General features: G+C 72.1%; 417 protein-coding genes, 5 tRNA genes, 3 rRNA genes, 2 other RNA genes, 1 pseudogene and 1 riboswitch (2 of these 429 only partly in view). Of the genes and pseudogenes, 247 read left to right on the top strand and 181 right to left on the bottom strand.

The window, feature by feature from the left end; genetic code table 11:
• On the bottom strand, window positions 1-4,662 hold the 5' portion of the coding sequence (locus tag FHX81_RS17830) for a laminin G domain-containing protein (RefSeq protein WP_141979244.1). 2,052 nt of this gene lie to the left of the window's left edge; 4,662 of the gene's 6,714 nt are visible here — the first part of the coding sequence; it begins with the start codon at window positions 4,660-4,662; the stop codon falls past the left edge of the window.
• Between the two features lie 216 nt (window positions 4,663-4,878).
• Here FHX81_RS17830 and FHX81_RS17825 point away from each other — a divergent pair, with 216 nt between their 5' ends.
• The 3 genes from FHX81_RS17825 (at window position 4,879) to FHX81_RS17815 (ending at window position 11,516) form a co-directional block, all read left to right on the top strand.
• The gene (locus FHX81_RS17825) at window positions 4,879-7,851 is read left to right on the top strand and encodes a UvrD-helicase domain-containing protein (protein ID WP_141979243.1); all 2,973 of its coding nucleotides are present in this window, start codon (window positions 4,879-4,881) and stop codon (window positions 7,849-7,851) included.
• 131 nt (window positions 7,852-7,982) lie between these two features.
• Window positions 7,983-9,299 (top strand): alpha-lytic protease prodomain-containing protein, encoded by a 1,317-nt coding sequence (locus FHX81_RS17820; protein WP_141979242.1) that lies wholly within the window; start codon window positions 7,983-7,985, stop codon window positions 9,297-9,299.
• A 237-nt stretch (window positions 9,300-9,536) separates the two neighbouring features.
• The gene (locus FHX81_RS17815; protein ID WP_141979241.1) at window positions 9,537-11,516 is read left to right on the top strand and encodes a serine/threonine-protein kinase; all 1,980 of its coding nucleotides are present in this window, start codon (window positions 9,537-9,539) and stop codon (window positions 11,514-11,516) included.
• Here FHX81_RS17815 and FHX81_RS17810 read toward each other — a convergent pair.
• Both FHX81_RS17810 and FHX81_RS17805 read right to left on the bottom strand, forming a co-directional pair.
• Window positions 11,467-11,682 (bottom strand): hypothetical protein, encoded by a 216-nt coding sequence (locus tag FHX81_RS17810; protein WP_141979240.1) that lies wholly within the window; start codon window positions 11,680-11,682, stop codon window positions 11,467-11,469. The genes FHX81_RS17815 and FHX81_RS17810 overlap by 50 nt on opposite strands.
• Window positions 11,683-11,825: 143 nt before the next feature.
• On the bottom strand, window positions 11,826-12,218 hold the full coding sequence (locus FHX81_RS17805) for a DUF2000 domain-containing protein (RefSeq protein WP_211363503.1): 393 nt from the start codon (window positions 12,216-12,218) through the stop codon (window positions 11,826-11,828).
• A gap of 103 nt (window positions 12,219-12,321) precedes the next feature.
• Here FHX81_RS17805 and FHX81_RS17800 point away from each other — a divergent pair, with 103 nt between their 5' ends.
• Together FHX81_RS17800 and FHX81_RS17795 are read left to right on the top strand one after the other, a co-directional pair.
• Window positions 12,322-12,780, top strand: coding sequence for an Lrp/AsnC family transcriptional regulator (locus FHX81_RS17800; RefSeq protein WP_141979238.1), 459 nt, complete (start codon window positions 12,322-12,324; stop codon window positions 12,778-12,780).
• Between the two features lie 123 nt (window positions 12,781-12,903).
• Window positions 12,904-14,295, top strand: a complete 1,392-nt coding sequence (locus tag FHX81_RS17795; protein WP_141979237.1) for a stress response protein — start codon at window positions 12,904-12,906, stop codon at window positions 14,293-14,295.
• On the opposite strand, the gene FHX81_RS17790 is transcribed toward FHX81_RS17795, so the two are convergent.
• On the bottom strand, window positions 14,246-15,817 hold the full coding sequence (locus tag FHX81_RS17790) for a dolichyl-phosphate-mannose--protein mannosyltransferase (RefSeq protein WP_141979236.1): 1,572 nt from the start codon (window positions 15,815-15,817) through the stop codon (window positions 14,246-14,248). The genes FHX81_RS17795 and FHX81_RS17790 overlap by 50 nt on opposite strands.
• A 24-nt stretch (window positions 15,818-15,841) precedes the next feature.
• Here FHX81_RS17790 and rsmI point away from each other — a divergent pair, with 24 nt between their 5' ends.
• Entirely contained in the window at window positions 15,842-16,687 is an 846-nt protein-coding gene (rsmI, locus tag FHX81_RS17785; protein ID WP_141979235.1) for a 16S rRNA (cytidine(1402)-2'-O)-methyltransferase, read from the top strand.
• Here rsmI and FHX81_RS40605 read toward each other — a convergent pair.
• Entirely contained in the window at window positions 16,684-16,824 is a 141-nt protein-coding gene (locus tag FHX81_RS40605) for a hypothetical protein (protein WP_170232086.1), read from the bottom strand. The two genes, rsmI and FHX81_RS40605, sit on opposite strands and share 4 nt — an antisense overlap.
• A 213-nt stretch (window positions 16,825-17,037) precedes the next feature.
• On the opposite strand from FHX81_RS40605, the gene metG reads away from it, so the two are divergent.
• The 9 genes from metG to FHX81_RS17740 all read left to right on the top strand — a co-directional run bounded on the left by metG (window position 17,038) and on the right by FHX81_RS17740 (window position 28,304).
• Window positions 17,038-18,828: a methionine--tRNA ligase gene (metG, locus tag FHX81_RS17780; RefSeq protein WP_141979234.1), complete on the top strand. Its 1,791-nt coding sequence runs from the start codon at window positions 17,038-17,040 to the stop codon at window positions 18,826-18,828.
• A complete protein-coding gene (locus FHX81_RS17775; protein WP_141979233.1) occupies window positions 18,825-19,661 on the top strand; it encodes a TatD family hydrolase in 837 nt (278 codons plus the stop codon). The genes metG and FHX81_RS17775 overlap by 4 nt, the downstream gene beginning before the upstream one ends.
• A gap of 280 nt (window positions 19,662-19,941) precedes the next feature.
• On the top strand, window positions 19,942-21,372 hold the full coding sequence (locus tag FHX81_RS17770; RefSeq protein ID WP_141979232.1) for a resuscitation-promoting factor: 1,431 nt from the start codon (window positions 19,942-19,944) through the stop codon (window positions 21,370-21,372).
• Window positions 21,373-21,538: 166 nt separating this feature from the next.
• Window positions 21,539-22,417: a 16S rRNA (adenine(1518)-N(6)/adenine(1519)-N(6))-dimethyltransferase RsmA gene (gene rsmA, locus FHX81_RS17765; RefSeq protein WP_141979231.1), complete on the top strand. Its 879-nt coding sequence runs from the start codon at window positions 21,539-21,541 to the stop codon at window positions 22,415-22,417.
• An 86-nt stretch (window positions 22,418-22,503) separates the two neighbouring features.
• Window positions 22,504-22,596: riboswitch (SAM riboswitch) on the top strand.
• A gap of 202 nt (window positions 22,597-22,798) precedes the next feature.
• Window positions 22,799-23,809, top strand: coding sequence for a methionine ABC transporter ATP-binding protein (locus FHX81_RS17760; RefSeq protein ID WP_141979230.1), 1,011 nt, complete (start codon window positions 22,799-22,801; stop codon window positions 23,807-23,809).
• Window positions 23,806-24,489 (top strand): methionine ABC transporter permease, encoded by a 684-nt coding sequence (locus tag FHX81_RS17755; protein WP_141979229.1) that lies wholly within the window; start codon window positions 23,806-23,808, stop codon window positions 24,487-24,489. The genes FHX81_RS17760 and FHX81_RS17755 overlap by 4 nt, the downstream gene beginning before the upstream one ends.
• Window positions 24,490-24,519: 30 nt before the next feature.
• Window positions 24,520-25,326, top strand: a complete 807-nt coding sequence (locus FHX81_RS17750) for a MetQ/NlpA family ABC transporter substrate-binding protein (RefSeq protein ID WP_141979228.1) — start codon at window positions 24,520-24,522, stop codon at window positions 25,324-25,326.
• Window positions 25,327-25,501: 175 nt separating this feature from the next.
• Window positions 25,502-26,467 (top strand): 4-(cytidine 5'-diphospho)-2-C-methyl-D-erythritol kinase, encoded by a 966-nt coding sequence (locus FHX81_RS17745; RefSeq protein ID WP_141979227.1) that lies wholly within the window; start codon window positions 25,502-25,504, stop codon window positions 26,465-26,467.
• Window positions 26,468-26,534: 67 nt separating this feature from the next.
• Window positions 26,535-28,304, top strand: a complete 1,770-nt coding sequence (locus tag FHX81_RS17740) for an ABC-F family ATP-binding cassette domain-containing protein (protein ID WP_141979226.1) — start codon at window positions 26,535-26,537, stop codon at window positions 28,302-28,304.
• Between the two features lie 212 nt (window positions 28,305-28,516).
• On the opposite strand, the gene FHX81_RS42620 is transcribed toward FHX81_RS17740, so the two are convergent.
• Complete coding sequence (locus tag FHX81_RS42620) at window positions 28,517-29,803, bottom strand: DivIVA domain-containing protein (RefSeq protein ID WP_141979225.1); 1,287 nt, start codon at window positions 29,801-29,803, stop codon at window positions 28,517-28,519.
• 106 nt (window positions 29,804-29,909) lie between these two features.
• Here FHX81_RS42620 and FHX81_RS17730 point away from each other — a divergent pair, with 106 nt between their 5' ends.
• Window positions 29,910-31,559, top strand: a complete 1,650-nt coding sequence (locus FHX81_RS17730; RefSeq protein ID WP_141979224.1) for a fatty acyl-AMP ligase — start codon at window positions 29,910-29,912, stop codon at window positions 31,557-31,559.
• Between the two features lie 51 nt (window positions 31,560-31,610).
• Here the strand turns inward: FHX81_RS17730 and pth are convergent, their stop codons facing one another.
• From pth to FHX81_RS17685, 9 genes are all read right to left on the bottom strand, one after another.
• Window positions 31,611-32,180: an aminoacyl-tRNA hydrolase gene (gene pth / locus FHX81_RS17725; RefSeq protein WP_141979223.1), complete on the bottom strand. Its 570-nt coding sequence runs from the start codon at window positions 32,178-32,180 to the stop codon at window positions 31,611-31,613.
• Entirely contained in the window at window positions 32,170-32,682 is a 513-nt protein-coding gene (locus FHX81_RS17720; RefSeq protein WP_141979222.1) for a DivIVA domain-containing protein, read from the bottom strand. Before FHX81_RS17720 ends, pth begins: the two co-directional genes overlap by 11 nt.
• 58 nt (window positions 32,683-32,740) lie before the next feature.
• On the bottom strand, window positions 32,741-33,346 hold the full coding sequence (locus tag FHX81_RS17715; RefSeq protein WP_141979221.1) for a 50S ribosomal protein L25/general stress protein Ctc: 606 nt from the start codon (window positions 33,344-33,346) through the stop codon (window positions 32,741-32,743).
• Between the two features lie 235 nt (window positions 33,347-33,581).
• Window positions 33,582-37,031, bottom strand: coding sequence for a hypothetical protein (locus FHX81_RS17710; protein ID WP_141979220.1), 3,450 nt, complete (start codon window positions 37,029-37,031; stop codon window positions 33,582-33,584).
• Window positions 37,032-37,062: 31 nt separating this feature from the next.
• Complete coding sequence (locus FHX81_RS17705; RefSeq protein ID WP_141983990.1) at window positions 37,063-38,034, bottom strand: ribose-phosphate diphosphokinase; 972 nt, start codon at window positions 38,032-38,034, stop codon at window positions 37,063-37,065.
• Window positions 38,035-38,047: 13 nt separating this feature from the next.
• On the bottom strand, window positions 38,048-39,526 hold the full coding sequence (glmU, locus tag FHX81_RS17700) for a bifunctional UDP-N-acetylglucosamine diphosphorylase/glucosamine-1-phosphate N-acetyltransferase GlmU (protein WP_141979219.1): 1,479 nt from the start codon (window positions 39,524-39,526) through the stop codon (window positions 38,048-38,050).
• A gap of 67 nt (window positions 39,527-39,593) precedes the next feature.
• Entirely contained in the window at window positions 39,594-41,240 is a 1,647-nt protein-coding gene (locus FHX81_RS17695; RefSeq protein ID WP_246107864.1) for a GGDEF domain-containing protein, read from the bottom strand.
• Between the two features lie 92 nt (window positions 41,241-41,332).
• Window positions 41,333-41,403: transfer RNA gene (locus tag FHX81_RS17690), tRNA-Gln, on the bottom strand.
• Between the two features lie 308 nt (window positions 41,404-41,711).
• On the bottom strand, window positions 41,712-42,857 hold the full coding sequence (locus FHX81_RS17685; RefSeq protein WP_141979218.1) for an alpha/beta hydrolase family protein: 1,146 nt from the start codon (window positions 42,855-42,857) through the stop codon (window positions 41,712-41,714).
• Window positions 42,858-43,012: 155 nt separating this feature from the next.
• On the opposite strand from FHX81_RS17685, the gene FHX81_RS17680 reads away from it, so the two are divergent.
• Entirely contained in the window at window positions 43,013-43,972 is a 960-nt protein-coding gene (locus FHX81_RS17680; RefSeq protein WP_141979217.1) for an acyl-CoA desaturase, read from the top strand.
• 114 nt (window positions 43,973-44,086) lie between these two features.
• Window positions 44,087-44,680, top strand: a complete 594-nt coding sequence (locus FHX81_RS17675) for a TetR/AcrR family transcriptional regulator (protein WP_053719425.1) — start codon at window positions 44,087-44,089, stop codon at window positions 44,678-44,680.
• A gap of 156 nt (window positions 44,681-44,836) precedes the next feature.
• On the opposite strand, the gene FHX81_RS17670 is transcribed toward FHX81_RS17675, so the two are convergent.
• Window positions 44,837-45,976: a PQQ-dependent sugar dehydrogenase gene (locus tag FHX81_RS17670; protein WP_141979216.1), complete on the bottom strand. Its 1,140-nt coding sequence runs from the start codon at window positions 45,974-45,976 to the stop codon at window positions 44,837-44,839.
• A 37-nt stretch (window positions 45,977-46,013) separates the two neighbouring features.
• Complete coding sequence (locus FHX81_RS17665; protein ID WP_141979215.1) at window positions 46,014-46,544, bottom strand: DUF4291 domain-containing protein; 531 nt, start codon at window positions 46,542-46,544, stop codon at window positions 46,014-46,016.
• Window positions 46,545-46,697: 153 nt separating this feature from the next.
• Here FHX81_RS17665 and mfd point away from each other — a divergent pair, with 153 nt between their 5' ends.
• From mfd to FHX81_RS17635, 6 genes are all read left to right on the top strand, one after another.
• On the top strand, window positions 46,698-50,276 hold the full coding sequence (gene mfd, locus FHX81_RS17660; protein ID WP_170232085.1) for a transcription-repair coupling factor: 3,579 nt from the start codon (window positions 46,698-46,700) through the stop codon (window positions 50,274-50,276).
• A 13-nt stretch (window positions 50,277-50,289) separates the two neighbouring features.
• Window positions 50,290-51,243 (top strand): SurA N-terminal domain-containing protein, encoded by a 954-nt coding sequence (locus FHX81_RS17655; protein ID WP_141979214.1) that lies wholly within the window; start codon window positions 50,290-50,292, stop codon window positions 51,241-51,243.
• Window positions 51,240-52,154, top strand: coding sequence for a nucleoside triphosphate pyrophosphohydrolase (locus FHX81_RS17650; protein ID WP_141979213.1), 915 nt, complete (start codon window positions 51,240-51,242; stop codon window positions 52,152-52,154). Before FHX81_RS17655 ends, FHX81_RS17650 begins: the two co-directional genes overlap by 4 nt.
• Before the next feature lie 120 nt (window positions 52,155-52,274).
• A complete protein-coding gene (locus tag FHX81_RS17645) occupies window positions 52,275-55,448 on the top strand; it encodes a S41 family peptidase (protein WP_141979212.1) in 3,174 nt (1,057 codons plus the stop codon).
• Window positions 55,449-55,542: 94 nt separating this feature from the next.
• Window positions 55,543-55,731, top strand: a complete 189-nt coding sequence (locus FHX81_RS17640) for a hypothetical protein (protein WP_141979211.1) — start codon at window positions 55,543-55,545, stop codon at window positions 55,729-55,731.
• Between the two features lie 79 nt (window positions 55,732-55,810).
• Window positions 55,811-56,653, top strand: a complete 843-nt coding sequence (locus tag FHX81_RS17635) for a lytic transglycosylase domain-containing protein (RefSeq protein WP_141979210.1) — start codon at window positions 55,811-55,813, stop codon at window positions 56,651-56,653.
• On the opposite strand, the gene FHX81_RS17630 is transcribed toward FHX81_RS17635, so the two are convergent.
• The 3 genes from FHX81_RS17630 to FHX81_RS17620 all read right to left on the bottom strand — a co-directional run bounded on the left by FHX81_RS17630 (window position 56,650) and on the right by FHX81_RS17620 (window position 58,144).
• Entirely contained in the window at window positions 56,650-56,988 is a 339-nt protein-coding gene (locus tag FHX81_RS17630; RefSeq protein ID WP_141979209.1) for a DUF6968 family protein, read from the bottom strand. The genes FHX81_RS17635 and FHX81_RS17630 overlap by 4 nt on opposite strands.
• A complete protein-coding gene (locus FHX81_RS17625; protein ID WP_141979208.1) occupies window positions 56,985-57,362 on the bottom strand; it encodes a tetratricopeptide repeat protein in 378 nt (125 codons plus the stop codon). Before FHX81_RS17625 ends, FHX81_RS17630 begins: the two co-directional genes overlap by 4 nt.
• 68 nt (window positions 57,363-57,430) lie before the next feature.
• A complete protein-coding gene (locus FHX81_RS17620) occupies window positions 57,431-58,144 on the bottom strand; it encodes an alpha/beta fold hydrolase (RefSeq protein WP_141979207.1) in 714 nt (237 codons plus the stop codon).
• Between the two features lie 109 nt (window positions 58,145-58,253).
• On the opposite strand from FHX81_RS17620, the gene eno reads away from it, so the two are divergent.
• From eno to FHX81_RS17570, 10 genes are all read left to right on the top strand, one after another.
• Entirely contained in the window at window positions 58,254-59,540 is a 1,287-nt protein-coding gene (gene eno, locus FHX81_RS17615; protein WP_141979206.1) for a phosphopyruvate hydratase, read from the top strand.
• Window positions 59,540-60,076 (top strand): FtsB family cell division protein, encoded by a 537-nt coding sequence (locus FHX81_RS17610; RefSeq protein ID WP_141979205.1) that lies wholly within the window; start codon window positions 59,540-59,542, stop codon window positions 60,074-60,076. Before eno ends, FHX81_RS17610 begins: the two co-directional genes overlap by 1 nt.
• Window positions 60,073-60,564 (top strand): DUF501 domain-containing protein, encoded by a 492-nt coding sequence (locus FHX81_RS17605; protein ID WP_141983987.1) that lies wholly within the window; start codon window positions 60,073-60,075, stop codon window positions 60,562-60,564. Before FHX81_RS17610 ends, FHX81_RS17605 begins: the two co-directional genes overlap by 4 nt.
• A gap of 167 nt (window positions 60,565-60,731) precedes the next feature.
• Window positions 60,732-62,045 carry a lytic transglycosylase domain-containing protein gene (locus FHX81_RS17600; RefSeq protein ID WP_141979204.1) on the top strand — a complete coding sequence of 438 codons (1,314 nt, stop codon included), beginning with the start codon at window positions 60,732-60,734 and terminating at the stop codon, window positions 62,043-62,045.
• A gap of 372 nt (window positions 62,046-62,417) precedes the next feature.
• Window positions 62,418-63,368: a Ppx/GppA phosphatase family protein gene (locus tag FHX81_RS17595; protein ID WP_141979203.1), complete on the top strand. Its 951-nt coding sequence runs from the start codon at window positions 62,418-62,420 to the stop codon at window positions 63,366-63,368.
• A gap of 157 nt (window positions 63,369-63,525) precedes the next feature.
• Window positions 63,526-65,166 (top strand): peptide ABC transporter substrate-binding protein, encoded by a 1,641-nt coding sequence (locus tag FHX81_RS17590; protein WP_141979202.1) that lies wholly within the window; start codon window positions 63,526-63,528, stop codon window positions 65,164-65,166.
• Window positions 65,167-65,236: 70 nt separating this feature from the next.
• Window positions 65,237-66,160, top strand: a complete 924-nt coding sequence (locus tag FHX81_RS17585; protein WP_141979201.1) for an ABC transporter permease — start codon at window positions 65,237-65,239, stop codon at window positions 66,158-66,160.
• Window positions 66,153-67,052 (top strand): ABC transporter permease, encoded by a 900-nt coding sequence (locus FHX81_RS17580; protein ID WP_141979200.1) that lies wholly within the window; start codon window positions 66,153-66,155, stop codon window positions 67,050-67,052. The genes FHX81_RS17585 and FHX81_RS17580 overlap by 8 nt, the downstream gene beginning before the upstream one ends.
• A 12-nt stretch (window positions 67,053-67,064) precedes the next feature.
• Window positions 67,065-68,036 carry an ABC transporter ATP-binding protein gene (locus FHX81_RS17575; protein ID WP_141979199.1) on the top strand — a complete coding sequence of 324 codons (972 nt, stop codon included), beginning with the start codon at window positions 67,065-67,067 and terminating at the stop codon, window positions 68,034-68,036.
• Complete coding sequence (locus tag FHX81_RS17570) at window positions 68,029-69,024, top strand: ABC transporter ATP-binding protein (protein WP_141979198.1); 996 nt, start codon at window positions 68,029-68,031, stop codon at window positions 69,022-69,024. Before FHX81_RS17575 ends, FHX81_RS17570 begins: the two co-directional genes overlap by 8 nt.
• Before the next feature lie 307 nt (window positions 69,025-69,331).
• Here the strand turns inward: FHX81_RS17570 and FHX81_RS17565 are convergent, their stop codons facing one another.
• On the bottom strand, window positions 69,332-70,816 hold the full coding sequence (locus FHX81_RS17565) for a S10 family peptidase (protein WP_141979197.1): 1,485 nt from the start codon (window positions 70,814-70,816) through the stop codon (window positions 69,332-69,334).
• Between the two features lie 30 nt (window positions 70,817-70,846).
• On the opposite strand from FHX81_RS17565, the gene FHX81_RS17560 reads away from it, so the two are divergent.
• From FHX81_RS17560 to FHX81_RS17515, 11 genes are all read left to right on the top strand, one after another.
• Window positions 70,847-71,614, top strand: coding sequence for a uracil-DNA glycosylase (locus FHX81_RS17560; protein ID WP_141979196.1), 768 nt, complete (start codon window positions 70,847-70,849; stop codon window positions 71,612-71,614).
• Window positions 71,611-72,270: a DUF4129 domain-containing protein gene (locus tag FHX81_RS17555; RefSeq protein WP_141979195.1), complete on the top strand. Its 660-nt coding sequence runs from the start codon at window positions 71,611-71,613 to the stop codon at window positions 72,268-72,270. The genes FHX81_RS17560 and FHX81_RS17555 overlap by 4 nt, the downstream gene beginning before the upstream one ends.
• Complete coding sequence (locus FHX81_RS17550) at window positions 72,267-72,734, top strand: hypothetical protein (RefSeq protein WP_246107863.1); 468 nt, start codon at window positions 72,267-72,269, stop codon at window positions 72,732-72,734. Before FHX81_RS17555 ends, FHX81_RS17550 begins: the two co-directional genes overlap by 4 nt.
• Window positions 72,731-73,702, top strand: coding sequence for an AAA family ATPase (locus FHX81_RS17545; RefSeq protein WP_170232083.1), 972 nt, complete (start codon window positions 72,731-72,733; stop codon window positions 73,700-73,702). The genes FHX81_RS17550 and FHX81_RS17545 overlap by 4 nt, the downstream gene beginning before the upstream one ends.
• Complete coding sequence (locus tag FHX81_RS17540) at window positions 73,699-75,093, top strand: DUF58 domain-containing protein (RefSeq protein ID WP_141979194.1); 1,395 nt, start codon at window positions 73,699-73,701, stop codon at window positions 75,091-75,093. The genes FHX81_RS17545 and FHX81_RS17540 overlap by 4 nt, the downstream gene beginning before the upstream one ends.
• Before the next feature lie 138 nt (window positions 75,094-75,231).
• Window positions 75,232-75,738 (top strand): hypothetical protein, encoded by a 507-nt coding sequence (locus tag FHX81_RS41300; protein ID WP_211363502.1) that lies wholly within the window; start codon window positions 75,232-75,234, stop codon window positions 75,736-75,738.
• 170 nt (window positions 75,739-75,908) lie between these two features.
• The gene (locus tag FHX81_RS17530) at window positions 75,909-77,234 is read left to right on the top strand and encodes an NAD(P)/FAD-dependent oxidoreductase (RefSeq protein ID WP_141979193.1); all 1,326 of its coding nucleotides are present in this window, start codon (window positions 75,909-75,911) and stop codon (window positions 77,232-77,234) included.
• Between the two features lie 194 nt (window positions 77,235-77,428).
• Window positions 77,429-77,551 (top strand): hypothetical protein, encoded by a 123-nt coding sequence (locus FHX81_RS42615; RefSeq protein WP_267935188.1) that lies wholly within the window; start codon window positions 77,429-77,431, stop codon window positions 77,549-77,551.
• 3 nt (window positions 77,552-77,554) lie between these two features.
• Window positions 77,555-78,673, top strand: coding sequence for an ATP-grasp domain-containing protein (locus tag FHX81_RS17525; protein ID WP_141979192.1), 1,119 nt, complete (start codon window positions 77,555-77,557; stop codon window positions 78,671-78,673).
• Window positions 78,654-79,724 (top strand): SagB family peptide dehydrogenase, encoded by a 1,071-nt coding sequence (locus tag FHX81_RS17520; protein ID WP_141979191.1) that lies wholly within the window; start codon window positions 78,654-78,656, stop codon window positions 79,722-79,724. Before FHX81_RS17525 ends, FHX81_RS17520 begins: the two co-directional genes overlap by 20 nt.
• A gap of 87 nt (window positions 79,725-79,811) precedes the next feature.
• A tRNA-Leu gene (locus FHX81_RS17515) sits at window positions 79,812-79,885 on the top strand.
• 118 nt (window positions 79,886-80,003) lie between these two features.
• On the opposite strand, the gene FHX81_RS17510 is transcribed toward FHX81_RS17515, so the two are convergent.
• The 11 genes from FHX81_RS17510 to FHX81_RS17460 all read right to left on the bottom strand — a co-directional run bounded on the left by FHX81_RS17510 (window position 80,004) and on the right by FHX81_RS17460 (window position 90,179).
• The gene (locus FHX81_RS17510; protein ID WP_141979190.1) at window positions 80,004-81,632 is read right to left on the bottom strand and encodes a DUF885 domain-containing protein; all 1,629 of its coding nucleotides are present in this window, start codon (window positions 81,630-81,632) and stop codon (window positions 80,004-80,006) included.
• A 54-nt stretch (window positions 81,633-81,686) separates the two neighbouring features.
• Window positions 81,687-82,334 carry a LuxR C-terminal-related transcriptional regulator gene (locus FHX81_RS17505; protein WP_141979189.1) on the bottom strand — a complete coding sequence of 216 codons (648 nt, stop codon included), beginning with the start codon at window positions 82,332-82,334 and terminating at the stop codon, window positions 81,687-81,689.
• Entirely contained in the window at window positions 82,286-83,563 is a 1,278-nt protein-coding gene (locus FHX81_RS17500) for a sensor histidine kinase (RefSeq protein ID WP_141979188.1), read from the bottom strand. The genes FHX81_RS17505 and FHX81_RS17500 overlap by 49 nt, the downstream gene beginning before the upstream one ends.
• A gap of 41 nt (window positions 83,564-83,604) precedes the next feature.
• Window positions 83,605-84,492 (bottom strand): pyrroloquinoline quinone biosynthesis protein PqqB, encoded by an 888-nt coding sequence (gene pqqB / locus FHX81_RS17495; protein ID WP_141979187.1) that lies wholly within the window; start codon window positions 84,490-84,492, stop codon window positions 83,605-83,607.
• Complete coding sequence (pqqE, locus tag FHX81_RS17490; RefSeq protein ID WP_141979186.1) at window positions 84,489-85,550, bottom strand: pyrroloquinoline quinone biosynthesis protein PqqE; 1,062 nt, start codon at window positions 85,548-85,550, stop codon at window positions 84,489-84,491. Before pqqE ends, pqqB begins: the two co-directional genes overlap by 4 nt.
• Window positions 85,543-85,812: a pyrroloquinoline quinone biosynthesis peptide chaperone PqqD gene (gene pqqD, locus FHX81_RS17485; RefSeq protein ID WP_141979185.1), complete on the bottom strand. Its 270-nt coding sequence runs from the start codon at window positions 85,810-85,812 to the stop codon at window positions 85,543-85,545. The genes pqqE and pqqD overlap by 8 nt, the downstream gene beginning before the upstream one ends.
• The gene (gene pqqC, locus FHX81_RS17480; RefSeq protein ID WP_141983984.1) at window positions 85,809-86,522 is read right to left on the bottom strand and encodes a pyrroloquinoline-quinone synthase PqqC; all 714 of its coding nucleotides are present in this window, start codon (window positions 86,520-86,522) and stop codon (window positions 85,809-85,811) included. The genes pqqD and pqqC overlap by 4 nt, the downstream gene beginning before the upstream one ends.
• A 124-nt stretch (window positions 86,523-86,646) precedes the next feature.
• The gene (pqqA, locus tag FHX81_RS17475; protein WP_141979184.1) at window positions 86,647-86,742 is read right to left on the bottom strand and encodes a pyrroloquinoline quinone precursor peptide PqqA; all 96 of its coding nucleotides are present in this window, start codon (window positions 86,740-86,742) and stop codon (window positions 86,647-86,649) included.
• A 75-nt stretch (window positions 86,743-86,817) separates the two neighbouring features.
• Window positions 86,818-87,981 carry a polysaccharide deacetylase family protein gene (locus FHX81_RS17470; protein ID WP_141979183.1) on the bottom strand — a complete coding sequence of 388 codons (1,164 nt, stop codon included), beginning with the start codon at window positions 87,979-87,981 and terminating at the stop codon, window positions 86,818-86,820.
• A 60-nt stretch (window positions 87,982-88,041) separates the two neighbouring features.
• The gene (locus FHX81_RS17465) at window positions 88,042-88,740 is read right to left on the bottom strand and encodes a class F sortase (RefSeq protein WP_246107862.1); all 699 of its coding nucleotides are present in this window, start codon (window positions 88,738-88,740) and stop codon (window positions 88,042-88,044) included.
• Window positions 88,741-88,751: 11 nt separating this feature from the next.
• Window positions 88,752-90,179 (bottom strand): MSCRAMM family protein, encoded by a 1,428-nt coding sequence (locus FHX81_RS17460; RefSeq protein ID WP_141979182.1) that lies wholly within the window; start codon window positions 90,177-90,179, stop codon window positions 88,752-88,754.
• 249 nt (window positions 90,180-90,428) lie between these two features.
• On the opposite strand from FHX81_RS17460, the gene FHX81_RS17455 reads away from it, so the two are divergent.
• Window positions 90,429-91,247, top strand: a complete 819-nt coding sequence (locus FHX81_RS17455; RefSeq protein ID WP_141979181.1) for a Bax inhibitor-1/YccA family protein — start codon at window positions 90,429-90,431, stop codon at window positions 91,245-91,247.
• Window positions 91,248-91,385: 138 nt separating this feature from the next.
• Here the strand turns inward: FHX81_RS17455 and FHX81_RS17450 are convergent, their stop codons facing one another.
• The 3 genes from FHX81_RS17450 to FHX81_RS17440 form a co-directional block, all read right to left on the bottom strand.
• Window positions 91,386-91,592: a hypothetical protein gene (locus FHX81_RS17450; protein WP_141979180.1), complete on the bottom strand. Its 207-nt coding sequence runs from the start codon at window positions 91,590-91,592 to the stop codon at window positions 91,386-91,388.
• Between the two features lie 61 nt (window positions 91,593-91,653).
• Window positions 91,654-92,874, bottom strand: a complete 1,221-nt coding sequence (locus FHX81_RS17445) for an acetyl-CoA C-acetyltransferase (protein WP_141979179.1) — start codon at window positions 92,872-92,874, stop codon at window positions 91,654-91,656.
• A gap of 56 nt (window positions 92,875-92,930) precedes the next feature.
• Window positions 92,931-93,725: an SGNH/GDSL hydrolase family protein gene (locus FHX81_RS17440; RefSeq protein ID WP_141979178.1), complete on the bottom strand. Its 795-nt coding sequence runs from the start codon at window positions 93,723-93,725 to the stop codon at window positions 92,931-92,933.
• A 96-nt stretch (window positions 93,726-93,821) separates the two neighbouring features.
• Here FHX81_RS17440 and FHX81_RS17435 point away from each other — a divergent pair, with 96 nt between their 5' ends.
• The 3 genes from FHX81_RS17435 (at window position 93,822) to FHX81_RS17425 (ending at window position 97,666) form a co-directional block, all read left to right on the top strand.
• On the top strand, window positions 93,822-95,192 hold the full coding sequence (locus tag FHX81_RS17435) for a cystathionine beta-synthase (RefSeq protein WP_141979177.1): 1,371 nt from the start codon (window positions 93,822-93,824) through the stop codon (window positions 95,190-95,192).
• Window positions 95,193-95,342: 150 nt separating this feature from the next.
• Window positions 95,343-96,434, top strand: a complete 1,092-nt coding sequence (locus tag FHX81_RS17430) for an RDD family protein (RefSeq protein ID WP_141979176.1) — start codon at window positions 95,343-95,345, stop codon at window positions 96,432-96,434.
• 80 nt (window positions 96,435-96,514) lie between these two features.
• Complete coding sequence (locus FHX81_RS17425) at window positions 96,515-97,666, top strand: cystathionine gamma-synthase (RefSeq protein ID WP_141979175.1); 1,152 nt, start codon at window positions 96,515-96,517, stop codon at window positions 97,664-97,666.
• Window positions 97,667-97,912: 246 nt separating this feature from the next.
• Here FHX81_RS17425 and FHX81_RS17420 read toward each other — a convergent pair whose 3' ends face one another.
• The 3 genes from FHX81_RS17420 to hppD form a co-directional block, all read right to left on the bottom strand.
• Window positions 97,913-98,185, bottom strand: coding sequence for a DUF2277 domain-containing protein (locus FHX81_RS17420; protein WP_141979174.1), 273 nt, complete (start codon window positions 98,183-98,185; stop codon window positions 97,913-97,915).
• A 31-nt stretch (window positions 98,186-98,216) separates the two neighbouring features.
• Window positions 98,217-98,447: a hypothetical protein gene (locus FHX81_RS17415; RefSeq protein ID WP_141979173.1), complete on the bottom strand. Its 231-nt coding sequence runs from the start codon at window positions 98,445-98,447 to the stop codon at window positions 98,217-98,219.
• A 182-nt stretch (window positions 98,448-98,629) separates the two neighbouring features.
• Entirely contained in the window at window positions 98,630-99,811 is a 1,182-nt protein-coding gene (gene hppD, locus FHX81_RS17410; protein ID WP_141979172.1) for a 4-hydroxyphenylpyruvate dioxygenase, read from the bottom strand.
• 75 nt (window positions 99,812-99,886) lie between these two features.
• Between hppD and FHX81_RS17405 the strand changes: the two genes are divergently transcribed.
• The gene (locus tag FHX81_RS17405) at window positions 99,887-100,381 is read left to right on the top strand and encodes an Lrp/AsnC family transcriptional regulator (RefSeq protein WP_141979171.1); all 495 of its coding nucleotides are present in this window, start codon (window positions 99,887-99,889) and stop codon (window positions 100,379-100,381) included.
• Window positions 100,382-100,438: 57 nt separating this feature from the next.
• Here FHX81_RS17405 and greA read toward each other — a convergent pair whose 3' ends face one another.
• Window positions 100,439-100,933, bottom strand: coding sequence for a transcription elongation factor GreA (greA, locus tag FHX81_RS17400; RefSeq protein WP_141979170.1), 495 nt, complete (start codon window positions 100,931-100,933; stop codon window positions 100,439-100,441).
• A gap of 185 nt (window positions 100,934-101,118) precedes the next feature.
• The gene (locus FHX81_RS17395; RefSeq protein ID WP_141979169.1) at window positions 101,119-101,529 is read right to left on the bottom strand and encodes a DUF4307 domain-containing protein; all 411 of its coding nucleotides are present in this window, start codon (window positions 101,527-101,529) and stop codon (window positions 101,119-101,121) included.
• 110 nt (window positions 101,530-101,639) lie between these two features.
• Between FHX81_RS17395 and mca the strand changes: the two genes are divergently transcribed.
• The 5 genes from mca (at window position 101,640) to FHX81_RS17370 (ending at window position 106,527) form a co-directional block, all read left to right on the top strand.
• The gene (mca, locus tag FHX81_RS17390; RefSeq protein ID WP_141979168.1) at window positions 101,640-102,521 is read left to right on the top strand and encodes a mycothiol conjugate amidase Mca; all 882 of its coding nucleotides are present in this window, start codon (window positions 101,640-101,642) and stop codon (window positions 102,519-102,521) included.
• Window positions 102,518-102,796, top strand: coding sequence for a hypothetical protein (locus FHX81_RS17385; RefSeq protein WP_425473828.1), 279 nt, complete (start codon window positions 102,518-102,520; stop codon window positions 102,794-102,796). Before mca ends, FHX81_RS17385 begins: the two co-directional genes overlap by 4 nt.
• A 67-nt stretch (window positions 102,797-102,863) precedes the next feature.
• Window positions 102,864-104,831 carry a thioredoxin domain-containing protein gene (locus tag FHX81_RS17380; RefSeq protein WP_141979167.1) on the top strand — a complete coding sequence of 656 codons (1,968 nt, stop codon included), beginning with the start codon at window positions 102,864-102,866 and terminating at the stop codon, window positions 104,829-104,831.
• 76 nt (window positions 104,832-104,907) lie between these two features.
• Window positions 104,908-105,456: a hypothetical protein gene (locus FHX81_RS17375; protein ID WP_141979166.1), complete on the top strand. Its 549-nt coding sequence runs from the start codon at window positions 104,908-104,910 to the stop codon at window positions 105,454-105,456.
• Between the two features lie 45 nt (window positions 105,457-105,501).
• Entirely contained in the window at window positions 105,502-106,527 is a 1,026-nt protein-coding gene (locus FHX81_RS17370; RefSeq protein WP_246108264.1) for a M1 family aminopeptidase, read from the top strand.
• Between the two features lie 372 nt (window positions 106,528-106,899).
• On the opposite strand, the gene trhA is transcribed toward FHX81_RS17370, so the two are convergent.
• A complete protein-coding gene (gene trhA / locus FHX81_RS17365; RefSeq protein ID WP_141979164.1) occupies window positions 106,900-107,571 on the bottom strand; it encodes a PAQR family membrane homeostasis protein TrhA in 672 nt (223 codons plus the stop codon).
• A 117-nt stretch (window positions 107,572-107,688) separates the two neighbouring features.
• On the opposite strand from trhA, the gene FHX81_RS17360 reads away from it, so the two are divergent.
• On the top strand, window positions 107,689-108,435 hold the full coding sequence (locus FHX81_RS17360) for an isoprenyl transferase (protein WP_425473887.1): 747 nt from the start codon (window positions 107,689-107,691) through the stop codon (window positions 108,433-108,435).
• A 93-nt stretch (window positions 108,436-108,528) separates the two neighbouring features.
• Here FHX81_RS17360 and FHX81_RS17355 read toward each other — a convergent pair whose 3' ends face one another.
• Both FHX81_RS17355 and FHX81_RS17350 read right to left on the bottom strand, forming a co-directional pair.
• Window positions 108,529-108,864 (bottom strand): hypothetical protein, encoded by a 336-nt coding sequence (locus tag FHX81_RS17355; RefSeq protein ID WP_141979162.1) that lies wholly within the window; start codon window positions 108,862-108,864, stop codon window positions 108,529-108,531.
• A gap of 336 nt (window positions 108,865-109,200) precedes the next feature.
• The gene (locus FHX81_RS17350; protein WP_141979161.1) at window positions 109,201-109,539 is read right to left on the bottom strand and encodes a hypothetical protein; all 339 of its coding nucleotides are present in this window, start codon (window positions 109,537-109,539) and stop codon (window positions 109,201-109,203) included.
• A 235-nt stretch (window positions 109,540-109,774) separates the two neighbouring features.
• On the opposite strand from FHX81_RS17350, the gene FHX81_RS17345 reads away from it, so the two are divergent.
• A complete protein-coding gene (locus FHX81_RS17345) occupies window positions 109,775-111,013 on the top strand; it encodes a DUF885 domain-containing protein (RefSeq protein ID WP_141979160.1) in 1,239 nt (412 codons plus the stop codon).
• A gap of 462 nt (window positions 111,014-111,475) precedes the next feature.
• Window positions 111,476-112,765 (top strand): RNA 5'-3' helicase PhoH2, encoded by a 1,290-nt coding sequence (gene phoH2 / locus FHX81_RS17340; protein WP_141979159.1) that lies wholly within the window; start codon window positions 111,476-111,478, stop codon window positions 112,763-112,765.
• Here the strand turns inward: phoH2 and FHX81_RS17335 are convergent.
• From FHX81_RS17335 to pdxR, 4 genes are all read right to left on the bottom strand, one after another.
• On the bottom strand, window positions 112,753-113,445 hold the full coding sequence (locus FHX81_RS17335) for a Pr6Pr family membrane protein (protein WP_170232082.1): 693 nt from the start codon (window positions 113,443-113,445) through the stop codon (window positions 112,753-112,755). The genes phoH2 and FHX81_RS17335 overlap by 13 nt on opposite strands.
• A gap of 70 nt (window positions 113,446-113,515) precedes the next feature.
• The gene (locus FHX81_RS17330; protein WP_141979158.1) at window positions 113,516-114,955 is read right to left on the bottom strand and encodes a GuaB1 family IMP dehydrogenase-related protein; all 1,440 of its coding nucleotides are present in this window, start codon (window positions 114,953-114,955) and stop codon (window positions 113,516-113,518) included.
• Window positions 114,956-115,316: 361 nt separating this feature from the next.
• Window positions 115,317-116,846, bottom strand: coding sequence for an ATP-dependent DNA ligase (locus tag FHX81_RS17325; RefSeq protein ID WP_141979157.1), 1,530 nt, complete (start codon window positions 116,844-116,846; stop codon window positions 115,317-115,319).
• A gap of 37 nt (window positions 116,847-116,883) precedes the next feature.
• Window positions 116,884-118,257 (bottom strand): MocR-like pyridoxine biosynthesis transcription factor PdxR, encoded by a 1,374-nt coding sequence (gene pdxR / locus FHX81_RS17320; protein WP_141979156.1) that lies wholly within the window; start codon window positions 118,255-118,257, stop codon window positions 116,884-116,886.
• A 47-nt stretch (window positions 118,258-118,304) separates the two neighbouring features.
• On the opposite strand from pdxR, the gene FHX81_RS17315 reads away from it, so the two are divergent.
• A complete protein-coding gene (locus tag FHX81_RS17315; protein WP_141979155.1) occupies window positions 118,305-119,219 on the top strand; it encodes a DMT family transporter in 915 nt (304 codons plus the stop codon).
• Between the two features lie 68 nt (window positions 119,220-119,287).
• Here FHX81_RS17315 and FHX81_RS17310 read toward each other — a convergent pair whose 3' ends face one another.
• Window positions 119,288-120,682, bottom strand: a complete 1,395-nt coding sequence (locus tag FHX81_RS17310) for a class II fumarate hydratase (protein WP_141979154.1) — start codon at window positions 120,680-120,682, stop codon at window positions 119,288-119,290.
• Between the two features lie 64 nt (window positions 120,683-120,746).
• On the opposite strand from FHX81_RS17310, the gene FHX81_RS17305 reads away from it, so the two are divergent.
• Window positions 120,747-121,718, top strand: a complete 972-nt coding sequence (locus FHX81_RS17305; RefSeq protein ID WP_141979153.1) for an NAD(P)/FAD-dependent oxidoreductase — start codon at window positions 120,747-120,749, stop codon at window positions 121,716-121,718.
• On the opposite strand, the gene FHX81_RS17300 is transcribed toward FHX81_RS17305, so the two are convergent.
• The 8 genes from FHX81_RS17300 to FHX81_RS17265 all read right to left on the bottom strand — a co-directional run bounded on the left by FHX81_RS17300 (window position 121,715) and on the right by FHX81_RS17265 (window position 127,335).
• On the bottom strand, window positions 121,715-122,146 hold the full coding sequence (locus FHX81_RS17300) for a L,D-transpeptidase (protein ID WP_141979152.1): 432 nt from the start codon (window positions 122,144-122,146) through the stop codon (window positions 121,715-121,717). The genes FHX81_RS17305 and FHX81_RS17300 overlap by 4 nt on opposite strands.
• A 56-nt stretch (window positions 122,147-122,202) precedes the next feature.
• Window positions 122,203-122,751: a L,D-transpeptidase gene (locus tag FHX81_RS17295; protein ID WP_246107861.1), complete on the bottom strand. Its 549-nt coding sequence runs from the start codon at window positions 122,749-122,751 to the stop codon at window positions 122,203-122,205.
• Between the two features lie 161 nt (window positions 122,752-122,912).
• Window positions 122,913-123,680, bottom strand: coding sequence for a S1 family peptidase (locus FHX81_RS17290; protein ID WP_141979150.1), 768 nt, complete (start codon window positions 123,678-123,680; stop codon window positions 122,913-122,915).
• A 126-nt stretch (window positions 123,681-123,806) separates the two neighbouring features.
• Entirely contained in the window at window positions 123,807-124,862 is a 1,056-nt protein-coding gene (glpX, locus tag FHX81_RS17285; protein WP_141979149.1) for a class II fructose-bisphosphatase, read from the bottom strand.
• 53 nt (window positions 124,863-124,915) lie between these two features.
• Window positions 124,916-125,125 (bottom strand): exodeoxyribonuclease VII small subunit, encoded by a 210-nt coding sequence (locus tag FHX81_RS17280; RefSeq protein WP_106617365.1) that lies wholly within the window; start codon window positions 125,123-125,125, stop codon window positions 124,916-124,918.
• Window positions 125,122-125,529, bottom strand: coding sequence for a sugar ABC transporter substrate-binding protein (locus FHX81_RS17275; RefSeq protein ID WP_141979148.1), 408 nt, complete (start codon window positions 125,527-125,529; stop codon window positions 125,122-125,124). Before FHX81_RS17275 ends, FHX81_RS17280 begins: the two co-directional genes overlap by 4 nt.
• Window positions 125,510-126,853, bottom strand: a complete 1,344-nt coding sequence (gene xseA, locus FHX81_RS17270) for an exodeoxyribonuclease VII large subunit (protein WP_246107860.1) — start codon at window positions 126,851-126,853, stop codon at window positions 125,510-125,512. The genes FHX81_RS17275 and xseA overlap by 20 nt, the downstream gene beginning before the upstream one ends.
• Window positions 126,850-127,335 carry a lipid droplet-associated protein gene (locus tag FHX81_RS17265; protein ID WP_141979147.1) on the bottom strand — a complete coding sequence of 162 codons (486 nt, stop codon included), beginning with the start codon at window positions 127,333-127,335 and terminating at the stop codon, window positions 126,850-126,852. Before FHX81_RS17265 ends, xseA begins: the two co-directional genes overlap by 4 nt.
• Before the next feature lie 64 nt (window positions 127,336-127,399).
• Here FHX81_RS17265 and FHX81_RS17260 point away from each other — a divergent pair, with 64 nt between their 5' ends.
• The 5 genes from FHX81_RS17260 (at window position 127,400) to FHX81_RS17240 (ending at window position 135,092) form a co-directional block, all read left to right on the top strand.
• Complete coding sequence (locus tag FHX81_RS17260) at window positions 127,400-128,344, top strand: 4-hydroxy-3-methylbut-2-enyl diphosphate reductase (RefSeq protein WP_141979146.1); 945 nt, start codon at window positions 127,400-127,402, stop codon at window positions 128,342-128,344.
• Window positions 128,345-128,682: 338 nt separating this feature from the next.
• Entirely contained in the window at window positions 128,683-130,599 is a 1,917-nt protein-coding gene (locus FHX81_RS17255; RefSeq protein ID WP_141979145.1) for an ABC transporter ATP-binding protein, read from the top strand.
• Window positions 130,600-130,633: 34 nt separating this feature from the next.
• Window positions 130,634-131,164 carry a VOC family protein gene (locus FHX81_RS17250; protein WP_141979144.1) on the top strand — a complete coding sequence of 177 codons (531 nt, stop codon included), beginning with the start codon at window positions 130,634-130,636 and terminating at the stop codon, window positions 131,162-131,164.
• Window positions 131,157-131,960: a MerR family transcriptional regulator gene (locus FHX81_RS17245; RefSeq protein WP_141979143.1), complete on the top strand. Its 804-nt coding sequence runs from the start codon at window positions 131,157-131,159 to the stop codon at window positions 131,958-131,960. The genes FHX81_RS17250 and FHX81_RS17245 overlap by 8 nt, the downstream gene beginning before the upstream one ends.
• 282 nt (window positions 131,961-132,242) lie before the next feature.
• Window positions 132,243-135,092, top strand: coding sequence for an AfsR/SARP family transcriptional regulator (locus tag FHX81_RS17240; RefSeq protein WP_170232081.1), 2,850 nt, complete (start codon window positions 132,243-132,245; stop codon window positions 135,090-135,092).
• A 121-nt stretch (window positions 135,093-135,213) separates the two neighbouring features.
• Here the strand turns inward: FHX81_RS17240 and FHX81_RS17235 are convergent, their stop codons facing one another.
• The 3 genes from FHX81_RS17235 to FHX81_RS17225 all read right to left on the bottom strand — a co-directional run bounded on the left by FHX81_RS17235 (window position 135,214) and on the right by FHX81_RS17225 (window position 140,366).
• The gene (locus FHX81_RS17235; protein WP_141979141.1) at window positions 135,214-136,128 is read right to left on the bottom strand and encodes a PLL family lectin; all 915 of its coding nucleotides are present in this window, start codon (window positions 136,126-136,128) and stop codon (window positions 135,214-135,216) included.
• A 219-nt stretch (window positions 136,129-136,347) separates the two neighbouring features.
• The gene (locus FHX81_RS17230) at window positions 136,348-139,227 is read right to left on the bottom strand and encodes an AAA family ATPase (RefSeq protein WP_141979140.1); all 2,880 of its coding nucleotides are present in this window, start codon (window positions 139,225-139,227) and stop codon (window positions 136,348-136,350) included.
• Window positions 139,224-140,366, bottom strand: coding sequence for an exonuclease SbcCD subunit D (locus tag FHX81_RS17225; RefSeq protein WP_141979139.1), 1,143 nt, complete (start codon window positions 140,364-140,366; stop codon window positions 139,224-139,226). The genes FHX81_RS17230 and FHX81_RS17225 overlap by 4 nt, the downstream gene beginning before the upstream one ends.
• Before the next feature lie 97 nt (window positions 140,367-140,463).
• On the opposite strand from FHX81_RS17225, the gene FHX81_RS17220 reads away from it, so the two are divergent.
• Together FHX81_RS17220 and FHX81_RS17215 are read left to right on the top strand one after the other, a co-directional pair.
• On the top strand, window positions 140,464-141,402 hold the full coding sequence (locus FHX81_RS17220; protein ID WP_141979138.1) for a DNA recombination protein RmuC: 939 nt from the start codon (window positions 140,464-140,466) through the stop codon (window positions 141,400-141,402).
• Window positions 141,403-141,441: 39 nt separating this feature from the next.
• Entirely contained in the window at window positions 141,442-142,242 is an 801-nt protein-coding gene (locus tag FHX81_RS17215; protein ID WP_141979137.1) for a DUF6542 domain-containing protein, read from the top strand.
• A 95-nt stretch (window positions 142,243-142,337) separates the two neighbouring features.
• Here FHX81_RS17215 and FHX81_RS17210 read toward each other — a convergent pair whose 3' ends face one another.
• From FHX81_RS17210 to FHX81_RS17200, 3 genes are all read right to left on the bottom strand, one after another.
• On the bottom strand, window positions 142,338-143,075 hold the full coding sequence (locus FHX81_RS17210; protein WP_170232080.1) for a pentapeptide repeat-containing protein: 738 nt from the start codon (window positions 143,073-143,075) through the stop codon (window positions 142,338-142,340).
• A gap of 166 nt (window positions 143,076-143,241) precedes the next feature.
• Window positions 143,242-143,748, bottom strand: a complete 507-nt coding sequence (locus FHX81_RS17205; RefSeq protein WP_141979135.1) for a methylated-DNA--[protein]-cysteine S-methyltransferase — start codon at window positions 143,746-143,748, stop codon at window positions 143,242-143,244.
• Window positions 143,745-145,013, bottom strand: a complete 1,269-nt coding sequence (locus FHX81_RS17200) for an AlkA N-terminal domain-containing protein (RefSeq protein WP_141979134.1) — start codon at window positions 145,011-145,013, stop codon at window positions 143,745-143,747. Before FHX81_RS17200 ends, FHX81_RS17205 begins: the two co-directional genes overlap by 4 nt.
• A gap of 80 nt (window positions 145,014-145,093) precedes the next feature.
• Here FHX81_RS17200 and ychF point away from each other — a divergent pair, with 80 nt between their 5' ends.
• The 3 genes from ychF to FHX81_RS17190 all read left to right on the top strand — a co-directional run bounded on the left by ychF (window position 145,094) and on the right by FHX81_RS17190 (window position 147,921).
• A complete protein-coding gene (ychF, locus tag FHX81_RS17195) occupies window positions 145,094-146,173 on the top strand; it encodes a redox-regulated ATPase YchF (RefSeq protein WP_141979133.1) in 1,080 nt (359 codons plus the stop codon).
• A gap of 30 nt (window positions 146,174-146,203) precedes the next feature.
• Window positions 146,204-146,377 carry a hypothetical protein gene (locus FHX81_RS40585; protein WP_170232079.1) on the top strand — a complete coding sequence of 58 codons (174 nt, stop codon included), beginning with the start codon at window positions 146,204-146,206 and terminating at the stop codon, window positions 146,375-146,377.
• Window positions 146,378-146,706: 329 nt separating this feature from the next.
• Entirely contained in the window at window positions 146,707-147,921 is a 1,215-nt protein-coding gene (locus FHX81_RS17190; protein WP_141979132.1) for a mannosyltransferase, read from the top strand.
• Here FHX81_RS17190 and FHX81_RS17185 read toward each other — a convergent pair.
• Window positions 147,877-148,170 carry a 4a-hydroxytetrahydrobiopterin dehydratase gene (locus FHX81_RS17185; protein WP_141979131.1) on the bottom strand — a complete coding sequence of 98 codons (294 nt, stop codon included), beginning with the start codon at window positions 148,168-148,170 and terminating at the stop codon, window positions 147,877-147,879. The genes FHX81_RS17190 and FHX81_RS17185 overlap by 45 nt on opposite strands.
• A gap of 133 nt (window positions 148,171-148,303) precedes the next feature.
• Between FHX81_RS17185 and FHX81_RS17180 the strand changes: the two genes are divergently transcribed.
• The 3 genes from FHX81_RS17180 to FHX81_RS17170 are packed head-to-tail and all read left to right on the top strand — an operon-like array spanning window position 148,304 to window position 151,898.
• On the top strand, window positions 148,304-149,338 hold the full coding sequence (locus FHX81_RS17180; protein ID WP_141979130.1) for a thiamine ABC transporter substrate-binding protein: 1,035 nt from the start codon (window positions 148,304-148,306) through the stop codon (window positions 149,336-149,338).
• Complete coding sequence (locus tag FHX81_RS17175) at window positions 149,314-150,927, top strand: ABC transporter permease (RefSeq protein ID WP_425473827.1); 1,614 nt, start codon at window positions 149,314-149,316, stop codon at window positions 150,925-150,927. The genes FHX81_RS17180 and FHX81_RS17175 overlap by 25 nt, the downstream gene beginning before the upstream one ends.
• Entirely contained in the window at window positions 150,927-151,898 is a 972-nt protein-coding gene (locus FHX81_RS17170) for an ABC transporter ATP-binding protein (RefSeq protein ID WP_141979129.1), read from the top strand. Before FHX81_RS17175 ends, FHX81_RS17170 begins: the two co-directional genes overlap by 1 nt.
• A 50-nt stretch (window positions 151,899-151,948) precedes the next feature.
• Here FHX81_RS17170 and FHX81_RS17165 read toward each other — a convergent pair whose 3' ends face one another.
• From FHX81_RS17165 to FHX81_RS17145, 5 genes are all read right to left on the bottom strand, one after another.
• Window positions 151,949-153,541, bottom strand: coding sequence for a DUF6345 domain-containing protein (locus tag FHX81_RS17165; protein WP_141979128.1), 1,593 nt, complete (start codon window positions 153,539-153,541; stop codon window positions 151,949-151,951).
• Window positions 153,542-153,774: 233 nt separating this feature from the next.
• Window positions 153,775-154,143: a GNAT family protein gene (locus FHX81_RS17160; RefSeq protein WP_141979127.1), complete on the bottom strand. Its 369-nt coding sequence runs from the start codon at window positions 154,141-154,143 to the stop codon at window positions 153,775-153,777.
• 14 nt (window positions 154,144-154,157) lie between these two features.
• Window positions 154,158-154,991: an ABC transporter permease gene (locus FHX81_RS17155; RefSeq protein ID WP_141979126.1), complete on the bottom strand. Its 834-nt coding sequence runs from the start codon at window positions 154,989-154,991 to the stop codon at window positions 154,158-154,160.
• Complete coding sequence (locus FHX81_RS17150; protein ID WP_141979125.1) at window positions 154,988-156,028, bottom strand: ABC transporter ATP-binding protein; 1,041 nt, start codon at window positions 156,026-156,028, stop codon at window positions 154,988-154,990. The genes FHX81_RS17155 and FHX81_RS17150 overlap by 4 nt, the downstream gene beginning before the upstream one ends.
• Window positions 156,025-157,167, bottom strand: a complete 1,143-nt coding sequence (locus tag FHX81_RS17145; RefSeq protein ID WP_141979124.1) for a LolA family protein — start codon at window positions 157,165-157,167, stop codon at window positions 156,025-156,027. Before FHX81_RS17145 ends, FHX81_RS17150 begins: the two co-directional genes overlap by 4 nt.
• A 138-nt stretch (window positions 157,168-157,305) precedes the next feature.
• Here FHX81_RS17145 and FHX81_RS17140 point away from each other — a divergent pair, with 138 nt between their 5' ends.
• Genes FHX81_RS17140 through FHX81_RS42055 form a run of 3 tightly spaced genes read left to right on the top strand, consistent with a single transcriptional unit; the run spans window position 157,306 to window position 160,164 of the window.
• A complete protein-coding gene (locus FHX81_RS17140; RefSeq protein ID WP_141979123.1) occupies window positions 157,306-158,043 on the top strand; it encodes a response regulator transcription factor in 738 nt (245 codons plus the stop codon).
• A complete protein-coding gene (locus tag FHX81_RS17135) occupies window positions 158,040-159,323 on the top strand; it encodes a sensor histidine kinase (protein WP_246107859.1) in 1,284 nt (427 codons plus the stop codon). The genes FHX81_RS17140 and FHX81_RS17135 overlap by 4 nt, the downstream gene beginning before the upstream one ends.
• A 25-nt stretch (window positions 159,324-159,348) precedes the next feature.
• On the top strand, window positions 159,349-160,164 hold the full coding sequence (locus tag FHX81_RS42055) for an NUDIX domain-containing protein (RefSeq protein WP_246107858.1): 816 nt from the start codon (window positions 159,349-159,351) through the stop codon (window positions 160,162-160,164).
• Between the two features lie 146 nt (window positions 160,165-160,310).
• Here the strand turns inward: FHX81_RS42055 and trpS are convergent, their stop codons facing one another.
• A complete protein-coding gene (gene trpS / locus FHX81_RS17125) occupies window positions 160,311-161,276 on the bottom strand; it encodes a tryptophan--tRNA ligase (RefSeq protein WP_141979122.1) in 966 nt (321 codons plus the stop codon).
• Between the two features lie 194 nt (window positions 161,277-161,470).
• Between trpS and FHX81_RS17120 the strand changes: the two genes are divergently transcribed.
• Window positions 161,471-161,770, top strand: a complete 300-nt coding sequence (locus FHX81_RS17120; protein ID WP_141979121.1) for a YciI family protein — start codon at window positions 161,471-161,473, stop codon at window positions 161,768-161,770.
• Window positions 161,771-161,816: 46 nt separating this feature from the next.
• Here the strand turns inward: FHX81_RS17120 and FHX81_RS17115 are convergent, their stop codons facing one another.
• On the bottom strand, window positions 161,817-162,008 hold the full coding sequence (locus FHX81_RS17115; RefSeq protein ID WP_141979120.1) for a hypothetical protein: 192 nt from the start codon (window positions 162,006-162,008) through the stop codon (window positions 161,817-161,819).
• Window positions 162,009-162,154: 146 nt separating this feature from the next.
• On the opposite strand from FHX81_RS17115, the gene typA reads away from it, so the two are divergent.
• The 10 genes from typA to FHX81_RS17065 all read left to right on the top strand — a co-directional run bounded on the left by typA (window position 162,155) and on the right by FHX81_RS17065 (window position 174,403).
• Complete coding sequence (typA, locus tag FHX81_RS17110; RefSeq protein WP_141979119.1) at window positions 162,155-164,056, top strand: translational GTPase TypA; 1,902 nt, start codon at window positions 162,155-162,157, stop codon at window positions 164,054-164,056.
• A 195-nt stretch (window positions 164,057-164,251) separates the two neighbouring features.
• Window positions 164,252-165,922, top strand: a complete 1,671-nt coding sequence (locus tag FHX81_RS17105; RefSeq protein ID WP_141979118.1) for an ABC transporter family substrate-binding protein — start codon at window positions 164,252-164,254, stop codon at window positions 165,920-165,922.
• A gap of 291 nt (window positions 165,923-166,213) precedes the next feature.
• The gene (locus FHX81_RS17100; RefSeq protein WP_141979117.1) at window positions 166,214-168,037 is read left to right on the top strand and encodes an ABC transporter family substrate-binding protein; all 1,824 of its coding nucleotides are present in this window, start codon (window positions 166,214-166,216) and stop codon (window positions 168,035-168,037) included.
• A gap of 151 nt (window positions 168,038-168,188) precedes the next feature.
• On the top strand, window positions 168,189-169,187 hold the full coding sequence (locus FHX81_RS17095; RefSeq protein WP_141979116.1) for an ABC transporter permease: 999 nt from the start codon (window positions 168,189-168,191) through the stop codon (window positions 169,185-169,187).
• Window positions 169,180-170,139 carry an ABC transporter permease gene (locus FHX81_RS17090; RefSeq protein WP_141979115.1) on the top strand — a complete coding sequence of 320 codons (960 nt, stop codon included), beginning with the start codon at window positions 169,180-169,182 and terminating at the stop codon, window positions 170,137-170,139. The genes FHX81_RS17095 and FHX81_RS17090 overlap by 8 nt, the downstream gene beginning before the upstream one ends.
• A complete protein-coding gene (locus FHX81_RS17085; protein WP_141979114.1) occupies window positions 170,136-171,323 on the top strand; it encodes an ABC transporter ATP-binding protein in 1,188 nt (395 codons plus the stop codon). The genes FHX81_RS17090 and FHX81_RS17085 overlap by 4 nt, the downstream gene beginning before the upstream one ends.
• Window positions 171,320-172,390, top strand: a complete 1,071-nt coding sequence (locus FHX81_RS17080; RefSeq protein WP_141979113.1) for an ABC transporter ATP-binding protein — start codon at window positions 171,320-171,322, stop codon at window positions 172,388-172,390. The genes FHX81_RS17085 and FHX81_RS17080 overlap by 4 nt, the downstream gene beginning before the upstream one ends.
• Window positions 172,391-172,465: 75 nt before the next feature.
• Window positions 172,466-173,305: an N-acetyl-1-D-myo-inositol-2-amino-2-deoxy-alpha-D-glucopyranoside deacetylase gene (mshB, locus tag FHX81_RS17075; protein WP_141979112.1), complete on the top strand. Its 840-nt coding sequence runs from the start codon at window positions 172,466-172,468 to the stop codon at window positions 173,303-173,305.
• Complete coding sequence (locus tag FHX81_RS17070) at window positions 173,302-173,694, top strand: hypothetical protein (RefSeq protein ID WP_141979111.1); 393 nt, start codon at window positions 173,302-173,304, stop codon at window positions 173,692-173,694. Before mshB ends, FHX81_RS17070 begins: the two co-directional genes overlap by 4 nt.
• The gene (locus FHX81_RS17065) at window positions 173,675-174,403 is read left to right on the top strand and encodes a hypothetical protein (RefSeq protein ID WP_141979110.1); all 729 of its coding nucleotides are present in this window, start codon (window positions 173,675-173,677) and stop codon (window positions 174,401-174,403) included. The genes FHX81_RS17070 and FHX81_RS17065 overlap by 20 nt, the downstream gene beginning before the upstream one ends.
• On the opposite strand, the gene FHX81_RS17060 is transcribed toward FHX81_RS17065, so the two are convergent.
• Window positions 174,379-175,116, bottom strand: coding sequence for a GNAT family N-acetyltransferase (locus FHX81_RS17060; protein ID WP_141979109.1), 738 nt, complete (start codon window positions 175,114-175,116; stop codon window positions 174,379-174,381). The two genes, FHX81_RS17065 and FHX81_RS17060, sit on opposite strands and share 25 nt — an antisense overlap.
• 146 nt (window positions 175,117-175,262) lie before the next feature.
• Here FHX81_RS17060 and fdxA point away from each other — a divergent pair, with 146 nt between their 5' ends.
• Together fdxA and dapC are read left to right on the top strand one after the other, a co-directional pair.
• On the top strand, window positions 175,263-175,589 hold the full coding sequence (gene fdxA / locus FHX81_RS17055; RefSeq protein WP_053716290.1) for a ferredoxin: 327 nt from the start codon (window positions 175,263-175,265) through the stop codon (window positions 175,587-175,589).
• Window positions 175,586-176,686, top strand: coding sequence for a succinyldiaminopimelate transaminase (dapC, locus tag FHX81_RS17050; protein ID WP_170232078.1), 1,101 nt, complete (start codon window positions 175,586-175,588; stop codon window positions 176,684-176,686). The genes fdxA and dapC overlap by 4 nt, the downstream gene beginning before the upstream one ends.
• A 301-nt stretch (window positions 176,687-176,987) precedes the next feature.
• On the opposite strand, the gene dapD is transcribed toward dapC, so the two are convergent.
• Entirely contained in the window at window positions 176,988-177,959 is a 972-nt protein-coding gene (gene dapD, locus FHX81_RS17045) for a 2,3,4,5-tetrahydropyridine-2,6-dicarboxylate N-succinyltransferase (RefSeq protein ID WP_246107856.1), read from the bottom strand.
• 25 nt (window positions 177,960-177,984) lie between these two features.
• Between dapD and dapE the strand changes: the two genes are divergently transcribed.
• The 3 genes from dapE to FHX81_RS17030 are packed head-to-tail and all read left to right on the top strand — an operon-like array spanning window position 177,985 to window position 180,375.
• The gene (dapE, locus tag FHX81_RS17040; RefSeq protein ID WP_141979106.1) at window positions 177,985-179,064 is read left to right on the top strand and encodes a succinyl-diaminopimelate desuccinylase; all 1,080 of its coding nucleotides are present in this window, start codon (window positions 177,985-177,987) and stop codon (window positions 179,062-179,064) included.
• A 10-nt stretch (window positions 179,065-179,074) separates the two neighbouring features.
• Window positions 179,075-179,839 carry an LOG family protein gene (locus FHX81_RS17035; RefSeq protein ID WP_141979105.1) on the top strand — a complete coding sequence of 255 codons (765 nt, stop codon included), beginning with the start codon at window positions 179,075-179,077 and terminating at the stop codon, window positions 179,837-179,839.
• On the top strand, window positions 179,839-180,375 hold the full coding sequence (locus tag FHX81_RS17030; RefSeq protein WP_141979104.1) for an LOG family protein: 537 nt from the start codon (window positions 179,839-179,841) through the stop codon (window positions 180,373-180,375). The genes FHX81_RS17035 and FHX81_RS17030 overlap by 1 nt, the downstream gene beginning before the upstream one ends.
• Here FHX81_RS17030 and FHX81_RS17025 read toward each other — a convergent pair.
• Genes FHX81_RS17025 through FHX81_RS17015 form a run of 3 tightly spaced genes read right to left on the bottom strand, consistent with a single transcriptional unit; the run spans window position 180,368 to window position 183,306 of the window.
• A complete protein-coding gene (locus FHX81_RS17025) occupies window positions 180,368-181,411 on the bottom strand; it encodes a DNA glycosylase AlkZ-like family protein (RefSeq protein WP_141979103.1) in 1,044 nt (347 codons plus the stop codon). The two genes, FHX81_RS17030 and FHX81_RS17025, sit on opposite strands and share 8 nt — an antisense overlap.
• Window positions 181,404-181,775, bottom strand: coding sequence for a DUF3224 domain-containing protein (locus FHX81_RS17020; protein ID WP_141979102.1), 372 nt, complete (start codon window positions 181,773-181,775; stop codon window positions 181,404-181,406). Before FHX81_RS17020 ends, FHX81_RS17025 begins: the two co-directional genes overlap by 8 nt.
• A gap of 40 nt (window positions 181,776-181,815) precedes the next feature.
• Window positions 181,816-183,306, bottom strand: a complete 1,491-nt coding sequence (locus tag FHX81_RS17015; RefSeq protein WP_246107855.1) for a CocE/NonD family hydrolase — start codon at window positions 183,304-183,306, stop codon at window positions 181,816-181,818.
• 119 nt (window positions 183,307-183,425) lie between these two features.
• Here FHX81_RS17015 and folP point away from each other — a divergent pair, with 119 nt between their 5' ends.
• Together folP and FHX81_RS17005 are read left to right on the top strand one after the other, a co-directional pair.
• Window positions 183,426-184,295 (top strand): dihydropteroate synthase, encoded by an 870-nt coding sequence (folP, locus tag FHX81_RS17010; RefSeq protein WP_141979100.1) that lies wholly within the window; start codon window positions 183,426-183,428, stop codon window positions 184,293-184,295.
• Window positions 184,295-185,197: a glucosyl-3-phosphoglycerate synthase gene (locus FHX81_RS17005; protein ID WP_141979099.1), complete on the top strand. Its 903-nt coding sequence runs from the start codon at window positions 184,295-184,297 to the stop codon at window positions 185,195-185,197. The genes folP and FHX81_RS17005 overlap by 1 nt, the downstream gene beginning before the upstream one ends.
• 197 nt (window positions 185,198-185,394) lie before the next feature.
• Here the strand turns inward: FHX81_RS17005 and FHX81_RS42050 are convergent.
• The 4 genes and pseudogenes from FHX81_RS42050 to FHX81_RS16985 all read right to left on the bottom strand — a co-directional run.
• Window positions 185,395-186,120: pseudogene (locus FHX81_RS42050) on the bottom strand (ATP-binding cassette domain-containing protein); the annotation flags it as partial.
• 458 nt (window positions 186,121-186,578) lie between these two features.
• Window positions 186,579-188,072 carry a thiol reductant ABC exporter subunit CydD gene (cydD, locus tag FHX81_RS16995; protein WP_246107854.1) on the bottom strand — a complete coding sequence of 498 codons (1,494 nt, stop codon included), beginning with the start codon at window positions 188,070-188,072 and terminating at the stop codon, window positions 186,579-186,581.
• The gene (locus tag FHX81_RS16990) at window positions 188,059-188,904 is read right to left on the bottom strand and encodes a cytochrome d ubiquinol oxidase subunit II (protein WP_170232077.1); all 846 of its coding nucleotides are present in this window, start codon (window positions 188,902-188,904) and stop codon (window positions 188,059-188,061) included. The genes cydD and FHX81_RS16990 overlap by 14 nt, the downstream gene beginning before the upstream one ends.
• Before the next feature lie 12 nt (window positions 188,905-188,916).
• Window positions 188,917-190,083, bottom strand: coding sequence for a cytochrome ubiquinol oxidase subunit I (locus FHX81_RS16985; protein WP_141979097.1), 1,167 nt, complete (start codon window positions 190,081-190,083; stop codon window positions 188,917-188,919).
• An 89-nt stretch (window positions 190,084-190,172) separates the two neighbouring features.
• On the opposite strand from FHX81_RS16985, the gene FHX81_RS16980 reads away from it, so the two are divergent.
• From FHX81_RS16980 to FHX81_RS16960, 5 genes are read left to right on the top strand one after another with little or no spacing between them, the layout of a single operon-like run.
• The gene (locus tag FHX81_RS16980; RefSeq protein ID WP_141979096.1) at window positions 190,173-190,511 is read left to right on the top strand and encodes a PadR family transcriptional regulator; all 339 of its coding nucleotides are present in this window, start codon (window positions 190,173-190,175) and stop codon (window positions 190,509-190,511) included.
• Window positions 190,493-191,170, top strand: a complete 678-nt coding sequence (locus FHX81_RS16975; protein WP_141979095.1) for a permease prefix domain 1-containing protein — start codon at window positions 190,493-190,495, stop codon at window positions 191,168-191,170. The genes FHX81_RS16980 and FHX81_RS16975 overlap by 19 nt, the downstream gene beginning before the upstream one ends.
• 28 nt (window positions 191,171-191,198) lie before the next feature.
• Window positions 191,199-191,576 (top strand): DivIVA domain-containing protein, encoded by a 378-nt coding sequence (locus FHX81_RS16970; protein ID WP_141979094.1) that lies wholly within the window; start codon window positions 191,199-191,201, stop codon window positions 191,574-191,576.
• Window positions 191,563-191,979 (top strand): SRPBCC family protein, encoded by a 417-nt coding sequence (locus FHX81_RS16965; protein WP_141979093.1) that lies wholly within the window; start codon window positions 191,563-191,565, stop codon window positions 191,977-191,979. Before FHX81_RS16970 ends, FHX81_RS16965 begins: the two co-directional genes overlap by 14 nt.
• Window positions 191,976-192,578 (top strand): DNA-3-methyladenine glycosylase I, encoded by a 603-nt coding sequence (locus FHX81_RS16960; protein WP_141979092.1) that lies wholly within the window; start codon window positions 191,976-191,978, stop codon window positions 192,576-192,578. The genes FHX81_RS16965 and FHX81_RS16960 overlap by 4 nt, the downstream gene beginning before the upstream one ends.
• Here FHX81_RS16960 and FHX81_RS16955 read toward each other — a convergent pair.
• Together FHX81_RS16955 and FHX81_RS16950 are read right to left on the bottom strand one after the other, a co-directional pair.
• Window positions 192,565-193,344, bottom strand: a complete 780-nt coding sequence (locus tag FHX81_RS16955) for an enoyl-CoA hydratase-related protein (protein ID WP_141979091.1) — start codon at window positions 193,342-193,344, stop codon at window positions 192,565-192,567. The two genes, FHX81_RS16960 and FHX81_RS16955, sit on opposite strands and share 14 nt — an antisense overlap.
• Before the next feature lie 14 nt (window positions 193,345-193,358).
• Window positions 193,359-194,138 (bottom strand): PaaX family transcriptional regulator, encoded by a 780-nt coding sequence (locus FHX81_RS16950; RefSeq protein WP_141979090.1) that lies wholly within the window; start codon window positions 194,136-194,138, stop codon window positions 193,359-193,361.
• Window positions 194,139-194,401: 263 nt separating this feature from the next.
• Here FHX81_RS16950 and FHX81_RS16945 point away from each other — a divergent pair, with 263 nt between their 5' ends.
• Both FHX81_RS16945 and FHX81_RS16940 read left to right on the top strand, forming a co-directional pair.
• The gene (locus tag FHX81_RS16945) at window positions 194,402-194,569 is read left to right on the top strand and encodes a DUF3117 domain-containing protein (protein WP_012783412.1); all 168 of its coding nucleotides are present in this window, start codon (window positions 194,402-194,404) and stop codon (window positions 194,567-194,569) included.
• 172 nt (window positions 194,570-194,741) lie between these two features.
• Window positions 194,742-196,196 carry a leucyl aminopeptidase family protein gene (locus FHX81_RS16940; protein ID WP_246107853.1) on the top strand — a complete coding sequence of 485 codons (1,455 nt, stop codon included), beginning with the start codon at window positions 194,742-194,744 and terminating at the stop codon, window positions 196,194-196,196.
• A gap of 324 nt (window positions 196,197-196,520) precedes the next feature.
• Here FHX81_RS16940 and FHX81_RS16935 read toward each other — a convergent pair whose 3' ends face one another.
• Window positions 196,521-197,873, bottom strand: a complete 1,353-nt coding sequence (locus FHX81_RS16935; RefSeq protein ID WP_141979088.1) for a hypothetical protein — start codon at window positions 197,871-197,873, stop codon at window positions 196,521-196,523.
• Between the two features lie 111 nt (window positions 197,874-197,984).
• Window positions 197,985-199,148, bottom strand: coding sequence for a glycogen synthase (gene glgA, locus FHX81_RS16930; RefSeq protein ID WP_141979087.1), 1,164 nt, complete (start codon window positions 199,146-199,148; stop codon window positions 197,985-197,987).
• A 104-nt stretch (window positions 199,149-199,252) separates the two neighbouring features.
• Here glgA and glgC point away from each other — a divergent pair, with 104 nt between their 5' ends.
• Complete coding sequence (glgC, locus tag FHX81_RS16925; protein ID WP_141979086.1) at window positions 199,253-200,467, top strand: glucose-1-phosphate adenylyltransferase; 1,215 nt, start codon at window positions 199,253-199,255, stop codon at window positions 200,465-200,467.
• Here the strand turns inward: glgC and FHX81_RS16920 are convergent.
• Window positions 200,464-200,841 (bottom strand): cupin domain-containing protein, encoded by a 378-nt coding sequence (locus FHX81_RS16920; protein WP_141979085.1) that lies wholly within the window; start codon window positions 200,839-200,841, stop codon window positions 200,464-200,466. The genes glgC and FHX81_RS16920 overlap by 4 nt on opposite strands.
• Before the next feature lie 53 nt (window positions 200,842-200,894).
• Here FHX81_RS16920 and FHX81_RS16915 point away from each other — a divergent pair, with 53 nt between their 5' ends.
• Window positions 200,895-201,911 (top strand): helix-turn-helix domain-containing protein, encoded by a 1,017-nt coding sequence (locus FHX81_RS16915; RefSeq protein ID WP_141979084.1) that lies wholly within the window; start codon window positions 200,895-200,897, stop codon window positions 201,909-201,911.
• Between the two features lie 88 nt (window positions 201,912-201,999).
• On the opposite strand, the gene FHX81_RS16910 is transcribed toward FHX81_RS16915, so the two are convergent.
• Window positions 202,000-202,626, bottom strand: coding sequence for an O-methyltransferase (locus tag FHX81_RS16910; RefSeq protein ID WP_141979083.1), 627 nt, complete (start codon window positions 202,624-202,626; stop codon window positions 202,000-202,002).
• Between the two features lie 216 nt (window positions 202,627-202,842).
• Here FHX81_RS16910 and sigE point away from each other — a divergent pair, with 216 nt between their 5' ends.
• The 4 genes from sigE (at window position 202,843) to FHX81_RS16890 (ending at window position 206,080) form a co-directional block, all read left to right on the top strand.
• The gene (gene sigE / locus FHX81_RS16905) at window positions 202,843-203,415 is read left to right on the top strand and encodes an RNA polymerase sigma factor SigE (RefSeq protein ID WP_141979082.1); all 573 of its coding nucleotides are present in this window, start codon (window positions 202,843-202,845) and stop codon (window positions 203,413-203,415) included.
• Window positions 203,412-204,041, top strand: coding sequence for an anti-sigma factor family protein (locus FHX81_RS16900; RefSeq protein WP_246107852.1), 630 nt, complete (start codon window positions 203,412-203,414; stop codon window positions 204,039-204,041). Before sigE ends, FHX81_RS16900 begins: the two co-directional genes overlap by 4 nt.
• A gap of 81 nt (window positions 204,042-204,122) precedes the next feature.
• Window positions 204,123-205,649 carry a S1C family serine protease gene (locus FHX81_RS16895; protein WP_141979081.1) on the top strand — a complete coding sequence of 509 codons (1,527 nt, stop codon included), beginning with the start codon at window positions 204,123-204,125 and terminating at the stop codon, window positions 205,647-205,649.
• A gap of 50 nt (window positions 205,650-205,699) precedes the next feature.
• Window positions 205,700-206,080: a sec-independent translocase gene (locus FHX81_RS16890; protein WP_141979080.1), complete on the top strand. Its 381-nt coding sequence runs from the start codon at window positions 205,700-205,702 to the stop codon at window positions 206,078-206,080.
• A 120-nt stretch (window positions 206,081-206,200) separates the two neighbouring features.
• Here FHX81_RS16890 and FHX81_RS16885 read toward each other — a convergent pair whose 3' ends face one another.
• Window positions 206,201-207,370, bottom strand: coding sequence for an Mrp/NBP35 family ATP-binding protein (locus FHX81_RS16885; RefSeq protein WP_141979079.1), 1,170 nt, complete (start codon window positions 207,368-207,370; stop codon window positions 206,201-206,203).
• 97 nt (window positions 207,371-207,467) lie between these two features.
• Here FHX81_RS16885 and FHX81_RS16880 point away from each other — a divergent pair, with 97 nt between their 5' ends.
• Window positions 207,468-207,932, top strand: coding sequence for a MarR family winged helix-turn-helix transcriptional regulator (locus FHX81_RS16880; protein ID WP_246107851.1), 465 nt, complete (start codon window positions 207,468-207,470; stop codon window positions 207,930-207,932).
• Window positions 207,933-207,936: 4 nt separating this feature from the next.
• Here the strand turns inward: FHX81_RS16880 and FHX81_RS16875 are convergent, their stop codons facing one another.
• From FHX81_RS16875 to FHX81_RS16860, 4 genes are all read right to left on the bottom strand, one after another.
• Window positions 207,937-208,428, bottom strand: coding sequence for a DUF1003 domain-containing protein (locus FHX81_RS16875; RefSeq protein ID WP_141979077.1), 492 nt, complete (start codon window positions 208,426-208,428; stop codon window positions 207,937-207,939).
• Window positions 208,421-209,674, bottom strand: coding sequence for a magnesium transporter MgtE N-terminal domain-containing protein (locus tag FHX81_RS16870; protein ID WP_141979076.1), 1,254 nt, complete (start codon window positions 209,672-209,674; stop codon window positions 208,421-208,423). The genes FHX81_RS16875 and FHX81_RS16870 overlap by 8 nt, the downstream gene beginning before the upstream one ends.
• 63 nt (window positions 209,675-209,737) lie before the next feature.
• Window positions 209,738-210,595 (bottom strand): aminoglycoside phosphotransferase family protein, encoded by an 858-nt coding sequence (locus tag FHX81_RS16865; protein WP_141979075.1) that lies wholly within the window; start codon window positions 210,593-210,595, stop codon window positions 209,738-209,740.
• Complete coding sequence (locus tag FHX81_RS16860; protein ID WP_246107850.1) at window positions 210,592-210,927, bottom strand: hypothetical protein; 336 nt, start codon at window positions 210,925-210,927, stop codon at window positions 210,592-210,594. Before FHX81_RS16860 ends, FHX81_RS16865 begins: the two co-directional genes overlap by 4 nt.
• A gap of 114 nt (window positions 210,928-211,041) precedes the next feature.
• Between FHX81_RS16860 and FHX81_RS16855 the strand changes: the two genes are divergently transcribed.
• Window positions 211,042-212,001 carry an HpcH/HpaI aldolase/citrate lyase family protein gene (locus FHX81_RS16855; RefSeq protein ID WP_141979074.1) on the top strand — a complete coding sequence of 320 codons (960 nt, stop codon included), beginning with the start codon at window positions 211,042-211,044 and terminating at the stop codon, window positions 211,999-212,001.
• 254 nt (window positions 212,002-212,255) lie between these two features.
• A complete protein-coding gene (locus FHX81_RS40580; RefSeq protein WP_170232076.1) occupies window positions 212,256-212,417 on the top strand; it encodes a hypothetical protein in 162 nt (53 codons plus the stop codon).
• A 1-nt stretch (window position 212,418) separates the two neighbouring features.
• Here FHX81_RS40580 and FHX81_RS16850 read toward each other — a convergent pair whose 3' ends face one another.
• Window positions 212,419-212,721: a DUF4190 domain-containing protein gene (locus FHX81_RS16850; RefSeq protein WP_141979073.1), complete on the bottom strand. Its 303-nt coding sequence runs from the start codon at window positions 212,719-212,721 to the stop codon at window positions 212,419-212,421.
• 144 nt (window positions 212,722-212,865) lie between these two features.
• Here FHX81_RS16850 and FHX81_RS16845 point away from each other — a divergent pair, with 144 nt between their 5' ends.
• From FHX81_RS16845 to FHX81_RS16805, 9 genes are all read left to right on the top strand, one after another.
• Window positions 212,866-214,062 (top strand): acyl-CoA dehydrogenase family protein, encoded by a 1,197-nt coding sequence (locus FHX81_RS16845; RefSeq protein WP_141979072.1) that lies wholly within the window; start codon window positions 212,866-212,868, stop codon window positions 214,060-214,062.
• Between the two features lie 278 nt (window positions 214,063-214,340).
• A complete protein-coding gene (locus FHX81_RS16840) occupies window positions 214,341-214,877 on the top strand; it encodes a YflT domain-containing protein (protein ID WP_141979071.1) in 537 nt (178 codons plus the stop codon).
• A 170-nt stretch (window positions 214,878-215,047) separates the two neighbouring features.
• Window positions 215,048-216,316: an ABC transporter substrate-binding protein gene (locus tag FHX81_RS16835; protein ID WP_141979070.1), complete on the top strand. Its 1,269-nt coding sequence runs from the start codon at window positions 215,048-215,050 to the stop codon at window positions 216,314-216,316.
• On the top strand, window positions 216,313-217,266 hold the full coding sequence (locus FHX81_RS16830; RefSeq protein WP_425473826.1) for a carbohydrate ABC transporter permease: 954 nt from the start codon (window positions 216,313-216,315) through the stop codon (window positions 217,264-217,266). Before FHX81_RS16835 ends, FHX81_RS16830 begins: the two co-directional genes overlap by 4 nt.
• On the top strand, window positions 217,266-218,111 hold the full coding sequence (locus tag FHX81_RS16825; protein ID WP_141979069.1) for a carbohydrate ABC transporter permease: 846 nt from the start codon (window positions 217,266-217,268) through the stop codon (window positions 218,109-218,111). The genes FHX81_RS16830 and FHX81_RS16825 overlap by 1 nt, the downstream gene beginning before the upstream one ends.
• Before the next feature lie 4 nt (window positions 218,112-218,115).
• A complete protein-coding gene (locus FHX81_RS16820) occupies window positions 218,116-219,297 on the top strand; it encodes an ABC transporter ATP-binding protein (RefSeq protein ID WP_141979068.1) in 1,182 nt (393 codons plus the stop codon).
• A gap of 294 nt (window positions 219,298-219,591) precedes the next feature.
• Entirely contained in the window at window positions 219,592-220,479 is an 888-nt protein-coding gene (locus tag FHX81_RS16815; protein ID WP_141979067.1) for an SDR family NAD(P)-dependent oxidoreductase, read from the top strand.
• Between the two features lie 269 nt (window positions 220,480-220,748).
• The gene (locus FHX81_RS16810) at window positions 220,749-220,988 is read left to right on the top strand and encodes a hypothetical protein (protein ID WP_141979066.1); all 240 of its coding nucleotides are present in this window, start codon (window positions 220,749-220,751) and stop codon (window positions 220,986-220,988) included.
• Window positions 220,989-221,164: 176 nt separating this feature from the next.
• Entirely contained in the window at window positions 221,165-222,136 is a 972-nt protein-coding gene (locus FHX81_RS16805; RefSeq protein WP_246107849.1) for a hypothetical protein, read from the top strand.
• Here the strand turns inward: FHX81_RS16805 and FHX81_RS16800 are convergent.
• Window positions 222,133-222,972 (bottom strand): chromosome partitioning protein ParB, encoded by an 840-nt coding sequence (locus FHX81_RS16800; protein WP_141979065.1) that lies wholly within the window; start codon window positions 222,970-222,972, stop codon window positions 222,133-222,135. The two genes, FHX81_RS16805 and FHX81_RS16800, sit on opposite strands and share 4 nt — an antisense overlap.
• A gap of 13 nt (window positions 222,973-222,985) precedes the next feature.
• Window positions 222,986-223,642: a metallophosphoesterase family protein gene (locus FHX81_RS16795; protein WP_141979064.1), complete on the bottom strand. Its 657-nt coding sequence runs from the start codon at window positions 223,640-223,642 to the stop codon at window positions 222,986-222,988.
• Window positions 223,643-223,748: 106 nt separating this feature from the next.
• Here FHX81_RS16795 and FHX81_RS16790 point away from each other — a divergent pair, with 106 nt between their 5' ends.
• On the top strand, window positions 223,749-224,834 hold the full coding sequence (locus tag FHX81_RS16790) for a DUF2332 domain-containing protein (RefSeq protein ID WP_141979063.1): 1,086 nt from the start codon (window positions 223,749-223,751) through the stop codon (window positions 224,832-224,834).
• Between the two features lie 152 nt (window positions 224,835-224,986).
• Here FHX81_RS16790 and corA read toward each other — a convergent pair whose 3' ends face one another.
• Window positions 224,987-226,066, bottom strand: coding sequence for a magnesium/cobalt transporter CorA (corA, locus tag FHX81_RS16785; RefSeq protein WP_141979062.1), 1,080 nt, complete (start codon window positions 226,064-226,066; stop codon window positions 224,987-224,989).
• A gap of 298 nt (window positions 226,067-226,364) precedes the next feature.
• Between corA and FHX81_RS16780 the strand changes: the two genes are divergently transcribed.
• Both FHX81_RS16780 and FHX81_RS16775 read left to right on the top strand, forming a co-directional pair.
• On the top strand, window positions 226,365-226,868 hold the full coding sequence (locus FHX81_RS16780; protein WP_141979061.1) for a MaoC family dehydratase: 504 nt from the start codon (window positions 226,365-226,367) through the stop codon (window positions 226,866-226,868).
• Window position 226,869: 1 nt separating this feature from the next.
• Window positions 226,870-227,955 (top strand): DUF2332 domain-containing protein, encoded by a 1,086-nt coding sequence (locus FHX81_RS16775; RefSeq protein ID WP_246107848.1) that lies wholly within the window; start codon window positions 226,870-226,872, stop codon window positions 227,953-227,955.
• Between the two features lie 14 nt (window positions 227,956-227,969).
• Here the strand turns inward: FHX81_RS16775 and FHX81_RS43000 are convergent, their stop codons facing one another.
• Window positions 227,970-228,389 carry an NUDIX domain-containing protein gene (locus FHX81_RS43000; protein ID WP_170232075.1) on the bottom strand — a complete coding sequence of 140 codons (420 nt, stop codon included), beginning with the start codon at window positions 228,387-228,389 and terminating at the stop codon, window positions 227,970-227,972.
• A gap of 136 nt (window positions 228,390-228,525) precedes the next feature.
• Here FHX81_RS43000 and FHX81_RS40570 point away from each other — a divergent pair, with 136 nt between their 5' ends.
• From FHX81_RS40570 to FHX81_RS40565, 5 genes are read left to right on the top strand one after another with little or no spacing between them, the layout of a single operon-like run.
• Entirely contained in the window at window positions 228,526-228,684 is a 159-nt protein-coding gene (locus FHX81_RS40570) for a hypothetical protein (RefSeq protein WP_170211632.1), read from the top strand.
• Between the two features lie 38 nt (window positions 228,685-228,722).
• Complete coding sequence (locus FHX81_RS16770; RefSeq protein WP_073896001.1) at window positions 228,723-229,283, top strand: PH domain-containing protein; 561 nt, start codon at window positions 228,723-228,725, stop codon at window positions 229,281-229,283.
• 31 nt (window positions 229,284-229,314) lie between these two features.
• Window positions 229,315-230,172, top strand: coding sequence for a PHP domain-containing protein (locus tag FHX81_RS16765; protein ID WP_211363499.1), 858 nt, complete (start codon window positions 229,315-229,317; stop codon window positions 230,170-230,172).
• A gap of 33 nt (window positions 230,173-230,205) precedes the next feature.
• Window positions 230,206-231,045, top strand: a complete 840-nt coding sequence (locus FHX81_RS16760; protein ID WP_141979058.1) for a RecB family exonuclease — start codon at window positions 230,206-230,208, stop codon at window positions 231,043-231,045.
• A gap of 10 nt (window positions 231,046-231,055) precedes the next feature.
• Window positions 231,056-231,358: a hypothetical protein gene (locus FHX81_RS40565; protein WP_170232074.1), complete on the top strand. Its 303-nt coding sequence runs from the start codon at window positions 231,056-231,058 to the stop codon at window positions 231,356-231,358.
• A gap of 7 nt (window positions 231,359-231,365) precedes the next feature.
• On the opposite strand, the gene FHX81_RS16750 is transcribed toward FHX81_RS40565, so the two are convergent.
• The 3 genes from FHX81_RS16750 to FHX81_RS16740 form a co-directional block, all read right to left on the bottom strand.
• Window positions 231,366-232,238 (bottom strand): alpha/beta fold hydrolase, encoded by an 873-nt coding sequence (locus FHX81_RS16750; protein WP_141979057.1) that lies wholly within the window; start codon window positions 232,236-232,238, stop codon window positions 231,366-231,368.
• 42 nt (window positions 232,239-232,280) lie between these two features.
• A complete protein-coding gene (locus tag FHX81_RS16745) occupies window positions 232,281-233,615 on the bottom strand; it encodes an Rv3212 family protein (RefSeq protein WP_141979056.1) in 1,335 nt (444 codons plus the stop codon).
• 429 nt (window positions 233,616-234,044) lie between these two features.
• Window positions 234,045-235,691: a DEAD/DEAH box helicase gene (locus tag FHX81_RS16740; protein WP_211363498.1), complete on the bottom strand. Its 1,647-nt coding sequence runs from the start codon at window positions 235,689-235,691 to the stop codon at window positions 234,045-234,047.
• 380 nt (window positions 235,692-236,071) lie between these two features.
• On the opposite strand from FHX81_RS16740, the gene FHX81_RS16735 reads away from it, so the two are divergent.
• Window positions 236,072-236,743 (top strand): ferritin-like fold-containing protein, encoded by a 672-nt coding sequence (locus tag FHX81_RS16735; RefSeq protein ID WP_425473825.1) that lies wholly within the window; start codon window positions 236,072-236,074, stop codon window positions 236,741-236,743.
• Window positions 236,744-236,784: 41 nt separating this feature from the next.
• Window positions 236,785-237,015 (top strand): DUF3107 domain-containing protein, encoded by a 231-nt coding sequence (locus FHX81_RS16730; RefSeq protein ID WP_141979054.1) that lies wholly within the window; start codon window positions 236,785-236,787, stop codon window positions 237,013-237,015.
• A gap of 57 nt (window positions 237,016-237,072) precedes the next feature.
• Here FHX81_RS16730 and FHX81_RS16725 read toward each other — a convergent pair whose 3' ends face one another.
• Together FHX81_RS16725 and FHX81_RS16720 are read right to left on the bottom strand one after the other, a co-directional pair.
• Window positions 237,073-237,375, bottom strand: coding sequence for a DUF4873 domain-containing protein (locus FHX81_RS16725; protein ID WP_141979053.1), 303 nt, complete (start codon window positions 237,373-237,375; stop codon window positions 237,073-237,075).
• A complete protein-coding gene (locus FHX81_RS16720; protein ID WP_141979052.1) occupies window positions 237,375-238,112 on the bottom strand; it encodes a TetR/AcrR family transcriptional regulator in 738 nt (245 codons plus the stop codon). Before FHX81_RS16720 ends, FHX81_RS16725 begins: the two co-directional genes overlap by 1 nt.
• Window positions 238,113-238,180: 68 nt before the next feature.
• Here FHX81_RS16720 and FHX81_RS16715 point away from each other — a divergent pair, with 68 nt between their 5' ends.
• Window positions 238,181-239,080, top strand: a complete 900-nt coding sequence (locus FHX81_RS16715) for an AurF N-oxygenase family protein (RefSeq protein WP_141979051.1) — start codon at window positions 238,181-238,183, stop codon at window positions 239,078-239,080.
• Window positions 239,077-239,958 (top strand): alpha/beta fold hydrolase, encoded by an 882-nt coding sequence (locus FHX81_RS16710; protein ID WP_141979050.1) that lies wholly within the window; start codon window positions 239,077-239,079, stop codon window positions 239,956-239,958. Before FHX81_RS16715 ends, FHX81_RS16710 begins: the two co-directional genes overlap by 4 nt.
• 45 nt (window positions 239,959-240,003) lie before the next feature.
• Here the strand turns inward: FHX81_RS16710 and FHX81_RS16705 are convergent, their stop codons facing one another.
• The gene (locus FHX81_RS16705; RefSeq protein WP_077008058.1) at window positions 240,004-240,651 is read right to left on the bottom strand and encodes a TetR/AcrR family transcriptional regulator; all 648 of its coding nucleotides are present in this window, start codon (window positions 240,649-240,651) and stop codon (window positions 240,004-240,006) included.
• A 140-nt stretch (window positions 240,652-240,791) separates the two neighbouring features.
• Between FHX81_RS16705 and FHX81_RS16700 the strand changes: the two genes are divergently transcribed.
• The 13 genes from FHX81_RS16700 to FHX81_RS16640 all read left to right on the top strand — a co-directional run bounded on the left by FHX81_RS16700 (window position 240,792) and on the right by FHX81_RS16640 (window position 256,594).
• Window positions 240,792-241,775: an alpha/beta fold hydrolase gene (locus tag FHX81_RS16700; protein ID WP_141979049.1), complete on the top strand. Its 984-nt coding sequence runs from the start codon at window positions 240,792-240,794 to the stop codon at window positions 241,773-241,775.
• A 55-nt stretch (window positions 241,776-241,830) separates the two neighbouring features.
• Window positions 241,831-242,865, top strand: coding sequence for a DUF3152 domain-containing protein (locus tag FHX81_RS16695; protein WP_141979048.1), 1,035 nt, complete (start codon window positions 241,831-241,833; stop codon window positions 242,863-242,865).
• Window positions 242,866-242,966: 101 nt separating this feature from the next.
• Complete coding sequence (gene moeZ / locus FHX81_RS16690; RefSeq protein WP_141979047.1) at window positions 242,967-244,139, top strand: adenylyltransferase/sulfurtransferase MoeZ; 1,173 nt, start codon at window positions 242,967-242,969, stop codon at window positions 244,137-244,139.
• Between the two features lie 362 nt (window positions 244,140-244,501).
• Window positions 244,502-245,296, top strand: a complete 795-nt coding sequence (locus FHX81_RS16685) for a TIGR02569 family protein (protein WP_246107847.1) — start codon at window positions 244,502-244,504, stop codon at window positions 245,294-245,296.
• A 95-nt stretch (window positions 245,297-245,391) separates the two neighbouring features.
• Window positions 245,392-247,434 carry a molybdopterin oxidoreductase family protein gene (locus FHX81_RS16680; protein ID WP_342787205.1) on the top strand — a complete coding sequence of 681 codons (2,043 nt, stop codon included), beginning with the start codon at window positions 245,392-245,394 and terminating at the stop codon, window positions 247,432-247,434.
• A complete protein-coding gene (locus tag FHX81_RS16675) occupies window positions 247,431-248,873 on the top strand; it encodes an FAD-dependent oxidoreductase (RefSeq protein ID WP_141979045.1) in 1,443 nt (480 codons plus the stop codon). The genes FHX81_RS16680 and FHX81_RS16675 overlap by 4 nt, the downstream gene beginning before the upstream one ends.
• 100 nt (window positions 248,874-248,973) lie before the next feature.
• Entirely contained in the window at window positions 248,974-250,326 is a 1,353-nt protein-coding gene (locus FHX81_RS16670; RefSeq protein WP_141979044.1) for an MFS transporter, read from the top strand.
• Between the two features lie 119 nt (window positions 250,327-250,445).
• On the top strand, window positions 250,446-252,965 hold the full coding sequence (gene nirB, locus FHX81_RS16665; RefSeq protein ID WP_141979043.1) for a nitrite reductase large subunit NirB: 2,520 nt from the start codon (window positions 250,446-250,448) through the stop codon (window positions 252,963-252,965).
• The gene (nirD, locus tag FHX81_RS16660; RefSeq protein WP_141979042.1) at window positions 252,962-253,282 is read left to right on the top strand and encodes a nitrite reductase small subunit NirD; all 321 of its coding nucleotides are present in this window, start codon (window positions 252,962-252,964) and stop codon (window positions 253,280-253,282) included. Before nirB ends, nirD begins: the two co-directional genes overlap by 4 nt.
• Complete coding sequence (locus FHX81_RS16655; protein WP_141979041.1) at window positions 253,279-254,394, top strand: uroporphyrinogen-III synthase; 1,116 nt, start codon at window positions 253,279-253,281, stop codon at window positions 254,392-254,394. The genes nirD and FHX81_RS16655 overlap by 4 nt, the downstream gene beginning before the upstream one ends.
• Window positions 254,391-255,056: a sirohydrochlorin chelatase gene (locus FHX81_RS16650; RefSeq protein WP_141979040.1), complete on the top strand. Its 666-nt coding sequence runs from the start codon at window positions 254,391-254,393 to the stop codon at window positions 255,054-255,056. The genes FHX81_RS16655 and FHX81_RS16650 overlap by 4 nt, the downstream gene beginning before the upstream one ends.
• 189 nt (window positions 255,057-255,245) lie before the next feature.
• Window positions 255,246-256,208 (top strand): pirin family protein, encoded by a 963-nt coding sequence (locus FHX81_RS16645; RefSeq protein WP_141979039.1) that lies wholly within the window; start codon window positions 255,246-255,248, stop codon window positions 256,206-256,208.
• Window positions 256,205-256,594 (top strand): tetratricopeptide repeat protein, encoded by a 390-nt coding sequence (locus tag FHX81_RS16640; protein WP_141979038.1) that lies wholly within the window; start codon window positions 256,205-256,207, stop codon window positions 256,592-256,594. Before FHX81_RS16645 ends, FHX81_RS16640 begins: the two co-directional genes overlap by 4 nt.
• Here the strand turns inward: FHX81_RS16640 and FHX81_RS16635 are convergent.
• Window positions 256,557-256,883 (bottom strand): MGMT family protein, encoded by a 327-nt coding sequence (locus FHX81_RS16635; RefSeq protein ID WP_141979037.1) that lies wholly within the window; start codon window positions 256,881-256,883, stop codon window positions 256,557-256,559. The genes FHX81_RS16640 and FHX81_RS16635 overlap by 38 nt on opposite strands.
• An 83-nt stretch (window positions 256,884-256,966) precedes the next feature.
• On the opposite strand from FHX81_RS16635, the gene FHX81_RS16630 reads away from it, so the two are divergent.
• Window positions 256,967-260,131, top strand: coding sequence for an ATP-dependent helicase (locus tag FHX81_RS16630; protein WP_141979036.1), 3,165 nt, complete (start codon window positions 256,967-256,969; stop codon window positions 260,129-260,131).
• A 70-nt stretch (window positions 260,132-260,201) separates the two neighbouring features.
• Entirely contained in the window at window positions 260,202-263,534 is a 3,333-nt protein-coding gene (locus tag FHX81_RS16625) for an ATP-dependent helicase (RefSeq protein WP_141979035.1), read from the top strand.
• Here FHX81_RS16625 and FHX81_RS16620 read toward each other — a convergent pair.
• The gene (locus FHX81_RS16620; RefSeq protein WP_141979034.1) at window positions 263,531-264,067 is read right to left on the bottom strand and encodes a hypothetical protein; all 537 of its coding nucleotides are present in this window, start codon (window positions 264,065-264,067) and stop codon (window positions 263,531-263,533) included. The genes FHX81_RS16625 and FHX81_RS16620 overlap by 4 nt on opposite strands.
• Window positions 264,068-264,146: 79 nt before the next feature.
• Complete coding sequence (locus tag FHX81_RS16615; RefSeq protein ID WP_141979033.1) at window positions 264,147-264,527, bottom strand: DoxX family protein; 381 nt, start codon at window positions 264,525-264,527, stop codon at window positions 264,147-264,149.
• A gap of 89 nt (window positions 264,528-264,616) precedes the next feature.
• Here FHX81_RS16615 and FHX81_RS16610 point away from each other — a divergent pair, with 89 nt between their 5' ends.
• Window positions 264,617-266,029 (top strand): M20/M25/M40 family metallo-hydrolase, encoded by a 1,413-nt coding sequence (locus FHX81_RS16610; RefSeq protein ID WP_141979032.1) that lies wholly within the window; start codon window positions 264,617-264,619, stop codon window positions 266,027-266,029.
• A complete protein-coding gene (locus FHX81_RS16605) occupies window positions 266,026-267,093 on the top strand; it encodes a potassium channel family protein (protein WP_141979031.1) in 1,068 nt (355 codons plus the stop codon). The genes FHX81_RS16610 and FHX81_RS16605 overlap by 4 nt, the downstream gene beginning before the upstream one ends.
• 16 nt (window positions 267,094-267,109) lie before the next feature.
• Here the strand turns inward: FHX81_RS16605 and FHX81_RS16600 are convergent, their stop codons facing one another.
• Window positions 267,110-268,828 (bottom strand): sensor histidine kinase, encoded by a 1,719-nt coding sequence (locus FHX81_RS16600; protein WP_246107846.1) that lies wholly within the window; start codon window positions 268,826-268,828, stop codon window positions 267,110-267,112.
• Window positions 268,825-269,508 carry a response regulator transcription factor gene (locus FHX81_RS16595; protein WP_141979030.1) on the bottom strand — a complete coding sequence of 228 codons (684 nt, stop codon included), beginning with the start codon at window positions 269,506-269,508 and terminating at the stop codon, window positions 268,825-268,827. The genes FHX81_RS16600 and FHX81_RS16595 overlap by 4 nt, the downstream gene beginning before the upstream one ends.
• A gap of 1,403 nt (window positions 269,509-270,911) precedes the next feature.
• Between FHX81_RS16595 and FHX81_RS16590 the strand changes: the two genes are divergently transcribed.
• Entirely contained in the window at window positions 270,912-271,349 is a 438-nt protein-coding gene (locus FHX81_RS16590) for a hypothetical protein (RefSeq protein ID WP_141979029.1), read from the top strand.
• Here FHX81_RS16590 and FHX81_RS16585 read toward each other — a convergent pair.
• Both FHX81_RS16585 and FHX81_RS16580 read right to left on the bottom strand, forming a co-directional pair.
• Window positions 271,319-272,218: a neutral zinc metallopeptidase gene (locus tag FHX81_RS16585; protein WP_141979028.1), complete on the bottom strand. Its 900-nt coding sequence runs from the start codon at window positions 272,216-272,218 to the stop codon at window positions 271,319-271,321. The two genes, FHX81_RS16590 and FHX81_RS16585, sit on opposite strands and share 31 nt — an antisense overlap.
• Window positions 272,219-272,233: 15 nt before the next feature.
• Window positions 272,234-273,220: a neutral zinc metallopeptidase gene (locus tag FHX81_RS16580; protein WP_141979027.1), complete on the bottom strand. Its 987-nt coding sequence runs from the start codon at window positions 273,218-273,220 to the stop codon at window positions 272,234-272,236.
• 387 nt (window positions 273,221-273,607) lie between these two features.
• Here FHX81_RS16580 and FHX81_RS16575 point away from each other — a divergent pair, with 387 nt between their 5' ends.
• The 4 genes from FHX81_RS16575 (at window position 273,608) to nudC (ending at window position 279,198) form a co-directional block, all read left to right on the top strand.
• Complete coding sequence (locus FHX81_RS16575; protein WP_141979026.1) at window positions 273,608-275,248, top strand: DUF2207 domain-containing protein; 1,641 nt, start codon at window positions 273,608-273,610, stop codon at window positions 275,246-275,248.
• 331 nt (window positions 275,249-275,579) lie between these two features.
• Window positions 275,580-276,866 (top strand): M16 family metallopeptidase, encoded by a 1,287-nt coding sequence (locus FHX81_RS16570; RefSeq protein WP_141979025.1) that lies wholly within the window; start codon window positions 275,580-275,582, stop codon window positions 276,864-276,866.
• Window positions 276,863-278,251 (top strand): M16 family metallopeptidase, encoded by a 1,389-nt coding sequence (locus FHX81_RS16565; protein WP_141979024.1) that lies wholly within the window; start codon window positions 276,863-276,865, stop codon window positions 278,249-278,251. The genes FHX81_RS16570 and FHX81_RS16565 overlap by 4 nt, the downstream gene beginning before the upstream one ends.
• Window positions 278,248-279,198 (top strand): NAD(+) diphosphatase, encoded by a 951-nt coding sequence (gene nudC / locus FHX81_RS16560; protein WP_141979023.1) that lies wholly within the window; start codon window positions 278,248-278,250, stop codon window positions 279,196-279,198. Before FHX81_RS16565 ends, nudC begins: the two co-directional genes overlap by 4 nt.
• A gap of 264 nt (window positions 279,199-279,462) precedes the next feature.
• Here the strand turns inward: nudC and FHX81_RS16555 are convergent, their stop codons facing one another.
• A complete protein-coding gene (locus FHX81_RS16555; protein WP_141979022.1) occupies window positions 279,463-280,326 on the bottom strand; it encodes an NmrA/HSCARG family protein in 864 nt (287 codons plus the stop codon).
• Between the two features lie 60 nt (window positions 280,327-280,386).
• Between FHX81_RS16555 and FHX81_RS16550 the strand changes: the two genes are divergently transcribed.
• A complete protein-coding gene (locus tag FHX81_RS16550) occupies window positions 280,387-280,854 on the top strand; it encodes a MarR family winged helix-turn-helix transcriptional regulator (RefSeq protein WP_141979021.1) in 468 nt (155 codons plus the stop codon).
• Window positions 280,855-280,917: 63 nt separating this feature from the next.
• Window positions 280,918-282,108 carry an ROK family transcriptional regulator gene (locus FHX81_RS16545; RefSeq protein WP_141979020.1) on the top strand — a complete coding sequence of 397 codons (1,191 nt, stop codon included), beginning with the start codon at window positions 280,918-280,920 and terminating at the stop codon, window positions 282,106-282,108.
• Here the strand turns inward: FHX81_RS16545 and FHX81_RS16540 are convergent.
• Window positions 282,105-283,211, bottom strand: coding sequence for a TIR domain-containing protein (locus tag FHX81_RS16540; RefSeq protein ID WP_141979019.1), 1,107 nt, complete (start codon window positions 283,209-283,211; stop codon window positions 282,105-282,107). The two genes, FHX81_RS16545 and FHX81_RS16540, sit on opposite strands and share 4 nt — an antisense overlap.
• Window positions 283,212-283,395: 184 nt before the next feature.
• A complete protein-coding gene (locus FHX81_RS16535; RefSeq protein WP_141979018.1) occupies window positions 283,396-284,469 on the bottom strand; it encodes an alkene reductase in 1,074 nt (357 codons plus the stop codon).
• A 118-nt stretch (window positions 284,470-284,587) separates the two neighbouring features.
• Here FHX81_RS16535 and FHX81_RS16530 point away from each other — a divergent pair, with 118 nt between their 5' ends.
• Window positions 284,588-284,959 carry a MerR family transcriptional regulator gene (locus FHX81_RS16530; RefSeq protein WP_141979017.1) on the top strand — a complete coding sequence of 124 codons (372 nt, stop codon included), beginning with the start codon at window positions 284,588-284,590 and terminating at the stop codon, window positions 284,957-284,959.
• A gap of 4 nt (window positions 284,960-284,963) precedes the next feature.
• Here the strand turns inward: FHX81_RS16530 and FHX81_RS42610 are convergent, their stop codons facing one another.
• From FHX81_RS42610 to FHX81_RS16515, 3 genes are read right to left on the bottom strand one after another with little or no spacing between them, the layout of a single operon-like run.
• Entirely contained in the window at window positions 284,964-289,121 is a 4,158-nt protein-coding gene (locus FHX81_RS42610; protein WP_141979016.1) for an SbcC/MukB-like Walker B domain-containing protein, read from the bottom strand.
• Entirely contained in the window at window positions 289,118-290,284 is a 1,167-nt protein-coding gene (locus FHX81_RS16520; protein ID WP_141979015.1) for a TIGR02678 family protein, read from the bottom strand. Before FHX81_RS16520 ends, FHX81_RS42610 begins: the two co-directional genes overlap by 4 nt.
• Window positions 290,284-291,765: a DUF2397 domain-containing protein gene (locus FHX81_RS16515; protein WP_141979014.1), complete on the bottom strand. Its 1,482-nt coding sequence runs from the start codon at window positions 291,763-291,765 to the stop codon at window positions 290,284-290,286. The genes FHX81_RS16520 and FHX81_RS16515 overlap by 1 nt, the downstream gene beginning before the upstream one ends.
• A 51-nt stretch (window positions 291,766-291,816) precedes the next feature.
• On the opposite strand from FHX81_RS16515, the gene FHX81_RS16510 reads away from it, so the two are divergent.
• Window positions 291,817-292,785: a cobalamin biosynthesis protein gene (locus FHX81_RS16510; protein WP_141979013.1), complete on the top strand. Its 969-nt coding sequence runs from the start codon at window positions 291,817-291,819 to the stop codon at window positions 292,783-292,785.
• Here FHX81_RS16510 and FHX81_RS16505 read toward each other — a convergent pair.
• From FHX81_RS16505 to FHX81_RS16490, 4 genes are read right to left on the bottom strand one after another with little or no spacing between them, the layout of a single operon-like run.
• A complete protein-coding gene (locus tag FHX81_RS16505; RefSeq protein ID WP_141979012.1) occupies window positions 292,727-293,530 on the bottom strand; it encodes an SURF1 family cytochrome oxidase biogenesis protein in 804 nt (267 codons plus the stop codon). The two genes, FHX81_RS16510 and FHX81_RS16505, sit on opposite strands and share 59 nt — an antisense overlap.
• Before the next feature lie 16 nt (window positions 293,531-293,546).
• Window positions 293,547-294,110: a DUF1349 domain-containing protein gene (locus FHX81_RS16500; protein ID WP_141979011.1), complete on the bottom strand. Its 564-nt coding sequence runs from the start codon at window positions 294,108-294,110 to the stop codon at window positions 293,547-293,549.
• Between the two features lie 7 nt (window positions 294,111-294,117).
• Complete coding sequence (locus FHX81_RS16495) at window positions 294,118-294,948, bottom strand: fructosamine kinase family protein (protein WP_246107845.1); 831 nt, start codon at window positions 294,946-294,948, stop codon at window positions 294,118-294,120.
• On the bottom strand, window positions 294,945-295,400 hold the full coding sequence (locus FHX81_RS16490; protein ID WP_141983972.1) for a low molecular weight protein-tyrosine-phosphatase: 456 nt from the start codon (window positions 295,398-295,400) through the stop codon (window positions 294,945-294,947). Before FHX81_RS16490 ends, FHX81_RS16495 begins: the two co-directional genes overlap by 4 nt.
• A 65-nt stretch (window positions 295,401-295,465) precedes the next feature.
• On the opposite strand from FHX81_RS16490, the gene FHX81_RS16485 reads away from it, so the two are divergent.
• From FHX81_RS16485 to FHX81_RS16460, 6 genes are all read left to right on the top strand, one after another.
• Window positions 295,466-295,939, top strand: a complete 474-nt coding sequence (locus FHX81_RS16485) for a hypothetical protein (RefSeq protein WP_141979009.1) — start codon at window positions 295,466-295,468, stop codon at window positions 295,937-295,939.
• A 281-nt stretch (window positions 295,940-296,220) separates the two neighbouring features.
• Window positions 296,221-297,255 carry a polyprenyl synthetase family protein gene (locus FHX81_RS16480; protein ID WP_246107844.1) on the top strand — a complete coding sequence of 345 codons (1,035 nt, stop codon included), beginning with the start codon at window positions 296,221-296,223 and terminating at the stop codon, window positions 297,253-297,255.
• Window positions 297,256-297,265: 10 nt separating this feature from the next.
• Window positions 297,266-298,309, top strand: coding sequence for an Rv2231c family histidinol phosphate aminotransferase CobC (cobC, locus tag FHX81_RS16475; RefSeq protein WP_141979008.1), 1,044 nt, complete (start codon window positions 297,266-297,268; stop codon window positions 298,307-298,309).
• A complete protein-coding gene (locus tag FHX81_RS16470) occupies window positions 298,306-299,148 on the top strand; it encodes a Nif3-like dinuclear metal center hexameric protein (protein ID WP_141979007.1) in 843 nt (280 codons plus the stop codon). The genes cobC and FHX81_RS16470 overlap by 4 nt, the downstream gene beginning before the upstream one ends.
• Window positions 299,145-299,882: a zinc ribbon domain-containing protein gene (locus tag FHX81_RS16465; RefSeq protein ID WP_141979006.1), complete on the top strand. Its 738-nt coding sequence runs from the start codon at window positions 299,145-299,147 to the stop codon at window positions 299,880-299,882. The genes FHX81_RS16470 and FHX81_RS16465 overlap by 4 nt, the downstream gene beginning before the upstream one ends.
• Complete coding sequence (locus FHX81_RS16460) at window positions 299,879-300,997, top strand: bifunctional RNase H/acid phosphatase (RefSeq protein WP_141979005.1); 1,119 nt, start codon at window positions 299,879-299,881, stop codon at window positions 300,995-300,997. The genes FHX81_RS16465 and FHX81_RS16460 overlap by 4 nt, the downstream gene beginning before the upstream one ends.
• Here FHX81_RS16460 and FHX81_RS16455 read toward each other — a convergent pair.
• The gene (locus tag FHX81_RS16455) at window positions 300,994-301,551 is read right to left on the bottom strand and encodes an NAD(P)H-dependent oxidoreductase (protein WP_141979004.1); all 558 of its coding nucleotides are present in this window, start codon (window positions 301,549-301,551) and stop codon (window positions 300,994-300,996) included. The two genes, FHX81_RS16460 and FHX81_RS16455, sit on opposite strands and share 4 nt — an antisense overlap.
• A gap of 222 nt (window positions 301,552-301,773) precedes the next feature.
• Between FHX81_RS16455 and rnpB the strand changes: the two genes are divergently transcribed.
• Both rnpB and FHX81_RS16445 read left to right on the top strand, forming a co-directional pair.
• Window positions 301,774-302,174: RNase P RNA component class A (rnpB, locus tag FHX81_RS16450), an RNA gene on the top strand.
• A gap of 201 nt (window positions 302,175-302,375) precedes the next feature.
• Window positions 302,376-303,989, top strand: a complete 1,614-nt coding sequence (locus FHX81_RS16445; RefSeq protein WP_141979003.1) for a DUF6345 domain-containing protein — start codon at window positions 302,376-302,378, stop codon at window positions 303,987-303,989.
• A 65-nt stretch (window positions 303,990-304,054) separates the two neighbouring features.
• On the opposite strand, the gene FHX81_RS16440 is transcribed toward FHX81_RS16445, so the two are convergent.
• On the bottom strand, window positions 304,055-304,399 hold the full coding sequence (locus FHX81_RS16440; RefSeq protein WP_141979002.1) for a hypothetical protein: 345 nt from the start codon (window positions 304,397-304,399) through the stop codon (window positions 304,055-304,057).
• A gap of 383 nt (window positions 304,400-304,782) precedes the next feature.
• Here FHX81_RS16440 and FHX81_RS16435 point away from each other — a divergent pair, with 383 nt between their 5' ends.
• From FHX81_RS16435 to FHX81_RS40560, 12 genes are all read left to right on the top strand, one after another.
• Window positions 304,783-305,058 carry a hypothetical protein gene (locus FHX81_RS16435; RefSeq protein WP_170185127.1) on the top strand — a complete coding sequence of 92 codons (276 nt, stop codon included), beginning with the start codon at window positions 304,783-304,785 and terminating at the stop codon, window positions 305,056-305,058.
• Between the two features lie 3 nt (window positions 305,059-305,061).
• Window positions 305,062-305,532 (top strand): hypothetical protein, encoded by a 471-nt coding sequence (locus FHX81_RS16430; protein WP_141979001.1) that lies wholly within the window; start codon window positions 305,062-305,064, stop codon window positions 305,530-305,532.
• A 25-nt stretch (window positions 305,533-305,557) separates the two neighbouring features.
• Window positions 305,558-308,374, top strand: a complete 2,817-nt coding sequence (locus FHX81_RS16425) for an ATP-binding protein (RefSeq protein ID WP_246107843.1) — start codon at window positions 305,558-305,560, stop codon at window positions 308,372-308,374.
• A gap of 121 nt (window positions 308,375-308,495) precedes the next feature.
• A complete protein-coding gene (locus tag FHX81_RS16420; protein ID WP_141978999.1) occupies window positions 308,496-310,397 on the top strand; it encodes a hypothetical protein in 1,902 nt (633 codons plus the stop codon).
• The gene (locus FHX81_RS16415) at window positions 310,397-311,005 is read left to right on the top strand and encodes a hypothetical protein (protein ID WP_141978998.1); all 609 of its coding nucleotides are present in this window, start codon (window positions 310,397-310,399) and stop codon (window positions 311,003-311,005) included. Before FHX81_RS16420 ends, FHX81_RS16415 begins: the two co-directional genes overlap by 1 nt.
• 1 nt (window position 311,006) lies before the next feature.
• Entirely contained in the window at window positions 311,007-312,008 is a 1,002-nt protein-coding gene (locus tag FHX81_RS16410; protein ID WP_141978997.1) for a C40 family peptidase, read from the top strand.
• Window positions 312,009-312,020: 12 nt separating this feature from the next.
• Window positions 312,021-312,539, top strand: coding sequence for a hypothetical protein (locus tag FHX81_RS16405; protein ID WP_141978996.1), 519 nt, complete (start codon window positions 312,021-312,023; stop codon window positions 312,537-312,539).
• A gap of 37 nt (window positions 312,540-312,576) precedes the next feature.
• Window positions 312,577-312,765 (top strand): hypothetical protein, encoded by a 189-nt coding sequence (locus FHX81_RS16400; RefSeq protein ID WP_141978995.1) that lies wholly within the window; start codon window positions 312,577-312,579, stop codon window positions 312,763-312,765.
• Window positions 312,766-312,786: 21 nt separating this feature from the next.
• Complete coding sequence (locus FHX81_RS16395) at window positions 312,787-314,193, top strand: RNB domain-containing ribonuclease (RefSeq protein WP_141978994.1); 1,407 nt, start codon at window positions 312,787-312,789, stop codon at window positions 314,191-314,193.
• Between the two features lie 258 nt (window positions 314,194-314,451).
• Window positions 314,452-314,919 (top strand): TetR/AcrR family transcriptional regulator C-terminal domain-containing protein, encoded by a 468-nt coding sequence (locus FHX81_RS16390; RefSeq protein WP_141978993.1) that lies wholly within the window; start codon window positions 314,452-314,454, stop codon window positions 314,917-314,919.
• A gap of 7 nt (window positions 314,920-314,926) precedes the next feature.
• On the top strand, window positions 314,927-315,595 hold the full coding sequence (gene npdG, locus FHX81_RS16385; protein WP_141978992.1) for an NADPH-dependent F420 reductase: 669 nt from the start codon (window positions 314,927-314,929) through the stop codon (window positions 315,593-315,595).
• Window positions 315,595-316,359: a helical backbone metal receptor gene (locus tag FHX81_RS40560; RefSeq protein WP_170232072.1), complete on the top strand. Its 765-nt coding sequence runs from the start codon at window positions 315,595-315,597 to the stop codon at window positions 316,357-316,359. The genes npdG and FHX81_RS40560 overlap by 1 nt, the downstream gene beginning before the upstream one ends.
• Here FHX81_RS40560 and FHX81_RS40555 read toward each other — a convergent pair.
• From FHX81_RS40555 to FHX81_RS16355, 5 genes are all read right to left on the bottom strand, one after another.
• Complete coding sequence (locus FHX81_RS40555) at window positions 316,349-317,458, bottom strand: pentapeptide repeat-containing protein (RefSeq protein WP_170232071.1); 1,110 nt, start codon at window positions 317,456-317,458, stop codon at window positions 316,349-316,351. The genes FHX81_RS40560 and FHX81_RS40555 overlap by 11 nt on opposite strands.
• 265 nt (window positions 317,459-317,723) lie before the next feature.
• On the bottom strand, window positions 317,724-318,662 hold the full coding sequence (pip, locus tag FHX81_RS16370) for a prolyl aminopeptidase (protein WP_211363497.1): 939 nt from the start codon (window positions 318,660-318,662) through the stop codon (window positions 317,724-317,726).
• Between the two features lie 34 nt (window positions 318,663-318,696).
• Window positions 318,697-319,950 (bottom strand): YcaO-like family protein, encoded by a 1,254-nt coding sequence (locus tag FHX81_RS16365; protein ID WP_141978989.1) that lies wholly within the window; start codon window positions 319,948-319,950, stop codon window positions 318,697-318,699.
• Between the two features lie 418 nt (window positions 319,951-320,368).
• On the bottom strand, window positions 320,369-321,223 hold the full coding sequence (panB, locus tag FHX81_RS16360) for a 3-methyl-2-oxobutanoate hydroxymethyltransferase (RefSeq protein ID WP_141978988.1): 855 nt from the start codon (window positions 321,221-321,223) through the stop codon (window positions 320,369-320,371).
• A gap of 175 nt (window positions 321,224-321,398) precedes the next feature.
• Window positions 321,399-322,205: an alpha/beta fold hydrolase gene (locus tag FHX81_RS16355; RefSeq protein WP_246108259.1), complete on the bottom strand. Its 807-nt coding sequence runs from the start codon at window positions 322,203-322,205 to the stop codon at window positions 321,399-321,401.
• Between the two features lie 32 nt (window positions 322,206-322,237).
• Between FHX81_RS16355 and lysX the strand changes: the two genes are divergently transcribed.
• Window positions 322,238-325,498 carry a bifunctional lysylphosphatidylglycerol synthetase/lysine--tRNA ligase LysX gene (lysX, locus tag FHX81_RS16350; RefSeq protein ID WP_141978986.1) on the top strand — a complete coding sequence of 1,087 codons (3,261 nt, stop codon included), beginning with the start codon at window positions 322,238-322,240 and terminating at the stop codon, window positions 325,496-325,498.
• Here the strand turns inward: lysX and FHX81_RS16345 are convergent.
• Window positions 325,482-327,167, bottom strand: a complete 1,686-nt coding sequence (locus FHX81_RS16345; RefSeq protein ID WP_141978985.1) for a right-handed parallel beta-helix repeat-containing protein — start codon at window positions 327,165-327,167, stop codon at window positions 325,482-325,484. The genes lysX and FHX81_RS16345 overlap by 17 nt on opposite strands.
• A 56-nt stretch (window positions 327,168-327,223) precedes the next feature.
• On the opposite strand from FHX81_RS16345, the gene FHX81_RS16340 reads away from it, so the two are divergent.
• Window positions 327,224-328,039 (top strand): TetR/AcrR family transcriptional regulator C-terminal domain-containing protein, encoded by an 816-nt coding sequence (locus tag FHX81_RS16340; RefSeq protein WP_141983970.1) that lies wholly within the window; start codon window positions 327,224-327,226, stop codon window positions 328,037-328,039.
• A 40-nt stretch (window positions 328,040-328,079) separates the two neighbouring features.
• On the opposite strand, the gene FHX81_RS16335 is transcribed toward FHX81_RS16340, so the two are convergent.
• The gene (locus tag FHX81_RS16335) at window positions 328,080-328,829 is read right to left on the bottom strand and encodes an SDR family oxidoreductase (RefSeq protein WP_141978984.1); all 750 of its coding nucleotides are present in this window, start codon (window positions 328,827-328,829) and stop codon (window positions 328,080-328,082) included.
• Between the two features lie 120 nt (window positions 328,830-328,949).
• On the opposite strand from FHX81_RS16335, the gene FHX81_RS16330 reads away from it, so the two are divergent.
• Window positions 328,950-329,795, top strand: coding sequence for a helix-turn-helix transcriptional regulator (locus FHX81_RS16330; RefSeq protein WP_141978983.1), 846 nt, complete (start codon window positions 328,950-328,952; stop codon window positions 329,793-329,795).
• Here FHX81_RS16330 and FHX81_RS16325 read toward each other — a convergent pair.
• Together FHX81_RS16325 and FHX81_RS16320 are read right to left on the bottom strand one after the other, a co-directional pair.
• The gene (locus tag FHX81_RS16325) at window positions 329,734-329,910 is read right to left on the bottom strand and encodes a DUF397 domain-containing protein (RefSeq protein ID WP_141978982.1); all 177 of its coding nucleotides are present in this window, start codon (window positions 329,908-329,910) and stop codon (window positions 329,734-329,736) included. The genes FHX81_RS16330 and FHX81_RS16325 overlap by 62 nt on opposite strands.
• Window positions 329,907-330,737: a helix-turn-helix domain-containing protein gene (locus FHX81_RS16320; RefSeq protein WP_141978981.1), complete on the bottom strand. Its 831-nt coding sequence runs from the start codon at window positions 330,735-330,737 to the stop codon at window positions 329,907-329,909. Before FHX81_RS16320 ends, FHX81_RS16325 begins: the two co-directional genes overlap by 4 nt.
• A gap of 106 nt (window positions 330,738-330,843) precedes the next feature.
• Here FHX81_RS16320 and FHX81_RS16315 point away from each other — a divergent pair, with 106 nt between their 5' ends.
• The 3 genes from FHX81_RS16315 (at window position 330,844) to FHX81_RS16305 (ending at window position 332,371) form a co-directional block, all read left to right on the top strand.
• On the top strand, window positions 330,844-331,056 hold the full coding sequence (locus FHX81_RS16315; protein WP_141978980.1) for a hypothetical protein: 213 nt from the start codon (window positions 330,844-330,846) through the stop codon (window positions 331,054-331,056).
• Window positions 331,057-331,130: 74 nt separating this feature from the next.
• Window positions 331,131-331,412 (top strand): DUF4287 domain-containing protein, encoded by a 282-nt coding sequence (locus tag FHX81_RS16310; protein WP_141978979.1) that lies wholly within the window; start codon window positions 331,131-331,133, stop codon window positions 331,410-331,412.
• Window positions 331,413-331,414: 2 nt separating this feature from the next.
• A complete protein-coding gene (locus FHX81_RS16305; protein WP_141978978.1) occupies window positions 331,415-332,371 on the top strand; it encodes an RNA-binding protein in 957 nt (318 codons plus the stop codon).
• A gap of 3 nt (window positions 332,372-332,374) precedes the next feature.
• Here FHX81_RS16305 and FHX81_RS16300 read toward each other — a convergent pair whose 3' ends face one another.
• Window positions 332,375-333,922, bottom strand: coding sequence for an alpha/beta hydrolase (locus FHX81_RS16300; protein ID WP_141983969.1), 1,548 nt, complete (start codon window positions 333,920-333,922; stop codon window positions 332,375-332,377).
• 88 nt (window positions 333,923-334,010) lie between these two features.
• Between FHX81_RS16300 and FHX81_RS16295 the strand changes: the two genes are divergently transcribed.
• Complete coding sequence (locus FHX81_RS16295; protein WP_141978977.1) at window positions 334,011-335,726, top strand: NAD+ synthase; 1,716 nt, start codon at window positions 334,011-334,013, stop codon at window positions 335,724-335,726.
• 9 nt (window positions 335,727-335,735) lie between these two features.
• On the opposite strand, the gene FHX81_RS16290 is transcribed toward FHX81_RS16295, so the two are convergent.
• Genes FHX81_RS16290 through FHX81_RS16280 form a run of 3 tightly spaced genes read right to left on the bottom strand, consistent with a single transcriptional unit; the run spans window position 335,736 to window position 338,584 of the window.
• Window positions 335,736-336,338 carry an HdeD family acid-resistance protein gene (locus FHX81_RS16290; RefSeq protein WP_141978976.1) on the bottom strand — a complete coding sequence of 201 codons (603 nt, stop codon included), beginning with the start codon at window positions 336,336-336,338 and terminating at the stop codon, window positions 335,736-335,738.
• A 42-nt stretch (window positions 336,339-336,380) separates the two neighbouring features.
• A complete protein-coding gene (locus FHX81_RS16285; protein WP_141978975.1) occupies window positions 336,381-337,907 on the bottom strand; it encodes an MFS transporter in 1,527 nt (508 codons plus the stop codon).
• 23 nt (window positions 337,908-337,930) lie between these two features.
• Window positions 337,931-338,584: an LppX_LprAFG lipoprotein gene (locus tag FHX81_RS16280; RefSeq protein WP_141978974.1), complete on the bottom strand. Its 654-nt coding sequence runs from the start codon at window positions 338,582-338,584 to the stop codon at window positions 337,931-337,933.
• A gap of 150 nt (window positions 338,585-338,734) precedes the next feature.
• Here FHX81_RS16280 and FHX81_RS16275 point away from each other — a divergent pair, with 150 nt between their 5' ends.
• From FHX81_RS16275 to FHX81_RS16250, 6 genes are all read left to right on the top strand, one after another.
• On the top strand, window positions 338,735-340,078 hold the full coding sequence (locus FHX81_RS16275; protein WP_141978973.1) for a glutamine synthetase family protein: 1,344 nt from the start codon (window positions 338,735-338,737) through the stop codon (window positions 340,076-340,078).
• Between the two features lie 59 nt (window positions 340,079-340,137).
• Window positions 340,138-344,193 carry an FkbM family methyltransferase gene (locus tag FHX81_RS16270; protein WP_141978972.1) on the top strand — a complete coding sequence of 1,352 codons (4,056 nt, stop codon included), beginning with the start codon at window positions 340,138-340,140 and terminating at the stop codon, window positions 344,191-344,193.
• A gap of 442 nt (window positions 344,194-344,635) precedes the next feature.
• A 16S ribosomal RNA gene (locus FHX81_RS16265) occupies window positions 344,636-346,153 on the top strand.
• 345 nt (window positions 346,154-346,498) lie between these two features.
• A 23S ribosomal RNA gene (locus FHX81_RS16260) occupies window positions 346,499-349,579 on the top strand.
• A 107-nt stretch (window positions 349,580-349,686) separates the two neighbouring features.
• Window positions 349,687-349,803 (top strand): 5S ribosomal RNA (gene rrf, locus FHX81_RS16255).
• The 16S, 23S and 5S rRNA genes sit together here, the layout of an rRNA operon.
• Before the next feature lie 75 nt (window positions 349,804-349,878).
• Entirely contained in the window at window positions 349,879-350,733 is an 855-nt protein-coding gene (locus tag FHX81_RS16250; RefSeq protein WP_141978971.1) for a GNAT family N-acetyltransferase, read from the top strand.
• Here the strand turns inward: FHX81_RS16250 and FHX81_RS16245 are convergent.
• From FHX81_RS16245 to FHX81_RS16230, 4 genes are read right to left on the bottom strand one after another with little or no spacing between them, the layout of a single operon-like run.
• Complete coding sequence (locus FHX81_RS16245; RefSeq protein WP_141978970.1) at window positions 350,714-350,920, bottom strand: helix-turn-helix domain-containing protein; 207 nt, start codon at window positions 350,918-350,920, stop codon at window positions 350,714-350,716. The two genes, FHX81_RS16250 and FHX81_RS16245, sit on opposite strands and share 20 nt — an antisense overlap.
• Entirely contained in the window at window positions 350,917-351,513 is a 597-nt protein-coding gene (locus tag FHX81_RS16240) for a hypothetical protein (protein WP_141978969.1), read from the bottom strand. Before FHX81_RS16240 ends, FHX81_RS16245 begins: the two co-directional genes overlap by 4 nt.
• Window positions 351,514-351,516: 3 nt before the next feature.
• A complete protein-coding gene (locus FHX81_RS16235) occupies window positions 351,517-352,119 on the bottom strand; it encodes a hypothetical protein (RefSeq protein ID WP_141978968.1) in 603 nt (200 codons plus the stop codon).
• A 30-nt stretch (window positions 352,120-352,149) separates the two neighbouring features.
• Window positions 352,150-352,614: an Lrp/AsnC family transcriptional regulator gene (locus FHX81_RS16230; RefSeq protein ID WP_141978967.1), complete on the bottom strand. Its 465-nt coding sequence runs from the start codon at window positions 352,612-352,614 to the stop codon at window positions 352,150-352,152.
• A 79-nt stretch (window positions 352,615-352,693) separates the two neighbouring features.
• Between FHX81_RS16230 and FHX81_RS16225 the strand changes: the two genes are divergently transcribed.
• The 6 genes from FHX81_RS16225 to FHX81_RS16200 all read left to right on the top strand — a co-directional run bounded on the left by FHX81_RS16225 (window position 352,694) and on the right by FHX81_RS16200 (window position 359,289).
• Window positions 352,694-353,140, top strand: coding sequence for a rhodanese-like domain-containing protein (locus FHX81_RS16225; RefSeq protein WP_141978966.1), 447 nt, complete (start codon window positions 352,694-352,696; stop codon window positions 353,138-353,140).
• Window positions 353,141-353,154: 14 nt separating this feature from the next.
• Window positions 353,155-353,892, top strand: a complete 738-nt coding sequence (locus tag FHX81_RS16220; RefSeq protein WP_170232070.1) for a type 1 glutamine amidotransferase — start codon at window positions 353,155-353,157, stop codon at window positions 353,890-353,892.
• A gap of 126 nt (window positions 353,893-354,018) precedes the next feature.
• Window positions 354,019-355,152, top strand: a complete 1,134-nt coding sequence (locus FHX81_RS16215; RefSeq protein ID WP_141978965.1) for an inorganic phosphate transporter — start codon at window positions 354,019-354,021, stop codon at window positions 355,150-355,152.
• Complete coding sequence (locus tag FHX81_RS16210) at window positions 355,149-355,373, top strand: hypothetical protein (RefSeq protein ID WP_141978964.1); 225 nt, start codon at window positions 355,149-355,151, stop codon at window positions 355,371-355,373. The genes FHX81_RS16215 and FHX81_RS16210 overlap by 4 nt, the downstream gene beginning before the upstream one ends.
• A gap of 31 nt (window positions 355,374-355,404) precedes the next feature.
• Complete coding sequence (locus tag FHX81_RS16205; protein ID WP_141978963.1) at window positions 355,405-358,347, top strand: bifunctional [glutamine synthetase] adenylyltransferase/[glutamine synthetase]-adenylyl-L-tyrosine phosphorylase; 2,943 nt, start codon at window positions 355,405-355,407, stop codon at window positions 358,345-358,347.
• Between the two features lie 12 nt (window positions 358,348-358,359).
• Complete coding sequence (locus FHX81_RS16200) at window positions 358,360-359,289, top strand: NADP-dependent oxidoreductase (RefSeq protein WP_141978962.1); 930 nt, start codon at window positions 358,360-358,362, stop codon at window positions 359,287-359,289.
• Window positions 359,290-359,341: 52 nt separating this feature from the next.
• Here FHX81_RS16200 and FHX81_RS16195 read toward each other — a convergent pair whose 3' ends face one another.
• Window positions 359,342-359,557, bottom strand: a complete 216-nt coding sequence (locus FHX81_RS16195) for a hypothetical protein (protein ID WP_141978961.1) — start codon at window positions 359,555-359,557, stop codon at window positions 359,342-359,344.
• Window positions 359,558-359,746: 189 nt separating this feature from the next.
• On the opposite strand from FHX81_RS16195, the gene FHX81_RS16190 reads away from it, so the two are divergent.
• The 3 genes from FHX81_RS16190 (at window position 359,747) to FHX81_RS16180 (ending at window position 363,364) form a co-directional block, all read left to right on the top strand.
• Window positions 359,747-360,391, top strand: a complete 645-nt coding sequence (locus tag FHX81_RS16190) for a hypothetical protein (protein WP_141978960.1) — start codon at window positions 359,747-359,749, stop codon at window positions 360,389-360,391.
• The gene (locus FHX81_RS16185) at window positions 360,392-360,781 is read left to right on the top strand and encodes a YkvA family protein (protein WP_141978959.1); all 390 of its coding nucleotides are present in this window, start codon (window positions 360,392-360,394) and stop codon (window positions 360,779-360,781) included.
• 93 nt (window positions 360,782-360,874) lie between these two features.
• A complete protein-coding gene (locus FHX81_RS16180) occupies window positions 360,875-363,364 on the top strand; it encodes an NB-ARC domain-containing protein (protein WP_141978958.1) in 2,490 nt (829 codons plus the stop codon).
• 659 nt (window positions 363,365-364,023) lie between these two features.
• On the opposite strand, the gene glnA is transcribed toward FHX81_RS16180, so the two are convergent.
• Window positions 364,024-365,448 carry a type I glutamate--ammonia ligase gene (gene glnA, locus FHX81_RS16175; RefSeq protein ID WP_141978957.1) on the bottom strand — a complete coding sequence of 475 codons (1,425 nt, stop codon included), beginning with the start codon at window positions 365,446-365,448 and terminating at the stop codon, window positions 364,024-364,026.
• Window positions 365,449-365,642: 194 nt separating this feature from the next.
• On the opposite strand from glnA, the gene FHX81_RS16170 reads away from it, so the two are divergent.
• Window positions 365,643-366,116, top strand: coding sequence for an RDD family protein (locus FHX81_RS16170; RefSeq protein ID WP_141978956.1), 474 nt, complete (start codon window positions 365,643-365,645; stop codon window positions 366,114-366,116).
• Window positions 366,117-366,204: 88 nt separating this feature from the next.
• Here the strand turns inward: FHX81_RS16170 and FHX81_RS16165 are convergent, their stop codons facing one another.
• The gene (locus tag FHX81_RS16165; RefSeq protein ID WP_141978955.1) at window positions 366,205-366,945 is read right to left on the bottom strand and encodes a DUF4191 domain-containing protein; all 741 of its coding nucleotides are present in this window, start codon (window positions 366,943-366,945) and stop codon (window positions 366,205-366,207) included.
• A 63-nt stretch (window positions 366,946-367,008) separates the two neighbouring features.
• On the opposite strand from FHX81_RS16165, the gene FHX81_RS16160 reads away from it, so the two are divergent.
• From FHX81_RS16160 to FHX81_RS16140, 5 genes are all read left to right on the top strand, one after another.
• On the top strand, window positions 367,009-369,075 hold the full coding sequence (locus FHX81_RS16160; RefSeq protein ID WP_141978954.1) for an ATP-dependent DNA helicase UvrD2: 2,067 nt from the start codon (window positions 367,009-367,011) through the stop codon (window positions 369,073-369,075).
• 219 nt (window positions 369,076-369,294) lie between these two features.
• Window positions 369,295-369,516 carry a hypothetical protein gene (locus tag FHX81_RS16155; protein WP_141978953.1) on the top strand — a complete coding sequence of 74 codons (222 nt, stop codon included), beginning with the start codon at window positions 369,295-369,297 and terminating at the stop codon, window positions 369,514-369,516.
• A 137-nt stretch (window positions 369,517-369,653) separates the two neighbouring features.
• Window positions 369,654-370,052: a WhiB family transcriptional regulator gene (locus FHX81_RS16150; protein WP_141978952.1), complete on the top strand. Its 399-nt coding sequence runs from the start codon at window positions 369,654-369,656 to the stop codon at window positions 370,050-370,052.
• Window positions 370,049-370,273, top strand: coding sequence for a hypothetical protein (locus FHX81_RS16145; protein WP_141978951.1), 225 nt, complete (start codon window positions 370,049-370,051; stop codon window positions 370,271-370,273). The genes FHX81_RS16150 and FHX81_RS16145 overlap by 4 nt, the downstream gene beginning before the upstream one ends.
• A 136-nt stretch (window positions 370,274-370,409) precedes the next feature.
• Window positions 370,410-371,330: a class I SAM-dependent methyltransferase gene (locus FHX81_RS16140; protein ID WP_211363496.1), complete on the top strand. Its 921-nt coding sequence runs from the start codon at window positions 370,410-370,412 to the stop codon at window positions 371,328-371,330.
• 669 nt (window positions 371,331-371,999) lie between these two features.
• On the opposite strand, the gene FHX81_RS16130 is transcribed toward FHX81_RS16140, so the two are convergent.
• The 4 genes from FHX81_RS16130 to FHX81_RS40550 all read right to left on the bottom strand — a co-directional run bounded on the left by FHX81_RS16130 (window position 372,000) and on the right by FHX81_RS40550 (window position 375,328).
• The gene (locus tag FHX81_RS16130) at window positions 372,000-372,554 is read right to left on the bottom strand and encodes a hypothetical protein (protein ID WP_141978949.1); all 555 of its coding nucleotides are present in this window, start codon (window positions 372,552-372,554) and stop codon (window positions 372,000-372,002) included.
• 81 nt (window positions 372,555-372,635) lie between these two features.
• Window positions 372,636-373,946 (bottom strand): ABC1 kinase family protein, encoded by a 1,311-nt coding sequence (locus tag FHX81_RS16125; protein WP_141978948.1) that lies wholly within the window; start codon window positions 373,944-373,946, stop codon window positions 372,636-372,638.
• Between the two features lie 86 nt (window positions 373,947-374,032).
• The gene (locus tag FHX81_RS16120) at window positions 374,033-375,043 is read right to left on the bottom strand and encodes a ThiF family adenylyltransferase (RefSeq protein ID WP_246107842.1); all 1,011 of its coding nucleotides are present in this window, start codon (window positions 375,041-375,043) and stop codon (window positions 374,033-374,035) included.
• Between the two features lie 129 nt (window positions 375,044-375,172).
• Complete coding sequence (locus tag FHX81_RS40550) at window positions 375,173-375,328, bottom strand: DUF5679 domain-containing protein (RefSeq protein WP_015098458.1); 156 nt, start codon at window positions 375,326-375,328, stop codon at window positions 375,173-375,175.
• A 203-nt stretch (window positions 375,329-375,531) separates the two neighbouring features.
• On the opposite strand from FHX81_RS40550, the gene FHX81_RS16115 reads away from it, so the two are divergent.
• Complete coding sequence (locus FHX81_RS16115) at window positions 375,532-376,059, top strand: M48 metallopeptidase family protein (RefSeq protein WP_141978946.1); 528 nt, start codon at window positions 375,532-375,534, stop codon at window positions 376,057-376,059.
• 55 nt (window positions 376,060-376,114) lie between these two features.
• On the opposite strand, the gene FHX81_RS16110 is transcribed toward FHX81_RS16115, so the two are convergent.
• The gene (locus FHX81_RS16110) at window positions 376,115-377,437 is read right to left on the bottom strand and encodes a zinc-dependent metalloprotease (RefSeq protein ID WP_141978945.1); all 1,323 of its coding nucleotides are present in this window, start codon (window positions 377,435-377,437) and stop codon (window positions 376,115-376,117) included.
• A gap of 81 nt (window positions 377,438-377,518) precedes the next feature.
• On the opposite strand from FHX81_RS16110, the gene FHX81_RS16105 reads away from it, so the two are divergent.
• Window positions 377,519-378,604 (top strand): YlbL family protein, encoded by a 1,086-nt coding sequence (locus FHX81_RS16105; RefSeq protein ID WP_141978944.1) that lies wholly within the window; start codon window positions 377,519-377,521, stop codon window positions 378,602-378,604.
• Here the strand turns inward: FHX81_RS16105 and FHX81_RS16100 are convergent.
• On the bottom strand, window positions 378,601-379,143 hold the full coding sequence (locus tag FHX81_RS16100) for a PPA1309 family protein (RefSeq protein ID WP_141978943.1): 543 nt from the start codon (window positions 379,141-379,143) through the stop codon (window positions 378,601-378,603). The genes FHX81_RS16105 and FHX81_RS16100 overlap by 4 nt on opposite strands.
• Window positions 379,144-379,248: 105 nt before the next feature.
• On the opposite strand from FHX81_RS16100, the gene FHX81_RS16095 reads away from it, so the two are divergent.
• The 3 genes from FHX81_RS16095 (at window position 379,249) to FHX81_RS16085 (ending at window position 382,619) form a co-directional block, all read left to right on the top strand.
• Window positions 379,249-382,227 carry a UPF0182 family protein gene (locus FHX81_RS16095; RefSeq protein ID WP_141978942.1) on the top strand — a complete coding sequence of 993 codons (2,979 nt, stop codon included), beginning with the start codon at window positions 379,249-379,251 and terminating at the stop codon, window positions 382,225-382,227.
• A gap of 94 nt (window positions 382,228-382,321) precedes the next feature.
• Window positions 382,322-382,398, top strand: a tRNA-Met gene (locus tag FHX81_RS16090).
• A 147-nt stretch (window positions 382,399-382,545) separates the two neighbouring features.
• Window positions 382,546-382,619 (top strand) — tRNA-Met (locus FHX81_RS16085).
• 52 nt (window positions 382,620-382,671) lie between these two features.
• On the opposite strand, the gene FHX81_RS16080 is transcribed toward FHX81_RS16085, so the two are convergent.
• Entirely contained in the window at window positions 382,672-382,869 is a 198-nt protein-coding gene (locus tag FHX81_RS16080; RefSeq protein WP_053717392.1) for a hypothetical protein, read from the bottom strand.
• A gap of 392 nt (window positions 382,870-383,261) precedes the next feature.
• On the opposite strand from FHX81_RS16080, the gene FHX81_RS16075 reads away from it, so the two are divergent.
• The 6 genes from FHX81_RS16075 to FHX81_RS16050 all read left to right on the top strand — a co-directional run bounded on the left by FHX81_RS16075 (window position 383,262) and on the right by FHX81_RS16050 (window position 388,001).
• A complete protein-coding gene (locus FHX81_RS16075) occupies window positions 383,262-383,762 on the top strand; it encodes a PadR family transcriptional regulator (protein ID WP_141978941.1) in 501 nt (166 codons plus the stop codon).
• A 51-nt stretch (window positions 383,763-383,813) separates the two neighbouring features.
• Entirely contained in the window at window positions 383,814-384,914 is a 1,101-nt protein-coding gene (gene prfB, locus FHX81_RS16070) for a peptide chain release factor 2 (RefSeq protein ID WP_141978940.1), read from the top strand.
• A gap of 67 nt (window positions 384,915-384,981) precedes the next feature.
• Window positions 384,982-385,671, top strand: coding sequence for a cell division ATP-binding protein FtsE (ftsE, locus tag FHX81_RS16065; protein WP_141978939.1), 690 nt, complete (start codon window positions 384,982-384,984; stop codon window positions 385,669-385,671).
• A 53-nt stretch (window positions 385,672-385,724) separates the two neighbouring features.
• Window positions 385,725-386,627 carry a permease-like cell division protein FtsX gene (gene ftsX / locus FHX81_RS16060; protein WP_141978938.1) on the top strand — a complete coding sequence of 301 codons (903 nt, stop codon included), beginning with the start codon at window positions 385,725-385,727 and terminating at the stop codon, window positions 386,625-386,627.
• A 40-nt stretch (window positions 386,628-386,667) separates the two neighbouring features.
• Window positions 386,668-387,144 (top strand): SsrA-binding protein SmpB, encoded by a 477-nt coding sequence (gene smpB, locus FHX81_RS16055; RefSeq protein ID WP_141978937.1) that lies wholly within the window; start codon window positions 386,668-386,670, stop codon window positions 387,142-387,144.
• Window positions 387,141-388,001, top strand: coding sequence for an amidohydrolase family protein (locus tag FHX81_RS16050; protein ID WP_141978936.1), 861 nt, complete (start codon window positions 387,141-387,143; stop codon window positions 387,999-388,001). The genes smpB and FHX81_RS16050 overlap by 4 nt, the downstream gene beginning before the upstream one ends.
• Here FHX81_RS16050 and FHX81_RS16045 read toward each other — a convergent pair.
• Together FHX81_RS16045 and FHX81_RS16040 are read right to left on the bottom strand one after the other, a co-directional pair.
• A complete protein-coding gene (locus tag FHX81_RS16045; RefSeq protein WP_170232068.1) occupies window positions 387,988-388,632 on the bottom strand; it encodes a response regulator transcription factor in 645 nt (214 codons plus the stop codon). The genes FHX81_RS16050 and FHX81_RS16045 overlap by 14 nt on opposite strands.
• Entirely contained in the window at window positions 388,620-389,867 is a 1,248-nt protein-coding gene (locus FHX81_RS16040) for a sensor histidine kinase (protein WP_141978935.1), read from the bottom strand. The genes FHX81_RS16045 and FHX81_RS16040 overlap by 13 nt, the downstream gene beginning before the upstream one ends.
• A 165-nt stretch (window positions 389,868-390,032) precedes the next feature.
• Here FHX81_RS16040 and ssrA point away from each other — a divergent pair.
• Window positions 390,033-390,405: a transfer-messenger RNA gene (ssrA, locus tag FHX81_RS16035) on the top strand.
• 155 nt (window positions 390,406-390,560) lie between these two features.
• Here the strand turns inward: ssrA and FHX81_RS16030 are convergent.
• Entirely contained in the window at window positions 390,561-391,373 is an 813-nt protein-coding gene (locus FHX81_RS16030; RefSeq protein WP_141978934.1) for a hypothetical protein, read from the bottom strand.
• Window positions 391,374-392,127: 754 nt separating this feature from the next.
• Here FHX81_RS16030 and FHX81_RS16025 point away from each other — a divergent pair.
• Window positions 392,128-392,460 (top strand): PadR family transcriptional regulator, encoded by a 333-nt coding sequence (locus FHX81_RS16025; RefSeq protein ID WP_246107841.1) that lies wholly within the window; start codon window positions 392,128-392,130, stop codon window positions 392,458-392,460.
• Window positions 392,461-393,213: 753 nt separating this feature from the next.
• Here FHX81_RS16025 and FHX81_RS40545 read toward each other — a convergent pair.
• Together FHX81_RS40545 and hrpB are read right to left on the bottom strand one after the other, a co-directional pair.
• Window positions 393,214-393,351 (bottom strand): hypothetical protein, encoded by a 138-nt coding sequence (locus FHX81_RS40545; RefSeq protein WP_170232067.1) that lies wholly within the window; start codon window positions 393,349-393,351, stop codon window positions 393,214-393,216.
• A gap of 4 nt (window positions 393,352-393,355) precedes the next feature.
• Window positions 393,356-395,677 (bottom strand): ATP-dependent helicase HrpB, encoded by a 2,322-nt coding sequence (hrpB, locus tag FHX81_RS16020; RefSeq protein ID WP_141978933.1) that lies wholly within the window; start codon window positions 395,675-395,677, stop codon window positions 393,356-393,358.
• Window positions 395,678-395,706: 29 nt separating this feature from the next.
• Between hrpB and FHX81_RS16015 the strand changes: the two genes are divergently transcribed.
• The 6 genes from FHX81_RS16015 to FHX81_RS15990 all read left to right on the top strand — a co-directional run bounded on the left by FHX81_RS16015 (window position 395,707) and on the right by FHX81_RS15990 (window position 400,541).
• Window positions 395,707-396,807, top strand: coding sequence for a glycosyltransferase (locus FHX81_RS16015; RefSeq protein ID WP_141978932.1), 1,101 nt, complete (start codon window positions 395,707-395,709; stop codon window positions 396,805-396,807).
• Window positions 396,808-396,812: 5 nt separating this feature from the next.
• Window positions 396,813-397,625: a GNAT family N-acetyltransferase gene (locus FHX81_RS16010; protein WP_141978931.1), complete on the top strand. Its 813-nt coding sequence runs from the start codon at window positions 396,813-396,815 to the stop codon at window positions 397,623-397,625.
• 61 nt (window positions 397,626-397,686) lie between these two features.
• On the top strand, window positions 397,687-399,003 hold the full coding sequence (locus tag FHX81_RS16005; protein WP_141978930.1) for an MFS transporter: 1,317 nt from the start codon (window positions 397,687-397,689) through the stop codon (window positions 399,001-399,003).
• Window positions 399,004-399,070: 67 nt separating this feature from the next.
• Window positions 399,071-399,829, top strand: a complete 759-nt coding sequence (locus FHX81_RS16000; protein ID WP_141978929.1) for a DsbA family protein — start codon at window positions 399,071-399,073, stop codon at window positions 399,827-399,829.
• A gap of 130 nt (window positions 399,830-399,959) precedes the next feature.
• Window positions 399,960-400,032, top strand: a tRNA-Ala gene (locus FHX81_RS15995).
• Between the two features lie 215 nt (window positions 400,033-400,247).
• Window positions 400,248-400,541, top strand: coding sequence for a hypothetical protein (locus FHX81_RS15990; protein WP_141978928.1), 294 nt, complete (start codon window positions 400,248-400,250; stop codon window positions 400,539-400,541).
• A 45-nt stretch (window positions 400,542-400,586) separates the two neighbouring features.
• Here FHX81_RS15990 and istB read toward each other — a convergent pair whose 3' ends face one another.
• Window positions 400,587-401,387 (bottom strand): IS21-like element helper ATPase IstB, encoded by an 801-nt coding sequence (gene istB, locus FHX81_RS15985; RefSeq protein ID WP_141978927.1) that lies wholly within the window; start codon window positions 401,385-401,387, stop codon window positions 400,587-400,589.
• Window positions 401,387-402,628: an IS21 family transposase gene (istA, locus tag FHX81_RS15980; RefSeq protein WP_141978926.1), complete on the bottom strand. Its 1,242-nt coding sequence runs from the start codon at window positions 402,626-402,628 to the stop codon at window positions 401,387-401,389. Before istA ends, istB begins: the two co-directional genes overlap by 1 nt.
• A 964-nt stretch (window positions 402,629-403,592) precedes the next feature.
• Between istA and FHX81_RS15975 the strand changes: the two genes are divergently transcribed.
• Genes FHX81_RS15975 through FHX81_RS15965 form a run of 3 tightly spaced genes read left to right on the top strand, consistent with a single transcriptional unit; the run spans window position 403,593 to window position 406,869 of the window.
• Window positions 403,593-403,862: a hypothetical protein gene (locus tag FHX81_RS15975; RefSeq protein WP_141978925.1), complete on the top strand. Its 270-nt coding sequence runs from the start codon at window positions 403,593-403,595 to the stop codon at window positions 403,860-403,862.
• Window positions 403,855-404,466, top strand: coding sequence for a DUF6879 family protein (locus tag FHX81_RS15970; RefSeq protein WP_246107840.1), 612 nt, complete (start codon window positions 403,855-403,857; stop codon window positions 404,464-404,466). The genes FHX81_RS15975 and FHX81_RS15970 overlap by 8 nt, the downstream gene beginning before the upstream one ends.
• A 6-nt stretch (window positions 404,467-404,472) precedes the next feature.
• Window positions 404,473-406,869 carry an ATP-binding protein gene (locus FHX81_RS15965; RefSeq protein WP_141978924.1) on the top strand — a complete coding sequence of 799 codons (2,397 nt, stop codon included), beginning with the start codon at window positions 404,473-404,475 and terminating at the stop codon, window positions 406,867-406,869.
• Window positions 406,870-407,811: 942 nt separating this feature from the next.
• Here the strand turns inward: FHX81_RS15965 and FHX81_RS15955 are convergent.
• The 5 genes from FHX81_RS15955 to FHX81_RS15935 all read right to left on the bottom strand — a co-directional run bounded on the left by FHX81_RS15955 (window position 407,812) and on the right by FHX81_RS15935 (window position 413,110).
• Window positions 407,812-408,258: a hypothetical protein gene (locus FHX81_RS15955; protein WP_246107839.1), complete on the bottom strand. Its 447-nt coding sequence runs from the start codon at window positions 408,256-408,258 to the stop codon at window positions 407,812-407,814.
• A gap of 2 nt (window positions 408,259-408,260) precedes the next feature.
• Window positions 408,261-409,439 carry a DUF6973 domain-containing protein gene (locus tag FHX81_RS15950; RefSeq protein WP_141978923.1) on the bottom strand — a complete coding sequence of 393 codons (1,179 nt, stop codon included), beginning with the start codon at window positions 409,437-409,439 and terminating at the stop codon, window positions 408,261-408,263.
• Window positions 409,439-409,735, bottom strand: a complete 297-nt coding sequence (locus FHX81_RS15945; protein WP_141978922.1) for a hypothetical protein — start codon at window positions 409,733-409,735, stop codon at window positions 409,439-409,441. The genes FHX81_RS15950 and FHX81_RS15945 overlap by 1 nt, the downstream gene beginning before the upstream one ends.
• Window positions 409,736-410,533: 798 nt before the next feature.
• Complete coding sequence (locus FHX81_RS15940; protein ID WP_211363495.1) at window positions 410,534-411,760, bottom strand: serine hydrolase domain-containing protein; 1,227 nt, start codon at window positions 411,758-411,760, stop codon at window positions 410,534-410,536.
• Between the two features lie 222 nt (window positions 411,761-411,982).
• Window positions 411,983-413,110 carry a serine hydrolase domain-containing protein gene (locus tag FHX81_RS15935; RefSeq protein ID WP_141978921.1) on the bottom strand — a complete coding sequence of 376 codons (1,128 nt, stop codon included), beginning with the start codon at window positions 413,108-413,110 and terminating at the stop codon, window positions 411,983-411,985.
• A gap of 270 nt (window positions 413,111-413,380) precedes the next feature.
• On the opposite strand from FHX81_RS15935, the gene FHX81_RS15930 reads away from it, so the two are divergent.
• Window positions 413,381-414,592, top strand: coding sequence for a sensor histidine kinase (locus FHX81_RS15930; RefSeq protein ID WP_141978920.1), 1,212 nt, complete (start codon window positions 413,381-413,383; stop codon window positions 414,590-414,592).
• Window positions 414,580-415,236 carry a response regulator transcription factor gene (locus FHX81_RS15925; protein ID WP_141978919.1) on the top strand — a complete coding sequence of 219 codons (657 nt, stop codon included), beginning with the start codon at window positions 414,580-414,582 and terminating at the stop codon, window positions 415,234-415,236. The genes FHX81_RS15930 and FHX81_RS15925 overlap by 13 nt, the downstream gene beginning before the upstream one ends.
• A gap of 149 nt (window positions 415,237-415,385) precedes the next feature.
• Here FHX81_RS15925 and FHX81_RS15920 read toward each other — a convergent pair whose 3' ends face one another.
• Window positions 415,386-415,547, bottom strand: a complete 162-nt coding sequence (locus FHX81_RS15920) for a hypothetical protein (RefSeq protein WP_170231853.1) — start codon at window positions 415,545-415,547, stop codon at window positions 415,386-415,388.
• A 94-nt stretch (window positions 415,548-415,641) separates the two neighbouring features.
• Window positions 415,642-416,469, bottom strand: coding sequence for an HNH endonuclease (locus FHX81_RS15915; protein ID WP_141978917.1), 828 nt, complete (start codon window positions 416,467-416,469; stop codon window positions 415,642-415,644).
• 529 nt (window positions 416,470-416,998) lie between these two features.
• Here FHX81_RS15915 and FHX81_RS15905 point away from each other — a divergent pair.
• Window positions 416,999-417,424, top strand: coding sequence for a hypothetical protein (locus FHX81_RS15905; protein WP_141978915.1), 426 nt, complete (start codon window positions 416,999-417,001; stop codon window positions 417,422-417,424).
• 25 nt (window positions 417,425-417,449) lie between these two features.
• On the opposite strand, the gene FHX81_RS15900 is transcribed toward FHX81_RS15905, so the two are convergent.
• Complete coding sequence (locus tag FHX81_RS15900; RefSeq protein WP_141978914.1) at window positions 417,450-419,420, bottom strand: AfsR/SARP family transcriptional regulator; 1,971 nt, start codon at window positions 419,418-419,420, stop codon at window positions 417,450-417,452.
• Window positions 419,421-419,578: 158 nt separating this feature from the next.
• Here FHX81_RS15900 and FHX81_RS15895 point away from each other — a divergent pair, with 158 nt between their 5' ends.
• Genes FHX81_RS15895 through FHX81_RS15880 form a run of 4 tightly spaced genes read left to right on the top strand, consistent with a single transcriptional unit; the run spans window position 419,579 to window position 425,473 of the window.
• Window positions 419,579-420,169, top strand: a complete 591-nt coding sequence (locus FHX81_RS15895; RefSeq protein ID WP_141978913.1) for a TIR domain-containing protein — start codon at window positions 419,579-419,581, stop codon at window positions 420,167-420,169.
• Window positions 420,169-421,782, top strand: coding sequence for a tyrosine-protein kinase family protein (locus FHX81_RS15890; RefSeq protein WP_141978912.1), 1,614 nt, complete (start codon window positions 420,169-420,171; stop codon window positions 421,780-421,782). The genes FHX81_RS15895 and FHX81_RS15890 overlap by 1 nt, the downstream gene beginning before the upstream one ends.
• Window positions 421,783-421,793: 11 nt before the next feature.
• A complete protein-coding gene (locus FHX81_RS15885) occupies window positions 421,794-422,402 on the top strand; it encodes a hypothetical protein (protein WP_141978911.1) in 609 nt (202 codons plus the stop codon).
• Window positions 422,399-425,473: an ATP-binding protein gene (locus FHX81_RS15880; RefSeq protein ID WP_141978910.1), complete on the top strand. Its 3,075-nt coding sequence runs from the start codon at window positions 422,399-422,401 to the stop codon at window positions 425,471-425,473. Before FHX81_RS15885 ends, FHX81_RS15880 begins: the two co-directional genes overlap by 4 nt.
• 51 nt (window positions 425,474-425,524) lie before the next feature.
• On the opposite strand, the gene FHX81_RS15875 is transcribed toward FHX81_RS15880, so the two are convergent.
• Window positions 425,525-426,415: a TIR domain-containing protein gene (locus tag FHX81_RS15875; protein WP_141978909.1), complete on the bottom strand. Its 891-nt coding sequence runs from the start codon at window positions 426,413-426,415 to the stop codon at window positions 425,525-425,527.
• A 244-nt stretch (window positions 426,416-426,659) separates the two neighbouring features.
• Here FHX81_RS15875 and FHX81_RS15870 point away from each other — a divergent pair, with 244 nt between their 5' ends.
• Both FHX81_RS15870 and FHX81_RS15865 read left to right on the top strand, forming a co-directional pair.
• On the top strand, window positions 426,660-426,839 hold the full coding sequence (locus FHX81_RS15870; RefSeq protein WP_141978908.1) for a hypothetical protein: 180 nt from the start codon (window positions 426,660-426,662) through the stop codon (window positions 426,837-426,839).
• Window positions 426,840-426,948: 109 nt separating this feature from the next.
• The gene (locus FHX81_RS15865) at window positions 426,949-428,172 is read left to right on the top strand and encodes a helix-turn-helix domain-containing protein (protein ID WP_141978907.1); all 1,224 of its coding nucleotides are present in this window, start codon (window positions 426,949-426,951) and stop codon (window positions 428,170-428,172) included.
• 46 nt (window positions 428,173-428,218) lie between these two features.
• On the opposite strand, the gene FHX81_RS15860 is transcribed toward FHX81_RS15865, so the two are convergent.
• Window positions 428,219-431,149 (bottom strand): AfsR/SARP family transcriptional regulator, encoded by a 2,931-nt coding sequence (locus FHX81_RS15860; protein WP_141978906.1) that lies wholly within the window; start codon window positions 431,147-431,149, stop codon window positions 428,219-428,221.
• A gap of 162 nt (window positions 431,150-431,311) precedes the next feature.
• Here FHX81_RS15860 and FHX81_RS15855 point away from each other — a divergent pair, with 162 nt between their 5' ends.
• Window positions 431,312-431,893: a vWA domain-containing protein gene (locus FHX81_RS15855; protein ID WP_141978905.1), complete on the top strand. Its 582-nt coding sequence runs from the start codon at window positions 431,312-431,314 to the stop codon at window positions 431,891-431,893.
• A gap of 86 nt (window positions 431,894-431,979) precedes the next feature.
• The gene (locus FHX81_RS15850; protein WP_246107838.1) at window positions 431,980-432,891 is read left to right on the top strand and encodes a hypothetical protein; all 912 of its coding nucleotides are present in this window, start codon (window positions 431,980-431,982) and stop codon (window positions 432,889-432,891) included.
• On the opposite strand, the gene FHX81_RS15845 is transcribed toward FHX81_RS15850, so the two are convergent.
• Complete coding sequence (locus FHX81_RS15845) at window positions 432,888-434,426, bottom strand: S8 family peptidase (RefSeq protein WP_141978904.1); 1,539 nt, start codon at window positions 434,424-434,426, stop codon at window positions 432,888-432,890. The genes FHX81_RS15850 and FHX81_RS15845 overlap by 4 nt on opposite strands.
• 218 nt (window positions 434,427-434,644) lie before the next feature.
• Between FHX81_RS15845 and FHX81_RS15840 the strand changes: the two genes are divergently transcribed.
• The gene (locus FHX81_RS15840; RefSeq protein ID WP_170232066.1) at window positions 434,645-437,500 is read left to right on the top strand and encodes an ATP-binding protein; all 2,856 of its coding nucleotides are present in this window, start codon (window positions 434,645-434,647) and stop codon (window positions 437,498-437,500) included.
• Here the strand turns inward: FHX81_RS15840 and FHX81_RS15835 are convergent.
• Window positions 437,443-437,853, bottom strand: coding sequence for a RidA family protein (locus tag FHX81_RS15835; protein ID WP_141978902.1), 411 nt, complete (start codon window positions 437,851-437,853; stop codon window positions 437,443-437,445). The genes FHX81_RS15840 and FHX81_RS15835 overlap by 58 nt on opposite strands.
• Before the next feature lie 80 nt (window positions 437,854-437,933).
• Here FHX81_RS15835 and FHX81_RS15830 point away from each other — a divergent pair, with 80 nt between their 5' ends.
• Window positions 437,934-438,302, top strand: a complete 369-nt coding sequence (locus FHX81_RS15830) for a winged helix-turn-helix transcriptional regulator (RefSeq protein WP_141978901.1) — start codon at window positions 437,934-437,936, stop codon at window positions 438,300-438,302.
• Window positions 438,303-438,308: 6 nt separating this feature from the next.
• On the opposite strand, the gene FHX81_RS15825 is transcribed toward FHX81_RS15830, so the two are convergent.
• From FHX81_RS15825 to FHX81_RS15815, 3 genes are read right to left on the bottom strand one after another with little or no spacing between them, the layout of a single operon-like run.
• Entirely contained in the window at window positions 438,309-438,947 is a 639-nt protein-coding gene (locus tag FHX81_RS15825; protein ID WP_141978900.1) for a response regulator, read from the bottom strand.
• Window positions 438,944-440,146: a sensor histidine kinase gene (locus FHX81_RS15820; protein ID WP_141978899.1), complete on the bottom strand. Its 1,203-nt coding sequence runs from the start codon at window positions 440,144-440,146 to the stop codon at window positions 438,944-438,946. Before FHX81_RS15820 ends, FHX81_RS15825 begins: the two co-directional genes overlap by 4 nt.
• Complete coding sequence (locus FHX81_RS15815; RefSeq protein WP_141978898.1) at window positions 440,143-441,324, bottom strand: DUF418 domain-containing protein; 1,182 nt, start codon at window positions 441,322-441,324, stop codon at window positions 440,143-440,145. The genes FHX81_RS15820 and FHX81_RS15815 overlap by 4 nt, the downstream gene beginning before the upstream one ends.
• Window positions 441,325-441,634: 310 nt before the next feature.
• Here FHX81_RS15815 and FHX81_RS15810 point away from each other — a divergent pair, with 310 nt between their 5' ends.
• Window positions 441,635-443,656 carry a cellulose binding domain-containing protein gene (locus FHX81_RS15810; protein WP_141978897.1) on the top strand — a complete coding sequence of 674 codons (2,022 nt, stop codon included), beginning with the start codon at window positions 441,635-441,637 and terminating at the stop codon, window positions 443,654-443,656.
• A 47-nt stretch (window positions 443,657-443,703) separates the two neighbouring features.
• On the opposite strand, the gene FHX81_RS15805 is transcribed toward FHX81_RS15810, so the two are convergent.
• From FHX81_RS15805 to FHX81_RS15795, 3 genes are all read right to left on the bottom strand, one after another.
• Complete coding sequence (locus FHX81_RS15805) at window positions 443,704-444,393, bottom strand: dihydrofolate reductase family protein (RefSeq protein WP_141978896.1); 690 nt, start codon at window positions 444,391-444,393, stop codon at window positions 443,704-443,706.
• Window positions 444,394-444,463: 70 nt separating this feature from the next.
• The gene (locus FHX81_RS15800; protein ID WP_141978895.1) at window positions 444,464-445,714 is read right to left on the bottom strand and encodes an RNA polymerase sigma factor; all 1,251 of its coding nucleotides are present in this window, start codon (window positions 445,712-445,714) and stop codon (window positions 444,464-444,466) included.
• Window positions 445,711-446,082 (bottom strand): YciI family protein, encoded by a 372-nt coding sequence (locus FHX81_RS15795; protein WP_141978894.1) that lies wholly within the window; start codon window positions 446,080-446,082, stop codon window positions 445,711-445,713. The genes FHX81_RS15800 and FHX81_RS15795 overlap by 4 nt, the downstream gene beginning before the upstream one ends.
• A 182-nt stretch (window positions 446,083-446,264) precedes the next feature.
• On the opposite strand from FHX81_RS15795, the gene FHX81_RS15790 reads away from it, so the two are divergent.
• Window positions 446,265-447,152 carry a substrate-binding domain-containing protein gene (locus FHX81_RS15790; RefSeq protein ID WP_425473824.1) on the top strand — a complete coding sequence of 296 codons (888 nt, stop codon included), beginning with the start codon at window positions 446,265-446,267 and terminating at the stop codon, window positions 447,150-447,152.
• A gap of 7 nt (window positions 447,153-447,159) precedes the next feature.
• On the opposite strand, the gene FHX81_RS15785 is transcribed toward FHX81_RS15790, so the two are convergent.
• Both FHX81_RS15785 and FHX81_RS15780 read right to left on the bottom strand, forming a co-directional pair.
• The gene (locus tag FHX81_RS15785; protein ID WP_141978893.1) at window positions 447,160-448,299 is read right to left on the bottom strand and encodes an HAAS signaling domain-containing protein; all 1,140 of its coding nucleotides are present in this window, start codon (window positions 448,297-448,299) and stop codon (window positions 447,160-447,162) included.
• Window positions 448,296-448,619, bottom strand: coding sequence for a PadR family transcriptional regulator (locus FHX81_RS15780; RefSeq protein WP_141978892.1), 324 nt, complete (start codon window positions 448,617-448,619; stop codon window positions 448,296-448,298). The genes FHX81_RS15785 and FHX81_RS15780 overlap by 4 nt, the downstream gene beginning before the upstream one ends.
• An 85-nt stretch (window positions 448,620-448,704) precedes the next feature.
• On the opposite strand from FHX81_RS15780, the gene FHX81_RS15775 reads away from it, so the two are divergent.
• On the top strand, window positions 448,705-449,391 hold the full coding sequence (locus FHX81_RS15775) for a hypothetical protein (protein WP_141978891.1): 687 nt from the start codon (window positions 448,705-448,707) through the stop codon (window positions 449,389-449,391).
• A gap of 78 nt (window positions 449,392-449,469) precedes the next feature.
• Here FHX81_RS15775 and FHX81_RS15770 read toward each other — a convergent pair whose 3' ends face one another.
• Window positions 449,470-451,527, bottom strand: a complete 2,058-nt coding sequence (locus tag FHX81_RS15770) for a beta-galactosidase (protein ID WP_141978890.1) — start codon at window positions 451,525-451,527, stop codon at window positions 449,470-449,472.
• A gap of 167 nt (window positions 451,528-451,694) precedes the next feature.
• Here FHX81_RS15770 and FHX81_RS15765 point away from each other — a divergent pair, with 167 nt between their 5' ends.
• Genes FHX81_RS15765 through FHX81_RS15750 form a run of 4 tightly spaced genes read left to right on the top strand, consistent with a single transcriptional unit; the run spans window position 451,695 to window position 455,775 of the window.
• Entirely contained in the window at window positions 451,695-452,981 is a 1,287-nt protein-coding gene (locus tag FHX81_RS15765) for an extracellular solute-binding protein (RefSeq protein ID WP_141978889.1), read from the top strand.
• A gap of 49 nt (window positions 452,982-453,030) precedes the next feature.
• A complete protein-coding gene (locus FHX81_RS15760) occupies window positions 453,031-453,915 on the top strand; it encodes a carbohydrate ABC transporter permease (protein WP_211363494.1) in 885 nt (294 codons plus the stop codon).
• Window positions 453,912-454,745, top strand: coding sequence for a carbohydrate ABC transporter permease (locus FHX81_RS15755; protein ID WP_141978888.1), 834 nt, complete (start codon window positions 453,912-453,914; stop codon window positions 454,743-454,745). The genes FHX81_RS15760 and FHX81_RS15755 overlap by 4 nt, the downstream gene beginning before the upstream one ends.
• A 7-nt stretch (window positions 454,746-454,752) precedes the next feature.
• Complete coding sequence (locus FHX81_RS15750; protein WP_141978887.1) at window positions 454,753-455,775, top strand: LacI family DNA-binding transcriptional regulator; 1,023 nt, start codon at window positions 454,753-454,755, stop codon at window positions 455,773-455,775.
• A 45-nt stretch (window positions 455,776-455,820) separates the two neighbouring features.
• Here the strand turns inward: FHX81_RS15750 and FHX81_RS15745 are convergent, their stop codons facing one another.
• The 6 genes from FHX81_RS15745 to FHX81_RS15720 all read right to left on the bottom strand — a co-directional run.
• Window positions 455,821-456,951 (bottom strand): ATP-grasp domain-containing protein, encoded by a 1,131-nt coding sequence (locus FHX81_RS15745; RefSeq protein ID WP_141978886.1) that lies wholly within the window; start codon window positions 456,949-456,951, stop codon window positions 455,821-455,823.
• Window positions 456,952-457,376: 425 nt separating this feature from the next.
• Window positions 457,377-457,994 (bottom strand): hypothetical protein, encoded by a 618-nt coding sequence (locus FHX81_RS15740; protein WP_141978885.1) that lies wholly within the window; start codon window positions 457,992-457,994, stop codon window positions 457,377-457,379.
• A 9-nt stretch (window positions 457,995-458,003) separates the two neighbouring features.
• Complete coding sequence (locus FHX81_RS15735) at window positions 458,004-458,717, bottom strand: response regulator transcription factor (RefSeq protein ID WP_141978884.1); 714 nt, start codon at window positions 458,715-458,717, stop codon at window positions 458,004-458,006.
• Entirely contained in the window at window positions 458,717-459,811 is a 1,095-nt protein-coding gene (locus FHX81_RS15730) for a sensor histidine kinase (RefSeq protein ID WP_141978883.1), read from the bottom strand. Before FHX81_RS15730 ends, FHX81_RS15735 begins: the two co-directional genes overlap by 1 nt.
• A gap of 12 nt (window positions 459,812-459,823) precedes the next feature.
• Window positions 459,824-461,236, bottom strand: coding sequence for an alpha/beta hydrolase (locus FHX81_RS15725; RefSeq protein ID WP_141978882.1), 1,413 nt, complete (start codon window positions 461,234-461,236; stop codon window positions 459,824-459,826).
• A 106-nt stretch (window positions 461,237-461,342) separates the two neighbouring features.
• A protein-coding gene (locus FHX81_RS15720; protein ID WP_141978881.1) for a GTP cyclohydrolase II crosses the window boundary here: on the bottom strand, window positions 461,343-461,373 show its 3' portion. Its footprint extends 611 nt past the window's final position; 31 of the gene's 642 nt are visible here — the last part of the coding sequence; its start codon lies beyond the right edge, outside the window; it ends in the stop codon at window positions 461,343-461,345.

Genomic DNA, 461,373 nt, shown 5'->3' with positions numbered 1-461,373 from the left:
GTTCTCCTCCGGGTACGACCCGTGCAGCGTCGACACGCGGTCGTCGGTCAGCGGGCCCGTGTAGAGGCGGACCTCGTCCACGCTGCCGACCCAGTGCTGGGCCGGGGTGCCGCCGACCTTGCCCCGGCCGAGCACGAGTGCACCGGTGGTGTGCCACGGCGTGTTGAGCGTGCCGTCACCGATGCGGGTGCCGTTGACGTAGATCCAGATCTTCTTGTGCTTGGCGTCGTAGACCCCGGTGAGGTGCACCCACGTGTCGACCTCGCTGGCGGCGGTGGTGACGGCGGCCTTGGTGACGACGGCGTCCACAGCGTCGCCCTCCGGCATCTCGAAGAACCACTTGCCGTCCCGGTGGCCGTCGTCGTTGATCAGGTGGCCGAGGCGGAACTTGCTGGTGTGCTGCCCGTCCACGCTGAGCGCGACCCACTCGCAGGACTGGACGTCCTCGGTGAACTCGCACGTGCGCCCGGTGGGCAGGTAGACCCACGCCGACACGGTGAAGCTCTCGTCGGTGCGCAGGTCGACGCCCTGGGTGGTGGCCGCGCCGGCGCCGTCGAACGCGAGCGCGCTGCCGAGCCGGCCGGGCGCGTGCGTCGCGCCGCCGGTCAACGTCGCCGAACGGACCCCGACCGAGTCCGCCGCCGACGTGCCGCTCGGCTCGTCCAGCCGCCACTCGTGCACCAGCGCCAGGTCACGGCCCGCGAGCCGGCGGACCTCGTCCACGAACAGCGGTCGGCTGTAGACCGACACGTCGTCGATGGCGCCGCTGAAGTGCTGCACGGCGGTCGTGCCCTGGAGGGTGCGCCCGATGCGCAGGCTGCCCGTGGCCGGGTCCGGGCTCCACGCGCCGAGGTGCGGCGCGGAGCCGGCGGCCACACCGTTGACGTACAGCGACATCCGGCCGGTCGACCGGTCGTAGCCCGCCGCGAGGTGCGTCCACACGCCGACCTGCACCGGCCCGCCGTACGCGTGGTCGCGCGTCGTCGAGCCGTGGTCGAGGCGGGCCATCGTGAACGCCCACCGGCCGTCGTCGGTGGTGCGCAGGTCGAACGCCCCGACCGCCCGGCCTTCCAGCGACACGACCGACATCGCGCTGCCGACCCGGTCCACCTTCGCCCACGCGGTGACGGAGAAGCTGCGCCTGGTGTCGATCGTCTGCGGCGCGCTGACGTGACCGGCCCCGGAGAGCCGGGCCGCCTGGTCGGCGGGGTTGGGCAGGCTGCTCTGGCCCGGCGTCCACGTCACGTCGCCGTTGAGCTTGCCGTCGCGGGCGGGCAGGGAGGCTTCGACGGCGTTGGTGTCGAGCTTCCACGTGCCCGCCGTGACGCCGTCCTGGGCGACGATGCCCTGGATCTCCTCCGGCGCGAGCACCCGGCTGTAGGCGCGCCAGTCGTCCACGAAGCCGTTGAGGTGGTTCCCGCCGTGCGACCGGCCGAACACCAGGTCGCCGGTGGCGTCCCACAGCGTGTCGAGGCCGACGGCCTCGCCGTCACCGGTCCCGTCGACGAACAACCGCGCCGTGCGCGTCGAGGCGTCGAACGTGGCGGTCAGGTGCGTCCAGTCGGTGCCCGCGCCGCCGGTGGTGGTGGCGAGCGCGTTCCACCCCGCCGCACCGTCCGCCGCGCGGACGCCGAAGTGCCACTGGCCGTTCCGCAGGAACACCTCGAACCCGCTGGACGCCGTGCCGTCCTGGGACACCACGGTGTAAGTCGTGTCGGCGGGCGCGGCGGAGGGGACCTTGACCCAGCCGGCCACGGTGAAGTCGCGGTCGGTGCGCAGCACCGGGCCGTCGCTCCTGGCTTCGCCGGCCCCCGGGAAGTGGAGCGCGGCGGGCTTGTCACCGGTCTTCAGCGCGATGTCGGTGGTCGTGGCGGACACGCCGGGCGACAGCACGACCGCCGGACCGCCGGACACCTCGTTCACCGAGGGCGCCCGCTGGTCGAACCGCCAGTGGCCGAGCTGCACGTTGTCCGCGCGGATACCGGCCTTGACCTCGGCGTCGCTCACCACGCGGTCGTAGAGCGCGACCTCGTCCACGGAACCGCGGAACGGGCTCTGGACGTCGTTGCCACCCCAGAGGGAGTACCCGACGCGCAGGTTGCCGCCGCCGTGCCAGTCCAGGCCGGTGCGGCTCGTCGTCTCGGCGGGCTCACCGTCGACGTAGAGCTTGAGCTGCCGCGTCGAGGCGTCGAAGACGCCCGTCAGCTTCGTCCAGGAGCCGACGACGGGAGATGCGGCGGACACCACGACGTCGGTGCCGGCGAGGTCGGCCCGCGGCATGCCGAACGCCCACTTCCGGCTCTCGACCTGGTACCACAGCACCAGGTCCGGGTAGCCGCGCGTGCTCTCCTGGCTCAGGACGACGGCGCTGTGGGCGTCGTCCTCCAGCCGCACCCACGCCGAGACGGAGAAGCTCGCGTCCGTGCGCACCGCGTTGGGGGCGCTGACGCTCTTCCCGGTGCCGTCGAAGCGCAGCGCCGAACCGAGCGCGCCCGGCACGTACGAGGGCCCGCCGTGCGCGGTGGCGTCACGCCAGCCGAGGAAGGCCGAGTCCTTGGTGTCGCCGTCGAACGCGTACTGCGCGAGCGGGCCGGTGCCGCCGCGCACGTAGAAGTGGTAGATCCTGGTCGGGCCGGGGTTGCCCGCGCGGTCGACGCTGCGCACGTGCAGGTCCTGCGGGCCGTCACCGGGCGGGGTCAGCGGGACCACGGCCTGGCCGTCCAAGCCCAGCTTGTCGGGGTGGGCGGTCTCCGTCATGGCGCCGTCCCAGCCGTACGCGAAGTGGTCGACGTCGTCGTCCTTCGCGGTGAAGGTGAACGCGCCGGGCACGCTCGCGCCGCCGTGCCAGCGGTTGTCCTCCGGGTAGAGCGGGCTGACCACGAGCGGCGGGTTCTTCGGCGGGACGACGTCCACCTTGAACGACGGGCCGTTGACCCAGTCGGGCGATTCCCAGTTGCCGTCGTTGGCCTTGACCCGCCACGACACGGTCTGGTCGTGCTTGCCGGTCAGGTCGAGCGTCGAGGTGAACGGCGCGCCGGAGTTGTTGGACGCGCCGTTGTACGGGACCGTCACACCGTTGCGCGTCACCTCCCACATGGGGAACAGCGTGCTGTCGTCGGGGTCGCTGAGCCGCGCGTGCAACGTGACCTCGGGGCCGGACAGGTACGTGACGCCCGCGCACCAGTGGCACGGCGTCATGTCGCGGTCCGTCCGCACCTCGTAGGCGTTGCCCGGCTGGTGGTTGTAGTTGACCGAGAGCTTGGTGTGGTCGGGGTGGTACTTCCGCCAGGCGTTGTCCGTGGTCTCGCTCGCCGCGGTGAGGAAGAACGTCGACACGCCACCCGCGTTGGTGCCACCCGCCGCCTTGTCGAACCCGACCTCCTGGAAGCCGGTGCAACCGCTGTAGACCGACGGCACGGACACGTTCTGCAGGTGCCCGCCCGCGGGCTGGTTGTACCAGTTGGTGTCGGAGTAGATCGTTCCCGCGTCGTACAGCGCCTGGGTCTCCGACGTGCCGCACGCGGTCGGGCCGTAGACGACCGAGGTGATGAACTTGGAGCTCAGCACCTGCCGACCGGCCAGGAAGCCCGTGTCGAACTGGAAGTAGCTGCGCACCACGAGCTTCTGGCTGTAGGCCTTGCCGGACCGGGCGGTGGTGATGCCGCTGAGCCACCAGGCGGTCTCGGCCTGCGAGTTCGCACCGTTCCAGTGCGTGCCGCGGCGCATGGCGTCCGTGCCGTCGTCGTAGACCGACGTCCAGCTCTGCTTGTCCGGCGTGTGCCAGGACGGGTCGATGACCAGCGGGAACACCGCGTGCGGATCGGCCAGCGCGGCCGCGTCCGGCACCAGCGCCAGCGAGTCCTCGGTGATCTCGACGCCGACGGGCGAACGACCCTCCAGCGGGCTGTCGGTCTCGCGCTTCGCCGAGTCCCACATCCACGAGCTCGCGGCTTCGAAGATCGTCTCGCCGGACGGGCTCGTGGCCGTGAGCCTGCCGTCGTCGTGCGCCTTGAGCAGGAGGTTCTTCGTGCGCAGGTCGAACCGGATGCGCTGGAGCGCGGGGTTCGCCGCGGCTTCCGGAGTCCTCACCACGATGTGCTGGGCGTAGCCGGTGACCGTGGTGGTGATCTTGAGGTCGACGTCGGGCAGCACGTCGGCGTAGGTGGCCGTGGCGCCGTCGAGGTGGGGCTCGGGCAGCGCGCCCGGCCAGGTGAGGGTGTACTCGTGGCCGTCGCGCGCCATCCGGACCAGCGGCGCGCCTGTCCCGCCACGGGACAGGGCCAGCTCGGGCACGGTCCCCTTGGGCGTGATGCCGGCGTCCGAGCGCTCCAGCGCCGGGTCGGGCGCGACCCAGCCGTCGCCCTTGCGCACCCGCTGCGGGGTGACGTGCAGGTCGGCGGTGAACGTGCCGTCCGGCTGGGCGAACACGGTCCGCTTCTCGGTGCGCTGGTCGAGCGCCTCGACCGGCGTGCCCTGGCGCTGGGCGGCGTTCATGGCCAGGGCCGAGGTCGGCGCCTCGGTCAGCGCGGGCGGCGGGGCCTCCGGTGTGGCGGGCCGGTCGGCCGTGACCAGGACGGCCGCGCCCAGTGCCGCGACGAGGACGAGGACGGTGGGTCTTTTGCGCAGGCCGAAGCCCCGCGCCGCGGTGCGGCGGGTGAACACGACGAGCCCCCTCGGATTCGGCGCTCGTCCCCCGACGACGTGCGAACCGCAGATGTGCCGGTGCAGCATGCATGGCCGAGGTGGATCTCAGGAAGGCCCAAGAGGGTGATGTGAGCAACCGTCTGATTTCATTGCCTTACAGGTCTCTGACCGGGTAAGTCGCCGGAGGCACGTCCGACGGAGGGCCGTTGTCGATCACTCACTACGATCTGACCGGTGCGCTTTGTGGCCGATCTCCACATCCACTCCAAGTACTCCCGGGCCTGCAGTCGCGACTGCGACCTCGAACACCTGACCTGGTGGGCTCGGCGCAAGGGAATCTCGCTGGTCGGCACCGGCGACTTCACCCACCCCGCCTGGTACGACCACCTCGGTGAGAACCTGGTCGAGGCCGCGCCCGGGGTGTTCCGGCTGCGGGACGACCTCGACCGCGACATCGACCGCAGGCTGCCGCCGTCGTTGGCGGGGGCGCCGGTGCGGTTCATGTTGTCGGTGGAGATCTCCACCATCTACAAGCGCGGCGACCGCACCCGCAAGGTGCACCACTTGATCTACATGCCCGACCTGTCGTCGGCGGCGCGGTTCAACGCGCGGCTCGCGAAGATCGGCAACCTCGGGTCGGACGGGCGGCCGATCCTCGGGTTGGACTCGCGCGACCTGCTGGAGATCACGCTGGAGTGCGGCGGGTACCTCGTGCCCGCGCACGTGTGGACGCCGTGGTTCGCGGTGCTCGGGTCGAAGTCCGGGTTCGACGCGATCGAGGACTGCTACGTCGACCTCGCCTCCCACGTGTTCGCGGTGGAGACCGGGCTGTCGTCGGACCCGGAGATGAACTGGCGGGTGTCCGGGCTGGACAAGTACCGGCTGGTCAGCAACTCCGACGCGCACTCGCCGCCGGTGTTGGGGCGTGAGGCGACCGTGTTCGACACGGAGCTGGACTACTACTCGGTGCGCAAGGCGTTGGAGACGGGGGAGGGGTTCGCCGGGTCGCTGGAGTTCTTCCCCGAGGAGGGCAAGTACCACGTCGACGGGCACCGCAAGTGCGGTGTGCGGATGGAACCGCGGGAGACGTCGGCGCACAACGGGACCTGCCCGGAGTGCGGCAAGCCGTTGACGGTCGGGGTGCTCAGCCGGGTCGAGGAGCTGGCCGACCGGCCGCACGGCGCGCGGCCGCCGGGCGCGGCCGGGTTCACCAGCCTCGTGCCGCTGCCCGAGGTGGTGAGCGAGATCGTCGGCACCGGGCCCAAGAGCAAGAAGGTGCTGGCGGAGATCGACAAGCTGACCGCCGCGCTCGGGCCGGAGCTGGTGATCCTCCGGGACGTGCCGGTGGACGACATCGCCGCGCACTCGCCGTTGCTGGCCGAGGCGGTGACCCGGCTGCGGCGCGGCGAGGTGGTGCGCGATTCCGGGTACGACGGCGAGTACGGCGTGATCCGGGTGTTCGAGCCCGGCGAGCTGGAGCGCCGGCGGTCGGCCTTCGCGTTGTTCGACTACGACGCCCCGCGGCCGTCTACTGTGGAACGTCCACGGCCCGCTCCCGCTCCCGTCGCCGCTGCCGCCGTTCCCGCTCCGGTCGTGGCCGGTTCGTCCTTGTTGGACGGTCTGGACCCGGAGCAGCGGGCGGCGGCGGAAGTGGACGGTGGGCCGTTGCTGATCATCGCCGGGCCGGGGACGGGCAAGACCCGGACGCTGACCCACCGGATCGCGGACCTCGTGACGTCACGGGGTGTGCCCGCGGCGCAGTGCCTGGCGATCACGTTCACCCGGCGTGCGGCGGAGGAGATGGCCGAACGGCTGGCCGCGTTGGCGCCGGACGCGGTCGGCGAGCTGACGATCGCGACGTTCCACTCGCTCGGGGTGCTGATCCTGCGCGAGCACGGTGCGGCGTTCGGGTTGTCGGCGTCGTTCGGGGTGGCCGACCCGGAGCGGCAGCTCGCGGTGGCCTCGTCCGTGGTGGCGGACGAGAAGGAGGCGCGGGCGCTGGTCGCGGCCGGGGACGCGCGGTACAAGAAGGCGTTGCGGGCGCAGGACCTGGTGGACTTCGACGACCTGATCACGTTGCCGCTGGCGTTGTTGGAGGAGTCGGCCGCGCTGGTCGACGCCTACCGCGCCCGGTGGCGGTGGGTGTCCGTGGACGAGTACCAGGACGTGGACGAGCAGCAGTACCGGCTGCTGCGGCTGCTCGTGCCGCCGGACGGCAACCTGACCGCGATCGGCGACCCGGACCAGGCGATCTACCGGTTCCGGGGCGCGGACGTCGGGTTCTTCCTGCGGTTCCGGGAGGACTTCCCCGGTGCCCGGACCGTGCAGCTGACCAGGAACTACCGGTCTTCGGCGGCGGTGGTGGCGGGCGCGTTGGAGGTGATCGCGCCGTCGTCGCTCGTGCCGGGGCGGGAGCTGCGGCCGATGGCGGACCACGGTGACGCGCCGATCGGCGTGCACCACGCGTCGTCGGAGGCGGCCGAGGCCGCGTTCGTGGCGCGGACCGTCGAGCAGGTGCTGGGCGGCGCGTCGTTCCACGCGTTCGACAGCGGTCGGGTGGTGGGCGACGGGACGCAGGGCCTGGGCTTCGCCGACTTCGCCGTGCTCTACCGGACCGATCGGCAGTCGCGGGCGCTGGTGGAGGCGTTGACCCGGTCCGGGCTGCCGTTCCAGAAGCGGTCGCACGACCGGTTGGCGGACCGCCCCGGGGTGGCGCGGATCGCCCACGACCTGCGGTTCGCCGCCGGGGAGACGGTGTCGGAGCGGGTGCGTGCCGTGGCGGGGGACGACCACACCGCCTACGAGCTGCTGAAACCGCTGGCCGCGTCGTGCGGCACGGACTTCGAGCGCTTCCACTCGGCCCTCGCGCTGGGCGTGGAGGTCGACACGTGGGACCCGCGCGCGGACCGGATCTCGCTGCTCACGCTGCACGCGTCGAAGGGCTTGGAGTTCCCGGTCGTGTTCATCGTCGGGTGCGAGGACGGCCTGCTGCCGCTGCGGTGGCCGGGCGCGGACGACGCGGAGGCGGTGGACGAGGAACGGCGGCTGCTGTTCGTCGGGATGACGCGGGCGCGGCGCCACCTGTTCCTCAGCCACACGAGCGGCCGGCCCCGGTCGCCGTTCCTGGCGGCGCTGGAGTCGTACGAGCGGCTCGGCGACGCCCAGCCGCGGCGCCGGCGCAAGGGCACCCAGCTCAGCCTGCTGTGAAGATCAGGAGTGGACTAGACCATAACCCGGCGTTATGACTGGATTGGCATATCCGGCGGGCGATCCCGCCGGCTAGCGTCACGCTCACGGCCCCGCATCCCGTGTCACCACCCCTGCAAGGAGACGAGCGGATGACTCGACGTAGCGTCGCCGCGGTCGCCGTGGCGGTCCTGAGCGCTGCCGGTCTGGCAGCCGCGCTGGCCACCACGGCCACCGCCGGTCCACCACCGCCCCGGCTCGCCCTGGACGGCGGCATGGTCGACGCCCTGGCGCGCGACCTCCACCTGACCCCCGACCAAGCCCGCGCCCGCCTCCACCGGGAGGCCGACGCGGCCCGCACGGAGGGCACGCTCAAGACCCGCCTCGGCCCGGCCTTCGCCGGCGCCTGGCTGAACGAGGACGCCACCGAGCTCGTCGTCGGCGTCACGGCCGCGTCGCAGATCCAGGCCGTCGAGGCGGCGGGCGCGCGGCCGAAGGTGGTGCAGCGCTCCCTCGCCCAGCTCGACGCCCTCAAGGTCAAGCTCGACCGCAACGCCCGCAACGCGCCGAAGACCGTGCCCGGCTGGTACGTCGACACGCCCACGAACACCGTCGTCCTGCTCGCCCGTGACGCCACGGCCGCGCAAACGTTTGCGCGTGCCAGTGGCCTGGCGGACGCCGACGTCCGGGTCGAGCCGTCGACCGAGGAGCCGCGCCCGCTGATCGACGTGATCGGCGGCAACGCCTACTACATCGGCAGCGGCTCGCGGTGCTCGGTCGGCTTCGCGGTCGAGGGCGGGTTCGTCACCGCCGGGCACTGCGGCCGCGCGGGCGCGAGCACGACCCAGCCCAGCGGCACGTTCGCCGGCTCCAGCTTCCCCGGCAACGACTACGCCTGGGTCCGCACGGCCGCCGGCAACACCGGCCGCGCCCTGGTCAACCGCTACCCCGGCACGGTCCCGGTGGCGGGTTCGACCGAGGCGCCGGTGGGCGCGTCGGTGTGCCGCTCCGGCTCCACCACGGGCTGGCGCTGCGGCACCATCCAGCAGAAGAACACCTCCGTGACCTACCCCGAAGGCACGATCACCGGTCTGACCCGCACGAACGCCTGCGCCGAACCCGGCGACTCCGGCGGCTCGTGGCTGACCGGTGACCAGGCGCAGGGCGTCACCTCCGGTGGCTCCGGGAACTGCACGTCCGGCGGGACGATCTACTTCCAGCCGGTCAACGAGATCCTCCAGGTCTACGGCCTCCGGTTGCTCGTCGGTGGCGGCGGTCCCACCAGCACCACCTCGCCGACCACGACCACCTCCAACCCGGGCCAGACCACCTGGCAGCCAGGCGTCGCGTACGCGACCGGCTCCCTCGTGACGTACGACGGCGTCGGGTACAGGTGCTTGCAGGGGCACACGTCCCAACCAGGCTGGGATCCGCCGGCGGTGCCCGCCTTGTGGGAGCGTGTGAGCTAGCGGCGAGCGCACGCGCCGGGGCCCGGTTCGCGGACACGCGGCGAGCCGGGCCCCATCTCGCGTCACCGGTCGCGGGCCGCCACCACCCCGGCGTCCCGCTCCGGGAGCGGCCCACCGCGCGTGCGGGGCGTGTCGTCGCTGGCCAGCGCGGCGCCACGCGGGCTGATCTGCACGATGTCGCCCGCACAGCGCTGTCGGTGTGGCCCGCACCCGTACCCTGAGAGGCGACGAGAAGGGGTGGTGCGGGTCGTGGAGCTGGCCGAGTCGCTGCTGGCGTGGCTGCACGGCTGGACCGGCGTGCCGCTCTGCCCGGGTGACTGGGCCTGGACCGTCACCGCGTTCGGCGCCCTGATCGGCGTGCTGCCGACGGTCGCCGCCCTGCTGTCGATCACCATCCGCCGCGTCGTCGGCAACTCCTACGGCCCGGTCACCGGCGCGTTGTTCGCCGTGCTCGGCGTGGTCAGCACGCTGGTCGTGCCGTGGATGGCGTTCTCGGCGACCTTCAAGCTGCTGCGCACCCGTGCGCTGCCGGGCACGGAGACGCTGGACTCGACGCCGTGCATGGCGTTCAGCCAGTACGACTACCTGGTCGGCACGCGCTCGTTCGTCACCGCGATCTCCGGCCGGGCGGGGATCGAGGAGGTGATCGCGGCCGGTGTCACCGGGCTGCTCGGGCTGCTCTGCCTGCTGTTCGTGATGCTGCAGGCGGGCTCGGCGTTCCGGCTCGGCCCGAACTGGCCGCGCCGGCTGTTCTGGCCGCCGTTCCTGGTCCTGCTGCTGTCGACGTCCGCGCTGCCGGTCGCGCTCGTGGGCCACCTGCTGCTCGGTTTCTTCCCGATCGCGGTGCTGGGCTCCCTCGTCGTGCGGGTTTTCGGGTTGACTACCGCCATGCTGAACCGCCCCGGTCGCGATCGCGGGAACCCGAGCCCGCAACCCGCGGTGTCGAGAACACCGCCGCCGCAACCCCAGCAACCCCCGGGCCGCCCCGCGCAGGGCCATTCCGCGCAGGGCCATTCCGCGCAGGCGCAGGCCTCGCAGGGCCACCCGCAGCCCGGCCGGCCGCAGCCGAGCCAGCCGCAGAAGCCGCCGCCGTACCAGGTGGAGAAGCCGCCGCCCTACCAGCCGGCGCAGATCCCGCCGTACCAGCCGGTGCCGCCCTACCGGCCGACCCCGCCGCGGCGGCACTACCCGCCGACGCGGGTCGCCGACGTGCCCGCGGTGCCGGTGGAGCCGCCGAAGCCGACCCGAGTGGACCAGTCCGCGCCGTTGGCCGACACGCCCGGCCCGCTGCCGTTCGGCCCCGGGAGCGGCCCGAACAGCGCGCCCACGCCCACGCCCGACTCCGGCAAGGTGTGGAACCCCGCGGGCGGTCGGTTCCGGCGGATCCGCCAGCTCGGTCGCGGCGGGTTCGGCACCGTGTGGCTGGCCGTGGACGAGCAGTTGGCCCGCACGGTCGCGGTCAAGCTCGCGCACGCGCCCGACAACGACACCGAGCAGCGCATGTTGCGTGAAGCGCGCGCTCTGGCCGCCGTGCGGCACCCGAACTGCGTGCGCGTGTTCGACATCGTGCAGGACCCGGACGGCCTGGCGATCGTGATGGAGTACATCGACGGGCAGCCGCTGTCGGACGTGGTGGGCAAGAGCGGCCTGCTCGCCGACACGCTCGCCGCCCGGCTGTGGGTGAACATGGCCGACGCGCTGGCCGCCGCGCACGAGCAGGGCGTGCTGCACCGGGACGTGAAGCCGTCGAACGTCATCGTGGACACCCACGGCACCGCGCACCTGATCGACTTCGGCATCGCCCGGTCCAAGGGCGACAGCACGCTCACCGCCACCGGGATGATGGTCGGCACGCCCGACTTCCTCGCCCCGGAGACCGCCCGCGGCGAGGCGGCGAGCCCCGCGTCCGACGCCTGGCAGTTGGCCGCGACGGTCAGCTACGCGCTCACCGGCCACCCGCCGCGCGGCTCGCGGGAGAACCCGATCTCGTCGCTGATGGCCGCCGCGCAGGGCGAGCCGTGCGTGAAGCTGCCCCAGCACAGCGCCCACACCCGGCTGCTCACCGACGCGCTGGACGCCGACCCGGCCAAGCGGCCGTCGCTGACCGCGATCCGCACCGAGCTCGGCACGTGGCTGTCGCAGGCCGGGTTGAGCAAGGAGGGCCCCGTCACGAGGATGATCGACCGGCCGGAGCCGCCGACCCGACCCGTGCGCTGACCAGCGCCGCGATTCCGATCACCAGCGGCACGGCCGGCGGCGCGCCGGGGAACGCGAGCACCGGCGCGGTGCGGCCGAGGGCGAACGCGGCCGTGCGGCCGCGGAGGAGCGTGACGGCGGCGGCCGGCCCCGCCGCCGTCACGGCCGTGAGCAGGGCGCACAGCACCAGCGAACCGGTCAGGCCGTGCCGTCCGCACGGCCGACAGCGCCACGCCGATCAGCACGGGATCACCGCGACCGAGGGCGCGTGCGACGTGCCGTCCGCCACCCCGGGCCCGAGCACCGCGCCGACGTACATCGCGGTGAGCCTCATGCCAGCAGCGGGAGCTTGCGGGTCAGCCGGGTGACCTCGGCCCGCGGCCCGTGCAGGGCGACGGCGACGAACTCGGGGCCCTCGGCGAGCGCGAGCGCTTCCAGGTACTCCGGGTACGCGCGGGACCGGCGGGCCACCTCGGTGAAGCCGACCGCCAGCACGCCCTCGGCCCGGTGCAGGGCCTTGAGGTGCTCGGCCGACGTCGTCAACACCGGCACCGGGTGGGTGTTCAAACCGAGGTGGACGGTCCCGTCGGCGTCCTTCGCGTCCTCCCCGAGCAGGTCGGGCAGGCGGGCGCCGAGGCTCAGGCCGAGCACCGCGGCCGCGTTCGCGGCGAGGTTGGCCGGCAGGTCGTCACGCAGGACCAGGGCGAGTTTGGTGGGCAGCACGTGGGGTCCATTCGTTCGGTGGATTGACGCCAGGATTGCCCACTTGGATGACTGCTTCCAGTGCCACCGAACTTCGTTCGGCGCGCTGCGGCATGATCGGGACGTGGACGAACTTGATTCGGCGATCATCCGGAATCTGCAACTGGATGCGCGGCTGACCAACCGCGAACTGGCCAGGCGGCTCGGCATCGCCCCGTCGACGTGCCTGGAACGCGTGCGCGCGCTGCGCGAGCGCGGGGTGATCAAGGGCTACCACGCGGACGTGGACCCGGTCGCGCTCAACCGGCCCGTGCAAGCCTTCGTCGCCGCCCGCCTGCGCCCGATGAGCCGGGCCGTGATCGACACCTTCAAGGCCGCCATCGGCGCCCTGCCCGAGGTGACCGCGATGTACGTCGTGGCGGGCGACGACGACTTCCTCATCCACCTCGCCGTGCCGGACCTGGAGCACCTGCACGCGTTCCTCATCGACCGCCTGAGCGAACGCCGCGAGGTGATCAGCTTCCGCAGCTCGGTGATCTACGAGAGCATCCGCAACCCCGTGCTCACCGAGCTGCCGAGCTGACCTTCGCGCGGTCGTGGTCGGCTGCGTCGAACGGGTGAACGCGACGTACCCGGGTAACGGACCCCCGCCGGTTGCCGAATTACGCGATGATCCGTGTGAACAGAACAGTCAGCGAGGTGGGCCGTGTCGTCCGAGGAAAGCCGGCACGCCGCCCGACTGATTCCCACTTCGGGTATCAACGGTGCGGATGAACAAGAACGACGGGCGACTTCCGCATTGCTGGCGGTGATGTCCGCGGTGCGCGAATTCGGGCGGGCGCTCACGCAGCCGTTGGGCGCGCCGGCCGCTCCCGTGCAGACGTTCATCGAGGTCCCGTTCGAACTCGAAGGCCGCAAGGTGATCCCGGACGGGCTGATCCGAGTGGTGCGCGGTCAGCGGTCGTGGACGGCGCTCGTCGAGGTGAAGACCGGTGCCAACGAGCTGCAGGTCGAGCAGGTCGAGAACTACCTCGACGTCGCCCGCGACCGGGGCTTCGACGCGGTGATCACCATCTCCAACGAGATCCCCGCGCTGCCCGGTCAGCACCCCGTGGCGGTCGACCGGCGGAAGCTCAGGAAGGTCGCCCTGCACCACCGGTCATGGACCGAAGTGCTCTGCGAAGCCGTGATGCAGAAGGAGCACCGGGGTGTCGCGGACACCGATCAGGCGTGGATCCTCGGTGAGCTCATCCGCTACCTCGAACACCCGCGATCAGGCGCCATGGCGTTCGAGGACATGGGGCCTGCGTGGGTGCCGCTGCGCGAGTCCGTCCGGACCGGGACGCTACGGGCGACCGACAGGACCGCACCCGAGGTGGCCCTGCGCTTCGACGCCCTCATGCGGTTCGCGTGCCTCCAGCTCGGCCGGCGGCTCGGTGCGGAGGTGACTCCGGCGCTGACCCGCAAGGAGTTGGCCGAGCCGCAGACGCGGGTCGCGAAGCAAGTCGGCCAACTCGTCGCCGAGGGCAAGTTGACCGCCGGTGTCCACATCCCGGGCACGGTCGGCGCGCTCCAGGTGACCGCCGACCTGCGGGCGGGCCGGGTCTCGTGCCACGTCGATTTCGACGGGCCGCGGGAGGGGCGTCCGACCACCCGCGTCAACTGGTTGGTCCGGCAGTTGAAGGACGCGCCGGAAACCGTCCGGCTGGAGGCATTCGCACTGCACGGCCGCGGCGCGGGCGCGTCGGAGCTGCTGCGCACGGTGAGAGGCGACCCGATGGCGTTGGTGGTCGACCCGGCGAAGGAGATCCGCGGATTCCGGGTCGCCATTTCGGTGCCCCTGGGCAGCAAGCGCGGCACTGGCCGGAATTCGTTCATCGATTCCGTGCTCGGTGCCGTCGCGAGTTTCTACGAAGAGGTCGTGCAAAACCTCAAGCCGTGGGCGGCCGCACCGCCGCGGATTCGGCCGGAGGAAGCCTTCGCGCCGCCCGTCGACGTTCCTCCGGCACTCGTGTCCACCGCGCCGTCCTCGCAGGACGGCCCCGAGGTCAGTTCCAGGACGGAAGCCACTTCTGGGCGTCCCACACCTCCGGGGTGATCGGTATGCCGTTGAGGATCGGCCACAGCCACACGAAGTTGGCCACGACCAGGCCCACGTACAGGGCCACGGCGAGCAGGCCGGTGCCCCGGCGCTCCTTGCCGTCGGTCCGCTTGCCGAGCACCTCGCCCAGCGCCAGCGCGATGCCCAGCACCAGGAACGGCGCCATCGGCATCGCGTAGAAGTAGTACATCTGCCGGTCCACGTTGATGAACCACGGCAGGAAGCCCGCGCCGTACCCGACCAGCACCGCCGCGTACCGCCAGTCCAGCTTGGCGATCGCCTGCCACATCGCGAACGCCAGCACCGGGAACGCCAGCCACCACATCGCGGGCGTGCCGATCAGCATGATCGCGCCCACGCAGCTCGGCCCGCCGCAGCCCTGCACGGAGCCCTCGAAGTAGTACAGCATCGGCCGCAGCCCCATCGGCCACGTCCACGGCTTCGACTCCCACGGGTGCCGGTTGGTCTCCGACGTCACCAGCTTGGTGTGGAACTCCAGCACGTTGCCGCTGTAGTACCAGAGCGCCCGCAACGGGGCCGGGATCCAGCCCTCCTCGGGGATCTTCGTGCCCGCGATGTGCCGGTCGATGGCCGTCTCCGACGCGAACCACGCCCACCACGTCGCCAGGTACGCCAGCAGCGGCACGACCAGGAGCGCGAACAGCGACGGCAGCAGGTCCTTGGCGAACGAGCCCAGCCACGGCCGCTCCACGCCCGCCGCACGCCGGGCCAGCGCGCTCCACACCACCGACAGCACGCCGAAGAACGCGATGTACCACACGCCGGACCACTTCACGCCGCACGCGAGACCCAGGGCGATCCCGCCCGCGAACCGCCACCAGCGGAAACCCAGCCACGGCCCGTACGGCGAGTTGGTCACCCAGCCCTCGCGCGTGGCCTCCGCCAGCCGCTTGCGCACCTGGTCCCGGTCCACCACCAGGCACGCGAACGCCACCACCACGAAGAACGTCAGGAACGCGTCCAGCATCCCCATCCGCGACTGCACGTGGCTCAGGCCGTCCGCGATGAGCAGCACACCCGCGATGGCGCCGATCAGGTCCGACCGGGTCATCCGCCGGGCGATCCGCACCACCAGCAGGATCGTCAGCGTGCCCACGGCCGCCGACGCGAACCGCCAGCCCACGCCGTCGTAGCCGAACAGCCACTCGCCGATCGCGATGAGCTGCTTGCCCAGCGGCGGGTGGACGATCAGCTCGTAGCCCGGGTTGTCCTCGTACCCGCCGTTGCGCAGCACCTGCGCGCCCTGCGGCACGTAGTGCTTCTCGTCGAAGATCGGCGTGCCCTTGTCGGTCGGGAACCCGAGGTTCCAGAACCGCACCACGCCGCCGATCAGCGCCACGGACAGGGTGACGAGCCAGCCCCGCAGGGCGGTGCTCATCGGGCCGGGTTCGAGCAGGCGTGCCCGCTGTTCGCGGTCGTTGCCCGGTGGCGGGCTCGTCGGCGGGACCTCGCCGGCTTCGACCACATCGTCTGCGGACTGCGGTGCGATCAGGCTCACGGGCCCGATCGTAGGGTGAGAGGCGTGAGACCTGTATCTGGATCAGGCCGTTTGGTGCTGGCGGCTACTCCGCTCGGCGACGTCCGGGACGCGTCACCGCGCCTGGTCGAGGCGCTGGGCACGGCCGACGTGGTCGCGGCCGAGGACACCAGGCGGCTCCGCTCGCTCGCTTCGGCCCTGGACGTGACGCCTTCGGGGCGGGTGGTGAGCTTCTACGACCAGGTCGAGACGGCCCGGCTGCCCGGCCTGCTGGAGGCGCTGCGGGACGGCCGGACCGTGCTGCTGGTGACCGACGCGGGCATGCCGAGCGTGTCCGACCCCGGCTACCGCCTCGTGGACGCGTGCGTGGCGGAGGACATCCGGGTGACGTGCCTGCCCGGCCCGTCCGCCGTCACGACCGCGCTGGCCGTGTCCGGACTGCCCTCGGACCGCTTCTGCTTCGACGGCTTCCCGCCGCGCAAGCAGGGCGAACGTCGCCGGTGGTTCGCCGCGCTGGCCCAGGAGCCCCGGACGTGCGTCTTCTTCGAATCACCCCATCGGCTGGCGGACACCCTCGCCGACGCCGCGCACGTGCTCGGCCCGGACCGCCGTGCCGCCGTGTGCCGGGAGCTGACCAAGACGTACGAGGAGGTCAAGCGGGGTGGCCTGGGCGAGCTGGCCGAGTGGGCCGCCGAGGGCGTGCGCGGTGAGGTCACCGTCGTGCTGGCCCCCGCCGAAGTCCGCGAGGCCCCTCCGATGGAGGCGCTGGTCGCCGAGGTGCGCCAACGCGTGGCCGACGGGGAACGGCTGAAGACCGCGGCGGCGGAGGTCGCGGAGGCCGCGGGGGTGAGCAAGAAGGCCCTCTACGACGCCGCGATCGGCCAGGGCTAGCTGTTCGGGATCGCCACGGTGATCCAGACGATCGCCCGGAGGCCGCAGGTCAGGCTCGTCAGGATCAGGTGCGGCCCGTGGTTGACGCCGCGTCGACCGGCGATGACGTTGACCTGCACGTCCTGCTGCGGCGCCACGGGCTGGACGTACGGCGGCGGCGCGTACGGCCGGGTCGGCTGTTGGTACGGCTGCCACGCGGCGCTCCGGGAAGGCCGGGCGGGTGGGTACCGCCGTGCATCGAGCGGTCGTCGTAGATCGTTGACCGCCGGCTCCGAACGGGGACCCGCGACCGGCCGCCGCCAGGTCCAACCCGGGAAAACCCGCTGGAAGGACCTCCGTAGGCTTGGCCCATGAGTGCCTCCGTGCTGACCGCGGTGGCGTGGCCCTACGCCAACGGCCCCCGCCACATCGGTCACGTCTCCGGTTTCGGTGTCCCCTCCGACGTGTTCTCCCGCTACATGCGCATGTCGGGCAACCGGGTGCTGATGGTCTCCGGCTCGGACGAGCACGGCACGCCCATCTCGGTCCAGGCCGAGAAGGAGGGCCTGACCACCCGCCAGCTCGTGGACAAGTACCACCGCGTCATCGCCGACGACCTGCACGGCCTGGGGCTGTCCTACGACCTGTTCACCCGCACGACGACCGGCAACCACTACAAGGTGGTGCAGGAGCTGTTCCTCGCCCTCTGGCGCAACGGCTACGTCATCCCCAAGACCGAGATGGGCGCGATCAGCCCCTCCACCGGGCGCACCCTGCCCGACCGCTACATCGAGGGCACCTGCCCGATCTGCGGCTACGACGGCGCCCGCGGCGACCAGTGCGACAACTGCGGCAACCAGCTCGACCCCGTCGACCTGAAGAACCCGCGCTCGCGCATCAACGGCGAGACCCCGAAGTTCGTCGAGACCGAGCACCTGTTCCTCGACCTACCGCAGTTCATCGACGCGCTCGGCGGCTGGCTCCAGACCCGCACCGAGTGGCGGCCGAACGTGCTCAAGTTCAGCCGGAACCTCATCGACGACCTGCGCCCCCGCGCCATCACCCGCGACCTGGACTGGGGCATCCCGATCCCGCTCGACGGCTGGCGCGAGCAGCCGATGAAGCGCTTCTACGTGTGGTTCGACGCGGTGATCGGCTACCTCAGCGCGTCCGTCGAGTGGGCCCGCCGCAGCGGCGACGACGACGCCTGGAAGGAGTTCTGGACCGGTGACGCCCAGGGCTACTACTTCATGGGCAAGGACAACATCGTCTTCCACTCGCTGATCTGGCCCTCCCTGCTCCTCGGGCAGAACGGCCAGGGCGCGAAGGGCGGGCAGCCGGGCGCGTTCGGCACGCTGAACCTGCCCACCGAGGTGGTCAGCTCCGAGTTCCTGACCATGAGCGGATCGAAGTTCTCCACGTCCCGCGGCACGGTCATCTACGTGACGGACTTCCTGAAGGAGTTCGGCCCGGACGCGCTGCGCTACTTCATCTCGGTCGCCGGCCCCGAGAACCAGGACACCGACTTCACCTGGGAGGAGTTCGTCCGCCGCACGAACTTCGAGCTGGCCAACGAGTGGGGCAACCTGGTCAACCGGTCGATCTCCATGGCGCACAAGAACGTGGGCGCGGTGCCGAGGCCGACCAACCCCACCCAGGCCGACCACGAGCTGCTGGAGCTGTCCCGCAAGGCGTTCGACGTGGTCGGCGGGCACCTGCGCCGCTCCCGGTTCAAGCAGGCGTCCGGCGAGGCCATGAAGGTGGTCGGCGCGGCCAACCGCTACCTGTCCGACCAGGAGCCGTGGAAGCTCAAGGACGACCCGGAGCGCCGCGACACCGTGCTGCACACCGCGTTGCAGGTCGTCCAGGACGCCAACGCCCTGCTGACGCCGTTCCTGCCGCACTCGGCGCAGAAGGTGCACGAGGCGCTGGGCGGCACGGGCGTGTGGGCGGCCCAGCCGCAGCTGACCGACGTCGCCGACCTGGACGTGCCCGACCGCGAGTACCCGGTGCTGACCGGCGACTACGCGGGCGAGCAGGCGACGTGGGCGTCCACCCCGATCGAGGTGGGCCGGCCCTTGGCCAAGCCCGCGCCGCTGTTCGCGAAGCTCGACCCCGAGCTGGGCGAGACCGGCCCCGAGTGGGCCCCGATCGTCAAGTGACGAAGCGGAGGGGCGAACGGCCACCGGTACCGGAGGCGCTGCCGGCGCCGGTGGTCGACGCCCACACCCACCTGGACGCGTGCGGCGCGAGGACGCCCGAGCAGGTCCGCGAGGTGGTCGACCGGGCCGTCGAAGCCGGTGTGGACCGGGTGATCACCGTCGCCGACGACCTCGACGCCGCGCGGTGGGCCGCCGAAGCCGCCACGTGGGACGACCGGGTGTTCGCCGCGGTCGCCCTGCACCCGACGCGCACGTCGACGTTCGGCGAGGTGGAGCAGGCCGAGCTGGCACGGCTGGCCGGGCAGCCCAGGGTGGTGGCGATCGGGGAGACCGGTCTGGACTACTACTGGGACTACGCGCCGAGATCCGCGCAGCACGAGGCGTTCCGGTGGCACATCGACCTGGCCAAGCGGGTCGGCAAGCCGTTGATGATCCACGACCGGGACGCGCACGACGACATCCTCGCGGTGCTCGACGCCGAGGGCGCGCCGGACACCGTGGTCTTCCACTGCTTCTCCGGTGACCTCCCCTTCGCGCGCGCGTGCGTGGAGCGGGGGTTCGTGCTGTCCTTCGCGGGCACCACGACGTTCCGCAACGCCCGCGCGTTGCGGGAAGCCGCGCGGTGGGTGCCGGAGGACCACGTGCTGGTGGAGACCGACGCGCCGTTCCTCACGCCCCACCCGTACCGAGGTCGCCCGAACGAGCCCTATTGCGCCAACTACACCCTCCGTGACATGGCGACGCTGCGTGAGACCGACCTCGGTGAGCTGGCCACGAAGATCACCCGAAACGCCGAACGCGTCTTCGGTCTTCGTGACGCGGCGAAGTCGTAATCCTCCTTACGACGAATGGCGGACACACTTGCTCCCCTAACGGAGTGACTGAACTCACAAGGATTGCGGGGGTGTTGGCACAACCACCGCGCACCCGTTACGGTCCCGTGACCGTGCCCCGAGTTCCGATGTCGGGGCGCACCCGCAGTCGGGGCGGGTCACGTTGACACCAGAAGCGCGAAGCCGAACACGCACAGGAGTTGCCGGAGATCACTAGCTGACCACCGACATCGAACGTGCGCGTCGCCGGACTTCGCGCCTTCAGGAGGTATGGCACCCCGTGAACTCGTTCAACGAGGACACCGACTGGTTTACGCCCGTGCAGACACCGATGACCGGTGTCGACGTCCTGGACAGACCCGGGCCGCCGTCCGAGTGGGACACCGCGGTGTTCACCATCACCCCGGACGACGTGCTGGAAGTGCTGGGACCGGACGCCGACGCGCTGCTGGAGAGCGCGAACGTCGACGTCGACGAGCTGATCCGGCTGATCAACGCCGAGACCACGCTCCTGCCCCCGATCATCATCCCCGACGAGGTCTCCCAGGACCGGGTCGCGGGCAGCCTGGCCGCCGAGCAGCCGAGCGCCCCGCCCGCCGCGCTGGTCGAAGCCGCGGGGAAGTGGAAGCGGCGCTTCCTGAAGGCCGCGGTCGCCACCGTGCTGGTGACCATCTCCGGCGGTGGCGCCACCGCGATCGCGATGGACAAGTCCGTCACGGTCGACGTCGACGGCGAGGCCAAGACCGTCCGCACCTACGAGTCCACCGTCGGCGAGATCCTGGCCGACGAGGGCATCACGATCGGCGAGCACGACGCCCTCAGCCCGTCCCCCCAGGCGAAGGTCGGCGACGGCGGCAAGATCTCGCTGGACCGCGGCCGGCTGGTGAAGGCGACGGTCGACGGCGAGCAGCGCGAGGGCTGGGTCCGCTCGGTCACCGTGGACGAGGCGCTGGAGCAGCTGCGGGTGGACGACGAGGGCGCGTGGCTCTCGCACGACCGCGGCATGGACGTCCCCCTCGACGGCCTCTCGCTCGAGGTCAAGAGCCTCAAGACGATCACGCTCTACGACGGCGGCAACGCGCCCCGGCAGATGCGGACGACGGCCGTGACCGTCGAAGAGCTGATGAAGAGCGAGAACCTCACGCTCGGCCCCGAGGACAAGCTCGAGACGGCGATGGACCTGCGCGTCACCAACGGCGCCGAGGTCCACATCACGCGCACCGGCGTGTCGGTGATCAACGCGACGGAGGCCATCCAGCCGCCCGTCGAGGAGGTCAAGGACGACACGATGATGAAGGGCCAGAAAGAGGTCCTGGACCCGGGCGAGGCCGGCGAGCAGATCGTCACCTACCGCGTCACGGTGAAGAACGGCGCCGAGGTCGGCCGCGAGAAGCTGGGCGCGAAGGTCACCAAGGAGCCGAAGCCGAAGAAGGTCAAGGTCGGCACCAAGCTCCCGCCCGACGGCGAGGTCTGGGACCGGCTCGCGTACTGCGAGGCGACCGGCAACTGGGCCATCAACACCGGCAACGGCTACTACGGCGGCCTGCAGTTCAACAAGGGCACGTGGGACGCCTACGGCGGCGCCCAGTACGCCGCGTACCCGCACCAGGCGACCCGCGAGCAGCAGATCGCCGTGGCGACCAAGCTGCGCGACGCCCGCGGCGGCTACTCGGCGTGGCCCCACTGCCAGCAGAAGCTGGGCCTGCCGTGACATGGCGCCGCCTCCGGCGTCGCGGCGAGATCGCCTGGAAGTCGACCGCTCGCGCCTGATCTTCCGACGCTCGACAAGCGTGATCGCCGGAAAATGAGGCGCGAACGATCGACGCGACCTCGCGTGGTGGTCCAGGGGCGTGCGTGACGTGGTGGAGAATGCACGGGTGACTGAGGACTCGACGTCGGCCGGTTCGGGGAGCCACCTCCTCGGGCCGGCCGACGTGCGTCGGCTGGCCGCCGAGCTGGACATCCGGCCCACCAAGAAGCTGGGCCAGAACTTCGTGCACGACCCGAACACGGTGCGGCGCATCGTGGCGGCGGCCGGGTTGCGCCCGGACGACGTGGTGCTGGAGGTCGGCCCCGGGCTGGGCTCGCTCACGCTGGCGTTGCTGCCCTCCTGTCGCGCGCTGGTGGCCGTGGAGATCGACGGTGTGCTGGCCGACCGCCTGCCCGTCACGGTGGCCGAGCGGGCCCCCGACCTCGCGGACCGGCTGACGGTCGTGCACGAGGACGCGATGCGCGTCACGCCGTCCCAACTGCCGCTGGAGCCCACGGCGCTGGTGGCGAACCTGCCCTACAACGTGGCCGTGCCCGTGGTGCTGCACCTGCTGGCCGTGCTGCCGTCGTTGCGCACGGGCCTGGTGATGGTGCAGTCCGAGGTGGCCGACCGGATGGCCGCCGGTCCCGGCAGCAAGGTCTACGGCGTGCCCAGCGTGAAGCTCGCCTGGTACGCCGACGCCCGGCGGGCCGGTCCCGTGCCGCGCTCGGTGTTCTGGCCGGTGCCCAACGTGGACTCGGCGCTGGTCGCGTTCGAGCGGCACGAGCCGCTGTCCACTGTGGATCCGAAGGGGCTGTTCTCGTTGGTGGACGCCGCTTTCGCCCAGCGGCGCAAGATGCTGCGCGGCGCGCTGTCCGGCTGGGCCGGTTCGGCGGCGGAGGCGCAGCGGCTGCTCGAGGCCGCGGGCGTGGACCCGGCGGTGCGCGGCGAACAACTGGCCGTCAGTGACTTCATCCGGATAGCCGAAGCCGCGTCCACTCGGTAGTCGATGATCTTTCGGCCGAAAGTGTGATTTGCCGGACGATCCGTTTTCGGGCTTGCGTCGCACGGGCTCGGTCGGGTGTACTCGTGGTGCCATCCCGAGCGGCCGAGAGACCTGGCTCTACGACGCCGCAGCAACCACCCCTCCATGGGGGCAGGTGCTTCAGCCAGGATCGATGGAGGATCACGTGCCCAGGATGCGAATGCTCACCCGCCGGCGGGTCGTCGACCACGGCCGCCGGACCTCGTCAGCGTGTCGCAGCTTCCGCTGAAGCCCTAGGCGCCTTCGAATCCTCGCGTCCTGCGTTCAGGACACCTGCTGAGCTGAGCCGTCGGTCACGCACGCCATGAGCGTGCGCTGCCGCATGCCGTCGTGGAGCGAAACGTGATCACTGTCGAGAACCTCACCAAGACCTTCCCCGGGAGTACCGGGCAGGTTCGCGCGCTGGACGGCGTGAACCTGGACGTCGCCGCGGGCACCGTGCTCGGCGTCGTCGGCCCCAGCGGGGCGGGCAAGTCCACCCTGGCCCGGTGCGTCGCGCTCCTGGAGCGCCCCGACAGCGGTGCGATCCGCGTCGACGGCACCGACCTCGTCTCCCTCGACGGCACCGCGCTGCGTGCCGCCCGCCGGCAGATCGGCGTTGTGCCGCAGGGGGATTCTCTGCTGCGCCAGCGCACCGCCGCGGGCAACGTCGCGCTGCCGCTGGAGGCCGCGGGCGTGGCCGGGCCGCAGCGGCGCACCCGCGTCGCCGAACTGCTCGACCTGGTCGGCCTGACCGACAAGGCCGGCTCCTACCCCGACCAGCTCTCCGGTGGTCAGCGCCAGCGGATCGCGGTCGCGCGGGCGCTCGCCGCGTCGCCGTCCGTGCTGCTGGCCGACGAGCCGACCTCCGCGCTCGACCCGGACACGACCGGCTCGGTGCTCACCGTGCTGGACCGGGCGCGCGCCGAGCTGGGCGTGACGGTGCTCGTGGTCACGCACGACATGGGCGTGGTCCGCAAGATCTGCGACGACGTCGCGGTGCTGGAGGACGGCCGGGTGGTGGAGCACGGCAAGGTGCTCGACCTGGTGTCCGACGCCGCCAGCCGCACGGCCGCGTCGCTGCTGCCCGCCGTGGACCAGAACCCGGCGGCGGAGGCCTCGTTCGACCGGGTCGCGGACGTCGTGCTGATCGGCTTCGCGGCCGTCGGCGCGCTGCTGCCCGAGGCCACCAGCCGGTTCGGCGTCGAGCTGAACCTGCTCGGCGGCGGTCTGACCAGGCTCGGCGAGACCCCGGTGGCGCGGTTCCGCGTCGGCCTCAAGGGCGAGCGCGCCGACTCGGCGCTGGAGTGGATCTCGGAAGCGGGCGGCTCGGTGCGACGGACCCTGTCGGGTCCGCAGGGAGTAGCTGCGTGAGGTCCGCAACACCCTGGTCCACCGTGCTCGACGACGTGCTGGTAGCCACCGGCGAGACGTTGTACATGGTGGTCGTCTCCACCCTGATCGCTGTTCTGCTCGGAGCACCCGTCGGCATCTGGCTTCAGCTCACCGCACCCGGTGGGCTGAAGCCCCGGCCGGTGTTGCACAAGGTGCTCGGGTTCGTCGTGGACCTGGGCCGCTCGATGCCGTTCCTGGTCCTGCTGGTGGTGCTCACCTCGCTGACCAGGCTGCTGCTCGGCAGCACCATCGGACCCACGGCGGCCATCGTGCCGCTGGCCGTCGGCGCCATCCCGTTCGTCGGCAGGCTGGTCCAGAACGTGCTGGCCGAGGTGCACGTGTCGGTGGTCGAGGCCGCCGTCACCACCGGGTCGTCCACGCTGCGGATCGTGCGCAGCGTGCTGCTGCGCGAGTCGATGCCCGCGCTGGTGAACGCCGTCGGCGTGACCGCGGTCGCGCTGCTCGGCTACTCGGCCATGGCCGGGGTGGTCGGCGGCGGCGGCCTCGGCGACCTCGCCGTGCGCATGGGCTACCAGCGGTTCAACGACCGCTACCTGTGGAGCACGGTCGTCGTGCTGGCGATCATCGCCACCGCGATCCAGTTCGTCACCAACCGCGTGGCCCGCGGCGTCGACCGGCGCCGCACCGCGTCCGTCTGATCGTTTTCGTTTCCCACCGTAAGGAATGAAATGCGTATTCGTGCTGCCCTGCTGGCCGTGCTGCTGACCGCAGTGGGCTGCGGTAGTGGCGACACCGGCGCCGCGTCCGACCCGAATGCGCCGTTGAAGGTCGGGGTGAGCCCCGTGCCGCACGCCCAGGTGCTGCGGTACGTGGCGGACAACCTGGCCGCGTCGAAGGGCCTGAAGGTCGAGGTCGTGGAGTTCACCGACTACGTGCAGCCGAACGAGGCGCTCGTGGACGGGTCGCTGGACGCGAACTACTTCCAGACCGTGCCGTACCTGGACACGTTCAAGGCGGAGCGCGGCGCGACGCTGGAGTGGATCGGGCCGGTGCACCTCGAGCCGCTGGGCGTGTACTCGAAGAAGCACCGGTCGCTGGCCGACCTGCCGTCGGGCGCCCGGGTGGCCGTGGCGAACGACGCGACGAACGAGGCGCGCGGGCTGAAGCTGCTCCAGGACAACGGGCTGATCAAGCTGACGCCGGGCACGGAGAAGACGGCGACCGTGCGCGACATCGCGGAGAACCCGAAGGGGTTGGAGTTCGTGGAGCTGGAGGCCGCCCAGCTGCCGCGGTCGTTGGACGACACGGACGCCTCGGTGGTGAACGGCAACTACGCCATCGACGCGGGGCTCAACCCGGCTTCCGACGCGTTGGCGCTGGAGAAGGCCGAGGGGAACCCGAACGCGAACGGGCTGGTCACGCGGGCCGAGCTGAAGGACGACCAGCGGATCAAGGACCTGCTGACCCTGCTCCAGTCGTCCGAGGTCAAGGCCTACATCGAGCAGACCTTCTCGGGCTCCGTCCTCCCCGTCTGACCCGCGTGTCGAACTCTCGGGTCCCGCGTGTCGAACACCCGGGTCCCGAGAGTCCTACGTCCAGGACCCCTGAGTTCTGCATTCAGGTGCGCCGGCGTGGGTGGGGGGTGTGTTCCGTCGCAGGTCAGCGGGTGGTGGGAGCGGGAGACGGGGAAACGCCCGTACGCTGCATGGCGTGCTCGCTGTCGTCCCGCCCCCGGTCACCGTCCGCGTCCCGGCCAAGGTCAACCTGCACCTGGCCGTCGGCGATCTTCGCGCGGACGGGTACCACGACCTGGTGACGATCTTCCAGGCCTTGTCGCTGACCGACGAGGTGACGGTCGCCATCGCCGAAGACCCCGGCGTCGAGGTGCACGGCGAGGGTGCCGACTCGGTGCCCACCGGTGCGTCCAACCTCGCCTGGCGGGCGGTGCGGGTGCTGGCGGAGCACGTCGGTCGCGATCCGGAGGACCCGAAGGTCCGCGTGGTCATCCGCAAGTCCATCCCGGTGGCGGGTGGCATGGCGGGTGGCAGCGCGGACGCGGCGGCGACGTTGGTCGGGCTCGCGTCGCTGTGGCGGTTGGAGATCAGCCGGGACGAGTTGGCCGGCCTCGCGGGCCGGATCGGGGCGGACGTGCCGTTCGCCGTCTACGGCGGCACGGCGCTCGGCACCGACCGCGGCGACCGGATCGTGCCCGTGCTGGCCCGCCACACGTTCCACTGGGTGCTCGCGTTCGACCGCCGCGGCCTGTCCACGCCCGAGGTGTTCGACGAGCTGGACCGGTTGCGCGCCGACGGTGACCCGCCCCGCGTCGGCGAGGCGGAAGCGGTGCTCGAAGGGCTGGCCTCGGGCGACCCCCGGCAGCTCGCGCTGCTCCTGGGCAACGACCTGCAGGCGGCGGCCGTGTCGCTGCGGCCCAACCTGCGGCGGACGCTGCGCGCGGGCGTGAACGCGGGCGCGTTGGCCGGCATGGTGTCCGGGTCGGGTCCGACCTGCGCGTTCCTCTGCACGGACGCCGACTCGGCGGTGCGGGTGGCGGCCGAGCTGGCGGGCGCGGGTGTCTGCCGGACGGTGCGGGTGGCGCAGGGGCCGGTGCACGGCGCGCGGGTCGTGGGCACCGACGAGGCGCCCCGGCCGATCCCGCCCGAAGTGCACGCCTGACGCGTCCGGCGCGGTGGCTAGGCTGGCGCACTGCGTTGTCACCCGATCTCGATGAAGGTGCTGGTACATGGCCAACTTGGTCAACTTGGAGAACGTCTCCAAGTCGTTCGGCGTGCGTCCGCTGCTCGACGGGGTGTCCCTCGGCGTCGGCGAGGGCGACCGCATCGGGGTCGTCGGCCTCAACGGCGGCGGCAAGACGACGTTGCTGGAAGTGCTGGCCGGGATCGCCGAGCCGGACGACGGGCGCGTCAGCCAGAACCGCGGCCTGCGCATGGCCGTGGTCACGCAGCGCACCGAGCTGCCGGAGGGGTCGACGGTCCGCAACGCGGTGATCGACCCGCTGGGCTTCGAGTCCGAGCACGAGTGGGCCGCCGACGCGCGGGTCCGGTCGATCCTGGACGGGCTCGGCATCACCGGGTTCGGGCTGGACTCGCCGGTCGGCACGATGTCCGGTGGCGAGCGGCGGCGGGTGGCGCTGGCCGCGGCGCTCGTGCAGGACCTGGACCTGGTGGTGCTGGACGAGCCGACCAACCACCTGGACGTCGAGGGTGTCCGGTGGCTGGCGGAGCACCTGCTGGCCCGCCGCACGGCACTCGTCGTGGTGACACACGACCGGTGGTTCCTGGACACGGTGTGCAGCCGCACGTGGGAGGTCGTCGGCGGCCGCGTGGAGCAGTACGAGGGCGGTTACGCGGACTGGATCTTCGCCCGCGCCGAACGCGCCCGGCTGGCCGACGCGATCGAGGAGAAGCGCCGCAACCTGGCCCGCAAGGAGCTGGCGTGGCTGCGCCGCGGCGCGCCCGCCCGCACGTCCAAGCCGCGCTACCGCATCGACGCCGCCGAGGCGCTGATCTCCGACGTGCCGCCGCCGCGCGACTCCGTGGAGCTGCTGGCGTTCGCCAAGCGCCGCCTCGGGCGCACGGTGCTGGAGCTGGAGGACGCGACGCTGACCGTGCCCGACCGGGTGCTGGTGCGCGACCTGACGTGGCGGATCGGGCCGGGTGACCGGATCGGGATCGTCGGCGTGAACGGGTCGGGGAAGACGACGCTGCTGAGGGCGTTGGCCGGTGAGCGCGAGCTGGAGACCGGCAAGCGCGTCCAGGGGCAGACCGTGAAGCTCGCGCACCTCAGCCAGGAGCTGCACGACCTGGACGGGTCGATGCGGGTGCTGGAGGCCGTGGAGGAGGTCGCGCGGCGGGTCGTGCTGGGCAAGCAGGAGATGTCGGCGTCGCAGCTGGCCGAGCGGTTCGGGTTCTCGTCGCAGAAGCAGTGGACGCCGGTCGGCGACCTGTCCGGCGGTGAGCGGCGGCGGTTGCAGCTGTGCCGGTTGCTGATGGCCGAGCCGAACGTGCTGCTGCTGGACGAGCCGACCAACGACCTCGACATCGACACGCTCCAGCAGCTGGAAGACCTGCTGGACTCGTGGCCGGGCACGTTGGTGGTCATCTCGCACGACCGCTACCTGGTGGAACGGGTGTGCGACAAGGTCGTGGCGCTGTTCGGCGACGGTGGGTTGACCGACCTGCCCGGCGGGATCGACGAGTACCTGCGGCGGCGGGACAAGCAGAGGGAAGCGGCGGCCGTGCCGAGCGCGAAGCCCACGTCCGCGCCGTCGTCGGCGGCCGACCAGCGTGCGGCGCGCAAGGAGCTGGCCCGCCTGGAACGCCGGCTGGAGGCGTTGCAGAAGAAGGAGGTCCGGCTGCACGCCGCGCTGGCCGAGGCCGCCACCGATCCGGAGCGCCTGCTGGCGTTGGACGCCGAGCTGAAGGCCGTGCTGGCCGAGGCGGAGGACGTCGAGGCCCAGTGGCTGGCCGCCGCCGAAACCGCCGAAGGCTGACCGGCCCGCCGGCGGGCCGGGACCGCCCGGGTGGACGGCCTGCCGCCGATCAGGTCCCGTGAGTCGAACGCTCAGGTCCCGTGAGTCGAACCTTCGGGACCCCTGAACTCAACGTTCAGGTACGTCCTGAGTGACGAATTCGGGGGTCCTGAGCGTTCGACACTCGAGACCTGGGCGTTCGACACTCGAGACCTGGGCGTTCGACACTCGGGTCAGCGGCCGCGGCGGCGGAGTTCGGCGGCGAGGAGGGGCATCAGTTCGTCCACGAACGCGCAGTCGTAGCCCTGGCCCGCCATCAGGGAGGTGGCGAACTTGGTCTTGGCCACCTCGGACGACGAAGCGCCGATCATGCCGTCCAGCGCGATGCCGACCTCCTCCAGCACCCGGTCCACCTGGGACGTCCGGTACCCGCGCTGCGCCGGCCCCGCCAGCGGGATCTTGATCAACCGCAACTGCTTCCACGACGTCACGGGCGGGAGCGCGCTCGGCGGCAGCGGTCCGTCGCCCAGCTGCTTCTCCACCCGTGCCAGGAACGCGTCCACCTCGGTCTCGTCGTACCCGCGCCGGCCGAACATGGGCCGGCTGAAGCGGACCTCGCGGACCTCGCGGGCGGTCAGGTCGTCCTGCCCGAGCAGCGTGTTCTCGATCCGGTCCAGGAACTTGTCGACCTGCGACTCCTGGTAGCCGCGCCGGCCGCGCGGCGGCTTGCCGAAGGCGGCGGTGCGCACGTCACGGGCGGTCAGCGGGCGCGTGCCGGGGCCTGGGCGCGGACGCGGGGGAACAGGGGGAACGGGCGCGGTGGCCGGAACAACGGCGGCGGGAACAGCCGCGGGGGGAACAGCCGCGGGGGGAACAGCGGTGGGAGCGGAAGGGCGGACGGGCGGCGGGGGCATCCGCTCCAACGTCACGACGACGAGGTCCAGGAACGTGTCGACGTCGTCCTCGTCGTACCCCACCTGACCCGGTGGGGCGTAGCGGAACTCGAAGTCCTGCACCTCGCGGGCGGTCAGGTCGTCCCGACCCGCCAGGGTGTTCTCGATCCGGTCGAGGAACGCGTCGATCTCGCCCTCGTGGTAACCGCGGTTGCCCGGTCTGGGCTTGTGGAACCGCACCCCGCGCACGTCCTGCGGCGTGAGCCGGGGCGCCGGTCTCATCCCGGTCGACGTGGCGTGCGCGCCCTGCGCCGGAGCGGTGGCCTGGCGCCGCTGGGGCGTGGAGCCGAGCGTCTCGGCCGCCAGGTCCATGAACGCGTCGACCTCGGCCGCGTAGTAACCCGGCCGCGCGGGTCTGAACCGCACCTGCCGCACGTCCTGCTCGGTCACGTCGTCCCGGCCCAGCAGGGTCGCCTCGATGCGGTCCAGGAAGGCGTCCACCTGACCCTCGTCGTACCCCGGCTGGCCGGGCGGCGGGCGGTGGAAAGCGACCTGCCGCAGATCCTGCGCGCCCAACAGCGGCGCCGGATGGGCCGGCAGGTGCTGACGAGCGTCGAACCCGGCCACCCGTTACCTCCTTCGTGTGGTGTACCGGGGAGTATCGCCTCATGGTGCGCCCGATGTTTCGCCCTATCGGCTCAATGCGACCGAAGATCGCTCTACCCTGACGGGCATGAGCCGGTTCGTGGACACGATGGTGGCAACCGCTGCGGGTGCCGGGGGACGGGCGCGGGGCATGACCACGGGGGAGCCGAACGCTCCGACCCGCCGGTCGTGGGCGGAGGTGCACCAGCAGGCCACCCGCATGGCCGGCGCACTCGTCGCGGGCGGGGTGGCGCGCGGCGAGTCGGTGGCGGTCCTCGCGGGCGACCCGGCCGAGATCGCGCCCGCCGTGCAGGCGGTGTGGCTGGCGGGCGGCAGCACGACCATGCTGCACCAGCCGACGGCCCGCACCGACCTCGGCGAGTGGGCCGCCGACACGTTGCGCGTGCTGGGCATGATCGGCGCGAAGCTGGTGCTGCTGGGCGCGCCGTTCGACGCGCTCTCGGGCGTGCTCGACGAGAACGGCGTGGCCTACCGCAGGCTGGCCGAGCTGGACGGCGAGCCGCTGGCCGTGCCCGTCGACGTCGACGAGGACATGCCCGCGCTGCTCCAGCTGACCAGCGGCTCGACCGCCGACCCGAAGGCCGTCCGCATCACGCACGGCAACCTGTGGTCCAACGCCAAGGCCATGGAGACCGCCGCCGAGCTCGACCCGGAGACCGACCGGATGGTCTCCTGGCTGCCGCTGTTCCACGACATGGGGATGGTCGGCTTCCTGACCGTGCCGATGCTGTTCGGCATCGACCTGGTCAAGGTCACCCCGGTCGACTTCCTCGGCCGGCCCACCCTGTGGCCGGACCTGATCAGCCGCTACCAGGGCACCATCACGGCCGCCCCGAACTTCGCCTACGCCATCGCCGCGCGCCGCATGAAGGGCGTGGACGACGGCGCGTTCGACCTGTCGAAGCTGCGGATCGCGCTCAACGGCGCCGAGCCCATCGACCCGGCCGCGGTGAAGCTGTTCACCGACGCGGGCGCGCGGTTCGGGCTGCGGCCAGAGTGCGTGCTGTGCGCGTACGGCATGGCGGAGACCACGCTGGGCGTGGCGTTCGCGCCGGTGTTCACCGGCATCTCGGTCGACGTGGTGGACCCGGAGGAGCTGGAGGCGGGCCACCGCGCCGTGCCCGTGCCGCCGGACAGCCCGAACGCGCGGGCGTTCCCGCTGCTGGGGCCGCCGCTGCCGGGCCTGGAGGTGCAGGTGGTGGACGGCGAGGGCAAGGTGCTCGGCGAGCGGGAGGTCGGGCAGCTGAGGGTGCGCGGTGAAGCTGTGACGCCCGGCTACCTCACCGTGAACGGCCCGCTGGACACCCAGGACGCCGAGGGCTGGCTGGACACCGGCGACGAGGGCTACGTGGTGGACGGCCAGGTCGTCGTGTGCGGGCGGCGCAAGGACGTGATCATCATGGGTGGACGCAACATCTACCCCACGGACATCGAGCGCGCCGCGACGGCCGTGGAGGGCGTGCGCGCGGGCAACGCGGTGGCCGTGCGGCTGGACGCGGGCACGCGGCGGGAGCGGTTCGCCGTGGTGGTCGAGTCGAAGCTGGCCGGTGAGGACGACGCGGTGCGCGCGTTGAGCAAGGAGATCAGCGCCCGGGTCGTGGACGCGGTCGGCCTGCGGCCGTTCTCCGTGGTTGTGCTCAAGCCCGGCAGCCTGCCCAAGACGCCGTCCGGCAAGCTCCGCCGCTCCGCCGCCGCGTCCTTGGTGCCCGCCGTGTGATGTGGCCGGCAGAACCTCCTGGGGCGCGTTCAGCCCCAGGAGGTGGCGGGCTCAGTGGAACTTGTTCTGGGCGGCTTCCAGCCCCAGCTCCAGCAACGCCTCCACGGCGTCCGCCGTCCGGTCCAGTTCCAGCGCCAGTTGCTTGCGCTCGACCAGCGAGAAGTCGCGCAGCACGTAGTCGGCCGGGTCCATCCGGCCCGGCGGCCGGTCCACGCCGAACCGCACCCGGTGGTAGTCCTTGGTGCCCAACGACTTCGTGATCGACCGCAGGCCGTTGTGGCCGTTCTCGCCGCCGCCGAGCTTGAGCCGCACCGTGCCGAACGGCAGGTCCAGCTCGTCGTGCACCACGATGATCGACGACGGCGGCGTCTTGTAGAACTTCGCCGTGCCCGCCACCGGGCCGCCCGAGGTGTTCATGTAGCCGCGAGGCTTCGCCAGCACGACCCGGCGACCGGCCAACCGGCCCTCCACCACCTCGGCGCCGCCCTTGTGCGCCTTGAACTTCCCGCCCACGCGCGCGGCCAGCTCGTCCAGCACGAGGAAGCCGACGTTGTGCCGGTTGCCCTCGTACTTGGGGCCGGAGTTGCCCAGCCCGACGACCAGGGCGACGTCATCGACCACGGAACCGCAACTCCTGCTCAAGCTCGTCCAACAGGGCGTCCACCGCGCGGACCTGGTAGCCCCGCCGCAGGCCGGACGTGGTGGTGAACCGGGTGTGGCGCACCTCGCCGGAGGTCATCCGCCCCCGGCCGTCCAGCGCCGCGGCGGCCCGGCCGAGGAACGCGTCGACTTCGCCGCGATCGTAGCCGTTGGGCGAGCGCGGCAGCTTCACCGCCAGCAACGCCGCACCGGTCTGCAAGGTGGTCGGCGGCACGTGCCCGGACCGCAGCTGGTGCTCGCACGCGGCCAGGAAGTCATCCACGGCCCGCTGGTCGTAGCCGCCGGCGATCTCGGTGAACGCGATCGCGCGCACCTGGTCGGGGTGCAGCGGGGTGCGGCCGGCGAGCGCGTCGGCGATGCGCAGCACGAACGCGTCGACCTGCGCCGGGTCGTAGCCGCGGCCGCGCTTGCGGGGGAACCGGGTCGCGCGGACCTGCGCCGGGCTCAGGAACGGGAACGGCACGCCACCCCAGCCGTGCGGCGGGGGAGGCGTGCCGTTCGAGTTGCCCGACGTGATGGGCTCAGCCTTCTTCGGTGGCCTCGGCGTCGGTGGCCTCACCGGAGTCGCCGTCCATCTCGGCGGCGGTCGGCGCGGCGTTCACCGCGAGGACCAGGGCGTCCGCGTCGGTCACCAGCGAGGTGCCGGCGGGCAGCGTCAGGTCGGAGGCGTGCACCTGGGTGCCCGCGGCCAGCCCGGCGATGGAGTACTCGACCTGCTCGGGGATGTTGAGCGCGTCGGCCTCCACCTGGATGGTGGTGAGGTCCTGCGTGAGCAGGGTCGCCGCGGCGGCGTCGCCCGTGAGGACGATCGGCACCTCGACGGTGACCTTCTCGCCCCGCTGCACGAGCAGCAGGTCGACGTGCTCGATGTAGTTCTTGATGGGGTGGGTGGTGACGGTCTTGGTCAGCGCCAGCTCGGTGGAGGACTCGATGTCCAGCGTGAGAACTGCGTTCTGACCGTGCTCACGGACGACACGGGCGAACTCCAGCGCCGGCAGGGCCAGGTGCTTCGGGTCGGAACCGTGGCCATAGAGCACCGCGGGGATCTTGCCGGCGCGGCGGGTGCGGCGGGCGGCGCCCTTGCCGAACTCGGTGCGCTGCTCTGCGGCGAGACGGACCTCGGACACGGTGGGGCTCTCCTAACGGTCTGGCCTGGTAAACGTCGGCGGGTGCGTCGGGCGGGGCGAAGCGGGGGTTGGCCTGCGGCGGCGGGCGGCGCGGAGGGTGAACACGCGCGGCATCACAACCGCCGCGTCGATCACGCCGAGCGTGATGCTCGCCCTCGCCGAGGCAACCTGGCCAGTGTAGGCCCGACCGGCGGACTCGGCCTAATCGGGGGTTCTTCCGCCGTCCCCGCGTCCCTCAGACCGGCCGACGGGCGCGTTCGTCGATGACGGTGAGCTCCCGCACGAGCGCCTCCAACGACGCCGGGCTCATCCGGCTGAGCACGTCGACGCTGCGCTGCCACTTCCGGCCGAAGAGGCCGCGGGCGACCGCGCGCCGCGCCGAGTCGGGGGCGAGCTTCGGGATGAGGTAGCCGGCGGCGACCGGTGGCTCGGAGTCGCCGATCGAGTCGGCGACGGCGCTCGCGCGGTCGACGTCACCCGTGCGCAGGATCCCTTCGACCACCCCCCACAGCGAGGCGTGCCGGTAGTACGGGTCGGCGATGCTCCTGGCGACCTCCTCAGCCCGGTCCAGGTCCGCCAAGCCCACGAGGCAGCCGACGACGGTCCTGAGCGTCGCGGCCGACCCGAGGTGGCCGGTCGACCTCGCGGCGAGCTCGACCCGGTGCAGCAGGGTCCGCGCGCGGTCGGCGTGCCCGTGCGCGGTCATCGCGTCCACGGCGAAGCCGACCGCCGACAGCGGGCGCCGGTTCAGCGCGGCGCGGATCGCGACTTGCTCCGCTCGGTCGAGGTCTCCGGCGGTGACCGCCGCCGTCAGCACTTCCTCGACGGCCCTGGTGCCCGTGAACCAGTCGGTGGTCGAGAAGGCGAGCTCCTCGGCGGAGTCGAAATCCCCTCGGGCGATCAGGGCCACCAGTTCGGGTGGGGGTTCGGGCCCGTCCTCGTCCGCCGTGGGAGAAGGCAGGGCGCGCGGTTGGTCGTGCCCCTCGCCCGGCGTGGAGAAGCGCGCGACCGACCGCAGGACCGAGTCGCGAAGGTGATGGCTCCGCATGGTGTCGGCCAGAGCCTCGGCCGCGGTCAGGTCGTGCAGCGACGCGAGTGTGTGCGCGATGGCCGCCAGCGTTTGTTCGCGTCGGCCGATGTCCGTGATGGAGTGCGCCGCCGTCACGGCGTCGTGCACGAGGCGTCGGGCCCTGGCCTCGTCGCCGGCTCCCCTGGCGGCGCGGCTGACCAGGTTCAGCGCGTGGCCGCGGTGGCGCGGGCCCAGGACCGACCGGGCCAGCGCTTCGGCCTGGTCGAGGTCACCGGCCGCGATCACTGCGCCGACCACCCAGACCACCACTTGGTCCCGGCGGGCCGTGTGACCGTGGGCACGAGCCGACACCTCGGCCCGGTGCAGCGCCGCGACGGCCCGCTCCCGGTCGCCGCCGGAGATCAACGCCGGCACCAGGGCCTCGAGCGCGTCACCCCGACGTGCGGGGTCGTCGAGGGAATCGGTGAGGGACCCGGCCGTCACGAGGTCGCCCTGCGCGACCGCCGTGCGGACCAGGTCGAGCGTCGCCCGCGCGCGCTCGACGTCGTCGGCGATCGACTCGACGCGCCGGCGGGCCTGCGCGAGGTCGGTGCCCTGCCGCACGTCGTCGGGCGGGGACGGCTCCGGCTCTTCCGGCCGGTCGAGCCCGTCGACCACGGCCGTCAGATCGCGGACCGAGCGCCTTGCCTCCCCGTCGGGCGCCTGGTCGTGGCCCGGGCCGAGGGCCGTGATCCGGTCCAGCAGCTCCCGTGCCCGGGAGACGTCCCCGGACTCGCCGAACGCGGTCGCCACCCGGGCGATCGCGTCGACGTGGGAGTCGGTTCCGGCGGCCTGGTCGGCGACGACGAGTGCGAGTTCGAGGTCGCCGCCCGTGATCGCGGCCCGGACGATCGGGAGCACGGCCAGGGCCCGGACGGCGTCGTCGGTGATCGGGTCGAGCAGGGCGAGAGCACGGGGGATGTCACCCAGTCGGGCGGCGGCACGGACCAGCGCGCGCAACTCGCGGTCCCGCCTGGTGGTGACCTCGATGAGCCGAACGGCCCGGTCCTGCCGGTCGAGCAGGCTCCGCACCCCGTCGTGCCCTCGGCCGACCGGCGCCAGCGCCGTGAGCGCCCTGGTGCGCAGGAGCACGTCACCGATCGCGTCGGCCAGGTCGACCGCCTGCGTGACGTGTCCCTGGCGGACGAGGGCGCGGACGACCGACAGGTGGGCGAGATCCCGGGCGTGCGCGTCGTCGAAGGACCTGGCCACCGCCACCGCCCTGGAGATCCGCCCGAGCGAGGCCCACAACCCCGGCAGGGTGGGTGACAGCGAGGCGTTGCGACCGACGAGCCGGTCCCGGTGGACGGCGAGGCGGCTGATCGCGACCAGGTCGGGCACGTCGTCGGCCATGAGGAGCGACCGGGTCTCGAGGACCTCGTTGAGCGCGTCGGCGTCGCCACCGGACCGGTCGAGCATGCGGTCGTGCCGGTCGGGGTCGGTCGCGCAGGCGAGCATCCGCACCACGTCGCCGGTGAGGCCGAGCAGGGCGAAGTAGTCGCGGAGGAGGTAGTCGGGGGTGTCGGCGGGCCAGCGGCGGTCGCGGTAGCCGTCGGCCCACCGGTGCAGGCGCTCGCGGTAGGCGGCGAGGCGGGTGGGCCCCAGCACCTCGATCGCCTTCAGGTGCAGCTCCTCGTGACCGAGCACGTAGGCGTCCGAGGCAGCTCCGGGACGGCGGCTGAAGCTGCGGCCGGTCACGGTGTTCAGGTGGTCGTCCACGTCCCACTCCGACGACCTGGTCAACTCCGCCAGGTCGGCCGCCGTGAGGCCGCCGCCCGCCGCCGCGACCAGGCCGAGCAGTTCCTGGGTGGTCGGCGTGCCGTGCAGCAGGGCCTTCAGCTCGCGCTCCATGTCGGCGCGCACCGCCACCGCCGCGTCGGACGGCGCGAGCGGCCGGACGACGTCCGGTGCGCGCAGCGGGTGGTGGTCCGGGACGTCGGTCGGGATCGGCGGGTTCGGGCGGCCCGCCACGACCACCCTCAGGTCGGCCGGCGGGTCCACCGGCAGCAGGGCGGCGACGCTGTGCGCGTCCGGGCCGGTGGTGACGCCCCGGTCCTCGTCCAGCCCGTCCACCAGCAGCACGAGGTGCTCGCCGCGGTCGCGGCACGCCTCGGCGGCCTCGGTGAGCAGGCCCAGCAGGTGCGCTTCCCGCGTCGACTCGGTCAGCAGCGGGGGCAGGGGCTGGTCCAGCAGGGTGACCAGTTGCTCCAGCACGTTGTCGATGAAGGCGTGGCGGTCGTTCTGGGCGGCCAGGCGGGCGGTGATGAAGAACGACACCACGCGGACGCCCGGCGGGGGGTTCAGCGCGAACGTCGCCATCAGCGCCGACTTGCCCGACCACGCCGCCGCCCGCCACCAGCGGTACGGGGTGGGGGAGGACGTGCAGAACGCCGCCAGCTCCGCCAGCTCGGCCTCCCGGCCGACCAGCTCCGGCGGCGCGATCCGCCGGACCGTCTCCCGGTACCGGGTCCGCACCGGCGCGCCGGTCATCAGGTTCACGTCGCCCCGCACGACGCCGATCTGCGCCACCGGGCCGTGCACGGTGCCGGACACGGAGTTGGACGACGAACGGCCCGGCGCATCGGGTGCGCCGGGCCGTTCGCGTTCGAGCGCCATCCGGGGATCATCCCGCAGGGCGCGCGGGGTGTCAGGCGTTGCCGTCGAACAGGGAGGTCACCGAGCCGTCCTCGAAGACCTCCTGGATGACGCGGGCCAGCAGGGGGGCGATCGGGAGGACCGTCATCGCGTCGAAGCGCTTCTCGGCCGGGATCGGCAGGGTGTCGGTGAACACGACCTCGCGGGCGCCGCAGTCGCGCAGGCGCTCGATGGCGGGGCCGGACAGGACCGGGTGGGTGGCGGCGATGACGACGTCCGACGCGCCCTCGGCGAGCAGCTGCTCCACCGCCTTGGTGATCGTGCCGCCGGTGTCGATCATGTCGTCGATGACGACGCACAGCCGGCCCTCGACCTGGCCGACGACCCGGTTGGCGACGACCTCGTTCGGCCGCAGCGGGTCGCGGGTCTTGTGGATGAACGCGATCGGGCAGCCGCCGAGGGTGTCCGCCCACTTCTCGGCCAGCTTGGTGCGGCCCGCGTCGGGGGAGACGACGGTGATGTCGCGGCCCGCGTACTTCTCCTTGATGTGCTCGGCCAGCAGCGGCATGGCCCAGAGGTGGTCCACCGGGCCGTCGAAGAAGCCCTGGATCTGCGCGGTGTGCAGGTCGACGGCCACCAGCCGGTCCGCGCCCGCGGTCTTGAACAGGTCGGCGACCAGGCGGGCCGAGATCGGCTCGCGGCCGCGGTGCTTCTTGTCCTGCCGCGCGTACGGGTAGAACGGCATGATCACGGTGATGCGCTTCGCGGACGCCCGCTTCAGCGCGTCCACCATGATCAGCTGCTCCATCAGCCACTGGTTGATGGGCGCGCAGTGCGACTGGATGACGAACGCGTCGCAGCCGCGCACGCTCTCCTCGAACCGCACGAAGATCTCGCCGTTGGCGAAGTCGTACGCCGACTGGGGGGTCACCGACACGTTCAGGTGCTTGGCCACCTGCTCGGTCAGCTCGGGGTAGGCCCGCCCGCCGAAGAGCATCAGGTTCTTCTTGGGTGTCCCGGCCATCGTGGGGTTCACGTCAGCGCCCTTCATCGGTTGTGCCTGCATTCTCGGGCGTCAGAGCGCGCTCCGCCGCTTCGGCCGAAGGCGTGCCCGCGCGGCGGGACACCACCCATCGGTCCAGGTTCCGCTGGGGTCCGCCGGACACGGCCAGCGCGCCGGGCGGCACGTCGCGCCGCACCACGGTCCCCGCGCCGGTGTACGCGCCGTCGCCCACGGTGACCGGGGCGACGAACATGTTGTCCGAACCGGTGCGGCAGTAGGACCCGATCGTGGTCCGGTGCTTGTTCACGCCGTCGTAGTTGACCGTGACGCTGGCGGCGCCGATGTTGGAGTGCTCGCCGATGGTGGTGTCGCCGATGTAGCTCAGGTGCGGCACCTTGCTGCCCGCGCCGATGTCGGAGTTCTTCGTCTCCACGAAGGTGCCGATCTTCCCGCGCTCGCCGAGCCGGGTACCCGGCCGCAGGTACGCGAACGGTCCGACGGACGCGCCGGGCCCGATCTCCGCGCCGGTGCCGTGCGTGCGGACCACGGTCGCGCCCGCACCGACCGCGCACGCCGACAGCGTGGTGTCGGGACCGACGACCGCGCCCTCGCCGACCGACGTGCCCGCCTTGAGCTGCACGTTCGGCTCGACCAGCACGTCGCGCTCCAGCCGCACGTCGGCGTCCAGCCAGGTCGTGGCCGGGTCGACCACGGTGACACCGGCGCGCATGGCCCGCTCCACGAGCCGGCGGTTGAGCTCCGCGCCCAACCGGGCCAGCTGCACGCGGTCGTTCACGCCCTCGACCAGCCAGGCGTCGTCGGTGACGAGCGCGCCCACCCGCCGCCCGTCGCCGCGCGCGATGGTCAGCACGTCGGTCAGGTACAGCTCGCCCTGGGCGTTGTCGGTGGACAGCCGGGAGAGCCCGTCGCGCAGCACGGCCGCGTCGAACGCGTACACCCCGGAGTTGATCTCGGTGATCTCCCGCTGCTCGGGCGTGGCGTCCTTCTGCTCCACGATGCCCTCGACCGAGCCGTCCGCGGACCGCACGATCCGCCCGTACCCGGTCGGGTCGGCCACCACGGCGGTCAGCACGGTGACGGCGTTGCCGCGCGCGCCGTGCTCGGCCAGCAGACCGCGCAGGGTGTCGGCGTCCAGCAGCGGCACGTCGCCGTAGGTGACGACGACCGTGCCGCCGAGGTCGTCGGGCAGTTCGGCCAGGCCGCAGCCGACCGCGTGCCCGGTGCCCTTCTGCTGCTCCTGCACGGCCACCGTGACCTTGCGGTCCAGCGCGGTGGACAGGCTGTCGAGGTGGTCGGCGACGGCGGCGCGGCCGTGGCCGACCACGACGGCGAGGTGGTCGGGCTCGGTGCCGGCGGCGGCGCGCACGGCGTGCTCCACCAGCGAACGACCGGCGATGCGGTGCAAGACCTTGGGGGTGGCTGAGCGCATGCGGGTGCCTTCACCCGCTGCGAGGACGATCGTGCTGACTGGGGTGGGGACACCCTCGAGCATCAGCGCTCTCCCTAGCTGAGTGCGTGCCTTCAGCGGGAGGGGCCTGGCTTCCCGCCAGGTGCCGATACTAAGCCTCCGAGGAGGGCTCGACTTCCACGGCCGCAACCTGGCAGCCACCTCGCCGCTTCGCCACGTACATCGCCGAGTCGGCCCGCGCCAGCGCCGCGTGCGCCGCCTCGCGCGGCCGCACGGAGATCACGCCCACCGACAGCGTCACGCCCCTGGACAGGTCGGAAGGCAGTGCGGCGACGGCGTCCACGGCCCGGGCGAGGGCCGCTTCGGCGGCGTGCAGGGGCGCTCCGGGCAGCAGCACGACGAACTCGTCACCGCCGTACCGCGCCACCAGGTCGTCACCACGCAACGCCTGGCGCAGTGTGCTCGCAATCACGCGGAGGACGTCGTCACCCTCGGCGTGCGAGTGCTTGTCGTTGACGACCTTGAACCCGTCGAGGTCGACGAGCGCGATGGCCATCGGGTGGGTCTGGGCGTTGATCAGCGCGGCCAGCCGGTCGTCCAGCGCGCGCCGGTTCGGCAGGCCGGTCAGCGGGTCCTGCAGCGCCTGCTGCGCGATCGCGCCGTGCGCCCGGGTCAGCCGCTCGTGGTCGCGCCGGGTGAGCAGGGTGGCGGTGCGCGCCTCCTGCATCAGCCACAGCTCCACCTCCAGCGCGTTGGCGTAGGTCTGCAGCGCCGAGATGGTGCGCTCGCCGTGCGGGCCGGACATGCGGGCGTACTCGCGGGTCAGGCACAGCATCAGGGTCGGCTCGGAGGTGTCGTGCTCCAGCCGGTCGCGGGCGTCGTGCAGCACCTGGAGCGCCTGCTGCGGCAGCTCCTCCATCTCCAGGCAGCGGGCCAGCGCGATCGACACGATGATCAGCTCGCGGGCGTACATGGCCAGCTCGCGCAGGGTCCACAGCCGCGCGATGTGCTCCGCCCCCGGCTTGGCCAGCGCGTGCGCCGCGCCGATCACCGGCACCTGCTCGGCGGCGCTGCGGTCACGCCTGCCGGGGTGCAGCGACTCGCGGAACGGCCCTTCGACGGCGGTGGCGATGGCCGACGCGGTGGCGAACCGCTCGCCCGCCTCGTCGAAGTTGTCCACCCGCTCCAGCCGCAGCCCCCAGCCGATGAGCAGCCGGGCCCGGTTGACCAGGTGCACGTAGATCTGGTGCGGGTTGGCGCTGTCCCGGATCGCGTTGTGCGCCCGCGCCAGCACCTCGTCGGCCATCTCGTAGACGCCGAGCTGGGTGAGCACGAGCCCGGTCGACTGCAACGCCGACGCCAGCAGCCGGTCCCACGTGCGCTTGTCCAGCATCGGGTCGGGTGCGAGGTCCTCCTCCAGCATCGCCAGGCCGCTGGCGACCTCGGTCAACGCCCGGTCCTCGAACCCGCCGAGCAGGTAGCGCCGCCCGCGCAGGGCGTGCGCCTCGGCCTCCAGCACGAGCAGGCCGTGCCGGCGGCAGTGCGCCAGCATCTCGTCCAGCACGGTGTCGGACAGGTCGACCAGGCCGGGCGTGACGATCCGGACCACGGCCGCCGCGCGCAGCAGCTGGCCGACGATCCGCGGCTCGCCGCGGCCCTGCGCCTCGGCCAGGATCTCGTCCACCTCGTGCGCCGCGTCGAGCTGGTCGGAGAGGTGGCTGCTCTGGGCCACGGCCACGAGCTCACTCGCGCGGCCGACCAGCCACGCGTCGGACATCTCGTGGAGCGCCGGCGCCACGTTGCCCTGCTCGTCGACCGCTTCCTCGTGCAGCGACTCACACCCCCATGCAGACGCAGGGCGGCCGGGACCTTCGTGGCCCGGCCTCCTCGCTCCGCCACCAGGATTCGAACCTGGACCATCGGAACCAAAATCCGAGGTGCTGCCTTTACACCATGGCGGAACGGTCGAGGCTCACCCCGACCGCGCGAACACATGTTGTCACGAGTGACCCTCGAAGGTCAGCACCACCACTCAAGTGGCGGCAACCGGACCGTGACTCGATCATGACACTGCGTGTTGTCGCAGGTCAAGCGCATGTGTGACGTGGCCCGCGTCACGATCGGGTGAACTCCGCGCGGCTTCCGATCGACTGCCGGCGGTCCCGCGCGAGGGTCGTGGGACCCCTGTGCGACACGATTTCGGGCAAAACAATCACCCGCTTAACTACCTGGCGTAGTCATTCGGGCACGGCCGGGTGGACCGACGCCGTCACCCGATGCCGTCGACCGAGCCGAGGAAATCGGTCAGCGCCCGGTCGTAGGACTCCGGGTCGACGTTCCACGCCGCCGTGTGCTCCGCCTCGGGCACCTCCACGTACCGCAGGGGCCAGTCGAGCCGGTCCGCCGCCGCGGCCAGCTCCCGTGACGCCTGCACCGGCACGGTGCCGTCCGCGCCGCCGTGGAACAGCAGCGTCGGCGGCCGGCGCGCGGGCGGGTTGGCGAGCAGGTCGAACCGGGTGAAGTCCAGGTCGGCCCGCCAGTCCGAGACCAGCTCCGCGATCGGCACCAGCTGCTCCGGCACGCCCCGGTTGCGCGACTGGAGCTCCAGCGTCTTCGTCCAGCTCACCACGGGCGCGTCCAGCACCGCGGCGACCACGTCGCCCGCCAGGTCCGACCGGCCCAGGAACTGGCCGACGATCGCGCCGCCCATCGACCAGCCGTACAGCACGACGTCGCGCGCGCCGTGCTCGCGGGCGTAGCGCACGGCCGCCTCGACGTCCCGCCACTCCGTGTCGCCCAGGTGGTAGAGGCCGTCCGGCGATCGGGGCGCGCCGTCGTCATTGCGGTAGGTCACGGCCAGAACGGGTAGCCCCAGGGCGTGCAACGCCGGCATGACCCGCAGCGCCTCGGCCCTCGTGCCGCCCCGACCGTGGACGGCGACGACCCAGGTGGGCGACGTCGCCGGGACCAGCCATGCCGGAGCGTCACCCAGTTCGGTCGGAATTCGCACTTCCGTGTACTCGAGGTCGAGTGCCGTGGCCGGGTCCGTGCGCCAGACCGACGTCTCCAGTCGCACCATGGTGCCGTCCGCGGGCGCCGTGCCCTGCAGTTCGCGCACCACGGTGCCCTCCGACCGGTGGGTCACCGGGCCCACCTTCGCGCCGCCGTCCGGCCAGACGAGACCCCATGTGCCCGGGAGCACTGTGACCCTGGACTCCGCCAGCGAGACGGTCCCGAACGCCGACGAGGTGACCGTGTCCCGGTACCCCGGACGCGCGTTCTCCGGGTCGAGCAGCTCGCCGCTGTAGTACCAACCGAACCCCAGCAGACCGCCGCTGAGCAGCAGTAACACGACCGCGAACGTGACGAGCGCGATGCGCGGCCTGCGGTGTCGGCGAACGGTCGGTGACCCCATCACCGAATGATGCCCCGGCGTTGATCGACACGCCCGACTTCCTGAGAAGACGCCATGACTTTGGCTCCGGCTATGGCGGCACGAGCTCGACCTAACTTACGCTTCCGTAAGTTACGGTTCCGTAGGTAGCCCCGAACACACAACGAGGTACATGTATGACCAGCACCCTGGAGAGCAGGTCCACGCCGCAAGGTCCGGAGGATCGCGGACCCAAGCCGATGATCGAAGGGCGACGAGGGCACGTCGAGCAGTTGGGCGTGTACGTGTTCGTCATCGTGCCGTTCCTGGCTCTGCTCGCGGCCGTTCCGTTCGCCTGGGGCTGGGGGCTGGGCTGGGTCGACGTCGCGCTGTTCGTCGCGTTCTACTACCTGGCCGGCCTCGGCGTGACCATCGGCTACCACCGGTACTTCACGCACGGCTCGTTCAAGGCCAACCGCGCCCTCAAGATCGGCTTGGCCATCGCGGGCAGCATGGCGCTGCAGGGACCGGTGATCGTCTGGGTCGCCGACCACCGCCGCCACCACGCGTTCTCCGACCGCGAGGGCGACCCGCACTCGCCGTGGCTGTTCGGCAGCGGCCCGGTCGCGCTGGCCAAGGGCTTCTGGCACGCGCACATGGGCTGGCTGTTCGAGCGCGACAAGACCAACGCGCAGCGGTTCGCGCCCGACCTGCTCGCCGACAAGGACCTGGTCCGCATCGACAGCCTGTTCTGGCTGTGGACGACCATCAGCCTGCTCGCGCCCGCCGCGCTGGGCGGCCTGATCACCATGTCGTGGGCCGGCGCGCTGTCCGCGTTCTTCTGGGCGGGCCTGGTCCGGGTGGCGTTCCTGCACCACGTGACGTGGTCGGTCAACTCGATCTGCCACATGGTGGGTGACCGCCCGTTCGCCGCGCGTGACCGTTCCGCGAACGTGTGGGCGCTGGCGATCCTGAGCTTCGGCGAGTCGTGGCACAACCTGCACCACGCCGACCCGACCTGCGCGCGCCACGGCGTCAAGCGCGGTCAGATCGACACGTCCGCGCGGATGATCTGGCTGTTCGAGAAGTTCGGCTGGGCGACCAACGTGCGCTGGCCGAACCAGCAGCGCCTGGCCCGCATCAGCGCCAAGAAGTAGTCGGACGACGAGCTGTCGCCTGCCCCTCGCGCTCCACGCGGGGGGCAGGCGTTTAGGGTGGTCTGGGTGGCGGGGAGACGGCGCGGCGACGGGACACCGGTGCCGCGCGTGCGGATGACGGGCAAGGAGCGGCGCGAGCAACTGCTCGACGTGGCCCGCGCGTTGTTCGCCGAGAAGGGCTTCGAGGTCACCTCCATCGAGGAGATCGCGCACCGGGCGGGCGTGTCCAAGCCCGTGGTCTACGAGCACTTCGGCGGCAAGGAAGGCATCTACGCCGTCGTGGTGGACCGCGAGATGCAGTACCTGATGGACCACATCGTCAACGCGCTGTCCGGCGGGCACCCGCGGGAGCTGCTGGAGCAGGCGGCGTGCGCGTTGCTGGACTACATCGAGGGCTCGACCGACGGCTTCCGGATCCTGGTGCGCGACTCGCCCGTGGCGTCGTCCACCGGCACGTTCTCGTCGTTGCTGAACGACATCGCGTCCCAGGTGGAGTCGATCCTGGGGCTGCACTTCTCGCGCCAGGGCTACGACCGCAAGCTGGCCGCGCTCTACTCGCAGGCCCTCGTCGGCATGGTGGCGCTGACGGGCCAGTGGTGGCTGGAAGTCCGCAAGCCGAAGAAGGACGAGGTCGCCGCCCACCTGGTCAACCTGGCCTGGAAGGGCCTGTCCCACATGGACCACAAACCCCGCCTCCGCACCCGCTGACCCCCGCGTGTCGAACGCTCAGGTCCCGAGTGTCGAACCTCCAGGACCCCTGAATTCGACGCTCAGGACGCGTGGGGCCCGGGTTGGCTGTCCTGAACGTTGAATTCAGGGGTCCTGAGCGTTCGACACTCGGGACCTGAGCGTTCGACTCGCGGGTCAGGAGGAGGGGGTGAGGCGGAGGATCTTGTCGTCGGTGCCGTTCGAGGTGGTGACGTAGAGCGAGCCGTCGGGGGCCGTTTCGGCGCCGCGCAGGCGGCCGTGGGTGCCGTCCAGTTCCGGGGGGATGGAGACCGAGTGGACACCGCCCTCCTGGGTGACGGTGAAGAGCAGGAGCTTGGCGCCCTTCAGCGCCGTCACGGCCAGGACGCCGTTCAGCGGACCCCACTGCTCGCCCACCAGGAACGCGGCGTCGCAGATCGCCTCCGTCGGCCGCCCCGACGACCACACGGCCGGCACGGCGTCCGGGAACCGCTCCAGGTCCGTCATCGGCACGTCCTCGTCGTACCCGCCGACCGTGCCGCCCCGCGACGGGTCCCACCCGTAGTTCCCACCGGGCCGCACCACGTTCACCTCGTCGTCCACCGACGGCCCGTGCTCCGCGGTGAACACCACCCCGTCCGGCCGCACGGCCACGCCCTGCACGTTGCGGTGCCCGTAGGTGTAGATCCGGTCCCCGAACGGGTTGCCCGGCACGCCCTCGCCGGTCGCCAGGTCGACCCGCAGCACCTTGCCGCCCAGGCTGGCCCGGTCCTGCGGCACGTCACCCCGCGCGGTGTCCCCGGTGCCGACGAGCAGGTCGCCGTCGCGGTCCAGCGCCATCCGGCACCCCGAGTGACGGCCGCTCGCCGCCGTCGGCAGCCCCGCCAGCAGCGGGTCCTTCACCCTGGTCGCCCTGGTGCCGTCCAGCTCCCACGTCACCAGCCGCACGTCGGTGGACGTGTTGAAGCACGTGGTGAACCGGCGGCTGGTCGCGAAGTCCGGGTGCACGACCAGGCTCATCAGCCCGCCCTCGCCCCGGGCCGCCACGTCACCGAGGTCGGCCTCCACGTCGGTCACCCGGCCGCCCTCGACCAGCGAGATCCGCCCCGGCCGCTGCGGCACGAGCAGCCGCCCGTCGGGCAGGAACCCCACGTCCCACGGGTGGCTCAGCCCGGACGCCACCACCTCGACCGCCAGCCCCGCGGACGTGGTCGTCGAGGGCGCGTCACCCCCGGAGCCGTCGGAGTCCCCGGAGCCCCCGGTCGAACACGCCGCACACGCGGCCAGCACCGCAGCGAACCCGAAGAACCGACGCATGTCACCCAGCATGACGACCCCCGTGTGTGCTCGACGTTCACCCGGACGGCTCCGGGTACGGCCGTTCGACGGGCAGCAGGGCACGTGCCGCGTCCAGGTCGCCGGCCCGCACCAGGGCGTGCACCCGGTGGGCCAGGGGCGTCACGTCGGTCAGCCCCACGACCCACTCCTCCACGTACCGCCGCGACGCCTCGCCGGCCAGCCCGAGCTGCAACGACCGGTGCGGGAGGGCTTGGAGGTGCAGGCCGCGCTCCGGGTCCCACTGCACCCGCACGTCCGGCTTGCGCCCGACCCCCTCGTCGCTCGGCACGGCCGCCCGCACCGCCCAGTCGAACCCCGATCGGGTGATTCGCACGGCCAGCACGCGCTCCTGGTCGGGCTTGGCGCCCCACCCGGAGCGGTACATCATCCACAGGAACGACGGCTTGACCCACGTCATCCGGCCGGGCTTGAACGGCGGCACGAACCGGCCCGCCGCCAGCGCGGGGTCGGCGATGGCGGGGGAGTACGCCTGGTACACGGTGATGTGCCGATCGTCGTAGTCGGCCCTGATCTGCTTCTGCTCCACGTACCCAGCGTCACCCCGCGGTCAACCGAAATCACGGGGCACCCGGCCGGCGGGGGCCGTAGGCTGGGAAGCCGAGAACCCCTCCGGTGGACGTGTGGACGTCCGGTCCCGGGCAGGGGTCTGTCCGCGTTTGATCCTCGGGGAGCCACCGCAATGCCCCAGCCCGGCCCGCTGTCCGGCCTGCTGACCGCTGTCCTGCCCGACAAGGCGCTGCGCGCCCTCGCCGACTCGGTCGGCGTGCCCGACCTGGAACTCGAAGGGCCACCCGCCGCCCGACCGCTGGTCGTGGCCGCGCTCGCCACCAGCGCGCCCGTCCTCGCGGTCACCGCGACCGGCCGCGAGGCCGACGACCTCAAGGCCGTGCTGTGCGACCTCATCGGCCCGGAGCAGGTCGCGCTGTTCCCGTCCTGGGAGACGCTGCCGCACGAGCGGCTGTCACCGCGGGCCGACACGGTCGGCGCGCGCCTGGAGGTGCTGCGCCGCCTGGCCCACCCAGCCGACAACCCGCTCAAGGTCGTCATCACCACGGTCCGCAGCCTGATCCAGCCGATGGCCCCCGGCCTGGGCGAGCTCGAGCCCGTGCACCTGGCCGTCGGCTCGGAGCACGACTTCGAGGCGCTGCTGGTCCACCTCACCGAGATCGCCTACACCCGCGTCGACATGGTCGAGAAGCGCGGCGAGTTCGCCGTGCGCGGCGGCATCCTGGACATCTTCCCGCCGACCGCCGAGCACCCGCTGCGGGTCGAGTTCTGGGGCGACGAGGTCAGCGAGATCCGCCCGTTCGCCGTCGCCGACCAGCGGTCGCTGCCGCAGGAGGTCGACGGGTTCACCGCGCCGCCGTGCCGCGAGCTGCTGCTCACCGCGGACGTGAAGGCCAAGGCCGCCGCGCTGGCCGAGCAGCACACCGCCGACGCCCACCTGCACGAGCTGCTGAGCAAGATCGCCGAGGGCATCCCGTCGGAGGGCATGGAAGCCCTCATCCCGGCGCTGTGCGAGGGCGAGCTGCAACTGCTCACCGACGTCGTCCCCGAGGGCACGCACGTCCTCCTCAACGACCCGGAGAAGATCCGGGCGCGGGCCGCGGACCTCGTGCGCACCGGCCAGGAGTTCCTGGAGGCGTCGTGGATGGCCGCGGCGGGCGGCGGGCAGAGCCCCATCGACCTGGACTCCAGCGCCTACCACAGCCTCGCCGACGTGGCGGCCTCCGCGCGGGCCCAGGGCCGGCCCTGGTGGACGCTCAGCCGGCTCACCACCGAGGGCGGTGACGTCGTCCGGCTGGAGCTCAAGCAGGTCGAGGCCTACCAGGGCGACATCGACCGGGCGTTCGCCGACCTGCGCGCCCACACCGTCTCCGGCGGCACGGCGGTGCTCGTCGTCCCCGGCGCGGGCACGGCCCAGCGCGCCACCGAGCAACTCCGCGAAGCCGACGTGAACGTGGTGCTGCGGGAGACGCTGGACACCGCCCCGAAGAAGGGCGCGGTCAGCGTCGTGCGGGGCGCGCTGGAGGACGGCTTCTCGCTGCCCGAGCTGGCGCTGGTCGTGCTCACCGAGACCGACCTGACCGGCGGGCGGCACGGCACGTCCACCAAGGACATGCGCCGCATGCCCAGCCGCCGCCGCAACGCCGTCGACCCGCTGGCGCTGCGGCCCGGCGACTACGTCGTGCACGAGCAGCACGGCATCGGCAAGTACGTCGAGATGGTGCAGCGCACGACCAAGGACACCGCCGGCAACACCGCGACCCGCGAGTACCTGGTCCTGGAGTACGGCTCGAGCAAGCGCGGCCAGCCCGGCGACCGGCTGTTCGTGCCGACCGACCAGCTCGACGAGGTCTCCCGCTACGTCGGCGGCGAGCTGCCCACGCTGAACAAGCTCGGCGGCAGCGACTGGAAGAACACCAAGGCCAAGGCGAAGAAGGCGGTCAAGCAGATCGCCGCCGAGCTGGTCCAGCTCTACGCCGCCCGCCAGGCCGCGCCCGGTCACGCGTTCGGCCCGGACACGCCGTGGCAGCGCGAGCTGGAGGACGCGTTCCCGTTCACCGAGACCGCCGACCAGATGGCGGCGATCGACGAGGTCAAGGCCGACATGCGGCGCACCGTCCCGATGGACCGGGTGATCTGCGGCGACGTCGGCTACGGCAAGACCGAGATCGCGGTGCGCGCGGCGTTCAAGGCGGTGCAGGACGGCAAGCAGGTCGTGGTGCTGGTGCCGACCACGCTGCTGGCCCAGCAGCACCTGAACACGTTCGCCGAGCGCATGCGCGCGTTCCCGGTGACGATCAAGGGCCTGTCCCGGTTCACCGACCCGCAGGAGGCCGAGCAGACCGTCACCGGCCTGGCCGAGGGTGACGTGGACATCGTCATCGGCACGCACCGGCTGCTGCAGAAGAGCCTGCGCTACAAGGACCTGGGCCTGGTCATCGTGGACGAGGAGCAGCGGTTCGGCGTCGAGCACAAGGAGCACATCAAGGCGCTGCGCACGCACGTCGACGTGCTCACGATGTCCGCCACGCCGATCCCGCGCACGCTGGAGATGTCGCTGGCGGGCATCCGCGAGATGTCCACCATCCTCACCCCGCCCGAGGAGCGGCACCCGATCCTGACCTACGTCGGCGCGTACGACGACAAGCAGGTGGCCGCCGCCATCCGCCGCGAGCTGCTGCGCGACGGTCAGGTGTTCTACGTGCACAACCGCGTGTCGTCGATCGAGAAGGCCGCCCGGCACATCCGCGAGCTGGTCCCCGAGGCGCGCGTGATCACCGCGCACGGCCAGATGAACGAGGACAAGCTGGAGAAGATCATCCAGGGGTTCTGGGAGAACGAGTACGACGTGCTCGTCTGCACCACGATCGTGGAGACCGGCCTGGACATCTCCAACGCCAACACCCTCATCGTGGAGCGCGGCGACCTGCTCGGCCTGGCCCAGCTGCACCAGTTGCGCGGCCGCGTCGGCCGGGGCCGGGAACGCGGCTACGCCTACTTCCTCTACCCGCCCGAGGCGCCGCTGACCGAGACCGCGCACGACCGGCTGGCCACGATCGCGCAGAACACCGAGCTGGGCGCGGGCATGGCGGTGGCCATGAAGGACCTGGAGATCCGCGGCGCGGGCAACATCCTCGGCGCGGAGCAGTCCGGCCACATCGCGGGCGTCGGCTTCGACCTGTACGTGCGGCTGGTCGGCGAGGCCGTCGAGGCGTTCCGCAAGCACGCGGGCGCGGACGGCGAGGTCGAGGAGGAGCTGGCCGAGGTCCGCGTCGACCTGCCCGTGGACGCGCACATCCCGCACGACTACGTGCCCGGCGAGCGGCTGCGGCTGGAGGCCTACCGCAAGATCGCCGCCGCGGTCGACGGCGAGGCGTTGCAGGCGGTCTGGGACGAGCTGAAGGACCGCTACGGCACCCCGCCGCTGCCGGTGGAGCGGCTGCTCGCGGTGGCCCGGTTCCGGCAGACGTGCCGCGCGCACGGCGTCACGGAGGTCGCGACCCAGGGCGCGACGATCCGCTTCGCGCCGCTGGAGCTGAAGGACAGCCAGCTCGTGCGGCTGCGCCGGCTGTTCCCCAAGGCGGTCCACAAGGAGGCCGCCCGCACGGTCAGCGTGCCTCGTCCGACGGAGGGAGCGGCCGGCGGCCGGATGGGCGCACCCCAGCTGCGCGACCAGGACCTGCTGGATTGGTGCGCGCAGTTCCTGGAGTCCTTGGCGGGTACTCCCGTGAGCGGCGTCACGAGGACGTGAGAAGGTACTGGTCGTGAGGACTGTGCAGAGGCGCTTCACCAAGATCGGCGCGGCGGTGGCCCTGGCTTCGGTGGCACTGCTGGTCGCGGGCTGCGGCACCGGCCCGAGCCACGTCGGCTCGGCCGCCATCGTCGGCGACACCGTGCTGCCCCTGGAGCAGGTCCAGCAGCGGCTGGACGTCGTGCTCGAGAAGGAGCCCGAGGCCCGGAAGCTGCACGACCAGCGCAAGCTCGACCAGGTCGCCCGGCAGTTGGTGACCCTGGGCGTGCAGCACGAGCTGATCGAGCAGGCGGCCCGGCGCGAGGGCGTGTCCGTGTCCGAGGAGGCCGTGACCGAGTCGGTCGAGCAGGCCGGCGGCGCGGAGGCGGCCTCGCAGAACACGGTGTACGACGCGACGACGTTCCGCGAGCGGGCCAAGGACCAGTTGCTGCTGGTCGAGCTGGCGCGCAAGTACGTGGACCGGATGGAAGTCACGTTCGACTACTTCTTCGTCAAGGACAACGCCGAGGCGGTCGAGAAGGCCAAGCAGGTCGCGGCGGACCCGGCGAAGATGGCCGGGTTCGTGGCCGACGCGCCGCGCAGCGCCGAGGGCCAGACGCTGTCCAAGGAGGGTCAGCGGGTGCGCTCGGCCGACTCGCCGCAGGCCGCGCAGTCGCCGTTGTTCGGCGTGCCGGCGGGCACGGTGGTGGCGTTCGCGCCGGACCCGAGCAGCGCGCAGTGGATCGTGGCGTACGTGACCGACCGCAAGACCGACGTGCGGCCGTCCGGCGAGTCGTCCACCGAGCAGTTGACGCCGCAGCTGCTGGAGCAGATCGGGCTGCGGCTCGTGCACACGCTGGCCGGTGAGCCGGAGATCCAGGTCAACCCCCGGTACGGGGTGTGGGACGGTACCGCGATCTCGCTCGCGGCCGGTGAGGGCGAGTTGAGCGGGTACCAGGCGACGGCGCGGGCGCGGCAGAAGTCGTGACGGTTGTCGTCGTAGGGGCTGTTCCGGTTCTGCCCGCCGCCGCGCTGTCCGCTCTGCGGGGCGCGGCGGCGGTGTACGCGGGGGAGGGTGTGGACGCGGCCGAGTGGTCGGCCGTGCCGGTGTCCGAGTTCGTGGCGGGCCAGCCGGTGGTGTTGATCACGACCAACCCGGATGAGCCGGTGGCGCGGGAGTTGGTCGCGGCGGGTGCCGAGGTGGTGCGGACGCCCGGGGTGCCGTTGCTGGAGGCGGCGGCGGTGATGGACCGGTTGCGGTCGCCCGGTGGCTGTCCGTGGGACGCCGAGCAGGACCACAAGTCGTTGCGGCAGTACCTGGTGGAAGAGACGTACGAGCTGCTGGAAGCCATCGAGGACGGCGACCGGGCGGCGTTGCGGGAAGAGCTCGGGGACGTGCTGCTCCAGGTTCTGTTCCACGCGCGGATCGCGGCGGAGGACGCCGAGGAGCCGTTCGGGATCGACGAGGTCGCCGGGGACCTGGTGGCGAAGCTGGTCGGACGGCACCCGCACGTGTTCGAGGGCGGGGACCCGGCGGTGCGGGACGCGACGTCGCAGCAGCACCGGTGGGAAGAGCTCAAGCAGGCGGAGAAGCGGCGTGAGTCGAGCGTCGACGGGGTCGCGATGGGGCAGCCGGCGGTGGCGCTGGCCGGGAAGCTGGCGCAGCGGGTGGCGCGGGCCGGGTTGCCGGTGGACCTGCTGCCGGAGGGTGACGACGTCGGGGTGACGTTGTTCGCGGTGGCGGCGGTGGCGAAGCTGGCCGGGGAGGACCCGGAGACCGAGTTGCGGGTGGTGGCGCGGCGGTTCGAGGCCGATGTGCGGGCGGCGGAGAAGGCGGCTCGGGCGGCGGGTGTGGAGAGGTTGACGGCGGAGGAGTGGCGTCGGTACTGGCCGCGGTGAGCCCTGGCTGAGGTGAAAGCGGGGTTGCGCGGTAAGCCCGGCTGTGACCTGCCTGAAGCGCCCGAACCCACGTCGAATCGGGCCTCGGTGGGTTGGTTGCGGGTCCGATAACGTCGAAGGGTGACCGAGGCTTACCTCCGCTTCCCGCACCTGCACGGCGACCTGGTGACGTTCGTCGCCGAAGACGATGTGTGGCTCGCGCCGCTCGACGGTGGTCGGGCCTGGCGGGTGACCGCTGACCAGGTGCCTGTGTCCTTTCCCCGCTTCGACCCGACCGGGACGGGGTTGGCGTGGACCAGTCGGCGGGACGGGGCGCCCGAGGTGCACTTGGCGCCGGTGGAGGGCGGGGAGGCGGTTCGGCTCACCTATTGGGGTGATTACACGACCGGGGTCCGGGGGTGGACGGCGGAGGGTGAGGTCGTCGCCGTGACGTCCACCGGGCAGGCGACCACGAACCGGCAGTGGGCGCACGCGGTTCCGGTGGACGGGGGACCGGCGAGGCGGTTGCCGTTCGGGTGGGTGGACGACGTGGCGTTCGGGCCCGGTGGGCAGGTGGTGGTCACGTCGGTGTACGGGCGGGACCCGGCTTGGTGGAAGCGGTACCGGGGTGGGGCGGCGGCGAAGTTGTGGGTCGACCGGCGTGGGGAGGGGGAGTTCGAGCGCATCCTGCCCGGGTTGACGTCGTCGCTGACGTCACCGATGTGGATCGGGGAGCGGATCGCGTTCCTGTCCGACCACGACGGGGTCGGGAGCCTGTACTCGGTGTCGGCGGACGGGTCGGACCTGAGGCGGCACACGGAGCAGGAGTTCTACGCCCGGGTGGCGTCGAGTGACGGTGAGCGGATCGTCTGGCAGCACGCCGGTGAGCTGTGGGTGTTGGACGGGTTGGACGGCGCCGAGCCGCGGAGGTTGGACATCCGGTTGGGTGGGCCGAGGACGGCTCGCCGGCCGCGGCACGTGCCGTCGCGGCCCGACGACTTCCACCCGGACCGGACCGGGCGGGCCAGTGTGGTCGAGGTGCGGGGGACGGTGCACTGGGTGACCCACCGGGACGGGCCCGTGCGCGCGTTGGCGGAGCAGCCCGGGGTGCGGGCGCGGTTGCCGCGGGTGGTCGGGGACGGCGTGGTGTGGGTGACCGACGCGGACGGCGAGGAGGGGTTGGAGTTCGCGCCCGTCGGTGGGGTGGAGCCGGGCAACGAGCCGCGGCGGGTGGCGGTCGGCAAGCTGGGGCGGGTGTTGGAGCTGGCCGTCTCGCCGGACGGGCGGCGGTTGGCGGTGGCCACCCACGACGGGCGGCTGCTGCTGGTCGAGGTGGAGTCCGGTGAGGTGCGCGAGGTGTTGAAGGGGGCGAACCCGCACGTCAGCGACCTGGCGTTCTCGCCCGACTCGAACTGGTTGGCGTGGTCGCACCCCGGGCCGCGGCCGTTGCAGCACATCCGGATGACGAACACGACGGACCTGTCCGTGGTGGACGTGACGCCGCTGCGGTTCTCCGACTTCTCGCCGACGTTCACCGAGGACGGCCGGTACCTGGCGTTCCTGTCGGTGCGCAGCTTCGACCCGGTGTACGACGCGCACGTGTTCGACCTGTCGTTCCCGACCGGCTGCCGGCCCTACCTGCTGCCGCTGGCGGCCACGACGCCCTCGCCGTTCGACCCGCTGCGCCTGGGCCGGCCGGTGGGCGACGACTCGTCGGACAAGGACAAGGAGAAGGACGAGGAGAACCCGATCACGGTCGTCGACCTGGACGGGTTGGCGGACCGGGTGGTGACGGTGCCGGTCGCGGCGGCCCGCTACTCGGGGTTGACGGCGGCCAAGGGCGGGTTGCTGTGGCTGCGGTCGCCGTTGCGGGGGGTGCTGGGCGACAACCTGGCCGGCCCGTCGGCGCGGGCGCCGCGGGCGGTGCTGGAGCGGTTCGACCTGGCCAAGTCGCGCACCGACGTGCTGGTGGACGGGGTGGACGCGTTCGCGGTGACCGGCGACGGGCAGCGGATGGCCGTGCAGGACGGCGGCGACCTGCGGGTGGTGCCGACGGACCGGAAGGTCGACTCCGACGACTACGACTCGGTGGACGTGGACCTGTCGCGGGTGCGGGTGGTGGTGGACCGGGCGGCCGAGTGGCGGCAGGCGTACGCGGAGGCCGGGCGGCTGATGCGGGACCACTTCTGGCGCACCGACATGGGCGGCGTGGACTGGGCTGGGGTGCTGGAGCGCTACCGGCCGCTGGTCGAGCGGCTGGGCAGCTACAGCGACCTGGTCGACCTGCTGTGGGAGGTGCAGGGCGAGCTGGGCACGTCGCACGCCTACGTGATCCCGGCGCACGGGTCGCGCGGGCGCGCGGTGGGCTTGCTGGGCGCGGACCTGGAGCGGGACGAGTCGGGCGCGTGGCGGGTGGTGCGGGTGATCCCGGGTGAGACGTCGGACCCGGCGGCGCGGTCACCGCTGGCCGCGCCGGGGGTCGCGGTGCGGGCCGGTGACGCGATCGTGGCGGTGGACGGGCGGCAGGTGGACCCGGTGACGGGGCCCGCGCCGCTGCTGGTCGGTGCGGCGGGCAAGCCGGTGGAGCTGACCGTGCGGCCCGGTGGCGGTGGTGAGCCGCGCCGGGTCGTCGTGGTGCCGTTGGCGGACGACGAGCCGTTGCGCTACCACGCGTGGGTGGCCGACCGGCGGGCCCGCGTGCACGAGCTGTCCGACGGGCGGGTCGGGTACCTGCACGTGCCGGACATGATGGGCGCGGGCTGGGCGCAGCTGCACCGCGACCTGCGGGTGGAGCTGGCGCGGGAGGCCGTGGTGCTCGACGTGCGGGAGAACGGCGGCGGTCACACGTCCGAGTTGGTCGTGGAGAAGCTGGGGCGGCGGATCATCGGCTGGTCCGTGGCGCGCGGGTACACCACGGCCGACAGCTACCCCGGTGACGCGCCGCGCGGGCCGGTGGTGGCGATCGCGGACGAGTTCGCCGGGTCCGACGGCGACATCGTGAACGTGGCGATCAAGGAGATGGGCATCGGGCCGGTCGTCGGCACCCGCACGTGGGGCGGGGTGATCGGCATCGACATGCAGTACCACCTGGTGGACGGCACGCTGGTGACGCAGCCCCGGTACGCGACGTGGTTCGCCGGGCCGGGGTGGGGCGTGGAGAACCACGGCGTGGACCCGGACGTCGAGGTGGTCGTCACGCCGCAGGACCGGGTGGCCGGGCGCGACCCGCAGCTCGACACGGCGGTGCGGCTGGCGCTGGAGGCGTTGGAGGCGCGGCCGGCGGCCGTTCCGCCGCAGCTCCCGCCCCTCACCTGATCGGGTTCACCTGTGCGTGTGATGGCGCGGTGGTTGCGGCCGGTGGTCCGAACCCGATCAATGAGGGGCACCCAAGATCGGGTTCGGGGGTGTCGTGAGCCGTCGTGAGTTGCCGCGCAGCGGGCGCGGGTGCCTGGCGGCGGTCGTGGCGCCGCCCGTCACGGTGAACCACACGCTGGTGAGCGTGCGCACCGAGGTCCGGACCGTCGCGCTGCCGCCGGTGGTCGTGCCCGCGACGCCGGGGTGCCGCCCCCCGCTCGTCGAACAGCCGAGATCGTCGTAGCCGCGCTGCATCCGGCATCGGGGGACGAATTGCCCGGCGATCCCGCCGTCCGGGTGCCGGGAGCACGTAGCCTGGGGCGGTGGTCGTCCCGCCGCCGTCCAAGACCGAGCCGCGCCGTCCGTCGCGCGGCGGTGCCGGCAACCTCGTCGGGCGCCTCGTGCTGGTGCTGATCCTGCTGGCCGTCGTGGCGGGTGGCGCGTGGGCGCTGGCCACGTTCAACCGGTCCGCGCCGCGGCAGGCCGCCGACCCGCCGTTCCCGGTGCCGTTCCAGGCGGTCGAGCCCGGCGCCGCCGCGCCCGCCCTGCCCGGGTCCGGCGGTGACGTGCCGCCGGCGGGCCAGGCCGAGCCCACCGCGGACCCGCTGGTCGCGTGGGCGGCGTCGCTGTCGGACAAGACCGACGTCCCGGCCCGCGCGCTGCGCGCGTACGCCACCGCCGACCTGGTCATGCGGTCGCAGAGCCCGGCGTGCCGGCTGTCGTGGGCGACGCTGGCGGGCATCGGCCGGATCGAGTCGCACCACGGCACGCTCGGCGGCCTGCGGCTCGGGGAGGACGGCCGGCCGTCACGCCCGATCATCGGCATCCCGCTGGACGGCTCACCGGGCGTGAAGGCCATCGCGGACAGCGACGGCGGCGTGCTCGACGGCGACACGAAGTGGGACCGGGCGGTCGGCCCGATGCAGTTCATCCCGACCACGTGGGCCCGCTACGCCGTGCGCGCGAACGGCGACGGCCGGGCGCCGGACCCGCAGAACATCGACGACGCCGCCCTGGCCGCCGCCCGCTACCTGTGCTCGGACGGCCGTGACCTGGGCACGGGCGCGGGCTGGTGGGCGGCCGTGCTGGCCTACAACAACTCGACCGAGTACGGCCAGAACGTCTACAGCGGCGCGGACGCCTACGCGCGGGTCAGCGTCGGCTAGGGCCGGGTGACGTGCGGTTCGACGGTCAGGCCCAGGTCCGGCAGGCCCAGCCAGTCCAGCTTGACCGACGCCCGCTCCGCCCGTGCCGCCAGCTCCAGCCGCACGCGGTGCACGCTGAGCAGCAGCGCCTGCAGCGAGTCGACGCCGAACGCCGCGCCGACCGCCTCGTCACCCAGCCCGAGCACCTGGTGCGGGCAGCACCAGTCGCCGTTCGGGCTCAGCGGGTCCGGGTGGGGCCGGCCGAAGCGGACCACGACCGGTGCGCGGCTGCCGTCCGGGGCGACGCGGTCCACCCGGCGCTCGGCGACCACCGGGCCGAGCTCGTAGGCCGTCACCGGTCCCGCTCCACCGCCAGGCGGGCGCTGACCTCGCCCAACGCCTCCTGGTACTCCGGTGACGGGTTCATCGCCGCCGCGATCCGCAACTGCGTCAACGCCTCGGTCAACCGGCTCTGCCGCTGCAACGTCCGACCCAGCGCGAACCGCGCGTAGTGGTCGCTCGGGTCGAGCTCCAGCACCTTGCGGAACGCCGCCTCGGCGCGCTTGAGCTGGGCCGACCCCAGGTACGCCCGCCCCGCGAGCAGCTGCACGCCCACCTGGTCGGGCGCGGCTTCGAGCACGACTCGGAGCTCGCGCAGCGCCTCCAGCGGTCGGCGGTCCGCGAGCAGCGCCTCGGCCCGGCGGAACGCCTCGAAGGTGCTGTCGGTCATGGTTCGATCAACGCTACCCGGCCATCCGGCCGCCGGACGACAGCCGACCGGATGACGGGATCGGCGTGTCACGCCACGAGAGCCGCGTGCAGCCGGTCCAGCACCGGCCCGAGCGACGCCGGCCGCTCGACGTGGGCGTTGTGGCCGACGCCGGGCAGCACCACCCCGCCCGGCTGCGCCGCGAGCAGGTGCTCCGGCGGGCACATCGGGTCGGCCTCGCCCGCGGCCAGCACGACCGGCGCCTTGGCCACCGCCAGCAGCCCCGCCACGTCGGGCGCGCCCACCCCGAACGCCGCCGGGTCCAGCGCCGCCCGCCAACCGCCGTCCACCTCGACCACGCCGTCCGCCAACGGCACGCCCGCCAGCTTCGACGCCCACGCCACCGCCTCCTCGCGGGTCGGGAACACCCGCGCGGGCTTCGCGGCCAGCGCCGCCGCCCGCGCCAGCTCCTCGTCGGTCCACCGCAGCTTGACCCCGAGCCCGCCGGCCGCCCGCACGTCCACCCCGAACCACCCGCTGGCCAGCGTCAACGCCACCACGCCGCCCAGTGAGTGCCCGAGCACCGCCACCGGTCCCGAACCCACGACCGCGGCCACCGAAGCGGCCAGCGACCCGAACGAGTACCGCGTCGCCGGCGCCGACCGACCGTGCCCCGGCAGGTCCACCGCCAACCACTCCCCGGGCCACGAATCCGCAGCTGAGCGCCACACCGAGCCCGTCGCGCCGAGCCCGTGCAGCAGCACCAGCAACGGCCCGTCCCCACCGCGCGCCACGTGAACCAAGCGTGAACCCCTCCCGGCCGGTGCCCCAACAGGCGAGCCGGGGCCGTCCCACACCTTGCACCAACTAGGCTCGGCATCGATACACAGATGGTCTGACGAGGGAGCGCACGTGGCGGTCATCGAGCAGGTCGGCGCCCGCGAGATCCTGGACTCGCGAGGCAACCCGACCGTCGAGGTAGAGGTGGCGTTGGACGACGGCACGCTGGAGCGCGCCGCGGTTCCGTCCGGCGCGTCGACCGGCGAGCACGAGGCGGTCGAGCTGAGGGACGGCGACGCCAAGCGCTACCTGGGCAAGGGCGTCGAGCGCGCGGTCACGGCGGTGCTCGACGAGATCGGCCCCGAGCTGGTCGGCATCGAGGCCGTCGAGCAGCGGGTGGTCGACCAGAAGCTGGTCGACCTGGACGGCACGCCGGACAAGTCCCGCCTGGGCGCGAACGCCATCCTCGGCGTCTCGCTCGCGGTGGCGAAGGCGGCGGCGGCGTCCAGCGGCCTGGAGCTGTTCCGGTACGTCGGCGGCCCGAACGCGCACGTGCTGCCGGTGCCGATGCTGAACATCCTCAACGGTGGCGCGCACGCCGACACCGACGTGGACATCCAGGAGTTCATGATCGCGCCGATCGGCGCGGAGAGCTTCCGCGAGGCCCTGCGCTGGGGCGCGGAGACCTACCACGCGCTGAAGTCGGTGCTGAAGTCCAAGGGCCTGGGCACCGGCCTGGGCGACGAGGGCGGCTTCGCGCCGTCCCTGTCGAGCAACCGCGACGCGCTGGACCTGATCCTGGTCGCGATCGAGAAGGCGGGCTTCACGCCCGGCCGCGACATCGCGCTGGCCCTGGACGTGGCCGCCACGGAGTTCTTCTCCGACGGCGCGTACACGTTCGAGAAGACCAAGCGCAGCGCCGAGCAGATGACCGGCTACTACACCGAGCTGGTCAACGCCTACCCGCTGGTGTCGATCGAGGACCCGCTGTCCGAGGACGACTGGGACGGCTGGGTGCAGCTGACCGCCGAGCTGGGCGAGCGCGTGCAGATCGTCGGCGACGACCTGTTCGTGACCAACCCGGAGCGGCTGGAGGAGGGCATCTCCCGCCGGGCGGCCAACGCGCTGCTGGTGAAGGTCAACCAGATCGGCACGCTGTCCGAGACGCTGGACGCGGTCGCGCTGGCCACGTCCTACGGCTACAAGTCGATGATGTCGCACCGGTCCGGCGAGACCGAGGACACCACGATCGCCGACCTCGCGGTGGCCGTCGGCGCGGGCCAGATCAAGACCGGCGCGCCCGCCCGCGGTGAGCGCACCGCGAAGTACAACCAGCTCCTGCGCATCGAGGAGGCCCTGGGCGACGCCGCGCGGTACGCCGGTGACCTGGCCTTCCCGCGGTACACGCCGGAGAGCTGATGGCACGACGGGAACGGGACCCCCGGCGTGGCCGCGAGGCCACGCCGAGGTCCCGCCCTGCGCGGGCCCGCGACGGCCAACCCCGCAAGCCGCCGCCGCGCACCCGGCCCGCGGCGCGCAAGCCGCAGTCCCGGGCGCGGAGCAGGGCGGGCACGGGTGGCGCGTTCGGGATGACCGGCACGCGGCGGGCCGCGCTGCTGGCGATGGTGGTGTGCGCGCTCGCGCTGAGCATCGCGGTGCCGCTGCGCACCTACCTGGCCCAACGCGAGGAGCTGCGCGAGGTGACGGCCTCGCAGGAGACGCTGCGAGCCGAGGTGGGGCAGCTGGAGCAGCGCAAGCGGGAACTGGCCGACCCGGCGCACGTGGAGGCCGAGGCGCGACGGAGGCTGCACTACGTGCGGCCCGGCGAGACGCCCTACATCGTGCAGCTCCCCGGCGACGCGGGGCGCGAACCGGACCAGGAGCGACCGGAGACGAAACCGGCCGAGGACAAGGCGTGGTACGAGCAGTTGTGGGATTCGGCGGCGGCACGATGACGGTGAGCGACGAGGACCGGGCGGCGGTCGCGGCGCAGTTGGGCCGCGAGCCGCGCGGCATGCGGGCGGTGGCGGCGCGGTGCCCCAGCGGGCACCCGGCGGTCGTGCAGACCAACCCCCGGCTGGAGGACGGCACGCCGTTCCCGACCCTGTACTACCTGACCTGCTCCCGGTTGAACTCCTACGTCAGCAGGCTCGAGGGTGCCGGGCTGATGAAGGAGATGACCGACCGGTTGGCCGTGGACGACGAGCTGGCCGAGCGCTACCGCCGTGCGCACGAGTCGTACCTGGCCGAGCGGGACGCGATCGAACCGCTCGGCACGGCGGTCACGGCGGGTGGCATGCCGGGGCGGGTCAAGTGCCTGCACGTGCACGTGGCGCACTCGCTGGCCGCGGGCCGGGGGGTGAACCCGTTCGGCGACGAGGCGCTCGACCTGCTCGCGGAGTGGTGGCCGAGCGGTGATTGCGCGTCAACGGTGAAAAAGTGAACGTACGGGCAGTTGTTCGGGCACAAAGACAGCGGCTGCCCGTGACACCGCCGTTCGGATCAGGCAGGCTGGTTCGCAGGCCGGGGTGACGAGTCGATGGGGAGTCCGGGGCTGTGCCGAAGTCGAAGCGTCGGGGGCGGAAGCGGACGAAGGTCCATCCGGGCACGATGACGCTGCGGCAATGGGGCTTCGCCGCCACCGCGACGGCCGCGATGCTCGTGCCCGCGCTGCTGCACACCGCGACGCCGATCGACTGGGTGCACCTCGCCGGCCGCTCCGACGTGGAAGCCGTGCCGCCCGGTCCGGGTGACGTGCTGGGCACGCTCGCGCTGGACGCCGAGGGCAAGCTGGGCGCGACCGGTCGGCTGCCCGAGACCGACGAGCTGAGCGCGGCCCTGCTGGCCGAGGCCGACGACCCGGCGGAGTTCGAGGACGACCTGCCCCCGCTGGAGGGCGGTTTCCTGCGCGAGGGCCAGCACGGCATCCCCGGCGTGATGCTCGACGCGTACATGCGCGCGGCCGACCGGCTGGCCCAGACCACGCCGAACTGCCACCTGGACTGGCCGCTGCTGGCCAGCATCGGCCGCATCGAGTCCGGGCACGCCCGCGGCGGTCGGGTCAACGAGAAGGGCACCACGGTCGAACCCATCCTGGGCCCGGTGCTCAACGGCGCGCCCGGCATGGCGGCCATCCGCGACACCGACGGCGGCCGGTTCGACGGCGACGGCACCTGGGACCGGGCCGTCGGCCCGATGCAGTTCATCCCGTCCACGTGGGCCGGTTACGCGGCCGACGGCAACGCCGACGGCGAGCGCAACCCGAACAACATCTACGACGCCACCATCGGCGCGGGCAACTACCTGTGCGCCCACAACTCGGACCTGGCCGACCCGGAGCAGCGCGCCAAGTCGGTGTTCCGCTACAACCACTCCAACGATTACGTCGCCACGGTGCTGTACTGGGCGGACGTGTACGCCAGCGGCGTGCCGGTGCTGCCCGACATCATCGGCTCGGACGACGACTTCGGCCAGGACGTCGGCAACGGCACCACCCCGGGCAACAACAACACCTCACCGCCCGGCAACTCGAACCCGCCGTCGTCCAGCCCGTCGCACCCGACGAGCACCACGACGACCACGCGGACCGGCGTGACGACCACGTTCACGTTCCCGCCGACGACGACCACCACCACCCCGCCGGTGTGCCCGACGCCGACGCCGCCCACGACGACGACGTCGACCACCACCCCCACGACGACGCCCACCACGACGTCGTCCACCCCGTCGGACTGCCCCGCGCCGACCACGACCACGACCACCACCACGACCACCACCACGACGACGACCACGACGACCGAGCCGCCCGCCGCGACGTCCCCGGAGGGCACCACCGGCGGCACGACCGGCGGCACGTCGTCCTCGTCCAGCGGCTCGGTCTCCTCCGCGTCGCCGTCGACCACGTCGTCCATGAAGGCCACCTGAGGCAGACCTCCGCGAGGTGGTGCCACTGGTCCACAGGGCACCGGGCCCGGTCGGACACCGACTCGCCACCGGCGGTGCCGCCACCTGCCGGATCGGTCGCCACCGGCTGCGCGGTCGCCCGCTCCGTCCCGCCGCAGGGCACCACGCGTTCAGCAACAACGTGAACGAGCTGATCTACGACGACAAGTGCACCCACCGGGACGACGACCAGGTCAGGTCTACACCGACGTCTGCGGCCGCAACCCGTCCACCACGCCGTCCACCGGCTCGATCAAGCAGTACTTCGCCGGCGACCACGCCGAGCGGACCGGTGGCGCCCTCCACCACTACCCTTCCCCCAGCACCACTCACCGGCGGGGAAGGGACTCGGGCATGGCACGCGTGGCCGCGATCGACTGCGGGACCAACTCGATCCGCCTGCTGGTCGCCGACGTGACCACTTCGGACAGTGGTGAGCGGTGGCTGCGCGACGTGCACCGGGAGATGCGGGTGGTCCGCCTCGGCCAAGGCGTCGACGCCACCGGTGAGCTGCACCCCGACGCCATCGCCCGCACCCGCGCGGCCCTCTCCGACTACACGGCCGTCCTGCGCCGCAAGGGCACCGAACGCGTCCGCATGGTCGCCACCTCCGCCACCCGCGACGCCGCCAACAAGGACGTCTTCTTCGACATGACCCGCGAGGTCCTGGGCGTGGCCGCCGAGGTCATCACCGGCGACGAGGAAGCCCGCCTCTCCTTCACCGGCGCGGTGTCCGACCTGGACCCGGACGAGGGCCCGTTCCTGGTCTCCGACATCGGCGGCGGCTCCACCGAGCTGGTCCTGGGCACCTGGAACGGCGTGCGCGGCGACGTCGACGCCGCCCGGTCGGTGGACATCGGCTGCGTCCGGCTCACCGAACGCTGCCTGCGCTCCGACCCGCCGACCGAGGCGCAGGTCGAGCAGGCCGTCGACGTCACCCGCGAGGTCCTCGCCGAGGCGTTCGCCGCCGTGCCGACCGCCGGCGCGAAGACGTGGATCGGCGTGGCCGGCACCGTCACGACCCTCGTCGCCCTGGCCAGGGAACTGCCGCGGTACGAGCCGCAGGAGATCCACCTCGCCCGGCTGAGCCTGGACCGGGTCCGCGAGGTCACCGCCAAGCTGCTCACGATGAGCCACGACGAACGCGCCGCCCTCGGCCCGATGCACCCCGGCCGGGTGGACGTCATCTGCGGCGGCGCGCTGATCGTCCGCACCCTCGCCGACCACCTGGAGTCGCACGGCATCACCGAGCTGGTCGCGAGCGAGCACGACATCCTCGACGGCATCGCCTTCGCGCTGGCCTGACCCCGGTTCCGGCGGCCATCCCTGTCAACTGGGATTGATCGTGATCAGGTCGTGACGCCCTCGCCCATGTGGCCGCTGTCACGCTGCCCTTAGGTTCTCTCTCACGCTGTGAAAGCGGTCGACTCTGCTCGGTAACCCCGATCAGGTGGGAGGACCCATGGCACGTGCACGATTAGCTCCTGGAGCGAAGACCACGGTCGCAGCCGCAGCCGTCGCCTTGGCGGCCGCCGCCTGCGGCTCCGCCGACACCCCGGCCGGCGCGAACACCGACGCCGGCATCACGATCTTCAACACCGAGCCGGAGAACCCGCTCGTCCCGGGCAACACCACCGAGGTCGGCGGCAGCCGCGTCCTCGACCCGATGTTCACCGGCCTCGTCGAGTACCGCGCGCAGGACGCGCAACCGGCCAACGCCATGGCCGAGTCGATCGACACGACCGACTCCAAGGTGTTCACCGTCAAGATCAAGAAGGACTGGCTGTTCCACGACGGCACGCCGGTCACCGCGAAGAGCTTCGTGGACGCCTGGAACTGGACCGCCTACGGCCCCAACGGCACCCAGGGCGCCAGCTTCTTCTCCCAGATCGAGGGCTACGACGCGGTCCACCCGAAGGACCCCGACGGCCCCGAGGAGCCGCAGGAAGCGCCGGCGCCCACCGCCGAGACGCTGTCCGGCCTCGCGATCGTGGACGACCACACGTTCACCATCACGCTGTCCGAACCGTTCGCCGTCTTCCCGGTCACCATCGGCTACGAGGTCTTCGCGCCGCTGCCCGAGGCGTTCTTCAAGGACCGCGCGGCCTTCGAGGAACACCCGATCGGCAACGGGCCGTTCAAGTACGTCTCGCGCACGGTCGGCACCGACATCAAGCTGACCCGCTACGACGACTACAAGGGCAACGACAAGCCGAAGTTCAAGGACCTGACGCTCAAGGTCTACCAGAGCCGCGAATCGGCCTACGCCGACCTCGTCGCCAACAACCTGGACTTCATGGAGGAACTGCCGCCCAACGCGTTGGCGGGCAGGCAGTACGAGACCGACCTCGGCGACCGGGTGGTGCAGCGCGAGACGCTGAACCTCCAGACCATCGCGTTCCCGTTCTACCTGCCGCCCTACGACAACGCCGACCTCCGCCGCGCGATCTCCATGGCGATCAACCGCGAGGAGATCACCGAGCGGATCTTCGAGGGCACCCGCAAGCCCGCCGACGGCTGGGTGCACCCGCTGATGAAGGGCTACCAACCCGGCCAGTGCGGCGACGACTGCACGTACAACCCGGAGAAGGCCAAGGAAGCGCTCGCCAAGTCCGGTTACACCGGCGAGATCGTGCTGCTGTCCAACACCGACGGCGGGCACCAGGAATGGGCCGAAGCCGTCGTCAACAGCATCAAGAACACGCTCGGCGTGCAGGCCCGGTTCGTGCCGTCGACCAGCTTCGGCGAGTTCCGGCAGAAGGTGAACGCGCACGAGATGACCGGCATGTACCGGGCGGGCTGGATCGCCGACTACCCGTCGATCGAGAACTGGCTCACGCCGCTGTACCGCACCGGCGCGTCCTCCAACGACGGCCTGTACTCGAACCCGGCGTTCGACGCGAAGCTCGCCGAGGCCGACAAGGCCACCAGCGAGGACGCGGCGATCGAGCTGTACCTCGAGGCCGAGCGGATCATGGCCCCGGACATGCCGGCCATCCCGCTGTGGACCCAGAACACCATCGCGGGCCGGTCCGACCGGCTCAAGGTGGCCAACCTCGACCCGTTCCGCACGCTCGACCTCTTCTCGGTGGAAGTGGCGTAGCCGGGCCACCGGCCACTCGGGCCGGTCCGGGCACGCACCCGGACCGGCCCCCTGGTGAGGGGAGCGCCCGATGGGGCGGTACGTGCTGCGCAGGTTGTTGCAGATGGTGCCGGTGTTCGTGGGCACCACGTTCCTGATCTACGTGCTGGTGTGGGCGGTCCCGGGCGACCCGTTCGAGGGCAAGTGCGGCGAGCGCGACTGCCCCGCCTCCTACGTGGCGATGATGCGCGAGCGGTTCAACCTGGACGACCCGCTGCTGCTCCAGTACTGGAAGTACCTGGTCAACCTGGTGCAGGGCGACTTCGGCGTCACCTCGTCCGGCGTCCAGGTGGTCGACCGGATCGCCGCCGCGTTCCCGGTGACGCTGCGCCTGGCGCTGGTGGCGCTGCTGATCGAGGCCGTCATCGGCATCACCGCCGGCGTCGTGTCGGGGCTGCGCAACCGCGGGTTCCTGGACAGCCTGGTGCTGGTGTCGACGCTGTTCCTGATCTCCATCCCGGTGTTCGTCACCGGGTACGTGGTGCAGCTCGTCTTCGGGCTGCAACTCGGCTGGATCGCGCCCACGGTCACCACGCCGACCTTCGGCAACCTGGTCGTGCCGGGGTTCGTGCTGGCCAGCCTGTCCATGGCGTACGTGGCCCGGCTGTCGCGGGCGAGCATCGCGGAGAACCGGCGGGCCGACTACGTGCGCACGGCGTTGGCCAAGGGGCTGCCGACGCGCCGGATCGTGGGGGTGCACCTGCTGCGGAACTCGCTGATCCCGGTGATCACGTTCCTGGGCACGGACCTCGGCGCGTTCCTGGGCGGGGCGATCGTGACCGAGGGGATCTTCAACGTGCCCGGCGTGGGCGGTCTGGTGTTCCGGTCGATCCTGACCAAGGACGGCGCGATGGTGACCGGCGTGGTGACCGTGCTGGTGCTGGTGTACCTGCTGATGACGTTGCTGGTGGACCTGCTGTACGCGGTCTTGGACCCGAGGATCCGCTATGACTGACCAACTGGCCTCGCTCGTCCCCGAACGCCCGCGCGGCCTGTTCGGGGACGCCTGGCACGCGCTGCGCCGCCGGCCGCTGTTCTGGGTGTCGGTGGCGTTGATCCTGCTGGTGCTGCTGATGGCGGCGTTCCCCGGGCTGTTCACCTCGGGCGACCCCAACGCCGCCGACCTGTCCCGGTCCCGCGGCGCGCCCTCGTCCGCCGCCTGGTTCGGCTACGACAACCAGGGCTACGACGTCTACACGCGGATCGTCTACGGCACCCGGGCGTCGATCGTGGTCGGCGTGCTGTCGACGATCGGCGTGATCCTGGTCGGCGCCTCGGTGGGCATGCTCGCCGGCTTCTACGGCGGCTGGCTGGACGCCGTGGTGTCGCGCATCGCGGACGTGTTCGTGGGCGTGCCGTTCGTGCTCGGCGCCATCGTCATCCTGACCACGCTGAACGCGGGCGGCGACGCGGGGCCGGTGCGGATCGTGGCGCAGGTGGTGCTGTCGATCTCGGTGCTGTCCTGGCCCGTCGCGATGCGGATCATGCGGTCCACCGCCATCGCGGCCAAGCAGCAGGACTACGTGAAAGCGGCCCGGGCGCTGGGTGCGTCGTCGCGGCGGATCATCGGCAAGCACCTGCTGCCCAACTGCGTCGCGCCCGTCCTCGTCTACTCGACGATCGCGCTGGGCGCGTTCATCGGCGCCGAGGCCACCCTGTCCTACCTCGGCATCGGGCTGCGGCAACCGGTCGTGTCGTGGGGCGTGATGATCAACAGCGCCAAGGACTACCTGCGCGTCGCACCGCACGCGCTGCTGTTCCCGGCCGGTTTCCTGACCGCGACCGTGCTGGCGTTCGTGATGCTGGGCGACGCGGTCCGCGAAGCCCTCGACCCGAAACTCCGGTAGGAAGGGGGAACCGTGCTGGAGGTCGAGGACCTGCACGTGGAGTTCCGCACCCGGGACGGGGTGGCGCGCGTGCTCAACGGCGTGAGCTACCACGTGTCGGCCGGCGAGACCGTGGCCGTGCTCGGCGAGTCCGGGTCGGGCAAGAGCGTGACCGCCCAGGCGATCATGGGCATCCTGGACACGCCGCCCGCGTTCGTCACGCGCGGCTCGGTGCGGTTCCACGGCGAGGAGCTGCTGACCGCGTCGCCCGAACGACGGCGCGCCGTCCGGGCCGAGGGCGTCGCGATGATCTTCCAGGACGCGCTGTCGGCGCTGAACCCGGTGTTCACGGTCGGGTTCCAGATCGAGGAGCAGCTGCGGCTGCGGCGCGGGATGAGCCGGGCCGAGGCGCGGACGCGGGCGATCGAGCTGCTGGACCTGGTGCGGATACCGGCCGCGCGGCAACGGGTCCGCGAGTACCCGCACCAGTTCTCCGGCGGGATGCGGCAGCGGGCCATGATCGCGATGGCGCTGGCGCTGGACCCCGAGGTGCTGATCGCGGACGAGCCGACCACGGCGCTGGACGTCACCGTGCAGGCGCAGATCATGGACCTGCTGGCGGAGATCCAGCGCGAGCGGCGGATGGGGCTGGTGCTGATCACGCACGACCTCGGGGTCGTCGCCGAGGTGGCCGACCGGATCGTGGTGATGTACGCGGGGCGGATCGTGGAGCAGGCCGACGCCGTCTCGCTGTTCCGCTCGCCCGGCCACCCGTACACGGCGGCGCTGATGCGCTCCCTGCCGAGGCTGGACGCCAAGGGCACGGCCCTGGAGACGATCCGCGGGCTGCCACCCAGCCTGCTGGCCGTCCCGCCCGGCTGCCCGTTCCACCCCCGGTGCCCGCGGGCGGAGGACGTGTGCGCGGTGCGCGTGCCGCCGGACGTGCGGCTGGGGTTCGGGCGGACCAGCGCGTGCCACTTCGCGGAGGAGGTCGTCGGTGGCTGAGCTGTTGGAGGTGCGCGACCTGGTGAAGCACTTCCCGGTGACGCGCGGGGTGGCGTTCCGGCGGACCGTCGGGCACGTGCGGGCGGTGGACGGGGTGTCGTTCTCGTTGCGCGCGGGGGAGACGCTGGGGGTGGTCGGCGAGTCCGGGTGCGGCAAGTCGACGCTGGCGCAGGTGCTGATGCGGCTGGAGCCGCCGACGTCGGGCACGGCGCTGTTCGAGGGCGAGCCGATGTTCTCGCTGCGGGGCGCGGCGTTGCGGCGGTGGCGGCGGGACATGCAGATCGTGCTGCAGGACCCGTACACCTCGTTGAACCCGCGGATGACCGTGGGCGACATCGTCGGCGAGCCGTTCGAGATCCACCCCGAGGTCGCGCCACGCGGGTCGCGCGCGGGCCGGGTGCGCGAGCTGCTCGACGTCGTCGGGCTGAACCCGGAGCACATCAACCGATACCCGCACCAGTTCTCCGGTGGGCAGCGGCAGCGGATCGGGATCGCGCGGGCGCTGGCGCTGCGGCCGAAGGTGATCGTGTGCGACGAACCGGTGTCCGCGTTGGACGTGTCGATCCAGGCGCAGGTGATGAACCTGCTGGCCGAGCTGCAGGGCGAGTTCGGGCTGGCTTACGTGTTCATCGCGCACGACCTGTCGGTGGTGCGCCACCTGTCCGACCGGGTCGCCGTGATGTACCTCGGGAAGATCGTCGAGATCGGCACGGAGGAGGAGATCTACGACCACCCCACGCACCCTTACACGCAGGCCCTGCTGTCGGCCGTCCCGGTCGCCGACCCGACCCTGCGCGGCCACCGCGACGTGATCCGCCTGACCGGCGACGTCCCCTCACCCCTGAACCCCCCGTCCGGCTGCCGCTTCCGCACGCGGTGCTGGAAAGCCCAGGACGTGTGCGCCACCGACGAACCGGCGCTGGTCACCCGGGCCGCCGGCCACCCGAGCGCCTGCCACTTCGCCGAGGAACGCCACGTCGTCCCCTGACCCGACCGTCCCCGACCCGCCGCCGCCCCGCTCGTCCCTGGCCGGGCTGCGCCTGACCGATGTGGCTCCGCGACCGCGAGCCGCCCGCGCTCCGGGGGCTTCCGCGGGCCGCTTGTTCCCGGGCCTCCCGTCCCTCGGGCCGCTCGCCGTCCGCGGGCTGCTCGGCCTGCGGGTCCCGCCGTGCGCCGCCTCCTTGTTTCCGGCAACGAAATCGGCGATGACATCGATCCCGTACGGCCATGGGTTCGCTCGTCCGGGTGATCTTGGTGAATCGGATTCACCCCCCGGACGAGCGAAAGCCCAGGTCCTAGCGGTTCGAGGCGGATTGGACGAACTCCGCCAAGTCCTTCGACTGCCGCACCCGGGAAGGCTCGTGCACGTACATCATATGGCCCGCGGGGTAGTAAGCGGCCTCGATGTTGGAGTGCAGGTCGTCCGGGATCTGCAAGTGCGCCACCACGTGCTCGGCCGCGTAGTAAGGCGTCGCGCCGTCCAGGTACCCGTAAGCGATGTGCACCTTCAAGTGCGGGTTGGCGCGCATCGCCGCCGACAGCTTGTTCGCCACCGTCACGTGGGTGCCCTCGAACTCCTTGTACGACCAAGGCCGCACGTTCATCGTCAGGATCTCGTACGGCAGGTCGTTCTCGTACTCCAGCTCCGCCCGCACGTAGTGGTTCAGCGCCGCCGTGTACGGCCCGAGGATCGCCGAGTACGACGGGTCCTCGCTGAAGTGCTCGCGCCCGTAGTCGGCGTCCGCACCGGTGAACCGCGAGTCCAACCGGCCGACGACCTTGCGCTCCGACCGCAGCAGCTCGGTGAAGAACCGCACGTGCTCGATGCGCAGGTCGACCCGGTCCACGTAGTCCTCGCTGAGCCCGGTCAAGCCCGCCAGTCGCGACACCGCCGCCGCACGCTCCTCAGTGGACAGCCGGTTGCCGCGCGCCAGCGCCCACGGGTAGTCGCGCGACGCGAAGTCCTCCGCGTCGGCCAGCACCTCCTCCAACGACCGCGAGCCGTGCAGCCCGTGGTAGTGCGCGATGGCCGCGTAGGTCGGCAGGAACAACGTGTGCGGCAGGTCGTTGCCCTCGCTGAAGTCCAGCGTGGCGAAGTCCAGCACGGACGAGATCAGCATCAGCCCGTTCAGGTACATGCCGTACCGCGACTGGAGGTAGTCGGCCAGCCCCGCGGCGCGCGTGGTGCCGTAGGACTCGCCCGCCAGGAACTTCGGCGACATCCACCGGCCGTTGCGCGACGTCCACAGCCGGATCACCTCGCCGACGGACTCCAGGTCGCCCTGGAACCCGTGGTACTGGCCGGGCTTCTCGCCCTTCACCGCCCGCGAGTACCCGGTCGACACCGGGTCGATGAACACCAGGTCGCTGTGCGCGAGCAGCGTCTCGGTGTTGTCGACCAGGTCGTACGGCGGCGGCGCGAGGTCGCCGACGTCACCGGAGACCACCCGGCGCGGCCCGAGCAGGCCCAGGTGCAGCCACACGCTGGACGAGCCGGGGCCGCCGTTGAACGCGAACGTCACGGGCCGCTTCGCGGGGTCCGCGCCGTCCAGCGTGTACGCGGTGACGAAGACCTCGGCCTTCGGCAGGTGCCCGTCGAACTTGCCCTCGGTCAGCACCTCCTGGCGCAGCACCACCCGACCGGTGGTCGTGGTGTAGTTCAGCTTGCGCCGCTTGACGGTGATGCTGTGCTGGGTGGTGACGAGGTCGTCGGCGGGGATGTCCTTCTCGTCGCCGTTGTCCTTGGCGGCCCGCTCGTCGCCGTTGTCCTTGTCGGTCATGGTCGAACTCTACGATCGGAGTCGTCGTCGGTGCTCCCGCTTTCCGCTCTTGACGAACGGGTTACCAGTTGCCGGGCGTGCCCGCGGCTGGTGGCGTGGCGCGAGGAGGTGGCCAGGGTCAAGCGGGCGGCGTTCCGCGACCAGGAGTACTGGGGACGCCCGGTGCCCGGCTTCGGGCCGGCCGACGCGTCGTTGGCGATCATCGGCCTGGCCCCGGCCGCCCACGGCGCCAACCGCACCGGCCGGATGTTCACCGGCGACCGCTCCGGTGACTTCCTGTACGCGGCGATGCACGCGGTGGGGTTGGCGACCCAGCCGACGGCCACGCACATCGGTGACGGGCTGGAGCTGGTCGGCACGCGGATCACGGCACCGGTGAAGTGCGCGCCGCCGGAGAACAAGCCGACGCCGGAGGAACGCGACAACTGCCGCCCGTGGCTGATCCGCGAGCTGGAACTGCTCCGGCCGACGTTGCGCGCGGTGCTCGTGCTGGGCGGGTTCGGCTGGCAGGCGGCGCTCCCGGTGCTGGCCTCGTGCTGGCAGGTGCCCCGGCCGCGTCCCGCCTTCGGCCACGGCGCGCACGTCACCCTGCCGGCCCAGGACGGCGGCGAGCCGCTGCACCTGTTCGGCTGCTACCACGTGAGCCAGCAGAACACGTTCACCGGCAAGCTGACCCAGCCGATGCTCCAGGACGTGCTGCGCGCCGCCGGGGTCGCGGCGGGGATCCTCCGAGGGCGGGCGACGATCCGGCGAAACCCGCCACGCCCGCCCGGTCCGGCAGGCATCCTGGGTGGATGAAGCCCCGGCTCGCGCTCGTCCTCGCGGTGGGGTCGGCGCTCGTCCTCATCGCGCTCGCGGCCCGCGGGACGTCACCGGTGCGGTACCAGGACCGGCCGGCGGCCGACGACGCGACGTCCACGCCCACGGCGCAGTCGCTGCCGCCGTTGGAACCGAACCTGGACGGGTCCGGGGCGGCCGGGTCGCTGCTGGTGTTCCTGATCGTGCTGATCGCCGTGGTGGTCGTCGGCGTGGTGTGGCTGCTGGTCTCGCTCGGCGTGTTCCAGTGGCGTCGGCGGCGTGGCACCGGGGTCGCGGTCGACGCGCCCGACCTGCCCGAGGAGCACGCGAAGCCGCCGCCGATCCTCGTCCGACGCGCCGCCGAGGCGCTGGAGGAGCTGCGCGGCACCGCGAGTGGGCCGCCCGGTGACGCGGTGATCGCCGCCTGGCTCAGCCTCGAACGGGCCGCGCGGGACAGCGGCGTGCCGCGCGAGGGCCACCAGACGGCCACCGAGTTCACCGGCGACCTGCTGCGCCGCTACCGGGTGGACGAGGACGCCACGGGCACGCTGCGCCGCGCCTACCAGCGGGCCCGGTTCGGCACGGCCGAGGTGACCGCGGCGGACGCCCGCACCGCCGCCGACGCGTTGGAGCACATCGTGCGAGACCTGCGGTGAACCCCCTCGTCCGCGGTATGGGACGCGCGGTGGCGCTGGCGGTCGCCGTCACGGCCGGCACCGCGCTGGTGCTCGCCCGCGTCGGCGCGCCGTGGCTGTGGGCGGTGCTGCTCGCACTGCCCGTCGGCGCGTTGAGCCTGCTCGTCGCACGCCTGCCGCGCGCGACCGACGTGCTGTGGGCGCCCCGGCCCGCGACCATCTCCACCGCCACGTCCGCGCAGGCCAGCACGCTCGCGAGCCGGCTCGCCGAGGCCTCCGTCGACCAGGACCGGTTCGTCAAGCGGATCCAGCCCCGGCTGCGCCGGCTCGCCGAGGCACGCCTGCGGCAGGTGCACGGCGTGCCCGACCTGCACCACCCGAGAGCCGGGGAAGTGCTCGGCGACGAGCTGCACCGCCTGCTCACCGACCCGAAAGCGCCGCTGCCCGAGCCGTCCCGGCTCGCCGACCTGTTGGAGAAGCTGTGACCGAAGCCGGAGTGGGCGTCGAGGCGATCGCGGCCGAGGCCAAGGCGGTGTTGGCCGCCGTCGGCACGGTCGTCGTGGGTCGGGAGCGGTCGCTGCGGCTGGCGCTGGCGGCGATCCTCGCGGGCGGGCACGTGCTGCTGGAGGACGTGCCCGGCCTGGGCAAGACGCTGATGGCGCGGTCGCTGGCGCAGGCGTTGAAGCTGGACTTCAAGCGCCTGCAGTGCACGCCCGACCTGCTGCCCGCCGACGTCACCGGGTCGTTCCTCTACAACCCGGGCGACCGCGAGTTCACCTTCCGCGAGGGACCGCTGTTCACCGGCCTGCTGCTGGCCGACGAGATCAACCGCACGCCCCCGAAGACGCAGTCCGCGCTGCTGGAGGCCATGCAGGAGCGGCAGGTCACGGTCGAGGGCCGCACGTTCGGGCTGCCCCGCCCGTTCCACGTGCTGGCGACCGCGAACCCGGTCGAGTACGAGGGCACCTACCCGCTGCCGGAGGCGCAGCTCGACCGGTTCCTGCTGCGGCTGGACATCGGCTACCCGCCGCCCGCCGAGGAGGTCGAGGTGCTGCGCCGCAGGCTCGTGCGGCAGCGCGAGGAGACCGAGGTCGAGCCGGTGCTGGACGCGGAGCGGCTGCGCCGGCTGCAGCACGGCGTGGAGCAGGTGTCGGTCGACGACGACGTGCTGCGGTACTGCGTGGACCTGGCGGCCGCGACCCGGGCGCACCCCGCGGTCGAGGTCGGCGCGTCACCCCGCGGCGCGCAGGCGCTGGTGCTGGTGGGGCGGGCCCTGGCGGTGCTGGACGGGCGGGACTTCGTGCTGCCCGAGGACGTCAAGGAGTGCGCCGTGCCCGCGCTGGCGCACCGGCTCACGCTGCGTCCGGAGACGTGGACGTCCGGCGTCACCGGCGTGGAGGTCGTGACCGAGCTGCTGGGCCGGGTGGCCGGCCCCGCGAGCGCGCGCTCGTGAACCGGGCGGAACGGCTGCGCGTGGCGTTCACCGGCGGGCGCGGCGCGCACTGGCACCCCACGGACGCGCTGGTGCGGGGCCTCGTGCTGGGCGTCGGCATGGTGGTGCTGGGCGGCGTGCTGCACGAGGTGGAGCTGGTCCTGTTCGGCGCGCCGCTGCTGCTGTCGACGCTGTTGGCGCTGGTCACGCCGGTCGTCGGCACGCCGGAGGTGCGGGTGCGCGGGCTGCCGCGCACGGGCGAGGTCGGCGCGGCCAAGTCCGTGGTGGAGGTCGACCCGGGCCTGGGCGCGGAGGTGCTGGCGATCCGGCTGCCGGGTGTCGGCGCGGGCATCGGGCCCGTGCACCTGCTGTCCGGACAGGCGCGGGAGATCGAGGTCGTGCTGCGGCGTGACGCGTGGGGCGAGGGCGTGGACCTGCGGCCGGACCACCTGGTGGCCGGGCCGGACGCGTTGTTCGTGCACGGTCCGGTGACGGCCGCCGAGCGCGGCCGGGTGATCCTGCCGCCGGTCGAGGCGCTGCCCGCCGGGTTGCTGCCCGCGCGGGCGGTCGGCCTGGTCGGCGCGCACCGGGCGCGGCGGCCGGGCGACTCGGTGGAGCTGCGCGACATCCGGGCGTTCCAGCCGGGCGACCGGCTGCGTCGGATCGACTGGCGGGTGTCGCTGCGGGCGAGCGCGGGTGCCGCGGAGGGCACGAACCTGCACGTGCGTGAGCACCACGCGGAGGCGGACGCGGACGTCGTGCTGGCGTTGGACACGCGGCTGGACGTCGGTGCGGAGCTGGGTGACTGGTCGGTGCCCGCGAAGGTGGCGTCGGGCCGTGCGCTCGGCCGGTCGCTCGGCGAGTGGTCGTTGGCGTCACGGGGGACGACCGTGCGGCCCGCCGGCAGCCTGGACCTGGCCGTGCGGGCGGCGGCGTCGTTGGCGGCCGGGTACCTGCGGCAGGGCGACCGGGTGGGGCTGGTGGACCTCGGCCGGCCGCAGCTCGGCGCGCGGGCGGGTGCGGGACGGCGGCAGTTGCTGCGGTTGCGCAACCAGCTCGTGGTGTGCGCCCGGTCGGCCGGGTGGGCGCAGCGGCCCGTGCTGCGGCCGGAGCAGGTGCCGCACGGCGCGCTGGTGGTCGTGCTGTCGCCGTTCCTGGACGCCGAGGTGGTGGAGCTGGCCGTGCACGCGGCGCGGCGGGGCAACCTGGTGCTGGCGGTGGACGTGCTGCCGTCGCCGTTGCGGGCCGACCGCGAGACGCCGTGGGGTGAGAGCGCGTTGAAGGTGATCCGGTTGGAGCACGACGTGCGGCTGGAGGCGATGCGGCAGCACGGCGTGGCCGTCGTGCAGTGGGGCGCGCCGATCGCGGGTGTCCTCCGCGCCGCCCGCACGGCCCGTCGGGTGACGCGATGACGCGAATGTCGAATTCACGGGGCCTGAGCGTTCGACACTCGGGCGCCGAGCGTTCGACACTCGCGAGTGTCGAACGCTCAGGTCTCGAGTGTCGAACGCTCAGGTACCGCGGGTTCAACGCTCAGGACGGGGGCGGCGGTGCGGGTTGAGCTGGGGGCCGGGTGGCCGGCGTGGGTGTTGCGGGCGTCGATCGCGGTGGTGGCGGCGGCGGTGGCCGGGGTGCTCGCGCTCAACGGGGTCGAGTGGCCCGCGCTCGCGGTGTACGGCGGGCTGGTCGTCGTGGCGGCGGCGATCCCGGCGTCCGCCGCGGTCGCGTTGATCATCGGGTACCCGGCGGCGGCGATGGTGTTCACCGGCGACGAGCCGGCGTGGCCGGGCGTGTTCGCGCTCATCGTGCTGCTGCACCTGCTGCACGTCCTGTCCGCCTACGCCGCGGTCGTCCCGGCCGGGTCGCGCGTTCACCTGGATGCACTAAGGGCACCGGCGAAGAGGTTCGCCGCGGTGCAACTCTGCGTGCTCGCCCTCGCCGGTGTCGTCCTCCTCCTGCCTGACGGCCGAACGGACGAAGCGGTCGAGGTGGTCGGGCTCGCGTGCGTCGTCGGGCTCGTCGTCGGAGTGGTCCTCCTGCTGCGTCGGAAGGGCTGAGGAACCGGGCCTGGACGCTCAGCGCGAGCTGACCGTCTGGATCGTTCCTCTCAGCACGTTCACCGGCTCCCGCTGGTCAGCGGCAGGGTGTCCGCAATCACCCGGCGACTGTGGTCACAACGGGCCCGCTCGATGCGCCGGAAAGCCCCACCCGGTGCGACCATGTGTGTATGGCTGCTGTGAAGTCGCAACCCACACGGATCGTGATTGTCGGCGGTGGGTACGTCGGCATGTACACCGCGCTGGGATTGCAGAAGAAGCTGCGTTCCGGCGAGGCGTCCGTCACGGTGATCGACCCCCAGCCGCACATGACCTACCAGCCGTTCCTCCCCGAGGCGGCGGCCGGTTCCATCGAGCCCCGCCACGTCGTGGTGCCCCTGCGCAAGGTCCTCAAGCGCTGCCACGTGGTCACCGGCCGCGCCACCCGCATCGAGCACGAGCGCAAGGCCGTCACGGTCGAGCTCGCCGACGGTCACGTCGAGGAGTACGAGTACGACGTGCTCGTCTCGGCGCTCGGCGCCATCTCGCGCACGCTGCCCATCCCGGGCCTGCCCGAGGTCGGCATCGGCATGAAGACCATCGGCGAGGCCATCTACCTGCGCAACCACGTGCTGTCGCGGCTCGACCAGGCCGCCAGCACGAACGACCCGGAGCTGCGCAAGCGGCTGCTGAGCTTCGTCGTCATCGGCGGCGGCTTCGCGGGCATCGAGACGCTGGCGGAGCTGGAGGACATGGCCCGCTACGCGCTGCGGTACTACGAGGGCCTCAAGCAGTCCGACATGCACTGGGTGCTGGTCGAGGCCACCGGCCGGATCATGCCCGAGGTGAGCGCGCGGCTCGGCGTCTACACCGTCGAGCAGCTCGAGAAGCGCGGCATCAAGTGCTACCTCGACACGCGCGTCAAGAGCATGGAGGGCGGCCACGTCGTCCTGGACGACGGCACCGAGTTCGACTCGGACACCATCATCTGGACCGCGGGCATGAAGGCCAACCCGATGCTGCGCAACACCGACCTGCCGCTCGACGAGCGCGGCCGGGTCCGGTGCACGGCCGCGATGCAGGTCGTGGGCCTGCCGGGGGTCTGGGCCGCGGGCGACTGCTCGGCCGTGCCGGACCTGTCGCGCACCGAGGAGGACCCGACGGCGACCTGCGTGCCGAACGCGCAGCACGCCATCCGGCAGTCCAAGCTGCTGGCGAAGAACATCGTGGCCACGCTGCGCGGCAAGCAGCCGAAGGACTACTTCCACAAGTACCTGGGCTCGGTCGCGGGCCTGGGCCTCTACAAGGGCGTGGCCGACGTGTTCGGCCTGCGGTTCAAGGGCGTCGTCGCCTGGTTCATGCACCGCAGCTACCACGTCATGTTCATGCCCACGGTCAACCGCAAGTTCCGGGTGTTCGTGGACTGGACGCAGGCGCTGTTCTCGGGCCGCGAGGTCGTCGCCCTCGGCCAGATCCACGAGCCGAAGGCCGAGTTCGACCGGGCCACCAAGAGCTGATCGCGGACGGCCCCGCGCACGCTGCGCCGATCGGGCGTGGCAGGCCGGGGCCGTCCGGCTGAGTCCTCGACCTTGAGCCCCCATACGGGCTAACGCAGGGCCAGTCGCCTTGACATTGCGTAACGTGAACCCGAGAATACAGCTGGTGCATCGCCTGAATGTGTGATGCATCAGTGGGGAGAGAGGTGACCGCGATGTCTCTCGAGGAGCTGGCCGCACAGCTTCGCCGCGGTGAGATCGAGGATCGTGCGCTGGCGGAGTACTCCGCGGAGTACGCCACCGCCGAAAAGCGTTTTTGCAGCAAGAAAGACGACTGAGTCATGACCGTCTCCGGGTGGGGGAACGAGACCGTTCCCCCACCCGAGGCCGCCAGACCGGCGAAACCGCCCCCGCTGTTGCTGCAAGGCCAGGACTACCTCTTCCGGTCGCAGCCGAAGTGCCTGGACTTCCAGGAGCAGGTGCACCGCCTCGGCATGGTCGACGAGGGCGACGGCAGCCCCGTGCCGTGCGTGCTCGTCCTGGCCCGCGCCGCCGACATGGAGATGAACGAGCTCTCCATCGCGCTCGCCGAGCGCGGCATCCGGATGGCCCGCATCGACGCCGACCGCTCCGCGGACCTGCCGCTGACCGTCTACACCGACCAGCCGCTGCTGGAGCTCGACCGCTGGCTGCTGCGCCCCCTGCTGGTGTGGCGCAGGCACTTCGAGCTGACCGCCCTGCCCCACGAGCCCGGCACGCTGGCCGGCGCGTACGCGGTGGACCAGTGGGGCGCCGTCGCCGAGTGGCTGTCCAGCCGCGCCGACTGGGCGCACGTCAACCCCAGCCGCAACACCTCCCACCTCAACCGGCTCACCCAGCTCGCCGACGCCTCCGCGTTCGGCCTGCGCGTGCCGCGCACCACGGTCACCACCCGGCCCGGCCGCACCCGGCCCGGCGGCGGCCGGTGCATCGTCAAGACCTCCGGCCGCCACCTGCTCGAACCGCGCCCCGGCATGCAGCACGGCCTGTTTCCGCGACCGCTGGAGACCAGCCGGTCCGGTGACGTGCCCGAGTCCGCGCCGGTGATCGTGCAGGAGTACGTGCCCTCCGACACCGAGCTGCGCGTGTTCGTGGTGGGCGAGCGGTGCCTGGCGTTCCAGGTCGACAAGCTGGACCCGGCGCAGCTGTGGGTCGACCCCGAGGCGGTCCGCGTCACGCCCGTGGACGTGCCTGCCTCGCTGACCGACCGGCTGCTCGCCCTGGCCCGGCACTGGCGGCTCCAGGTCGCCGCGTTCGACCTGCTCCTCTCCGGCGGCGACCACGTGTTCCTGGAGGTCAACGTCAACTGCGACTGGCGGTGGTTCGAGCACCGGGCGCAGGACTCCCGGGTGTCGGACGCCGTGCACGGGTGGGTGGCGGCGCGCTTCAAGGAGCTGCTGGGTGCGGGCAAAGGTCGCTGAGCACGCGACGCTGTTCTACGCCGACGGGGCCGTGGTGTGGGACGACTACCTCCACCACCGGCAGTTCGCGATCAGTGAGACCGCCGAGCTGCTGTGCCGCAAGTTCACCGAGTTCACCGACGTCGACGCGCTGCTCGCCCCGCTGGCCGAGGCGGACCGGGCGGCGCTGCGCAAGGTGTTGGACGAGCTGGTCGAGGCCGGTGTGCTGATCGTCGAGGGCTCGCCCGAGCACGAGGAGGAACGGCGGCTGCTCGCCGCGTGGGGCGAGTGGGGCACGGCGGCGCGGCACTTCCACTTCGCCAGCCGCACCCTCGCCGACGCGCCCTACCAGCGCTCGGAGGAGCACGACGCCCTGCTGGACGCGAAGCTGGCCGCCGAGCCGCCGCCCGCGCCGTTCCGCAGCCTGGGCCGCACGGCGGTGCTGCTGCCCCGCCTGGACGGCACGGCGAAGTGGGCGCGGGAGGGCCTGCTGGACGTGCTGCTGTCCCGCCGCACGACACGCGAGTTCGGGCCGGGGCCGCTGCCGCTGACGAAGGTCGCCGAGCTGCTGGCCGTGCTGAGCGGGCCGTCGCCGGTGCGGTCGCGGATCGGGCGGTCCGGCACGGTGTTCAAGACCAGCCCGTCCGGCGGCGGGCGGCACCCGGTCGAGCTGTACGCGCACGTGCGCTCGGTCGAGGCGCTGGAACCGGGGTGGTACCACTACGACGGGCTCGCGCACGCGCTGGAGCCCGTCGGGGTGACGTGGGGGCCCGCCGAGATGGCGGCGGCGGCGGGCGACCAGGACTGGGTGGGGCGCGCGCCGCTGGTCCTCGCGTACACCGGCGTCCTCGAACGGACCAGATGGCGTTACGACACGTCACGTGCTTACCGTGTTGTGCAAATGGACGTAGGCCATCTGTCCCAAACGGCTTATCTGGTAGCTACGGCAATGGGATTTGGTATCGGCTTCACCGCAGCATTGCGGGATGAGCTCGTCGAACAAGCACTCGGCTGTGACGCTTATCACGAAGTCGTACTCGGTCTGAGCGCCTTGGGTCCATTACCCGAATGAGCGCAATAGCGGATCTCATTGAGCCGTGCGGGGGACTTCTTCTGAACCTGCCCCACGAACGCTCGGTAACCGCTTAGGCTCCCCGCTGCCCCCGTAGCCCAACCGGTAGAGGCAGGCTCCTTAAAAGAGTCACAGTACGGGTTCGAATCCCGTCGGGGGCACGTTCGGCGCCGGATTGACTTCACCCATCTGCCGGGTGAACGCAGCGCGGTGCGTCGTTGCCGGTCACCGTCACGTCACCCGGTCGGACCTGCGTCCGACCGGATGACCCGTCGACGTTCAGCGCGTGCGAACCCATTCCGCGACGACTTCGGCCAGCACGGCCAGCGGCAGCGGTCCGCCGCCCAGCAGCACGTCGTGGAAGTCGCGGATGTCGAACCGCTCGCCCAACGCCTCCTCGGCCGCCGCGCGGATCCGCAGGATCTCCAGCCGGCCCACCATGTACGCCAGCGCCTGGCCCGGCGCGGCGATGTACCGGTCGACCTCGTTCTCGATCTCGACCAGCGCCAGCGGCGTGTTCCGCAGCATGTACTCGACCGCGCGCTCGCGGCTCCACCCGTGCGCGTGCAGGCCCGTGTCCACGACGAGCCGTCCGGCGCGCATCGAGTCCATCGCCAGCATGCCGAGCCGCGCCACGTCGTCGGAGTACAGGCCCATCTCGTCGGCCAGCCGCTCGGTGTAGAGCCCCCAGCCCTCCAGGTACGCGGTCACGGACGCGACCCGGCGCAGCATCGGCAGCTCGGTGAGCTGCTGCGCGAGCGTGATCTGGAAGTGGTGCCCCGGCACGGCCTCGTGGAACGCGATCGCCTCGGCCTGGTACCGGAACCGCTCCTGCACCCGGTAGGTGTTCGCGTAGTACGTGCCCGCCCGCAGGCCGTCCGGCGTCGGCGGCGAGTAGTAGGCGATCGGCGCGCCCGGGGCGTCGGCCGCGGGCACCGGCTCGACCTGGCAGCGCTGCTCGGGCACCCGGCCGAACCAGCCCGGCGCGGCCTGCTCGGCCCGGGCCACGGCCTCGCGCGCGGCGGTGATCAGCTCGTCCTCGGTGCCCCAGCGCAGCGCCGGGTCGGTGCGCATCCGCTCCAGCACCTCGGCCACGTCGGACGTGCCGAACACCCGCTGCCCCAGCTCGGCGTACTCGTGGGAGAGGCTCGCCATCACGTCCAGGCCGGTCCGGTGCAGCTCCTTGGGCGTGCGGTCGGTCGTCGTCTGCGCCCGCGCGAGTGCCGCGTACATCGCCTCGCCGTTCGGCAGCCAACCCAGGCCCACCCGGTCCGACGGGCGGCCCTCGATGCCCGCGACGACGTCCCGGTAGGCCGCGAACGCGGGCCGCACCACCTCGGCCAGCAGGCGCTGCCGCTCGGCGTCGAACTCCGCGCTGCCCGCCGGACGCGCCAGCGGGTCCTCCTCGGCGGCCAGGTACCGGTCCAAGTGCGCCACGGCGGCGTCCACGAGGTGCTGGACGGGCGTGCGGCCCGCCGCCGCGCCCGCGAGCTGCCGGTCGGCGATGCGGCGCAGGAAGTCGGGGACGCCGGCCAGCCGGTCCAGGTAGGCCCGCTCGGACTCCGGCCCCGACAGCACCGTCGTCGGCATGACCGTCAGCACCTCGCCCGCCGGGGCGAAGAACGAGTCGGTGATCGTGTACTCGACGCCCAGCGCGTCGATCTGGTCCACGATCGCCTCGGCCTGCTGCACGACCACCGCACGCGTCACCGGGTCGTCGTCCGCCGGCAGAGCGCGCGCCCGGTCGGCGATGTCGACCGCCCGCGCCCGTGCCGCCTGCTCGGTCTCGGCCCGGTGGTCGGCCAGCAGGTGGTCGTACCCCGGTACGCCGTAGACGGTCGCCCCCAACGGCGACAGCGTGAACATCAGGTCGAGCAGTTCGTCGGCCAACTCCGCGGTCGTGCCCATGCGCACCCCCTGGTCGTCGTGGAAACCAAGATGGTACTTAGCCTAAGAAACGATTTACACCCGGTCCAAATACGCGAGCACGGCGAGCACCCGCCGGTTGTCGTCCTCGGACAACGGCAGGTCCAACTTGCCGAAGATGTTGGCGATGTGTTTGCCGACCGCTTTCTCGGTGACGAACAGCCGCCCGGCGATGGCGCCGTTGGAACGGCCCTCGGCCATCAGCGACAGCACTTCCCGCTCGCGCGGCGTCAACGTGGTCAGCGGTTGGTCGCGCGCGCCGCGGGCGAGGAGTTGGTTGATGACCTCGGGGTCCATCGCGGTGCCGCCCGCGGCGACCCGGCGAATGGCGTCCACGAACTGCTTGACGTCCGACACCCGGTCCTTGAGCAGGTACCCCACCGCGCCGCCCCGGTCGGACAGCAGCTCCCGCGCGTACAGCTGCTCCACGTACTGCGAGAGCACCAGGACGGGCAGCCCCGGCACCCGCTTGCGCGCCTCGATCGCCGCCCGCAGCCCCTCGTCGGTGAACGTCGGCGGCAGGCGCACGTCGACCACCGCCACGTCCGGGCGGTGGTCGACGAGTGCCTTGAGCAGGGCGGGACCGGAGTCGACCGCCTCCACCACGTCGAAGTCGTAGGCCTCCAGGAGCCGGATCAGGCCGTCCCTGAGGAGGACGAGGTCTTCACCGAGGACAACTCGCACGGCAGCTCCATGGTCACGATGGTCGGCCCGCCCACCGGGCTCGCGATGCCGAGTGTGCCGTCGAACGCGGCCAGCCGGCGCTCGATCCCGCGCAACCCGCCACCGTCCGTCGCCTCCGCGCCGCCCCGCCCGTTGTCGCCGATCATCAACGCCAGCCTGCCGCCCTCGTACCGCACGCGCACCCACGCGCTCGTCGCGCCGCTGTGCTTGGCCACGTTCGTCAACGTCTCGGCCACCGCGAAGTAGGCCGCCGACTCGACCGGCGCCTCCGGCCGCCCGGCCAGCTCCAGGTCCACCTCCACCGGCAGCGGGTGCGCCAGCGCCAACGCGCGCAGCGCGCCGTCCAGCCCCCGGTCGGCCAGCACCGGCGGGTGGATGCCCCGCACGAGCTGCCGCAGCTCGGCCAGCGCCTGGGTGGACGACTGGCGCGCCTCGGCCAGCAGCTCCTGCGCCGCCCGCGGGTCGCGGGCCAGCAGCTCCTCGGCCATGCCCAGGCTCAACCCGAGCGCGACCAGCCTGGCCTGCGCGCCGTCGTGCAGGTCCCGTTCGATCCGGCGCAGCTCGGCGGCCTGCGCGCCGACCGTGTCGGCCCGCGAGTCGGACAGCACCCGCACCCGGTCGGTCAGCGCGGCGGTGGCGCTGGGTGCGAGCAGCCACCGGGCGACGGTCGCGTGCAGCCTGGCGGCACGCGGCGTGGCCCACCAGGCGAGCACCAGGAAGGCGATGCCGAGCAGCGGCGCGAGCACGAAGTTGCCCGGGGTGTCGTAGTCGATCCCGACGTACTCGACCCGCCCGTGGTCGAGCCAGATCAGCGGCACCACGAACCCCAGCACGCCGTTGACCCAGAACCCGACCGGCAGCACGCCGCACAGCACGCCGGTGATCGCGTTGACCGGCAGGAACGCCAGGTCGCGCCACGTCGCCGGGTCGGTGGCGATGGTGCGGACCCTGGTCATCGGACCCCGGTTGGCGGGCAGCCGGTACGGCGAGGGGATCTCCACGTCCAGCACGCGCGCCGCCCACCAGCGGAAGAAGCCGGTGTAGCGGCGGGCCAGCGCGGTGAACAGCAGCAGCAACGGCACGCCGACCGTCACCAGGATCAACGGGTAGGCGTAGAGCTGGAGCGGGACCAGCAGCAGCCCCGCGACGCACAGCGGTGTCCGAGCCAGGCCCAGCGCGGCCTGCGTGAGCCGGGCGCCGGCGGCCCGTACCAGGTCGTGGTCGGTCATGGCGCCGATTCTTCCGGCAGGCCGCAGGGAAATCGGTGGGCTTAACCCCCCAATGCGGGCTGGAGCGCGATCACCGTGCCGTCCGGCACGACCTCCGCGCCCGCCGCGGTGACCTCCGCGTGCTCCGGTGACGCCGGGTCCAGCACCGGGTTGGTGTTGTTCAGGTGCGTGTAGATCCGCCGGGTCGACGGGTGCCGGCGCAGCCGCGGCAGGCTGTCCGCGATCGGCAGGTGGCCCATCGCGGCCTGCCCGCTCGGCCGCCCGGTGGCCGCACCCATCTCGGCGGGCCCGTGGAACGTGCCGTCCAGCAGCACCACGTCGGCCTCGGCCACCAGCGCGTCGAAGCCGTCCGGCCAGGAGGCGAGGCACGGCGCGTACAGCAGCACGCCGCCGGTGGCCGGGTCGCGGAACCGGTAGGCCACCACCCAGGGGCCGGGCGCGTCGGCGGCGTAGCGGGGTCGCTTGCCGCCGACCCCGAACGCGGTGACCTCCACCCCGCCGGCGAGCTCGAACGGCTGTCCGGGCTCGACCTGCCGCCACTCCCACTCGCCGTACGTCCCCAGCACGGCCCGCGTCGGCGCCAGGGCGTGCAGCACGGCCGCCGGCGCGTGGACGGTCAACCCGGGCGCGCCGCGCAGCACGCCCAGGCCCAGCGTGTGGTCCAGTTCGGCGTCGGTGCACAGCACCCCGCGCACCGGCGTGTCCCGCGGGCCGGGACCGGGCGCGAGGTCCGGCGTGGCGGCGAGCTGCGCGCCGATGTCCGGCGAGGCGTTGACCAACCACCACCGGACCCCGTCGCCGCTGACCGCCACCGCGTCCTGCGTGCGCGCCGGCAACCGCCCGGACCGCACCGCCGCGCACGGCCCGCACGCGCAGTTCCACTGCGGCACGCCACCACCGGCCGCCGTGCCCAGCACGACGACCTTCACCGCACGACCGCGCGGTGCTCGACGTCGGTCGGGTCGCCCGCCAGGATCGCGTCGACCAGACCCCGGTGCGGCGACAGCGTGCACACCGGGTCGGTCGCCGCCGCGTCACCGGTGAGCTGGAACGCCTGGCAGCGGCACCCGCCGAAGTCCAGCTCGCGCCGGGCGCACGACCGGCACGGCTCGCGCATCCAGTCGAATCCCCGGAAGGCGGTGAACGCGGGCGACGAGCGCCAGATGTCGCCCAGCGGCCGGTCCCGCACGTTCTCCACGCCCAACCCGTCGATCACGCCCGCCGCCGGGCACGGCAGCACGTCACCGTTGGGCGCCACGGTCAGCTGCCGCGCGCCCCACCCGTGCATGCACGGCTTGGGGTGCGCCTCGTGGTAGTCGGCGACCACGTGCACGATCTCCATCCCGGACCGGGACCGCGCGGCGGCCACCGCCCCGGCCGCCCGCGCCACCTGCTCCCGGGTCGGCAGCAGCGCGGCCCGGTTGCGCAGCGCCCACCCGTAGTACTGGGTGTGGGCCAGCTCCAGCCGGTCCGCGCCCATCCGCTCGGCCAGTGCCACGAGCTCGTCGACGTGGTCGACGTTGAGCCGGTGCAGCACCACGTTCACGGTCAGCGGCAGCCCCGCTCCCCGCACCACCTCGGCCGCGCGCAGCTTGGCCCCGAACGCCTTCACCCCGGCGATCCGGTTCGCCCCCGCCTCGTCCGCGTCCTGCACGGACAGCTGCACGTGGTCGACGCCGGCCAGCCGCTCGACGGTCAGCCCCAGCCCGCTGGTCACCAGGTTCACGTAGCAGCCGAGCCCGGCCGCGTGCCCGACCAGCTCCGGCAGGTCCCCGCGGGCCAGCGGTTCCCCTCCCGACAGGTGCACCTGGAGCACGCCCAGCGCCCGCGCCTGGTCGAACACCGAGCACCACGTCGCGGTGTCCAGCTCGTCGCCGCGCGCGACCAGGTCCACGGGGTTGGAGCAGTACCCGCAGCGCAACGGGCACCGGTGGGTCAGCTCGGCCAGCAGCCCGAACGGCGCGGCCACCCCGGGCGGCTCAGCCATCGACGTCCACCACCCGCCGCGCCACCAGCCGCGTGACCAGCTCGGCCACGTCGTCCGCCCGCACCCCGTCGAACTGCTCGGCCAGCCGGCGCGCGATGCCCGCCACCGACGTGCGGCCGTCGCACAGCCCGACCACCGCCGCCGCGGTCTCGTTGAGCACCAGCACGCCTTCCGGGAACAGCACCACGTGGCTCTCCCGAGTCTCGTCGTACGCCGTCCTCACGCCCCGGCGCAGGCGCGGCACGGCCGTCAGCGCGGTCATGAGTAGTAGTCCACGGCGTCGAGCACCGCCCGCAGCACGTCGCACTTGAACGCCAGCGCGGCGACCGCCGCCTCCTGCTGCCCGCGCGTGCGGCAGTGGCGCACCACGATGTCCACAGTGGACTTCCCTTCGTCGGCGACCACCTCCAGCCGGTCGGTGAAGTAGGCGAAGCCCTCCTCGGCGATCCACGGGTAGTGCTCCCGCATGTCCACCAGCCGCCGCGCCATCAGGCCGCGGGAGAACATCTCGGTCAGCCCGGACGCCACCGCCTCCACCCACGGCCGGGTGCGGGCGAACGTCACGTAGGCGTCCACGGCGAACCGGGTGCCGGGCAGCACGTGCCGCTCGTCCAGCACCTCCTCGCGGGTCAACCCGACGGCCTCGGCCAGGCGCAGCCACTTCTCCACACCGCCTTCCCCGGGCTGGCCTTCCCCGGGCCCGCCGCCGTCGTGCCAGACGATCCGCTCCCGCCACACCCGGCGGACCCCCACCTCCGGGCAGTTGGCCAGGATCGCGGCGTCCTTGCGCGGTATCGCCTGCTGGTAGTACCAGCGGTTGGCGGCCCACAGCTGCAACTCGTGCTTGCTCAACCGGCCCTCGTGCAGCCGGAGGTGGAACGGGTGGCGGTCCCAGTAGCGGGGCGCGAGGCCGCGCAGGCGCGCGGTGAACTCGGCGGGGGACAGCGTGGCGGAGCCGGGCGTCTCGGGCATGAGCACGGGGGAGGGGCACCTCTCGGTACGCGGGCGCCGCGCCCCTCCGGCCGCCGGAGGGCACGGGCGGGCGCGGACGGGCGCGGCGGTGTCGGCGCGGCGGTGTGGGCGCGGCGGCGTCGGCTCAGCCGCGAGCGGCGTAGGCGGTGACTTCCATGGGGGTGTCGACGTCCCGGAAATCGGGCTCGACCCAGGGGCGCTTCTCGGGCTCGGTGGTCATGCGCAACTCCTCGGATGGTGGTGCTTCTCCGTGGGGCGGCGGTAACCCACCGTAGAGCTCCCGGCGGCTACCGCGCTAGTTCCGTGCGGCGGGTATGCGTCTCAACTGTTCCAGCACCACCGGATCCTGCAACTGCATCCACTGGATCACCTCCGTATAGGTGGCGCACACCGTTTCGGGCTTGACGCACACCTCGCCGAGGAACCCCTCCACCGCGCCGCTGAACGCGCCGCCCGCCCAGTCGTTGAAGTGGTTGCCGATCACCACCGGCGCACGGTTGCCGTTGATCGCCGCCTGGTACACCGACCGGTAGGTGTCCAGCACGATCCGGGTGAAGTCGGCGGCCCGCTCCGGCTCCTCCTTCGCGCCGTTGAGCGCGTACCAGAGGTTGAAGTCCATCATCACGACCTGCTTGCCCAGCGCGGGCACGCGCACCTCCGGCATGGGGAACTCCCACACGCCGTCCTGCACGAACGGCCACACCACGCCCAGGCTCACGTGGCTGGTGTCGTAGGCCAGGCCGTGCCCCCGCATCGCCGGGAACGCCTGGCCCCAGTCACCCTCCAAGCACGGCGTGCGGCCGCCGCGCACGGCCGCCGGGTCGAGCTTGAACCCCTGCTGCCGGGCCTTCTCCACGATGGCGCGGAACAGGTCCAGCTCCCGGTTCCACTGCTCGGTGTTCCAGGTGCCGACGTTCGGCTCGTCACCGACGCAGAAGTGCCCGTTGTAGTGCGTGCCGATCTCGTGGCCCGCGTCGAGGGCGGCGTTGAGGTAGCCGATCCGCAGCGCCACGTCCGCGCGGCTGCCGCCGAACCCGATCGACGAGTAGCCGGCCCGGTGGCCCGGACCGGTGTAGGTGGCGGCCTCGTCGTCCGGCACCAGGTACACGCCCGACAGCAGGCCGGTGACGTGGGCGTTCGCCCGTTCCGCGATCGGCATGATCCGGTCCCAGTGCGGCTTGGACGCGGCGCCGTCGAAGGAGAACAGCACGAACTGGGGCGGCTTCTCGCCCGGCAGCATCCGCCGCATCCACGACGGCGGCGACGCCGAGGCGGGCACGGTCGGCGAGGCGGCGGCGCTGCTGCTGCCGGTCGTGCGCGGCGCCATCGGCAGCGGCGCGGCCAGGTCGCCCACGTCGTGCCCCGGTTCGGGTTCCCGGGCGCCCAGCACGGCCAGCACCACGAGGGTGAGTGCCAGCGCGACGCCCGTGCTCGACCAGCCCCATCGCTTCACAACCACAGGACGACGGAAGGTAGCCGGAGGTTGCCTCTTCGTGACGTGATCACGGCCGGTGACCGCTCAGGGCACGGGGGTGGCGGTCACGACCTGGTTCTCCTCGTAGCCGGTGTCGCCGCCGACCCACCGACCGCCGCACGTCACCAGCACCAGCCGGTGCGCGCCGCGCGGCCCGAACAGCTCGACCGCCCGGGACGGCAGGTCGTCCTTGCGCACCGTCTCGACCTTGCCGACCTGGAACCGGAACGCGCGGCCCGCCGTGTCGACCACGGTCACGCCCTGCCCGACCGCCGCGCGCCACAGCTCGTCGAACGGCCCGGTCAGGCCCTTCCAGTTGACGTGCCCGGCGAGCACCGTCGCGCCCTCGGCCGCGCCGAGGTCCACGCCCCACCAGGTCGCCTCGCCGAGGGCTTCCGGGACCGGCAGCACGCCGGCCGCGGTGACCTCGGCGCGCACCAGCGTGGCCGACCCGCCGCCGGGCAGCCGCACCGTGCCGGGCTGCTGCTCGGGCGGATCGGCGGGCGGCGGGGCGGCGGTGGTGGTCGTCGCCGGTGGGGGTGACGCGGGCGGGTTCCCGCCGACCGGCATGCCCGCCAGGTCGATGCCGCGGCCGGAGCGCGCGCTGTCGCCCAACGGGTGCGGCACCACGGCGTCACCGGGGACCGGGCTGCCCGCCAGCACGACGTCGGGCGCCCGGGTGGACACCAGCGCGGCGGAGGCGACGAGAGCCGCCACCGCCGCGCCGGTCAGCAGGGCCTTCACGGAACCGGACCTCACCGGCGAGCGGTCGCCCGCCGCCGCACCAGCAGCCCGACCAGCGTCGCGCCGACCAGCACCACACCGCCGAACCCGACCAGCGCGCCGGTGGGCACCTCGGTGGTGAACGCGGCCTTCGCGACCACGCCCGCGCCCTCCGAACCGGCCGGGATCGTGATCGGGACGACCGGCTTGTCCGGCTTGTTGGTCAGCGCGAGCGCCAGCGTCTGCCCCGCCTGGACGGTCCCGCACACCTTGGGCGGCGCGTTCGGGTCGAAGAACTCCTCGTAGCCCTTGGCCGGCGCCACCTCGGTCAGGCACACCTCCTGCGGTGTGCGCAGGTCCGGCACCTCGGCGGTGCCGTCGGCGGAGGTCTGCAGGACCAGCGGCGTGCCCTCGGGTCCGGTCAGCTCGGAGTCGTCCTGGCGCTTCGCGGCCTTGCCGTCGGGCCCGGTCACCTTCAGCGCCACGCCGGCGATCGCCTTGCCGGTCTCGGCGTCGGTCTTGGCGACCTTCACCACGCCCGGCGGGGTCTTCGCGGTCGTCGACGCGTTCGCGGTCAGCTTCTTCTCGCCGCCGGTGGTGACGATCCGCTGCATGTCGTTGTTCGCGGGCACGTGGACCTTGGGCCGGTCGGCCGGGCTGTCCAGCTTCACCGTGACCGACGGGTTCGGCCCGGTCGGCACGACCTGCACGGCCAGCGCCTTGCCGTCGGTCGAGGTGGTCAGCTCGGCGGTGGCGCCGCCGGACTCCAGCGTGGCGTCGGTCACCTCCACCGTCACCGGCGCGCCGGCCACCTGGCCGCCGTCGGTCTTGGTGATGTCGACCACCCAGGTGTCGGGCGTGCCGATCACCTGCTCCTTCGCCGGGGCGCTCACCTTCGCCGCCCACGGGCCCCGGTTGGCCGCCGCCTCCTCCTCCAGCCGCTTCACCGCCTGCTGGGCCTGGCCGAAGCGGTTCGTGTCGCCGAGCTGCCGGAAGTGGAAGTCCGGGTTGTAGGCGATGTGCCGGAAGTCGCTGTTCGGGTCGAGGGAGATGCCGTTGGCCGGGTCCTCGTACGCCGTCCACGTGTGCAGCAGGTGCGCGAGCGCCGCCGCCTCGTCATTCGACTGGGTGTTCGCGTACCTCAACAGGAGGTAGGAGATGCTGCCGGCGACGTCGTCGCGCAGCCGCGCGCCGCCCTTGGAGAGCAGCTCGTCGCCCTCCTTGTACTCCACGTTGCTGTCCGGCGCGAGCAGCGAGTACTGCACGCACCACACCAGCTGGCCGCGCCACTTGTAGGCGCCGAGCCAGTCGCCGCCCGCCGGTTTGTCGCGGTACCCCTGCGGGTCGGTCCAGTGCCCCGGGCCGTGCTCCACCAGCGGGGGTTGTGCGCCCGCGGCGGGTGCGGCGAGCAGGGCCAGACCGGCCGCGAGCACCGCGCCGGCGAGTCGTCTCCACACCATGATGTCCTGAACCCCTCGGGCGCGCCGGTGGGCGTCGCCGGTCGGTGAGAGCTGCCGGCACTGAGCCTTACGGGTCCGAGATCACGTCGACAAGCCACCAGCGGGGTGGAACCGCGACTACGCTCCGCAGCGCGGGGTGTGGATCCGAGATCGACAGTCCGAGTAAAGTCGCTTTTACCCGACGGGAACCGATCGACTCGTGTGGTCGTTGAACCCCGTGACGGCGTCAGCACGCCACAGGAGGACGAGGTGCGTACCACCAGCAACCCCGCGTTCCGCAACCTGCCGACCAGCGGCGGTGGCGGTAACTACGCAGGCTTCGGCCAGCCCTACCAGGGGCAGCAGCAGTACGGCGCGCAGCAGTACGGCGGCTACCAGCCGGCTCCGCCGACCACGGGTGAGCGCCCGATCACGATCGACGACGTGGTGACCAAGACCGCCACGACGCTCGGTGTGGCCATCCTCACCGGCTTCGTCTCGGCGTGGATGGTGCTGTCCGGCGCGGTCGCGCCGTTCGCGCTCGCCGTGCCCGGCATGATCGTCGGCCTGGTCCTGGCCCTGATCATCATCTTCAAGCAGAAGCCCAGCGGCCCGATGGTGCTCGCCTACTCGGCGGCGGAGGGCGTGTTCCTGGGCGCCATCACCGGCGTGTTCGAGGCGATCTTCCCCGGTATCGCCTGGCAGGCGATCCTGGGCACGTTCGGCGTCTTCGGCGCGATGCTCGTGGTCTACAAGACGGGTGCGATCCGCGTCACGCCGCGCCTGACCAAGTGGATCATCGGCGCCACCGTGGGCGCGGCCGTGCTCATGCTCGGCAACCTGCTCCTGGGCCTGTTCGGCGTGAACATGGGCCTGCGCGACGGCGGCACCCTGGCGATCGTCTTCAGCCTGGTCGTGATCGGCATCGCCGCGTTCAGCTTCCTGCTGGACTTCGAGGCCGCGAACGAGATGATCCGGGGCGCGCTGCCCGCGAAGTACGCCTGGCTCGCCGCGTTCGGCCTGATGACCACGCTGGTCTGGCTGTACCTGGAGATCCTGCGCCTGCTGTCCTACTTCCAGAACGACTGACCCACCCCGCACGATGACCGAAGGGCGTCCCGGCCACCGGGACGCCCTTCGCCATTCCCGAGTGTCGAACGCCCGGGTCCCGAGAGTCCTACGCCCAGGACCCCTGAATTCAACGCTCGGGACGGACGAGCCGGGACGTCAGCCGCGCCAGGAGTGGTCGGCCTCCATCGCCGACCCGACCTCCACCAGGCACGGCACGCACAACGTCCCGCGCGCCGCCCGCACCACCCGGTCGGGCGGCACGGAGTGCGCGCACGCCGCCTCGAAGTACGCCGCCGACGCCTGTTGCGCGGAAAAGGCGTGGCACAGCCGGTCGTACCCGCTGTGCCACCACACGTACGTCATGGGCACCCCGACCTCCCTCACTCGGAGGTAGGACGTCGGTCAACACCTGTCGTGACGCGGTTCAGCTCAGCCGTTCGAGCACCATCGCCATGCCCTGGCCGCCACCGACGCACATGGTCTCCAGGCCGAACTGCTTGTCGTGGAACTGCAGCGAGTTGATCAGCGTCGTGGTGATCCGCGCCCCGGTCATCCCGAACGGGTGACCCACGGCGATCGCGCCACCGTTGACGTTGAGCCGGTCCAGGTCGATGCCCAGGTCCCGGTACGACGGGATGACCTGCGCCGCGAACGCCTCGTTGATCTCCACCAGGTCGATGTCCGAGATCGACATCCCGGCCAGTGCCAGCGCCCGCTTCGACGCCTCGACCGGCCCGAGCCCCATGATCTCCGGCGACAGCCCGGACACGCCGGTGGACACGACCCGCGCCAGCGGCGTGATGCCCAGCTCCTTCGCCTTCACGTCGCTCATGATCACCAGCGCCGCCGCGCCGTCGTTCAACGGGCAGCAGTTGCCCGCCGTGACCCGCCCGTCCGGCCGGAACACCGGCTTGAGCCCCGACACGCCCTCGATCGTCACGCCGGGCCGCGGACCGTCGTCGGCCGACACGACCGTGCCGTCCGGCAGCGTCACGGGCGTGATCTCGCGCGCCCAGAACCCGTTGGCGATGGCCTTCTCGGCGAGGTTCTGCGACCGCACGCCGAACTCGTCCATCTCCTGCCGCGTCACGCCCTTGGCCAGCGCCAGGTTCTCCGCGGTCTGGCCCATGGCGATGTAGATGTCGGGCACCTGCCCGCCGAGCCGCGGGTCGACCCACTCCGCCGCCCCGGACCCGGCCACGGCGGCCGTGCGGGCCTCGGCGTCGGCGAACACCGGGTTGTGCGTGCCCGGCCACGAGTCCGACGACCCGCGCGCGAAGCTGGACACCGTCTCCACGCCGGCGCTGATGAACACGTCGCCCTCGCCGGCCTTGATGGCGTGCAGCGCCATCCGGGTCGTCTGCACGCTCGACGCGCAGTACCGGGTCACGGTCGTGCCGGGCAGGTTGTCGTAACCCGCCAGCACCGACACCACGCGGCCCATGTTGAAGCCCTGCTCGCCGCCGGGCAGGCCGCAGCCGAGCATGAGGTCGTCGATGTCGTTCGGGTCGAGCTGCGGGACCTTCGCCAGCGCGGCCTTGAGGACCTGCACGGTCAGGTCGTCGGCGCGCACGTCCTTCAGGGAGCCCTTGCCCGCGCGCCCGATGGGCGACCGGGCGGCGGAGACGATCACGGCCTCAGGCATTACGGAACTCCTTTGTTTCGCCGCAACGTGTGACGTGCAGCCTAGTTAACGCCCGTTCAGCGCGGCCACCACTCGTGACGAAGGACGCCGCACAGCGGGGCCAGCAGGATGGACGTCGCCGCCTCGTACCCGGTCGCGCTCGGGTGGAACCTGTCCCGGCTGAAGTAGTCGGCGTGCCGCGCCCGGAACTCCGCCGCCAGCAGGTCGCCCAACGCCACCGCCACGCCGCCCGCCCGTTCCACCTCCACCCGCTGCGCCCGCGCCAACCGCCGCGACCAGCCGCGCGCCACCGACCGCAACGGCTCCGCGATCGGCCGCACCGTGCCCAGGTCCGGGCACGTGCCGACGACCACGCCGACCCCCGCCGCCCGCAGTCGCCGCACCTGCGCCCCCAGCAACGCCGCCGACACCGGGATCGACAGCCGCGTGGTCACGTCGTTCGCCCCGATGATCACCAGCGCCACGTCCGGCGGGTCGGCCACCACCCGGTCCACCTGCGCCGCCAGGTCCCGGGACGTGGAGCCGGAGATCGCGTACGTCTCCAGCCGCACCGGCGCGCCCACCTCGTCGGCCAACCCCGTCGCCAGCACCACGCCCGGCAGCTCGGTCACGTCGTCCACGCCCAGCCCGGCCGCCATCGAATCACCCAGCACGGCGAACCGCACCGGCGTCCCGCCGCCCTCCCCGGACCCGGCCACCCCGTACACCCCGTCGGCGCGCAACGGCGGCGCGTCGGGCACGCCGATCACCACCCGCGCCCGCCGCGACTGCTCGCTGACCAGCCCGTAGGCCACCCCGGTCACCGCGCCCAACGCCCCCGCGACCACCGCGAGGAGCCGGTACCCCCGCATCGGCACCTCCCTCTCCCGACCCCATCGTCCACCGGGCCGACCACCGCGCCACCGATATACGCTCAGCGCGTCATCTCAAGAAGTGGAAGGTCCGTCGTGGAGTACGTCGAGAGCGTCGTAGACCTGGTCGGCAACACGCCGCTGGTGAAGTTGAACGCGGTCGCCGAAGGCCGCCGGCCGCTCATCCTGGCCAAGGTCGAGTACCTCAACCCCGGCGGCAGCGTGAAGGACCGCATCGCGCTGCGCATGGTCGAGGCGGCCGAGCGCAGCGGCGAGCTCCAGCCCGGCGGCACGATCGTCGAGCCCACGTCGGGCAACACCGGCGTCGGCCTGGCGCTCGTGGCCCAGCAGAAGGGCTACAAGTGCGTCTTCGTCTGCCCGGACAAGGTCAGCGTGGACAAGCGCAACGTGCTCAAGGCCTACGGCGCCGAGGTCGTGGTGTGCCCGACCGCGGTGGCGCCGGAGCACCCCGACTCCTACTACAACGTCTCCGACCGCCTGGTCGCCGAGATCCCCGGCGCGTGGAAGCCCAACCAGTACGCCAACCCGGAGAACCCGGCCAGCCACTACCACGGCACCGGCCCGGAGGTGTGGCGGCAGACCGAGGGCCGGATCACGCACTTCGTCGCGGGCGTCGGCACCGGCGGCACGATCTCCGGCACGGGCCGCTACCTCAAGGAGGTCTCCGAGGGCCGCGTGAAGATCATCGGCGCGGACCCCGAGGGCTCCGTGTACTCCGGCGGCAGCGGCCGGCCGTACCTGGTCGAGGGCGTCGGTGAGGACTTCTGGCCCGACGCGTACGACCGCGACGTGTGCGACGAGATCGTGGCGGTGAGCGACGCGGACTCGTTCGAGATCACCCGGCGGCTGGCCCGCGAGGAGGGGCTGCTCGTCGGTGGCTCGTGCGGCATGGCCGTCGCGGCGGCGCTGCGCGTGGCCGACAGCGCCGGCCCGGACGACGTGATCGTCGTGCTGCTGCCCGACGGCGGGCGGGGCTACCTGTCGAGCGTGTTCAACGACAAGTGGATGGCCCAGTACGGCTTCCTGTCGCCCGACACGTCCGGCGCGACCGTCGGCGACGTCCTGCGGCGCAAGGACGGCACGATGCCCGACCTCGTGCACGGCCATCCCAACGAGACGGTCGCCGAGGCGGTCGCGATCATGCGCGAGTACGGCGTCTCCCAGATGCCGGTCGTCAACGCCGAGCCGCCCGTGATGGCCGCGGAGGTCGCGGGCGCGGTCAACGAGCGGGACCTGCTCGACGCGCTGTTCACCGGCAAGGCGCAGCTGACCGACCGGCTGGACCGGCACATGTCGTTGAAGCTGCCCACGATCGGCGCGGGCGAGTCGATCAGCTCGGCCATGTCGGCACTGTCCTCAGCGGACGGTGCGCTGGTGCTGGAGGACGGCAAGCCCGCGGGCGTCGTCACCAGGCAGGACGTCCTGGGTTTCCTCGCCGGTCGCTGACCGGCCCCCCGAGGGCGGTCAACGTGTCCCGATCCACGTCGCGGATCGGGACACGTTGACCGGTTGGGCGTGGCCAGGGCGGTCCCATCCGCTAGCGTTGGCCACCGACTCATACACCTACGGCCCGTGCCAAGGGGGTTGGAAACTCCGATGAACGCTCCGCAGCCGCCAGGAAACCAGCAGTTCGGCGGTCAAAACCAGCAGGAGCAGGGGCAGGGTGCCCAGCCCCCGAACGCCGACGCGACGCAGGTCGTGCCGAGCGGCGGTCAGCCCCCTGCTTTCCCGCCGCCGGAGGCGACCCAGGTCGTGCCCTCCGGCCAGCAGCAGCCCCCGTCGAACCCGGACGCGACCCAGGTCGTGCCGCCGAGCGCGACGCAGCAGCCCGCGTCGAACCCGTACGGCCAGCCGGTGCAGCAGCCCGGCTCCGGCGCGTTCCCGGCGCAGCAGCCGCCCGCCTACGGCCAGCAGCCCCCCGCCCAGTACGGCCAGCAGCCGTACGGGCAGCAGCAGCCCTACGGCCAGCAGCCGGTGTCCAACCCGTACGGCCAGCCGCAGGCGAACCCGTACGCCCAGCAGCAGCCGCAGTCCAACCCCTACGGCCAGGCGCCCGCGTCGAACCCGTACGGCCAGCCGCAGCAGCAGGCGTGGGGCGCGCAGCCCGGGTACCCGGCGCAGGCCGCTTACGGCGCGCCCGCGGGTGGTTACGCCGAGTGGGGCAGCCGCGCGGTCGGCGCGCTGATCGACTACCTCGCGCCGGGCCTCGTCGTCGGCATCCTGGCCGGCATCGGCGCGGCCACCGGTGACCCGACCCTGTCGTTGATCCTCAGCGGTGTCGGTTACCTCGCCCTCATCGGCTTCATGATCTACAACTCCTGGTACCTGGCGGGCACCACGGGCCAGTCGATGGGCAAGAAGGTCGCGAAGGTCAAGCTCATCAAGGAGGAGACGGGGCAGCCGATCGGCTTCGGCAACGCCTTCGTGCGCCACCTGTGCCACTTCGTCGACTCGCTGCCCTGCTACGCGGGCTGGTTCGCGCCGTTGTGGGAGGCCAAGAAGCAGACGTGGGCCGACAAGATCATGGGCACCGTCGTGGTGAACGCGCCCGAGGGCGCGGCGCCCGGTGGCTACCCCGGTGGCTACGGCCAGCAGCAGAACCCGTACGGCCAGGCGCCCGCGTCCAACCCGTACGGCCAGCCGCAGCAGCAGAACCCCTACGGCCAGCAGCCGCCGCAGCAGTGGTGACCGCTTGACCGTTCACCCGACCGCCCGTCGGCCTTCCGGTCGACGGGCGGTTGCTTTTTCGGTCGCCGTACCCTAGGAGCATGACGGACACCGGCCACTACGGTTTCGCGACCAGGGCTATCCACGCCGGGCAGGACCCCGACCCGACCACGGGCTCGGTCATCGTGCCGATCCACGCCACCTCCACCTACGCGCAGGACGGCGTGGGCGGGCTGCGGGGCGGGTTCGAGTACTCGCGCACCGGCAACCCCACCCGTGCCGCGCTGGAGGAGTGCCTGGCGGCGCTCGAAGGTGGACGGCACGCCCGCGCGTTCGCCTCGGGCATGGGCGCGACCGACACGGCCCTGCGCGCGCTGTGCCGGCCGGGTGACCACGTCGTCATCCCGAACGACGCGTACGGCGGCACGTTCCGGCTGATCGACAAGGTGTTGTCGCACTGGGGTGTCGAGCACACGCCGGCCGCGCTGTCCGACGTCGACGCGGTGCGCGCGGCGATCCGGCCGAACACCAAGGTGGTGTGGGTCGAGACGCCGACCAACCCGTTGCTGAACATCGCCGACATCGCGCTGCTCGCGCAGGTCGCGCACTCGGCGGGCGCGCGGCTCGTGGTGGACAACACGTTCGCCTCGCCGTACCTGCAGAGCCCGTTGGAGCTGGGTGCGGACGTGGTGCTGCACTCGACGACCAAGTACGTGGGCGGGCACTCCGACGTCGTCGGTGGTGCGCTCGTGACGTCGGACGACGACCTGGACGCGCAGTTCGGGTTCCTGCAGAACGGCGCGGGCGCGGTGCCGGGGCCGTTCGACGCGTGGCTGACGTTGCGCGGGATCAAGACGCTCGAAGTGCGCATGGAGAAGCACTCGGATAACGCCGAGAAGGTCGTCGAGGCGCTGGTCCGGCACCCGAAGGTGACCCGCGTGTACTACCCGGGCCTGCCCGAGCACCCCGGTCACGAGGTCGCGGCGAAGCAGATGCGCCGGTTCGGCGGCATGATCTCGTTCACCGTGGAGGGCGGCGAGGAAGCCGCGCTGCGCGTCTGCTCCCGCACCAAGCTCTTCACCCTGGCCGAGTCGCTGGGCGGCGTCGAGTCCCTGATCGAGCACCCGGGGCGGATGACCCACGCCAGCACCGCGGGCTCCCTCCTGGAGGTCCCCGCCGACCTGATCCGCCTCTCCGTGGGCATCGAATCGGCCGACGACCTGGTCTCCGACCTCCTGACCGCCCTCTCCTGAACCCCGAGTGTCGAACGCTCAGGTCCCGAGTGTCGAACGCTGAGGTCCCGAGTGTCGAACGCTCAGGACCCCTGAGTTCTACGTTCAGGACGAACGAACCCCGCGCCCGGTGACAACCAGCGCGGGGTTCGTGTCGTTGGACGGGTCGGCTCGCGGTACGCGAATGACGAATTCACCGGTCCTGAGCGTTCGACACTCGGGACGCGAGCGTTCGACACTCGGGACCTGAGCGTTCGACACTCGGGGTCAGCGGGGGCCGAAGCGGGCGGCGGAGCGTTCGCGGGCCTTGGCGGCCTCGACCTCGCGGTCACGGGGTGGGGCGTTGGTGACCAGCGATTCCAGCAGCACGCGGGTCGCCTCGGCGACCGCTTCCACGGCCGCGTCGAACGCCTCCTGGTTCGCCGCCGACGGGCGCGCCGCCCCGCTCACCTTGCGCACGTACTGCACCGCCGCCGCACGGACCTCGTCCTCGGTGGCGGGCGGTTCGAAGTTGTGGAGCACCCTGATGTTGCGACACATGGCTCCACTATCACCCAAGGAGACGCCGGCGTCAGGGCTTGACGTCGTACCGGGCGTTCTCCACACGCGGCACGGCGGGCAGCTCGTGCGGGTCGACGCACCCGCCGACGAACTCCACCACGCCGTCGCGCTCCACGAACCGGCCGCTGTCCGCGCACCCCGCGTGGGCCACGGTGAAGAAGGCCGCGCCGGTCAGCGCCACGGCCGTGACCACCGCTCCGACGAGCGGGAGCACCGCGGTGACCCGTGCCGCGAGCGCCATCGCCACCCTCCAGGTGAATGCTGTGTGAGGAATGCCCCGCACCGAGAGTACCGGTCCCGGCGCGCCCGGTACGTCCATCGTCAGCCTTCCGACAGAAAAGGCAACCCCGGAAGACCGAACGGGCCGGCCCGGGGGGTGCCCGGACCGGCCCGTCGCCGTTCCCCACGCTGGTTCGAGCAGGGTCAGAGGTTGCCCCGACGCTCCTGCTCGCGCTCGATCGCCTCGAACAACGCCTTGAAGTTGCCCTTGCCGAAGCCCAGCGACCCGTGCCGCTCGATCAGCTCGTAGAACACGGTCGGCCGGTCGCCGATCGGCTTGGTGAAGATCTGGAGCAGGTAGCCGTCCTCGTCCCGGTCGACCAGGATCCGGTGCTCCTTGAGCACCTCGATCGGCACGCGCACCTCGCCGATGCGCGCCCGCAGCTCCGGGTCGTCGTAGTACGAGTCGGGCGTCTCGAGGAACTCCACGCCCGCGGCGCGCATCGCGGTCAGGGTGGCCACGATGTCGTTGGTCGCCAGCGCGATGTGCTGCACGCCGGCGCCCTCGTAGAACTCCAGGTACTCGTCGATCTGCGACTTCCGCTTGGCCACGGCCGGCTCGTTGAGCGGGAACTTCACCCGGTGGTTGCCGTTGGAGACGACCTTGCTCATCAGCGCCGAGTAGTCGGTGGCGATGTCGTCGCCGACGAACTCCGCCATGTTCACGAAGCCCATCACCCGGTTGTAGAACTCGACCCAGTGGTCCATCCGGCCGAGCTCGACGTTGCCCACGCAGTGGTCGACCGCCTGGAACAACCGCTTCGGCGCGCCCGCGGGCCGCACGACGGTCGACTCCCGCGCCTCGTACCCCGGCAGGTACGGCCCGCGGTAGCGCGACCGGTCGACCAGGGTGTGGCGGGTCTCGCCATACGTCGCGATGGCCGCGAGCCGCACGGTGCCGTGCTCGTCGGAGATGTCGTGCGGCTCCTCGAGCACGGTCGCGCCCTGGGCACGCGCGTGCTCGATGCACCTGTCGACGTCGGCGACCTCCAGCGCGAGGTCCACCACACCGTCGCCGTGCTTGCGGTGGTGGTCGAGCAGCGGGCTGTCCGGCCGCACGCCACCGTTGATCACGAACCGCGCCGAGCCGGACTTGAGCACGAAGGACTTGTGGTCCCGCTGCCCGGTCTCCGGCCCGGAGTACGCGACGAGCTGCATCCCGAACGCGACCTGGTAGAACCACGCGGTCTGCGTCGCGTTGCCGACCACGAACACCACGGCGTCCATCGAGCGGACGGGGAACGGGTCGCGCGTCCCGTCGTAATCGACCAGGCCCACGAGTTGGCGGAGCTGGTCGTAGCTCACGTCGTCAAGCTGCTGCGTCATACCTCACAGCATGTGGAATGCTGGTCAGGCTGCGCAACACTCTCCTGATCCGCTGGGCATTCTGTACAGTGGTTCATGCCTTCGGATCCGCAAGCTGAACACTCTGACCAGGTCGTGGACGCTCTGGACGCACGGCTGTTGCTGCTGCTCACCGACGAGCCCAGGCTGGGCGTGCTGGAGTGCTCGCGGCGCCTGGGCGTGGCCCGCGGCACGGTGCAGGCCCGACTGGACCGGCTGGTGACGCGCGGCGTGCTGACCGGCTTCCCGCCCGCGCTGGACCTGGCCGCGATGGGCTACGGGCTGACCGCGTTCGCCGTGCTGGAGATCGCCCAGGGCCGCCGGCACGAGGTGTCGCAAGGCCTGGCCGCGATCGAAGAGGTGTGCGAGGTGCACGCGACGACCGGGCCCGGTGACCTGTTCGCGCGGGTCGTGGCCCGGTCCAACGCCGACCTGCAGCGGGTGATCGACTCGATCGTGGACGTGCCGGGCGTGCAGCGGCTGTCCACGTCGATCGCGCTGTCCACCCCCGTCCCGCCCCGCGTGCGGCCCCTGCTGGAGCGCATCACGTGACCGGACAGCAGAAGGGCGGCCACCCCGCGTGGTGGCCGCCCTCCCGGTGTCTGGGGGTCAGCCGGCGTACGGCACGGCCTTGATCAGCGTGACTTTCATCGTGCTGCCGTTGGGCAGTTCGTACTCCCGCGCCTCGCCCTCCTTCGCGCCGAGCAACGCCTTGCCCAGCGGCGACGAGGGGGAGTAGACCTCGAGCGCGCCGTGCGCGCCCTCTTCGCGGGTGGCGAGCAGGAACTCCTCCGTCTCGTCATCCCCGTCGTAACGCACGGTGAGCACCATGCCGGGCGCCGCGACGCCCGTCACCGTGGGCGCCTCGCCGACCTTGGCGACCCGCAGCAGCTCCTGCAGCTGGCGGATGCGGGCCTCCTGCTTGCCCTGCTCCTCGCGAGCCGCGTGGTACCCGCCGTTCTCCCGGAGGTCACCCTCCTCGCGACGCGCGTTGATCTCCGCAGCAATGACCGGGCGATTCTCGATCATCTCGTCCAGCTCAGCCTTGAGCCGGTCGTAGGCCTCCTGGGTCAGCCAGGTCACCTCAGTGTCGCTCACGGTCACCAACTCCTTGTCTTGCTCCGGCCCACGGCGTGGGCTGGCAGTTCCCGGGCGCACCAGCCCGGAACGGAAAAACACGGCCCGCGTCGGGGCCGTGCTGAATGGCCAGAGTAACACGCACAGAACGTTCGGCGACGGCGTTTTGTTCCCGGATCCGCCACTAAACCCGCAGATCACCCGCTTGGCCGCTACCTCGTGGACAGGTACGCCGGAACCTGGTAAGAGCAGCCGAAAACCTCTCCGGTGACCGGTGGTTTGGACGTCCGCAGCACGGTGGTCGCCCGGATGGTGTCGGCCCCGGGATCGACCAGCACCTCACGCCGGCCCGCCTCGTCGCCGTCCTCGGACCGCGCGCGCACGATGCACACCACGGGCTGCTCCGGTGTCTGCCTGACCACCTCGAACGTGATCCGCACGGAGCTGTCGTCGAGCACCTCGAACGCGGTCTGCTTGGCCTCCACGGGCATCGTGCCCAGGTTGCGGTAGCCGACCCACGCGACGACCCCGCCCACCAGCACCGCGATCACGGGGAGTGACCACCGCGCCCACCTGGGCAGGGACTTGCGGGGCTTGCCGTACCGACCCTCCGGCAGTGCCACTGTCCGAAGCCTTCCTGCCCGTGGGGAACAATGTCCCTCGACCACCGCGTTGAGTGTCGCAGGGACCGGGCCGGACGGGTTCGGCAGGGGCGAGGAGGAGCACCACCGTCATGGTTGAGAAGCTGCGCCTGATGGCGGTGCACGCGCACCCCGACGACGAGTCGAGCAAGGGCGCCGCCACGATGGCCCGCTACGTGGCCGAGGGCCACGAGGTCATGGTCGTGACCTGCACGGGCGGTGAGGCGGGCAGCATCCTCAACCCCGCCATGGACCGCCCGGACGTGCTGGAGAACATCGCCGAGATCCGCCGCCAGGAGATGGCGCGCGCCGCCGGGATCCTGGGCGTGCAGCACCGCTGGCTGGGTTTCGTGGACTCCGGGCTGCCCGAGGGCGACCCGCTGCCGCCGCTGCCCGAGGGCTGCTTCGCGCTGACCCCGCTGGAGGAGTCGACGCCGCCGCTGGTCCAGGTGATCCGCGAGTTCCGCCCGCACGTGATCGTCACCTACGACGAGAACGGCGGCTACCCGCACCCCGACCACATCCGCTGCCACGAGGTGTCCGTGGCCGCGTTCGACGCGGCGGGCGACCCCGACCGCTACCCCGAGCTGGGCGAGCCGTGGCAGCCGCTGAAGCTGTACTACTCGCACGGCTTCTCCCGCGCGAAGCTGCTGGCGTTCCACGAGGCGATGCTCGCCGAGGGCCTGGAGTCCCCGTACGCCGAGTGGCTGGCCGGGTGGGACGCCGACAAGCCGGACGTCATCGAGCGGGTCACCACCCGCGTCGAGTGCGCCGACTACTTCCCGGTGCGCGACGAGGCCCTCAAGGCCCACGCCACCCAGATCGACCCCGAGAGCCGCTGGTTCGCCGTGCCGCGTGAGATGCAGCGCGCGGTGTGGCCGACGGAGGAGTACGAGTTGGCGCGGTCGCTGGTCGACAGCACCGTGCCCGAGGACGACCTGTTCGCGGGCGTCCGGGAGAGGGTGACCGCGTGACCTCGTTCGACCCGATCCCGTGGTCGCAGACCACGGCGGTCGTGCTGGCCCGGCAGCCGTCCACCGAGAAGGACCCGGGTGGTCAGCAGGAGGACTTCGGCAAGTCCTCCCCGCTGGGCCTGCTGATCCTCGTGTTGTTCTTCATCGCCGTGTTCTTCCTGGTCAAGTCGATGAGCAAGCACTTGAAGAAGCTGCCCGCGTCGTTCGACGAGCCCGAGGCCAAGCCGGGGGCGAAGGCCGGCAACGGCAACGGCGACGCGAAGAAGGACGACTAGCCGCGGCGGTACCGCACCCCGGTCCGACCGACGCGTCCGGCCGGGGTTCGGGTCCTACTGTGGAACCATGACGAACCGGCTCGCGTCCTCGACCAGCCCGTACCTGCTCCAGCACGCCGAGAACCCGGTGCACTGGTGGCCGTGGTCGCCGGAGGCGTTCCGGGAGGCGCGGGAACGCGGCGTGCCGGTGCTGCTGTCGGTCGGGTACGCGGCGTGCCACTGGTGCCACGTGATGGCGCACGAGTCGTTCGAGGACGAGGCCACCGCCGCGTACATGAACGAGCACTTCGTCAGCGTCAAGGTCGACCGCGAGGAACGGCCGGACGTGGACGCGGTCTACATGGCGGTCACGCAGGCGCTCAGCGGGCAGGGCGGCTGGCCCATGACGTGCTTCCTCACCCCCGACGGCGAGCCGTTCTACGCGGGCACCTACTACCCGCCGACGCCGCACCCCGGCATGCCGTCGTTCCGCCAGGTGCTGGAGGCCATCGCGCACGCGTGGCGCGAGCAGGGCGACGAGGTGCGCGAGTCGGCGGCCGGGATCGTGGCGCAGCTCGCGTTCCAGCCGCTGCCGCGCTCCACTGTGGACGAGGAGGTGCTGTCCGGCGCGGTGGTGTCGCTGCTCGGCCACTTCGACCGGACCAACGCCGGTTTCGGTGGCGCGCCGAAGTTCCCGCCGTCGATGGTGCTGGAGTTCCTGCTGCGCCACCACGAGCGGACCGGGTCGGTGCAGGCGCTGTCGATGGCGCGGGCGACGTGCGCGGCGATGGCGGACGGCGGGCTGTACGACCAGCTCGCCGGCGGGTTCGCGCGGTACAGCGTGGACGCGGCGTGGGTCGTGCCGCACTTCGAGAAGATGTTGTACGACAACGCTTTGCTGCTGCGCGCGTACACGCACCTGAGCCGTCGTGACGACGACCCGCGCGCTGCGCAGGTGGCCCGGGAGACGGCGGAGTTCCTGGTCCGCGACCTCGGCACGGCGGAGGGCGGGTTCGCCGCGTCGCTGGACGCGGACACCGAGGGCGTCGAGGGCGCGACGTACGTGTGGACGCCCGCGCAGCTCGTGCAGGTGCTCGGGCTGGCGAACGGGGTGCGCGCCGCGGAGCTGTACGGCGTGACGGACGAGGGCACGTTCGAGCACGGCACATCGACGTTGCGGATGCTCGGCACGCCCGACCCGGAGATCGCTGCCAGGCTGCTCGAAGCCCGCGACCGGCGGCCGCAGCCCGGACGGGACGACAAGGTCGTCACCGCGTGGAACGGCCTGGCGATCGCGGCGCTGGCCGAGGCGGGCGCGGTGTTCGGCGAGCCGCGGTGGGTGGAGGCGGCCGTGCGGGCTGCGTCGCTGGTCCTGGACGTGCACCTGGTCGACGGTCGGCTCCTGCGCACGTCGCGCCACGGGGTGGCGGGCACGGCGGCGGGCGTGCTGGAGGACTACGGCTGCTTCGCCGAGGGGCTGCTGGCGCTGCACCAGGCGACCGGCGACGTCACGTGGTTCACCGCCGCGTGCGGGCTGCTGGACACCGCGCTGGCCCGGTTCGCGGGGGAGGAGCCGGGGGTCTACTACGACACGGCGGACGACGCCGAGGCGTTGGTTCAGCGGCCGTCGGACCCGTCGGACAACGCGACCCCGTCCGGCGCGTCGTCGCTGGCCTCGGCGCTGGTGACGGCGTCCGTGCTGGGCGGGCCGTCGGCCTACCGCGAGGCGGCCGAGGCGGCGTTGGGGCGGGCCGGGCTGCTGGCGTCCCGGGAGCCCCGGTTCGCCGGGAACTGGTTGAGCGTGGCCGAGGCGTTGGCGCTCGGACCCGTGCAGGTCGCCGTGGTCGGTGACGCGCCGGAACTCGTCGGGGCCGCGTGGCACGGCGTGCACGGCGGCGGGGTGGTGGTGGCGGGCGCTCCGGACTCGGCGCCGCTGCTGGCCGACCGGCCGCTGGTGGACGGCGGTGCGGCGGCTTACGTGTGCCGCGGGTACGTGTGCGACCGGCCCGTCACGTCGGTGGCGGAGCTGACGGCCGCCCTGGCCGTCCACCGGTAGCGAACTCGTGCCCCCCGGGTGGCTTGCGGGCGTAGCGTCAGCATCGTCGTAATCATGTAATCAGAGGCGGTGCGGGATGCGACGAGGATGGGGCGGCCGGCAGCAGGGCGAGCAGCCGCCGGCGGACGACGCGGCGGGCTGGTTCAGCGGCAGGCTGCCCGACGGCTGGTTCACCGGGGCTCCGGTGGTGACCGTCGACCGGGAGGAGATCCTGGTCGTGGGCACGCTGCCCGCGTTGGAGGGCGAGTTCGCCGACGACGCCGAGCGCGCGGCGGCCGAGTCGGGCCGGATCAGCCGGTTCCGCGAGCAGACCAGGGACGAGCGGATCGAGATCGCCCGCCAGGCCGAGCACCGCTACCGGCGCAAGGTCGCCTGGGGCGCGCGGCTCGGCGGCACGGAGGAGCTGTTCACCACGCTGTCGGTGCCCGTGATGACGCGGTTGCGGCAGCCCGAGCGGATGGTGCTGGACACGCTGGTCGCGGCCGGTGTGGCGCGGTCCCGGTCGGAGGCGCTGGCGTGGGCCGTGCGGCTGGTCGGCGAGCACGCGGACGCGTGGCTGACCGAGTTGCGCGAGGCCATGACCAGGGTGGACGACCTGCGCGCCCAGGGGCCCGATCTCGCGTGACGCCACCCCCGTTTCCCGCTAGCTTGGGGAGCGGGGGTGATCGTCATGCTGTCCTACGACCTGGCCTGGCGCCTGGACCCGGCCGCGCCGCGGGTCCGCGGTCGCACCACGATCCACTTCGAGGGCGGGCGCACGGGCGTCGACCTGGAAGCCGACGAGGTGCTCGAAGCGTCCCTGAACGGCGGACCGGTGCGGTGGGACGAGCCGCTGGACGGCCCGAACGTGCTGCGGGTCGAGGCGCTGTTCCCGTTCCGCGACCGGGGGTTCCGGCGGGTGGTCGACCCGGTGGACGGCCAGGTCTACCTGTACGCGACGAACTTCCCGGACACCCCCCGGCGCACCATGTGCGGCTTCGGCGACTCCTGGCAACGCGCACCGTTCGCGCTGACCGTCACCGTGCCGCCGGCGTGGCGGTGCCTGTCCAACGGTCCCGCGGTCGTGGACGCGGGCGAGGTGCGGACGTTCGCGCCGACCGCCCCGATCCCCCGTGCGACGGTGACGGCCGTGGCGGGTCCGTTCGTGGAAGTGCACGACTCGGTCCACGTGCCGCGGTCGCGCGCCCACGTCGACGGGACCGCCATCGCCGACCTGGTGAAGGCCTCGATCGCATTCTTCGAAACCCTGCTGGGCCCGTTCCCGTACCCGAAGTGCGACGCCGTCTTCGTCCACGACCTGTCGTCACTGGCGCTGTCCACCCCCGGCCTGATCCTCTTCGACCACACCGTCCTGGACCGCCTGACCGATCCCGTTCGGGCGATGACGGTGGTCAGCCACGAAGTCGCGCACACGTGGTCGGGCAACCTGGTCAGCACCACCCAGCCCCTGATCGAAGGCCTGGCCGTCTACCTGAGCCGCCTCTTCGTCGAGCACGTGCTGGGCCACCCCTGGGACCCGGACCCGTCCACCCCGTTCCCCGACCACCCCTACGCCCCCTACCTGGCCCGCATCCGCGCCGTGGAATCCACCATCGGCCGCGACGCCCTCCTGCGCTCCCTGCACGAGATCATGACCACCAACCCCCACCGCCACCTGAGCGAGTCCGCCTTCACCGCGTACTGGTCCGAAGGCTGACCCCGTCGTGGGCACGGGTGCCACCGGTCAGACCTCCGTGCGCCGGACAAGACCAGGCCGGTCTCCGGGTGGACCACCCGGAACCGCTGTCGGCAGGCGAAGCAGGTGTGCACGGGAGACTCGGCGAGGACGACACCGGCCATGTCCTCAGGGGTGAGGCGTTCCCGGCTGTCGCCGGAGGGGAGCGGCAGGTCAGGGGCCGAGCTGCGCCGTGAGCGCCGCGTGGGGCACCAACAGGTCGGGAACGGGCTCGTCCGTGGAAATCACGACCTCGCCCCAGTGCAACGTGAACCGGCGCACGGCGCTCCGCCTGACGGCCCGGAGACGGCCTGATCACGGGAAACGACTACCGGCCGACCACAAAGCCGCTGGTCAGGAGTAGATGGCGAACCAGATGGCGATGTAGTGGCACAACGCCGCCAGCACCGTGGCCGCGTGGAAGAACTCGTGGTAGCCGAAGACCTCCGGCCAGGGGTTGGGCCAGCGGGACGCGTAGAAGATGGCGCCCGCCGTGTAGAGCAGGCCGCCGACCAGCAGCAGGACCAAAGCGGCCACGCCGACGTGGTGCAGCAGGTCCGGCAGGACGAAGACGGCCACCCAGCCCAGCGCGATGTAGATCGGCACGCCGAGCCAGCGCGGCGCGTGCGGCCAGGCCAGTTTCAGCGTCACGCCGCCCAGCGCGCCCGCCCAGACCACGATCAGCACCACGTTGCCCGTGGCCGGCGGCATCGCCAGCAGGGCGAACGGGGTGTAGGTGCCGGCGATGAAGACGAAGATCATCGAGTGGTCGAGGCGCTTCATCCACGTCCGCGCCCGCACGCTCACCCAGTTCACCCGGTGGTACAGCGCGCTCACGCCGAACAGGCCGAGCACCGTCACCCCGTACACGGACGTCGCCAGCGCGGCCTTCGCCGACACGGTGGCCGCGGCCAGGGCGATCAGCGTCGCGCCCGTCGCCACGGACACCACGAACGACCAGAGGTGCAGCCAGCCCCGCAGACGAGGCCGCAGCGCGGCCTGCGGGGTATGAGTCGACGGGGTCACGCACCGAGGTTACGGGAGCGTAGGTGACCCGGTCAGCACACGGCGGCGTGACCGCGCCCACCCGGCGTACGCTCTTCCAGCGTGGGTCTTCGCGAGCGCATCAAGGACAAGCTCCTCCTGCCGGTCTACGAATACCGGCTGAACCGCTGGCTGGACGGCAAGCAACGACCACGCCACGTCGGCGTCGTGCTCGACGGCAACCGCCGGTGGGCCAAGGAGGCGGGCTTCACCGACGTCGCGCACGGCCACCGCGTCGGCGCGCGCAAGATCCTGGAACTGCTGAGCTGGTGCCGCGAGGCCGAGGTCGAGGTCGTCACGCTGTGGATGCTGTCCACGGACAACCTCAACCGCCCCGCCGAAGAGCTGGGACCGCTGCTCGACATCATCGCCGACATCGTCGACGAGCTCGCCGAGCCCGGTAACCCCTGGCGCATCCGGCACGTCGGCGCGCTGGACATGCTGCCCACCGAGACCGCCGCCCGCCTGTCCGCCGCCGCGTTGCGCACCAAGGGCCGCACGGGCCTGGAGGTCAACGTCGCGGTCGGCTACGGCGGCCGGCAGGAGATCGCCGACGCGGTCCGCAAGCTGCTGCAGAAGCACGCCGAGTCCGGCGGCACGATCGAGGAGCTGGCCGAGGTCCTCGACGTCGACCACATCGCCGAGCACCTCTACACGTCCGGCCAGCCCGACCCGGACCTGCTCATCCGCACCTCGGGCGAGCAGCGGCTGTCCGGGTTCATGCTCTGGCAGTCCGCGCACTCCGAGTTCTGGTTCACCGAGGCCTACTGGCCCGAGTTCCGCCGCACCGACTTCCTGCGCGCGCTGCGCGACTACGCCGTCCGGCACCGCCGCTTCGGCTCCTAGCCCCCGCAACGCCCGCCGCAACGCCCAAGGGCGGTGCACCCCGACCGGGGTGCACCGCCCTTGGCGAACATCAACGCCTACTCGGACGAACGGTCAGTTGCCGTCGTAGCCGTGGGAGTCGTTGTCGTCGTTGTCCGTGTTGATGCACAGGCTCTCGTCGTTGTTCGAGAGGATCGGGATGGCCAGGACGTTGACCTCGACCTCGCAAACGTTGAGGTTGCTCAGCAGGTCGGAGTCGTCCGCGAAGTTGATCAGACCGAACTGGTCGTTCGTGTCGCCACCGTCCGCGTCCTCGAAGTACTGCAGCTCGCCCACCGCGGTGTACTCGTTGCCGTGGTCGTCGCCGCCGTGCGGGGTCGCGAACGCGGGAGAGCCCAGCAACATGAGACCAGCCGCGGCGATGGCGACGGCGCCTGCCTTCTTCAACATGTGGAAACACACTCCTCTAGTGGGGAATTGATGTGACGCCCAGAACCTCGCTCGATTCATTCCGAGCATTCGGGGAGTCTGGCGGCTCAGGCGGTTTGCCCTCGCTGCTGTAATTTACCGGCTTGCGCTGTGGATTGCATCCGATCGACACCATCGTGTGAACGCGATGTTTTCCGGTTTTAGTTTTCGGGCTTGTTCCGACATCGCGCCACCTGCTCGCAGCCGTCCAATCGACGGTATTGCGACAGTGGCTTTCACCGTGGTGTACGCACTGGTTCCGGCTCGGACCCGCCGCTGAACGCGTCCTACCGGGGGCTTGACGTGGAGCGGTGCCGCTCAGCCGTCGTTGTCGGCGTTGAGGCAGAGGCTCTCGTCGTTGTTGGACAGGACCGGGATGCCGAGAACGGCGTTGACCTCGATCTCGCAGATGTTGATGTTGCCGGCCACGTCGGAGTCGTCGGCGAAGTTGAGGAGGCCGAACTGGTCGTTCACGTCGCCGTCGTCGCCGTCCTCGACGACCTGCCAGGAACCGATCGCGGTCGCGGTGGTCCCGGAGTGCTCCTGGATCTGTCCGTTCCCGTGTTCGTGGGGCTCACCGGCGACGGCGAATGCCGGGCCGCCGACCATCATCAGGCCGGCTACGGCCGCGACGACGGTGCTCGCCTTCTTCAGCACTTCACACTCCTGTTCGTGGGTTTCCCCAGTCGATCCAGCGCTGCTCGGAAGCCCGGATGCGGGTTGGTCTAGCGGGCAAACTACCGAACCACCGGCCCCATGTGGATCTCTATACCACTATTGTGTGATCGTCCGAAGGTGGTTATCCCTCGTTACGGTGCCTTTGGCGCGCAGAAATCGTGGGACCGGTTCCGCTGTGGTAAACCGGGCGGTCTTCTCGTATGGTCTTCAGTCCGTGGACGGCGACCGGATCGTGCGTGAGTACCTGCTGCTCGGGCTGAGGCTCGATCGGCTGTCACCCGGTCTGGTGGACTCGTTCACCGGCGACCGGGCGCTGCGCCGGGCCGTGGACGTCGAGCCGAGGCCGCACCCCGTCGCGCTGACCGAGCAGGCCAGGCTGCTGCGCCGCGAGCTGCCCGGCGCCGACCTGGCACCGGACCGCAAGCGCTTCCTGGACGCCCACCTGACCGCGATCGAGGCGATCGCGCGCAAGCTCGCGGGCGTGCGCGTCGGCTTCGTCGACGAGGTGCGCGCGTACTTCCAGGTCGACATCCGCCCCGGCCACCCCGACACCTACCGCCGTGCGCACGCGAGCCTGGACGAGCTGCTGCCCGGCCCCGGCACGCTGGCCGAACGGCTGGCCGACCACCGCGCGCTGGACGAGGTGCCGCCGCGCCGCCTCAAGGCCGCCGTGCACGCCCTGTCCAGCGCGCTGCGTGACCGCGTGCGGCAACGGTTCGAGCTGCCGGTGGACGAGCTGGTGGAGTACGAGATCGTCACCGACAAGCCGTGGAGCGGCTTCAACTACTACCTGGGCGGCTTCCGGTCCCGCGTGGCGATCAACGCCGACCTGGGGCACCGGATGTCGAACCTGCCGCACCTCGTCGCGCACGAGTCCTACCCCGGTCACCACACCGAGCACTGCCGCAAGGAGGTGGGCCTGGTCGGCAAGCGCGGGCACGCCGAGCAGGCGTTGTTCCTGATCAACACGCCGCAGTGCCTGATGGCCGAGGGCATGGCCGAGCTCGGCCTGCACGCCGCGGTCGGCCCGGGCTGGGGCCGCTGGGCCGAGGAGGTCATGGCCGACCTGGGCCTGCGGATGGACGGCGAGCTGTCCGAACGGGTCGAGGGCGCGCTGTCCGGGCTGCTCACCGTGCGTCAGGACGCCGCCCTGATGCTCCACGACCGGCGTGCCCATCCGGATGACGTCGTGGCCTTCCTGTGCCGGTGGCTGCTGGTCCCCGAACGCCGTGCCCGTCACATGCTGCGCTTCCTCGGTGACCCTCTGTGGCGGGCGTACACGACGACGTACGTGGAGGGCGTGCGCCTGATCCGAGCATGGCTCGACTTGCGTGCCCCGACCGACACGCTCGGTAACCGCTACCTGAGACTTCTTGACGAACCGCTGGTGCCGGCCGTGGTGGCGGAGGAGGTCGCGGCGGGCGTGCCCTGGCTGTCCCGCGACCCTGGGTGACCGACCGGGCCGCGACCGGCCGCACCGGCCCTGAGCTGCGTGGACGAGGTGGTGTTGCGCCGATGTGACGGCCCGGTGTCGCCCGCGGGCACCCGGTGTGGACACCTTTCGCCAGTTTTGCGGCGAGGTGACGAATTGACGAATCACCTGTGTGGCTGCCTGCATAAGAGGGACCTGCGGAGGTAACTTCCGGTTGGCGGGACGCGTCCACTGCGGACCGCGCAGGGAGGCCCTGATCGTGGCTGTATGCGCGAGGGGGCCGGCACCCGGCCCTCGTGGTCGGTGCGCCTGAGCTAGACGGCGTGCCGGTCGATCGGGGTGGTGCCTGGCCCAGCGAGGAGCGGACGCGGGTGCCGCGTTCGTGAGGGAGTTGCCGTGAACGCACGACGACCCGCGAGCCGTTCCTCAGGCTCATCGCGCAGCACTTCCCGGCGCCGTGGCGCGCCGACGGTCAACACGTACGTGGTGGACACGTCCGTGCTGCTCTCCGACCCCCTGGCCACCACGCGGTTCGCCGAGCACGAGGTCGTGCTGCCGCTCGTGGTCATCAGCGAGCTGGAGGGCAAGCGGCACCACCCCGAACTGGGCTGGTTCGCCCGGGAGGCGCTGCGCCTGCTCGACGACCTGCGCCTGCGGCACGGCCGGCTGGACCACCCGGTCCCGATCGGCGAGGACGGCGGCACGCTGCGCGTCGAGCTCAACCACTCCGACCCGGAGGTGCTGCCCGCGGGTTTCCGCACGGACTCCAACGACGCCCGGATACTGGCCTGCGCGCTCAACCTCGCGGCCGACGGCAACGCCGTCACGCTGGTCACCAAGGACATGCCGCTGCGGGTCAAGGCCGGCGCGGTCGGCCTGGCCGCCGAGGAGTACCGGGCGCACGACGTGACGCTGTCCGGGTACTCGGGCATGTCCGACCTGGACGTGGACCAGTCCGTCGTGGACGCGCTGTACCGCGACACCGTGATCGACCCGGCGCTGTTCGACCTGGCGCACGTGGCCGAGCTGCCGTGCCACAGCGGGTTGCGGCTGCTGGCGGGCACGTCCAGCGCCTTGGGGCGGGTGACGGCGGACAAGCGGTTGCGGCTGGTGCGCGGCGACCGGGAGGCGTTCGGGCTGCACGGCCGGTCGGCGGAGCAGCGCGTCGCGCTGGACCTGCTGCTGGACACCGAGGTCGGCATCGTCTCGCTGGGCGGACGGGCCGGCACGGGTAAGTCGGCGCTCGCGCTGTGCGCGGGGTTGGAGGCGGTCATGGAACGCCGCCAGCACCGCAAGGTCGTGGTGTTCCGCCCGCTGTACGCGGTGGGCGGGCAGGAGCTGGGGTACCTGCCCGGTTCCGAGAGCGAGAAGATGCAGCCGTGGGCGCAGGCGGTGTTCGACACGCTCGGCGCGCTGGTCAGCCAGGACGTGGTCGAGGAGGTCATGGACCGCGGCATGCTCGAGGTCATGCCGCTGACCCACATCCGCGGCCGGTCGCTGCACGACTCGTTCGTGATCGTGGACGAGGCGCAGTCGTTGGAGCGCAACGTGCTGCTGACCGTGCTGTCGCGGTTGGGCGCGAACTCGCGGGTCGTGCTCACGCACGACGTGGCGCAGCGTGACAACCTGCGCGTGGGGCGGCACGACGGGGTGGCGGCGGTCATCGAGAAGCTGAAGGGCCACCCGCTGTTCGCGCACGTCACGTTGACGCGGTCGGAGCGCTCCCCGATCGCCGCGCTGGTCACCGAGATGCTGGAGGACTACGCCTCCTGACGGTCGCCGTGACGCCGAGGCCGCCCCGGTCCGCCGTGATCGGGGCGGCCTTCCCCCGTCCCGGTGCGGTCCGGTGGTCGGGCAGGCGGCGCGGGCCTCAGGACCCCGTCGATCGGCTTCATGATCGCGGCGGCGACCGCGGCCACGGCCGGCACCAGCAGGGCGTTGCGCAGGGCGGTGCCGAAGCCGACCTCCGTGACGTCGAGGAACGGGTACGGGTACCAGTCCGTGATCGCGCCGTGGACGAAGGTGTACAGGATCCACAACACCGGCCAGATGAGGAGCGCCTTGGCGATCGTCGACCAGTCGATGCGCGGCCGGGGCCCGAACAGCAACCAACCGAGCACGGCCAGCACCGGCGAGAGCCGGTGGAACCCGAGGTCGACCCACCAGGACACGCCGACGTGGTGGACCAGCGGCGCGAGCAGGACGGCGAACACGACGCCGGTGATCGTGATGCCGAGCAGGGCGTCCAGCCGCGCCACGCGCCACCGGCGCACGAGGCGGACGTCCAGCGGCACCCGCACCTCCCCTTGACCGGCGTTCACGTCCGGCCCGCTGGTGAAGATCAGCACCAGTTGGGTGATCAACGACGCGGCGATGACGGCCGCGAGCACGCCGTGCCACACCCGTGAGCCGGTGTGCCACGCGGTGGAACGGCGTGCGATCGCGGTGCTCATCACCCGATCATCGGACCGGTTCCGGGGCTCGGCCGGTCGAACCCCGGGTTCGGCCGGTCGAACCCCGAGGTCACCACCCCGACGGGAGCGGCCGTCCTTCGGCGAACCCGGCGGCGCTCTGCACGCCGACCGTGGCCCGGGCGTGGAACTCCTCCAACGTCTGCGCCCCCGCGTAGGTGCAGGCGCTGCGGACGCCCGACGTGATGGCGTCGAGCAGGTCCTCGACGCCGGGGCTGTTCGGGTCCAGGCGCATGCGCGAGGTGGAGATGCCCTCCTCGAACAGGCCCTTCCGGGCGCGGTCGAACGCGTTGTCGGTGCGGGTGCGTGCGGACACGGCGCGCTTGGACGCCATGCCGAACGACTCCTTGTAGAGGCGTCCCTGCTCGTCGCGCTGGAGGTCGCCGGGGGATTCGTAGGTGCCGGCGAACCAGGAGCCGATCATGACGCTGGACGCGCCCGCGGCCAGGGCGAGGGCCACGTCGCGCGGGTGGCGGACGCCGCCGTCGGCCCAGACGTGCTTGCCGAGCCGCCGCGCTTCGGCGGCGCACTCGGCGACCGCGGAGAACTGCGGCCGGCCGACGCCGGTCATCATGCGGGTGGTGCACATCGCGCCCGGTCCGACGCCGACCTTGACGATGTCCGCGCCGGCTTCGACCAGGTCGCGGACGCCCTCGGCGGTGACGACGTTGCCCGCGACGACCGGGACCGCCGGGCGCGCCTCGCGGACGGCCTTCAGGGCGGCGAGCATCTTGTCCTGGTGGCCGTGGGCGGTGTCGACGACGAGGGTGTCGACGCCGGCGTGGAGCAGCTGCTCGGCCTTGGCGGTGACGTCGCCGTTCACGCCGATCGCGGCGGCGACGCGCAGCGCGCCCGCGCCGTCGAGGGCGGGTTGGTAGACGTCGGCGCGCAGCGCGCCCAGGCTGGTCATCACGCCGCGCAGGCGCCCGTCGGCGTCGACCCCGAGCGCGATCCGCTGGGTGCCACCGTGCAGCCGGTCGAAGACGTCACGCGGAGGGGTGTCCAACGGAAGGGTGACGATGCGGTCGTCGGCCACGTCGTGCAACCGCGTGAACCGGTCGACCCCGGCACACGCGGCCTCGTCCACGACCCCCGTCGGCCGTCCGTCGTCGTCGATCACGACAACCGCCCCGTGCGCCCGCTTGTGCAGGAGGTTGACCGCGTCGGCGACCGAGTCGCCCGAGTGCAGCGTCAGCGGGGTGTCCCACACGGTGTGCCGTGCCTTGACCCACTGCACGATCTCCGCGACCGCCTCCGGCGCCACGTCCTGCGGCAGCACCACCAGCCCGCCGCGCCGCGCCACGGTCTCCGCCATCCGCCGTCCCGCCACCGCGGTCATGTTCGCGACCACGATCGGGATCGTCGCCCCCGTTCCGTCGGAGGTCGACAAGTCGACGCCGAACCTCGAGTCGACGGCCGATCGGCCGGGCACGAGGAAGACGTCGTCGTAGGTCAGGTCGTAGCTGGGCCGATGCCCTTCGATGAACCGCACGAGAACTTGACGATACTCGCGTCGGAGCGACTTCGCCCTGGTTGTGCGCACCATCGACGGGATCGGTACGGGGTCTGCGGTTGTACGTTCCTCCAAGTCCGCACTGCTGCGGCTTCACGCCGCGCGGGGGGCGCCGGGGGTGCGCGCGGTCGCGTCGAGGGTCTCCGTGGGTCGGGTGGTGGCTGTGTCGGGGCCTCCGGGGATGGCGTGGCGGTGGCTGGGGCGGGATGGGGTCTCGATGGGGCGGCGGTGGGTGGCCTCGGGCAGGCGGGGTGGTCGGGCAGGCGGGTGGTTGGTCGGGCTTCCTCTTCGTGTCAACCGAGGGACGGTAACGGTGTTTCCGTACATGTCGGGGACATGATCACCCGATCGTGTTCGGGGCAGGGGGTTCACGCTGCGGCAACAGGGCGCGGACCGCGTCGATCGTGTCCGCGTCGCCCGCGTCCTTGTCCGGCCGGTAGCGCAGCACCCGGGCGAAGCGCAGCGCCACGCCGCCCGGGTAGCGGGGACTCACCTGGACGCCGTCCAGCTCGATCTCGATCACCATCTCCGGCCGGACCACCACCACCCAGTCCGTCTTCTCCGTCGCGATCGCCATCAGCTCACGTGTCTGCCAGGCCAGCAACTCGTCGGTCAACCCCTTGAAGGTCTTGCCGACCATGATCGGCGGCCCGCCGTCCGGGTCCCGCGCGCCCAGGTGCAGGTTCGACAGCAGCCCCCTCCGCCGACCGCTGCCCCACTCCACCCCGAGCACCACGAGGTCGAGCGTGTGCACCGGCTTCACCTTCTGCCACGCCCGCCCCCGCCGCCCCGCCGCGTACACCGACTCCAGCGACTTCACCATCACGCCCTCGTGCCCGGCGGCCAGCGCCTCGGCCAGCACGCGCGCCGCCTCCTCCGCCGACCCGGGCGACACCACCCCCGGGATGACGTGCGACCCGGCCACCCGTCGCACCGCGTCCAGCCGCACCCGCAAGGGCTCGTCCAGCAGGTCCACGCCGTCCAGGTGCAGGCAGTCGAAGAAGAACGGGCTCAGCAGCAGCTCCCGCACGTCCTGCGCCCCGAACCGGCTCATCGTCTCCTGGAACGGCCGGGGCTTGCCCTCGTCGGTCAGCGCCAGGGTCTCCCCGTCCAGCACCACCGACGTGCACGGCAGTGCCCGCACCAGCTCCACCAGCTCCGGCACGGTGCCGGTGATCTCCCTCAACGTCCGCGTGAAGATCCGCACCTCGTCACCCGACCGGTGGACCTGGATCCGCGCGCCGTCCAGCTTGTGCTCCACCACGCACGACCCCAGCTCGCCCAGCGCCGCGTCCAGCGACTCCGCCGGCGACGCGAGCATCGGCCGCACCGGCCGCCCCACCTCCAGCCGGAACGCCGCCAACGCCTCCTCGCCGCTCATCGCGGCCACCGCCGTGCCCGGCAGCGACCCCGACAGCATGAACGCCCGCCGCACCACCTCGCCGGGCACGTCGGCCGCCCGCGCGATCGCGTCCAACATCACCCCTTCGAGTGCACCTTGACGCAGTTCACCCGTGAGCAACCGGCGCAGGAAGTCCTGTTCTGCGGCCGTGGCCCGGCCGAACAGCGACGTCAGCGCCTCGACCCGGCGGGCCGCCGAGCCCTTGCCTCCGATCGCGGCGAACGACCCCAGCGCCGCGTCCACATCGGACACCGTCAGCGACGGCTCCGGCGCGGGCGGCACGTCCAGGTCGAACACGGTGCGCCAGCCCGCGCCGATGCGGCCCTGGCTGGGCACGCCGACCAGGAACGACACCACCGCGGGCGTGCTCATCCGGCGCACCAGCCCGGCCAGGGCGGCGACCTTGGCCAGGCGGGAGCGCGTCGCCGCCACCGCGGCGGACGTCTCGACGACTTCGGTGAACAACACGCTGACCATGGTGCACCCGAGCACCGACAAAAACCGGTCAGGCGGCCGCGCGCAGCTCCCGGACGGCCTCCCGCAGCCGGTCCGGCGTCAACGCCGCGTACCCGAGCACGAGCCCCGGGAACGTCGGTGTGCGCGCGTACCGGGCCAGCGCCGGCGCGTTCACCCCGCGGCGGGCCAGCCGGTCCTGCAACGCCACGTCGTCCGTCCCGGCCGGCAGCCGCACGACCACGTGCAGCCCGGCCGCCACCCCGATCGGCTCCCACTCCGGCAGCACGGCCCGCAACGCCTCGAGCAACGCGTCCCGCCGCGCCCGGTAGAGCTGGCGCGTGCGGCGCAGGTGCCGGTCGTACCCGCCGGTGCTCAGCAGCCGGGCCAGCGCCGCCTGGTGCAGCGTCCCCGTGCCCAGGTCGTCCAACCGCTTGCGGTCCACCACGATGTCGCGCATCGCGGGCGGCAGCACCAGCCACCCCAGGCGCAGCGCGGGGGCGAGCACCTTGCTCGTGCTGCCCTGGTACACCACGCGGGTCGGGTCGAGTGCCTGCATCGCGCCCAACGCCGGTCGGTCGTAGCGGTGCTCGGCGTCGTAGTCGTCTTCCACCACCACGCCGTCGCACGCGCGCGCCCAGTCCAACAGCGCGCGCCTACGCGAAGGGTGCAGCACGACACCCAAAGGGAACTGGTGCGCCGCCGTCACGAGCACCGCCCGGCAGTCCGCAGTGGACAGCAGGTCGACGCGCAACCCGTCCGAGTCGACGGGAACCGTGCGAACCTCCAAGCCGTGCAGGGCGAAGATCTCCGCGGGGCCGAAGTGGCTCGGCTCCTCGATGGCGACGCTGCGGTGCCCGGTCGCCAGCAGAACGCGCGCCAGCAGTGAAAGCCCTTCCGCCGCACCGTTCGTCACGACCACTTCGGACGGTCGCGCGGCCACGGCGCGCACCCGTCCCAGGTAGTCCGCCAGCTCCCGGCGCAACGGGCCGAAACCGGCCGGGTCGGGGTAGCCGAGGTCGTCGGTGGCCAGGTCCGCCAGCGCCGTCTTCTGCGCCTGCAACCACTCGTCGCGGGGGAACGCGCTCAGCGCGGGCACGCCGGGCTTGAGGTCGTAGCGGAACTTCGGCGGCGGTTCGGTGGTCGAGGTGTCGGTCGCGCCCGGCCACGTGCAGGCGGCCGCCACGGTGGTGCCGGAGCCGCGTCGCGCGGTCAGGTAGCCCTCGCCGATGAGCTGCGCGTACGCGGACGTGACCGTGCCGCGGGCGACGCCGAGCTGGGCGGCCAGGTCGCGGCTGGACGGCAGGCGGGTGCCCGGCGCGAGCCGCCCGTCCCGCACGGCGCGGCGCAGCTCGGACTCCACCCCGCGCCTGCCGTTCGGGGCGGGGAGGAGGAGTTCGCGGAAAGTGGTCCAGTTGGCGGGCATCGAAGTGGAGCTTAATCGTGGACCACTGGTCGCGGAGAGTTCCGGGCATGGGATACGGCAGAACGGCGATCGCGGCGGGTGCGATGTCGTCGGTGATCGTGGGCGCGTCCGTGCCGGTGACCGGCTTGCTCCAGGGGTATCCGCTGCTCACGGGCCAGGCGATGCGGTACGCGCTGGGTGGGGTGGCGTTGCTGGGGTGGGTCTGGCTGCGGGGTGGGCGGCTGCCGGTGCCGCGGCTGAGGGACTGGCCCGCGTTGGTCGGGCTGGTGGCGACCGGGATGCTCGGGTTCAACGCGTGCGTGCTGTACGCGCAGCGGTACGCCGAGCCGGGGTTCGTGGCGGCCGTGCTCGGGGCCAGCCCGCTGGTGCTGGCGCTGGTGGCGCCGTTGCTGGCGGGGCGGAGGCCGTCCGGTGCGGCGGTGGTCGGTGCGGTGGCCGTGGTCGGCGGGGTGGTGGTGCTGTCCGGCGGTGGGTCGTGGCACGGGCCGGGGTTGCTGCTGGCGGTGTTGACGATGGCGGGTGAGGCGTCGTTCACGCTGTTCGCGGTGGGTGTGGTGCGGCGGTTGGGCGGGGTGGCGGTGGCGACGTGGTGCTGCCTGCTCGCGGCCGCGGCCGGTGCGGTGGTGGGGACGGCGGTCGGCGGGTGGCAGGTGCCGACGGCGTCCGAGGGCGTGGCGCTGGTCGTGCTGGGGGTCGTCGTGACGGCCGTGGCGTTCGGGCTCTGGTACTTCGCGGTGGCGCGGTTGGGCGCGGACCGGGCGGGGGTGCTGATCGGGCTGATGCCGGTGGCCGGGCTGGTCGCGTCGGTGGTGCTCGGTGCGCAGGCGTTGACGGCGGTGGCGGCGGCCGGGGCGGTCGCGGTGGCGGTGGGGTGCGTGGTCGGGCTGCGGGGGCGGGCGGCCGGGGTCGACCGCCCGCCCTTGGTCGAGCCGGAAGTCCAGGTCGCGCGTTCCGAGCGTTGAATTCAGGGGTCCTGAACGTAGGACTCACGGGGCCTGGGGGTTCGACACTCGGGGCCTGGGGGTTCGACTCACGGGTGGGGGTTGGCCATGCGGAGGACGTCGAGGGCGGCGTCCAGGTCGGCTTCGGAGAGCTTGCCGGGGACGTGGCCGCGTTCGAGGACGACCTCGCGGATGGTCTTGCGCTCCTTCAGGGACTGCTTGGCGATGGAGGCGGCTTCCTCGTAGCCCAGGTAGCGGTTGAGGGGGGTGACGATGGACGGCGACGACTCGGCGTACTCGCGCATCCGGTCGATCTGCGGCTCGGCGCCGGTCAGCACCTTGTCGGCGAGCAGGCGGGCGACGGCGGCCAGCAGGCGGGCCGACTCCAGGACGTTGCGGGCGATCACGGGCAGCATCACGTTGAGCTGGAAGTTGCCCTGCGACCCGGCGAACGCCACCGCCGCGTCGTTGCCGATCACCTGCGCCACCACCATCATCGTGGCCTCGGAGATCACCGGGTTCACCTTGCCCGGCATGATCGACGAGCCCGGCTGGAGGTCCGGCAGCGCCAGCTCGCCCAGGCCGGTGCGGGGACCGGAGCCGAGCCACCGCAGGTCGTTCGCGACCTTGTAGAGCCCCACGGCGGTGGCCCGCAGCTGCCCGGAGATCTCCACCACGCCGTCCTGCGTGGCCTGCGCCTCGAAGTGGTCGCGCGCCTCGGTCAGCGGCAGGCCGGTGACCGAGGCCAGCTCGGCCGAGACCGCGGCGCCGAAGCCCGCCGGCGCGTTCAGGCCGCTGCCCACGGCCGTGCCGCCGATCGGCAGCTCGGCCAGCCGGGGGAGCGAGGAGGTGAGGCGTTCGATCCCGTACCGGACCTGGGTCGCCCACGCGCCCGCCTCCTGGCCCAGCGTGACCGGCACGGCGTCCATCAGGTGCGTGCGACCGGACTTCACCAGCGACGTCCAGTCGGCGGCCCGGGCGTCCAGCACCGAGACGAGGTGCTCCAGGGCCGGGATGACGTCGCGCGCCACGGCTTCGGTGGCGGCGACGCGCAGGGTGGTCGGGAACGTGTCGTTGGACGACTGGGAGGCGTTGACGTGGTCGTTCGGGTGCACGTCACGGCCCAGCGCGCGGGTCGCCAGGGTGGCGATGACCTCGTTGGCGTTCATGTTCGACGACGTGCCGGACCCGGTCTGGAACACGTCCACCGGGAAGTGCTCGTCGTGCTCGCCCGCCGCGACGGCGTCGGCGGCCGAGGCGATGGCCGCGGCGACTTCGGGTTCCAGTACCCCCAAGCGCTCGTTCACCCGCGCCGCGGCGGCCTTGAGCAGGCCGAGCGCGCGGATCTGGGTGCGTTCCAGGCCGCGCCCGGAGATCGGGAAGTTCTCCACCGCGCGCTGCGTCTGCGCACGCCACAGCGCGTCCGCCGGCACCCTGACCTCGCCCATGGTGTCGTGCTCGACGCGGTACTCCTGTTCAGCCATACCACCGAGTTTGGACCGGCTTGCCTTACTGGGCACAGTGGCGTGGAACACCTATGGTCGAGGGATGGAGCTTGAGGTCGACCTGCTGATCGTCGGTGCGGGCCCCACGGGGCTGTTCGCGGCGTACTACGCGGGGTTCCGGGACCTGTCGGTCGCGCTGGTCGACGCGCTGCCCGAGGCGGGCGGCCAGATCACCGCGATGTACCCGGAAAAGATGATCTTCGACGTGGCCGGCTTCCCGGCGGTGCGCGGGCGCGAGCTGGTGAGCGCGCTCGTGCAGCAGGCCGACCAGTGGCAGCCGACGTACCTGCTCGGCCGCCAGGCGCGCACCTTGTCCGAAGTGGACGGTCGGCTGGAGGTCGGCCTGGCCGACGGTGGCCTGGTGCGGGCGGGCGCGGTGCTGATCACGGCGGGCATCGGCGAGTTCAAGCCGCGTCCGCTGCCCGCGGGCGACGGCTGGCTGGACCGGGGCGTGGTGCACTTCGTGCCCAAGCTCGACGTGCACACCGGCCAGGACGTGGTGGTCGTCGGCGGCGGCGACTCGGCGTTCGACTGGGCGCTCGCGCTGCACCCGATCGCGTCCAGCGTCACGGTCGTGCACCGGCGGGCGACGTTCCGGGCGCACCCGCCGACCGTGCGGCAGGTCCGCGAGCTGGGCGTGGAGATCATCACCGACGCCGAGGTGCTGGCGCTGCGCGGCGACCCCGACCTGGCCGAGGTGGAGCTGGGCCTGAAGGGCGGCGACCGCAAGGTGCTGCCCGCGCGGACCGTGGTCGCGGCCCTGGGCTTCACCGCCGACCTGGGCCCGATCGAGTCGTGGGGGCTGGAGCTCGACCACCGGGCGGTGCTGGTGGACACCACCATGCGCACCGCCCGGGATCGCGTCTACGCGGCGGGCGACGTCGCCCAGTACCCCGGCAAGGTGAAGCTGATCGCCACCGGGTTCGGCGAGGCCGCCACCGCGGTCAACAACATCGCCGTGCTGCTCAACCCCGAGGCCCACCTGTTCCCGGGCCACTCGAGCAACGCGGGTTAGGCGACCACCTGCACCTGCTCGCCCGGGAACAGGTTGTCGTGGAACACCGACGACTCCTGCGGGCCCAGGTGCACGCAGCCGTGCGACTGCACGTTCGGGTCACCCTGGTGGAACGCGATGCCGTTCGTGGTGAAGTACACCGCGTTCGGCATCGGCGCGTTGTAAGGCACGCTCCAGTCGTCCTTCACCTTGCGCAGCACGGGATAGGTGCCGACGGGGGTCTCGTAGCCGGGCATCCCGTGGGACACCGGCACGGGGCCGTAGCTGGCGCTCCCGTCGTGGATCAGCCACGCCTGGTCGGTGGACAACTGCACGCACGCGCCGTTCCGCACGGAGCACGGCGTGCCGGTCGATGCGTTCGCGGGAGTCGCGAGGCCGAAGGTCAGGGCCACCGCGGCTAGCGCCGTCGTGCCGAGCGTCTTCCTCATCGCTATCACTCCTCGGTGTCAGGATTACCCACCGACGAGTGATCCAACACACGCCGTTACGCGGTTACCTGAACCTGGTCACCCACTTGGAGGGTGCGGAAGTACTTCGCCGCGGCTTCCCGGGACAGGTGGATGCAGCCGTGGGACTCGTCGGTGAGGCTGCCCTCGTGGAACGCGATGCCGTTGCTGACGAAGTAGGTCGAGTACGGCATCTCGGCCATCCCGAAGTCGCGGCTGTAGTCGAGTTCGACCTTCCACAGCACCTCGTGGTAGCCGACGGGCGTCTCGTACCCGGGCATGCCGGACGTGGTCGGCACCGGCCCGTAGCTGATCCGGCCCCCGCTGATCAGCCACGACTCGTTGGTCGACAGCCGCACGCACGCGCCCTCGGTGATGTCGCACGGCGTGCCGGGCACGGTCACCGGCGGCGGAGGCGGCGCGGGCTGCGGGTCCGGCGTCTTCGTGGTCTCGGTCGGCGGGGCGGGCGCGGGGGTGGGGGTGGACGGCTCCGACGTCGGTGCGGAGGAGGTGGGGGAAGGAGGAACCGCGGCCGGGCCGGCTGCTTCCGTCGTCCCGCAAGCCGTTGCCAGCAAAGCGATCGCCACCAGTGCTGCTCTGCGCATCGCGCGCCCCCCAGAATGATCGTGCTCGGTACTGATCCTGGAGACGCCCCGTCGAAGCCCCGGGTTGCAGACCCTTCGATAACGAATGGGAAAGGCCGCCCCACCCGGAGGGGGGACGGCCCTTCGAACGCGAGGACGAGCGGTTACACCGCGCCCGCGTACTGGCTGATCCACGAGCGGAACGCCGGCACGTCCATGTAGATCGACGGGCCGGTGGCGCAGGTGGAGCTGTTGTTGCCCGCGCGGCTGGTGGCGCCGATCAGCTGCCACACACCGTTCACGGACTTGATCTGCGGGCCGCCCGAGTCGCCGTAGCAGGCGCCCGAGTTGCCGTTCGGGTTGTTCGTGCAGATCTCCACCGAGCCGTAGATGCCCAGGCAGCTGCCGTCCGACACGATCGACGTGTTCAGCTCCTGCAGGGTGACCGGCGCGCCGCAGGCACCGCGCGGGGCGCAGGTCTGGCCCCACCCGATGATGCGGGTCGCCGTGCCGACCGCACCCGACGTCGACGCCACCGCGATCGGCGTCTGGCTCACCGAGGTGGCCAGGCGCACCAGCGCGATGTCGTACGACGAGTGGGTGACGACCTGGGCGCCGGACGCGACCGTGCCGCCGCTGGTGCGGTTGGTGGTGCCGATGCGGGCCCGGATCGAGGACGCCGAACGGCCCTGCACGCAGTGCTTGGCCGTGACGACCCAGTTGGCCTTGATCAGCGAGCCGCCGCAGAAGTGGCTACCCGTGGTGCTCTGCAGGGACACCATGAACGAGTAGGTCTGCGTGGCGTTGCCGCCGCCCACGATGAACGGGGTGACGCCGCCGTCGGTCGCCGGGGCCGCCGCCGCCCCGGCCGCCGAGGCGAGAGCCGCGCCGACCGCCACCGCGAAGGCGGTGAACAGGGTACGAACCTTCATCGCTTCCTCTCCGTCCCCGGCGCAGGGTGCTCGGGGACGGATCGGAAACTAGGGATGAACGCGACGTGATCACCACAGCCGATCGGCCGGTAACGCCGGGTTCACAGTTGACGGCGCCGGGCAGGCCTACGGCAGCGGCGGCAGCGCGTCCTCGGCGCTCGGCGGGATGTCGAAGTCGACCGACGAGTACTCGCGCAGCTTGGTCAGCCGGTGGAAGCCGTCGATCATCCGGACCGTGCCCGACTTCGACCGCATCACGATCGACTGGGTCGTGCAGCCGCCCGCCCGGTAGTGCACGCCGCGCACCAGGTCGCCGTCGGTGACGCCGGTCGCGCAGAAGAACACGTTGTCGCCGCGCACCAGGTCGTCGGTCAGCAGCACGCGGTCCAGGTCGTGGCCCGCGTTCAGCGCCTTCTGCCGCTCCTCGTCGTCCTTGGGCCACAGCTTGGCCTGGATCGCGCCGCCCATGCACTTGAGCGCCGCCGCCGCGATGATGCCCTCCGGCGTGCCGCCGATGCCCACCAGCAGGTCGATGCCGGTGTTGGGCCGGGCCGCCGAGATCGCGCCCGCCACGTCGCCGTCGGAGATGAAGTGGATGCGCGCGCCCGCCGCGCGCACCTCGCCGATCAGCGACTCGTGCCGCGGCCGGTCCAGGACGCACACCGTCACGTCGGACACGTCGCTGTGCTTGGCCTTCGCGATCCGGCGGATGTTCTCGGCGATCGGCGCGGTGATGTCGATGACGTCCGCCGCCTCCGGCCCGGTGGCGAGCTTCTCCATGTAGAACACGGCGGACGGGTCGAACATCGCGCCCCGCTCGGCCACCGCGAGCACCGCCAGCGCGTTCGGCATGCCCTTGGCCATCAACGTGGTGCCGTCGATCGGGTCGACCGCCACGTCGCACTCGGGGCCGTTGCCGTCACCGACCTCCTCGCCGTTGAACAGCATGGGCGCCTCGTCCTTCTCGCCCTCGCCGATCACCACCACGCCCCGCATCGACACGGTGCCGATCAGCTTGCGCATGGCGTCCACCGCCGCGCCGTCGCCGCCGTTCTTGTCGCCGCGACCCACCCAGCGCCCGGCGGCCATGGCGGCCGCCTCGGTCACCCGGACGAGCTCCAGCGCGAGGTTCCGGTCAGGTGCCTCGCGACGGCGCTCGGACTGGCTGCTGCCTGTGACCATGACGTTTCCTCCTGCGAAGACTACCGGCCGGTAAAGCCAATCCTCGCACGTCGTCAGGCCTCGGCCACGTCCTCCTCGGTCACACTGAGTGCTTGATCGATCCGCTCCCGGGCACCCGCGAGCTGCCGCTCGCAGGTCTTCGCCAAGGCCTCGCCGCGTTCCCACAGCGCCAGCGACTCCTCCAGCGACAGGCCGCCCGCCTCCAGCTTGCGGACCACCTCCACCAACTCGTCCCTGGCCTGCTCGTAGCCCGGCTCGCTCACGTGGACAACTTCCCCAATCGGTTCTGGACGTGCACCACGACGGTGGCGACCGCCTGGTCGTAGCCGATGAACGCCTCGGCGAACTCGGCGCCGTCACCCTCGCGCACCGCGTCGTCGATGCGGTGCTCGGCGTCGGCGACGCGCCTGCGGTGCACCGAGCCGCGGCCCAGCCACCAGCGCAGGCCGGCGTAGCCGCAGGTCGCCTCGGACAGGTCGTGCAACCGGTTGATCAACGTCTGCCTGCCCGACGTGCAGCCCGCCACCAGGGACAGCCAGCAGTCGGCGGCGGCCCGGTCGGCCGACTCGGCGCGGTCGCGCACGGCGACGGCCCCTTCGTCGTCGGCGTCACTCGCGGCGGCCACCGTCAAGGGCAGGAACGTGGGCTCACGCGCCGGGTTCGGCACCACCGCCTCCTTCTTGGGCCGTCTTGCCGGCTCCGCCGGCTCGGTCGTCACTGCCGTCTCCGCCGGCGGTGACGACCGCGTGCACCGCGCCGTCGGCCACGCGAACCCTCAGCCGGGTGCCCGAGGGGGCTTGGGACGTCGACCGGAGGACCCCGTCGACCCCGTCGGGGGTGACGAGCTGCACCACGGCGTACCCGCGCGCCAGCGTGGCGGCAGGTCCGAGGGTCGTCAAGCGCGCCGTGGTCGCGGTCAGGCCCGCGGTCTCCGAGTCGAGCCGGTTGCGCACCGCGCGCCGGGCCCGTTCCCGCAGCCGGTCCACGTCCTCCGCGCGCCGGTCCAGCGGGCCGTACGGGTCCGACAGCGCGGGTCGCGTGCGCAGCGCGGCGAGCAGCTTGCGCTCGCGGTCCACCCAGCCGTGCAGGGCGCGGCGGCTGCGGTCGCGCAGCTGGCGGATCCGCTCGCCCTCCTCGGCGACGTCCGGCACGACCCGCTTGCCCGCGTCGGTCGGCGTGGAGCAGCGCACGTCGGCGACGTGGTCGACCAGCGGGGTGTCCGGCTCGTGCCCGATCGCGGACAGCACCGGCGTGCGGCACTGCGCCACCGCGCGGCACAGCGCCTCGTCGGAGAACGGCAGCAGGTCCTCCACGCTGCCGCCGCCGCGGGCCAGCACGATGACGTCCACCTCGGGGTCGCGGTCCAGAGTCGACAGTGCGGTGAGGATCTGCGGCACGGCCAACGCGCCCTGCACCGCGACGTTGACGACCCGGAACCGGGCGCCCGGCCAGCGGGCGTGCGCGTTGGTCAGCACGTCCCGCTCGGCGGCGGACGCGCGACCCGTGACGAGACCGATCTTGTTCGGCAGGAACGGTGGCCTGCGCTTGCGCCGCGGGTCGAACAGGCCCTCGGCGTTCAGCAGCTTGCGCAGCCGTTCGATGCGGGCCAGCAGCTCGCCGATGCCCACCTGCCGGATCTCGTCCACGCGCAGGCTCAGCGTGCCCCGGTTGGGGAAGAAGTTGGGCTTGCCGTGCACCACGACCCGGCTGCCCTCGGTGAGCTGGAGCTCGCGCACCAGGCCCACGGGCGCGGTCAGCTGCATCGACATGTCCACCGACGGGTCACGCAGGGTGAGGAACGCCGTCGCCGTGCCCGGACGGGCGCTGAGCTGGGTGACCTGGCCCTCGACCCACACGTCGCCCAGCCGGTTGATCCAGTCGAAGATCTTGCGCGCGACCGTCCGGACCGGCCACGGGTTCTCCGGGCTGGACCTCTCGGCGCTCGACTTCTCGGCCTGCGACTTCCCGGTGCCCGTCTGCTCGGGGTTCACTGCTGCTTGAGGTTCGCGATGCGGCGGGTGAGCATGCCGGTGAACTCGGGCCGGGCCGCGTGCGTGCGCTCGTGCGCCAGCAGCTCTTCGAGGTCCTCCGCGCTCAGCGTGCGCAGACGTGCCCTGAGCTGCGCCAACGACAGCTCGTCGTAGTTCGGCAGCACGGCGGGCGGCTCGGCGGCCAGCGCCTGCTCCTCCTCCGCCCACGGGTCGTCGGCCGTCGGCGGGCCGACCTCCGGCTCGTCCTCGTCGAACGTCGCCCACTCGGGTTGCTGCTCCGCCGGCCGCAGCACGGACAGCGCGTCGTCGCCCTTGATTGCGAGTTCCGTCACCCGCTGCTGGACCCGCATGGACAGCTGCAGGGCCTCACTGACCACGGTGACCGGGAGACCCGCGAGCTGCCGCGGGAGCTTCCGGGCCTGCTCGACGGCGGTGACCGCCAGTCCCGCGGCCAGGCGGACGGTCAGGGGCAGTGGCTTCATGCCCTACAGCCTGCCGCAGTCGGCCGTCGGATGCCTACATCCGGCACGCCGTACCCTGGAGGCCATGGACAAGCGAGTGCTCCTGGCCAAGCCGCGTGGCTACTGCGCCGGCGTGGACCGTGCCGTCGTGACCGTGGAGAAGGCGCTGGAGCAGTACGGCGCGCCGGTCTACGTGCGCAAGGAGATCGTCCACAACAAGCACGTCGTGGAGACGCTGTCCGCGCGGGGCGCGATCTTCGTCGACGAGACCGACGAGGTGCCCGAGGGCGCGCTCGTGGTGTTCTCGGCGCACGGCGTGTCGCCCGCCGTGCACCAGGAGGCGGCCGACCGGGGCCTGAGGACGATCGACGCCACGTGCCCGTTGGTGACCAAGGTGCACAACGAGGCCAAGCGCTTCGCGCGCGAGGACTACGACATCCTGCTGATCGGCCACGAAGGACACGAGGAGGTCGAGGGCACGTACGGCGAGGCGCCCTCGCACATCCAGCTCGTGGACACCGCCGAGGACGTGGACAAGGTCGTGGTGCGCGATCCGTCCAAGGTGGTGTGGTTGTCGCAGACCACGCTGTCGGTGGACGAGACGATGGTGCGGGTGCGCCAGTTGCAGGACCGGTTCCCGGACCTGCAGGAGCCGCCGTCGGACGACATCTGCTACGCGACGTCCAACCGGCAGACCGCGGTGAAGACGATGGCGCCGGAGTGCGACCTCGTGCTGGTGGTCGGGTCGAAGAACTCGTCGAACTCGGTGCGGCTGGTCGAGGTGGCGCTGCAGGCCGGCGCGCGGGCGGCGTACTTGGTCGACTACGCGCGCGAGGTCGACCCGGCTTGGCTGGAGGGCGTGACGACGGTCGGCGTGACGTCGGGCGCGTCGGTGCCGGACATCCTGGTGATGGAGCTGCTGGAGTACCTGGCGACGCAGGGGTACGGCGACGTCGAGGAGATCACCACGGCGAACGAGAAGATCGCGTTCGCCCTGCCGCGTGAACTGCGCAAGGACATGGTCCGCTAGGACCCGGCCCACCCGAAGCGCCCCACGCCGGTCGGCGGGGGCGCTTCGCTGTTCCCGTACCGGCTCGGGGTGCACTCGCCCCGCTGCGCGCAGGCCTTCGCCCGCTCCCGCCACCCGGCCGTGGCAATGACCTTCTCCCGATCTCGTGGCGGGCCTCGGTCACCCCGTCCAGGCTGCGCTCGACGATGCGGTCCCACGTCGACAGGTGCGCGAAGCCGATGTCGGGGCCCCGGCCGATCCGCGCACGGCGGTACGGCGGTACGGCTCGCGTGCGCCGATGAGCTGCGCCGACGGTGAACCGTGTTGGCGGCGGCGGGGAGTTCGCGTTTGCTGGAACGATGAGCACCGTGCTGATCGGGGTGGAGAACGTCGCCACCCCCAAGTGGGCCCGCCGTCGGGGCGGGACGTCCGTCAGCCTGGGCAAGGCGATCAAGAGCCTGCCGTCGGCCGTGTCGATGGTGGTCCGGTTGGCCTGGCGCACCTCGCCCCGGCTCACGCTCATGGCGGGCGTGGTGCACGTGCTGTCCGGCTGCGTCACGGCGTTCGGGCTGCTCGCCACGGCGGACGTGTTCTCCGCCCTCCTGCGCGAAGGCCCCACGCCGCAACGGGTGGTCGAGGCGTTGCCCGCGCTGGCGGTGGTGGTGGGGTCGTTCGTGGTCCGCGCCCTGCTGGACACCGCGGTGGCGGCGGTCGAGAGCTCGTTGCGGCCCCGCGTCACGCGTGAGGCCAACGACGAGGTGACGGCGGTGCTCGTGCGCGCCCAGCTCCTCGCGTTCGAGGACGCCGACTTCCGCGAGCTGGCCCGCCAAGGTGGCCGGCGCGGCGTCCGCTCGTTGGAGAGCAGCCTGCGCTACCTCGCCGACCTGGTGTCCGGCGGCATCTCGCTGATCGCCGCGGTGGTCACGGTCGGGTTGCTCGACCCGTGGCTCGCGCCCGCCCTGCTGCTGGCCGCGTTCGCGAACGCCTGGGCGTCGGCGCGGGCGTCCAAGCTGCGCTACGAGCACTTCCTCGACTCGGTGACCCGCAACACCCGCAAGGGCGTGGTCGAAGAGGTCGCCACCGATCGCGACTTCGCCCTCGAACGGCACGCCCTGACGTTGCAGGAACGCCTGCTCGCCGAGCACCGGCGCATCGCCGACAGCCTGATGGCCGACGAGATCCGGATGGCGCACCGCACGAACGGGGTGCGGTTGGCCGGACGGGCGCTGGCCGGGGTCGGCACGGCGATCGCCTACGTCGTGCTCGGCGTCCTGCTGCACACCGGTGGCATGGAGTTGGCGCTGGCGGGCACCGCGGTGCTGGCGATGCGCACCGGCTTCTCGTCCCTGGCGTCCACGACCCGCGCGGTCAACTCGCTGTACGAGGACTCGTTCTACATCGACTTCTATCGGAAGCTGCTGGTCGAAGGCGCGGAGCGGGCCCAGGGCAGCTCGCCGGTGACGGCGCCGGAGGACCCGGGGGAGATCACGCTCGCGGACGTCTCGTTCACCTACCCGGGCGCGTCGAAGCCCGCGCTGCGGGAGGTGAACCTGACCGTGGCGCGGGGTGAGGTCGTCGCGCTGGTGGGGGAGAACGGGTCGGGCAAGACCACCCTGGGCAAGGTGCTGACCGGCCTGTACCCGGCGTCGTCGGGCACGGTCCGGTGGGACGACGTCGACCTGGCCGAGGCCGACCCGCACTCGGTGCACTCGTCGATCGCGGTGATCGCGCAGGACCCGGCGCAGTGGCCGATGACCGCGCGGCACAACGTGACGGTCGGCCGGCTGGAGCGCGAGGACGACGAGGCGTGGCGGGAGGCGGTGGCGAAGTCCGGCGCGGACGAGGTGCTGGCCACCCTGCCCGCCGGGCCGGACACCGTGCTGTCGCGGCAGTTCAACGACGGGCAGGACCTGTCCGGCGGGCAGTGGCAGCGGATGGGCATCGCGCGCGGCATGTACCGGGACGCGGCGGTGCTGGTGGCCGACGAGCCGACGGCCGCGCTGGACGCCAAGGCCGAGGCACGGGTCTTCGAGGGCCTGCGCGAGGCCACCGCGCGGCGCACCACGATCCTGGTGACGCACCGGTTGGCGAACATCCGCAACGCCGACCGGATCGTCGTGCTCGACCAGGGCCGGATCGTCGAGCAGGGCACGCACGAAGAGCTGATGGCGTCGCGCGGCCACTACTTCGAGCTGTTCGAGCTGCAAGCCGCCGCCTACCGGGGCGGGCTGCTCTCGTCCGAGGCGTCCGGCAAGGGGCTGGTGAAACCGGCTTGACCCTCTCGTAGCGTGAGGCTCGAAGGTGGGTCCTGTGAGTGACTACTACAACGCCTTCGAGATCAGCCCCGTGCCCGAGCCCGGCCCGGACGCGGTGGCACCCGAGCTGTACCGCGGCATCTACGGGATGCCCGCGTTCGTCAGCATCCCGACCGACGACCTGGCGGCGTCGGTGGACTTCTGGGTCCGCGGGCTCGGGTTCTTCGAGCTGTTCGGCATCCCCGGCACGCTCGTGCACCTGCGCCGGTGGGCGTTCCAGGACGTGCTGCTCGTGGCGGCGGAGGGCGTGCCGGAGGAGCCGCCGCGGCTGAGCGTCAGCTTCTCGTGCGTGCTCGACCAGGTGGACGCCGTGGTCGAGGCGTGCCGCGCGCTGCGCCCGGGCTCGGTCGACGGCCCGCGGGACACGCCCTGGAACACCCGTGACGTCGAGGTGATCACCCCGGAGAACGCGCGGGTGGTGTTCACCGCGGCGAAGCCCTTCGACCCCGACAGCCAGGAGGCGCGCAACCTGGCCGCCATCGGCATCCAGCACCCGGACGCCGACGAGAATGGGGGCCATGGGTGACACCGCGGAGACCGGCGGCCTGACCGTCGGCCAGGTCTCGACCCGGCTGGGCGTGACGGTCCGCGCGCTGCACCACTGGGACGGGATCGGCCTGGCGCGGCCGTCGCTGCGCACGGCGGGCGGCTACCGGCTCTACACCGCGGCCGACCTGGAACGCCTGCACCGCATCGTCGTGTACCGCGAGATCGGGTTGGGCCTGGACCGGATCCGGGTCGTCCTGGACGACTCCGCGGCGGACGTGCCGGGCGCGTTGCGGGCGCAGCGGGCCCAGGTCGCCGAGCGGATCGACCGGCTCCGGCGGCTCACCGCCGGGCTGGACCGGATGATCGACGCCCACGAACGCGGCCCGCTGCTCACCGCGGCGCAGCAGGCCGCGATCTTCGGCCCCGACTGGGACCCGGACCGGACCGCCCAGGCCCGGCAGCGCTACGGCGACACCGCGCAGTGGTCGCAGTACGCCGAGCGCTCGGCCGCGCGCGGCCCGGCGGAGTGGCAGGCCGTCGCCGACGCCGTGGCCGCCTTCGAACGCGCCCTCGGTGACGCGATGGACGCCGGCGTCACGCCCGGCAGCCCGGCAGCGGACCACCTGGTCGAACGGCACCGCGAGGTGTTCGCCGCGTACTTCCCGCTCACCCGGGAGATGCAGGTCTGCCTCGGCCGCCGGTTCGAGACCGAGCCGGGCTTCGCCGCCCACTACGACGGCATTCGCCCGGGCCTGGCCGGGTGGTTCCGCCGGATCATCGACGCGAGCGCCCGCGCCCGCGGCGTCGACCCCGACACCGCGACCTGGGGGTAGCGCGGACCACGACCGGGCTCCGGGTGGAGTGTGCCGCCCGGCATGCCGGAGCCCGGCCGTGGGGTCTTGCGCCGCGGCGCCGGCGCGCGCTGAGGTCACGGCTGTGACCCACCCCCAATCGAGGTCACAGCCGGTGGCCCGCGCCACCAGCCTGGGGCACGCCGGTACACCGCCGGTACACCGGCGGTCCAACGCGGGGGTCCCGGTGGTGCGACGACTGCGCTACCTTCGATGCCGCCCCGGCCGCCGTGGGGACGGCCGCGGCACTGGGGAGTGTGCCGAGTGCTGTTCCGGGTCCTGGGCGCGGTCGACGTGGTGCGGTCCGACGGAGCGCGGATCCCCGTCGCAGCCCGGAAACCACGCGTGCTGCTGGCCACGCTCCTGCTGCACGCGGGCGAGTGGGTGAGCGTCGAGCGGCTGGTCGGGGCGCTGTGGCCGGAAGGCGCGCCCCCGTCGGCGGAGAAGAACACCAAGACCTACGTCTGGAAGCTGCGCCGGCTGCTCGCGCAGGACCCGACGGCCGGCGAGCGGATCGACGGCGGCCGGGGCGGCTACCGGGTCCGGGTTGCGGCCGACGAGTTGGACGCGCACCGGTTCGAGGCGCTGGTCCGGACCGGTCGGCGGCACGCCGGCGCGGGGCTGCACCGGCAGGCCGCGGCGGCGTTCGCCGAGGCGGTCCGGCTGTGGCGCGGCGACCCGTTCGGCGAGCTGGTCGGGTCGGACGCGGACACCGTGCGGGCCCGGCTGGTCGAGCGGCGGCTGACCGCGTTGGAGGGGCACGCGGCGGCGTTGTCGGCGCTGGGCTCGCACGAAGAGGCGGCGGTCGCGCTCAAGGGGCTGGTCGCGCGGCACCCGTTCCGGGAACGGCTGCGCGGTGCGCTGATGACCGCGCTGTACCGGGCGGGACGGCAGGCCGAGGCGCTGGACGTCTACGACGAGGGCCGCGTGCTGCTGGACCGGGAGCTGGGCGTGCGGCCGGGGGAGGAGCTGCGCCGGCTGCACCTGGACATCCTCAACCAGGACCCGGCCCTGGAGGTCGACCGGGAGGCGGGTCCGCCGGCGTGGGTGAGCCCCGCGCAGGTGCCGGCCGCCGTCGTCGGGTTCACCGGCCGGGCCGAGCACCTGCGGCGCCTCGACCGGCTCCTCGCCCGCGCCGACGACCGCCAGCCGCCGCCGGTCGCCGTCATCACCGGTACCGGCGGCGTCGGCAAGACGGCCCTGGCCGTGCACTGGGCGCACCGCGTGCGGGACCGGTTCCCCGACGGGCAGCTCTACGTCAACCTCCGCGGCTACGACCCCGACCTGCCGGTCGGTCCGGGTGACGCGCTGGCGGGCTTCCTGCGCGCCCTGGGCGTCGACTCGCGGGACCTCCCGCAGGACCTGGACGAGCGGTCCGCCACGTTCCGGTCCCTGTTGGCGGGCAGGCGGGTCCTCGTGGTGCTCGACAACGCCCGCACGGCCGCGCAGGTCCGGCCGCTGCTGCCCGGCTCGCCCGGCTGCCTGGTGCTGGTGACCAGCCGCGACTCGATGCGCGGGCTGATCGCGAAGGACGGCGCGACCCGGCTGGGGCTCGACCTGCTGCCCGCCGCCGAGGCGCACGACCTGCTGCGCGCGTTGATCGGCGACCGGGCGGCGGCGGAACCGGGCGCGGTGGACGCGCTGGCCGAGCTGTGCGCGCGGTTGCCGCTGGCCCTGCGCCTGGCCGCGGAACTCGCCACCGGCCGCCCCACCGCGTCGTTGGCGCGGCTGAGCCGCGAGCTGGTCCGGGAGCAGGACCGGCTGGACCGGCTCGACGACGACACCGACCCCCACGCGGCGCTGCGGTCGGCGTTCTCGTGGTCCTACCGGCACCTGGACCCGGCGGTGGCGCGGGTGTTCCGGCTGCTGGGCGCGCACCCGTGCCACGAACTCGGCCTGGACGCGATCGCCGCGCTGACCGGCTCGTCCGACGCGGCGGTCCGCCGGCACGTCGACGCGCTGGTCCAGGCGCACCTGGTGGAGCGCACGGCCGACGGCCGGTTCCAGATGCACGACCTGCTGCGCACCTACGCCCGCGGTCTCGCCGCCGAAGCGGACCCCGACCGGCACGCGGCGGTGCACGCCCTGGCGGACCACTACGTGCGCGAGGCGGCGGCCGCGGTGGTGCTGTTCGACCCGGTGGACCACGCCGGGCGAGGACCGGCGCTCCCCGCGGCCGGGCCGGCCACCCGGGACGAGGCGGTGGCGTGGCTGGAGGCCGAGCGGGCGAACCTGCTCGCGGTCGCCGAGCACGCGGCCCGGCACGGTGACGCCGCGCAGGCCGAGGAACTGGCCGACGCGGTGTGGCGCTACTTCCACGTCCGCGGCCACCACGACGAGTCGCTGGCCCTGCACACCCACGCCCTGGCGGCCGGTCGTCGGCGCGCCGACCGCGTCGCCCAGGGTGCCGCGCTCACCGGGTTCGGCGTCGCGTGCGAGCGGTTGGGGCGGTACGAGGAGGCGTTGCGCCACCACGAGCAGGCGGTCGAGGTCGCGCGGGAGACCGGCGACGTGAGCTTCACCGGCCGGGCGCTGAAGAACCTGGGCGTGGTCCTGCGCCGCCTCGGGCGGCACCGGGAGGCGGAGCGCGTCTTCCGGGAGTCGCTGGCCATCGCCCGGGCCATCGGGAACCGCCGCGGCGAGGCGGCCGTGCTGTGCAGCCTGGCGCTGGTGCACGAGGCGTCGGGCCGGTACGAGGAGGCGTTGCGGCACATGGAGCAGGCCATGGCGGCCGTGCCGGACGTCGACAACGACCACGCGCTGGTCAACCACCTGCAGGCGAACCTGGGGCTGGTGCACCTGCGGCTCGGCCGCGCCGAGGTCGCCGGGAAGCACCTCGCCGAAGCGCTCGCGGGCGCGCGGGCGACCGGCAGCCGCGACCTGGAGGCCGAGGTGCTCGACACGCTGGGCGAGCTGGCGACGGCCGCCGGCGACCCGGACCGCGCCGTCGAGCACCACCGGGAGGCACTGGCGCTGACCCGCCGCACGGGGGACCGGCACGAGGAGGCGCGGGCCCACGACGGCCTGGCGCGCGCCTACGAGGCCTGGGGCCGGCCGGAGGACGCCCGCCGGCACCGGCTGTTGGCGACTCGCCGTGCACCGGGTGGCCGGTAGGGCGACACGCGGTCGTGGCGACGACGCGCCAGGGGATGAACACGCGAGAAAGGCGAACGCCGGCTCCCTTCCCCCGCCTGCGGGAAAGGGAGCGTGAGTTACCGGCGGCGATTACCGGAGATCAGTACCACGCTTTCTGGTAGATGTGGTTGTTGGTGCCCGCCACGAAGATGTCGATGCGGTTCGGACCCCACGACACGGCCGCCGGGTTGTGCAGGAAGGTGCCGCCGAGGTCTTCCCACCCGGACCAGCCGGCACCGGTCCACGCCTTGTGCCACAGCGCGTTGTCGGCGCCCTTGGCGAACACGTCCAGTCGCCCGGCGGACCAGGAGGCCACGGCCGGGCCCGCGGTGATGACGCCGCCGAGGTCCGCCCAGCCGGACCAGGACGAGCCGTTCCACGCCTTGTGCAGCAGGTGGTTGTTCGTGCCCTCCACGAAGACGTCGATGCGGTTGGGCCCCCACGACACGGCCGCCGGGTTGTCGATGAACCGACCGCCGAGGTTCTGCCAGCCCGACCAGGACGAGCCGGTCCACGCCTTGTGCCACAGCGCGTTGTCGGTGCCCTTGGCGAACACGTCGAGCCGTCCGGCCGACCAGGAGGACACCGCCGGACCTGCGGTGATGACGCCGCCGAGGTCCACCCAGCCGGACCAGGACGAGCCGTTCCACGCCTTGTGCAGCAGGTGGTTGTTCGTGCCGCGGCCGAACAGGTCGATGCGGTCGGGCCCCCACGAGACGGCGGCCGGGTTGTCGATGATGTTCCCGCCGAGGCTCTCCCAGCCCGACCAGGCGGACCCGTTCCACCAGCGGTGCCACACGGCCGAGTCGGTGCCGCGCGCGAACACGTCGAGGCGGTTCGCCGACCACGACGACACGGCCGGGCCCGCGGTGACCACACCGCCGAGGTCGTACCAGCCCGACCATTGTCTGTCCTGCGCCTGCGCCTGCTCCGGTTCGGCGACCGCCGCGGACGTGCCCGCGAAGAACAGGGCCAGCACTGCGGCGATCAACGTTCTGGTGACCGAGACTTTCATCGCGAATTCCCCTCCAGGTCCGATGTTTGCGAAACGCGGACAAGGGGAATTTAGCACCCGATCGGGGGCTCCCAATGGCTGAAAAATGGTTGCTCCACCCCGGTCCGAGATCTCCGCAGAAATTGTGCCTCACTCGACCGAGTGGTCACCGGATGTCAATTCCTGGACGCGGGTAATACTGCTGGGGGACCCTCGGTCGTGGGGTGCGCGGCAGGGCCGCTAGGCCGTCAGCTCCAGCGACGAACCACCGCGGGCCTTGCGGACGCGCAACCGGGTGGGGATGCGCTGCCGCATCTCCTCCACGTGCGAGACCAGGCCGACCACCCGGCCGCCCGCGCGCAGCTCGTCCAGCGTGGTCATCACCAGCTCCAGCGTCTCGGCGTCGAGCGTGCCGAAACCCTCGTCGATGAACAGCGTGTCCAGCACCGCGCCCGCGGCCACCACGTCGGCCAGGCCCAGCGCGAGCGCCAGCGACGCGAGGAACGACTCGCCGCCGGACAGCGTCTTCGCGGGCCGCTGCTGCCCCGAGTAGTCGTCCATGACGTCCAGGCCCAACCCGCCCCTGGTGCCGCGCGGACCGGCCTCGACCGAGTGCACGAACCGGTAGCGGCCCTGGCTCATCCGCTCCAGCCGGGCGCTTGCCGCCACCGCGACCTCCTCCAGCCGCGCGGCCAGCACGTACGTCCGCAGGGTCATGCTCTTGGCGTTCTGCCCCTGCCCGTTGATCACGTCGGTCAACGCGTCCAGCTCGGCGAACTCGGCCTCCACCGGCTCCAGCCGCAGCCACGCGGTCCGCAGCCGCTCGGCCAGGTCGGCGGCGCGGGCGGCCCGCGTGCGGGCGTTGGTCAACGCGGTGGCGGCGTCGGTCGCGTGCGCGCTCGCCGCCCGGAACCGCTCCTCCGCGCCCGCCACGTCCACCTCGGTGTCCGGGTCGGTGTCGGGCAGCTCGGCCAGCGTGCTCTCGGCCGCGGTCCGGGTCTTCTCGACCTCGCGGATGCGGATCTCCAGCTCGGCGACGGCGGCGGCCGGGCGGGCCGCGGCCAGGGCGTCGGCCACGTCGGCGAACCCCTGCGCGGCGGCCAGCCGGGCGACCTCCAGCCGGTGGTCGGCCAGGCGTTCCCCGTGCTCGACCACGGCCGTCCGGCGGGTCGCCAGCGCGGTCAGCGCGTCGGCCAGGTCGCTCAGGTGCGCCCGGCGCGTCACCACGTCCGGGAAGTCGCCGCGCGCCTCCTCCAGCCGTGCGCCCCGCTCCTCGACCGCCTCCACCAGTTGCGCCCGCTGCGCGCCCGCCTCGGCCAGTTCGCGTTCGAGCGCGCCACGCTGGTCGAGCGCGCGCTGGACCTTCTCCTCCAGCTCGGCCAGCTCGTGCTGCCGGGCCTCCCACCGCTCGGCCTGCGCCGCCACGGACCGGTGCTCGCGCTCCAGCTCGGCGGGCGGCCGGTCGCCGAGCTGCTCGCGCAGCAGCGCCAGCCGCTCCGCCAGCCGGTGCGCCTCCTGCTCGGCCCGCTGCCGCCGGTCCAGCGCGACCTGGTCGTCCTCGGCGGCGCGGTCCTCGTCCGCGGCCGTCACGGCGTTCAGCACCGGCTGCGCGGGCGACGGGTGCTCGGCCGAACCGCACACCGGGCACGCGTCGCCCGGCCGCAACCGCTCGGCCAGCTCGACCGCCATGCCGTCCAGCCGTTCCCGGCGGATGCGGAGCAGCGCCTCCCGCGCCGCCTGCTGCGCGTCCACCGCGTCCCGCCGCGCCTCGTCCGCGTCCCGGAACGCCCGCTCCACGCGCGGCAGCTCGGCCGCCGCGGCGGCCAGGCCCGACACCTGCGGCAGCCTGGCCGCGGCCTCGGCCGACTCCTCGACCGCGGTCCGCGCGGCGGCCAGCTTCGACGGCACCTCGTCCAGCTGCGTGACCAGCGCGGCCAGCCGCTGCGACGTGGTGGCCACGTCGCGGTCCAGCTGGGCGATGCGCCGCTGGTCGGCGCGCTGCCGCTCGGCGTCGGCGGCCAGGCTCGTGAGTCCGCCGGCCTCCTCGCGCAGCCGCTCGCCGTCGCCGCGCAGGTCCGTGCCCCGGTAGCCGAGCGCGGCCACCGCGGCGGCCGCCGCCTGCTCGTGCGCGACGGCGGCGTCCAGCTCGCGCTCCAGCTTCACCGCGCGCTCCTGCGCGGGCACGACCACCGCCGCCTGCCGGGCCGCGTCCCGTTCGGCGACCCACGCCCGCAGGCTCGGCTCCACCTCCGCGTACCGGTCGAGGTTGCGGCGCGCCTCCCGCACCCGGCGCACCCGCTCGTGCCGCGCCCGCGCCTCCTGCCACGCCGCCTCGGCCCCGGCCCGCCGGTCCGACGCCTGCGCCGCGGCCTGGTCGGCCTCGCGCTCGGCCTCGTCCAGCCGCTTGAGCAGCGAGCTCAGCCACTCCTGGTCGCCGCCGCCCTCCGGCGGGTCCTCCAGCGCGACCTCGGCCACCCGCTGCACCAGGTCGCGGTGCGCCTGGCCGAGCCGCGCGAGCTCCCGCCTGCGCTCGGCCCGGCGTTCCCGGAACCACTTCTCCACGTCCAGGAACCGCTCGGTGCCGAACAGCTTCTCCAGCAGCTTCTCCCGCTCGGCGGTCTCGGCCCGCAGGAACCGCGCGAACTCGCCCTGCGGCAGCAGCACCACCTGGAAGAACTGCTCGGCGGTCATCCCGAGCAGGCCCTCGACCTCGCGGGCCACGTCGTCGATGCGGCTGTGCCCCTCGCCGGTCCACCCGCCGACCCACGTCAACGACACCTGCGCCTGCTGGCGGGTCGCGCCGTCGCCGCGCTTCTTCGGCCGCTCGTACTCGGGGCTGCGCTTGAGCCGGAACCGCCGGCCGCGCACGGTCAGCTCCAGCTCCACGTACGTCGGGGTGTCCCGGTCGGCGTAGTCGCAGCGCAGCCGCTTCACGTCGCCGCGCGCGCCGGGCACCTTGCCGAACAGCGCGAACGCCACCGCGTCCAGCAACGTCGTCTTGCCCGCGCCGGTGTCGCCGTGCAGCAGGAACAAGCCGTCCGCGCCGAGCAGGTCGAAGTCGACCTCCTCGCGCGCCGCGTACGGGCCGAACCCGCTGACCGCCAACCGGTGCAGCTTCACGAGTCCCCTTCCCGGGCAGCGGCGGCGAACGCCTCCCGCAACAGGTCCAGCTCGCGCGGGTTGGGCTGGTCGCCGCGCACGTCCTCGACGAAGCAGCAGGCGATCTCCTCGTCGCTGCGGCCGCGCACCCGTTCGGCGAACCGCAGCTCGCCGGTCCGCCCGCCCTCCGGCCGCCACTCCACGTGCACCGCGTGCGGGAACCGCCGCTGCAACCGCCGCAGCGCGTCCAGCGGGCGCACCCGGTCGGTCAGCGTCACGGACAGGAAGTGGTCCTCGACCCGCTCGTGGTCCGGGTCCAGCACCAGGTCGTCCAACGCGCCGCTCACCGTCGACAGCGGGCGGGGCACCGGCAGCGACCGCCGTTCCACCCCGGCCAGGCCGCCCGCGTCCAGCTCGACCAGCCACACCGACTTGTGGTGGCGCGCCTCGGAGAACGAGTACGCCACCGGGCTGCCCGAGTACCTCAGGTGCCCGGCCAGCGTCTGCTGTCCGTGCAGGTGGCCCAGCGCCACGTAGTCGATCCCGGCGAACACCGCGCCCGACACGTCCTGCACGCCGCCCACCGCGATGGTGCGCTCCGACTCGCACGGCTCGCCGCCGGTCACGAACGCGTGCGCCAGCACGACCGAGCGCGTGCCCGCGCGGGCCGCCAGGTCCAGCTTGATCCGCCGCATCGCCTCGGTCAGCACGCCGCCGTGGCCCTTCGCCTCCACGCCCAGCACGTGCCGCGCGGTCTCCGGCTCCAGGAACGGGATCCCGTACACCGCCACCGGGCCGTGCGGGTCGGCGAACAGCACCGGCTCGTGCAGCTCGGCCACCCGCGTGCGCAGGTGCAGGCCGCCCGCCTCGGCGAACGCGCCCAGGAAGCCCAGCCGGGCCGCCGAGTCGTGGTTGCCGGGCGTGATCACGATCTGCGCGCCCGCCGCCCGGATCCGCTTGAGCACCCGCGAGCACACCGCGACGGCTTCCGCGTTCGGCACGGCCCGGTCGAACAGGTCACCCGAGACCACGACCACGTCCACCCGCTCGTCCGCCACGGTGTCGGCGAGGCCGCCGAGCACGGCTTCCTGCTCTTGCAGCAGGTCACGGCCGTGGAAGGTGCGCCCCACGTGCCAGTCGGACGTGTGCAGGATCAACACGTCGGCCACGCTAGGGCCGGCGCGCGCTCCGATCGTTCAAGCGGCTCGGCGTGTCGCTCGAACGTGTGGTCGGACACGTGTGCGCGATGATCGGGGCATGACAGCGGTCCTCAGCACGGCGGCGGTGGTCGTGGCGCTCCTGCTCGCGGGCGCGCTGGTGTTCCTGTGGCGGCTCTACCAGGACAGCGTGCGGCGCACCGACGCCGCGCTGGCCGCGGTGCGGGCCGAGCGGGAACGCGGCGACGCGCAGTGGGCGGCGTTGCAGCGCTACGAGGTGGCGTTCTCCTCGGTCAGCGGTCGCGGCGAGCTCGGCGAGAAGGTGCTGGTGGAGACGGCGCGGGTGCTCGGCCTGCGCGAGGGGATCCACTTCGACCTGCAGGTGGACGTGGCGGGCGGCGGCGCGGTGCGGCCCGACCTCGTGCTCAACGTCGGCGGCGGTCGGCGGGTGCCGGTCGACGCGAAGATGAGCATGGCGACGTGGGCGGAGGCGGTGGAGACCGACGACGCGGCCGAACGCGTCGACGCGCTGCGGGTGCACGTCCGCAACATCCGGTCGCGGGCCGCGGAGCTGGCGGGCAAGGGCTACCAGCGGTGGGCCGACGCGATCTACGGGACGATCATGTTCGTGCCCAACGACGGCGCGGTGGTGGCGGCCCTGGACACCGACCCGGAGCTGCTGCGGTGGCTGCTCGACCGGCGGGTGTTCCTGTGCGGGCCGACCGGGTTCGCGGTGATCGCGTCGGCGGCGATGTTCGCGGTGACCGACCGGGCGCTGGCCGACGACGTGGAGCAGGTCCGGGCCGCCTCGTCGCGCGCGCACCGGGCCGCGGACTCCGCGATCGACGCGGTGAACCTGTCGAGCACGCACCTGCAGCGGTTCCTGTCGGCGCGGCGGCGGGAGTTGGACGCGTTGGAGGGTTTCCGGGCGGCCGTGGAGCCGTTGAGCAACGCGTCGTCCGACGTCACACCCCTGCCGCTGGTGCGGCGGACGGACGAGGCCGGCATCGGTGCACCCTTGGACGCCCGCGAGGCGTAATAGAGTGTGTCGGAACTGAGCCGAACTAGGAGCGTGTGCGTGACCGCTGCAACGCGTGACGACTCGCGCAGCGAGCCGGAGGACGACGAGTACACCGCCGTCCGCTGGAACGACCGCGCCATGTTCGGCAGCTTCCGGGGTCTGCCCTGGTGGGCGGCGGTGCTCATCGCTTTCGTGGTGGCCATCGTCGGCACGTTCGTCGACGTCAACTCGGCCGCGCACACCGTGGGCTGGGTGTTCGCCGTCACGTTCTTCGTGGGCTGCGTCGGCGCGGTCGTGTTCGTCGAGCGGCGCTCGATGTTCGGCCCGATCGTCCAGCCGCCGCTGGTGCTGGCGATCGTGGTGCCGATCCTGGTCGTGCTGACGCAGGGCATGCCCGGCAGCGGCGGCCTGGCGTCGATCGGGCTCACGCTCGGCAAGCCGCTGATCGACGGTTTCCCGGCCATGGCCATCACGACCGCGTGCACGGTGATCATCGGCATCGTCCGGGTGACGACGCAGAAGGACCCGAACCGGCTGACCAAGGACGAGAAGCGCGAGGCCAGGCGCAAGCCGGACAAACCGCGCCGCGCCGCCGACCGCGCCGACCGTCCCGCCGACCGCTCCGAGCAGCCGGAGGACCGCCCGAAGAAGCGCCCCAGGCCGGACCGCGCCGACGCCCCGGCCGACCGTCGCGCCGACACCCCGGCCGACCGCCGCCGCCCGACCCAACCGACCGACGAGGACCGCCCCAAGCGCCCCCGGCCGCCGTCGACCTCCCCGGACCGCCCCCGCCGCCCCGCCCCGCCGCGCGAAGGCGGCCGCCCCCCGCGCCGGCCCCGCCCTCGCGGCGAGGACTGATCTTCACCGCCCGACCAGGCCCGTGGCGTGGGGCGTGGTCGTCCCACACCGCCGCCCCGCCCCATCGCGGGCGGGTGACGGTGGTCGTGCCATCGTCAGCTGATGGCCTTCGAGAAGTCGACCCTCGTCAGGTCGGCTGCCTCGAATTTCGTGCCGGTCACCACGGACGCGTCGAACGAAGAATCGCCGACGTAGGCCCCGGTGAAGTCGGCTCCACGAAGATCTGCCCGATCGAACGTAGCATTGGGCAAGGATGCCAACCGAAACGATGCACCGTCTCCGGTGACTCCACTGAAATTGGCGCCGTAGAGTATCGCATGGTCGAACCGCGCGTGCTGGACGGTAGTGCCCACGAAACGTGCTTGTTTCAGGGAGGCTCCGGTGAAGTCGGAGTGGTACAGGATTGTCTGACTGAAGTCGGCTTGGTTCGCGCCACGTACGCGAAGGCATGATCGTCCGAGGTCGACGAAGTTCTCGTCCCTGCCGCGGTCACGCCGGCCGATCACCACGACTGCCGCCTCGATGTCCGCGGGTACCCGATCCTCCGATGCGCAGGCATACGTCCCATCCGGCTGCTGAACGGCGGGACTTCTCGTCCGGACGAAGTTGGCCAGTACCTCCATGATCACTGGCCGGTCGGTCCCGGAGTCCTTCGCCAGTCTTTCGAGAGCGTAGATCGAGCCGACTCTCACGTCGATCGATTCCTTGTTGCCCAGCTGTTCGATCGCTTTCGTAAAGCGCTCTGACGACTGGCCGTTCCGGCTGATGATCAGTTGTTCCTGCGTCGCGCGAAGTGATTGCTGGGTGAAGACCAGCGCTCCTATCGCGGCCAAGGCTGTGATCAGCGCCGGCAGTTGTACCGCGATCTCGCGGAGAAGGTTCCGATTCTGGGTTGCCGGTCGTGCGAGCGGGGATCGCCCACGTGGGAGCTTTCGCACTGCGATGCGGGGAGTGCGCGGCCGACGTCTTTCCATGCCCCATTGATACCGTGTACGACGGTCACGCGACCCGCGATTCATGGGCGAGCAGCCACCGCTTCACGTCGGCGCCCCAGCGGAAGTCGCCGATGGCGCCGCCCGTGCGGACCACGCGGTGGCACGGCACGAACAAGGTGGCCGCGTTGCGCGCGCACGCGGTGGCGGCGGCGCGGATCGCCGACGGGCGGCCGGCCAGCAGGGCGTGGTCGGCGTAGCTGACCGGCTTGCCCGCCGGGACCGTGCGCAGCGCGTCCCAGGCCCGCTGCACGAACTCCCCGCCGCGCTGCCGCACCGGGATGTCGACGATCGCGTCCACGTCACCGGCGTGGTAGGCGCGCACGGCCCTGGTCACCGCGCCCAGGTCGCGGCGGTGGGCCAGGGTCGTCGGCCGCAGCGACGGCGAGACCTGCGGCAGCAGGTCGTCCACGTCCGCGGTCCAGCCGCTGGCCAGGACCGCGCCGTCCATGGCGACGACGGCGGTGAAAGGGCTGATCGGGGTGTCGACGGTCGACACGTGGCCGGTGCTCACGCGGTCCTCCTCAAGTGCATCGCGGCGTACGAGCGCCACGGGCGCCACGCGATGTTGTCGCTGGTCAATGGGATGTCAGGGGCGCCGAGCACGCGCATCACGACGTACGAGGCGACCTGCGGGCCGATGCCGGGGAACGCCGACAGCTCGGCGTGCAGCTCGTCCGCGTCACGGCCGACGTCGACCCGCAACGTGCCGTCCGCCACCGCCCGCGCCACCGGCGAGTCGATCGCCGACGGCGCCGGGTACAGGTGCGTCACCGGTCCGTCCGGGTGCTCCAGCGCCTCGCCCCGCTCGTCGTGGCCCAGGGCCCGGAGCAGGGTTTCCGCGCCGTCGACGCTGCCCGGCAGCCGCACGCCCGGCCGGGCGAGGACGGACGGGCGCAACGCCGGGTCGGCGGACAGGAAGTCGTCCACGGCCACCGGGTCCGCGTCCAGGTCGAGCAGCCGCCGCACCCGGCTCACCGCGCTGCCCAGGTCGCGCAGGTCGGTCAACCGCAGCGAGCACGACACGTGCCCGTCCGCCGGTTCCAGCCGCACGGTCGCCTGCCCGTGCGGCAGCCGCAGCGACCGCGCGTAGGAACCGTCCGCCACGTGCTCCACGCCCGGGATCGCGTGGGCGCGGAAGTACGCCAGCAGGCCCGCCGCGTCGAACGGCGGCCGGTACGGCAGGCGCAGCGTGATGCGGCCCGCGGTGCCCGTCGCGGCACGGGCCGAGCGCATCGCCGACGGCGTGGCCGCGAACACCGCCCGGATCGTGTCGTTGAACTGCCGCACGCTGGCGAAACCGGCCGCGAACGCGATGTCCGCGAACGACAGGTCGGTCGTTTCGATCAGCAACCGCGCGGAGTGCGCGCGGTGCGCGCGTGCCAGCGCCAACGGCCCCGCGCCCAGCTCCGCGGTCAGCACGCGGGTCAGGTGCCGTTCCGAGTAGCCCAGCCGCGCCGCCAGCCCCGGCACGCCCTCGCGCTCCACCACGCCGTCGGAGATCAGGCGCATGGCGCGGGCGGCCAGGTCGGCCCGCAGGTTCCACTCCGGCGAGCCGGGCACGGCGTCGGGCAGGCACCGCCGGCACGCCCGGTAACCGGCGGACTGGGCGGCGGCGGCGGTCGGGTAGAACTCGGCGTTGCGGCGCTTCGGCGTCACGGCGGGGCAGGACGGTCGGCAGTAGATCCGGGTCGTGCGCACCGCGAGGATGAAGCACCCGTCGAAGCGGGCGTCGCGGGCGGCGACGGCCCGGTAGGCGCGTTCGTCGTCGAGGAGCATGCACCCCACTCTGCCAGCGGCGGGAGGGTGTGGCTCGCGGGAATCGGACACGGCGTCGTGGGCGCGTAGACTCACCCACCGTGAGTTTGACCCTCGGTATCGTCGGCCTGCCCAACGTCGGCAAGTCCACCCTGTTCAACGCCCTCACGCGCAACGACGTGCTGGCGGCGAACTACCCGTTCGCGACCATCGAGCCGAACGTCGGCGTGGTGCCGCTGCCGGACGCCCGCCTCGGCAAGCTGGCGGAGATCTTCGGCTCCGAGCGCGAGGTGCCGGCGGTGGTGTCGTTCGTCGACATCGCGGGCATCGTGAAGGGTGCGTCCGAAGGCGCGGGCCTGGGCAACAAGTTCCTCGCCAACATCCGCGAGGCCAACGCGATCTGCCAGGTCATCCGGGTGTTCGACGACTCCGACGTGATCCACGTCGACGGTCGCGTCGACCCGGCCGCCGACATCGAGACGATCAACACCGAGCTGATCCTGGCCGACCTCCAGACGCTGGAGAAGGCGATCCCGAGGCTGGAGAAGGAAGCCCGCACGCAGAAGGACCGCCGTCCCGCGCTGGAGGCGGCGCAGCAGGCGCGCGAGGTCCTCGACGGCGGGCGCACGCTGTTCGCCGCGCAGTCCGAAGTGGACGGCGAGCTGCTGCGCGAGCTGAGCCTGCTGACCGCGAAGCCGTTCCTGTACGTGTTCAACGCCGACGAGGGCGTGCTCACCGACGAGGCGAAGCTCAAGGAGCTGCGCGAGATGGTGGCGCCCGCGGACGCGGTGTTCCTCGACGCCAAGGTCGAGGCGGAGCTGCTGGAACTGGACGAGGAGTCCGCCCGCGAGCTGCTGGAGTCGATCGGCCAGCACGAGCCGGGCCTGCACGCCCTGGCGCGGGCCGGCTTCCACACCCTCGGCCTGCAGACCTACCTGACCGCCGGCCCGAAGGAGTCGCGGGCCTGGACCATCCCCCGGGGCGCGACCGCGCCGCAGGCGGCCGGCGTGATCCACACGGACTTCGAGCGGGGCTTCATCAAGGCCGAGGTGGTCTCGTTCGCGGACCTGGTCGAAGCCGGCTCCATGGCCGCCGCGAAGGCCGCCGGCAAGGTCCGCATGGAGGGCAAGGACTACGTGATGGCCGACGGCGACGTCGTGGAGTTCCGCTTCAACGTCTGATCTTGCCACCACGTTGGTGGCACCGGGAACATGGCGGTGACCCCGAGGTCGACCGACGAGCAGGAGCGCGCGCTGGCCCTGCCGGCGGAAGCCGACGTGGTGATCGCCCTGGCCACCGGTGCGGTCGGCCACGCGGAAGGCGGCGGAGCGGCCAAGGGGCTGAACCTGACCGGCGTGCACCGCCGACGGGGCGTCACGGCATGAGCTTCGCCGGGTCGATGTCGATCTCGAACGGCACGGTGACGTGCAGCGAGTCGCGGGGGCCGGAACAGAGTTCGGGGCGGTGCGTTCGACGCACCGCCCCGAGGTACTGTGCTCCAGGCGTCAGCGCACCTGGTTGCGGCTGTGGCGGGCCAGGGCGAAGACGCCCCCCGCGGTGGCCAGCATGCCCAGGGCGGAGACGGTGAAAACGACGATGTCGGTGGTCATGCGAATTATCCCCTTGCGTTGATCTCCCACTCGTCTTGACGTCCGGGTACCCCGTTTCGTGGCCCGACAGTCGTGTAATTCACACGATCGTGGAGGTAAGGGCAGTGGGACTGCGCACACTCGAGCAGCGGGTGCTCACCGTCGCGCCGTGGGTGCTGGGCTTGTCCCTGCTCGGCCACCTGGCGATGGTGGCGTTCCAGACGAAGATGACCATGGTCGACCTGATGGTCTACCGGAACGCCTCACCGGAGCTGTTCACCGGCTTCCTCTACGACTGGCGGCTCAAGGAGTTCTCCGACCAGTTCGCCCTCCCCTTCACCTACCCGCCGTTCTCCGCGCTCGTCTTCGTGCCGCTGTCGTGGGTGCCGTGGGGCGTGGCCCGCTGGGTCTGGCAGCTCGCCTGCCTGGCCTGCCTGTGGTTCGTCACGCGCAAGTCCCTCCAGCTCGTCGGCAGCGACGACCCGCGTCGCGCGATGCTGTGGACCGGCCTGTTCGTGTGGGTCGAGCCGGTCCGCACCACGCTGAACTACGGCCAGGTCAACCTGGTCCTGGCCGCCCTCCTGCTCGGCACGATGGTCAGCGCGCGGAGCTGGGCGCAGGGCGCGGGCGTCGGGATCGCGGCCGGGTTGAAGCTCACGCCCGCGATCTCCGGCCTCTACTTCCTGGTCGTGCGCCGCTACCGGGCCGCCGCGTGGTCGATCGCCGCGTTCCTCGGCACGGTCGCGGTGGCGTACGCGATCTCGCCGAGCCTGTCGAACCAGTACTGGTTCCACCTGCTGGGCGACGCCTCGCGGGTCGGACCGGTCGGCTCGGCGATCAACCAGTCGCTGCGCGGCGCGTTGTCCCGCACGGTCGGCTACGACATCGGCACGGGGCCGGTCTTCCTGGCCGCCGTGGCGGTCGCGGCCGTGCTCACCGGGTTCGCGCTGCACGCCTCGGTGAAGGCGCGGGACACGTTGGCGATGATCGTGTCCGTGCAGTTCCTCGGCCTGCTGGTCTCCCCGATCTCGTGGAGCCACCACTGGGTGTGGGCGGTACCGGCGCTGCTGTGGCTCGTCCACTCGGCCAGGCACCGGCTCGCGACGGTCACCGCGGTGGCGTGGCTGGTGGCGATCGGCAGCTACCTGATCTCGTTCCTGCTCAAGGCCCAGCCGTCGATCTGGGTCATCCCGCGCCCCTGGTACTACTCGGCGCTGGGCTGGGTGTACCCGGCGGTGGGCGTGCTCACGCTCGTCACGATCGCCGTCGTGCTGCGCGGGCGGGTGGCGCGGCGGTCAGGGGAAGACGTCGAGGACCGACTCGATCTCCTCCGCGAGTGACACGTCCAGCGCGGTGACCCCGCCGCTGGAGTGCGTGCTGCACCGGAACGTCAGCGTGCGCCAGCGGATGTCGATGTCGGGGTGGTGGTTGTCGTTCTCGGCGATCTCCGCCACCCGGTTCACCACCTGGAGCGCCCGGGCGAAGCTCTCCAGCTCCACCGTGCGCACCAGTGCGGCGTCCTGCGCCCGCCAGGACGGCAACGAGGTCAGCGCGGCGGTCACCTGGTCGTCGGTCAGCAGTTCGGCCATGACCCCGATCGTGCCACCGCGCGCGGTAAGCTGCCCGTTCGCCACGGGAGTCCGGTGCGCCGGGCTGAGAGGAAGGCGCGTGAGCCTTCGACCGTACAACCTGATCCGGGTCATGCCGGTGTAGGGAGAGATGATGCTCCGTCGAGTGCTGCCCGTCGTGAGCGCGTTCGCGCTGCTCACCGCTTGTTCGGTCACCACCTCCGACGCGCCGCCGCCGGGGGAGCGGGTCGTCACGCTGGTGACGCACGACTCGTTCGCGATCAGCCCCGAGCTGCTGGAGGAGTTCAAGGCCGACACCGGCATCACGATCAAGCCCCTCGCCTCCGGCAGCGCGGGTGAGCTGACGAACAAGCTGGTGCTGACCAAGGACGCCCCGATCGGCGACGCCGTGTTCGGCGTCGACTCCACGTTCGCCTCGCGCGCGCTGAAGGAGGACGTGTTCGCCGAGTACGCGAGCCCCGAGGCGCGGCAAGGCGCGCAGCGCTACGAGCTCGACCCGCCGAACCGGCTGCACGCCGTCGATGTCGGCGACGTGTGCCTCAACATCGACGTCGCCGCGCTCCGGGACATCGGCGAGCCGAAGCAGCTCGCCGACCTGGCCGACCCGAAGTACCGGGACATGTTGGTGGTGGAGGACCCGGCGACGTCCTCACCGGGCCTGGCGTTCCTGCTGAACACGATCGCGGTGTTCGGCGAGCAGAACTGGCAGAACTACTGGGGTCAGCTCAAGGCCAACGGCGTGAAGGTCGTCAGCGGCTGGGAAGAGGCCTACACGCAGGACTTCTCCGGTTCCAGCGGCAAGGGGTCTCGGCCGATCGTGGTGTCGTACGCGTCGTCGCCGTCGGCGGAGATCGGTGACGACGGCACGCCGCGCACCAAGGCGCTGCCGGACACGTGCTACCGCCAGGTCGAGTACGCGGGCGTGCTGAACGGCGCGAAGAACCCCGACGACGCCGGGAAGGTCGTGGACTTCCTGCTCGGCGAGCAGGTGCAGGCCGACGTGCCGGGCCAGATGTACGTCTACCCGTCCCGCGAGGGCGTCACGCTGCCCGAGGCGTGGACGAAGGCCGCACCGCTGCCCGCAGGCTCCCGGTCGCTGCCCGCCGCCGAGGTCGACGCGAACCGCGAGCGGTGGGTGCAGCAGTGGCGCACGTTGGTGCAGGGCTGAAACGCGCCCTGAGCCCACGCCTGGCCTGGTCGCTGGCCGCCCTGCTGCCCCTGGTGTTCCTGGGCGTGTTCTTCGCGTGGCCGGTGGTGGCGATCGTCGCGCTCGGCGTGGGCGAGGGCGGCGTGCTGCCGGTGCTGGCCCGCGCCGACACCTGGGACCTGGTCGCGTTCACCCTCGGCCAAGCCGCCGCGGCGACAGTGCTGGCGCTGGTCGCGGGCCTGCCGGTGGCGTTCCTGCTGGCCCGCTGCCGGGTCCGCGGCACGGGCCTGGTGCGGGCGGCGGTGATGGTGCCGTTCGTCCTGCCGACCGTGGTGGTGGGGCTGGCGTTCCGGGCGTTGTGGCCCGACGGCGGCGTGCTGCCGATCGTGCTGGCGAACGCGTTCTTCAACGTGGCCGTGGTCGCCCGCACGGTCGGCGGCCTGTGGGCGGGGGTCGACCGGCGGGCGGAGGACGCGGCACGGGCCCTGGGCGCGTCCCGCGTCCGCGCGTTCACCTCGGTCGTGCTGCCGTCGCTGGCGCCCGCGATCGGGTCGGCGGCGTCGGTGGTGTTCCTGTTCTGCGCCACCAGCTTCGGCGCGGTCCTGGTGCTCGGCGGCGCGCGGTACCGCACGGTGGAGACCGAGATCTACCTGCGCACCGTGGAGCTGTTCGACCTGCCGGGTGCGGCGGCGTTGTCGCTGGTGCAGTTCGTCGCCGTGATCGCGGTGCTGGTGATCGGCGGCGCGGCGCGGCGCAGGCGGGAGCGGGCCCTGTCGCTGCGGGTCGAGCCGGCCCGGCGGCCCACCGGCGGCGAGTGGGGCGTGGTCGCGGCGGCGTGGCTGGTGGTGGCGGCGCTGCTGACGCCGGTCGTGGGGCTGGTGGCGCGGTCGCTGGCCACCGACGACGGCTGGAGCTTCGCGGGCTACGCCGCGTTGGCGGGCACGGGGGAGCGCGGCACGCTGGCGGTCTCCGGACTGGACGCCGCGGTGAACTCCCTGCGCACGGCCACCGACGCCACCCTGGTGGCGCTGGTCGTCGGCATCACCTCGGCGGTCGTCCTGGTCGGGCTGCGGCGGCACGGGACGTGGTTCGCCGAGACCCTCGACACGGCGCTGATGCTGCCGCTGGGCGTGTCCGCCGTGACGGTCGGCTTCGGCTACCTGATCACGATGGACGCCCTGCCGGGTGACTTCCGCACGTCGCCGCTGCTGGTGCCGCTGGCGCAGGCGCTGGTGGTGACGCCCCTGGTCGTGCGGATCGTGCTGCCGGTGCTGCGTGCCGTGGACGAACGGCTGCGGCAGGCGGCGGCGACGTTGGGCGCGAGCCCGTGGCGGGTGTGGCGCGAGGTGGACCTGCCGCTGGCGGCGCGGTCGTTGCTCGCGGCGGCCGGGTTCGGGTTCGTGGTGGCGCTGGGCGAGTTCGGCGCGACGAGCTTCCTCGTCCGGCCGGACGCGCCGACGTTGCCGGTGGTGATCGCGCGGCTGATGTCGCGGCCGGGGGAGTTGAACAGCCAGATGGCCTACGCGGCGTGCGCGCTGCTGATGGTGGTGACCGCGGTGGCCGTGCTGGTGATCGAGCGGTTGCGCGTGCCGAGCGGCGGGGAGTTCTGATGTCGTTGCGCCTGGCCGGCCTGACCGTCCACTACGGACCGGTGGCGGCCGTGTCCGAAGTGGACCTGTCGATCGCGGACGGCGAGGTGGTGGCGCTGCTCGGGCCGTCCGGGTGCGGCAAGTCGACGCTGCTGCGCACCGTGGCCGGGCTGGAGCGCCCCGCCGCCGGCACCGTGTCGTGGGACGGCGCGGACCTCGCCGGGACGCCCGTGCACCGGCGCGGCTTCGGCCTGGTGTTCCAGGACGGCCAGCTCTTCCCGCACCGCGACGTCGCCGGCAACGTCGCGTTCGGCCTGCGGATGCGCCGGGTGGACCGGCGGGCGCGCGACCGCCGCGTGGCCGAGCTGCTGGAGCTGGTCGGCCTCTCCGGCTACGCCGACCGCCGGGTGACCGAGCTGTCGGGCGGCGAACAGCAACGGGTGGCCCTGGCCCGCGCCCTCGCGCCGCACCCGAGGCTGCTCCTGCTCGACGAACCGCTCTCCGCCCTCGACCGGGCGTTGCGGGAGCAGTTGGCCCTGGACCTGGCCCGACTGCTGCGCGAGGCGGGCGCCACCGCGCTGGTCGTGACCCACGACCACGACGAGGCGTTCACCCTCGCCGACCGGGTGGCGGTGATGCGCGCGGGTCGCATCGTGCAGGTCGGCGAACCGTCCCGGGTCTGGCGGCACCCGGCCGACGTGGACACCGCGCGCTTCCTGGGCTGCGGCCGGGTCCTCGCCCCCGACGAGGCCGACCGCCTCGTGGGCGTCCACGCCCGGGTAGGCCTCCGCGCCACGGCGCTGAGGGTCGACCCGGCCGGGCCGATCGGGGCGGAGGTGCTGGCCCGCGTCCACCGCCGGGACCACGTGCGGCTGCTCGTGCGGCTGGGCGGTGACGACTTCGAGGCCGTGGCCCCGGTCGCCGAGCCACCGTCACCCGGTGACCACGTCACGCTGGCCGTCGACCACGACGGGGTCGCGGTCATCGGCTGACGCCCGCCGACGCGGGGGCCCCGGTCCGGGACCCCCGCGTCAGCGGTCGGTCAGCTCAGGCCGGAGATCTTCCAGTACCCGACGCTGGGCAGCGTGTCCGGGCCGACCGGGCCCGCGCCCCAGAAGTGGTCGTTGAAGTTCGCGATCCACGAGGTGCCGATCGGGCCCATGGTCGCCCACCGGACCCACGACGGCTGGGTGTCGATCGCCGCCCGCGACCACGCCCGCAGCACCGGCAGGCGGTGGCGCAGCAGGTAGTCGCCGTAGCGGGAGCCGAACGCGCCGCACTGCACGACGCCGGTCTCGAAGCTGTTGATCTGGTGCAGCCCGCGGAACGCCTGGCCCCACCGCTGCCACCACGCCTGGCCGCTCGCGGTCGGCTGGAGCAGGTTGGGCGTGTGCAGGCTCATCCACTCGGCGTCCCGGTTGCCCCAGCGCGCCTCGGTGTTGCGCAGGTAGTTGTCGGAGACGGAGCTGCACCCGGCGAAGGACAGGCCGAACGGGCCGCCGAGCCCGCGGAAGTAGGTCATGTCGACGTCATCGGCGTACAGGTGGTCCTGGCCGCCGGGGAACATCGGGTCCTTGAAGTCCTGCTCCCACGAGTTGGCACCGGTCCAGCTGAACTGCACCGGGATGCCCGCGCTGGTGAACTGGTTGTTGAAGCCGGTGATGTCGGCGGGGATGCTCGGGATGCCCTGGCACGTGCCCGTGCCGGAGCTGCCGACGTCGATCCGGGTGACCCAGCGCGTGCCCAGGTCGGGCGAGGTGGAGGAGGTCGCCGAGCGCGGCGGGACGCTCGGGTCGAGCGGCGGGGCCGTGCTGCCGACGACGGCCGGCAGGTAGATCAGCGGCGCCGACTCGCCCGTCTCCGCGGCCTGGCAGCGGAAGTACGGCTCCAGGTGCGTGGTGCCGGTGCCGAGCATGTTGTTGGCGTAGGCGTACTCGACCGAGCCCAGCGGGTTGGCGCCCAGCGCCTTGGCGCAGTCGCGCCGGCCGTCCTCCAGGGTCAGGACCGGCTTGGTGCCGACGGCGGTGACGACGCGGGTGGCGTAGGTGAGCTGGGTGACGGCGCCCGAGCCGTCCAGCGAGACCCGGATCTTGGAGCCCGGCCCCTCCAGCGGCAGGCCGCCGAGCCGCAGCGCGAACGTGACCGTGGTGTCCAGCGGGGCGCTGACGACCGCGGTGCCGTTGGCGTCGTGGATGTCGATCGTCGTGAACGACGCGCTCGCGGTGGCTTCGGCGGGCAGCAGCCCGACCCCGCGCAGCGCCTCGGTGACGCGCTTGGTCGCGTCGGCCAGGGGCACGGCCCGCAGCCCCCGGATGGTGGTCAGGTCGAGCTGGGTCAGCGTGGTGGCCCGGCCGCTCTCGTCGGGCGTGCCCGCACCGCGGTCGATGCCGGGCACCTTGAGGTGCCGGGACTCGTCCGTGAACGTGACGACGCCCTCGGGCGTGCGCTCGACGGTCCTGAGGCCGAACGCGCGCTGGAGGGCGGTCGCCTGGTCCTGGGTCAGGCCCTCCGAGCGCACGGCGTAGATGGGCAGGGCGTCGGCCGCGGCGGTGGCCGCCGTGGCGCCGGTGAGCGCCGCGGCGCCCACCAAGCCGGACAGGGCGAGCAGCGTCGCTCCCCGATGTCTGGTGGACATGCCTAGTCCTCCTTCTGCGCCGCCGGACAGGGCCGGCGGCACGCGAGGAGGACGGCGGGAAAGGGGCGGTGATACCGACTGGAGAAGGAGATCACTCGATCGGAGTCAAAGGTGTAACGCGGCCGTCGCGCAAAGGATTTGCTAGGCGGATAAGTCTGTGTGCGCAAGCTGCTGACCAGCGGTGATACTTCCAACACGGTAATCGTGATGACGCTTCGACCGCATTTCGGCGGCTATTTCGGTTCGGTGTTCCGAAGTGCGCCGGAAATTCCCTCCGACGTGTCAGAATGGAGGTCGAGGGCATATTCCACATCACCGTGTTCGGCACCCTCGACGTACTCGGGCCACTCTTCGTGGAACGTCCGCACGTGCCGCGGCCCGACCTTCTCCGGCACCCGTCGCGACCCCGCGTTCACCGCCCGCGCGTGCCCGACGAGCGCCGACGCGCCCTCCGGCAGCACGACCCGCTCGACGTCGTCCCGCGACACCGGCCTGCCGTCCTCGATGTACCGCATCACCCGCGGCTCGGCCGGCGACCGGGCCACATCGTCCACATCGGAGGGCGCGATCCCCCGCAGCACCAACCGGTTCGCCCCGACCACGGCCCGATCGTCGGCTAGCTGTCCTTGGTGGCCAAGCGCATTGCCGCCAGCGACATCCCGATCAGCACGTAGCACCCCGCCAAGGCCGTGCTGCGCCAGAGCTGCTCGGTCGGCAGCGGGTCGCGCATCACGTCGATCAACCCGTCCCACGCGGACGTGATGAGGTACGGGTGCAGCCAGTCCAACGCGCTGAACACGCCCAGCACGGCGAACACGATCACGCCGGCCATCGTCGCCGCCATCACGACCAACGGGTGCTCGGTGCACGCCGAGATCGCCATCGCGATCGCCGCCACACCCCACACCTGCACGGTGACCAGCAGGATCGTCAGCACGATCCGCCCCAATGCCGCGCCCAACGACAGCGTGGACCCCGACAGCGTCAGCATCCCCTCGCCGCCGAACAGCACCACGCCGGTGATCGCACCGACCACCGCGATCAGCGTCACCGCGACGAGCGTCATGGTGGCCACGCCGAACGCCTTGATGCCCAGCAGCCTGAGCCGGCCCACCGGCGAGATCATCAACCCGCGCAACGTCCCGTGCTGCGCCTCGCCCGCCAGCCCGTCGGCCGCCCAGATCGCACCCACCAGCGGCAGCAGCAGCGGCAGGGCCAGGAACAACGTGAACACCGGCAACACCAGGCCGTTGCCCTCGATGATCGCGGCCAACCCCGGTCCGGCGGCGCCGTCGCCGTCCGCGGCGAACCACAGCCCGATCCCGGCCAGGACCGGCACCAGGCACAGCGACGCCAGCCCGATCACCGTCCGCGGCCGGCGCAGGATCCAGCGCAGCTCCGAGCGCAGTTGCCTGCCCAGCGGAGCGCGCGTGGCGACCAGCGCGCTCATCGCGCACCCTCCTCGATCGTGTCCACCGCGGACAGGTTGTGCTCGGACTCCTCGGCCTCGGTGAGCCGGGCGAACAGGTCTTCCAGCCCGGTGCGGTGCCGGCGCGCCTCGTGCACCGCGACCCCCGCCCGCACCAGCGTCTCCACCACCACGGGCGCGGTCGTGCCGATGAGTTCGATGCGCACGCCCTGAGCGGTCCCGTCGCCGGTCCCACCGGCGGGGATCGGCCGCGCCGAGATCCGGCCCGCGCGCAACGCGTTCAGCGCGTCGTCCACGTCCGGCGTCACGACCAGCAGCGAGCTGCTGTCCGCGTGCAGCAGTTCGGCCAGCTCGCCCTGCGCCACCACGGTTCCCCGGTGCAGCACGGCGACGTGCGTGCACGTCGCCTCGATCTCGCTGAGCAGGTGGGACGACACGACCACCGTGCTGCCCGCCTCGTGCAGGTCCGCGATCACCTTGCGCACCTCGCGCGTGCCCGCCGGGTCCAGCCCGTTGGTCGGCTCGTCCAGCACGATCAGCTCCCGCTTGACCAGCAGCGCCGAGGCCAGCCCCAGCCGCTGCTTCATGCCCAGCGAGTACCCCCGGTAGCGCCGGTGCGCGGCGGCGGCCAGGCCGACCCGCTCCAAGGCGTCCTCGACGGCCTGCTTGATGTCACCCGTGGCGAGCAGCGGCTCGAACGCCGCCGCCCGCCGCAGGTTCTCCCGCCCCGACAGGAACGGGTGGAACCCCGGACCCTCGACCAGCGCGCCCACGTGCGGCAACGCCTGCGCGGCGCCGTCGGGCAACGCCTTCCCCAGCAGCTCGACCTCCCCCTCGGTCGGCCGCACGAGCCCGAGCAGCATGCGGATCGTGGTGGTCTTGCCCGACCCGTTCGGGCCGAGCATCCCGAGCACCGCCCCGCGCGGCACGTCGAGGTCCACCCGGTCCACCGCGACCGTGCGCCCGTACACCTTGCGCAGTCCCCGCGTCCGGGCGGCGAGGACCGGGGTGGAGCCGGCCGTGGCCGACTCCACCCGCGCGCTGGTCGAGGTGGTCACTTGACCTGGCCGATCGCGTCCACCAGCACCTGCTCCGGCACCGCGCCCGCGGCCACCCGGCCGTCGTCGGTGATCAGCACGCCACCGACCCGCGTGGTGACGAGCGTGCCCGACCCCCACGAGCCGCTGACCTGCTTGCCGAGCTGCTTGATCAGGCCCTGCACGTCGACGTCCTCGCCCTGGCCGCGGTCCTGGAAGCGGCCCTCGCGCTGACCCCGACCCTGCTGCTGCGCCTCCGCGAGACCCGCCAGGGCGTCCTGCGGCACGCGCGCGGCCAGCACGACGTCCCAACCCTCACCGATGACCTGCGGGTTCGCCTCGGTGAACGCCTTCTCGGCCGCCGCCTTGTCCTCCGCCGACGGCGCGTCGACCTCCGGCTCGGTCACCTTCGCCCCGGCGGGCGGGGTGAACGCGAACAGCGACGCGTCCTGCGGGCCGACGGCCAGCTCGGAGAACCCGACCTGCGCGGCGGGCGCGTCCGTGCCGTTGGTCAGCACGGCCACCCGCAGCGGCACCCGCAGCTCCGAGTCGACCGCGACGCGCACCTCGCGCAGCACCGTCTTCTCGGTCGGCTTCGGCGTCAGCACCAGCTCGTACACCGGCCGGTTCGCCACCCGCGCGGTGCCGTCGACCGTGACGTCGCTGAACTCCTGGATCGCCGCCACGACCTGCCGGGACAGCGTCACCGGGTCCGTCGGCGCGGCCTTCGGCTCACCGCTCAGGTCCGGGTGCGCCTGCTCGAACGAGCCGTGCGGCAGCTTGGTCACGGTCTGCTCGGCGGAGTCCCACAGCCACGCGGTCTGCCCGTCGTCGACGAACGTGCGCTCGGAGTCGCCACCGGGCAGCTGCACCCGCACCTTGCCCTGGCCGTCGGTCCAGATCCGCAGGTTGCTGGCGCCGTCCGACAGCTGCGGCACGCCGGCGATGGCCGGGATGCCCAGGTCGTTGTCCACGTCCACGGTGCCGCCGAACGCGGCCGGCTTCGCGTTGAGCACGGACTCGACCAGCGCCTCGGCGCTCACGTCCGGCAGCACCGGTGCGGGCCCCGCGCCGGCGGGCATCGCGAGCAGCCCCAGCCCGGTCGCGCCGGCGACCACGCCGACCGCCGCCGCCACGACGGTCACCCTTCTCCGGTTCATGTGTCCCTCCTCCACCGGGCAGCCCCTTGCGACCCGACACCCCAGACACTGCTCCGCACGCCCTGAGATCGAGCTGAGAGCGGCCCGGACGCTGAGAGCGCACTGAGACTCCCGCGCCGATTGTCCTCCTCACGGGGCATGCTGTGGGGCGTGAGACCACGGGTGCTGGTTGTGGACGACGAGATCGGCGTGCGACGGGCGTTGGAACGCGGCCTGTCCGCCGAGGGCATGGAGGTGGTGACGGCCGCCGACGGCCCGAACGCCCTCCGGGTGGCGTTGACCGGCGCGTTCGACGTGGTGCTGCTGGACATCATGCTGCCCGGCCTGTCCGGTTACCGGGTCCTGCAGCGGATGCGCGCCGAGGGCGTGCGCACGCCCGTGCTGATGGTGTCGGCCAAGGACGGCGAGGTCGACCAGGCCGACGGCCTCGACCTCGGCGCCGACGGCTACCTGGTGAAGCCGTTCTCGTTCGTGGTGCTGGTCGCGCAGGTGCGCGCGTTGCTGCGGCGCAACTCCGCGGACCTCGCCCGGCGGCGCCTCAAGCTCGGTGAGCTGGTCGTGGACCGGGCCGTGCGCGAGGTCAGCTGGGCCGGTGAGCCCGTGTCGCTGTCGCCGCGCGAGTACGCCGTGCTCGACGTGCTGGCCAGCCGGGCCGGGTCCGTGGTCACCAAGGACGAGCTGCTGCGCACCGTGTGGGGCGACGAGCAGGCGGCCACCCGCAACGCGGTCGAGGTGTACGTCGGCTACCTGCGGCGCAAGCTCGACGCGATGGGCGCGGGCGAGGTGGTGCGGACCGTGCGCGGCCACGGCTACCTGGCGTCCACGCCCGACCTCGACGCGGCGCTGGGAGCGTCGTCGGGGACCAGGCGCAGGTGAACCTGGGCCGGTGGTGGCCGCGCCGGTGGTGGCTGCGGCGGACGCTGCGGTTCCGGATCACCGTGGTGGCGACCGGCGTGGCCCTGCTGTGCCTGCTCGCGTTCACCCTCCTGGCCCCGCAGCTCATCGGGTACGTGCAGGTCAGCGCGGTGGACCGGGAACTGGCGAAGGCCGAGCGGGTGCGCGTGCTCGACACCGCCGGCAACCCGCTGGACGGCGGGCCGCGACCCGACCTGACCGCGGCGGAGATCCGCGTGCTCAAGGCGGGCGGACCCGTGCTGCGGATCGACGGTCCCAGCGCGCACCGGTGGATCGGCCGGGTCGTGTTCACCGCGGACGGCACGCCCGAGCTGCACGTGGCCGGTGACACGCTGGTCGGCTACCGCGAGGCGAACCAGCTCGGCACGCGGTGGCTGGCGGTGGCCGCGGTGCTGGTCGCGGGCCTGGTGGGGATCGCGACGTGGCTGGCGGTGCGGTCGTCGTTGCGGCCGGTGGAGCGGATGCGGGTGGCCGCGGCGGAGCTGCCGCGCGGGCAGCGCCTGCCCGTGCCGGCCGCGCGGGACGAGCTGCAAGCGCTTGCGGAGGCGCTGAACGCGTTGCTGGCCCGGCGTGACGAAGCCACCGAGCGGCTTCGGCGGTTCACCGGTGACGCGGCGCACGAGCTGCGGTCGCCCGTGACGTCCGTGCGGGCGCAGGCCGAGGTGGCGGTGGCGCACCCCGACCCGGACTTCTCCATCGAGGTGCTGGAATCGGTGGTGGAGGAGTCCGAGCGGCTGTCCGCGCTGGTGGACGCGTTGCTGATCCTGGCGCGCGCGGACACCGGCGAGCTGCCGCGCGCCGAGCCCGTCGACCTGGTGCTGCAGGCGCAGGCCGCGGTGGACCGGCTGGGGGAGGCGGAGCTGCTCGTGCAGCTGGCCGCGCCCATGTCGGCGTGCCTGATCTCCGCCGCGCGCACCGAGGTGGAGCTGGTGCTGGACAACCTGCTGCGCAACGCGGCCCGGTACGCCCGGACGTTCATCCGGATCTCGGTGCTGCCGGCGGCCCGCGAGGTGCGGTTGCTGGTGGACGACGACGGGCACGGCATCCCCGAGGAGCACCGGGAGAAGGTGTTCGACCGCTTCTACCGGGTCGAGTCCGACCGGGGGCGGGCCACCGGCGGGTTCGGGCTGGGGCTCGCGCTGGTGGCGCACCTCGTGCGTCGGCGGCGGGGGACGATCCGGGCCGGGGAGTCGCCCGAGGGCGGCGCGCGGCTGGAGGTGCGCTGGCCGCTGTACCGGTGACGTGCGGCTGACAGGATGTGCGACCGTGCCCGAGCTGAGGAACACCACCCTGGTCGACGCCCCGTTGCGGACCGTCGCCGCCGCGTTGTTGGACGCCCGGTTGCTGGCGCGGGCCGTGCGCGGGCTGGGCGTGCGGATCACGGGTGGCGCGCCGGTGCTGTTCGAGGGGGCGCGGCTGGCCGGGTCGGTGGGGCCGGTGACCGGGACGCTGGTCGTGACGCGGGCGGGCACCACGGGTGTGTCGGCGGAGCTGGTCGGTGGGCCGTTGCCGCGGTTCACGCTGGTCACGGACCTGTTGCACACCGGTGGCGGCACGATGGTGGTGGACTCGGTGGAGTGGTCGAGCCCCGGTGGCCCGTTCGGTCGCCTGGCCGACGTCGTGGTGGGCCGTGGTCTGGCTCTCAAGGTGCTGGAGGCGCGTGCGGCGGCCGTGTCGGCTCGGAGCGTCGAACTCCTGAGCGCGCGCGTGGTGGTAGCCGCCGCGATCTTCGACAACGGCCGCCTGTTGGCCCAGCAGCGCAGCTACCCGCCCGACGCCGCGGGCAAGTGGGAACTGCCCGGCGGTCGCGTGGAACCGGACGAAACGGACCACGCCGCCGTCATCCGCGAGTGCGCCGAGGAACTCTCCGTCACCGTCACCCCGGGTGCCGGGATCGGCCCGGACATCCCCCTCCGCTCCGACCTCCTCCTCCGCGCCTACACCGCCACCCTGACCTCCGGCACCCCGACCCCGACCGACCACCAGGCCGTCCGCTGGCTGACCTCCGCCACCCTGACCACCGTCGACTGGCTCCCCGCCGACCGCGTCCTCCTCCCGACCCTCCTCTCCCACCTCCCCTGACCCGCGCGTGTCGAACGCTCAGGTCCCGAGTGTCGAACGCTCAGGCCCTCTCAATTCAACGCTCAGGACAAGCCCGGCGAACCTGAGCGTTGAATTCGGGGGTCGCGAACGTTCGACTCTCGGGACCTGAGCGTTCGACTCTCGGGTCAGGCCAGGCCCGACATGCGGAGGGCGGCGTCCAGGCGGTGGGTGCAGCGGGCGCGGGAGCGTTCGGCGCCGTGGGCGCGGGCGCGGTCCAGTTCGGCGGGGTCGTCCAGCAGGCCCTGGGTGACCTCGCGCACGGGGCGCAGCTCCTCGATCACCGCGTCCGCCGTGACCTCCTTCAACTCGTTGTAGTCCGACAGCGACGACGCCAGCTCGGCCGGCTCCTTCCCGGTGCACGCGGCCAGGATCTCCAGCAGGTTCGCCACCCCGGGCTGCTCCACCGGCGCGTAACGCACCTCGCCGAGGTCGTCGGTCACCGCACGCCGGATCTTGCGCCGCACCAGGTCCGGCGGGTCGAGCACGAACACCGTGCCCGCCGCGTCCTTCGCCGTCTTCGCCATCTTCCGCGACGGGTCGGCCAGGTCGCGCACCCGCGCCGCGGTCGGCGGCACCACGGACCGCGGCATCACGAACACCTCGCCGTAGGTGCCGTTGAACCGCCGCGCCAGCACCCGGGCCAGCTCCACGTGCTGCCGCTGGTCGTCACCGACCGGCACCTCGTGCGCCCCCTGCAGCAGGATGTCGGCCGCCATCAGCACCGGGTACGTGAGCAGGCTCAACCGGACCGACGACCGGCCCGCGGACTTCTCCTTGAACTGGATCATCCGGGCCGCCTCGCCGTACGTGCAGGTGCACTCCAGCACCCACGTCAACGCGCCGAGCTCGCGGACCAGGTCGGACTGCACGGCCACCGACCGCGGGTCCACGCCGGCGGCGATGAGCACCGCCAACTGCTCCCGGGTCAACGACCGCAGCCGTGACGGGTTGTGCGACGTCGTCATGGCGTGCAGGTCGCTGATGAAGTAGACGTCCTCCTCGGTGCCCTCGGCGGCCCACCGCCGGATGGCGCCGAGGTAGTTGCCCAGCTGGACGGGGCCGGACGGGGTGATCGCGGACAGCCTGATCATGGTGATCCCTTCGGGGGTGTGCCCGCTCGACCGGACCCCCGAACGCACGAAGGCCGCCCCAGCGGGCGGCCTGCGTTCGTCTGACGCGCAGTTCTCAGGGCCGCCGGAAGGCGGACCACCAGAACGGGTAAAGAGTGCGCATAGCCGCGATTCTAGCGTGTGACCCCGGTGTGTCACGGGTCTACATTTCTTCTATGTACGTCGTGCTGCTGGAGTACACCGCACCCCTGGACGAGGTCGACTACACCCTCCCGGACCACGTGGAGTGGCTGAAGAAGCAGTACGAGGCCGGGTACTTCCTGGCCTCGGGCCGCCAAGTGCCGCGGGTCGGCGGCGTGATCATCGCCCGGCCGATGGTGCGCGGGAAGCTGGACGCGCTGCTGGCCACCGACCCGTTCGCGATCCGCAAGCTGGCGAAGTACCAGGTGGTGGAGTTCCAGGCCACCCGGACCGCGCCCGAGCTGGCCAGGGTGAACGAAGCGGTGATGGGTTAACCGCGGCGCGGATCCGTCCCACCCGGCACGCGCCGGGCGGTCGCTGTCACGCTGCCGTCTTCTTCTTGCCTTTCTCCTTCTCCTCCTTGCGCTCCTTCTTCGCCGCCTTCGCCGCCTTCTTCGCGGCTTTCTCCCGGGCCTTGAGCAGCACGACCACCGGACAGCTCTTGCACCTCGGTGTCGAACGGCAGCACTTCTTCTTCACCTTGACCTTGCCCACGCGGCGTGCTCCACTCATCCGGGTGTCCTCAGAGTAGGTGAGGCTGACCTCACCTGCCGTCCGTGTGTGGTAAGGGCACCACGCCCGGTACGCTGTACTCAGGCTGCGCGCGATCCATGTCCGGCGCCTGGCTTCCCTCGCACAGACAGCTCTAGGAGTTCCGCGTGCCCACGGCCACCGCGTCGATCAAGGAAACGCTGGTCCGCAACGACCTGCGCAACGTCGCGATCGTCGCGCACGTTGACCACGGCAAGACCACTCTCGTGGACGCCATGCTGCGCCAGTCCGGCGCCTTCTCCGAACGGGCCGAGCTCGTCGACCGGGTCATGGACTCGGGCGAGCTCGAGCGCGAGAAGGGCATCACGATCCTCGCGAAGAACACCGCCGTGCGTCGCCAGACGCCCGACGGCCCGGTGACCATCAACGTGGTCGACACCCCCGGGCACGCCGACTTCGGCGGTGAGGTCGAGCGCGGCCTGTCCATGGTCGACGGCGTCGTGCTGCTGGTGGACGCCTCCGAGGGCCCGCTGCCGCAGACCCGGTTCGTCCTGCGCAAGACCCTGGCCGCCGGCCTGCCGGTGATCCTGGTGGTGAACAAGGTCGACCGCCCCGACGCCCGGATCTCCGAGGTCGTCGAGGAAGCGCACGACCTGCTGCTCGACCTGGCCACCGAGGTCGGCGCCGACGACTCGGTGCTCGACCTGCCCGTCGTCTACGCGTCGGCGCGCGCCGGCCGGGCGTCGCTGAACCAGCCCGAGGACGGCGGCCTGCCCGACGAGGAGAACCTCGACGTCCTGTTCGAGGTCCTGTTCAAGCACATTCCCGCCCCGACGGGTGACGCCGACGCGCCGCTGCGCGCGCTGGTGACGAACCTCGACGCGTCGTCGTTCCTGGGCCGCATCGCGCTCTGCCGCATCGAGGCCGGTCGCATCCGCAAGGGCGAGACCGTGGCGTGGTGCCGCGAGGACGGCTCCGTGCACAAGGTCCGCATCACCGAGCTGCTGATCACCGAGGCGCTCGACCGCGTGCCCGCCGAGCAGGCGCGCGCGGGCGACCTCGTCGCCATCGCCGGCATCCCGGAGATCACCATCGGCGACACGCTCGCCGACGTGGACAACCCGGAGCCGCTGCCCCGGATCACCGTGGACGAGCCCGCGATCTCGATGACCATCGGCGTGAACACCTCGCCGCTGGCCGGTCGCGGCGGCGGCACGAAGCTGACCGCTCGGATGCTCAAGGCCCGGCTGGACTCGGAGCTGGTCGGCAACGTGTCCGTGCGCGTGCTGCCCACCGAGCGCCCCGACACCTGGGAGGTGCAGGGCCGCGGTGAGCTGGCGCTGGCCATCCTGGTCGAGCAGATGAAGCGCGAGGGCTTCGAGCTGACCGTCGGCAAGCCGCAGGTGGTCACCAAGACCGTCGACGGCAAGCTGCACGAGCCGTTCGAGCGGTTGACGATCGACGCCCCCGAGGAGCACCTGGGCGCGATCACCCAGCTGCTGGCCAACCGCAAGGGCCGGATGGAGAACATGTCCGGCCACGGCTCCGGCCGGATCAAGCTGGAGTACGTCGTGCCGTCGCGCGGCCTCATCGGCTTCCGCACCGAGTTCCTGACCGAGACGCGCGGCACCGGCATCGCCAACGCGGTGTCCGAGGGCTACGGCCCGTGGGCCGGCGAGATCCGGACCAGGCACAACGGCTCGCTGGTCGCTGACCGGTCCGGCCAGGTCACCGCGTACGCGATGATCCAGCTCGCCGACCGCGGCACCTTCTTCGTGGAGCCCGGCGCCGAGGCGTACGAGGGCATGGTCGTCGGCGAGAACCCGCGCGCCGAGGACCTGGACGTCAACGTGTGCCGCGAGAAGAAGCTGACGAACATGCGCACGTCGACCGCCGACGTGATGGAGACGCTGGCCCGGCCGCGGAAGCTGTCGCTGGAGGAGGCGCTGGAGTTCTGCGCCCCCGACGAGTGCGTCGAGGTCGCGCCTGAGGTCGTGCGGGTGCGCAAGGTGATCCTGGACGCCAACCAGCGCGGCCGCGAGCGCAGCCGCAACAAGCTGCGGGGCTGAGTCCTTCCGCTCCGGGCTACTCCTTATATATACGGTCTGCTGACGGATATATAGGGTCTGCTGACGGGCACCTCGGGCTTCGGCCCGGGGTGCCCGTCGCTCATCCCGGTACGGGTGGCGTGGGTCACTCCTCGGGTGGGTGTGAGTCGTGGGGTTGGGCGTCGACCGCCGGCGACGTCTGGCACGCTCGTACCCATGGGGACGCGAAAGGTTCTTGCGGTGGTGGCTGCGCTCGCGCTGGCGGGTTGCACGGCGACACCGCCACCGCCCCTGGTGCCGTCGACGCCGGGGATGACGGTCGTCCCGAAGGAGAAGCAGAACGAGGTCGTCGTCGGCGTGGACGACGTCAAGGGCGGCTACAACCCGCACACGCTGGCCAACCAGAGCACCGTGACGACCGCGCTGGCCTCGCTGCTGCTGCCCTCGACGTTCCGGACCGACGCGGACGGCAGTCCCCGGGCCGACCTGGACCTGCTGGTCGGTGCCGAGGTGACGGCCGCGGAGCCGTACACGGTGACGTACACGTTGCGGCGGGATGCCAGCTGGTCGGATTCGGCGCCGATCGCGGCCGAGGACTTCGTGTACCTCTGGCAGCGGATGCGCGAGGAGCCCGGCGTGGTCGACCCCGCCGGGTACCGGCTGATCGACGACATCACCAGCCGCGAGGGCGGCAAGGTGGTCGAGGTCGTGTTCGGCAAGCCCTACCCCGGCTGGCGCAGCCTGTTCCGCAACCTCCTGCCCGCCCACCTGCTCAAGGACGCGCCCGGCGGGTGGGGCGCGGCGCTCGCCGACAGCTTCCCGGCCACGGCGGGGCCGTTCGCGGTCCGCTCGCTCGACCAGCCGCGCGGCGAGATCGTCCTCGAGCGCAGCGACCGGTTCTGGGAGGCGCCGCCCGCGCTGGACCGCCTGGTCCTGCGCCGCGCGAGCCAGCACGACACGATCGAGGCGTTGAACTCCGGTGACGCGCAGGTCGCGCTCATCCGCGCCGACGCGATCGCGACCAAGGACATCGCCGAACTGGCCAAGACCACCCCGCTCACGAGTGCCGTCGTGCCGCGCCCGGAAGTGGTGCAGCTCCTGTTCCGGCCGGCGTCACCCCGCATGCAGGACGTCCGGGTCCGCACCGCCGTGATGAACCTGCTCGACCGGGACGACCTGATCGACGCCGGCTCGCGCAGCGGACCCAGCGAAGCACTCCGCGCGGACGCCCAGGTGATCCCGCCGAGCAAGCCCGGGTACGTCGCCACCATGCCCGCCAAGACCGGTGACCCGGTGCAACTGCTCACCGAAGCGGGTTACACCCGACCGGCGGGCGGGCAGTGGGGCCGTGACGACAAGCCGGTGGAGTTGACCATCGCCGCACCGGCCGGGATCGAGCCCTACGTGACCGTCGCGAACCGCGTTCAGCGTCAACTGTCATTGTCCGGAATCGCCGCGCGCATCCTGACAACGCAGCCCAATGAGTTGTTCGGTGAAGATCTGTCGGATACCGCCGCGTCCAATGAGCCGGTCGACATTGCCGTCGTGCCCCAGGTGGACACCGGCGATTCCGCGGCCGTTCTGGCGTCCACATTCGGCTGCCGGCCCACCCCGCAGGACGGCGGTACACCCATTCCGGCGAATCTGTCGGGTTTCTGCGACCAGGCGGTCCAGCCGGTGATCGACCAGGCGCTCAGCGGGCAGGTGCTGCTCGCCGACGCGCTCGAGACCGTCGAGCCGGTGCTCTGGCAGCAGGCGGTCTCGATGCCGTTGTTCCAGGTAGCGGACCTGCTGGTAGTCCTGCCGGCCGCGCAGAACGTCACCGCCGGTGCGCCGTTCGCCGGTCCGCTGAGCACCGCGCGGGCCTGGCGGCGGGAAGATCGTTGACCGTTGACCTGGCCGAAACACTGGCTTCAAGATGCGTGTGCGGGGCAGTATTGACAGTATTCCCGTCGTCCGGTTAACGAACGCTCCCGCCCGGTAACGACGGAGTTGCATGCTGCGACCAACGTGTCACCCTTTGGTCACGATCGGCCGATGGGCAGTGACCGTGCCGCGCGCGGCTTCTTATCGTGCTGCAACGGTGTGTCGGTTCGGGGCGCGTTTGGCACATCACGGTTATGGGTGGAAGTCGGCCCAAACGGTCGCTCCAACCCAGTGCTAGGAGGGCACGTGTCGATGAGGAGATCAAAGGCTGTCTCGGCGCTTGCGCTGTTGACCGGTGCCGCGCTCGTGCTGAGCGCGTGTGGTGGCGGCGGCGCCGGCGGCGGCGACCAGAGCGGGCCGCAGGATGCCGACCCGGGTGCCATCGGTAGCGCGGACGAGGTGTTGAAGCGTCCGAAGGTGGAGGACATCGGCGAGGTCGCGATCGCCGTGGAAGAAGGCTTCAGCAACTACAACAACAACATCGGTGCCACGAACAACTTCGCGAGCACCATCGCGCTGTCCAACGTGCAGCCCTCGCCCTACGTCACCGACCTGGTCGACGGCAAGGTGATCATCAAGGTCGACGGCGACCTGATGGAGCACATCAAGGTCACGTCCACCGACCCGCAGACCATCGAGTGGAAGGTCCAGAAGGCCGCCGTCTGGTCCGATGGCGAGGCCATCGACTGCGACGACTTCCACCTGAAGTGGCTGGCCGCGACCAGCAAGGCCACGGTCAAGGGCGACGACGGCACGGAAGCCTCGATCTTCGACTCGTCCGACACGGGCTACAAGGACATCGAGAAGCTCGAGTGCTCCGAGGACGGCAAGACCGTCACCACCACGTTCTTCAAGGACAAGGCGTTCGCCGACTACCGCGCCCTGTTCTCGCAGCCGGGTAGCGACAGCCTGCTGCCGGCGCACGTCCTGGAGCAGAAGACCGGCGTCGCGGACATCACCAAGGTGCTGCCCTCGCAGAACGACGAGACGGTCAAGAAGGTCGCCGAGTTCTACACCACCGGCTGGCGGGGCTTCGACCCGGCGGTCGCGCTGTCCGGCGGCCCGTACAAGATCGTCTCGGCGGACCTCAAGGACCAGACGGTCCTCGAGCGCAACGAGAAGTGGTGGGGCAACCCCGGTGGCCCGGCCAAGGTCATCCTGAAGACGAACACCGACGCCCAGTCGGCGGCTCAGCAGCTGCAGAACAAGGAAGTCCAGGTCATCGCGCCGCAGGCCGACGCGGCCGTCGCGCAGCAGCTGCGTGGTGACAGCGCGTTCGACGTCTACGCCGCCGGTGGCCAGACCTACGAGCACGTCGACTTCAACATGGCGCTGCCGCTGTTCAAGCAGAACAAGGAGCTGCGCACCGCGATCGCCCAGTGCTTCGACCGGGACGCCTTGGTCGAGAAGCTGGTCGCGGACGTGGACCCGAACGCCAAGCCGCTCGGCAGCCTGACGTTCATGCCGAACGAGGTCGGCTACGAGGACCACTACAGCGACACCGGCAAGGGTGACGTCGCGGCGGCCAAGAAGACCCTCGAGGACGCCGGCTGGAAGCAGGGCGCCGACGGCATCTACACCAAGGGCGAGTTCCGGGCGTCCTTCAAGCTGGGCCACAAGATCGTCCAGCGCCGTGCGGACACCGTGCGCATCCTGCAGGACAAGTGCAAGCAGGCCGGCATCGAGATCGTCGACGACCAGGCGGCCGACTTCAACGACAAGCGCCTCCCGGCGAGCGAGTTCGAGGCCGCGCTGTTCGCGTGGGTCGGCCAGCCGCTGAAGGCCGGTGCGTACGGCAACTACGCGCAGAAGGACAAGGGCGGCTCGGCCAACTACAACAACTACGACTCCGCCGCTCTGACGGAGAAGTGGGCGGCCGCGAACAGCGAGCTCGACTACCAGAAGCGCGTCACGATGATGAACGACGCCGACAAGATCATGCGGGACGACCTGCACAGCGTGCCGCTGTTCCAGTTGACCGACTTCGCGGCGTCGAGCGCGGACATCGGCCCGATCTCGTACATCGGTGTCGGTGGCGGTGTGACCTGGAACCTGTACGCCTGGCAGAAGAAGTAGTAAACGCCGGGCTCGGTGAGTCCAGGTAGGTAAAGCATTACCCAACCGCCGGGGGGCCGGTGCCACAAGCACCGGCCCCCCGGACGGTGTCCGCGTCCGGTAGGCTCCCACGCTTGCACGCGGGGGTGCCTAGGGAGACTAGAGACTCGTCATGTTCCGTTACATAATCCGGCGGTTGTTGATCTCGATTCCGCTGTTGATCGTCGCTTCATTCCTCTGCTTCGGTCTCGTCAACGCCATGGGCGATCCCCTGGGCGAGTGGAAGCTCCAGAAGCCCCGGACACCGGCGGAGATCGCCGCCGCGTACGAGCGGACGGGCTACAACAAGCCGTTCATGGAGCGCTACGTCGACTGGGCCGGCGACTTCGTGACCGGCGACTGGGGCGAGTCCGTCGTCCCCGGCAACGCGGGCAAGCCGGTCAAGGAAGAGCTGCTCAAGGCGTTCGGCGTGACGCTGCGGCTGATCCTCGGCGCGGAGATCATCGCGCTGCTGCTCGGCATCGTCGTCGGCGTCATCGGCGCGGTGAGACAGTACTCGATATTCGACTACACGGCGACGGGAATATCGTTCGCGATGTTCTCGATGCCGTTGTTCTGCGTGGCCCTGGTGCTCAAGGCCGGGGGTATCGAGCTGAACAACTGGCTGGAGTCCATCGGTGCCGACCGCTGGATCATCACGGCGGGTCCGCCGGGTGACGGGTTCGGCGGCAGCTTCGGCCAGCAGGTGTTCCAGTACAGCGGCGCGTACATCCTGCCCACGATTTCGCTGGTGGTCATCCAGTTCGCGCTCTACAGCCGCTTCCAGCGGGCTTCGATGCTGGAGACGCTGAACGCCGACTACGTGCGCACGGCGCAGGCCAAGGGCATTTCGGAGGCGCGGTCGATCTTCCGGCACGCGTTCCGCAACGCGCTCATCCCGATCATCACGGTCTCCTCGCTCAACATCGGCGCGGGTTTCGGTGGCGCGGTGATCACCGAAACGGTCTTCAGCTGGTCCGGAATGGGCAAGTTCATCGTCGAGGCCATCACCAAGATCGAGCCCTACCAGGTGCTCGGCTTCATGATGCTCACGGCTGTGTTCATCATCGTGTTCAACCTGATCGCGGACGTCCTGTACGCCTTCCTGGACCCGAGGATTCGCCTTGACTGAGATCGGTTCCCCCGTGGCGCAGGCGCCCGCGCCCCAGCAGGGCGGCGAGGCGAGCACGTTCGACACGACCACGGCGCGCAAGCAGTGGCAGGTCATCCTGCGCCGGTTCACCCGGCACAAGGCCGCCCTGGTCGGCCTGGTCCTGTTCGTGGTGCTGGTGCTGTTCGCCTTCCTCGGCGGCCTGTTCTGGAAGTACCCGTACACGGACCTGGGCTTCAAGCGGTACCTGCCGCCGAGCGCCGACCACCCGTTCGGCACCGACCGGCTGGGTGGCGACATGGTCGCCCTGATCATCCGCGGCACGCAGTTCTCGCTCCAGATCGCGATCGTGGTGGCGGTGCTGTCCACCGTCATCGGCGTGGTGCTCGGCGCGGTGGCCGGCTACCTGAAGGGCTGGGTCGACACCCTGATCAGCCGCTTCATCGATCTGCTGCTGGTCATCCCCAGCCTGATCATCGCGGCCGTGCTGGTGCGCAACAGCTTCGTGGTGTCGGTGGCGGGTGGCAGCGGCGGCAGCAACTGGCTGATCGTGGCGCTCTACCTGGGCCTGATCGGCTGGCTGTCGATCGCCCGGGTCATCCGCGGCATGGTGCTGTCGCTGCGCGAGAAGGAGTTCGTGGAGGCGGCCCGCGCGCTGGGCGCGTCCACGTTCCGCATCGTGTTCCGGCACATCCTGCCCAACACCGTCGACGTGATCATCGTGAACGCCACGCTGGCGATCGCGCAGGCCGTGCTGCTGGAGGCCGCGCTGTCGTTCATCGGCCTCGGCGTGCAGAGCCCGGACACGTCGCTGGGCCTGATGATCAGCCTGAACAAGAACGAGTTGACGCTGCACCCGTGGCTGTTCCTCACCCCGTTCGTGTTCATCGTGCTGATCTCGCTCGCGGTGAACTTCATCGGCGACGGTCTCCGGGACGCCTTCGACCCGCGGCAGAAGAGGGTGAAGGCATGAGTGAGGTGGACGTCATGAGCACGCCAGGGTCCTCGGCGTGGGAGAACACGGCCGGCAGCGGCGAGAAGCTGCTCCGCGTCGAGAACCTCTCGGTCGACTTCCCGACCGAGGACGGCACCGTGCACGCCGTGCGCGACGTGTCGTTCACCCTCGGCCCCGGCGAGGTGCTGGGCATCGTGGGCGAGTCGGGTTCGGGCAAGTCCGTGTCGTCGATGGCGATCATGGGCCTGCTGCCGAAGACCGCGAAGATCGGCGGGTCGATCAAGTTCAAGGACCGCGAGCTGGTGGGCCTGAACTACAAGCAGATGCAGCCGGTCCGCGGCAACGGCGTCTCGATGATCTTCCAGGACCCGATGACCTCGCTGAACCCGGTGTACACGGTGGGCTGGCAGCTCGCCGAGGCGCACCGGGCGCACCACGACGTGTCGAAGAAGGCCGCGTGGGCCAAGGCCGTCGAGGCGTTGGAGCTCGTGGGCATCCCGCAGCCGGACCGCCGCGCCTCGCAGTACCCGCACGAGTTCTCCGGCGGCATGCGGCAGCGCGCGATGATCGCGATGGCGATCATCAACGACCCGGACGTGATCATCGCGGACGAGCCGACCACGGCGCTGGACGTGACCGTGCAGGCGCAGATCCTGGACACGCTGCTGCGCATCCGGGACGAGACGAGCGCGGGCATCATGGTCATCACGCACGACCTGGGCGTGGTGGCGGGCATGGTGGACCGCGTGCAGGTCATGTACGGCGGCACGGTGGTCGAGCAGGGCACCGTGGACGAGGTGTTCGAGGCGCAGCGCATGCCGTACACGGTCGGCCTGCTCGGCTCGATCCCGAACCCGAACATGCTGGGCAAGCGGCTCACGCCGATCAAGGGCGCCCCGCCGTCGCTGATGAACCTGCCGCAGGGCTGCTCGTTCTCGCCCCGCTGCCCGTTGGCGATCGACGAGTGCCGCGAGACCGAGCCGCTGCTGCTGGAGACCGACCGGTCGGGCCACTTCGCGCGGTGCCACCGCTCCGCGCACCTGGCGACCATCGAGAACCCGCAGCGGCTGTTCGCCCACGACGAGATCGGCGTGGTCGAGAACCCCGCGGCGCTGACCATGGCGAACCCGGACATCCCGGTGAGCGAGGACCTCGACGTGGTCGAAGCCCGGTTGCACGAAGAGGAGAAGCCGACCTCATGACGTCGACTGACAGCAACCCCCAGGCCGGTGGCCTCGCGTCGGGCGGACGCCCGGGCGAGACGCCGCTGCTGGAGGTCAAGGACCTGGTCAAGTCGTTCCCGGTGCGCGGCGGCGGCATCATCCCGCGCACGGTGGGGCAGGTCCAGGCGGTGTCCGGGGTCAGCTTCGACCTCTACCCGGGCGAGACGCTGGGCCTGGTCGGCGAGTCCGGCTGCGGCAAGTCCACCACCGGTCGCGCCATCCTCCAGCTGCACAAGCCCACGTCGGGCTCGGTGAAGTTCGAGGGCCGCGAGCTCACCAAGCTGCGCGGCAAGGGCCTGCGGGGCGTGCGGCGGGACATGCAGATCGTGTTCCAGGACCCGTACGCGTCGCTGAACCCGCGCTGGCAGATCAACGAGCTGATCTCCGAGCCGTTCAAGATCCACGGCATGCCCGAGGGCAGCGGCAAGGACGTGCAGGCGCGGGTCAACGAGCTCATGGAGCTGGTGGGCCTCAACCCGGAGCACCGCAACCGGTACGCGCACGAGTTCTCCGGCGGCCAGCGCCAGCGCATCGGCATCGCCCGCGCGCTCGCGCTCAACCCGAAGCTCGTGGTGCTGGACGAGCCGGTGTCCGCGCTGGACGTGTCGGTGCAGGCGGGCGTGGTGAACCTGCTGGAGGAGCTGCAGGAGCGCCTGGGCCTGGCGTACCTGTTCGTGGCGCACGACCTGTCGGTGGTGCGGCACATCTCCGACCGGGTCGCGGTCATGTACCTGGGCAAGATCATCGAGATCGGCGACCGGGAGGACATCTACGCCCGGCCGATGCACCCGTACACGCAGGCGCTGCTGTCCGCGGTGCCGGTGCCGAACCCGAAGGTCGAACGGGGACGCCAGCGGATCGTGCTCACCGGTGACGTCCCGTCGCCGGTGAACCCGCCGTCGGGCTGCCGCTTCCGCACCCGGTGCTGGAAGGCGCAGGACATCTGCGCCGTCGAGGAGCCCAAGCTGGAACGGCGCGGCGACGGCAACGGCACGCTGTCCGCGTGCCACTTCGCCGAAGTGGCCCCCACCGCCCTGGTGGGATGAGCTGACACGGCCGCCGCTGCGCCGGACCCGACCCTTGTGGCAGTCGGCGCGGCGGCGGCCCATTACTCTCATCCGGTGACGCTCACCGCTCCACCACGGTTGCTGCTGGTACACGCACACCCCGACGACGAGAGCCTGTGGACGGGCGGCACCATCGCCCGCTACTCGGCGCTGGGCGCGCACGTCACCGTGGTCACCTGCACCCTCGGCGAGGAGGGCGAGATCATCCCGCCCGCGCTCCGGGAGCTGACCGCGGCCAACGCCGACCAGCTCGGCGGGTACCGGGTCGCGGAACTGCGCTCGGCGTGCGCCGCGCTGGGCGTGACCGACCACCGGTTCCTCGGCGGCATCGGCCGCTGGCGCGACTCCGGCATGGCGGGCGTCGAGGCGAACGACCACCCGCGCGCGTTCGTCAACGGCTCGTTCGACGAGCAGGTCGCCGCCCTGTCCGAGATCATCTCGTCGGTGAAGCCGCAGGTCGTCGTCACCTACGACGCGTTCGGCGGCTACGGCCACCCCGACCACATCCGCGCCCACCAGATCACCACGGCCGCCGCGACGGACGTGGACCGCGTGTTCCACGCCGTGACGTCGCGCGCGGCGACCGAGGCGGGCGCGGCGGCGCTGGCCGAGATCGGGGACCTGCCGTGGCGGCTGCCCACCGAGGGCGAGCTGCCGGTCACCGACGACGCCGAGATCACCACCACCATCGACATCTCCGAGCACCTGGTCGCGAAGCTGCGGGCGTTGCGCGCGCACTCCACGCAGATCAGCGTGTGGCAGGACGGCGCGGGCCGGGCGAGCTACGCGCTGTCCAACGGCATCGCGCAGCCCGTCGTGCAGGCCGAGTACTACGTGCTGGCCAAGGGGCCCGCGGCCGGCGCGGAGGAGGACCTGTTCGGGGGGCTGGATTGAGCGATCGCCTGGCTCTCGCCGCGATCGGGGTCGCGGCGTTCGTGCTCGCGGTGCTGGAGCTGTTCTTCCTGCCGATGCGGCTGGACGGCACGCTGCTGCCGCGGGTGGACGACCTGCCGTTCCCGATCACGGTGGTGCTCGCGGTCGTGACGACGCCGCTGCTGGTGCTCGCCGCCTCGCGGTACGCGCACCGCACAGTGGGCGCCGTGTCGCCGCTGCTGGTGTGGGTCGGCACGTTGCTGCTGTTCGGCGTGTTCGGTCCGGGCGGCGACGTGGTACTCCTCAACGACTGGCGCACCCTGGTGCTGTTCGCCGGGGGTGCGCTGCCGGGCGCCATCGCCGTGGGCGCGCACATGGGGAGGACGGCCGGTGCCGGAGACGATCACTGACCGGGACGTGGTGCGGGCGCTGCGCCCGTTCGTGCGGGCCACCGGTCCGCTGCTGGACACGTTGCGCGACGTGAACCTGCTCGGCCTGCGCGACCGCGAGGTGGAGCGGGACGCCGACCGCGGGCTCGTGGACAAGCTGTGGGACCAATTGGCCGCGGTGAAGGTGCCGGGCACGGCCGCGTGGGCGCGGATGGACGTGCTCCAGCGCGACGAGTTCTGGCTCAACCGCGTCGGCCGGGTGGTGTCCCTCGTGGCGGCGCTGCCCGGCGTCGGCGGGGTGCTGGCCGACCGGCTGCCGATCCAGTCCGCGCTGGGCGCGGCGGGCCAGGGGCTGCTGCTGTCGGCGATCGCGGGCGAGCACGGGTTCACCTCCACCGAGGACCGGGTGCGGCTGCTCGCGCACGTGCTGTTCCAGCGGGAGGTCGACGGGTTGCCGGTCGACGAGCTCAAGGAGGACGAGCAGACCGCCGCGCTGACCGAGGAGCTGCGGGAGCGGTCCACGTTCCGGGCGATCGGCGCGACGATCTGGAAGCTCGCCAAGGTCCTCTGGAAGCTCGAGGACGAGCTGGACAAGCGGCCCCAGGGGCGGCTGTACCACCAGGCGCTGGGCATGCTGCCGGTCGTCGGCGTGGTGGGCGACTACTTCGGCGAGCGCTCGGCGTTGAAACGCGTCCGCAGGGCCGCCTACGCGTGGTTCGACACCCAGTAGCGGTAGCGGTGGTGCTCGACGCAGCCCAGCGACTCGTAGAGCGTGATCGCGGGCTTGTTGTGCTCGGCCACCTGGAGCGCGCACGTCGTGGCGCCGTGCTCCAGGCCCCACGCCGCGAGGCCGCCCATGAGGCCGCGCGCCAGGCCCAGCCGGCGCGCCTCGGGGCGGACGGCGAGCCGCGCCACGTGCAGCAGGTCGCCGACGACGGCGCCGCGCACGGCGGCGAGCACCTGCCCGTCGCGCACGACCGCGCCGAAGCCGACCCGGTCGCCGGACGCCAGCACGTGCCGCTGGGCGGGGGTGGGGTCGGGTTGGGCGGCCAGCTCCCACCATCCGGGAGATCCGGTGTCCGAAATGTCCACGTCGGCTGCCTTCGGAGTGGCGAACCCATCCAACCGACCGGTCATCACGAGCGACTCCGCGCCGCCCGGGTGATCCACATCGACCCGCCACCCGGCCGCCGCGACACCCTCCTCGGCGGGGGCGCCGACCACCACGTGCGCGGTCGGCCTGATCGCGTTGGCGGCTGCGAAGTCGATCACCACGCGCAGCGCGTCGGCCACCGGGACACCCGGATCACCCGTGGTCAGGGCGCTGTTGGCCCGTCCGGTGAACCCGCCCGCGGCCCTCAGCCGCCACTGCCCGAGCGGCCGGTCGACCAGTGCCGGCCACGCGTCCGCGCACCGCTGCTCCAACTCGGTCACTCCCCGCACCCCCGCATCGTGCCCCGCGCAGGTGAGCGGCGGTCTGTGAGCTGAACCACGGTGCCGATAAGGCAAGCCTGAGCGTTGGACAATCGACTCCGCCGCGTACTCTCCGGCTTGCGCGGTGTGGACCAGAACAAGAGCAGGAGAGCGCAGTGACCTATGTGATCGCCCAGCCGTGCGTGGACGTGCTCGACAAGGCGTGCATCGAAGAGTGCCCCGTCGACTGCATCTACGAAGGCGACCGGATGCTCTACATCCACCCGGATGAGTGCGTCGACTGTGGTGCTTGCGAGCCGGTGTGCCCCGTCGAGGCCATCTACTACGAGGACGACGTGCCGGACGAGTGGAAGGAGTACACGAAGGCGAACGTGGACTTCTTCGACGAGCTGGGGTCCCCCGGCGGCGCCTCGAAGGTCGGCAAGGTCAGCGCCGACCCCGCGTTCATCAAGGCTCTCCCCCCGCAGGCGTCGCACGAGTGACCTCCCGCACCTCGCGGGGGCTCCCGGACTTCCCCTGGGACTCGCTGGCCGACCACGCCGCCAAGGCGCGCACGCACCCCGGCGGCGTGGTCGACCTGTCCATCGGCACGCCGGTGGACCCGGTCCCGGAGCTGATCCGGCACGCCCTCGGCACGGTCGCCGACCAGCCCGGCTACCCGACCACGCACGGCACGCCGGCGTTGCGGGAGGCGGTCGTCGGCGCGTTGGCGCGGCGGCACGGCGTGCCGGGGCTCGACCCGGTGGCGGTGCTGCCGACGATCGGGTCGAAGGAGCTGGTGGCGTGGCTGCCGACGTTGCTGGGCCTGGGGCCGGGCGACGTGGTGGCCATCCCGGCGTTGTCGTACCCGACGTACGAGGTGGGTGCGCGGCTGGCGGGTGCCACGGTGGTGCGGCTGGCCGACGGCGAGCCGCCGCCGGTCGGGACGTCGCTGGTGTGGCTGAACTCGCCGTCCAACCCGACCGGTCGGGTGCTGCCCGAGGCGCAGCTCGCGCAGGCGGTGGCCGACGCGCGGGCGGTGGGCGCGGTGGTGGCGTCCGACGAGTGCTACCTGGCGTTGGCGTGGACGGCGTCGCCCGTGTCCGTGCTGCGGCCGTCGGTCAACGGCGGGTCGCTGGACGGGGTGCTGGCCGTGCACTCGCTGTCGAAGTCGTCGAGCCTGGCCGGGTACCGGGCGGGGTTCGTGACGGGCGACCCGGCGCTGGTGGCGTCGTTGCTGGAGGTGCGCAAGCACGCCGGGATGATCGTGCCGCGGCCCGTGCAGGCGGCGATCACGGCGGCGTTGAACGACGACGCGCACGTGGCCGAGCAGCGTGAGCGGTACCGGGCGCGGCGTGACGTGCTGCTGCCGGCGTTGACGGCGGCGGGCTTCACCGTGGACCACTCGGAGGCCGGGCTGTACCTGTGGTCGACCCGGGCCGGCGAGCCCGCGTGGGACACCGTCTCGTGGCTGGCCGACCGCGGCGTCCTGGCCGCCCCGGGTACGTTCTACGGCCCGACGGGCGACCGGCACGTCCGCATCGCCCTGACGGCCTCCGACGCCGCCATCTCCACCGCCGCCACCCGCCTGACCTCCTGACCCTCGAGAGTCGAACGCTCAAGTCCCGAGAGTCGAACGCTCAGGTCCCGTGAGTCGAACGCCCAGGTCCCGAGAGTCGAACGCCCAGGTCCCGAGAGTCGAACGCTCAGGTCCCTTGAATTCAACGCTCGGGCATACCGACCGGTTTGCCGAACGTTGAACTCGCGGGTCCTGAACGTTCGACACGCGGGACCTGAGCGTTCGACACGCGGGACCTGAGCGTTCGACTCGCGGGACCTGAACGTTCGACACGCGGGTCCTGGAGGTTCGACACGCGGGACCTGAGCGTTCGACGCTCGGGTCAGTCGTTGGCGTGGAGGGCGGCGTTCAGGGCGACGGTCCGGCCGTGGCGGGGGAGGACCTTGACGGCGCCGGTGGTCGAGTCGCGCAGGAACAACAGGTTCGGCACGCCGGACAGCTGACCCGCCTTCACGACGGTGCCGTCGGCGGCGGTCACCTTGGTGCCCGCGGTGATGTAGAGGCCGGCCTCCACGACGCAGTCGTCGCCCAACGAGATGCCCACGCCGCCGTTCGCGCCGATCAGGCACCGCTCGCCGATCGAGATGACCTGCTTGCCGCCACCGGACAGCGTGCCCATGATCGACGCCCCGCCGCCGACGTCCGACCCGTCACCGACGACGACACCGGCCGAGATGCGGCCCTCCACCATGGACGTGCCGAGCGTGCCCGCGTTGAAGTTCACGAACCCCTCGTGCATCACGGTCGTGCCGGACGCCAGGTGCGCGCCCATCCGGACCCGGTCCGCGTCCGCGATCCGCACCCCGCTCGGCACGACGTAGTCCACCATCCGGGGGAACTTGTCGACCCCGTACACGGTCACCGGCCCGCGCCCGCGCAGCCGCAGCCGGGTCTGCTCGAACCCCTCCACCGCGCACGGCCCGAAGTTCGTCCACACCACGTTGTTCAGCAGCCCGAACACGCCGTCCAGGTTCGCACCGTGCGGCCGCACGAGCCGCGTCGACAGCAGGTGCAGCCGCAGCCACACGTCGTAGGTGGAGGTCGGCGCGTCGGCCAGCGAGCCGATGCCGACCCGGACGCCGACGACCTCGACGTCGCGCTCGGCGTCCACGCCGAGCTGCTTGGCCGCGGCCTCGCCGAGCGCGGCCGAGACCTCCGCGGACGACAGCAGCGCCACACCGGGCTCCGCGTCCTCGAGCGACGGCGACGGGAACCACGTGTCCAGCACGGCGCCGGTAGGGGTGACGGTCGCGAGTCCGACGCCGTACGCGCCGGTGGGGTTTGCGGTGCTCACGGGTGTCAACGGTAACGTGCGCCGGGTGGCCGACACCTTGCACCTCGCCGCCGACCCCGTCGAGCTGACCGCCGCCCTGGTCGACATCCCCAGCGTCTCCGGCGACGAAGCGCGCCTCGCCGACCTCGTCGAACGGTCGCTCGAAGAGCAGACCGCCCTGGAGGTCACCCGGTCCGGCAACGCCGTGCTGGCCCGCACGAACCTCGGCCGCCCGTCCCGCGTCGTGCTCGCCGGCCACCTCGACACCGTGCCGATCAACGACAACCTGCCGTCCCGGCTGGAGCACGGCGTCCTGCACGGCTGCGGCACGGTCGACATGAAGGGCGGCGACGCGGTGATGCTGCACCTGGCCGCCACCGTCGCCGACCCGCGCCACGACCTGACGTTCATCTTCTACGACTGCGAGGAGGTCGAAGCCGTCCGCAACGGCCTCGGCCGCATCGAGCGCGAGCTGCCCGAGTGGCTGCGCGGCGACCTGGCGATCGTGTGCGAGCCGTCCAACGGCACCGTCGAGGCCGGCTGCCAGGGCACGATGCGCATCGACCTGCGCACGAAGGGCGTGCGCGCCCACACCGCCCGCGGGTGGATGGGCGTCAACGCGATCCACGCCATCGGTGACGCCCTGCGCCGCCTGGAGGCCTACGAGCCGCGCCAGGTCGAGATCGACGGCTGCCGGTACCGCGAGGGCCTGCAGGCCGTGCGGATCAGCGGCGGCGTGGCGGGCAACGTCGTGCCGGACGAGGCCGTGCTGACGGTCAACCACCGCTTCGCCCCCGACCGCACGCCCGAGCAGGCCGAGCAGCACCTGCGGGAGGTGTTCGAGGGCTACGACGTCACGGTCACCGACAGCTCGCCGGGCGCCCTGCCGGGCCTGCACGCGCCGACCACCCGTGAGCTGGTCGAAGCCGCCGGCGGCACCCCCGTGGCCAAGCTCGGCTGGACCGACGTGGCCCGGTTCGCCGCCCTGGGCATGCCCGCGGTGAACTTCGGGCCGGGTGACCCGACGCTCGCGCACACGCAGCAGGAGAACGTCCCGGTGGACCAGGTCCACCGGTGCGTCGACGTCCTGCGTCGCTTCCTCAGCCGCGACGGGGCACGCCACTAGACTCCACCCAATGACGGACAGCGTGGACGAGCACCCCAGGGAGAAGCAGCGCGGACCGGTCGTCCTGCGGCGCGGGCAGCGCGACGAGCTGACCACGACCGACCAGCGGCTGCTGGACTCGCGCGGTCCGAGCGACTGGGTGCACACCGACCCGTGGCGGGTGCTGCGCATCCAGGCGGAGTTCGTGGAGGGCTTCGGCGCGCTGGCCGAGCTGCCGAGCGCGGTCACGGTGTTCGGCTCGGCCCGCACCGGCCGCGACCACCCCGAGTACGAGATCGGCCGCAAGCTGGGCGGTGCGCTGGCCGAGGCCGGGTTCGCGGTGATCACCGGTGGCGGTCCGGGCGCGATGGAGGCGGTCAACCGGGGCTGCTCGGAGGCGGGCGGGTACTCGGTCGGCCTGGGCATCGAGCTGCCGTTCGAGCAGGGCCTGAACCCGTGGGTCGACCTGGGCGTGAACTTCCGCTACTTCTTCGTGCGCAAGACCATGTTCATCAAGTACTCGCAGGCGTTCATCTGCCTGCCGGGCGGGTTCGGCACGCTGGACGAGCTGTTCGAGGCGCTGACCCTGGTGCAGACGAAGAAGGTCACCAAGTTCCCGGTGGTGCTGTTCGGCAAGTCCTACTGGCAGGGCCTGTACGACTGGGTGCGCGACTCGGTGCTGGACAGCGGCAAGGTCGGCGAGAAGGACCTGGACCTGCTGCACCTGACCGACGACATCGACGACGCGGTGCGCGTGGTGAACGACGCGCACAAGGCGTGGGCGGACGCGCACTGATGACGCGGGTCACCGTGTACTGCGGGTCGTTGCGCACGGTTCCGCGGAGCTACCTGGACCTCGCGGCCGACGTGGGCGCGCGCATCGCGGCCCGCGGCTGGTCGTTGACGTGGGGCGGTGGCCGCACGTCGATGATGGGCGCGGTGGCGCGGGCGGCCCGGGAGGGCGGGGCCCGCACCACCGGCGTGATCCCGCGCGACCTGGTCGACCGCGAGGTGGCCGACTCCGACGCCGACGAGCTGCTGGTCGTGGAGACCATGCGCGACCGCAAGGCGTTGATGGAGGCGCACGGCGACGCGTTCCTGGCGCTGCCGGGCGGCATCGGCACCTGCGAGGAGCTGTTCGAGGTGTGGACGTCGCGGGTGCTGGCCATGCACGCCAAGCCGGTGGTGCTGCTGGACGTGGACGGCCACTACCGCGGCCTGGTGACGTGGCTGGAGGAGCTGCGCGAACGCGGTTTCGTGTCCCCGTTCGCGCTCGACTCCCTCGTGGTCACCGACGACGTCGACGCGGCCCTGGACGCCTGCGCTAGCTGACCCGCGCGCCGTCGAGGCCGCGCGCGACCGCCAGCCGCGCGGCCTCCTCGGCGAACATGTCCACGTCCAGCGGCACGAACGGCGACACCTTCACGTCCAGCCGGGAGCCCGCCGCCTTGGCCTGCCACGTGCCCAGGACCTCCCCGTCCACCAGCAGGGCCCCGCGTCGGCCCAGGATGCGCCACACCTGCTTCTGGTGCGCCTTGTCCGGCACGAGCAGGTCGCGGTCGCGGGCGTTGAGGTACGGGTCCAGCGGTGGCAGCAGCCGCACGACCTCGGGCTCGGGCGGGTCCTCGAACGCCGCCATCCGGTCGGCCGGCAGCCACGCCCGCTTCGACACGGCGACCAGGTCGTCCGGCCACGCGTCCTTCACATCCCGCACCGGCGCGCCGAAGTAGTGCGCCACCTCGGACGGCCCGGCGGGCCCGTGCAGCCGCAGGTAGTCGGCGATCAGCGCGGCGAAGCCCTCGCCGCGCGCGGGCACGTCCCGCCGGTCCTCCAGCGGCACGAACGTCACCGTCCGCTCCGCCGGGTCGAACCGCAGCCCGGCGGGCAGCACGGCCAGGCGGAAGATCGGGTCCGGCACGTGCGTGGCGTCGCAGCCCCGGCACCAGCCGGTGAGCTCCGGGCGGACCCGGGCGGTGAGGCGGGACGACGCCTCGCCCTTCGTCATCGGCCCGGTCACCACGTCCCGCAACGCCACCGCGACCTCGTGCAGCGCGGCCAGGCCGTCCGCCACCGGCGGCCGGTTCATCCGGGCCACCGCGTCGGCGTCGCTCAACGGCCACAGCCGGGCCGCCAGCGCGGGCACCTCGGCGGCCCGGTGCCAGTGAGGCGCACCCCGCACGCTCCACGTGAGCGTGAACGCGCCCAGGTCGGGCACCCGGTCCAGCCGGGCCGCCAGCGCCGGTACCGCCGACCGCTCCGAGTCCTGCAGGCCGAGGTCGAACACCCGCAGGTCGGCCGCGTCGGTGGTGGCGCGGTCGAACTGGTGCGCGGCGACCCGGTACGCGATCACCCGTTCCCGGTCAGCCAAGGTCGTGGTCCAGCGTGATCAGCTCGTGCTCCAGCCGGGCCGTGCCGGAGATCCCGGCCAGCTCGCCGGTGCCGGAACCGGGCACGATGTGACCCCAGAACCGCTCGCCGGCGGGCGACATGACCGCGCCGTGCTGGAGCACGAACGTCCCCGACCGGCCCTCCACGGTGCCCGTGAACCGCTCGGTGCCCACGTAGCCCGCCGAACCGTCCGACGGCTGGCACATCGTCAGCTCGGCCGTGCTGGTGCCCTCCATGGCGCCGGTGTACGCCTTGTCCACGATCGCCCGGCCCAGCTGCGGCTCGGCCTCGTCGTAGACCGTCTGGTCCCACCGGGTGATCTTGAAGGTCGACTTGGATTCCATGCGGGCGATACTCGCAGGTATTCCTGCCACCTGCCGTCAGCTACCCCCTCGGCACCTCGATCCACGAGTCCGCGCCGAAGGTCACCGACGAGCCGAGCGTGCTGGACCCCTGGTACCGCGCGTCCACGGTGTCCACGACCAGCACCAGCCGGTTGCCCGCCGCGACGTCCCACACCACGGGCTCCAGCGCCAGGTCCACCACCCGCGTCCCGGTCCCGGTCAGCGTCACCGGCTTGTGCGTGACCAGCGCGCCCAGGCCCAGGGCGTTCACCTCGTACAGGTACGCGTACAGCGTCGTCCGCGCCGCTCCCGGCGTCACGGTCAGCCGGACCCGGGGCGTGCCGCTGACCGACGTGCCGCTCCACTGCACGGGCCCCCGCCACACCGCCGCCGCACCCCGGTCGATCAACGGGGTGGAGACGCCCACCGGCAGGTTCAGGAACCCCTGCAACGCCCCGGACACCAGCACCGTGCCGCTCTCGGCGATGGTCGGCCACCCGGTGCCGATCCGGTCCGCCGCCAACGCCACCTTGTCCGTCCGGGCCGTCACCGCCGCCCACGACGGGTACGCGCGCCACGCGCCGCCGTTGTTCGGCTTCACCTGCACGGGCAGCTCGCGCTCGATCCCGTTGGCCTCGCCCCCGAGGTGGTGGCCGAACCAGCGGCCCACCGACGTCCAGATCTCGTTCGGCAGCCCGGCCGCGCCGAACAGCTCCGCCGTCGCGTGGTCGCCCGGCGACAGCATCAGCCGCTTGGGCCCGGTCAGCGCGCCGAAGAAGTCGGTGATCTGGCCGGGCGCGAACAGCCCGTCGTTCCACGCGTTGCCGATCAGCACCGCGGCCTTGATGGACGACACGTGCGAGGCGGGCGACCGCGGCGGCGAGATCGGCAGCACGTCGGCGAACCGGTTCTCCCGGTACGCCGTCTCCGCGTCGCGCAGCACCGGCCCCGGCCGGCCGGTCAGCTTCCCGGCCGCCAGCAGCAGCTCCACCGCCTGCGCGCTGACCGTCTCGTTCGGGTACAGCGACCGCGCCAGGTCGGTCCACGTGCTCAGCGCCGCCACCGCCTTGATCCGCGGGTCGCGCGCGGCGGCCAGCAGCGACTGGCCCGCGCCGTAGGAGATGCCGCCCACGCCGACGCGAGCCGGGTCGCCGGCCGCGTGCGCGAGCCCCCAGTCGATCACCCGGCTGACGTCGGCCACGGTGTCCGGCCCGGCCACGTCGACCTCGCCGGCCGAGTCGTAGAACCCGCGCGAGGTGTAGCTGATCACCGAGTAGCCGGACCCGTAGGCGAGCTTGGCGGCCGCGCCGACGTACTCGATGTTGTTCACGCCCCAGCTCGACGGCAGCACGATCAGCGGGAACGGTCCGCTGCCGCGCCCGGTCGGCGTGACGACGAACGCCTTCAACGGCGTGCCGCCCTCACCGGGGATCGTCCGGTAGGCGACCGCGAAGCCGGGGGCCGCCTGGGCGGGCGGTGCGAGCACGAGCGCCACCAGGGCGGCGAGCAGGAGGGGAAGTGATCGGCGCACGAGGTCCTCCTTGACCGTGACCGGGATCACGCAGGGTGTTACTCGGGAGTAAACACGAACCGTACTCGCCAGTAGCACGGATCTGTGACGCAGCTCACCCGCAGGTCGGACGTGGCACGATGCCGGTCATGCGGTTCGGTTCACGAGAGGTCGCCGAAGATCGCGCGCTGGTGATGGCGATCGTCAACCGGACGCGCGACTCGTTCTACGACCGCGGCGCGACGTTCGCCGACGACGCCGCCATGGCCGCGGTGGACCGGGCGGTCGCCGACGGCGCGGACATCGTCGACATCGGCGGGGTCCGGGCGGGTTCCCGGGGCGAGGCGGTCGACACGGCCGAGGAGGCGCGGCGGGTCGTGCCGTTCGTCGCGGCGGTCCGCGAACGCCACCCGGACCTGGTGATCAGCGTCGACACGTGGCGGCACGAGGTGGGCCGCGCGGTGTGCGAGGTGGGCGCGGACCTGATCAACGACACGTGGGCGGGCGCGGACCCGGCGCTGGCCGAGGTGGCGGCCGAGTTCGGCGTGGGCATCGTCTGCTCGCACACCGGCGGCCTCGAACCGCGCACCGACCCGCACCGCGTCCGGTACGCCGACGTGGTGGCGTCCGTGGCGGCGGAGCTGGTCGAACGCGCCGAGCGGATGGTCGCGCTGGGCGTGCCCGCGGCGGGTGTGCTGATCGACCCGACCCACGACTTCGGCAAGAACACCTGGCACGGCCTGGAGCTGCTGCGGCGGCTGGACGAGCTGGTGGCGACCGGGTGGCCGGTGCTGATGGCGGTGTCGAACAAGGACTTCGTCGGCGAGACCCTGGGCGCCGGGGTGGACGACCGGGTCGACGGCACGCTGGCCGCGACGTCCGTGGCGGCGTGGTCGGGCGCGAAGGTGTTCCGGGCGCACCAGGTGCGGCAGACCCGGCGGGTGGTGGAGATGGTGGCGAGCATCGCGGGCACGCGTCCGCCGGCCCGGGTGCTGAGGGCGCTGGCCTGATGGCGGACTGGTTCGCGGCCAACACCTGGCAGGGTCCGCGGTGGACTGTCGAGGAGCTCCTGGCGCACAAGGGGAGTCGCACGGTCAGCGTGGTCCTGCCCGCGCTCGACGAGGAGGCCACGGTCGGTGGCGTCGTGGCCGTCGTGCGCCCGCTGCTCGGCGGCCTCGTCGACGAGCTGGTCGTCATGGACTCCGGGTCCACCGACGCCACCGCGGCGCGTGCGGAGGAGGCCGGGGCGCGGGTCGTGCGCCGGACCGACGTGCTGCCCGACCTGGCACCCCGGCCCGGCAAGGGCGAGGTGCTGTGGCGGTCGCTGGCCGCCACGACCGGGGACCTGGTGGTGTTCCTCGACTCCGACCTGGTCGACCCCGACCCCGACTTCGTGCCCGCCCTGCTCGGCCCGCTGCTCACCCGCGCCGGCGTGCACCTGGTCAAGGGCTTCTACCGGCGGCCGCTGCGGCTGGAGAGCACCGGCGGCGGCCGGGTCACCGAACTGGCGGCCCGGCCGCTGCTCAACGCCCTGCGGCCGGAGCTCGCCGGTGTCGTGCAGCCGTTGGGCGGCGAGTACGCGGGCACGCGCGCGTTCCTGGAGTCGGTGCCGTTCGCGCCCGGCTACGGGGTGGAGATCGGGTTGCTGCTCGACGCGCACGCCCGGTACGGGCTGGACGGGATCGCGCAGGTCAACCTGGGTGTGCGCAAGCACCGCAACCGGGACCTGCACCAGCTCGGGCCGATGGCGGCTCAGATCGCGGTCACCGCGCTGCGCCGGTGCGGGGTGCCGGTGGGGTCGTCCACGTTGACGCAGTTCGTGCCGTTCGAGGGGGAGTGGCTGCCGTCGCCGGTGGACGTGCCCGCCGAGGACCGGCCGGCCATGCGCTCGGTGCTCCAGCGGTCGCGGTAGTAGCCCGGCGCGGCGACCAGGTCCGCGTGCCGGCCCTCGCGGGTGACGCGGCCGTCCTCGAAGACCAGGACCCGGTCGAAGTCGGCCAGCGGCGCGAGCCGGTGCGTGACCAGCACGACGGTGCCGCGGGCGTGGGCGAGGACCCGGCGCAGGACGGCGTCACCGTGCTCGACGTCCAGGCCTTCGACGGGTTCGTCCAGGAGCAGGACGTCGGGGTCGGCCAGGAGGGCGCGGGCGAGCAGCAGGCGTTGCCGCTGGCCGCCGGACAGGGCGTCGCCGTCCTCGCCGACGACGGTGTCCCAGGGCACGTCCAGGTCGACCAGGGCCGCGACCCGGTCGAGGTCGGCGCGTGACGCGTCGGGCCGGGCGAGCCGGACGTTGGCCTCCGCGGTGGCGTGGAAGACGTGCGCGTCGTCCAGCACGCCCTTGGCGACTCCGGGGTGTGCGGCGGCCAACGCCCGCAGGAACGTGCTCTTGCCCGCGCCGCTCGCGCCGACCACGCCGATCCGGCCCACCGGCAGGTCCACGCAGGGTGCCGGGCGTGGAGCCGCCCGCAACGCCGCCCGCACCCGGCGGACCGACCCGCGTGCCCCGGCCCACCTCTCCGCGGCCGACGCCAGCGGGGTCGCCACCTCCAGCACGGCGATCGAGCCGAGCACCACGTGTGCGGGCGCGCCGGATCGCAGGAACGCCAGGGCCACCCCGAACTGCACGACCACGGCCGCCGCCGCCAGGGCCGCCGGGGCGAAACCACCCCGGCGTTCCCGGTCGGCCAGGGCGTCGACGACCCGGCCGGTCGCGTCCAGCTCGCGGTCCAGCGCGCCGAACGCGGTCAACTCCGCGGCGCCGTCCAGCAGCACGACCGTCCGCTCCGCCAGTTCCGACCGCAGCGGTGCGAGCGCCCGCAGGTGCCGTCGCGCCATCCGGAACGCCGCCCACGGGATGACGAGCACGGTCGCCGGCAGCCCGACCACCATCGGCCAGGCGAACCCGGTCGCGACCGCTGCCGCCGAGCCCACCACGACCGCCACCGCACCCGGCAACGCGCACCGCACCAGCGCGTCCTGCACGCTGTCCACATCGGACACGAGCCGGGTGAGCGCGTCACCGCGGGGCAGCGGCCGGCGCAGCAACGCGTCGTACACGCGCCCGCGAACCTCCGCCAGGTGCCGCAACACCGCCGAGTGCCCGGCCAGCCGCTCCGCGTACCGCATGCCGCCGCGTGCCACGGCCAGCGCCCGCACGGCCACGATCGCCACCACCAACGCCGACAGCGGCGGCTGCTCCGCGGCCCGCACCACGAGCCACACCGCCGTGACCGTCAACCCGATGCCGGCGAGCTCGGCCCCCACCCCGGCCACCACCGCGACCACCAGCCGCCTCATCCGAACGCCACCACCCGGTCGACCTCGCCCAGCACGGCCGGCCGGTGGGCGACGACCAGGGCCGTCCGCCCCGCCGCGAGCCGCCGGGTCGCCCGCAGCACCGCCTCCTCCGTGCCGCCGTCCAGCCGGGACGTCGGCTCGTCCAGCAGCAGCAACCCCGCACCGTCCCGGACCAGCGCCCGCGCCAACGCCACCCGCTGCCGCTCGCCGGAGGACAACGGGTGCCCGGCGTCGACCAGGTGCGCCAACCCCACCTCCGCGGCCGCCGCGCGCACGTCGCCGGACGACCCGAGCGCGATGTTCTCACCGACCGTGCCGGGGAACAGCGTCGGCCGCTGCGGCACCCAGGCCACCTGCCGCAACCACGACTCCCGGTCGAACTCGCGCAAGTCCACCCCGTCCACCAGCACCCGCCCTTCCTCCGGTGTGACGAACCCCAGCAGCAACGCCAGCACCGTGCTCTTCCCCGCCCCGCTGGGCCCGACCAGCCCGACCCGCTCACCGGCCCCGACCCGCAACGACAACGCGCCCAGCGCCGCCCGCCCCGGGTACCGGACGACCGCCCGGTCCACCACGATCTCCGCCGTCCGCACGTCGGGCACCCGCGCGGTCGCGACGGCCCGGCCCGTCGGCGCGGGCACGGCCTCCAGGACCGCCAAGCCCTCCGCCGAGGCGTGGAACTGCGCACCCGCCGCCCGCAGCGGCAGGTAGGCCTCCGGCGCGAGCAGCAGCACCAGCAACGCCACCGGCAACGTCACGCCGCCGTGCAGCAGCCGCAACCCCACCGGCACCGCCACCAGCGCCACCGACAGCGTCGCCACCAGCTCCAGCACGAGCGCCGACAGGAACGCCACCCGCAGCGTGCGCATGGTGGCCGCCGCGTGCGCCCCCGCCATCGCCCGCACGGTCGCCGCCTGCGCCGCCGCCCGCCCGAACACCTGCAACGTCCCCAGCCCGCGCACCACGTCCAGGAAGTGCCCACCGACCACCGCCGACCCGGCCCACTGCGCCCGCGTCCGTTCCCGCGCGCGCAGGCCGACCAACGCCGCGAACACCGGCACCAACGGCAACGTCACCAGCACCACCACCGCGGACGTCAGGTCGGCGAACGACAGCCGCGCCACGACCGCCACCGGCACCACGGCCGCCACCACCAACTGCGGCAGGTACCCGGCGAAGTACGGCTCGACCGCGTCCACGCCCTTCACCACCAGCGTCGCCACCGACCCGGCCCGGCCCGGCGTCCCGCACGACTCGCGCAGCGCCCGCTTCCGCAGCGACGCCTTCACCGCGGCCGCGTGCCGCCGCGTCACGACCCGCCCGCCCCACAGCACGGACCCGCGCGCCACGACCACCGCCACCAGCCACCACGGCGACCACCCGCCGGCCAGCACGGACGCCAGCACCTCGGCCTGCGCGAGCACCACCGCCGCCGTCAGCACCGCCACCGCGGACAGCACCACGACGTACCGCCGGTCAACGTGCCGCACGGGACATCCACCAGGTCGCCCACTGGAACACCAGCACCAGCGGCACCACGACGACCGCCGCCCAGGTCAGCACCCGCAACGTCGACACGTCCGCCATCACCGACACCGTCACCACCGACCGCGCCCCGAACACGCCCAGCACGGGCAACGCGCAGATCGCCGCGCTGCAGGCGAAACCGGTCCGGTACCGCTCAACCCGCAAGGCCGCCCACACCGCGCCGAGCAACCCCAGCGCCACCACCGCCGTCACCCCGAAGGCCGGCACCGGCACGGGCCCGGCCGTCACCACGGCCGCCACCACGAAAACCGCCGCGCACGGCACCAGCACCCCCGCGACCCGCCGGGCCCGCGACCGCAACCCACCCGACAGCCGCCAGCTCAGGAACACCGCGCCGTGCAGGGAGAACAGCACCACCATCCCCGCGCCCCAGAGGACCGCGGGCCCACCGAGCACCCGCCCGAGCAGCACACCCCACCCCGAGGCGACCACCACGGCGCCGCCCACCAGTGGGAAGTCCCACCCGGGCGACCGCAACTGCACCGCGACCGTGAAGCACACCAACCCGGCCAGCAGCACCGCGAACACCGTGTGCTGCGACGACAGCAACTCGCCCTCCAACCGGGGGAACGCCCCGAACAGCACGCCGACCGCCGCGACCAGCCACACCTCGTTGCCGAGGAAGAACGGCGTCACCGCCCGCAGCACCGCCCGTCGGTCGCCCTCGTCCCGCCCGACCAGCCGCAACAACACCCCCACCCCGTAGTCGAACCCGGCCAGCGCGAAATAACCGCAGGTCAGGAACGCCAGCAGGGCGACCCAGACACCTTCCACGACGAGCACCCCTCACAGAGCCGGAACGAGTGGCGACACGGGCGCCTCGTCGGACGACACCGGCCCGCGCCGGGCCAGCCGGGCGATCAGCACCCAGTCGGCGACCGCCAAGACCGTGAACACCCCGGTGAACGCGATGAACGACACGAGCACCTGGTCCCGGCTGACGTGCGACATCGCGTCCTGCGTCGTCAGCACGCCCTGGATCAGCCACGGCTGCCGCCCGACCTCGCGGAACAGCCAGCCGCCGATCGCCGCCACGAACGGCAGCGGGATGCCGGCCACCATCAGGTACAGCGGGAACCGCAGCCGCACCACCCAGTCGCGCAACAGCAGCGGCACGGTCGCCCAGCTCACCAGCAGCAGCACGAACCCGATCTGGATCATGAACCCGAGGCCCGCGCCGTCCACCGCGCCGACCGTGTCGAACTTGTCCGGCTGGTACCGCTGGACGATCGGGAACTGCCCGAACCCGAAGCCGATCAGCATCGGCGTGGCCAGCGCGGTCAGCACCACGCCCAGCCGCAGCGACCGGCGGAAGAAGTCGACCTCGGTGGTGCGCCGGATGAAGTGGTAGGCGCTCACCCCGGTCAGGAACACCCCGCCGACGGTCAACGACGCGAAGCACACGTGCAGGAACGCGGTGCCGAACGTCGGGTTGGCCACCAGCGCGGAGAAGTCGACCATCCGCAGCACGCCGTCGCGCGGCTCGTGCCCGGCGGGGTGCTGGAGGAAGGCGTTCGCCATCATGATCCAGAACGCGGACGCGAACGCGGTCAGCGTCACCAGCCAGATCAGCGCCAGGTGGACCCACTTGTCGAGCCGGTCCCAGCCGAAGATCCACAAACCCAGGAACGTCGACTCCAGGAAGAACGCGACCAGCGTCTCCAGCGCCAGCGGCGCGCCGAACACGTCGCCCGCGAACGTCGACAGGCCCGACCAGTTCAGCCCGAACTGGAACTCCATGACGATGCCGGTCGCGATGCCGAGCGCGTAGTTCACCACGTAGAGCCGTCCCCAGAAGCGCGTCATCCGCGCGTGCACGGGATCGGCGGACAGCGTGGCCCGGGTCTGCATCACCGCCACCGCCGTGACCAGCCCGAGCGTCAGGAGCACGAACAGGAAGTGGAACGACGTCGTGGTGGCGAACTGGAGCCGGGCCAGTCCGAGAGCATCCATGGGTAGGTACGGTATATGTAGGCAGACAACTTAACATCGGGGATGTCCCCGATTCCCACCCCGGCCCGTGATCAGTAGAGTGGCTACTCATGAAGTCCGACGCGTTGCGCGGGCACCTCGACGCGCTCCTGCTGGCCACGCTCGACGGCGGCCAGCTGCACGGCTACGCCATCATCGAGGCGTTGCAGCGGCGCAGCGGCGGTGCCCTCGACCTGCCCACCGGCACCGTCTACCCGGCCCTGCGCCGGCTGGAGACCGCGGGCCTGGTGGCCAGCGAGTGGAGCACCGTCGGCGGCCGGCAGCGCCGCACCTACCGGCTCACGAAGGCGGGCCGGCGTGCGCTGGCCGCCGAGCGCACCGCGTGGCGCGAGTTCACCACCGCGATCGAGGGCGTGCTGGGAGGTGGGCCGTGGCCGGCGCAGGCGTGATCGACGAGTACGTGACCGCCCTGGACCGGCGGCTGCGCGGACCCGACCCGGTCAAGGACGACCTGCTCGCCGAAGCCCGCGACAGCCTCCACGACGCCGCCGCCGCGCACCGCGACCGGGGCCTCGGCGAGGAGGCCGCGCAACGCCGCGCCGTCGCCGAGTTCGGCCCGGTCACCACCATCGCCCGCGAGTACCAGGGGCTGCTCGGCCTCGCCTACGGTGCGCGCACGCTGCGGTCGGTGCTGCTCGTGGTGCCCCTCGCGTACGTGATGTGGGAGCTCAACCGCCGGTTCTGGATCGGCGAGTGGCAGGACTTCGACGCCCCGCCACCCGACTGGTACCTGCTCGTCGCCCGCTTCACCGACACCTCGGCGTGGTTCGTGGCGGGCGCGGCGGTGCTCGCGCTGCTGGTCGGGCGGCGTCTGGCCCGCGCGGCGGTCAGCACCGCGACCCTGGCCCGGCTCGCGGGCGTGGTCGCCGTCGTCGCGGTCGGCGTGTCGCTGCTCGGCAACGTGGCGATCCTGGCCGCCACCGCCTACCTGGACGCCGCACGGCTGCTCCTGTCACCCCCGGTGACCGCCGCGACCGTCGTCTCCCTGGTCATCGCGCTTCGGCTGGCCGTCCTCGCGCGGCGCTGTGTGGTGTTCTCCTCGGTGTGACCCGGCGGGCATGTGTCACGATCGTCACGTGACCTCAGCGCTCTTCTACATCCTCGTCATGGCGCTCGTGGCGGCCGTGGTCTTCCTGCTGGCCGCCCTCGTGTTCGGCCGTGGCGAGGAGCTGGCGCCGCTGCCGCCGGGCGCGTCGCCGACCCGCCTGCCGTCCGACGACGTGACCCCGGAGGACGTGCGGGACCTGAAGTTCCAGCAGGTCCTGCGCGGTTACAAGATGACCGAGGTGGACTGGGCGCTGGACCGCCTGGCCGGCGAGGTCGAGCGGCTGCGCGACCGCGTCGCCGAGCTGGAGGCCGAGCTGGGCGTCGACCCGCGACCCGCCGGTCCCGCCGGTCCCGTCGCCGAGCCCGAGCCGGAACCCGGGCGGGAGCCGCAGCGTGACCCGGCTTGAGCTGCGCGTCGAGGTCGAGGCGCCGCCGGCGACCACCTGGGCGGCGCTGACCGACTGGGCGCGGCAGGGCGAGTGGATGCTCGGCACCACCGTCCGGGTGACCAGCGGCGACGGGGCGAGCGAGGGCAGCGGGCTGTCCGCGTTCACCGGTGTCGGCCCGATCGGGTTCACCGACACCATGCGCATCACCGCCTGGGAGCCGCCGGTGCGCTGCGCGGTCGTGCACACCGGCCGGCTCGTGCGCGGCACCGGCGAGTTCGTCGTCGTCCCGCGCGGTGACGCGCGCAGCGAGCTCGTCTGGTCCGAGGACATCGCCCTGCCGCTCAACCTGGCCTTCGCACCGGGTGTGAAATGGTCCCTGCGCCGCTTCGCCGCCTTCGCCCGGGAGTACCGCACGCCATGACCGACCTCGTCCGCTGCCCGTGGGGCGACAGCACGCCCGACTACGTCGAGTACCACGACACCGAGTGGGGCGTCGAGCTGCACGGCGAGTCGGCCATGTTCGAGCGGATGTCGCTCGAGTCGTTCCAGTCCGGCCTGTCCTGGATCACCATCCTGCGCAAGCGGGAGAACTTCCGGGCCGCGTTCGCGGGCTTCCGGCCCGAGGCGGTCGCCCGGTTCGGGACCGCCGACTTCGACCGGCTGATGGCCGACGCGGGCATCGTCCGCAACCGCGCCAAGATCAACGCCACGATCAACAACGCCCGCGCGGTGGCCGACCTGGACGTGCCGCTGGACGACCTGCTGTGGTCGTTCAAGCCCGAGCGCCACGAGCGGCCCGCCACGATCGCCGACGTGCCCGCCGTGACGCCCGAGTCCAAGGCCATGGCCAAGGAGCTCAAGCGCCGCGGGTTCGTCTTCCTCGGCCCCACCACCTGCTACGCGCTGATGCAGGCCACCGGCATGGTCGACGACCACATCGCGACCTGCTTCCGCGCCGACACCCCCGCCGACACCCCCGCCGAGAGCCCCACCGGGACCCCCGCCGTCACCGCCCGGTGAACGACGGCTTCCGCTTGGCCACGAACGCGGCCACCGCCTCCCGGTGGTCGGCCGTCGCACCCGCCTCCGCCTGCGTGCGCGCCTCCACGTCCAGCGCCGCCGCCAGCTCGCCGGAGAACGCCATCGCCTCCTTGATCTTGGCGTAGGCCGTGGTCGGGCCCGCGGCGAGCTGGCGGGCCAGCGCCTGCGCCGTCGACAGCACCTCGCCGTCCGGCACCACCTGCCCCACCATGCCGATCCGCAGCGCCTCCTCCGCGCCCACCGGCTGCGCGAGCAGCATCATCTCCATCGCCCGGCCGTGCCCGATCAGCCGCGGCAGCGTCCACGACGCGCCCGAGTCCGCGGTCAACCCCACGTTCGCGAACGCCATCAGGAACCTCGCCCCCGCCCCGGCCACCCGCAGGTCGCACGCGTACGCCAGCGACGCCCCCGCGCCCGCCGCCATCCCGTTCACCGCCGCGATGACCGGCTTCGGCATGCCCACGATCGCCTTGATCAGCGGGTTGTAGTGCCGCTCCACCGTGTTCAGCGGTGCCGGGTCACCCGCCTCCAGCAGCGCCACGTGCTCCTTGAGGTCCTGACCGGCGCAGAACGCCTTCCCCGCGCCCGTGACCACGACCGCCCGCACCGCGTCGTCCGCGGCGGTCTCCACCACGGCCTCCAGGAACCGCTCCTTCAACGCCACCGTGAACGAGTTGAACGACTCCGGCCGGTTGAGCGTGAAGGTGCGAACGCCGTCAGCGTCGTCGATGAGGAGTTCGGACACGGGGTGACCTCCGGTTAGTGGTGGGCGAGGCAGTCGTCGACGAACTTGGCCACCGCGGGCGCGAGGCGGTTGGTGTGCCGGTCGAAGAACGCGGCCGCCCCCGCGCCCGGCCAGTCGCCGGGCAGCAGCTCGCGCGGCAGGCCCGGGTCGCGGAACAGGAACTTGCGCCACGCGTGCAGGAACCGCTGTGACGCGGCGAACGCCGACGGCGGCGACGTACCGTCCACAGCGGACATCACCGGCTCCCACTCGGCCACGAACCGGGCGTAGTCGAGCCCCAGCGTGCCCAGGTCCCAGGCGCGGGCCGCCAGCTCCGCCGGGTCGCCCTCGTGCTCGCCGTGGAACGTGCTGCCGCGCACGTCCTCCGCGGTGAGGACGTCCGCCAGCTCCGGCGACGGGCGTGGTGCGACCCACGTCACCGGGCCCAGCGCGCCGTAGCCGAGCAGTTGCAGCGAGGAGGCGAGCCGGTCGCGCGCCTCGCGGGCCGGCAGCTCCTCCAGCACCACCACGTGCCACCGACCGTCCCACGTGGACGGCCGGGTGCGGTAGATGCGGGCCGCCGCCTCGTCCAGCCGCCGTTCCGCGCGAGGTGTCATCGCGTAGCCGGGGCCGTCGGGCAGGCGGACCGGTTCCAGCCAGCCCTGCCGCACCGTGCGCGACACCGCCGTGCGCACCGCGGGCGCGGCGAAGTCCAGCGGCTCCAGCAACCGGACGAGGGCGGCGATCGTCGCCGCGCCACCCCGCTCGCGGAGGTGGCCGCCGTAGACGTCGAAGAGCGCGGAACGGGCTCGCACGAGAGCCGAGTCTGTCAGGGCGACCCCGCGACACGCCACAACACCCGCGACGGGTCACGACCAGGTGACGGTCGGCGGTCGGCGCGGAAGTCGTTGGGGCGCGGCGATCCTGGCCCTGATCTGCGCGTTGGTGAAGATCGCGAACCGGCCGCCGGGCGGTCGGAAAGATCGGTTCGGTTTCGCTGCCGAGTCCGCATAGGGGAGAATGGGCGGAGTATCCGGCCCTGGTCGGACGGGGAAGATGTTGACGGAGGGAGCACGCGATGGCGGCCATGAAGCCCCGGACTGGCGACGGTCCCCTCGAGGTGACCAAGGAGGGGCGCGGCATCGTGATGCGCGTTCCGCTCGAGGGTGGTGGGCGCCTCGTCGTCGAGATGTCGGCGGATGAGGCCAACGCCCTGGGCGACGCCCTCAAGGCAGCCGCCGGCTGACCGGCCGGAGCAGAGAAAGCGTCGACGCCCCGGTTTCCACTGTGGAACCGGGGCATCGCTACGTCGTGCCGACCCGCGTGCCGGTGCCGTCGCGCTGAGTGCCCACCAGGGGCCCCACCTGCGACTTTCCACTCCGGCCGCACCCACACCACCGCCCTTCGGAGGTCCCCCCGTGCGAGCGCCCCTGCCCACCCCGCTGGTCACCGTCGAGGTGGCCGACACCCTCCGGCGAGGTGTGCCCGCGGTGCTCGTCGCGTTCCCCGGCGACCCGGTGCGGGTGGGGCCCGGCGCGGAGGACGTGGCCGACCTCGGTGACGTGAGCGGCCTGGCCGGTGCGACGTCCCGGCAGGGGCGGTCGTGGGTGGTCGGCGTGGGCGACGGCGGGCCGGGCGACTGGCGCCGGGCCGGTGCGTCGCTGGTGCGGGCGCTGCACGCGGACGCCGAGAAGGCGGGCGGGACCACGTTCGACGTGCGGCTGCCCGGTGACGTGACGCGGGACGCGGTGGCGGCGTTCACGCTGGGCGCGGCCGTCGGCGGCTACCGGTTCACGGTGACCGGCGCCGAGCCCCCGCCGCGGGTGAAGTCGTTGCGCCTGGTCACCGACGTGCCGGGGGCGGCCGACGTGGTCCGCAAGGCGAACGCGCTGGCCGCGGCGACGTCGTTGGGGCGTGACCTGGCGAACACGCCGTCGAACGTGAAGGATCCGTCCTGGCTGGCCGCGGCGGCGGTGAAGGCGGCCCGGGCGGTGCCCGGCCTGCGGGTCGAGGTGCGGGACGAGAAGTGGCTGGCCGAGCAGCGGTTCGGCGGCGTGCTGGCGGTCGGCGGCGGGTCCGCCCGGCCGCCCCGGTTCATCGAGCTGACCTGGCCGGGCACGGGCGGTGCCGGCGAGCCGCACCTGGTCCTGGTGGGCAAGGGCATCACGTTCGACACCGGCGGGATCTCGATCAAGCCGGCCGACGGCATGCACCTGATGCGCACGGACATGTCCGGCGGCGCGGCGGTCATCGCGGCGCTGATCGGCATCGCGCGGCAGAGCCTGCCGGTGCGCGTGACCGGCCTGGTGCCCGCCGCGGAGAACCACGTGTCCGGCTCGGCCTACCGACCGGGTGACGTGATCACCCATCACGGGGGCACGACGACCGAGGTGACGAACACGGACGCGGAAGGCCGCCTGGTCCTCGCCGACGCCCTGTCCTACGCCGTGCGCACCCTCGCGCCGGACTACCTGGTCGACGTCGCCACCCTGACCGGTGCGATGAAGGTCAGCCTGGGCCTGCGCACCGGCGGCCTGTTCGCCACCGACGACGACCTGGCCGCCCGCGTCACGGCCGCCGGTGCGCGCGTGGGCGAGTCGTGGTGGCGCATGCCGCTGCCGGAGGACTTGGCGGCGGACGTCCGGAGCGACATCGCCGACCTGCGCCAGTGCCCACCGGGCCCGGGCGGCATCACCGCGGCGCTGTTCCTGAAGGAGTTCACCGGCGACGTGCCGTGGGCCCACCTGGACATCGCAGGCCCCGCCCGCGCCGACAAGGTCTACGACGAGGTGGTGCCGGGAGCCACCGGCTTCGCCGCCCGAACCCTGATCGAACTGGCCGAGTCCTACGGCCTCACGAACACGATCGGGTGAACATGCCCCGAGAATGTACGGAAACGCTGTTACGCCACCTCGGTTGAATCGAGGAACCGCAACCCCCCAACCCCTCGCTGGCCGGCCCGGTCCGGCCCCGTCCCGTTCACCGGCGGCTTCTTCGCCACCCGCGCGGTCGCGAGCGGTGGGGGCGGGGCACGCGCCGCGCCGCACGTGCGCGGCCGGACCTCGGGCGCGTACCTGTTCGTCCTCCGTCGGCAGCAGCACGGGCGGCACCGCCGCCTACCAGGCGCACGGCCGGCCGGGCCTGGCGCTGCTGATCACCGGGTGGCCGGGGTTCGCGGCCCTCGCCGCGATCACGGCTCAGAAGTCCAGCGGCACCCCCACCCCGGTCCCGCCGGTCACCGCCACCGCGCCCAACTGCGGCAACGTCACCGTCCCGGCCGCCACCGACACCGTCAACGCCCGCACGTCCTCGGGCACCTCGAACACCACCGCCGCCGGGAACGTGTCCCCGCCATAACGCGCGCCGACCTGCCGCGCCGCCTGCCCGCCCGGCACCGTCGCCGTCACCAGCCCCGCCGTCTGCCCGGCACCGAGCACGCTCGGCAGCCCGTGCCCCACCAGCCGCAGCTCCACCAGCGCCATCCCGGGACCGGCCGTGACCAGCTCGTGCTGCCCACCCGACGACACCGGCCGCTGCCGCCCCAACCGCGCCCGCACGACCTCCAGCGACCCGGCCGACGACCCCACCACCACCGGCGTCGACACCGAGGTCGAGTCCGGCCCCGGAGCCCGCCGCAGCACCACCGGCGCGGCACCGACGACCTGCCCGGACGGCACCTCCACCCGCTGTTGCAGCGACTTCGCCCCCACGGTGTCGAGCACCAGCGACTCCTGCCCGCCCGCGACCGGCACCGTGTAGACGATCAGCGCCGAACCGTTGTCGGGCAGCCGCTCGGCGGGTAACCGGTGCCGCCTGCCCGGCACGTCCAGCGACAGCTCCGGCGGCTGCGGCAGCCACCCGCGCCACGGCGTCTGCCCGAACGCCGAGTCGACCTCGCCGTGCCGCGTCACCCGCACCCGCAGCACCCGCAGCGCCACCCCGTGCTCGGCCCGCAGCTCGCCCTCCGCCGTCGGCCACACCGACGGCGACGAGTACCCCGTCACGTGCACCTCGAGCTGGTCGTCGCGCACCATCGCGGACCCCGCGTCCAGCACCTGGCCGTCGTCGGGCAGCACGGCCAGGAAGTCGGGCCCCGCCTCGCCGACGCCCAGGTCGGCGGAGGTCTCCCGACCGTCGGTGCGCACCAGCTTCCCCACCGGCGTGCTGCGCGAGCCCTGCGGCGGCACCTGCGGCGGCTGCACCTCCAGCCGCAGGCCGGACGCGCCGCGCTCCACCTGCTTCAACGGCACCGGCACCCAGTCGGTGGTCGCGGCCGTGCCCGGTACCTGCACGGGACCGCACCACAGCCGCGTGTCCACCTCGAACGCCTCACCGGTGCGGGCGAACCAGCAGCTCACCGGGTCGTGCCCGGTCCGGGCCACGTACCCGAACGACAACGTGTAGCTCAGCTCGGCCTCGGCCCGGGCCTGCAGCCCGGTCGCGTCCAGCACCGCCTCTCCCCCGATGGTCAACCTCACCTGCTCGGCGCTGAACGCGGGCGTGGCGCACCCACCGGCCACCAGCGCGAGCAGGAGCACAAGCCACCGCATACCGCCCCCAGTAGTCGCCCCTACTGGTTAAAGGCGGTCGGCGGCCCCTACCGTTGCATCCCAAAAGAGTGGCGCACGTCACATTGAAGTGGGCGTTCCGGCGTCACCCGGTCACTTCACGCTGCTCAGCGCCGCCTCGTACACGGCCACGGTCTGCTCGGCCACGGTCGCCCACGAGAACTCCTCGACCGCCCGCGCCCGCCCGGCCTCGCCGAACGCCGCCGCCCGCGCCGGATCGCCCAGCACCTCGTTCACCGCGTCCGCCAACGCCGTCCGGTACGCCTCGACGTCCTTCTCGTCGTAGTGCACCAGCAGCCCGGTCCTCCCGTGCTCCACGACCTCCGGGATGCCGCCCACGTCGGACGCCACCACGGCCGTGCCGCACGCCATGGCCTCCAGGTTCACGATGCCCAGCGGCTCGTACACCGACGGGCACACGAACACCGTCGAGTGGCTCAGGATCTGCCGCACCTCGGCCGGCTGGAGCATCTGCTGGATCCAGAACACCCCCGGCCGCGACGCCGCCAGCTCCGCCACCGCCAGCCGCGTCTCCTCCGCGATCTCCGGCGTGTCCGGGGCGCCCGCGCACAGCACGACCTGCGCGTCCGGCGAGATCCGGTGCGCGGCGGCGACCAGGTGCCCGACGCCCTTCTGCCGGGTGATCCGCCCGACGAACGTCACGATCGGCCGCGCCGGGTCGATGCCGTGCCGGACCAGCGCGTCCGTCTCGGACACCGGGTGGTAGGCGGTGGTGTCGATGCCGTTGCGCACCACGTGCACCCGGGCCGGGTCCAGCGCGGGGTAGCAGTCCAGCACGTCGGCCCGCATGCCCTCGCTGACCGCGATCACCGCGTCCGCGGCCTCGTACGCCGTCCGCTCCACCCACGACGACACCCGGTAGCCGCCGCCGAGCTGCTCGGCCTTCCACGGCCGGCGCGGCTCCAGCGAGTGCGCGGTCACCACGTGGGGGATGCCGTGCAGCAGTTTCGCCAGGTGACCGGCCATGTTGGCGTACCAGGTGTGGGAGTGCGCGAGCTGCGCGTCACCCAGCGCGGCGGCCATCTCCAGGTCGACCGACAACGTGGCCAGGGCGGCGTTCGCCTGCTCCAGGCCGTGCGCCGGGTTGTGCGCCCTGGCGTCCGCGCGCGGCCCGCCGAAGGCGTGCACGTCGACGTCCACCAGTTCGCGCAACCTAGGCACCAGGAAACCGACGTGCACCCCAGCGCCGCCGTAGACCTCAGGCGGGTACTCCCGTGTCAGCAGTCCAATTCGCACGGGGCTCACCGTAACCCGGTCGCCGGGGGCAGCCGGGTGAACGAGCGGAGTCTGCGTTACTTCGCCGTTGGTGGGCCGGTCGTCACCCGGTTAGGGTCGTTGCTGTGAAAGGGCAACCGCACGTTCTAGGAATTGTCCTCGCCGGTGGCGAAGGCAAACGGTTGTGGCCGTTGACCGCCGACCGGGCAAAGCCGGCGGTGCCCTTCGGCGGTAACTACCGGCTGGTGGACTTCGTCCTGTCCAACCTGGTGAACGCGGGTTTCGTGAAGCTCTGCGTGCTCACCCAGTACAAATCCCATTCCTTGGACCGCCACATCTCGACCACCTGGCGTCTGTCCAATGTGCTCGGCCAGTACGTCACGCCGGTGCCCGCGCAGCAGCGGCTCGGGCCGCGCTGGTACACCGGCAGCGCGGACGCCATCTTCCAGTCGTTGAACCTGGTCAACGACGAGAAGCCGGAGCACGTGATCATCTTCGGCGCGGACCACGTCTACCGGATGGACCCCGGTCAGATGGTGGAGCAGCACGTCGAGACGGGCGCGGGCGTCACGGTCGCCGGCATCCGGGTGCCGCGGGCGGAGGCCAAGGCGTTCGGCTGCATCGACTCCGACGCGTCCGGGCTGATCACGCGGTTCCTGGAGAAGCCGTCCGAGCCGCCGCACGTGCCGGACGACCCCGAGGTCACGTTCGCCTCTATGGGCAACTACGTGTTCACCACCGAGGCGCTGATCGACGCCCTGCGGGCGGACGCGGCCAACCCCGACTCCGACCACGACATGGGCGGCGACATCATCCCGATGCTCGTCGACCAGGGGCAGGCCCACGTCTACGACTTCGCCGACAACAAGGTGCCCGGCGAGACCGACCGCGACCGCGGTTACTGGCGCGACGTGGGGACCATCGACGCCTACTACGAGGCCCACATGGACCTGGTGTCGGTGCGACCGGTGTTCAACCTGTACAACCAGGCGTGGCCGATCCGCACGGCGACCCCGCCGCTGCCACCCGCGAAGTTCATCGCGGGCGGGAGCGCGGAGGACTCCATGGTGGGGCCGGGGTCGATCATCTCCGGCACCGTCCACGGGTCCGTGATCAGCTCCGACGTGGTCGTGGAGACCGGGTCGGTGGTGCAGGGCAGCGTGCTGCTGCCCGGCGTGCGGATCGGGCGCGGCGCGGTGGTGCGGCGGGCGATCCTGGACAAGAACGTCGTGGTGCCCGACGGCGCGCTGATCGGCGTGGACCCGGCGACGGACCGGCAGCGCTACACGGTGTCGTCCGGCGGGGTGACCGTGCTCGGGAAGGGCGTCACGGCCCACTAGGCGCCCAGCGGGTGCCCGGTGGTGGCGTCGACGTGGTCGGGGACCTCCTCATGGCGGTCCCCGACGGTCGACGTGCCACTGGGTTCGATCATCAGGATGCGCGCGCCGTCGGGTGACGACGGCTTGTGACGTGCGCCTTTGGGGACGACGAACACGTCGTTCGGCTTCAGGTGCACCGTGCGGTCCTCCAGGGCGATGTCGAGTTCGCCTTCGAGGACGAGGAAGAACTCGTCGGTGTCGTCGTGGGCGTGCCACAGGTGCTCGCCGCGGACCTTGGCGACGCGGACGTCGTAGTCGTTGACCGCGGTGACGACGCGCGGGCTCCAGAGGGCGTCGAAGCCGGTGAACGCGTCGGCCAGGTTGATCGGATCCATGGCGTCGATGCTGCGCGGCGCGGCTCGGCGGGCGTGAGTGCCAGGAATCGCACATGCCGCCAGGATCCTCGCACCGCGTGGTGATGATCGTCGACTCCGGCTCGAACCCGTTCGAGCTGGGGGTGGGGACGGAGCTGTTCGGGCTGCGCCGGCCCGAGCTGGGCGGGCGGCCGTGGTACTCGTTCACGCTGAGCGCCCTCGGCCCGGTGCGGATGAACCACGGTTTCTTCACCCTCACGGGTGTCCCCTCCTTGGGGGAGGTCGAGCACGCGGACACGGTGGTCGTGTCGAACCGGCCGGACAGCTGGATCCGACCGCCGGAGCCGCTGCTGGACGCGGTCCGGCGGGCGCACGACCGGGGAGCCAGGCTGGTGAGCTTCTGCACGGGGGCGTTCACGCTGGCCCACGCCGGGCTGCTGGACGGTCGGCGCGCCACCACGCACTGGCAGTGGGCGCGGTTGTTCGGGGAGATGTTCCCGCAGGTGGAGCTGGTTCCGGACGTGCTCTACGCGCGGGACGGCCAGTGCTACACGGCGGCGGGGAGCGCGGCGGCGCTCGACCTCGGGCTGCACCTGATCCGGGAGGACCACGGCACGGACGTCGCCAACACCGTGTCCCGGCGACTGGTGTTCGCCGCCCACCGCGACGGCGGCCAGCGCCAGTTCGTGACCCGGCCCGTGCCGGAGGTGCCGGACCACTCCCTGGCCGACGTCCTCACCTGGGCGCGGGCCCGGTTGGACCAGCCGTTGACGGTGGCGGCGCTGGCGGCGCGCGCGGCCGTGAGCCAAGCCACCCTGCACCGCCGGTTCCAGGCGGAACTGGGCACCACACCCCTCGCTTGGCTGACCGCTGAACGGGTGAGCCTGGCGCGGAGCCTCATCGAGCGCGGCGAACCCCGCCTGGACGTCGTGGCCCGCCGCAGCGGTCTCGGCTCACCGGCCACGCTGCGCGCCCGCTTCCACCGCCACACGGGCCTGACCCCGAGCGCCTACCGCCACCGCTTCGGCCCGGGAGTTGTCCACAGCCCGCCCGCGGAGACCCCGGAACGTCCGACCGGGCCGGCAGGATGAAAGCAGGGGTCCCCTTGCCGAGGACCCCTGCGAAGCGAGCGCACCGCGGGCGTCGGCGTTCCGGGGATCGGCCGGACCTTCCCCGGGCTCAGCCGACCTTCGCGGCCACCAGCAGGCCGTCGCCCAGCGGCAGGATCACCGGCACCAGCCGGTCGTCCTCCCGGACCGCCCGCGCCACGTCCCGCATCGCCGTCGTGTCCGGGTCGCGGTGGGCCGGGTCGACCACCCGGCCGTGCCACAGCACGTTGTCGAACGCGATCACGCCACCCGGCCGCAACAGCCGCACGCCCTCCGCCAGGTACTTCGGGTACTCCGACTTCGCCGCGTCCACGAACACCAGGTCGTACGCGCCGTCGGTCAGCCTGGGCAGCACCTCCAGCGCCCGCCCCATGATCAACCGGGTCCGCGACACCGCGACCCCCGCTTCCGCGAACGCCACCCGCGCCGCCCGCTGGTGCTCCGGCGCGACGTCGATCGACGTCAGCACCCCGGCCGCGGGCATGCCGCCGAGCAGGTACAACGCGCCCACCCCGGCGCCGGTGCCGATCTCCACCACGGCCTTGGCCTGCAACGCGGCGGCCAGGAACCGCAACGCCGCCCCGCCGCCGGACCCGATCGGCACGCACCCCAACTCGGCGCCACGAGCCCTGGCGGCCGCGATCACGGCGTCCTCGGGCAGGTAGCGCTCCACGTACTCGCGCGTCGGCGCATCCACAGCACGAAGGCTAACGCCGCCGGCGGCGGTTCGGGTGGATCGGACGACAACCCGGATTCTCAGCCTGCTCTCAGCCGCCTCTCACGATGGTTATAAGGGAAGACGTCAGGCTGATCCCAACGCATGACGAGCAGGACCAACGGGAACACGTCAGGGGAGCCGAGCGTTGACCCGTGCAGCAGGGCAGCCAGCCCAGTGGAGGTGCTTAACCGCCCGATGCCAAAGCAGACCGCCGCACTGACGGCCCCCATCGACGACGTGGAGTGGATCCCGCCCACGTGGGACGAAGTCGTGCGCGAACACGCCGACCGGGTCTACCGGCTGGCCTACCGCCTCACCGGCAACCAGCACGACGCCGAGGACCTCACCCAGGAGACCTTCATCCGGGTGTTCCGGTCGCTGGCGTCGTACAAGCCCGGCACGTTCGAGGGCTGGCTGCACCGCATCACCACGAACCTGTTCCTCGACATGGCCCGCCGCCGCTCCCGCGTGCGCATGGAGGCCCTGCCCGAGGAGACCGACCGCATCCCGGGCGACGACCCCACGCCCGAGGAGATCTACGACGACACGCACCTCGACCCGGAGCTGCAGGCCGCCCTGGACGAGTTGCCGCCCGAGTTCCGCGCCGCCGTCGTGCTGTGCGACGTGGAAGGACTCTCCTACGAGGAGATCGGCGCCACCCTCGGCGTCAAACTCGGTACCGTGAGGAGCAGGATCCACCGGGGCCGCCAGGCCCTGCGGGTCGCACTGGAACGCCGTCGGGGTCTGGCTCAGGAGGACTCTGCATGACCGACCTGCGAGGTTGGCAACTGCCCGAGCAGCACCTGCTGCCCGACGCGGTCGTCGCCTTCGTCGACGGCGAGCTGTCCGCCTCGGCGCACACCAGGGCGGCCGCGCACCTCCAGCGCTGCCCGTTCTGCGCGGCCGAGGCGTACTCGCAGCAGCAGGCCCGTTCCGCGGTGCGCGCCGCCGACGCGCCGTGCGCCCCCGCGAGCCTGCTGGCCAGGCTGGGCGCGATCCCGCAGGAAGTGGAGCTGCCCAGCGCGCCGGACGGCCTCGCGGTCACCGAGGACGGTCAACTCGTCACGGTCCAGCGGCCCGACCGGGTCGCGTTCGGCAGCGGTCCCGTGCTGGGGGCCGGCCGCCCTTTCGGCACCAGCGGCGGTAGCCGCTTCGGCACCGGTCTCTTCGGGGGCAGACGCGCGCGCCAAGGCGCCGGCGTCGTCGTCTCCGGTCTCATGCTCGGCGCGCTCGCCCTGGTCGCACCGGGCAGCGAGGACACCTCGCCCGCGCCCGCGCAGGGCAACACCCCGCAGCTCTCGCCCGTGGTCGCGCCGTCCCTGGCCGACGACCGCGAGCCCGTCGGCGTGCTGCGCCCGGCGGCGGCCGCGAACACCGGCATGCTCGGCCGCTGACCAGCCCGCTGACGGCAACTTCACCGGTCACCGGGCACGATTGCCCCGCGACGACCATGGTGTGACGACGTGCGGGGAGCGATGAGCGAGCCAGAGCAGGGCAACGGGACCCCCAGGTCGGGCGTGGACGACGGGGCGCACCGCAGGCTCGCACCCCGCCCGCTGCACCGCCCGCCCGTGGACCCCGGCCAGCAGGCCGTGTTCGGCCGGCCGCAGGGCGTGCCCGGCGCGTTCTCGCCCGACCGCCCGAACCTCAACGGCCACGGCCCCGTGCAGCTCGCCCCGCCACCGCCCGAAGCGCTGTCCACGGCGTTCGGCCGGCCGCGCGGCGACGAGGGCACCCGCCTGCAGCGCCCGCCGGTCGACCTGAACGGCGAGCCCGAGGTGGAACCCGTCTTCTGGGAGGGCAAGCCCGCGGGCGACTCGTGGCGCGACCCGGGCGCGTCGGCCGTCATCGGCCCGCCCGCCGTCACCGAGCAGCCCGACCGGGGTCCCCAGCGCGAACCCGAGCCGGGACCGCAGCTCAGCGTGCCCGAACTGCTGTTCGGCCGGCGCGTGAAGCCCACGGCCCTGGTGCTGCTGATGGTGGCGGCGCTGCTGGTCGGCGCGGGCGGCGGGGTGGTCGGCTGGCTGCTGGGCCGGGTCGGCAACCCGCTCACCGACGGCGGTGTCACGCTCGCCGAGGTCAAGCCGGGTAAGGAACGGCCCGTCGGGTCGGTCGCCGAGATCGCCCAGCGGGTCACGCCCAGCGTCGTGTCGATCGAGTTCAAGGGCGCGAGCGTGGCCGGCGTCGGCTCCGGCGTGGTCATCGACGGCGAGGGCTACGTGCTCACCAACGACCACGTGGTCGCACCGGCGGTGCAGGACACGTCGGCGAAGCTGACCGTGGTGTTCACCGACGGCAAGCGGGCCGTGGCGCAGGTCGTCGGCCGCGACTCCAAGACGGACCTCGCGGTGATCAAGGTCGAGGTGGACAACCCGACCGTGCTGCGGTTCGGCGACTCCGACGGATTGGCCGTCGGCGACACCGTGCTGGCCATCGGCTCGCCGCTGTCGCTGTCGAACACCGTCACCGAGGGCATCGTCAGCGCCCTGCACCGGCCGGTCACGGCGGCGGGCGAGAACGGCGGCCCGCAGGTCACCTACGACGCCATCCAGACCGACGCGGCCATCAACCCGGGCAACTCCGGTGGCGCGCTGGTCGACTCGTCCGGGGCGCTGGTGGGCATCAACTCGTCGATCCGCACCGAGACCGGCGGCTCCGTCGGCCTCGGGTTCGCGATCAGCGGCAACTACGCGCGCAAGGTGTCGCAGGCGCTGATCCGCGACGGGCAGGTCAAGCACGCGGACATGAACGTCAACGTGCGGTCGGCGTCGGCGGAGACGGCGGAGGGCGCGCAGGTGCAGAACGTGCCCGAGGGCGGCGCGGCCGACGCGGCGGGCATCGAGGAGGGCGACGTGATCACCCGCGTCGGCGACCGGATGGTGCGCAACGCCGCGGAGCTGACCGTTGCGGTGAGGGACCACGAAATCGGCGAGACGGTGCCGGTCGTGCTGGCCAGGCAGGGTCGGGAGCTGACCGTGCAGGTGACCCTCAGGTCCGACTGACGGCTACGCTGGCGGTCACGGGCTTGGGTCGCGGAAGGTGGGGCACGCGGGTGTTCGACAGCATCGGGTGGCTTGAGATCCTCGTCATCGTCGTGGCGGGCCTGTTCATCCTCGGACCGGAACGGCTGCCCGACGCGGCCGCGTGGGTCGGCAAGACGGTCCGCCGCGTCCGCGAGTACGCGACCGGCGCGCGGGAGCAGTTGAAGCAGGAGATGGGGCCGGAGTTCGAGCAGCTGCGCAAGCCGCTCGAGGACCTGCGGGAACTGCGCAACTTCGACCCGAAGCGCGCCATCACCAAGCACCTGTGGGACGACGAGCCGACCGAGAAGCCGAACGGCCACCCGGCCGTCCCCCCGGCCCGCGACACGGCCACGTCCGAGCGCCCCCTGGAGCGGGGCGAACGGCCCCCGTTCGACCCCGACGCCACCTGACGGGCCCGGATTCGTCGGTCCCCGTCCGTAGAATGAAAGCAGGGGTCCCCTGGCGGGGACCCCTGCGTCGCGTTCCGGACAGCCGGCCGGGCGATGGCGGGCCGCGGTGGCCCCGGCTCGTCAGCGGCCGGCGGGGGAGACGTTCAGCAGGCGGCCGGCCAGCCCGCGCGAGCGGGTGGACAGCTTGCCCGCCGCGGTCGTCAGCACCTGGCCCGCGGTCGACTCCGGGTGCGCCAGCACGATCGGCGTGCCCGCGTCACCCTGCTCGCGCAGGCGCGGGTCGAGCGGCACCTGGCCCAGCAGCGGCACGTCGGCGCCCACGGCCTGGGTCAGCGAGTCGGCCACGGCCTGCCCGCCGCCCGCGCCGAACACGTCCATCCGCGAGCCGTCCGGCAGCTCCAGCCACGACATGTTCTCGATCACGCCCGCGATCCGCTGCCGCGTCTGCAATGCGATCGACCCGGCCCGTTCCGCCACCTCGGCCGCCGCCTGCTGCGGCGTCGTCACCACCAGGATCTCGGCGTTCGGCACGAGCTGCGCCACCGAGATCGCGATGTCGCCGGTGCCCGGCGGCAGGTCGAGCAGCAGCACGTCCAGGTCGCCCCAGAACACGTCGGCCAGGAACTGCTGCAACGCCCGGTGCAGCATCGGGCCGCGCCACACGACCGGGGTGTTGCCCGACGTGAACATGCCGATCGAGATCAGCTTCACGCCGTGCGACTGCGGCGGCATGATCATCTTCTCGACCTGGGTCGGCCGCGCGTCGGTGCCGAGCATGCGCGGGATCGAGTGGCCGTAGATGTCGGCGTCCACCACGCCCACCGACAGCCCGCGCGCGGCCATCGCCACGGCCAGGTTCACCGTCACCGACGACTTGCCGACACCGCCCTTGCCCGACGCCACGCAGTACACGCGGGTCAACGACCCCGGCTGCGCGAACGGGATCACCGGCTCCTCGACGCCGCCGCGCAGCGCCTTGCGCAGCTCGGTGCGCTGCGCGTCGCTCATCACGTCCAGCTCGACGCGGACGCCGGTCACGCCGTCGAGCGCGGACACCGCGGTCGTGACGTCGGCGGTGATCTTGTCGCGCAGCGGGCAGCCGGACACGGTGAGGTACACCGCCACGTCCACGACCCCGTCGTCACCGACCACGACGCCCTTGACCATGCCCAGGTCGGTGATCGGACGCCGGATCTCCGGGTCCTGCACACCGGCCAACGCCTTCTGCACGTCGTCAACGGAAGGAAGAGTCACGGGAACGCCTTCGCCAAGAGATGGTGGGACCGCCATGCTACGGCGGACCGTGCACCTCCAAGCTACCGGTCGGTCACCGGCGAAACGGGGGCAGCGCGCAGCGGGTTGCGTGCTTTCCGTAACATTGGTATCCGTGCCGGAAACCGGATCTGCCCGGGTGCCCACCCGTGCCGAGCTGGGGGTGTGGCGATCCTTCCTCCGGGCGCACGCGAGGCTCACACGGGTGCTGGAAGCCGAACTGATCGCCGAGCAACGCCTGTCGCTCGCGGCCTACGACGTCCTGGTCCAGCTCGCCGAGGCGCCGCAGTACCGCTTGCGGATGACCGAGCTGGCCGACGCGGTGCTGCTGTCCCGCTCCGGCGTGACCCGGCTCGTCGACCGCCTGGAACGCGCGGGCCTCGTGCTGCGGGAACGCGCCGACGGCGACGGCCGCGGCGTGGTGGCGGTGCTCACGTCGCAGGGCCTGGGCCGGCTGCGGGTGGCGTCGGGCACGCACCTCGCGGGCGTGGTGCGGCACTTCGCGGAGACGTTCGACCACGGCGAGCTGGAGGCGTTCGGCCGCACGTGCGACCGGCTCGGCGCGGCCGACGAGCCCTGAGCCGCTAGGGCGAGGACACGTCGTCCTTGACGGTCCGCTTCCGCTCCCGGAACACGCGTTCCAGCTCGCTGCGCAGGTAGTCGCGGGTCACCACCTCGCCCACGGCCAGCCGCAGCGCGGCCAGCTCCCGGGCCAGGTACTCGGTGTCGGCCTTGGTCTGCGCGGCCCGCGCCCGGTCCTCCTCCAGCGACACCCGGTCCCGGTCGTCCTGCCGGTTCTGGGCGAGCAGGATCAGCGGCGCGGCGTAGGCGGCCTGCGTGGAGAACGCCAGGTTGAGCAGGATGAACGGGTACGGGTCCCAGCGCAGCGACACCGCGACCAGGTTCAGCGTGATCCACACGATCACGATCAGGGTCTGCCAGAACAGGAACTTGCCGGTGCCCAGGAACCGGGCCAGGCGCTCGGAGAACCGGCCGAACGCCTCCGGGTCCAGCGACAGCCGGAACCGGCCCTCCGTGCGCGGCTGGTCGAGCCGTCGACGCGGCAGCTCAGGCATGGGTCAGCCCCGTTTCGCGCCAGTTGTCCGGCAGCAGGTGGTCCAGCACGTCGTCCACGGTGACCGCGCCGAGCAGGTGGTCGCTGTCGTCCACCACCGGTCCGCACACCAGGTTGTAGGTGGCGAAGTAGCGGGTCACGTCGCTCAGCGACGCCGACGGCGACAACGTCGCCAGGTCGGTGTCCAGCACGCCCGCGACCAGGTCGGACGGCGGTTCGCGCAGCAGCCGCTGGATGTGCACGCAGCCCAGGTAGCGGCCGGTGGGCGTGGCCGTCGGCGGGCGGCACACGAACACCATGCTGGCCAGCGCGGGCGTCAGGTCCGGGTTGCGCACGTGCGCCAGCGCCTCGGCCACGGTCGCGTCCGGCGCGAGCACCACCGGCTCCGGCGTCATCAACCCGCCCGCGGTGTCGAAGCTGTACTCCAGCAGCCGCTTCACCGGCTCGGACTCCTCCGGCTCCATCAGGCCCAGCAGCCGGTCCTGCTCGACCTTGGGCAGCTCGGAGAGCAGGTCGGCCGCGTCGTCGGGGTTCATGGCCTCCAGGATGTCCGCCGCGCGCTCGTCGTCCAGGTGCGCGAGCAGGTCCTTCTGGTCCTCCTCGGCCATCTCCTCGATGACGTCGGCGAGCCGTTCGTCGTCCAGCGCCTCGGCCACCTCGTAGCGGCGCTTGAACGGCAGGCTGTGCAGGGCCAGCGCGACGTCCGCGGCCCGCATCGTCTCGAAGATCGCCACCAGGTGCTGCGCGCCCTGCGGCTGGCCCGCCAGCTCGGTCACCGACAGCCCGGACAGCTCCTCCCACCGCAGCACCTGCACCGGGCCGCGCCGGGCCAGCCGCCCGGTGCGCTCCCGCACCGCGACCCGCGTCATCCGCCAGTCCCGGGTGCGGCTGGGCTCCATGGCCGCGTCCACCAGCACCGCCGCCGCGCCGGAGTCCAGCGTCACGCGCGCGTCGAGCAGCTCGCCGACGACCAGCACCTCGTTGGCGCGCTGGTGGAACTGGCGCAGGTTGACCGACCCGGTGGCGAGCGTCACGGCGTTCGGCTCGATCGAGGTGACCCGCAGCATCGGCACGAAGATGCGCCGCCGGGTCGCCAGCTCCAGCACCAGGCCCAGCACCCGCGGCGGCTGGCGGTCCACCCGCAGGCCGATGACCAGGTCGCGGACCTTGCCGATCGACTCGCCGTCCGGCCCGAACACGGGCAGCCCGGCGAGTTGGGCGGCGAAGACGCGGTTCACGGCGGCCACGTGATCAGGCTAGTCCGCCGGGTGCGCCGCCGCTGCGTTCCACTGTGGACCGCTGAGGTGCGGCTACGGGCGCAGCGCGCGGGCGATGGCCTCGACCGCGCCCGCCATCCCGGCCAACCCTTCGTCCAGGCACCACAGCCAGGTGTCGACGGCGCGGCAGAACGTCCAGGCGCGGGCCCGCTCGGCGTCCAGCTCGCCGATGTCGCACAGCGCGGCGAACCGGTCGCGCAGTCCCCGGTCGCCGTCCAGCTCGCCGAACCTGTTCCACAGCAACGGGATCACGCCGAACTCGCGGTCGCCGGCCAGCGGCTTCGGGTCGATCATCAGCCACGGCTCGCGGTCGCCGCGCAGCACGTTCTCGTAGTGCAGGTCCTGGTTGACGAGGGTGTCCCCGGCCGTCGCGGCGAGGTCGCGGCCCAGCTCGCCCGCCCGCTCGACCAGCGCGGCCGGCAGCGGGTCGCCCAGCTCGGCGTTCTCCGCGACCAGGTCGGGGAACTCGTGGCGGCGCATCCCCGGGCCGGCCGGGGCGCGCAGCCGGCGCAGCAGCCCGCCGGTGACCGCCAGCGCCTCCTCGATCGGCGCGTCGAGCAGCGACCGGGTGTGGTCGAGGCGTTCCAGGAGCAGCGCGCCGTCCTGGTCGTCGTGGTCGAGCAGCGCCACCACGCCCCGACCGTCCCACGCCTTGAGCGCCAGCGGCTCCTGGCGGGTCTCGTCGTCCAGCCAGGTGAGCTTGAGCACGGCCGGGTGGCCGTCGGCGCGGCGCACCGGGAGGACGACGGCGACGTTGCCGTGCAGCAGGTCGCCGTCGGGGGTGAGGCGCCAGCGGGCGCAGAACTTCGTGGCCAGCGCGGGCAGGGTCGCGCGCCACTCCAGCGCCTCCTCGCCGAGGATCGCGCCGAAGTCGTCCGGGACGGTGATCACGCGGGCTCCAGGCGGTAGACGTCGGCCCACTCCGGGCGGCCGTTCAGGCGTGCGGCCCGCAGCGCCTGCGCGGCGTCGTCGTCCAGGTCGGCGCGACGCGCGGTGGCCCGTGCGTCGACGAGGTGGGAGTGGGTGGTGGGGGAGCGGACGGTGACGGTGCACGTGACGCCGTCGGCCAGGCCCGGCACCTGCTGCTCCGTGCCGCCGACGGCCACCAGGACCGCCCCGTCGCGCCACAGCGCCCACACCAGCCGCGGCTCGTGGCCGTCCGGTCGGATCCACACCGCCGCCGCCTTGCGCAGCGCGTTGTCCAGCACCTGCTCGATCTCCACCGGTTCAGCCTGCCACGGGCCTGTGAATCGGGACTCACGAAATAGCGGGCGGCACACGTGCGTGCCACCCTTCGCACAACAGTAGTTACCGGCCGGTACGAGGAGGTACCCACAGTGGTCGACCAGCAGCGTCCCCGTCGCTCGTGTCTGGCCGTGCCCGGGTCGAGCCAGAAGATGATCGACAAGGCTCGCACGCTGCCCGCGGACCAGGTGTTCCTGGACCTGGAGGACGCGTGCGCGCCGCTGGCCAAGCCCGGGGCGCGCAAGACCATCGTGGCCTCGCTGAACGAGGGCGGCTGGGGCGAGCGCGCGCGGGTGGTCCGGGTGAACGACTGGACCACCGAGTGGACCTACCGCGACGTGACCGAGGTCGTCGAGGGCGCGGGCGCGAACCTGGACTGCATCATGCTGCCCAAGGTGCAGACCGCGGAGCAGGTGCACGCGCTGGACCTGCTGCTCACCCAGATCGAGAAGACCATGGGCTACGAGGTCGGGCGCATCGGCATCGAGGCGCAGATCGAGAACGCCCTGGGCCTGACCAACGTCAACGCGATCGCCACCGCGTCACCGCGGGTGGAGACGATCATCTTCGGGCCGGCCGACTTCATGGCGTCGATCAACATGAAGTCCCTGGTCGTCGGCGAGCAGCCGCCCGGCTACGACGTCGGCGACGCCTACCACTACATCCTGATGCAGATCCTGATGGCCGCGCGCGCACACGACAAGCAGGCCATCGACGGCCCGTACCTGCAGATCCGGGACGTCGAGGGCTTCAAGCGCGTGGCGGGCCGCTCGGCCGCGCTGGGCTTCGACGGCAAGTGGGTCCTGCACCCGGGCCAGATCGACGCGGCGAACGAGGTGTTCAGCCCCAAGCAGGACGACTACGACCACGCCGAGAACATCCTCGACGCGTACGACTACTTCACCTCCGAGAAGGGCGGCAAGCGCGGCGCGGTGATGCTCGGCGACGAGATGATCGACGAGGCCTCGCGCAAGATGGCCCTGGTGATCTCCTCCAAGGGCCGCGCCGCCGGCATGTCCCGCACGAACGTGTGGTCGCCGCCGGAGGACTGACTTCCCGGGGTTCCCGGTCGGCGCGTGGTCGTAGAGTGATCGCGTGGCCGACCGGGAGCTGAAGTCGATCCGGATCGAGGGGTACGCCTCGATCCGTTCGGCGCGGGTGGACCAGGCCTGCACCTCGATGCCTGGCTCAAGACGTTCGAAGAGTGACGAAACGTGCACTCGGTGCTGGTCACGGTGGTGAGCATGGCCACAGGTCGGGTCCTGGATTGGCGATCAAGGGTGCCGGCCTGTGCATGGTGGTCGGCGTGTCCCGACATCGCACCCCGCGCCGGCGGTTGTTCCAGCGCCGCCGCGACGACCTGATCGAGCGCAGCTTCCGGCCCTGCCCCGCCTGCTCGACCGACGTCCACGTGTTCGCCGACGTGTGCCGCCACTGCGGTGGCGAGCTGGAGTTGCGCGCCTCGTGAACTAGCGCGGCGTCGGCAGGTTCGCGGCCTCGCGGTACAGCCACACCACCAGCACGACCCACAGCACGATCGCCAGCAGCCACAGCACCGTCAGCACCGCGCCGACGATGAGCCCCGCGGTCGCCATGCCCCAGCCGTCCTCGCCGGTGCGCCGGATCTGCTTGCGCGCCACGATGCCGAGCACGATGCCCGCCGGGGAGAACAGGAACGCCGTGATCAGCGCGGCGATCGCCATCCCGTTGGTCTGCCGGGGCTGCGCCGGCGGGTAGTAGCCCGGGTGCTGGTAGGGCGGCGGTTGCGACATCGGGAGTCCCCCTGGTGATCGTGCGGGCGCACAGGCTAACCCGCTGTTTCGGTTCAGCGCGTGGCGATGAGCACTCTCGTGACGCGAACGCGCGTTAACCGCGCCATACTCGCCGGTAACCGGAGAGCTACGAAGGGAAACGCGATGGCGCGCCTGGCCCGGACCGCAGGACTGACCGACGTCCAGGAGGAGATCCTGTCGACGGTTCGCACCTTCGTGGACAAGGAGATCATCCCGCACGCCCAGGCGCTGGAGCACGGCGACACGTACCCCGCCGACATCGTCGAGGGCATGAAGGAGATGGGCCTGTTCGGGCTCACCATCCCGGAGGAGTTCGGCGGGCTCGGCGAGTCGCTGCTGACCTACGCGCTGGTGGTCGAGCAGATCGCCCGCGGGTGGATGTCGGTGTCCGGTGTCATCAACACCCACTTCATCGTGGCCCACATGCTCAAGCAGCACGGCACGCCCGAGCAGCGGCGGGAGTACCTGCCCCGGATGGCCACCGGCGAGGTGCGCGGGTCGTTCTCCATGTCCGAGCCGGAACTGGGTTCCGACGTGGCCGCGATCCGCACGCGGGCCGTGCGCGACGGCGACGACTTCGTGATCAACGGCCAGAAGATGTGGCTGACGAACGGCGGCACGTCCAACCTCACCGCCGTGCTGGTGAAGACCGACGAGGGCGCGGACAAGGCGCACCGGAACCTGACCACGTTCCTGGTGGAGAAACCCGAGGGCTACGGCGAGGTCGCGCCCGGCCTCACCATCCCCGGCAAGATCGACAAGATGGGTTACAAGGGCGTCGACACCACCGAGATGGTGTTCGACGGCTTCCGCGTCCCGGCCGGCCGGGTGCTGGGCGGCGAGACCGGTCACGGGTTCCGGCACATGATGGACGGCGTCGAGGTCGGCCGGGTGAACGTGGCGGCGCGCGCGTGCGGCATCGCGCTGCGGTCGTTCGAACTGGCCATCGAGTACGCGCAGCAGCGCAAGACGTTCGGCAAGCCGATCGCGGAGCACCAGGCCATCGCGTTCAAGCTGGCCGAGATGGCGACCAAGGTCGAGGCCGCCCACCTGATGATGGTCAACGCGGCCCGGCTGAAGGACTCCGGCGCGCGCAACGACGTCGAGGCGGGCATGGCCAAGCTCATCGCGTCGGAGTACTGCGCCGAGGTGACGCAGGAGGCGTTCCGCATCCACGGTGGTTACGGCTACTCCAAGGAGTACGAGATCGAGCGCCTGATGCGCGAGGCGCCGTTCCTGCTCATCGGCGAGGGCACCAGCGAGATCCAGAAGACCATCATCAGCCGTGGCCTGCTGCGCGACTACCAGTCCCGCGGCTGACCGCGGGCAGCGCCCGCCGGCCCGGCGATCGCCGGCCCGGCGGCCGGGCCGTCCCCGGGCACCGCGCTCCGCCGGTCCCCGCCGGGGCCGTCGTCGGCCATCGCACTGTCGGTCCCGGCCGGCAAAATAAGAACAGGGGTCCCTCTGCGGGGGACGCCCACCGGGTGCTGCGGGGGCGGGGCAGGTCACGTTTCGCGCCCGTTCCCGCCAACCCGTTTCGCGCCGGTCGCCCGGTGTTGGCAGGATGGGGTGATCAGCACCGCGAAGAGGTGGTCACCGTGACGAGTTCCTTCTCCGGCCAGAACCGACCCGGGGTGCCTCCCCGCCTGCCCACCCCGCCCACCGGCTGGCCCATCGGCTCGTACAGCACCTACGAGGAGGCGCAGCGCGCGGTCGACTTCCTGGCCGATGGCGACTTCCCCGTGCAGGAGGTCACCATCGTGGGGGTCGACCTCATGCTCGTCGAACGGGTGACCGGGCGGCTCACCTGGGGGCGCGTGCTCGGCACCGGCGCGGCGTCGGGGGCGTGGTTCGGCCTGTTCGTCGGCGTCCTGCTCAGCCTGTTCAACACCAGTCCGGGCACGAGCCTCGGGCCGATCGTCGCCGGTCTCCTGGTCGGTGTCGCGTTCGGACTGATCTTCGCGGCGGTCGGGTACGGCTCGGCGCGCGGCAAGCGGGACTTCCAGAGCGCCAGCCAGCTCGTGGCGGGCCGTTACGACGTGCTCTGCCAGCCGCGTTCCGCCGAACGCGGCCGTGACCTGCTCGCCAAGCTCGCCATGCGCCCCTCCGACGCGGGCAAGGCCGGCCAAGACTGAGGTTTGACCCACCACCGGATCGGGTAACGCCGTTCCGGGCTCCGGTGGTTGCGGCACCTGATCACCGGGCCTACGTTCGTTCCACCGGTCGGCCCAGTCGGCCGGTGGGCACGACGAGGTGCCGGGCGCTGCGGTCTGGCTCCTCCGTTGTCGGGAAGGAGGCAGGACCGATGAGGGGCAAGGGTCATCGGTTGGCCGCCGCGGGGAGCGCCGCGCTGATCGCGACGTCCGTGCTGGCGGGCTGTGGTTCGGGTGACGGCGGGATCACCATCAACGTCTACAAGTACCCGCAGGAGAACTTCCAGAAGATCGTCGACCGCTGCAACGACCAGGCCGACGGCTACGAGATCGTCTACCACAAGCTGCCCCGCGAGGCGGACGGCCAGCGCGAGCAGCTGGTCCGCCGGCTCGCCGCCGAGGACGACGGCATGGACGTGCTGGCCCTCGACGTCACGTGGACCGCCGAGCTGGCCAAGGCGGGTTGGATCAAGGAGTTCACCGGCCGGGCCAAGTCCGAGGTCGAGGACGGCACGCTGGAGACGCCGCTGGAGACCGCCCGGTACGAGGGCAAGCTGTACGGCGCGCCGGACAACACGAACGTCCAGCTCCTCTGGTACCGCGAAGACCTCCTGGAAGGCCTGGGGGTGCAGCCGCCGAAGACGTGGGACGAGATGATCGACATCGGTTCCCGCCTCGAAGCCGACGGCAACGACAAGACCCCGGGCCTGGTGCAGGCGACCGGCAAGCAGTACGAGGGCCTGGTCGTGCTCTACAACACCCTGGTGAGCACCGCGGGCGGCCACATCCTCGACGAGGACGGCACCAGGGCCGTGGTCGACGACGGCGCGGTCAAGGCGCTGGAGGTGCTCAAGGAGTTCGCCACCTCCGACGTGGTCGACCCCTCCTTCTCCAACGCGGTCGAGGACGACGCGCGCCTGGCCATGGAGGGCGGCAAGGCGGCGTTCATGCTCAACTGGCCGTACGTCTACGCCGCCGCGCAGAAGGTGGAGTCCCTCGCCCCGAACCTCAAGTGGGCGCCCTACCCGTCGATCGACGGGGGCGCCGCGAACGTCACCGTCGGCGGCATCAACTACGGGGTCAGCTCCTTCTCCCGGCACCCGGACGAGTCGTTCGACGCCGTGCTCTGCCTGCGCAGCGCGGAGAACCAGAAGTTCGCCGCCATCAACGACGGCGTGCCGCCGACCATCGAGGCCGTCTACGACGACCCGGAGATGGCCGAGCCGTACCCGATGAAGGACGCGATCCTGGAGACGCTGAAGAACGCGAGCGTCCGGCCGCGCACCCCCGCCTACCAGAACGTCTCCACCGTCATCTCCACAATCCTGTCGCCGCCCGCGAACATCGACCCGCAGCGCACGGCCGAGCGGCTGCGCGCCGAGTTGCAGGACGCGCTCGACTCCAAGGGGGTGCTGCCGTGAGCCACGCGCTGAAGACCTCCGACGAAACCGCCGAGCCCGCGTTGTCGCCGAAGGCCAAGGCCGCGCTCAGCGAGGGCAAGAAAGCCGAACGGCGGCTCGGCCTGCTGCTGTGCGCGCCCGCGATCCTCATCATGGCCGCGGTCGCGGGCTGGCCGATCCTGTACTCGCTGTGGCTGTCGTTGCAGCGCTACGACCTGAAGTTCCCGGACCGCACCGAGTTCGTCGGCCTGGACAACTACGTCACCGTCCTGACCAACCCCTACTGGTGGAACGCCATGTGGGTGACGGTGCTGATCACGGTGGTGTCCGTGGCGGTCGAGCTGGTGCTGGGCATGGCGCTCGCGCTGATCATGCACCGCACGCTGGTGGGCCGCGGCATCGTGCGCACGTCCACGCTCATCCCGTACGGCATCGTCACGGTGGTGGCCGCGTTCTCCTGGCGCTACGCCTGGACGCCCGGCACCGGCTACCTGGCCGAGACGGTCGCGGGCGGCGACCCGGTGCTCACCGAGAAGATCCCGGCGATCATGGTGGTGACGCTGGCCGAGATCTGGAAGACCACGCCGTTCATGGCGCTGCTGCTGATGGCGGGCCTGGCGCTGGTGCCCGACGACCTGCTCAAGGCCGCCGCGATGGACGGCGCGAGCGCGTGGCAGCGGTTCACCAAGGTGATGGTGCCGGTGATGAAGCCCGCGATCCTGGTGGCGCTGCTGTTCCGCACGCTCGACGCGTTCCGCATCTTCGACAACCTGTTCGTGCTCACGGCGGGCTCGCAGGGCACGTCGTCGGTGTCGATGCTGACCTACAACAACCTGATCAAGGGCCTGAACCTGGGCATCGGCTCGACCATGTCGGTGCTGATCTTCATCGCGGTGGCGATCATCGCGTTCGTGTTCGTGAAGCTGTTCGGCACCGCCGCTCCCGGCGGCGACGGCGGGGGGAGGCGCTGATGGCGGGCATCGGCGGAGCGGTGACCACGGCCCGCAAGGCGCGCTGGACCGTCCTCAACGTCCTGGTCGTGGCGTACGCGCTGATCCCGGTGCTGTGGATCGTGTCGCTGTCGTTCAAGACCAAGGAGACCCTGGCCGACGGCAACTTCATCCCGCGCGCCTGGACGTTCGACAACTACAAGGCGATCTTCTCCACGACGGAGTTCGTCCGCGCGCTGGTGAACTCGATCGGCATCGCGCTGATCGCCACGGCGGTCGCGGTCGTGTTCGGCACGATGGCCGCCTACGCCATCGCCCGGCTCGACTTCCCCGGCAAGCGGCTGCTGGTCGGGGTGTCGCTGCTGATCGCGATGTTCCCGCAGATCTCGCTGGTGTCGCCGCTGTTCGAGATCGAGCGGACGCTCGGGCTGTTCGACACCTGGCCCGGCCTGATCCTGCCCTACATCACGTTCGCGCTGCCGCTGGCGATCTACACGCTGTCGGCGTTCTTCCGCGAGATCCCGTGGGAGCTGGAGAAGGCGGCGAAGATGGACGGCGCGACGCCCGGCCAGGCGTTCCGCCGGGTCATCGCGCCGCTGGCCGCGCCCGGCGTGTTCACCACCGCGATCCTGGTGTTCATCTTCTGCTGGAACGACTTCCTGTTCGCGATCTCGCTGACCTCCACCGAGCGGTCCCGCACGGTGCCGGTCGCGCTGTCGTTCTTCACCGGCGGCTCGCAGTTCGAGGACCCGACGGGGTCGATCGCCGCGGCCGCCGTGGTGATCACCGTCCCGATCATCCTGTTCGTGTTGTTCTTCCAGCGTCGGATCGTCGCCGGGTTGACCTCCGGCGCCGTCAAGGGGTGAAGCAATGGCCGAGATCGTCCTGGACAGCGTGACCAAGCAGTACCCCGACGGCGCGGTGGCCGTGCGGGACGTGGACATCGAGATCGCCGACGGCGAGTTCATCATCCTGGTCGGCCCGTCCGGCTGCGGGAAGTCCACGACCCTGAACATGATCGCGGGCCTGGAGGACATCACGTCCGGCGAGCTGCGCATCGGCGGCGAGCGGGTCAACGAGCGGGCGCCCAAGGACCGCGACATCGCCATGGTGTTCCAGTCCTACGCCCTGTACCCGCACATGACGGTGAAGGAGAACATGGCCTTCCCGCTGCGGCTGGCCAAGGTGGACGACGCCACGGTGGAGAAGAAGGTCCGCGAGGCCGCGCAGATCCTGGACCTGACCCAGCACCTGGACCGCAAGCCGTCGAACCTGTCCGGCGGGCAGCGGCAGCGGGTGGCGATGGGGCGCGCGATCGTGCGCAACCCCAAGGCGTTCCTGATGGACGAGCCGCTGTCGAACCTCGACGCCAAGCTGCGCGTGCAGATGCGCACCTCGGTGTCGCGGTTGCAGAAGCAGCTCGGCACCACCACCGTGTACGTCACGCACGACCAGACCGAGGCGATGACCCTCGGCGACCGGGTCGTGGTGATGCGCGGCGGCGCGGTGCAGCAGATCGGCGCGCCGCAGTTCCTCTACGACAACCCGGCCAACCTGTTCGTCGCCGGGTTCATCGGCTCGCCCGCGATGAACTTCGTGCCCGCCGCGCTGGAGAACGGCGTGCTGCGCTCCGCGCTCGGGGACGTGCCGCTCACCGACCGGGTGCGCGGCCTGCTGGAAGGCGCCGACGCGCCCCGTGAGGTGATCATGGGCCTGCGACCGGAGCACTTCGAGGACGCCCGGCTGGTGGACGACGCCGTCCGCGCGAAGGGCGTCACGTTCACCGACCACGTGGACGTGCTGGAGTCGATGGGCTCGGACAAGTTCGCCTACTTCACCCTGGAGGGTGAGCAGGCGACGTCGGCGGAGCTGGCCGAGCTCGCCGCCGACGCGGGGTCCGCCGACGTGCCGGGCGGCGGGGTGTCGCTGGTCGCCCGGATCGCCGCCACGTCCACCGCGGTGGAGGGCGAGCCCGCCGACATCTGGTTCGACGCCGACAAGGTGCAGCTGTTCGACCCGGGCAGCGGCCGCAACCTGACCTACCGAGGCTGACCCACCGCGGCCGACCTGCCGCGCCGGAGGCCGTCCCCGTTTCCGCGGGGACGGCCTTTCACACTTTCGGGTAAGGCCAAACGGAGGCTTTGCCCAGGTCACGGGGAGTTACCGACCAGCCCGGGTCATCGGCAGGGACGAACTCCATAGGCCATTCAGCGCAGCAAACGCGCACCTCGTCGCAATTGTCGCGCCCGAACTCCCGCCGGTCCCCACCCTGGTCGAAGGCGGGGACGACCTCGGCCGTAAAGGGCCGGGGCAGGGGAGTCCGCCGAGCACAGAGAAGAGCGCGAGATGGGGATTCTTGACGGCAAAGCGGTCGTGATCACCGGGGCGGGTCGGGGGTTGGGCGAGGCCTACGCCATGCACGCGGCGCAGGCCGGCGCGGCGGTCGTGGTCAACGACGTCGACGCTGACCAGGCCGAACAGGTCGCGGAGCACATCCGTTCGTACGGCGGGCGCGCGGTGGCGAGCACGGCGACGGTGGCCGACCCGAGCGAGGCCGAGAAGATCGTGGGAATGTGCGTGGCCGAGTTCGGCCGGATCGACGGCCTGGTGAACAACGCCGGGCTCAACTACGAGGCGCTGCCGTGGGAGGACGAGCCGGAATCGATCCGGCGGATCGTCGAGGTCAACCTCCTGGGTGTCATATACACCGGAATGGCGGCCATGCGCGTGATGCGCGAGCAGGGCCACGGCTCGATCGTGAACATTTCGTCAGGGGCGTTCCTGGGTCAGCGCAAACTCGGCACGTACTCGGCCACGAAAGGCGCGGTGGCGTCGCTCAGCTCGTCGTGGGCCCTGGACCTGGAGGCGGACAACATCCGGGTCAACGCCGTCTGCCCGGTCGCGCACACCCGGATGGTGTGGAAGTCGGAGCGGTCCCTGCGGGCCATCCCCGCCGACCGCACCCCCGGCAAGGTCGCGCCCCTGGTGCTGTTCCTGCTCAGCGACGCGGCCGACGGCATCACCGGCCAGATCGTCCGGTGCAACGGCCGGCAGCTCCACCTGGTCGGCCACCCGTACTTCAAGCAGCCGATCCTGGAGAGCGACGCCTGGGACACCGCGTCGGTGAAGCGGGCGTTCGACGGCGTCCTGCAAGCGCACCTGGAACCGTTCGGCCTGGAGAAGCGCATGCCGCCGCGCCTGCGCGAGCTGGTCGAACCCGGCCGCACGGCCTGAGCCGGACGTGGACAGAAGCGTCGCGGGCAAGGTGCACCCCTGTGGCACTGTTGTCCACGCGTCGACTGCCCGACCTCCCGCCCACGTGCACCACCGGCACGGCGTTGCGCCTGGGCCTGCACCGGGCGCGATCGTCTGCTGCGTCTCGTCGTCGCCCTCCGCCGCTGCCTCGGGCGGCCTTCGGCCCGGCCGGGGCAGCTGCCGGAGTCGGCGCGTCGGTCGGGGGCGTCAGGGCCGATGAGGACCGCGGTCGACGTGGTGACATCCGGATGAGCCGCCCCACCCGGGAGGGTCCCGGCGGGCGGGCCCACCTCGACTCGCAGAACCGGGCGCGCCGGGAAGGGCGGCCCACCGGGGAACTGATCGGCGGTTCGGCGGAGCAGCGCGAGAAGGCGTGCCGGGCGTTCGAACAACGACTGGGTGGTGACGGCCACCGGCTGCCGCCGACGCTCGCCGAAGTGGTGTCCGTCGTCGTCGAGTTCCCGGACACGCTGGTGGCCGAACCGTGACGGTCACCGCGCAGCCGGAAGCCGGTGGAGGAGCAGGGGAAGCGCCTTTCGGGCCGGCGCTTCCCCGCTCTGCCACCAGGTTCACCTGTTTGCCCGCCCCTCAACCGCCCCCACCGCGGTGATCACACCTTCGGGTGATCGCCTGATCGGTGGGTCTTCCTGCGACGATGCTGGACGTGGGCACGCGCGCTCCCCGGGTCACGGACTGGCGGCTGGTGGTGCAGTCGCGGCTGGACCGCGTGCGCGCCGACCTCGCCGCGCTCGGGCCGCCGGACCCGCTCGACCCGGAGAGCGACCAGTGGCGCGCGGTGGCCGAGCAGGAGGCCGCCACGGTCGAGGACATGATCACGCGCGTCGAGTCGCGGTGGCGGACGGTCGCGTCGTGGTGGTCGGGCTGGCACATCGAGCGCGCGTGGCGGTCGCTGCACGAGGCCGAGATCGCGGTCGTGGCCGCCGGCAACGGGTTCCTCGGCCGGCTGCCGGGGCTGCGGGCCAGGGTCGCGGAGAACCTGGACGAGGACGACCCGCGCCGCGTCGCGCTGGAGGAGCTGCGGCCCGGCGAGTTCCCCCTCGCCATCGAGCGGGAGATCGTGGTCGACGCGCTGCGGGCCGCGTTCGACGCCTCCGACTTCGCGCACGCCGGGTCGCGGGCGCTGCGCAACAAGCTGATCGCCACCTCCGTGGTGCTGTTCGTGGTCAACACCGCGCTCGGCGTCATCGGCCTGATCAAGCCCGGCCTGATCCCGATGTGCGTGAGCGCGGAGAAGCTGCCGACGGTGTGCCCGGCGGGCAAGTCGGCGACCGGCGCGGACGTGTGGCTGTCCCAGGTGTTCGGCGCGTTCGGCGCGGTCCTCTCGGCCGTCGTGCTGCTCCTGCGCCGCCGACCCAGCCTCTCGCCGTACGTGATGGTCGGCTACCAGGCGCTGATCAAGGTGCTGCTCGGCGCGGCGCTCGCGGTGGTCGGCATCCTCGGCCTCGGCGCGGGCGTCACGACCGGCCTCATCGGCGTGGCCTCCCAGGCCGCACTGCTGCTGTGGGCCGTGATCCTCGGGTACGGCCAGCAGGTCGCGACCCGCCTGCTCGACACCTACACCGACCGGGTGATGGACCAGGCCCGGCCGCTGCCCCGGCTGGAGCGGCAGCGCTAGCGGCGCGCGCGCAGCGCCGAGAACACGTCGGCGTCCCACCGGTGCGTGCGGATCAGCCGGTACCGCTCGGCCGCCACCCACGTGTAGGCCTCGGTCTCGGTGCGGTCGCCGACCAGGTCCGCCTGCCGCAGCAGGTCCACCACCGGCTGGTACTCCTCGGCGTACCACCGCCGGGCGACCGTGACGCGGTCCAGGAACACGCCCTCGTCCTGCATCAGCCGGAAACCCCACGCCTCCACGTGCTCGCCCAGCTCGGCGTAGTCCCACGGGTCCGACAGCACCACGGCCGCCTGCGCCTCACCGCCCAGCGGCACCCGTTCCAGGAACAGCCGCCGGTAGTCCTTCACGATCAGGTCGCCGCGGTGCCGGATGCCGTGCGCCGGGATGCGCGTCACGACCTCCGTCACGTACGCGTCGATCACCTCCAGCCCCAGCGCGTGCGCGACCGACACCCGGTGGTGCCCGTCCTGGACGAAGTGCAGGTCACCGACCCGGTACACCTCGATCGGCGGCACCGGCTCGCCCCGCCGCTGCGCCAGCGCCAGCCGCTGCCACCGCTCCCGCACCCGCGCCGACGTCGGCCGGAACCGCCGGTCGAAGTCCCGGGTCCGGTCCACGCTGCCGACGATCGAGTCCAACCGGACCGTCCGCAGCCCGAGCCGCCGCTCGCTGAGCATCCCCAGCGCCTCCACGACCTCGTGGAACGGCAGCATGATGTTCACGTCGTCGGGCTCGCGGCGCAGCCGAGCCGCCAACCGCGACATCACCTGGCGACGGCGCGCGCGCAGGAAGTCGTTCTCCGCGTCGGCCCGCGGGAAACCCGTGTCACGGGGCACCGCACACTCCTCCTCAGGACGCCGGGAGGTCCAACACCCGGTAACCCACCACGTTCACCACCCGCGTCGGGCCCAGCACCCGGTCGGGCCTGACCGAGCCGTGCGGGTGGATGTGCCCGTGCAGCATGACCGGGGGCCGCAGCCGCCGCACGGCCTCGTGCAGGCACTCGAACCCGCGGTGCGGCGGGTCCGGCTCGTCGCCGCAGCCCCGCGGCGGCGAGTGGGTCAGCAGCACGTCCACGCCGCGCCCGTCGCGCCACCGCCGCCACCGGGCCGCCCGCAGCACCCGGCGCAGCCGCCGCGCCTGCTGCCGCTCGGTCCACTGGTTCGGCCCGCCGCTGTAGCGGACGGACCCGCCCAGCCCGGCGATCCGCAGCCCGGCGACGTCCACCACCCGCTCGTCGGCGTTCACCCCGCCCACCGGGCCCGGCCAGCGCGCCGGCAGGCCCGCCTTCGTCCACAGGCCCCGCACGGAGGTGTACCCGGTCAGGTCCGGGTCGTGGTTGCCCGGCACGAACACGCACGGCCGGTCCAGGGCGGTCGCCAGGAACTCCAGGTAGTCGAACGGCAGGTCACCGGCGGCGAGGACCAGGTCGACGCCGTGCCGGCGCACCCGGTCGGTCCAGCACGACTCGACCACCTCGTCCGCCACCGCGAGCACCCTCGGCACCCGACGAGCCTAAGCGCTGCCGCCGTCGGCGACACCTCGCCGGTGAAAGGGTGAACAACGCGGTCGTCCCCCTGCCGCACAAGGGAAATCGGGTTAACGTCACAGGGTGCTCGCCGAGCTGTTCCTCGACGCGTCCCGCGCCTGCGAAGTCCACAGCCCGCTCACCCGCACCCTGCTGGTGGCGGCGGCGGACGACCTGGCCCGCGGCGGCGTCACCGCGCGGGTGATGGCGGGCGCCGAGTGCGACCGCCACGGCACCGTGCCCGGCCTGCGGTTCGCGGGCGCGCTGCACCGGCTCGTGCTGGAGGGTCGCGCGCCGACCCTGGCCAAGCACTACCCGACCGCGGGCGGTCGGCCCGACCTGGACACCCTGTGGGACGACGCGCTGACCGTGCTGCACGAGCACACCGAGGAGCTGCGCGCCCTGGTCACGACCACCGTCGTGCAGACCAACGAGCCGGGCCGCAGCGCGCCCCTGTTCGGCGGCCTCCAGACCGCCACCCACCTGGCCGCCGCCGAGGCCGGCCGCCGGACCGCGTTCCCGATCCGGCTGCTGGAGGTCGGCGCGTCCGGCGGGCTGAACCTGCGCCCGCACCGCATCGCCTACCGGGTGGACGGCGAGGTGTTCGGCGACCCGGGCAGCCCGTTCGCCCTCGACCCGCGCTGGACCGGCCGGCCACCGGTCGACCTGCGCCACAACCTGCGCCTGGTGCGGCGCGCGGGCTGCGACCCCAACCCGGTCGACGTGTCCACAGAGGACGGGCGGCTGCACCTGTCGTCGTTCGTGTGGGCCGACCAGGTCGACCGCTTCGACCGCCTGCGGGCCGCCGTGGAGCTGGCCAGGCTCGACCCCGTCCCGGTGCGGCCGGCGACCGGCCCGGAGTGGCTGGCCGAGCAGCTCGCCCGGCCGGAGCGCGACGTGCTGACCGTCGTCTGGCACTCGGTCGTCTGGCAGTACGCGTCACCGGCCGACCGCGCCATGGGCCGCGCGATCCTCGCCGACGCCGCCTCCCGGGCCACCCCGATGGCGCCGCTGGCGCTGCTGGTCTACGAGCCGAGGCGCACCCACACGGGGGCCGCGTACGAGTTCCGGCTGCTGCTGAAGCTGTGGCCGGCCGGCGTCTCGCTGCGCCTGGGCACGGGTGCGGGGCACGGCATCCCGTTCACGTGGGACACCGCACCCTGGAACTGAGCCCGGGCAGCGGGTCAGGCGCCGTTCGCGATCAGCAGGGTCACCGTGGTGAGCCAGCCGATCAGGAACGTGAGCACCCAGAACCGCGGGTTGGTGAACATCCTGGTCATGTCGGAACATCCCGTCGCCGGAGGAAGGGCAGGTGGACGAACTCAGAGCCACTCGTTCCGGCGGAATATTCGGTACAGCGTCAGGCAGACCACGAGGATCACGGCGATCACCATGGGGTAGCCGTAGCGCCAGTGCAGCTCCGGCATGAAGTCGAAGTTCATGCCGTACACGCCGACCACCATGGTCGGCACGGAGATGATCGCCACCCACGCGGCGAGCTTGCGCATGTCCGAGTTCTGCTGGAGCGTGATCTTCGCCAGCACGGCGTTGACCAGCGTGGTCAGCAGCTCGTCGAAGTTCATCACGCGCTCCGACACCTCGGTGAGGTGGTCGTCCACGTCGCGGAAGTAGGAGCGCACCTGCTCGGGGACCAGCGGCGTGTAGCCCTCCGCCAACCGCCGCAGCGGCACGGCCAGCGGCATCACCGCCCGGCGCAGCTCCAGCACCTCGCGCTTCATCAGGTAGATCTGGTCGGCGCTGACCCGGCTGCGCGGCTGGAAGACCAGCGCCTCCATCTGGTCGATGTCGTCCTCGATGTGGTCGGTCACGTCGAGGTAGTTGTCGACCACGTGGTCGGCGATCGAGTACAGCACCGCGGCGGGCCCGGAGCTCAACCGCTCCGGCTCGGCCTCGAGCTGCCGCCGCACCGCCGCCAGCCCCGAGTGGTTGCCGTGCCGGACCGTCACCACGAAGTCGCGGCCCAGGAAGACCATGATCTCGCCGCTCTCGACGATCTCGTTGGCGGTGTCGGGCGACGAGTTCTGGATGTACCGGACCGTCTTGAGCACCATGAACAGCATGTTGTCGTAGCGCTCGAGCTTGGGCCGCTGGTGCGCGTGCACGGCGTCCTCGACGGCCAGCTCGTGCAGCCCGAACGTGTCCGCGACGCCCTGGATCTGCTCCTCGTCCGGCTCGTGCAGCCCGATCCAGACGAACCCGTCGCCGCGCCGGCGCACCTCCTCGACCGCGTCGACGTGCGACCAGCGGCCGGGCAGGCGGGCGCCGTCGACGTACACGCCGCAGTCCACGACGTACGCCGACAGCGGCACCGGGATGGGCACCGAGGGGCGTGGGTCCTGCCCGCGGCCTCTCAGGCCGCCGAGCGAGGGCAAGCTGGGCACGAGGTCCTCCAGTGGGGGGCGTCGACTTCGACGAACGACGACGGCACGTCCCCGACCGGTACCGCTGGGCCTACCCGTTGACGGCAGGCTCCCCGATGAGGACGCGCGAGGTACTCGCAGGATGGGGGTCGTTACTCATCGGTAGTCCTCACCTCCTCGGGTCGAGTGGTCGCGGCGGTGTAGTCGCTCACAGACCGGTTGCCGAGGGTACTCCCCCGGTGCTCACACTGTCGTCCCGGTCGGCGTGGTCCTCGATCACACCGACCTCACACTGGTAGCCGGCCAACGGAGGCGTGCGGTGCAGTTCGGGCGTTACTACGAGGAGTTCGAGGTCGGCGCGGTCTACAAGCACTGGCCCGGGAAGACGGTCACCGAGTACGACGACCACCTGTTCTGCCTGCTGACCATGAACCACCACCCGCTGCACATGGACGCGCACTACGCGGCGGAGACGACCGACTTCGGCAAGAACGTCGTGGTCGGCAACTACGTCTACTCGCTGCTGCTGGGCATGTCGGTGCCCGACGTCTCCGGCAAGGCCATCGCCAACCTGGAGGTGGAGTCGCTGCGGCACGTCAAGCCGACGTTCCACGGCGACACCATCTACGGTGAGACCGAGGTGCTGGACAAGACGCCGTCGAAGTCCAAGGACGACCGGGGCGTGGTCTACGTCGAGACCCGCGGGTACAAACAGGATGGAACGGTCGTCTGCGTGTTCCGCCGGAAGGTCATGGTGCCCAAGCGCTCCTACGGCGAGGCGCGCGGCGGCGAGCAGCCGGGCAGGCCCGAACCCAAGGAGTGACGTGACCTCGCTGGATCTGGTGCGGCAACGACTGGCCCGGTTCGCGCGCAGCGAGGCGCACGGCGTCTCGCCGCTGTACGAGCACCTGGCCGCGCGCGCCGCCGACGATCCGGAGGTCGCCGGCCTGCTCACCGCCGCCCCGGAGCGGTTCGCGCACGCGACCCTGCTCCTGGCGGCGGCGCACCGGCTGGTGCAGGCGGAGCCGTTCCACGAGCTGTCGAACTACTACCCGTCCCTGGGCGGCACGTACGGCGCGGACGAGGGCACGTGGCGGCTGTTCCGGGAGTTCGTGCTCCAGCGGGCCGACCGGGTGCGCGAGCTGGTCGCCACCCGGACCGTGCAGACCAACGAGGTGCGGCGGGCCACCCTGCTCTACCCGGCCCTGGCGAAGGTCAAGGGACCCGTGGGGCTGCTGGAGGTCGGCTGCTCGGCGGGCCTGCTGCTCGGCCTGGACCAGTACGGCTACCGCTACCAGACCCAGCAGGCCGGGCAGCTCGTCGCCGGGCCCGCCAAGGCGGCGCTCGGGCTGCACTGCGCGCTGGAGCAGGCGCCCGGCGCGGAGCTGCCGAAGATCCCCAAAACGGTGAAGGTCGCGGCGAAGGTGGGGTTGGACCGGGCGCCCGCCGACCTGACCGACGAGGACACCTACGCGTGGCTGGAGGCGTGCGTCTGGGCCGACCAGCCGGAGCGGCTGCGGCTGTTCGGCGTGGCCGCGACCGTGCAGCGCAAGTCGCCGCCGGAGTTCGTGGTCGGCGACGCGGTGGCCGACCTGGGCAAGGCCGCCGACCGGGTGCCCGCCGACCTGCCGCTGGTGGTGCTGACCAGCAACGTCCTGCCGTACCTGGCGGGGGAGGAGTTCGTGGCCGCGGTGCGCGACCTCGGCCGGCCGGTGTGGTGGTTGAGCCACGAGGAGTACGCGGCGGGGCTCGCGCACGTGCTGCCGGGACGGGACGACCTGCGGCCCGGACCCGACGAGCCGGCGTTCGGCGTGGTGGGCCTGGTCCGGTTCGAGGGCGGCGAGGTGCGCTCGGCGCAGGCCTTGGCGAAGACCGCGCCGCACGGCCAGCGGTTGGTGTGGCTCCCCTGACCGGGGGATGTCGATCACGAACGGGGGAGCCTGACCCCATCGGGCGAGGGTTCCTCGCACCTTCTCGTCCAGTGGGAGTGTGGCCAAGATCGCAGCTTCGGCCCACCGCGCGTCCACCGCGTCCCGGCCCGGTCGGAGGACGCCGGATCGCACCTGGCAGGCGCGTCGTGGAACCCGTGCGCACCGCCTGGCGCCGGACGGGTGACGCTGCCGGTCGACGCCCCGGTGGTCACGGAGAGTCTCGGGTGCGCGCGCGGTTCCCGCACTAATGCGGTCTCGTCGGATTCGCCCGGCCCGGCTCGGCCGCGCGGTCGCGACCATAGTCCCTCACCTGGCGGATTGCGCCTGCGGACGGGCAGCAGTCGCCCGTTCGAGTCGGGCGCGATGGCGCTGACGCGGCGGATCCGGGACTCCCGTTCGGCCGTAACGGTCACCTACCGTAGTCACACCGGGTTGGCGGTGCAGGACGCTGACCCAAGTGCGGTACAAATCTCCCGACGTGTCGCGGAGTGCGGTACAACGGTTTTCACTGGCGCCAAACGGGTGCGGTAGCGAACGGGGTTGATCACCGTGAATCTGAAGAAGATTCTCACTTTCGCCGGGGTCGGCTTGCTCCTGTTCTTCCTCATCGCGGAGCCGCAGCAGGCGGCTCAGCTGGTGCAGAACATCCTGGGCACGCTGCGGGAAGCCGCTGAGGCGCTCATCACCTTCGTGAAACAATTGTTCTGAGTCGACCGGCTCCTCCCACCACGGCGAGAGGTCGAAGCATGTTCGCACCACGGGACCCCGACGAGTACCTGCTCCCCACGGAGCGTCGGGTCATCCGGGTCCGCAGGCACTGGAGCAGTCTGCTCTGGGATCTCCTCGAGGCCGGCGCGCTGCTGGCCGGCGCGATGATGATCTCGTACCTGCTGCCCGACAACGCGGGCATCATCCAGAACATCCTCTGGTACGCCTCGCTGTTCGTGCTGCTCAGGCTGGCCTACTTCGTCATGGAGTGGTGGGTGGAGCGGATCGTCGTCACCGACAAGAGGTTCATGATCTCGTCCGGGGTCTTCGAGACCAAGGTCGCGATGATGCCGATCAGCAAGGTCACCGACCTGACCTACGAGCGCTCGGTGCTCGGGCGCATGTTCGGCTTCGGGACGCTGGTGGTCGAGTCGGCGGGTCAGATCCAGGCCCTCAACCGGATCGAGTACCTGCCCAACCCCGAGGAGGTCTACGACGCCATCTCGGAGTTGACCTTCGGTGACAAGAAGGCCCAGGCGGAGCGCTTCTCGATGATCAAGGCGCAGCGGGCGGCGCGCGGCAAGAAGATGGTGCCGTAGGTCCGACCCGGCCGTGGGGGAGACTGGCGGGGTGCGCATCGACCTGCACACCCACTCGACCGAGTCCGACGGCACCGACACGCCCGCGGAGTTGGTGGCGGCCGCGGCCGCCACCGGCTTGACCGCGGTCGCGCTCACCGACCACGACACCGCTGCCGGCTGGGCGGAGGCGGCCGCCGCGCTGCCACCCGGCTTGAAGCTGGTGCGCGGCGCCGAGCTGTCCTGCGCGTCCGACGACGGCCGGGGCCGGGTCATCACCGTCCACCTGCTCGCCTACCTGTACGACCACACCTCGCCCGCGCTGGTCGAGGAGCAGCTCAGGCTGCGCCTGGAACGACGGCACCGGCTGCGCCGGATGGCCGAGCGGATGGTCGATGACGGGTTCCCCATCGACCCCGACGAGCTGATGGCGGCCATGCCCGCCGACGCGCCGGCCGGACGACCCCACCTCGCCATGGCGTTGATCCGGGCCGGTGTCGTGTCGACCGTGGACGAGGCGTTCGCCAAGTACCTGACCGGTGGCCGGTACTACGTGCCGCGCACCGACACGCCCGTGGCGCGGGCGATCCAGATGATCACCGAGGCGGGCGGTGTGACGGTCCTCGCGCACCCGTTCGCCACCTCCCGGGGCCCGATCGTCACCGACCAGGTGGTGGCCGACCTCGCCGACCTGGGGCTGGCCGGCGTCGAGGTGGACCACCCCGACCACGACGCGGGGACGCGGGCGCGGCTGCGCGGCCTGGCCGGGGAGCTCGGCCTGCTGACCACGGGGTCCAGCGACTACCACGGCACCAACAAGACGGTGCGGCTCGGCGCGGAGACGACGTCGCCGGACGTGCTCGACGCCCTGGCCGACCGGGCGACCGGGTGCAAGATCCTCGTCGGGTGAAGGACTGTCGGACCGCCTGGGTAGCTTGGACCCGTGCAGGAACAGCTGGGGTTCGACTTCGGCGCGATGCCGAAGAAGCTCGTGCGGGTGACGCCGGCGAAGCTCGCCACGTGGGCCGACTGCCCGCGTCGCTTCCGCATGGCCTACCTCGACCGGCCGTCGCCGCCCCGCGGTGGGGCGTGGGCGCACAACACCCTCGGGGCGGTCGTGCACAACGCGTTGAAGGCGTTGTTCGACCTGCCCGCCGAGCGCCGCACCCCCGAGCAGGCGGTCGCGTTGCTGCACCGGCAGTGGAAGAACGACGGCTTCCGGGACGCCGAACAGGCCGCCGTCTACCGGGACCGCGCGGTCGGCTGGGTGCGCGACTACGTCGAAGGGCTGGACACGTCGATCGAACCGGTCGGCATCGAGCGCTGGGTGTCCACACCCACGTCCAAGATCGTCGCCGAGGGCCGGGTCGACCGGATCGACCTGCGTGACGGCGAACTCGTGATCGTCGACTACAAGACCGGCCGGCACGCGCTGACCGTGGACGACGCGCGGGGCTCGCAGGCGTTGGCGCTGTACGCGCTGGCGGCGCGGCGCACGCTGCGCAAGCCGTGCCACCGGGTCGAGCTGCACCACCTGCCGACGCGCACGGTGGCGGTGTGGGAGCACACCGAGGAGAGCCTGGGGCGGCACGTGTCGCGGGCCGAGGAGGCGGCGGACGAGCTGCGGCTGGCCACCGACACCCTGGAGGCGGGCGGCGACCCGGAGATCCTGTTCCCGCCGCGCACCGGGAACCAGTGCACGTGGTGCGACTTCCGCCGGTCCTGCCCCGAAGGTCAACGGGCGGCGCCGGCGCTCGACCCGTGGGCGTTGCTCGCGCCGTAGAGTTGGCCGCGTGACGATGGTGGACAGCGGACCCGAACCACGCCTGGCGAGGCTGTGGCGCGGCGTCAGCGGCGCGCTCGCCGTCGGCTTGGTGCTGCTGGCGCTGGCGATGATCGGCGTGCAGGTCTACGCGGCGACGCACGACCTGCCCGGACCGGGGCTCGACGTGGTGATCGGGCACGTCGTCGCGGCCACCGCCGCGGTGGTGGCCCAGGTCGTCGCCGACCGCCGCCGGGGCTGGGTGGTGGCGGTGTGCGGCCTGGTGGTCGTGCTGCTGGCGGTCGCGACCCTGTGGTTCTTCTGGTGGGCCTGACCGGCCTTCAGGCCAGCCAGGCGCGCCAGGTCGGCAGCACCGTGGCCAGCAACGCCTCCGGCGCCTCGGTGTTCGGGTTGTGCATGACGCCGGACAGCACGGCGAAGTCGGCGTCGAGGCGTTCGGCCATGTCCCGCTGGCTCGCGGCCGACCACGCGTCGTCCAGGTCACCGCACACCACGAGGCACGGGATGCCCGCCGACCGCATGACGCGGGCCAGCTTGGCGACCAGGTCCGGCTCGGTGCGCAGCGCCTCGCCCATGCCCAGCAGCCCGGCGGGCGACGAGCGCACGAACCGCTCCCGGTAGAAGTCCTTGAGCTCCTGCGGGACGTCGCGCCAGTTCGGGTTGAGCGCCAGGCGGGTCTCGTTGACCTCCTGCGACGCCTCCACGCCCTGCTCGCGCAGCACGATCTCGCCGTAGTCCAGGGCGGTGCGGCGCGCCCCCGGCGGCAGCTCCGACGGGCCGGACGCCATCAACGTCAACCCCGACACCGGAGCGCCCGCCAACACCGCGCCCCGCGCCACCAGGCCGCCGAACGAGTGGCCGAGCAGCAGCACGCGCCTGCCCTCGGCGGCGAGCTTCGCGACCAGCTCGGCCACCACCGAGCCCAGCACCTCGGGCCGGTAGTCGGATTCGGCCGGCGGGCCGGGTGACTCGTACTGGCCGGGCAGGTCGATCGCGACGGCCTCGACGCCCGCGTCGGCGATCGGGTCGACCAGCGGCGCGAAGTCCTCCTTGGACCCCGTGTAGCCGGGCACGAGCAGCGCCGTGGCGCCGAGGTCGCGGCCCGCGGCGGGGGCGTGCAGGGCCGCGATCGGGCCGTGCCTGCCGGGCAGGTCCACGCGTTGCGCCCGGTGCGGGCTGAACTGCGAGTGCACGTCTCGCAGTCTGCCGCACCGGCCGCGCGTGCGCGTGGCGCGTTACCGCAGTGCGACGAGCGTGCCGCCGCGCTGCTCCAGCACCACGGGCCCCTCGGTGGCCATCTCGACCGGACCGGTGTGGTCGCCGCGGTCGACCGGGATCGCCGCGACCTCCTCGCCGGTGACCTGGTCGAGCACCTTCAGGCCGTCGTCGACGGGCAGCAGCAGCCGGCCGGCGAGCGTGGTGCCCGCGCCGAGCGTGCCGTTCGCGGTCCAGAGCGGGTTCAGGTCGGCCAACGACAGCGCGACCGTCTTCGAACCGGTGAACCAGTAGATGTTCGCGGTGCTGGTGAACGTGGACGCCACCCGGCCGGGCGGGTCGCCCGCGAGCTCGTCGGCGGAGACGTCGACCGGGTAGGTGCCGACCGAGGAGCCGGTCTCGGAGTCGAACACCACGATCCGGCCCGGCGCGGCCAGCGCGACCCGGTTCGCGGTCACGGCGATCACCCGCGCGCCGGTCTCGCCGGTCACGGTGCTGCTGATGACCTGCGGCTCGTCGGACTTCTCCGGGTTGGGCTTGAGGATGGTGAGGCGGTCGGACGGGTCCAGCGAGGGGCAGCGCTCGATCATCGCGACCTTGCCGCCGGTGACCGCGAACGAGTGGTAGGTGCAGCCGGTGCGGGGCTGCTTGTTCGGGTTGACGATGGCGCGCAGGGTGCCGTACTCCAGCGAGCGGACCAGGTCGTCGCGGCGGTAGACCTCGACGTACGTGCCGCCGGTGGTGAGCACGTGGGAGCCCTCGTTCAGCAGGCGGGTGCCGAGCTCGGCGTCGCCGTTGCGCTGCGGGCCGCGCTTGCCGGAGGCCGTTTCGAGGGTGGTGACCTCGGAGCAGTTGGTGTCCTTGCGGTGCACGGCGAACACGCGGCCCCAGGCCGTGGTGACGGTGCACAGGGGCAGGTCGCGGGCGTAGCGCCAGCGGACGTCGCCGGTGAACGCGTTCCGGCCGACCACCTCGCCACCGTCGCCGGTGACCACGACCGAGTCGAGGTTCACCGGAACGGGCGTCGCCCCACTGGGTGCCCGCCAGATCTCGGACAGCGTCGGCGGCATCACCGTGACGGGCTGCAACGGGGTGATCTCGGACGGGCCGGTCTGGCTGACGGTGTTGCGGGCGTCGCTGGTCAGCCACAGCACCAAGCTCGCCACCAACACCGCGACCACGACCAGCGCGACGCCGACGAAATCGCCCCTGGTGCGCCACGACCGTGACGGCACCGGCTCGGCGATCACGTCGTCCTGCGGCTGCTCGACCCGCGGGTCGCCGGACTCGGCCAGGACGTCTTCCCCGTCCAGCACGACCTGCCCGTTCGACTCCGCCTGCTCCGGCTGGCCCACTGCCCGGCTCCCGATGGTCGGTGATCTATCGCGTTCGGTCTGGCGACATGCTGCCACCACCGGGAAGAGGTCGGTGTGAGGCGGCACCGCCACAGGGCCCGTCCCGGGCCTCGCGGTCGGCCCCGGCTCCCGCGTCCTCCGGGCCGGTCCGGCTTCTCCCGGCGCGAGCGAGGCGGTCGGCGTCCGGTTGCCGCGAGTCCGCCCAGCGGCCGGCGGCCGGTCCCAGCGGTGGCTGGTTCCCGGTGTTGGCCGGGGTGGACGGTCGCGGTGGTGGTTCGCGGGGTGCCGGGGGTGGTTCGGGGCGCCTCGTTGTTCCAACCGAGGTGCGGTAACAGCGTTTCCGTACATCCTCGGGCCATGATCACCCGATCGTGTTCGCTGGTCGGGCCGGGCAGCGCTCGTGGTCGCGCTGCCCACCGCGATTCTTCCCTAGTCGGCCTGCGCCGGCTCGGACGACTCGCCGCCGCCCGTGCGACGACGCCGACGCCTGCGCGGGCGCTCGCCCTCGCCGGCGGGCGGTTCGGCCGGCGCGCCCGCGGTGACCTCGGACGACGCCTCGGACACCGTGCCGTTCTCGCCCGCCGCCACACCACCGCGGCTGCGGCGGCGCTTGCGCGGGCGGGTGCCGCCGTCCTCGCCCGAGCCCGAACCGGTGCTGCCGGTCGCGGTGCTCGAACCCGGTTCGGCGGGCTGGGTCGACTCGGCGCCGGCGCCCGAACGGCCGCCGCGACGCCGCTTGCGCGTCTTCTTCTCGCCCTTCAGGTTCTCCTCCGGCTCGGCACCGAGGCCGGCGCGCGTGCGCAGCCCCAGCGGCAGCCGGCCGGTCGACCCGGCGGGGATGTCCAGGTCCTTGAACAGGTGGTCGGACGTCGAGTACGTCTCCACCGGCTCCGGCTTGCCCAGGTCGAGCGCGTCGCTGATCATCTTCCACCGGGGCATCTCGTCCCAGTCGACCAGCGTCACGGCCACACCCGTGCGCCCCGCCCGACCCGTGCGGCCGATGCGGTGCACGTAGGTCTTCTCGTCCTCGGGGCACTGGTAGTTGATCACGTGCGTGACGCCCTCGACGTCGATGCCGCGCGCGGCCACGTCGGTCGCCACCAGCACGTCGATCTTGCCCGAGCGGAACGCCCGCAGCGCCTGCTCGCGCGCGCCCTGTCCCAGGTCGCCGTGCACGGCCGCGGCGGCGAAGCCGCGTTCGACCAGCTCGTCGGCCACCTTCTGGGCGGTGCGCTTGGTCCGCGTGAACACCATCGACAGGCCGCGCTCACGGGCCTGCAGCGCCCGCGCCAGCAGCTCCGACTTGTCCAGCGCGTGCGCCCGGTAGACGAACTGCTCCGTGCGCTCGTGGATCGCGCCCGCGTCGTTCTCCTCGGCCCGCACGTGCGTCGGCTGGTTGAGGAACGTGCGCGCCAGCGTGATGATCGGGCCGGGCATGGTCGCCGAGAACAGCATGGTCTGCCGCTCGTCGGGCACCATGCGCAGGATCCGCTCGATGTCGGGCAGGAAGCCCAGGTCGAGCATCTCGTCGGCCTCGTCCAGCACCAGGCCGCGCACCTTGCCGAGCACCAGGTGGCGCTGCTCGGCCAGGTCGAGCAGCCGGCCCGGCGTGCCGACGACCACGTCGACGCCCTTGCGCAGCGCCGCGATCTGCGGCTCGTACGGCCGGCCGCCGTAGATGGCCAGCACGCGCACGCCCAGGTGCTTCGCCGCGTCGGTCAGGTCGTGGGTGACCTGGAGGCACAGCTCGCGCGTCGGCACCACGACCAGCGCCTGCGGCGTGCCGTCACCCGGCACGGTGATGCGCTGGAGCAGCGGGATGCCGAAGCCCAGGGTCTTGCCGGTGCCGGTGCGGGCCTGCCCGATGACGTCGTCACCGGCCAGCGCCAGCGGCAGGGTCAGCTCCTGGATGGCGAAGGTGCGGTGGATGCCCGCCTCGGCCAGCGCGCGCACGATCTCCTCGCGCACGCCCAGCTCGCCGAACGTGGGCGAATCGGGTTTGACCGGGGCGTCGGCCACCAGCGGGTGCGAGGTGTCGTCTGCGGGGACACCGGCCTCGCTGTGCTCCAGTGCCACCGGGTCGACATGGGTCTCTTCGTTCGTCGCGGTCAGGGTGATCGCCTCTCTCGTACCAGCGCGCCACGGCCTGTACGGGCCGCTCGACCGCGTCACCGCCACTCGGGCCACCGGAAGGGGCCGGGCGGGTCGCGGGAGGGCCAGCGAGGTGTGTGCGCGCACCCTCTCCTGGCGGCACGGTGCCGCCGCAGTTCAGCCGTCGGCACCGCTGCGAGCCCCCACTGGGCCGCGCCGCGCCGGGCGTCATCTGCCGAGTCTACCCGCCGACTAGGCCGATCGGGCTGGTTCGCGAGGTCGAGTGCGGTTTGGCGTGCCCGGGGTGTTGCCGACGACACGCGACTAGGCTCCGTGGCATGAGCGACCCGGGAGTGGATGCAGCGGTGGGTCAGGCGGTTGCGGTGGGTGACGGTGACCAGGTGGCGGAGGGTGTCGTGGACCTCCTCGGCGCCCTCGCGTACGGCGAGCTGTCGGCGTTCGACCGGCTCGCCGAGGACGCCCGGACCGCGCCCACGCTGGCCGGGCGGGCCGCGCTGTCGCAGATGGCGGCGGCCGAGATCGGCCACTACGCGCTGCTGGAGCGGTACCTGGCCGAGCGCGGCCACTCGCTGGAGGAGGCCATGCGGCCGTTCGTCGCGGGCTTCGACGGCTTCCACGCCTCCACCGCGCCGCGCACGTGGCTGGAATCGCTGGTGAAGGCCTACGTCGGGGACGCGCTGGCGGCCGACTTCTACCGCGAGGTCGCCGAGTGGCTGGACGAGCCGACCAAGGAGCTGGTGCTCGCGGTGCTGGCCGACACGGGCCACTCGGCGTTCGCCGAGCGCGAAGTCCGGGCCGCCTGCGCCGACGACCCGACGTTGCGAGACCGGCTCACGTTGTGGGGTCGTCGGCTGCTCGGCGAGGCATTGACGCAGGCCCAGTACGTGGTGGCGGAGCGGGACGGGCTCGCGGAGCTGATCGTGCGCGGCTCGGGCGACCTGGCGGGCATCGCGGCGCTGTTCCGGCGGCTCCAGCAGAGCCACACGCGCCGCATGACGGCGCTCGGGCTCGGCTAGGGTTGGTGGTCGAAAGCCATCAACGCCGCACGGAGGTCAGCGTGGAGGTCAGGGTCGGGATCGCGGACAGCCCGCGGGAGCTCGTGGTGTCCAGCGGGCTCACCCCCGAAGAGGTCGAGGCGCAGGTCGCGGACGCGCTGAAGGCGGGTACCGGGCAGCTCGTGCTGGTCGACCAGAAGGGCGCCCGCTACGTGGTGCCGGCGGCGCGCATCGCGTACGTGGAGATCGGCCCGAGCGACTCCCGCCGGGTCGGCTTCGTCGCCGGCGACTGAGCGTTCACGAGAAGGGGCACCCGATCGGGTGCCCCTTCCGCGTTTCTTCCCCCCCGGTCAGCCCACCGTGAACGGTGGCGTGGAGGTGCCCGCCACCCGGTAGCGCCGCCAGGGGTCGGGGTCGGTCAGCGACCCGGTCGCCGAGCCGTCCGGGGTGCGCAGCAGCGCGGTCCGCGCACCGCCCTCGACCAGCTCGGTGACCTGCTCGTTCGCGCCGACCCGGCCGTACCAGTGGTACCGGCCGTCGATGGGCTGGAAGTAGCCGCGCAGCTCGACGCGCACGGGCACCTCCCGCTCGTCGAACACCAGCACGGCGTCGCCGGTGTAGCCCTCCTCGTCGTGCTCGTGCTCCTCGCTCATCACGCCTCCTCGACGTCGACGACCCGCAACCGGGGTCCTTCGGGCAGGTCCTCGACCACGGGCAGGTCGGCGCCCAGCGGCGCGTCCGGGTCGAGCTCCACGCCCGCGGAGCGCAGCAGGCCGTCGATGGCGTGCCAGATGATCGTGGTCAGGTAGTCGCTCAGGCTGGACCGGGTCATGGACTGCCGGTCCAGCCACCAGTCGCCCGCGTTCTGGACCATGCCGACCAGGGCGTGCGCCCACGGCTCGGCGCCGCCGGAGTCCATGTCGAACGCGCGCAGGTAGTCGCCGAGCAGCCGGGCCAGGGCCGCCGCGATCAGCTCCTTGTCCTCGCTGACCACGTCCTGCTCGACCGGGCGGTCGGTGAACGACTTGCGCACCACGAACCGGTACAGGTTCGGGTGCTCCTCGATCACCGACAGGTAGGCGTCGACGATCCCCTTGATGCGGGGGCGGACCGGGCCGTCGTGCTCGATCGCGGGCCCCATCTTGTCCATCAGCATCTCGGTGCCGCGCCGGCCGACGGCCAGGTACAGGTCGGACTTGTCGGCGAAGTGCCGGTACAGCACCGGCTTGCTGACGCCCGCCTCGGCGGCGATCTCGTCCATGCCCACGTCCGGGCCGTGCCGGGCGACGGCGCGGATGGTGGCCTCCACGAATTCGGCGCGGCGCGCCTCGCGGTGCCCCTTCCACCGTTCCCGGCGGGCGTCCGTTCCGCCCTTGACAGTTCGAGCCATGTGACGCACGCTACCAGAAGTAACCGTTACCTCAAGTAACAGATAACCCCACCGGGGAGGGACGACCGATGACGAAGGCCTTGAAGGTCGCGGATCGCGAGAAGACCGCCGAACGTCTGCTCAACTCCTCGGCCGACAAGTTCTACGACCCCGAGGTCGACATCGACTGGTCCGCGCCCCTGGTCGACGGCCTGCGGTACACCCCGGAGCACCGCTGCTCGCTGTACGGCACCGAGCTGTGGGACCGGATGAGCCCCGAGCAGCGCATCGACCTGTCCCGGCACGAGGTGGCGAGCGTGGCCAGCGTCGGCCTGTGGTTCGAGATCCTGCTGATGCAGATGCTGCTCAAGGAGGTCTACCGCTCGGACCCGACGACCAAGCACGCGCAGTACGCGTTGACGGAGGTCGCCGACGAGTGCCGGCACTCCACCATGTTCGCCCGCATGGTCGAGACGATCGGCTGCCCGCCCTACGGGCCCCGCCGGTACACCTACCAGCTGGGCAAGCTGCTGCCGGTGATCGGCTACGGGCCCGCGCTGTACGGGTCGATCCTGGTCGCCGAGGAGATCCTGGACCGGTTGCAGCGCGAGACGATGGCCGACGAGACCGTGCAGCCGCTGGTGCGCATGGTCAACCGGATCCACGTGCTCGAAGAGGCCCGGCACGTCCGGTTCGCGCGCGAGGAGGTCGTGCGCGGGATGGCGGAGCTGACCCGCAAGGAGCTGCCCTACCAGCGCTGGCTGATCGCGACCACGTCCATGTTCATCACCCGGTCCCTGATCAACCCGGACGTGTACGCGGCCGTGGGGCTGGACAAGGAGCAGGCGCACAAGGCGGCGCTGGGCAACCCGCACTGGCAGGAGAGCATCCGCTGGTCGGGTGAGCGGATCATGAAGTTCCTGGACGAGGTCGGCCTGGTCGGCAAGCCCGGCATGCGTGCCTGGCGCCGGTCGTTCCTGCTCGGATGAGCGCCCGGACGATCGCACCCCGGCAGGCCGACCGGGGGTTCGCGACCTCCGACGGCACGGCGCTGCACGTCGTGGACACGGGGCCGCGTGACGCCGACGTGACCACCGTGCTGCTGCACGGCTGGACGTTGGACCACACGTCCTGGGACGAGGTGGCGGCCGGGCTGCCGGGGCGCGTGCTGCGGTACGACCACCGCGGTCACGGCGGCTCGGCCCCCGCGCCGCCCGGGACGGCCACGATCGCGCAGTGCGCGGACGACCTGGCCGAGCTGCTCGCGGCGCGGGTGCCGACCGGGCGGCTCGTGCTGGCCGGTCACTCGATGGGCGGCATGACGATCATGGCGTTGGCCGAGCAGCACCCCTCGCTGCTCGACCGCGTCGCCGGCGTCGTCCTGGTCGCCACCTCTTCGGGTGAACTGGCCGGGTCGACGCTGGGGCTGCCGGGGCCGTTCGGCCGGGCGTTCGTGGCGGGGGAGAAGGCGGCGAACCGGCGGATCGCCCGGTTGCGGCGGGCCGAGCTGCTCAAGCGCACCGAGGTGGCCCGGCCGGGGCTGCGGTGGCTGCTGTTCGGCAAGCGGCCGTCGTGGCGGCACGTCGCGCTGACGGCCGCGATGGTCGGCCGGTGCCACCCGGTGAGCATGGTCGGGTTCCGCGACTCGCTGGACGAGCACGACCGGCGCAAGGCGCTGGCCGGGCTGGCGGGCGTCCCGGCGGTCGTGCTGGCGGGCGCGCGGGACCGGCTGACACCCCTGCGCCACGCCCGCGTGCTGGCCGACGAGCTGCCGCACGCCGAGCTGGTGATCCACCCGGGCGCCGGCCACATGCTGCCCTTGGAACGGGCGGACGAGGTCACAGCACACATCACCGCGCTGCTGTGAACGCACGGTGAGGGCCGTCGTCGGGGACGGCCCTCACCGGCCCGTTCAGTGCTGGAGCGGGAAGCCGCCGCCGATGCCGCGCCAGGCCAGGTTCGAGATCAGGGCGATCGCGTCCTCCTTGGCGAGCTTCCGGTCGTCCGCCAGCCACGCACGGGCCGTCACCTGCGACAACCCCACCAGGCCGACGGCGAGCAGCCGGGCCCGGTGCTCGTCCAGGCCCGCGTCGGCGGTGATCGTGTCGGTGATGGCCTCCACGCTGTCGGTCGTCGCCCGCTCCACGGCGCGCGCCACCGCCGGCTCACCGCGCAGGTCCGACTCGAACACCATCCGGAACGCCTGGCCCTCGCCGTCCACGAAGTCGTAGAACGCGGCCACCGCGGCCTTCACCCGCTGCTTGTTGTCCGTCGTGGACGCCAGCGCGCCGCGCACGCGGTTCACCAGCTCGTCCACGTGGGACTCCAGCAGCGCCATGTACAGCTCGAGCTTGCCGGGGAAGTGCTGGTAGAGGACCGGTTTGCTGACCCCCGCGCGCTCGGCGATCTCGTCCATCGCGGCGGCGTGGTAGCCGTTGGTCACGAACACGTCCTGCGCCGCGGCCAGCAACTGGGCACGCCGGGCGGTCCGTGGGAGCCGTACACCCCGCCCCGCCGCGCCGCCGTGGTGCCCGACCGCAGTCTGGGCCGTCTCCGTCATGGTGCCTCCAGCCGACCAATCACTTCGCGGAACCGGGAAAGGGGTTGCCCTTCCGGCTCGCCGGCAACCTTACTCGCTGGTAGCAGCGTTCCGGGAAAGCTTCTCGTTTCGTAGGACGCCAGGCCAGGCATCCTGGGGTGGTGACCGAGACGCTGGAGGCGCGCCGAACCGCCATCACGCACGTGCCCCTGTCCGCCGCGCCGCTACCTCCGCTGGACACAACGATCGAGCCGTGGCCTGGTGACTACGTCGAGGTCGGCGGGCACCGGGTGCACGTCCGCCGCACCCCCGGGCCGGCCGCCGAGAAGGCCGTCTACGTGCACGGGCTGGGCGGCTCGTCGACCAACTGGACCGACCTGGCCGCCCAACTGCGCGAGCGCGTCGAGGGCCACGCGCTGGACCTGCCCGGGTTCGGCCGCTCCGAGCCGATCGACGGCTACGACTTCCGGATGGCCACGCACGCGCGCCTGGTCGCCGAGTACGTCGAGTCGCTCGGCGGGGGTCCCGTGCACCTGTTCGGCAACTCCATGGGCGGCGCGATCACGTTGATGGTCGCCTCCACCCGGCCCGACCTGGTGCGCACGCTGACCCTCGTCTCACCCGCCGTGCCGGACCTGCGGCTGAGCCTGCGCCGCGTGTCGGACCGGCGGCTGCCGCTGGCGTTCCTGCCGGTCGTCGGCGCGCGGGTGCGCGAGCAGTTGGCGCTGGTCACGCCGCGTGAGCGGACCCACCAGATGCTGCGGCTGTGCTTCGCCGACCCGGGCACGGTGCCGGCGCACCGCATCGAGCAGAGCGAGCAGGAGTACACCGAGCGGTCCGCGCAGGCGTGGGCGGGCAACGCGCTCAGCGCCAGCACCATCGACCTGATCCGGTCGTGGCTGGTGCCGCGGAAGAAGTCGATGTGGCTGCTGCCGCCGAAGATCAGCGCGCCCACGCTGGTCGTGTGGGGCACGGAGGACCGGCTGGTCAGCGTGCGCAAGGCGCCGCGGGTGGCCCGGCTGATCCCGCGCGGCCGGCTGCTCGCGCTGCCGCGCACCGGGCACGTGGCGCAGATGGAACGGCCGGTGTCCGTGGCCCGTGCCGTGGTGGGCATGTGGGAGGCGGTCGAGCGACACGAGTGGTGACGCACAGGTCACCTGGAATCCGCCATCCGGGTGCGGTTGTGGCACCCTGGTCGCCGTGAACCGGACGTCGCAGGGCGCGCGTGACACGCCGCCGTCCGCCGATGACCGGCCGTCGCTGTCCGAAGACCGCTACCGCCGCGGCACGCGCCGCACCGGCGCCGAGCCGCTGGCCGCGTCCTGGGAACCGACCGGTCGGCGGCGGCGCAAGCGCCGTCGGGGCGTGAAGGGCCTGGTCGCGGGCTACGGCTGGCGGATCTACGCCATCCCCGTCCTGCTCGTGCTCACGGCCCTGGTCGTGCTGGACACGGCCGCGCCGTCGACCGGCGCGGGCGGCGACCCGGGCACCGGTCAGCCGGCCATCGCGCAGTCGACGACGACCTCCGCCGGGCCGCCCGAGGCGACCGAGAAGCCGCCGGCCGACATCGACCTGAAGAACTTCCCGACCGCGCAGCTCCCGGACGGGCCGAAGTTCTCCGAGCAGGGCGCGGGCACGTTCGCCGTGATCCCGGGCACCACCCCGCAGGTCGGCAGCGGCGGCAAGCTGTACCGCTACCAGATCGCCGTCGAGGACGGCGTCGAGCCGGCGGACTACAACGGCGACCGGGACGCGTTCGCCCGCACGGTCGACGGCATCCTGGCCGACCCGCGCAGCTGGATCGGCACGGGCCAGGCGTCCATGCAGCGCGTCGAGGGCGAACCGGTCGACTTCGTCGTGAGCTTGACCACCACCGGCACCACGCACGCCCTGTGCGGCTTCCAGATCCAGTTCGAGTCGTCGTGCTGGCACTCGGGGACCAAGCGGGTCGTCATCAACGCCGCCCGGTGGGTGCGCGGCGCGAAGGTCTACGGCAACGACATCAGCGCCTACCGGACCTACGCGATCAACCACGAGGTCGGTCACGTGCTGCGCAACCCGCACGAGGGCTGCAAGGAGAACGGCAAGGCCGCGCCGGTGATGATGCAGCAGTCGTTCGGGGTGGCCAACGACTACGTCGCCCAGCTGAACTCGGTCGACTCCTCCAACCGCTACGCCGTGGAGGCGAACGGCCTGGTCTGCACGCCCAACCCGTTCCCGGTCGCACCGCAGTAACAGCCGTCCCGCGCCTTGGGACGACTTCCCATCCGGGAAGACGGACGGGCAGGCTGGTGTTGTCCGTCGGTACAGGACATGTTTCGTCGAGGAGGACTCAGATGGCGCTTCCGCCGCTCGTGGAGCCCGCAGCGGAGCTGACCAAGGAAGAAGTAGCGCGCTACAGCCGCCACCTGATCATCCCGGATGTCGGGGTCGACGGGCAGAAGCGGCTGAAGAACGCGAAGGTCCTGGTCGTCGGAGCCGGCGGGCTGGGCAGCCCGGCCCTGCTCTACCTGGCGGCGGCGGGCGTCGGCACGCTGGGCGTGATCGACTTCGACATCGTCGACGAGTCGAACCTCCAGCGGCAGGTCATCCACGGCCAGTCCGACATCGGCAAGCCGAAGGCGGAGTCGGCGCGGGACTCGGTGGCCGAGATCAACCCGTTCGTGAAGGTGGTGCTGCACCAGACCCACCTGAACTCGGAGAACGCGCTCGACATCTTCCGCGACTACGACCTGATCCTGGACGGCACGGACAACTTCGCCACCCGGTACCTGGTCAACGACGCGGCCGTGCTGCTGGGCAAGCCGTACGTGTGGGGTTCGATCTTCCGGTTCGAGGGCCAGGTCAGCGTCTTCTGGGAGGACGCGCCGAACGGCCAGGGCCTGAACTACCGCGACCTCTACCCCGAGCCGCCGCCGCCCGGCATGGTGCCGTCGTGCGCCGAGGGCGGGGTGCTGGGCGTGCTGTGCGCGTCGATCGGCTCGATCATGGTGACCGAGGCGATCAAGCTGCTGACCGGCATCGGCGACCCGCTGCTCGGCCGGCTCATGGTCTACGACGCCCTGGAGATGTCCTACCGGACCATCAAGATCCGCAAGGACCCGGAGAGCCCGAAGATCACCGAGCTGATCGACTACGAGGCGTTCTGCGGCGTGGTGTCCGACGACGCCCAGCAGGCCGCGGCGGGCAACACGATCACGCCGCTGGAGCTGAAGCAGAAGCAGGACAGCGGCGAGGACTTCCTGCTGGTGGACGTCCGCGAGCCGCACGAGTACGAGATCGTGAAGATCCCGGGCTCGGTGCTGATCCCGAAGGACCGGATCCTGTCCGGCGAGGCGTTCGCCGAGCTGCCGCAGGACAAGCAGGTCGTCCTGCACTGCAAGTCGGGCGCCCGCTCGGCCGAGGCGCTGGCCGTGCTGCACCAGGCCGGCTTCAAGGACGCCGTGCACGTGGGCGGCGGCGTGCTCGCCTGGGCCCGCGAGGTCGACCCCTCGTTGCCGACCTACTGACCAGCACCTGACCGACGACGCCGAACAGGGGTCCCCGCCCAGGGGCCCCTGTTCTTGGTCGTGCGGGGTCACCCGGAGCCGCTCACACCACGGTCCCCGGCAGGGCCGGGCGGCGCGGCGGGACGCGGTCGATCGCGTGGACCGGGTGGCGCGTGCTCACCGACGGCATCCGGCCGACCCTGCCGGGTGAACCTCCACGACCCCGGCCGTCCGGGGCCCGCGCACGGCGACGTGTTCCGCGTCACGTCCAGCACGTTCCCCCTGAGACCGCAATAATGCGGTTAGGCCGAATGCGTGGACACCACGTGTTCGAACCCCTCAGGTCCACCAACCGAAGGCCCGGTGCAGGTAGCGTGCCGGCCGTGACCACTCCGGAGCCACCGCCGTCGCACGTGCGCGCCGCGTTCGGCGCGCGCGACGCCGAGCCGGAGCTGATCGACGGCGGCCCGGTGTGGCGGTGCGGTGACGCGGCCATCCGGCCCGCGGGCAAGCCGGCCGAGGCCACCTGGGTCGCCAAGACCCTCGACGTGCTCGACGTCGAGCACCTGCGCGTCGCCCGGCCCCTGCGCTCCACCGACGGCCGGTACGTCGTCGGCGGGTGGGCGGCGACCAAGTACCTCTCCGGCCGGGCCGAGCCGAGGCACGACGAGGTCGTGGACGTGGCGGTCAAGCTCCACCGGGCGACCGCCGACCTGCCCAGGCCCCGCTTCCTGGACGCCCGCACCGACCTGTTCGCCACCGCCGACCGCTGCGCGTGGGACGAGGAGAAGGCCGACCTCGACCCGGACCTGGGCGGTCGGTTGTTCGACGGCGCCGCCGCCCACCGCAAGCCCGTCACGCTCAAGCCCCAGGTGGTCCACGGCGACCTGTTCGGCACGGTGCTGTTCGCGGGCGACGCGGCCCCGGCGATCATCGACTTCGTCGCCTACTGGCGGCCCGCGCCGTACGGGGCGGCGGTCGTCGTGGTGGACGCGCTGTCCTGGGGTGGCGCGGATCACGGCCTGCTCCAGCGCTGGGCGCACCTGGACGAGTGGCCGCAAATCCTCCTGCGAGCCACCCTGTTCCGGCTCGCTGTCCACGCCCTGCACCCCCGTTCGAGCAGACAATCTCTCGCGGGACTGGAGCGGACGGTGGCGCTCGTCGTCGACCTGCTGTGAACTCACCTCCGCCGCACGGGCCCTGAGCTGTGAAGTTCGCGTGGACGAAACATTCCACGTCCTGCCGTTAACAGCCGCTTCTTACCGTCGGGCTCGTGACCGCCTCCGCGAGCATCGACACGAGCGTCGACACGCACTGCCCGTACTGCGCGTTGCAGTGCGCGATGTCCATCGACAACGGCAAGGTGTCGCCGCGCGAGTTCCCGACCAACCGCGGCGGGCTGTGCCAGAAGGGCTGGACGTCGGCCGAGCTGCTCACCTCGCCGTCCCGCCTGACCACGCCGCTGGTCCGCCGCGACGGTGAGCTGCGGCCGGCCACCTGGGACGAGGCGCTCGACCTGGTCGCGGCCACGCTGCGGGACCTCCGCGACGCCCACGGCCCCGACTCGGTCGGCGTGTTCGGCGGCGGCGGGCTGACCAACGAGAAGTCGTACCTGCTGGGCAAGTTCGCCCGGGTCGCCCTGGGCACCTCCCAGATCGACTACAACGGCCGGTTCTGCATGTCCAGCGCCGCCGCCGCGGGCCTGGAGGCGTTCGGGCTGGACCGGGGCATGCCGTTCCCGGTGACCGACCTCGACCGCGCGGACGCGATCCTGCTGGTCGGCGGCAACCCGGCGGAGACCATGCCGCCGTTCGTGCAGCACCTCAAGAACGCCGAGTTGATCGTCATCGACCCCCGGCGCACGCCGACCGCCGAACTGGCCACCGTGCACCTCCAGCCGGCTCCCGGCACGGACCTCGCGCTCGCGCTCGGCCTCCTGCACACCGCGGTCGCCGACGGCTACCTCGACCGGCAGTACCTGGACGAGCGCACGACCGGCTTCGACGACGCCTGGCGCATCGCCGCCACGTGGTGGCCGGAACGGGTCGAGCGGGTCACCGGCGTGCCGGTCGCCGACCAGCGGGCGGCGGTCCGCATCCTGGCCGAGGCGCACAACGCCTACGTCCTCACCGGCCGCGGCACCGAGCAGCACGCCAGCGGCGCGGACACCGTGTCGGCGTGGATCAACCTGGCGCTGGCGCTGGGCCTGCCCGGCCGCAAGTACTCCGGCTACGGCTGCCTCACCGGCCAGGGCAACGGCCAGGGCGGGCGCGAGCACGGCCAGAAGGCCGACCAGCTCCCCGGCTACCGCAGGATCGACGACCCGGCGGCCCGCGCGCACATCATGGACGTCTGGGGCGTGGACGACCTGCCCGGACCCGGCCGTTCCGCCTACGAGCTCCTCGACGCCCTCGGTCAGCCGAACGGCCCGAAGGCGCTGCTGGTGTTCGGCAGCAACATGATCGTCTCCGCGCCCCGCTCGCAGCACGTCGCCGACCGGCTGGGGGCGCTGGACCTGCTGGTCGTGGCCGACCTGGTGCTGTCGGAGACGGCCGCGGTCGCCGACGTCGTGCTGCCGGTCACGCAGTGGGCCGAGGAGAGCGGCACGATGACCAACCTCGAAGGCCGCGTCCTGCTCCGCCAACGAGCCGTGGCCCCGCCCGAGGGCGTGCGCAGCGACTTGGACGTGCTGCAAGGGCTGGCCACCCGGCTGGGCCAACCGGCCGAGCGCTTTCCAAGTGAACCCGAAGCGGTGTTCGAAGAACTCCGAGTCGCTTCCAAGGGCGGTGTCGCAGATTACTCGGGAGTGACCTACGAGCGCCTGCGTCGAGGGGAAGCCTTGCACTGGCCCGTCGTGGAGGGCGGCACGCCCCGCACGTTCCTCGACCGCTTCGCCCACCCCGACGGGCGGGCGAGGTTCGTGCCGGTCGAGCACCGCGGGCCGGTCGAGTCGCCCGACGCCGACTTCCCGCTGCAGGCCACCACCGGGCGCGTGCTCCAGCACTACCAGTCCGGCGCGCAGACCCGGCTGGTGCCCGAGCTGCACCGGGCCGAACCCGAGGCGTACGTGGAGGTCCACCCCGACACCGCGGCCCGCGCCGGCCTGGTCCACGGCGGGATGGCGGCCGTCGTCTCGCGGCGCGGCCGGACCCTGGCGCGGGTGCGCTGCGTGCCGTCCATGCGGATCGACGTGGTGTTCCTGCCCTTCCACTACGCGGGCGACGGTCGGGCCAACCTGCTGACCAACCCGGCGCTGGACCCGACCAGCCGGATGCCCGAGTTCAAGGTGTGCGCGGTCCGATTGGAGTCGGTATGAGGAACGTTGTCATCGTGGGCTACGGCATGGCCGGCGCCCGGCTGGCCGACGAGATCCGCCGCCGCGACCCGAAGGCGGAGCGGGTGTCGGTGACGGTGCTGGGCGACGAGGCGCACCACGCCTACAACCGGGTGCTGTTGTCCAGCGTGGTGGCGGGGTCGCTCACGCCCGAGGCGGTGCGGCTGCACGACACCGACTGGGCCGCCGAGCACCACGTCGACCTGCGGCTGGGCGGCGGGGTCACCAAGATCGACCGGACCCGCCGGGTGGTGCACGTCGGCGACACCGAGGTTCCCTACGACTCGTTGGTGCTGGCCACGGGCGCGCGCTCGTGGGTGCCGCCGACGCCCGGCCTGCTCGACGGCAACGGCGAGCTGGCGCCCGGCGCGGTGGCGTTCCGCTCCCTGGACGACTGCGCCCGGATCGTGGCGAAGGCCTCGCCGGGCACGCCGGTCGCGGTGCTCGGCGGCGGGCTGCTCGGCCTGGAGGCCGCGCGCGGCCTGGCCGGCCGGGGCTGCCTGGTCACCGTGGTGCACCCGGTCGGGCACCTGATGGAACGGCAGCTCGACGCGGGCGCGGGCCGGGTGCTCGCGACCACGTTGCAGGGCCTGGGCATCGAGTTCCGGCTCGGCGCGCTGGCCACGGGGTACACGCCCGGCGAGGGCCTGGAGCTGAACGACGGCACGCACGTCCCCGCGGACCTGGTCGTCGTCTCGGCGGGCGTGCGCGCGGAGACGAGCCTCGCCGACGAGGCGGGGCTCGACGTCGACCGCGGCATCCTCGTGGACGACGCGCTGCGCACCAGCGATCCCAGGGTGCACGCCATCGGCGACTGCGCCCAGCACGTCGGCACGGTGTCCGGCCTGGTGCAGCCCGCGTGGGAGCAGGCCGCGGTGCTCGCCGACCGGCTCACCGGCGTCGCGCCCGCCGCCCGCTACGCCGGCACCACCGTCGTGACCAGGCTCAAGGCGCGCGACGTCGACCTCGCCGCGCTCGGCGACGTGCACGTGGACGTCGACTCGGCCGACGACGAGGTGCTGTGCTTCCAGGACCCGGCGCGCGGCCGGTACGCCAAGCTCGTGCTGCGCGACGACCGGGTCACCGGCGCGATCGTGCTCGGCGCGCCGGACGCGGCGGCGGCCATCACCCAGCTGTACGACCGCGGCCTGCCCGCGCCGACCGACCGGCTCGCGCTGCTGCTGGGCCGCGCGCTGCCCGCCGAGAACGTGGCCAGCCCGGCCGACCTGCCCGCGGCCGCGGTGGTGTGCCGGTGCAACACGGTCAGCAAGGGCCAGCTCGTCGGCGCCTGGCGGGCGGGTGCGACGACGCTGTCCTCGATCGCCGAGGTCACGCGCGCCGGCACGGGCTGCGGCGGCTGCAAGGACGCGGTGTGCGGCATCGTCGACTGGCTCGCCGCCTCACAGCCGCAATCCGCTTGATGTGCGCGGGAGTTGCCGCCGACGACACCTGTCCGAACGTCGGGGTAACGGGCCGTTCTTACGGTTCCCGCAACGGGAAAACGGTGTTCGGGAGGGTTCGATGAGCACGGTTGTGGAGACCAAGAGCGTTGCGCCTCAGGCGAAGCGCGGTGGTCGGTGGATCGAGCACTGGGAGCCGGAAGACCCGTCGTTCTGGGAGGCGACCGGCAAGAGGATCGCCCGCAAGAACCTGTTCTTCTCCATCCTGGCGGAGAACCTGGGCTTCACCGTGTGGAGCCTGATGAGCATCGTCGTCGTGAGCCTGGGGTCGGTGGGCTTCAGCTTCAGCGTCGGCCAGACGTTCTGGCTGCTGATCGTGCCCAACCTGGTCGGCGCGGTGCTGCGCATCCCCTACACGTTCGCGGTGCCCAGGTTCGGCGGGCGGGCGTGGACCACGATCAGCGCCGGCCTGCTGCTGATCCCCACCACGATGCTGGCGGTCGCGGTGTCGAACCCGGGCACCCCGTACTGGTTCTTCCTGCTCACGTCCGCCGCGATGGGCTTCGGGGGTGGCAACTTCTCGTCCTCCATGGCCAACATCTCGTTCTTCTACCCCGAGGGGAAGAAGGGCCTGGCGCTCGGTCTCAACGCCGCCGGCGGCAACCTCGGCGTGGCCATGGTGCAGCTCGTCGTGCCGATCGTCATCTCCCTGGGCACGGGCATCAACCTGGCCTACGCGGCGCTGTTCTGGATGCCGTTCATCATCGTCTCGTCGGTGTGCTCGTGGTTCCTCATGGACAGCCTCGCCCAGGCCAAGCCGGACGGCTCGTCGTACAAGAAGGCGATGTCGAACAAGCACACGTGGGTGATGTCGTTCCTCTACATCGGCACGTTCGGCTCGTTCATCGGCTTCTCGTTCGCGTTCCCGTCGCTGATCAAGCTCAGCTTCGTGGACTACAAGAGCTTCGTCGGGCTGGCCTTCCTCGGCGCCCTCATCGGCTCGGTGAGCAGGCCGTTCGGCGGGTGGCTCGCCGACCGGTTCGGCGGCGCGCGGATCTCCATGGCCGTGTTCCTCGGCCTGGCCGTCGGCACGGTCAGCCTGCTGGTCAGCATCGAGGTCCGCAGCTTCGCGCTGTTCTTCGGCTCGTTCATCGCGCTGTTCGTGCTGGCCGGCGTCGGCAACGGCTCGACCTACCGGATGATCCCGGCCATCTTCGCCGCGCAGACCGACGACCTCCGGTCGGCCAAGCGGCAGGCCGCGGCCGTGGTCGGCATCGCGGGCGCGGTCGGCGCGTTCGGCGGCGTGCTGGTGAACCTGGTGTTCAAGTTCTCGCTCGAGGGCAGCAAGACCCTGGCGCCCGCGCTCACCGCGTTCCTGGTCTTCTACGGCCTGTGCATGGCCACCACGTGGTGGTTCTACATGCGGCGGCGCGTGTTCGCGCGCGTGCCGAGCCTCGCCTACGCCGGCGTGTGACCCACACAACCCTCTGAAGTGCGGCGTGAGGCTCCTTTAACGCCTGCGCAACATTCGCGACCTTGGCACGACACGGTGCCCGGTGAGCATTGACCTGGGCAGAAGAAGGGATTGGTCCCATGACGCGAACGCTGGTGGTGGTCGGTCACGGCATGGTCGGTCACCGGCTCGTGGAGGCCCTCCGCGAGAAGGACGTCACCGGCCAGTGGCGGGTCGTCGTGTTCGCCGAGGAGACCCGTCCGGCCTACGACCGGGTCGCGCTCTCCTCCTACGTGGACGGCTGGGACGCCGAGTCGCTCAGCCTCGCGCCGCACGCGGACGACGCCGTCGAGCTGCACCTGGACGACAAGGTCGTGCACATCGACCGCGACCGCAAGGTCGTGCGCACCTCCAGCGGCCGGGCGCGGTCCTACGACGCGCTGGTCCTGGCCACCGGCTCGGTGCCGTTCGTGCCACCGGTGCCCGGCCGCGACCTGCCCGGGTGCCACGTCTACCGCACCATCGACGACCTCGACGGCATCCGCGCCACGGTCGAGTCGGCGCGCGCCGCCGGCCGGCACGCGGGCATGGTGCTCGGCGGCGGCCTGCTCGGCCTGGAGGCGGCGAACGCGCTGCGCGGCATGGGCATCTCGCCGCACGTGGTCGAGCTGGGCCCGCGGCTGATGCCGCTGCAGGTCGACGAGGGCGGCGGCGGCCTGCTCAAGCGCCTGGTGGAGAAGCTGGACCTGACCGTGCACACGGGCACGTCCGCGTCCTCCATCGAGCAGGACGGCGAGCGGCTCATCGCCAAGCTGTCCAACGGCGTCGAGCTGGACCTCGACGTCGTGGTGTTCTCCGCGGGCATCCGGCCGCGCGACGAGCTGGCCCGCGAGTTCGGCCTGACCGTCGGCGAGCGCGGCGGCATCATCGTCGACAAGGCGTGCCGCACCTCCGACGAGCACATCTACGCCATCGGCGAGTGCGCCAACCTCGACGGCGTGGTCTACGGCCTGGTCGCGCCCGGCTACTCCATGGCCGAGGTGGTGGCCGACCGGCTGCTCGGCGGCTCGGCCGAGTTCCCCGGCGCCGACATGTCCACCAAGCTCAAGCTCCTCGGCGTGGACGTGGCCTCGTTCGGCGACGCGCACGCCAAGCAGGACGGCGCGCTGGAGGTCGTCGTCAACGACGCCGTGGCCGGCACCTACGCCAAGGTCGTGGTGTCCGACGACGCGAAGACCCTGCTCGGCGGCATCCTGGTCGGCGACGCGTCCAAGTACACGTCGCTGCGACCCCTGGTCGGCCGGCCCGTGCCCGGCGACCCGGTGGCGCTGATCGGGCCGGAGGGCGGCGTCGAGCTGACCCTGCCGCACGACGCCCAGGTGTGCTCGTGCCACGCGGTCACCAAGCAGCACATCGTGGACGTGGTCGACTCCGGCGAGGCCGTCGACGTGCCGGGCATCAAGGCCTGCACGAAGGCGGGCACCGGCTGCGGCTCGTGCGTGCCGATGCTGAAGAAGCTGCTGTCCGAGTGCGGCATCGAGCAGTCCCGCGCGCTGTGCGAGCACTTCGACCACTCGCGCGCCGACCTGTTCGAGATCGTCCGCTCCACCGGCATCGCCACGTTCTCCGAGCTGATCTCCCGGCACGGCCGCGGCTCCGGCTGCGACATCTGCAAGCCCGCCGTCGCCTCGATCCTCGCGTCCCTGGACAACGGGCACGTGCTGGAGGGCGAGCAGGCCACCCTCCAGGACACCAACGACCGCTTCCTGGCCAACATGCAGCGCAACGGCACCTACTCGGTCGTGCCGCGCATCCCCGGCGGCGAGATCACGCCGGAGAAGCTGATCGTCATCGGCGAGGTCGCCCGCGACTTCGGCCTCTACACCAAGATCACCGGCGGGCAGCGGATCGACCTGTTCGGCGCGACCGTCGACCAGCTGCCGCAGATCTGGAAGCGCCTGGTGGACGCCGGGTTCGAGTCCGGGCACGCCTACGGCAAGGCGCTGCGCACGGTGAAGTCGTGCGTCGGCACCACGTGGTGCCGCTACGGCGTGCAGGACTCGGTGTCGCTGGCGATCGAGCTGGAACTGCGCTACCGCGGCCTGCGGTCGCCGCACAAGCTCAAGTCGGCCGTGTCCGGCTGCGCGCGCGAGTGCGCCGAGGCGCGCGGCAAGGACTTCGGCATCATCGCGACCGAGAACGGCTGGAACCTCTACGTCGGCGGCAACGGCGGCTTCACCCCGCGCCACGCCGACCTCATCGCGTCCGACGTGGACACGGAGACGCTGATCAAGCTGATCGACCGGTTCCTGATGTTCTACATCCGCACCGCGGACCGGTTGCAGCGCACCTCGACCTGGATCGAGTCGCTGGAAGGCGGGCTGGACCACCTGCGCGACGTCATCGTCCACGACAGCCTCGGCATCTGCGCCGACCTGGAAGCGGCGATGGCCAAGCACGTGGACAACTACGCCGACGAGTGGCGCGGCGTGCTGGAGGACCCCGAGAAGCTGTCCCGCTTCACCTCGTTCGTCAACGCGCCCGGCACGCCCGACCCGACCATCTCGTTCCGGGAGGAGCGCGGCCAGAAGGTGCCGGTCCTGTTGGGTGTTCCCAGTGTCAGCCAGGTGAGCGTCAGCCAGGTGGAGGTATCCCGATGACACCCGTGTGCGAGTTGAGCGTCCTCCGTCCCGACCAGGGGGTCGCGGCGCTGCTGCCCGACGGTTCCCAGGTGGCGTTGTTCCTGACCTCGGCGGGGACGGTGCACGCGCTGGGCAACATCGACCCGTTCAGCGGCGCGGCCGTGCTGGCGCGCGGCATCGTCGGCGACCGCGGCGGCGTGCCCGTGGTCGTGTCGCCGGTCTACAAGCAGGCGTTCGAGCTGTCCACCGGCAAGTGCCTGGACGACCCGTCGACCGGCGTGCCGGTGCACCCGGTGGTCGTGACCGACGGTGTCATCCAGGTCGGGTCACCGTGAACGTCCCCCCGCTGGCCGGGTACACGGTCGGGGTGACCGCCGCCCGGCGGGCCGACGAGCTCTCCGCCCTGCTCGAGCGCAAGGGCGCGACCGTGCTGCACGGTCCCGCCATCAGGATCGTGCCGCTGCCCGACGACGCGGAGCTGCTGGCCGCGACCAGGGCGGTGGTGGAGGAACCGGTGGACTTCGCCGTGGCGACCACCGGCATCGGCTTCCGCGGCTGGGTCGAGGCCGCGGAGGGCTGGGGGCTGGGCGCGCGCCTGCTGTCCCGGCTGTCCGGGGGGCGGGTGCTGGCCCGGGGGCCGAAGGCGCGGGGCGCGGTGCGCGCGGCCGGGTTGGTGGAGGAGTGCGCGCCGGAGGGGGAGAGCAACGCCGAGTTGCTGGACCACCTGCTGCGGTCCGGCGTGTCCGGCAAGCGCGTCGCGGTGCAGCTGCACGGCGACGTGCTGCCGGAGTTCACCTCGACCTTGCGCGCGGCCGGTGCCACGGTCGTGGAGGTCCCCGTCTACCGCTGGACCGGCCCGGCCGACCCCGCGCCGCTGGAACGGCTGCTGGAAGCCGTCCTGGCCGGCCAGGTGGACGCGCTCACGTTCACCAGCGCGCCCGCCGCCGCGTCCGTGCTGCGGACCGCCGAGGCTATGGGCAAGCTGCCCGAGCTGACGTCGCTGTTGCGCCGGGACGTGCTCGTGGTGGGCGTCGGCGCGATCACCGCCGGCCCGCTGGTGACCGCCGGCATCCCGGTCGTGCAGCCCGCCCGCGCCCGGATCGGCGCGCTGGCCCGGGAGCTGACCCTCGAACTGCCCGCGCGGGCGACCCGGCTGCGCATCGCGGCCCGGGACATCGAGCTGCGCGGCCAGGCCGTCGTCGTCGACGGGGAGCTGCGCCCCGTCCCCCCTGCCCCGATGGCCGTGCTCCGCGTGCTGGCCGCCGCCCGCGGCCGCGTGGTCTCCCGCCGCGACCTGCTGGCGGCGCTGCCCAGCGGTGGCGAGGAGCACGCCGTCGAAACCGCCATCGGCCGGCTGCGCTCGGCGTTGGGCGAACCGCGCATGGTCGCCACCGTCGTCAAGCGCGGCTACCGCCTGGCCATGGACCCCGCCGGAGTGGCCGTATGACCCTCGTCCTCGTCGCGCACGGCACCCGCGACCCCGCCGGGGCCGTCGTCGTGGAAGAGATCGCGTCCCTCGTCCGCGCCCGCCTCGGCGGCGTGCCGGTCCGGGTCGCCTACGCCGACGTGCGCCGGCCGGACGTGACGTCGGTGCTGTCGTCGGTGTCCGGTCCCGCGGTCGTCGTGCCGGCCTTCCTGGCCGCCGGGTACCACGTCCGGGTGGACATCCCTGCGCAGGTGGAGGCGTCCGGCCACCCCGACGCGGTGATCACGGACCCGATCGGCCCGGCCCTGCTGCCCGCGCTGCTCGCCCGGCTGACCGAAGCGGGCTGGACCCGGGGCGACTCGGTGGTCCTGGCGGCGGCCGGCTCCTCGGACCCCCGCGCCCTGGCCGACGTCCGCGCCACCGCCACCGCCCTGTCGCGCCGGGTGGGCCCGGTGACCATCGGCTACGCCGCCACCGCCGAACCGCGCGTCGCGGACGTGGTCGCCGCCGCGTCCGGCCGCGTGGCCGTCGCCTCCTGGCTGCTCGCGCCCGGCCTGTTCCACCGCGTGGTGGCCGAGTCGGGCGCCGCCGTCGTCGCCGCGCCGATCGGCGCGCACCTGCGGGTCGTGGAAGCCGTCCTGCTGCGCTACTACGAGGCCCGCTGCTTCCAAGACGTCGCCTGACCCGAGAGTCGTACCTCCAGGTCGCGTGTGTCGTACGTCCAGGCCCCGAGAGTCCTCCGTTCGCGACCCCTGAATTCAACGCTCGGGTGCGCGGCGGGGGCGTCGTGGCAGCGGAATAGTTGAGCCTTCAACCAGGTTGACCCGGACACGACCGCCGCACCGGGGCGGTCACCGTCCGAGGAGGCAGCCATGCCCGCCGTCACCGCCGACACCCTGACCCTGCCCCGCCTCCCGCACCTGCCCGAGGCCGCCACCGCGTGGCGCGAGGTGCGCCGGGTCGTGCGGGCCCGGCGGTTCCTCGAAGGCGAGGGCTTCCAGGTCCGCCGCCCCTTCCCGGGCGTCGACCTGCCGGACGCCGACCCGTTCCTGCTGCTGGACCACATGGGCGCGGTCGAGTACGGGCCCGGCGAGGCGAAGGGCGCGCCCTGGCACCCGCACCGGGGCTTCGAGACCGTCACCTACATGATCGACGGCGTGTTCGAGCACCGGGACTCCACCGGTGGCGGCGGTGTCATCACCAACGGCGGCACGCAGTGGATGACGGCCGGTTCCGGCGTGCTGCACTCCGAGCTGCCGTCGCAGGAGCTGGTGGCCGAGGGCGGTCTGTTCCACGGCGTGCAGCTGTGGGTCAACCTGCCGCGGTCGGCCAAGTGGACCCCGCCCCGCTACCAGGACATCACGGCGGCGCAGACCGTGCTGCTGTCGAGCGACGACGGCGGTGCGCTGGTCCGCGTGATCGCGGGTGACGTGGCGGGCCACCGCGGCCCCGGCCTGACGCACACGCCGATCACCTACCTGCACGCCACCCTCAGCCCGCACGCCCGCCTGACCATCCCGTGGCCGGAGGAGTTCAGCGCGATGGCCTACGTGCTGTCCGGGCGCGGCACGGTCGGCTCCGACCACCGCCCGCTCACCGAGGGGGAGCTCGCCGTCTTCGGCAACGGCGGCTCCGCGCTCACCCTGCGAGCCGACACGACGTGGGACGTCCTGGTCCTGGGCGGCCTCCCGCTGCGCGAGCCGGTCGCGCGCTACGGGCCGTTCGTGATGAACACCCGCGCCGAGATCCTGCAAGCCGTCGAAGACTTCCAAGCCGGGCGACTGGGCGTCACGCACGTCCCGCACGTCACCGCGGCGGACGAGGAGCTGTCATGACCGACATCGGGGAACTGCTGCGCAAGGGACGCCTGTTCCGCGCCTCCGGCGACCCCAGCGGCGCGGCGCGGTACCTGGCCGAAGCCGCCGAGCACGCGCCGCGCGACCGGACCGTGCTCACCGAGCTGGCGCTGGCGCACTTCCAGTCCGCGGCCCTGGGCAAGGCCGAACGGGTCCTGACCACGCTCGTGGACCTGGACCCGTCCGACGGCTACACCCGCCTGCTGCTGGGCCGCACGCTCAGCCGGCAGAGCAGGCACGCCGACGCCCTGCCGCACCTCCGGCTGGCCGCCGCGATCACCCGTGACCCCGAGGTCGAGGCCGAGGTCGCCCGGGCGCGGGCGCGGGTCACCACAACCCGGGAGGCTCCTCCGCCTTCTCCTTGACCGCGTCCTCCCAGCGGTACGTGCGCAGGTCGACCTTGCCGTCGTCGGCCACCACGCCCTCCCCGCGGAGCAGCTGCAACTGCTCGTCGGCGATGTGGGGCGCGCACGTGCCGTTGGCGCGCAGCACCCGGTGCCACGGCAGGTCGTGCCCGTCCTGGTTGAGCACCTGCCCGACCAGGCGGGGCGACGGCGCGCGGGCGATGTCGGCGACGTCACCGTAGGTCGCCACCCGACCGCGCGGGATCCTGCGCACGACCTCGCGAACCATCTCGTGCAACTCTTCGTCCACCCGCACAGCTTTCCACGCGGGGGGCGCGACGCCGGAGGCGGCGCGATCCGACACTGTCGGTGGTCTGTGGTTCCATCTCCGCCGTGGCGGCGAACAGGGCACCCCTCCTGGTGCGCCGGGTGCGGCAGGACGAGCCCCGGCGCGACTGGGACGCGCCCGCCCGCGCCGTGTTCGACCACCCCGGCGGCCCGCTGCGCGTCCTCGGCGGCCCCGGCACGGGCAAGACGACGTTGCTCGCCGAGGTCGTGGCGCACCGCGTGCTGCACCGCGGCGCGCACCCCGAGAACATCCTGGTCCTCACCCCGAACCGGCGCGCCGCCGAAGCGATGCGCGCCCACATCACCCGGTTGCTGACCGGTGCCCGGACCGACGGCGTCCTGCCGACCACCCAGGAACCGCTGGTCCGCACGGTCCACTCCTACGCCTTCGCGGTCCTCCGCGCGCAGGCCGTCCACCAGGGCGAACCGGCACCGCGCCTGCTCTCGGGCCCCGAGCAGGACGCCGTGGTCCGCGAACTCCTCGCCGGTGACGTGAGCATGGGCGCGCCGAAGTGGCCGGAACGCCTCCGGCCCGCCCTCGGCCTCCCCGGCTTCGCCCACGAGCTGCGCGACCTGATGCTGCGCGCCACCGAACGCGGCCTGGCGCCGGAGGACCTGACCGAGCTCGGCCGCAAGCACGGCCGCGAGGAGTGGGTCGCGGCCGGCCTGTTCGCCACCCAGTACGAGCAGGTCAACCTGCTCGCCAGCAGCGGGCAGGGGCACGCGCCGTCGTTCGACGCCGCCGAACTCGTCGGCAGCGCGCTGCTCGCCCTCCAGACCGAGCCGGACGTCCTGGCCGCCGAACGACGACGCGTCCGGCACCTCCTCGTGGACGACGCCCAGCACCTCGACCCGCTCCAGCACGAGCTCCTGCGCGTGCTCGGCGACGCCGCCCACGAGTTCGTCCTGTCCGGCGACCCCGACCAGGCCGTGTTCTCCTTCCGCGGCGCGGACCCGAGCCTGCTCGCCGAGGCCGACAGCCCGGCCGTGGTGCTGACCACGGGCCACCGCATGGCCCCGGAGATCCGCGCCGCCGCGGGCCGCCTCGCCGCGCGCCTGCCCGGCACGTCACCCACCCGCGCCGTCACCCCGGTGGACGACACGGGCAACGTCCAGGTCCGCCTGTTCGCCTCCGCCGCGCAGGAGGCGAGCTGGGTCGCCGACCAGCTCCGCCGCGCCCACCTGATCGACGAGATCCCGTGGTCGGGGATGGCCGTCGTGGCGCGCTCGGCCACGAGATCGCTCCCGGTCCTGCAACGCGCCCTGCTCGCCGCCGGCGTCCCGGTCGCCGTGCCGCGCGACGAGCTGCCCCTGGCCCGCCAACCGGCCGTGCTGCCGTTCCTGGCCCTGCTGCGCTGCGCGGCCGTCCCCGGCAGCCTCGACGAGGACACCGCCGCCATGCTCCTGTCCTCGCCCCTCGGCGGCGCGGACCCGCTCGCCCTGCGCCGCCTGCGCCGCGGCCTGCGCCGCCTCGAACTGGCCGCCGGCCGCGACCGCCCCAGCGGTGAGCTGCTGGTCGAGGTGATCGAGTCCGACGACCGCCTGGCCGCCCTGGAGGACGCCGAGGCGCAACCGGCCCGCCGCGTCGCGGGCCTGCTCCGCAAGGCGCGCAAGGGCATCGCGGACGGCCTGAGCGTCGAGCAGGTGCTGTGGGAGCTGTGGCAGGCCACCGGCCTGGAGCTGCGCTGGGTGGCGCAGTCCGCCCGGCACGGCACCGTCGGCATGCAGGCCGACCGGGACCTGGACTCGATCGTCGCGCTGTTCGAGGCCGCCGCGAAGTACGTCGACCGGCTCCCCGGCTCCGGTGCCGAGGGCTTCGCCGACTACCTGGCCGCGCAGGAGATCGTCGGCGACACCCTGGCCGCCGCCGCGCCCACCGGTGAAGCCGTGTCCGTCCTCACCGCCCACGCCGCCGCGGGCCGGGAGTGGACGGTCGTGGCCGTGCCGGGGGTGCAGGAGGGCAGTTGGCCCGACCTGCGGCTGCGCGGGTCGTTGCTGGGCGTGGAGCGCATGGTCGACGTGGTCGCGGGCCTGTCGACCGAGACGGTCTCCGCGGTCGCGCCGATCCTCGCCGAGGAACGCCGCCTGCTGCTCGTCGCCGCGAGCCGCGCCCGGCGGACGTTGCTGGTCAGCGCCGTGCGCGGCGAGGACGAGCAGCCGTCCCGGTTCCTGGACGAGATCGAGGAGCTGTCGACCGACGAGCCGGAGCGCCCGACGTTCACCCCCGAGCGCGGCCTGGTCCTGGCCGAGCTGGTCGGCGAGCTGCGCCGGGTCGTGTGCTCCGACGACGAACCGGCCGAACGCCGGGAACGCGCGGCCGCCCAACTGGCCCGGCTCGCCGCGCACGGCGTCCCCGGCGCGCACCCCGACTCCTGGTACGGCCTGGCCGAGGTCACCACCGACGATCCCCTGTGGACCGAGGAGCACACCGTCAGCGTCTCGCCGTCCACGGTGGAGACGCTGGCGAAGTGCCCGCTGCGCTGGGTCGTCGAACGGCACGGCGGCCAGGACCCGGCCGAGCTGGCGTCGATCACCGGCACGCTCGTGCACGCCCTGGCGCAGGCCGCCGCGACCGGCGCGGACGAGCGGCAGCTCCGGGCCAAGTTGGACGAGGCGTGGGCCGCGGTGGACGCGGGCGCGCCCTGGTTCTCCCGGCGCGAGCGCATCCGGGTGGAGCGGATGCTCGACACGTTCCTGGCGTGGCTCGCGTCCAGCCGCTCCCAGCTCACCCAGGTCGCCGTCGAGGAGGACATCTCGGTCGAGATCCCCCCGCAGGACGGCGGGCCGAAGCTGCGCGTGCGCGGCCGGGTCGACCGGCTGGAGACCGACCGGGACGGGCGCCCGGTCGTCGTGGACGTCAAGACCGGCAAGACCCCGGTGAGCAAGAACGACGCGCAGCAGCACCCGCAGCTCGCCGTCTACCAGCTCGCGTCCGCGCTGGGCGGCTTCACGCACCTGGGCCTGGCCACCGACCCGGGTGGCGCCCGGCTGCTGTACGTGGCCAAGGAGGACAAGAAGACCGGTGCCGTCGAACGCGAGCAGGCACCGCTGGACGAGCAGGGTGTGCGGGTGTGGCTGGAGGCCGTGCAACTGGCCGCCGGGTCGAGCGTCGGGCCGTCCTACCAGGCCACCGAGAACGCGGACTGTGACCGCTGCCCGGCCCGCACCACCTGCCCGGTGCACTCGTCGGGCCGCCAGGTGAGCCAGTAGGGCACGCCTGACCAGGCAATACCGATCCGCCCTGCGGGTCGGCGAAGCCGGTGGGACCCGAGCACGGAGAATGCGGGACGTGGTCGTGCCGAGCGGGGTCGAACGGGTGGCGGGTGAGCCGGTGGCGCTCGCCGGTCCGTTCGAGGTCGCCGAAGCGCTCGGGCTGCCCCGTCCCACCCCCGAGCAGGCCGCGGTCGTCGCCGCGCCCACCGCGCCCGCGCTGGTCGTGGCCGGCGCCGGGGCGGGCAAGACCGAGACCATGGCCGCCCGCGTGGTCTACCTGGTCGCGAACGGCTTCGTCACGCCCGACCGGGTCCTCGGCCTGACGTTCACCCGCAAGGCCGCGCGGCAGCTGTCCGACCGGGTGCGGCTGCGGCTGCGCCGGCTCGCCGGGTCGTCCCTGCTCGACCGGCTCGACCCGAGCGGCGAGCGGCGGGCCGCGGTGCTGACCACCGAGCCGGTGATCCTCACCTACCACGCGTACGCGGGCCGGTTGGTGGGCGAGCACGGCCTGCGGCTGCCCGTGGAGCCGGGCGTGCGGCTGCTCACCGAGACCGCCGCGTGGCAGCTCGCGCACCGCGTGGTGTCGACGTGGAACGACGACCTCGACACCGACAAGGTGCCCGCCACCGTCACCGGCTACCTGCTCGCGCTGGCCGGCGAGCTGGGGGAGCACCTGGTCGAGCCGGTCGCCCTGTGGCGGCACGCCGAGCGGCTGTCCGCGATCATCGAGAACGCGCCCAAGACCGCGCGGCAGCGCGACGGCCTGCCCGAGTCGCTCAGGGCCGTGGTCAACGCCCAGCGCCTGCGCGTCAACCTGCTGCCGCTGCTGGAGGCCTACCAGGCGCGCAAGCGGCGTGAGGCGGCGATGGACTTCGCCGACCAGATGTCCCTGGCCGCGCGCCTCGCCTCCGAGCACCCGGAAGTCGTGCGTGGCGAGCGGGAGCGCTACGGGGCCGTGCTGCTGGACGAGTACCAGGACACCGGTCACGCGCAACGCGTGCTGCTGCGGTCGTTGTTCGGGCGGGGCGAGCCGATGTCGGTGACGGCGGTGGGCGACCCGGCGCAGGCGATCTACGGCTGGCGCGGCGCGTCGGCGGCGAACCTGCCCCGGTTCGTGCACGACTTCCCGCCCGCGAAGAAGTACGGCCTGCTCACCAGCTTCCGCAACCCCCCGGAGGTGCTGGCCCTGGCCAACGCCGTCTCCGCGCCGCTGCGCGCGATGGGGCTGGACGTGGACGAGCTGCGCGCCCGCGACGGCGCCGGGCCCGGTGACGTGCGGGTGGCGTTGTTCGGCGACGTGCGGCAGGAGCTGGACTGGGTGGCCGACACGGTCGCCGCGCAGTGGGAGCAGCACCTCGACACCAGTGACGAGCCGCCGACCGCGGCCGTGCTGGTGCGCCGCCGTTCGGACATGGCGAACATCGCGGCGGCGCTGCGGGAACGCGGTCTGCCGGTGGAGGTCGTCGGGCTGGGCGGGCTGCTCGACGAGCCGGAGGTGCGGGACCTGACCAGCGCGTTGCGCGTGCTGGTCGACCCGTTGGCCGGCACCGCCGCCGCCCGCCTGCTCACCGGTTCGCGCTGGCGGATCGCCGCGTACGACCTGGCGGCGCTGTGGGCCAGGGCGCGTGACCTGGCGGGCGCGCCGAGCAGGCAGGCCGTGGCGGGCGACCCGCTGGCCGTGATCGCCGACGCGCTGCCCGGCGAGCACGCCGAACAGGCCGGTCTCGCCGACGCGCTCGACGACCCGGGCGACCCGACCGCGTACTCCGCCGAGGGGTACCGGCGGATACGGCGGCTGGGCGCGGAGCTGTCGTCGTTGCGCCGCCGGCTCGACCAGCCGCTGCCCGAGCTGGTCGCCGACGTCGAGCGCACGTTGTTGCTGGACATCGAAGCCATGGCCCGGCCGGGCGGGGTGGGGCGGGCGCACCTGGACGCGTTCGCCGACGTGGTCAACGACTTCGCCGCGGCCAGCCCGTCGGCGACCCTGCCCGCGCTGCTGGACTACCTCTACACCGCCGAGCAGGCCGAGGACGGTCTGGAACCCGGCGAGGTGGAGGTGGCCGAGAACCGGGTGCAGGTGCTGACCATGCACTCGGCGAAGGGGCTGGAGTGGCACATCGTCGCCGTGCCGCACGTGGTGAAGGACGTGTTCCCGGGCCGGAAGAAGTCGTCGAGCTGGCTGCGTTCGGTGGCCGAGCTGCCCGCCGACCTGCGCGGTGACGCCGAGGACCTGCCGAAGCTGCGCATCGCGCCCGACGCCAACCGCAAGGAGGTGGAGGAGGCGCTGGTCGGGCACGAGGACGACTTCGACGCGCGGCGGCTGGTGGAGGAGCGGCGGCTGCTGTACGTGGCGCTGACCAGGTCCGAGCACAGCCTGCTGGTGTCGGGGCACTGGTGGGGCGAGACGGGCGACAAGCCGAAGGGGCCGTCGGCGTTCCTGACCGGGATCCGCGAGTCGGTGCTGGCCGCCGACCACCCGCCCGCCGACATCGCGCACTGGGCCCCCCGCCCGGCCGAGGACGAGCCCAACCCCCTGGCGTCGCAGACGAAGACGGCCCAGTGGCCGACCGACCCGCTGGGCAAGCGCCGCGCCGCCGTGGTCGAGGGCGCCGCCCTGGTCCTCTCCGCCCTCGACGACCTGGGTGAGTCGAACCCCCAGGTCCCGAGTGTCGAACCTCCAGGCCCCCGGAGTTCAACGCTCGAGGTCCCCCGGATGGAGGACGACGATCCGGAGGGCTGGGCACGTGACGTCGACGTGCTCCTCGCCGAACGCGCCGCCGCCGCGGACCGCCGGGAACGCGTCGTCCTGCCCGACCACCTGTCGGTCAGCCAACTGGTCGAACTCGCCGCCGACCCGGACCTGCTGGCCCGCCGGCTGCGCCGCCCCCTGCCGTTCCCGCCCAACCCGCTCGCCCGCCGCGGCACGGCGTTCCACACCTGGCTGGAACAGCGGTTCGGCGCGAGCCGCCTGTTCGACCTCGACGACCTGCCCGGCGCGGCCGACGAGGGCGCGGCACCCGACGCCGACCTCACCCGGCTGCAGGAGGCGTTCCTGGCCAGTGCGTGGGCCGACCGCGTGCCGCACGACGTCGAGGTGCCGTTCGAGGCGGAGATCGACGGCCTGTCGGTGCGCGGCCGGATGGACGCCGTGTTCGCCGACGACGACGGCGGCTGGACCGTGGTCGACTGGAAGACCGGCGCCGTGCCGGACGAGGACCGCCTGCCCGCGCTGTCGGTGCAGCTCGCGGCGTACCGGCTGGCGTGGGCGGCGTTGACCGGGACCCCGGTCGAGAAGGTGCGGGCGGCGTTCCACTACGTGCGCCAGGACCACACGCTGCGCCCGGCGGACCTGCTGGACGCCGACGGCCTGCGCGCGCTGATCCGCTCGATCCCGGACTAGCCGTTCACCCGGGCGTTCGCGGGCACTTCCTTCAGCACCCGGTCGTAGAGCACTTCCAGCAGCCACCGCCCGAACAGCGACGGCCCGAACTCGGTCGACCGGTCCTCCGGCGGCACCAGCAGCTCGGCCGCGCCCGCGGCGTCCACCGCGACCACGCCGATGCCGTAGTAGTCCAGCTCGATCAACGGCCACGACTGCGCGCCCTGCGGCGCGGGCAGCACCACCGAGCACGGCGCCAACGTCATCAACGTCCCGCACGACTGCAACGCCCGGTCGACGGTCGACTCACCCACCAGCACGCCGACCAGCTCCACCGCCGGCACCGGCAACCGGTCGTGCGCGGCCGGCTCGAACCACGAGCGGAACCACGAGGGGTCGGCCTGCGGCGGCCAGCCGTTCGCGCTGCGCCACTCGTGCACATCGGCACGAACCCGCACGACGGCCGACACCTGGTGACCCAGCACGGCGACGTCGGGCACGACGATGCCGCGCCAACCCAACGCCGACGCGGCAGGGTGGAGGAGCGGTTGCACTCGGGCATCCTAGGACTGGTTGCGGTTTCAATGACAGACCCACGGCCGCGCTGGGTGTCCGACCCAGTGCCGAGAGTGATCAGGGAGTTGAGCGACCCACGCGCAAGGCCCACAGGACCAGCGGCACCTGCAACGGCAACCGGCCGAAAGCGATCGCCTTCGCCTTCGGCGACTTCGCGCGGTAGTCGTAGGCCATCTTGACGTTGGCCGGGAACACCGCCGCGAAGAAGCCGGCCGCGAGCTTCCCGCCCACGCCCCGGGTGCGCGGCACCGCGACCGCCACCGCCAACGCCACCTCCGCGGCACCGGACAGGTACGTCCAGGTCCGGGGCTCGCCCGGCAGCGCACGCGGCACGATCGCGTCGTACGGCTTCGGCTTGGCGAAGTGCGTGACACCCGCGGCGCCGAGCAGCCCGGCCAGCGCGAGCGCCGACCAGGAACGGGAACGAGTGGGTTCCATGGGACCACCCTGTCACGTCACCCGCCGCACGGCGCTCGCAGGGTTCTCCCGGCGCTCCCGAGGCGCGCTCGGCGTTATCCTCCCGCACCGTGACCGGTGATCCCGAAGAACCCGAGCATCCCGAGCGGGCGGCCGTGGCCGCGCTCGCCGACGACTTCCTGATCGGCCTGCGCGAGTGGCTGGCCATCCCGTCGATCGGCGCCGACCCGGCCCACCACGGCGACGTGGCCGCATCCGCCCACTGGCTGGCCGACGCGCTGCGCCGGGACGGGTGGCCCGACGTGCGGGTGTGGGACGGGGGTCCGGCGCTGCCCGCCGTGTACGCCTGCTGGCCCGCCGCCGACCCGGACGCGCCGACCGTGCTTGTCTACGGCCACCACGACGTGCAGCCGGTCGACCCGGTCGAGCAGTGGCAGCACCCGCCGTTCGAGGCCACCCTGGTCGGGGAGGAGCTGTTCGGCCGGGGTGCCAGCGACGACAAGGGCCAGGTCGCGATGCACCTGCTCGGCCTGCGGGCGCACCTCGCGGCGACGGGCGCGGCCCAGCCGGCGGTGACGGTGAAGCTGCTCGTCGAGGGCGAGGAGGAGTCCGGTTCGCCGCACCTGACCCGGCTGCTGGACGACCACCGCGCCGACCTCGCGTGCGACCTGGTGGTGTTCACCGACACGCCGCTGTACGCGCGGGACGCGCCGACCGTGTGCACGGGTCAGCGCGGGGTGTACGGGGCGGAGGTCGTGTTCACCGGCGGCACGTCCGACGTGCACTCCGGGCGGGCCGGTGGCAGCGTGCCGAACCCGGCGACGGCGATCGCGAGGCTCGTCGCGGCGCTGCACGACGACTCGGGACGCGTCCAACTGCGGGACTTCTACGCCGACGTGGTCGAACCCACCGAGGCCGAGCGCGCCGACTACGCCGCGTTGCCGTTCGACGAGGCGGTGTGGCTGGCGAACGCGGGCGGTGCGCAGGGCGTGGCCGGCGAACCCGGGTGGTCGACCCTCGAACGGGTCTGGGTGCGGCCGACCGCCGAGGTCAACGGCATCCACGGCGGCTACACCGGGCCCGGCTTGAAGACGATCGTGCCGGCGCGGGCGTCGGTGAAGCTGTCGTTCCGGCTCGTGCCCGACCAGCGGCCCGAACGGGTGGCCGACGCGCTGCGCGAGTTCGTCGCCCGGCACACCCCGGCCGGCTTGCGCGCCGAGGTGATCGCGAGCGGTGACGGCGCGCCGCCCTATGCGGTGGACGTGTCCCACCCGGCCGTGGGCGCGGTGCGTGACGCGGTGCAGGCCGCGTTCGACCAGCCCGTGAGGTTCAGCCGAACGGGTGGCTCCGGCCCGGCGGCGTTGCTGCACGGGTGGCTCGGCGTGCCGGTCGTGTACCTGGGCGCGACGTTGCCGGATGATCGGATCCACGCGCCCAACGAGCGCGTCGTCGTGCCGTTGCTGCTCCGCGGCGCGGAGGCCGCCGCCCGGCTGTGGCGGCTACTCCCGGAGAGGTTGTCATGATCCGCCGCACCAACCCGGGGGAACCGCTGGCCGACCGGCCCGGTCACTCGCTCGTCGGCGTGATCAGGATGCCGGACACGGTGCAGAGCCCGGTCCGGGCCATCCTCAAGCGGGTGGTCGGCGCGCTCGGCGCGCTGATGGCCGCCGTGCTGATCGTCTACCTCGACCGCGACGGCTACCGCGACGTCAACGGGGACGGCCTGTCCTTGCTGGACGCGGTGTACTACGCGACGGTGTCGCTCTCGACCACCGGATACGGTGACATCGCCCCCGCCAGTTCGTCGGCGCGGCTGGTCAACGTCCTGGTGATCACCCCCTTGCGCGTGCTGTTCCTGATCGTCCTGGTCGGCACGACCCTCGAAGTCCTGACCGAGCGTTCACGGCAGGCGCTGCGCATCCAGAAGTGGAGGACCAAGGTGCGGGACCACGTGGTCGTCATCGGGTACGGCACGAAGGGCCGATCCGCCGTCAGCGCCCTGCTGGGCGACGGGGCGGAGCCGGGCTCGATCGTCGTGGTCGACACCACGCAGGAGGCCCTGGACGCCGCGTCCGCGATCGGCCTGGTCACCGTGCACGGTTCGGGCACCAGCAACGACGTGCTGCGCGTCGCGGGCGTCACCCGGGCACGGGCGGTGGTCGTGGCCGCGAACCGCGACGACACCGCCGTCCTGGTCACCCTCACCGCCCGCGAACTGGCGCCGAAGGCCCAGATCGTCGCCTCGGTCCGCGAACGCGAGAACGAGCACCTGCTCCGCCAGTCCGGCGCGGACTCGGTCGTGGTCTCCAGCGAAACCGCCGGCCGGCTGCTCGGCATGGCCACCGCCACCCCGTCCGTGGTCGACATGGTGGAGGACCTGCTGACCCCGGACGCCGGCCTGGCCATCGCCGAACGCGACGTCGAACCGTCCGAGATCGGCGGCTCGCCGCGCCACCTGCCGGACATAGTGCTGGGCGTGGTGCGCGACGGCACCCTCTACCGGGTGGACGCCCCGGAAGCCGACGCCGTCGAAGCCGGCGACCGCCTCCTCTACGTCAAGAAGGTCACCCCGCCGAGGGAAGGCTGACCCCGCGACCGGCGGATCACTCCGCCAACGGAATCCGCACCTCGAACACCGCCCCGACCGCCTCCCGCACCCCCTCGCCGTCGATCCCACCACCGGAACCCACCCGCGCCACCACGCCGGGCCGTCCGGTGTCCCCGGCTCGGGTGTCCCCGGCTCGGGTGTCCCCGGCTCGGGCGTCCGTGGTCGGGCGGTGATCCTGGGCGTCGCCGGCGACCCGTTCCGAGGCAGGCCGTTCGGTGCCCATGGCTCGGCGGGGCGTGGCCGTGGTGCGTCCCGCCGGCAGGCCGGTGACCGGGTCCGGCCGCGTCGGGCCAGGACCCTGCTCGGCTTCTGTCGATTCGCACCTCCTTCTCCCGAAGTCGGCCGGGCTCGGCCGGTCGCCATCCGTGTCCGTGCCCGGCGTGTCGATGCCCGGCGTGTCCCTGGTCGGACGTCGGTCGTCGGGCAGGTCGGCGACCGGGCCGTGCCGAGCGGTGGGGATGCTCAGCACAGCGGCGGGCTCGGCCGTCCCGTCGGGTGCGGTGCACGAGAGCTCGCCGCCGTGCGCCCGCACGACACCACGCGCGATCGGCAGGCCGAGACCCGAGCCGCCCGAGCGTTGATCCCTCGCCTCGTCCAGCCGCACCAGCCGGTCGAAGATGCGTTCCCGGTCCTCCGGTGGCACGCCCGGACCGTTGTCGGACACGACGAGCAGAGCGAACCCGCCCGCTTTCGACACGCGCAGCCGCACCCGGCCGGACGGCCCGGTGGCCTGCCGGGCGTTGTCGGCCAGGTTCGCCAACACCTGCGCCAACCGCTGCGGATCGCCGGAGACGAACGCCGCCTCACCCTCGACGGCGATGTCGAAGTCCGGCGCGAGCAACTGCGTCCGCCCCACCTCCGCCTCGGCCAGCGCGAGCAGGTCGACCCGTTCCCGGTGCAGTTCGAGACCGGCCTCGATGCGCGCCAAGGCCAACAGGTCGTCCACCAGCCGCCCGGCCCGCCGCGACTCCCGCACCAGCAGCAGGTTCAACCGCTCCCGCTCCCCGGCGCCGGCCGTCTGCATCAGCGCTTCCGCCACCGCCTGCACACCCGCGATGGGTGTCCTCAGCTCGTGCGCCGCGTCGGCCACGAACCGCTTCGTCCGCTCCTCCGATCCCTCCAACGAGTCCAACATGTCGTCGAACGCGGCCGCCGTCCGCCCGAGTTCGTTGTCCGCCCGCGACGGGTTGAGCCGAGAGCCCCGGTTGCCGCGCGCGATCGACCGGGCCAGCGTGGTCATCGCGTCCAACGGCGCCAACGCCCGCCCGACCACCAGCACCATCGCCCCGACCGTCACCGCCAGCGCCCCGATCCCGGCCAACAGCAACAACCGCCGCAGCCTGGCCTGCGCCGCCGTGATCACCGACGACTCGGCGTACACCGTGATGGTCGACCCGTCGACCAACTGCCTGCTGACCTCGTTCGCCACCTCCTCGTTCGGCGCGTGCCCGAACACCGTCCCGTCCGGCATGACCAGCCGGACCTCGACACCCCGGCCCTCCAGCCGGTCCACCAGGTCCGCCCCGCGCACCTGCTGCTTGACCAGCTGCTGCGCCACCCGCGCCTTCTCCAGCAACGCGGTGTCGACGTCCCGCTTGGACTGCGCCGCGAACAGCGCGTCCACCAACAGCACGACCCCGACCAACACGACGCCGAGCACGCCGATCGCGGACAGCGTGACCCGTCGTCGCAGTGAGACGGTCCGCAAGCTCACGCCTCGTCCGCCCTCAGCACGTACCCGAGCCCGCGCACGGTGTGCAGCAACCGCGGCCCGTGCTCCTCCAACTTCCGGCGCAGGGCACTGACGTGCACCTCCACCAGGTTCGGGTCGTAGTCCTCGTACCCCCACACCGCCGTGAGGATCTGCGTCTTGCCCACGACCCGCCCCCGCTGCGCGGCCAGGTACCGCAGCAGACGCAGCTCGGTGGCCGTCAACTCGATCGACACGTCACCCCGCAGCACCACCGCCGAGTCGGCGTCCACCACCAAGTCGCCGATCTGCACCGTGGACGGCGTCCGCCCCAGCCGCCGCAGCACCGCGCTCACCCGGGCGACCAGCTCGGCCAGCACGAACGGCTTCACCACGTAGTCGTCCGCACCCCGGTCAAGCCCCCGCAGCCGATCGGACACCCCGTCCCGGGCGGTCAGCATCACCACTCCGGCCCCACACGCCCGCCGGATGACCTCCAGGAGCATGAAGCCGTCCCGACCGGGCAGCATCACGTCGAGCACCACCAGGTCCGGCCGGAACCGGACCAGCTCGCCTTCCAGGTCACGACCGTCCGGCCGGACCAACACCTGGTACCCCGCATCGCGCAACGCGGAACTCACCGCGGCACCGATCGCCTCCGCGTCCTCGATCACCAGCACCCTGGCAGCAGTCGACACCTCCATATTCTGCGTCGCGTCGCCCAACGCAGCCGTGAGGCCGCGACGGGCTCGGACAAGTGACTCTCCCTCGACCGCACCGTCGGTGACGACCTTGCGGTTCGTCGTCGCCGGCCGTGACAACGAACCGCAAGCACGGGTCGGCAGGACTGCGGCGACGCGCCGCTCAGCGACCTCGTGGGGCACACGTCGCCGGCGAGTGCCCGGCCCCGAGGGGTTGGATCGGCGGGCTTCCGTTGAACGACCGTTTCTTCGGTCTGGTGATGACCTCCTGGCGGACGACGACCGCGTGTGGATCGAGCATGCGCGGGGCCGAACGGACCGCGAGCCGCTCAGCGACCTCGTGCGGGCACAGGCCGTCGATGTGCCTGGTGAGCTGACGGTTGTCCAGCACGAGCGGGGATGGCCGGACGACGGGCCGCTCAGCAGGCTTGTGGCAGCCCGGTCAAGGCCGAGCGTGGACCCGAGGGGTTCCTGGACACCGCGATCCAGGTTGCCGCCGCGCGCGACTGTGGACGGCAAGCATTCGGTTGGCGGGCATCGGATGGGATTGCTGGTTCCTCCAATTCGATGGTGCGGTCTGTGCCGGCGGACGGCATCCCTGTGGGACTCGGATACGAGTGGGCTGGCTGGACGGCCCGCTCAGTGGCCCGGTGGGGGTGCGGGTCGGCTGCGGTTGCCCGGCCCTGTTCGGCGGCTGATCATCGCGATCCTGCTCGTCGCCGGCGCCGAGACCACGCCAAGGCTGCTGCTTGGTGGGTTCCAGTGCCACCGGTGGCCGATGCGTCAGGCGAACGGTGGCGCGGCGAGCGATGTGCCGGCGTAGGGGCCGGTCTCCCTCGACGTGGGCGCGGACGGGAGAGACCGGCCGTCTGTAGGCCCCGGCCGCGACCCGGCGGTGAGGATCGTGGGCTCGGGGGAGTCGGACAAGTGGGCGGATCGGCTGCGCTCCGCACAGTGGGCGGTTCCAGCGGTTGCGCTTCGTCTCGTGGCGAAGAGCGAAGGATGAGGGCGCTGCGATCCACGAGGGATGCGCCGATGTCGGGCGGTGACAGCCGGCGCGTGCGCGTGTCCGGGTCGGAAGTGGACGAACATCCAGAGTCATCAGGGCGGTGTGCGGTCAGACCCACGCCGGTGGTGCCCGCTCGGCACGGCCCGGTCGTGGATCGGGCCGTCTCAGGCGCGACCGACATGTCCAAGGTCGGAGATCTCGTCGTGGCGCCCGGTGCGGCATCCGGCGACGGGCTCGGGGACGTTGGGGTTCCGTGGATTTCGGGATGAGTGGCATGGGTCGAGTATCGAACAGGAGTTCGAGGGTGGGCAAGATCACGATCGGGTGATGTTCACGGGGGCGCACGTCGCCTCGGCCCCCACGACAACCCGCCACCCCGTCTGCGACCATCCACGCTGTGGCGGTTCCGCGAAGCCCGGTCAGGTGGGCGCTGGTGCTGCTGGTCGCGGGCCTGCTGGCGGTCGCGGCAGCGGTCGCCTTGTGGTGGCCGCGCGCGTCCACCGAGGTCCGGCGGACCACCGCCACCGTCGTCGAACCGGCCTCCTGCGGCGCCGCGGACGCCTACGACCGGGTCGAACTCACGGTCGGTGACCGGAAGCACACCGCCAAGCTCGACGGCTGCGGCCACCAGCGCGACGAGGTCGTCGAAGTCGTCGTCCCCACCGACACCGACGGCGAGCTCACCGTCCAAGCGGCGGCCAGCACACCCGTCGGCATGCCGTTCGAAGTCCGGCTGACCACGTTGCTGATGTGCCTGAGCGGTCTCGCCGGCGGCCTCTACGCCTACCTGCTGACCAGGCGCTCTCAGCCGACGTCCTCCGCCGGGGCCGCGTAGGTGTTGCACGACGTCGTCACGCCCGCGGTGAACCCCGCCGACGCCCACTCGGACTGGTTGTCCGGGCTGCCGTGGGCGTTCTTCTCGGGCGGCTCCTCGACGGCGTACTGGAAGTCGTCCGCCGCCTCCTGCGCCAACCCGGTCCCGATCGACTCGGACACCGCCACCAGGAACATCCCGGCGAAGCAGTTGGCCTGCAGCTCGATCCGCCGCGACATCTCCAGCCCGGCGGGCGTCTCCTCACCCGCCGAGACGATCTTGCTGTCCGCCGCGCGCAGCATCCCGCTCAACGCCTGCACGTGGTGCCCGTACTCGTGCGCCAACGTCGCCAGGTGCGACCCGGCGCGCTCACCGCCGCCGTTGTCACGCAGCCGCCGCGTGGGCATGTAGATGGTCCTGTTGCGGCCGCAGTAGTACGCGACCGCCTCGCTCTCCGCGGGCGCCGAGCCGCACGGCCCCTCGACCAGGTCCGGCGACGTGTCCAGCGCGGGCGGGTTGAACGGCAGGTTCGCCTGCTCCAGCACCGGCCGCCACGCCTGGTCGAGGCACCCGACCCCGGCCTTGTAGTACGCCGACAGCTCCGCGTCCGACACCCCGAACCCCGGCAACGTGCACGCCACCACGGGCAGCCGAACGGGCGCGGTGAGCAGCGGGTGGTCGGCCAGCCGGTGCACGGCCCGCGGCCGCGGCGCCTCCGTCTCGGCCGCCTGGGTGCCGGTCACGCCGGGCGCGGCCACCGGCCGGCCGTTGATCCGGCGGGACGTCTCCAGCTGCGTGATGCCGCCGAGGCCCAGCACGCACAACACGATCAACGAGAACACGCCGATGAGGACGATCGGGTTGTTCTTGGGCTCCTCGGGCGTGTGCACGGTCCTCCAGTCGGGTCAGCTGACGTCCGCCGCGCTCGCCACCCAAGTGTTGCACGCGCTCGTCTCGTTGTTCTTGAACCCGTGGTTGACCCACGCGGCGTTCCGCTCGGGCGCGCCGTGGTCCCGGTTCGGGTAGATCGGGTAGTCGCCCCGGTTGCCCGCGTCCGTCAGGGCCACCGAGATCACGTCGGCCGGCACCGCGCCGTGCGACAGCGGCGCCAGCGTCATCCCGCCGAAGCAGGTGGCCTGCAGCTCCTTGCGGCGGTTCAGGTCGAGGCCCTCGGGGGTGTCCCAGCCGCCCTTCTCGTACTGCGCCTGGCTGGACGCCCGCAGGATGCCGGACAGCCACTGGATGTGGTGGCCGTACTCGTGCGCGAGCTGGCCCAGGTACTTGCCCGGGTGGTTGGGGTTGGCCGAGCCCTGCTCGTTGGCGTAGTGGTTGGGCGTCCAGTAGATGGTGCCGTCGCAGTACATGGCGGTGCGGTCCGGGCCCATGTTGCCGCACGTGTTGGTGATCTGGGACGTCACCATGACCAGCTCCACCGGCTGGTAGGGCAGGTTCGCGCGCTCGAACGACGGCTTCCACATCGCCTCGATGCACGGCAGCGCGGCGCGGAGGTACCGGTCCTGGCCCGCGGGCGAGTAGTCCATCCCCGGCAGGGAGCAGCCGGCGATGTTGAACGCGCCCAGCCCCGCGGCGTGGATCGGGTTGTCACCCAGCGTGATGCTGGCCTTCGGGCCGGCCTTCGGCGTGCTGGTCGACGTGGACCGCCTGCTGCTGCTCTCCGTGGTGGTCGTCGTCGTGGTGGACGTGGTCGTGGTGGGCTCGGGCGTGTACGTGTAGCTCGCGTACCCGGCGTTGCCCGAGTCGCTCGCCTCTTTCGCGCCGTTGGACGCGGCGAGGATGCCGATCGTGGCGACGCCCAGCACGAGGAAACCGACGACCAGCACCGCCACCAGGGGGCCCTTGCTCTTCTGGCGCGGCAGCGGCGGGTAGGGCATCGGCGCCGGACCCCATCCCGGGGGCGGCCCGGGCGGCGGTCCCCAGTTCACGGGCGGTGGCTGCGGCGCGGCCATCGGCGGCGGCATGGCGGGCCGGGCGGGCGGCCAGGGCTGCTGGGGGTGCGGCTGCTGGGGGTGCGGCTGCTGGACGTGCGGCGGGGGCTGCTGGGGCTGGGGGCCGGTCTGGGGCTGTTGCGGTGCGGGCCAGGGGCGGGTCGGCTGGGGCTGTTGGGGGTGCAGCGGGGCGGGCACCGGCGGCGGCCCAACCGGTCGTGGCGGCGGCCAGCCACCCGGCGGCGGTGGTTGCGTCATCGCTGGTGGTCCCCCATATCGCGGATGCCCGAATCAGCACAAGAGCTTAGGGGAACTCCGCTATTCTCCGCGGCCGTGTTGAAAAACTGGGGAGCGGCGGCCCTCTGCGCGGTCGCGCTGTGCACGGGTGTCGGCACAGCGTCGGCGCAACCGGGCAGCACGGCCGGGCTGCCCGGGACGGTCGGCGCGGACGTGCGGCTCAAGCTGGAGCGCGACGGCAGGCTGACCGTGACCGAGGTGGTCACCGTTCCCGAGGGCCGGACCGCCACGCGGGTCGTGCCGCTGCGCGTCCCCGTGTCCGCCGAGCGCGAGCGGGTGTTCCAGGTCGGGGACGTGGCGGTGGAGGGCAACGGGACCGCCGCGGGATCCGACGACGAGCTCACGATCGCGCTCCGGGCGGGCACGTCCACCGTCAAGTACTCGGTGGTCGGCGCGGTCGCGCGGATCGGCGACACGCTGGAGCTGCGCTGGCAGCCGGCGAGCGGCTGGGACACCGACCTCGACTCGGTGAAGGTCTCCGTGATCACGCCGGACGCGCCGCGGTCGGTGAACTGCCTGGCCGGCGAGCCGGGCACGGCCAAGCCGTGCACCAGCGCGGACCTGGGCGACGGGCGTGGCGTGCGGGCGAACGAGATCGGCCTGGCCGCCGGTGAGCGGGTCGACGTGGCCGTGGGGCTGCAGGAGGGCGCGGCGCCCGCGAACGCGCGGGTCGAGGAGACGTCGGGGTTGGCGGCCGCGTTCGCGTTGACCCCGTTGACCGGCGCGGGTCTCGGTGGGCTGGTCGTGCTGCTGCTGTGCGGCGGGTTGTTGTTGTGGTACCTCCGGGGTCGTGACGCGCGTGCGTTGGCCGGGGACGTCGGGCCGGTGAACGTGCTGGTCGCGGACGGTTCCGGGCGGGTGGCGTTCGCGTCTCCCGACGGCGTGCTGCCGGGCCAGGTGGGGACCGTGGTGGACGAGCACGTGGACGTGGTCGACGTGACCGCGACGATCGTGGACCTCGCCGTGCGCAACTACGTGTGGATCGAGGAGGTCGACGGGCACGACTGGCGGTTCGTGCGGCGCAACCCGGCCGACCCGTCGTTGTCGGGGTACGAGCGCGCTGTGTACGAGGCGTTGTTGCCCGACGGCGTGGACGCGGTGACGCTGTCCGAGCTGCGCGGCAGGCGGATCGACCTCTCCCTGGTGCGGGACGAGCTGTACGCCGACGTGGTGGCGAAGAACTGGTTCGCGCGGCGGCCGGACGCGGAGCGGAACCTGTGGTGGTGGGTCGGGGTCGGGATCGGCGTGCTGGGCGCGGCGTCGACGGTGGTGTTGGCGCTGGTCGGCGGGGCGGCGTTGTTCGGGCTGGTGGTGGTGGTCGCCGGGGTGGCGCTGGCGGTGGGCGCGCGCACCATGCCCGCTCGGACCAAGCGCGGGAGCGTGCTGTTGGAGCACGTGCGCGGGTTGCGCGGGTACCTGCACACGGCCACGCCGCAGGACATCCCGGAGTCGGACCGGGAGATGGTGTTCTCGCGGTCGTTGCCGTACGCGGTGGTGCTGGGGGAGACCGAGCGGTGGTTGGCGACGTTCGCGGGCACGCGGCCGGGGCTGTACTGGTTCGGCGAGGCCGAGCAGGGCGGTGACCTGCGGCGGTTCGCGCAGCGGTTCCCGGTGTTCCTGGGCGCGGTGGACGGCGTGCTGGCGCAGGCGGGGCACCTGCGGTCGCTGCGCGGCTGAGTTCACCCGAACGTGATCTTGCATTCCTCGAACAGAGGTTCGACGATGGACCCATCCCCGAACACCACCCCGCGGGCGGCGGGTGGTGGTTCGCGGGGATTCAGGGCCGAGGCCGATCCGGTGTCCACGCGCGCCGGCTCCACCGGGTGGCCGGCCTGATGAGACAGGCGGTGGTCCGGACCGGTGCAGGCGTGCGCCCGGTCCCGGATCGGCCGTCGAGCCGCTGGTCGGCCGGTCGGGTGCCGGTCGGTTCGCGCTGGGCGTAGCGGGGCGCTTCGGTGGGTGGGCGACCATCGCGCCCGGTAGTGGTGTGAACCCGTAGGCTGCGTTCATGGCGCTACCCGAACTGCACAGGTTCACGCTTCCCAACGGTCTGCGGGTGGTGCTCGCACCCGACCGCAGCGCCCCGGTCGTCGGGGTGAGCGTGCACTACGACGTGGGCTTCCGCTCCGAGCCCGAGGGGCGGACGGGCTTCGCTCACCTCTTCGAGCACCTCATGTTCCAGGGCAGCGAGAGCCTGGAGAAGCTGGCCCACTTCCGGCACGTGCAGTCCTCGGGCGGCACGTTCAACGGGTCGACCCACCCCGACTACACCGACTACTACGAAGTGCTGCCGTCGGCGGCACTGGAGCGGGCTCTGTTCCTCGAGGCGGACCGCATGCGGGCGCCGAAGCTCACCGAGGAGAACCTGCGCAACCAGATCGACGTGGTGAAGGAGGAGATCAGGCTCAACGTGCTCAACCGACCGTACGGGGGGTTCCCGTGGATCCTCCTGCCACCGGTCCTGTTCCAGACGTTCCCCAACGCGCACAACGGCTACGGCGACTTCACCGACCTGGAGAACGCCACCGTGGACGACTGCGCCGCGTTCTTCGACACCTACTACGCGCCGGGCAACGCCGTGCTGACGGTGGCGGGCGACTTCGACCCCGAGGGGGCGAAGGCTCTCGTCGAGAAGCACTTCGGTGACGTGCCCGCCCGTCCGGTGCCGTCCCGGCCGTCGTTCGCCGAGGCCCCGCCGAAGGGCGAGCTGCGCGCCGAGCACACCGACAAGCACGCGCCGATGCCCGCCATCGCCGTGGGCTACCGCATCCCGGACCCGGTGACCGAGGTCGAGGGCTACCTCGCCTACTTGGTCCTGGCCGGGGTGCTCACCGACGGTGACGGGTCGCGGTTGCAGCAGCGGCTGGTCCACCGGGACGCGATCGTGGTGGACGTCGGCGCGGGGTGCGGCCTGTTCGGGCCGTTGGAGGCGCGCGACCCGGACACGTTCAGCATCACCGCGATCCACCCGCCGGAGGTCACCTCCGAGCAGGTGCTCGCGGCCGTGGACGAGGAGCTGCTGCGGTTGGCCGAGGAAGGGCCGTCGGAGCAGGAACTGGCGAAGGTCACCGCCCGCTGGGTGTCGACCATGCACCGCGAGCACGACCGGCTCACCAGCCGGACGCTGGGCCTCGGGTCGGCCGAGCTGCTGTTCGGGCGGGCCGAGCTGCTGTACGAGCTGCCGGACAAGCTGGCCGGCATCACCACCGACGAGGTCGCCGCTGCGGCCAAGGCGCTGCGGCCGGACTCGCGCGCCGTCCTGACCCTCAAGCCCGCCAGTGGAGGTAACGAGTGAGCGCCCCGACCAAGCACCGCAGCGCCGAGGAGATCGGCCGTACGGAGCTAGGGCCTCGCCCGTTCCCCGAGCTGGGCGAGCAGCGGGCGGCGGCGGACCTGGACACGGTCGACACGACGCTGGCCAACGGCCTGCGGGTGCTGGCCGTGCGCCGGTCGTCGGTGCCGCTGGTCGAGGTGCGGCTGCGGATCCCGTTCGGTGACCCGGCGGCGAGCAGCGTCGGCTCGACGCACGCGGCCCGGGCCGAGGTGCTGGCGAACACGATCCTCACCGGCACCGCCACCCGCAGCCGGGTGGACGTGGACACCGAGCTGGCGCTGGTCGGCGGTGAGCTGGACGCGGTGGTCGACCCGGAGCGGCTCGCGTTGTCCGGCAACGCGCTGGTGTCCGGTTTCGAGACGGTGCTGGACGTGCTGCGGGACGTGCTGACCGGGGCGACCTACCCGGCCGACGAGGTCGAGCGGGAACGCGCGCGGCTGGTGGAGCGGATCCGGTTGGCGCGGTCGCAGCCGAACGTGATCGCGCGGGAGGCGTTGCAGCGCCACCTGTACGGCGACCACCCGTTCGCCAAGGAGATGCCGGAGGCGGAGGAGGTCGCGGCCGTCACGCGGGACGAGGTGCTGGCGCTGCACGCGTCGGCCGTGCTGCCGCGCGGGTCGGTGGTCGTCGTGGTGGGCGACGTGGCGCCGGACGCGGCGGTGCGCGCGGTCGAGGCCGCGTTGGGCGGCTGGACCGGCGAGGGCACCGCGGTGGCGTTGTCGCCGCTGTCGCCCGTGCGGGGTGGTGACGTGCTGTTCGTGCACCGGCCCGGCGCGGTGCAGTCCCAGATCCGGCTCGCCGGGCGGGGGCTGGAGCGCACCGACGACCGGTACCCGGCGTTGCAGCTGGCGAACCTGGTGTTCGGCGGGTTCTTCTCGTCGCGGCTGGTGGAGAACATCCGCGAGGACAAGGGCTACACCTACAGCGCGCGGTCGCACCCGGAGTTCACGCCGGGCGGGGCGACGCTGCTGGTGGACGCCGACACGGCCAGCGAGGTGACCGCGGCGGCGCTGCTGGAGACCCGGTACGAGCTGGGCAGGCTGGGCCTCGTGCCGCCGACGGAGTCCGAGGTGGACACCGCGCGCCGGTACGCGATCGGGTCGCTGCTGACCGCGACGTCGTCGCAGGGCGGGCTGGCGTCGTTCCTGATGAACCTCGCCGGGCTGGGCCTGGGCGTGGAGTGGTTCACCGGGCACCCGGGCCGGCTCGCGGACGTCACCGTGGAGCAGGTCACCGAGGTGGCGTTGGAGTTCTTCGCGCCGACCGCGTTCACGGGCGTGCTGGTGGGTGACGCGGAGCTGCTGACCCCGCAGTTGCGCGCGCTGGGCGGTGTGACCCTGCCGTGAGCTTCGAGTTGGTGGAGCTGCCCGCCCTGTCGCGGTTCACGGTGGACCGGCGGGAGCCGTTGCGCGGTGACGTGGAGCGGATCGCGCAGTTGTGGCCGAAGGCGCGCGTGCTCACCGTGGACGCGCACGGCCGCACGTTGGTGGCCGACCGGGCGTCCCGCCTGGTCGACCGCCCCGCCACCGAGTTCGGCGACGGTCCGCCGGACACGGCGGTGCTGCTCGGCGAGCAGGACGGCGTGGCGCACTGGGCGGTTCCGCTGACCGAGGACGAAACGGACGTCAAGGCTCCGGCCGGTCGGGCGTGGTTCCGGCCGGAGCTGACCGACGAGCCGCAGTGGCTCGACCTGCGGGCGTGCGGCGCGTTGCTGGACGACACCGACGCGGGGTTGTTCACGACGGCGGTGGCGTTGTTCCACTGGCACCGGTCGGCGCGGTTCTGCGCGAAGTGCGGCGGGCGGACCGACTCGATCAAGTCCGGCTGGGCGCGGGTGTGCGAGCAGTGCGGGCACGAGGAGTACCCGCGCACCGACGCCGCGGTGATCTGCCTGGTCCACGACGGCGCGGACCGGGCGCTGCTCGCCCGCGGCGCGGGGTGGCCCGAGGGGCGGTACTCGGTGCTGGCCGGGTTCGTCGAGGCGGGCGAGTCGCTGGAGGCGTGCGTGGCGCGGGAGATCGAGGAGGAGGTCGGCGTCGTCGTCGCGGGCATCCGCTACCTCGGCAGCCAGCCGTGGCCGTTCCCGCGGTCGTTGATGGTGGGGTTCGAGGCGGTCGCCGACCCGGCCGAGCCCCTGCGGCTCGCCGACGGCGAGATCGCGCAGGCCAAGTGGGTCAGCCGGGCCGACGTGCGGCAGGCGCTCGCCGAGCCGGGCAGCGTGCCGGACCTGCTGCTCGCGCCGGGTGCCTCGATCGCCTACCGGATGATCCAGTCGTGGGCGGCGGCAGGCTGACCCGACGAGGCGGCCTCGGTCAGGTGGTGCAGGCCGGGCGGTCCGGTCGGCCGGCGCCGCCGACGACAACCTGTGGCTGGTGTGCGACTTCCTGCTGCGCGAGTTCGGCTGCCAGCCGGTGGTCCAGCCGGGCGACTCCGACCCGTCGCGTCGGGTGCTCGACGTGGTCCGCGGCCGGGCTGGGGCTGCACGAGTGCCCGGATCGCCAACTGCTCGCCGGGATGGGTGACGTCGGTCGGGTGGCGCCGGGTCGGGTGGCATCGGTCAGGCGGTGCGGAGCAGGTCTGGCCAGGGCAGGGTGCGCACGAAGTCCGCGTACCCGGTCCAGGTGATCTCGGGCAGCTCGGCGTGCAGTCGGCGCAGGTCGATGTCGGTGCCGACGTCGGTGAAGTAGGCGAACATGGCGGCGAGGTCCGTCGAGTGCCGCGCCACCACGTGCAGCGGCGGGCAGTGGTGGCGGATGGGCTGGCCGATGGCCGCGGTCAAGGCTGTGGCCATGCCCGCCGGGGTGAGGGACTCGCCGGCCAGGTCCAGTCGTCTGCCCGCGAACCGGTCGGGTTGTTCGAAGGCGAGCACAGCGGCGGCCGCGACGTCCCGCACGGCGATGAGGTGCAGCGCGCGGTCCGATGGCAGGGGCAGGTAGAGGATGCCCTCGCGCAGTCCCTGCACCGTCCACCCGCCGAACTTGTCGTCGAGGAACGCCGCCGGCCCGAGGATCGTCCACCGGGGTCCGGCCGTGACCAGGTGCTCCTCGATGCGCTGCTTGCTGTCGAAGTGCGGGACGCCGGTGCCGCGGTCGGCGTTGGACGCCGAGGTGAACACGATGTGCTCCACGTCCCGCGCGGCGTCGACCAGGGTGATGCCGTGACGGGTCTCGGTGGCGGTGTCGCTGCCGAACGGCGTCGTCACGGCGAACACCGCCCGGACGCCGTGCAGGGCCGTGCGCAGGGACGCTGGATCGTCGTAGTCGCCGGGCACGACGTCGGCGCCGAGGCGGTGGAGTTCTTGTGCCGCAACGCTGTGCGGTGCGCGGGTGAGCGCTCGGACGCGGTGGCCGCGGGCCAGGAGCGCGCGCGTCACGGCTCCGCCTTGGGCGCCGGTCGCGCCGGTGACCAGGATCGGTTTCATGAGCAAAGGTTGACGCTAAAAGTATTCTGAGGTCAAGTGAGATATTGGTAGGGTGCCGCCATGCACAAGCCGAGTGACGCGCTGCTGGCGTGGCTGTACGTCCAGCAGGGCGTGGACGCGGTGCGGGTCGCCATGGAACGGCGGATCGAAGCGGTGGCCGGCTGTTCGCTGCTGGAACACGAGGCGCTGTACCGGATCGACATGAACGGACGTCTGCTGATGTCCGAGCTGTCCGACCTGCTCGCGGTCAGCCCCAGCGGTGTCACCCGACTGGTCGAACGGCTGGTGCGCCGCGGCTGGGTCGCGCGCGAGCAGCCGCCGGACAACCGCCGCGTCGTGCACGCCGTGCTGACCGACGCCGGTCGTCAGGTGCTGGCCGACACGAGCGCCCCCGCGTACCGCGACTCGGTCACCGAGGAGTTCGCCGCTGCGCTGAGTGATCGCGACGTCGCGGATCTCAAGCGGATCGGGCGAAAACTGCTGGAAGCGCACGGCAAATGGGACACCAAGCGGTTCGCCACCGACTAACGTCGGGACTTCGACACGCCCGTTCGGCGGCCGTGGTCCGAACTCGCCCGATGGGAGGTCGCCGTGCACCGCAGATTGACCGTGCGCGACCTGCGTGCCGGTAACCGCGCGCGGGTGCTGCGCGCGCTCTACTTCGACCAACCCCGCAGCCGGCAGGAACTCGCGGGCGTCACCGGGCTCAGCCAGGCGTCGGTGAGCAACGTCGTCGCCGAGCTCATCGCGGACGGCGTCGTGGTCGAAGCCGGCCAGGTCGACTCCGACGGCGGACGGCCGCGCGTGCTGCTGCGGGTCAACCCCGCGCACGCGGCGGTGGTCGGGGTCGACGTCGGTGAGACGCACGTGCTCGTGGAGGCGTTCGACCTGACGTTGCAGCGGCTGGCCGAGGCGACGTTCCCGATGGAGCCCGACGTCCACTCCGTCGACGCCGTGGCGCGGCGCGTCCTCGAAGGGGTCGAGAGGTGCCTCGCCGAGAGCGGGGTGGGCGACGTGCTCGGCGTGGGCATCGGCGTGCCGGGGCAGGTCGAGCACGGCTTGGTCTACGCGCAGACCGTCGGCTGGCGCGGTGTCGCGCTGGAACAGTCGCTGCGCACCGGCACCGACCTGCCGCTGTTCCTGGACAACGGCGCGAACACGCTGGGACAGGCCGAGGTCTGGTTCGGCGCGGGCCGCGGCACGGGTGACGCGGTGGTCGCGTTGATCGGGTCGGGCGTCGGCGCGAGCGTCATCACGGGCGGCGTGCTGTACCGCGGGTCGTCGGGAGGCGCGGGGGAGTGGGGTCACACGACGGTCGCACTGGACGGCCGCCCGTGCCGGTGCGGCGCGCACGGGTGCCTGGAGGCGTACATCGGCGCGTCGGCGGTCGTCGACCGGTACCGCGCGGTCAAGAAGGACGTGCCGGCCGAGCAGGAGGCGGCGTTGGCGGCACTGGTCGCGGACGGCTCACGGGCCGCGCGGGACGTCCTCGCCGAGACCGCCCGGTACGCCGGGTTGGGCATCGCGAACCTGATCAACCTCTTCAACCCGTCCCAGGTGATCGTCGGCGGTTGGGCCGGGCTGCTGCTGGGCGCGCGCATCCTGGACGACGTGCGCACCCAAGCCTCCCGCCACGCCCTGCACCGACCGTTCGAGCAGGCGTCGATCACGATGTGCGAGCTGGGCCCCGAGTCGGTCGCCCTCGGCGCGGCCACCCTGCCGGTCGCCGAGTTCCTCGCCGCGGGCGGCGTGCGCCACCGCATCCCCAGCCGGGTGTTCTAAGAATGCTTGCCCACGGCGCGCAGTACACCGTCCACCACCGCGTCCACCCCGACTTCCGACCGGATCGCGTACCGGTCGGCCAACATCGGTGAGTGCCTGGTGAACTCCTCGTGGTCCAAACCGTGGAGTACGGGGATGAGCCGGGTGCCTTGGCCGGCCGCCATGCTGAACAAGCCGTTGACCTCCTGTTTCGTCCAGAACTTGCGGAAGAAGTACGGGCTCATCACCAGCAGCCCGGCTTGCGACCGCTGAATCCCCTTGTCGATCGACTCGCGAATGCTGTCGCCAGGGACCATGGTGTATTCGTCGTACCACACGCGGAGTCCCGCTTCGCGCAGCGCGGTCGCGAGGGGACGCACGAAGCCGATCTTGTCTTCGTGTGCATGACTGATGAAAACGTCCCAGGTCGACTGGTCATCCATGATCACTCCGGCTCGAAGCCAAGAAAGCCAGCGTTCGTACGTGGTCGTCGGTATCGGCTTCGAGTGTGCTGAAGACACCGCTCGCATGACGAGCTGTCCGACCAGTCGCCGTGGGCCCAGGCCCGCCGAGTCGCCCGTGTATATATCGGCAAGGCTTTCGAGCGGTGTGTGTTCTTCGGGATATGTATGAGGATTGAGCACGAGCCTGGTCAGGATGGCCGCACAGCGTTGCGCGGTGACACGCACCTCGGTGGACTGCATGCATCGGGGCTTCTGGCAGTGGTCGAGCCAGGGGCCGACCCACGGGTGGCCGGCCAGGCCAACCTTGGTCAACTCGGCCGCGAAGATCTCCCGTCGTTCCGCTGTGGTCACCACCGGTTGGCCGGTGAGCGTCTCCAGCAGTTCTCGCAGGCCGTTGCCGAACTTGCCGCGGCGTAATCGAGTGTCCAACTCCGCGACGGTAACCGTCGTGCGGGTTCCGGGCCGCAATTTCCGCCGTGTCGGTGTGGGCTGGTCGAAAGCCCCGAGCAAGCCGCTGAGGTCGTTGGCGGTGTGCACGTCACCCGTTTTCAGGGTAAAACCGGCCCGGTTCGACTCAACGGCGTTGAGCGCCTTGTCCCACAGTTCCTCGTAGGACGGCTTGCCGTACATCTTGTGCACATCGGCATTGCTCAACGTCACGTGCGGATGCTACCGATGAGCGGCCGGTCGGGCGGCAGCCGGTCGAGTCTCGTGTCGCATCCGCTCTTGGACACAGCGCGTCGTGAATGCCGTGCGTCGACCAGGCCCGAGGATGTGCATTCCGGGCGGCGTGCGCCACCGCATCCCCAGCCGGGTGCTCCAGCGGCGCACGCCGTGCCCCCGGTCAGGCGCTGTGCTGGAACGCCGAGTACGTGAGGTAGCCGTTGTCGCCGCCCTGGTAGTACGTGTTCAGGTCGGCGGGTGCGAGCGGCAGGTCGGTGCGGAGCCGTTCCACCAGGTCGGGGTTGGCGATGAACGCACGGCCGAAGCTGATCAGGTCCGCGCCCAGGCCGAGCCAGTGGTCGGCGGCCGACCGGTCCGTGTGCTTCGGGCCCATCGGGACCACCGGGTTCATCACCAGGGTGCCCGGCCACGCGCGGCGCAGGCCGATCAGCACGTCCTCGTCGGCGGTGGCCTCCAAGTGCAGGTAGGCGAGGTCGAAGCGGGCGAGTTCGGCCAGCAGGTCCGCGTACAGCTCGGGCACCTCGGTCTCCTCGACGCCCCAGAACGTGCCGCCGGGCGAAAGCCTGATCGCGGTGCGGTCCGCGCCGACGGCGTCCACCGTCGCGGCGACGGCCTCGACGGCGAAGCGGATGCGGTTGGTGATCGAGCCGCCGTACGCGTCGGTGCGCAGGTTCGCGTTGGACGACAGGAACTGCGAGATCAGGTAGCCGTTCGCGCCGTGCAGCTCCACGCCGTCGAACCCGGCCTCGACGGCGCGCCGGGCCGCCTCGGCGTACGAACGGGCGTGCTCGGGGATCTCCGCGGTGTCGAGGGCGCGGGGCACCGGTGCGGGCCGCGGGCCGTTCGGGGTGAACACGTCGCCCACGGCGGCGACGGCGGACGGCCCGACCGGCTGGAACCCGGTCGTGTCGGGGTGCGAGACCCGGCCGCCGTGCATGATCTGGGCGAAGATGCGGCCGCCGTTGACGTGCACGGCGTCGGTCACCGGTCGCCACGAGGCCACCTGCTCGTCGGTGTGCAGACCCGGCGTGCCGGGGTTGGACTGCCCGATCAGGCTGGGCTGCACGCCCTCCGAGACGATCAACCCGGCCGTGGCGCGCTGGGCGTAGTAGGCCGCCATGGACGGGGTCGCGAGGCCGCCGGCCGCGGCCCGGACCCGGGACATCGGCGCCATCACGACGCGGTTGGGCAGGTCCAGACCGCCGAGGCGGTAGCGGTCGAACAGCGTGGTCATGCCGAACTCCTCCGTACTGGTCGCGGCCCGGGAGGGGCCTGACAGGTACGCTAAAACCTCACATCAATGTGAGAGGCAAGTCGTGCGACCGGAGTCACAACCAGGAGGTCGGGTCGGGATGCGGATCGGCGAACTCGCGTCGCGTACCGGGGTCAGCGTCCGTTCGCTGCGGTACTACGAGGAGCAGGGACTGCTCACCAGCACCCGCAGCGCCGGCGGGCAACGGCACTACGCGGAGGCTGACGTCGAGCGGGTCGCGTTCGTCCAGCGCCTCTACGCGGCCGGGTTGTCCAGCCGCACGATCACCGAACTGCTGCCGTGCGTCGACTCGCCCAGCGACGAGAACTCCGACGCCGCGATGGAGCGCATGGCCGCCGAACGCGACCGGCTCTCCGCGCACATCGACGACCTGCTGCGCACCCGTGACGCGCTCGACGCCCTGATGGCCTCGGCCCGGGCCTACCGCGACGCCCGCCCGGTCCCCGCCTGACGCGCTACGGGTCGACCCGGTCGAGCGCCGCGCCGTCCCACGTGGTCTGCGTGCACGCCACGCCGCGGCCGTTCTTCGGGCGCAGCACGTCGTAGATGTGCATGCGGGGGATCTTGTCGGACACGCCCCAGCCGCTCGGCCAGGTGATCACCCAGTCCATGTCGAGGTCCACCAGCAGCCCCAGCATGCGCGCGATCGTCGGGTCGTCCAGCCGTTCGAACGCCTCGTCCAGCAGCACGAGCCGCAGCGGCTCGAACTCGCCGCTCACCGCGTCGTAGAACGACGCCGCCGCCGCGAACAGCGTCACGTACGAGATGAGCCGCGTCTCGCCGGACGACAGCTGGCGCAACCGGCGTTCGCGCGGGTTGCCGTCCGGGCCCGTGTCGGCGACCGTGACGGTGAACTGGTGCCACGTCCGGTAGTCCAGGGCGCGGGACAGGATCTCGGCGTAGTTGCCGGTGTGCGCGTCGCGTTCGGCTTCGATGCGCTCGGTGAAGACGCGGCGCAGCGTGGCGTCCTGCTCCGGGTCGCGTTCCGCGTAGGGCAGGCGGACCAGCGCCAACGCGTCGCGCGTCTCCTCCTCCAGCGCTGCCGACGGCTTCCACGCCAGCTTCACGTGCACGCCCTGGCTCGACCGGGCCTTGCCGAGCACCTCGTTCATCCGCTTGCACAGGTCCTCGGCGACGGCGACCTGGCCGCGCAGCCACTCGGCCAGGTCGCGGATCAGGTAGTCGGCGAAGATGTTCTGGTACTGCTCGTCGAGGAAACCGCGCTGCTCGGCCAGTTTCGCGGTGACCTGGCGGGCGGCGACGGCGACCGGTCGGGCGCCTTCCTCGCCGGTGACGGTGACGGTGAGCAGGCCGACGTGCTGCTCGGCGGCGATGTCGTGGCTGCCCGCGAGCGAGGTCTGCAGCGCCTGGAGCTTGGTGATCACCGTGGCCTCGCCCGCGCCGCGCCGGTCGGACGCCATCAGGGCGGCGCGCACGGACGTGACGTCCTCGGCGACGTCCGGCAGGGCGGCGACGAGGATGCCGGGCGCTTGGACGGTGGCCTTGAAGTGCTCGGTCGCGCGGGTGAGGGCGTCCTTGGCCGAGGTGAGCTGCTCGGCGGAGGTGTCCAGCTGGGCGTTCAGCTTCGCCGCCTGCTCGCGGGCCGACGCGACCTGCTCGCGCACACCCTTGAGCTCCTCGCGCATCCCGCGCCGTGAACGCTCCAGAGTGGACAGCTGGTCGGCGATCTCCCTTGCCTCGCCGCCGATCGCGTCGGTCAACTCGGCCAACGTCGACGCCTGCGACGCGTAGTCGACGCACCGCGCCTCCGCATCCGCCTCTGCCGCCACCCGATCCTCCACCGCCGCGTGGTACCGGTGGGACGCGTCGGTCAGGTCGGCCACCGTGCTGCGGCACTGGCGGCGCAGCACGTCGCCCAGCCGATCGGCCGTGCGCTGCGCCTCGGCCGCCGCCTGCTGGGCCCGCTGGAGGCCGTCGGTGGTGGCGGGCAGGCCCGCGTCGCCCGCCTGGCGCACGACCTCGGCCGCGGCCGCTTCGCCGCGGGCTTGGGCGGTGGCGAGTTCGTCGCGCAGCTCCTCGGCCCGGCGGGCGGCCCGGTCGGCGGATTCCTGCGCGGCCTGCAGGCGGCCGTGGCGGGCGACCAGCTCGCGGTCGGCCGGGAACCGGTCGAGGTGGACCTCCCAGCGCTCGACCAGGCCGTGCGCGGCGGCCAGGTCGGCTTCGGCCACGCCCAGGTCGGCGCGGAGGGTGGCCAGCTCGTCCTCCAGCTCCGCGATGCGGCGGCGGCGGGCGGCTTCGCGGGCTCCCGCGCCGATGAACTCCGCCGCGTCCTTGTGCCACGCGCCGGTGAGCACGCCCGCCTGCCAGCGGCCGTCCGGGGACACCGCGAAGGCGGCGGGGTCGGTCGGGGTGGGGGTGTGCAGGGAGATCGAGGCGAGCAGGTCCGCCACGACCGTCGCTGGGACGGGGGAGTGGGGTTCGACGGCCGGGGTCAGGACGGTGGCCAGGGAGGGGCCGGTGGTCGGGGGGCCGGGGATGGCCAGGACGTCGTGGTGCGGGGTCGTGGGAGCGGCGGGGGTGGTCGGGGGTGCCAGGGGTGCGGGGGTGGTTTCGGCGGGGCCGCTCGTTTTCAACCGAGTATCGGTAACGGTGTTTCCGTACATGGTCGGGCCATGTTCACCCGATCGTGCGACCCAGGCGTCCAGGAGACCGGAGGCTTCCAGGGCCGCCTCGATGCCCGCGCGGGCCTGGTCGTCGACGGTCGGGTGGAAGTCGACCAGGCGGTAGAACGGGGCGCCGGTGGACGGGTCGCGGTCGGTGGAGGTGAAGCGGCCCTGGTCCGGGGTGCGGGAGGTGCCCGAGCGCAGGCCGGACAGTTCCGCGTCCAGCGCGTTGATCGACGTGACGAGGGTCGACCGGCGCTGGGCGACCGCGTGGGCCTCGGCCCGGGCCGCCGTGACCAGGGGGCCCACCCACTCACGAGCGGCGGTGGTCAGGGAGCGGGCGGTGGTGGGGTCGGCGGTCGTGGGGAGGGGGAGAGGGGTGTCGGGTCGGGTTTCGGCCAGGGGACCGGAGGTGCGCCAGGTGTCGACCTCGGCCAGCCAGGTCTCGGCGACCTCGGCCAGTTCCCGCGCCTCCTGGTTGCGCAGCGCCGACGCCTCGGTCGCCGCGTGCTGCGCGTCCCGGGCCGTCTGCCGCAACGCGTCCACCTGCCGTTGCGCCGCGTCCAGCTCGGCGGCCTGCGCGGCCAGCGCCAACGCCAGCGCCCCGCGCTGCCGCGCCGTCGAAGCGATCTCCGACGTCCGCCCCGCGACCTCCACCAACGTCGCCTCGTCCACCGGAACGGCCGGGGGCACGCGGCGTTCGATCGGCAGCGGTTCGGCTTCGGGGTCCGGCTTGGCCCGCACGGACTCCGTGCGCACCGAGGCGTCCGAAGTGGACACGGCAGGCACGTCGGGCACGGTGGCGGGGGACAGGCCGGCCGCGCGCAGGTGGTGGCGCAACGGCTCGGCCAGCTCCTGCGCCGACCCCAGGTCCTCGGCCAGCCGCCGCAGCAGCCGCAGCACGCCGTCGACCGCGCCGTCCTCCTGCAACCGCTGCTTGTTCGCCATGTCCAACGCCGCCACGGCCGACGAGCGCTTCTCGGCCACCAGCTTCTCGCGCGTCTGCAAGTCCTGCAGGTCGCGGAACGCCGGCAGCTCCTTCAACGCCCCGATGGTCTCCTCGGCCTGCTGCTCCCCGGCCTCCAGCGACGCCAACGAGTGCTCCGCCGCCGCACGCGCCGCCAGCGTCTCCTCCAGCGACGCCGACAGCCGCGCCGACGCCCGTTCCAGCTTGCGCACCCCGTCCTCGGCCGCGCCCAGCGAGACCGCCGCCGCCCGCAACCCGCCGAACGCGTAGTCGGAGTACGTCTTGAGGAACGTCCCCAGCGCGGTGTCGGCCGACGACAGCCGCGTGATGTTCTCCCGGATCGACTCCAGGTCGTCGAACGACGTCGCCAACTGCTCGACCATCGCCTGGTCCAGCGGCGGCAGCGCGTCGGACAGGATCTGCTCCAGCTGCCCTTCCAGCACCTTCAACCCCACGTCGGGGTTGCGCAGCGTCCGCTGGAGGTGCAGCAGGTCGCCGTACCGGGGCGCGGGCACGCCGTACACGGTCTCGGCGACGCGCGCGCGGAACGCCGCCTCCTCCAGCACGCAGTCCGCGCCGATCAGGTCGCGCAGCTGCGCCGGGCCCAGCGGCGTGCGGTCCGCGCCCACCAGCGCCAACGAGCGACCCACGCGCAGGGGCGTGATGAACCGCCACGAGTCGGTGATCGCCTGCGAGGTCTTCGACGCCTTCACGCCCAACCCGCAGGTCAGGTACTCGCCGTCACCGCGGGTCAGCTCCACCCACGCGTACCCGATCCGGTTGGGCCCGCCGTCGTAGTCGTCCAGCATGAGCCGCCGCAGCGACACCGTGTCGAAGCCCTTGGAGCCGACCTGCCGCAGGTCGCCGTCCAGGCACAGCGGCAGCAGCAGTTCCAGCGTGCGCGACTTGCCGGACCCGTTGGTGCCCTGGAAGATCGCGCGCCCACCGGAGAAGTCGAACGTCTGCTCGGTGTACTGCCAGATGTTGACGATGCCGCCCCTGTGCAGCCGCCACCTGTTCACGCGGTCTCCTCATCGAACAACGACCAGCTGGGCACGTCCGGCACGACCACCGGCTCCACTTCGCGTTCCGGGTCGCCGTCCGGCGCCGGCAGCCACCGGTGCGCGGCGGCGTTGAGCAGCCACCCGTCGTCCGCCTCGACCGCCAGCCCCATGCGCCGCAGCAGTTCCAGCACCTCGTCCACCAGGCGGCCCAGGTCGTCGGTGAACTGCTTGGACCACGCGGTCGGGTAGTCCTCGACCAGCCCTGCGCACACCTCGCGCAGCCGCGCCGGGTCCACGGCGTGCCGTCCACCGGCGAGGGGGTCGGACTCCAGCAGCTCCGGCAGCGCCAGCAGCGCGATCCGCGCCACCGTGGACGTGCCGGGGAAGTACAGGTCGGTCAGGTAGTCCTCGGGGTCGGCGGCCAGCACGCCCTCGACCCGGCACTCGGTGCGCAGGCCGAAGCACGTCTCCAGCAGCGCCGACTCCTTGCGCTGGTTGCGCCGCAACCACTCGGCCTGCTCCGGCGGCAGGTCCGCGTACAGCACGACGGGGTTCTCCACCAGCTTGCGCCGCACCGCGTGCTCGACACCGCGCGGACCCGGCCGGGCGGCCAGCTCCACCAGCCGCGCCGGCGAGTCGGCCTCCGCCACCGGACCGGTCAGCAACTGGCCGAGCAGGTCGGTGTCGATGGTGATCAACGCCTCGGCCTGCACGTCCACCGTGCCCTCGGTCTCGTGCAGCACGCCCAACGACACCAGGTGCCGCAGCGCCGCCGTCAACGCCCGCCGGTCGGCCACGTCGTCCACGACGGTCAACCCGGCCTCCACCGCCGCCGCGCGGATGTCCGCCACCAGTCGCGACAGCAGCGCCTGCCGCCCGACCCCGGTGAGCACCGCCATGGTCAGCGCCACGTACGCGTACCCGCGCGGTGACATGGCGAGCACGCCGCGCGAGTCGTCCGCGCCCGGCCCGGCCTTGTACAGCCGCGCGAACCGCCGTTCCACCACCAGCCGGTAGCCCAGCAGCCCGGCGAACAGGTCCTGCAACGCCGCCCGGTGCCGGTAGACCAGGGTCAGCAGCTCGCCGTCCGGCCCGTCGGCGCGCAGCAGCGGCCGCCGCAGCAGGGTGCGGGCGCAGCGCACCACGTTCGCCGCGTCGATCTCGGAGAGGTCGTCGAACATCAGTCGAGCACCAACGTCGAGTCGTGCAGCGTCAACGTGCCCGCCGCCGAACGGATCCGCGTGGCACGCCCCGCCGCGTGCTCCACCGTCACGCGCAGCCCGCGCACCGGGTCGGTCGCCGAACCGGAGTCGGCCGCCGTGTCGCGCTGCGCCATCGCCAGCGTCAGCAGCTCGCACAGCACGCCGAGCGCTTCGCCGGACAACGTCGCCTCGGCCAGCCGGGGCGCGGCCGCCGCCAGTTCCGCCACCGACGCCGCCCGCCGCTCGTCGGCCTCCCGCGCCTCGGCCAGCAGCGACTGCTCGGTCATCGGGTCGTCCAGGATCCGCGACGTGCGCACGCGCGCGCCGCGGTCACCCCGGCTGCGCACGCTCACCTGCACGTCGACCACCGGCCCGTCCCGCCACGGCGTGCGCTCGTTGTCGCTGTCGTGCTCGGGCGCGGGCGACACGTGCCGCGCGGAGTGCAGCCCGAACGCCGCCGCGTACAGCTCGTGCGCCTGCTCCCGGGTGCCCGAGTCGAACCACGCGGCCAGCTTCAGCAGCTCGGCGCGCCTGCTCGGCAGCAGCCCGCCGCCGGACGTCGCCCGCTTCACGCTCGCCAGCAGCGACCCGATCGCGCGTGCCGTCGCCTCGCGCAGCGCCGTCACCTGGCTCGGCCGGCCGGGCCGGTCCACGAACCAGTCGGTCAGCTCCTGCCAGTCCTCCGGTGACCGGCCGCGCGCCCGTTCCACCTTCTCGCCCAGGTCGGCGCGGCCCAGCAGCCGCAGCAGCTCCGAGCGGGCGGAGTTCACCCGGGCCAGGGCGTCGGCGATGGCCGGGGTGTGCCGCAGCACGTCCTCCACGACCATCTGGATGTACTCGACCAGCAGGTTGCGGAACCCGGAGATCTCCTCCGGCGCCAGGTGGTGCCGCGTCACGACCTGGCCCAGGTAGGCGTAGAAGTCGCGCACGGTCGCGGCCAGCTCGGCGTGCTGGAGGAACAGCGTGGTGACCTGCTCGGCCAGCACCTCCCGCGAGCGCGGCGCGCCGCTGATCAGCGCCTCCGACAGCGACCGGCCCAGCCGGTCCAGGCCGCGTTCCACGGCGGGCAGCAGCTCCCGCGACACCTCCCGCGCACCCTCGGGGACGCGCAGCAGCTCGTCCACGTCCCGCTGCACCCGCACGGCGAGCTTGCTGACCTGGTAGCGCACGCTGCCGTGCTGGAACTCGGCGATGCTGGTGGCCACCACCTCGCGCCTGCCCTGCACCAGGTTGCCCCACTCGACGAGCTGCCGCAGCCGGTTGATCACGTTCTCGATGCGGGACTCGCCCGGCTCGACCCGGCCCTCCCGCTCGGCGCCCGCCAGCGCGCCCGCGACCTCGCCCGCGGACAGGTCGGCCAGCAGCGTGGACGTGAACAACCGCATGATCGCCAGGTAGGTGCGCTGGTGATCACGGGCGTCCAGGTACGCGTAGAGCTTGAGGCGGCCGGCTGGTTCCACGGTGCGCCACCCTAATGCGGCGGTCCGACACGTGCGGGCTACCGTGCCCGTGTGAGTCTGGGGCGCGCGGTGGGGTTGGTGCTGGGCGTGGCCGCTGACGCGGTGTTCGGCGACCCCGAGAAGTATCACCCGGTAGCGGGGTTCGGACGTGCGGCGGCGGCGCTGGAGCGCAAGCTGTACCGCGACCACCGGGTGGGCGGCGTGGCCCACACGGCGGTGCTCGTCGGCGGCACGGTCCTGGCCGGCGTCGCGGTGGAGCGGCTCGGCCGGCGCAGCCCGGTCCTGCAGGTGCTGACCACCGCCGCGGCCACGTGGGTCGTGCTCGGCGGGTCGTCGTTGGCCGACGAGGGCACCGCGATGGGCCGCGAGCTGGACGGCGGAGACCTCGAAGCGGCGCGCAATCGTTTGCCCAACCTCTGCGGGCGGGAACCGCGCAAGCTCGACACGCTCGGCCTGGCGAAGGCGACCGTCGAGTCCGTGGCCGAGAACACGTCCGACGCCGTGGTGGCCCCGCTGTTCTGGGGTGCGGTCGCGGGCGTGCCGGGGCTGCTCGGCTACCGCGCGGCGAACACCCTGGACGCCATGGTCGGCCACCGCAACGAGCGGTACCGCCGGTTCGGCTGGGCCTCGGCCCGCCTGGACGACGTGGCGAACCTGCTGCCCTCGCGGCTGGCCGCGCTGCTCACGGTGGCGGGCGCGCCGGTCGTCGGCGGGTCGGCGGGCGAGGCGTGGCGGACGTGGCGGCGAGACGCGGCGGCGCACCCGAGCCCCAACGCGGGCCAGGTCGAGGCGGCGTTCGCGGGCGCGCTGGAGGTCCGGCTGGGCGGCCGCACGGTGTACGCGCACGGCGCGGAGGACCGGCCGGTGCTCGGGCACGGCCGCAACCCCGACGCCGGGCACGTGACGCGGGCGGTGGAGCTGTCGCGGGTGGTCGGCGCGTCGGCGGCGGCCGTGACCGCGGTCATCGCGCTGGCGCGGCCTCGTCTTCGGCGAGCTGTTCGGCGACGGACTTCCGCCTGACCTTCGACGTGCCCGCGTCCTCGCGCAGCGCGCCGCCGGGCCGGATCTCGCGGGCGGTGAAGTACAGCCAGCCGCCCAGCGCCATCGCGCCGAACGCGATCCACTGCAACGCGTAGGAGAAGAACGGTCCGGCGTCCAGCTTCGGCAGCGGCAGCGCCTCCGTCACGCCCGGCTGGCCCTCGGTGAGCTGGAAGTAGCCCGGTCGCAGGTCGAGCCCGGCGGCCCGGCCGACCACGGCCGAGTTCACCGCGTACACCTGCCGGTGCGCGTCCTCCCGGAACGCGTCCCGGTCGTCGGACTCGTCCCGGCGGGCCAGTGCGACCAGCGTCACGTCGCCGGTCGGCACGGGGTCCAGGTCGGGCACCTTGATGCCGTTGACCGGCCGCACGTAACCCCGGTCGACCAGCACGACCGGCCCCTCGGCCAGCCGGAACGGCGTCAGCACCTCGAACGCGGCCTCGCCCTGCACGGTCCGCAGCCGCGCCACCGCCTGCCCCTCGGGCAGGTAGCGACCGGTCAGCGTGACGCGCCGCCACTCGACCTCGGCGTTCGGCCGGTCGAGCAGCGTGGCGACCGGCACCGGGTCGGTGCGCAGGGACGACACGACCGCGCTGTTCTGCGCGTCGCGCTCGGTGTCGCGGTCGAACTGCCACGGCGCCAGCAGCGTGAAGCAAGCGCCCGCGAACACCCAGACGACCAGCGTCAACGCCAGCCACCCGGGCTGCAACAGGAACCTCAACCGCACGTGACCACGGTAAGCCCTAAGCCGTTGTGACCTGCACCCGGTCGAAGCGCGTGGTGAAGCCGGGACCCGTCGGCGCGGCCGCCATCACGCCGACCAGCGTCCGGACCTCGGGCGGGAAGTACGCCAGCCGCAGCAGGGTCGTCGGCTCGGCGTCGCCCGCGCCGTAGCGGACGGTCACCGCGTCACCCTCGCGCACGGCCGCGATCGTGACCCGGCCGACGCGACCCGCGGGCACCACGGACCAGTCCGAGAACTCCCGCGTCACGACCGTGCTGACCTGGAACTCGTCGTCGACCAGCTCGACCCCGGCCTTGATCCAGTTCCGCTCGTCCAGCCACAGCGCGACGCCGGCCTGGTCGTACTGGGCGGCGTAGTCCGCGGTGAACGTCGCGGTGACGGTGAAGTCGCCGGTCAGGGGCACCCCGAGCACGTGGCCGCTGCCGCGGTCGTAGCCGTGGTGGGTGGTGCGCCAGAAGTCGGTCTCCGGATCGCTGGTGACGGTCAGGCCGCCCTCGGTGCTCCACGTGCGCGGCTCGTTGAGCCACTGCCAGTCGTCGCGTTCGAACGCCGTGATCCCCATGTGGTCATCATCGCAGCGATCGGGCCGCGGCCACCGCCTGTCGGGCGTAGCCGCGGCCGAACAGCGCGGCGTGCACGAGCAGCGGGAACAGCTGGTGCAGCGGCACGCGGTCGCGCCAGCCGGCGGCCAGCGGCGCGGCCTCGTCGTAGGCGGCGAGCACGCGGTCCAGGTGCGGGCAGCCGAACAGGGCGAGCATGGCCAGGTCGCTCTCCCGGTGGCCGCCGTGGGCGGCGGGGTCGATCAGCCACGCGCGGCCGTCGGCGGCCCAGTGCACGTTGCCGCTCCACAGGTCGCCGTGCAGCCGGGCGGGCGGCTCGTCCGGCGCCGCCACCCGCACGCCCTCGACGGTCCGCGCCTCGGTGGCGGTCATCGCGCCCGCGTCCACGGCGAGGCGGGCGTAGCGGCCGATCCGGTGCTCGGCGAACCACTCCGCCCAGTCGCCGGACGCGACGTTGCGCATCGGCGCCAGGCCGATCGACGCGTCCGCGGGACCGCCGGGTGGTGGCGCGCCGAACGCGGGCGCGCCGGCCGCGTGCAACGCCGCGAGCCGCCGCCCGAACTCCTCGGCGGCCCGCGGCGACGGAGGGCCCGGTTCGACCGGGTCGAGGGCCAGCCACCGCCCGTCCTGCCCGCGCACCCCCGGCGTCGGCGGGCCGTCGGGCACGGCCAACCACCGCAGCGACGCGACCTCGGCCCGTGCCGCGCCCGGCTCGTCGTGCCGCTTCACGACCACGCGGTCACCGCCGGCGAGCCCGACCTCCCACACCGCGCCGCCGAGCTGCCGCACCCCGACCGCCTTCGCCCCGGTCAGGTGCTCCGCCGCCTCCGCCGGTGTCACAGCCGTTCGCGCACCCACGCCAGCAGACCGGGCACGGCGGCCTCCACCATGTCCACCACGCGGTCGAAGCCGGCCTTGTCGCCGTAGTACGGGTCGGGCACGTCCACGCCGTCCGCGTCCGGGTCGAACGAGCGCAGCAGCCGCACCCGCTCCGGGTCGCCGACCATCCGCCGCAGCGACCGGGCGTGCCCGGAGTCCAACGCCACCAGCAGGTCGGCGTCGAGGTGGTTCCCGCCCACCTGGGCGGCGACGTGCTCGGTCGGGTATCCGTTGTCGGCCAACGACTTCTCCGCGCGCGGGTCGGCCGGGTCGCCCACGTGCCAGCCGCCGGTGCCCGCGCTGGTCACCTCCACGAGGTCACCCAGCCCGGCCCGGCGCAGGTGCTCGCGGAATATGATCGCGGCCACGGGGGAACGGCAGATGTTGCCGGTGCAGATGAACGAGACGGTCAGCGCCACGGCGGGTCAGTCTGCCAGGTCGAGCGCTCCCACGACCGGCTCGTGTTGGGGGATCAGGGATGTCCGGGGTCGTCGTCGGGGTCGTCGTGCTGCTCGCCGCCGCGGTGGTGGTCGCCGTGGTGGTCGCGGTGCGCCGCCGGTCGTGGCCCGAGACGCCCGCGTTCGCCCGGCCGCGGCCCGTGACGTCGCCCGGCGGGCTGGTGCCCGACCCCAACGCCGGATTCTTCACCGACCGCGGTCTGGCGTTCCGGAAAAGGTATTTCTTCGTCGGCACGGGGTGTCCGCCGGTGCTGGTCGTCGATTTTCCGTCACTGGACGTGTTGCGTCGGGAACAGCCCGTGCGCATTGCCCGGTACGGCATTCGGGTGTGGTGGTGGTTCGGGGACGAGTTCTACCGCGAGGCGGTCGGCCTGGGTGCCGACGACGTGCGAGCATGGGTGCGGGAGCGGGAACGGAAGCGGCTGGCCCGGCAGGACCGGGCCCGGCTGCTCGCCGAGGCGGAAGAGAGTCTGCGAAAGCGTGATAACGGGTAACGAACCGGCCCGCAATTCCGACGCCGAAGGTGTGGGGAATGTGTCGGGAAGGAATGCGAATGACGCGCACACGTGGCGTGCGGCGGGTTCGACGAGAGGTCGGCGACGCGTGGTGACCGAGCCGTCGCTGTGCCGCGCCGGGAGGTACGAGGCTCCCTCGGTCGCGCACCTCGTGCTGAGCCTCGCGCTGCTGTTCTTCGCGGTCGCCGTGTCGATGCTCTAGCTCGTGTGCCCGGGGCCGTCTCAGCGGCCTCTCAGGTGGGTCGCGGGACGATCACCCCGTGTCCACAGTGCAGTCGAACGAGCCGCAGTCGACCATGCCGACCATGCCGGCGCTCGCCCTCGCGCTGCCGAGGGTGGAGGACGAGATCCGGGCCTTGGCGACGTCGTCGTCGCTGCCGATCGTGAACACCTTCTCCGGCCGCATCACCGCGGCCGGGGGCAAGCGGCTGCGGTCGGTGCTGGTCCTGGCCGGCTCGCTGGCCGTGTCCGGGGAGGTCACCGACAAGGCGGTCACCGCCGCCGCCTGCGTCGAACTGCTGCACGCCGGCTCGCTCGTGCACGACGACCTGATGGACAACGCCGAGGAACGGCGCGGCGTGCGCACGGTCAACGCGGACTGGGGCACCGGTCCGGCCGTGCTGGTCGGCGACTTCATGCTGGCCCGCGCGAGCCAGGCCGCGCTGGACCGGATCTCGCCGTTCGCCGCGAGCCGGCTCGCCCAGGCCGTGACCGACCTGGTCGAGGGCCAGGTGCTGGAGGTCGTGGACCTCTACGACGTGGACCGCAGCCCGGAGAACGCGCTGCGGTCCATCGAGCTGAAGACGGGCGCGCTGTTCGAGGTCGGCTGCGTGCTGGCCGCGCACTGCGCCGACGCCGACGAGGCGACCACCGCCGCCATGGCCCGGTTCGGCGCGCTGTTCGGGCTGATGTTCCAGGTCCTGGACGACCTGCTGGACCTCGCGTCCACCTCCCAGCGGCTGGGCAAGCCCGTCGGCAACGACATCCGCCAGGGCGTCTACACGTTCCCGCTGCTGCGGGCGTTGACCGACGACCAGCGCGCGCTCCTGCGGCGACGCGGACGTGAGCTGACCGACGCCGAGCTGGCCGGGCTGCTGGCCGAGCTGCGGCGGACCAGCCTGGTCGCCGACACGGTCGAGCACTGCACGGCGCTGGCGGCGCAGGCCGTGCGCGCGCTGCCGGACCTGCCCGGGTCCGAGGCGCTGGGCATCCTGCGCGAGCTGCCCGGCGCGTACCTGGACTGGGCTTGCTCCCAGATGGGGCAGAGCGCGGATCGGCCGGCGCAGATCGCCTAGACTCGCGGCGATGACCAGCCAGGAGTCCGGCCGGGCGCTGCTGCGCCACCACGGGGACGTCGACGCCGCGCCCGGACTCGTGGACTTCGCGGTCAACGTGCGGGTGCCCGCGCCGCCCGCGTGGCTGCGCGACCGGCTGGCCGCCGCCCTCGACGACCTCGGCTCCTACCCGGCCGCCGCCGCCGACGAACGCGCCCGCGCCGCCGTCGCCGCGCGGCACGGCCGCCACCCCGACGAGGTGCTGATCCTCAACGGCGCCGCGGAGGGCTTCGCGCTGCTGCCCAACCTGCACCCGTGCCTGGCGGCGGTGGTGCACCCGTCGTTCACCGAGCCCGAGGTGGCGCTGCGGGACGCGGGCGTGCCCGTGCAGCGGGTGCAGCTGTGGCCCGAGGACGGCTACGGGCTGCGGCCCGACCTGGTGCCCGACGAGGCCGACCTGGTGGTGCTGGGCAACCCGACCAACCCGACGTCCGTGCTGCACCCGGCCGACGCCGTGGCGTCGCTGAGCCGGCCGGGCCGGGTGCTGGTCGTGGACGAGGCGTTCGCCGACACCGTGCCGGGCGAGCCGGAGTCGCTGGCGGGCCGCACCGACCTGCCCGGCCTGCTGGTGCTGCGCAGCCTGACCAAGACGTGGGGCCTGGCGGGCCTGCGCGCGGGCTACCTGCTCGGCGCGCCGGAGCTGCTGGCCAGGCTCGCGCTGCCCCGACCGCAGTGGCCGGTGGGCAGCCTCGTGCTGGAGGCCGTCGCGGCGTGCTCCGAGCCGCCGGCCGTGGCGGAGGCCGAGGCGTTGGCGCGGGAGGCGCGGGAGCACACCGCGCACGCCGTCGGGCTGCTGGGCGACCTGGTGGTCGTGCCGCCGGACGCGCCGTTCGTGCTGCTGCGCGTCCCGGACGGGCGGCGGGTGCGGGAAGCGTTGCGGGACAAGGGGATCGCCGTGCGGCGCGGTGACACGTTCCCCGGCCTGGGGCCCGACCACCTCCGGGTCGCGGTCCGCGCGCCCGGGGAGTTCGCGCTGCTGGTGGACGCGCTGCGAGTCGTGCTGGAGGAGCTGTGACCACGCTCGGGGACGTGCTGGCCGTCCTGGAGGCCGCCTACCCGCCCGCCACCGCCGAGTCCTGGGACGCCGTCGGCCTGGTCTGCGGCGACCGCGCCGAACGGGTGACGAGGGCGCTGTTCTGCGTCGACCCGGTCGGGTCCACAGTGGACGAAGCGGTGGAGGTGGGCGCGCAGCTGCTGGTGGCGCACCACCCGCTGATGCTGCGCGGCGTCACGGGCGTGCCCGCCGACGACCCGAAGGGCGGGCTGGTGCACCGGCTCATCCGCGCCGGCATCGCCCTCTACACCGCCCACACCAACGCCGACGCGGCCGCCCCCGGCGTCTCGGACGCCCTCGCCGAGGCCATCGGCCTGCGCGTGACCGGCCCGCTGGTGCCCGCCGACCACGACCCGGCCACCGGCATCGGCCGGATCGGCGAGCTGGACCACCCCGAACCGCTGCGCGACTTCGCCCGGCGCGTCGCCGACGCCCTGCCCGCCACGGCGTGGGGCGTGCGCGCGGCGGGCGACCCGGACCGGCCCGTCCGGCGGGTCGCGGTGTGCGGTGGCGCGGGAGACAGCTACCTCGCCGTCGCGGCACGCGCGGGCGTGGACGCCTACGTCACCGCGGACCTGCGCCACCACCCGGCGGGCGAGCACCTGGCCGCCGGCGGACCGGCGTTGGTGGACGTGGCGCACTGGGCCAGTGAGTGGCCGTGGTGCGAGCAGGCGGCGCACGTCGTGCGCACCGCCCTCGGCGGTACCGTCGAAGTCCTCGTCTCGACCCGCCGGACCGACCCGTGGACCGTCGGCGTGACGAGCCGAACAGGAGCACCCCAGATGAGAGGCCCACAGTGAAAGCCGATCCCGCCGTGCAGCGCAGGCTGCTCGACCTCGCCCAGGTCGACGCCGAACTGTCGCGCGTCACCCATCGGCGCCGCACGCTGCCCGAGATCGCGGAGATCGCCGAGGCGGAGAAGCAGCTCCGCGCCAAGCAGGACGCGCTGACCACGATCGAGACGACCCTGGGCGACCTCAACCGCGAGGTCAAGCGGCAGGAGACCGAGATCGACCAGGTCCGCGCCCGCGAGGAGCGCGACCGCAAGCTGCTCCAGGGCGGCTCCGTGGGCGCCAAGCAGCTCACCGACCTGGAGCACGAGCTGGCCACCCTCGGCCGCCGCCGCGGCGCGCTGGAGGACGACCTGCTGGAGCTGATGGAACGCCGCGAGGCCGTCGAGGCCGACATCCAGCACGCCCGGGTCGCGCTGGACAAGGCGCAGGAGGCGCTGTCCGACGCGGCACGCCGCCGCGACAGCGCGCTGGCCGACCTGGAGTCGACCGAGACCAAGCGCGTCGCCGACCGCGAGCGGATGACGGGCCAGTTCCCCGCGCCGCTGCTCGCGCTCTACGACCGGGTGCGGGCGCACAAGGGCATCGGCGCGGCGCTGCTCCAGTCGCGGCGCTGCGGCGCGTGCCGCATCGAGCTGGACCGCAGTGCTTTCGCGCACGTCAAGGAGTCCGCGGCGGACGAGGTCGTGCAGTGTGAGGAGTGCGGCGCGATCATGGTGCGCACCGGGGAATCGGGGCTGTGAGGGTCGTCGTCGAGGCCGACGGCGGCTCGCGCGGCAACCCCGGGCCCGCCGGGTACGGCGCGGTCGTGCTCGACGGGGCGGGCGAGGTGCTGGTCGAGCGGTCGGCCGGCATCGGCGTGGCCACCAACAACGTCGCCGAGTACCAGGGCCTGATCGCCGGGCTGCGGGCGGCGGCGGAACTCGGCGCGTCCGAGGTGGACGTGCGGATGGACTCCAAGCTCGTGGTCGAGCAGATGTCCGGCCGGTGGAAGGTCAAGCACCCGTCCATGCAGCCGCTGGTCGCCCGGGCGCGGGAGGTGGCGGCGGCGTTCGAGCGGGTGACCTACGCGTGGATCCCGCGCGAGCGCAACCAGCGGGCCGACCGGCTGGCGAACCTGGCCATGGACGAGCAGGCGGGCGGGTCGAGGTCGACGAAGGCGGGGAAGGCCGGGCCCGCCCGGCCCGAGCCGCGGCAGGCGGACGCTTCGACCCAGTCGCCGGTGTCGTGGACCGGCGCGACCGGCGAGCCGACCCGGCTCTACCTGCTGCGCCACGGCCAGACCGAGCTGTCGGTGGCCCGCCGCTACTCCGGGCGCGGCAACCCGCCGCTCACCGACGTCGGTCGCGGTCAGGCCGAGGCCGCCGCCCGCCGGCTGGCCGAGGTCGAGGGCCTGACCGCGGTCGTGTCGTCACCGCTGGGGCGGGCGCGGGAGACCGCGCGGGCCGTCGCGACCGCCACCGGGGCCGAGCCGTCCTGGGACGACGACCTGATCGAGACCGACTTCGGCGCGTGGGAGGGCCTCACGTTCACGGAGGCCGCCGAACGCGACCCCGACGTGCACCGGCGCTGGCTCGGCGACCCCTCCGTGCCCGCGCCCGGCGGCGAGAGCTTCGACCAGGTGCACCACCGGGTGCGGCGGGCCCGCAACGCGATCGTGTCCCGCTTCGGCGGCGCGAACGTCGTCGTGGTCAGCCACGTCACGCCGATCAAGTGCCTGCTGCGGATGGCCTTGGACGTCGGCCCGTCGCTGCTGTTCCGGCTGCACCTGGACCTCGCGTCGCTGTCGGTGGTCGAGTTCTACCCCGACGGCCACGCGTCCGTGCGGCTGGTCAACGACACCTCGCACCTCGGCTAGCCGGCGGGGCGCAGCCGGGTGCGCTCCCGCCGGAACCGGGCGTCCTCCAGCGCCAGCGCGAACCGGTCCACCGCGCCGCGAACCGCCTCGGCGGCTTTCGGCGCGATGGTCCCGCCTTCGATGTCCGGGTCCAGCACGAATTCGCCGCGCAGCACCGAGTCCGCGCCTTTGCCCGCCAGCAGCGGGTTCAACGCGTAGTCCATCGCGACCAGGAAACCCTGGCTGCCGCCGGTCGCCAGCGGCAGGATCACCCGGCCGCGCAACGCCTTCTTCGGCAACAGGTCGACGAGCGCTTTCACCAGCCCGCTGTAGGCCGCCCGGTACACCGGGCTGGCGACCACGATCCCGTCCGCGCGCAGCACGGCGGCGACCGCGTCACCGATCTCCGGGTCCCGCAGGTCCTCGGTGAGCAGCGGCAACGTCGGCAGTTGCCGCACGTGCAGGGTGCGCACCTCGTACCCGGCGTCGCGCAGCAAGCCCTCGACGTGCGCGACGAGGACACCGGTGCGGGACGTCGGGGACGGACCGCCGGAAATCATCAGAACGGAGGACATGGGTCGCTGACACCTTTCACGAAAAGGCTCGGAGTACGAGGTGAAAACTGTCAGCGACAACAGATCGCGGCGGCGGTGCGGCCGAAGTCGACGTGCCGGCGGCGGGTGAGTCCCCCGATTCCTGGCATGCTTTCGAGTAGAGCAGCACGCCCACATCGCGACAAGGTTCCGCGGCCCTGGTTCCACTGCCTGGGAAGCCCGCCGGTACCCTGGTGGCGCGGATGAGTCGGCAGGGCGGCCGCGTCGGCGGTGCGGAAGCGCCGTCGCCGAGGAAAGTCCGGACTCCACAGGGCAGGGTGGTTGTCAACGGCAACCAGGGGCGACCCTCGGGACAGTGCCACAGAGAACAGACCGCCCCGGCGCGAGCCGGGGTAAGGGTGAAACGGTGGTGTAAGAGACCACCAGCGTCCCCGGTGACGGGGACGGCTAGGTAAACCCCACCCGGAGCAAGGCCAAGAGGGTGCCCCAGGGCACCTGCGCAGGCGTTCGAGGGCGGCCCGTCCGATGCCTGCGGGTAGGCCGCAAGAGCCTGTCGGCAACGGCAGGCCGAGATGGATGGCCGCCGAACGGGACCGCCGCGAGGCGCCCGGGAACAGAATCCGGCTTACATGCCGGCTCATCCGCCCCTTTCCCGCCCATTCGGGCGCACCCATTGGTCCCCGGCGACCGACAAGGCGCATGTGCCCGCCTATACATCCCTTGCGTGCCAGGGGTGTTACACCGATGAGGCCGTTCGAGTGGTTGTCGGTATCAACCCCGCCCGGCGCGCTTCCTCCCCGCAGACCACGGGCCCTGCCCCGCGGTACCACGAGGAGGGAAATCCCATGTCCACCACCACGAGGCGAGCCGGCACCTGGCTCGCCCTGACCGGCCTGATGGGCGCGGCGGCGATCACGGGGAGCGCCGCCACCGCCACCGCCGCCGCCGCCGCCGAACTGCCGGTGTACGCGGTCCGGTCCACCGGGCTCACCCAAGCCCAGGCCGCCGCCCTGCAACGCGCGTTCGGCCTCAAGAACGTCCAGCTCGCCGAGGACGGCTCGGTCGCGTTCGCCGACGAGTCGACCTACCTGCGCGTGCCCGGTCTCGACCTGGGCGCGGGCAAGCCGGACGAGGAAGGCGCCGAGACCGTCCAGACGGCCCTGGACGTCGAGTCCCTGAAACGCCTGCGCGCCCTCCCCGTCGAGGACGCCACCAAGCGCGCCCTCGAGTCCCTGCGCGGGGCGGGCCTGCTGCCCGCCAACGCCACCCCGACCGCCGGCCAGACGACGTTCGAGGTCGTCGACGCCAACCAGAAGGCCGTCGTCACGGCACCCCTGGACACCGCGGTCTCGTTCGCGTTCACCCTCGACGGCGTGCCGCTGGAGGGCCCGGGAGCGAAGCTGCGGGTCGCGTTCGACGGCCAGGGCGCCGTCGCGGGCCTCACCCACGCCACCCGTGACCTCGTCAAGGTCGGCAGCGTGCCCGTGCTGAGCCTGGACCAGGGCCGCGAGCGGTGCGCCAAGGTGTTCGGCCAGAGCGTGCGGCCGACCGGCGTGTCCTACGTGTACGAGGCGCCGCCGCTGGCGGAGAAGGTCGAGGAGCTGGAGCCCGGCTTGCGCTGCGACGGCGTGAACTCCGACGGCGCGGCCGTGCAGTCGGTGGTCGTCGGCGCGGCGGTCGACGCGCGGCTGCCCGAGCCCGGCCCGGTGGACCCGCCGCGCGAGGAGGGCGCGTTCACCCCGCAGTGGACGTGGCGGATCGACGTCGGCAGCGAGGGCACCGGCCCGTGCTCCGGCCTGCCGTGGACGGCGAACAACCTGAGCACGTTCAACAACCGGTTCACCGCCGCGGGCGTGCCCGTGCAGTTCAGCTGGGTCAACCACAACGCGTGGGAGCGGGACTTCAAGGACCCGGTGTTCCCCGGCGGCCAGGACCACCTCTACGCCGACGACGTCGACATGACCTACTGGCAGGGCCACGGCTCCCCGAACGGCTTCTCGTTCGCCGGGTGCAGCAGCAACACCGACACGTTCCTGTCCAAGGACGAGGCGCGCTGGGGCAACAAGGACGTCGAGTGGATGAGCCTGTTCACCTGCTCGATCCTGCAGGGCTCCGCGGGCGGGCAGAGCTGGGCGGCGCGCTGGGGCCAGGCGTTCCGGGGGCTGCACCAGATCAACAGCTTCGACACCGTCTCCTACCACAGCGCCGTGCACGGCGGGAAGTTCGCGAACTACCTGGTGCGCACGCCGTTCCTGTGGTGGAACAAGCCGATGAAGGTCCGCGACGCGTGGGCGCAGGCGTCGATCGACACGCAGCCGGCGTCGGTGCGGTGGGCGACCATGGGCGCGATCGGCGGCGGTGGCCTGGCCAACTTCGACGACTACTTCTGGAACAAGGGCGCGGTCGGCCCGGACACGCTGCCGACCCACGGCTGGTGGCGGATCTCGGGCATGAGCTGACCCGACCCGCGTGAGCACGGGGTCCCTTCCGCGCCTGGGGGTGGGAAGGGGCCCCGCCACGCGTTTCAGGCGCGGCGGGAGGGCCGGCCCGGTGGCATCCGGAACACCGGCCGGAACGCCGCGCCGTCGTTGTAGCGGCGCTCCAGCTCGGTCACGTACGCCTCGACCGCCGGGTTCACGATGTCGGCCAGGCTGCGCACGCCGGCCTCCGCCTCGTAGGCGGCCAGGTAGGTCGCCGCGGCCCGCGCCCGCTCCAGCACGTCCTGGTCGAAGTTGACCGTCCGCTGCACCCGCCGCCCGGTTTGCCGGTCCTCACCGGTAACCTGATCACTGCCCGAGACGGTCACGGCGACGGTGATTTCGTTCACCCCACCGGCTGGTTCGGGCACGGCCTCGGGCGGGTGGGTCATCGGCGAGCCTCCTCGGCGTCGTCACTCCGGCGTGCGGACCGTTCGGGTGTCGATCGCTCGGCCGGACGGGGGAGTCGGCGCGACCGGCGGGGACAGGGCTGGAGGTCGTGCACACAGTGCGTGACCAGGGGGTTCGCAGTCGGGTGAACTATCTCAGCAATCGGGAGAATCCGGGGACGTCGGTTCTCCACCGGCTCGCCCCCAACCATGATGTCTGTGGTCAGATTAGACGTAATCGACTGCCAGGGGAACGGTTCTTGATCTACCGACCGCTAGCCGACCGATACACCTCGTGACGAAGACGTGTTCTACTCGATAGCGCACCAACCGGACGGGCACCCCTCGGCCCGCCCGGCGAAGTCCTGCGTACTCAGGAGTACGAGATGACCGCCATGACCCTGGTAACACTCGCCCAGCAGCCGCCCGCTTTGGGCACAGGCGGGGTGCGCCAGTGGATCCTCGACAACCTGGTCCCCCTCCTCTTGCTCACCGTCGCGCTGCTGCTGCTCTGGCTCGGCGGCGGCAAGGGCGACAACGCCGGGGTCATGCGCCGCCTGGGCGGCGTCATCATCGCGTTGGCGATCATCGGTCTGGCCGTCACCACGAACGCGGGTGCCAACATCGGCCAGTGGATCGCCGGCCTGTTCACCGGCGGGTGACCCTTGCGGGTACGCACTGACGACGAGGTCTACCGGGTCGACGCCGTCTGGCTCGGCCCGCCCAAAGCAACCTTCCCGTGGCGTGCGCGGTACGTCGCCTGGGGTGTCGGCATCGTGGTCTTCCTGCTGGTCACCGCCGTCCAGCGGCAGGTCGGATTCGGCTTCGACGTGATCAACACCGGTTGGGGCTTCGTGATCACGATCGCCCTGACCAGGTTCATCTGCTCGCGGATCAGCCACGAGCGCCCGCTGTCGTCGGTCCTGGCGATGTGGGTGCGCGAGCTGACCGCGCCGCGGGAGACCACGGCGGGCCGGGGCGGCGCGGCCAGCGCCGCGCGCGTCCGGGTCAGCCCGCACCGCCCGCGCAAACGTCACAAGGGGGCGAAACGCGCGAGCGCCGCCACCCGATCCCAGCACCGCAGGCAGCAAGACCGCCGTCAGAAGGAGGTGCGCGGTGTTCGGACGCCGGCGTGACCGTGACCGACGATCCGCCGCACACGTGGCCCAGCACGCGGCCGCGGCGCGCGACGACCGCAAGGTCTACAGCAAGCGCGGCCGCCGCCTGCCGGGCGAGCAGTCCGTGCCGAGCTACACACCGTCGATCGCCGCCCGCAGCATCGACGGCCACCTGCTGCGCACCGGCCAGGAGGTCTACGCCTGGTACCGGCTCGCGCCGCAGCGCTGGTCGTTCCGGTCGGACTCGCAGCGCCAGGACCTGATCGCGGCGATCGCGGGCCAGTACGCCGAGCTCCAGGGCCGTTGGATGCACCTGCGCGTGACGAACCGGCCGTACCCGATCCGGATGTGGGCCGAGGCGCACGTGCACAACGCCGTGCGCCGGCTGCCGGACACCCCCGGCACGTTGAGCTTCGACGACTACATGGTCGGCGAGCAGCAGCAGCTCATGGGCCGGTCGATGGCCGAGAAGGAGGTCTACCTCGGCGTCCAGGTGCAGACCCGCAACATGATGGACCGCGCGGTCGAGCGCGCCGCGCCCGTGCTGCGCAAGGTCTTCCCGGACGCGGTGGACGCCGAGCTGGTCGCGATCGAGTCCGAGATCGACCACCTCGACCAGGTGATCGGCTCCGCCGGCCTCGAAGGGCGCCCGGCCACGGCCGAGGAGATGTCCTGGCTGATGCACCGGTCCTGCTCGCTCGGCCTGCCCGCGCCGCGCAACCTGCCCGCCGTGCCCGGCGCCCCGTGGGAGCCGGAGGACCTGGCGTCGTTCACCGACGCGGCGGACTTCCACCAGGACCCCTACTCGCCGACGGTCACCGTGCGCGGCCGCACCGGGTCGAACGCGGGCATCAAGCGGCACGTCGCCGTGCTCACCGTCGGCCTGATGCACGGCCTGCAGATCCCCGAGCAGGACGACCCGTGGGTGCAGCGCTCGGACCGGCTGCCGGCCGCCGTGGAGTGGTCGGCGCGGATCTACGTGCGGCGTCCCGAAGAGGTCTCCGGCGAGTTGCAGCGGCAGATGAGCAAGGTCCGCTCGCAGGTGCGCCACTACACCGACGAGCACGAGCTGGAGCCGCCGCAGTCGTTGGCCCGACAGGCGTCCCGGGTGCTGGAGATCGACGACGAGATGACGTCGGGCTTCACCGCGCTGGGCACGCGGGTGCGGAGCTGGTGGCGGCTCGCGGTGTCCGGCCCGACCGAGCGCGAGGCCCTGCGGCTGGCCCAGGGGCTGCTCGACCTCTACAAGCCGAAGGTGGCGATCGAGCACCCGGAGGCGCAGTACGCGATCGCGCGGGAGTTCATCCCGGGCGAGCCGCTGTCGTCGTCGGCCTACCTGCGGCGCGGCTCGGTGCTGTGGGCGGCGTCCGCCGTCCCGACCGCCACGGCCGAGGTGGGCGACCGGCGCGGCATCCTGCTCGGTGAGACGGTGACCGCGACCCGCCGGCCGGTGGCGTGGGACCCGTGGATGGCGCAGGAGCTGCGCGACTCGTCCGGCCTGACCGCGATGGTCGCCGGGCTGGGCGCGGGCAAGTCGTTCCTCGGCGGCGGCATCGTCTACAAGACGTTGCGGGCGGGCGCGCACTGGACGCTGCTGGACCCGTCCGGGCCGCTGGCGGCGCTGTGCGAGCTGCCCGAGCTCAGGCCGTACGCCCGGCCGATCAACCTGCTCAACGCGCAGGCGGGCATCCTCAACCCGTACCGGGTGGTGGCCGAGCCGCAGCTCGACCACTTCATGGACGAGGAGGACCCGGAACGGGCGTGGCGGCGGGAACGCGCGCTGGCCGCGGCGACCCGGCGTCGGCTGGTGCTGGACGTGCTGTCCGGCCTGCTGCCCTACGAGGTGTCCCGGTTGCCGCAGACCCGGATCGTGCTGCTGCGCGCGGTCCGCACGGTCGGCGGCCGGCCCGACGCGCACCCCGGCATGGTGTTCGAGGCGCTGCGGCGGGACGCGTCGGAGCACCACGAGCACGCCGTCGTCGTCGCCGACTTCCTCGACGAGATGCGGGAGCGGATGTCGCTGCTCATCCCCGAGCAGGACCTGGACCCGTACAACGAGGCGCGCGACGACCGGCTGACCGTGCTGACCATGGCGGGGCTGAACCTGCCGAAGGACGGCGTGGGCCGCGAGCACTGGACGGACGCGGAAGCGCTCGGCGTGGAGATGCTGAACCTGGCCGCGTGGTTGACCCAGCGGTCGATCTACGAGCGGCCGAAGGACCTGCGCAAGGGCGTCTGGATCGACGAGGCGTTCTTCCTGTCGGAGGTGCCGACGGGCCGCGTGCTGATGAACCGCTTCGCCCGCGACTCCCGCAAGTGGAACGTCCGCGTGCTGCTGTCGTCGCAGATCCCGGCGGACTTCCTCAAGATCCAGGGCTTCGTGACGCTGCTCGACTCGGTGTTCGTCGGCCGGTTGGACGACGACCAGGCGCAGGCGGACGCGTTGCGCCTGCTGAAGGTCCCGGTCGGGGCGGGCTACGAGCAGGTCGTGGCCTCGCTGGGCCGTCGCCCGGGCGGCGTGCGGAACAACCTCGAACGCGACCGCGCGCCGCGCCAGTTCATCTTCGGCGACGGCGCGGGCGGCGTCGAGCGGATCCGCATCGACTTCTCCGGGCCGCACCTGGAACACCTGCGCAACGCCCTCGACACCACGCCGGACGCGCTGCGCGACGGCGGCGAGTCGACCGAGGTGGAGGTCTCCTCACCCCCGCAGGACCCGTTCTCGTACGCCGAGCAGTACACCGACGAGTACGACGACGAACTGGCCGCCGACCTGGAAGTCGGCCTGACCGACGAGCTGGTCGACTCGGCGCACGGCGAGGGAGGAAACCGCCGTCCGGGCCGGGAAGGCAGCGCATGAGCGGCCTCGTGGACGACTCGCGCACCGCGCTCGGTGCTTGCCGCGCCGAGCGCCGGCGGGACGTGCGCGTGAGCGGGTCCCCCTGTGCTCCGGTCGTGCCGAGCAGTAGCGAGGTGTCCGCGTGAGCACCCTTCTCCTGGTGGCGCTGGTCGCCGTCGCGCTCTACGCGCGACGGCGATTCAGACACGCTCAAGAGCACGCGGAGGCGCACGGCCGCCCGGCGCGCGCCCGGTGGCGTGCGATGGCCGTGGTGGTGGCGATCGTCGGCCTCCAGGTCGTCATCGGCGCCACGCCCGCCGCCGCCGCGCCCTGCGGTGAGGCGCCCAACCCCGAGCGGCCCGGTTCGGGGATGGTCGGCGCGATCGACCCGCCCATCGGCAACGGCCTGCCGGACACGCCCTACCTCAACCACGGGTACGCGGGCATGGTCTGGCACACCTACCAGGAGAAGTGCCTGGTGCCCAACGCCACCCCGGTGCTGGACACCTGGATGGGCAACGAGCTGTTCAACGTCGGCAAGAACATCGTCGGCGCGACGAACGCCCTGCACTACACGGTCGTCGGCCAGGGGCTGCTCCAGCCGCTGGACGAGGCGGTGAAGACCGGCGTCCAGAAGGTCTACGACAACGTCTACCTGCGCTGGTTCGGCCTGGTCGCGCTGATCCTGGCGGTGCTGATGTTCCGCCAGATCTGGCAGGGCGACCTGGCCTCGATCAGCAAGCGCGGGTTGTGGGCGCTGGCCGCGATGTGGCTGGCGACCTCGACCCTGGCGCTGCCGCAGTTCTACAGCCTGATGGACAGCACGCTGGTCACCCGCACGTCGGAGATCCAGGCCGGGTTCGTCGACGTGGACGAGGACAAGGACCAGCTCGACGTGCTGCCGTCGCGGCTGCACGACACCGTCGTCTACCAGAGCTGGTTGCGCGGCGAGTTCGGCACGCCCGAGGCGCCGCAGGCGGCGCAGTTCGGTCCCCGGCTGCTGGCCGCCCAGGCGTGGACGGTGCAGGAGTTGGCCGAGCACAAGGACGGCGACCAGGCCGCGCTGGACGCCAAGAAGGCCGAGTACAAGAACATCTACGCGCAGCTTGGCCCGACGAAGGGCTACTTCAGCGGCGACGACGGCGGCCGCACCGGCGCCGGGTTCCTGTCGCTGCTGCAAGCCGTCGCGTTCTCGCTGTTCCAGCTGTTCGCGAAGGCCGCCGTGCTGCTGGCGCAGCTGCTGCTGCGGGTGCTCACGCTGGCCGGCCCGCTCATCGGCCTGGTCGCGTTGATCCACCACGACCTGCTGCGCAAGGTCGCCCGCGCGGTGGCCGTGACGGTGTTCAACGTGCTGCTGCTGGCGGTGCTGGCGGGCGTGCACGCGTGGCTGCTGCAGGCGATCTTCGGCGCGACCGGGTTGTCGTTGCTGGCCAGGACGCTGCTCGGGCTGATGCTGACGGTGGTCCTCTTCATCGCCGCCAAGCCGATGCGCCGGATGTGGCAGATGGTCGAGATGTCGGTCGGCTCGGTCGGCAACGCGCTGCCCATGCGCGGCGGAATCCTGTCCAAGTTGCGCAAGAAGAAGGAAGGCCCCTCGCCGCAGGAGGAGTTCTGGGACACCGTGCGGGACACCGATCCGGACGGGGTCGAGGTGCCGCAGCGGGACCGGCGCAGGGTGCGGCCCGAGGCGGCCAATCCCGTGGCGGCGAGCGCGCAGCGGTTGGACCGCAACGGGAACAGCGTGCGCGAGCTGGGCTCGGGCGTGGGCGGGAACGGTGCGGTGGCGTTGCCCGGCGGGGGGTACGGCGGGCCGGCGGCGTTGCCGTCCGGGCGGTCCAGGGTGGTCGACGCGCCGCCCATCGCCGACCGGAACTACGACCGGCTGGACGACGCGGTGCTGGTGCCGTCACGGGTCAACGGGCGGGTGGCCGACGCGCCGACCCCGGTGCCGGGGCCGCGGCGCGCCGAGACGGAGGTCGTGGCGGGACGGCAGGTCCACGTGATCTACCGGCCGTCACGCGGGCTTGAGGTCAGGGACAGCTGATGCCGATCCGAACCAATCGCGGCCGGGCGGCCGTGTACCGACGCCTGTGGGGCTGGCCCTTGCGCTCGCCCCGGCACCTGGTGACGACGATCGTCGGGGTGGTCGTCCTGGTCACGACGATCAGCGTGGTCATCCCGAACGCGATCAAGCCGCGGCCGGGCGGCGGCGCGGCGGGCACCACGTCCACCGCCACGACCGGCAGCGGCGGCGGCAACCAGGTCGGGGTGCTGCCCACGGTGACCTCCACCCCGCTGCCGACCAAGGCACCGAGCCCCACGGCCGCGCCCACCTCGGCGCCGGTCAACGTCAACGCGCAGCTGCGCGCCGACATGTGGGTGGACGCGTTCAGCCGCTTCGAGCCCGGCAAGACCACCAAGGAGCAGTGGTTGGCCGGGCTCGAGGAGCACACGTCGGACGAGATGTTCCCGCGGTTGCAGTCCGTCGACCCGGCGAACGTGCCGGCGGTGGTCGACGAGGCCGTCAAGCCGATCAAGTCGTTCACCGATTCGGCGGAGTTCGAGGCGAAGCTCGAGGACGGCAGGCTGATCGTCACGGTGGCGAAGCTGCCCGAGGGTTGGGTCGTGACCGACTGGACCAAGGTGGGGTGACATGCTCAAGATCGGGATCGCGGTCGTCGCGGTGGTGGCCGTGGTGGCGGTGACCGTCACCAACGGCGTGTCCACCGTGCTCAAGGAGAACACCCCGACCGAGGGAGCCGCCGGCATCCGGATGGCGAGCTGCAACGCCTCGCTCGGACCCTGGGGCGGTGGCGGTGAGGAGAAGGGGCGCCGGGAGGCCGAACGGCTCACCGAGGAGCAGCGCACGACCGTCGCCAACATCATCTCCATCGGCCGCAAGCGCGAGCTGCCGCCGCTGGCGTGGCAGATCGCGATCCAGGCGGGCATGACCGAGTCGGGGCTGCGCAGCCTGGACTACGGCGACCGGGACTCGCTGGGCATCTTCCAGATGCGCCCGTCGATGGGCTGGGGCTCGCCGGAAGAGGTCACCGACCCCGAGTACGCGATCAACAAGTTCTACGACGTGCTGCTCAAGCTGCCGGACTGGGAGGAGCAGCGGCCGGGCGACTCGGCCCAGGACGTGGAGCGGTCGGCGTTCCCCGACCGGTACCACAACTGGGAGGCCATGGCCGCGTTCCTGATCAGCAAGGAGGGCGACGTCAGCGACCCGGCCGGGTGCGGGGAGAGCGTCGGCGACTTCCTGCTGGCGTCCAACGCGGCGGGCACCGCGATCGAGTTCACCAAGCAGCAGCTCGGTGAGCCGTACCTGTGGGGCGGCAACGGCCCGGACGCGTGGGACTGCTCCGGCATCCTGGTCAAGGCGTTCGCGGCGGCCGGGGTGAAGATCCCGCGCGTGGCGAACGACCAGTACATGTCCGGTGGCGCGTACCTGCCGGTGCGCGAGGCCAAGGCCGGTGACCTGATCTTCTGGGCCACCAACCCGGCCAACCCGGTCACGGTCCACCACGTCGCCATGTACCTGGGCGGCGACGAGTACATCCACGCGCCGCAGACCGGTGACGTGGTGAAGATCAGCAAGATCAACTGGGACTACCACGAGTTGATGCCGCTGGCCGTTCGGCCGGGCGTGTAGGGAGGCACGACGGTGTTCAACCACGAACCCATCCAGCGGCACGCCGGGCCGCCCGCGTCGAGCACGCCCACGCGGGACTACCTCAACACCCGGCCGCCGGGCACCGACCAGTCGTACGCGGTGCTGCCGCGGTCGCTGGTCGAGGCGATGCCGCTGCCGTGGCAGCAGCAGATGGCGCACCTGCTGGCCGACTTCCACCGCACGTACGCGCACCTGAACTGGCCGGTGTACCGGGTCGTGCCGTCCCGGGTGGAGCGGCTGGTCGACCTGGACGAGGACCAGTTGGCCGAGGTCGGCGCGATCGTGGAGATCGACGTGGACGGCGAGCTGGTCTACCGGGACCGCGGCGGCGCGGTGATCACCGACCCGGAGCACCGGACGGTGCTGGTGTCGGTGCTCGACCCGATCCCGGGCGAGTACGCCAACGCCAACCAGAACACCCCGCCGCGCGGTTTCCCCCAGCCGCCGGTGGTGCCGCAGCCGAGCTACCCGCAGTCGGGCCCGCTCCCCGTGCAGCCGCCACCGCGGTGAACATGACATGCGCTGCGGCGCATGGAAACCTGGGTGCATGGCTTCTGACCCGAACGCTTGGTACTACTGCCTGACCCACCGGACGGTCGAGCGCGGTGTTGGCTGCCGGGGCGGGGACCGCATGGGCCCCTACCCGGACGAGGCCACGGCGCAGCGCGCGCTGGAGCTGGCGCGGGAGCGGACGAAAGCCGAGGACAAGGCCGATAAGGAGTGGGGCAAGCGCTGAGGCCGGCTTAGGGTGCACCCCATGGTGATCCGCACCGACCGAGCGGACCTGGACTTCGGCGGCATCCGGACCGAGTTCGGCCTGCCCGACGGGTTCCCGGCCGCCGCGCTGGCCGAGGCGCAGGCCGCGGTGTCGCGCGACGTCGGCCTGGCGAGTCGCGAGGACGCGACGGACCTGCCGTTGGTCACGATCGACCCGCCCGGCGCGAAGGACCTGGACCAGGCGTTGCTGGTGCAGCGGGTCGGGTCGGGGTTCCGGGTGCACTACGCGATCGCCGACCTGGGCGCCTTCGTGGTGCCCGGTGGCGCGCTGGACGCGGAGGTGCGCAAGCGCGGCCAGACGCTGTACCTGCCCGACGGCAACGTGCCGCTGCACCCGCCGGTGCTGTCGGAGGGCGCGGCGAGCCTGCTGCCGGGGCAGACGCGGCCGTCGGTGCTGTGGACGTTCGAGTGCGGTCCGGACGGCGAGCCGACCGACGTGCGGGTGCGGCGGGCCGTGGTGCGCTCGACCGCGCAGTTCGACTACGAGACCGTGCAGGCGCGGTTCGACGCCGGCACGCCGCACCCGTCGATCGAGGCGCTGCCCGACTTCGGCCGGTTGCGGCGGGAGCGCGCGGTCGAGCGCGGCGCGGTCGAGCTGCAACTGCCGGAGCAGGAGATCGTGCCCAACGGCGACGGCGACTGGAAGCTCGCGGTCCGGCCGCGGGCCGACGTCGACGCGTGGAACGCGGAAATCTCCCTGCTCACCGGCATGTCCGCGGCGAAGGTGATGCTGACGGCGAAGGTCGGTGTGCTGCGGACGCTGCCCGACGCGGACGACGGCGCGGTGGACGCGCTGCGGCGGTCCGCGCACGCGCTGGGCGTGCCGTGGCCGGCGGGCGTGACGCCGTCGCGGTTGCTCGCGGGCCTGGACCCGAGCCGCCCCGAGGCGTTGGCGCTGTTCGTGGACGCGACCCGGCTGCTGCGCGGCGCGGGCTACACCGCGTTCAACGGCGAGGTGCCCGCGGTGTCCACGCACGCCGGCCTGGCCGCGCCCTACACGCACGTGACCGCGCCGCTGCGCCGGTTGGTGGACCGCTTCGCCACCGAGGTGTGCCTGGCCGTCACGGCGGGGCAGGACGTGCCCGACTGGCTGACCGAGGCGTTGCCGCTGCTGCCGGGGTTGATGGGCGGTTCGGACGCGCTGGCGGGCAAGGTCGACCGGGCGTGCCTGGACCAGGTCGAGGCGTGGGTGCTGGCCGACCGGGTCGGGCAGGAGTTCGAGGCGGTCGTGCTGCGGGCCGAGGGGAACGGCGCGGACGTCTTCGTCGCCCAGCCGCCCGTGATGGGCCGCTGCACGGGCGAAGACCTGCCCGAGGGCGAGCGGATCGCGGTGCGCCTGGTGGAGGCCGACCCCGAGCGGCGCAAGGTCGTCTTCGAACGCCGGTGACGGCCTCACGCGTCCAGCGTTATCGCGCGACGAACGGGCGCATCCGGCGTTCGTGGGGAACGCCGCGGTGTGGTCGTCCGCCCGGCCCAGCTCGTCCGCCGGCACGTGCGCGCCGACCAGCGCGAGGCTGGTGCCCTGGCCGGACGGGGCCCGGCATCCCGACCTGACCCGGGACCGGGTGGTGCGCGCGGCGATCGCGATTCGTGGACGCCGAAGGGCTCGGCGTGCTGTCGATGCGCGGCGTCGCGGCCCGGCTCGGTGTCGCGCCGGTCGGAGCTGTGCGCCCGCACGCTGTGGTCGCGGTACCGGCGGCACCCGTGGCCGGCCCAGCTCGGCCCGATCACCCGGCCGCTGCCGCTGCCGAACCTGGCCGTGCACGCGGAGTGGGCGCCGGCCGCGCTGGACGGCTCCGGGCCGAGCGCCGCCGAGATGTGCGACCTGCACGTGGTGTTCTCCAGCTACGTGCACGGCATCGCCGTCCACCTCGAACGCGGGCAGCAGGCGCTCGGTGCGTCCGGGCCGTCGGAGGACGAGTGGATGGAGAGCCGGGCGTCGGCGATGGGCGCGATCACCGGATCGGGGCGCTATCCCCCGTTCGCGTGGGTGCTGGGCGAGCTGGCCGAGGAGGGCTACGACCTGGACCTGGACGAGCTGTTCGAGCTGGGGTTGCGCTCCGTGCCGGATGGTCTCGCGCCGCGGCTCGACCGTCGGCGGGATGTGATGTGATGGCGGGGTGACTGATATTCGTGAGCTCACCGTCGGGGTCCTGGGTGGTACCGGTGCGCAGGGCAAGGGCCTGGCGCTGCGGTGGGCCAAGGCGGGCTTGAAGGTCGTCATCGGCTCCCGCAACGCCGAACGCGCCGAGGCCGCGGCCGAGGAGGTCCGCGCCCAGGCCGGGGTCGGGCACGTCAGCGGCGCGGACAACGAGGGCTGCGCCGAGCAGGCGGACGTCGTGCTGATCGCCGTGCCGTGGGACGGGCACGCGGACACCGTGGCGTCGCTGCGCGAGCCGCTGCGCGGCAAGGTCGTGATCGACTGCGTGAACCCGCTCGGCTTCGACAAGCAGGGTCCGTTCGCGCTTCCGGTGCCGGAGGGCAGCGCCGCGCAGCAGGCCGCCGCGCTCCTGCCGGACTCCCGCGTCACGGCCGCGTTCCACCACGTGTCCGCGGTCAACCTGGCCGACCTGTCGATCGAGACGGTCGAGAACGACGTGCTGGTCCTCGGTGACGACCGCGAGGCCACCGACCTGGTGCGCGCGCTGGCCGGGACGATCCCGGGCTTCCGCGGCGTCTACGGCGGCCGGTTGCGCAACGCCCACCAGGTGGAGGCGTTCACCGCGAACCTGATCGCGATCAACCGCCGGTACAAGGCGCACGCCGGCCTGAAGATCACCGACATCTGATGCTGCCGGTCGACGACCTCGGCGAGCCGGTGCCGCTGCCCGGCCCGCCGAGGCGCGTGGTCAGCCTGGTGCCGTCGCTCACCGAAGCCCTGGTCACCGAGGCCGTCGACCCGGCCGTGCTGATCGGTGCCACGGACTACTGCACGCACCCACCGGACCTGGACGTGACCCGGGTGGGTGGTTCCAAGTACCCGGAGGTGGACCGGGTGCTGGCGCTGCGGCCGGACCTCGTGCTGGCCAACAGCGAGGAGAACCGCCCGGAGGACGTCGAACGCCTGCGCGCCGACGGCATCCCGGTGTGGGTCACCGCCGCACCCGCCACCGTGCCGGCGGCGCTGGGCAGCCTGCGCCGCCTGCTCGGCACGGCGTGGGACGTGGAGCCGGGCTGGCTGGTGGAGGCCGAACGGCTGTGGCGCGACGTGACGCCACCGTGGGCGCGGGCCGTGATCCCGGTGTGGCGCAAACCGTGGGTGGTCCTGGGCCGCGACACGTTCGCCGGCGACGTCCTGCTGCGCCTGGGCGTGCTGAACACCTTCGCCACCCACCCGGACCGCTACCCCCGGCCGGAGCTGCCCGGGATGCAGGACGCCGACCTGGTCGTCCTGCCCGACGAGCCGTACCTGTTCACCCCGGACGACGGCCCCCAGTTCTTCCCCGACCTGCGCCCGGTGCACGTCTCCGGCCGCCACCTGACCTGGTACGGCCCCTCCCTGGTGCCGGCACGTGCCGCCCTGGAAGCCGCGCTCGAACCCCTCAAGCCCTGAAGAACCGCTCACCTGCCGACGCCGGCAGAACCTCCCACGCGTGGTCCGGCAGGGACGCCCCGCTGAACGTCGCCGGTCCGGCGAACGACGCCCCGTCGAAGGAAGCCACGCCGGTGAACCCGGCCGCGGCGAAATCGGCCGACCCCCCGAACGACACGGCGTCGAACACGGCGGCCCCGGCGACCGACGTCCCGCGGAACGAGGCGTTCGCGGCGAACGACGTCCCGGTGAAGTCGGCGTTGCCGGCGAACGACGCGTCGCTGAACCAGCCGACCTTGGCGAACGACGTCCCGGTGAAATCGGCGTCCCCGGTGAACGCCGCCCTGGTGAAGTCGGCGCCACCGATGAACGAAGCCCTGGCGAAGGTGGTGTGGCGCAGCCGGCAGGAGCTCAGGTCGAGGCCGATCAGAACTCCGCCGGACAGGTCGAGGTCCATGTCCGCCCAGTGGGGGTCACCGGCACCGCGCAGATGGGTGGTGAGGATGCGTTGGGCGGTGAGGCGGACTTCGCGTTCCTGCAAGCGCGTGTCGCGAAGCGCGCGGTCCTCCTCCTCACCGGGCGGGGGGTAGGGCATCCGCAGGTAGGCGCACAGGAGGTTGACCACCGTCTGGCGTTGCCCCGGGTTCTCCTGGGCCAGGCGCTCCAAGGCGTAGAGGCCGGCCAGCCGGACCGGGGCCTTGTCCGAGCCGAGCTGTTCGCTCGCCTTCGTGTACAGCTCGGTGACGCGGCGCGCGGCAGCGTCGTTCTCCGCTGCGGCGGCCACGCGTTCGGCGTGCAACCGGTTGGTCTCGGCGACCCGCTCGGTGTGCGCTTGGGCGCGTTCGCGCTGGGAGAGTTCCAGCTCCTGGGTGCGTTGGCGGCGGGCCGCCAGGTAGAGCGCGAACAGCCCGCCGCCGACGGCGATGCCGGAAGCGGTCTTGACGGCGTCCAGCTGCGCGGTCGCCCGCTTGCCCGCGTCGGCCAGGGCCAGGCCGTCGATCCACCGCCAGAGCGCCCACAGCGTCACGCCGGACACGACGAGCACGACTCCGGCGACGATCGGGACCGTCCAACGGGGCAGCGGTGGCCGGGACGGGTGCGGGGGGTTCGGGTCGCTCATCGCACGATGATCGGTGCGGCACCCCGCCCGGTTCCCAGGAACCGCTCGGCGACCACCTGACCGTGGAACGTCTGCCCGGTCGGCGTGGAACCGCAGCGCGGGTGGAACCCCCGGCCCGCCCGTCCCCGGCACCCACGGCACGGTCACGCGGTCCCGGCCGCGGCGGAGGCTTCGGTGGAGAACGCCTCGACGGCGAACCGCCCGCAATCCCGACCCTGAGACCGGTCACGGGCGGGCCCGCCCGTCCAAGCGGCGGTGGGCCGGATCACCTGAACCGGTCGGTGGCGGCCAGCAGCGCCCGCAGGACGCCCGGTTCGTCGAACGCGTGACCGCCGTCCGGCACGATCACCAGCTCCGACCCCGGCCACGCCCGGTGCAGGTCCCAGGCGGTCGTGGCCGGGGTGGCCAGGTCGTAGCGGCCCTGGACGATCACGCCCGGGATGCCCGCGAGCTTGCCCGCGTCACGCAGCAACTGCCCCTCCTCGAACCACCCGCCGTGGCGGAAGTAGTGGTTCTCGATCCGGGCGAACGCCACCGCGTACCGGGGTTGCGCGAACGCCTCCGCCAGCTCCGGCCGCGGCAACAGGGTCACGGTCGAGCCCTCCCACACGCTCCACGCCACGGCGGCCGGTTCGTGCACGGCCGGGTCCGGGTCGTTCAGCAGCCGGTGGTAGGTCTCGATCACGTCCGCGCCCGGCGGCACGAGCGCGGCCACGCGTTCCCACGGCTCCGGGAACAACATGCCCGCCCCGCCGCCGTAGTACCAGTCGAGTTCCTTGCGCCGCAACGTGAAGATGCCCCGCAGCACCAGCTCGGTGACGCGGTCCGGGTACGTCTCGGCGTAGGCCAGCGCCAACGTCGACCCCCACGACCCGCCGAACACCTGCCACCGGTCCACGCCCAGGTGCTCGCGCACCTTCTCCAGGTCCGCCACGAGGTGCCAGGTGGTGTTGGTGGTCAGGTCCGAGCCGGGCTCGGACGCGTGCGGGAGCGACCGGCCGCAGCCCCGCTGGTCGATCAGCACGATCCGGTACGCGGCCGGGTCGAACAGCCTGCGGTGCACGGGCGCGCAGCCGCCGCCGGGGCCGCCGTGCAGGAACACCACCGGCTTGCCGTAGGGGTTCCCGCAGACCTCCCAGTAGACGCGGTTGCCGTCGCCGACGTCGAGCAGGCCTTGGTCGTACGGTTCGATCTCGGGGTACATGCGCCCCACTCTGCCCGAGAACCGGGGGAGTGGATCACCGGCGGGTGCGGTGGTCCCTCCCGCGTCGTCCGGGCAGCACGGGCACCCCGTCGGTGACGAGCATGAAGCGCTCCAGCCCCGGCACGCACACGTTGAGCACGGCCAGGTGCCCGGTGACGTGCCGCGGCCAGCCGTAGGCGCGGTACCCGGCCAGGTCCAGGCAGCGCAGCAGGACGTCCAGGTGTTCGCGGGGCGTGGCGGGCGCGTCGGTGTCGGTGAACGCGACGGGCCGGACCGCGCCGGCGGCGGTCAGGTCGGCCAGGTGGCAGCGGTGCAGTGCCGGGTGGTCGGTGGTGCGCGGGACGCGCCCGGCCCGGGGGTCGGCTTCGTGGGTGGCGATGCTGTGGACCTGGATCAACTCGGTCAGCGCGCGTTCGGCGGCGTAGCGGGCAGACAGAGACGCCCCGCACCCGCGCACGCGTGCGGCTCGGCCCGGCGGCGCGGGCGTGTGGGCCCAGTAGGCGGGCACGCCGAGGTCGGTGGTCATGTCGACCAGGTGCACGGGCCCGCCGAGCAGGTCCGCGGCGCGGCGGTGCAGCGCGGCGAGGTCGTCGGGCAGGGTCGCGGGGCGGACGACGTGCAGCGGCGCGGGCCGGCGGGCCAGGAAGCGCGCGATGAGCAGCAGCGACATCGCGTCGCGCTCGATGATCTCGTTGATCGCGTGGACGGCGGCCTCGACGGGCGTGGTGCCCGCGGCCCAGCCGCTGTTCAGCGAGTAGCGGCGAGCGGCCGCGTAGTCGTAGGTGTCGCCGAGCGCGGCCCGCGCGTCGGCGTGGTGGTCGGCGACGTGGTCGGGCGAGGACAGGAACACCGGCAGGGCGCGTTCGGCGTCGTCGAGCAGGTCCCGGTAGGGCAGGCACGCCAGCGGCCGGTCCGGTCCGGCGGCGAGCAGCGCGAGCGCGGCGTCGTCGGCCAGGCCGGCGGCGGCCTCGTGCGCGCCGATCACCCGGACGTGGCGCGGGGGCAGGTTCCGGCTCAGGTGGTGCTCCAGCGCTTCGAACACCGCGCCCACCCGCGCCGCCCCGGTGGCACCCTTGCCGGAGCCGTCACCGCCGAGAACGGGTCGGTCGTCGCGCCGCAGGACGCACCGCCACGCGCCGGGGTCGTCGGCGGGCACGGGCGTCAGGTGGGCGGTCAACCCGAGTTCGGCGACCGCGGCGCACCCGTGCGACCAGGCTCGGGCCAGGTCCACCGCCCGTTCGCCGGACTGCGCGCGCTCGGCCCCGGTGCCGAACAGGACTTGCGACATGGCTGTTCCTCCGACGACGAGGGCGACCCGCAGCGGCCACAGCGGCTACCTGGGGCACGGCGACTGCGGCCGGTGCGCGGGTGGAGGCGCCTCACCACGGCCCCCACCCGCGCACCGCGCGGGGCTAGCTCGCGACCTGCGGCGTCTCGTCCTCGATCTCGGCCAGTTCCTGCTGCTCGGCGTCGGTCAGGGACACCCTCTCGTCGTCGTCGCTGAACACATCGGTGAAACCCATGGCGGATCTCCGTTCGTGATGGCCTGGGGAGCACGGGCCGCTCCCACCCCGCGCAGGACTACCCCCGAGCCGGTCGGACCGACGACTTCGACCCCATCGGGCGACGACCACCCCACGGGCTTCACCGGAACGAGAACGCCGCGCCGACCCGAGTGGGCCGGCGCGGCGCGGTACCTCGAACGATCAGTGGAACGTGTGCTCGGGACCGGGGAACCGGTGGCCCTTGACCTCGGCCGCGAACTGCTCCGCCGCCGACTTCATCACGCCGGCCACGTCGGCGTACCGCTTCACGAACCGCGGCGCGCGCCCGCGGCGCAGCCCCATCATGTCCTGCCAGACCAGCACCTGCGCGTCGGTGTCCGGACCGGCGCCGATGCCGACGGTCGGGATCGCCAGGTCGTGCGTGATCTGCTTGGCGACCTCGCTGGTCACCATCTCCAGCACCACGGCGAACGCGCCCGCGGCCTCGACGGCGCGCGCGTCCTCGACCACCGAGTCGAAGGCGTCGTTGCGCCCCTGCACCCGGTAGCCGCCGAGCTGGTGCTCGCTCTGCGGGGTGAACCCGATGTGCGCCATGACCGGGATGCCCGCCCGCACGATGGCCTCGATGTGCGGTGCGAAGTGCTTCCCGCCTTCGAGCTTCACCGCGTGCGCGCGGCCTTCCTTCATGAACCGCACGGCCGTCGCCACGGCCTGCTCCACCGACACCTGGTAGGAGCCGAACGGCAGGTCGGCCACGACCAGCGCCCGCTTGACCGACCGCGTCACGCCCCGGACCAGCGGGAGCAGCTCGTCCACGGTCACCGGCAGCGAGGTGTCGTAGCCGTAGACGTTGTTGGACGCGGAGTCGCCGACCAGCAGCACCGGGATGCCCGCCTCGTCGAAGAGCTCCGCGGTGTACATGTCGTAGGCGGTGAGCATGGGCCACGGCTCGCCGCGTTCCTTCATCTCCCGCAGGTGGTGGATGCGCACCTTCTTGCCGGTGGGGGCGCTGCCCGCCCCGTTCCCGTAGGGCGCGGTTACCTCTGGCGAGGTCATCGTCGACCGTCCTCCCTCGGGGCCTGCTCCGTCGCGGGTCCCCGGGCCTTGTTGCACGGTTACCCGCCCAGCGTGACACCGACCCGGGGGTATTTGCGCGTAGTGCGAGTAGCTTCACACGGCACGGCTCGCCGCGTGGTCCCGCGGGATCGGGCGGGCACCATGTCCTGGCCGCTCAGGAGCCGCGTAACGCGGTGAGCACGGCCAGCGCCACCGCGTCGGGGCGGTCCACCGGCACCATGTGTCGGCTGCCCGGCACCAGCGCGGTGCGCCCGGTCGGGCTCATGGCGGCCAGCGCCCGGTGCGCGGCGCTCGCCCGCCGTCCGGGCGTGAGCACGGTCAGCGGCACGTCGGGCAGCGGCCGGAACGCCCGCAGCCGCTCCACCGCCCCCACCTGCGCCGGGTACGACGCCAGCTCGTCCAGCACGGCCCGCGCCACCGACGGCCGCCCGTAGACCGACCGCACCCGCGCCGGTGCCACCGGGTCACGCCGCCCGAGCGTCGACCCGCGCATGGCCCACCGCCGCAGCCGCAGGCCCTGAGCTGCCACGACGGGGTCCAGCCCGGCCCGCAGCACCCACCGCGCCACCGCCGCGGGCAGGTCGAACGGCCGCCCCGCGCCGGGCACCTCCGGGTCGGGGTCGACCAGCACCAGCCCGCGCACCCGCTCCGGCCGCAGCCGGGCCCACGCCTCGACGTGCAGCGACGCCATCGAGTGCCCCACCAGCACCGCCGGCGGCCGCCCGGCCAGCACCGCGTCCAGCACGGCGACCTCGCGGGCCAGCGTCGCGGGCGCCGCCGCGGGCTCGGACCACCCGGTGCCCGGCCGGTCGAACACCAGCACGTGCGCGTCGGGCAGCAACGCCACCACCGCGTCCCAGTCGAACCACGCGCCGCCCAGCGCCGAGCTGAGCACCGCGGTGGGCCCGTCGACCCGTCCGGACGTCCGCACGTGCACGAGTCCGGCGAGTGAGGCGACCATGGTGGACAACCGGAACCTCCTGGGAGTGCGTCGTGGCGGTGGCCAAGTGGAAGTGGCGGACGGCGGGCGTGGTCGCGACCGTCGTCCAGGCGGCGGCCGCGGCATCGCTGCTGCTGTTCCTGCTCGACGAGGAGTCCGACCTCGCCAAGGGCATTCTCCGGGTCTCCTACCTGCTCGGCCTGCCCGTGGAGGCGAACCTCTTCATCGCCCTCGTGCTGGTGGTGCTCGGTGCCGCGCTGCGCAGGCGCAAGAGAGCCGCCCTGTGGGCGTTGCTGCTGTTCCAGGTGCTCAACGCGGGTGTCGTGGTGCTCCTCATCATCCGCTTCTGGCTCGACCCGGCGCCCTTCCTCGGCCCCGACGAGTCACCGGACCGGGTGCGGGTGACCATCGACCTCGGCAGTTTCGTCGTCGTCACGGTCGCGGTCATCGTGCTGCTGCTCGCGGTCAAGGACGCGTTCCCGGCCGAGCTGGCGGCCGGTGCCTGGCGGCAGACGCTCGTCGTCCTGCTCGGCGGGATCGTGGCGTTGTCGCTGCTCGGCTGGGGTCTGACCGAGCTGTTTCCGGGGCACCTGCACGGCACGTGGCACCGGTTGGCGTGGGCGGCGAACCAGATCACCGGTGAGGTGCTGCCGCAGCGCCGCGGTGGCGAGGGCCCGGCGTGGCTGAGCGTCCTGCTCGGGTTCGGGGGCACGCTCGTGGCCATCGCCGCGTTGCGGGTGTTCTTCCGCGGCGTGCGGTCGAGCCGGTCGCTGGACGACGCCGAGGAACTGGCCGTGCGGCGGCTGCTGGCGGCGCACGGCGAGCCGGACTCGCTGGGCTACTTCGCCACCCGCCGCGACAAGAGCGCGGTGTTCGCCCCGGACGGCCGGGCGGCGCTCACCTACCGGGTGCTCGCCGGCACGGCGCTGGTCAGCGGCGACCCGATCGGGGACGAGGAGGCGTGGCCGCAGGCGGTGGACGCGTGGCTGGCCGAGGCACGGCGGTACGGCTGGCTGCCGGGCGTGCTGGGTGCGAGCGAACGCGGGGCGCACGTGTACGCGGCGGCGGGCCTGAAGGCGCTGGAGATCGGCGACGAGGCCGTGCTGGACGTGCGCGAGTTCACCCTGACCGGCCCGGAGCGCAAGGCCGTGCGGCAGGCGGTGAGCCGGGTGGAACGCGCCGGGTACACCGCCCGCGTGCGGCGGCACGCCGAGGTGCCGGCCGACGAACTGGCCTCGATCCTGGACCTGGCGCAGCGGTGGCGGGGCGCGGCGACCGAGCGCGGCTTCTCGATGGCGCTGGGCAGGCTGGGCGACCCGACCGACGGCCGGTGCGTGATGGTCGAGGCCTACGACGCGCACGGCGAGCTGCGCGGCCTGCTGTCGTTCGTGCCGTGGGGCAGGCGCGGGCTGTCGCTGGACCTGATGCGCCGCGACCGCGCCGCGGAGAACGGCCTGAACGAGTTCATGGTGGCCGAGCTGGTGGCCGCCGCCCCGCGGTTGGGCGTGCAGCGCGTATCGCTGAACTTCGCCATGTTCCGCGCGGTGTTCGAGGAGGGCGCGCGGATCGGCGCGGGCCCGGTGCTGCGGACCTGGCGCGCCGTGCTCGGCCTCGCGTCCCGGTTCTTCCAGCTCGAATCGCTGTACCGGTCCAACGCCAAGTACGGCCCGGAGTGGTTGCCCCGCTACCTGTGCTTCACCCGGGCCCGCCACCTGCCCCGGGTGAGCGTCGCGGCGGGTGTGGCCGAGGGGTTCGTGCCGAGCCTGCGGTCGCTGTTCCAGCGCGGTTCGTCGCGTGCGCTGCGCTCCGGGACGGCCGGCTCGGGTTTCGCCGCCGCGGTCGCCGAGATCGACGCGATCAAGGTCGAGCCCAAGCAGGTCCGCCGCCCGGAGCAGGTGCGTGTCCGCATCGCCAAGCTCGACCGGCTGCGCGCCGACGGCATCGACCCGTACCCGGTGAACTACCCGCGCGACCACTCCCTGGCCGAAGCCCGCGCACGCCTCGGGGAGACCGTGTCGGTGACCGGCCGGGTCGTGGCGCTGCGCGAGCTCGGCGGCCTGTGCTTCGCCCGGGTCCGCGACTTCACCGGTGAGGTGCAGCTCATGCTGGACGCCTCCCGCGTGGACCTGACCGCGTGGAAGGCGGGGGTGGACCTCGGCGACCACGTGGGCGTGCGCGGCGAGGTGATCCGGTCCAAGCGGGGCGAGCTGTCCGTGCTGGCCGACGGGTGGACGGTGACGGCGAAGTGCCTGCACCCGCTGCCGGACAAGCGCAAGGGCATGTCCGACCCGGAGGCCCGGGTCCGCCGGCGGTACCTGGACCTGGTGGTGAACGACGACTCGGCGCGGATGCTGCGGCTGCGCAGCGACGTCGTGCGCGCCGTCCGCGACTTCCTGCACGACCGCGGCTACCTCGAAGTCGAGACGCCGATGCTCCAGACCGTGCACGGCGGCGCGAACGCCCGGCCGTTCGTCACCCACATCAACGCCTACGACATGCGCATGTACCTGCGCATCGCGCCCGAGCTGTACCTGAAGCGGCTGTGCGTGGCGGGCGTGGACCGGGTGTTCGAGCTGAACCGCAACTTCCGCAACGAGGGCGCGGACGCCTCGCACAACCCCGAGTTCACCATGCTGGAGGCCTACCAGTCCTACGCCGACTACACCACGATGCTGCACCTCGTGCGGGAACTCGTGCAGCACGCCGCCGTGGCCGCGCACGGCCGCCGCGTGGCCGTGCGCGACGGCGTGGAGGTCGACATCTCGGGGGAGTGGCCGGTCGTCCCGGTCCACTCCGCCGTGTCCGCGGCCTTGGGCACGACCGTGACGCCCGACACGCCGTCGGCGGAGCTGCGGTCGTTGCTGGCCGGCCGCGGCATCGAGCCGAACGACGACGCCGACCACGGCGCGCTGGTGCAGGAGGCGTACGACGAGCTGGTCGAGCCGAACACCGTCGAGCCGACCTTCTACACCGACTTCCCGACCTCGGTCTCGCCGCTGACCCGGCAGCACCGTGCCGATCCCCGCCTGGCCGAACGGTGGGACCTGGTGGCGTTCGGGGCGGAGATCGGCACGGCCTACTCGGAGCTGACCGACCCGCTGGAGCAGCGCCGCAGGCTGGAGGCGCAGTCGTTGCAGGCGGCCAGCGGCGACATCGAGGCGATGGAGCTGGACGAGGACTTCCTGGTCGCGCTGGAGCACGGCATGCCGCCCACCGGCGGTCTCGGCCTGGGCGTGGACCGGGTGCTGATGATGCTCACCGGCACGTCGATCCGGCAGACCGTGCTGTTCCCGTTCGTCAGGCCCGTGTCGTGAGCAGCCCGGCGCGGGCCCGGATGGCGGCGGTGGCGGCGGCGAACCCGGCCGGGTCGGCGATGGTGGTGTTGCCCTCGTACGTGACGCCGTCCGGCACGGCGTCGCTGCCGACGGGGTCCGCGTCGAAGAAGTTGCCGCGGTAGGCGACGTGCTCCAGCGGCGGGTGGACGTGCAGGACGGCGGTGTTGTCGGCGCGGGTGACGACGTTCCCCTCGACCTCCACCCACGTGGCCCCGTAGTCGGTGTAGAGCCCGAAGTTGTACGGCGTGCGCGTGTCCTCGATGACGTTCCCGCTGATCACGGCCCCGTTGGCGGGTGAGTCGCCCTGCGGGCCGGACAGGTAGACGCCGCCGCCGTCGGCCAGCACCCCCATGGTCGAGGTGACCAGGTTGCGCGTGATGCGGGTGCCGCCGCGCGACGGTCCGGCGACGATCCCGTTGTGCGGCACGTCGTGCACGTGGTTGTGCGTGATCACGCCGTCCTCGGTGTCCAGGAACGCGATGCCGGCCGAGCCGGAGTGGTCCAGCCCGACGTGCCCGACGAGGTTGTCCTCGACCAGCGCCTGCCGCGTGCCGGTGACGGAGATGGCAGAGGCGGCGAGGGTGTCGAAGTCGCAGCCGCGCACCACCAGGTCCGCGCCGCCGGTCGCGCCGAGCCCGGTCGCGCCCAGCCTGGTGAACCGGCAGCCCTCGAACCGCACGCCGGTCGTCCCGTGCAGCTGCACGGCGGCGGGGATCCGCGCCGGCTCCTCGGGCACGGTCAACCACGCGCCCTCGGCCACGTCGACCCGCCCGATCGCGCCGCCGTCGTGGAAGCCGTTCGCGTGGTAGTGCAGGAACCCCCGGCCGCCGCCCGGCCGCAGCCACGTGGTGTCGGCGAACGTCAGGCCCCGGAACGCCACGTCCCGCACGCCGGTGGCCCGCACCAGCACCTCCAGGACGGGGGCGACGACGTGCGGTTCGGCCTCGTCCGGGCGCGGGAGGTAGTGCAGGACGTGCCGCGCGCGGTCCAGCGCGAACGTGCCGGGGGTCAGGAACGCGGGGTCGTTCTCGACCCGGGTCGGCTCGGGCAGGCCGGTCGAGCGGTGGCCGTCCCACTCGGAGTTGTAGACGTCCCGCGCCCAGTCGAACGCGGGTTGCGCCATCGTGATCTCGCCGTCGGGCGTGGCGGACGCGACCGCCGAGCGCGCTTCGGACCACGGGTAGACGCCCCGGTGCACGAACTCGACGCCCGCCGGGCTCCGCCAGTCCAACGCGGCGTCCGTGGCGTAACCGGTGTCGGTGCGGCGCACGGTGCCGGGCAGCCCGTCCACGCCCGCGCGCTCGACCCGCCGTCCGTCCACCACGAGGTGCCGGGTGACGAGGTCGCCGACCTCGGACAGCCACACCCCGTCCGGGTCCCGCTGCCCGGTGAGCACCCGCCCGCCGCTGATCACGGCGTCCTCCCGGGCGTCGGTGCCGAAGCCGAACGCCTGGTAGACGACGCGGGAATCGTCCTCGGTCAGCTCGAACGGCTCGGTGAGCACGTGCGTGCCCGCCCGCAGGTGCACGGTGACGTCACCGCCCGCCGCACGGGCCGCGCGGCGGGCGTGCTCCAGTGTGCGGAACGGGCGGTCGGCGGTGCCCTCGGCGGAGTCGTCCCCGGCAGGAGAGACGTGGAAGTCGGTCATGAACAGCCCCCAAGGTGTTTATGGCGTAAACACAAAAGGTATAGCATGGAGGCGTGATGGGGAAAGCGGGCGATCCCGACCGCTCGGTCGAGCTGCTGTGGGGCGGCCGGCCGGGGCTGAGCCTGGAGGCGGTCGTCGGCGCGGCGGTCGAGGTGGCCGACGCCGAGGGGCTGGCCGGGCTGTCGATGCGCAAGGTCGCCGAACGGCTGGGCTTCACCACCATGTCCCTGTACCGGCACGTGCCCGGCCGCGAGCACCTGGTCGACCTGATGCGTGACGCCGTGCTGGGCGACCCGCCACCGTCGACGGGTGCCGAGTGGCGCACCGAGCTGGAGGCGTTCGCCCGGCACGCCTGGGAACTGCGGAAACGGCACCCGTGGCTGGCCGAGGCGAGGGGGCGGCACGTGCCGGGGCCCAACGCGCTGGCCCACTACGAGCACGCGCTGGGCATCGTCGCCGGCACCGGTCTCCCGCCGGCCGAGGTGGTCGCGGCGGTGACCCTGGTCGGCCGGTTCGTGGACGCCGAGGCGTCCGCCCTGGTCGAGGCGGCCCGGGTGGAGCGCGGCACCGGCGTGAGCGACGAGCAGTGGTGGGGTGAGCGGGACGCGTTGTTCGCCCGCTTCGACCGCTACCCGGTGCTGACCGGGCTCTGGGAGGCGGGCGGCTTCGACCAGCCGGTCGACCCGTTCGAGTTCGGCTTGTCGCGGCTGCTGGACAGCATCGAGCTGCTCGTCCAGAAGCGTGATGTAAAGCGTGATGAAACCTGTCGGGTGTGTGGCGCTCCGGTGGCGCAGCCCGCCTCCGGCCGACCCCGCGCGTACTGCTCGCGAGCGTGCCAGCAACGCGCCTACCGCCACCGCCGGTCGACCTGAGCCGCCCACCCCCCCCGACGAGGTGGGCGGCTCACCGACGTCAGACCTGCACGGTCGGCAGCACCACGAGCTGCCGCAGGTTCACGTGCTTCGGCCGGCTGGTGGCGAACCCGACCACGTCACCGATGTCCGCCGGGTTCAGCGGCGGCATCTCCGCCCGCCACTGCGCCAGGTGCGCCGACACGTCCGGGTTGTCGATGTGGTCGGCCAGCTCGCTGTGCACGAGACCGGGCTCGACGTTCGTCACCCGCACGCCCCGCGGCCCCAGCTCCGTGCGCAGGTTCGCCGACAGGTGCGTCACGGCGGCCTTGGTGGCCGTGTAGACGGCGTAGTTCGGGAACGTCAGGTGCGCGCCGATGGACGAGATGTTCACCAGGTCGGCGGTGCCGGTCGCACCGGCCTCGACCAGGTCCGCGGTGAACGCCTTGGTCACGTTCAGCAGGCCCTTGAGGTTCGTGTCGATCATCCGGTGCCACTCGTCGTCGCGGCCGTCGGCGATGGGGTTCGCGAGCATCACGCCCGCGTTGTTCACCACCAGGTCGACCCGGCCGAAGGCGGTGTGGACCGCCTCCACGGCCTCGGTGAGGTCGCCGGTCACGTCGGCGGCGACGGCGAGCGCCTGCCCGCCCTCGGCGGCGATCTTCCCGGCCAGCTCGGTGAGCCGGTCGGCCCGGCGGGCCAGCAGCGCGACCTTCGCCCCGGACCGGGCGAGGACGAGCGCGATCTCGGCCCCGATGCCGCTCGCGGCACCGGTGACAACGGCAGTGCGGTTGTTCAGGTCGTAGGTCATGGCAACAACATTGGCCCTGGTCGCGACCCGGACATGAGGTGCTGGTCCACCTGTGGGACGGCGTTCCCTAGGTCTGGCAGTACCCAGGCTCCGCGGGTGCGGCGCGGCCATACTGGGTGGGTGAACCACGACCTCGGCGAATTCCTCCGCAGCCGCCGGGCTCGCGTGCGCCCGGACGACGTGGGCCTGCCCGGTGGCGGTCGGCGCCGCGTCCCCGGCCTGCGCCGCGAGGAGCTGGCGATGTTGGCGGGCGTCAGCGTGGACTACTACATGCGCCTGGAGCAGGGCCGCACGCCCGCCGTCTCGGACGCGGTGCTCGACGCCGTGGCCCGCGTGCTGCGCTTGGACGAGACCGAGCGCGCCCACCTGCGCAACCTGGTCCGCCCCGCGCCGTCGAGACGCCCCGCGCCCCAACGCGTCCGGCCGGGCTTGCGGCGGCTGCTCGACATGATGGACGACGTGCCCGCGTTCGCGATGGGCCGCCGCGCCGAGGTCCTGGCCTACAACCCGCTGGCCGACGCCCTGTACGGCTTCGGCGACCTGCCGGCGGAGGAGCGCAACTGCGCCAAGCAGACGTTCCTGTGGCCCGAGGCCCGCACGTTCTACCGCGACTGGCCCTCCGTCGCCAACGACATGGTGGCGTTCCTCAGGCTCGACGCGGGCCGGTACCCGGACGACGCGCGCCTGGCCGCGTTGGTGGGGGAGCTGTCGGTGAAGGACGAGACGTTCCGCAAGCTGTGGGCGCAGCACAAGGTGCTGGAGAAGACCCACGGGGTCAAGCTCATCCACCACCCGGTGGTCGGCGACCTGGACCTCGACTACGAGACCCTGCGACCGTCCGGCGACCCGGACGTGGTGCTGGGGGTCTACACCGCTCGCGTGGGCTCACCCACCGAGGAGCGCCTCAAGCTCCTCGCGAGCTGGTCCGCAGAGCTGTCAAGAACGCCTTCAGAGCAGCAGGCCTGAACTCCAGCACGGGCCCGTCGGCGTTCTTCGAGTCCCGCACGGCGTCGAGTCCGGCCCGCAGCTCGACGCAATCGCCACCGCTGTTACCGCTGTAGCTGCTCTTCCGCCACGTCATGCCTCAACGCTATCAAGCAGGTCGGTGACCGAGACCGCCACGAGTTCCCGGAAAACGGCTTCGTAGTGGGAGATCCGGCTCTCCTCGTCCACCAGCAGCCCGTCGGTCAACGTCTCCACGTACACGGTCTTGGCGCGGTCCCCGGACGGCGTGAGGATCATGAAGGGGAAGTAGAGCGCGCTCGTCAGGCCCACGCTGTCCGGAATGATCCGGATGGTGATGTGCGGCAACCGGGACAGCGTCTTGAGGTGCTGCAACTGCTCGAACCGGGTCTCCGGCGACCCGACCGGGGCCCGCAGCACCGACTGCCTGATCACCAGCGTGTAGTCCGGCGGGTTCGGCCCGGTCAACCGCGCCTGCCTGGCCATCCTCGCCTGCACCAGGTGCTCGACCTCGGTGGGGTGCAGCGCCGAGTTGGTCTCGATCACCGCTCGCGCGTACGCCTCGGTCTGCACCAGCCCGTGCAGCAGGTCCGGTCGGTAGAGCTCGATCTTCCGCGCGGTCTCCTCGGTGTTGAAGAACTTCCGCAACCGGTCCGGGATCGCCGCGCCCCAAGGAGTTTTCGGCCTGCGCCGCCGAGCTTCCTCGCCGAGGTGGACGAGGTCGGCCCGCTCCTCGCCCTCGACTCCGAACAGGTCCAGCAAGGCGGCCAGCTCCAGCGGCGGCACCGACGTGTCACCGCGCAGGATCGTGCCGACCTTCGACACCGAGCAGCCCAAGGTCCGCATGATGTCCGCCCGGTCCTTGCCGCTGCGCCGCATGAGTTCTTTGAGGCGCTCGGCGAGTCGTGCGCGGTAGTCGGTCGGGCTCTGACCGCTGGTGGTCATGGGTCTCCTCGCTTGATCACCGCCAGTCTGCCCGAGCCCGCGCGGCCATCCAGTCACCCGGTCAGGCGACTATTCAACCTGAGCGCTCAGGTTTAGCGTCTCGCTTATGACTGGTGAAGAGCGTGAGTTGGTGGCGGAAGAGGCTCCGCGCCTGTTCGCCGTGGTGGAGCGGGTGCCGGAGCTGCACGTGGCGGCCTGGGGCCTGGAATTCGAGGACGGCGCGCAAGTCGTGTCCGAGGACGGCAGCCTCCGGATGAGCCTGCAAGGTCCGGAGAGCTGCCTGCACCTGTTCAAGGGCTCGGAGCTGCTCTGGATCTAGGCCGACAATAAAACTTGTCAAGACAGGAAGAGTTGTCCTAGGCTGGCCGCACACCGACGAACGAGGAGCAGGCCATGTCCTTCCAGGCGTACCTGGACACCATCGAGCGCAAGACCGGCAAGACGCCGGCCGAGCTGCTGGCCGAGGCGGGCGAGCGCGGGTACGACGCGACCACCAAGGCAGGCGTCGTCCTCCAGTGGCTGAAGGACGACTACGACCTGGGCCGCGGTCACGGCATGGCGCTGTACCACGTGCTCAAGAACGGCACCACGATCAGCGACAAGCACGTCGGCGGCACCGGCGCGCACCGGGACGACTCCGCGACCCTGCGCGTGGACGGCCTGGCCAACCGCTGATCATGTCCCTGCCGCACGTCTTCCGGATCACCAAGTACGACCCCGCCGACCGCGACGAACACGGTCACTACAACGGTCCCGAGGACATCACCAGCGACCACGGTGCCGTGGAAGCGGCCTACCTGTCCGCCGCGGACGCCTTCGCGCGAGCCACCGGCGTCCACCGCTTGACCGTTCGCGATCCGCACGTCACGGGCCTGGTCCACTTCGGCGCCGAGGCGCCGATCGAGGGGCACGGCCTGGCCGGGCTGTTCCCGCCGGACCTGACCGGCTACCACGACGGCGCGGAGGTGTCCCTGGACACCGGCCTCGAGCTGGTGCGGGTCATGCTCCGCGACAACGGCGCGTGGTGCCGGTTGGAAGTGGAGGGGAGGTTCTTCGTCCACGTCGGCTACGACCAGTACATGTACGTCGGCAGCGCCGAGCCCTGCGACGAGGCGGTTGGCCGCACCGAGTCCCTCGGACTGTTCCCGGAACGGTTGGACTCGTCCCCGTACGACCCGTCGTACGACGTGCCCGCACCGCAGCGCCCGGCCGACGACGCCTTCTGGGCCGAGTTGACCGGGCTCGCCGCCGGTCGCGGCGCGGTGGTCCTGGAGGAGGGGTACGTGGGGAACGCCTCCCGGTGGCACCGCCTCACCGCCGCCGACGTCGGCGCGGTCCGGGCCCGGCTCACGCCCCGGGCCCGGCTGCTCGTGTGGCCCGACCTCGACCACGACGTCGCCGCCGTGCTCCGCGACCTACCGGAGGAAGGCAGGTCCGACCTCGTCTGGGAGCACCCGGACGGTCGGATCACCTCGTGCACCGTCGACGAGGAGGACTACCCGCGGTTGCCCGCACAGCTCGCCGGAGCACGCGCGGCGATGGCCATCTCCGTCTACTCGCACGAGCGGCACCCGCTGCTCACCGCCGTGCTTCCCGACGCCGACGGCGTCCTGCGCGCCCGGTGGGAAGCCTGACGGTCAGGAGCAGCGCGTCCCCTCCGGCGGCAGCGTCAGCTCCACCAGGTACGCGTGCCCGGCCTCGTCCACGCACTCGTTGCCGTGGAAGTAGACGGTGTGCTGGTTGCCCTCGAACGTCAGCAGCCCGCCACCCAGCTCCTTCGCCAGGCTGACCCCGGCCTCGTACGGCGTGGCCGGGTCGCCGGTGGTGGAGATGACCAGCACCGGGGGCAGGCCGGACACCGGCTTGTGCTCCTGCACGCTCGGCGGCACGGGCCAGAACGCGCACGCGTCCAGCGCCGCGCCCGGCGGCTGGCCGTCGTCCAGGAACGGCGCGGCCGCCTTGTACCGCCGCGCCACGTCGTTCAGCACGTTCTTGTCGGTCACGCGCGGCTCGTCCACGCACTTCACCGCCACGAACGCGTCCGTGATCGTGGAGTACCGGCCTTCCTTGTCCCGGTCGAAGTAGTTGTCGGCCAGCAGCATCAGCACGTCACCGCGGTTGTTCTTCAGCTCGGTCAACCCGGTGTTGAGCGGCGCCCACAGCTCCTCCGAGTACATGGCCTGGATGGCACCGGTGATCGCGTCGTTGTACGACAGCTTCCGGTCCCTGACCGCCACCGGCCGCTGCACGAGCGGCAGCGTCAGGTCCCGGAACGCCTGGTTCGCCTTCGCCGGGTCGGTGCCCAGCGCGCAGTCCTGCCTCTTCGCGCACCACGCGGCGAACGCGTCGAACGCCTTCTGGAACCCCGCGCCCTGCGCGATCAGCGACTCGACCTGGTTCTGCGTCGGGTCCACCGCGCCGTCGAGCACGAGCGCCCGCACGTTGCCCGGGAACGCCTGCGCGTAGGCCGCGCCGATGTGCGTGCCGTAGGAGTACCCCAAATAGGTCAACTTCTCGTCGCCGAGCGCGGACCGCATGACGTCGAGGTCGCGCACGACGTCCCGGGTGCCGACGTTGGCCAACACGTCGACCCCGGTCATCGAGGCGCACTTGTCGGCGTAGGCCTTGTTCTCCGCCTCGGTCTGCGCCAGGCCCGCCGGTGACGTGTCGATGTCGTCGTCGAGCCGGTCGGCGTCCCGTTCGGCGTCGGTCAGGCACTTGATCCGCGGTTCGCTCGCCCCGATGCCGCGCGGGTCGAACCCGATCAGGTCGAACCGCTCACCCACCGGTGTCGACTTCACCTGCGTGCCCATGCCCGCCGCCGCCGCCATGCCGGACGCGCCGGGACCACCGGGGTTGATGATGAGCGAACCGATCCGGTCACCGCTCGCGGCCTGCCTGAGCAGCCCGACCTTGATCGTCCGGTCTCCGGGCCGGGTGTAGTCGAGGGGCACTTCGAGCCGGGCGCACTCGATCGACTTCTTGTTCTTGAACAGCGACGTCGTGGTCCCGGTGGTGGCGTAGGGCGCGCAGTCCTCCCAGGCGAGCTGCTGGCCGTAGAACCGCTCCAACCCGGCGGGCACGGCGCCGGCCGGTCCTCTTTGCTCCAGCGCCGTCCCGGCGGTGGGCGACCCGGACAGCACGCTCGTGCACGAGGCGAGGAGCGGCAGGGCGAGGAACAGCATCATCGGACGGCGCACGTCCCCGATCGTAGGTGTGACTCGTGGGACACAACGGCCGCCAAGGCCGCTCCGGGTGAGCGAGAATGCCCTCATGCCACAGCTCCGACTCGCCCTCGCCCAGGTCAACGCCTGTGTCGGCGACCTGGCGGGCAACACCGAACTGGTCGTCGAGTGGTCCCGCAAGGCCGTGGAGGCGGGCGCCCACCTCGCGGTCTTCCCCGAGATGGCGCTGACCGGCTACCCGGTCGAGGACCTGGCGCTGCGCGTGTCCTTCGCGGAGGCGTCCAAGGAGGCGCTGACCGCGCTGGCGTCCCGCCTGGACGACGAGGGCTGCGGCGAGCTGGCGGTGTTCGTCGGCTACCTCGACCGCGACGAGCGCGGCATGCGCAACACCGCCGCCGTGCTGTTCCGGGGCCGGGTCGTCGCCCGCCAGCACAAGCACCACCTGCCGAACTACGGCGTGTTCGACGAGCGCCGCTACTTCACGCCCGGCGACGAGCTGGACGCCGTGCGCGTGCACGGCGTCGAGGTCGGCATGGTGATCTGCGAGGACCTGTGGCAGGACGGCGGTCCGATCGCCGCGCTCGGCGAGGCGGGCGTGGACCTGGTGGTCTCGCCGAACGCGTCGCCGTACGAGCGCAAGAAGGACGACGCCCGGCTGCCGCTGGTCGCGCGGCGCGCGGTCGAGGCGCGCGCGCCGCTGGCGTACGTGAACCTGATCGGCGGGCAGGACGAGCTGGTGTTCGACGGCGACACGATGGTGGTCGGCGCGGACGGCTCGCTGATCACGCGCGCGCCGCAGTTCGTCGAGCACTTGGTCGTGCTGGACCTCGACCTGCCGGGCGGCGCGCCGCGCACGGAAGGCGCGTACGGCGGGTTCACGGTCAACCGCCGCACCCTGACCCACGACCCGCTGCCGGCCTACGAGCCGCTGCCCGTGCCGCAGTCCGCCGAGCCGCTGTCGGACGAGGCGGAGGTGTGGCACGCGCTCGTCACCGGCCTGCGCGACTACGTGCACAAGAACGGCTTCCGGTCGGTCGTGCTCGGGTTGTCGGGCGGCATCGACTCGGCGGTCGTGGCCGCGCTGTCGGTGGACGCCCTGGGCGCCGACCACGTGTACGGCGTGTCGATGCCGTCGGTGTACTCGTCGGACCACTCGAAGTCCGACGCCCACGACCTGGCCCAGCGCACCGGCTGCCACTACTCGGAGCAGCCCATCGCGGACATGGTCGGCGTGTTCGTGGACCAGCTCGGGCTGACCGGGCTCGCCGAGGAGAACGTCCAGGCGCGGTGCCGCGGCGTCACGCTGATGGGGCTGTCGAACCAGCACGGCCACCTGGTGCTGGCCACCGGCAACAAGACCGAGCTGGCCGTGGGCTACTCGACCATCTACGGCGACGCGGTCGGCGGGTTCGCGCCGATCAAGGACGTGCTCAAGACGCTGGTGTGGGACTTGGCGCGGTGGCGCAACGCCGAGGCGGAGAAGCTGGGCGAGCTGCCGCCGATCCCGGAGAACTCGATCACCAAGCCGCCGTCGGCCGAGCTGCGCCCCGGCCAGGTCGACACCGACTCGCTGCCCGACTACGAGCTGCTCGACTCGGTGCTGGACGACTACGTCGAGGGCGACAAGGGCTACCGCGACCTGATCGCGATGGGCTTCACGCACGAGCTGGTCGACAAGGTGCTGCGCATGGTGGACAAGGCCGAGTACAAGCGCCGCCAGTACCCGCCGGGCACGAAGATCACCTTCAAGGCGTTCGGGCGGGACCGCAGGCTGCCGATCACCAGCGGCTGGCGCGAGGGCTGAGCGCGTTCGTCAGGCGGTGGCCGTCGTCCCGGTGGGCGCGGCCGCCGTCCTGGCGCGCGGCTTGCGGTTCGCGCCGACGCCGCCCGCGATGGCCATCGCCCCGAACACGATCAGCACCACGGCGAGCAGCCAGACCAGCGCGATCAGGCTCGCCACCGGCCACACCAGCACCACGACCCCGCCGAGCGCGGTGATCGCGCCGGAGAACACGGCCCACCCGCTCTTGCCGAACCCGTGGAAGATCTCCGCCACGCCGCCGACGACCCAGGTCACGCCGAGCAGCAGCGCCAGCACCGCGATCGTCTGGAACGGCGCGCGCAGGCACAGGATGCCCGCGACCAGCGCCAGCAGCCCGGCCACCGCCATCAGCCAGCGCTGCCGCCCCGGTTCACCGCCGGTGAACGAGCCGACCAGCCAGAACACGCCGGTGATGAGCATCTCCAGGCCGAACAGCACGGCCGCCGTCACCAGCGTGAGCCCCGGCCACAGCAGCACGGCCACGCCGATCAACAGGGTGATCACCCCGAAGGTGATCCACAACGTTCGCCCGCGGCCGGCCTCCGCGTCGCCGCGTCCGGCCTGACCAGCGGTGTTCGCATCGGGATGTGTCATGCGGCCATGGTCCGTCGACCCACCCGCCCACGCAGGGTCGGTTCACTCGTCCGAGTGGTTCGTTCCCGCGGTCGACCCGGCCCGGGGCAGCAGCAGCGACACCACCGCGCCGATGCCGCAGATCACCGCCGTGATCCAGAAGATCTCGTGGTACTCGGTCAGCAACGCCGCCGTCAGCGCCTCGCGGTAGGCCGCCGCCTGCTCGGCGAACTCCTCCGGCGTGAGCCCGAACGGCAGCGGAGTGTTCAAGTCCGCCGTCAGCTCGCGGAACCGGTGCAGCCCCCAGGCCGACAACCCGGCCACCCCGACCAGCATCCCGGTCATCCGCGCCACGACCACGGCGGCCGACGCGACACCGTGCTGCGCCGCCGGCACGACCCGCAGCACCGCCGCCGACACCGGCGCGATCACCAGCCCCAGCCCGAACCCGGCCACCGCCAGGTCCCGCCCCACCACGAACGACGTCACCGAAGCGGGCCACCGCGCGATCAGCGCGTAGGCCGCGCCCGCGATCACCAGCCCCGCGAACGACACCCACCGGTCACCCGACCGCGTGCGCGCCGCGAGCCACCCGCCGACCAGCGCGCCCACCGGCAACGCGATCAGGAACCGCGCCAGCATGGCCGCCGCCGCGGCCGAGTCGCGCCCCAGCACGGTCTGCGCGAACAGCTCCACGTCCACCAACGTCACCATCAACGCCGCACCGGTCGCCGACGACACGCCCAGCGACGCCAGGAACGGCCCCATCGCCACCCCGGCCGGGTCGAGCAGCCGCACCGGCGACCGCCGCTCCCACAGCACGAACCCGGCGAACACCACCGCCGACGCGCCCAGCGCGGGCCAACCCCACGACGGCAGCACCGACCGCGACGGGTCGGGGTTGTAGAGCGCCACCACCAGCAGCGACAGCGCCAGTGCCAGCAGCCCGCCACCGACGAAGTCGATCCGCACCGACGACCGGGCCGACCGCGGCACGGTGAGCTGCACGACCACCATCGCCACCGCCGCCAGCGGCAGGTTCACCCAGAACACCCACCGCCAGCTCTGCGGCTCCACCGACTCGAAGAACGACCAGGCGTTGAACAACGACGCCAACCCGACGCCGTACAGCGTGCCCAGCACGCTGCCCAGCTCCTGAGCCGCGCCCACCACGCCCAACGCCGACGCGCGCCGTTCCGCCGCCCACAGGTCCGCGACCAGCGCCATCGTCACCGGCAGCAACGCGCCACCGGCCAGGCCCTGCACCACCCGCCCGGCCACCAGCAGCGGCAGGTCACCCGCCAGCGCCGTCACCGCCGAGCCCACCGCGAACCCGACCAGGCACAGGTGCAGCACCAGCCGCCGCCCGAACCGGTCCGAGAGCTGCCCCAGCAACGGCATCCCGGCCACGTAGCCGAGCAGGTACCCGGTCACCACGGGCGTGGCGCGTTCCAGGTGGTTCACCGGGATGCCCAGGTCGCGCACCATGTCCACGAGCACGCCGACGACCACGTACGCGTCCAGCGCGCCCAGCAGCACCGCCGCCGCACCGGCCCCGATCGCCAGCCGCCGCGCCTTGACCGCGTTCATCGCCGAACCGTCCACGGCAGGGCTCACGCGGGCGGCGAAACGGTGACGGGCTTGTTGAAGTCGGACAGCTCGATCGTCACCTTCGCCCCGCTCGGCAGGGTGAACAGCGCCTGCTGCACCCGCTCGTCCTTCAGCGAGAACCGCGAGGCCACGTCGGCGTCGATGCCCGGCACCAGCCCGGCGACCACGTCCTTCGGCACGGTCGCCTCGACCACCGCCACCCCGTCGTCGTCCGACACCGTCCTCGCGTCCCGCGCGTCGGCCAGCACCTTGGCCACGCCCTTGTCCGGGTCCAGGATCGCGGTCGGGTCGTACACCTGGCCCGCCAGCGCCGCGGGCAGCTTGGTGAACCCGCCGGTCGGGCCCTTGAAGTACAGGTCCCGCTCGACCAGCACGTACTCGACCTCGATCAACTGGCCGAACTGCTCCACCTTCGCCCGGCCCTGCGACTGGCCCTCGGCGTTCAGGTCGCCCTCGGCGTCCTTCACCGTCACGCCCGGCAGCTCGCCGTCCACCTTGATGGTGAAGTGCGTGCTGGTCACCGACTTCATCCCGGCGGACGCCTTGGCCAGCAGGTCCGGCCCGTCGGGCAGGGAACCGCCGCCACCACCGGACGACGTGCAGCCCGCCACGAGTGCGAGCACGAGCGACCCGATCAGGGCGCGACGAGGGAGCATGGGTGCATCGTAGATCCAGCCACCCGACAGCACGGCCGAACGCTTCCGCAAGGCCCTGACCTGCGTATTCTTCTCGGCGCGGCAAACGGCCCAGCACGTTCGGCCGAGTCGGCAACGCGCCGTTGACCTCCCTTACCTAGGCTTCGTGTCATGAACCGCCAGCAGGAGTTCGTGCTCCGCACCCTCGAGGAACGCGACATCCGGTTCGTCCGGCTCTGGTTCACCGACGTCCTGGGCTTCCTCAAGTCGGTGGCGATCGCACCCGCGGAGCTCGAAGGCGCCTTCAGCGAGGGCATCGGCTTCGACGGCTCGGCCATCGAGGGCTTCGCCCGCGTGTACGAGTCGGACATGGTGGCCAAGCCCGACCCGTCGACGTTCCAGGTGCTGCCGTGGCAGACGCCGGACAAGAGCCACTACTCGGCGCGGATGTTCTGCGACATCGCCATGCCGGACGGCGCGCCGTCGTGGGCCGACCCGCGGCACGTGCTGCGCCGCACCCTGGCCAAGGCCAGCGAAGCGGGCTTCACCTGCTACGTGCACCCCGAGATGGAGTTCTTCCTGCTCAAGGGTCTGCCGGACGACGGGAGCGAGCCCGTCCCGGCCGACAACGGCGGTTTCTTCGACCAGACCAGCCACGAGACCGCGACCCACTTCCGCCGCCACGCCATCGAGGCGCTGGAGGCGATGGGCATCTCGGTCGAGTTCAGCCACCACGAGGGCGCGCCCGGCCAGCAGGAGATCGACCTGCGCTACGCCGACGCCCTGACCATGGCCGACAACGTGATGACGTTCCGGTACGTGATCAAGGAGGTCGCGATCACGCAGGGCGTGCGCGCCTCGTTCATGCCGAAGCCGTTCACCGACCAGCCCGGCAGCGGCATGCACACGCACGTCAGCCTGTTCGAGGGCGACCGCAACGCGTTCTACGACGCCGAGGACCCGTACCAGCTCTCCGACACCGGCAAGATGTTCGTCGCCGGCCTGTTGAAGCACGCCCGCGAGATCTCCGGCGTGACCAACCAGTGGGTGAACTCCTACAAGCGCCTGATCGTGGGCGGCGAAGCGCCGACGGCCGTGTGCTGGGGCCACGCGAACCGGTCCGCGCTGGTGCGCGTGCCGATGTACTCGCCGGGCAAGTCGTCGTCGCGCCGGGTGGAGATCCGCTCCCTCGACTCGGCCTGCAACCCGTACCTGGCGTACGCGGTGATCCTGGCGGCCGGGCTCAAGGGCATCGAGAAGGGCTACGAGCTGCCGCCGCCCGCCGAGGACGACGTGTGGTCGCTGACCGACCGGGAGCGGCGCGCCGCCGGGTACGACAACCTGCCGCAGAACCTCGGCGAGGCGTTGACCGAGATGGAGAACTCCGAACTGCTCCCCGAAGCGCTGGGCGAGCACGTGTACGACTTCTTCCTGCGCAACAAGCGGGCCGAGTGGGACGGGTACCGACGCAGCGTGACGCCGTACGAGCTGCGCAACCTGTTGCCCGTCCTGTGAGGGAGACGCCTGTGCGGGTGGTGCACACCGGGCACTCGGAGAAGCTAGGTTTGCAGACCGTGACCGAGGTGCCCGCGCGTCCGGAATCCCGTCCCACGTTCATCGCCTGCACGGTGGCCACCGCCGCCGACCTGCCCGCGGTGAAGGTGCTGTCCAGCTCGTTCCTGGCCAACCACCCGCAGGCCAGGTTCCTGGCGCTGGTGGTCGACGCCGCGCCGGAGCACTCCGGCCCGGGCCTGGTCACCCCCGCCGACCTGGGGATGAGCCGGGAAGAGCTGGCGGAACTGGCGACCGGCTGCACGGCCGCTCAGCTGTGCGGGGCGCTGCGGCCCAAGCTGCTGGAGCAACTGCTGGGCCAGGGCGTGCCGGTGCTGTGCCTGGACCCGTGGGTGCAGGTCCTCGGCCCGCTGACCGACGTGGTCGAGTCCGCGGTCCGCCGCGGCCCGCTCGTGCTGCTGCCGAGGGCGCTGCGCCCGTTGCCGGACGACGGCCTGCGCCCCACGCCGACCGAGCTGCTCGAAACGGGCGTCTTCGACCCGGGTTTCCTGCTGGTCGCGCCGGGTGCCGAGCCGTTCCTGCGCTCGCTGGCCGACCAGCTGCGCCGCACCCCGGACGCCACCAAGGCCGTCTTGGACATGGCACCCGCCCTGGTCAACCTGCACGTGCTGCGTGACGCCACGGTCGGCCTGTCGGTGTGGAACGCCGCCCAGCGCGACCTGCACCGCCGCCCCGACGGCACCCTGACCACCCTCGGCGAGCCGATCCGCACGGTCCACTTCGCGGGCTTCGACCCCCACCGCCCGTGGCTGCTGTCCGCCGACTTCACCGACCGCCCCCGCGTCCTGCTCTCCGAACACCCGCTGCTGGCCGAGCTGTGCACGACCTACCGGGCCGAACTGGTGCGCAAGGGCCACTCACCCCAACGGGTCCGCTACGGCTTCGGCCAACTCGCCGACGGCACCCAGATCCCGGACGCCCTGCGCGCGGACTACCGCACCACCGCCCGCTCCCACCCGGGCTCCGCCTTCAGCCCCGAAGGCTGGACCCCCGGCGAGCCACCGGCCCCCGAGCCCGCGACGCCGCCGAACGACGTCCGGCCGTCCGCCACGCCCCCCACCACCAACGGCACCGCAGCCGCCGCACCGCCGGCCGAGGCGACCCCGGCGACCGACCGCCCCGCCACGGACGCCACCAACGGCACCGCTGTCCCCACCGGCCGGCCCGAGCCGCCCACGCCCGCCGCCGACCAGGTCGAGCGGGTCGCTTCCCCCGGGTCCTCGGGGACGCTGCCTCCGCCTGCCGCCGGTGAAGTCGAGCGCGCTCCCGGCGACCAGCCCGAGCGTGCCGCCGCTGACCGGCCCGAGCCCGCAGCCCTGCCCGAGTCCTCGACCGCGCCGTCCTCGACCGATCAGCCCGCGCGCCCCTCAACCCCCGGCTCCACCACCAGACCGGCCGCCGGCCCCGCCGCGTCCCCGGCCCGCACCACCCCACCCCCCGCCTTCGGCCCCGACGGCGGAGCCGGGTTCGTGGCCTGGGCCAGCGAACCGGCACCCGACCTCCCCGGCAGCACGCGCTGGGCCGCCGCCCTCTGGCGTTCCGACCCGGCCCTGCGCACCCAGTTCCCCGACCCGTTCGGCGCGGACGCCCCGGCGTTCCGCGACTGGTGCGCGAGCGTCGGCGTCGCGGCGGGCCGGTTGCCGGTCGACGCCGTGCCCCGCCCCCGCACCGAGGCCACCGTCCTGCACGACCAGCTCGGCGTCTCCGTCCTCGGCACCGGCCCGATCGCCGACCTCGTCCACGCCGCCGCACGCGCCTCCGGCCTGCCCACCTCCACCACCGCCGGCTACCCGGTCGTCATCCGCGTCGGAGGCACCACCGAGCGCGTCCCGGACAGCCGCTTCGTGGTCGACTACCTCCTCGACGACGAGCAGCCGACCGACGCCGCCGAGCTCTGGGTCCCCTCCGAGACGACCCGCGCCACCCTCGAACGCCAGGGCGGCCCGACGGTCCGCGTCCTCCCGCTGCCCGTCCCCCCAGCCGAAGACCAGCCTCGCGAGTCACACGAAGGCGTGATCTTCGGTGCCCTCGCCGACCACGCCGTCGACCGCGCGGGCAACGTGCTGGGCGCGGTCTCCGCGTTCCTCTCCGCCTTCCCCGACCGCAACGACGTCACGCTGCGCATCGAGGTCACCCACGCCGACGCGCACCCCGAAGCCGCCGAACGCCTGCGCCTGGCCACCGCCGCCGACCCGCGCATCGAGCTGGTCGACACACTGGGCCCCGTCGACTGCCTCGTCCACCTGCACCGCGGTGGCGCGTGCGACCGGATCGCGCACACCCTCGCCGGGCACGCCGCCCGCGCCACGCCGATCCTGACCTCCGACCACGGCGCGGTCGCCGAGCAGTTCGACAAGGCCGCCGCGATCTTCGTGCCGTGCCGCCAAGGCGTCGAACCCGACGTCCAGGCCGCCGCCAAGCTCATGCGCGCCCTCGCCGACGACCTGCCCACGGCCGTCGCGATCGGCATCAAGGGGCGCGACCACCTCCGCGCCACCCGTGACGTCGCCAAGATCGGCGAAGTCCTCCGCGACCGCGTCGAGCACGCCTACCGCGGCTGGCGCGCCCGCCGCGCGAAGCCCGCGCCGACCGTCGACCCGCTCAAGGCGCTGCACTCGGCCAAGCACGCCCTGCTGCGCCAACCCGACGTCGGCACGGCCAGCCGCACGCCCATGGCGCCGCAACTGCGCAAGGTCGTCCTGCGCGTCCTCGACCACTACGACAACCACATGCGCAACGTGCTCACGTCGCTGGTCGACGGGGTCGAGCGCACGGTCTCCGAGGTGGTCCGCCGCCAGGACGACATGTCCACCGGCATCGGCCTCGGCGAGCTGGAGGTGCTGCGCGCCGAGCTGGAACAGCACACCGAGCACCAGGGCCACCTCGCCGACCAGCTCGTGGGCATCGACGACGGCGTGGTCCGGGTCCGCGCCGACATGGCAGGCCAGGGACGGCGGCTGCGCGAGATCGAGGACGCCGTGGTCGCCGAGGCGGCGAAGCGCGCCAAGCAGGGCGACGCCCTGGCCCAGCGCATCGACAAGCTCGCCGTCGCCCTCGAGCGCACCCTGGACCGGATCGACTCGCTCGAGGCCAAGGTCGTGGACGCGTTCCGGGAGCGTGACGCCAGGCTCGACGCCGGGCTCCGCGCCGCCAACCAGGCACAGCAGACCGCCGACGCCCTGCGCCGCGTGGTGGTGCGCGAGCACGAGCGGCACGGCGAGGTCGTGCCGCGCAGCTCGCTCGTGCTGACCGACGTCGGCCTGCTGCGCCTGCCGGCGGACGACGCGTTCATGCTCCCGATGCTGTCCAGCAACGGGGTGTGGGAGACCGACCTGTCGGAGCTGATCGACTCGGTGGTCGAGCCGGACGGCATCTTCCTCGACGTCGGCGCGTACGTGGGGTACCAGACCGTGCGGATGCTCAGCCGGTTCGGCACGGGTGGCGCGGTGGTCGCGGTCGAACCGTGCCCGTCCGCGCGGGCCCTGCTGCGGCACAACGTCGACGTGAACCTGCCCGAACGGGTGGCGCAGCAGCTCGTGCTGGTCGACGCCGCCGCGTGGGAGAGCACCGGCGAGCTGACCACCAGGCCGTCGTTGACCGGCGGGGTGTCGGTCGAGCCGCTGCCGGAAGGGGCGGGCGAGGACGTGCCGCGCGTGCGTGCCACCAGGCTCGACAAGGAGCTGGAAGCCGTGCCGTCGTTGCAGGGCCGCAGGCTGTCGGTGGTCCGGGTGGACGCGCCGGGCCGTGGCCACCGGGCGTTGGCCGGACTCGTGCGCCTGCTGCGCCGGGATCGGCCGCACGTGTTCCTCGAGTTCTCCGCCTCGGCGACGGAGGGCTTCGGCGACGATCCGGTCACGGTCCTGAAGGAGTTCCGCATCTGGGGCTACGACCTGGTGCCCGTGGCGACCCGCGAGCCCGCCACGCCGGAGCAGATCGTGGCCGCGATGGAGGGCATGCGGACCACCTCGCTGTGGCTGCGACCGCGTCCCGTGACGCCCAAGGGCCCCGGCCCGCAGGTCGCCGTACCCCTCCGGCAGGCCGCTGACCAGGCGATTTGACACCGGCGAAGGTCATGAGTAACTTTTACCGAGTCGCCAGCAAGAACCTCGGAACGAGCGGTTGACACCGCGAATCGGGCCGAGTACACTACTGCGGCGTCAGCTCCCAGAAACGAATAAGCAGCACAGCGTGCTGCCTCCGCTCTGGAAACAGAACAAAGTGAATGCAAAGCGAGTTCATCGCGGAGCCGAGAAGCCGAAACCGGCCGATTTGACACCGCGAAAACGAACGAGCTAAGCTTCAACCAGAACGAAACACAAAGCCCCGGAATGAACCGCGGTAAGACGCGGGACAAGATGGTGAGCGCGTGTTCTTTGAGAACTCAACAGCGTGCCGAATAGCCAGTAAATTTATGAACCTCGTCAAGAGGTTTCCTTTGAGATTGTTACTGGACAACTGACATTACTTGTCAGTGTTGTTCGGAGCGATCGAACTCATTCCTTATTGGAGAGTTTGATCCTGGCTCAGGACGAACGCTGGCGGCGTGCTTAACACATGCAAGTCGAGCGGTAAGGCCCTTCGGGGTACACGAGCGGCGAACGGGTGAGTAACACGTGGGTAACCTGCCCTGTACTCTGGGATAAGCCTGGGAAACTAGGTCTAATACCGGATATGACCTGCCTCCGCATGGTGGTGGGTGGAAAGTTCCGGCGGTACAGGATGGACCCGCGGCCTATCAGCTTGTTGGTGGGGTAATGGCCTACCAAGGCGACGACGGGTAGCCGGCCTGAGAGGGTGACCGGCCACACTGGGACTGAGACACGGCCCAGACTCCTACGGGAGGCAGCAGTGGGGAATATTGCACAATGGGCGAAAGCCTGATGCAGCGACGCCGCGTGAGGGATGACGGCCTTCGGGTTGTAAACCTCTTTCAGCAGGGACGAAGCGCAAGTGACGGTACCTGCAGAAGAAGCACCGGCTAACTACGTGCCAGCAGCCGCGGTAATACGTAGGGTGCGAGCGTTGTCCGGAATTATTGGGCGTAAAGAGCTCGTAGGCGGTTTGTTGCGTCGGCTGTGAAAACTTCACGCTTAACGTGGAGCCTGCAGTCGATACGGGCAGACTTGAGTTCGGCAGGGGAGACTGGAATTCCTGGTGTAGCGGTGAAATGCGCAGATATCAGGAGGAACACCGGTGGCGAAGGCGGGTCTCTGGGCCGATACTGACGCTGAGGAGCGAAAGCGTGGGGAGCGAACAGGATTAGATACCCTGGTAGTCCACGCCGTAAACGGTGGGTGCTAGGTGTGGGGGACTTCCACGTCCTCCGTGCCGCAGCTAACGCATTAAGCACCCCGCCTGGGGAGTACGGCCGCAAGGCTAAAACTCAAAGGAATTGACGGGGGCCCGCACAAGCGGCGGAGCATGTGGATTAATTCGATGCAACGCGAAGAACCTTACCTGGGCTTGACATGCACCGGAAACCTGCAGAGATGTAGGCCTCTTCGGACTGGTGTACAGGTGGTGCATGGCTGTCGTCAGCTCGTGTCGTGAGATGTTGGGTTAAGTCCCGCAACGAGCGCAACCCTCGTTCCATGTTGCCAGCGCGTAATGGCGGGGACTCATGGGAGACTGCCGGGGTCAACTCGGAGGAAGGTGGGGATGACGTCAAGTCATCATGCCCCTTATGTCCAGGGCTTCACACATGCTACAATGGCCGGTACAGAGGGCTGCTAAGCCGTGAGGTGGAGCGAATCCCACAAAGCCGGTCTCAGTTCGGATCGGGGTCTGCAACTCGACCCCGTGAAGTCGGAGTCGCTAGTAATCGCAGATCAGCAACGCTGCGGTGAATACGTTCCCGGGCCTTGTACACACCGCCCGTCACGTCACGAAAGTCGGTAACACCCGAAGCCCGTGGCCCAACCAGCTTGCTGGGGGGAGCGGTCGAAGGTGGGACTGGCGATTGGGACGAAGTCGTAACAAGGTAGCCGTACCGGAAGGTGCGGCTGGATCACCTCCTTTCTAAGGAGCATCTCTCATCCTGGCTTGCCAGGGTGGAGGGCCATGCCGACGGCGAACGATCGTCGGGTGGAGCTCAATATTGTGGATGCTGGCTAATGTAGAACCTCGGGTTGTTCGCGGAGTTAGTACTGTTCCTTCGGGAGCGTGGAAGGGTCCGTGGAGGGTTCAGGGTTTCTGTTCGGTACGCTGTTGGGTCCTGAGGGAACACGTGAGTGTCTCTTTCAGCGAGAAACGACAGGGCGACCTCCGCCTTCGAACCGCTCAGGTGACTGGGTAGGCGTTGGCAGTAGCGGGGTGGTGTCTGGTTGTTCTTTGAGAACTGCACAGTGGATGCGAGCATCTTTGTGGCAAGTTATTAAGGGCACACGGTGGATGCCTTGGCACCAGGAGCCGATGAAGGACGTAGGAGACTGCGATAAGTCTTGGGGAGCTGTCAACCGAGCTGAGATCCAAGAATTTCCGAATGGGGAAACCCGGCCCCAGTCATGTGGGGTCACCCATACCTGAACACATAGGGTATGTGGAGGGAACGCGGGGAAGTGAAACATCTCAGTACCCGCAGGAAGAGAAAACAACCGTGATTCCGTGAGTAGTGGCGAGCGAAAGCGGAAGAGGCTAAACCGTATTCGTGTGATACCCGGCAGGGGTTGCGTGTACGGGGTCGTGGGACTTACTGGCTAGTTCTGCCGGACTGGCAAGGAGTCATAAAATGTCGTGGTTAGCGGAACGCGTCTGGAAAGCGTGGCCGTAGAGGGTGAAAGTCCCGTACGTGAAAACCCGACATCTCCTAGTGATGTTCCCAAGTAGCAGCGAGCTCGTGGAATTTGCTGTGAATCTGGCGGGACCACCCGCTAAGCCTGAATACTCCCTGGTGACCGATAGCGGACTAGTACCGTGAGGGAAAGGTGAAAAGTACCCCGGGAGGGGAGTGAAATAGTACCTGAAACCGTGTGCCTACAATCCGTCGGAGCCTTTAGGGGTGACGGCGTGCCTTTTGAAGAATGAGCCTGCGAGTTAGTGCTGCGTGGCGAGGTTAACCCGTGTGGGGTAGCCGTAGCGAAAGCGAGTCCGAATAGGGCGACAGAGTCGCGTGGTCTAGACCCGAAGCGGAGTGATCTAGCCATGGCCAGGGTGAAGCGTGGGTAAGACCGCGTGGAGGCCCGAACCCACCAGGGTTGAAAACCTGGGGGATGAGCTGTGGTTAGGGGTGAAAGGCCAATCAAACTCCGTGATAGCTGGTTCTCCCCGAAATGCATTTAGGTGCAGCGTCGTGTGTTTCGTGCCGGAGGTAGAGCACTGGATGGTCTAGGGGGCCCACAAGCTTACCGAAATCAACCAAACTCCGAATGCCGGTACGTGAGAGCGCGGCAGTGAGACTGCGGGGGATAAGCTTCGTAGTCGAGAGGGAAACAGCCCAGAACGCCGGCTAAGGCCCCTAAGTGTGTGCTAAGTGGGAAAGGATGTGGGGTCGCCCAGACAACCAGGAGGTTGGCTTAGAAGCAGCCACCCTTTAAAGAGTGCGTAATAGCTCACTGGTCAAGTGGTCCTGCGCCGACAATGTAGCGGGGCTTAAGCACACCGCCGAAGCCGTGTCATTCAGAGCTTGTCTCTGGATGGGTAGGGGAGCGTCGTTCAGCCACTGAAGCTGCAGGGGAACCTAGTGGTGGAGGCTGGACGAGTGAGAATGCAGGCATGAGTAGCGAAAGCAGAGTGAGAAACTCTGCCGCCGGATGACCAAGGGTTCCTGGGCCAGGCTAATCCGCCCAGGGTAAGTCGGGACCTAAGGCGAGGCCGACAGGCGTAGTCGATGGACAACGGGTTGATATTCCCGTACCCGTGTGAACGCGCCCATGGCGAACCTTGTGATACTAACCGCCCGAAGCCTGTTCTGATTCTTCGGATGATGGACTACGTGGAGCGCGGGACCTGAACTTGTAGTAGTCAAGCGATGGGGTGACGCAGGAGGGTAGCTCCGCCAGTGAGTGGTAGTACTGGTGTAAGCGTGTAGGCCGTAGCATAGGCAAATCCGTGCTGCATATAGGCTGAGACGTGATGCATAGCCGATTGAGGCGAAGTAGGGTGATCCCATGCTGCCGAGAAAAGCCTCTAGTGAGTGTTCATGCGGCCCGTACCCCAAACCGACACAGGTGGTCAGGTAGAGAATACCGAGGCGATCGGGCGAACTGTGGTTAAGGAACTCGGCAAAATGCCCCCGTAACTTCGGGAGAAGGGGGGCCGAGGGATTTGAAGCCCCTTGCGGGCTAGGATTTTTCGGCCGCAGAGACCAGCGAGAAGCGACTGTTTACTAAAAACACAGGTCCGTGCGAAGTCGCAAGACGATGTATACGGACTGACGCCTGCCCGGTGCTGGAACGTTAAGGGGACCGGTTAGCTCTTCGGGGCGAAGCTGAGAACTTAAGCGCCAGTAAACGGCGGTGGTAACTATAACCATCCTAAGGTAGCGAAATTCCTTGTCGGGTAAGTTCCGACCTGCACGAATGGCGTAACGACTTCTCGACTGTCTCAACCACAGGCCCGGCGAAATTGCATTACGAGTAAAGATGCTCGTTACGCGCGGCAGGACGGAAAGACCCCGGGACCTTTACTATAGCTTGGTATTGGTGTTCGGTTCGGCTTGTGTAGGATAGGTGGGAGACTGTGAAGCTGTGACGCCAGTCATGGTGGAGTCGTCGTTGAAATACCACTCTGGTCGTACTGGATGTCTAACCTCGGTCCGTGATCCGGATCAGGGACAGTGCCTGGTGGGTAGTTTAACTGGGGCGGTTGCCTCCCAAAGGGTAACGGAGGCGCTCAAAGGTTCCCTCAGCCTGGTTGGCAATCAGGTGTCGAGTGCAAGTGCACAAGGGGGCTTGACTGTGAGACCGACGGGTCGAGCAGGGACGAAAGTCGGAACTAGTGATCCGGCCATGGCTTGTGGAAGCGTGGTCGCTCAACGGATAAAAGGTACCCCGGGGATAACAGGCTGATCTTGCCCAAGAGTCCATATCGACGGCATGGTTTGGCACCTCGATGTCGGCTCGTCGCATCCTGGGGCTGGAGTAGGTCCCAAGGGTTGGGCTGTTCGCCCATTAAAGCGGTACGCGAGCTGGGTTTAGAACGTCGTGAGACAGTTCGGTCCCTATCCGCCGCGCGCGTAGGATACTTGCGGAAGGCTGTCCCTAGTACGAGAGGACCGGGACGGACGGACCTCTGGTGTGCCAGTTGTCCTGCCAAGGGCATTGCTGGTTGGCTACGTTCGGAAGGGATAACCGCTGAAAGCATCTAAGCGGGAAGCCTGTTCCTAGATGAGGTATCCCACCCTTTGTGGGTTAAGGCCCCCAAGAGACTATTGGGTTGATAGGCCGGAGATGGAAGGTCGGTAACGGCTGGAGTTGACCGGTACTAATAGGCCGAGGACTTGTTACGAAGACGCTACGCATCCACTGTGCGGTTCTGAAAGAACCGAACCGGACCATCTGGTCGGGCACGAGAGTGTCTGGTCGGGTGCCTACGGGTTGGTAATTTCATAGTGTTTCGGTGGTCATAGCGGTTGGGGAACACCCGGTCCCATTCCGAACCCGGTAGTTAAGCCTTCCAGCGCCGATGGTACTGCACTCGTGAGGGTGTGGGAGAGTAGGACGCCGCCGAGCATTCTTCCCCGTAGGGGCACTCGTTATTCGAGTGCCCCTACGGGTTTTTTGCGTTACGGTCCGGTGGTGGCCGAGGTGACGAGACACGATGACCTGGCGGAGTTCTGGGCGCTGACCGGGGACTTCTTCAACGCCGACCCGGTGTTCCACACGATCCCGATCGCCGCGATCGACCGCAGGCTCAACCACGCGGCACCCGAGGACGAGCCGCCGCTGCTGGTCAGCGTCACGGAGGACGGCGTGCTGGTGGCCGCGGCCCTGCGCACACCGCCGTGGCCGCTGACGCTGAGCGGTGTCGCACCGGAGTGGGCCGAGGTCGTCGCGGACGCCCTGGCCGGTGCCGTGGAACTCCCCGGCGTCAACGGGCCGCGTGACTCGGCAGAGGCTTTCGTCGTCGCCTGGGCCGCCCGCACCGGCTGCGGCGCCCGCGAGCACATGGCGTTGCGCCTCTACCAGCTCGGCGACCTCACCGTCCCCGACGTTCCCGGCGCGGCCCGCCTGGCGACCTCGGACGACCTCGACCTGCTCAGCCGCTGGCGCACCGCCTTCGCCGAGGAGGCGGCCGTCCAGACGGCCGAGGTGGACAGCGTGGAGCGGTCCCGGCTCATGGTGAACATCAGCATGGCGGCCGGGAACGGTCACCTGATCTGGTACCAGGGCGACACACCGGTGGCGTGGGCCGGTGCGAGCGCCCCGGCGTCCGGCATGTCCCGCATCGGCCCCGTCTACACCCCGCCGGAGCACCGCAGGCACGGCTACGGCGCGGCCGTCACCGCGGCGTGCGCGTTGTGGGCGCGCGAGCACGGCGCGGAGCACGTCGTCCTCTACACCGACCTGGCGAACCCGACGTCGAACTCGATCTACCAGCGGATCGGGTTCCGGGCGGTGGTCGACTCGGCGGAGTTCGTGTTCACCCCCGCCGGTGGCTGAGCAGGTCGCCCGGCTGGCAGTCCAACGCGTCGCACAGGGCGGTCAACGTGCTGAACCGGATCGCCCTGGCCCGGCCGTTCTTGAGGATCGACAGGTTGACCACGGTCACGCCGACCCGGTCCGCCAACTCGGTCAACGTCATGCCGCGCTCGGCCAGCAGCCGGTCCAGGTGCACCTGGATGCTCACACGGTTCCCTCCAGGTCCGCGCGCATGTCCGCGCTCGTGCGCATGATCTTCGCAAGCGACAGCAGACCGACTCCCGTCACCACCGCCCACCACGGCACGGACCAGTCGAACAGGAACTCGCCCAGGGGCACGTCGAACGTGACGGCGCGCCTCAGCAGCAGGGTGCGGACCAGGGCTTCGACCAACGTCACCAGCGGCAGGGCCAGGAGGGTGAACCACCCGAGCCGACGCAACCGGTCGGAGGTCGCCGCGGTGTGGATGCCTTCTTCGAAAGCGCGCTCGAGCAACCTCATCAGCAGGAAGAACAGCGCGGCGTAGGCGAACCAGGATGGCGCGCGGTCGAAGGCGCTGAGCACGCGGTCGCCGGAACTGGGCTCGGCCAGGCAGTAGCGCAGCTCCGCCGGGTGGGTGGACGCCCCGGCGCGCAACGTTCCCCCTCCCTGGTACTCCGCGCTGAAGCTGCCGGCGATCACGGCCGACGAGAAGCACACGTCGCCGAACTTCTGCCACGTGCCGAGCAGGACGCCCACGGCGGCGACGGACCACAGGAACCGCACCAGGCTGGTGAACGGCTGCAACGGGTTGCGCGCCAACGCTCACACCGTCCCTTCGAGGTCGGCCCGCATGTCCGCGCCCGTGCGCATGATCTTCGCAAGCGTCAGCAGGCCGGCTCCGGTGACCACCGCCCACCACGGGACGTCCCACTCCCCGAGGAACGAGAGTGCGCCGGCGTCGTAGGTGACCGCGGCGTGCACCAACGTGGTGCGTGCGATCGACTCGACCCACGTCGCCCCGAGTACCGCCCACAACAGGCAGTGGCCGAGCCGCCGCACGCGGACCGCCGTGTCGACGGTGTGGACGCCTTCGCCGGCCGCGCGCTTGAGCAGCAGCAGGAGCACCAGCAGCGTGGAGGCGTAGGCGTACCAGGCGACCACGTCGGCGACGAAGCCGGTCAACCGCTGCCAGAGCGCGGGTTCCTGCACGCACAGCCACACCTCGCGCACCCCGTCCAGCGTGGTGCCCGGGGCGAGGCCCTGCTCCTCCCCGTCGTACGGCCAGTTCCGCGCGACGAAGCACACCGGCTGGGTGATCATCACGTACAGGCGGGCCACCGTGCCGATCACGAGCGCGCCGGCGGTCACCGTGAAGACCATGGACGCCGTGTTGGCCAGCGGTTGTAAGAGGTTCCCCTTCGACATGACATGCCCCCCGCATATCGTTTATCGATGTTATCGAGAAACGATACCCCCGAAGACCTCCCGCGTCACGGGCCGGTTGCGGGCGTGGGAGGAGAACACCAGGGACGTGGTCGTGTCGCCGTACCGCTGCGCCTGCTCGACGAACTCCTCCAGCTCGACCATCGACCGGCACACCACGCGCAGCAGCCAGCAGTCGTCGCCGGTCACGTGGTCGGCGTCGCGCACCTGAGCCAGCGTCACCACCCGCTCGCGGAACCGCGGCGTGTCCAGGCTGCGGACCCGCACCCGCACGATGGCCTCGATCGGCAACCCGAGCCGGTGGGTGTCGACCACCGCGACGTAGCCGGTGACGATCCCGGCCTGCTCCAGCCGCCGCACGCGCTCGGTCGTCGCGGGTGCGGACAGGGAGACCCGCCTGGCCAGCTCGGTGAACGTCATCCGGCCGTCGCGCTGGAGCAGCTCCAACAACTTCCAATCCAGATCGTCCAGTTCCACCGTGGAATCGTAAGCGGATCGCGGTCGACGCCTGGAGTTCTCCATGGGGAAGAACACGCTGGTCAGCGACGATCTACCCATGAACAACACGCTCCGCTTCCCCGCCGCCGACCCCGCTGCCGCCGCCGCGTTCTTCGCCGCCGAGCTGGCCTTCGAGGCCGACCCGGACGACGTGGTCCGCGACCTCCTGGCCGGCACGACCGAGGGGTTCCGGCTCGTCGAGACCCGCAGTGCCGAGGCGTTCGCCCGCCTGCGCATCCCCGGCGCGATCAACCTCCCGCACTGGGACGTGGACGAGACCACGACCGCGGGCTGGGACCGGGACCTGGTCTACGTCTGCTACTGCGAGAGCTTCGAGTGCAACGCGGCCACCAAGGGCGCGCTCAAGCTGTCGCGGCTCGGGTTCAAGGTGAAGCGGCTGGCCGGTGGCATCACGACCTGGCACGCGTCCGGCTACCCCGTGGAGGGTGGGACGGTGGCCGCGGGCGCACACGTGAACCCGCACGGGATCGCCTGCGACTGCTGACTACCCTCGGACGGGTGACGCGCTTGCTCGTGCTGCAGCCCGATGCCGACGACCCGCCCGCCCGCCTCGGCGAGTGGCTGACCGCCGCCGGGGCGGTGCTGGACGTGGTGAAGCCCTACGAGGACCCGGTCCCCGACACGCTGGACGGCTACCAGGGCGTGGTGTGCCTGGGCGGTGCCATGGGGGCGTTGGACGACGCCGTGCACCCGTGGCTGGCCGATGTGCGCAAGCTCCTGTCGCACGCCGTGTCGAAGAACGTGCCGCTGCTGGCCGTCTGCCTCGGCGCGCAACTGCTCGCCGTGGCCACCGGCGGGCAGGTGCGGCGCAGCCCGCAGGGGCCCGAGATCGGCGTGCAGCTGGTCGCCAAGCGGGACGCGGCGAGCGGCGACCCGTTGTTCAACGACCTGCCGTGGACGCCGGACGTGCTCCAGTTCCACGAGGACGAGGTCGGGTTCCTGCCGCCGACCGCGGTGCTGCTCGCGTCGTCCCCGAAGTGCGCCAACCAGGCGTTCCGGGTGGGTGATCGCGCCTACGGCGTGCAGTTCCACATCGAGACCACGCCGGAAGTGGTTCTGGGTTGGGCGGCGGGGTACCCAGAGGCCGTGGAAGGTGTGCGTCCGGGGGTGCTCGACCCGGTCCGGCTGGCCGAGGGGCACGAGGACATCCGGGAGGTGTGGCAACCGTTTGCCGAACGATTCGTGCGCCTGGCGGCCGGTGAGCTGACGATCCACCGGAGCCTGCCGCTGGTGTGACGAACCTCCACCGATGTGAGCGTTCATCGTTCGGACAGGTAGCGTTCACCTCGTCGTTGTGAGTGTTCATCGGCCAGACGGGTAGCGTTTACCTTCGACTGTGTCGATTCAGTTGGAGGAATCAGCGTGGATGCCTCGCTCCTCGTCATCATCGTGGTCATCACAGCTCTGGTCTTCGACTTCACCAACGGCTTCCACGACACCGCGAACTCGATGGCGACCTCCATCGCCACCGGCGCGCTGCGGCCCCGCACGGCCGTCGCGTTCTCCGCGGTGTTGAACCTGGTGGGAGCGTTGCTGTCGGTCGAGGTGGCCAAGACCATCTCCGGCGGGATCGTCGACGACGCCAGAATCACGCCCGCGATCGTGTTCGGCGGGTTGATCGGCGCCATCATGTGGAACCTGGTGACCTGGTACGTCGGGCTGCCGTCGAGCTCGTCGCACGCCCTGTTCGGCGGTCTGATCGGGGCGACCTGGATCGCCTCGGGCGCCGACGCGGTGCACTTCGCGAAGGTCGTGGACAAGGTCGTGGCGCCCGCGATCGCCGCGCCCCTGGTGGCGGGCATCGTGGCGATGCTGGCCACCTACCTGACCTACCGGCTGACCAAGCGGGCCCGCAGGTCGGTGACCGACAAGGGATTCAAGGCGGGCCAGATCGCGTCCGCCGCGCTCATGTCGCTGGCGCACGGCACGAACGACGCCCAGAAGACGATGGGCATCATCACGCTGACCCTGATCACCGCGGGCACGCTCGCGCCCGGCTCCGAGCCGCCGCTGTGGGTGATCCTGAGCGCGGCGATCGCCATCGCGCTGGGCACGTACCTGGGCGGGTGGCGGATCACCAAGACCCTGGGCTCGGGCCTGACCACGATCGAGGCGCCGCAGGGCTTCGCCGCCCAGACCAGTGCGGCGACCGTGATCATGGCGTCCTCGCACCTGGGGTTCGCGCTGTCCACGACGCACGTGGCGTCCGGCGGCATCATGGGCTCCGGCCTGGGCCGCCAGCGCGACGGCGTGCGGTGGGGCGTGGCCGGTCGGATGGCCGCGGCGTGGGGGCTGACGCTGCCGGCGGCGGGCCTGGTCGGCGCGCTCGCGGGCAAGGTCGCGTCCCTGGGCACGGTGGGCGTGGTCGCCGTGGCGGCGGCCGGTGTGGGAATGTCGCTGGTGATCTGGCTGCTGTCGCGCCGGGAACCGGTGCGGCCCGAGCACGTGGTGGACGAGATCGCGGCGCAGGCCGAGACGCACAAGGTGGCAGCGTGAAGATCGACTGGGCGGCATTGGGCGCCGTGTTCGGCGTGAGCCTCGCGGTGGTGCTGGGGCTGGTCCTGCTGTTCTCGGGCGGCCTGCGGGCGCTGTCGGCGCGGGAGGCGGCGCAGGAGCGCCAGGCGTCGACCGCGCTGCCGACGGTCGCCGCGGCGGTGTGCCTGCTGGCGTGCGTGACCGTGGTGTTGTTCGGTATCTACTTGATCGTGGCCGGCTGACCGGACCCCCGGCGGGCTACGGTGTTCGGCGATGACCGATCCAGCCCGTCTCCCCACGTCCCCCGCGCGGTTCGGCCTGACCGAGGCCCGCAGCGGTGAGCACCTGCACGCGGCCGGCTGGTGGGAGGGTCGCCGGCCGAGCGAGGGCAACGAGCCGATCCTGGTGGCGCTGTCCCGCAGCCCGGACCCGGACCTGGCGCTGCGCGGGGTCGACCGGTTGCGGGAGGCGCTCGGCGACGCCTGGCCCGAGCTGGACCAGGCGTTGCGCGACAGCGAGGCGTTGCGCGGCCGGCTGCTGGCAGTGCTCGGCTCGTCCACCGCGCTGTCGGACTTCCTGGTCGCCAACCCCGACCGCTGGCACGGCCTGGTGGACGACGAACCGGTGGACGCCCGGTTGTTCGCGCCCGCCCTGGTCGCCGCGGTCGAGGGGCTGACCGGCGCGGACGCCGTGAAGGCGCTGCGGCTGGAGTATCGGGCGCTGCTGTGCCGGATCGCCGCCGCGGACCTGGCGCACGTGGTCGAGCCGGAGCAGCTCTACGTCAACTACGACGACGTGGCCAGCCTGCTGTCGGACCTGGCGGTGGCCGCGTTGCGGGCCGCGCTGGACGTCGCCGGGCGACAGGTGCCGCGGTCGGACGAGTGCCGGCTCGCGGTGATCGCGATGGGCAAGTGCGGCGCGCGGGAGCTGAACTACGTCAGCGACGTGGACGTGGTGTTCGTCGGCGAGGGCGACCTGGCCGTGGCGACCCGGCTGGCCGGCGCGGTGATGCAGGTCGCCGGGCAGGCGTGCTTCGAGGTGGACGCGGCGCTGCGGCCGGAGGGCAAGGCGGGCGCGCTGGTGCGCACGCTGGACGGCCACGCCACCTACTACCAGCGGTGGGCGCGGACGTGGGAGTTCCAGGCGCTGCTCAAGGCGCGACCGGTGGCCGGTGACGAGGAGCTGGGCCGGCGGTACATGGACGTGGTGCGGCCCCTGGTGTGGACGGCCGCCGAGCGGGAGGACTTCGTGCCCGACGTGCAGGCCATGCGCCGCCGCGTCGAGGACCACGTGCCCGCCGACCTGACCGACCGGGAGCTGAAGCTGGGCCGGGGTGGGCTGCGTGACGTCGAGTTCGCCGTGCAGCTGCTGCAACTCGTGCACGGTCGCGGTGACGAGGAGCTGCGCATCACCACGACCACGCAGGCGTTGGCCGCGTTGGGGCGCGGCGGGTACATCGGTCGCGCGGACGCCGCCGACTTCGGCCGCGCCTACCGGTTCCTGCGCACGTTGGAGCACCGGTTGCAGTTGCAGCGGCTGCTGCGCACCCACCTGTTCCCCGCCGACGACGACGTGGCCGCGCTGCGGTGGCTGGCGCGCGCGTCCGGGTTGCAGGCCGAGGGCGGGCTGTCGGAGGGCCAGGTGCTGCTCACCGAGTTCCGCAAGCGCGCCAACCAGGTGCGCAGGCTGCACGAGAAGCTGTTCTACCGGCCGCTGCTGCAGGCCGTCGCGAACGTGCCGACCGAGGCGTTGCGGCTGACGACGTCCCAGGCCGCGGCACGGCTCGCCGCGCTGGGCTACGCCGCCCCGGACGGCGCGCTGAAGCACATCGAGGCGCTGACCAGGGGCGTTTCCCGGCGGGCGCGGATCCAGACGGCGCTGCTGCCCGTGCTGCTCGACCTGTTCGCGACCACGCCGGACCCGGATCGGGGTCTGCTGGCGTACCGGAAGGTGTCCGAGGCGCTGGCCGAGACGCCCTGGTACCTGCGGCTGCTGCGGGACGAGGGCACGGTGGTCGACCGGCTGGCCGCGCTGCTGGGCACCTCGAAGCTCGTGCCGGACCTGCTGGTCCGCGCGCCGGAGGTGCTGCCACTGCTGGCCGACACCGACGCGCTGGTCGGCCGCGACCCGATGACGATCGGCAACCCGCTGCGCAGCGCCGTGTCCCGGTACCGGGACCTGGACCGCGCGGTCACCGCGGCCCGGTCGTTGCGCCGCCAGGAGCTGCTGCGGGTGGCGTCGGCCGACCTGCTCGGGCTGGTGCCGCTGCGGACGGTGTGCGTGTCGCTGTCCGAGGTGTGGGTGGCGGTGTTGCAGGCGGCGCTGGACGCGGTGGTGCGGTCGGCGGGTGAGCCTGCGGCGTCCATCGCGGTCATCGGCATGGGCCGGCTCGGCGGGCGCGAGCTGGGGTACGGCTCGGACGCCGACGTGATGTTCGTGTGCGAGCCCGCGCCGGGGGTGAGCGACGCGGACGCCGCCCGGTACGCGTCGTCCGTGGTGGAGCAGGTGCGGCGGTTGCTCAGCGCGCCCAGCCAGGACCCGCCGTTGCAGGTGGACACCGACCTGCGGCCGGAGGGCAGGCAAGGGCCCCTGGTGCGCACGCTCGACTCCTACCGGGCCTACTACGCGCAGTGGGCCGAGCTGTGGGAGGCGCAGGCGTTGCTGCGGGCCCGCGTCATCGGCGGCGACGCCGACCTCGGCGCGCGGTTCGTCGAGATGATCGACCCGGTGCGGTACCCGGCGAAGGGGCTGGACGCCGGGGCCGTGCGGGAGATCCGGCGCATCAAGGCTCGCGTCGAGGCCGAGCGGCTGCCGCGCGGCGCCGACCCGTCCACCCACACCAAGCTGGGCCGCGGCGGGCTCGCCGACGTCGAGTGGACCGTGCAGCTGCTGCAGCTCCAGCACGCGTTCGAGGTGCCGGGCCTGCGCACGCCGTCGACCGTGCGCGGGCTGCGTGCGGCGACCGAGGCGGGGCTGGTGTCCGAGGACGACTCGTCGGCGCTGCGGGAGGCGTGGGAGGTGGCGACCCGGGCGCGCAACGCCGTGATGCTGGTGAAGGGCAAGGCCGGCGACCAGTTGCCCACCGTCGGGCGCGACCTGGCGGGCGTGGCGTCGGCGATGGGGCACGCGGGTGAGCCCGGCGAGTTCCTGGACGCCTACCGGCGCACCACGCGCCGCGCGCGGGCCGTGATCGAGCGCATCTTCTACGGGTCCTGAACACTGGGGTCCGTGAAAGCGATCGCGCAGACCGAATTCGGAGATGCCGATGTCCTCGTGCTGCGGGAGCTGCCGGACCCGCCGATCGCGTTGGACCAGGTGCTGGTCGAGGTGCGTGCCGCCGGGGTGAACCCGGTCGACCGGCTGGTGCGCATGGGGTACGTGGCGGGTTCGATGCCGTGCCACTTCCCGCTGGTCCCCGGCTGGGACGTGGCCGGGGTGGTCCGGGCCGTCGGGCCGGCGGTGGACGGGTTCGCCGTCGGTGACGAGGTGTTCGGCTACCAGCGCAAGGACCACGTGCAGCACGGGACGTACGGCGAGCTGGTGGCGGCCACCGAGCGCGGGTTGGCGCACAAACCGGCGTCGCTGTCGTTCGAGGAGGCGGGTGGCCTCGCGCTGACCGGCCTCACCGCGTTGCAGGCGTTGCGCAAGGTCGGGGTGTCCTCGGGCGACACGGTCCTCGTGCACGCCGCCGCCGGTGGTGTCGGCCACCTGGCCGTGCAGGTGGCGCGGATCCTCGGCGCGTCACGCGTGATCGGCACCGCGTCGCCGCGCAACCACGGGTTCCTGCGTGGCCTGGGCGTGGAGCCGGTGGCTTATGGGGACGCGCTGGTGGACAACGTGGCCGAGCTCGTCGGCGGTGACGGGAAGGTCGACGTGGCGTTCGACTGCGTCGGCGGTGCGGCGCTCAACGACTCGCCCGCGCTGGTGCGCGACCCGGCCCGGATCGTGTCCATCGTGGACACCAACGTGCTGGAGCTGGGCGGTCGGTACGCCTACGCCAAGCCCGTGCGGGCGGACCTGGACTGGCTCGCCGAGCAGGCGGGTTCGGGGGCGTTGAAGGTCGAGGTGCAGCAGGTGTTCCCGCTGGAGCAGGCCGCCGAGGCGCACCGGCTGCTGGAGGGCAAGCACGTGCGGGGCAAGGTCGTGCTGGCCGTGTGAGCGGGTGGTGGAGGACCCCCGTCCCGGTCGAGGGCGGGGGCCCTCCGCCGTCTCACTCCTCGTCGGCGGTCGGGACCGAGGTGAGCAGTTCGACGATCCACTCCTCGACGAGCGCGTCGTCGGACTCCTCGTCCTGGACGAGGCGGTTCGACACCCGGACACCGAGGCCGAGCACGTCGGCGGCGCCGATCGCCTCGATCGCCTCGGCGGCGGAGTCGAAGATGTTGGTGGACAGCACCTGGGCGGGGGTTGCGACGTCATCAGACACGGCGCGACCCTAGCCGCCCACCCCGGTCGGGGGACGGGCAGCCCTGGTGGGGACGGCGTGTCGATCGGGGGCTACCCACCGTCGAACCAGGGGCCCCACGCATTGACTATTGGTGTTCCCTATGCCGAGACTATCGGCACTCCTGGGGGAGATTCACGTTCGCACGCGTGCGCCCGGACGAAGGACGTCATGGACGACGAGAACCACCGCAAGAAGAGCAGCGCGGCTCTCAAGATCAGCTTGGTCATGCTCGGGGTGCTGGTCCTGCTCGGGGTGATCCAGGCGGTCACCGCCGGCACGGTCGGCGTGGGCGCGCTGAGCTTCACGCTGCGTGAAACCTCTTCGACCACCCCCACGACGGCCACCGCGCCCTCCACCGAGGACAACGCCGGCAGCCTGGACGGCGCGGTCGGCACGGCCCCGGCGACCTCCACTCCGGACGACGCCCCGCCCAGCGTGGACACCAAGGTCGTCACCGGATCGTGGAAGCAGGCGCGCGGGCTGCTCACCGTGGAGGTCACCAAGGTGGAGAACCTGGGTGGCCGCCTGAAGGTCTTCGTCACCGCGATCAACGCCAGCACGGCGAAGATGGACCTCCCCGTGGCGTCCGTGTCCGCGGTGGACGACGCGCAGCGCGACTACGGCGCGTCCACGTCGACCAGCCGGTGGCCCGCGTCGATCGGGAAGAACTCCAGCATCAACGGGTTCCTGGAGCTGGACGCGAAGGCAGGCGCGGACAGCACCACGTTCTCGCTCACGTTCTCCGGGATCATCGGCCAGCTCGCCCCCACCGGCGGCGAGGTGACCGTGACCGGTATCCCGATCCCCCGGTAGGTGGACGTCCTCATCGGCGTGGCCGTCGGCCTGCTGGGCCTGTGGCTGCTGCTCATCCTGTGCCTGTTCCTCCTCCGGCCGCGCGGCTCGGCGCTGTCGCAGGCCGTCCGCCTGCTGCCGGACGTCCTGCGCCTGGTCACGCGGCTGGGCCGCGACCCCGGGCTCCCCCGCTCCGTCCGCGTCCGGCTGTGGTTGCTGCTGGGCTACCTCGCCCTGCCGTTCGACCTGGTGCCGGACTTCATCCCGGTGCTCGGGTACGCGGACGACGTGATCGTGATCAGCTGGGTCCTGCGTTCCGTCATCCGCGCCGCCGGGCCCGAGGTCGTGGCCGCGCACTGGCCGGGCACGCCCGAAGGGCTGGCGGTCGTGCGGCGGCTCACGCGGACCTGATCGAGGGTCGCCGGTCCGTCCGCAGGCTTGCGGAGCGCTGTCCGGGCGCCGGCCCGAGAATGGGCGGGTCGGCGTGGGCGGGGCGAGGAGCACGTGGCGGACGCGGTGGTCGGTGACGGCGCGGAGGACGGTGACGGTCAGCACGCGTTCGTCGTCGGCTCCGGGGTGGTGGTGCAGGCCGGTCGTGACGCGGTGGTCACGATCCACCAAGCGACGCGCCGGGTGGCGTGGCCGGTGCGGGTGGGCGTTCCCCCGCCGCTCGCGGAGCACTACCAGGAGCGGCGGGGTCATGCCCTGCTGACGGAGGCGTTGGCCGCGCACCGCCCGGTGGTGGTGATCGGCGCACACCGCGGTGCGGGTGTGGTGGTGTCGGGGTTGGGCGGGGTGGGCAAGTCCCAGTTGGCCGCCTGGCACGCCTGGCAGGTGTGGTCCGACGCGCACGTGGACGTGGCGGTGTGGCTGTCCGCGCTCGGCCGTGACGCCGTGGTGACCGCCTACGCCGAGGCCGCGAGACGGGTGCTGGTCGAGGACGACCCGCTCATCGCCGAGCGTCCGCCCGAGCAGGCCGCGGCGGCGTTCCGCGCCTGGCTCGCCGGGACCGCGAGGCGGTGGCTGGTCGTGCTCGACGACGTCCAGGACCCGGCCGACGTGCGAGGTCTCGTCCCGCCACCCGGTGCGGGTGGCCAGGTGATCGTCACCAGCCGCCTGCGTGACGCCGCGCTGACCTCCGGGCGAGACCTGATCGAGTTGGACGTGTTCACCGAAGCCGAGGCGCTCGACTACCTGGCCGGGGCGCTGGGCGATCGCCGTGACGCCGACCGGGAGCAGTTCGAGGGCTTGGCCGGGGACCTGGGGTGGCTGCCCCTGGCCCTGGGCCAGGCGGTCGCGTTCATCGTCGACCAGCCGCTGCTCACCGTCGCCGCCTACCGGGCGCTGTTCGCCGACCGCCGCCGCACGCTGGCGGACCTGGCACCGGCCGAGGGCGCGCTGCCCGAGCACCAGGCCACGATCGCGACCACCTGGTCGTTGTCGATCGACCGCGCCGACCGCTCCGGCGGCAGGGGACTGGCCTCGAAGGCCCTGCGCATCGCGAGCGTGCTCGACGCCAACGGCGCACCCCTGGCCGTGTTCACGAGTCGACCGGTGCTGGGCCACCTCGGCAGGTCCGCGTGGCGCCGCGTCCGCGTCGACGACGTGCTGGACGCGCTGACCAGGCTGCACAGGTTCAACCTGATCACGCTCACCCCGACCGCGACCTCCACCGCGGCCGACGACCGGACCCACCTCGACACCGGCGCTGTGCGGGTGCACGCCCTGGTCCAGCGATCCGTCCGCGACGACCTGGGTCCTCGCGGTGTCTCCCGAGCCGCACGAGCGGCGGCCGCCGCGATGACAGCCGTCTGGCCGCACGGCAAGCGGGACGCCGACCTGGAAGCGGTGCTGCGCGCCAACGCCATCGCGCTCGCGTCGGTGACCGACCCGGCCACCTGGTCGTGGAAGGTCTACGACCTGCTCAAACTGGTCGGCGAAAGCCTGGGCGGGGCCGGCTCGCCGGCTGCGGCGTTCGAGCACCTGTCGCGAGTGCGGGAGTGGGCGCTGCAAGGCCTCGGCAGGCTGCACCCGAAGACGTTGGCGATCCAGTCGAGGCGCGCGGCCTGGCGCGGCGATTCCGGCGACCCGGCGGGCGCGGTGGCGGATTTCCAGCAGCTCGCTCGCGACATGAGGCGCGTCTGGGGCGGCAACAACAAGCGGACGTTGATCGCTCGCCGTGAGCTGGCCCGGTGGCGGGGGATCGCCGGTGATCCGGTGGCGGCCGTCGCGGCGCTCGAAGAAGTCACCGCGTCGATGACCCGACGGCTGGGCGCCGATCACGCCGAAACCCTGGTCGCCCGCAGCAACCTGGCCTACTGGCGGGGCACGGTGGGCGACCCGGCAGGTGCCGCGGCGGAGTTCGCGGCGCTGAGCGCGGATTACGAGCGCCTGTTCGGAGCGGACCACCTCGACTCCTTGATCACGCGGCGTGAGCTGGCGAAGTGGCGTGCCGCTGCTGGTGATCCGGCTCGCGCGGTGGTGGAGTTGGAGGACTTGGTGCCGGACATGGTGCGCCTGTTGGGCGTGGTCCATGTCGACACTTTGTCCGCCCGGAGCAACTTGGCCTACTGGCGGGCGACCTCAGGAGATGTGGGCCGTGCCGTGGTGGAGTTCGAGCATTTGCTGGCCGACTCGCGGCGCCATTTGGCCGGCAACCATCCGCATACGTTGACCACACGCCGTGAGCTGGCGAAGTGGCGAGCGGTCGCTGGTGATCCGGCTCGCGCGGTGGTGGAGTTGGAGGCCCTGGTTTCGGACATGGTGCGGGTGTTGGGTGTGGGCCATGTCGACACTTTGTCCGCCCGGAGCAATCTGGCTCATTGGCGCGCGGTGGCCGGTGACGTGGGCCGCGCGGTGGCGGAGTTCGAGGATTTGCTGACCGATTCCCTGCACCACCTGGCCACCGACCACCCGCACACATCGACCACACGTGATGAATTGGCCAGGTGGCGCACTGTCCGCAACAACCCTCCGACACCCCCGAGCCTATGACTGGCCCGCTCATTTGCTGTCGAAGGTTGTCAACCAACACCGATCAACGTCTGGTGGCCTGTGGAAGACCTGAGCATGATCCTGGCTTGCGATCACCTGATCCACCTAGGTGACCTGTCAGTGGTCACAGCTTCAGTGGGACGGGTTGGTGTGGAACATTTCGCCCAGTCGCGCCGCACGGCGCGAGCGTATTCCGTGCGCGCAGATCACGTGATTCCCTACGACGAAGGGAGGGGTATGGCTTCGGATATTTCCCCGGTGAGCTCGACCGATTCACTCGAAGCCATCGGTTATGAAATACAGGATCAATGGGTGCCGCTTCGTCCCGTGCGTGCGATGGCACGGCGGCGGAGTCCTCGCGGCAGTCGATCGCCGTGCCCAGCGCTGGTGGCTGTATGACCGCGTGATCGTCCCGACCTTTGGCTGGAAGTGGCTTGGCGGCAACTCGAGGAGGAGGTGGTCGCGCAAGGATCCGTGCAAGGGGAAACCGGTCATCAAGTCCCAGGACGAGTACCGAAAAGGCCGAAGGCCGGGTGACTGTGGTAGTCACCCGGCCTTCGGCCTGTGGAGGCTTTGACGGCCTCTCCAGCTCAGACGGCCTGGAGACGGCCTACGTGGGGCCGAGACCGGTGGAACTGCTGGTCAGAGCCCCGCGCCGATCACACGTCGTAGTAGAGCGCGAACTCGTAGGGGTTCGGGCGCAGGCGCAGCGGGTCGATCTCCTGTTCCCGCTTGAACGAGATCCAGGTGTCGATGACGTCCGGCGTGAAGACGCCGCCCTCCAGCAGGAACTCGTGGTCCGCCTCGAGGTTGTCCAGCACCGCGTCCAGGGACGCCGGCACCTGCTTGACGTCGCGGGCCTCCTCGGGCGGCAGCTCGTAGAGGTCCTTGTCGATCGGGGCCGGCGGCTCGATCTTGTTCTTCACGCCGTCCAGGCCGGCCATCACCATGGCCGAGAACGCCAGGTACGGGTTGCCCGACGAGTCGGGGCAGCGGAACTCGATGCGCTTGGCCTTCGGGTTGTTGCCGGTGATCGGGATGCGCACGCACGCCGACCGGTTGCGCTGGGAGTAGACCAGTGACACCGGGGCCTCGTAGCCCGGGACCAGGCGGTGGTAGGAGTTCACCGTCGGGTTGGTGAACGCCAGCAGCGACGGCGCGTGGTGCAGGATGCCGCCGATGTAGTGGCGCGCCGTGTCCGACAGGCCCGCGTAGCCGGACTCGTCGTGGAACAGCGGCTGGCCGTCCTTCCACAGCGACTGGTGGGTGTGCATGCCCGAGCCGTTGTCGCCGAACAGCGGCTTCGGCATGAACGTGACGGTCTTGCCGGCCTGCCACGCGGTGTTCTTGATGATGTACTTGAACAGCATCAAGTCGTCCGCGGCGTGCAGCAGCGTGTTGAACTTGTAGTTGATCTCGGCCTGGCCGCCGGTGCCCACCTCGTGGTGCGCCCGCTCGACGGTGAAGCCCTGGGCCTGCATGTTCAGGACCATCTTGTCGCGCAGGTCGGCGTAGTGGTCGGTCGGCGTGACGGGGAAGTAGCCGCCCTTGTACTTGACCTTGTAGCCGCGGTTGCCGCCCTCTTCGTCGCGGCCGGTGTTCCAGGCGCCGGAGATCGCGTCGATCTCGTGGAAGGAGGCGTTCGCGGTGGTGTCGAAGCGGATCGAGTCGAAGATGTAGAACTCCGCCTCGGCGCCGAAGTACGCGGTGTCCGCGATGCCCGACTCGGTGATGTACTGCTCGGCCTTGCGCGCGATGTTGCGCGGGTCGCGGCTGTACGCCTCACGCGTGAACGGGTCGTGCACGAAGAAGTTGACGATCAGCGTCTTCTCGATCCGGAACGGGTCGAGGCGCGCGGTGTAGAGGTCGGGCAGCAGCAGCATGTCCGACTCGTGGATCGACTGGAAGCCGCGCACCGACGAGCCGTCGAACGCGAGGCCCTCCGCGATGGCGTCGGCGTCGAACGCGCTGGCCGGGAGCGTGAAGTGCTGCATCACACCGGGCAGGTCGCTGAAGCGGACGTCGACGAACTTCACGCCCTCGTCGGAGATGAACTTCAGGACCTCGTCGGGATTCTTGAACACCCTCGTCGACTCCTCTGCTGCGGTGGGGGCGTGGTTGTACGCCGCTGCGTGGTGCGGCCTGCCATCGTGGCGAAACTAAGACCGTGGTGTTGCCCAGCCATCACCCGCGTGTTTCGCCAGTGTTAACGGGCGGCTCAGGTCGGGCAACCCGACCGTCACTCCTCACCCGCTGAGCACGGCCTTACTCTGGTGGGGTGAGCAAGTGGACCGGTTCGTGGCTGTCAGGACCCCGTTCGGCGTTGGAGCCCGGCGCCGACTCCGGTGACGGTACCGGGCAGCGGTGGCGTGGTGAACGCCTCGGCCTGCCCAAGTCGGGTCAGGGCTCGGTCGCCTCCACGGGCCGCCGCGCCGTCGCCATCCTGGTCGACTTCGCCCTGTCGGCCGGCGTGGCGGGGCTGTTCACCATGCCCGACCTACCGCGCAACTGGAGCCTGGCGGCCTGGTTCGCCATCACCGTCATCGCGGTCGCGTCCTTCGGCTTCACCCCTGGTCACGCGCTGTTCGGGCTGCGGGTGGTGCGGGTGGACGGCACGGAGAACGTCGGGGTGCTCCGCACCGCGCTGCGCACGGTGTTGATCTTCCTGGTGATCCCGGCCGTGATCTGGGACGCCGACAACCGGGCCCTGCACGACAAGGCGGCGGGCACCATCGTCCTGCGGTCCCGCTAACGCCGTCCAACGCCCGTGCCACGCCGCAGACCCGCCCCGGACGGCTGCCGGAACGGGTCTGAGCTGCGAAAACGCTGCGGAACGCCGGTCAGCGCCGCCGCATGGCACGCTGCACGTTGCGCATCTTGGCGCCCTGGGGCATCGGGCCCTTGGGCAGCGCCGCGCCCCGGCTCGCCAGCGCGGCCAGCCGGTTGTCGATCGTGTCGACCTGGGCGGTCGAGATGTTGCGGGGCAGCTTCATCAGGTGGCTCTGCAGCTTGCGCAGCGGCACCTGGCCGTCCTCGGAGCCCACGACGACGTCGTAGATCGGCGTCTCGCCGATCACCCGCGCCACCCGCTTCTTCTCCTGGGCGAGCAGGTTCTTGACCCGGTGCGGCGCGCCCTCGGCGACCAGCACCACGCCCGGCCGGCCGAGCACCCGGTGGACCATGTCACCGCTGGTCGTGCCCGCCACGGCCTGCGTCACGCGCCACTTGCCGCGCAGGTTGTCCAGCGCCCACGCCGCCGCGCCCGGCTGGCCGTCCGCCTTCGCGTACACGGTGCGCTGCACCCGGCGGCCGAACACGATGACCGCGAGCAGCGCGCCCACCGCGATGCCCATGGGCAGCAGCACCCACTGCATGTCCCAGATGAGGCCGATCAGGAACGCCGCGGCCGTCGCGCCCAGCAGGCACGCCAGCATCAACGGCACGAGCGCCTTGTCCTCGCGGCGCTGCATCTTGAACGCCTCGAAGATCTGGCTGCGCTTCGCCTTCGATGCCGCGCGCCGAGCCTTCGCCGCTTCCTTGGCAGCCGCCTTGGCGGCCGCCTTGTCCTGCTTACCAGCCATACCCACCAGGATACGGCGCGCCGCGTCGCCCCATGACGGGAGTACTCGCCGACCTCTGCGAGGATGCAGCGCATGGACCGGCTGCTGGAGGGACTCGACCCGGAACAGCGCGCCGCCGTGGAAGCTCCGCGCGGCCCGGTCTGCGTGCTCGCGGGCGCCGGCACCGGCAAGACCCGCACCATCACGCACCGCATCGCGCACCTGGTCCAGCGCGGGCACGTGTCCGCCGGCCAGGTCCTCGCGGTCACGTTCACCGCCCGTGCCGCGGGGGAGATGCGGACCCGGCTGCGCGCGCTCGGCGTGCACGGCGCGCAGGCCCGCACCTTCCACGCCGCCGCGTTGCGGCAACTGCGCTACTTCTGGCCGCGCGTGGTCGGCGGCGAGCAGTGGCAGTTGATCGACCGCAACAAGCTGCGGCTGGTCGCGCAGGCCGCCAACCGGGTGGGCCTGTCCACCGAGTCCGACTCGCTGCGCGACCTCGCCGGCGAGATCGAGTGGGCCAAGGCGTCGCTGGTCGCGCCGGACGACTACCCGAACGCCGCCGGCCGCACCAGCCGGGACACCCCCGCCCCCGCCGACCAGGTAGCGCAGGTCTACCGGACCTACGAGGAGCTGAAGAACCAGGCGCAGCTGCTCGACTTCGACGACCTCCTGCTGCACACCGCGGCGGCGTTGGAGGAGCACGGCGAGGTCGCCGAGGAGTTCCGCGACCGGTACCGGTGCTTCGTGGTGGACGAGTACCAGGACGTGACGCCGTTGCAGCAGCGCGTGCTGGACGCGTGGCTGGGGCAGCGCGACGACCTGACCGTGGTCGGTGACGCGAACCAGACCATCTACTCGTTCGCGGGTGCCTCCCCGCGCCCGCTGCTGGACTTCCCCCGCCGGTTCCCCGAGGCCGTCGTGGTGCGGCTGGAACGCGACTACCGGTCGACGCCGCAGGTCGTGGAGCTGGCCAACGAGGTGATCAAGTGGGCGCGCGGCCGGCCGGCCGGGTCGCGGCTGCGGCTGATCGGGCAGCGGCCGGAGGGGCCGAAGCCGACGTTCACCGAGTTCGACGACGAGACGCTGGAAGCCGCGGCCGTCGCGCGGCGGGTGAAGGCGCTGCTGGACGAGGGCGTGTCGGCCAGTGAGATCGCCGTGCTCTACCGCGTGAACGCCCAGTCGGAGGTGTTCGAGCAGGCGTTGGCCGAGGTCGGCGTGCCCTACCAGGTGCGCGGCGGTGAGCGGTTCTTCCAGCGGGCCGAGGTGCGGCAGGCGATGGTGGCGCTGCGGTCGGCGGCGGCGCACGAGCCGACCGGCGAGCTGCCGAAGGTGGTGCGCGAGGTGCTGGCCGGGATCGGCCTGACCGACGAGCCGCCCGCCGGCGGGACGGCGCGGGAGAAGTGGGAGTCGCTGCTCGCGCTGGTCGAACTGGCCGAGGAGCTGGTCACCACCGTGGACTCGGCGGACCTGCGGACGTTCGTCGGCGAGCTGGAGCTGCGGGCCGAGGCGCAGCACCCGCCGACGGTGGAGGGCGTGACGCTGGCGTCCCTGCACGCGGCGAAGGGGCTGGAGTGGGACGCGGTGTTCCTGGTCGGGCTGGTCGAGGGCACGCTGCCGATCCAGCACGCCGACGGTGACGACGCGGCGATCGAGGAGGAGCGCCGGCTGCTGTACGTGGGCGTGACCCGGGCCCGGGAGCACCTGTGGCTGTCGTGGGCGTTGGCGCGGGCCGCGGGCGGGCGCCGGTACCGGCGGCGCAGCCGGTTCCTCTACGGGCTGGTGCCCGACGACCACCCGGCGTCGCGCACGGCCGCGAAGCGGGAGCCGCTGCAGAAGAGGCCCAAGCCGCAGTGCCGGGTGTGCGGCTCGGCGCTGGTGGACGCGCGGGCGATCAAGCTGAGCCGGTGCGCGTCGTGCCCGTCGGACCTGGACGAGGAACTGCTGGCCAAGCTGCGGGCGTGGCGGGCGGACCGCGCGCGTGAGCTGAAGGTGCCCGCGTACGTGGTGTTCACCGACGCGACGCTGGTCGCGATCGCCGAGCAGCGGCCGGAGGACGTGGCCGGGCTGGTGTCGATCTCCGGCATCGGCGCGGCCAAGCTGGACCGGTTCGGTGACGACGTGCTGGCGCTCGTGCGCGGCGGTCGCTGACGGCTGCCCGCCGGCGGGCGGCCTCGTCCGTCCGGGTGGTCGCGTGCTGGCGCTCTGTGCAGGGCAAACGCTGAATTTTCACTCAATCGACAGGTATTTGGAAAAACCTGTTGCACCCGTCCGGCGCGGGGTCATAACCTGCTCAAGCCGGGCACGGAGTGCCCGCTGGGGATTCAAGAGCTAGCAGTCGAGTCGAGACACCCGAGGAGGTGACCGGTCGTGAACACTCTCATGTGCTTCGAGACGCCCGGTTACCTGAAGACCGGGGTGGCCTTGGCCGCAGGCGCTGCTCATGTCGCGGGGGAGAAGTCTGCCCGCGATCGCCACGCCTTCAAGTGGGGCGTTGAGCGAGTTCAGCTGATCCAGGTGCCGGCGCCGTACGCGCCGACCGTTGTCCCGACTCAGAACGTTGCGCCGTCCGCGCACGAGCGAAGTACCTGACCACCCAGTAGTCAGGCCACCAAGCTCACGAAGGCCGCGGACCCGTAACCGGATCCGCGGCCTTCGTGCTGTTCCGACCCGTTTTTCGGTTCGAACGACAAAAACCCCATGCAAGACCCTTGACAGGAGTCCACCTGATGTTGACCGCGACCGTCCCCATAAGCGGGACGTTGTCCACCGAGTCGGAGTTCGCCGGAGCGGGTGTCGCTTCCTTGATCGACACCGCGCCCGACGCCGGCTTGGAGCTTCCTTGCCGTACCAACAACCCGGACCTGTGGTTCGCCGACGCGCCGGCGGAGCTGGAGGAGGCGAAGAGGTTCTGCGCCACCTGCCCCGTCATCGCGGAGTGCCTGGCCGGTGCGCTCGCTCGCCACGAGCCCTGGGGGGTCTGGGGCGGCGAGATCTTCGAGCGCGGAGCTGTGATCGCGCGCAAGCGTCCCCGTGGACGTCCGCGCAAGGACGCAGCACCCGTTGTGCCCGCGGCGCCCGCCGCGACCGTTGTCCGGGGGGCTAACGACCAGGAGGCCGCCGCGTGACCACGTACCGATCCACCGCAGACGAATCGATGCTCGTCGAAGTCAACCCCAAGGGGAACCCCATGCTGCTCGAAGAAAATCTCGCCAGATCCCGAATGCACGACGCGGAGATATTCGCGCGACAGCATCGGCTGGCCCACCGCCTCGTCGTCGCCCGCAGGTGGCGGCGGCTGGCCGGATGGGCCCAGCGCCGGGCGGCTTTGAAGGCCCGCGCGGTCTGATGCTCGCAGGAGGCCCGTCCTCCCCGTCCCGATGACGGGGAGGACGGGCCGCCCGCGTTTCCGGGTACCGGGCGATTCCGACCTCGGGCCGTGATTGGGGGCGCCCTCACCTCGCCGCGTGGGTACCGTTCGACGTGTGGCAGCTCACTCTTCCCACCACCACGGCCATGGCCACTTGCACGACGGGATCGACTGGTCGTCGCGCCTGACCTTCCTCCGGCAGGCGGACGAGCTGGACGCCGAATCCCGGCGGGTGGTCGCCCGCAGACTCGTCCGCGCCCTGCCCGACCAGCCGACCGTGCTCGACGTCGGGTGCGGTGCGGGCGGGATGAGCGTGGCGCTGGTCGAGGCCCTGACGGCTCGGGGCGGCGGCACCGTCGTGCTGGTGGACGGCACGCCCGAACTGCTGGACGCCGCCACCACCGCCGCCCGGTCGGCCGCCACCTACGGGACGGACACGACCACGGCGACCGTGCGCGTCCGGCCGGTGCTCGCCGACCTGGCCGCCGAGCGACCGGTGGACCTCGCCGGGCCCGCCCAGTTGGTGTGGGCGTCGAACGTCGTGCACCACCTCCCTGACCAGCGTGCGGCCGTGCTCGGAGTGATCGAGGCGGTCGCGCCGGGTGGGTGGCTGGCGCTCGCCGAGGGTGGGTTGAGTGGCAGGTTCCTCCCCTATGACCTGGGTGTCGGTGAGCCCGGTTTGCAGGACCGGCTGTCCGCGGCGCGGGCCGAGTGGTTCGTGCGGATGCGGGAGAACACGACCGGCTCGGTGCGCCTGTCCGGTGGCTGGAACCTCGTGCTCTCCGAGGGCGGACTGGTGGACGTGACGGCGTTCAGCTACCTGGTCGACCACCCCGCACCGCCCAAGCAGGCGGTGCGCGACTGGGCGGTGAACCAGCTCATGTGGTACGAGGAGGTGGCGGGCGACGCCCTGCACCCCGCCGACCGCCGCACGGTCAGGCAACTGCTCGACCCGCAGGACCCCGCGTTCCTCGGGCTGCGCGACGACGTGTTCCTGCTGACCGCCAACACCGTGTACGTGGGGCGGAAGCCGTGACCGACTCCTGTGCCCGCTGTGGGCGGACGCGTTCGTCGATCACCGACCCGGCCCAGCTCTTGGCCTGGGCGCGGGAACGGGAACGTGGCGTCGACCGGTGGTTGTGCCACGTGTGCGCGCGGGCGCACGTTCGGGACATCGAAGGCAAGCTGCCCTCCGACTACTGGGCCGCCGGCTGAGACCGCGCCGGGGCGGGGACCACCGGCCGGCCACCACTGCCCGCGACCACTTGCGGAGGCACGGGTACGGCCCTGGTCGGTTCTCCTCCGAGTTGGTGTGGGTTGGTTGCGGCGCAGGTCGGGCCGTGGAGCCGGCGCGGCCGGGGTCGAAGGCCGGCCGGGTTGTGGTGGTGGGGCATTGGTCGGGCGCACGAAGCGGCGGTTGTGCGGGCCCGCACCAGCCGGCAGTCGCGGACCCGCCACACGCCAAGCGCGGCGGCACCACCGCCGGAGTGACGCGCTGGGGTTGCTGGTACGGGAGTGGGCGGGGGTCAGGGCTCGGGGTCGAGGTTGGGTCAGTGGCTGAGCCGGTGCCGGGCTCGGGTTGGAGTTGCGGCTGGGTCGGGAGTGCGGGTGTGGTGGCTGGTAGGTCGACGGGTGGAGGGATGGGCGCAAGGGGAAGGTGGCGGGTAGGGGGAGGGGCGGCGCGAGTTGTGGCCGGTGGCGGCGGTCAACGGAGGAGGGCGGAGAGGAGGTGCAGGGTTCTTCGGGGGATGGCGGTGCCGCGTTTGCTGCCGGCGTCCAGTTCCCTGGTCAGGGTGGTGACCGTGCACAGGCCGGAGCGGACGGCGGTGGCCAGTAGGTGGTGTTGGCGCAGGGGGTTCGGTTCGTGGCGGGCGGCGTCGAGGGTGGCCCTGGTTGGTTCGGCCACGCGCAGGCCCGAGTGGTGCACCACTCCGGGCGGGCGGGTGGTGCGTTCCAGCAGGACGTTGTCCGGGCAGGAGCGGCGGGTGGTGGCCGGTTGGAGCAGGTGTATCCGGGGTGGCGGCGGTAGGGCGTCGAGGCCGTGGGCGTTCAGGGCGTCGACGCCGGTGACGACGGCTCGTGGGCCCGCGTAGGCGAGCGCGGCCTGGAGGCGTTGGGCACGGGTCGGCGGGTTCGCGCTGAGCAGCACCACGCCCGGCAGGATGCGTTGCCACGGGCCGCCCGGGCGGCACTTGAGGTCGATGACGTAGGCCGGCACGCCGGCGGCTTTCAGGTCCGCGGTCTTGATCACTTGGTTCACGGGTTCGATCCTCCGGGGCTTCCGGGGGTCGTGCCACGGGCTGTGGGTGATCTGTGGACAAGTCCCGATCCTGTGGACAGGTCAGTCGTCGAAGCCCGGTTGCCAGCGTGCGACGATGGCCCTGGCCTGCACGTTCGCGTCGAGCTGGCAAAGGATGCCCGTCGCGCCCAGCGTCACCCTGTGGATAAGTAGGTACTGCGGGGGCAGGTTCAACGACCTCCCCGTCTGCGAATCGGGGCTGCGGAGGTCGCCGACGCGCTCCGCCTGCTTCTGCAGCCACCGGCGGGTGAAGTGGAACGTCTCGGTCCGCAGCGGCTCGACGAACGGGGCCAGGTAGCCCAGCACGTCCTCCGCGTGCAGCTCGGTCCCCGGCCGGATGAACCGCTCCGAGCGCAGCAGCTCCACCAGGTCACCCGACCGGCCGTCCAACGCCAACCGGGTCATCAGCCCGAGCGTCTTCGGCAACCCGTCGGGCAGCCGCGCGACCGCGCCGAAGTCGAGCACGCGCAGCCGGCCGTCCGCCCCGAGCATGAAGTTGCCGGGGTGCGGGTCGGCGTGCAGCAGCCCCGACCGGCTCGGCGCGGAGAAGTGGAACTCCGACAGCAGCTGACCGGCCAGGTCGCGCTCGTCCCGCTCACCCTCGCGGATGATCTTCGACAGCGGCGTGCCCTCGGTCCACTCCGTCACCATCACCTTCGGCGCACTGGCCACCACCCGCGGCACGAGGACGTGGTCGTCGCCGGCGAACGCCTTCGCGAACACCCGCTGGTTGCCCGCCTCGGTCCGGTAGTCCAACTCCTCCAGGTACCGGTCCCGCAGCTCCTCCAGCAGCGGCTTGACCTCGGCACCGGGCATCACCGCCTGCAACACCCGGCTGAACCGCAGCAACGTGTTCAAATCGCTCTGCAACGCCTCGTCCGCGCCCGGGTACTGCACCTTCACCGCCACGTCCCGGCCGTCGTGCCACACCGCCCGGTGCACCTGCCCGATGCTCGCCGACGCGGCGGGCGAGTCGTCGAACGACGCGAACCGCTTCCGCCACCCCGCGCCCAACTGCTCGGCCAGCACCCGGTGCACGGTGCGCGCGGGCATCGGCGGCGCGGCCGTCTGCAGCTTGGTCAGCGCCTCGCGGTACGGCTCGGCCAGCTCGTCCGGCACCGCCGCCTCGAACACGCTCAAGGCCTGGCCGAACTTCATGGCACCGCCCTTGAGCTGCCCGAGCACCGCGAACACCTGCTCCGCGGTCTTCGCCGACACCTCGGCGCTGACCTCCTCGGAGCTGCGTCCGGCCAGGCGCTTGCCCCAGCCGCCCACCACCCGGCCCGCCACGCCGAGCGGGAGGCTGGCCAGCTTGGCGGTGCGCTGCACGGCCTTGCGCGGGATCTCGCTCACCCGGTGATTCTCCTCCCGCCGGTCCACGCGGTCGCGGTGGCTCACGCCCCTGCCCCAAAACCTACACAGCCCCACCTGAGGACCGGTCACGTCGCGGAACGGCACTCGCAGCGCGGGTGCACCGGCGCGATCCGGTGCTCGACCACCCCGGCGAACGCGTCCACCTCCAGCGTCGCGTCCCAGGTGGGCGGCCTCGTCCCGGACGGCTCCGACCGGTCGAGCGCCAGCAGCGCCTGCCCCACCGCGACCCCGGCGGTCGCCGTCACGGTGGCCAGGTCGGCCTGCTGCGCCCGGTCGACCAGCTGCGCGGCGATCATCGGCCACGCCGGGTCCTCGTCCGCCTGGTACCGGTCCGCGCACCTCAGGCAACTGCTCCGACCCGGCACGACCAGCGGCCCGACCACCCCCAAGCCCTCCCGGACCCGCACGGCCAGGTGCGGCGTGCCGTCCGAGGTCAGCCGGTGCAGCAGCTCCGGGGCGGGCACCAGGGCGTCGGCCAGCACCACCAGGTCCACCGCGCGCCCCACCGGCCGCACGGTCCCGGCCGCCCGCCGCACGACATCCCGGGCGGCTTCGGCGCGCGGCCGGCCGACGTCCGCCTCGACGTACCCCGACCCGGTGTCCTCCGGTCCGACGCGACCCCGCGCGACCACCCGAACGTGTGCCACTCCGGAGGCCGCCAGGAGCGCGGCGACGGTGACCGCGAGCCGTCCCTCGCCGTGCACGACGACCGACCGGGCGGCGCGGTCGGCGGGCAACCCGGTGGCGTGCCGGCGGGTCCGCAGCGCCCACCCGGTCACCTCGGCGGTCAGCCGGGGGTGCGGCACCGGCACGGACTCCTCGACCAGCCCGGCTCGCGCGAGGCCGTGCAGGACACCGGTGAACTCGGCTGCCTGCCGTCCGTGGCCGGCGAGGCGTTCTCGCAGGTCGGAGAGGGTGTGATGGCCGTCGAGGCCGAGCAGGACGGACGCCATGGGCTCGGGCACTTCCTCGACCAGCATGGCGTGCCGGGGGTCCGTGCCGATCTGCACCACGTCGGCCCGGCGGCGCAGCAGCGGCAGCCCCGGCAGGACCCTGGGGCGGTTGGGTAGATCCACACCGGCAGCGTGCCCGTGCCGGCCGGCACGGCAAAACGCCTGTCCACAGGCTCGCCGGTTGTCCACAGAGGCCGATGAGGGCCTTGACGGGCGGCCGGGCGCCACGAGGTCCCGGCCACCCGCCGGCGATCAGACCTTCGCCTTGCCGAGGATTCGGGTCACCGTGGTGCCGCAGACCGGGCACTTGCCCTTGGCCATCCTGCGGTTGTTGCTCTCGTGCACCTCGCCCGTGAAGTCGCGCTTCTCACGGCACTTGACGCAGTAGCCGTTGTAGGTCTCGGCCACGGCTTCCTCCTCGCTTCGAGAGTGCGGAGCGATCTGCGCCACACTCGGGGGTTGCGCTGAACGCTACCTCCGGGAACGCCCCTCCGCTGCACGCCGCGTCGAGCGTGTCCAGCCGCCTTTCGGTGGAACCTGCTGGTCCGTCCTTCCACGCACCGCCGCTTGGCCGCCGCGGACTGTCGGTCCCTGGCCTTACCGTGAACGCCATGCCCGAACCGCAGGTGGAGGTGCGGCGCAGCGCCCGGCGCCGTCGCATGGTGAGCGCGTACCGCGAGGGGGACACGGTCGTGGTGCTGCTGCCGGCTCGCATGAGCAAGAGCGAGGAGAAGCACTGGGTGGCGGAGATGCTGAGCCGCCTGCAGCGCAGCGAGACCCGCAGGCGCTCACCCACGCGCACGTCCGACGCCGCGCTGCTGGCCCGGTGCGAGGAGCTGGCGGAGAGGTACCTGGACGGCGTGCAGCCCAGCAGCGTGCGGTGGGTGCCGCCGATGCGCACGAGGTGGGCGTCGTGCACGCCGAGCGAGGGCACGATCCGGATCAGCGAACGGCTGCGCGACGTGCCCGCGTGGGTGCTCGACTACGTGCTGGTGCACGAGCTGGCGCACCTGGAGGTGCCGGGGCACGGCAAGGACTTCTGGCTGCTCGTGCACCGGTACCCGAAGGCCGAGCGGGCCATCGGGTACCTGGAAGGCCTCTCGGCCGCGGCCGGGCTGGGCATCACCGAGGAGGACTGAAACACGGCAGGACCCCGCGAGGTCGACGGGCGCGACCTCGCGGGGGTGACCGCTCCTACGCGTCCTCGGGCTTGTCCCCGTCGTCACCCTCGGTCTTGGCGTCCTCGTCGCGCAGGGTGCGCTCCAGCTCGGCCATCGGGTCCTCCAGCGCCTTGCGCGTCTGGCCGAACCGCTCGGCGAACTCCATCGGGTCGTCCAGGTCCTCCGCCGAGGGCACCAGGTCGGGGTGCTCCCACACGCTGTCGCGCTGCTCGATCCCGTGCTGGTCGGTGAGCAGCTTCCACAGCGCCGCCGCCGAGCGGTGCCGGCGCGGCCGCAGCTCCAGGCCCACCAGCGTGGCGAACGTCTGCTCCGCCGGCCCACCGGACGCCCGCCGCCTGCGCAGCGTCTCCCGCAGCGCCTCCGCGCCGGGCAGCCGCTCGCCGACCGCCTCGTTCACCACCACGTCCACCCAGCCCTCGACCAGGGCCAGCAACGTCTCCAGGCGGGTCAGCGCGGCCTTCTGCTCGGGCGTGGTCTGGGGTTCGAGCATCCCCGACTTCATCGCCTCTTCGATGCTCGCCGGGTTCGCCGGGTCGATCTGCCCGGCCAACTGCTCCAGCGCCGACGTGTCCACGGTGATGCCGCGGGCGAACTCCTCCACCGTGTCCAGCAGCCGCTGCCGCAGCCACGGCACGTGGCTGAACAGCCGCTGGTGCGCCGCCTCGCGCGCGGCCAGGAACACCAGCACCTCGCTGGTCGGCCGCTCCAGGCCCTCGGTGAACTTCTCGATGTTGTCGGGCAGCAGCGCGGCCGTGCCCTCCGGCCCGAGCGGCAACCCGACGTCCGTCGACGTCAGCACCTCGGCGCCGAGCTGCGCCAGCGCGCCGCCCAACTGCGAGCCGAACGCCATGCCGCCCATCTGCCCGAGCATCGACAGCAGCGGTCCGGCGGCCTCCTTCGCCTCGGCGGGCATCGCCTCGACCCACGCGCCGGACACGCGCCGCGCCACCGGGTCGCACAGCCGCTGCCACGTCGGCAGCGTGCGCTCCACCCAGTCACGCGCGGTCCAGCCCTGGGACGTGCGGGCGCCCGCGGGCAGTGCCGTCACCGGGTCCAGCCACATCTCGGCCAGGTGCACGGCGTCGGCCACCGCGCTGTCCTGGTCCGGGCGGAACCCGGTGCCGCCCTTGCCGGCGAGCTGCTGCAGCGCGATCTGCTTCGCGAGGTCGTAGTTGACCGGCCCGGACGACGTGCCCGCGTTGCTGAACATCGCACCGAGCTGGCTCAGCATCGCGCCGAGCTGGTTGAAGTCGAAGGGGTTCTCCCCTTGGTCTCCGGGTTTGCGGTCGCGGTCGTCGGGGTCCTGCGGGCTGAACCCGAAGGGCAGGTCACTCATGGGTCCACGGTACGCGGCACGGCAGGCCCGCGTGGGACCGGTTCGCCGGCAGCGTGACGCCGTGGTCGTACCCTGTCGGGCGTGACCGAAGGCACCGACACCGTCGTGGACCAGGCACCAACCCCACCGCACGCGCCGCGGCGCGGCCTGACCCGGCGGACGTGGACCCTCGTGGTCAGCCTCGCGGTCGTGCTGGCCCTCGGCCTGCTCGGCGGGTTCGCGCGCGTGCCGTACGTCGCCCTGGGCCCCGGACCGACCTACGACACGTTGGGCCAGGTCAACGGGGGTGACGTGGTGGCGGTGGAGGGTCAGGAGACGTTCCCGACCGGTGGCCGGCTGACCATGACCACCGTGTCGCTGACCGACGACGTGTCGCTGTTCGGCGCGCTCGGCCTGTGGATCAGCGGCCGGTACGCGCTCGCGCCGCGCGAGGAGTTCTTCCGGCCCGGCGAGTCCGAGCAGCAGGTCCGCGACCAGAACGTGAAGGCGTTCCAGGACTCGCAGACCAGCGCCGAGGTCGCCGCGCTGCGCTACCTGGACTACCCGATGAAGGTCGTCGCCGCCGAGATCACCAACGACACCGCCGCGGCCCAGGTGCTGGAACCCGACGACCGGCTGCTCGAGGTCAACGGCAAGCAGGTCGCCTCGGCCGACGACGTGCGCTCGGCGCTGGAGACGACCAAGCCGGGCGATCAGATCACGCTCACGTTCGAGCGCGGGTCCGAGCGCAAGACCGCCACCGTGACGCTGGGCAGCACCGAGGGCCGCGAGACCGGCTTCCTGGGCGTGCTGCCGCTGGACCGCGCGGACGTGCCGTTCGAGATCAAGATCAGCCTCACCGACGTCGGCGGACCGTCCGCCGGCCTGCTGTTCGCGCTGTCGATCGTCGACAAGCTCACGCCGGGCGAGCTGAACGGCGGCCAGTCCGTCGCGGGCACCGGCGAGATCAACGACCAGGGCGAGGTCGGCCGCATCGGCGGCATCGGGTTCAAGATGGTGGCCGCCCGCGAAGGCGGCGCCACCGTGTTCCTCGTGCCCGCCGGCAACTGCGACGAGGCCAAGCAGCACGCGCCGGAGGGCTTGCGCCTGGTCAAGGTGCAGAAGCTGGACGACGCCGTGCAGTCGCTGGAGTCCTTGAGCAAGGGCGGTGACGCGCCGGGTTGCTAGGGCCGCAAGGTCTCGAGCAGGGCACGGGTGAGGTTCGGGGCCAGTTCGGGGTGCGCCACGACCTCCTCCGGCACCTCGACGTTGCCCCGAAGCCGCAGCACGCACGCCGCCGAGCCGTCCCGCAGCACGGCCGCCACCAGGCGGGCCTCGCGGCGCTGGGGGTGCTCGGCGGCGAACTTGCGCGCCTGCTCGTCGTCCAGCTCCTGCTCGGTCAGCTGGGCCTCGGCGTCCGGCGGCAGCACGACGATCTCCTGCGCCAACGCGCACCCGTGCACGACGTCCGGCCACACGATGCCCGCCAGCGCCCGGTCCAGCTCCTCGTCGGGCAGCGAGTCCTGGGCGATCGGCGTCAACGGTGACGACTCGGGGTCGAGCTGACCCGCCAGCTCCGGCTGCTGCGCCAGCAGCTCGACCGTCGGGACCAGCGCGAACAGCTGGGTCGGCTGGTTCCAGCCGCCGGTGGACACGAACTCCTCGACCTCGCGGGCGACCTCGGGCAGCACCACGGGCGGCGTTTCACTCGCTGACACGTGCGCCATGGTCGCATCTGGGTAAAGGGTCGACCGAACGGGGAACCCTCGGCGGCCTCCGTAGAGTTGGACAGAACGTACGAACGCCACTACCGCGATCCAGGAGCGTGCCCCGTGGCCACACGGCCCCCGGTCGGACTGCCCAGGCTGTCCCGTCGCAGCCGGATTCTGCTCATCGTCGGTGCGGTGGTCCTGGTCGGTCTGATCACCGGCTCAAGGCTGCTCGGCACCTACGTCAACTGGCTCTGGTTCGGCGAGGTCGGCTTCCGCAGCGTCTACGGCACGGTGCTCGCGACCCGGTTCGGGTTGTTCCTCGCCGTGGGTCTGCTGGTGGGCGGTCTCGTCGCGATCAACCTGATCCTCGCCTACCGCACCCGGCCGGTCTTCGTGCCGGTGTCCGGGCCCGACGACCCGGTTGCCCGCTACCGCGCCGTCGTCAGCAGGCGCATGAAGCTGTTCGCCATCGGCCTGCCGGTGCTGATCGGCCTCATCGCGGGCACCTCGGCCCAGGGCGACTGGCAGCAGGTCCAGCTGTTCTTCAACGCCACCTCGTTCGGCGTGGCCGACCCCGAGTTCGGCCACGACATCGGCTTCTACGCCTTCCAGCTCCCGTTCTACACGTGGGTGATGTCGTGGCTGTTCATCGCCACGGCGGTCGCGTTCGTCGCCGCGGTGGTCGCGCACTACCTGTTCGGCGGCATCCGGCTGGCGGGCCGCGGCGGTCAGCTCTCCGGGCCCGCGCGCACCCACCTGGCGATCGTGGCCGGCGTGTTCATCCTGCTCAAGGCGGTCGCGTACTTCCTCGACCGGTACACGCTGCTGTTCGAGCGCAACGACAAGTTCGACGGCGCGAGCTACACCGACCTCAACGCGGTGCTGCCCGCCAAGCTGATCCTGCTGTTCATCGCGGTGTTCTGCGCCATCGCGTTCTTCGCGGGCGCGGTGCTGCGCAACCTGCAGCTGCCCGCGATCGCGACCGTGCTGCTGGTGCTGTCCTCGATCCTGGTCGGCGCCGCGTGGCCCGCCGTGCTCGAGCAGTTCTCGGTGCGACCGAACGCCATCGAGAAGGAAGCCGAACCCATCGGCCGCAACATCGAAGCGACCCGACAAGCCTACGGGTTGACCGATGACAAGGTGGAGAGCAAGCCGTACGCGGGCAAGCAGAACGTCTCGCTGGAGGAGCTGAAGAACGACCAGGCGACCGTCGGCAACGTCCGGCTGCTCGACCCGGCCGTCATCTCCAAGACGTTCACCCAGTTCCAGCAGCTGCGGCCGTTCTACGCGTTCCCGGAGAAGCTGGACGTCGACCGGTACACAGTGGACGAGCAGCTCCAGGACTACATCGTCGCGGTCCGCGAGCTCAACACCGCGGGCATCCCGCAGGGCCAGCGGGACTGGATCAACCAGCACCTCATCTACACCCACGGCAACGGCATGGTGTTCGCCGAGGCCAGCAAGGTGAACTCGCCCGCGGACGAGGGCGGCAACGGCGGCTACCCGGTGTTCGAGGTGGCGCAGGTCGGCCAGGACGGCAAGGTCCAGCCCGGCCCGTTCGGCGTGGAGCAGCCGCGCACCTACTTCGGTGAGCTGGGCAGCCCGGCCGACTACGCCATCGTCGGCGGCCGCGGCGAGGGCGCTCCCGGTGAGTACGACACCGACGGCTCGTCCTACACCTACACCGGCAAGGGTGGCGTCCGCATCGGCGGCCTGTTCAACAAGGTGGTCTTCGCCGCCGCCTACGGCGAGCGGAACATCCTGTTCAACTCGGCCATCGGCGACGACTCGCGGATCATCTTCAACCGCCACCCGCGCGACCGGGTGGAGGCCGTGGCGCCGTGGCTGACCGTGGACGGCGACCCGTACCCGGCGGTGGTCGACGGCCGCATCACGTGGATCGTCGACGGCTACACCACGCTCGACAACTACCCGTACGCGCGCCGCACCGCGCTGGGCGACGCCACGAACGACTCGCTGCCGGGCGTGGCGCAGCAGCCGAACCGGGAGATCAGCTACATCCGCAACTCGGTCAAGGCCACTGTGGACGCCTACGACGGCACGGTGACCCTGTACGAGATGGACACCAAGGACCCGGTGCTCAAGGCGTGGATGGGCGTCTTCCCGGGCACGGTGAAGGCGAACAGCGAGATGTCGCAGTCGCTCAAGGAGCACCTGCGCTACCCCGAGGACCTGTTCAAGGTGCAGCGCGAGATGCTGTCGGAGTACCACGTGGACAACCCGCGTGACTTCTACTCCGGCGTCTCGTTCTGGTCCGTGCCGTCCGACCCGACCATCGACAACGCCACCACGGTCGAGGCGCAGCAGCAGGGCGTGCAGCAGCAGCGCGACCGGCAGCCGCCGTTCTACGTGCTGGCGGGCGACCCGACCGGTGACGCGAACAAGGTCAGCTTCCAGCTCACCAGCGCGCTCGTACGGCTGAACCGCGAGTTCATGGCGTCGTACGTGACGGTGAGATCCGACCCGGACAACTACGGCAAGATCAGCGTGCTGACGCTGAACAACGAGGCCAAGGGCCCGCAGCAGATCCAGACGACGTTCCTGACCAACGGTGAGGTCAGCAGCGAGCTGAACCTGCTCACGCAGCGGCAGACGAAGGTCGTCTACGGCAACCTGCTCACCCTGCCGGTGGGCGGCGGCCTGCTCTACGTGGAACCCATCTACATCGAGCGGGCCAGCCAGAACACCCAGTTCCCGCAGCTCTACAAGGTGCTGGTGAGCTTCGGCGACAAGGTGGGTTACGCGCCGACGCTGAGCGAGGCGATGGAGAAGGTGCTGTCCGGGTCGTCGGCCCAGGTGCCGCCGTCGGACAACACCGGCCAGCCGCCGAGCTCCACCCCGTCGACCACGCCCACCGCGCCGAACGACGGGCAGGGCGGCACGGAGCTGCAGCAGGCCGTGCGGGACATCCAGTCGGCCCTCGCGCGGGTGAAGTCGGCGCAGTCCAGCGGTGACTTCGCCGAGCTCGGCAACGCGTACAAGGCGTTGGACGAGGCGACGAAGAGGTTCGAGACGGCGAGCGCGGCGTCCACGCAGACGCCGTCGACGTCCCAGGCGTCCCCGACCCCGACCGGCTGACCTGCACTGATATCGCGATCGGGTGGCCTGGGACACGTTCCAGGCCACCCGATTTGCATATCCCGGTAACCGGGGCGTAGAGTTCTAAATGCAGCGCGGGGTGGAGCAGCTCGGTAGCTCGCTGGGCTCATAACCCAGAGGTCGCAGGTTCAAATCCTGTCCCCGCTACCACGGAAAGGCCCTCGGAGTTTCGACTCCGGGGGCCTTTCGCCTGTCAGTGGTCGACGACCCGCAGCAGGTGCCCCGACGTGCTGCGATGCCGCTTTGGGCCCCCCGGTGAAAAGTGGTTTCCGGGGCGTGTATAGTTGTCTTTAGCAGCGCGGGGTGGAGCAGCTCGGTAGCTCGCTGGGCTCATAACCCAGAGGTCGCAGGTTCAAATCCTGTCCCCGCTACTACGCGAAAGGCCCCCGGGACGTTTCCCGGGGGCCTTTCGCCTGTTCGCGCTCAGGTCATGTTCTCGGCCCAGTACTGGGCGCAGGTGAGCGAGCAGACCCGGCCTTCGCCGCTCACCGTGCGGTGCCTGCGGATCTGCTTGCCGCACACCATGCACTCGTCCTTGCCCGCCTGTTCCGGGATCGTGCCGGACGCCCAGGCGCGGGCGTTGCGGACTACCTTCGTCCCCGTCGTCCATTTGATGCCCACAGCTGACCTCCCAGTCGAACGAGCACAGTCGAACGGACACCCGCCGTAATGGTCCCACCACCCGACGTGTTTGCCACCTCGAGAGCCGGACATCACCGGGTTGTGCTATCCGCCCCCGGTCCCGCCGGGGCGGGTCGGACGCGGCGAGTGACCCCGCACTGCCGTTCGAGTGAACGCAAAAGTGCGGTTTCCCTTGTGCTCCAAGGATTTCCACTTGACGTGGACAAGCCGGGTCAAGCGGCCGAACGCGTGGCGTTGATCAGCGGGCGGTTACGCAGCGATGCTTTGCGTTGCTCCGCTTGGCCCAACTCCACTAGCCCGTGATCAGCCACAGTGGACAGAACGGCTGACCATTGTGGACAGCGACCGGTGAGCGTGGCACCGTTGGAGGTGTGTCGGACCTGAATGCGACGGCGGCCGCCCTGCTCGGGCTGCTGCACGACGGACCCAAGACCGGTGGCCAGCTCGTGGCTGAGGCCGGAGAGCGCTTCGGCGCGTTCTTCAGCGTCACCCGCAGCCAGGTCTACCGCGAGCTGCCCGCGTTGGCGGACCAGGGCCTGCTGCGCCTCGGCAAGCAGGGCCCGCGCTCCAGCCAGCAGTACGTGCTGACCGCGGCGGGCAAGAAGGCGTTCAAGAACTGGCTGCTCTCCGAGCCGGGGCCGGACCACCTGCGCAGCCCGCTGATCCTGCGGCTGGTGCACGCGGGCTCCTTGACCGTCAAACAGCGGCAGGCGCTCGTGGACTCCGCCCGCGCGAGCTACGGCGCCGAGCAGGAGGCCGCCAAGACGGCGGTCAAGACCGCCGAGGACGCCTACGCCAAGGCGGTCGCCGAGTTCGGCCTGGCCCACGCCAAGGCCGTGCTCAAGCTGCTCGACGCCATCCCCACGGCCTGAATCGCGCCCACCGGTCGCACTCCGCGACCGGTGCCGGCGTAATCTTGGGACGTGAATCCCGACGTCGAAGCAGACATCAAGGACCTCTCCGCCACGCTCGCGAGCATCGAGGCGGTGATGGACCTCGATGCGCTGCGCGCCCAGGTCGCCGAGCTGGAGCAGGCGGCGGCTCGGCCGGACCTCTGGGACGACCAGGAGCAGGCGCAGAAGGTCACCAGCCAGCTGTCCCACAAGCAGGGTGAGCTTCGTCGCGTCACGAACCTGCGCGACCGGCTGGACGACCTCTCGATCATGTACGAGCTGGCCGAGGACGAGGGCGACGCGGGCAGCCTCGCCGAGGCGGACACCGAGCGCGCGAAGCTCCGCGAGGAGATCTCCTCGCTCGAGGTCCGCACGCTGCTGTCCGGCGAGTACGACGAGCGCAACGCCCTGGTCACGATCCGTGCCGAGGCGGGCGGCGTCGACGCGGCCGACTTCGCCGAGATGCTCCTGCGCATGTACTCGCGGTGGGCCGAGCGGCACGGCTACGGCGTCGACGTGTTCGACACGTCCTACGCCGAGGAGGCGGGCATCAAGTCCGCCACGTTCCGCGTCACGGCCCCGTACGCCTACGGCACGCTCAGCGTCGAGCAGGGCACGCACCGCCTCGTGCGCATCTCGCCGTTCGACAACCAGGGCCGCCGGCAGACGTCGTTCGCGGGCGTCGAGGTGGTGCCCGTGGTCGAGCAGACCGACCACGTCGACATCGACGAGAAGGACCTGCGGGTCGACGTCTACCGCTCGTCCGGCCCCGGCGGCCAGGGCGTGAACACGACCGACTCGGCGGTGCGCCTGACGCACATCCCGACCGGCATCGTCGTCTCCTGCCAGAACGAGCGCTCGCAGCTCCAGAACAAGGCCACCGCGATGGCCGTGCTCCAGGCCAAGCTGCTGGAACGCCAGCGGCAGGAGGAGCAGGCGAAGATGGACGCGCTCAAGGACACCGGCTCGAGCTGGGGCAACCAGATGCGCTCCTACGTGCTGCACCCGTACCAGATGGTCAAGGACCTGCGCACCGAGCACGAGGTCGGCAACCCGTCCGCGGTGCTCGACGGCGAGATCGACGACTTCCTGGAGGCGGGCATCCGCTGGCGCAAGCAGCACCAGTCCTGATCGGTCAAGCCCCCATCCGGCGGGCGAGACGAGGGCTTTACCCGGCCCGCGAGTACACTCGCGCCTCGTGATTCGCCTCGAACACGTGTCCAAGGTCTACAAGAGCTCCGCGCGTCCCGCGCTCGACAACGTCTCGGTCGAGATGGACAAGGGCGAGTTCGTGTTCCTCATCGGGCCTTCCGGTTCCGGGAAGTCCACGTTCCTGCGGCTCCTGCTGCGGGAGGAAGTGCCCAGCAAGGGCCGCGTGTACGTGTCGAACTTCGACGTGGCCAAGATGTCCCGGCGCAGGGTCCCCCGCCTGCGCCAGTCCATCGGCTGCGTGTTCCAGGACTTCCGGCTGCTGACCAACAAGACCGTGGCGGAGAACGTCGCGTTCGCGCTGGAGGTGATCGGCAAGCCGCGCAACACCATCGTCAAGGTGGTGCCCGAGGTGCTGCAGCTGGTCGGCCTCGACGGCAAGGCGGACCGGATGCCGAACGAGCTGTCCGGTGGCGAGCAGCAGCGGGTGGCGATCGCCCGCGCGTTCGTGAACCGGCCGCTGGTGCTGCTGGCCGACGAGCCGACGGGAAACCTGGACCCCGACACCAGCCAGGACATCATGTTGCTGCTGGAGCGGATCAACCGCACCGGCACGACGGTGCTGATGGCCACCCACGACCACTCCATCGTCGACTCCATGCGCCGTCGCGTGGTCGAGCTGGACCACGGCCGGATCATCCGCGACGACGCGCGGGGTGTTTACGGCGTGGGCCGCTGAGCCCGAGGCCGCCGGACCCCCTCATCCCCCGACCCTGAGGAACGTTCCCCCCGATGCGTACCAGCTTCGTGTTCAGCGAGGTCGTCACCGGCCTGCGCCGGAACGTCACGATGACCATCGCGATGATCCTCACGACCGCGATCTCGCTCTTCCTGCTCGGTGTCGGCCTGCTGGTCGTCAACATGGTGGGCAAGATGCAGGACGACTACCTCGGCAAGCTCGAGGTGGCGGTCATGCTCACCAACGACATCAGCGTCAACGACAAGGACTGCACGCAGCAGCCCTGCTCGAGCCTGCGCAGCCAGCTGGAGACCACGTCCGGGGTCGAGACCGTCGTCTACGAGAACCGCGACAAGGGCTTCGAGCGGTTCAAGAAGGTCTTCGAGTCGCAGCCCGAGCTGGCGAAGCTGGCCCGCCCGGAGGCGATCCCGGCGATGTTCCGGGTCAAGCTGGAGGACGCGGAGCGGTCCGACGTGATCGTCCAGGCGTTCACCGGCAAGGCGGGCGTGAAAAAGGTCGACGACCAGCGCGAGGACCTCGACCGGCTGTTCGGCTTCCTCAACGGCGTGCGCGACGCGGCGCTGGCCCTGGCGCTGCTGCAGGCGTTCGCCGCGCTGATGTTGATCTCCAACACGATCCAGGTGTCGGCGTTCACCCGCCGCACCGAGGTCGGCATCATGCGGCTGGTCGGCGCCACCCGCTGGTACACCCAGCTGCCGTTCCTCATCGAGGCGGTGGTCGCGGGCGTCATCGGCGCGGTCGCCTCGATCGGGTTGCTCGTGGTGACCAAGCTGTTCCTGCTCAACCGGGTGCTCGGCGAGCTGTTCCAGGCGAACATCATCCCCGAGGTGAGCATGGTCGAGATCCTGTTCCTGTCCCCGATCCTGGTCGGTGTGGCGATCGCGATCTCGGCGCTGACCGGCTACGTCACGCTGCGCCTCTACGTGCGCCTGTAGGTTCCGATAACCGCTGGCGCGCTCACGTAAGGTTTCGGTCATGGTCAAGGAACGCGGTCAGAAGGTGATCGCGTCGAACCGCAAGGCTCGGCACGACTACACCATCCTCGACACCTACGAAGCGGGTGTCGTGCTCGTCGGCACCGAGGTGAAGAGCCTGCGCATGGGCAGGGCGTCCCTCGTGGACGCCTTCGCCCAGGTCGACGACGGCGAGATCTGGCTGCACGCGCTGCACATCCCGGAGTACGTCGCGGGTACCTGGACCAACCACGAGGTGCGCCGCAAGCGGAAGCTGCTGCTCCACAAGAGCGAGATCGAGCGGCTGATCGGCAAGACCAAGGAGAGCGGTCTGTCGCTGATCCCGCTGTCGATGTACTTCAAGGACGGGTACGTCAAGGTCGAGATCGCCCTGGCGCGCGGCAAGAAGTCCTACGACAAGCGGCAGGACCTGGCCAAGCGCGACGCGCAGCGGGAGATCCAGAAGGCGCACGGCCGGGCGTTGAAGGGGCGGTACTGACCCTGGACGGGCTGCCGGGCCTGGTCGACGTGCACGTGCACTTCATGCCGCAGCGCGTGCTGGACAAGGTGTGGGCGTTCTTCGACTCCGCGTCCCGGCACTACGGGGTCGACTGGTCGATCCGGTACCGCCTGCCCGAGGACGAGCGGCTGGCGGTGCTGCGGTCGTTCGGCGTGGTCGCGTTCGCGCCCCTGGTGTACCCGCACAAGCCGGGCATGGGGGAGTGGCTGACGGACTGGGCGCTGGACTTCGGGGCGCGCGTGGACGGTGCGGTGCCCACGGCGACCCTGTACCCGGAGCCGGGCGTCGAGGCGTACGTGGCGCGGGCGTTGGCGGCGGGCGCGCGGTGCTTCAAGGCGCACGTGCAGGTCGGCGACTACGACCCGCGGTCGTTGGACGGCGCGTGGGGCCTGCTGGCCGAGGCGCGGGTGCCGGTGGTCGTGCACTGCGGTCACGGTCCCGTGCCGGGCGCGCACACCGGGCTGGACGTGTTCGAGCACGTGCTGCGGCGGCACCCGTCGCTCGTCGCGGTGCTGGCGCACGCCGGGATGCCCGACTACCTCGGCGCGCTGGACCTGGTCGCCCGGTACCCCGGGGTGCACGTCGACACGACCATGGTCGGCGTGCCGTTCACGCAGGCGCGGGCGGCGCTGCCGGCCGACTGGGCGGCGCGGTTGGTCGACGTGGCCGACCGGGTGGTGCTCGGCTCGGACTTCCCGAACATCCCGTACGACTACTCGGAGCAACTGGACGCGATCCGGGGCTGGGCCGCCGCGGACGACCGGCTCGGCGAGCCGTTCCTGCGGGCCGTGCTGCACGACAACGGGGCCAGGCTGCTCGGGATCAGCCCAGGTTGAGGTAGGCCAGCACGGCGCGGACGCGGCGGTGCTCGCTCGTGCTCGGCTCCAGGCCGAGCTTGGCGAAGATGTTGCCGACGTGCTTCTCCACCGCGCCGTCGGACACGACCAGGGAGGCCGCGATGGCGGCGTTCGACAGCCCTTCGGCCATCAGCCCGAGCACCTCCCGCTCACGCTGGGTGAGCGAGTCCACCGGGTTGCGCTTGGAGCGGACCATGAGCTGCGTGATGACCTCGTGGTCGATGCTCGTGCCGCCCGCGGCGACGCGGCGCACCGCGGCCACGAACTCCGACACGTCGGCCACCCGCTCCTTGAGCAGGTAGCCGACGCCGTTCGCGCCGCCGGCCAGCAGCTCCACCGCGTACCGCTCCTCGACGTACTGCGAGAGCACCAGCACCGGCAGGTTCGGGATGCGCTTGCGGGCCTCGATCGCCGCCCGCAGGCCCTCGTCGGTGAACGTCGGCGGCATCCGCACGTCCACCAGGGCCAGGTCGGGGCGGTGCTCCTCGATCGCGGCGAGCAGCGCGTCGCCGTCGTCCACCGCCGCGACCGTCTCGATCCCCTCGTCGGCCAGCAGGCGTTGCACGCCCATCCGGAGGAGGACCGAGTCCTCCGCGATCACCACGCGCACGGCAGCTCCGTCCGGATCACGGTCGGCCCGCCGATCGGGCTCACCACGACGACCACGCCGTCAATCGTCGCAGCACGGTCCGCGAGCCCCGCGAGGCCACCACCCGGGCGCACCTCCGCCCCGCCCCGGCCGTTGTCGGTGACCTCCACGACCACGGAGTTCGCCGTGCGGGACACCTGCACGCGCGCCTGCGTCGCGCCGGAGTGCTTGGCGATGTTCGTCAGCGACTCGGCGACCGTGAAGTACGCCGTGCTCTCCACCGCCGTCGGTGGCCGCGGCTCGACGTCCACCTCCACCTCGACCGGGATCGGCGACCGCGCGGCCAGCGACGACAGGGCCGCGTCGAGCCCCCGGTCGCCCAGCACGGACGGGTAGATGCCGCGGGCCAGGTCGCGCAGCTCGGAGATGGCCAGCTTCGCGTCGGCGTGCGCCTCGGCGATCAGCTCGCGGGCCGCGTCCGGGTCGGACTCCATCTTGCTGCGGGCCCGGCCCAAGCCCATGGCCACGGCGACCAGGCGCTGCTGCGCGCCGTCGTGCAGGTCGCGCTCGATGCGCCGGCGCTCGGCCTCGGCCGCCTCCACGCCGCGCGCCCGGCTGGCGGACAGGTGCTCCGCCTTCGCCTCCAGCACGTCGTAGCGGGACGGGCCGAGCAGCGACCGGGCGAGCAGCGCGTGACCCTGGCCCATGGCCTTGAGCAGCCGGTAGGCCACCACGCCGAGCAGCAGGCCCGCCACGCTCACCGGGAGTGCCTTGGCGAACGAGTCGATCAGCCACACCGTGCCGTCGGGCAGCGTCACCTCCCACGTGGCCGGCAGCCAGTGCAGGTAGAACGGCAGGAACACGGTGCCGAGCACGGCCGACCACAGCGCCACCGTGAGCGCGAACTCCACGGCGCCCAGCGGCAGCATGATCAGCCAGTAGGAGAAGTCCCGCCAGGTCGCCGGGTCCTTCGCGATGGCCTTCGCGCGGGCCGTGGCTCCCTCCGGCAGCGGCCGGTACGGGCGGGGGATGTCGACACCCAGGGTCGCGCCCAGCCAGGCCCGTTCCGCCGAGGCCGCGCCGCGGGCCAGGACCATCGTCAGCACGCCGAGCGGGAGGCCCACCCACACCACCGCGGTGCCCACGCTCACCGCGCCCAACGTCACCAGCAGGACGAACCAGAAGATGCCGGTGACCAGGTTCAGCAGGAAGTACCCGCTGACCCGGCCGATGTTCGGGTTGACCCGCGTCGCCATGTTCCCCACCTTCACGCCCGATGTACCCGACCAGCATCGCTCGAACGAGTGGTCGGAACCATCAGGTCCGCCGGTCGGCGAGGGGTGGGGACAGCCCTACCAACCTAATGGGGAAGAACCGGGGGCGGCGGGGCGTTATGCTGTGCGAGGCAGGTCCCACGACACGGGGGTGAACGGTTTCGACTTTGTGCGTTGATTCAAGGGAAGCGTGCCGGTGCAGGCGAGAGACCACCGCAAGCGTCATCGCAAACCAATAAGCGCCGAGTCTAACGACCAGCGCGCGTTCGCCCTCGCCGCCTGAGGCTAGGAGCGACGCTGTCGGCCCGGAGGTGCCTCCGCTCCGGTCGCCGGCATCAGCTAGGAGGCTCACCGCCGTTCCCGGCCACGGGGAACGGTTGGGACACCCACAGTGGCTGGGCTCATCACGGTGACTTGTCCGCGTGATCACCGGGGCCGAGTAGAGGTGTAGCGGACTGCGCACGGAGAAGCCTTGATGAAGCGGCAGAGGACCCGGGTTCGATTCCCGGCACCTCCACTGGTTCGGAGCGGGGTGTGTCGACGGACAGCGTCGACACACCCCGCTCGTCGTGTGGGCGTGCGCCCCGGCCCGCCCGGAGGGCGTTGCGTCCGGACCCCATCCGCAGGTGTCGTAGCGGGGTGGGGTGGTTGCGTGGCACGGGTCGGTCGAGGTCGTCAGGGTTGGTGATCGCGGTGCTCGGCGGCGGCGTGCAGTTCGGCGCGCAGGCGTTCGGCCTGGTGCTGCACTCGGGCCCGGAGCCGCGCGAGTTCGGCGTACTGCCGGGCGTACGGCTCCTCGTGGTCGCGCAACCAGGCGGCCAAGGGGTCGCGACGGAGCCTCAGCGTGATCAGGTACGCCCGTTCCCGCGTCGCCAGCAGGTCGCGGACCAGTTCGCGGGCACGGGCGAGGTGCGGGCTCCGCGTCGACAGCAGGCGCCTCGCCGTCATCAGCGCCGGCACCTGCCGTGAGGGCTGTCGCGAGTGCAGGCGCGACAGCCCGGCCGCGTGCAACAGGTCGACGGCTGTGGTCCGGTCCCCGTCGGGCGCCAGCATCAGGCCGAGCACGTGGACGAGCAGGTGCTCCTCGCCGCGGAAGCGGACGGCCCTCACGTGCTGCCACCGGGCGAGCCACGCGGAGGACCAGTTCCGACCGGCGGTCATCGCGAGGTTGACGAGGTATTTCCGGCGGGCCTTCCCCGCCAGTTCGAGCAACTGGCCGCGCATCTCCTCCAGCCACAGGTCGACGCGGTCGTGCGGGAACCCGACGGCGACGGCCGTGAGCACCCAGTGGCCACTTCGGCGGTGCAGGGCCCGGACGCGGTGCCACAGCACGAGCCCGAGCGTCGCGAGGGACCAGAGGAACGACGATCCGAGTCCGACGGCAACGGGCACCCACGGCGAGTCGCTCAACGCCGTGCCGATCGCGATCCCCAGCGGCAGCGCGGCCAGGGACGCGAGCTGGAGGCACCGCTGCACCTCGTGGTTCACCGGCTGCTCCGCGCCGCGTCGAGCGACTGCCGTGCGCTTGCCCCACGTGACCTCGGGGTCGGGGGCGGCACCCGCGGTCCGGACCTGAGCAGGTGCACCAGTTCGACGACGCGTCGCCAAGGTTCCCCGCGTCGCGTGCAGATCGCGAACGCGACGACGCTGACGGTCCCGATCGTGAGCACGAGCAACGCCGAGGTGAGCGACCAGAGCAGGCCGGTCGACAGCGTCGTCGCGGCGAGACCTCCGAGTGCCAGCTGTCCGGGTAGGCGAGCGCCCCGGCGTAAGTCGGCTCTCGCGGGTGGCACGGGGCGACGGCGACGGTGCCGCGGGTTGGTCATCGCTGGGACTACCTCGGGAGACGAGTGGGCGGGAGCAGCGCTTCGGCAACCATGGATTGCTCTTGAGCTGCGGTGACGTGGAAATGTCAGTGTCGGCTGCTACACCTTTGATCGGCGCACGCCTCGGGCTTCTCGTGTCGAATCTTATGTACTAGATCTTTCTCAACATAGGGTGGTCACCCGAAAGTGTGGCCACGGATAGAGGTGGGATGGCCGCCTGGGGGAACCCGAGGCGACTGGGGTCCGGCGAAGGGCGATCCGGAGCGCCGGTTTGGTCCGTCCGTGTGCCGTGGTGCGCCGTGTTGATGCCACGCCAGGTCACAGCGCTAGGCCGTTCACCCGGATGGGCTGCACTGAAGGGTGGTTCGCGCACACCACTGTACGCAGGTGCTGCTAGGCCATATAGGGTTCACCCCGTGCCAGCACTGCGGATGACTGTTCAAACGCAGGCAGTCCTTCACGCCCTCCTCGCCGACCCGACGGCGGAGTTGTACGGGTTGGAGATCGCTGAACGCACGAATCTGTTGCCTGGGAGCACCTATCCGATCCTGACCAGGCTGCTGGAAGCCGGATGGATCCAGGATCGGTGGGAAGAGGTGGATCCGCATGACGAACGAAGACCGCGCAGGCGCTACTACCGCCTGACCGAGGACGGTGCGGCATCCGCTCGTGAAGCACTTCGCAAAACGACGAAAAGCCTGGCTGAATCGCTTCCGCTGTGGAACGCCACGGTCGAGGGCACTTCGTAGCCCGAGTTCCGGGGCGGCCCGCACCCCTGAGTCCTGTGCCGTGCAGCCGTGGTACGGCGCGGCGCGCCGCCGCCGCGCCCGCTCCGCGCGGAGATCCCCGCACCGGTCCTCCAGTCACTATCGCCGGGACGTGCCATTCCTCACGGTAAGCTCCGGTGGCCGTCGGACGACCGGTGGAGGTCTTTTGCGCCGCGCCTTCGCCACCCACAGCCCATATGCGCTGGCGCGGTACAACAGTTGGCCGCAGAGTCGTGTTTCGGGCTCGTGGCGGCGGCTCCACCGCGATACGACCAACCCTTGTTTCCGCAGCCTTACCAGTAGCACGTAAATCCGGTCCGGACCTATTCCCGTGCGGCCGGAAAGGGAGGTGGCCGACATCTCCTGGGTCGGAGTCGCGGCGAGCACGTCGAGAACGCGACGGGAGGCTCTGCGGCTTTGCCAGACCATGGGCGAAACCACCTGTTCGGTCACTGATGTTCTCAATATAGACGCGGCTCGCTCGAGCATGCCCGATGAAGTGACGTGGGATCTCCTTCCGGCTGATCCTCGTCGGCGAGCGGCTCGTGGGTGCGCCGAGTGGGGTCGAGCGGTTCAGTCCAACCGATGGGTGAAGATGAACGTTGCACCCTCCTATCGGGACACACTCCGCATCATTGCTGCTCGGTTCGGGTGAAATGGCAACGCTGTCGTCTCGCTCGGAAGAGTGATGCGGCAACGTTGAGTGGTGAGCGGATCGCTGGTGAGTGCAGGCCTCTACGGCAAGTGGGGCGTGAACGCTCGGGCACCCTGTCGGGTGCGCCGCTCGACGTCGGCGACGGTCCGCTCGGCGAACTCGGCCGGCGGGTCGAGCAGGCGGGCGCGGATGATCGTCGCGGTCTGGTCGGCCGGCAACGGGCTAGCGGCGCGCGGGCTGGGCGGTCATCGGGTCCTCGGGCCAGCGGTGCTTGGGGTAGCGGCCCCGCAGCTCGGCCCTGACCTGTGGGTATCCCGTCCGCCAGAACGACGCGAGGTCGCCGGTGACGGCCGTCGGGCGGCCGGCGGGGGAGAGCAGGTGCAGCACGACCGGCACGCGGCCGTCGGCCAGGCGGGGCGTCTCGGTCCAGCCGAAGACCTCCTGCACCTTCACCGGCAGGACGGGCTCGGGGCTCGAGTAGTCGACCCGGATGCGTGAACCCGAAGGCACGTCGAGCCGGTCCGGCGCGAGCTCGTCGAAACGGGCCGCGGCGGGCCACGGCAGGAGTCGGCGCACGACTTGTTCGCCGCTGATGCGGGCCAGGTCGGCGCGGCGTCGTGCGTCACCCACGTCCACCACGGTGAGCAGCGCGTCGTCGTCCACCGAGGGCCACGGGTCGCCGATCACGCGGTGCAGGAACGCCATCCGCTCACGCGTGCGCAACCCGTCCGCGTCCCAGCGCAGCAACCCCGTGCCTTCTGCTCGCAGGCCTTCCAGCAGCGCTCGCCGGATCGCCTCGCGGTCGTGCAGCGGTGTGCTGGACAACGTGATCGCGCCCAGCTTGCGCAGCCGGTTCGCCACCACGTCGCCGTCCCACCGCACGTCGTCCTCGGCGGTCAGCAGGGACGACGCGGCGGTCACGGCGAGTTCTTCGTCGGCGCGTGCGGCCAACCGGATGCGACCGTGCGCGCGGCCCGCCTCCCGGTCCGCCACGGCCACCGCCAGCCACTCGGCGTCGGCCAACCCGCTGCCCGGTGGCAGCTCCACCGCCGTGCCGCCCGCCATCAGGTACACCGGCGATCCGGGGGAACGCCTGCGTGCCAACCGTTCCGGGTGGGCGAGCGCGACCACCAGCGCCGGGTCGCCGCGGCCCGCGCCGTCGACCATCGCGGCCAGGCGGCGGACCTCGCGCGGGTCGGCGTCACGGGTCGACAGCTCGACGCCGGAGTTCGCGCGGTCGTCGTCCAGCAACGCCACCACCTCGGCGGCCGTGCGCGCGCCCACCGCCGCCGCGCCGTCCAGCAACGCCCGCGCCAGCCGGGGGTGCAGGCCGAGGTCGGCCATCCGGCGGCCGCGATCCGTGACGCCGTTCGGGTCCAACGCGCCGAGCGCGCGCAGCACCGAGCGGCCCGCGTCCAGCGCACCCTGCGGCGGGGCGTCCCACCAACCGAGCCCCTCGCCGTCGGGCACGCCCCAGCAGGCCAGTTCCAGGGCCAACCGGGTCAGGTCGGCGGTGCGGATCTCCGGCTCCGGGTAGCGCGGCAACGTGCTGTGCTCGTGCGCGGGCCAGCACCGGTAGACCCGGCCCGGCGCCTCCCGTCCCGCCCGGCCCGCGCGCTGGTCGGCGACCGCCGCGCTGACCCGCACCGTGGCCAGGCCCGACAGGCCGCGCCGGTGGTCCACCCGCGGCACGCGCGAGAGGCCCGAGTCGACCACCGCCCGCACGCCGGGGACGGTCAGGCTGGACTCGGCGATCGCGGTGGCCAGCACGACCCGCCGGCGGCGTCCCGGGCGCAGGGCGTCGTCCTGGGCGGAGGCGGCGAGGCGGCCGTGCAGCGGCAGCACGTCCACGTCGTCGCCGATCAGCCCGGCGCACCGGCGGATCTCCGCCACGCCCGGCAGGAACGCCAGCACGTCACCATCCACTTCGGACAACGCCTGGCGGACGGCACGGGCGACGGTGGCCTCGACGCGTTCGTTGCGGGCCGGCGGTGTGTGGGTGGTCCCCACCGGGAACGTCCGCGCCTGCGCCCGGATCACCGGCGCGTCACCCAGCAGCTCGGCCAACCGGTCGGCGGCCACGGTCGCGGACGTGGCCAGCAGCCTCAGGTCCGGCCGCAGCCCGGCGCGGGCGTCCAACAGCAACGCCAGCAGCAGGTCCGCGTCCAGGTGGCGCTCGTGGCACTCGTCCAGCAGCACCGTGCCGACGCCGGCCAGCTCCGGGTCGTGCTGCAACCGCCGCACCAGCAGGCCCGAGGTGACCACCTCGACCCGGGTGTCCTTCGAGGTCTTGCGGTCACCGCGCACCGAGTAGCCCACGGTCCGGCCCACCGGTTCGCCGAGCAGGCTCGCCATCCGCGCGGCGGCGGCGCGCGCGGCCAGCCGGCGCGGCTCGGCCACGACCACGCGGCCGTCCAGCGCGAGCGGCACCAACGTCGTCTTGCCCGTGCCGGGCGGCGCGACCAGCACCGCCGAGCCGTGCGCGGTCAGCGTGGCCGCGATCTCGCCGAGCAGCGGGCGGATCGGCAGGTTCGGCAGCTCCACGCCGTCCAGTCTTGTGCCACTGTGGCCCCATGGGGAAATGGGGTGTCCTCGGCGCGACGGTGGCCCTGGCCCGCGCGGCCGTGACGTTCAAGGTCTGGCAAGAGGTCAAGCGGCTGCCGACGACGCAGGTCGACGCCGGTCCCGTCACCGTGGTCGTGCCGGCGCGGGACGAGGAGCGCAACATCGACCGGTGCGTCGCCGCGCTGCGCGAACAGGACTACGCGGACCTGCGGATCGTGGTCGTGGACGACGCGTCGACCGACCGGACCGCCGAGATCGTGCGGCGGCACGCCGAGGAGGACCCGCGCGTGCGGCTGGTGAGCAGTTCCGGGCCGCCGTCCGGCTGGGCGGGCAAGGTGCACGCGCTGCACGTCGGCACCGCCGGGGCCGACACCGACTGGCTGCTGTTCGTCGACGCCGACACCGAGGCCGCGCCCGACCTGGTCGGCCGGCTGCTCGCGGGTGCGCGGCAGGACGAGCTGGACCTGGTGTCCACGTCCGGGCGGGGGAGGAAACCGAGCGCGGGGTGGTGGCTGCTGCTGCCGCCGGTGAACCAGCTGCTGTTCGAGACGACGACCGTGGACGGGCGGCGCGGCATGGCGCTGGCGGTCGGGCACTGCATCCTGGTCCGCCGGGCGATGTACGAGCGGGCGGGCGGCTGGGCGGCCATCGCCGGGTCGCGCGCGGACGACGTCGGCTTCGCCACCCTGGTCCGCGACACCGGCGGCCGGACCCGGTACGTGGACGGGGCGGACTCGCTCACCACGTCCGGGCTGGACTCGTTCGGCGACACGTGGGCGTCGATGCGCAAGAGCATGGTCGCGGGCACCTCCCTCTACGCCAAGGGGCCGGCCGGCGCGTTCCTGTCGCTCGGGTCGACCGGGCTCGCGCACATCGCGTACGGCGTGGTGCCCGTGGTGACGGCGTTGCGCGGGTCCAGGCTCGGGCTGCTCGCGTGGCTGGCGCAGACGGCCGCCGGGTGGATCTTCCTGCGGCGGGCGCGGCAGCCGCAGCAGGCGGCCGTGCTCGCGCCGCTGTCCTACGTGACGTTCGGCGCGATGACGCTGGAGGCCGCGTGGCAGGCGCTGCGCGGCACCACGAAGTGGAAGGACCGGGACGTGCGAGGCTGACGTCCGTGGTTGACCCGCTGCGCGACCCCGACGACCCCGAACTGCTCGACCCGTACCGGGCCCGTGACCTGGCCGGGCTGGTGGAAGCCGCCCGGCTCGCCGCCGGCGCCGTCCGGTACGGCAAGGTCGGCCGCGTCGGGGTGGCCCAGGTCGTGGTGAACCGGGACAACCCGCTGCCCGGCGGCAACCACGCGTGCGGCGTGTACGGGTCGTCGGCCGAGGTCGCGGGCACGCTGATGCGGCTGGAGCAGACGTTCGCCGACGTGGGGCGGGCCGAGGCGGTGCTGTACGCGTCGCCGACCACGGTGGCCGAGATCGAGGGCATCGCCGACGACACCGGGTGGCACGCGGTGGAGGAGTCGCTGGCCGTCGTGCACCGCGGTGAGGTGCGGCGGTCGTCCTCGGTGCGGGCGGCGCGGGACGGCGACCTGCCCGGCATCGCCGAGCTGCTGGCCGACGACCTGGGCGTGGACGGGCCGAGGCTGCTGCGGCACCTCGGGCAGCGGTTGGACGACCCGCGGTGCGTGTTCGTCGTGGTCGACGACGGCGACCGGATCGGCGGGTTCGCGTCCGGGTTCGGCGAGCGCCGGGTGGGACTGGTGGAGCACGCGGTCGTGCGGCCGGCCCGCCGTCGCCGCGGGGTGGGCAAGGCGCTGGTGCTGGGCGTGGTGGCCGAGCTGCGGGAGGCCGGCGCGCTGCTCGTGGCCTCGCACGTGGCCGAGGGCGGGGCGGGGGAGCGGTTCGTGGAAGCCTGCGGCTTCGACGTCTGTTATCCGGTGACGGCGTACGCGCGCAGGGTGGACGAGCTGCTCGATTGAGTAATTAGTTGCCGCACCGCATATCCTTAGCACAGCTAACGGAGATCGGAAGGGGCGCACAGTGCTGGGGACCGGGTCCGACGCGAAGGTCAAGCCCCGGCTACCCGGCGAGGTGTGGGTGCTCGTCGTGGCGAGCTTCATCATCGCCCTCGGGTTCGGCATCGTGGCGCCCGTCCTGCCCGCGTACGCCAAGAGCTTCGACGTCGGCACGTTCGCCGTGTCCGCCGTGGTCAGCTCGTTCGCGCTGGTCAGGCTGCTGTTCGCGCCGATGAGCGGCCGGCTGGTGAACAAGTTCGGCGAGACGTGGGTCTACATCGTCGGCATCCTCATCGTCGCCGCCGGCACCGGCGCGTGCGGCTTCGCCACCGCGTACTGGCAGCTCATCGTGTTCCGGTCGTTCGCGGGCATCGGGTCGACCATGTTCACCGTCGCCGCCGTCGGCCTGCTGATCCGGATCACGCCCGCACCCATGCGCGGCCGGGCGTCCGGGCTGTGGGCGACCGGGTTCCTGCTCGGCAACATCGGCGGCCCGATCGTCGGCGCGGCGCTCGTGGAGATCTCCATCCAGGTGCCGTTCGTCACCTACGCGGTGGCGCTCGTGGTGGCCGCGCTCGTCGTGTGGTGGTTCCTGCGCCGGTCCACCCTCGCCGCCGCGCTGGACAAGTCCGTCGAGCAGGAGTCCATGCCGGTGCGCACGGCCGTGCGGCTCTCGGCTTACCGGGCGGCGCTGGCGTCGGGCTTCGCCAACGGCTGGGCCGTGTTCGGCGTGCGCATCTCGCTCGTGCCGCTGTTCGTTGTGGAGGCGCTGCACAGCACGCCCGCCATCGCCGGCATCTCGCTGTCGGTGTTCGCCGCGGGCAACGCCGCCGTGTTGATGATCTCCGGGAAGCTGGCCGACACCATCGGCCGCAAGCCCGTCGCCATCGCCGGGCTCGCGGTGTCCGCCGTCGGCACGGTCTGGCTCGGGTTCAGCGTGGGCGTGCCGATGTTCATGGTCGCCTCGCTGGTGTCCGGCATCGGCGCCGGGCTGCTCAACCCGCCGCAGAACGCCGTCGTGGCCGACGTGATCGGGACGAAGGCCAAGGGCGGACCGGTGCTGGCGGCGTTCCAGATGGTGGCCGACTGCGGTGCCATCGTCGGGCCGCTGCTCGCCGGCGTGCTGGTGGACCAGTTCTCGTACCAGGCGGCGTTCACCCTCACGGGTGCCATGGCGGCCGTGGCCCTCGTGTTCTGGCTGTTCGCGCCGGAAACCCTGCCGCGGGCCGAGGAGACGCACGTCGCGTCGGACGTGGCCGGGGAGTCCGGGTGCCTGGACGAGGGGCCCGAGGTGCCCGTCGGCGAGCGCGTGGCGGGCCGCCCGCGTCAGCCGGACGCGTGAGCGCTCAGGTTCTGCTCAGCATCTCTCGGTAGCCTGCGGACCGGCTTGTGACCGGGAGGGCAGTGCGGTGGGTGGCGCGGAGCGCAACGCTCGGAAGAAGAAGCAGCAGCAGCGGGCGACCAAGGCGGTGGTCGCGGCGCGTGGGACGTCGAGCGACCGGAACAAGGTCATCGTCGGCGTGGTGGTGGTCGTGGTCCTCGCCGCGGCCGTGATCGGCGGGGTGCTTTGGTCGTCCAAGTCGGATTCGGACGACTCACTGGCCAACCCGCCCGCCGTCACCGGCATCTCCGCGCCGATCGTCCGCGAGGGCGGCGCCGTGGTCGTCGGCGAGGCGTCCGCGAAGGTCACGCTGGACCTCTACGAGGACTTCCTCTGCCCCGCGTGCGGCAGCTTCAAGAAGGCCTACGGCGAGCAGTTCAAGCAGGAGATCGAAGCGGGCAACCTCCGCGTCCGCTACCATGCCCTGCCGTTCCTGATCCGGCTCTCCGACCCGGAGGGCTACTCCCGCGACTCCGCCAACGCGGCCCTGTGCGCGGCCGACGCGGGCAAGTTCTGGGAGTACCACGAGGCGTTGTTCGCGCGGCAGCCCGAGGAAGGCGGGCCGGGGCACACCAAGGACGAGCTGGTGAAGCTCGGCACGGACCTCGGGATCACCGGTGACGCGTTCAAGCAGTGCGTGGACAGCGGTGCGCACGAGCAGGACGCCCAGGCCGAGCTGGACGCCGTGAAGGCGACCGGCAAGTTCAAGGGCACCCCGACCGTGATGAAGGACGGCGAGATCGTCTCGTGGGACGACCGGGACTGGCTGACCAACCTGCTCAAGTAGGCGGTCACACCCCCGCCGAGCAGCCCGGATGCTGTTAGGGCACCCCCCGATTTCGTCCGAGCGGGTGCCGTGTTGTACGGTATTGCCACACGAGAACGGCGGCCCCAACCGCCGGGAAATGTGCAGGCAAGGGGCTGTGGCGCAGCTGGTAGCGCATCACACTGGCAGTGTGAGGGTCAGGGGTTCGAGTCCCCTCAGCTCCACAATCGAATACAGCACACGGATCGCCCGCTGACCTGCGGTAATGCAGGTGACGGGCGATCTTGCTTTCGGGTCCACTGTGGACTGGGCCTGCCGAACTGGAGCAATTCTGGAGCAGGCGGTGGCCCGGGCGAAATGTTGTCAGCAGTGTGCTCCAGGTCTCACTAACCTGGCTGTGTGGATCCCCCGCGGCTTTCCATCGCAGTAGCCACCGTCAATGTTCGACACCGGAGCCTCCTGCGCTGACATGACACGACCACTCCTGAACGACCGCGGCCTCGCGGTGGCGTGCGCACTGGTCTTCGCGACCTTCCTCGGGATCGCGGCACTCGGCTTCGCCCAGATCGCCTCGACCCACCAGTGGTGCGAGAGCGATGCGGCGGCACAACTGGCTTCGACGAGGGCGGTGGCCGAGCTGCGTCTGGACGCAACACCGGCCGTTGTTTGTCGAAGCGGTGAGGTGACCGTAGAGCTGCCGGTCACGCCGGTGTCAACGGCGTTCGAATATTGACCCCCGGTGGCCGGATGGAATCTGACCCCCTGGATGGTTGTTGATCTAGTCGTTGGTCTTGGTGGCAGGTGGGACCCGGCCGAGGTCGCGGTCCTTGAGGCGGTAGCTGTCTCCCTTCATCGAGATGACGTCGGCGTGGTGGACGAGGCGGTCGATCATCGCCGCGGCGACGACGTCGTCGCCGAAGACCTCGCCCCAGCGGCCGAACGGCTTGTTCGATGTGACGATCAGGCTGGCCCGTTCGTAGCGGGACGACACGAGTTGGAAGAACAGGTTGGCGGCTTCGGCTTCGAACGGGATGTAGCCGACCTCGTCGATGATGATCAAAGGGATCCGGCCGAGTTTGACCAGTTCGGCCTGGAGCCGTCCGGCGTGGTGGGCCTCGGCGAGGCGGGCGACCCATTCGGCGGCGGTGGCGAAGGCGACCCGGTGTCCGGCTTGGCAGGCGCGGATCCCGAGGCCGATGGACAGGTGGGTCTTGCCGGTCCCGGGTGGGCCGAGGAAGACCACGTTCTCCTTGCCCGCGATGAAGTCCAAGGTCCCGAGGTGCGTGATCGACTCGCGTTTGAGGGAGCGTTGGTGGTCGAAGTCGAAGTCCTCCAACGACTTGCGTGACGGGAACCGGGCGGCGCGGATGCGGCCCTCGCCGCCGTGGGACTCGCGGGCGGCGACCTCGCGTTGCAGACAGGCCGCCAGGAACTCCTCGTGCGACCAGGACTCGGCGCGGGCTCGTTCGGCCAGGCGCTCGACCGCGGCGGCCAGCGACGGCGCTTTGAGCGCCCGGGTGAGGTAGGCGATCTCGCTGGAAACGTTGCGGTTGTTGGCGTTGGTGGTCTTGGCGGCCATCAGGCGATCTCCTCGGCCGTGCTGTCGGCGAGGCCGAACATGCGGTCGTAGTCGGTCAGGTCGCGGTGCTCGACATCGGTGTCGACCGCGGGGACCGCGGCCAGGCGGCGGGACTGCCGCAGCCTGGCCGCGGCGGTGGCGTGGGCGGGGTCGGTGATGCTCTGGTGATCCGCCCAGCACCGTTGATGGCGGGCCGTCTCGGCGCCGTCCAGAGTCACCAGGACCTCCTCCAGAGTCGCGGTGATCTCGACCCGGCGGCCGACCGCCGAAGGGTGCACCGAGTAGTCGTTGGAGTCCACCCGGACGTAGTGATCGCGGGGCAGACGGGTCGTGGACCGCCAGCCGACGACCGGTGCGACCGGTGGCAGCTCGAGCATCGCGGACCGGTCGGCGTCCCATCGATCGGTCGGCCGGCAGCCCAGGCTCCGATGTCGGCGCCGATTGGCGCGCGTGACCAGCCAGTCGGTGAGCTGGGTGTTGAAGTCGGCCGGCGAGGCGAACCCGCGGCCGGGCAGGAACGAGGTCTCGAAGTAGCCGTTGACGCGTTCCACCAGGCCCTTGGCCTCCGGATCGGCCGGACGGCACTGCACGACCCTGATCCCGAGCGTCCCGCGGAAGGCGTTCATCGCCTCGGTCAACACCGGTTTCCCGCCGCGCCACTGGCCGACCGCGGACTCGTTGTCCCAGACCAACGCCCGAGGCACCCGGCCCCAACCGCCGATCAACGCCCAATGCCCGGCCAGCAGGTCCGGCGACTGCCGCGACGGAATCATCACCGCGGTGATCACCCGCGAGTAACCCGACACCATCACCAACACCGGCGGCCGACCCACCTGCCCGAACCCCAGCGGCACGTCCACGGGCGGGAACCACAGGTCGCACTGCGCCAACTCGCCCGGCCGGTACTCCGTCCGCGACGCCGGGTCCGGCGGCGCGAACAACGGCCGCAGCTCCCGCACCCGGTCCTTGAGCACCGTCATCGACCTGCTCCAGCCGATCCGCTCGGCGATCACCGTCGTGGGCATCGTCGGCCACTGCTCCAGCAACCGCCTGATCTCCGGCTCGACCGCGTCCACGATCGACCCCTTCGCCGCCCGCCGGTAGCGCGGCGGCTCGTCGGCGGCCAAAGCCCGCCGAACGGTGTTACGGCTGACACCGAGCTTCCGGACGATGGCCTTGATCGGCATCCCCTCGGCCCGGTGAAGACGGCGGATCTCCGCCCAGTCCTCCACGTTGAGCACTCCCTACTGTCAACGGGGGTCAGATTTCACCCGTCGCCAGGGGGTCAGTTTTCACGCGTCGTCGACAGCCGGCTGTCGCAGGCGTGGCGTTCGCTGTGATCGGCATGGCGATCAGCCTCATCACGGTCGTTGTCACCGCACGGCGTGTCCGCGCTGCCTAACGGCGTTGACAGCGAACAGCGCTTCGACGATCCACCGAGGAGCCCAACTGGTGAAGGTGCGCTGATCGACCCCCGTGACAGGGCTCTTTGCCACGGCACGATCGCCATTCGGCAGACCAGCTAGTGGCTTGTCACGCAGCCTTGGTCGGGTGATAGGTCCAGGTGCGGATGGGTGAGTCGGTGGCGAAGCCGGTCTTGGGTGGCGCTCGGGCGTTGCGCCGGCGGATGAACGAGCCGATGGCGGCGTTCTGTTCGGCGTGGGGAGAAGTTGTCCCATGACCAGGTAGAGCTTCTGACCGGGCCAGCGGGCACCCCGGCGTCGCGCAGGATGCGCCGCAGCGTCTCCCGGCTGATCGCGGTGACGGTGCCGCGGTCGAGCAGGTGCTCGCGGAGTTTCGCGAGCGACCAGGTGGAGAACGCGGACAACGGCCTCACGAACACGCTCGGACGACGAGCCACAACCACCTCTCGCACTCGACATGCGGGACCAGCCTCGCCGATCACCCCAACCGGTCGGATTTCGTGTCATCCCTCTGTGACAAGCCACTAGTCCGGAGGTGTGTCGCCCGGATGGAGGGGTGGAAGTTGGCAAATGCGCTCTGCGTGAATAACGCCGGTCGATCGTGTGTTCCCACTGGGCCTGTGCGGTGGTCCCATTTTCGACGGAACGAGCACTGAGTCCGCATTTATGCGGACTGCGGTGGTGTGGTGCTCACTAACATCGGTCGTCAAGTGGTGAAGTCGGTCGAACATGGTGTCGCCATACAGTATTTCCGGGATCACCTCGAATGCAAGGGGATTTCATGAGTCGTCCTTGGGAAGCCGACCCCGTCGCGCACTTCGCCAAACGACTTGGCAGGTCAGCCGTCCAGTTGGGTGTCACCAACGACGACCCCTCCTGCCCGGACATCTGGGAGCTGGGCAATGGCGACATCGCGGTCATCGGTCGAGACCTCACAGCGGACTACGCGTCCCGCTTACCCGACGGCGTCCACATCGGCGCGGACGAGAAACTCGTCGTGATCCCCGGTGTCATGCTGCGAGCAGCCAAGAGGGACATCGCCGATGAGTGACCCCGAAGCCGTCCTGAGCGGCACCAGACTGAGCGTCGACGAGTACCTCGACGACTTCAAGGACAACTTCTGGCACGACAACAACGGCGTGAACTGGAAGCTGGAACGGCGTCAGGAGTTCGTCGAGTCCTCCAACGAGAGCTGGGAGGCGTCCAGACGCAATGACTGGCGCAGATCGCTCGACCTGCTGGAGGAGGGACGTGCGAACATCGCCGCCTACGAGCGCAGGATCAGCGACAAGGGCATGGAAGTGCGTCGTGTGCGGGTGGTGGAGAAACCGATCACCCCGTACCTGCTCTGGGAGTTGACCTCGCTCCACGTCCGCCACCAGGTAGGCGGCAAGATCCGGGTGGTCGAGCGTGACCAGGTTCGTGCGTTCGAAACCGGCGGCACGGTGCTACCCGAACTCTTCCTCCTCGGCCGGACTATCGCCTACCAGGTCCTTTACGACGGTGAAGGCGTGTTGAGCGGTGCGGTGAAGTGCACGGTTCCCGATGAGGTCGGGCACTGGGGCGACGTCGTGGCTTCCCTGTACCACCAGGGTGAAGAACTCGGTTCGTTCTTCGACCGTGAGGTGGCCAGGCAATTACCCCTGGCGGGCTGACAGGTCATGACCGGACCCGACAGGCATGGATGGGGTGAATCGCACAACGACCTGAGCGGATCAGCCGAGGACGTCGTCCAAGCTCGTGATGTGATCGGCGGTGTGCACTTCCACCGTTCCGGGCGTCCCACTGCGCCGATGCCACGACAGCTGCCTGCTGACGTGCGTGGCTTCGTCAACCGTTCTGCCGACCTCGAATTGCTCACGCTGACATCGGCGGAGGTGGCGGACCGGGTCGTGGTGTGGGTGGTGGTCGGCACCGCCGGCGTGGGCAAGACGTCGCTGGCGGTGCGGTGGGCGCACCAAGTCGCCGGGGACTTCCCGGACGGTCAGCTCTACGTGAACCTGCGCGGTTACGACGCCGGGCTGCCGATCGGCCCGGACGAGGCGCTCGACCGCTTCCTGCGCGCGTTGGGCGTGCCCGGCAACCTCGTGCCGGCCGACCTGGACGCACGCTCGGCGTTGTTCCGGTCGCTCCTCGCGGGACGCAGGTTCCTGATCCTGTTGGACAACGCGGCCTCACCTGCCCAGGTAAGGCCGCTCCTGCCGGGTACCGCCGGGTGCCTCGTGCTGGTGACCAGTCGCGACAAGCTCGCCGGTCTGGTGTCCCGGGACGGCGCGCGTCGGCTGCGATTGGACATCCTGCCCCTCGACGAGGCCGTGTCGTTGCTGCGGGACCTCGTCCAGGAGTACCGCCCCCAGGACAACGACGAAGACCTGGCGCAACTGGCCAGGCTGTGTGCACGTCTTCCATTGGCACTGCGCATAGCGGCGGAGCGGGCGATCGGCAAACCGCAGACGTCACTGCGGGACATGATCACCGAACTGCGCGACGAGTCGAGCCTGTGGGATGCCCTGGGATCGGACGACAGCGACGCCGTCCGCACCGTCTTCGCGTGGTCCTACCGGGCACTGTCCAAGGGGGCGAGCCGACTGTTTCGCATGCTCGGCCTGTACCCCGGTGACGACTTCGGCCCCGCGGCTGTCGCGGCGCTGCTAGGCGGACCTGTGTCCACCGTGCGGCGCCTGCTCGACGACCTGGCCGGCGCGCACCTGCTGGAGAACACGGCGCCGGACCGCTACGAGTTCCACGACCTGCTCCGGCTCTACGCGCAAGACCAGGCGCGAACCGAGGAACCACCGGAGGCGGCGACGGCGGCCCTGGAACGCCTGGCCGCCTGGTACCTGCACGCGGCGTGGAACGCCGTCCGGGCGCTGATCCCCGAAGCCGCTACCCGCGAACTGCCGGCACTGCCCCAGGATGTGTCCGCCCTGGCATTCGCGAACCACCAAGATGCTTTGACCTGGTACGAGCACGAGCGCCGGAACCTCCGGTCGATGATCCGGGTCCTGGGCGAGCAGGCGCGGGACGAAGTGGTGGCACTCTTGGCCGACGTCCTGCGTGAGATCTACGCCCGCTACAACCATTTCGACGACTGGGTCACGACCGGCGTGGCGGGTCTGGACGCAGCCCGCCGATCGGGGAACCGCCGCGGTGAAGCAGACGCGTTGGAGAGTCTGGGCAAGGCACACACGCAACAGGGAAACCGGACCAAGGGGATTGAACACCAAACACTGGCGCTGTCGATCAGGCAGGAGATCGGCGACCGGCGCGGTGAGCTCGCGTCCACCAACGCGCTCGGTCTGGCGTATTTGCGCAACCACGAACCGGACACGGCGCTGCGGCACTTCCGGCGTTCCCGGGAGATCGCGGATGACCTGGCCGACGGCTACTGGACAGCGGTAACGTCCAACAACAGCGCCAACGCCCTGATCGAGCTCGATCGCCCAGAGGAGGCCGTTCCCCTGCTCCACGCCGCCTTGACCGGGTATCGGCGTCTGTCGATCCCGGGTGGCGAAGGCGACGCGTTGCGCGGGTTGAGCCACGCGCACCGCCTACTCGGTGTTCCGGACCAAGCACACCGCTTCATCAGCGACGCGCTGTCGATCGCAAGGGACCGCAAGAACCCCGCGTGGGAGGCGTTCTGGTCGCTGGAGGCAGGGCAGGTGTCCTTGGCTCTCGGTGATCCCGAAGCGGCCTTGGTCCTCTACCAGCGCGCGGCGTCGCTCCAGCGGCAGCTGGGCGACCGGATCAGGGAGGCTGCTGTCCTGGACGCCACCGGTGAGGCGTACCGGCAGTCGGGGCGACCTGCGGATGCCGTCGCGTTCCACCAGTATGCGGTGGACGTGTTCCGTCGATCCCGTGAGGAGTGGCGGATGGCCGTAGCTCTTCACAACCTGGGGGCCATCCTGATCGCCACGGATGGCGCGGAAGCCGCAGCGAGCGCCCTCGACGAGGCCGCAGCCCTGTTTGCTCGGTTCGACGACCCAGCCGCCCATCGCCACCGCGCCGAGGTCGACGCACTCCGTCGAGGTGGAGCAGACGATCCTGCAACGTTCTGAGCGGCTCGTGCCCGGCAGAGGTACGGAGTCCTGGTCGTGCTTCGTTGAGGATGCGGACCGAAGCCGCGGTCCGCGCCAACCATGTCCGCAGCGGATTCGCGCGGGTTTGGGCGCAGGTCGAGGAGCGGTTTGGTTGTTCATCCCCCGCCTACTGTTGGTCGGAACGCAGACCGGTCGAGTGCGCGGACCTCCGACTCAGCCTGCGGTCGAACTGATCGGGCAGAGCTCGATGGCCGACAACGGAAAGTCGCCCCGGACCGCACCTCATTCACGAGGTCTTGCTGATACCACGGTGATCAGCGAGACCTCCTCACTCCGCTTGATCGTCCCGATCGGCGGTGGAGGTGTTCACGAGTAGACAACCGCTCGCTCGCGGATCAGGTCCCACGTGCTGACGTCCAGCTCGGCGAAGACGAGCAGTTCATCGACCGATTGGAACGGGACCGGGTGTTGTTGGCGTGCGCGTTCGATCTGCTCGGTCGGCGCGGTTGTCGAGTCCGCAGCACTGCGCGATGACGGCTGGTGGTGCGGCGTTGATGTCGACCAGGCCGCCGTCGTCGTACTGCCGCGGTAGGTCCGGTCGGCCGATGCGGAGGTCGCGTGCGAGTGCCGGGTCGCGTGCGACGAGTGTGCGGGCTTCCTCTCGTTGGGTGCGCGGGGCCAGTGCCGCGGCGACAGCAGGGTCTGCGGCCCAGGGTTGCGGTGGCTGCGAGGGCGGCCGGACGGGTTGAGGGAGCCCGTAGACGTCACGCCGGATACCGCTGAGCTGGATGCAGGCTGCGGCCATGATCGTGATGGCGCCGAAGCCGCCGATCGTGCTGCGCACGTCCGTGGTCGACGCCGTGGACTCGCCCTGCGAGGAGGGCATGATGAACAGTAGGGCGATGGCGGCTGCGGCGTAGAGCGCGGTCCACAACCGACGCTGGAGGCAGTCTGGCGGGGTCAGCGGCCTGCCGGGCGTCCGTCCGGGTCGGTCATGCTTATGGTGCCACCGCGTGCCTGCAGGACCACGTCCGCGCGGTACTCGCCCTCGGCGAGCGCGGCGAGTTGTCCGAGGCTGACCATCCGCACGGTCTCGCCGTCGCGCTGGAACACCAGCAGGTTGCCGTCCTGGACGTAATCGCCGTCGTAGGTGCCGTCGCCGTCCAGTTCGACGGGTCGACCCAACTCCCGCTCGATCCGCGTGCCGGATGCGGGCCCGGTGAGGACGCGCACCGAGGTCCAATCGCCGGGTGCCAATTCCTTGAGCGGTCTGGAGTCGTCCGAGCGGGCCAGCTCGCCGATCGCCTCCTCAAGGTTCTCGTCGAATTCCACCATCACTCCCGAGGCGGTCTCGCTGCATCCTGCCAGCACGGTGAGCAGTGCGATCAGGGCCAGTATCGAGCGCATGATCAGTACTGGTCCGGAGTAGCCGACGGTTTGCCGGGGTCGTGGTCGTCGTTGCGCCCGGGGTTGTCCGTGGGCCAGGGTGTTTTCTTGGTCTCGCGAGTCTCGCCAGGTGGTACCTCGTTGGAGGGCACGAGGGTGTCGTTCTTGTCGATGACCACCATCTTGCCGTCCTTGACCGCCTGTTCGACCAGAGTCGCCAACTGCTCGGGACTCGCGTCCGGGTTGGCCTGCGCGATGCTGCGGCCGACCTCGTTGTTGTGCAGGTCCATGCTCACCGGGATGTGGTGGCTCGACGGGTTGCGCTCATGGGCAGTGGCGAACTCGCGGGCCCACTCCTCACCGTACCGCTGCGTCATCAGCGCATTCCAGTAGGCGTGCCGGAAGGCGTCCGCGTGCCCGTCGGTCCCGCCCCTGCCGTCGAACTTGCCCTCAGCGACGTGCAGCGCGTCCTGCCGGATGTCGCCGAACTCCTTGAGACCGAGCAGCCCCTTGCGCATCTGCAGGTCGTCGAGCATCTCCGCCTCGGCCTGGGTGACGCGCTCCTTCCTGATGCCCCTGCGTTCCGCGAGCCAACCGGTCAGACCGCTCGGCCAGATCGTTGTGCCATCGGTCTTGACCTGGTACTTCTCCAGCAGTTCGCGGTGCCGCCGATCATCGACCACGTGGTCTTCGCCCACCGTCGCGGCCGCCGCCAACGTGGTCGCCCCCGCGTCACCGATCCCATTCGACAGGATGCGCTTGAGCACGGAGTTCAACTCCGTGTCGATCTCGGCCGCTCGGGCCAGGATGCCCTGCACCTCGACCTGGAGGATCGCGATGTCCAGGAAGCCGCCGACGTCCGAGGTCTTTACGACGGTGCCGTTCTCGATGCGGTAACCGTTCCGCGCGGCGAATCGCTCGGTCGCCTCGACGCTGCGGACCAGGTCCCGTGCGGACTGCTCGGAGTCGTCGACGACCTTCCCCGCCGCGGACAGTCGCGCGGCGAGCTCCTCGAGTTCCTGACGACGAGCGCGGAGGTCGTCAGCCGCTGCTTCCGATGCCTTCCCGGTCCACCCGACCGGCGTGGCGCCGTCGAGTTCGTCCTGCAGGCCGATCACCTGCCTCTTCTGTGCGGAGAGGTGGTCGCCGACCTGTCCGATGACGTCCGGCTGCCATTGCTTGAGCTCGGACCACGTGGCCATCAGCGGCCTCCTGCCTTGCCGAACCCCCGTTCGGCGTCGTCGTCCTGCGTCCCGTAGTCGTCGGCGGCCGCAGTCAGTGCGTCCGCGTAGGAGTCCACACCTCGGGCCCACTTGTCGGTGGTGGCCTCCCAGTGCGGACCGAGCTCGCCGGCAGTCCCGGCGGACTCCGTGCCCGGCAGTGCGGCGGCGAGCTCCGCCACTCGGCCCAGCTCCAACTTGCGCACAACCCCTGCGGCCTGCTTCGCGGCATCGGCCGCGGCGCGCAGCGCTCGCGGATCGACATCGAACCCGGTCATCTGCCCCTCCCCGGACATGACCCAAAGTATCAGTGCCATCGCGGAGCGTATCCATATTTGTGCGGGTAGGAGAACACTGAACCCTCGACGCACATCCCCACTGTGAGGACTGGGCCGCACGGTTCGTTCACGCCCGGCCTGTCTCCACGGCCGTGGAGCGCACGAGTAGCCGAGGTGCGACCTTGAGGTGACGTGGGAGGGGTGCGCCGGGCCGGAGACGAGCAGTCCGTCACCGAGTGGAAGTAATGCGCAAGCTCTCCGACGAGGCGACGGCGGCGTGGCACGAGCGGGGTGAGCGGTTGGCTGAGCGGTTGGCCACGGCGCTTACGGTGCGGGTCGAGTTTCACACCGCGCGTGGAAACCGCGTGTACGGCGGTGGAGGCCGGTACTTGTTGGTGCCGTTCACACGCGGTGGGTGGAGCGGATCTGGAGCATCCGGTGGAGGTGAACGACGTGAGACGGCTTCGAACGGCCGTGAACGGCACCGGCTGACGTGCTGGTTCGCTGTTTGCGCTGCTCAGGGCACTTGTGGAACAGCGCTGGCGGAGTGAGGCTCAACTGTCGGCTGCATGTCGCCGCAGTCGGCATGGATCGGTGGTTGTTCGGCGCGGTTCGGTGATGTGTCGCGGCCTGTGTGTCTCGGTGGTGACTGCGGCGCACGGATGGTGTGGCTGGGCAAGACCTGGTCAACGGAGAGGACCGAGTCCGCGGCCTCCGCCTGACTCGGCGAAGTCTCGACGGTCGGTGCGGTGGTGTGGCCACCGCACCGACCTGTGGGCGGATTGAGGACGACGGGTCCTACTTCGTGGCGCACAGGGCCTTGTCGAAGAGGGCGATGACCTCGTACTGGTGGACTTCGTCGTTCGTCCCGGCGACGGTGACCGCCCGGCCGTCGGGGGTGATGGCGGCGCGGGTCTGGAAACCGTCGGCGTCGCCGCCGTGGCCGTACGCGGTGATCCCGCAGCTGAGCTTCATCTCGATGACGCCCAGACCGTAACGCCAACCCTCGAAGAGGCCGGGCGCGTCCACGGACTGACGCATCTCCGCCAGCCGACCGGGCTTGAGCAGCCGACCGTCCTGCAAGGCGACCAAGAACTTGTTCACGTCACTCGGGGTGGCGATCATCTGCCCCGCGGCACCGGCGATCGACGGGTCGAACCGGGTGATGTCGATCAGGTCACCGGCGATCGGCTCGCCCCTGTCGTCCTTGGGGAACAGGTAACCCCGGGGGTGCGGGGCACGGATGTCACGGTCACCCGGACCCGGGTAGTACGTCTCCTTCAGCCCGATCCGGTCGATGATCCTGCTGGTGACCACCTCGGCGAAGGGGCGTCCCGCCGCTTTCTGCGCCACCAGGCCCAGCAGCATGTACCCGGTATTGCTGTATGCCCACACCCTGTCCTGCCCGGGGGTGAACGTTGGTGCTTGCGTCAGCGCCGCGTCCAGCACCTCCCGGGTCTCGAAGTACCGGTCCTTGATCGGCAGGATCCCGTTGCCCATGAAGGGGACTCCGGTGGGCATCCCACTGGTGTGGTTCAGCAGTTGCCTGATCGTGATCGCCCGACCGTCGATCGCCGCACCGTCGCGGGTACCCCGCACCACGCCCGGCAGGAACTTCTCCACCGTGTCGTCCAGGGCGAGCTTGCCCTCGTCGGCCAACTGCAGGGTCGCCACAGCGGTGAACATCTTCGTGATGCTGGCGATCCGGACGTAGCCGTCCGTCGGCACCTTCGACCTCGTCCGGATGTCCCCCACGCCGGCGGTGTAGTCCGTCACCCGCCCGTTCCGGTCTCGCACCGACATCAGCATCCCGGGCAGCGACCCGTCGGCGACCAGCGCCTCCAGTCCCGCCTGCAGCGCCTTGTCGTGACCCGGCCTCGACCTGTCACCTGACGCGCCCGCCGACGCCACTTCCGTCAGCGCGAGTCCGGCGACCGCCACGGCCGCCATCGCCGCGGCGACCACGCGGCGCCGGCGCGTGGCACCCGGGCGGGTTCGGGCGGGACGACTGAGATCCTTCGGCAAGGGACACTCCCCAATTGAGCGGTTTGCACTGGCTCGATCAGTGTTGCCGTGGTCCCTGCGCCTCACGATCCCTTGTACTGCACACTTCCGGTACAGCCAGCACTACCTCCGGCGGCACCGGAGGTGGGAACGGGCAAGGGCTCGGGCGCGGTGTCAGCACACCGCGCCCGAGCCCTTGTCGTACGACTTCCCGGGTAGGGGAACCTACCCTTCAGCCGGGCCTCAGGTCGCGCACAGCGCGGCGTCGAAGAGCGCGGCGCGGTCCGCGGCGACGGACTCGTCCTTCACCGACCCCTTGAGCGAGGTGACCACGAGGGTCGCCGCGCGGCCGTCGTCGGTGGCCGCGTTGGTGGTCGAGTAGCCAGGGATGTCGCCACCGTGCCCCCACGCGACTCCTCCGCAGCTCAACGGTGTGCTGAACAGGCCGAGTCCGTAGCCCGACCCGGATCTCGGGTCGGTCGGGATGGTGGTGCGCATCTGGGCCAGCTGGGCCGGTTCGAGCAGCTTCCCGTCCAGGAGCGCGCGCAGGAACGTGTTGAGGTCGTCCGGTGTGGAGATCAGATGACCGGCGGCCCAACCCCAGCTCGGGTCCATCCGCGTGAAGTCGACCAGCTCGTCGGTCGCCGGGTCGCGCTGGTAGCCCCGGGGGTGGCGGCCGCGGATGTCCTCTTCTCCGACCTCGGGCGCGTACGTGTCGCGCAGACCGATCCGTTGGACGACCCGGGTCGTCACCAATTCGTCGAACGGGCGGCCGGTGACCCGCTGGGCGATCAGCCCGGCCAGGACGTAGTTCGTGTTGCTGTAGGACCAACCGCCGCCCGCGGGCACGCCGTTCTCCCTGGCGTTCGCCAGGTCGAGCAGCTCCCTGGGCTCGAGGTAGACGTGCCGGTACAGCAGGAAGTCGCCCTTGGTCTCGAACATCGAGTCGGTGTAGTCGGGTAGGCCGCTGTTGTGCTGGAGCAGTTGGCGGACCGTGATCCTGGTGGCGTCCACGCCTTGGCCGCGCACCAGACCAGGCAGGTACGTCTCGATCGACGCGTCGAGTTCCACGCGGCCCTCACCGACGAGCTGCAGCACGACGACGGAGGCGAACATCTTGCTCGCGCTGCCGATCCGCACCCTGCCGTTGACCGGCACCTTGCCGCCGGTCCGCAGGTCGCCGACCCCGGCCGTGTAGTGGCGGGTCCGGCCGTGCCGGTCCCGGACAGCGGCCAGCGCCCCGGGGTGCCGGTCGACACCGACGAGCTCGTCCAAGCCCTGCTGTACGGCGTGGGGGCGGTGCTCGGCCCCGGCGGCTTGGACCGGGCCGCCGAACGCGAGACCGCCCGCCGCGGCCGCCACCACCGTCATGGCGACCACGCGGCGGTGCGGCGAGGAGGATGACCGTTCTTGCTGGGAAGGGGATGTGAACAAGGCAGACGACTCCAGGGTTCCGCGGACGTCGGTCCTGCGATGACCGACGGGATTGAGGCTGCTCACCTCCACCTCGGCGAACAATCCAGCCCACTGGACAACCGGGGTGGTGGTAGCGCCCCGAGACGGGGCAAGCCACGACGGTCAGCTCGCTTCGCGTGCACCATGGGGTCCTGTTGATCGGTTAAGGTTCGGCCGGGGGGTGGCATGGCACAGGTGCGCAAGCGCCTGAGGGCGTCGTTCGACGCTGTCGCGCGCTTGGTCGGCGGCCTCGGCACGGCGCTGCTCGCGCTGGTCGTCCTGGTCTGGCTCGGCGTGGTCGCGCTGCTCAGCTGCGTGGGTGTCGGCGTTGTCCTGCTGCCCGCCGCCCTGCGCGCGCTGCGGACGGTCGCGAACCGGGAACGGGTCCGGCTCGGTGTCCTCGCCCCTGCCCCCGCACCGCACCAGGCGCTCGCTGCGCTGCGCGACGTGACCGTGCGGCGTGAGCTGACCTGGCTGCTGCTGCACGCCACGGCCGGCCTGGCGACCGGATTCGTCGGGCTCGCGATGCCGGCCACGGCGCTGCAGAACACGACGTACCCGCTCTGGTACCACCTGCTGCCGCCCGAGGACAACACTCCCAGTCTCATCTTCTGGGCGGTCACCGACTTCACCGGCGCCCTGGCGGTGGCGTTGACCGGCGTGTTCTGCGCCGCTTTCATCGCCGGGCTGGGGCCGGCACTCGTTCGGGTGCAGGAATGGCCGGGCCGGCACCTGCTGGCGCCGCCCGCGGGCGTCGACCTCTCGCTGCGGGTCGCCGAGCTGACCGCCACCCGCGCCGCCGCTCTCGACGCGCACGCCGCCGAGCTGCGTCGCATCGAGCGGTCGCTGCACGACGGCACGCAGAACCGGCTGGTCGCGGTGGCCGTGCTGCTCGGTGCCGCGCGGCGGGCCGTGGACCGGGATCCGGCGGCGGTGGGTGCTGTGCTGGACCGGGCGCAGGACGCGACCGAACAGGCGCTCGCCGAGCTGCGGGCGGTGGTCCGCGGCATCCTGCCCCCGGTGCTGGCCGACCGCGGGCTCACCGGTGCCCTGGCCGGCCTCGCGGGTAGCTGCGGCGTGCCTTGCGAGCTGGTGGTGGACGTGCCGGGCCGGTGCGCCGCCTCGGTCGAGGCCACCGCGTACTTCGTGGTGGCCGAAGCCCTCTCCAACGTGTCCAAGCACAGCGGCGCCGCGAGCGCCGTGGTGGCGGTGAGGCGGGAGGGGGATCGGTTGCTGCTGCGGATCGTCGACGACGGCCGGGGTGGCGCGGACGAACGCGACGGGTCGGGCCTGTCGGGCATCCGCCGACGGGTCGAGGCGCACGACGGGCGCCTGACGCTGGACAGCCCGCTCGGCGGGCCCACGACGATGGAGGTGGAGCTGCCGTGCGGATCGTGATCGCGGAGGACGACCCGCTGCTGCGCGAGGGGCTCGCGCTGCTGCTGCGCGCCGAATCGCTCGACGTGGTGTCCACCACCGATACGCCGGAGTCGTTCCTGGCCGCGGTGGCCGAGCACGAGCCGGATGTCGCCATCGTGGACGTGCGGATGCCGCCCACTCACACCAACGAGGGGATCGTGGCGGCCGTCGAGGCGCGACGACGCCGACCCGGCCTCGCGGTGCTCGTGCTCTCGGCGTACGTGGAGCAGGCGTTCGCCACCGAACTGCTCGCCGCCGGCGCCGACCGGCTCGGTTACCTGCTCAAGGAGCGAGTGGGACGGGTCGAGGAGTTCTTGAGCGCGCTGCACCGGGTGGCGGGCGGTGGCACGGCCGTGGACCCCGAGGTGGTCGGCCAACTGCTGGCCCGCAACCCGCACACCAGCGCGCTGGACCGGTTGAGCCCCCGCGAACGGGACGTGCTCGCGCTCATGGCAGAAGGGCTGGGCAACGCCGCCATCGCCGAGCGGCTCTTCATCACCGAGGGCGGGGTGCACAAGCACATCCGCAGCATCTTCGCCAAGCTCGACCTCGCCCCCGACGACCGGGCCGACCGTCGCGTCACCGCGGTCCTGCGCTACCTCAAAGGCACCGGACCGAAGTAACGCCGCTGCGGTTGGTTCGGGTGGATGTTTGTTGGGCGCAGTTCGTTGCTGTGATGTGGTTCGCGCGTCCCAGGTGTGATTGCGGCGCGTGGATCGCCTGGTGAGGCCAGGTCTGGCCGGTGTCCTGAAGCGCCTGGTCTGTGGGGCGGTCAGGTCGTGGCTTGGAACCTGGCCGGATCAATGGACTTCATGCTGGCACTCCCGCTCTCCTGGCCCGCCCCGATGGAGGTGTAGCGCCGGCGTTCGAGCTCATCGCGTTCAGCATCCGGGATCGTCATCGACTCGGCGAGTGCGGCGGCGAGCGCGTCCACTTGCTGCTCACTGCCGTGCGGGCAGCTCCAGTCCATCGGGGATGACTCCGGCGTGCCCTCGTCGCAGGACCGGAACGCCCGTGCGAACGGACCGTCAAGCCTTGAAGATCATCGTGCGGTGCCACTCGAAGTAGGGTGCGGATGAAGATGTGTAGGCAGTGCAGGGGCGTCCCCTCAACCGGCTGAGACGGTCGCGCATGCTGCCTTGCGGAACTTCGTCCGGTGGCCGTGTCCGCACGTGCCCGTTGTCGTCGACGGTGATCCAGCCGGATTCGTAGAGGGCGTCGCAGCCGAACGTGCAGGCGAGCATCGCTACGTTGCCGAGGTCGCGGCGTTCGTCATCACTGCACGCGGCCCGCTTCTTGATGTGGGCGGCGACGAGGAAGTCCAGTGGGAACAGATCGCCGCACAGGACGCACCGGGCGGATGTCCGACCGCGGGCGAGCCGGCTGCGTAACCGACCCTGTTCCAGCCTGATCTTCACCTGGGCGGTCGAGTCCACCGGGCCGTTGTGGTGGTCGTCGGTCGGCGGTTCGCCGAGCACTACCACGGTAGGTTTGCCGGTGAACCTCGCTCCGGGTAGAACCGCCAGGACGGCGCCCACGAACGAACTTCGATGACCCAGTTCGCCGGGGGTAACCCGTACCGAGCCCTGGGTGGCGAGCAGGTTCAGACCCTTCTGCACGGTGCTCACCGGGACGGGTTCGCCCTCGGGCGATCGTTCCGTCCTCACGATGACGATGTCGCCTCGCACGGCCAGGATGGTGTTCGGCTTGCCGGACACGGTCCGGATGTCGATCCCGATGAGTGCTCTGAGCAGGTCGACGGCCTTCGGGAGGGCCGGCAGAGGATCGGCTCGGGAGGCCGGGCCTTCCAGCCGCTCGGACGTGTCGGCTGGACCTGATCGCTCAACCATCGCCACCCGCGGCCACGCACGCACCTCCTGACATGTCGTGACCGCAGCATAGGAAAAGGAAGCCCGCCGCGAACAGGTTTCACGATGGTGAGGGGAGCTCGTGGTTGTCGCGCCTCGTGTGGGTCCGGTCAGTGAACGCGGTGGACGACTCGCCGGAGCAGGCGCGGTTCACGGCAGCCTCGGCTGCGAGGGGCACCACGACTGGGAACTACCCGAAGGTCGCTACACCCTGGCCGTGCTGTTCGAGTACGCGGGCACTCTCGGGTTGCTGAGGGTGAACCCTGGCCTGATGAGGGCGACGGCGTCCTGATCCCGCTGATTTATCTCGACGGATCGCATCCGACCGGTCACGCGGCTCGCGGGCTTTGCCACTCGTCGTCTCGTCTTCGAGTGATCGACGGGTGTCCCCAATGTCCACCGAGTAATTCGCCGATGGTGTCAGATGGTGCTTTCCTCGCGCTTTCGCGGTGGTGAAAGTGGGAAAAGTTGTGGCGATGCGGGGGCGTCCGGGTTCTCCGGGCGCTAGCGTTCGGCCGTGATGTTCCTTCGGATTGTTCGCGTCATCCTCATCGTGCTCGGCATCGGCACGGCGGCGCTGGGGATAGTTCTGATCGCCGTCGACGCCCGGATGACGGGTGGTCCCATCACGGCGTCGTGGAGTTGCAAACCAGAGGGCAGCGGCACGTCCGGGCGTGTCACGTGCAGGACCGACTCGGCCACCTACGCCGGGCCGGGCGGGTTGGTCGACACGCTCAGCTACCTCGGTCTCACGATCGGCGGGGTGGCGTTGATCGGTTCGGCGGTCGCGATCGGGCAGTTCGACCGGACTCGGATCGCGGCCGCGCCGGCGCAGGGGCCGGTGGGGCCACCGGCGGGGGCACCGCCCGGTCCGCCGTTGCCGCCGCCGCCCGGTCACGGTCCGCAGGCCGCGCAGGTGCGGGGACCCGGCGGCACGTGGTGACCACGGCGGTCCACAGCGGACCGGACTACGGGACGGCCCTGGCGGCGAGCAGGTTGGTCCGCTCGCGGTCCAACCTGCGGAACGCGGCGTCATAGCCGTCGAACGCCGGTGAACCGGTGCCGGGTGCGGCGACCTGCGGTCTGCGTTCGGGCGCGTCCGGTGCGATGACCTGCATCGCGGCGGACGCCGTGGCCAGGTGGTGGGCGGCCAGGCGGGAGAGCGCCGCGGCGCGGTTGGCTGGGCTGTCGGTGGTCGCGGCGAGTTCCGTGGCGTAGGCGCGCAGCAGGCTGTGTGGCTGGTAGCGGCCGTCGAGGTCCTGGTTGACCAGGTGCGCGCAGACCAGGGCGTCGAGCAGGTGGCGGGCGCGCCTCGGCTCGAGGTCGGCCGTGGCGGCGACGGCGGGGATGTCCAAGGCCTGCCCTTGGTGCACGCCGAAGAGCCGGAACACCTCGGCTGCGGCGGGGTCGAGCTGTTGGTAGGACCACGAGAACACGGTGCGGACGGACGTGCGGGGGTCGTCGTTCGCGCGCAGCAGGTCGAGCGCGTACCGCTGGTCGGCGAGTTCGGTCGCCAGGTCGGCGAGGGCACGTCCCGGTCGCGACTGGATGAGCTCGGACACGACCCGGAGGGCCAGGGGTAACCGCGCGCAACGCTCGACCAGTGTGGCTACCGCTTCCGGTTCAATGTCGGCGCGATCGCCGAGCAGGTCGCGCAGCAGGCCCACCGCGTCGGCCGAGGGAAGGAGGTCCAGGCGGATGCGGTGCGCGCCGTGACGGGCCACGAGGCCGGCCAGTGAGTCCCGGCTGGTCACCAGCACGAGGCAGGACGACCCGCCGGGCAGCAGCGGGCGCACCTGGTCGACGCTGCGGGCGTTGTCCAGCACGATCAGCATCCGGCGCCGGTCGAGGAGGGTGCGGAAGAGGGCGGCGCGTTCGTCGAGGCGGTCCGGGATCGCGGTGAGGCCGGAGGACCGCAGGAACGCCGCCAGCACGTCCGCCGCGGACACCGGCCCGTCCGGACCGTGGCCGCGCAGGTCCGCGTGGAGCTGCCCATCCGGGAACCGGTCGCGGACCCGGTGCGCCCAGCGCACGGCGAGCGCGGTCTTGCCCACCCCGGGAGTTCCGGTCACCGCGGCGATGGACGCCGATCCGTTGGCGGACAGCACGCCGTCCAGCTCCGCGAGTTCGGCTTCCCGGCCGACGAAGCCGGGCACGTCCACCGGCAGTTGGGCGGGGACGTGGCGTGATGGCCGCGGGATCGTCGGCAGGTCGTCGGCGAGGATGCGGTGGTGCAGGTCGCGCAGCTCCGGGCCCGGCTCCAAGCCGAGTTCGGACACCAGTGCGTGCCGTGCCCGGCGGTAGGCATCCAGGGCTTCCGTTCGGCGGCCGGTCCGGTAGAGGGCGGTCATCAGCAGCACGTGCAGGCGTTCCCGCCACGGGTGTTCGCGGACCAGTTCGGTCAGCTCGCCGACCTGGTGCACGCCGCACGTCGACTCGGCTGCGTGCAACGACTCGACGGCGGCGAGGCGGCGTTCGGCGAGGCGTCGTGCCCAGTCGGCCAGCGCCGTCGTTTCGAGGTCGGCGAACGGCGTGCCGCGGTACAACGCCAGCGCGGATCGCAGCGACTCGATCGCCCGTTGCGGGTCGTGGGTGGTGGCTGTGCCTGCTTTGACCAGCGCTTCGAACCGTTCCGCGTCGACCTCGTCGGCGTGGGCGTGCAGTCGGTAGCCGTTCGAGCCGAACGTCAGCCGGTCCGGCGAGTCGAGCACGCCGCGCAGCCGGTGGACGTGCAGCTGGAGCCTCTGCGCCGCCCTGGGGTCCGGTCGGTCGCCCCACAGCGCTTGGGTCAGCACGTCGGCGGGCACGGGTTGGTCGGCCCGTTCCAGCAGCACGCCGAGCAGCGTCCGTTGCAGCCGACCGGACAGCACCTCCACCCGGTCTCCGTGCCGCACCTCCACCGGTCCGAGTACTCGAAACTCCATGAGCCCCCCGGTCACCGGCCAATCGTGACACCTCGGCTGAGGTCGGTGTGTCAGGCGTTCACCGGACACCCGGGGCGTGGTCGTCGGTATTTGTCCACTTTTTGGCCCGTACCGCGCTGATTGGCCACTTTTCTGTCTGTTTTCGGCGGGTGGCCGCTGCAATCATCTGTCGCGTGTCCGGCTACCAGTTCGATTTCTTCATCAGCTACGCCCGTCGGGGCACGGTGCAGCAGTGGCTGTTGAACCACTTCCTCCGAAAGCTGTCGGATTGTCTGGCCGACCAGCTCGCGCCGACGCCGAGGATCTACGTCGACCGGGAGATGCCGCGTGCGGTGCACTGGCCCTCCAGTCTGAGGCACGCCCTGAAGCGCAGCAAGATCATGATCCAGCTGCTGAACCCGCAGTACTTCACGTCACCGTGGTGCCTGGCTGAGTGGCACAACATGATGGAAAGGGAAAGGGTGCTGGGCCTGGCCAGTCTCGAGAAACCTCAGGGGCTGATCTACCCGATCCTGTACTCGGATTCGGACAACTTCCCGTTGGAGGGGAAGGTCCGGGGTTGGGTGAACTTCAAGGAATTCGCCTACCCGGACCCCGTCTACCAGCAGACCGCCGATTTCGTGCGGTTCCACCACGCGGTGAACAAGATGGCCGCCGACCTCGTGGCGCTGGTGCAGCAAGTGCCTCCTTGGCAAGAAGACTGGCCGGACGTGGATCCGCCTGATCCCGTGCTGGCCCCGACACCGCCGCTGCCGAGGTTCTGATGACCACAGGGACCGTCATCACCTTCTACTCCTACAAGGGCGGTGTCGGGCGGAGTTTCACGCTGGCCAACATCGCCGTGCTGCTGGCCCGGTGGGGATACCGCGTGCTCACGGTCGACTGGGACCTCGAAGCACCCGGCCTGCACCACTACTTCAAGCCGGTGATGGTCGAGCAGCCCAAGGGTGGCGTCATCGACCTCGCCCACGACTTCCTCGCCGGAGCGGAGAGCCCGCAACCGCACGCGGTGCGACTCGACGTCGAAGGAAACACACTCGCGCTGCTGGCTGCGGGCCGTGACGACGACTCGTACACGAACCGGATGCAGCGCATCGACTGGGAGGACCTCTACCGGCGGGGGTTCGCGGATTTCTTGGAGCGCTGCCGGGCGGAGTGGACCGCGGACTACGACTTCGTGCTGATCGACAGCCGGACCGGTGTCTCGGACATCGCGGGCATCTGCACCGCGCAACTGCCCGACCGGCTGGCCGTCCTGTTCACCGCCAACGAGCAGAACCTGAAGGACATCGTGGACGTCGTGCGTCGCGCCGACAGCGCGCGCGACCGCATGCCCTACGACCGGCCACGACACCTCGTCCTCCCGATCTTGTCCCGGCTGGACGACTCGGTGGAGTACGAGCGGGCAGAGCAGTGGCGGCGCAAGTGCGCGGAGGTCGTCGGGCCGCTGTTCCGCAACTGGCTGGTCAAGAACGTGGCGGAGGACCAGATGCTGCGGCACCTCACGCTGCCGTACATCCCGTTCTGGAGCTTCGGCGAGCAGTTGTCGGTGCTGCAGGAGCGTCCTCCGGCGGCGGGTCAGGTCTCGTTCGCGCTGGAGACGGTGGCGGCGGTGATCGCGCAGCAGTTCGACCGCACCGACGTGCTGGACGACAACCGGGATGCCTACGTGGCATCGGCGCGTGATCGGAAGCAGGATTTCGATCTGGACCTGCTGGTGTCCAGCCCGCGGTCGGCGTTGCGCATCGCGGATCGGTTGGTGAAGGAGCTGCGCGGCTTCGGCGTGCGAGTCGAGCGGTCATCGTCCGGTGATCTGGAGATGCTGGACAAGGCCAGTGAGTTGGCCGAGCACCTGTGCCTGGTGGTGGACAAGCAGTTGAGCCGGTGGCAGGTCACCGAGGTGGAGCGGTTCCTGCGGCACACCATCGGGCCGGACGGGGGACAGCGGCGGCTGTTCTGCGTGTTGACCGACGGCACCGACCCCGAGGACCTGCCCGGGTTCCTGCGCAACCTGCGTCACCTGCGGTTCGGGCCGGGTGTGGCGCGGGATCTCCACGACATGATCACCGGCACGCCGGCCGGTGACCTGGACCCGGACCTCGATGCCCTGCGGAACGCGGCGGCCGCGCTGCGGGCCGTGCCGGACCGGCTGTCGTCCGTGGGGCGGTTGTCGCTGGTCGAAGAGACCGTGCACGGCATGGCGACCGCGCTCGACAACGGCGACTTGGCGACGTTGCGTGACTTCGCGGTCGACCTCGGCGTGCTGTCCAGGTCGCACGGGGACAACGGCCGGGTCATCGCGTCCCAAGGCCTGCTGGCCGACATCAACACCCTCCTCGAACGGATCGACCGTCGGATCGACGCGTCCACCCACTGAAAGGCGGCGCCATGCCGGAGAAGTTCGGGAACGACGAACGAGCAGCGCTGATCGTGCTCATGCTGGAGAACCGGGACGTGCCCAACGTGGAGCTCGACCGGGAGCTCAAGGTGAGGCTGACCAGGGACGGCCGCGAGAGGCTGAACGACATCGGTCTCCTCGAGTCGTGGAAGGAGAAGAACCGGATCTGGCACCGGATCACCGATGAGGGGATCTCCTGGTGCATGGACGACCTGGCTTCAGGGGAGCCGCCGACCAAGTCCGGTCCGCTGTCGCGGGCGCACTTCGCGGTGTTGCAGCTCTTCATCCGCTACCACCAGCGACGGAACACCCTGGCAGAGGTGATCCGGGACGGTGCGGACCTGGAGTCGGTGATCCGGGCCGCGTACTCGGAGCTGTCGGTCAAGCCGCAGGACTGGGTGCGGTTGGCGAAGCTGCGCCCCAAGCTCAACGGCGCGGAGAAGAACGAGGTGGACGCGGTGCTCCTGGAGATGGTGAAGACCGGCACGGTGCACCTGGCTCCCGACTCCAACCGCAAGGTGTTGACCGACGCCGACCACGCCGCCGCGCTCCGGGTCGCCGGCGAGGACAACCACCTGGTGGCGATCGAGGAATCATGAGCGAGCAACAGCGCAAGGCACTGGCCGCTCTCCGCTTCAACTCCGCCGAGACGCCCGACGACGTCTGGGAGACCTCGCCGTCGCACGTGGACGGCTTGCATCCCAGGGCGGAGGCGCGGATCCGGGCCGGTATCGCGGACGCGGCCGCCAGCACCGGACCCAGCCCCATCGGCTTGGTGCTCCAGGGACGCAAGGGAGTCGGCAAAACGCACCTGCTCGGCTCGGTCCGCCGCATGGTGCAGCGCAAAGGCGGCTACTTCTTCCTGGTCGAGCTGACCACGGGGCAGGAGTTCTGGAACGACGTCGCCGAGGCGATGCGCAGCGAGCTGCGCCGGAGCACGGACGACGGCGAACTTCAGCTCACCGCGCTGCTGCGGCAGCTGTGCCAGGCAGGGAAGGTGCCCGCGGAGGTGGCAGCGGCGGTCCGCGGCGAGCAGGAGTTGACCCCGCAGGACCTGACCACCTTCCTCGTCCACCTGCGCGGGGTGAACGCCCGGATCGCGGTCGAGTGCGCGGACACCATCCGAGCCTTGGCGCTCTACGCGTCCGAGCACGCCGATGTCGGCTTGGCCTACCTGCAAGGGGTGGCGGACGCGGACGGCGACTGGGGATTGCCACCCAAGTCGAAACCGGCGCAGACGCTGGTGCGGGACATCTCGCGCGTGCTGGCGCTGACCGGTCCGTGCGTCATCGCCGTCGACCAGTTGGACACCCTGGTCAACCTCGATCAAGGGATTCTCGGAGAGAAGGTGAAGAACACGGAGCTGAGGGGGGAACTCGCGCTCATCTCCGACGGGTTGATGAAGCTCCGGGAGAAGACCCGGCGGACGCTGTCGATCGTGGCGTGCCTGCCCAATACCTGGAAGATGCTGCACGACATCGCGAGCGACACCGTCACCGACCGGTTCACCGAGATCCCGTTCCTCGGCTCGATCGTGAACCCGGAGATCGGCCGGACGCTGGTGGAGAAGTGGCTCGGAGTGGTCTACCAGCGCATCGAGTTCACCCCGCCCCACCCGACCTGGCCCGTGTCGCCGGAAGCGTTCGGGGGGCAATGGGCGGTCACGTTGACCCCTCGCGTGCTGCTGAAGCGCATCCACGCGCACGCCGAGGCGTGCCTGCACGCCGAGATCCGGGAGCTGACGTCCTTCGACGAGACGCCTGACGAGCCCCGCCCCCCGGTGGACGTCGGGGTGGAGCCGGACTACTTCCAGGGGTTCGATGCCGAGTTCGAGCGGTTGCGGGAGAAGGCGGAGGTCTCTGCTGCGGCGCTGCAACGGCACAACGAGGACAAGGTGATGCCGGCGCTGCTGTCGGCGGGCTTGAAGTCGTGGATCAACGAGGTCGGCAACGACGACTTGGCGTGGCAGGCGGAACAGCTCCAGGGCGGGAGCGACGTGCACGCCTGGTTGCGCCGCACCGTGGACGAGGACCTCGACACCGACGAGCGCTGGGGTTTCCGACTCATCGCCAGCGCGCAGGGGAACTCCGTGCTCAACCGGATGCGGAAGGTGCGGGATGCGGCGCGGTTCGGGGCGCAGAACCGGCACCTGGTGCTGCTCCGCAACGGCAACGGGGGGTGGACCGGCAAGGTGACCAGGACCGAGGTCGCCGGGTTGGAGCAGGCCGGTGGTCGGTGGGTGGAGATCTCGGACGACGACTTGCGCACGTTCAGCGCGTTGAAGGAGATGTTGTCCACGCAGACGCACCAGTTGCTGGCCTGGTTGGTGGCGCGCAAACCCGCCAGCCGCACGACGTTCCTGCGGGAGGTGCTGCCCAATCCGGGGCGGTCGGCGGCTGGGCACCAGGAGACGCGCCCGCCGCCGGCGCGAGCGGAACCGGCGTCGCCGACGGAGATCGTGCTCGGCATGGACGGTGAGGTGCGGATCGAGCTCGAGTCACTGCGCAAGCACGCCATCGTGTTCGCGGGTTCCGGCAGCGGCAAGACGGTGCTGCTCCGGCGGATCGTCGAGGAGTGCGCCCTGCGGGGGGTGTCGGCGATCGTGCTGGACCCGAACAACGACCTGGCGCGGTTGGGTGACGCGTGGCCCGAGGCGCCGGGCGAGTGGTTGGCCGGGGACGCCGCGGTGGCGGCCGAGTACCTGGAGCACACCGAGGTGGTGGTGTGGACGCCCGGCCGGGCCGGTGGGCGTCCGCTCAGCTTCCACCCGTTGCCGGACTTCGCCGAGGTGCGCGGGGACGTCGACGAGTTCACCGCGTCGGTCGAGGCGGCGGTGGCGCGGCTCGTGCCGCACGCCGGGGTCGGTGGTGGGTCGAAGACCGCCGTGCGCGGACGGGCCGTGCTGCGGGAGGCGTTGACGCACTACGCCCGGTCGGACGGGCGGGACCTGGCGGCGTTCATCGAGGTGCTGGCCGACCTGCCGGACGGGGTGAGCACGCTGAGCACGGCCCGTGCGACGGCGGCGGACCTGGCGGAGACGTTGCGGGCCGCGATGGTCAACGACCCGCTGCTCGGCGGGGCGGGCGAGCCGACCGACCCGGCGCTGCTGCTCACCCCGACGCCGGGCAAGCGGGCGCGGATCTCGGTGATCAGCTTCGTCGGGTTGCCCGCGGAGGAGCAGAAGCAGGGGTTCGTCAGCCAGCTCCAGCTCGAGGTGTTCGCCTGGGTCAAGCGCAACCCGGCGGTGGACCGGCCGCTCGGCGGCCTCGTCGTGATGGACGAGGCGCAGACGATCGCGCCGTCCGGCGGGTGGACGGCGAGCACGCAGAGCACGATCCTGCTGGCCTCGCAGGCCCGCAAGTACGGGCTCGGCCTGCTGTTCGCCACCCAGGCGCCGAAGGGCGTGCACAACCAGGTCGTCGGCAACGCCACGACGCAGTTCTTCGGCAGGTTGAACAGCCCGGCGCAGATCGCGGCGGCGACCGAGATGGCCCGGGCCAAGGGCAGCTCGGTCGAGGACATCTCCAGGCTGGAACGCGGCCGGTTCTACGTCACCGGCGAGGCGTTCGGCTTCCGCCGGATGCGGACGCCGCTGTGCCTGAGCCACCACCCGCCCAGCCCGCTGCGGCTGGAGGAAGTGCTGGAACGGGCGCGCGACGGCCGGCGGTGACGAAGCGCTCCCCGCCCTCGACGAGGACGGGGAGCGCTTCGACGTGCGCGGTCAGCCGACGGTCGAGGCCAGCACCGACTCGATCCGCTGCCACAGCGCGTCGAACAGGTCCTCCCGGCGGTAGGTGCGCGGCGCGGCGCCGCCGCCCAGCACCGAGAAGTCGTGCACCTCCAGCACGGCCGCGCCCGCGCCGGTGTCGTAGACCGGGCGCGCCCAGCCGTTGGTGAGGGCGCTGCCGTCCCGCTTGCCCACGACGAAGTTCACCGTCTCGTCGCCGCCGATGCCGCCGCGCTGGATGTCCAGCGCGTACACGGTGTCACCGGCCCGCTCGACCCGCACGGCGATCCGCAGGTCGGCGACGTGCGCGGTGCCCGCGAACCCGCGCCGCGCCAGCCCCGGCAGCGCCGCGGCGAACTGCTCGCCCAGGTAGCGCAGCGTCGCGTCCTGCTCGGCGTAGCGGCTGAACGTGGCCGGCACGACCGGCTCCGGCTCCTCCGCCACCGGCGTGACGTCCTTGATCCCGGTCACCACGTCGGCGACCTGCGCGCGAGCCGACCCGACCGCCTCGGCCGCCTCGATCCGGGCCACCAGCGCCTCGGTGAGCCGGTCCGACCGCGTGCCGCGCACGTAGGCCACGTGCGGGTGCAGCAGGTCCGGCGGCACGGTCACGTCGCCCAGCAGCACCGGCAGCACGTGCTCGTCCCCGGCCTTGACCGCGCGCAACGCGGCCGTGGTGAAGTCGTCCACCTCGGCCACGAACGGGACGAAGAACCGCACCCGCGCGGCCGGCAGGTCACCGCCTTCCTTGTGCGCCCACCACTCGTGGGTCTGCTCCGGCCCGTGCAGCACGGTCAGGCCGCGCTGCCGGAACGCCTCGACCACCTCCTCGACCGCGGAGCGCTGCTCCTCGGCGAACGACACGGCGACGTCGTACTCGCTCACAACCAACCTCCCTGTCCACGCCGGCGCGGTGCCGGCCCGGTCCGTCGCGCACAGCATCGGGACCGCGTGTCGACCAGAAGTGGACGAAGAGTGGATGCGCCGGTGTCGCCCGTCCGCCGCACCGGCGGGAAACGGGCAACACCTGGTCAGCCGCGACGGGCTGGTGAAACATTGTCGGTACGGGCGGAATGAATTCGGAAAACGGCCCGTGAATACATTCACCGATTCGTCTTGGAGGACAGTCGTGTCCATTTTCAGGTCAGGTTTCGCAGCCAAGGCCGGTTTCTCGCTGGCCGTGGTGGGCGCGGTGGTCGCGGTGTTCGCGTCGGGTGGTGGCGCGGCCGCCTCGTCGTTCGAGGAGTGCCCGCCGCCGGTCACCACCACGGTCACCGTCGGGCCCGACGGCAACCCGTGGTACGGGTGAGGAGCACAAATGCGCCCGGCCGGCCGCGGAATTCCCGCGGTCGGTCGGGCGATTGCGCCGGATCGGGCGCGGTGGTGTACTCGGACGTCGGCCGGACCAGGAGGCTCAGGTGACCGGATCGTTTGGTGAATTACTCCGCGAGTGCCGCGTGGCCGCCGGTCTGTCGATCGGGCAGCTGGCCAAGCGCGTGCACTACAGCAAAGGCCACCTCAGCAAGGTCGAGAACGACCTGAAGCTGCCGCACGACACCATGGCGCGGCTGTGCGACAGCGTGCTGGACGCGGGCGGCAGCCTCATCGAGGCGGCCCGGGCGGCCCGGGACCAGGCCGTCGAGCGGGCCGCCGGGGCCGGGCTCACGCTCGACCGCCGCCAGGTGCTGGTCGCCGGCACCGGCACGGTGCTCGGGATGGCGCTCGCGGGCGGACCGCGGCCCGCGCCGGACGAGCGGGTGGTGGCGGGGATGCGGACCTCGTTCGAGCACCTGCGTTCCCTGGGCATGCAGACGAGTCCCGTCGTGGTCCTCGAACCGCTGGTGGCCCTGCTGCGCACGGTGCACGCGCTGGCGCACGAGAACCCCGAGCCGGTCCGGTCCCGGCTGCTGCTGCTCGCCGCGCGGATCGCCGAGTACACGGGGTGGATGAACCAGGAGGTGGGTGACGAGCAGCGCGCGCTGTCGTGGACCCGGCACGCCTCCGAGCTGGCGCGCGCGGGCGGCGACCGGGAGATCGTGAGCTACGCGTTCGTCCGGGAGGCCGGGCTCGCGCTCTACCGGCAGGACGCGGTCGGGACGATCGAGCTGGCCCGGCGGGCGCAGGGCATCGACCGGGCGAGCGCGCGGACCCGGGGCCTGGCGGCGCGGCGGGAGGCGCAGGGTCACGCCCTGGCGGGTGACCTCGGGTCCTTCGACCGGGCGATGGACCGGGCCGCCGACCTCCTCGACCGGTCCACCGCGGACACCGGGGCGTACCCGGTGCTGGGCTCGACCGCGCCGGACCCGGCGGAGCTGGCCAGGGGCTGGTCGTTGTGCGACCTCGGCCGGACCGCCGAGTCGGCGACCGTGCTGGAGCGGGAGCTGGTCCGGTTGCCCGCCACGGCCCGCCGGTCCCGGGCCAGGTTCGGCACCCGCCGCTCGCTGGCCCTCGCGCTCGCCGGTGAGATCGACCAGAGTTGCGCGACGTTGGCGGGCACGCTGGACGACGTGGCGCACGTCGACTCGGCGACCGTGCGGGCGGACCTGCGGGAGCTGTCCCGGACGCTGGGCCGGTGGCACAACCACGGCGCGGTCCGGGAGGTCTACCCCGAGCTGCGGCGCGTGCTGCGGCAGCGGTACTGACCCGGTCCGGCGGGTCGCGGTGACGGGCGACCCGCCGGGACGGGCGTCAGCGGCACGCGCAGGTCAGGCTCGCGTGCTCGGCCCGCACCTCGTCCGCCTCGGGCTGGCCGAGCGCGCCGAACTCCGACTCGGCCGCGTCCCAGTGCTCGGCGGCCTTGGTGTGCTGCCCCAACGCGTGCAGCGCCCGGGCGACGCCGTGGTGGGCCCGGGCGCCGTGCCCGCGGTTCCCGGCTCCCATCGCCAGGTCCAGCGCCGCGCGGTAGGCCCGCAACGCGCCCGAGCGGTCGCCGCCGGCCTGCGCGGTCGCGGCCCGGTCGAGGAACAGGCGGGTGCGCAGGTCGGTGTTGGACACGTCGGCCGCCGCCACCCTGGCCCGCTCGTGGTGGTGCAGGGCTTCGGCCACCCTGCCCTGCGACCGGTGCACGTTGGCGGTGTAGTTCAGCGCGTAGGCCGCCAGGCAGTCGTCGCCCAGCTCGACGGCCAGGTCGTGCGCCTCCAGGTGGGCGTCGAGCGCCTCGTCGGCGAACCCCAGGCGCTGCTGCACCGTGCCGAGGTTGTTCAACGCGTGCGCCAAGCCCTGCCGGTGGTCGACCCGGCGCAGGAGCGGCACGGCGGCCCGGTGCCGGCGCAGCGCCGGTTCCAGGTCGCCGCGTTCCTCGTTCAGCACCCCGAGCATGCTCAACGCGTGCGCCTGACCACGCAGGTCACCGCACCGCTCGAACTTCTCCAGCGCGGCCTCGGCGTGCCCGATCGCCTCGGCGTGCCGGCCGAGCTGCATCTGGGAGATCGCGAGCAACACCAACGTGTCCGCCTCGCCCAGCACGTCGCCGAGTCCCCGCCACAGCGACAGGGCGCGGGTGGCCAGCTCCAGCGCGTCCTCCAACCGCCCGAGCCGGTCGTAGGCGGTGGCCAGGTGGAGCAGCACGTGCGCGCGGCCGTGCTCCTCGTCCGGCACGGCGCGCACGGTCGCCCAGGCCAGCTCCACCGTCTCGACCCAGTCCTCGAACCTGCTCGTGGTGTGGAAGTGGCGCCAGATCAGCACCGCCAGCCGCCACGCGTGGCCGGGCAACTCCCGCTCGGCGGCGCAGCGGATGGCGGCGACCAGGTTGTCCCGCTCGGCCGCGATCCAGGCGGTCGCGTCCCGCTTTCCCCTGAACGCGGGCACCACCCGGCTGGTGCGGTGCACCGCGGGCAGGTGCGCGCGGTCGAACGGGTAGGCCGCGCCCACCGCTTCGGCGAGTCCGACCAGGTAGAAGTCGAGCAGCCGCAGCAGGGCGTCCACGCGCTCGGCCGGCGTGCCCGGTGACGGCTCGGCCGCGGCGAACTCCTTGAGCGGGTCCAGCATCCGGTACCGCTCCGGCGCCACTTCCTCCAGCAGGCACACCTCGTGCAGGTCGTCGAGCAGCGCGCGGACGCCGGGCACGTCCCGGGCGGCCAGCGCCGCCGCGCCCGCCACGTCCAGGTCGGGTCCGGGCAGGTGGCCGAACAGCCGGAACAGCTCCCGCTGCGCCACGTCGAGCTGGAGGTACGACACCCGCACCGCGGCGCCGTCCGCGCCGTCGCCGTCCGCGGGCCACGGCCCGCTCTCCTCCAACTGCCGCAGCAGGTGTTCCAACGGCCACCGGTCGTGCCGGCGGAACACCGCCGCGGCCACCCGGATCTGCATCGGCATGTACCCGCACCGCTTGACCACCCCGGCCACCTCGGCCGACCTGGCGTGCACCCGCTGCGCGCCGGCCAGCGTGCGGAACAGCGCGAACGCGTCGTCGGGCGGCAGCTCCAGCAGCCGCAGGTGCGCGCCGGTGTCCGGCTCGCCGACCCGCCTGCTGGTCACGATCGCGAAGCAGCCCGCCTCCTCCGGCAGCAGCGACCGCACCTGCTCCGGCGAGTGCGCGTTGTCCAGCACCACCAACGTCCGCGTGCCGTACAGCTCCGTCTGGTAGAGGGTGAACTTCCGGTTCACCGACGCCGGGATCTGCTCGGGCGGCACGCCCAGCTCGCCCAGGAGCTGGTCGAGCGCGTCCGACACCGTCGTCGGGGAAACGTTCGGCGTGTACCCGTTGAGCCGCACCAGCAGCTGCCCGTCCGGGAACCGGTGGCGCAGCCGGTGCGCCGCCTCCACGGCCAACCCGGTCTTGCCCACGCCGGGCCCACCGCTCACCCACACCGCGCGCCGCTCGCCCGGTGACCCGGCCGCCGCCTCGATCGCCGCCAGCTCCGCGTCACGACCGGTGAACCCGCCCTCCCGCGACGGCAGCGAGCTGGTCGGCTCACCGCGTTCCGCGCGGGCGGCGAGCTTGCGCAGCTGCGGCCCCGGCTCCCAGCCCTGCTCCGCCAACGCGGCCTCGGTGGCGTGGAAGACCCGGCCCGCCTCGGTCCGGTCGCCGTTGGCGATCAACGCCCGCATGAGCAGCCCGGCGTGCTTCTGCCGGGCCGGGTCGGTGCGCACCACCGGCCGCAGCCGGTCCCGCACCGACCGGTGATCGCCCGCGTCCAGCTCCAGCTCGGACAGGTCCCCGACCGCGTCGTAGTAGCTGTCGTCCGGCGAGATCAGCTCGGTGCCGCCGACCCGGTCGTGGTCGATGTCCTCCAGGAACCGGCCGCGCCACAGGTCGACGGCCGCGCGTAACAGCGCGATCGCCAGCCGGGGGTCCCGCGCCCGCGCCGCCTCCGCCTCCGCGCGCAGCCGGTCGAACCGGACGGTGTCGATCAGGTCGTCGTCGACCCGCAGCAGGTAGCCGGTCGGCGTCGTCTCGATCGCCGCGTCCGTGCCCTGGAACGCCTTGCGCAGCTTGTTGATGTAGCCGCGCACGAGGTTGCGGCGGTCGGGGTTGCCACCCCACACGATCTCGGTCAACTTCTCGGTGGACACCGGCTTGTTCGCGTGCAGCAGGAGCACCACGAGGACGAACCGCTGCTGCTGGTCGCCCAGCGGCAATCGGGCACCTTCGTGCCACGCCTCCAGCGGACCCAGCATCCGAAATTCCACGCCGCCTCCCGGTTCGCGAGCTTCACGTCTACGGCGGATGTCGCACAAGGGGCCGTCCGTGTGTCGGAATCCGCCTCGGGTCCACCTTCGGTAGACAAGCACCGGCCACGCTCCGACCTGTCCGCAAAAGTTGTGCGAAGGAGGAGCTCGATGGTGTCCGACGTGCTGCCGTGCTACTTGGTGTGCGACGTGTCGCTCTCCATGACCGACCACCTCGGTGAGGTGAACGCGGGGTTGCGGGAGTTCCGGGGCGCGGTGCACGCCGACCCGTCGGTGGCCGCCCTGACCAGGGTCTGCGTGGTCGGGTTCGCCGCCGCGGCCACCGTGCTGCAACCGCTGCGACCGGCGGCGGAGCTGACCGAGCTGGACGCGTCCAGACCCCGCGCCGGGACCAACTTCGGCCCGGCGTTCGCGTTGTTGCGCGAGACCATCTCGGACGACGTGCGCGCCCTGGAAGCCGACCGCCTGCGCGTGCACCGCCCGGTCGTCTTCTTCGCCTCCGATGGCCGGCCGACCGACCGGTCCGCGTGGCCCGCGGCGTTCGCGGCGCTGGCCGACCCGGACTGGCCGTCCCGTCCGACCGTGGTCGCCTACGGCCTCGGCGCGGTAGACCGGGACACGCTCGACCGCATCGGCACGTCCCGCGTGTTCCTCGGCCAGGACGGCATCCGGCTGGGCACCGCGCTGGCGGTGTCGATGACCCGGACGGCACGGCGGACCGACCGCGTCTAGGCCATCCACGATCCGTCCACGCCCGGTCCACCCGCGGGACGCACCCTGCACCGCAGAACACCGTGGAGATCGACGGGGGTGAGCCGATGAACGCGTACGTGGACCTGGTCCGGGAGCTGAAGTCGCTCCGCAAGGGCCGCGGCGTGCTGGCCGGCCGGATCGGGGACCGGGTCGGCCCGACCCTGCGCGCGACCTGCGGGGTGACCGCGGGCGACGCGCCGGGCGCGATCCGGCGGAAGGTGTCCGCGAGGCTGGAGGAGCTGGCCGGGCGGCTGCCGGAGGACCTGCGCCTGGCCACGCGCGCGGCGTTCGCCATCGAGGACGAGGCCCGGCTGCCGCTCTACCAGGACCGCGTGTACTGGGCGGCGATCCGGCTGGACCGCGACCCGCGCACGATCCGCCGCCGGGTCGACGAGGCCATCAACCACCTCGCCGAGCTGGCCGCCGACGCGCCGCGCGACCGGCCGGGCGCGCGGTCGGGCGGGTGGCGCACCGCCGAGCTGCACGCCGTGCTGACGCTGGACGGGCCCGAGGTGATCGAGCGGCACCGGGTCGTCGCCGAGCGGGACGGGTTGCGCGAGCTGGCCCTGACCCCGCCGCTCCCGCTGGACCGGCCCGACGTGCGGGTGCTGTACGGCGGCACGCTGGTCGACCGCCACCGCCCGACCCTGGCCCTGCCGGCCCCGGTCGACCGCGACCACGCGCACGACTTCGCGATCCGCTACCGGCCGCCGGGCGAGCAGGTGTTGCGGGCGCACCTCGTCCACGTGCCGGAGCACCCGTGCGACCTGCTCGACCTGCGCGTCCGCTTCGGCCCCGCCCCGACCCCGGCGCGCGTGTGGGCGCTGGAAGGCGCCGATCCGCACGACGACCTGACCCGCGGGGGCGTCGCGCACCCGGTGGACCCGGCCGGTGAGGTCCACCTGCGGTTCCACCACCCCACCCCGGGGCTGGCCTACGGGGTGAGGTGGCGGGTGACCGGGGCGCCGGACCGCTAGAAGGTCAGGCCCCAGCTGGTGACGTACCCCGTGTCGTTGGCGACCGCGTCGCGCACGCGCAGCTTCCACGTGCCGTTGGCGGGCTCGGAGGAGGCGTCGACGGTGTAGGTGGTGATCACGTTGTCCGCGCTGTCGTTGTCGTTGCGCGGCTTGAGCGGGTAGACCGTGCCGTCCGGGGCGAGCAGGTCCACGACCAGGTCGCCCCGCCAGGTGTGGCGGATGTCGACGTCGACCTGGAGCGTGCCGGGCGCGTTGCCCGCGCAGTCGGTGACGGACAACGAGCTCGTCACGGCCGTGCCGGCGTCGGGGATGGTGACGTCGGTGGTGTTGCGGTACGGGCCGCAGGTCGGCGGCGGGGTGGTGCCGCCCAGGGTGTTGAGGAGCTTGTTCGGCGAACCGGCCCGGCCGTCGCCGATGGTGACCGTGCTGGCCCGCGCCACCAGGGCGTCGCGGACCTGCTGCGGTGTCGCGGACGGGTTGCCGGCCAGGTGCAGGGCGGCGGCGCCGGCGACGTGCGGCGCGGCCATCGAGGTGCCGGTCATGGTCCGGGTGCCGGTGTCGCTCTGGTGGCTCGCCGACACGATGCTCGTGCCCGGCGCCCAGATGTCCAGGCACGAGCCGTAGTTGGACGTCGAGCTGCGGGTGTCGGTGTTGGTGGTGTTCCCGACCGTGATCGCCTCGGGCAGCTTCGCCGGCGACGTCCGGCAGGCGTCGGTGCCCTGGTTGTTGCCCGACAGCGACCACACCACGCCGGACGCGATGGAGTTCTTGATCGCGTTCTCGACGCTGGGCGCGGAGCTGCCGAAGTAGAGGCTGAAGTTGGCCACGGCGGGCTTGACCGCGTTGCGGGTGACCCAGTCGATGCCGGCCAGGGTGTCCTCGGTGGTGGCGCTGTCGTTGCAGTCCAGCACGCGCACCGAAACGATCTTCACGCCCTTGGCCACCCCGTACGCGGAGCTGCCGATGGTGCCGGCGACGTGCGTGCCGTGGCCGAGGCAGTCGCTCGCGTCCGAATCGTCGTCGACGAAGTCGTAGCCGCTCTTGGCCCGCCCGCCGAACGACTGGTGGCTCATCCGCACCCCGCTGTCCACCACGTACGCGGTGACGTTCGAGGCGGTGGTGTCGTAGGTGTAGGACCCGCTCAGCGGCAGGGCGCGCTGGTCGACCCGGTCCAGGCCCCACGACGGCGGGTTCTGCTGGGTGTCCGACGCACGGCCCACGACCACCGGTTCGACGCGGCTCACGGCCGGGTCGGCGGCGAGCCGGGCGGCCTGCGCGCGGTCCAGCTCGACGGAGAACCCGCGCAGCGCCGAGTCGTAGACGCGGCGGACGCGCCCGGAGTACCTGCCGGCCAGGTCGGGCACGGCCGCGCGGTCGGTGGAGTCCTTGAGGACGACGATGTACCGGTCGGCGACCACTTGCGCGCCGACGGGAGGGGACAGGGGTTCGGCGTTCGCCGGCGTGCCCGCCGTGGTGAGCGCGGCGGTGACGCCCGCCGCCGCGACCGCGGTCACGAAGCGTGGTGAGATGCGCATGGTTCCTCCGAGACCGGCCCGGTGGCCGGTCCGTGCAGGGGTGGGGGAAGTCCCCGTGCGACCTGGTCGAGGCTGGCTCCCGGGGACGTGATGACCATGCACTTCGCGGTTCGCCGCGGACAATGCGCGCGGCGAACAGCGGGTATACCCAAACAACGGCCGACCCGGTCACCGCGAGTGGTGGTCGTGCCGTGACGTCGCGTTGTACGGTGCCGGGCATGCCCCGCGACACGAGGTCATCGCCTGCCGACGTGTTCGTGGGGCGGGACGTCGAGCTGGACGCGGTGGCGCGGGCCCTGCGCGACTCGCCGGCCGTGGTGCTGGTCGAGGGCGAGGCGGGCGTGGGCAAGACCCGCCTCGTGCGCGAACTGCTCGGCCACCGGGCCGTGGCGGGTCGGACCGTGCTGCTGGGACGGTGCCAGCCGCTGCGCGCGCCGCTGCCCTACGGGCCGGTGGTGGACGCCTTGCGGCACCTGCGCGAGGTGGTGGGCGCCGGCCCGTTGCCGCCGATCACCGGCGCGCTGCACCCGTTGTTGCCCGAGCTGGCGTCGCTGCTGCCGGAGCCGTTGCCGGGGGTGGACGCGGGCAGTGAGCGGCACCGGGTGTTCCGGGCCGTGCGCGAGCTGCTGGCCGTGCCGGGCCGCGCGGTGCTGGTGCTCGAAGACGTGCACTGGGCGGACGAGGGCACGCACGAGCTGCTGCGGTTCCTGGCCTGCCCGCCGCGCGAGGTCTCGCTCGTGCTGACCTGCCGGCGCGAGGACTTCCTGCCGCCGACGCACCTGGCCGACCTCGTGCTGCGGTTGACGCCGTTGAGCGCCGGGCACGTCCGCGAGCTGGCGTGCGCGCTGCTGCGCGTGCCGGACGTGCCCGAGGACGTCGCCGCCGAACTGCACCGCCGCACGGCCGGCATCCCGTTCGCGGTGGAGGAGGTGCTGCGCGAGGTGCGGGACGGCGCGGTGGACCTCGACAGCCTGCGGCCGGGCCCACCCGACCGGGTGCACGTGCCCGTGCTGCTGCGCGACACGATGGCCGACCACCTGGCCCGGCTCGGTCCGGCGGTCACCCGGGTCGTGCAGGCGGCGGCGGTGCTCGACGTGCCCGCCGCGGAGGACGTGCTCACCGCCGTGGCGGACCTGCCCGTGCGGGAGGCGGCCGACGCGCTGGTGACAGCGCTGCGCACGGGCGTGCTGCACGAGGTGTCGGCCGGCCGTTACGCGTTGCGGCACCCGTTGGCGCGGCAGGCGACCTACGCGCCGTTGCCCGGTCCGCGCCGGCGGTCGCTGCACGAGCGGGCCGCCGCCGCGCTCGCCGCGCTGCCGGACCCGCCGCTGGTCCAGCTCGCCCACCACCACCGCCACGCCGGGAACCCGGACGCGTGGGTCGGCTCGACGGCCGCCGCGTCCGAGCACGCCGTCCTCGTCGGCGACACCGCGCTCGCGGTGCAGCTGCTGGAGGACGCCCTCGCCGACCCGGACCTGCCGCGCGCGGCCAAGGACTCCTTCGCCGTGCGGCTGGGCAAGCTGGCCCTGCAGAGCGTCGTGCGCGACCACACCGTCCGACGCCTGCGCGAGGTGCTGGCCGACCGGGGGATGAGCCGGACGGCACGCGGTGAGGTGCGGCTCAACCTGGGCATCCTGCTGATCAACCAGGTCGGCTCGACCGCGGCGGGGCGAGCCGAGATCGAACGGGCCGTGCCCGACCTGAGCCGCCGTCCCGCGCTGGCCGCCCGCGGCATGGCGGCGTTGTCGCTGCCCTGCTTCGGACCCGGGCCGGTGGCCGAGCACCTGCGGTGGCTGGACGAGGCCGAGCGCGTGGTGGCGGGCAGCCGGGACGCCGAGCTGGTCGCCGCGGTGCGCGCGAACCGGGTGTCCACGCTGATGCAGATCGCCGATCCGTCCGCGTGGGACACGGTCGCCGCGCTGCCCGCGCACGCGGGCTCCGTGCGGGTGCGCCGCCAGCTCACCCGGACCTACCACAACCTGGCCGACGCGGCGACGTGGACCGGCCACTACGACCGGGCCCTGGAGTTCCTGGACCGGGGCAGGCACATGGTCGCGGACTCCGACGTGCCGTACCTGTCGCTGCTCAGCGACGGCACCCGGCTGCGCCTGCACGCGGCCACCGGGCGGTGGGACGGCCTGGAGGACGACGCGCGCCGGTTCGTGGAGCAGGCGGGCGACATGGCGTTCCTGGCCGTCGACGCGTGGTTGGCGCTGGGGTGGCTGGCGCTGGACCGCGGTGACGCGTCGGCGGCGGCGCGGTGGTTCGGCACGGCCCTCGCGGTCGCACCGGACAACGTGCCCGCGGTGGTGTCGGCGATGGCGGGCCGGGCCGCCGCGCACCTGCGGCGCGGTGAGACGGCGGCGGCGTGCCACGAGGCCGATCGCGCGGTGGCCCGGGTGCGCCGCAAGGACAACTGGGTGTGGGCGGCGGAGGTGGCGTGGCCCCTGGTGCGCGCCCGCGTCCGGACCGGTCGGGTGGCGGAGGCCGCCGCGTTCACCGACGCGTTCGCCGAGGGCATCGCGGGCCGGGACGCGCCGCTGGCGGCGGCCGGGCTGGAGCTGTGCCGGGGCGAGCTGGCCGACTCCCCGGAGGAGGCCGCGGACCGCTTCCACGCCGCCGCGCGCCGGTTCGCCGTCCTGCCGCGACCGCACGCCGCCGCCGTGGCGGACGAGCTGTCGGCGCACCACTGCGACCGGGCGGGCGACCGGGCCACCGCCGCGGACCGGGTGGCGGCCGCGATCGGCGCCTACCGGGACCTGGGCCTGGCGCACGACGTCCAGCGCGGTGAACGCGCGTCGCGCGCGTACCGGGGCGGCGTGCGGCCCGGCCGGCGCGGTTACGGGCGGGCGTTGTCCCCGCGCGAACGCGAGGTGGCCGCGCTGGTCGGCCGCGGGCTGACCAACCGCGAGATCGCCGAGGCGCTGTTCCTGTCCAGGCGCACGGTGGACAACCACGTCGCGCACGCGATGCGGAAGCTCGGCATCGCCTCCCGCACCGCGCTGCGCGGCGTGGGTCAGTCGAGCACGGCGAACGCCTCCACCTCGACCAGCACGTCCGGCTCGAACAGGTAGTCCACGCCGATCAGCGACGCGGGCGGGAACGGTCGGGGGATGCCCAACTCGTCGGCGACGGAGGTGATGCCCGCCAGGAAGGCGTCCATCTGGTCGGGGCTCCACCGCGTCACGAAGAACCGGAGCCGCACCACGTCGGTGAAGTCGGCCCCGGCGCCGGCCAGGCCGAGCGCGGTGTTGCGCAGCGCTTGCGCGACCTGGCCGGTGAGGTCGCCGGTCGCGACGGGGGCGCCCGCCGCGTCACGGGCGATCTGCCCGGCGACGTGCACGTGCCGCGTGCCCGTGCCGATCGAGACGTGGTGGTAGGGAACGGGCTGGAACATGCCCTCGGGGCTGAGCAGCTGCACGGTCACGTGACGTCCTTCATGCTGGTCGTGAGTGGTATCCAACGTCTACCTGGTGCACGAAGGGAACTTCAACGAGACTAGGTGTCGTGCAGGAAACCTCGCAGGCCGACCAGGTCGTGATCACCGCGCCGCACCGCGAACTGCTCGACCAGGTGCTCGACAAGTGGTCGCTCCAGGTCCTCGACAAGCTGTGCGGCCGGCCGTCGCGGTTCAACGAGCTGCGCCGCGAGATCCCCGTCGTGACGCAGAAGTCGCTGACCGCCACGCTGCGCCGGCTGGAGCGCAACGGGATGGTCGAACGCGTCGTCGTGGCCACGCGCCCGATCGCCGTCGAGTACCGCATCACGCCGCTCGGGACGACGTTGCAGGACCTCATCGACGCGTTGCTGCGCTGGAGCACGGCCAACATGGCCGACGTCGAACGGGCCCGCGCGCGGTTCGACGCCGAGGCGTGACCGGCCTCAGCCGTCCAGCAGCCCGCGCCGGTACGCGGCGGCCACGGCCGAGGCGCGGTCGGTGACCTCCAGCTTGGCGTAGATGTGCAACAGGTGCGTCTTCACGGTGGCTTCGCTGATGTAGAGCCGGGCGGCGGCCTCGCGGTTGGTCCGGCCCTCGGCGACGAGCGCGAGCACCTCGCGTTCCCGGGCGCTGAGCCGGGCCTCGCTCAGCGGGCGTCGCGGGCGGACGCGGGCGAGCAGCAGCGCGGCGACCGACGGCGCCAGCACGGTCTCGCCGCGCGCGGCGGCGCGCACGGCGCGGAACAGCTCCTCGCGGGGCGCGTCCTTGAGCAGGTAGCCGATGGCGCCCGCCTCGACGGCCGGCAGCACGTCCGAGTCGGTGTCGTGGGTGGTGAGCACGAGCACCCGGGTGGTCGGCACGCGCTCCAGCAGCGACCGGATCAGCGCACCGCCGCTCGGGTCGGGCAGCCGCAGGTCGGTCAGCACCACGTCCGGGCGGGCCGCCGCCACCACGGTCAGGGCCTCCGTCCCGGACGCCGCCTCGCCGACGACCTCCAGGTCCGGCTGCGTGCCGAGCATGCCGCGCAACCCGTCCCGCACCACCGGGTGGTCGTCCACGACCACCAGCCGCAACGACGTCACCCGTCCACCCCGATCACCGGGACGGTGACGCTGACCGCCGTGCCGGCGCCCGGCGCGGACTCGACGTCGACCTCGCCCGCCAACGCGCGCACCCGCTCCATCAACGCCGTGAGCCCGAAGCCGCCGGCCACCCCCGGCGTGAACCCGACCCCGTCGTCGCGCACGTCCAAGACGACCACGTCCTCCATGTAGGACAGTGTGACGTCCACGCGTCGCGCCCCGGCGTGCCGGCCCACGTTGGACAGCGCCTCCTGGGCCGCGCGCAGCACGGTCACCTCCACCTCCGAGTGCAACGGTTGCGGCGTCCCGGTCACGGTGAAGGCGGCCGGCACGCCGTACTGCTCCCGCCACGTCGTCACGGCCTGCCGCACGGCCTCACCGAGCCTGGCGCCCTGGAGCGGTCCGGGGCGCAGCGCCTCGATCGACCGGCGCACCTCCACCAGGCTGGTGCGCGCGAGGCCGCCCGCGATCTCCAGCCGGGCGCGCACCGGACCGGGCGGAACGGCGTGCTCGTCGATCGCCTCCAGCTGCGTGACGATCCCGGTCAGCCCCTGGGCCACGGTGTCGTGGATCTCCCGGGCCAACCGCGCGCGCTCGCCCGCGATCCCGGCGGCCCTGGCCTGCTCGACCAGCAGCCCGTGCAGCCGGGCGTTCTCCTCGGCCATGGCGACCAGCTCGGCGTTGGTCTCCCGGCGCCGGATCGCCTCCCGCTCCATGGCCCTGATCACGCCGCCGATCAGCGCGGCCAGCGGCGTGCCCACGGCGAGGTTGACCAGCGTCAGGCGCAGGTCCGTGCCGGGCGCCAGCAGCCACGGGACGTTCGCCGCGACCACGCCGAGGTACGCGGGCCACCCCGGCAGGGCGACGAACGCCAGCACGTAGCACATGGGGATGAACAGCTGGAAGGCGTCGTGGCGCTGCACCAGCACCGACGCGAACGCGAGCACGCCGACGAAGTACACCGCCATCGGCCACACCCGGCGGTCCCACCACTGCGGGTGCGCCACGACGAACCACCAGTGCCACCCGGCGAGTCCGGCGGCGATGCCGACCGTGACCGCCTGGTCCGGCCAGCCGCGCGAAGCGGTGGTCACCGCTATCGCGCAGGTGAGGAACAGCACGCCGAACGGGGCGAAACCCCACGCCTGGTTCCACCGCCGTTCCCGCAGCAGGCCCAGCCGTTCCTCCACCGTCGTCACCCCGCCATCTTCGCCGCCGCACGGCGATAAGTCAGGCGGCCCAACAACGCTTCCGCCGGCCCTCGCCTGCCCGCGCGCCCGAGCAGCGCCGCGAGCAGCAGCGAGACCAGCCACGTGCCGAGCGCGATGACGGAGAGCCCGGCGGTGCCGAGCGTCGCCCCGAGGCCGAGGGTGTAGGGCATCAGCAGCGCCACGAACACCACGGACTGGAACAGGTAGCAGCTCAACGAGTACCGGCCGCCGGTCTCCAGCAGGCGCACCACCGGTCCGCGCCGCGCACCGAGCCGTGCCGCCGCCAGCGCGATGAGCGCCGCGTACCCGAGCCCTCCCGCGACACCGGTCACCGCGTGCAGCGCCGCGACGCTCCACAGCGTGAGCGGCGCCGTCGGCTGCCAGAACCCGCCCGTCGCCAACGCGATCGGCACGCCACCGGCCACGGCGGCCGTCAACCCGAGCACGGAGGTGCGGACCAGCAGGGGACGGTGCGCGGCCGGGTCGGTGAGCACCCCGCGCCGGGCCGCCCACGTGCCGATCAGGGCCGCGCTGCCCACCCCGATCATCCCGAACGGGGTCAGCAACCACTCGGCGGGCCGCAGGGCCATCGCCGCGCCGAAGTCGGCGGTCTCGAAGGAGAAGAAGACGTGACGCGTGCCGTCCGGCGGCGTCAGCGACGACGCGCCCTGCACCACCGCCACGACGACCAGCCACAGGCCGGCGGCGACGAGCAGCTTGCGGTCCGAGGCACCCAGCCACCGCAGGACCAGGAACCCCAGGATGCCGTAGCTGAGGAGGATGTCACCCGGGAACAGCAGCACCACGTGCGCCGCGCCGAACGCGATGAGCCAGCGGTTGCGCCGCCGGAGCAGCCGCTTGGCCTCGCGGTCGTCCGCCCCGGCCGTGCGATGGCGCCGGTAGGAGAGGACGACGCCGTAGGCGAAGAGGGCGGCGAACATCGGGTACGCGCGCCCGCCGACGAAGGTCACGTTCAGCACGGCCGCGACCCGGTCGAGCAGGCCGTGCTCGACGATGTGCTGGCGCACGCCGTAAGGGCGGTCGTAGAGGTACACAACGGAGTTGGCCAAGGCGATCAGGGCGAGCATCGCACCGCGGGCCAGGTCGGGCGCGAGCGCCCGCTCCCCGACCGGGATCGGCCCCGCGGCGGCAGTCGTCTGGGTCATGGGCCAAGCCTCGCCGCGGTGGGGCGACCCCCGGATCGACGAGCCGGCTGACCCCGGGCGTCCACCTCGGACCGGCGCGGGTCAACCGATCGGTCGATGCGGTGCCCCGTCCGGTCAGGGGCGTTCGACAATTCGAAGAATCCGGGCGAATGCGCGTTCGATGAGGTGAAAGGCGGTTCCCGGTGACCGCCGGACATCCGCGGCCGGCTCGGTGGGTAAATGCGGGGAGTCGGGTGATTGACAAGGTCACAGGCGCGCCGCACAGTTTGGGAGCGCTCCCAATTCATCACCGTCGATGAGGAAACCTCTTATGAGACCGCGCCTCGCCGTGCTGCCCGCACTCGCCGCGCTCGTGGCCGCCCAAGTCGCGCTGACCGCCGGTGCCCCGGCGCACGCCGCCGATTCCGCCGTCACCGTCACGGTGAACACCAGGGCCGGGTTGGAGGTGGTGGACGAGGCCGCCACCGGCGTGAACCACGCGATCTGGGACACCCACCTGGGCAGTGACGCGGTCGCCGACCTGCTCAAGGACGCGGGTGTCAAGGCGATGCGCTACCCCGGCGGGTCCTACTCGGACATCTACCACTGGGCCGACCACACCGCGCCCGGCGGTTACGTGGCGCCGAACACCGACTTCGACACGTTCATGAGGGGCGTGCGGCGGGCCGGCGGTCAGGCGATCGTCACGGCCAACTACGGCACCGGCACGGCCGAAGAGGCGGCTGCCTGGGTGCGGTACGCCAACGTCGAGAAGCGCTACGGCGTGAAGTACTGGGAGATCGGCAACGAGAACTACGGCAACGGGCACTACGGCTCGGGCTGGGAAGCCGACCACCACCCGGACAAGAGCCCGACGTACTACGCCACCCTGGTCCGCGATTACGCCACCGCGATGAAGGCCGTCGACCCGACCATCAAGATCGGCGCGGTGCTGACCACGCCGGGCGAGTGGCCCGACGGCATCACGGCGGCGGGCGACTCCGCGTCGTGGAACGAGGTCGTGCTGTCCATCGCCGGTCCCGTGGTCGACTTCGGCATCATCCACTGGTACCCCAGCGGTGACACGGCGGCGCAGGTGCTGGCCAAGACCGACCGGGTGAAGGACCAGATCGCCCTGGTGCGCGAGCAGTCGCGCCGGCTCGCGGGCAAGGACCTGGGCATCGCGCTGACCGAGGTGAACACGTCGTTCGGGCGCAACACCCAGCCGGGCGCGCTGTTCGCCGCCGACGCCTACGCGACCATGATCGGCCACGGCGTGTTCAACGTGGACTGGTGGAACGTCCACAACGGCATCGGCCAGGTCCGCGAGATCGCGGGCCACACCGATTACGACGACTACGGCCTGCTCTCCAGCGGCGGCTGCAACGCCGAGGGGACGGTGTGCCAGCCCGCGCTGAACACGCCGTTCGCGCCGTACCACGGGATCGCCATGGTGTCGAAGTTCGCCCGGCCGGGCGACCAGCTGGTGACGGCCGCGTCCACCGACCCGCTGGTGCGCAGCCACGCGGCGCGGCGGACCGACGGCGGCCTGTCCGTGCTGCTGATCAACCAGGACCCCGACGCCGCCAGGACCGTGGACCTGCGGCTCGCCGGCTACACGGCCGCCGCCGGCGCGACCGTGCACACCTTCGCCAACGGCGACACCGGCATCACCACGGCCACCGGCTCGTCGTCCACCGTGACGCTGCCGCCTTACTCGATCACCACCGTGCTGCTCAAGCCGTCCGGTTCGGTGGGCGGCCCGGCCGCCCCCGCCCGCCCGGTCGCGGGTGGGATCACCGACCGCACGGCCGCGCTGTCCTGGCCCGCGCCGCCCGCGGGCGTCAAGTACGAGGTGCACCGGCGGGTCGACGGGGCGCACACCGAGCAGTGGGGCGAGACGACCGGCACCACGTTCACCGCGGCCAACCTCGTGCCCGGCACGGAGTACACGGTCAACCTCGTGGCGCGGGACAACGCGGGTCGGGTCTCCTGGTCCTCCCCACCGCTGACCTTCACCACCGGCACCCCGGCCACGTCCACGTGCGCGGTGACGTACAAGGAGAGCACCAACTGGGGCAACGGTTTCGTGGCCGACCTCCAGATCACCAACACGGGCACGCGACCGGCCGCCGGGTGGACGTTGACCTACACCTGGCCGACCACCTGGCAGCAGGTCTCCAGCGGCTGGAACGCCACCTGGTCGCAGGCCGGGACCAAGGTCACCGTCGGCAACACCGCCACGCTGGCGGCGGGCGAGTCGACCACGGCCGGGTTCGTGGGCGCGTACCAGGGCCCGAACGTGCACCCGGTGAAGTACTTCCTGAACGGCACGCTCTGCACCACCCGCTGACGTGACGCCGCCCCCGGTCCGCGCCGGGGGCGGCTCGCCGGTCGGGGTCACCCGGCGTCGCCGCGGCCGCGGTCGTCCAGCACCAGCGGTGCGCGGCCGGTGACGGTGTAGCGCACGTGGGTCACGTCCGGCGCGTGCAGGACCCTCGTCGGGGTCAGCTCGATGCCCTCCTTGTGGCCCAGGCCGAGGTCGGCGTCCAGCAGGCGCATGCCGGTGCCCAGGACGACCGGGACGATGTGCAGCTCCAGCTCGTCCAGCAGGCCGGCGGCCAGGACCTGGCGGACCAGCGTGCCGCCGCCCGCGACCGCGACGTCCTTGCCGCCCGCGACGGCCTTCGCCCGGGCCACGGCGCTCGCCACGCCGTCGGTGACGTAGGTGAAGCTGGTGCCGCCCCTGCGCTCGAGGGTCGGGCGCGGCCGGTTGGTCACCACGAAGACGGGTGCGCGGAACGGTGGCTCCTCGCCCCACGGCACCTCGCCGCCGTCGGCCATGCGCCGGCCCATCACGTACGCGCCGGCGGCCTCGAAGTTCTCCTGGATGACGTCGGAGTTGACGTCGCGCACGCCGCCCGCGATGCCCTGCCGCTCCCGCCACGCCATCGCGCTGATCGCCCAGCGGGTGATGCGGAAGAACGCCGCCGCCTCCGCCGACCCCAGCCAGTCGCCGTCGCCGTCGTGGCGCGGCCCGGCGTAGAAGCCGTCGAGGGACACCGACATCTGCGCGGTCACCTTGGTCATCGCTCTTCCTTCCTCCCGGCGACGCCCGACGGGGTCGCTCGGGAGGGGATCGGAGCCGGCGACCCGATTTCTACGCCGACCCGGGAAGATCTTCGACGGATCCGCAGCGGGCGGCCCGCAGGAGCAGGAACCGCTGCTCGGCGACGTTGCCCGCGAGCCGCGCGGCCTGCCGGAACGCCGCACCCGCGGCGTCCGCGTCACCGGCCCGTTCGAGCACGTGGGCGCGCACGGCGAGCAGTCGGTGGTGGCCCGCGAGGACGCCGCGCTCCAGCTCGTCGAGGACGTCCAGGGCGGCCCGCGGCCCGTGCACCTCGGCCACCGCGACGGCCCGGTTCAGCGCGGCGACCGAGCTGGGCGCGAGGCGGTGCAGCACGTCGTACAACGCGAGGACCTGCGGCCAGTCGGTGTCCGCCGCCGTGGCGGCCTCGCTGTGCACGGCCGCGATGGCCGCCTGCACCTGGTACGGGCCGACGGGGTGGCCGGCCAGGGTGCGGGTGATCAGGTCGGTGCCCTCGGCGATCGCCGCGCGGTCCCACCGCGACCGGTCCTGCTCGGCCAGCGGGACCAGGGTGCCGTCCGGTCCGGTGCGGGCCGCGCCGCGCGCCTCGGTGAGCAGCATCAACGCGAGCAGGCCGGCCGTCTCGCCGTGGTCGGGCAGCCGGGCGTGCAGCTCACGGGTCAGCCGCACGGCCTGCTCGGTCAGGTCGGGCCGGCGCAGCCGGGGACCGGCGCTGGCGCTGTAGCCCTCGTTGAACAGCAGGTACAGCACGTGCAGCACGACGGTCAGCGCGCGTTCGCGGTCCGCCGGTGAGGAGGGCAGCTCGAACCGCGCGCCCGCCTCCAGCAGCCGCTGCTTGGCCCGCGAGACGCGCTGGCCCATGGTCTTGTCCGGCACCAGGAACGCGGCGGCGATCTCGGCGGTGGTCAACCCGGCGACGGCCCGCAGCGTCAACGCCATCTGCGCCGGCGGCGTGAGCGCGGGGTGGCAGCACAGGAGCAGCAGTTCCAGCAGGTCGTCACGGGCGGGTTCGGCGTCCGGCGGCGGTGCGAGCAGCTCGTCGCGCGGCACGGCGTCGTGCACGGCCTGCTCGCGGCGGGCCCGCGCGGCGTCGGACCGCACCAGGTCGACGTACCGGCGCGCGGCGACGGTGGTGAGCCAGCCCAGCGGGTGTTCGGGGACGCCGTTGCGCGACCACGCGTCGGCGGCGTCGATCAACGCCTCCTGCACGGCGTCCTCGCACCGGGCGAAGTCGCCGTGCCGGCGCACCAGGGTGCCGAGCACCTGCGGCGTCAGGGTCCGCAGGAGGTGTTCGACGGTCAAAGGTCGCCGCCGCCCGGCTCCATCAGCGGCCACACCTCCAGGCCGCCGCCCAGGCCCCGGCTGTAGCGCAGGGCCGGGTACGAGCGCGCGATGTCCAGCGCCCGCTCCTCGCTGTCCACGTCGACCACGAAGTAGGAGCCGACGTACTCCTTGGCCTCCAGGTACGGCCCGTCGGTGACGACCGGGGCGCCCTCGACCACGCGCACCGCCCGGGGGCGTTCCACCAGGCCGCGCGAGTCGACCAGCTCGCCGGACTCCCGCAGCTCCGCGTTGAACGCGTCCACGTCGGCGACCAGCTTGGTGAACTCCTCGGCGTCCACGCTGTTCCACACCTGCTCATTGCCGTAGATGAGCATCAGGTACTTCACGCGCGCCTCCTGCGGACCGGCATCGGACAGCGGGATTCTGCCGGCTGGAGCGTTTTCGAAAAACTTGCGAAACCACCGTGTGGCTTCAGGAGTTCGGGCGACGTGGATCGGTGCTGACGGGTGAATCGTTGCAGTTCAGCGGCTCGTTGTGTTTCGCCAGTTTTCCGATAGTGTCGGAAACCGTGAGCGGGTTGAAGATTCTGGAGCGCACGTGCCGCGTGAGCAGGTCGCGGGTCGACCGGCCGCACCCTCCCGTGCCGCTGGTCGAGCTGGTCTTCCCCGCCCTGAACAGCGCCTGGGCCATGGAGGTCATGCGGGGCGTGGTCGACTCGGGGCTGGACGTGGTGCTGTCCTCGGCGGTCGGCCGCGGCGCGTCGTGGGCCGCCGACGTGGTCCGGGCCCGGCGCGCCGGGGTGCTGCTGGTGACGTGCCCGATCAGCGTGGCCGAGGAACGGGTGTTCGCCCGCGCCGGCGTGCCGCTGGTGCACATCGACCCGGTGGACGTGGCCGCGCCGGACCTGGTCGGCGTCGCCGCGTCCGACCGGGCGGGCGGCGTCACGGCGGTGAAGCACCTGCTGGCGCTCGGGCACCGGCGGATCGCCGTCGTGGGCGGTCCGCGTGACGTGCGGTGCAGCCGTGCCCGCGTGGAGGGCTACCGGGTCGCCCTCGACCGCGCGGGCATCGCGTTCGACGCGGACCTGGTCCGGCACGCCGACTTCACCCGCGAGGGTGGTCGCCGGGAGGCCGACGCGCTGCTGCGCAGGCCCGACCGGCCCACGGCGGTGTTCGCGGCCAACGACGAGCAGGCGCTGGGCGTGGTGGAGGCGGCGCGGTCGGCGGGCCTGTCCGTGCCGGGCGACCTCAGCGTCGTCGGCTTCGACGACCTGCCCGCCGCCCGCCGCGCCGCGCCCGCGCTCACCACGGTCCGCCAGCCGCTCGCCGCGATGGGCCGGCAGGCGGGCTGGATGCTGGCCGACCTGATCGCCGGCCGCCCGCCGGTGACCGACCGGGTCGAGCTGGCCACGGAACTCGTCGTCCGCGACTCGACCGCCCCGCCGGCCCGGGGCTGACGCCGGGTCAGCCGGTGGTCGTCACCGTCGTCGGTGCCGCCGTGGTGGACTCCGCTGTGGCGGACCCGGTCGTGGTGGGCACGGGGGACTGGGTGACCGTCGACGGCGTGGGCGTGGTGGTCGTGGGCATGGTCGGCATCACGACGGTGAACGGGACGCCCGGCTCCTCGTGGCAGCCCCGCTCGTCGTGGACCACCCGCGGGCGGGGGAAGCGGTTGTCCCGGCGGCTGTCGCCCTCGCAGCCGTACCACGTGGCGTTGAGCGGCCTGCCGTCCTCGTCGTAGAGGTGGACGTCGGTGAGCGGCTTGCCGTCCTTGTCGAACACGTAGACGTTGTCGGGCATCGCGGGCGTCGGGTTGTACGAGACCGGCGCGTTGCCGACCGGGTAGTCGTCCAGGCGCGTGGCCAGCGAGCCGAGGATGACCAGCAGGAGGCCCAGGGCGAACCCGGTCGCGGGCAGGCTGATCCACAGCCACCGGCGGTCGGTCCGCGCCTTCGGGCCCGCCACCAGCGACAACGCGGCGAGCGCCACGGCCACCACCAGGCCGAACTCCGGCCGGTACACCATCACGCCGCCGGCCGCGATGACCAGCGCGCGGACGACCCACCACGCCGGCTGGAGGGCGCGCAGCGGCGCGAACGCCTTGCGCAGGTCCGTCTTCGCGGCCCGGGCCAGGAAGTCCCGGACGGCGGCGGTCTCCGGCAGCTTCGCGACCTCGGCGAGCAGGCCGGCCTGCCGGAACACCAGCAGCGCCGCCGCCGCGCCGCAGAGGCCGACCAGCACGGTCGCCTCGATGATGTCGCCGCGGGTGGTGGCGAAGCCGAACGCCATCACGGTGGCGGCGACGAGGCTCCAGAACGCGAACCTGGCCACCAGCACCGACTGCCCGCCGCCGTCGGCCGCGGGGGAGGAGGGCAGCGGGTAGCCCGCCGCGACGCGCAGCTCCTCGGCGTACGCACGGGGTGTGCCGAGCCGGTCGACCAGCGCGGCCAGGGAGAACTCGTCGCCCATCTCCTCGGCGACCTCGGCGACGTGCGCGCCCGCGTCGTCCATGATCTCGGCGACCTCGGCGGCGGGCAGGTCGGACAGCGCCTCGCGCATGCCGTCCAGGTAGTGCTGGACCTCGGTGTTCGTCTGCGTGTTCATGCACCCTCCCCCAACAGGTCGTCCAACGCCCGCGCGAACGACTTCCAGGTCTGGCCGGATTCGAGCAGGCGTTCCCGGCCCGGCTCGTTGAGGCTGTAGTACTTGCGGTGCGGGCCCTCTTCGCTGGGCACGACGTAGGACGTGAGCAGGCCGGCGTTGTAGAGCCGGCGCAGGGTGCCGTAGACCGACGCGTCGCCGACGCCGTCCAGACCGCCTTGGCGCAGTCTGCGCAGCACGTCGTAGCCGTACCCGTCCTCCTTGCGCAGCACCGCGAGGACGGCGAGGTCCAGCACCCCCTTGAGCAGCTGGCTGGTGTCCATGCGCATCTCCCCCGGTGGTGTGCGAACGATGGTACTACGGAAAGCGGAGTACCGTGTACGGAGGGGTAGTGCGAGGATCACTCCCGTGGCGACCGAGTTCGTGGGAGACCCCGCATGGGTGTGGGGTCTGGCGTCGCGCGACGAGGACGTCCGCCGCCGCGCCCTGGCCCGGCACCGGGAGTCGGTCGAGCACGCGCGGCAGGCGTTGCACTGGTCGAACGACGTGTGGGCGCGAGCCGGGTCGCCGGCGCCGGACCAGCCGCACCTGGCCGCCGAGATGGACCAGGCCCAGGCCGCGTTCCGCTACCACCGGGGCCAGACGATCTTCGGCCTCACCGCTTCGCTGTGGGACGAGGACGACGAGGTCCGCGAGCGCCACGCGCCGTTCGTGCTGCTCTACCTGGTGTGGGAGGGGCGTTGTCCGGACGACTGGCGCGCCGACGCCAACAACCTGTGGTCACCGTGGGGGCGCAAGGAGTCGTTGCTGCGCGCGCTGGCCGCCGACGGCGTCCCGTCGGGCATCCGGCCGCAGGTGCCGGACCTGATCACCGACGTGGTCCGCCGCCGCTACCGCTGCAAGGACTGGATGTACGCGGGGCTGGTCCGGCACGTCGCCGACGACCGGTTCCACGAGCGGATGCGCGGCCTGCTGGGCGACGACGACCCGGTGGTCCGGCTGCGGGCGGAGTTCCTGCTGCACGTCGCCGCGCACCCGGAGGTGAAGGTGAAGCGGACCACCTGGCGGCGGTGGCTGGCTGGTCGCCACCTGTGACCGGACCTGCCCGCCGTTGGACCGGACCCGGACCCGGGGTGAACGGGCCGTCCGGGAGGCTGACGAGCAGCTCCTCCGTCACCCGTCCTTCTCGTCGAGGGACCTGAGTACGGCCACGCCGCCCGCCGGCACGCGCAGCTCCGACGCGCACCGCTGCCCGGTGAGCAGCTCGGTGCCGGACGCGGCCAGGCCCACCTCGGCGTCGGTGTGGTTGAGCACGAACAGGTAGTCGGCGCCGGCGCCGCGCCGGCGCACCACCTCCACGTCGCGCGGCAGGTCGTCACGCACCCGAACGCCCGCGGCCGGGAAGACCTCGCGCAGCACCCGGTCGAGCGCCGCGCCGCGCAGCCGGGTCGAGACGTACCAGGCGGTGCCCGCCCCGAGCCGGTGCCGCGTCACGGCCGGACCGCCCGCCGCCGGGCCGTCCACGTAGGAGCGCACGGCCTCCGCGCCGGTCAGGCGGATGTGCTCGGCCCACACGTCACCGCGCAGCCCGCCGTCGAGCGCGACCTCCTCGCCGGCGCGCAGCGGCAGGAACTCCTCCACCTCCAGCCCGAGCACGTCGCGCAACGCGCCGGGGTGCCCGCCGGGGTGCACGGCGTCGTTGGCGTCCACGATGCCGGAGAAGTACGAGACGACGAGCGCGCCGCCACCGGCCACGTAGTCGTGCAGCACGCGGGCCGCCGCCGTCGACGCCAGGTACAGCGACGGCACGACGACGAGCCGGTAGCCGCCCAGGTCGGCTTCCGGCGCGACGAAGTCCACGGTCAGGTGAGCGTCCCAGAGCCGTTCGTAGAACGCGCCGACGCGCTCCCGGTAGGACAGGTCGACCGACGGCCGCCAGTCCAGCTCCAGCGCCCACCACGACTCCCAGTCCCACAGCACGGCGACGTCCGCCCGCACCACGCTGCCGCGCACCTCGTGCAGCGCGCCGAGCTCACCGCCCAGCCGCACGACCTCCGGCCACGTCCGGCTGCGCGTGCCCGAGTGGGGCAGCATCGCGGAGTGGAACTTCTCCGCGCCGAAGCGGGAAGCCCGCCACTGGAAGAACATCACCGCGTCCGCGCCGCGCGCCACGTGGGCCAGGCTGTTGCGGCGCATCTCGCCGGGCCGCTTGGCCAGGTTGCGCGGCTGCCAGTTCACCGCGCCGGTGGAGTGCTCCATCAGCATCCACGGCCGCCCGCCCGCCACCGCGCGGGTCAGGTCCGCCGACAGGGCCAGGTCGATGTGGTTCCGGTCGGCCTCGGCGGTCAGGTAGTGGTCGTTGGCCACCACGTCGACCTCGCGGCCCCAGCGCCAGTAGTCGATCGACTTGCAGTTGGTGGTCATGAAGTTCGTGGTGATCGGCAGGGCCGAGTGCGCGCGCAGGATGTCGCGCTCGGCGGTGTAGCAGGCCAGCAGCTCGTCCGAGCAGAACCGGGCGAAGTCCAGCTCGTGCGCCGGGTTGCCGGTCGTGCCGGACACCCGCGGCGGCTCGACCTCGGCCCACTCGCCGTAGCGCTGGCCCCAGAAGCTCGTGCCCCAGGCCTCGTTGAGCGCGTCGAGCGAACCGTGCCGGTCGCGCAGCCAGCGCCGGAACGCGGTGGCCGACTCGGGGCAGTAGCACGCGCCGAGCGGCGCGCCGTACTCGTTGTGCACGTGCCACAGCGCCACCGCCGGGTGCGCGCCGTACCGCGCGCCGAGCTGCCGGGTGATCGTCGCGGCGGCCTGCCGGTAGGCGGGTGAGCTGGGGCAGAACGTCGCCCGCGACCCGCGTTCCAGTTCCGTGCCGTCCCGGGTGACCGGCCGGATGCCCGGGTGCGCGCGGTAGAGCCACGCGGGCGGCACGACGGTCGGCGTGGCCAGGTTGACCGCGATGCCCGCGCCGTGCAGCAGGTCCAGCAGCCGGTCAAGCCAGCCGAAGTCGAACTCGCCGGGCCGCGGCTCCAGCAGCGCCCAGGCGTGGATGGCGACGCTGACCAGGTTCACCCCGGCCTGCCGCATCAGCGCCACGTCCTCGACCCACACCTCCTCGGGCCACTGCTCGGGGTTGTAGTCCCCGCCGTAGACGAGCCCGTCCACGCCGGCCGGCATGCGCGGCGCGAACGGGTCCCCCACGGCTTGCCCGTCGGCCGGGCGAGGCACCACAAACGTCATGAACACTCCAGCGGCTGTGAACGTGCACGGTCTCATCGCAGATTACGGTGCAGATAAGACGGGGTGTCAAGTAGTTGACAGGCGAGCTGTCCGGCCAACTACTGTGCACGTTCACAGCGCGGTTCTCGCTGGCAGTGGCGTCAGCGACGCGGACCCCCGGAGACCTCATGCGACTCGACATCGCGAAGAAGGCCGCGGCACTCGGTCTCGGCCTCGCCCTGCTCGCCGGCTGCGGCACAGGCGCCGAGCAGGCCGCCGACGGCCCGGTCGAACTGTCCTTCTGGGCGTGGGCGCCCAACATCGACAAGGTCGTCGACAAGTGGAACGCGGGCCACCCGGACGCCCAGGTCGTGGTGAGCAAGCAGGCGCAGGGCGACGACCTGGTGACCAAGCTCCTGACCAGCGCCAAGGGCGGCAACCCGCCGGACCTCGCGCAGGTGGAGTTCCAGGCGCTGCCGACCCTGGTCAGCAACGACGTGCTGGCCGACATCTCCGAGGGCGCCGCGGCCGCCGAGGACGAGTTCGCGCCGGGCATCTGGGACCAGGTCACGCTGGGCGGCAGCGGCGTCTACGCCGTGCCCCAGGACTCCGGGCCGATGATGTTCTACTACCGCGCCGACCTGTTCGAGCAGTACGGCCTGGAGGTGCCGACCACCTGGGACGAGTACGCGCAGACCGCCCGTGACCTGCGGGCCGAGGCACCGGACAAGTTCCTCGGCACGTTCTCCTCCAACGACCCGGGCTGGTTCGCGGGGCTCGTGCAGCAGGCCGGCGCCTCGTGGTGGTCGGTCGACGGCGACGCGTGGAAGGTCTCGGTGGACGACGCCGCGACCAGGAAGGTCGCGCAGTACTGGAGCGGCCTGGTCGCCGAGGGCGCGGTCGACAAGTCCCCGATGTACACGCCCGAGTGGAACAAGGCGCTCAACGACGGCACGCAGATCGGCTGGCTGAGCGCGGTGTGGGCACCGGGCGTGCTCAAGGGCAACGCGGAGAGCACGGCGGGCAAGTGGGCGATGGCGCCGATGCCGCAGTGGGACGCCGCCAACCCGCGCACCGGCAACTGGGGCGGCTCCACCACGGCCGTGACCGCGGGCTCGAAGAAGCAGAAGGCCGCGACCGAGTTCGCGCTGTGGCTCAACACCGACCCGGAGGCCGTCGAGTTGCTGGTGAAGGAGAGCGGCATCTACCCGGCGGCCACGTCCGCGCAGCAGGCGCAGTCCCAGCCGCCCGCGTTCTTCCCCAACCAACCGGACTTCTACACCCGGGCCGCGGCGATCGCCGCCACCTCGTCCGGCTTCACGTGGGGGCCGAACGTGAACGTCACCTACACCGCGTACAAGAACGCGATGGGTGAGGCGATCAGCGCCGGCGCGGACCTCGTGCCCGCGCTGGCGGAGATGCAGGGCGCGACCGTGGACGACATGAAGGCCAACGGCTTCACGGTTGGCGGCTGAGCCCGTGGCGTCGACGCGTGTGACCGCGCGGGGTGGTGCGGCGCCCAGGGTGGCGCCGTACGCCTTCGTGGCCCCGGCGGTGGTGCTGTTCGTGCTGGTGTTCGCGCTGCCGATCGCCTACACGGTGTACCTGAGCCTGTTCCGCACCGAGGTCAGGGGCCTCGGGCTGGGCAGGGGCAGCCGCTCCGAGGTGTTCGTGGGGCTGGACAACTACGTGCGCGCGCTCACCGACTCCGAGTTGGGCGCGGGCGCGTTGCGGGTGCTCGGCTACGGCGCGATCCTCGTGCCGACGATGCTGGGCCTGGCCCTGGTGTTCGCGCTGCTGCTGGACGAGGACCGGGTGCGGGCCCGCGGGTTCAGCCGGATCGCCATCTTCCTGCCGTACGCGATCCCGGGCGTGATCGCGTCGCTGCTCTGGGGCTTCCTGTACCTGCCCGGCACCAGCCCGCTCAACCAGCTGCTGCGCGAGCTGTCGATGCCGGGGGTGGACCTGCTGTCGCCGACCGGCATCTACTTCGCGCTGGCCAACATCGCGGTGTGGGGCGGTGTCGGCTACAACATGGTCGTCCTCCACACCGCGCTGCGGTCCATCCCGCGCGACCTGTACGAGGCGGCCCGGATCGACGGCTGCACGCCGTGGCAGGTCGCGGTGCGGATCAAGATCCCGCTGCTCGCGCCCGCGCTCGTGCTGACGTCGTTGTTCTCGATCATCGCGACGCTGCAGGTGTTCGCCGAGCCGACCACGCTGGCGCCGCTGACCAACTCGCTCTCGCTCACCTGGACGCCGTTGATGAAGGTCTACCAGGACGCGTTCGGCCGAGGTGACCTCTACTCCGCCGCCGCCACGTCGGTGCTGATCGCGTCGGTGATGTTCGTGATCTCGTTCGGGCTGCTGCGGGTGACGCGGTCGCGGGCGTTCGGGGGTGAGCGGTGAGGGTGCGGCTGGGTGGCCTGCCGACGTTCGTGCTGCTCCTGGGTGCGGTGTACTGCCTGTTCCCGGTGGCGTGGGTGCTGGTCGCGGCGACGAAGAGCACCGGTGAGCTGTTCTCCACGACGACGTTGTCGGTCGGGTCGTCGCTGGTGGCGAACCTGGCCGAGCTGAACGGCTACCGCGGTGGCGTGTTCTGGCGGTGGATGGCGAACTCGGCGCTGTACGCGGGGCTGGGCGCGCTGCTGTCGGCGGCGTTGTCGGGCGTGACCGGGTACGCGCTGGCCAAGTACGCGTTCCGGGGGCGGGCGTTGATCTTCAACGCCTTGATCGCGGGCGTGCTCGTGCCCGCCGTGGTGCTGGCCGTCCCGCAGTACCTGCTGCTGGCGAAGGTGGGCCTGACCGACACCTACCTGTCCGTGCTGCTGCCGAGCGTGATCAGCCCGTACGGCATCTACCTGGCCCGCATCTACGCGGCCGCGTCCGTGCCGGAGGAGGTGGTCGAGGCGGCCCGCACGGACGGGGCGGGCGAGGCGCGCATCCTGGGCTCCATCGCGCTGCCGATGATGGTCCCGGGCCTGGTCACGGTGTTCCTGTTCCAGTTCGTGTCGATCTGGAACAACTTCATGCTGCCCTACATCATGCTCGGCGACGACGGGAAGTTCCCGGTCACGCTGGGGCTGTACACGATGCTCAAGCAGGGCAACACCACACCCGCGCTGTACACCCTCGTCGTCACCGGTTCGCTGGTGTCGGTGCTGCCCTTGATCGCGCTGTTCCTCACGTTGCAGCGATACTGGCGCATCGACTTGCTCTCCGGAGCGGTGAAGGCATGAGGGAGTCATGAGCGTCGAGCGCAGCAAGGCGGCGCGGCACCGGCCGACCATCCACGACGTGGCGGCTGCCGCGGGCGTGTCCCGCGGCACGGTGTCGCGCGCGCTCAACGGCGGCCGCAACGTCAGCCCCACGGCGCTGGAGGCCGTGCTGAAGGCCGTGCGGACCACGGGTTACGTCGCCAACCCGGCCGCGCGCAGCCTCGTCACCCAGCGCGCGCACTCCGTGGCGTTCGTGCTCACCGAGCCGCAGCAGCGGCTGTTCGAGGACCCGAACTTCAGCATCCTGCTCCAGGGCTGCACCCAGGAGCTCGCCGAGGTCGACGTGCCCGTGCTGCTCATGACCGCCAGCACCGAGGTGGAGCGCAAGCGCACGAGCCGCTTCATCGCCGCCGGTCACGTGGACGGCGTGCTGCTGGTGTCGTCGCACACCGGCAACCCCCTGCTGGAGGAGCTGCGCGACTCGGGCATCCCCGTCGTGGCCTGCGGCAAGCCGATCGGCCACGAGGGCCAGGTCGCCTACGCCGCCGCCGACGACCGTTCCGGCGCGCGGCTGATGGTCGAGCACCTGCGGTCGCGCGGCCGTCGGCGCATCGCCACCATCACCGGTCCGCCCGACACGCCCGGCGGCGTCGAACGCCTCGCCGGCTACCGGGACGTGCTGGGGTCCGACGCCAGCCCGGACCTGATCGCGCACGGCGACTACAGCCGCGCGGGCGGTGAGGCGGCCATGTCCACCCTGCTGGAGCGGGCCCCGGACCTGGACGCGGTGTTCGTGGCGTCCGACCTGATGGCCGCCGGCGCGCTGAACGTCCTGCACGACTCGGGCCGCCGCGTGCCGGAGGACGTCGCCGTGGGCGGCTTCGACGACTCCAGCATCGCCACCTCCACCCGCCCCGCCCTGACCACGGTGCGCCAACCGTTCCAGCGCATCACCCGCGAAATGGTGCGCCTCCTGCTGGAACAGGTCCGTGGCGAACCACCGGCCGCCTCCATCCTGCCGACCGAACTGGTCGTCCGCGCCTCGACCTAGCGCTCGCGGAGCAGCACCCCGCCCGCAGGTCACGCGGCGCGGCTCCTAGCGCGTGAACGACGTCAGCGCCCTGCGGCGGGCCGTGACGTCGTCCGGGTCGTCGCCGTGGACCAGCAGTTGGAGGGTGCTGAGCACGACGGGGTTGTCGGTGCGGGTGGTGTCGTGGCCGGAGGTGATCAGCACGCCGCCCGCGTCCAGGGCGGGGCGGACGTGGGCGAGCAGGTCGGCCAGCGGGGTGGCGGCCGTCAGCTTCACCGACTCGGCGTAGCCGTCGAGCGCGTCGGGGCGGGCCGATTGGAGCGCGAGCAGCGGGATCGAGCCGCTCGTGATCCGGAAGTTCAGGTCGAGCATGACCAGCCGCCCGTCCGCCGTCTCGGCGCAGTCCAGGCTGCACAGGCCGCGGTAGCCGAGGTCGGCGGCGCGCTGGGTGATCGCCAGGCACTCCGCGAGCAGGTCCGCCGGCGGCGGGCTGACCGGGCCGAACCGGCCGCCGACGTACACGCCGGTGTCGTCGACGCGCTGTTCGGTGACGGCGAGCAGGCGGGCGACGGCGTCCGGTGCGACGTAGAGCTGCACGCCCCAGTTGCGCGTGAGCTGCAAGTACTCCTCGATCACGAACTCGCCGAGCACGTCGGTGAACGCCGGGAACGCGACCCGTTCGCCCGCCTCGTGCAGGTAGACGTCGAGGCTGCCGCCGTGCGCGTCGTCGGTGGCGGCCTTGAGGACCCAGGACGTCGCCGCCGGCGCGGCTTCGGCCAGGTCCGCACGGGTGACCACGCTGCGGCGCGCGTGGAAGCGCGGGTCGACGAACGTGCTGATGGTGGCCTTGTTGTTCAGGTAGCCGACCAGGCGGGCGGTCTTGACCACGCGGTCGTCGGGGCACAGCGCGGTCGGGTGGGGGTACTCCATCGAGATCGGCAGGCCGTCGGCCACCGCCTCGGTGAGGCGGGCGGCGAACCCGGCCTCGTCGCGGAAGTCGCGCAGGTCGTCGCCGACCGGCAGGCCGCCCTCGTGCAGCTGTGCCAGGAGCTCCGGGTCCGTGCCACCCGCGCTGCAGATGACCGGTGCGCCGCCGGCGACCGCGATCGGGCGGGCGGAGAGCGCGTCGACGGTGTTGCGGTGCCGGTGGTCGCCGGCGGCCGGGCGCGCGCAGACGGCGACGCCGGGTCCGTACACGTCGGTGAGCATGCGAGGTGCGCCGACGACGGGCGGCAGCGGAGTGGAGATGCTGATGGCGTGCTCCCGTGGGGGGTGAGTCGGGACGGCCGCGCCCGCCACGCGGTGGCGTGGACGTCGATGCCGTGGAACCCGCGGTGCCGCGGGGTGGGAGCGGTGGAGCGTCCACTCGGCCCGGTCGGTGCCCCGGGGCCGGCTGCGTGAACCGTGATCTACCAGCCCGAACGCGGGCTGTGCGCCTCCACGGTCTCACGCCACCCCCGACTCACCCAAACCCACCCGCGAGAGTCGAACGCTCAGGTCTCGAGAGTCGAACGTTCAGGACCCCTGAATTCAACGCTCACGCCTAACGGTGTGTGGCGCGAACGTTGAACTCACGGGTCCTGAACGTAGGACTCTCGGGACCTGAGTGTTCGACTCTCGGGTTAGGGGAGGTGAAGGTCAGGTCCCGCCGCACCCGGCGAGAACGGCGGCAGGGCGGCGAACGCCGGGTCGACCCGCGCGGTGCGGACGACGTGGTGCGCCCAAGCCCGGACGCGGGACAGCGGGTGGTCGGCGAACTGAGCGTCGTAACGCGGGTCGTCGCCCCTGTGGAACGGCAGTCGCCCCCGCACCTCCGGCGCGTACGGGTGCGGCAGCACCCACCCGTCGAACCCGAGCTGCGCCACCAGCACGGCCTCCCGCATCCCGGTCCGCCCCCGCTCCGCCGCCTGGAGTTCGAGCACGGCGCTGCTCCCCGCCTTGGGCACGGTGAACGAGCCGATGAACACCTGCCCCGACGGCTGGTCCGGCAGCGGCACCTTCACCACCCGGAACAACGCGGGCACGTCGCCCAGCCGCACGTGGTGCGCCTCGATCAGGCACCCGACCTCGCCGGTGGTGACGGCCAGGTCGTGCCGCAGCTCCGGCAGGTCGTCCCACGACGCGGGCAGGTCCGGCACCAGGTCGGAGTACGTGAGGCTGACCTGGTCGCCGGTCGCGGGGTCCACCCAGGTGGTCCGGTCGTGCCGGCGGAGGCCGGTCGTGTCGAATGCGATGGGCACCGGTTGACCCTATTGGGCGAGGCCGTGCTCGTATGCGTAGATCACCGCGTGCACCCGTGTGCGCAGGCCGAGCTTGGTGAGGATGCGGGCCACGTGCGTCTTCACCGTGCCCTCCTCGATGGTGAGCGCACCGGCGATCTCCGCGTTGCTCAACCCCCGCACCACGTGCGCCAGCACCTCCCGCTCCCGCGCGGTGAGCTGGTCGACCCGGCTGGGCGCCGGCCGGGGTGACAGCTGGGCGAACCGGGCGATGAGCCGTCCCGTGACCTTGGGGTCGATCAACCCCCGCCCTTCGTGCAGCCCGCGCACCGCCTCCAACAACAACGCGGGATCGCTGTCCTTCAACAAGAACCCGCCCGCGCCCGCCGCCAACGCGCCGAACAGGTACTCGTCCACGTCGAACGTCGTCAGCGCCAGGATCTTCGGCGCCAGGATCCTCGGCGCCGGGACCTCCGGCGCCGGGACCTCCGGCGCCGAGATCTCCGGCGCCGAGATCTCCGGCCGGGCCCCGCTGAGCCGGGTGATCGCCGCGATCCCGTCGCCGTGGGGCATCCGCAGGTCCATCACCACCACGTCCGGCCGCCGGACCAGCGTCACGTGCACGGCCTCCGCGCCGCTCGCCGCCTCCCCGACCACCTCGATGTCCGGCTCGCCGTCCAGCACCATCCGCAGCGCTTCCCGCACCGCCGCCTGGTCGTCGGCGACGACCACCCGGATCGCCACTACGCCGTCCCTCCCGTCGGCAGCTCGGCCCGCACGCGCCACCCACCCGGCTCACGCGGCCCGGCGGTGAGCGTGCCACCGAGCTGACGCACCCGCTCGCGCATCCCCCGGATCCCCTGCCCCTCCAGCCCCTCCGACTCCCGGGAACCCACCACCGGCCCGTCGTCCACGACGGTCACGACCAGCCGGTCCCGGTCCCGGTGCAGCCGCACGTCCACCTCGCCCGCGCCGGAGTGCCGGACCACGTTGGTCAACGCCTCCTGCACCACCCGGTAGGCCGCCTGGTCGACGTCCGCCGGCACCGCCCGCTCGGCCTGGCCGGACCACGTCACCGCGATCCGCCGATCCGGCCCGGACAGCCGCCCGACCAGCCGGTCCAGCTCCGCCAACCCGGCCCCGGCCGGCACGTCCCGCAGCGTGCTCAACAAGCCCCGCACCTCGTCCAACGCGGACGACGACAGGTCCGCGATGGTGCCCAACGCCCGGTCGGCGATCGAGGACTCGCCGCCCAGCACCCGCCGCACGGCCGTGGCCTGCATCCGGATCGCGGTGAGGTGGTGGCCGACGCTGTCGTGCACGTCCCGGGCCAGCCGCGCCCGTTCCTCGGCCGACGCCCGGTCGGCCTCCGCCCGCTGCACCCGCAACGCCTGCTCCGCCCGTTCCCGGTGCAGCCGCAACGCGTACCCGGTCGCCACCGGCGCGACGCCCATCACCACCAGGTCCGTCACGGTGAACACCTGCACGGGGCTGCCCGCGATCACCGCGCTGACCAGCACCCAGCACCCGCACACCGCGAGCACCAGCCCCGGTCCGCGCTCGCGGTGGTACACGGCCGCGCAGAACGCGCCCATGGTGACCAGCATCCCCGGCCACGCGGGCAGGAACCCGATCCCGCCCAAGCCCACCACCGCCGACAGCACCGCCGACGTCAACGGCAGCACGTGCCGCAGCAGCAGCGGCAGGGTGACGCAGAGGCTGGAGCCGACCAGCAGCCCCAGCCCCTGCGGCGGTCCGCCCCGCCCCTCCCACCGCGCCAGGAGCACCAACGCCGCCGTGACGCCGACGACGAGCAGGACTTCCCGCAGGGACTTCACGCGGACCATCGTCTACGCAACGCCGCACGCCGTCCCGTCCGGCGGCAGCACGCCGTCGACCAGGTACCGGTGGACGTGCTCCCGGACGCACGGGTGGCCGCTCAAGTACAGCGCGTGCCCGCCCTGCACCGGCAGGTACCGCGCGTTCCCGAGCTGTGCCACCACCCGCCGCGCGTCCTCCGGCGGCGTGGTGGAGTCGTGCTCGCCACTGGCGACCAGCACCGGCCCCAGCCCGGAGACGCGCAGCCGGTGCGGCGGGTACGTGCCGGTGTCGGGCAGGCCCGCGCAGTGGTAGGCCATCGGCCACGTCGCGACCCACCCGATGTGGGGCGTGACGCGGCGCAACCCGTCCTCCCACGACTTCAGCACCCGGTAGTCGGAGGGGTACGGGAAGTCGGCGCAGAACGCGATCCGGGACAGGTCCGGGTCACGCCCGCCGGCGGGCTGCTCGGCGAACCGCGTCGCGTCGCCCGCGTGCGCCTCGGCGATGGCCAGCGCCAGGGCGGCCCACTCCTCCTCGTAGGCGGGGTTGGTCCGCGACGCGATCCGGGACGCGTTCACCGTCCGGTCGCCGGCCGGGATCGGCTCGCGCGCGGCCCGTGCGAGCACCTCGTCCCACGTCTTCAGCACGTCACGCCCGTGCAGCGCGCAGGCCGCGTCCGCGTCGCACCACTGCGCGAACCGGACCATGTTGCGCTCCATGGTCCGCGCCCGCGGCAGCAGCCAGTCCGTCCACGACCGACGGGTGTGGTCCAGCACGCTGTCCAGGTACATCCTCCCGATCCGCGTCGGGAAGAGCCGCGCGTACGCCTGCGCGAACACCGTGCCGTAGGAGTTGCCGTAGTAGTTCAGCCGCTCCTGCCCGAGCGCGACCCGGATGGCGTCCATGTCGTGCGCGACCTGCCCCGAGTCGAGGTGACCGGCCAGCGGTCCGGCGGCGACCCGCCCGCAGTCGACACCGAACCGGTGGTTCGCCGTCCGGTACCGCTCGTAGGTGGCCCGGTCCGGGGAAGCCCACTCCAGGTTCTCCGGCAGCGGCGCCGGGTACGGGCACGCGATGCCGGCACTCGCCTCGAACCCGCGCGGGTCCGACACGACCACGTCGAACCACCGGGTCAGGTCGGTGAACGCGCCCTTGGCGACGCGCAGCACCGAGATCTGCTGCGCCGGCCCGCCGAGGTTGACGAACAGGACGCCCTTCTTCGTCGCCTGGTCCTGCGCGGGCAGCCGGGCCACGCCCAGCGACACCCGGGCACCGCGCGGCCTGCCCCAGTCCGCCGGCACGGTCACCTCACCGCACTGCAGCCCGTCACCGCAGTCCACCCACGACACCCCGGTCCCGGCGGCCTGCGCGACCCCCGGCGCGACGGCGAGCGCGGCGACCAACCCGACCGCGCCCACCACACCTGCGAACGTTCTCCTCATGAGCCCAGCCTGGGAGGCCGGCACCGACCCGCGCGTCTGCCTCAGGACAGATCTTTCGCAACGCGTTCGGTGCTCGTGTTGCGCGTTGCGCCCGACGGCCAGTCCGTCAGCGGTCGGCGGGGGAGTCGGCGGCGAAC

The organism is Saccharothrix saharensis (genome assembly GCF_006716745.1).
GTDB classification, from domain to species: domain Bacteria; phylum Actinomycetota; class Actinomycetes; order Mycobacteriales; family Pseudonocardiaceae; genus Actinosynnema; species Actinosynnema saharense.
This window is presented reverse-complemented; position numbering and strand designations above follow the sequence as displayed.

Coding starts and splice junctions, on each gene's coding strand:
- FHX81_RS17565 (WP_141979197.1), bottom strand. CDS start 70,816: ATGACCGACAAGGACAACGGCGACGAGCGGGCCGCCAAGGACAACGGC.
- FHX81_RS16325 (WP_141978982.1), bottom strand. CDS start 329,910: ATGACGTGGCGGAAGAGCAGCTACAGCGGTAACAGCGGTGGCGATTGC.
- FHX81_RS16485 (WP_141979009.1), top strand. CDS start 295,466: ATGTCCGGGGTCGTCGTCGGGGTCGTCGTGCTGCTCGCCGCCGCGGTG.
- FHX81_RS17820 (WP_141979242.1), top strand. CDS start 7,983: ATGACTCGACGTAGCGTCGCCGCGGTCGCCGTGGCGGTCCTGAGCGCT.
- FHX81_RS17315 (WP_141979155.1), top strand. CDS start 118,305: ATGGGATACGGCAGAACGGCGATCGCGGCGGGTGCGATGTCGTCGGTG.
- FHX81_RS16335 (WP_141978984.1), bottom strand. CDS start 328,829: ATGACCTACGACCTGAACAACCGCACTGCCGTTGTCACCGGTGCCGCG.
- FHX81_RS16920 (WP_141979085.1), bottom strand. CDS start 200,841: ATGGATCCGATCAACCTGGCCGACGCGTTCACCGGCTTCGACGCCCTC.
- FHX81_RS16500 (WP_141979011.1), bottom strand. CDS start 294,110: ATGGGGATCACGGCGTTCGAACGCGACGACTGGCAGTGGCTCAACGAG.
- FHX81_RS17680 (WP_141979217.1), top strand. CDS start 43,013: ATGACCAGCACCCTGGAGAGCAGGTCCACGCCGCAAGGTCCGGAGGAT.
- FHX81_RS17035 (WP_141979105.1), top strand. CDS start 179,075: ATGACGGACAGCGTGGACGAGCACCCCAGGGAGAAGCAGCGCGGACCG.
- FHX81_RS17305 (WP_141979153.1), top strand. CDS start 120,747: ATGGAGCTTGAGGTCGACCTGCTGATCGTCGGTGCGGGCCCCACGGGG.
- pdxR (WP_141979156.1), bottom strand. CDS start 118,257: ATGCCCGCCAACTGGACCACTTTCCGCGAACTCCTCCTCCCCGCCCCG.
- FHX81_RS17605 (WP_141983987.1), top strand. CDS start 60,073: ATGACGGTGAGCGACGAGGACCGGGCGGCGGTCGCGGCGCAGTTGGGC.
- FHX81_RS16915 (WP_141979084.1), top strand. CDS start 200,895: ATGCCGCCAGGATCCTCGCACCGCGTGGTGATGATCGTCGACTCCGGC.
- FHX81_RS17530 (WP_141979193.1), top strand. CDS start 75,909: ATGGCTGCTGTGAAGTCGCAACCCACACGGATCGTGATTGTCGGCGGT.
- FHX81_RS16315 (WP_141978980.1), top strand. CDS start 330,844: ATGACTGGTGAAGAGCGTGAGTTGGTGGCGGAAGAGGCTCCGCGCCTG.
- FHX81_RS17030 (WP_141979104.1), top strand. CDS start 179,839: ATGACGCGGGTCACCGTGTACTGCGGGTCGTTGCGCACGGTTCCGCGG.
- FHX81_RS17105 (WP_141979118.1), top strand. CDS start 164,252: ATGGGGACGCGAAAGGTTCTTGCGGTGGTGGCTGCGCTCGCGCTGGCG.
- glmU (WP_141979219.1), bottom strand. CDS start 39,526: ATGCTCGAGGGTGTCCCCACCCCAGTCAGCACGATCGTCCTCGCAGCG.
- FHX81_RS16400 (WP_141978995.1), top strand. CDS start 312,577: ATGGCTTCTGACCCGAACGCTTGGTACTACTGCCTGACCCACCGGACG.
- FHX81_RS16710 (WP_141979050.1), top strand. CDS start 239,077: ATGAGCGCCCGGACGATCGCACCCCGGCAGGCCGACCGGGGGTTCGCG.
- FHX81_RS15935 (WP_141978921.1), bottom strand. CDS start 413,110: ATGACGGTGGTGGCGGCCGCGGCGGGCGGTCTCGCGTTCGGCGGCCCG.
- FHX81_RS16985 (WP_141979097.1), bottom strand. CDS start 190,083: ATGGATGCTCTCGGACTGGCCCGGCTCCAGTTCGCCACCACGACGTCG.
- FHX81_RS42615 (WP_267935188.1), top strand. CDS start 77,429: ATGTCTCTCGAGGAGCTGGCCGCACAGCTTCGCCGCGGTGAGATCGAG.
- FHX81_RS15805 (WP_141978896.1), bottom strand. CDS start 444,393: ATGACCAAGGTGACCGCGCAGATGTCGGTGTCCCTCGACGGCTTCTAC.
- FHX81_RS16900 (WP_246107852.1), top strand. CDS start 203,412: ATGACCGACCTGCGAGGTTGGCAACTGCCCGAGCAGCACCTGCTGCCC.
- FHX81_RS17625 (WP_141979208.1), bottom strand. CDS start 57,362: ATGACCGACAGCACCTTCGAGGCGTTCCGCCGGGCCGAGGCGCTGCTC.
- FHX81_RS17080 (WP_141979113.1), top strand. CDS start 171,320: ATGACGTCGACTGACAGCAACCCCCAGGCCGGTGGCCTCGCGTCGGGC.
- FHX81_RS16275 (WP_141978973.1), top strand. CDS start 338,735: ATGAACCGCCAGCAGGAGTTCGTGCTCCGCACCCTCGAGGAACGCGAC.
- FHX81_RS17140 (WP_141979123.1), top strand. CDS start 157,306: ATGCTGTGGGGCGTGAGACCACGGGTGCTGGTTGTGGACGACGAGATC.
- FHX81_RS16445 (WP_141979003.1), top strand. CDS start 302,376: ATGTCCACCACCACGAGGCGAGCCGGCACCTGGCTCGCCCTGACCGGC.
- FHX81_RS15950 (WP_141978923.1), bottom strand. CDS start 409,439: ATGGCCACGTGGTCCGAGCTCAAGCAATGGCAGCCGGACGTCATCGGA.
- FHX81_RS16190 (WP_141978960.1), top strand. CDS start 359,747: ATGGACGACGAGAACCACCGCAAGAAGAGCAGCGCGGCTCTCAAGATC.
- FHX81_RS15725 (WP_141978882.1), bottom strand. CDS start 461,236: ATGAGGAGAACGTTCGCAGGTGTGGTGGGCGCGGTCGGGTTGGTCGCC.
- FHX81_RS17710 (WP_141979220.1), bottom strand. CDS start 37,031: ATGGCGCTCGAACGCGAACGGCCCGGCGCACCCGATGCGCCGGGCCGT.
- FHX81_RS16160 (WP_141978954.1), top strand. CDS start 367,009: ATGCAGCGCATGGACCGGCTGCTGGAGGGACTCGACCCGGAACAGCGC.
- FHX81_RS17265 (WP_141979147.1), bottom strand. CDS start 127,335: ATGAAGCCACTGCCCCTGACCGTCCGCCTGGCCGCGGGACTGGCGGTC.
- FHX81_RS40555 (WP_170232071.1), bottom strand. CDS start 317,458: ATGAGCGACCCGAACCCCCCGCACCCGTCCCGGCCACCGCTGCCCCGT.
- FHX81_RS15860 (WP_141978906.1), bottom strand. CDS start 431,149: ATGCTGGGTCCGCTGGAGGCGTGGCACGAAGGTGCCCGATTGCCGCTG.
- FHX81_RS16715 (WP_141979051.1), top strand. CDS start 238,181: ATGACGAAGGCCTTGAAGGTCGCGGATCGCGAGAAGACCGCCGAACGT.
- pip (WP_211363497.1), bottom strand. CDS start 318,662: ATGTACCCCGAGATCGAACCGTACGACCAAGGCCTGCTCGACGTCGGC.
- FHX81_RS17310 (WP_141979154.1), bottom strand. CDS start 120,682: ATGGCTGAACAGGAGTACCGCGTCGAGCACGACACCATGGGCGAGGTC.
- FHX81_RS17420 (WP_141979174.1), bottom strand. CDS start 98,185: ATGTGTCGCAACATCAGGGTGCTCCACAACTTCGAACCGCCCGCCACC.
- FHX81_RS17425 (WP_141979175.1), top strand. CDS start 96,515: ATGACGGACACCGGCCACTACGGTTTCGCGACCAGGGCTATCCACGCC.
- FHX81_RS17100 (WP_141979117.1), top strand. CDS start 166,214: ATGAGGAGATCAAAGGCTGTCTCGGCGCTTGCGCTGTTGACCGGTGCC.
- FHX81_RS16550 (WP_141979021.1), top strand. CDS start 280,387: ATGCACAAGCCGAGTGACGCGCTGCTGGCGTGGCTGTACGTCCAGCAG.
- FHX81_RS16535 (WP_141979018.1), bottom strand. CDS start 284,469: ATGACCACGCTGTTCGACCGCTACCGCCTCGGCGGTCTGGACCTGCCC.
- FHX81_RS16455 (WP_141979004.1), bottom strand. CDS start 301,551: ATGTCCTCCGTTCTGATGATTTCCGGCGGTCCGTCCCCGACGTCCCGC.
- FHX81_RS16415 (WP_141978998.1), top strand. CDS start 310,397: ATGCCGATCCGAACCAATCGCGGCCGGGCGGCCGTGTACCGACGCCTG.
- FHX81_RS16305 (WP_141978978.1), top strand. CDS start 331,415: ATGTCCCTGCCGCACGTCTTCCGGATCACCAAGTACGACCCCGCCGAC.
- FHX81_RS16115 (WP_141978946.1), top strand. CDS start 375,532: ATGCCCGAACCGCAGGTGGAGGTGCGGCGCAGCGCCCGGCGCCGTCGC.
- FHX81_RS17585 (WP_141979201.1), top strand. CDS start 65,237: ATGGGGCGGTACGTGCTGCGCAGGTTGTTGCAGATGGTGCCGGTGTTC.
- FHX81_RS16150 (WP_141978952.1), top strand. CDS start 369,654: ATGTTGACCGCGACCGTCCCCATAAGCGGGACGTTGTCCACCGAGTCG.
- FHX81_RS17290 (WP_141979150.1), bottom strand. CDS start 123,680: ATGAAGGTTCGTACCCTGTTCACCGCCTTCGCGGTGGCGGTCGGCGCG.
- FHX81_RS17335 (WP_170232082.1), bottom strand. CDS start 113,445: ATGAGCACCGCGATCGCACGCCGTTCCACCGCGTGGCACACCGGCTCA.
- FHX81_RS17500 (WP_141979188.1), bottom strand. CDS start 83,563: ATGACCGACCACGACCTGGTACGGGCCGCCGGCGCCCGGCTCACGCAG.
- FHX81_RS17145 (WP_141979124.1), bottom strand. CDS start 157,167: ATGAACCGGAGAAGGGTGACCGTCGTGGCGGCGGCGGTCGGCGTGGTC.
- FHX81_RS16100 (WP_141978943.1), bottom strand. CDS start 379,143: ATGGCGCACGTGTCAGCGAGTGAAACGCCGCCCGTGGTGCTGCCCGAG.
- FHX81_RS16290 (WP_141978976.1), bottom strand. CDS start 336,338: ATGACACATCCCGATGCGAACACCGCTGGTCAGGCCGGACGCGGCGAC.
- FHX81_RS15990 (WP_141978928.1), top strand. CDS start 400,248: ATGTTCGACACCGGAGCCTCCTGCGCTGACATGACACGACCACTCCTG.
- FHX81_RS16280 (WP_141978974.1), bottom strand. CDS start 338,584: ATGCTCCCTCGTCGCGCCCTGATCGGGTCGCTCGTGCTCGCACTCGTG.
- FHX81_RS16365 (WP_141978989.1), bottom strand. CDS start 319,950: ATGTCGCAAGTCCTGTTCGGCACCGGGGCCGAGCGCGCGCAGTCCGGC.
- FHX81_RS17120 (WP_141979121.1), top strand. CDS start 161,471: ATGTACGTCGTGCTGCTGGAGTACACCGCACCCCTGGACGAGGTCGAC.
- pqqA (WP_141979184.1), bottom strand. CDS start 86,742: ATGACCACCGAGCCCGAGAAGCGCCCCTGGGTCGAGCCCGATTTCCGG.
- FHX81_RS16625 (WP_141979035.1), top strand. CDS start 260,202: ATGCGGGACGTGGTCGTGCCGAGCGGGGTCGAACGGGTGGCGGGTGAG.
- FHX81_RS16935 (WP_141979088.1), bottom strand. CDS start 197,873: ATGCGGTGGCTTGTGCTCCTGCTCGCGCTGGTGGCCGGTGGGTGCGCC.
- FHX81_RS16580 (WP_141979027.1), bottom strand. CDS start 273,220: ATGCCCTACCCGCCGCTGCCGCGCCAGAAGAGCAAGGGCCCCCTGGTG.
- FHX81_RS15850 (WP_246107838.1), top strand. CDS start 431,980: ATGAACGCGTACGTGGACCTGGTCCGGGAGCTGAAGTCGCTCCGCAAG.
- FHX81_RS17155 (WP_141979126.1), bottom strand. CDS start 154,991: ATGAGCGCGCTGGTCGCCACGCGCGCTCCGCTGGGCAGGCAACTGCGC.
- FHX81_RS16235 (WP_141978968.1), bottom strand. CDS start 352,119: ATGTCGAAGGGGAACCTCTTACAACCGCTGGCCAACACGGCGTCCATG.
- FHX81_RS15855 (WP_141978905.1), top strand. CDS start 431,312: ATGGTGTCCGACGTGCTGCCGTGCTACTTGGTGTGCGACGTGTCGCTC.
- FHX81_RS16825 (WP_141979069.1), top strand. CDS start 217,266: ATGGCGGGCATCGGCGGAGCGGTGACCACGGCCCGCAAGGCGCGCTGG.
- FHX81_RS16875 (WP_141979077.1), bottom strand. CDS start 208,428: ATGCCTGAGCTGCCGCGTCGACGGCTCGACCAGCCGCGCACGGAGGGC.
- FHX81_RS15785 (WP_141978893.1), bottom strand. CDS start 448,299: ATGAACACGCAGACGAACACCGAGGTCCAGCACTACCTGGACGGCATG.
- ftsX (WP_141978938.1), top strand. CDS start 385,725: ATGCGTACCAGCTTCGTGTTCAGCGAGGTCGTCACCGGCCTGCGCCGG.
- FHX81_RS15965 (WP_141978924.1), top strand. CDS start 404,473: ATGACCGGACCCGACAGGCATGGATGGGGTGAATCGCACAACGACCTG.
- FHX81_RS17200 (WP_141979134.1), bottom strand. CDS start 145,013: ATGCTCCTCGACGACGAACGCGCCTACCGGGCCGTCGCCGCCCGCGAC.
- FHX81_RS17555 (WP_141979195.1), top strand. CDS start 71,611: ATGAAGCCCCGGCTCGCGCTCGTCCTCGCGGTGGGGTCGGCGCTCGTC.
- FHX81_RS15970 (WP_246107840.1), top strand. CDS start 403,855: ATGAGTGACCCCGAAGCCGTCCTGAGCGGCACCAGACTGAGCGTCGAC.
- FHX81_RS16520 (WP_141979015.1), bottom strand. CDS start 290,284: ATGTTCGACGACCTCTCCGAGATCGACGCGGCGAACGTGGTGCGCTGC.
- FHX81_RS17260 (WP_141979146.1), top strand. CDS start 127,400: ATGGACAAGCGAGTGCTCCTGGCCAAGCCGCGTGGCTACTGCGCCGGC.
- FHX81_RS16355 (WP_246108259.1), bottom strand. CDS start 322,205: ATGGTCGCCTCACTCGCCGGACTCGTGCACGTGCGGACGTCCGGACGG.
- FHX81_RS17085 (WP_141979114.1), top strand. CDS start 170,136: ATGAGTGAGGTGGACGTCATGAGCACGCCAGGGTCCTCGGCGTGGGAG.
- FHX81_RS17415 (WP_141979173.1), bottom strand. CDS start 98,447: ATGGCGCTCGCGGCACGGGTCACCGCGGTGCTCCCGCTCGTCGGAGCG.
- glpX (WP_141979149.1), bottom strand. CDS start 124,862: ATGGTCACAGGCAGCAGCCAGTCCGAGCGCCGTCGCGAGGCACCTGAC.
- FHX81_RS17610 (WP_141979205.1), top strand. CDS start 59,540: ATGGCACGACGGGAACGGGACCCCCGGCGTGGCCGCGAGGCCACGCCG.
- FHX81_RS17180 (WP_141979130.1), top strand. CDS start 148,304: ATGCTCCGTCGAGTGCTGCCCGTCGTGAGCGCGTTCGCGCTGCTCACC.
- FHX81_RS15975 (WP_141978925.1), top strand. CDS start 403,593: ATGAGTCGTCCTTGGGAAGCCGACCCCGTCGCGCACTTCGCCAAACGA.
- FHX81_RS16040 (WP_141978935.1), bottom strand. CDS start 389,867: ATGGCGACGCGGGTCAACCCGAACATCGGCCGGGTCAGCGGGTACTTC.
- FHX81_RS17300 (WP_141979152.1), bottom strand. CDS start 122,146: ATGAGGAAGACGCTCGGCACGACGGCGCTAGCCGCGGTGGCCCTGACC.
- FHX81_RS17185 (WP_141979131.1), bottom strand. CDS start 148,170: ATGGCCGAACTGCTGACCGACGACCAGGTGACCGCCGCGCTGACCTCG.
- FHX81_RS16320 (WP_141978981.1), bottom strand. CDS start 330,737: ATGACCACCAGCGGTCAGAGCCCGACCGACTACCGCGCACGACTCGCC.
- FHX81_RS16820 (WP_141979068.1), top strand. CDS start 218,116: ATGGCCGAGATCGTCCTGGACAGCGTGACCAAGCAGTACCCCGACGGC.
- FHX81_RS16850 (WP_141979073.1), bottom strand. CDS start 212,721: ATGTCGCAACCGCCGCCCTACCAGCACCCGGGCTACTACCCGCCGGCG.
- FHX81_RS15770 (WP_141978890.1), bottom strand. CDS start 451,527: ATGACGTTTGTGGTGCCTCGCCCGGCCGACGGGCAAGCCGTGGGGGAC.
- FHX81_RS17670 (WP_141979216.1), bottom strand. CDS start 45,976: ATGCGTCGGTTCTTCGGGTTCGCTGCGGTGCTGGCCGCGTGTGCGGCG.
- FHX81_RS15945 (WP_141978922.1), bottom strand. CDS start 409,735: ATGACCGGGTTCGATGTCGATCCGCGAGCGCTGCGCGCCGCGGCCGAT.
- FHX81_RS16720 (WP_141979052.1), bottom strand. CDS start 238,112: ATGGCTCGAACTGTCAAGGGCGGAACGGACGCCCGCCGGGAACGGTGG.
- FHX81_RS15930 (WP_141978920.1), top strand. CDS start 413,381: ATGGCACAGGTGCGCAAGCGCCTGAGGGCGTCGTTCGACGCTGTCGCG.
- moeZ (WP_141979047.1), top strand. CDS start 242,967: ATGGCGCTTCCGCCGCTCGTGGAGCCCGCAGCGGAGCTGACCAAGGAA.
- FHX81_RS40560 (WP_170232072.1), top strand. CDS start 315,595: ATGCTGCCGGTCGACGACCTCGGCGAGCCGGTGCCGCTGCCCGGCCCG.
- FHX81_RS16015 (WP_141978932.1), top strand. CDS start 395,707: ATGGGGAAATGGGGTGTCCTCGGCGCGACGGTGGCCCTGGCCCGCGCG.
- FHX81_RS17600 (WP_141979204.1), top strand. CDS start 60,732: ATGACGCTGCGGCAATGGGGCTTCGCCGCCACCGCGACGGCCGCGATG.
- FHX81_RS17595 (WP_141979203.1), top strand. CDS start 62,418: ATGGCACGCGTGGCCGCGATCGACTGCGGGACCAACTCGATCCGCCTG.
- FHX81_RS17705 (WP_141983990.1), bottom strand. CDS start 38,034: ATGGCCGGGACACCCAAGAAGAACCTGATGCTCTTCGGCGGGCGGGCC.
- FHX81_RS17115 (WP_141979120.1), bottom strand. CDS start 162,008: ATGAGTGGAGCACGCCGCGTGGGCAAGGTCAAGGTGAAGAAGAAGTGC.
- FHX81_RS16295 (WP_141978977.1), top strand. CDS start 334,011: ATGCCACAGCTCCGACTCGCCCTCGCCCAGGTCAACGCCTGTGTCGGC.
- FHX81_RS15840 (WP_170232066.1), top strand. CDS start 434,645: ATGCCCCGCGACACGAGGTCATCGCCTGCCGACGTGTTCGTGGGGCGG.
- FHX81_RS17580 (WP_141979200.1), top strand. CDS start 66,153: ATGACTGACCAACTGGCCTCGCTCGTCCCCGAACGCCCGCGCGGCCTG.
- FHX81_RS17020 (WP_141979102.1), bottom strand. CDS start 181,775: ATGGAATCCAAGTCGACCTTCAAGATCACCCGGTGGGACCAGACGGTC.
- FHX81_RS15890 (WP_141978912.1), top strand. CDS start 420,169: ATGACCACAGGGACCGTCATCACCTTCTACTCCTACAAGGGCGGTGTC.
- FHX81_RS17430 (WP_141979176.1), top strand. CDS start 95,343: ATGAACGCTCCGCAGCCGCCAGGAAACCAGCAGTTCGGCGGTCAAAAC.
- FHX81_RS17510 (WP_141979190.1), bottom strand. CDS start 81,632: ATGGGCACGACCGCGGAGTTGGCCGACGAACTGCTCGACCTGATGTTC.
- FHX81_RS16435 (WP_170185127.1), top strand. CDS start 304,783: ATGACCGCCATGACCCTGGTAACACTCGCCCAGCAGCCGCCCGCTTTG.
- FHX81_RS16605 (WP_141979031.1), top strand. CDS start 266,026: ATGATCCGCCGCACCAACCCGGGGGAACCGCTGGCCGACCGGCCCGGT.
- FHX81_RS17220 (WP_141979138.1), top strand. CDS start 140,464: ATGACAGCGGTCCTCAGCACGGCGGCGGTGGTCGTGGCGCTCCTGCTC.
- FHX81_RS15765 (WP_141978889.1), top strand. CDS start 451,695: ATGCGACTCGACATCGCGAAGAAGGCCGCGGCACTCGGTCTCGGCCTC.
- FHX81_RS16810 (WP_141979066.1), top strand. CDS start 220,749: ATGAGCCGCCCCACCCGGGAGGGTCCCGGCGGGCGGGCCCACCTCGAC.
- FHX81_RS15810 (WP_141978897.1), top strand. CDS start 441,635: ATGAGACCGCGCCTCGCCGTGCTGCCCGCACTCGCCGCGCTCGTGGCC.
- mfd (WP_170232085.1), top strand. CDS start 46,698: ATGCCCCAGCCCGGCCCGCTGTCCGGCCTGCTGACCGCTGTCCTGCCC.
- nirB (WP_141979043.1), top strand. CDS start 250,446: ATGACGCGAACGCTGGTGGTGGTCGGTCACGGCATGGTCGGTCACCGG.
- FHX81_RS17235 (WP_141979141.1), bottom strand. CDS start 136,128: ATGAAAGTCTCGGTCACCAGAACGTTGATCGCCGCAGTGCTGGCCCTG.
- FHX81_RS17445 (WP_141979179.1), bottom strand. CDS start 92,874: ATGCCTGAGGCCGTGATCGTCTCCGCCGCCCGGTCGCCCATCGGGCGC.
- FHX81_RS16615 (WP_141979033.1), bottom strand. CDS start 264,527: ATGGAACCCACTCGTTCCCGTTCCTGGTCGGCGCTCGCGCTGGCCGGG.
- FHX81_RS16770 (WP_073896001.1), top strand. CDS start 228,723: ATGTTCGCACCACGGGACCCCGACGAGTACCTGCTCCCCACGGAGCGT.
- FHX81_RS16670 (WP_141979044.1), top strand. CDS start 248,974: ATGAGCACGGTTGTGGAGACCAAGAGCGTTGCGCCTCAGGCGAAGCGC.
- FHX81_RS17170 (WP_141979129.1), top strand. CDS start 150,927: ATGTCGTTGCGCCTGGCCGGCCTGACCGTCCACTACGGACCGGTGGCG.
- FHX81_RS17380 (WP_141979167.1), top strand. CDS start 102,864: ATGACGAACCGGCTCGCGTCCTCGACCAGCCCGTACCTGCTCCAGCAC.
- trpS (WP_141979122.1), bottom strand. CDS start 161,276: ATGATCAGGCTGTCCGCGATCACCCCGTCCGGCCCCGTCCAGCTGGGC.
- FHX81_RS16960 (WP_141979092.1), top strand. CDS start 191,976: ATGACCGACCTCGTCCGCTGCCCGTGGGGCGACAGCACGCCCGACTAC.
- pqqE (WP_141979186.1), bottom strand. CDS start 85,550: ATGGCTGAGCCGCCCGGGGTGGCCGCGCCGTTCGGGCTGCTGGCCGAG.
- FHX81_RS16340 (WP_141983970.1), top strand. CDS start 327,224: ATGGGGAAAGCGGGCGATCCCGACCGCTCGGTCGAGCTGCTGTGGGGC.
- FHX81_RS17590 (WP_141979202.1), top strand. CDS start 63,526: ATGGCACGTGCACGATTAGCTCCTGGAGCGAAGACCACGGTCGCAGCC.
- FHX81_RS16675 (WP_141979045.1), top strand. CDS start 247,431: ATGAGGAACGTTGTCATCGTGGGCTACGGCATGGCCGGCGCCCGGCTG.
- FHX81_RS16300 (WP_141983969.1), bottom strand. CDS start 333,922: ATGCTGTTCCTCGCCCTGCCGCTCCTCGCCTCGTGCACGAGCGTGCTG.
- FHX81_RS17525 (WP_141979192.1), top strand. CDS start 77,555: ATGACCGTCTCCGGGTGGGGGAACGAGACCGTTCCCCCACCCGAGGCC.
- hppD (WP_141979172.1), bottom strand. CDS start 99,811: ATGACGCAGCAGCTTGACGACGTGAGCTACGACCAGCTCCGCCAACTC.
- istB (WP_141978927.1), bottom strand. CDS start 401,387: ATGGCCGCCAAGACCACCAACGCCAACAACCGCAACGTTTCCAGCGAG.
- FHX81_RS16530 (WP_141979017.1), top strand. CDS start 284,588: ATGCGGATCGGCGAACTCGCGTCGCGTACCGGGGTCAGCGTCCGTTCG.
- FHX81_RS17245 (WP_141979143.1), top strand. CDS start 131,157: ATGGGTGACACCGCGGAGACCGGCGGCCTGACCGTCGGCCAGGTCTCG.
- panB (WP_141978988.1), bottom strand. CDS start 321,223: ATGACCTCGCCAGAGGTAACCGCGCCCTACGGGAACGGGGCGGGCAGC.
- FHX81_RS17450 (WP_141979180.1), bottom strand. CDS start 91,592: ATGACGTACGTGTGGTGGCACAGCGGGTACGACCGGCTGTGCCACGCC.
- FHX81_RS16570 (WP_141979025.1), top strand. CDS start 275,580: ATGGCGCTACCCGAACTGCACAGGTTCACGCTTCCCAACGGTCTGCGG.
- folP (WP_141979100.1), top strand. CDS start 183,426: ATGCCGGTCATGCGGTTCGGTTCACGAGAGGTCGCCGAAGATCGCGCG.
- FHX81_RS17675 (WP_053719425.1), top strand. CDS start 44,087: ATGACGGGCAAGGAGCGGCGCGAGCAACTGCTCGACGTGGCCCGCGCG.
- FHX81_RS16285 (WP_141978975.1), bottom strand. CDS start 337,907: ATGAACGCGGTCAAGGCGCGGCGGCTGGCGATCGGGGCCGGTGCGGCG.
- FHX81_RS16895 (WP_141979081.1), top strand. CDS start 204,123: ATGAGCGAGCCAGAGCAGGGCAACGGGACCCCCAGGTCGGGCGTGGAC.
- FHX81_RS15815 (WP_141978898.1), bottom strand. CDS start 441,324: ATGACCCAGACGACTGCCGCCGCGGGGCCGATCCCGGTCGGGGAGCGG.
- FHX81_RS16650 (WP_141979040.1), top strand. CDS start 254,391: ATGACCCTCGTCCTCGTCGCGCACGGCACCCGCGACCCCGCCGGGGCC.
- FHX81_RS16845 (WP_141979072.1), top strand. CDS start 212,866: ATGGCGCGCCTGGCCCGGACCGCAGGACTGACCGACGTCCAGGAGGAG.
- FHX81_RS16410 (WP_141978997.1), top strand. CDS start 311,007: ATGCTCAAGATCGGGATCGCGGTCGTCGCGGTGGTGGCCGTGGTGGCG.
- FHX81_RS16815 (WP_141979067.1), top strand. CDS start 219,592: ATGGGGATTCTTGACGGCAAAGCGGTCGTGATCACCGGGGCGGGTCGG.
- FHX81_RS16165 (WP_141978955.1), bottom strand. CDS start 366,945: ATGGCTGGTAAGCAGGACAAGGCGGCCGCCAAGGCGGCTGCCAAGGAA.
- sigE (WP_141979082.1), top strand. CDS start 202,843: ATGCCAAAGCAGACCGCCGCACTGACGGCCCCCATCGACGACGTGGAG.
- FHX81_RS16205 (WP_141978963.1), top strand. CDS start 355,405: ATGACCGATCCAGCCCGTCTCCCCACGTCCCCCGCGCGGTTCGGCCTG.
- FHX81_RS16110 (WP_141978945.1), bottom strand. CDS start 377,437: ATGAGTGACCTGCCCTTCGGGTTCAGCCCGCAGGACCCCGACGACCGC.
- FHX81_RS17005 (WP_141979099.1), top strand. CDS start 184,295: ATGGCGGACTGGTTCGCGGCCAACACCTGGCAGGGTCCGCGGTGGACT.
- FHX81_RS16645 (WP_141979039.1), top strand. CDS start 255,246: ATGCCCGCCGTCACCGCCGACACCCTGACCCTGCCCCGCCTCCCGCAC.
- FHX81_RS17740 (WP_141979226.1), top strand. CDS start 26,535: ATGGCCAACTTGGTCAACTTGGAGAACGTCTCCAAGTCGTTCGGCGTG.
- FHX81_RS15750 (WP_141978887.1), top strand. CDS start 454,753: ATGAGCGTCGAGCGCAGCAAGGCGGCGCGGCACCGGCCGACCATCCAC.
- FHX81_RS17685 (WP_141979218.1), bottom strand. CDS start 42,857: ATGGGGTCACCGACCGTTCGCCGACACCGCAGGCCGCGCATCGCGCTC.
- FHX81_RS16885 (WP_141979079.1), bottom strand. CDS start 207,370: ATGGCGGTCCCACCATCTCTTGGCGAAGGCGTTCCCGTGACTCTTCCT.
- FHX81_RS16980 (WP_141979096.1), top strand. CDS start 190,173: ATGAAGTCCGACGCGTTGCGCGGGCACCTCGACGCGCTCCTGCTGGCC.
- FHX81_RS16835 (WP_141979070.1), top strand. CDS start 215,048: ATGAGGGGCAAGGGTCATCGGTTGGCCGCCGCGGGGAGCGCCGCGCTG.
- FHX81_RS17440 (WP_141979178.1), bottom strand. CDS start 93,725: ATGCGGGGGTACCGGCTCCTCGCGGTGGTCGCGGGGGCGTTGGGCGCG.
- FHX81_RS16395 (WP_141978994.1), top strand. CDS start 312,787: ATGGTGATCCGCACCGACCGAGCGGACCTGGACTTCGGCGGCATCCGG.
- FHX81_RS16225 (WP_141978966.1), top strand. CDS start 352,694: ATGAACAACACGCTCCGCTTCCCCGCCGCCGACCCCGCTGCCGCCGCC.
- FHX81_RS16310 (WP_141978979.1), top strand. CDS start 331,131: ATGTCCTTCCAGGCGTACCTGGACACCATCGAGCGCAAGACCGGCAAG.
- pqqD (WP_141979185.1), bottom strand. CDS start 85,812: ATGACCGCGCTGACGGCCGTGCCGCGCCTGCGCCGGGGCGTGAGGACG.
- FHX81_RS15845 (WP_141978904.1), bottom strand. CDS start 434,426: ATGCGCATCTCACCACGCTTCGTGACCGCGGTCGCGGCGGCGGGCGTC.
- smpB (WP_141978937.1), top strand. CDS start 386,668: ATGGTCAAGGAACGCGGTCAGAAGGTGATCGCGTCGAACCGCAAGGCT.
- FHX81_RS15880 (WP_141978910.1), top strand. CDS start 422,399: ATGAGCGAGCAACAGCGCAAGGCACTGGCCGCTCTCCGCTTCAACTCC.
- FHX81_RS16595 (WP_141979030.1), bottom strand. CDS start 269,508: ATGGAGGTGTCGACTGCTGCCAGGGTGCTGGTGATCGAGGACGCGGAG.
- cobC (WP_141979008.1), top strand. CDS start 297,266: ATGACCAGCCAGGAGTCCGGCCGGGCGCTGCTGCGCCACCACGGGGAC.
- FHX81_RS17095 (WP_141979116.1), top strand. CDS start 168,189: ATGTTCCGTTACATAATCCGGCGGTTGTTGATCTCGATTCCGCTGTTG.
- FHX81_RS16555 (WP_141979022.1), bottom strand. CDS start 280,326: ATGAAACCGATCCTGGTCACCGGCGCGACCGGCGCCCAAGGCGGAGCC.
- FHX81_RS17255 (WP_141979145.1), top strand. CDS start 128,683: ATGAGCACCGTGCTGATCGGGGTGGAGAACGTCGCCACCCCCAAGTGG.
- nirD (WP_141979042.1), top strand. CDS start 252,962: ATGACACCCGTGTGCGAGTTGAGCGTCCTCCGTCCCGACCAGGGGGTC.
- FHX81_RS15780 (WP_141978892.1), bottom strand. CDS start 448,619: ATGGACACCAGCCAGCTGCTCAAGGGGGTGCTGGACCTCGCCGTCCTC.
- FHX81_RS17750 (WP_141979228.1), top strand. CDS start 24,520: ATGCGTATTCGTGCTGCCCTGCTGGCCGTGCTGCTGACCGCAGTGGGC.
- FHX81_RS17165 (WP_141979128.1), bottom strand. CDS start 153,541: ATGTCCACCAGACATCGGGGAGCGACGCTGCTCGCCCTGTCCGGCTTG.
- FHX81_RS16640 (WP_141979038.1), top strand. CDS start 256,205: ATGACCGACATCGGGGAACTGCTGCGCAAGGGACGCCTGTTCCGCGCC.
- FHX81_RS15955 (WP_246107839.1), bottom strand. CDS start 408,258: ATGCGCTCGATACTGGCCCTGATCGCACTGCTCACCGTGCTGGCAGGA.
- FHX81_RS17370 (WP_246108264.1), top strand. CDS start 105,502: ATGCTGTCCTACGACCTGGCCTGGCGCCTGGACCCGGCCGCGCCGCGG.
- FHX81_RS17405 (WP_141979171.1), top strand. CDS start 99,887: ATGCCTTCGGATCCGCAAGCTGAACACTCTGACCAGGTCGTGGACGCT.
- FHX81_RS17375 (WP_141979166.1), top strand. CDS start 104,908: ATGCGACGAGGATGGGGCGGCCGGCAGCAGGGCGAGCAGCCGCCGGCG.
- FHX81_RS16345 (WP_141978985.1), bottom strand. CDS start 327,167: ATGACCGACTTCCACGTCTCTCCTGCCGGGGACGACTCCGCCGAGGGC.
- FHX81_RS40585 (WP_170232079.1), top strand. CDS start 146,204: ATGGCGGTGACCCCGAGGTCGACCGACGAGCAGGAGCGCGCGCTGGCC.
- FHX81_RS16705 (WP_077008058.1), bottom strand. CDS start 240,651: ATGACGGAGACGGCCCAGACTGCGGTCGGGCACCACGGCGGCGCGGCG.
- FHX81_RS17355 (WP_141979162.1), bottom strand. CDS start 108,864: ATGTTGAAGAAGGCAGGCGCCGTCGCCATCGCCGCGGCTGGTCTCATG.
- FHX81_RS15885 (WP_141978911.1), top strand. CDS start 421,794: ATGCCGGAGAAGTTCGGGAACGACGAACGAGCAGCGCTGATCGTGCTC.
- pqqC (WP_141983984.1), bottom strand. CDS start 86,522: ATGCCCGAGACGCCCGGCTCCGCCACGCTGTCCCCCGCCGAGTTCACC.
- FHX81_RS16725 (WP_141979053.1), bottom strand. CDS start 237,375: ATGAGCGAGGAGCACGAGCACGACGAGGAGGGCTACACCGGCGACGCC.
- FHX81_RS16945 (WP_012783412.1), top strand. CDS start 194,402: ATGGCGGCCATGAAGCCCCGGACTGGCGACGGTCCCCTCGAGGTGACC.
- FHX81_RS16440 (WP_141979002.1), bottom strand. CDS start 304,399: ATGACCCACCCGCCCGAGGCCGTGCCCGAACCAGCCGGTGGGGTGAAC.
- metG (WP_141979234.1), top strand. CDS start 17,038: ATGAGTGCCTCCGTGCTGACCGCGGTGGCGTGGCCCTACGCCAACGGC.
- FHX81_RS17730 (WP_141979224.1), top strand. CDS start 29,910: ATGAGCCGGTTCGTGGACACGATGGTGGCAACCGCTGCGGGTGCCGGG.
- FHX81_RS17460 (WP_141979182.1), bottom strand. CDS start 90,179: ATGGTGTGGAGACGACTCGCCGGCGCGGTGCTCGCGGCCGGTCTGGCC.
- mca (WP_141979168.1), top strand. CDS start 101,640: ATGGTTGAGAAGCTGCGCCTGATGGCGGTGCACGCGCACCCCGACGAC.